Annotated in this window: 342 protein-coding genes, 3 tRNA genes, 1 pseudogene and 1 riboswitch; of the genes and pseudogenes, 197 read left to right on the forward strand and 149 right to left on the reverse strand. The window is 45.9% G+C overall.

What is annotated here, in order from left to right:
• The 3 genes from B2337_RS01640 to B2337_RS01650 form a co-directional block, all read right to left on the reverse strand.
• The coding region (locus B2337_RS01640) for an adenosylhomocysteinase (protein ID WP_292742483.1) at positions 1-335 on the reverse strand (335 nt) is incomplete at its 3' end.
• 14 nt (positions 336-349) lie between these two features.
• Positions 350-1,513 carry a methionine adenosyltransferase gene (gene metK, locus B2337_RS01645; protein WP_292414444.1) on the reverse strand — a complete coding sequence of 388 codons (1,164 nt, stop codon included), beginning with the start codon at positions 1,511-1,513 and terminating at the stop codon, positions 350-352.
• A gap of 95 nt (positions 1,514-1,608) precedes the next feature.
• Positions 1,609-1,687: riboswitch (S-adenosyl-L-homocysteine riboswitch) on the reverse strand.
• A 51-nt stretch (positions 1,688-1,738) separates the two neighbouring features.
• On the reverse strand, positions 1,739-2,437 hold the full coding sequence (locus B2337_RS01650; RefSeq protein ID WP_292414443.1) for a M48 family metallopeptidase: 699 nt from the start codon (positions 2,435-2,437) through the stop codon (positions 1,739-1,741).
• 77 nt (positions 2,438-2,514) lie between these two features.
• On the opposite strand from B2337_RS01650, the gene dusA reads away from it, so the two are divergent.
• Positions 2,515-3,504, forward strand: a complete 990-nt coding sequence (gene dusA, locus B2337_RS01655) for a tRNA dihydrouridine(20/20a) synthase DusA (protein ID WP_292414442.1) — start codon at positions 2,515-2,517, stop codon at positions 3,502-3,504.
• A gap of 356 nt (positions 3,505-3,860) precedes the next feature.
• On the opposite strand, the gene B2337_RS01660 is transcribed toward dusA, so the two are convergent.
• Positions 3,861-4,640, reverse strand: coding sequence for an ABC transporter permease (locus B2337_RS01660; protein WP_292361940.1), 780 nt, complete (start codon positions 4,638-4,640; stop codon positions 3,861-3,863).
• Entirely contained in the window at positions 4,637-5,560 is a 924-nt protein-coding gene (locus B2337_RS01665; RefSeq protein WP_292361941.1) for an ABC transporter ATP-binding protein, read from the reverse strand. The genes B2337_RS01660 and B2337_RS01665 overlap by 4 nt, the downstream gene beginning before the upstream one ends.
• 39 nt (positions 5,561-5,599) lie before the next feature.
• On the opposite strand from B2337_RS01665, the gene mutH reads away from it, so the two are divergent.
• Together mutH and B2337_RS01675 are read left to right on the forward strand one after the other, a co-directional pair.
• The gene (gene mutH, locus B2337_RS01670) at positions 5,600-6,301 is read left to right on the forward strand and encodes a DNA mismatch repair endonuclease MutH (RefSeq protein ID WP_292361942.1); all 702 of its coding nucleotides are present in this window, start codon (positions 5,600-5,602) and stop codon (positions 6,299-6,301) included.
• Positions 6,302-6,347: 46 nt separating this feature from the next.
• A complete protein-coding gene (locus B2337_RS01675) occupies positions 6,348-7,667 on the forward strand; it encodes a diguanylate cyclase domain-containing protein (RefSeq protein WP_292361943.1) in 1,320 nt (439 codons plus the stop codon).
• On the opposite strand, the gene prmB is transcribed toward B2337_RS01675, so the two are convergent.
• The 7 genes from prmB to hxlA (B2337_RS01710) form a co-directional block, all read right to left on the reverse strand.
• A complete protein-coding gene (gene prmB, locus B2337_RS01680; protein ID WP_292414441.1) occupies positions 7,658-8,587 on the reverse strand; it encodes a 50S ribosomal protein L3 N(5)-glutamine methyltransferase in 930 nt (309 codons plus the stop codon). The genes B2337_RS01675 and prmB overlap by 10 nt on opposite strands.
• A complete protein-coding gene (gene leuC / locus B2337_RS01685) occupies positions 8,587-9,990 on the reverse strand; it encodes a 3-isopropylmalate dehydratase large subunit (protein WP_292361945.1) in 1,404 nt (467 codons plus the stop codon). The genes prmB and leuC overlap by 1 nt, the downstream gene beginning before the upstream one ends.
• Positions 9,991-10,190: 200 nt before the next feature.
• Entirely contained in the window at positions 10,191-10,730 is a 540-nt protein-coding gene (gene hxlB / locus B2337_RS01690; protein WP_292361946.1) for a 6-phospho-3-hexuloisomerase, read from the reverse strand.
• Between the two features lie 12 nt (positions 10,731-10,742).
• On the reverse strand, positions 10,743-11,378 hold the full coding sequence (hxlA, locus tag B2337_RS01695; protein ID WP_292361947.1) for a 3-hexulose-6-phosphate synthase: 636 nt from the start codon (positions 11,376-11,378) through the stop codon (positions 10,743-10,745).
• A 160-nt stretch (positions 11,379-11,538) separates the two neighbouring features.
• The gene (locus B2337_RS01700; protein WP_292356641.1) at positions 11,539-12,522 is read right to left on the reverse strand and encodes a transaldolase; all 984 of its coding nucleotides are present in this window, start codon (positions 12,520-12,522) and stop codon (positions 11,539-11,541) included.
• Positions 12,523-12,664: 142 nt separating this feature from the next.
• Positions 12,665-12,982 carry a hypothetical protein gene (locus B2337_RS01705; protein ID WP_292361948.1) on the reverse strand — a complete coding sequence of 106 codons (318 nt, stop codon included), beginning with the start codon at positions 12,980-12,982 and terminating at the stop codon, positions 12,665-12,667.
• Between the two features lie 274 nt (positions 12,983-13,256).
• Positions 13,257-13,898: a 3-hexulose-6-phosphate synthase gene (gene hxlA, locus B2337_RS01710; RefSeq protein ID WP_292361949.1), complete on the reverse strand. Its 642-nt coding sequence runs from the start codon at positions 13,896-13,898 to the stop codon at positions 13,257-13,259.
• A gap of 206 nt (positions 13,899-14,104) precedes the next feature.
• On the opposite strand from hxlA (B2337_RS01710), the gene B2337_RS01715 reads away from it, so the two are divergent.
• The 3 genes from B2337_RS01715 to B2337_RS01725 all read left to right on the forward strand — a co-directional run bounded on the left by B2337_RS01715 (position 14,105) and on the right by B2337_RS01725 (position 16,414).
• The gene (locus B2337_RS01715; RefSeq protein WP_292414558.1) at positions 14,105-14,938 is read left to right on the forward strand and encodes an HAD-IIA family hydrolase; all 834 of its coding nucleotides are present in this window, start codon (positions 14,105-14,107) and stop codon (positions 14,936-14,938) included.
• 19 nt (positions 14,939-14,957) lie between these two features.
• Complete coding sequence (gene dhaK, locus B2337_RS01720) at positions 14,958-15,947, forward strand: dihydroxyacetone kinase subunit DhaK (RefSeq protein WP_292414557.1); 990 nt, start codon at positions 14,958-14,960, stop codon at positions 15,945-15,947.
• Positions 15,948-16,030: 83 nt separating this feature from the next.
• Positions 16,031-16,414 carry a GxxExxY protein gene (locus B2337_RS01725; RefSeq protein WP_292414556.1) on the forward strand — a complete coding sequence of 128 codons (384 nt, stop codon included), beginning with the start codon at positions 16,031-16,033 and terminating at the stop codon, positions 16,412-16,414.
• 19 nt (positions 16,415-16,433) lie between these two features.
• On the opposite strand, the gene dhaL is transcribed toward B2337_RS01725, so the two are convergent.
• From dhaL to B2337_RS01740, 3 genes are all read right to left on the reverse strand, one after another.
• The gene (dhaL, locus tag B2337_RS01730; protein ID WP_292414555.1) at positions 16,434-17,066 is read right to left on the reverse strand and encodes a dihydroxyacetone kinase subunit DhaL; all 633 of its coding nucleotides are present in this window, start codon (positions 17,064-17,066) and stop codon (positions 16,434-16,436) included.
• A 158-nt stretch (positions 17,067-17,224) separates the two neighbouring features.
• Positions 17,225-18,400 (reverse strand): porin, encoded by a 1,176-nt coding sequence (locus B2337_RS01735; RefSeq protein ID WP_292361954.1) that lies wholly within the window; start codon positions 18,398-18,400, stop codon positions 17,225-17,227.
• Positions 18,401-19,025: 625 nt separating this feature from the next.
• Positions 19,026-19,101 (reverse strand) — tRNA-Phe (locus tag B2337_RS01740).
• 134 nt (positions 19,102-19,235) lie between these two features.
• On the opposite strand from B2337_RS01740, the gene B2337_RS01745 reads away from it, so the two are divergent.
• Both B2337_RS01745 and B2337_RS01750 read left to right on the forward strand, forming a co-directional pair.
• The gene (locus B2337_RS01745; RefSeq protein ID WP_292414554.1) at positions 19,236-20,309 is read left to right on the forward strand and encodes a hypothetical protein; all 1,074 of its coding nucleotides are present in this window, start codon (positions 19,236-19,238) and stop codon (positions 20,307-20,309) included.
• A gap of 45 nt (positions 20,310-20,354) precedes the next feature.
• The gene (locus B2337_RS01750; RefSeq protein WP_292414553.1) at positions 20,355-23,477 is read left to right on the forward strand and encodes an efflux RND transporter permease subunit; all 3,123 of its coding nucleotides are present in this window, start codon (positions 20,355-20,357) and stop codon (positions 23,475-23,477) included.
• Positions 23,478-23,516: 39 nt separating this feature from the next.
• Here the strand turns inward: B2337_RS01750 and B2337_RS01755 are convergent, their stop codons facing one another.
• The 5 genes from B2337_RS01755 to B2337_RS01775 all read right to left on the reverse strand — a co-directional run bounded on the left by B2337_RS01755 (position 23,517) and on the right by B2337_RS01775 (position 29,838).
• Positions 23,517-24,632, reverse strand: a complete 1,116-nt coding sequence (locus tag B2337_RS01755; RefSeq protein ID WP_292414552.1) for a hypothetical protein — start codon at positions 24,630-24,632, stop codon at positions 23,517-23,519.
• A gap of 27 nt (positions 24,633-24,659) precedes the next feature.
• On the reverse strand, positions 24,660-26,336 hold the full coding sequence (gene mutL, locus B2337_RS01760) for a DNA mismatch repair endonuclease MutL (RefSeq protein ID WP_292414551.1): 1,677 nt from the start codon (positions 26,334-26,336) through the stop codon (positions 24,660-24,662).
• Positions 26,337-26,384: 48 nt separating this feature from the next.
• Positions 26,385-27,794 carry an N-acetylmuramoyl-L-alanine amidase gene (locus B2337_RS01765; protein WP_292361959.1) on the reverse strand — a complete coding sequence of 470 codons (1,410 nt, stop codon included), beginning with the start codon at positions 27,792-27,794 and terminating at the stop codon, positions 26,385-26,387.
• 101 nt (positions 27,795-27,895) lie between these two features.
• Positions 27,896-28,348 carry a tRNA (adenosine(37)-N6)-threonylcarbamoyltransferase complex ATPase subunit type 1 TsaE gene (gene tsaE, locus B2337_RS01770; RefSeq protein WP_292414550.1) on the reverse strand — a complete coding sequence of 151 codons (453 nt, stop codon included), beginning with the start codon at positions 28,346-28,348 and terminating at the stop codon, positions 27,896-27,898.
• Positions 28,348-29,838 carry an NAD(P)H-hydrate dehydratase gene (locus tag B2337_RS01775; protein ID WP_292361961.1) on the reverse strand — a complete coding sequence of 497 codons (1,491 nt, stop codon included), beginning with the start codon at positions 29,836-29,838 and terminating at the stop codon, positions 28,348-28,350. Before B2337_RS01775 ends, tsaE begins: the two co-directional genes overlap by 1 nt.
• A 46-nt stretch (positions 29,839-29,884) precedes the next feature.
• On the opposite strand from B2337_RS01775, the gene queG reads away from it, so the two are divergent.
• The 3 genes from queG (at position 29,885) to B2337_RS01790 (ending at position 34,347) form a co-directional block, all read left to right on the forward strand.
• Positions 29,885-30,958: a tRNA epoxyqueuosine(34) reductase QueG gene (queG, locus tag B2337_RS01780; protein ID WP_292361962.1), complete on the forward strand. Its 1,074-nt coding sequence runs from the start codon at positions 29,885-29,887 to the stop codon at positions 30,956-30,958.
• Between the two features lie 101 nt (positions 30,959-31,059).
• Positions 31,060-32,946 (forward strand): PhoX family protein, encoded by a 1,887-nt coding sequence (locus tag B2337_RS01785; protein WP_292414548.1) that lies wholly within the window; start codon positions 31,060-31,062, stop codon positions 32,944-32,946.
• A 381-nt stretch (positions 32,947-33,327) separates the two neighbouring features.
• A complete protein-coding gene (locus B2337_RS01790) occupies positions 33,328-34,347 on the forward strand; it encodes a sodium:calcium antiporter (protein WP_292414547.1) in 1,020 nt (339 codons plus the stop codon).
• A gap of 349 nt (positions 34,348-34,696) precedes the next feature.
• On the opposite strand, the gene B2337_RS01795 is transcribed toward B2337_RS01790, so the two are convergent.
• The 6 genes from B2337_RS01795 to orn form a co-directional block, all read right to left on the reverse strand.
• The gene (locus B2337_RS01795; protein ID WP_292414546.1) at positions 34,697-36,094 is read right to left on the reverse strand and encodes a cryptochrome/photolyase family protein; all 1,398 of its coding nucleotides are present in this window, start codon (positions 36,092-36,094) and stop codon (positions 34,697-34,699) included.
• 9 nt (positions 36,095-36,103) lie between these two features.
• Positions 36,104-37,636 (reverse strand): cryptochrome/photolyase family protein, encoded by a 1,533-nt coding sequence (locus tag B2337_RS01800; protein ID WP_292414545.1) that lies wholly within the window; start codon positions 37,634-37,636, stop codon positions 36,104-36,106.
• The gene (locus B2337_RS01805) at positions 37,629-38,042 is read right to left on the reverse strand and encodes a DUF3429 domain-containing protein (protein WP_292414544.1); all 414 of its coding nucleotides are present in this window, start codon (positions 38,040-38,042) and stop codon (positions 37,629-37,631) included. Before B2337_RS01805 ends, B2337_RS01800 begins: the two co-directional genes overlap by 8 nt.
• On the reverse strand, positions 38,039-39,487 hold the full coding sequence (locus B2337_RS01810; RefSeq protein WP_292361968.1) for a 3'-5' exonuclease family protein: 1,449 nt from the start codon (positions 39,485-39,487) through the stop codon (positions 38,039-38,041). The genes B2337_RS01805 and B2337_RS01810 overlap by 4 nt, the downstream gene beginning before the upstream one ends.
• Complete coding sequence (locus B2337_RS01815; RefSeq protein ID WP_292414543.1) at positions 39,484-39,636, reverse strand: DUF2256 domain-containing protein; 153 nt, start codon at positions 39,634-39,636, stop codon at positions 39,484-39,486. Before B2337_RS01815 ends, B2337_RS01810 begins: the two co-directional genes overlap by 4 nt.
• An 85-nt stretch (positions 39,637-39,721) precedes the next feature.
• Positions 39,722-40,273: an oligoribonuclease gene (orn, locus tag B2337_RS01820; protein ID WP_292361970.1), complete on the reverse strand. Its 552-nt coding sequence runs from the start codon at positions 40,271-40,273 to the stop codon at positions 39,722-39,724.
• A gap of 109 nt (positions 40,274-40,382) precedes the next feature.
• Between orn and B2337_RS01825 the strand changes: the two genes are divergently transcribed.
• Together B2337_RS01825 and B2337_RS01830 are read left to right on the forward strand one after the other, a co-directional pair.
• Entirely contained in the window at positions 40,383-41,630 is a 1,248-nt protein-coding gene (locus B2337_RS01825) for a M48 family metallopeptidase (RefSeq protein ID WP_292361971.1), read from the forward strand.
• Entirely contained in the window at positions 41,631-41,906 is a 276-nt protein-coding gene (locus B2337_RS01830; RefSeq protein WP_292414542.1) for a c-type cytochrome, read from the forward strand.
• Here the strand turns inward: B2337_RS01830 and B2337_RS01835 are convergent, their stop codons facing one another.
• The 3 genes from B2337_RS01835 to trxB form a co-directional block, all read right to left on the reverse strand.
• Positions 41,907-42,944 (reverse strand): GGDEF domain-containing protein, encoded by a 1,038-nt coding sequence (locus B2337_RS01835; protein ID WP_292414541.1) that lies wholly within the window; start codon positions 42,942-42,944, stop codon positions 41,907-41,909.
• Positions 42,945-43,336: 392 nt separating this feature from the next.
• Positions 43,337-43,783: a universal stress protein gene (locus B2337_RS01840; protein WP_292361974.1), complete on the reverse strand. Its 447-nt coding sequence runs from the start codon at positions 43,781-43,783 to the stop codon at positions 43,337-43,339.
• A gap of 53 nt (positions 43,784-43,836) precedes the next feature.
• Positions 43,837-44,775 carry a thioredoxin-disulfide reductase gene (gene trxB / locus B2337_RS01845; protein ID WP_292361975.1) on the reverse strand — a complete coding sequence of 313 codons (939 nt, stop codon included), beginning with the start codon at positions 44,773-44,775 and terminating at the stop codon, positions 43,837-43,839.
• 134 nt (positions 44,776-44,909) lie between these two features.
• Here trxB and B2337_RS01850 point away from each other — a divergent pair, with 134 nt between their 5' ends.
• The 3 genes from B2337_RS01850 to B2337_RS01860 are packed head-to-tail and all read left to right on the forward strand — an operon-like array spanning position 44,910 to position 49,215.
• Entirely contained in the window at positions 44,910-47,207 is a 2,298-nt protein-coding gene (locus B2337_RS01850) for a DNA translocase FtsK (RefSeq protein ID WP_292361976.1), read from the forward strand.
• 53 nt (positions 47,208-47,260) lie between these two features.
• On the forward strand, positions 47,261-47,893 hold the full coding sequence (lolA, locus tag B2337_RS01855; RefSeq protein WP_292414540.1) for an outer membrane lipoprotein chaperone LolA: 633 nt from the start codon (positions 47,261-47,263) through the stop codon (positions 47,891-47,893).
• The gene (locus B2337_RS01860; protein WP_292414539.1) at positions 47,893-49,215 is read left to right on the forward strand and encodes a replication-associated recombination protein A; all 1,323 of its coding nucleotides are present in this window, start codon (positions 47,893-47,895) and stop codon (positions 49,213-49,215) included. Before lolA ends, B2337_RS01860 begins: the two co-directional genes overlap by 1 nt.
• Before the next feature lie 5 nt (positions 49,216-49,220).
• On the opposite strand, the gene B2337_RS01865 is transcribed toward B2337_RS01860, so the two are convergent.
• From B2337_RS01865 to B2337_RS01875, 3 genes are read right to left on the reverse strand one after another with little or no spacing between them, the layout of a single operon-like run.
• Positions 49,221-49,955, reverse strand: a complete 735-nt coding sequence (locus B2337_RS01865; protein WP_292414538.1) for a class I SAM-dependent methyltransferase — start codon at positions 49,953-49,955, stop codon at positions 49,221-49,223.
• 27 nt (positions 49,956-49,982) lie between these two features.
• Positions 49,983-50,975 (reverse strand): YncE family protein, encoded by a 993-nt coding sequence (locus B2337_RS01870; protein WP_292414537.1) that lies wholly within the window; start codon positions 50,973-50,975, stop codon positions 49,983-49,985.
• The gene (locus tag B2337_RS01875; RefSeq protein WP_292361981.1) at positions 50,975-51,538 is read right to left on the reverse strand and encodes an SRPBCC family protein; all 564 of its coding nucleotides are present in this window, start codon (positions 51,536-51,538) and stop codon (positions 50,975-50,977) included. Before B2337_RS01875 ends, B2337_RS01870 begins: the two co-directional genes overlap by 1 nt.
• 203 nt (positions 51,539-51,741) lie before the next feature.
• On the opposite strand from B2337_RS01875, the gene B2337_RS01880 reads away from it, so the two are divergent.
• Genes B2337_RS01880 through hisC form a run of 10 tightly spaced genes read left to right on the forward strand, consistent with a single transcriptional unit; the run spans position 51,742 to position 59,269 of the window.
• The gene (locus B2337_RS01880) at positions 51,742-52,548 is read left to right on the forward strand and encodes an ABC transporter ATP-binding protein (protein ID WP_292414536.1); all 807 of its coding nucleotides are present in this window, start codon (positions 51,742-51,744) and stop codon (positions 52,546-52,548) included.
• Entirely contained in the window at positions 52,545-53,327 is a 783-nt protein-coding gene (gene mlaE, locus B2337_RS01885; RefSeq protein WP_292361983.1) for a lipid asymmetry maintenance ABC transporter permease subunit MlaE, read from the forward strand. The genes B2337_RS01880 and mlaE overlap by 4 nt, the downstream gene beginning before the upstream one ends.
• Positions 53,328-53,792, forward strand: a complete 465-nt coding sequence (gene mlaD / locus B2337_RS01890) for an outer membrane lipid asymmetry maintenance protein MlaD (RefSeq protein WP_292361984.1) — start codon at positions 53,328-53,330, stop codon at positions 53,790-53,792.
• 1 nt (position 53,793) lies between these two features.
• On the forward strand, positions 53,794-54,423 hold the full coding sequence (locus B2337_RS01895) for an MlaC/ttg2D family ABC transporter substrate-binding protein (RefSeq protein ID WP_292414535.1): 630 nt from the start codon (positions 53,794-53,796) through the stop codon (positions 54,421-54,423).
• A complete protein-coding gene (locus tag B2337_RS01900) occupies positions 54,420-54,716 on the forward strand; it encodes an STAS domain-containing protein (RefSeq protein WP_292361986.1) in 297 nt (98 codons plus the stop codon). The genes B2337_RS01895 and B2337_RS01900 overlap by 4 nt, the downstream gene beginning before the upstream one ends.
• Before the next feature lie 21 nt (positions 54,717-54,737).
• A complete protein-coding gene (locus tag B2337_RS01905) occupies positions 54,738-54,962 on the forward strand; it encodes a BolA family protein (RefSeq protein ID WP_292414534.1) in 225 nt (74 codons plus the stop codon).
• Between the two features lie 30 nt (positions 54,963-54,992).
• On the forward strand, positions 54,993-56,279 hold the full coding sequence (gene murA, locus B2337_RS01910) for a UDP-N-acetylglucosamine 1-carboxyvinyltransferase (RefSeq protein ID WP_292361988.1): 1,287 nt from the start codon (positions 54,993-54,995) through the stop codon (positions 56,277-56,279).
• A gap of 1 nt (position 56,280) precedes the next feature.
• Positions 56,281-56,925, forward strand: a complete 645-nt coding sequence (hisG, locus tag B2337_RS01915) for an ATP phosphoribosyltransferase (RefSeq protein ID WP_349677069.1) — start codon at positions 56,281-56,283, stop codon at positions 56,923-56,925.
• Positions 56,909-58,213, forward strand: coding sequence for a histidinol dehydrogenase (hisD, locus tag B2337_RS01920; RefSeq protein WP_292414532.1), 1,305 nt, complete (start codon positions 56,909-56,911; stop codon positions 58,211-58,213). The genes hisG and hisD overlap by 17 nt, the downstream gene beginning before the upstream one ends.
• Complete coding sequence (gene hisC, locus B2337_RS01925; RefSeq protein ID WP_292414531.1) at positions 58,214-59,269, forward strand: histidinol-phosphate transaminase; 1,056 nt, start codon at positions 58,214-58,216, stop codon at positions 59,267-59,269.
• Here hisC and B2337_RS01930 read toward each other — a convergent pair.
• A complete protein-coding gene (locus tag B2337_RS01930) occupies positions 59,266-59,934 on the reverse strand; it encodes a DUF4124 domain-containing protein (RefSeq protein WP_292361992.1) in 669 nt (222 codons plus the stop codon). The genes hisC and B2337_RS01930 overlap by 4 nt on opposite strands.
• Before the next feature lie 27 nt (positions 59,935-59,961).
• Between B2337_RS01930 and B2337_RS01935 the strand changes: the two genes are divergently transcribed.
• A complete protein-coding gene (locus B2337_RS01935; protein ID WP_292414530.1) occupies positions 59,962-60,723 on the forward strand; it encodes a sulfite exporter TauE/SafE family protein in 762 nt (253 codons plus the stop codon).
• Positions 60,724-60,841: 118 nt separating this feature from the next.
• Here B2337_RS01935 and pyrE read toward each other — a convergent pair whose 3' ends face one another.
• The 6 genes from pyrE to B2337_RS01965 are packed head-to-tail and all read right to left on the reverse strand — an operon-like array spanning position 60,842 to position 65,405.
• The gene (gene pyrE / locus B2337_RS01940; RefSeq protein ID WP_292361994.1) at positions 60,842-61,483 is read right to left on the reverse strand and encodes an orotate phosphoribosyltransferase; all 642 of its coding nucleotides are present in this window, start codon (positions 61,481-61,483) and stop codon (positions 60,842-60,844) included.
• Positions 61,480-62,082 carry a methionine biosynthesis protein MetW gene (gene metW / locus B2337_RS01945; RefSeq protein WP_292361995.1) on the reverse strand — a complete coding sequence of 201 codons (603 nt, stop codon included), beginning with the start codon at positions 62,080-62,082 and terminating at the stop codon, positions 61,480-61,482. Before metW ends, pyrE begins: the two co-directional genes overlap by 4 nt.
• On the reverse strand, positions 62,082-63,230 hold the full coding sequence (metX, locus tag B2337_RS01950) for a homoserine O-succinyltransferase MetX (RefSeq protein WP_292414529.1): 1,149 nt from the start codon (positions 63,228-63,230) through the stop codon (positions 62,082-62,084). Before metX ends, metW begins: the two co-directional genes overlap by 1 nt.
• Before the next feature lie 24 nt (positions 63,231-63,254).
• Positions 63,255-63,830 (reverse strand): YggT family protein, encoded by a 576-nt coding sequence (locus tag B2337_RS01955; RefSeq protein ID WP_292414528.1) that lies wholly within the window; start codon positions 63,828-63,830, stop codon positions 63,255-63,257.
• On the reverse strand, positions 63,823-64,659 hold the full coding sequence (gene proC / locus B2337_RS01960; RefSeq protein WP_292361998.1) for a pyrroline-5-carboxylate reductase: 837 nt from the start codon (positions 64,657-64,659) through the stop codon (positions 63,823-63,825). Before proC ends, B2337_RS01955 begins: the two co-directional genes overlap by 8 nt.
• Before the next feature lie 47 nt (positions 64,660-64,706).
• Positions 64,707-65,405: a YggS family pyridoxal phosphate-dependent enzyme gene (locus B2337_RS01965; protein ID WP_292361999.1), complete on the reverse strand. Its 699-nt coding sequence runs from the start codon at positions 65,403-65,405 to the stop codon at positions 64,707-64,709.
• A 92-nt stretch (positions 65,406-65,497) separates the two neighbouring features.
• Between B2337_RS01965 and B2337_RS01970 the strand changes: the two genes are divergently transcribed.
• The 7 genes from B2337_RS01970 to B2337_RS02000 all read left to right on the forward strand — a co-directional run bounded on the left by B2337_RS01970 (position 65,498) and on the right by B2337_RS02000 (position 72,021).
• On the forward strand, positions 65,498-66,535 hold the full coding sequence (locus tag B2337_RS01970; protein ID WP_292362000.1) for a type IV pilus twitching motility protein PilT: 1,038 nt from the start codon (positions 65,498-65,500) through the stop codon (positions 66,533-66,535).
• A gap of 9 nt (positions 66,536-66,544) precedes the next feature.
• Positions 66,545-67,687 carry a PilT/PilU family type 4a pilus ATPase gene (locus B2337_RS01975; protein ID WP_292362001.1) on the forward strand — a complete coding sequence of 381 codons (1,143 nt, stop codon included), beginning with the start codon at positions 66,545-66,547 and terminating at the stop codon, positions 67,685-67,687.
• Positions 67,688-67,864: 177 nt separating this feature from the next.
• On the forward strand, positions 67,865-68,710 hold the full coding sequence (locus B2337_RS01980; protein ID WP_292362002.1) for an OmpA family protein: 846 nt from the start codon (positions 67,865-67,867) through the stop codon (positions 68,708-68,710).
• Between the two features lie 361 nt (positions 68,711-69,071).
• On the forward strand, positions 69,072-69,263 hold the full coding sequence (locus tag B2337_RS01985; RefSeq protein WP_292362003.1) for a CsbD family protein: 192 nt from the start codon (positions 69,072-69,074) through the stop codon (positions 69,261-69,263).
• Positions 69,264-69,513: 250 nt separating this feature from the next.
• Positions 69,514-70,077, forward strand: a complete 564-nt coding sequence (locus B2337_RS01990; RefSeq protein WP_292362004.1) for a BON domain-containing protein — start codon at positions 69,514-69,516, stop codon at positions 70,075-70,077.
• A gap of 118 nt (positions 70,078-70,195) precedes the next feature.
• Positions 70,196-70,546, forward strand: coding sequence for a hypothetical protein (locus tag B2337_RS01995; RefSeq protein WP_292414527.1), 351 nt, complete (start codon positions 70,196-70,198; stop codon positions 70,544-70,546).
• A gap of 125 nt (positions 70,547-70,671) precedes the next feature.
• Positions 70,672-72,021, forward strand: coding sequence for a sigma-54 interaction domain-containing protein (locus B2337_RS02000; protein ID WP_292414526.1), 1,350 nt, complete (start codon positions 70,672-70,674; stop codon positions 72,019-72,021).
• A 32-nt stretch (positions 72,022-72,053) separates the two neighbouring features.
• Here the strand turns inward: B2337_RS02000 and B2337_RS02005 are convergent.
• The 3 genes from B2337_RS02005 to yihA form a co-directional block, all read right to left on the reverse strand.
• A tRNA-Arg gene (locus B2337_RS02005) sits at positions 72,054-72,130 on the reverse strand.
• A gap of 120 nt (positions 72,131-72,250) precedes the next feature.
• Entirely contained in the window at positions 72,251-74,758 is a 2,508-nt protein-coding gene (locus B2337_RS02010) for a glycogen/starch/alpha-glucan phosphorylase (protein ID WP_292414525.1), read from the reverse strand.
• A 209-nt stretch (positions 74,759-74,967) separates the two neighbouring features.
• A complete protein-coding gene (gene yihA / locus B2337_RS02015) occupies positions 74,968-75,582 on the reverse strand; it encodes a ribosome biogenesis GTP-binding protein YihA/YsxC (RefSeq protein ID WP_292362008.1) in 615 nt (204 codons plus the stop codon).
• An 85-nt stretch (positions 75,583-75,667) separates the two neighbouring features.
• Here yihA and B2337_RS02020 point away from each other — a divergent pair, with 85 nt between their 5' ends.
• The 4 genes from B2337_RS02020 (at position 75,668) to B2337_RS02035 (ending at position 80,214) form a co-directional block, all read left to right on the forward strand.
• Entirely contained in the window at positions 75,668-76,276 is a 609-nt protein-coding gene (locus tag B2337_RS02020) for a c-type cytochrome (RefSeq protein ID WP_292362009.1), read from the forward strand.
• Between the two features lie 75 nt (positions 76,277-76,351).
• Positions 76,352-78,370 (forward strand): cytochrome c biogenesis protein ResB, encoded by a 2,019-nt coding sequence (locus B2337_RS02025; RefSeq protein ID WP_292414524.1) that lies wholly within the window; start codon positions 76,352-76,354, stop codon positions 78,368-78,370.
• Between the two features lie 30 nt (positions 78,371-78,400).
• Complete coding sequence (gene ccsB / locus B2337_RS02030) at positions 78,401-79,549, forward strand: c-type cytochrome biogenesis protein CcsB (RefSeq protein ID WP_292362011.1); 1,149 nt, start codon at positions 78,401-78,403, stop codon at positions 79,547-79,549.
• A gap of 23 nt (positions 79,550-79,572) precedes the next feature.
• Positions 79,573-80,214, forward strand: a complete 642-nt coding sequence (locus tag B2337_RS02035) for a thiol:disulfide interchange protein DsbA/DsbL (RefSeq protein WP_292362012.1) — start codon at positions 79,573-79,575, stop codon at positions 80,212-80,214.
• Between the two features lie 59 nt (positions 80,215-80,273).
• On the opposite strand, the gene mltF is transcribed toward B2337_RS02035, so the two are convergent.
• From mltF to waaA, 3 genes are all read right to left on the reverse strand, one after another.
• Positions 80,274-81,695, reverse strand: coding sequence for a membrane-bound lytic murein transglycosylase MltF (gene mltF, locus B2337_RS02040; protein ID WP_292362013.1), 1,422 nt, complete (start codon positions 81,693-81,695; stop codon positions 80,274-80,276).
• 78 nt (positions 81,696-81,773) lie between these two features.
• Positions 81,774-82,223 carry a tRNA adenosine(34) deaminase TadA gene (gene tadA, locus B2337_RS02045; protein WP_292362014.1) on the reverse strand — a complete coding sequence of 150 codons (450 nt, stop codon included), beginning with the start codon at positions 82,221-82,223 and terminating at the stop codon, positions 81,774-81,776.
• Complete coding sequence (waaA, locus tag B2337_RS02050; protein ID WP_292414523.1) at positions 82,210-83,427, reverse strand: lipid IV(A) 3-deoxy-D-manno-octulosonic acid transferase; 1,218 nt, start codon at positions 83,425-83,427, stop codon at positions 82,210-82,212. Before waaA ends, tadA begins: the two co-directional genes overlap by 14 nt.
• A 142-nt stretch (positions 83,428-83,569) precedes the next feature.
• On the opposite strand from waaA, the gene lpxL reads away from it, so the two are divergent.
• Positions 83,570-84,493, forward strand: coding sequence for an LpxL/LpxP family Kdo(2)-lipid IV(A) lauroyl/palmitoleoyl acyltransferase (gene lpxL / locus B2337_RS02055; protein ID WP_292414522.1), 924 nt, complete (start codon positions 83,570-83,572; stop codon positions 84,491-84,493).
• A gap of 57 nt (positions 84,494-84,550) precedes the next feature.
• Here lpxL and B2337_RS02060 read toward each other — a convergent pair whose 3' ends face one another.
• From B2337_RS02060 to B2337_RS02075, 4 genes are all read right to left on the reverse strand, one after another.
• On the reverse strand, positions 84,551-85,036 hold the full coding sequence (locus B2337_RS02060; RefSeq protein ID WP_292414521.1) for an acyloxyacyl hydrolase: 486 nt from the start codon (positions 85,034-85,036) through the stop codon (positions 84,551-84,553).
• Positions 85,037-85,160: 124 nt separating this feature from the next.
• Complete coding sequence (gene rpsI, locus B2337_RS02065) at positions 85,161-85,550, reverse strand: 30S ribosomal protein S9 (RefSeq protein ID WP_292362018.1); 390 nt, start codon at positions 85,548-85,550, stop codon at positions 85,161-85,163.
• 12 nt (positions 85,551-85,562) lie between these two features.
• Positions 85,563-85,991 carry a 50S ribosomal protein L13 gene (gene rplM, locus B2337_RS02070; RefSeq protein ID WP_014705973.1) on the reverse strand — a complete coding sequence of 143 codons (429 nt, stop codon included), beginning with the start codon at positions 85,989-85,991 and terminating at the stop codon, positions 85,563-85,565.
• 86 nt (positions 85,992-86,077) lie between these two features.
• Positions 86,078-86,875, reverse strand: a complete 798-nt coding sequence (locus B2337_RS02075) for an undecaprenyl-diphosphate phosphatase (protein ID WP_292414520.1) — start codon at positions 86,873-86,875, stop codon at positions 86,078-86,080.
• Positions 86,876-86,999: 124 nt separating this feature from the next.
• Between B2337_RS02075 and B2337_RS02080 the strand changes: the two genes are divergently transcribed.
• Positions 87,000-90,857 (forward strand): DUF3683 domain-containing protein, encoded by a 3,858-nt coding sequence (locus B2337_RS02080; protein WP_292362020.1) that lies wholly within the window; start codon positions 87,000-87,002, stop codon positions 90,855-90,857.
• 60 nt (positions 90,858-90,917) lie between these two features.
• Here the strand turns inward: B2337_RS02080 and B2337_RS02085 are convergent, their stop codons facing one another.
• From B2337_RS02085 to B2337_RS02095, 3 genes are read right to left on the reverse strand one after another with little or no spacing between them, the layout of a single operon-like run.
• Complete coding sequence (locus B2337_RS02085) at positions 90,918-91,265, reverse strand: HopJ type III effector protein (protein ID WP_292414519.1); 348 nt, start codon at positions 91,263-91,265, stop codon at positions 90,918-90,920.
• 15 nt (positions 91,266-91,280) lie between these two features.
• On the reverse strand, positions 91,281-91,946 hold the full coding sequence (locus B2337_RS02090) for a nitroreductase (protein ID WP_292362022.1): 666 nt from the start codon (positions 91,944-91,946) through the stop codon (positions 91,281-91,283).
• Positions 91,936-92,325 carry a YbaN family protein gene (locus B2337_RS02095; RefSeq protein ID WP_292742484.1) on the reverse strand — a complete coding sequence of 130 codons (390 nt, stop codon included), beginning with the start codon at positions 92,323-92,325 and terminating at the stop codon, positions 91,936-91,938. Before B2337_RS02095 ends, B2337_RS02090 begins: the two co-directional genes overlap by 11 nt.
• A 229-nt stretch (positions 92,326-92,554) precedes the next feature.
• Here B2337_RS02095 and B2337_RS02100 point away from each other — a divergent pair, with 229 nt between their 5' ends.
• From B2337_RS02100 to gnd, 9 genes are all read left to right on the forward strand, one after another.
• Positions 92,555-95,710, forward strand: coding sequence for an HD domain-containing phosphohydrolase (locus B2337_RS02100; RefSeq protein WP_292414517.1), 3,156 nt, complete (start codon positions 92,555-92,557; stop codon positions 95,708-95,710).
• Between the two features lie 53 nt (positions 95,711-95,763).
• Positions 95,764-96,672, forward strand: a complete 909-nt coding sequence (gene ylqF, locus B2337_RS02105) for a ribosome biogenesis GTPase YlqF (protein ID WP_292362025.1) — start codon at positions 95,764-95,766, stop codon at positions 96,670-96,672.
• 61 nt (positions 96,673-96,733) lie between these two features.
• Positions 96,734-97,249 carry a Slp family lipoprotein gene (locus tag B2337_RS02110; protein WP_292362026.1) on the forward strand — a complete coding sequence of 172 codons (516 nt, stop codon included), beginning with the start codon at positions 96,734-96,736 and terminating at the stop codon, positions 97,247-97,249.
• 107 nt (positions 97,250-97,356) lie between these two features.
• A complete protein-coding gene (locus tag B2337_RS02115) occupies positions 97,357-97,542 on the forward strand; it encodes a hypothetical protein (RefSeq protein ID WP_069296081.1) in 186 nt (61 codons plus the stop codon).
• Positions 97,543-97,544: 2 nt separating this feature from the next.
• Entirely contained in the window at positions 97,545-97,811 is a 267-nt protein-coding gene (locus tag B2337_RS02120) for a hypothetical protein (RefSeq protein WP_292362028.1), read from the forward strand.
• Positions 97,812-97,841: 30 nt separating this feature from the next.
• Positions 97,842-98,060, forward strand: a complete 219-nt coding sequence (locus B2337_RS02125) for a hypothetical protein (protein WP_292362029.1) — start codon at positions 97,842-97,844, stop codon at positions 98,058-98,060.
• 191 nt (positions 98,061-98,251) lie between these two features.
• The gene (locus tag B2337_RS02130) at positions 98,252-98,959 is read left to right on the forward strand and encodes a peptidase (RefSeq protein ID WP_292414515.1); all 708 of its coding nucleotides are present in this window, start codon (positions 98,252-98,254) and stop codon (positions 98,957-98,959) included.
• Between the two features lie 46 nt (positions 98,960-99,005).
• Complete coding sequence (locus B2337_RS02135; RefSeq protein WP_292414514.1) at positions 99,006-99,962, forward strand: nucleotidyltransferase domain-containing protein; 957 nt, start codon at positions 99,006-99,008, stop codon at positions 99,960-99,962.
• Positions 99,959-101,431: a decarboxylating NADP(+)-dependent phosphogluconate dehydrogenase gene (gene gnd, locus B2337_RS02140; protein WP_292362032.1), complete on the forward strand. Its 1,473-nt coding sequence runs from the start codon at positions 99,959-99,961 to the stop codon at positions 101,429-101,431. Before B2337_RS02135 ends, gnd begins: the two co-directional genes overlap by 4 nt.
• Before the next feature lie 184 nt (positions 101,432-101,615).
• On the opposite strand, the gene B2337_RS02145 is transcribed toward gnd, so the two are convergent.
• From B2337_RS02145 to guaB, 5 genes are all read right to left on the reverse strand, one after another.
• Positions 101,616-102,494, reverse strand: coding sequence for an SdiA-regulated domain-containing protein (locus tag B2337_RS02145; RefSeq protein ID WP_292414512.1), 879 nt, complete (start codon positions 102,492-102,494; stop codon positions 101,616-101,618).
• Positions 102,495-102,656: 162 nt separating this feature from the next.
• Complete coding sequence (locus B2337_RS02150) at positions 102,657-103,085, reverse strand: DUF6524 family protein (protein WP_292362035.1); 429 nt, start codon at positions 103,083-103,085, stop codon at positions 102,657-102,659.
• Positions 103,086-103,115: 30 nt separating this feature from the next.
• Positions 103,116-103,391 (reverse strand): acylphosphatase, encoded by a 276-nt coding sequence (locus tag B2337_RS02155; protein ID WP_292414511.1) that lies wholly within the window; start codon positions 103,389-103,391, stop codon positions 103,116-103,118.
• On the reverse strand, positions 103,382-104,959 hold the full coding sequence (guaA, locus tag B2337_RS02160) for a glutamine-hydrolyzing GMP synthase (protein WP_292362037.1): 1,578 nt from the start codon (positions 104,957-104,959) through the stop codon (positions 103,382-103,384). Before guaA ends, B2337_RS02155 begins: the two co-directional genes overlap by 10 nt.
• 60 nt (positions 104,960-105,019) lie before the next feature.
• On the reverse strand, positions 105,020-106,483 hold the full coding sequence (guaB, locus tag B2337_RS02165) for an IMP dehydrogenase (protein WP_292362038.1): 1,464 nt from the start codon (positions 106,481-106,483) through the stop codon (positions 105,020-105,022).
• Between the two features lie 62 nt (positions 106,484-106,545).
• Here guaB and xseA point away from each other — a divergent pair, with 62 nt between their 5' ends.
• Together xseA and B2337_RS02175 are read left to right on the forward strand one after the other, a co-directional pair.
• Positions 106,546-108,048: an exodeoxyribonuclease VII large subunit gene (xseA, locus tag B2337_RS02170; RefSeq protein ID WP_292414509.1), complete on the forward strand. Its 1,503-nt coding sequence runs from the start codon at positions 106,546-106,548 to the stop codon at positions 108,046-108,048.
• Positions 108,045-108,884 carry a peptidoglycan DD-metalloendopeptidase family protein gene (locus B2337_RS02175; RefSeq protein WP_292414508.1) on the forward strand — a complete coding sequence of 280 codons (840 nt, stop codon included), beginning with the start codon at positions 108,045-108,047 and terminating at the stop codon, positions 108,882-108,884. Before xseA ends, B2337_RS02175 begins: the two co-directional genes overlap by 4 nt.
• Here B2337_RS02175 and B2337_RS02180 read toward each other — a convergent pair.
• The 10 genes from B2337_RS02180 to B2337_RS02225 form a co-directional block, all read right to left on the reverse strand.
• The gene (locus B2337_RS02180) at positions 108,866-111,550 is read right to left on the reverse strand and encodes an ABC transporter substrate-binding protein (RefSeq protein ID WP_292362041.1); all 2,685 of its coding nucleotides are present in this window, start codon (positions 111,548-111,550) and stop codon (positions 108,866-108,868) included. The genes B2337_RS02175 and B2337_RS02180 overlap by 19 nt on opposite strands.
• Before the next feature lie 75 nt (positions 111,551-111,625).
• Positions 111,626-112,351 (reverse strand): LPS export ABC transporter ATP-binding protein, encoded by a 726-nt coding sequence (gene lptB, locus B2337_RS02185; protein WP_292362042.1) that lies wholly within the window; start codon positions 112,349-112,351, stop codon positions 111,626-111,628.
• Between the two features lie 14 nt (positions 112,352-112,365).
• Positions 112,366-113,175 (reverse strand): lipopolysaccharide transport periplasmic protein LptA, encoded by an 810-nt coding sequence (lptA, locus tag B2337_RS02190; protein WP_292362043.1) that lies wholly within the window; start codon positions 113,173-113,175, stop codon positions 112,366-112,368.
• The gene (gene lptC, locus B2337_RS02195; protein WP_292362044.1) at positions 113,156-113,725 is read right to left on the reverse strand and encodes an LPS export ABC transporter periplasmic protein LptC; all 570 of its coding nucleotides are present in this window, start codon (positions 113,723-113,725) and stop codon (positions 113,156-113,158) included. The genes lptA and lptC overlap by 20 nt, the downstream gene beginning before the upstream one ends.
• Positions 113,709-114,230: a 3-deoxy-manno-octulosonate-8-phosphatase KdsC gene (gene kdsC / locus B2337_RS02200; RefSeq protein ID WP_292362045.1), complete on the reverse strand. Its 522-nt coding sequence runs from the start codon at positions 114,228-114,230 to the stop codon at positions 113,709-113,711. The genes lptC and kdsC overlap by 17 nt, the downstream gene beginning before the upstream one ends.
• A gap of 17 nt (positions 114,231-114,247) precedes the next feature.
• A complete protein-coding gene (locus tag B2337_RS02205; protein WP_292362046.1) occupies positions 114,248-115,225 on the reverse strand; it encodes a KpsF/GutQ family sugar-phosphate isomerase in 978 nt (325 codons plus the stop codon).
• Positions 115,222-116,208, reverse strand: coding sequence for a calcium/sodium antiporter (locus tag B2337_RS02210; RefSeq protein ID WP_292362047.1), 987 nt, complete (start codon positions 116,206-116,208; stop codon positions 115,222-115,224). Before B2337_RS02210 ends, B2337_RS02205 begins: the two co-directional genes overlap by 4 nt.
• Positions 116,209-116,293: 85 nt before the next feature.
• Entirely contained in the window at positions 116,294-117,022 is a 729-nt protein-coding gene (locus B2337_RS02215) for an MlaA family lipoprotein (RefSeq protein WP_292414507.1), read from the reverse strand.
• Between the two features lie 131 nt (positions 117,023-117,153).
• On the reverse strand, positions 117,154-118,197 hold the full coding sequence (locus tag B2337_RS02220; RefSeq protein WP_292414505.1) for a glycosyltransferase family 4 protein: 1,044 nt from the start codon (positions 118,195-118,197) through the stop codon (positions 117,154-117,156).
• The gene (locus tag B2337_RS02225; protein ID WP_292362050.1) at positions 118,197-118,991 is read right to left on the reverse strand and encodes a UDP-2,3-diacylglucosamine diphosphatase; all 795 of its coding nucleotides are present in this window, start codon (positions 118,989-118,991) and stop codon (positions 118,197-118,199) included. The genes B2337_RS02220 and B2337_RS02225 overlap by 1 nt, the downstream gene beginning before the upstream one ends.
• A 139-nt stretch (positions 118,992-119,130) precedes the next feature.
• Between B2337_RS02225 and prlC the strand changes: the two genes are divergently transcribed.
• A complete protein-coding gene (gene prlC / locus B2337_RS02230; protein ID WP_292414504.1) occupies positions 119,131-121,170 on the forward strand; it encodes an oligopeptidase A in 2,040 nt (679 codons plus the stop codon).
• A 49-nt stretch (positions 121,171-121,219) separates the two neighbouring features.
• Here prlC and B2337_RS02235 read toward each other — a convergent pair whose 3' ends face one another.
• Both B2337_RS02235 and B2337_RS02240 read right to left on the reverse strand, forming a co-directional pair.
• Positions 121,220-121,636: a hypothetical protein gene (locus tag B2337_RS02235; RefSeq protein ID WP_292362052.1), complete on the reverse strand. Its 417-nt coding sequence runs from the start codon at positions 121,634-121,636 to the stop codon at positions 121,220-121,222.
• Between the two features lie 176 nt (positions 121,637-121,812).
• A complete protein-coding gene (locus B2337_RS02240) occupies positions 121,813-122,079 on the reverse strand; it encodes a DksA/TraR family C4-type zinc finger protein (protein WP_292362053.1) in 267 nt (88 codons plus the stop codon).
• Positions 122,080-122,518: 439 nt separating this feature from the next.
• Here B2337_RS02240 and B2337_RS02245 point away from each other — a divergent pair, with 439 nt between their 5' ends.
• Positions 122,519-124,819, forward strand: coding sequence for an FdhF/YdeP family oxidoreductase (locus B2337_RS02245; RefSeq protein WP_292414503.1), 2,301 nt, complete (start codon positions 122,519-122,521; stop codon positions 124,817-124,819).
• A 475-nt stretch (positions 124,820-125,294) separates the two neighbouring features.
• Here the strand turns inward: B2337_RS02245 and B2337_RS02250 are convergent, their stop codons facing one another.
• Entirely contained in the window at positions 125,295-125,819 is a 525-nt protein-coding gene (locus B2337_RS02250) for a hypothetical protein (RefSeq protein ID WP_292414502.1), read from the reverse strand.
• Between the two features lie 165 nt (positions 125,820-125,984).
• Between B2337_RS02250 and ubiD the strand changes: the two genes are divergently transcribed.
• Positions 125,985-127,469 (forward strand): 4-hydroxy-3-polyprenylbenzoate decarboxylase, encoded by a 1,485-nt coding sequence (gene ubiD / locus B2337_RS02255; RefSeq protein ID WP_292414500.1) that lies wholly within the window; start codon positions 125,985-125,987, stop codon positions 127,467-127,469.
• Here the strand turns inward: ubiD and B2337_RS02260 are convergent.
• The 10 genes from B2337_RS02260 to moaD all read right to left on the reverse strand — a co-directional run bounded on the left by B2337_RS02260 (position 127,458) and on the right by moaD (position 137,745).
• Positions 127,458-127,847 (reverse strand): MAPEG family protein, encoded by a 390-nt coding sequence (locus tag B2337_RS02260; RefSeq protein ID WP_292414499.1) that lies wholly within the window; start codon positions 127,845-127,847, stop codon positions 127,458-127,460. The two genes, ubiD and B2337_RS02260, sit on opposite strands and share 12 nt — an antisense overlap.
• 41 nt (positions 127,848-127,888) lie before the next feature.
• Positions 127,889-129,637, reverse strand: a complete 1,749-nt coding sequence (locus B2337_RS02265) for an OFA family MFS transporter (protein WP_292414498.1) — start codon at positions 129,635-129,637, stop codon at positions 127,889-127,891.
• A 76-nt stretch (positions 129,638-129,713) separates the two neighbouring features.
• On the reverse strand, positions 129,714-129,962 hold the full coding sequence (locus B2337_RS02270; protein ID WP_292414496.1) for a formate dehydrogenase subunit delta: 249 nt from the start codon (positions 129,960-129,962) through the stop codon (positions 129,714-129,716).
• An 11-nt stretch (positions 129,963-129,973) separates the two neighbouring features.
• On the reverse strand, positions 129,974-130,798 hold the full coding sequence (gene fdhD, locus B2337_RS02275; RefSeq protein ID WP_292414495.1) for a formate dehydrogenase accessory sulfurtransferase FdhD: 825 nt from the start codon (positions 130,796-130,798) through the stop codon (positions 129,974-129,976).
• Complete coding sequence (gene fdhF, locus B2337_RS02280; protein ID WP_292414494.1) at positions 130,795-133,677, reverse strand: formate dehydrogenase subunit alpha; 2,883 nt, start codon at positions 133,675-133,677, stop codon at positions 130,795-130,797. The genes fdhD and fdhF (B2337_RS02280) overlap by 4 nt, the downstream gene beginning before the upstream one ends.
• Before the next feature lie 3 nt (positions 133,678-133,680).
• Complete coding sequence (locus tag B2337_RS02285) at positions 133,681-135,228, reverse strand: formate dehydrogenase beta subunit (protein ID WP_292414493.1); 1,548 nt, start codon at positions 135,226-135,228, stop codon at positions 133,681-133,683.
• Complete coding sequence (locus B2337_RS02290; RefSeq protein WP_292414492.1) at positions 135,228-135,719, reverse strand: formate dehydrogenase subunit gamma; 492 nt, start codon at positions 135,717-135,719, stop codon at positions 135,228-135,230. Before B2337_RS02290 ends, B2337_RS02285 begins: the two co-directional genes overlap by 1 nt.
• A gap of 221 nt (positions 135,720-135,940) precedes the next feature.
• Positions 135,941-137,023 carry a substrate-binding domain-containing protein gene (locus tag B2337_RS02295; RefSeq protein ID WP_292414491.1) on the reverse strand — a complete coding sequence of 361 codons (1,083 nt, stop codon included), beginning with the start codon at positions 137,021-137,023 and terminating at the stop codon, positions 135,941-135,943.
• 57 nt (positions 137,024-137,080) lie between these two features.
• Positions 137,081-137,515, reverse strand: coding sequence for a molybdenum cofactor biosynthesis protein MoaE (locus B2337_RS02300; protein ID WP_292362057.1), 435 nt, complete (start codon positions 137,513-137,515; stop codon positions 137,081-137,083).
• Between the two features lie 2 nt (positions 137,516-137,517).
• Positions 137,518-137,745, reverse strand: coding sequence for a molybdopterin converting factor subunit 1 (moaD, locus tag B2337_RS02305; protein ID WP_292362058.1), 228 nt, complete (start codon positions 137,743-137,745; stop codon positions 137,518-137,520).
• 45 nt (positions 137,746-137,790) lie between these two features.
• Here moaD and moaC point away from each other — a divergent pair, with 45 nt between their 5' ends.
• The 3 genes from moaC (at position 137,791) to B2337_RS02320 (ending at position 141,378) form a co-directional block, all read left to right on the forward strand.
• Complete coding sequence (gene moaC / locus B2337_RS02310) at positions 137,791-138,270, forward strand: cyclic pyranopterin monophosphate synthase MoaC (protein WP_292414490.1); 480 nt, start codon at positions 137,791-137,793, stop codon at positions 138,268-138,270.
• Between the two features lie 141 nt (positions 138,271-138,411).
• Positions 138,412-139,740: an OprO/OprP family phosphate-selective porin gene (locus B2337_RS02315; RefSeq protein WP_292414489.1), complete on the forward strand. Its 1,329-nt coding sequence runs from the start codon at positions 138,412-138,414 to the stop codon at positions 139,738-139,740.
• 297 nt (positions 139,741-140,037) lie between these two features.
• The gene (locus B2337_RS02320) at positions 140,038-141,378 is read left to right on the forward strand and encodes an OprO/OprP family phosphate-selective porin (RefSeq protein WP_292414487.1); all 1,341 of its coding nucleotides are present in this window, start codon (positions 140,038-140,040) and stop codon (positions 141,376-141,378) included.
• A 27-nt stretch (positions 141,379-141,405) separates the two neighbouring features.
• Here the strand turns inward: B2337_RS02320 and B2337_RS02325 are convergent, their stop codons facing one another.
• From B2337_RS02325 to B2337_RS02355, 7 genes are all read right to left on the reverse strand, one after another.
• Complete coding sequence (locus tag B2337_RS02325) at positions 141,406-142,206, reverse strand: molybdate ABC transporter substrate-binding protein (RefSeq protein WP_292414486.1); 801 nt, start codon at positions 142,204-142,206, stop codon at positions 141,406-141,408.
• Positions 142,207-142,229: 23 nt separating this feature from the next.
• Positions 142,230-143,576: a di-heme oxidoredictase family protein gene (locus B2337_RS02330; protein ID WP_292414485.1), complete on the reverse strand. Its 1,347-nt coding sequence runs from the start codon at positions 143,574-143,576 to the stop codon at positions 142,230-142,232.
• Entirely contained in the window at positions 143,573-144,862 is a 1,290-nt protein-coding gene (locus tag B2337_RS02335; RefSeq protein ID WP_292414484.1) for an ABC transporter substrate-binding protein, read from the reverse strand. Before B2337_RS02335 ends, B2337_RS02330 begins: the two co-directional genes overlap by 4 nt.
• Complete coding sequence (locus tag B2337_RS02340) at positions 144,862-146,823, reverse strand: TonB-dependent receptor plug domain-containing protein (protein WP_292362065.1); 1,962 nt, start codon at positions 146,821-146,823, stop codon at positions 144,862-144,864. The genes B2337_RS02335 and B2337_RS02340 overlap by 1 nt, the downstream gene beginning before the upstream one ends.
• 84 nt (positions 146,824-146,907) lie before the next feature.
• A complete protein-coding gene (locus B2337_RS02345) occupies positions 146,908-147,714 on the reverse strand; it encodes a substrate-binding domain-containing protein (protein WP_292414482.1) in 807 nt (268 codons plus the stop codon).
• A gap of 93 nt (positions 147,715-147,807) precedes the next feature.
• Positions 147,808-148,155 (reverse strand): winged helix-turn-helix domain-containing protein, encoded by a 348-nt coding sequence (locus B2337_RS02350; protein WP_292414481.1) that lies wholly within the window; start codon positions 148,153-148,155, stop codon positions 147,808-147,810.
• 39 nt (positions 148,156-148,194) lie between these two features.
• A complete protein-coding gene (locus tag B2337_RS02355; protein ID WP_292362069.1) occupies positions 148,195-149,259 on the reverse strand; it encodes a DUF2333 family protein in 1,065 nt (354 codons plus the stop codon).
• Between the two features lie 299 nt (positions 149,260-149,558).
• Here B2337_RS02355 and B2337_RS02360 point away from each other — a divergent pair, with 299 nt between their 5' ends.
• From B2337_RS02360 to B2337_RS02375, 4 genes are read left to right on the forward strand one after another with little or no spacing between them, the layout of a single operon-like run.
• The gene (locus B2337_RS02360) at positions 149,559-150,509 is read left to right on the forward strand and encodes an ABC transporter ATP-binding protein (RefSeq protein WP_292362652.1); all 951 of its coding nucleotides are present in this window, start codon (positions 149,559-149,561) and stop codon (positions 150,507-150,509) included.
• Positions 150,509-151,249, forward strand: coding sequence for an ABC transporter permease subunit (locus B2337_RS02365; protein ID WP_292362070.1), 741 nt, complete (start codon positions 150,509-150,511; stop codon positions 151,247-151,249). The genes B2337_RS02360 and B2337_RS02365 overlap by 1 nt, the downstream gene beginning before the upstream one ends.
• A 15-nt stretch (positions 151,250-151,264) precedes the next feature.
• Positions 151,265-153,178: a GldG family protein gene (locus B2337_RS02370; RefSeq protein WP_292414480.1), complete on the forward strand. Its 1,914-nt coding sequence runs from the start codon at positions 151,265-151,267 to the stop codon at positions 153,176-153,178.
• 54 nt (positions 153,179-153,232) lie between these two features.
• Positions 153,233-154,342: a DUF4340 domain-containing protein gene (locus B2337_RS02375; RefSeq protein ID WP_292362072.1), complete on the forward strand. Its 1,110-nt coding sequence runs from the start codon at positions 153,233-153,235 to the stop codon at positions 154,340-154,342.
• Positions 154,343-154,408: 66 nt separating this feature from the next.
• On the opposite strand, the gene B2337_RS02380 is transcribed toward B2337_RS02375, so the two are convergent.
• Positions 154,409-155,356 carry a chemotaxis protein CheV gene (locus tag B2337_RS02380; RefSeq protein ID WP_292362073.1) on the reverse strand — a complete coding sequence of 316 codons (948 nt, stop codon included), beginning with the start codon at positions 155,354-155,356 and terminating at the stop codon, positions 154,409-154,411.
• A gap of 128 nt (positions 155,357-155,484) precedes the next feature.
• Between B2337_RS02380 and flgA the strand changes: the two genes are divergently transcribed.
• The 3 genes from flgA (at position 155,485) to B2337_RS02395 (ending at position 157,099) form a co-directional block, all read left to right on the forward strand.
• Positions 155,485-156,189, forward strand: coding sequence for a flagellar basal body P-ring formation chaperone FlgA (gene flgA / locus B2337_RS02385; protein WP_292362074.1), 705 nt, complete (start codon positions 155,485-155,487; stop codon positions 156,187-156,189).
• Positions 156,190-156,278: 89 nt separating this feature from the next.
• The gene (gene flgM / locus B2337_RS02390; RefSeq protein ID WP_292414478.1) at positions 156,279-156,593 is read left to right on the forward strand and encodes a flagellar biosynthesis anti-sigma factor FlgM; all 315 of its coding nucleotides are present in this window, start codon (positions 156,279-156,281) and stop codon (positions 156,591-156,593) included.
• A 17-nt stretch (positions 156,594-156,610) separates the two neighbouring features.
• A complete protein-coding gene (locus B2337_RS02395) occupies positions 156,611-157,099 on the forward strand; it encodes a flagella synthesis protein FlgN (RefSeq protein WP_292362076.1) in 489 nt (162 codons plus the stop codon).
• A 2-nt stretch (positions 157,100-157,101) separates the two neighbouring features.
• Here B2337_RS02395 and hemH read toward each other — a convergent pair whose 3' ends face one another.
• Together hemH and B2337_RS02405 are read right to left on the reverse strand one after the other, a co-directional pair.
• Positions 157,102-158,115 (reverse strand): ferrochelatase, encoded by a 1,014-nt coding sequence (hemH, locus tag B2337_RS02400; RefSeq protein WP_292414477.1) that lies wholly within the window; start codon positions 158,113-158,115, stop codon positions 157,102-157,104.
• A gap of 8 nt (positions 158,116-158,123) precedes the next feature.
• Complete coding sequence (locus tag B2337_RS02405) at positions 158,124-159,038, reverse strand: TIGR01777 family oxidoreductase (protein WP_292414476.1); 915 nt, start codon at positions 159,036-159,038, stop codon at positions 158,124-158,126.
• 111 nt (positions 159,039-159,149) lie between these two features.
• Here B2337_RS02405 and B2337_RS02410 point away from each other — a divergent pair, with 111 nt between their 5' ends.
• From B2337_RS02410 to B2337_RS02420, 3 genes are all read left to right on the forward strand, one after another.
• A complete protein-coding gene (locus B2337_RS02410; protein ID WP_292362079.1) occupies positions 159,150-160,094 on the forward strand; it encodes a YbgA family protein in 945 nt (314 codons plus the stop codon).
• Positions 160,095-160,267: 173 nt separating this feature from the next.
• Positions 160,268-161,257, forward strand: coding sequence for a histone deacetylase family protein (locus tag B2337_RS02415; protein WP_292414475.1), 990 nt, complete (start codon positions 160,268-160,270; stop codon positions 161,255-161,257).
• Between the two features lie 106 nt (positions 161,258-161,363).
• Entirely contained in the window at positions 161,364-162,260 is an 897-nt protein-coding gene (locus B2337_RS02420; protein ID WP_292363966.1) for a crotonase/enoyl-CoA hydratase family protein, read from the forward strand.
• On the opposite strand, the gene B2337_RS02425 is transcribed toward B2337_RS02420, so the two are convergent.
• A complete protein-coding gene (locus B2337_RS02425) occupies positions 162,257-164,752 on the reverse strand; it encodes an ATP-binding protein (protein ID WP_292414474.1) in 2,496 nt (831 codons plus the stop codon). The genes B2337_RS02420 and B2337_RS02425 overlap by 4 nt on opposite strands.
• A 75-nt stretch (positions 164,753-164,827) precedes the next feature.
• A complete protein-coding gene (locus B2337_RS02430; protein ID WP_292414472.1) occupies positions 164,828-165,943 on the reverse strand; it encodes an HD domain-containing phosphohydrolase in 1,116 nt (371 codons plus the stop codon).
• A 243-nt stretch (positions 165,944-166,186) separates the two neighbouring features.
• Between B2337_RS02430 and B2337_RS02435 the strand changes: the two genes are divergently transcribed.
• Entirely contained in the window at positions 166,187-166,555 is a 369-nt protein-coding gene (locus tag B2337_RS02435; protein ID WP_292414471.1) for a sirohydrochlorin chelatase, read from the forward strand.
• 117 nt (positions 166,556-166,672) lie between these two features.
• Here B2337_RS02435 and B2337_RS02440 read toward each other — a convergent pair whose 3' ends face one another.
• The 3 genes from B2337_RS02440 to ilvD form a co-directional block, all read right to left on the reverse strand.
• Entirely contained in the window at positions 166,673-166,891 is a 219-nt protein-coding gene (locus B2337_RS02440) for a hypothetical protein (protein ID WP_292362086.1), read from the reverse strand.
• 148 nt (positions 166,892-167,039) lie between these two features.
• On the reverse strand, positions 167,040-167,111 hold the full coding sequence (gene pqqA / locus B2337_RS02445; RefSeq protein WP_081443609.1) for a pyrroloquinoline quinone precursor peptide PqqA: 72 nt from the start codon (positions 167,109-167,111) through the stop codon (positions 167,040-167,042).
• 220 nt (positions 167,112-167,331) lie between these two features.
• Positions 167,332-169,005, reverse strand: a complete 1,674-nt coding sequence (gene ilvD, locus B2337_RS02450; RefSeq protein WP_292414470.1) for a dihydroxy-acid dehydratase — start codon at positions 169,003-169,005, stop codon at positions 167,332-167,334.
• 1,248 nt (positions 169,006-170,253) lie between these two features.
• Here ilvD and B2337_RS02455 point away from each other — a divergent pair.
• Positions 170,254-171,288 carry a hypothetical protein gene (locus B2337_RS02455; RefSeq protein WP_292414468.1) on the forward strand — a complete coding sequence of 345 codons (1,035 nt, stop codon included), beginning with the start codon at positions 170,254-170,256 and terminating at the stop codon, positions 171,286-171,288.
• Between the two features lie 534 nt (positions 171,289-171,822).
• On the opposite strand, the gene B2337_RS02460 is transcribed toward B2337_RS02455, so the two are convergent.
• Entirely contained in the window at positions 171,823-173,049 is a 1,227-nt protein-coding gene (locus tag B2337_RS02460; RefSeq protein WP_292414466.1) for a phage integrase, read from the reverse strand.
• Between the two features lie 100 nt (positions 173,050-173,149).
• On the opposite strand from B2337_RS02460, the gene B2337_RS02465 reads away from it, so the two are divergent.
• Positions 173,150-177,193, forward strand: coding sequence for a hypothetical protein (locus tag B2337_RS02465; protein WP_292414465.1), 4,044 nt, complete (start codon positions 173,150-173,152; stop codon positions 177,191-177,193).
• 138 nt (positions 177,194-177,331) lie between these two features.
• On the opposite strand, the gene B2337_RS02470 is transcribed toward B2337_RS02465, so the two are convergent.
• Positions 177,332-177,604 carry a winged helix-turn-helix transcriptional regulator gene (locus B2337_RS02470; protein WP_292414464.1) on the reverse strand — a complete coding sequence of 91 codons (273 nt, stop codon included), beginning with the start codon at positions 177,602-177,604 and terminating at the stop codon, positions 177,332-177,334.
• Between the two features lie 138 nt (positions 177,605-177,742).
• Here B2337_RS02470 and B2337_RS02475 point away from each other — a divergent pair, with 138 nt between their 5' ends.
• Positions 177,743-178,753: a zinc-dependent alcohol dehydrogenase family protein gene (locus B2337_RS02475; RefSeq protein WP_292414463.1), complete on the forward strand. Its 1,011-nt coding sequence runs from the start codon at positions 177,743-177,745 to the stop codon at positions 178,751-178,753.
• A gap of 113 nt (positions 178,754-178,866) precedes the next feature.
• Positions 178,867-178,943, forward strand: a tRNA-Arg gene (locus B2337_RS02480).
• An 8-nt stretch (positions 178,944-178,951) separates the two neighbouring features.
• On the opposite strand, the gene B2337_RS02485 is transcribed toward B2337_RS02480, so the two are convergent.
• From B2337_RS02485 to B2337_RS02500, 4 genes are read right to left on the reverse strand one after another with little or no spacing between them, the layout of a single operon-like run.
• Positions 178,952-180,175, reverse strand: a complete 1,224-nt coding sequence (locus B2337_RS02485) for an OprO/OprP family phosphate-selective porin (protein ID WP_292414462.1) — start codon at positions 180,173-180,175, stop codon at positions 178,952-178,954.
• Between the two features lie 7 nt (positions 180,176-180,182).
• Positions 180,183-180,806, reverse strand: coding sequence for a DUF502 domain-containing protein (locus tag B2337_RS02490; protein WP_292362089.1), 624 nt, complete (start codon positions 180,804-180,806; stop codon positions 180,183-180,185).
• 38 nt (positions 180,807-180,844) lie between these two features.
• On the reverse strand, positions 180,845-181,309 hold the full coding sequence (gene dsrE2 / locus B2337_RS02495; protein ID WP_292362090.1) for a sulfur carrier protein DsrE2: 465 nt from the start codon (positions 181,307-181,309) through the stop codon (positions 180,845-180,847).
• Between the two features lie 4 nt (positions 181,310-181,313).
• Positions 181,314-181,547 (reverse strand): sulfurtransferase TusA family protein, encoded by a 234-nt coding sequence (locus tag B2337_RS02500; protein WP_292362091.1) that lies wholly within the window; start codon positions 181,545-181,547, stop codon positions 181,314-181,316.
• A 96-nt stretch (positions 181,548-181,643) separates the two neighbouring features.
• Between B2337_RS02500 and B2337_RS02505 the strand changes: the two genes are divergently transcribed.
• The 19 genes from B2337_RS02505 (at position 181,644) to B2337_RS02595 (ending at position 199,267) form a co-directional block, all read left to right on the forward strand.
• Entirely contained in the window at positions 181,644-183,092 is a 1,449-nt protein-coding gene (locus B2337_RS02505; protein ID WP_292362092.1) for a M48 family metalloprotease, read from the forward strand.
• The gene (locus tag B2337_RS02510; protein ID WP_292362093.1) at positions 183,089-183,577 is read left to right on the forward strand and encodes a thiosulfate oxidation carrier protein SoxY; all 489 of its coding nucleotides are present in this window, start codon (positions 183,089-183,091) and stop codon (positions 183,575-183,577) included. Before B2337_RS02505 ends, B2337_RS02510 begins: the two co-directional genes overlap by 4 nt.
• Entirely contained in the window at positions 183,577-183,894 is a 318-nt protein-coding gene (soxZ, locus tag B2337_RS02515; RefSeq protein ID WP_292362094.1) for a thiosulfate oxidation carrier complex protein SoxZ, read from the forward strand. Before B2337_RS02510 ends, soxZ begins: the two co-directional genes overlap by 1 nt.
• Positions 183,891-185,606, forward strand: coding sequence for a histidine kinase (locus B2337_RS02520; protein ID WP_292414461.1), 1,716 nt, complete (start codon positions 183,891-183,893; stop codon positions 185,604-185,606). The genes soxZ and B2337_RS02520 overlap by 4 nt, the downstream gene beginning before the upstream one ends.
• A complete protein-coding gene (locus B2337_RS02525; RefSeq protein WP_292362096.1) occupies positions 185,596-186,240 on the forward strand; it encodes a response regulator in 645 nt (214 codons plus the stop codon). Before B2337_RS02520 ends, B2337_RS02525 begins: the two co-directional genes overlap by 11 nt.
• A gap of 255 nt (positions 186,241-186,495) precedes the next feature.
• Complete coding sequence (locus B2337_RS02530) at positions 186,496-187,851, forward strand: sensor histidine kinase (RefSeq protein ID WP_292414459.1); 1,356 nt, start codon at positions 186,496-186,498, stop codon at positions 187,849-187,851.
• Complete coding sequence (locus B2337_RS02535) at positions 187,848-188,492, forward strand: response regulator (RefSeq protein ID WP_292362098.1); 645 nt, start codon at positions 187,848-187,850, stop codon at positions 188,490-188,492. The genes B2337_RS02530 and B2337_RS02535 overlap by 4 nt, the downstream gene beginning before the upstream one ends.
• Positions 188,493-188,679: 187 nt before the next feature.
• The gene (locus tag B2337_RS02540; protein ID WP_292742485.1) at positions 188,680-190,458 is read left to right on the forward strand and encodes a methanol/ethanol family PQQ-dependent dehydrogenase; all 1,779 of its coding nucleotides are present in this window, start codon (positions 188,680-188,682) and stop codon (positions 190,456-190,458) included.
• Positions 190,459-190,725: 267 nt separating this feature from the next.
• Positions 190,726-190,797 carry a pyrroloquinoline quinone precursor peptide PqqA gene (gene pqqA / locus B2337_RS02545; RefSeq protein ID WP_081443609.1) on the forward strand — a complete coding sequence of 24 codons (72 nt, stop codon included), beginning with the start codon at positions 190,726-190,728 and terminating at the stop codon, positions 190,795-190,797.
• Between the two features lie 139 nt (positions 190,798-190,936).
• Positions 190,937-191,851 carry a pyrroloquinoline quinone biosynthesis protein PqqB gene (gene pqqB / locus B2337_RS02550; RefSeq protein ID WP_292362102.1) on the forward strand — a complete coding sequence of 305 codons (915 nt, stop codon included), beginning with the start codon at positions 190,937-190,939 and terminating at the stop codon, positions 191,849-191,851.
• Positions 191,852-191,871: 20 nt separating this feature from the next.
• Complete coding sequence (pqqC, locus tag B2337_RS02555; RefSeq protein WP_292362103.1) at positions 191,872-192,600, forward strand: pyrroloquinoline-quinone synthase PqqC; 729 nt, start codon at positions 191,872-191,874, stop codon at positions 192,598-192,600.
• On the forward strand, positions 192,597-192,881 hold the full coding sequence (pqqD, locus tag B2337_RS02560) for a pyrroloquinoline quinone biosynthesis peptide chaperone PqqD (protein WP_292362104.1): 285 nt from the start codon (positions 192,597-192,599) through the stop codon (positions 192,879-192,881). The genes pqqC and pqqD overlap by 4 nt, the downstream gene beginning before the upstream one ends.
• Complete coding sequence (gene pqqE / locus B2337_RS02565; protein ID WP_292362105.1) at positions 192,853-194,046, forward strand: pyrroloquinoline quinone biosynthesis protein PqqE; 1,194 nt, start codon at positions 192,853-192,855, stop codon at positions 194,044-194,046. Before pqqD ends, pqqE begins: the two co-directional genes overlap by 29 nt.
• A 411-nt stretch (positions 194,047-194,457) precedes the next feature.
• Positions 194,458-195,396, forward strand: coding sequence for an ABC transporter ATP-binding protein (locus B2337_RS02570; protein ID WP_292413905.1), 939 nt, complete (start codon positions 194,458-194,460; stop codon positions 195,394-195,396).
• The gene (locus B2337_RS02575) at positions 195,393-196,178 is read left to right on the forward strand and encodes an ABC transporter permease (protein ID WP_292362107.1); all 786 of its coding nucleotides are present in this window, start codon (positions 195,393-195,395) and stop codon (positions 196,176-196,178) included. Before B2337_RS02570 ends, B2337_RS02575 begins: the two co-directional genes overlap by 4 nt.
• Before the next feature lie 188 nt (positions 196,179-196,366).
• A complete protein-coding gene (locus B2337_RS02580; RefSeq protein ID WP_292413907.1) occupies positions 196,367-197,026 on the forward strand; it encodes a protein-L-isoaspartate O-methyltransferase family protein in 660 nt (219 codons plus the stop codon).
• Positions 197,027-197,041: 15 nt separating this feature from the next.
• Positions 197,042-197,368, forward strand: a complete 327-nt coding sequence (locus B2337_RS02585; protein ID WP_292362109.1) for a rhodanese-like domain-containing protein — start codon at positions 197,042-197,044, stop codon at positions 197,366-197,368.
• A 9-nt stretch (positions 197,369-197,377) separates the two neighbouring features.
• A complete protein-coding gene (locus B2337_RS02590) occupies positions 197,378-198,700 on the forward strand; it encodes a TolC family outer membrane protein (RefSeq protein WP_292362110.1) in 1,323 nt (440 codons plus the stop codon).
• A gap of 15 nt (positions 198,701-198,715) precedes the next feature.
• Positions 198,716-199,267 (forward strand): hydrolase, encoded by a 552-nt coding sequence (locus B2337_RS02595; RefSeq protein WP_292362111.1) that lies wholly within the window; start codon positions 198,716-198,718, stop codon positions 199,265-199,267.
• On the opposite strand, the gene B2337_RS02600 is transcribed toward B2337_RS02595, so the two are convergent.
• From B2337_RS02600 to hemL, 7 genes are all read right to left on the reverse strand, one after another.
• Positions 199,264-199,464 (reverse strand): DUF1289 domain-containing protein, encoded by a 201-nt coding sequence (locus B2337_RS02600; RefSeq protein ID WP_292362112.1) that lies wholly within the window; start codon positions 199,462-199,464, stop codon positions 199,264-199,266. The two genes, B2337_RS02595 and B2337_RS02600, sit on opposite strands and share 4 nt — an antisense overlap.
• A gap of 209 nt (positions 199,465-199,673) precedes the next feature.
• Positions 199,674-199,907, reverse strand: a complete 234-nt coding sequence (locus B2337_RS02605) for a hypothetical protein (RefSeq protein WP_292413908.1) — start codon at positions 199,905-199,907, stop codon at positions 199,674-199,676.
• A 54-nt stretch (positions 199,908-199,961) separates the two neighbouring features.
• The gene (locus B2337_RS02610; protein WP_292413909.1) at positions 199,962-200,507 is read right to left on the reverse strand and encodes a DDE-type integrase/transposase/recombinase; all 546 of its coding nucleotides are present in this window, start codon (positions 200,505-200,507) and stop codon (positions 199,962-199,964) included.
• 14 nt (positions 200,508-200,521) lie between these two features.
• The gene (locus B2337_RS02615; protein WP_292413910.1) at positions 200,522-200,851 is read right to left on the reverse strand and encodes a helix-turn-helix domain-containing protein; all 330 of its coding nucleotides are present in this window, start codon (positions 200,849-200,851) and stop codon (positions 200,522-200,524) included.
• A 303-nt stretch (positions 200,852-201,154) separates the two neighbouring features.
• Positions 201,155-202,666, reverse strand: coding sequence for a B12-binding domain-containing radical SAM protein (locus B2337_RS02620; RefSeq protein ID WP_292413911.1), 1,512 nt, complete (start codon positions 202,664-202,666; stop codon positions 201,155-201,157).
• Between the two features lie 37 nt (positions 202,667-202,703).
• Complete coding sequence (sbcB, locus tag B2337_RS02625) at positions 202,704-204,146, reverse strand: exodeoxyribonuclease I (protein WP_292413912.1); 1,443 nt, start codon at positions 204,144-204,146, stop codon at positions 202,704-202,706.
• A complete protein-coding gene (gene hemL / locus B2337_RS02630; RefSeq protein WP_292413913.1) occupies positions 204,147-205,433 on the reverse strand; it encodes a glutamate-1-semialdehyde 2,1-aminomutase in 1,287 nt (428 codons plus the stop codon). It abuts the gene before it with no gap.
• 125 nt (positions 205,434-205,558) lie between these two features.
• Here hemL and B2337_RS02635 point away from each other — a divergent pair, with 125 nt between their 5' ends.
• The 12 genes from B2337_RS02635 to B2337_RS02690 all read left to right on the forward strand — a co-directional run bounded on the left by B2337_RS02635 (position 205,559) and on the right by B2337_RS02690 (position 217,088).
• On the forward strand, positions 205,559-206,896 hold the full coding sequence (locus tag B2337_RS02635) for a LapD/MoxY N-terminal periplasmic domain-containing protein (RefSeq protein WP_292362118.1): 1,338 nt from the start codon (positions 205,559-205,561) through the stop codon (positions 206,894-206,896).
• A complete protein-coding gene (locus B2337_RS02640) occupies positions 206,893-207,528 on the forward strand; it encodes a response regulator (RefSeq protein WP_292362119.1) in 636 nt (211 codons plus the stop codon). Before B2337_RS02635 ends, B2337_RS02640 begins: the two co-directional genes overlap by 4 nt.
• 321 nt (positions 207,529-207,849) lie before the next feature.
• On the forward strand, positions 207,850-208,617 hold the full coding sequence (locus B2337_RS02645) for a DUF3450 domain-containing protein (protein ID WP_292362120.1): 768 nt from the start codon (positions 207,850-207,852) through the stop codon (positions 208,615-208,617).
• Positions 208,614-209,975 carry a MotA/TolQ/ExbB proton channel family protein gene (locus B2337_RS02650; protein ID WP_292413914.1) on the forward strand — a complete coding sequence of 454 codons (1,362 nt, stop codon included), beginning with the start codon at positions 208,614-208,616 and terminating at the stop codon, positions 209,973-209,975. Before B2337_RS02645 ends, B2337_RS02650 begins: the two co-directional genes overlap by 4 nt.
• A 40-nt stretch (positions 209,976-210,015) precedes the next feature.
• Positions 210,016-210,480 carry a MotA/TolQ/ExbB proton channel family protein gene (locus B2337_RS02655; RefSeq protein WP_292362122.1) on the forward strand — a complete coding sequence of 155 codons (465 nt, stop codon included), beginning with the start codon at positions 210,016-210,018 and terminating at the stop codon, positions 210,478-210,480.
• Between the two features lie 8 nt (positions 210,481-210,488).
• Complete coding sequence (locus tag B2337_RS02660; RefSeq protein WP_292362123.1) at positions 210,489-210,896, forward strand: ExbD/TolR family protein; 408 nt, start codon at positions 210,489-210,491, stop codon at positions 210,894-210,896.
• Positions 210,868-211,575: an energy transducer TonB gene (locus B2337_RS02665; RefSeq protein WP_292413916.1), complete on the forward strand. Its 708-nt coding sequence runs from the start codon at positions 210,868-210,870 to the stop codon at positions 211,573-211,575. The genes B2337_RS02660 and B2337_RS02665 overlap by 29 nt, the downstream gene beginning before the upstream one ends.
• Positions 211,575-212,798: a tetratricopeptide repeat protein gene (locus B2337_RS02670; protein WP_292413918.1), complete on the forward strand. Its 1,224-nt coding sequence runs from the start codon at positions 211,575-211,577 to the stop codon at positions 212,796-212,798. Before B2337_RS02665 ends, B2337_RS02670 begins: the two co-directional genes overlap by 1 nt.
• Complete coding sequence (locus tag B2337_RS02675) at positions 212,791-213,357, forward strand: class II aldolase/adducin family protein (protein WP_292362126.1); 567 nt, start codon at positions 212,791-212,793, stop codon at positions 213,355-213,357. Before B2337_RS02670 ends, B2337_RS02675 begins: the two co-directional genes overlap by 8 nt.
• Positions 213,358-213,491: 134 nt before the next feature.
• Complete coding sequence (ovoA, locus tag B2337_RS02680; protein WP_292413919.1) at positions 213,492-215,639, forward strand: 5-histidylcysteine sulfoxide synthase; 2,148 nt, start codon at positions 213,492-213,494, stop codon at positions 215,637-215,639.
• Positions 215,626-216,798 carry a MalY/PatB family protein gene (locus B2337_RS02685; RefSeq protein WP_292413920.1) on the forward strand — a complete coding sequence of 391 codons (1,173 nt, stop codon included), beginning with the start codon at positions 215,626-215,628 and terminating at the stop codon, positions 216,796-216,798. The genes ovoA and B2337_RS02685 overlap by 14 nt, the downstream gene beginning before the upstream one ends.
• 86 nt (positions 216,799-216,884) lie before the next feature.
• A complete protein-coding gene (locus B2337_RS02690) occupies positions 216,885-217,088 on the forward strand; it encodes a winged helix-turn-helix domain-containing protein (RefSeq protein ID WP_292362129.1) in 204 nt (67 codons plus the stop codon).
• Here the strand turns inward: B2337_RS02690 and B2337_RS02695 are convergent.
• Together B2337_RS02695 and B2337_RS02700 are read right to left on the reverse strand one after the other, a co-directional pair.
• Positions 217,085-217,657 carry a Tll0287-like domain-containing protein gene (locus B2337_RS02695; RefSeq protein ID WP_292413921.1) on the reverse strand — a complete coding sequence of 191 codons (573 nt, stop codon included), beginning with the start codon at positions 217,655-217,657 and terminating at the stop codon, positions 217,085-217,087. The two genes, B2337_RS02690 and B2337_RS02695, sit on opposite strands and share 4 nt — an antisense overlap.
• A gap of 22 nt (positions 217,658-217,679) precedes the next feature.
• Positions 217,680-217,880 (reverse strand): YgaP family membrane protein, encoded by a 201-nt coding sequence (locus tag B2337_RS02700; protein WP_292362131.1) that lies wholly within the window; start codon positions 217,878-217,880, stop codon positions 217,680-217,682.
• 153 nt (positions 217,881-218,033) lie between these two features.
• On the opposite strand from B2337_RS02700, the gene parE reads away from it, so the two are divergent.
• The 23 genes from parE (at position 218,034) to B2337_RS02810 (ending at position 244,540) form a co-directional block, all read left to right on the forward strand.
• The gene (gene parE / locus B2337_RS02705; RefSeq protein WP_292413922.1) at positions 218,034-219,932 is read left to right on the forward strand and encodes a DNA topoisomerase IV subunit B; all 1,899 of its coding nucleotides are present in this window, start codon (positions 218,034-218,036) and stop codon (positions 219,930-219,932) included.
• Between the two features lie 14 nt (positions 219,933-219,946).
• Positions 219,947-222,187: a DNA topoisomerase IV subunit A gene (gene parC / locus B2337_RS02710; RefSeq protein WP_292362133.1), complete on the forward strand. Its 2,241-nt coding sequence runs from the start codon at positions 219,947-219,949 to the stop codon at positions 222,185-222,187.
• 54 nt (positions 222,188-222,241) lie between these two features.
• The gene (locus tag B2337_RS02715; RefSeq protein ID WP_292362134.1) at positions 222,242-222,712 is read left to right on the forward strand and encodes a DUF3305 domain-containing protein; all 471 of its coding nucleotides are present in this window, start codon (positions 222,242-222,244) and stop codon (positions 222,710-222,712) included.
• A complete protein-coding gene (locus B2337_RS02720; RefSeq protein WP_292362135.1) occupies positions 222,709-223,149 on the forward strand; it encodes a DUF3306 domain-containing protein in 441 nt (146 codons plus the stop codon). The genes B2337_RS02715 and B2337_RS02720 overlap by 4 nt, the downstream gene beginning before the upstream one ends.
• The gene (locus B2337_RS02725; protein WP_292742486.1) at positions 223,112-224,698 is read left to right on the forward strand and encodes a 4Fe-4S binding protein; all 1,587 of its coding nucleotides are present in this window, start codon (positions 223,112-223,114) and stop codon (positions 224,696-224,698) included. Before B2337_RS02720 ends, B2337_RS02725 begins: the two co-directional genes overlap by 38 nt.
• A gap of 5 nt (positions 224,699-224,703) precedes the next feature.
• A complete protein-coding gene (locus B2337_RS02730; RefSeq protein WP_292362136.1) occupies positions 224,704-225,279 on the forward strand; it encodes a TorD/DmsD family molecular chaperone in 576 nt (191 codons plus the stop codon).
• 131 nt (positions 225,280-225,410) lie between these two features.
• Positions 225,411-225,620, forward strand: a complete 210-nt coding sequence (locus B2337_RS02735; RefSeq protein WP_292413924.1) for a Tat pathway signal protein — start codon at positions 225,411-225,413, stop codon at positions 225,618-225,620.
• A gap of 12 nt (positions 225,621-225,632) precedes the next feature.
• On the forward strand, positions 225,633-228,509 hold the full coding sequence (locus tag B2337_RS02740; protein ID WP_292413925.1) for a formate dehydrogenase subunit alpha: 2,877 nt from the start codon (positions 225,633-225,635) through the stop codon (positions 228,507-228,509).
• Positions 228,510-228,525: 16 nt separating this feature from the next.
• On the forward strand, positions 228,526-229,110 hold the full coding sequence (fdh3B, locus tag B2337_RS02745) for a formate dehydrogenase FDH3 subunit beta (protein WP_292362139.1): 585 nt from the start codon (positions 228,526-228,528) through the stop codon (positions 229,108-229,110).
• Between the two features lie 2 nt (positions 229,111-229,112).
• The gene (locus B2337_RS02750; protein ID WP_292362140.1) at positions 229,113-229,292 is read left to right on the forward strand and encodes a hypothetical protein; all 180 of its coding nucleotides are present in this window, start codon (positions 229,113-229,115) and stop codon (positions 229,290-229,292) included.
• Between the two features lie 10 nt (positions 229,293-229,302).
• Positions 229,303-230,310 (forward strand): formate dehydrogenase subunit gamma, encoded by a 1,008-nt coding sequence (locus B2337_RS02755; protein ID WP_292413926.1) that lies wholly within the window; start codon positions 229,303-229,305, stop codon positions 230,308-230,310.
• A 335-nt stretch (positions 230,311-230,645) separates the two neighbouring features.
• Positions 230,646-232,343 (forward strand): NAD(P)H-dependent oxidoreductase subunit E, encoded by a 1,698-nt coding sequence (locus B2337_RS02760; RefSeq protein WP_292362142.1) that lies wholly within the window; start codon positions 230,646-230,648, stop codon positions 232,341-232,343.
• A complete protein-coding gene (gene fdhF / locus B2337_RS02765; RefSeq protein ID WP_292413927.1) occupies positions 232,343-235,144 on the forward strand; it encodes a formate dehydrogenase subunit alpha in 2,802 nt (933 codons plus the stop codon). Before B2337_RS02760 ends, fdhF (B2337_RS02765) begins: the two co-directional genes overlap by 1 nt.
• 241 nt (positions 235,145-235,385) lie before the next feature.
• Positions 235,386-236,138, forward strand: coding sequence for a 5'/3'-nucleotidase SurE (gene surE, locus B2337_RS02770; RefSeq protein WP_292362144.1), 753 nt, complete (start codon positions 235,386-235,388; stop codon positions 236,136-236,138).
• Positions 236,135-236,797 carry a protein-L-isoaspartate(D-aspartate) O-methyltransferase gene (locus B2337_RS02775; protein WP_292414121.1) on the forward strand — a complete coding sequence of 221 codons (663 nt, stop codon included), beginning with the start codon at positions 236,135-236,137 and terminating at the stop codon, positions 236,795-236,797. Before surE ends, B2337_RS02775 begins: the two co-directional genes overlap by 4 nt.
• The gene (locus B2337_RS02780) at positions 236,794-237,369 is read left to right on the forward strand and encodes a YqaA family protein (RefSeq protein ID WP_292362146.1); all 576 of its coding nucleotides are present in this window, start codon (positions 236,794-236,796) and stop codon (positions 237,367-237,369) included. The genes B2337_RS02775 and B2337_RS02780 overlap by 4 nt, the downstream gene beginning before the upstream one ends.
• Before the next feature lie 2 nt (positions 237,370-237,371).
• The gene (locus B2337_RS02785) at positions 237,372-238,202 is read left to right on the forward strand and encodes a peptidoglycan DD-metalloendopeptidase family protein (RefSeq protein ID WP_292362147.1); all 831 of its coding nucleotides are present in this window, start codon (positions 237,372-237,374) and stop codon (positions 238,200-238,202) included.
• 88 nt (positions 238,203-238,290) lie between these two features.
• A protein-coding gene (prfB, locus tag B2337_RS02790; protein ID WP_292413928.1) for a peptide chain release factor 2 occupies positions 238,291-239,368 on the forward strand; the annotation gives its coding sequence in 2 pieces (ribosomal slippage) (positions 238,291-238,344 and positions 238,346-239,368; 1,077 coding nt in all).
• Between the two features lie 11 nt (positions 239,369-239,379).
• The gene (gene lysS / locus B2337_RS02795; protein WP_292413929.1) at positions 239,380-240,873 is read left to right on the forward strand and encodes a lysine--tRNA ligase; all 1,494 of its coding nucleotides are present in this window, start codon (positions 239,380-239,382) and stop codon (positions 240,871-240,873) included.
• A gap of 178 nt (positions 240,874-241,051) precedes the next feature.
• Complete coding sequence (locus B2337_RS02800) at positions 241,052-242,923, forward strand: hypothetical protein (protein WP_292413930.1); 1,872 nt, start codon at positions 241,052-241,054, stop codon at positions 242,921-242,923.
• Between the two features lie 285 nt (positions 242,924-243,208).
• The gene (locus tag B2337_RS02805) at positions 243,209-243,736 is read left to right on the forward strand and encodes a DUF4145 domain-containing protein (RefSeq protein WP_292413931.1); all 528 of its coding nucleotides are present in this window, start codon (positions 243,209-243,211) and stop codon (positions 243,734-243,736) included.
• A 173-nt stretch (positions 243,737-243,909) separates the two neighbouring features.
• Positions 243,910-244,125 carry a TIGR02450 family Trp-rich protein gene (locus B2337_RS14410; protein WP_363105196.1) on the forward strand — a complete coding sequence of 72 codons (216 nt, stop codon included), beginning with the start codon at positions 243,910-243,912 and terminating at the stop codon, positions 244,123-244,125.
• 76 nt (positions 244,126-244,201) lie between these two features.
• On the forward strand, positions 244,202-244,540 hold the full coding sequence (locus tag B2337_RS02810) for a thioredoxin family protein (protein WP_292413932.1): 339 nt from the start codon (positions 244,202-244,204) through the stop codon (positions 244,538-244,540).
• Between the two features lie 20 nt (positions 244,541-244,560).
• Here the strand turns inward: B2337_RS02810 and B2337_RS02815 are convergent, their stop codons facing one another.
• Positions 244,561-245,406: a DNA ligase gene (locus B2337_RS02815; RefSeq protein WP_292413933.1), complete on the reverse strand. Its 846-nt coding sequence runs from the start codon at positions 245,404-245,406 to the stop codon at positions 244,561-244,563.
• A gap of 526 nt (positions 245,407-245,932) precedes the next feature.
• Here B2337_RS02815 and B2337_RS02820 point away from each other — a divergent pair.
• Positions 245,933-247,768: a lytic transglycosylase domain-containing protein gene (locus B2337_RS02820; protein ID WP_292413934.1), complete on the forward strand. Its 1,836-nt coding sequence runs from the start codon at positions 245,933-245,935 to the stop codon at positions 247,766-247,768.
• Between the two features lie 108 nt (positions 247,769-247,876).
• On the opposite strand, the gene B2337_RS02825 is transcribed toward B2337_RS02820, so the two are convergent.
• On the reverse strand, positions 247,877-248,164 hold the full coding sequence (locus tag B2337_RS02825; RefSeq protein WP_292413936.1) for a DUF3144 domain-containing protein: 288 nt from the start codon (positions 248,162-248,164) through the stop codon (positions 247,877-247,879).
• A gap of 168 nt (positions 248,165-248,332) precedes the next feature.
• Between B2337_RS02825 and B2337_RS02830 the strand changes: the two genes are divergently transcribed.
• Positions 248,333-248,674 (forward strand): Fis family transcriptional regulator, encoded by a 342-nt coding sequence (locus B2337_RS02830; RefSeq protein ID WP_292413937.1) that lies wholly within the window; start codon positions 248,333-248,335, stop codon positions 248,672-248,674.
• 129 nt (positions 248,675-248,803) lie between these two features.
• Here the strand turns inward: B2337_RS02830 and B2337_RS02835 are convergent, their stop codons facing one another.
• The 3 genes from B2337_RS02835 to B2337_RS02845 all read right to left on the reverse strand — a co-directional run bounded on the left by B2337_RS02835 (position 248,804) and on the right by B2337_RS02845 (position 250,526).
• On the reverse strand, positions 248,804-249,262 hold the full coding sequence (locus B2337_RS02835) for an HIT family protein (protein WP_292413938.1): 459 nt from the start codon (positions 249,260-249,262) through the stop codon (positions 248,804-248,806).
• An 8-nt stretch (positions 249,263-249,270) separates the two neighbouring features.
• The gene (locus B2337_RS02840) at positions 249,271-250,263 is read right to left on the reverse strand and encodes a ThiF family adenylyltransferase (RefSeq protein WP_292413939.1); all 993 of its coding nucleotides are present in this window, start codon (positions 250,261-250,263) and stop codon (positions 249,271-249,273) included.
• A gap of 71 nt (positions 250,264-250,334) precedes the next feature.
• Positions 250,335-250,526: a hypothetical protein gene (locus tag B2337_RS02845; RefSeq protein WP_292413940.1), complete on the reverse strand. Its 192-nt coding sequence runs from the start codon at positions 250,524-250,526 to the stop codon at positions 250,335-250,337.
• A gap of 466 nt (positions 250,527-250,992) precedes the next feature.
• Here B2337_RS02845 and B2337_RS02850 point away from each other — a divergent pair, with 466 nt between their 5' ends.
• The 7 genes from B2337_RS02850 to B2337_RS02880 all read left to right on the forward strand — a co-directional run bounded on the left by B2337_RS02850 (position 250,993) and on the right by B2337_RS02880 (position 256,399).
• Complete coding sequence (locus B2337_RS02850) at positions 250,993-251,844, forward strand: PA4780 family RIO1-like protein kinase (protein ID WP_292413941.1); 852 nt, start codon at positions 250,993-250,995, stop codon at positions 251,842-251,844.
• Between the two features lie 186 nt (positions 251,845-252,030).
• Positions 252,031-252,501: an arsenic resistance N-acetyltransferase ArsN2 gene (gene arsN2 / locus B2337_RS02855; protein WP_292413942.1), complete on the forward strand. Its 471-nt coding sequence runs from the start codon at positions 252,031-252,033 to the stop codon at positions 252,499-252,501.
• 39 nt (positions 252,502-252,540) lie between these two features.
• Positions 252,541-253,158 carry a class I SAM-dependent methyltransferase gene (locus tag B2337_RS02860; protein WP_292413943.1) on the forward strand — a complete coding sequence of 206 codons (618 nt, stop codon included), beginning with the start codon at positions 252,541-252,543 and terminating at the stop codon, positions 253,156-253,158.
• 305 nt (positions 253,159-253,463) lie between these two features.
• Complete coding sequence (locus B2337_RS02865) at positions 253,464-254,141, forward strand: methyl-accepting chemotaxis protein (protein ID WP_292413944.1); 678 nt, start codon at positions 253,464-253,466, stop codon at positions 254,139-254,141.
• A 137-nt stretch (positions 254,142-254,278) separates the two neighbouring features.
• Positions 254,279-254,863, forward strand: coding sequence for a DJ-1/PfpI family protein (locus B2337_RS02870; RefSeq protein WP_292413945.1), 585 nt, complete (start codon positions 254,279-254,281; stop codon positions 254,861-254,863).
• A 302-nt stretch (positions 254,864-255,165) separates the two neighbouring features.
• Positions 255,166-255,591, forward strand: coding sequence for a hypothetical protein (locus tag B2337_RS02875; protein ID WP_292413946.1), 426 nt, complete (start codon positions 255,166-255,168; stop codon positions 255,589-255,591).
• Positions 255,592-255,616: 25 nt separating this feature from the next.
• The gene (locus B2337_RS02880; RefSeq protein ID WP_292413947.1) at positions 255,617-256,399 is read left to right on the forward strand and encodes an outer membrane protein; all 783 of its coding nucleotides are present in this window, start codon (positions 255,617-255,619) and stop codon (positions 256,397-256,399) included.
• A gap of 147 nt (positions 256,400-256,546) precedes the next feature.
• Here B2337_RS02880 and B2337_RS02885 read toward each other — a convergent pair whose 3' ends face one another.
• Positions 256,547-257,221 (reverse strand): type 1 glutamine amidotransferase domain-containing protein, encoded by a 675-nt coding sequence (locus B2337_RS02885; RefSeq protein ID WP_292413948.1) that lies wholly within the window; start codon positions 257,219-257,221, stop codon positions 256,547-256,549.
• A 136-nt stretch (positions 257,222-257,357) separates the two neighbouring features.
• Between B2337_RS02885 and B2337_RS02890 the strand changes: the two genes are divergently transcribed.
• The 4 genes from B2337_RS02890 to B2337_RS02905 all read left to right on the forward strand — a co-directional run bounded on the left by B2337_RS02890 (position 257,358) and on the right by B2337_RS02905 (position 260,490).
• Positions 257,358-258,242 (forward strand): LysR family transcriptional regulator, encoded by an 885-nt coding sequence (locus B2337_RS02890; RefSeq protein WP_292413949.1) that lies wholly within the window; start codon positions 257,358-257,360, stop codon positions 258,240-258,242.
• An 84-nt stretch (positions 258,243-258,326) separates the two neighbouring features.
• Complete coding sequence (locus B2337_RS02895) at positions 258,327-258,533, forward strand: ParD-like family protein (RefSeq protein ID WP_292362172.1); 207 nt, start codon at positions 258,327-258,329, stop codon at positions 258,531-258,533.
• Positions 258,526-259,311, forward strand: coding sequence for a type I methionyl aminopeptidase (gene map / locus B2337_RS02900; protein ID WP_292413950.1), 786 nt, complete (start codon positions 258,526-258,528; stop codon positions 259,309-259,311). Before B2337_RS02895 ends, map begins: the two co-directional genes overlap by 8 nt.
• A gap of 126 nt (positions 259,312-259,437) precedes the next feature.
• Positions 259,438-260,490, forward strand: a complete 1,053-nt coding sequence (locus tag B2337_RS02905; protein WP_292413952.1) for a bifunctional transcriptional activator/DNA repair enzyme AdaA — start codon at positions 259,438-259,440, stop codon at positions 260,488-260,490.
• Positions 260,491-260,506: 16 nt separating this feature from the next.
• Here the strand turns inward: B2337_RS02905 and B2337_RS14415 are convergent.
• A pseudogene (locus tag B2337_RS14415) lies at positions 260,507-260,740 on the reverse strand (DUF899 family protein); the annotation flags it as partial.
• 193 nt (positions 260,741-260,933) lie between these two features.
• Here B2337_RS14415 and sugE point away from each other — a divergent pair.
• From sugE to B2337_RS02955, 10 genes are all read left to right on the forward strand, one after another.
• A complete protein-coding gene (gene sugE, locus B2337_RS02910; RefSeq protein ID WP_292362175.1) occupies positions 260,934-261,254 on the forward strand; it encodes a quaternary ammonium compound efflux SMR transporter SugE in 321 nt (106 codons plus the stop codon).
• A gap of 72 nt (positions 261,255-261,326) precedes the next feature.
• Entirely contained in the window at positions 261,327-262,016 is a 690-nt protein-coding gene (locus B2337_RS02915) for an NAD(P)H-binding protein (RefSeq protein ID WP_292413953.1), read from the forward strand.
• Positions 262,017-262,073: 57 nt separating this feature from the next.
• Positions 262,074-262,730: a PAQR family membrane homeostasis protein TrhA gene (gene trhA, locus B2337_RS02920; protein ID WP_292413954.1), complete on the forward strand. Its 657-nt coding sequence runs from the start codon at positions 262,074-262,076 to the stop codon at positions 262,728-262,730.
• A 102-nt stretch (positions 262,731-262,832) separates the two neighbouring features.
• The gene (locus B2337_RS02925; RefSeq protein ID WP_292413955.1) at positions 262,833-263,771 is read left to right on the forward strand and encodes a CHAD domain-containing protein; all 939 of its coding nucleotides are present in this window, start codon (positions 262,833-262,835) and stop codon (positions 263,769-263,771) included.
• A 15-nt stretch (positions 263,772-263,786) separates the two neighbouring features.
• Positions 263,787-264,209: a GFA family protein gene (locus B2337_RS02930; protein WP_292362180.1), complete on the forward strand. Its 423-nt coding sequence runs from the start codon at positions 263,787-263,789 to the stop codon at positions 264,207-264,209.
• 317 nt (positions 264,210-264,526) lie between these two features.
• Positions 264,527-264,835 (forward strand): DUF3144 domain-containing protein, encoded by a 309-nt coding sequence (locus B2337_RS02935; protein ID WP_292362181.1) that lies wholly within the window; start codon positions 264,527-264,529, stop codon positions 264,833-264,835.
• A 222-nt stretch (positions 264,836-265,057) separates the two neighbouring features.
• Positions 265,058-265,420: a hypothetical protein gene (locus B2337_RS02940; RefSeq protein WP_292362182.1), complete on the forward strand. Its 363-nt coding sequence runs from the start codon at positions 265,058-265,060 to the stop codon at positions 265,418-265,420.
• A 20-nt stretch (positions 265,421-265,440) separates the two neighbouring features.
• Entirely contained in the window at positions 265,441-266,292 is an 852-nt protein-coding gene (locus B2337_RS02945) for a hypothetical protein (protein ID WP_292362183.1), read from the forward strand.
• Positions 266,293-266,506: 214 nt separating this feature from the next.
• Positions 266,507-267,436, forward strand: coding sequence for an ABC transporter ATP-binding protein (locus B2337_RS02950; RefSeq protein ID WP_292362184.1), 930 nt, complete (start codon positions 266,507-266,509; stop codon positions 267,434-267,436).
• Positions 267,433-268,194 (forward strand): ABC transporter permease, encoded by a 762-nt coding sequence (locus tag B2337_RS02955; protein ID WP_292362185.1) that lies wholly within the window; start codon positions 267,433-267,435, stop codon positions 268,192-268,194. The genes B2337_RS02950 and B2337_RS02955 overlap by 4 nt, the downstream gene beginning before the upstream one ends.
• Before the next feature lie 47 nt (positions 268,195-268,241).
• Here B2337_RS02955 and B2337_RS02960 read toward each other — a convergent pair whose 3' ends face one another.
• Entirely contained in the window at positions 268,242-269,417 is a 1,176-nt protein-coding gene (locus B2337_RS02960) for an HD-GYP domain-containing protein (RefSeq protein WP_414673659.1), read from the reverse strand.
• Positions 269,418-269,893: 476 nt separating this feature from the next.
• Between B2337_RS02960 and B2337_RS02965 the strand changes: the two genes are divergently transcribed.
• Positions 269,894-270,739 (forward strand): HDOD domain-containing protein, encoded by an 846-nt coding sequence (locus B2337_RS02965; RefSeq protein WP_292362187.1) that lies wholly within the window; start codon positions 269,894-269,896, stop codon positions 270,737-270,739.
• Here B2337_RS02965 and B2337_RS02970 read toward each other — a convergent pair.
• The 4 genes from B2337_RS02970 to B2337_RS02985 form a co-directional block, all read right to left on the reverse strand.
• Positions 270,736-271,272, reverse strand: coding sequence for a gamma carbonic anhydrase family protein (locus B2337_RS02970; RefSeq protein WP_292362188.1), 537 nt, complete (start codon positions 271,270-271,272; stop codon positions 270,736-270,738). The genes B2337_RS02965 and B2337_RS02970 overlap by 4 nt on opposite strands.
• Before the next feature lie 3 nt (positions 271,273-271,275).
• Complete coding sequence (locus B2337_RS02975) at positions 271,276-271,701, reverse strand: MAPEG family protein (RefSeq protein WP_292362189.1); 426 nt, start codon at positions 271,699-271,701, stop codon at positions 271,276-271,278.
• 120 nt (positions 271,702-271,821) lie between these two features.
• A complete protein-coding gene (locus tag B2337_RS02980) occupies positions 271,822-272,769 on the reverse strand; it encodes a trypsin (protein WP_292362190.1) in 948 nt (315 codons plus the stop codon).
• Between the two features lie 194 nt (positions 272,770-272,963).
• A complete protein-coding gene (locus B2337_RS02985; RefSeq protein ID WP_292362191.1) occupies positions 272,964-273,401 on the reverse strand; it encodes a DUF3617 domain-containing protein in 438 nt (145 codons plus the stop codon).
• A gap of 131 nt (positions 273,402-273,532) precedes the next feature.
• Between B2337_RS02985 and B2337_RS02990 the strand changes: the two genes are divergently transcribed.
• A complete protein-coding gene (locus B2337_RS02990) occupies positions 273,533-273,859 on the forward strand; it encodes an MGMT family protein (protein WP_292362192.1) in 327 nt (108 codons plus the stop codon).
• A gap of 17 nt (positions 273,860-273,876) precedes the next feature.
• Here the strand turns inward: B2337_RS02990 and B2337_RS02995 are convergent, their stop codons facing one another.
• Together B2337_RS02995 and B2337_RS03000 are read right to left on the reverse strand one after the other, a co-directional pair.
• The gene (locus tag B2337_RS02995; RefSeq protein ID WP_292362193.1) at positions 273,877-274,374 is read right to left on the reverse strand and encodes a tetratricopeptide repeat protein; all 498 of its coding nucleotides are present in this window, start codon (positions 274,372-274,374) and stop codon (positions 273,877-273,879) included.
• A gap of 67 nt (positions 274,375-274,441) precedes the next feature.
• Positions 274,442-274,978: an NlpC/P60 family protein gene (locus B2337_RS03000; RefSeq protein WP_292362194.1), complete on the reverse strand. Its 537-nt coding sequence runs from the start codon at positions 274,976-274,978 to the stop codon at positions 274,442-274,444.
• A gap of 340 nt (positions 274,979-275,318) precedes the next feature.
• On the opposite strand from B2337_RS03000, the gene B2337_RS03005 reads away from it, so the two are divergent.
• The 4 genes from B2337_RS03005 to B2337_RS03020 all read left to right on the forward strand — a co-directional run bounded on the left by B2337_RS03005 (position 275,319) and on the right by B2337_RS03020 (position 278,289).
• Positions 275,319-275,894 (forward strand): methyltransferase family protein, encoded by a 576-nt coding sequence (locus tag B2337_RS03005; protein ID WP_292362195.1) that lies wholly within the window; start codon positions 275,319-275,321, stop codon positions 275,892-275,894.
• Positions 275,895-275,915: 21 nt separating this feature from the next.
• Positions 275,916-276,578: a toluene tolerance protein gene (locus B2337_RS03010; protein ID WP_292362196.1), complete on the forward strand. Its 663-nt coding sequence runs from the start codon at positions 275,916-275,918 to the stop codon at positions 276,576-276,578.
• A gap of 68 nt (positions 276,579-276,646) precedes the next feature.
• Positions 276,647-277,843, forward strand: a complete 1,197-nt coding sequence (locus B2337_RS03015) for an NAD(P)/FAD-dependent oxidoreductase (protein ID WP_292362197.1) — start codon at positions 276,647-276,649, stop codon at positions 277,841-277,843.
• 56 nt (positions 277,844-277,899) lie between these two features.
• Positions 277,900-278,289, forward strand: coding sequence for a VOC family protein (locus tag B2337_RS03020; RefSeq protein ID WP_292362198.1), 390 nt, complete (start codon positions 277,900-277,902; stop codon positions 278,287-278,289).
• 22 nt (positions 278,290-278,311) lie between these two features.
• On the opposite strand, the gene B2337_RS03025 is transcribed toward B2337_RS03020, so the two are convergent.
• The gene (locus B2337_RS03025) at positions 278,312-278,848 is read right to left on the reverse strand and encodes an SRPBCC family protein (RefSeq protein ID WP_292362199.1); all 537 of its coding nucleotides are present in this window, start codon (positions 278,846-278,848) and stop codon (positions 278,312-278,314) included.
• Between the two features lie 20 nt (positions 278,849-278,868).
• Complete coding sequence (locus B2337_RS03030; RefSeq protein WP_292362200.1) at positions 278,869-279,204, reverse strand: ArsR/SmtB family transcription factor; 336 nt, start codon at positions 279,202-279,204, stop codon at positions 278,869-278,871.
• Positions 279,205-279,556: 352 nt separating this feature from the next.
• Between B2337_RS03030 and B2337_RS03035 the strand changes: the two genes are divergently transcribed.
• Together B2337_RS03035 and B2337_RS03040 are read left to right on the forward strand one after the other, a co-directional pair.
• Complete coding sequence (locus B2337_RS03035; RefSeq protein ID WP_292413957.1) at positions 279,557-280,306, forward strand: hypothetical protein; 750 nt, start codon at positions 279,557-279,559, stop codon at positions 280,304-280,306.
• 39 nt (positions 280,307-280,345) lie between these two features.
• Positions 280,346-280,675: a hypothetical protein gene (locus tag B2337_RS03040; RefSeq protein ID WP_292413958.1), complete on the forward strand. Its 330-nt coding sequence runs from the start codon at positions 280,346-280,348 to the stop codon at positions 280,673-280,675.
• 34 nt (positions 280,676-280,709) lie between these two features.
• Here B2337_RS03040 and B2337_RS03045 read toward each other — a convergent pair whose 3' ends face one another.
• Entirely contained in the window at positions 280,710-281,906 is a 1,197-nt protein-coding gene (locus B2337_RS03045) for a YbfB/YjiJ family MFS transporter (protein ID WP_292362203.1), read from the reverse strand.
• Between the two features lie 187 nt (positions 281,907-282,093).
• Here B2337_RS03045 and dsbG point away from each other — a divergent pair, with 187 nt between their 5' ends.
• The 8 genes from dsbG to B2337_RS03085 all read left to right on the forward strand — a co-directional run bounded on the left by dsbG (position 282,094) and on the right by B2337_RS03085 (position 288,245).
• Positions 282,094-282,855: a thiol:disulfide interchange protein DsbG gene (dsbG, locus tag B2337_RS03050; protein ID WP_292362204.1), complete on the forward strand. Its 762-nt coding sequence runs from the start codon at positions 282,094-282,096 to the stop codon at positions 282,853-282,855.
• Positions 282,852-283,655, forward strand: coding sequence for a TlpA family protein disulfide reductase (locus tag B2337_RS03055; protein ID WP_292362205.1), 804 nt, complete (start codon positions 282,852-282,854; stop codon positions 283,653-283,655). The genes dsbG and B2337_RS03055 overlap by 4 nt, the downstream gene beginning before the upstream one ends.
• Positions 283,656-283,704: 49 nt before the next feature.
• Positions 283,705-284,496, forward strand: coding sequence for an SDR family NAD(P)-dependent oxidoreductase (locus B2337_RS03060; protein ID WP_292362206.1), 792 nt, complete (start codon positions 283,705-283,707; stop codon positions 284,494-284,496).
• Positions 284,497-284,565: 69 nt separating this feature from the next.
• The gene (locus tag B2337_RS03065; protein WP_292362207.1) at positions 284,566-285,669 is read left to right on the forward strand and encodes an NADH:flavin oxidoreductase/NADH oxidase; all 1,104 of its coding nucleotides are present in this window, start codon (positions 284,566-284,568) and stop codon (positions 285,667-285,669) included.
• Between the two features lie 25 nt (positions 285,670-285,694).
• Complete coding sequence (locus B2337_RS03070) at positions 285,695-286,093, forward strand: GFA family protein (RefSeq protein WP_292362208.1); 399 nt, start codon at positions 285,695-285,697, stop codon at positions 286,091-286,093.
• A gap of 83 nt (positions 286,094-286,176) precedes the next feature.
• Entirely contained in the window at positions 286,177-287,013 is an 837-nt protein-coding gene (locus B2337_RS03075; protein WP_292413959.1) for a 23S rRNA (adenine(2030)-N(6))-methyltransferase RlmJ, read from the forward strand.
• An 88-nt stretch (positions 287,014-287,101) separates the two neighbouring features.
• A complete protein-coding gene (locus tag B2337_RS03080; RefSeq protein WP_292362210.1) occupies positions 287,102-287,626 on the forward strand; it encodes a hypothetical protein in 525 nt (174 codons plus the stop codon).
• A 223-nt stretch (positions 287,627-287,849) separates the two neighbouring features.
• Positions 287,850-288,245: a DoxX family protein gene (locus tag B2337_RS03085; protein WP_292413961.1), complete on the forward strand. Its 396-nt coding sequence runs from the start codon at positions 287,850-287,852 to the stop codon at positions 288,243-288,245.
• A 132-nt stretch (positions 288,246-288,377) separates the two neighbouring features.
• Here B2337_RS03085 and B2337_RS03090 read toward each other — a convergent pair whose 3' ends face one another.
• Positions 288,378-289,220 carry an HDOD domain-containing protein gene (locus B2337_RS03090; RefSeq protein ID WP_292362212.1) on the reverse strand — a complete coding sequence of 281 codons (843 nt, stop codon included), beginning with the start codon at positions 289,218-289,220 and terminating at the stop codon, positions 288,378-288,380.
• Between the two features lie 94 nt (positions 289,221-289,314).
• Here B2337_RS03090 and alaC point away from each other — a divergent pair, with 94 nt between their 5' ends.
• The 4 genes from alaC to B2337_RS03110 are packed head-to-tail and all read left to right on the forward strand — an operon-like array spanning position 289,315 to position 293,499.
• Positions 289,315-290,493 carry an alanine transaminase gene (alaC, locus tag B2337_RS03095; RefSeq protein WP_292362213.1) on the forward strand — a complete coding sequence of 393 codons (1,179 nt, stop codon included), beginning with the start codon at positions 289,315-289,317 and terminating at the stop codon, positions 290,491-290,493.
• 10 nt (positions 290,494-290,503) lie between these two features.
• On the forward strand, positions 290,504-291,814 hold the full coding sequence (locus tag B2337_RS03100) for a homoserine dehydrogenase (RefSeq protein ID WP_292362214.1): 1,311 nt from the start codon (positions 290,504-290,506) through the stop codon (positions 291,812-291,814).
• Between the two features lie 37 nt (positions 291,815-291,851).
• The gene (thrC, locus tag B2337_RS03105; RefSeq protein ID WP_292413962.1) at positions 291,852-292,997 is read left to right on the forward strand and encodes a threonine synthase; all 1,146 of its coding nucleotides are present in this window, start codon (positions 291,852-291,854) and stop codon (positions 292,995-292,997) included.
• A 1-nt stretch (position 292,998) separates the two neighbouring features.
• Positions 292,999-293,499, forward strand: coding sequence for a hypothetical protein (locus tag B2337_RS03110; RefSeq protein WP_292362217.1), 501 nt, complete (start codon positions 292,999-293,001; stop codon positions 293,497-293,499).
• Between the two features lie 13 nt (positions 293,500-293,512).
• Here the strand turns inward: B2337_RS03110 and B2337_RS03115 are convergent, their stop codons facing one another.
• The 4 genes from B2337_RS03115 to rph all read right to left on the reverse strand — a co-directional run bounded on the left by B2337_RS03115 (position 293,513) and on the right by rph (position 296,406).
• Positions 293,513-293,809, reverse strand: a complete 297-nt coding sequence (locus B2337_RS03115; protein ID WP_292362218.1) for a hypothetical protein — start codon at positions 293,807-293,809, stop codon at positions 293,513-293,515.
• A 34-nt stretch (positions 293,810-293,843) separates the two neighbouring features.
• Positions 293,844-295,004: a radical SAM family heme chaperone HemW gene (gene hemW, locus B2337_RS03120; protein WP_292362655.1), complete on the reverse strand. Its 1,161-nt coding sequence runs from the start codon at positions 295,002-295,004 to the stop codon at positions 293,844-293,846.
• An 80-nt stretch (positions 295,005-295,084) separates the two neighbouring features.
• The gene (rdgB, locus tag B2337_RS03125; RefSeq protein WP_292413963.1) at positions 295,085-295,690 is read right to left on the reverse strand and encodes an RdgB/HAM1 family non-canonical purine NTP pyrophosphatase; all 606 of its coding nucleotides are present in this window, start codon (positions 295,688-295,690) and stop codon (positions 295,085-295,087) included.
• On the reverse strand, positions 295,690-296,406 hold the full coding sequence (gene rph, locus B2337_RS03130; RefSeq protein ID WP_292362220.1) for a ribonuclease PH: 717 nt from the start codon (positions 296,404-296,406) through the stop codon (positions 295,690-295,692). Before rph ends, rdgB begins: the two co-directional genes overlap by 1 nt.
• 127 nt (positions 296,407-296,533) lie before the next feature.
• Here rph and B2337_RS03135 point away from each other — a divergent pair, with 127 nt between their 5' ends.
• Together B2337_RS03135 and B2337_RS03140 are read left to right on the forward strand one after the other, a co-directional pair.
• Positions 296,534-297,385 carry a YicC/YloC family endoribonuclease gene (locus B2337_RS03135; RefSeq protein WP_292414122.1) on the forward strand — a complete coding sequence of 284 codons (852 nt, stop codon included), beginning with the start codon at positions 296,534-296,536 and terminating at the stop codon, positions 297,383-297,385.
• A 207-nt stretch (positions 297,386-297,592) separates the two neighbouring features.
• Positions 297,593-298,843, forward strand: coding sequence for an OmpP1/FadL family transporter (locus tag B2337_RS03140; protein ID WP_292362221.1), 1,251 nt, complete (start codon positions 297,593-297,595; stop codon positions 298,841-298,843).
• 34 nt (positions 298,844-298,877) lie between these two features.
• Here B2337_RS03140 and B2337_RS03145 read toward each other — a convergent pair whose 3' ends face one another.
• The 6 genes from B2337_RS03145 to B2337_RS03170 form a co-directional block, all read right to left on the reverse strand.
• Positions 298,878-300,494: a GGDEF domain-containing protein gene (locus B2337_RS03145; RefSeq protein ID WP_292413964.1), complete on the reverse strand. Its 1,617-nt coding sequence runs from the start codon at positions 300,492-300,494 to the stop codon at positions 298,878-298,880.
• Between the two features lie 241 nt (positions 300,495-300,735).
• Positions 300,736-301,302, reverse strand: a complete 567-nt coding sequence (locus tag B2337_RS03150; RefSeq protein ID WP_292413966.1) for a hypothetical protein — start codon at positions 301,300-301,302, stop codon at positions 300,736-300,738.
• 320 nt (positions 301,303-301,622) lie between these two features.
• Positions 301,623-302,174, reverse strand: coding sequence for a VPLPA-CTERM sorting domain-containing protein (locus tag B2337_RS03155; RefSeq protein ID WP_292362225.1), 552 nt, complete (start codon positions 302,172-302,174; stop codon positions 301,623-301,625).
• A gap of 117 nt (positions 302,175-302,291) precedes the next feature.
• On the reverse strand, positions 302,292-303,362 hold the full coding sequence (locus B2337_RS03160; protein WP_292413967.1) for an ABC transporter ATP-binding protein: 1,071 nt from the start codon (positions 303,360-303,362) through the stop codon (positions 302,292-302,294).
• Positions 303,352-304,962, reverse strand: coding sequence for an ABC transporter permease (locus tag B2337_RS03165; RefSeq protein WP_292363962.1), 1,611 nt, complete (start codon positions 304,960-304,962; stop codon positions 303,352-303,354). Before B2337_RS03165 ends, B2337_RS03160 begins: the two co-directional genes overlap by 11 nt.
• Before the next feature lie 106 nt (positions 304,963-305,068).
• Entirely contained in the window at positions 305,069-306,100 is a 1,032-nt protein-coding gene (locus B2337_RS03170) for a Fe(3+) ABC transporter substrate-binding protein (protein ID WP_292413968.1), read from the reverse strand.
• Between the two features lie 241 nt (positions 306,101-306,341).
• Between B2337_RS03170 and gmk the strand changes: the two genes are divergently transcribed.
• From gmk to B2337_RS03210, 8 genes are read left to right on the forward strand one after another with little or no spacing between them, the layout of a single operon-like run.
• Entirely contained in the window at positions 306,342-306,953 is a 612-nt protein-coding gene (gene gmk / locus B2337_RS03175) for a guanylate kinase (RefSeq protein WP_292362228.1), read from the forward strand.
• Positions 306,954-307,003: 50 nt separating this feature from the next.
• Positions 307,004-307,264 carry a DNA-directed RNA polymerase subunit omega gene (gene rpoZ, locus B2337_RS03180; protein WP_292362229.1) on the forward strand — a complete coding sequence of 87 codons (261 nt, stop codon included), beginning with the start codon at positions 307,004-307,006 and terminating at the stop codon, positions 307,262-307,264.
• Positions 307,265-307,308: 44 nt separating this feature from the next.
• Positions 307,309-309,429, forward strand: a complete 2,121-nt coding sequence (locus B2337_RS03185; protein ID WP_339612385.1) for a RelA/SpoT family protein — start codon at positions 307,309-307,311, stop codon at positions 309,427-309,429.
• A gap of 43 nt (positions 309,430-309,472) precedes the next feature.
• Positions 309,473-309,859, forward strand: coding sequence for a RidA family protein (locus B2337_RS03190; protein ID WP_292413969.1), 387 nt, complete (start codon positions 309,473-309,475; stop codon positions 309,857-309,859).
• A 25-nt stretch (positions 309,860-309,884) separates the two neighbouring features.
• A complete protein-coding gene (gene recG, locus B2337_RS03195) occupies positions 309,885-311,966 on the forward strand; it encodes an ATP-dependent DNA helicase RecG (protein WP_292413970.1) in 2,082 nt (693 codons plus the stop codon).
• A 13-nt stretch (positions 311,967-311,979) separates the two neighbouring features.
• Entirely contained in the window at positions 311,980-312,534 is a 555-nt protein-coding gene (locus B2337_RS03200) for a chorismate--pyruvate lyase family protein (RefSeq protein WP_292413971.1), read from the forward strand.
• The gene (ubiA, locus tag B2337_RS03205; protein ID WP_292413972.1) at positions 312,531-313,397 is read left to right on the forward strand and encodes a 4-hydroxybenzoate octaprenyltransferase; all 867 of its coding nucleotides are present in this window, start codon (positions 312,531-312,533) and stop codon (positions 313,395-313,397) included. The genes B2337_RS03200 and ubiA overlap by 4 nt, the downstream gene beginning before the upstream one ends.
• A gap of 3 nt (positions 313,398-313,400) precedes the next feature.
• Positions 313,401-314,234, forward strand: a complete 834-nt coding sequence (locus B2337_RS03210) for a thermonuclease family protein (protein ID WP_292413973.1) — start codon at positions 313,401-313,403, stop codon at positions 314,232-314,234.
• A 4-nt stretch (positions 314,235-314,238) separates the two neighbouring features.
• Here B2337_RS03210 and B2337_RS03215 read toward each other — a convergent pair whose 3' ends face one another.
• From B2337_RS03215 to B2337_RS03235, 5 genes are all read right to left on the reverse strand, one after another.
• Positions 314,239-314,628 (reverse strand): CBS domain-containing protein, encoded by a 390-nt coding sequence (locus B2337_RS03215; RefSeq protein ID WP_292362236.1) that lies wholly within the window; start codon positions 314,626-314,628, stop codon positions 314,239-314,241.
• An 18-nt stretch (positions 314,629-314,646) separates the two neighbouring features.
• Positions 314,647-314,997: a P-II family nitrogen regulator gene (locus B2337_RS03220; RefSeq protein WP_292413974.1), complete on the reverse strand. Its 351-nt coding sequence runs from the start codon at positions 314,995-314,997 to the stop codon at positions 314,647-314,649.
• Positions 314,994-316,484: a DUF1538 domain-containing protein gene (locus B2337_RS03225; RefSeq protein ID WP_292413975.1), complete on the reverse strand. Its 1,491-nt coding sequence runs from the start codon at positions 316,482-316,484 to the stop codon at positions 314,994-314,996. The genes B2337_RS03220 and B2337_RS03225 overlap by 4 nt, the downstream gene beginning before the upstream one ends.
• Positions 316,485-316,550: 66 nt before the next feature.
• Entirely contained in the window at positions 316,551-317,624 is a 1,074-nt protein-coding gene (locus tag B2337_RS03230) for a GGDEF domain-containing protein (RefSeq protein ID WP_292413976.1), read from the reverse strand.
• 37 nt (positions 317,625-317,661) lie between these two features.
• Complete coding sequence (locus tag B2337_RS03235) at positions 317,662-318,387, reverse strand: ComF family protein (RefSeq protein ID WP_292362240.1); 726 nt, start codon at positions 318,385-318,387, stop codon at positions 317,662-317,664.
• Positions 318,388-318,420: 33 nt separating this feature from the next.
• Here B2337_RS03235 and bioB point away from each other — a divergent pair, with 33 nt between their 5' ends.
• From bioB to bioD, 5 genes are all read left to right on the forward strand, one after another.
• Complete coding sequence (gene bioB, locus B2337_RS03240; RefSeq protein WP_292413977.1) at positions 318,421-319,434, forward strand: biotin synthase BioB; 1,014 nt, start codon at positions 318,421-318,423, stop codon at positions 319,432-319,434.
• Positions 319,435-319,546: 112 nt separating this feature from the next.
• Complete coding sequence (bioF, locus tag B2337_RS03245) at positions 319,547-320,719, forward strand: 8-amino-7-oxononanoate synthase (RefSeq protein ID WP_292413978.1); 1,173 nt, start codon at positions 319,547-319,549, stop codon at positions 320,717-320,719.
• Entirely contained in the window at positions 320,709-321,467 is a 759-nt protein-coding gene (gene bioH, locus B2337_RS03250; protein WP_292413979.1) for a pimeloyl-ACP methyl ester esterase BioH, read from the forward strand. Before bioF ends, bioH begins: the two co-directional genes overlap by 11 nt.
• A complete protein-coding gene (bioC, locus tag B2337_RS03255; RefSeq protein WP_292413980.1) occupies positions 321,460-322,359 on the forward strand; it encodes a malonyl-ACP O-methyltransferase BioC in 900 nt (299 codons plus the stop codon). Before bioH ends, bioC begins: the two co-directional genes overlap by 8 nt.
• A complete protein-coding gene (bioD, locus tag B2337_RS03260; protein WP_292413982.1) occupies positions 322,359-323,015 on the forward strand; it encodes a dethiobiotin synthase in 657 nt (218 codons plus the stop codon). Before bioC ends, bioD begins: the two co-directional genes overlap by 1 nt.
• Before the next feature lie 3 nt (positions 323,016-323,018).
• On the opposite strand, the gene B2337_RS03265 is transcribed toward bioD, so the two are convergent.
• From B2337_RS03265 to B2337_RS03275, 3 genes are all read right to left on the reverse strand, one after another.
• Positions 323,019-323,678 carry a glutathione S-transferase gene (locus B2337_RS03265; RefSeq protein WP_292413983.1) on the reverse strand — a complete coding sequence of 220 codons (660 nt, stop codon included), beginning with the start codon at positions 323,676-323,678 and terminating at the stop codon, positions 323,019-323,021.
• Between the two features lie 80 nt (positions 323,679-323,758).
• Positions 323,759-324,355, reverse strand: coding sequence for a PilZ domain-containing protein (locus B2337_RS03270; protein WP_292413984.1), 597 nt, complete (start codon positions 324,353-324,355; stop codon positions 323,759-323,761).
• A 129-nt stretch (positions 324,356-324,484) separates the two neighbouring features.
• Positions 324,485-325,894 carry a PhoH family protein gene (locus tag B2337_RS03275; RefSeq protein WP_292362250.1) on the reverse strand — a complete coding sequence of 470 codons (1,410 nt, stop codon included), beginning with the start codon at positions 325,892-325,894 and terminating at the stop codon, positions 324,485-324,487.
• Between the two features lie 344 nt (positions 325,895-326,238).
• On the opposite strand from B2337_RS03275, the gene B2337_RS03280 reads away from it, so the two are divergent.
• On the forward strand, positions 326,239-327,132 hold the full coding sequence (locus B2337_RS03280) for a mechanosensitive ion channel domain-containing protein (RefSeq protein ID WP_292362251.1): 894 nt from the start codon (positions 326,239-326,241) through the stop codon (positions 327,130-327,132).
• Between the two features lie 142 nt (positions 327,133-327,274).
• Positions 327,275-328,315, forward strand: a complete 1,041-nt coding sequence (locus tag B2337_RS03285; protein ID WP_292413985.1) for a DUF2235 domain-containing protein — start codon at positions 327,275-327,277, stop codon at positions 328,313-328,315.
• Between the two features lie 17 nt (positions 328,316-328,332).
• On the opposite strand, the gene B2337_RS03290 is transcribed toward B2337_RS03285, so the two are convergent.
• The gene (locus tag B2337_RS03290; RefSeq protein ID WP_292362253.1) at positions 328,333-328,587 is read right to left on the reverse strand and encodes a hypothetical protein; all 255 of its coding nucleotides are present in this window, start codon (positions 328,585-328,587) and stop codon (positions 328,333-328,335) included.
• A gap of 211 nt (positions 328,588-328,798) precedes the next feature.
• Here B2337_RS03290 and B2337_RS03295 point away from each other — a divergent pair, with 211 nt between their 5' ends.
• Together B2337_RS03295 and B2337_RS03300 are read left to right on the forward strand one after the other, a co-directional pair.
• Positions 328,799-329,761: an arsenic resistance protein gene (locus tag B2337_RS03295; RefSeq protein WP_292413986.1), complete on the forward strand. Its 963-nt coding sequence runs from the start codon at positions 328,799-328,801 to the stop codon at positions 329,759-329,761.
• Between the two features lie 3 nt (positions 329,762-329,764).
• Entirely contained in the window at positions 329,765-330,367 is a 603-nt protein-coding gene (locus B2337_RS03300; RefSeq protein ID WP_292363961.1) for an exopolysaccharide biosynthesis protein, read from the forward strand.
• A gap of 67 nt (positions 330,368-330,434) precedes the next feature.
• Here B2337_RS03300 and B2337_RS03305 read toward each other — a convergent pair whose 3' ends face one another.
• The gene (locus B2337_RS03305; protein WP_292413987.1) at positions 330,435-331,499 is read right to left on the reverse strand and encodes a virginiamycin B lyase family protein; all 1,065 of its coding nucleotides are present in this window, start codon (positions 331,497-331,499) and stop codon (positions 330,435-330,437) included.
• 176 nt (positions 331,500-331,675) lie between these two features.
• On the opposite strand from B2337_RS03305, the gene B2337_RS03310 reads away from it, so the two are divergent.
• From B2337_RS03310 to B2337_RS03330, 5 genes are all read left to right on the forward strand, one after another.
• Positions 331,676-332,398, forward strand: coding sequence for a ZIP family metal transporter (locus B2337_RS03310; RefSeq protein ID WP_292413988.1), 723 nt, complete (start codon positions 331,676-331,678; stop codon positions 332,396-332,398).
• Between the two features lie 321 nt (positions 332,399-332,719).
• Positions 332,720-333,577: a hypothetical protein gene (locus B2337_RS03315; protein WP_292413989.1), complete on the forward strand. Its 858-nt coding sequence runs from the start codon at positions 332,720-332,722 to the stop codon at positions 333,575-333,577.
• 279 nt (positions 333,578-333,856) lie between these two features.
• Positions 333,857-335,122 (forward strand): ergothioneine biosynthesis protein EgtB, encoded by a 1,266-nt coding sequence (gene egtB / locus B2337_RS03320; RefSeq protein WP_292362259.1) that lies wholly within the window; start codon positions 333,857-333,859, stop codon positions 335,120-335,122.
• Positions 335,122-336,126, forward strand: a complete 1,005-nt coding sequence (gene egtD / locus B2337_RS03325) for an L-histidine N(alpha)-methyltransferase (RefSeq protein ID WP_292362260.1) — start codon at positions 335,122-335,124, stop codon at positions 336,124-336,126. Before egtB ends, egtD begins: the two co-directional genes overlap by 1 nt.
• Before the next feature lie 111 nt (positions 336,127-336,237).
• The gene (locus B2337_RS03330) at positions 336,238-337,065 is read left to right on the forward strand and encodes an ADP-polyphosphate phosphotransferase (protein ID WP_292362659.1); all 828 of its coding nucleotides are present in this window, start codon (positions 336,238-336,240) and stop codon (positions 337,063-337,065) included.
• 16 nt (positions 337,066-337,081) lie between these two features.
• On the opposite strand, the gene B2337_RS03335 is transcribed toward B2337_RS03330, so the two are convergent.
• Positions 337,082-337,552 (reverse strand): Lrp/AsnC family transcriptional regulator, encoded by a 471-nt coding sequence (locus B2337_RS03335; protein WP_292362261.1) that lies wholly within the window; start codon positions 337,550-337,552, stop codon positions 337,082-337,084.
• A 331-nt stretch (positions 337,553-337,883) separates the two neighbouring features.
• On the opposite strand from B2337_RS03335, the gene leuA reads away from it, so the two are divergent.
• The 4 genes from leuA to B2337_RS03355 all read left to right on the forward strand — a co-directional run bounded on the left by leuA (position 337,884) and on the right by B2337_RS03355 (position 343,211).
• On the forward strand, positions 337,884-339,560 hold the full coding sequence (gene leuA, locus B2337_RS03340; RefSeq protein WP_292413990.1) for a 2-isopropylmalate synthase: 1,677 nt from the start codon (positions 337,884-337,886) through the stop codon (positions 339,558-339,560).
• Positions 339,561-339,799: 239 nt separating this feature from the next.
• Complete coding sequence (locus B2337_RS03345; RefSeq protein ID WP_292362263.1) at positions 339,800-340,171, forward strand: hypothetical protein; 372 nt, start codon at positions 339,800-339,802, stop codon at positions 340,169-340,171.
• A 258-nt stretch (positions 340,172-340,429) separates the two neighbouring features.
• Positions 340,430-340,813 (forward strand): LEA type 2 family protein, encoded by a 384-nt coding sequence (locus B2337_RS03350; protein ID WP_292742487.1) that lies wholly within the window; start codon positions 340,430-340,432, stop codon positions 340,811-340,813.
• 289 nt (positions 340,814-341,102) lie between these two features.
• Positions 341,103-343,211 (forward strand): methyl-accepting chemotaxis protein, encoded by a 2,109-nt coding sequence (locus B2337_RS03355; protein WP_292412361.1) that lies wholly within the window; start codon positions 341,103-341,105, stop codon positions 343,209-343,211.
• Positions 343,212-343,418 lie beyond the last annotated feature (207 nt).

Raw genomic sequence — 343,418 nt, forward strand, 5'->3', positions numbered from 1 at the left:
TCGGTTTCACCTTTCCAGGCAAAAACCGGAATACCCTGATCGGCAATCGCCGCTGCAGCGTGATCCTGAGTTGAAAAGATATTGCATGATGACCAGCGTACTTCAGCACCTAATTCGACCAGGGTTTCGATCAAAACGGCTGTTTGGATGGTCATATGCAGACAACCGGCAATACGGGCGCCTTTTAAAGGGGCTTGACCGGCATATTCTTCGCGTAACGCCATCAGACCGGGCATTTCGCTTTCGGCAATTTTAATTTCCTGATGGCCCCATTTTGCCAGACTGATATCGGCAACTTTGTAATCCGGTGTCAAGTTTTCTACTGCTGATTGCATGATAAATTCCTGTGTTAGTTGATTTTTGCTGCTTCACGTAAGACGGGAGCAAGATCGGTTCGTTCCCAGCTGAAGTCAGCTTCTTCACGTCCAAAATGACCGTATGCGGCAGTTTGCTGATAAATAGGCCGGACTAAACCCAACATTTTGATAAGGCCAACCGGGCGCAGATCAAAATGCTCGCGAACTAATTCGACAAGTTTATCTTCAGCAATTTTGCCGGTACCGAATGTATCGACACTGATAGATGTTGGCTGTGCGACACCAATCGCGTAAGACACCTGTATCTCACACCGGTCAGCAAGGCCTGCTGCAACAATGTTTTTTGCAACATAGCGTCCTGCATAGGCCGCGCTGCGATCCACTTTGGAAGGATCTTTACCGGAAAACGCACCACCGCCATGACGCGCCATACCACCGTAGGTATCGACAATAATTTTACGCCCGGTCAGGCCGCAATCGCCGACCGGCCCACCGATAATAAATTGTCCGGTCGGATTAATATGATATTGCGTGTTTTTGGTCAGCCATTCAGCGGGAAGCGTTTTTTTGATAATCAGTTCCATTACTGCTTCTTTGAGATCGGCCTGGCTGATTTCAGGGTTATGCTGAGTCGATAACACCACCGCATCGATACCGACAGGAACACCATCCTCATAAATAAAGGTCACCTGACTTTTAGCATCAGGCCGTAACCATGTGAGTTCACCACTCTTACGCACTTCTGCCTGACGTTTGACCAAACGATGAGCGTAAGTAATAGGGGCGGGCATTAACACTTCCGTTTCGTTACTGGCATAACCGAACATCAAGCCCTGATCACCTGCACCCTGATCTTCTTCTGTCTCACGATCAACGCCCATGGCGATATCACCGGATTGTTTCCCGATAACAGACATCACGCCACATGTTTGACCATCAAAACCGACGTCAGAACTGTTATAACCGATATCCGTTATGGTTTTACGGACGATATCTTCCAAATCCACCCAGGCGCTGGTTGAAATTTCTCCGGCAACAATGGCAACACCGGTTTTAATGAGAGTTTCACAGGCAACACGGGCGTGGGGATCTTTTGTCAGGATGGCATCTAAAACAGCGTCGGAAATTTGGTCTGCTACTTTATCTGGATGACCTTCTGAAACCGATTCAGAGGTAAAAAGATAAGCATTACTCATAGACAACTTCCTCATTATTAAAATTCAAATAAGGTAATGATAGTCGGACTATGGGTAAAGTTCGGATGAAACGCCCATTACTATCAGTGACCTGTTAATAATGAACGCCGTTTTGAAAATGTGACATTGAATAAGCCTAGCAGAGCTTCCTCTGTCGCAGCGTTCCTCATTCAATGGGGCATATATTAATTCATATTCGAAAAATTACAAGTTAAGGACTAATGCTCATATAACTAGCTGATGCCCATGATTTTTCAGCCAACCACGATGTTGACGGTAATTCGGGTCGAATTGTTCCACCAACTGCCAAAAAGCTTTCGAATGATTGTGCTGTTGCAGATGACACAGCTCGTGAATGATGACGTAATCACTGATGGGCTTTGTGGCCTGAACCAGTTGCCAGTTAAGCTGAATATCTCCTCGGATATTACAGCTGCCCCAGCGGGATTTATAGCTTTTGATCTGAACCTGATTGGGCTGCAGGCCGGTATGCTTAGCAAGTTGTTTTACGCGGGCAGTCAGTAATGCTTCTGCCTGGTGTCTGTACCACCTCGCTAAGGCCTGCCTTATTTGTATTGATGAAGCACTGTCTGGAGCCATAATGAGAAATTTCTGTTGATCAAACTGAACATGTAATCGTTGGCGCTGGGACTCATGAATGATATGTAAAGGATAGTGTTCGCCCATAAATGGCTGCAATTCACCGTCGATGAATTGCCTTTCTGGCGGACGTTGCTGGTAATGCCGCAATTTATCCTGAATCCAATGTTGTTTGCGCATTACAAACTGCTTGGCCAGCCATAAGGGCATGAGTTTGGGTAAATGCACCGTCACGTTACCATCCTGGATTTTGATAGCCAGAGACTTTCTGCGCGGGCTTCGAACAACTTCAACGGATAGATCGTTAATCTTAATGATACTCATCGCATGACTTAAAAAGCATATTAACTGGGCATTTTAGCGGCTGATTTGCGAAAATGTCGGATTAAACAGGTTTTATTATGACTCTGACAGCCAATATTAAATTCGCTCACCGGTTATCGCTGGCCCCCATGCTGGATTGGACTGATCGCGACTTCCGTTATCTATGCCGGCTCATTTCCAGACACACTATGTTATATACCGAAATGGTGACAACAGGTGCGTTATTGCATGGAGATTATCAACGTTTTCTGGCACATGATGAACTGGAATATCCCATGGCGTTACAGTTAGGCGGTAGTGAGCCTGCTGAACTGGCAAAATGTGCCATATTAGGTGCCGAAGCGGGTTATCAGGAGATAAATCTAAATGTGGGCTGTCCAAGCGATCGGGTGCAAAATGGCCGGTTTGGTGCCTGTCTGATGGCTGAACCCAGACTGGTTGCTGAATGCGTGACAGCAATGAAACAGGCCGTCGATATCCCCATTACGGTAAAAACCCGCTTAGGTATTGATGAGAGTGATAGCTATGAATTCCTAAAAGAATTTGTTGAGTCAGTTTGTCAGGCTGAGGTGGACGCATTGATTCTGCATGCCCGCAAAGCCTGGCTAAAAGGGTTAAGTCCTAAAGAAAATCGGGATATTCCGCCACTTGAATATGAAAAGGTGTATCAAATCAAGCAGGAATTTGCAGATTTGCATCTGGATATCAATGGGGGAATCCATACGCTGGATGAAGCTGAAAAACATCTGCAACAGGTGGATGGTGTCATGATGGGGCGTGCGCTTTATCATCAGCCCTATCTTCTGGCCGAGGCGGACAAACGGATTTTTAATGATGATCGATCAATCCCGAGTCAGCATGAAATAGTTGAATTGATGCTGCCGTATATTGAAATGCGCATGAAAGAGGGGAGACCCTTAAAATCGATAACCCGTCATATGCTGGGTTTGTTTCAGGGCTTACCAGGGGCGCGTCGCTGGCGGCGGCACTTAAGTGAGAATGCCCATTTACCTGGCGCCGGGATTGAAGTTGTTCGCGATGCGCTTAAATTGATTGACCGAGTTTAAAAAAATTAACCACAGAGACACAGAGATCACAGAGTTTTTATAGATGGTGGGGATATTAAAGAATGTTAGCTTGGTTGATATTCCAATGGTTGCTTCTTTTTTCAAGCTTTCACAAAAGCATCCGCAGATTACGCAGATGCACGCAGATTAAAAGATGTTTTTTTAAGTTAGAAATGTATTGCAGATACGATGTTATAAGTATGCGTTACATATTCAGAGATATACCTTTAGGATAATCTTTGCCTAAAACCAAATTACTAAATCGCTGGTGAATCATCTGCGAAAATCTGCGTAATCTGCGGATATATCAATAATAAAAACTCTGTGCTCTCTGTGTCTCTGTGGTTAATAAAAAATCAATTCCTCAAGCCAGTACCTTTATGCAGCAGATACAACGCATAAGTGGTCAGGGCAGCGATAAACAGCAGGATGATGGCAAAAGCAGCGACTACGGGAATATCCGAGACGCCCAATAAGCCATAACGGAACGCGTTGACCATATACAACACCGGATTCAACATGGAAACGTTCTGCCAGAATTCCGGTAGCAGCGAAATCGAATAAAACACCCCACCCAGATAGGTGAGGGGGGTCAGGATAAAGGTTGGAATAATCGAGATTTCATCAAAGCTGCGAGCATAAAGTGCATTAATGAAGCCGCCCAATGCAAACATGATCGCGCTGAGAAACACCATGCTGATGGTGATGCCAATATGTTGTATGGTGAGTTTAGTAAAAAATAATGACACTAAAGTGACTATCAGTCCAACACACAATCCACGCGCGGCACCACCGACGACATAGCCTGCGAGAATGATGTAATTGGGAACCGGTGACACCATCAGTTCTTCAATATGGTTCTGAAATTTTGCACTGAAAAAAGACGAAGCCACATTGGAATAAGCATTGTTAATGATCGCCATCATGATGATCCCGGGGGCGATGTATTCCATATAGCTGAAGCCATCCATTTCACCAATTCGGGTGCCAATCAGGTTACCGAAAATAATAAAATACAAGGTCATGGTGATCGCTGGCGGTAACAGCGTTTGCGCCCAAATCCGCAAAAAACGTCTGATTTCCCGTGTTACTAATGTTGAAAATGCGATCCAATGGTGCTGACGACGATGATTCATTCGACAGACTCCGGACGCTCAACCAGGGTTAAGAATAATTCTTCAAGACGATTTACCTTATTTTTCATGCTTCCCACTTTTATGCCCCGTTCTGTCAATACACTGAACAAACCATTCAGTCCTTCATGTCGATGCAGCTCTACTTCAATGGTCGTCGGGTCCACCTGATGATATTCAATTCCTTGCAGTAAATTGTTATCTGTCAGTGGTTCAAGTAAATCGAGCACAAACGTCTCTTTATCCAGACGGTTTAATAACGATTTCATATCGGTATTTTCAACGATGCGGCCTTTATCGATAATGGCGATATTACGACACAGGTTTTCGGCCTCCTCAAGATAATGCGTGGTCAGGATGATAGTGGTACCACGTTGATTGATTTCGCGTAAAAATACCCACATAGAGCGACGCAGTTCAATATCTACACCAGCTGTTGGCTCATCCAGTATGAGGAGTCGGGGATTATGAACCAGGGCTCTGGCAATCATCAGCCGGCGCTTCATGCCGCCAGATAATGAGCGTGAGGCGGTATGTCGTTTTTCCCATAAGCCCAGTTGTTTAAGCAAGGCATCGGCTCGGGGTTCGGCCTGTTTGGCAGGCACACCATAGTAACCGGCCTGTGTGACCAGAATATGTTTGACCTGCTCAAAACCATTAAAATTAAATTCCTGCGGCACCAGCCCGATATAACTTTTAGCGAGTTCGGTTTGAGTGTCCAGATCGGCATCAAAGATTTTTACCGCCCCGCTGGTTTTTGTCACCAACGAGGTTAATATACTGATGGTCGTAGACTTGCCAGCGCCATTTGGTCCGAGCAGTGCAAAAAAATCACCTTCTTCTACAGTCAGGTTGATATCTTTGAGCGCTTCCAGACCATTGCGATAGGTTTTATTCAGATGTTTAATAGTCAGCGCTTTCACCGGAATCGCCCCAAGCAGATTTAAACGTACTAGATTATCATGTCACCCATGCCCGAGGATATTGACCAATTAATGCTTCCCGTTACAGCGCCACTGTCAGAAGAAGAATTGCTGCGGCGTTGTGAGCTCATTACGGGCAAAACAGTTGCCCAGCTGGCGCAACAGTATAATCTGCCTGTACCTGCTGATTTGCGACGACATAAAGGCTGGCTGGGCAATCTGTTGGAACGTATTCTGGGGGCAGATGCCGGCAATCAGGCTGAACCGGACTTCGTGGCTTTAGGTATTGAATTAAAAACTATCCCGTTAAATAGCAAGGGTGAACCAAAAGAATCCACTTATGTCTGCACGGTGAATCCACGGGCAGTGGCAGAAACCCATTGGCAGACATGCTGGTTGCGTCGTAAACTGAGTAAGGTTTTATGGTTACCGCTCGAGGCAGAGAATTCTATTCCACTTGAGGAGCGATATATCGGGCAGGCAATTTTGTGGCAACCTTCAGAGCATCAGGAAACTGTGCTGCACCAGGATTGGGAAGAGTTGATGGAAATCATGATTGCTGAAGGTGGTGTTACCGCGAGACTAGGACGTTATCTGCAGATTCGTCCCAAGGCTGCACATAGTCGGGTGACTACCCGTCAAGTCGGCCATGACGGTGAGGTTGAATTGCATCATCCATGTGGTTTTTACCTTCGTACAAGTTTTACGCAACAAATTCTGTCAGGGAAAGCTTGCTGTTAATGTTCAGCAACAGGCAGAATGCACATTAGATAAAAGGATTGGCTAAGTGCAAAAACTCAATGCATTAGTAGTAGACGCTTCTACTGAATTTAGAAATAAAGCCCGCGCGCTATTGTCGGCAGCCGGATTTGAAGTCGATATTGCTGAAACGGGGTATCAGGGGCTGGAGCATGCTCAGCAAACACGATATCGATTAGTCTGCTGCAGTGATGATCTGTCTGATATTGCCGGCAGTGAATTCTGTGGTCAATTACGGGCTATTAATGGTTATGATTATGCTGCTGTGCTGGTCATGACGGAAAGTGACAACGCCCGGACGCTGAAACAGGCCCTTCTGGCTGGCGCTACTGATATTTTCAGCAAACATGATGAAGCCGAACTGGGTATTTATGTGCAACGTCTGGCACAACGGGAAACCCGCCAATTATCCGGCCGGGTATTGTTCATTGAAGATTCCCGGGTATTGCAAACCATTATTATCGATTTACTGACCGATATGGGGCTGGATGTTGATGCCTATACCTTTGCAGAGGAAGCATGGGATGCTTTCAGTGGCGGAGACTATGAGCTGGTGATCACAGATATCATGCTGGAAGGCAGTATGAGTGGCATTACACTGGTCAGAAAGATCCGCCGATTGCGGGAGGATTATGGCAATGTGCCGATCATAGCGACTTCAGGCTTTGATAATGTGTCACGCAAAATCGAGTTATTCCACCTTGGCGTCAATGATTTTGTCTCCAAACCGATTGTTCGCGAAGAATTGCGTCAACGGGTGTTTAATCACATTACCAGTTACCAGAATTTTCGTGAACTGAGAGCGCAGCAGAATTCATTATGCAGTCTGGCAATGCTGGATGAATTGACACAGTTATTTAATCGTCATGCGTTACGGGAGTTTGCGGGTAAATATTTAAGCGAAGCTTATCGTTTCAAGCGTGATTTGGCGATGGCCGTCATCGACCTGGATCATTTCCGGGCGATTAATGAGCAGCATGGTTTTGTGCGGGGTGATAATTTATTGGCAGAACTGGGCAATTGGTTAAAACGCCATGTGCGTGATGTCGATATGATTGCCCGCTGGTCCGGTGAAGAGTTTGTCCTGCTCTTGCCAGGATGTGACGAGCAGGCCGCTTCAGCCCTGATGCAGCGTATGCAGAAACGTTTAACCAGATTCAAACCCGCCAGCATCAGCATTACTATCAGCGTGGGTGTGGCGATCCTCCGCCATGATAAACAAGACACCTTAAATAGCCTGTTTGAAATGGCTGATCGCGCAATGTATCAGGCAAAAATGGCAGGGCGGAACTGTGTGCGGATTTATCAGGCAGAGTCAGAGAAAACCGTTAGCGAAACTCAGGAATGAACGGATGCAAACTCAACACACTGTTTGTGAGTCAGCATAAAGATTCCATGGCCGCCTTGTTCTAATTCCAGCCACAAAAAATGGGTTTCCGGCCATCTCTCATCTACTGCCAGATCGCTATTGCCCACTTCAACAAACAACAAGCCGTGTGGTGTTAGAAACTTAGCTGCTCCAATAATGATCTGTTCAACCAGAGCAAGCCCGTTATCTTCAGCCTGCAACGCATCAACCGGTTCATGATGATATTCAGCTGGCAGGCTGGCCATTTCAAAATCACCAACATAAGGTGGATTACTGACAATCAAATCATATTGCCGCGAACGCTCCAATTCAGACCACAAATCCGATTGGATAATTGTTAGCTCATCTCCGAGCAAATGTTTATTTTTATTTATCTGGGCGACGGCCAAAGCTTCTTCGCTGATATCCACAGCATCTACTTCTGCGCCTTCAAATGCCATCGCCAAAGCGATCGCAATACAGGCACTGCCGGTACACATATCCAGAATGCGTTCTACACCCTCGACATCCAGTAACCAGGGCGAAAATTGGCTTTCAATTAACTCAGCAAAGGGTGAACGGGGAATCAGAACGCGTTCATCAACATAAAATGGCAACCCTGCAAACCATGCTTCATGCGTCAGATAGGGGACTGGTACACGTTCCTCAACTCTGCGTTTGACCAGATTGAGCAAAATCTGTTTTTCATCACTACAGAGTCTGGCATCCAGAAATATTTCGGGTAACTCGGTTACTGGAAGTTTAAGACTGTGCAGAACAAGTTGAGTCGCTTCATTAAACGCATCGTTATTGCCATGACCAAAAAATAACCTGGCTTCTTCAAAACGCGAAGTCGTCCAACGCAGGAAATCGCGCAAAGTGCTGAGTTCGGCCTCAGCAGCTTGATAGTTGGTTGTCATTAATGGGCGGTGATATCAACGAAGTGACCAGCTATAGCCGCTGCTGCAGCCATTGCCGGACTCACTAGGTGGGTACGACCGCCCTGACCTTGTCGGCCTTCAAAGTTACGATTAGAAGTTGAGGCACAATGCTCGCCGGCTTCCAGACGATCAGCATTCATTGCCAGACACATGGAACAACCTGGGTCGCGCCATTCAAATCCGGCCTCAACAAAAACTTTGTCCAGACCTTCCTGCTCAGCCTGTTGTTTGACTAAACCTGAACCGGGAACTACCATCGCCTGTTTGACAGTCTCGGCAACTTTCCCACCCTTAATCGCAGCTGCAGCTTCCCGAAGATCTTCAATACGTGAATTGGTACAAGAACCAATGAAAACGCGGTCCAGACGGATGTCCTGAATCGGCTGATTGGCATTTAATCCCATGTACTTCAATGCTTTTAACATGCCATTACGTTTTACTGCATCATTTTCCGCATCAGGATCGGGAATTCTGGCATCAACAGGCACGACCATTTCGGGGGACGTGCCCCATGTGACTTGTGGTTTGATTTTGCTGGCATCGAGAGTCACGACTTTATCAAAATGTGCATCTGCATCACTGTGTAATTCATGCCAGGCTTTTACCGCTTTATCCCAGTTTTCACCTGTTGGGGCAAACGGACGATCACGTAAATAATCAATGGTCGTGTCATCCACAGCAATCATACCGGCACGCGCACCAGCCTCGATCGTCATATTACAAACAGTCATCCGGCCTTCCATGGATAAGTCCTGAATAGCTTCTCCAGCAAACTCAATGGCATAACCTGTACCGCCAGCAGTACCGATTTTACCTATAATGGCCAGCACAATATCTTTTGCGGTAATACCGGGATTGACATGACCTTCGACGTTGACCAGCATATTTTTGGATTTGCGTTGGATCAGACATTGGGTTGCCATAACATGCTCAACTTCTGAGGTGCCGATACCGAAGGCTAATGCACCAAAAGCGCCATGCGTTGACGTATGCGAGTCACCACATACGACAGTCATTCCCGGAAGTGTCGCACCCTGTTCAGGCCCGACAACATGCACAATTCCCTGACGTAAATCATTCAAGCCAAATTCAGTAATACCAAATTGTGCGCAATTTTGATCAAGGGTTTCAACCTGCAATCGTGATATTGGGTCTGAAATACCCCGTTCCCGATGACTTGTTGGCACATTATGATCTGGTGTCGCCAGAATCGAATTCAAACGATATGGAATTCTTCCCGCCAGGCGTAACCCCTCAAAAGCCTGCGGGGAGGTCACTTCGTGGACCAGGTGGCGGTCAATATAAATTAACGCGGTACCATCCTGTTCACTGCGAACAACATGTTGATCCCATAATTTGTCATAAAGTGTTTTGGCGGACATAAATCTCAAAACCGGTTTAATTCAGATAGCAGAACATTATACCGTTTTGCGCTGAGTTGCTCTATCAGCTCATATTGATCTTCCTTGCTCTACTCAGTCTCGATCTTGAAAAAAGGTCATCCGGGCGGTGGAATGACAGGCATAAAAAAACGGGCAACCCGAAGATTGCCCGTTCTTAAATTACAGAATAGAAAAAGTGATTATTCCATATTAGCGTGTCTGTATTTCATTTCCTCTTCAGGAATACCTTTCTCATGAATAAGATGAGAAACAATAGCTTCCAGGAAAATCAACGTAGACAGTTCAAACATGGTACCCATCGGCATGCCTTTTGTTGGAGCAAAGCTTGAATCAGTACCAATTTGAATGGTTTTATCGGCCAAATCGCCAATCGTCGAGCTGGATTTTGAACAGATCAAAACCACTTTAGCTTTCTCAGATTTAGCTTTGTTGGCAAATGAAACCAGCTGTGTTGTCTCACCAGAACCCGAAATAACGATTAACAAATCGCCTTCACGGATACTTGGTGTGCTGATTTCGCCCTGCACATACACGGTATAACCACTATGCATCAATCTCATACCCAGGAAGTTACCAACCAGTCTTGAACGACCTGCGCCAGTGATAAAGATGCGTTTGGCATCATCACACATAGCAACAAATTCAGCTTCAAGGGAACTGTCAGTCGCTTTCAGGATATCAGTGATTTTGTTTACAACTAGATCACGATGCATTGTCATATTTCTAATCCTTTATGCTGCGTCAACCAAAGCACGTAATTCTTTAGCAGATTCTGCTGGAGAAGGTGCACCGTAGATAGCCGCACCAACAACAACGATATCCGCGCCAGCACGAACGGTGCTTTGGATAGTGTCTTTGTTGATACCACCAGCAACAGAAACTTTAACATTCAGACCCAGACCAGCGATGGTTTTCAGATCTTCGAATGGAGTTTGACCAGCAGCTTGTGCGTCCAGACCAGTGTGAACACCGATGATGTGCGCGCCGTTAGCAGCAGCTTCTTTAGCTACAGCAGTTTTATCTTCAACACCGATTAAATCGATTTGAGCTTCAGCATTGTTAGCGTTTGCAGCTTTAATAACGCCTTTCATGGTAGCCATATCAGAAGCACCCAATACAGTAGTGATATCACCACCAGCTTCAAAGAAAGGAGTTGCTTCGTATTCACCAGCATCCATAGTTTTCAGGTCAACCAGGATTTTTTTGTCCGGGTGGGCAGCTTTCAGAGCTTTAACCAGTTTCAGACCGTTGTACTTGATGCAAGGTGTACCGATTTCCAGAATATCGACGTAAGGAGCGACTTGTTCAGCCAGCGCCATAGTTGCGTCAAAATCCAATGAATCCAGAGCCATTTGAATTTCAGCCATGTTATTTTACTCCTAAAATTTTAATAAAAATTATTGCCACGCTTCATAGTGCGAGCGGGACTATAGTTCAGAATTTGGCGGCAAGTCAATTGAGCCAAAATCTGTTGAATCAGGTCGCGACAATTAAGCCGCAACCTGACAGCAGATTGCTAATAAATAATTAGCTTTCCAGATTTGCCAGACGTGTAGCCAGCAGTTCTTCCAGTGATTCCAGTGCTTTGGCAAAGCCATCAATACCTTCAGACAGTTTTTCTGCCGCCATGCGGTTTTCAGCGTGCATGGCATCGAAAGTGGCTTTATCCAAATTCAGTTTTGCAACATCAGATTTTGCAGCAACTTCTGGAGAAAGTTTACGTTCCAGAGTGCCTTCTGTGTTTTGTAACTCATCCAGCAATGCTGGAGAGATTGTCAGCAGGTCAACGCCCGCCAATTCAGTAATTTCACCTACGTTACGGAAACTTGCGCCCATGACTTCGGTGTTATAGCCAAATTTTTTGTAGTAGCTGTAGATTTCAGTAACAGACAAGACACCTGGATCTTCGTTTGAAGGATAAGAATCACGGCCGGTATCTTTTTTATACCAGTCAAGGATACGTCCAACAAATGGAGAAATCAGTGTAATGCCATTTTCCGCACATGCAACTGCTTGGTGCAGACCAAACAACAACGTCAGGTTACAATGAATACCTTCTTTTTCCAGTACTGCTGCTGCCTGAATACCTTCCCAGGTTGAGGCAATTTTGATCAGAATACGATCACGTGAAACACCAGCGGCTTCATATTGCGCAATCAGATCACGGCCTTTGGCAATAGTCGCTTCAGTGTCGTAAGACAGACGTGCATCAACTTCTGTAGAAACACGACCCGGAATGATTTCCAGAATTTTCAGACCAAATGAAACGGCTAAACGGTCAAAAGCCAGAGAGACAACTTCAGATGCCGGTGCATCCGCACCCAAAGATTGACGGGCTGCTTTCAATGTATCGTCAACGATACCTTGATATTGTGGCATTTGCGCCGCAGCAGTAATCAATGATGGATTAGTTGTTGCATCACGTGGAGTGTATTTTTCAATTGCTTGAATATCACCCGTATCAGCAACAACGACGGTCATTTGCTTTAATTGATCAAGTAAATTCGCCATTTTCTTACCTTCTTGAGTTAGTTTGTAGAGCTATTGAGCTTAATAATTTTTAGTATCACAAAATCTGTTTACGGTTAAAAACCGCGAGCAACCCACCATTGGATACCCAATGGTGGGGTAGTAAATTCGTAATAAAGGCTATTTAAGCTTTGCTGCGAATATAACGCTCAACACCTGTTAAAGGTGCTGCATTGGCTTTGCTGCGAATATATTTTTCAACACCAGTCATGGGTTTATTTGTTGCTAATTGGTTGCGAATATATTTTTCGACACCAGTTAACGATGAACCACCGTTTGATTGAGCACGGATGTAACGCTCTACACCAGTTAAACCATCATTCGCTTTAGTTGGTGCTGACGCAGCTGCTTTCGATTCAGGTTTGCAACAACTATCGTTGTCAGACGAGAACAATCCTTTGAAAAAGCTGCAGATTGAAGCAAAAAAACCTTTATCACTCATGAGTATACCCCTGTTACGTTCTTAACCCCATCTGCCCAACATGATGAGGTTGGTGCAACGGGTAAATTACTATTTTAGATTCTGTGTGGCAAGCCAGCTGGATTGCAGATCAATGATTATAATCATGCTCTGCTGTTTTAGACCAATTTATCTGCATGGTCAATAAGTTATGCTGGCAGAACTGGCACAGTGGAATCCGGATGAGTCAGTTAAGCTTAAAAAAAACGAGTGGCACTGGGCCACTCGTTTTTATTCATGCTACTGTTTGTTCTGCTTACGCAGCATCAACCAATGCGCGCAGTTCTTTAGCAGATTCTGCTGGAGATGGTGCACCGTAGATTGCAGCACCAACGACAACAATTGTTGCGCCAGCTTGAATTGTTTTCTGGATGGTGTCTTTGTTCAGACCACCAGCAACAGAAATGCGTACACCCAGATTCAATGAAGCGATTGCTTGCAGATCAGCAAATGGTGTTTGACCAGCTGCCTGTGCATCCAAACCAGTGTGAACACCGATGATTTGCGCACCGTTTTTAGCGGCTTCAGTTGCAACAGCTTTTTTGTCTTTAACGCTGATCAAGTCAATTTGAGCTTCTGCATTGTTAGCATTGGCTGCTTTGATAACGCCGCCCATAGTTGCTTTGTCAGATACGCCCAGAACAGTACAAATATCAGCACCCGCTTCATAGAAAGGTGTTGATTCATATTCACCAGCATCCATAGTTTTCAGGTCAACCAGGATCAGGTTGTTAGGGAATTTGGTTTTCAGGGCAGTGACGATTTCCAAGCCATTATACTTAATGCAAGGTGTACCGACTTCCAGGATATCGACATAAGGGGCAACTTGTTCTGCCAATGCGAGAGTTTGATCGAAGTCCAGAGAATCCAGAGCCATTTGGATAAGTGCTTTTGCCATGCTGACATGCTCCTAATAATTGATTTAGTTTGTAGTTATACGTTGAAAATACGCTCGCAGACTATAAAGCACAACGTTCATTTATGTCAATTTTTCCGGCTTTTACACGATTTTCGCGATCATTCATTACTGGACAGTCTATTTTGTTCTATGCGACGCTTTTTGCCGGTTCAGTTAACTTAACATTATTTAATAAGCAGGTAATCATGCAGACAATCAACAACCTGAGTGGATTCATCATCGATATGGATGGTGTGTTATGGCATGGCAATATGCCGCTGCCGGGGTTAACGGAATTTTTTTCTATTCTGCGCTACGTTGAGATTCCTTTCGTGCTTGCGACAAATAATGCAAGTCTTACGCAACAGCAATATCTCAATAAACTGGCTGATATGGGGGTAGCAGTATCAGAAAAAGAGATTCTGACTTCCAGTATGGCCACGGCGCGTTATCTCAAAGAAACCTTGCCGGCTTCAAAAAAGAGGGTATTTGTTATCGGCGAGTCGGGGTTAATTGAGCCGCTTCAGCAGCAAGGGTTCGAAGTTACATCAACTTACTACCCAGCTGATCCGCAATCCAACACTGAGAATATCTGGGCGGATATAGTGGTGTCAGGTTTAGACAGGAAACTGACATGGGATAAGCTGGCCACAGCAACGTTAAATATACGTGCCGGAGCTGAGTTTTATGCCACCAATGCAGATACTACCTTACCCACCGAACTTGGCGAGGTTATGGGAAATGGTGGTGTACTGGCCGCTTTAACAGCGGTAACGGGTGTCGAACCTATAGTGATTGGTAAGCCCGAACCCATTCTGTATCAGCAGGCTTTTGAAATTCTCGGTACAAATAAACATAACACGGTTGCGATTGGCGATAGATTAAATACCGATATATTAGGTGCCGTTAACGCCGGTATGCGCAGCATTATGGTGTTAACCGGAGTGTCATCGGAAGCCGATCTGGCGGATATTGATTATCGCCCCGACTGGATATTTAAGGATATTCAGGAAATCACGACAATATTAAAACAGCTCTGATAATCAGGAGATTGAGATAATGAAAAAAATAATGAACCATGTTGATAAAGTGCTTGAGGAAAGCCTTAACGGCTTTGCCAAAGCGCATCAGGATATTGTTTATCTGCAGCAACAACCCGCATTTGTCCGTCGTTTAACTTTGTCAGAAAAACCAAAAGTTGCACTGATTTCCGGTGGTGGTTCAGGACACGAACCGCTTCACACCGGGCTCGTAGGGAATGGCATGTTGGATGCGGCCTGTCCTGGACAAATCTTTACCTCACCAACCCCTGATCAGATGCTGGCTGCTGCCGAATCAGTAGAAAATGGTGCTGGTGTGTTATTCATTGTCAAAAACTATGCTGGCGATGTAATGAACTTTGAAATTGCCGCTGAAATGCTGGAATGTCAGCATGAGACGGTACTGGTAAAAGACGACGTGTCTTTACCCGAAGCACATAGTACCGGTCGCCGCGGGGTTGCGGGCACCTTGATTGTTGAAAAAATTGTCGGTGCCGCGGCAGAACAGGGTTACGATCTGTCCCGGTGTAAAGCGCTGGGTGATCGTGTTGCTGATAATACAGCCTCAATGGGTTTTGCCTTAAGCAGTTGTACCGTACCCGCTGCGGGGCGTCCTACATTTGAAATCAGTGAAGACGAAATTGAAATGGGCGTGGGTATTCATGGTGAAAGAGGGCGTGAACCGATGACCATGGCTTCGGCAGAAGAACTCGTGAAGCATGTCACAGCTGCAATAGATAAAGAATTACAGCCTCAAGAAGGGCAGCAGGTTTTACTGCATGTAAATGGTTTTGGTGCCACACCTTTGATGGAGCTTTATCTGGTGTTCGATCTGGCGGCAAAATTCTGGGAAGAAAAGGGTGTTGAAATTAAACGCTCGTTAGTGGGGAACTACACAACATCTCTCGATATGGCTGGTTGCTCAGTGACATTGACCTTACTGGATGAAGAAATGACTGCCTTATGGGATGCCCCTGTTCATACCGCAGCACTTCGTTGGGGCTGTTAATTTTTAATTAATCGACATGGATGTCGCTGTGGTTTGAATTTTTATTTAGTCAACCGCAGATTACGCAGATTATGCAAAAGGATATGCAAACATACGAAATTATTGGTGCAGCAATGAGAGTTCACTCTGCATTAGGTCCGGGGTTCTTAGAGTCTGTTTATCAGGAAGCACTGGAGATTGAATTTAAAGACAGATGCATAGACTATGTAAGAGAAATGTCGCTACCAATTTACTATCGAGGGCAACAACTTAAAACTTTTTATAAAGCTGATTTTGTTTGTTTCAAGTCATTGATTATTGAGCTTAAAGCACTTCAAAAACTGTCAGGGTTAGAGGAAGCCCAAGTGATTAATTACCTAAAAGCCTCGCAATTGCAAAAAGCACTATTACTCAATTTTGGGGCAACTAGTTTGCAACACAAAAGATTAGTTCTTAATCTGCGTAATCTGCGGATAAATGTCTACTAAACCTCTGTGCCCTTTGTGGTTACTTTTCAATTATGCAATCAGCAATAGCACACAACATCAGCTGGCTGGTGCGGGCACCGGCATCGATATGACCACGGGCGCGTTCACCCAGAAATGATGCGCGGCCTTTGGTGGCGAGCATATCCTTAGTCGACTCCATCCCATCTATCGCAGCTTTTTTCATATCTTCCAGAGCAACCGATAATTCCACTCCGTTGCTAATGCTTTGTTGCAGGCTTGATGATGCTGGAATTAATGTATCCAGCATGGTTTTTTCACCCATACCCGCTTTTCCTCGGGCTTTAATGGATTCCACTCCGGCAGTAAAAATATCGCTGACGGTTTGCGAATCAATTTGTTTATCCTTGGCTGTTTTGCCCATCGTCACAAACATGGATCCAAACAATGATCCTGATGCGCCGCCCATGGTCGACATCAGTGTCATACCAATTTTGCTTAACGCTGCTGAAAAATCCAGTTGTTTCAACGCATCACTGTTATTCAGCAATGCATCAACTCCACGTTGCAGATTAATCAGATGATCACCATCTCCAATAGCCTGATCTAAATGAGCAATTTCATCGGCATGATTGTTTATAGTGTCTTTGATAGCCTGAATAAACGGTAAAACAGTAATACTGCTGTCAGACATACATACCTCTTAACGTAGTTATTAACATAATCAACTTAGCTTAACGCAGCTTACCGTTTCAGAAAATGTCGAAAATAAAAATAAAAAAAAGCCCCAACCCGAAGGTTGAGGCTTTTTATCAGTTTTAAACTAAACCCGGAGGCTTAGAAAATAACTGCTTACCAGCTGATGAAACCACCGATAGCTAATACGTCAGTATCTAACTCGCCACCGCTGTGGAATTCATCTTCCATTTGCGAGTATTCAGCAACCAGTTTCAGGTTTGAAGTCACATCGTGGTAAACACCTACAGTCCACATGCTACGTTTATCAATATCATAAGTAGCAATCGTGCCTGCTTTTTCAGCAGAAGTCAGGTCTAATGTTGACTCACCATAAGATGCTTTAACTGCTGTTACGCCAGCGAAAGTGTAGCCAGCTTGAACGTAATAACCATCACCATCACGCTCTTTGCCATTAGCATCAGTTGCAGAACCAAACGCAAGGCCACCTAAGTCGCCCACACCTTTGTTGTCATAATAAGCTGCAACAAAGTCAAAGCCGCCTAAACCAAGGTTTGCACCTAATGTCCATGCATTTGATTTGATATCGCCACCAGCACCATCAATTTTTTGAGTCATGCCGCTCAACCAAGCTTTAAACATGCCGCCATCAAAGTTAGTTGCATAGCTCAAGTCAGCTTCATAACGTGGATCTTTTTCTGCGCTTCCGCCAGCTAAAGTGCCAACTTCGTCAGCATCCATAACCGCTAAAGCAACCTTGAAACCAGCCATGTCAACTGAAGTCCAACGCATTTGTGAACGCCAGTCGGCATAGTCATAACCGTAACCGATACGACCTAAAGTTGTTTGGCCATTATCCGAGTTACCAGCTACAACAGCACCAACGCCGTATAAAGTTTGGTCTAACAGAATGTTGTGTGAGCCATAAAGACCTAAGCCTTTACCCAGCATTACTTGACCGAAAGCACCATCAACAGTTGCAAACGCTTCACGTTGCTCCATTGCTGAACCGTTCTGGCCTTCGTTAAAGTAGCTACCACCGTTAGTTGATGGAGAGATAGAAACACGTGCACCAACTGTCAAGCCATTGATTTCAGGAGCTTTAACGTTGAAGCCAAAGAATGTTGGCAATAAACCGTTACGAACACGGCTGTTATCGTTGCTGCCACCACCGGCAACGTCTGCATCTGATTGTACGAAGAATTGGTTGATGTTACCGTCAACACTGAATTCGTATCCGTTTTCGCCGCCAACGACGATTGTCGCGTTAGCTGCGCCGGCTGCTGCAAATGCTGCTGCGCCGACTAATGTAGCTAGTGTAGTTTTTTTCATGTCTGTTCACCTTCTAGTTGTTAACAGATTACTTTAAGTTTCTCTCGTAACCGGAATGTTTCGCGGTTAAGACTGTATTTTCCACATCTGAAAAACCTTTGCAACACTTTTACAACAAAAAAATGTGAATTTGGTCAATTTGCCACGAATGTGTGTTTTTTTTACAACAAAGGCTGTTTTTGTCTATGTATATTAAAGCTAACAATTAAATTAACCACAGAGACACAGAGTGCACAGAGATTAATATTTGCAGTTAAAGTTGCTGAAACCACTAGTAACAATGAGGAGGAAAGGTAATCCGCAGATTACGCAGATGAACGCAGATTAAACTTTGAAGACTTTATTGATGGGCTTTTCGGCCTATCAACAGATCCTATAATAACAATTTAACAAGAGCTTATTGGTTTCGGTGTCTCCGTGGTTAATTTTTATACCCAAACACAAGCAGCCTTCAAAGCTACCTCAATAAAAGCAGCTTTATAATATCTGTGAAAATCTGCGTAATCTGCGGATAAACTTCTATTAAATCTCTGTGCCCTCTGTGTCTCTGTGGTTAGTTATCAAAGCAGGAATAGCAGCCAATAAAAAAGCCCGGTTTGCAATGCAAACCGGGCTTTGAATTCGATGGTGGCTCGACCTGGAATCGAACCAGGGACACAGGGATTTTCAATCCCTTGCTCTACCAACTGAGCTATCGAGCCAACAAGGTGCGGTATTAAACCTGCCCGAGTGCCTGCTGTCAAGTCATGTTAAGCATCCCAGGAAGTTGTCCTTGTGGCATTTATGCAGCCATGCTGTAATGACGGGCAGTTTTGCATCGGGGCAGCAAATAAAAATGAATTCAAGCCAACGTATTTTATTGTGGGTCATCAGTGTTTTAGCGATAGCTTCGGCTGTTTATTTTTTTTCGCCATTATTTGATTCGCCAGTCCCTTCAGATAACAGAACGGTTGAAAATCCGGATAGGGATGATAATGATGATGAGAAGCAGCATCATCAATTTGCGCTATCGGTTGAGGTAACTGAAGCCGCCCAGGAATTGGCCTCTATCAAAAGTCAGACGTTGATGGAAAGCTTCCATACTCCAGAGATGCGTGCCTCTGCCGTGGTTATTCCGACACAGGATTTACAATTAGCCCGTTCACGTTGTGTTGAGGCGGAAATGCAACATCGTCTTGCTCAGGTGAATGAACAGGGGATGAGCAAAGAGCTTTCACGCCTGAAAACATTACAGCAGGCAACGGGAAGTGTGGCATCAAAAGAGGTTAATTTCGCCCAGAGCAATTTATTGGTGGCTCAGGCCGAATCCGGGTTAAAACAGCAACTGGTCAACAACTGCCATGCCGAAATACGTCAGCAGTGGCCAGCCCCCATTGCTGACTGGATTATTAAGGGCGGTGAAGATTTCAATCTGCTGATGGCAAGGGAGCAGACCGTTATAAAAGTCATATTGCCGGTGAATCAAAGCTTGAATCAGCGCGCGACTACCATTCGTTGGCAACAAACCAATCAGGAAAATAACGTGGGGCAGGCGCAACGATTGGCCGCTGCCTTTATGGCCGATCCGGTATTAAGTGGTGAAACCTGGTATTTCCTGAATAAATCCTCATCGTTGCGGGAAGGGGCCCGATTACAGGTATGGGTGCCCAATTCCGATAACGCATTATCAGGTGTGATGATCCCATATCAATCCGTCATCTGGTACGCGGGACAACCGTGGACATACCTGCGAATCAATGATGAACGATTCCAGCGGATATCATTGGCGGAAGGCATTCATTCTGTCGAGGGTATTCATCTTCAAAGAGGGATTCATCCGGGTGATGCTATCGTCACCTCAGGGGCTCAGACATTGTTGTCGGAAGAGTTTAAATGGCAAATCCATGATGAAGACGATGATGATGACTAATCGAATTCACTACAAACCATTATTTGATAAATAACAGGAACACGGATGCTCTCTCATTTGGTTGCCTTTTCGGTTCGTGCACGGGGTGTCGTATTGGCTATAGCCGTGTTGATGCTTGGTTATGGCTGTTATCAAATTTATAAAGCCAGTCTGGATGTGTTTCCTGAATTTGCACCGAAGCAGGTTATTATTCAGACCGAAGCATCGGGGTTTACTGCCGAGCAGGTGGAAACGCTGGTTACCCAACCGATTGAAAATGCATTGGGCGGCTTACCGGATGTCATGTTTGTGCGTTCGGCCTCCACTCCCGGTTTATCTGTTGTCATTATTACTTTTGAAGACAAAACCGATATTTATCTTAACCGTCAGTTGGTTTCAGAACGGTTGATGCCGGCACAGGGCCAGTTACCGCAAGGTGTCGGTCCCGCTTTGATGGTGCCGCTTGAGTCGTCTTCCGGCACGATTATGACCATTGGTTTAACGTCGGATCAACAGAGCATCATGCGTTTGCGGGAAATGGTCGACTGGACCTTAACACCCAGATTGCTTGCTGTAGATGGTGTGGCGGATATCAACGTATTCGGCGGTGCTGAAAAGCAAATGCAAATTCAGCTGGATCCGCAGAAGCTTGCCATGTATCAGTTGTCGCCATTAGATATCGTTGCCGCAGCACGCGAAGCTACGGCATTGCAGGGTAGTGGGTTTATTGAAAATGCCAACCAGCGAATGATGCTTCAGGTGATCGGCCAGCCGGTGAGTGCTGAAACGATGGCGAATGTGGTCATTCGTCAGCAGGGCCAATCGGTATTACATCTTGGTGACGTTGCCACAATTGAATATGGTCCGGCTCCAGCAATCGGTGGTGCAGCCATTGGCGGCAAGGCTGGCATTGTGTTGATGGTCATTGGTCAATATAAGGCTAATACGCTGGCTGTGACACAAGGCGTTGAAACCGCTCTGAACGAGTTTCGGGATGGGTTTGAGGTCGATGGTATTGAGTTACATGCGGATCTGTTCCGCCCGGCCAACTATATACAAACATCACTGGCGAATATTCGACATCATTTGCTGGTGGGCGGCGGTTTGGTGTTATTGGTGCTGTTTTTATTTCTGTTTAATTTACGCACCGCGATAATTTCCATGACAGCGATTCCGTTGTCATTATTTGCGGCATTAATCGTGCTGCTCGAATTCGGCGTCAATATCAATATCATGGTGTTGGGCGGTCTGGCGATTGCCTTGGGCGAAGTTGTGGATGATGCCATTATTGATACCGAGAATATCTTCCGGCGACTGCGGGAAAATGCGGTGTTGAGAGAACCACGGCCCGTTATTCAAATCGTCTATGAAGCGTCCATGGAGGTGCGTAGTTCGGTGGTTTATGCCAGTTTGATTGTGATGCTGGTATTTGTGCCGTTATTAACACTGGGCGGCGTAGCGGGACGAATGTTCGAGCCTTTGGGACAGGCGTATATTCTGGCGATTCTGGCATCCTTATTCGTTGCGTTGACTGTTACGCCAGCACTTTGCCATGTCTTGCTAAGCCGGATTGGCGTCACACGCACTACCGAGCCACCGTTAATTCACTGGTTACAAGTCGGCTATGGGCAGATATTACGGGTCACTTGCCAGTTTCCCAAGCTGATGGTGTTATCCGTACTGATCTTTTGCTTGGCTGGTGCCAGTTTGCTGCCTTATTTCGGCGGACGATTTTTACCTGAGCTGCGTGAAGGACATTACATTATTCATACAGCCAGTGTGCCCGGAACCTCGTTGCAGGAATCATTACGCATAGGTGGTTTAATAGAACAGCGTGTGGCGGCTATACCCGGCGTGCGAGCGACTTCACAATGGGCCGGGCGTGCAGAACGGGGAGCCGATACCTTTGGCACCCATTACAGTGAATATGAAGTGGATCTGGAGCCACTGTCAGGTTCAGAACAACAGGCGATTTTGGATGAAATCCGCGAAATCCTTGAAGAATTCCCGGGGATCAGCTCTGAGGTGAATACCTTTCTGACAGAGCGTATCGATGAGACTATCTCGGGCTATACCTCGCCGGTTGTCGTCAATATTTATGGTAATGATCTTGATGCTCTGGATTACAAAGCACGTGAAGTGGCTGATGTGATGGCAGACATTGAGGGCGCAACGGATATTCAGTTACGTGCACCACCAGGCGAACCTCAGTTGCAAGTGCGGATAAAACTCGAAGAATTACCCCAATGGGGCTTGCAACCGGCGACGGTGATGCAAAACATTAAAGCTGCCTTTGATGGTATTAAAGTGGGTCAGATTGCCGAAGGGAACCGTCTATTTGATATTAACGTGGTTCTGCCACCGCAATTACGTGAACAGCCACATCACTTATTAAGTTTGCCGTTGCGTACTCTGGATAATCGTATGCTGACGTTAGGCGATGTCGCCGAAGTACAGCAGGTTTCAGGTCGTCACGCGATTCTGCACCATGGTGCTCAACGACTGCAAACCATCACCTGCAATGTCAGCGGTCGTGATTTACGTTCTTTCTTTAATGAATTACAGCAACGTGTGCATCAGCAGGTACAGTTTGATGCGGATACCTATCCTGAGTTTACCGGCACCGCTGTGGCTGAAGCCGAATCGCGTAAGGATCTGTTAGTGCACTCGGTTCTGGTCGGGCTGGTTGTGTTGATTTTGCTGTTTATGGCTCTGCGCAGTGTGCGGAATACCTGGCTGGTGTTATTAAATCTGCCTTTTTCATTATTAGGAGGTGTGATGGCGGCCTGGTTAACCGGTGGGGTGTTATCTATTGGTTCGCTGGTCGGATTTGTCACACTGTTTGGTATCACACTGCGTAATGCGATTATGCTGGTGTCACACTACCAGCACCTGATTGAACATGAGGGTAAAGTCTGGAACATGGAAACAGCTATTCAAGGTGCACTTGAGCGTCTGCCATCAATATTGATTACAGCGTTGGTAACTGCATTGGCGATGCTGCCGATTGCTATCAACGCGGATAGTCCGGGACGCGAAATAATGGGGCCAATGGCTGCCATTATTATTGGAGGTTTGATTTCGTCAACTTTGCTGACTTTGTTAGTGTTGCCCAGTGTGATGTTGCGTTATGGCGAATTTAAAAAACGTCGGGTCAGTCAAATGGAAACCACCATGCAAACGCAATAATGCCGAGTACAAATGCGATCAAAATGATTTCAACAATCATCAGCGACCAATAGCAAAGGTTTCTGTGGTGTTACTTTTCTGTTCAGCAAAGAATTGATAGATATCTTTCAACTCTTCGCCGGAAAAACGGATCAGAATCAATTCCTGTCCCGGATGAATGATGTTTGGATCATATCCCATGGTATGGGTATTAAAGTTATAGACATAACTGGTCGAGACTTTCTGATGCAGGATTTTACCAAGAAAAGAACTTAAACCAGTGGGCAAAGGTTCATCGGCGTCCGCCGGAATAAGCACACTGACATTTTGTTCAGCACCGTTTCGTTGCAGACGGATACCCTGACGAAAATTACGAATCAAACCTGTTTGAATAATGCCCCACAAACCTTGGATATCTTCTTCTGTTACCCGATGCAGATAAAACAGACTGTCCTGCATTTCGGCCGTATCACTATCAATTAAATCGGCGATATCCAGCTTCTGTACACCACGACTGATCGTCACAGACATTTCCTGATCCGCTGGTATATCAGCATCTGCCAGTTCGCTGGCTTTAATCTGCCTGACCTGTTTCTGTTGACGGATCTGTGTAACAGGTGCTGTGTGATCGATATCTTCACGTTTTAATAACTCCACCAGCGGAGCAGTGATGGTCTCGCCCTGCTCAGTCACAATGGTAACGGGAGCGATATGATCCTCTTCTTCAGCTTCCAGCTCCTGTAACGTGGTATTTTCGCGGATTTGTTCAGTATAGCGGAGAGTCAGGGGGGTATCAGCGCTAAGCGATTTATCATCCATCAGACTTTTCAGTGTCGTGACACGTTGTTCCAGCTCCGGCAGAGCAATAATACTGTCTGGTCGGACAAACATATCTTCGTATTCATTGACAATAATCGAATCCGAGTTGGAATCAGCCAAACGATCTACAAACTCTTCTGCTTCCTGCTCACGAATGGTTTCACTGTCGGGCAACTCTTCTGCGGAGCGGATTATTTCCAGCGGTAAATCCGGTTCGATGACTTCTATCGGAGGATCAACAGTGAGCTCACTGCGATTTGGCGGGGCGTCACTCCATAACAAGTAGCCAAACAGTAATAACACGATAACAGCGAGTATCGCCGCGACTATTGTAGAACCTGTACGGGCTCGATCCATTTGAAAACCGCCTCAGTGCATGTTTATTCAGTCCGAGAATAAGCTACCCAGTGTTAGCAAATCAAGTTTCCGGCACCATGACTGATGAATACATTCCGATGGGGATACATTCTGCAGCCATTGCTCAGTCTGTTGCGGTTGAATCGTGTCAGTCGTTTGCAGCAGGTTCAACAGATGTTGACCCAGCATTGTGGCATCCATATTTTTTTGGCTGACCGCATCTATGACGCTAATCACCATGGTTTTCAGATCTAACTGTGCCAGCGCGACAGGAATTTTTTTAATGATGAGTGAATCATCCTGTGGCTGCAGTTCGAAACCAAAGTTGTCCAGCAAGCTCTGTTGTTCAGCAACAGCTACTTGCTGAGCGGCAGTACAAGGGATATTCAGTGGAACTAATATCGGGCGGCTTTGTAATGGCAGTTTTTGCAGATGCCCGGCAAATTGTTGCTGGCGCAAAGTTGACAGAGCCCTGGGTAAATCAATCAGGTAATGCTGTTGCTGAAACAGTGCCCAGGCAAAGCGTTGATGCAATACCTGTATTAACTGAAAACCATCTGTTGAATTGGATCGATTCACCGGAAATGCTATCTGCAGTGACGATTCATGCCGGGCATTGGAAAACTGGTGCTCCTGATAGTTGGCAGTGGATTCTGCAATACGTGGTGCAGAAGAAGCTGATGACGGAACGGAGTGCACAGGTCTGATTTGTCCATGTAATTCATCGCTAATGGCCCGATGAATAAGGCCGTGAATCAGTCGGGTCTCGCGAAACCGAACTTCGTGTTTGGTAGGATGCACATTAACATCCACTCGGTCCAGTGGAATTGTCATGTATAAAACATAAGCCGGATGCCGGCCGGCCGGAATGAGATCCGCATAAGCCTGACGAATCACCTGACTTATCAGTCGATCCCGGATGACCCGGCCATTAATAAAAAAGTATTGCTGATCGGCTTGTGGCCGATGTGCTTCGGTATGACCCAACCAACCTTTGATATTGATGACATCAAATTGCTGGTCAATAACAAGTGCTTGTTTGACGAAGGTTTGTCCACAGATTTTGCCAATCCTGGCTAATTGCTGTGCATCGGTCTGAGCAATCGGCAGATTTAATTTTTGCTGACCATTTAAATTACACTGAAACCGCACATCAAATTGGCTTAATGCCAGACGTTGCAGTGTCGTGAGAATCTGTTGCTGTTCGGTGCGGGCACTGCGAAGAAAGCGTCGGCGTGCAGGCAGGTTGAAGAAAAGATCACGCACCGCCACGGTCGTACCTTTCGGATGTGGAACCGGCTCAGGCATATCTGTTTCAAAATGGATTTGCCAGCCACATTCACTATCATGTTGTCTGGAAATCAAACTCAGATTGGAAACCGAGCTGATACTGGGTAAGGCTTCTCCACGAAATCCCAGACTGGAAATCTGGCTCAGCTGATCACTGGAAGAAATTTTGCTGGTGGCATGGCGACTGAGTGCCAGACAGAGATCATCAGGATGAATACCTGAGCCATTGTCCCGAACCTGAATCAGCTGACTGCCGGATCCTTCAATGGTGACATCAATTTCCGTTGTGGCTGCATCAAGGCTGTTTTCGACCAGCTCCTTAATGACTGATGCCGGGCGTTCGATAACTTCGCCAGCCGCAATCTGATTGGCGAGTTGCAAGGGGAGAGCATGGATACGTTTCGGTGTCAGCATTGACACAGTTTAACAGTTGCGAAGAGGAATTCCGCAGTCAAAAAACGCTTAAGGGATTTTCAGTATATCACCAACATGTAAGGTACTGGTTTGCAGATTGTTGGTTGATTTAAGTTCCATCATATTCACACGATAACGCTGTGCAATGGCACTGAGTGTATCTCCACGGCTGACAATATGCTGCTGAGGTTTGACCTGCTGTGTGATGGGGTTACGCTGGAAATAGCTGCGAATCCCGGCCAACATGGCTTGAGCAAGTTTGTTCTGGTGATTGACATCGTTGAGCTTGCGTTCTTCTTCGGGGTTAGAAATAAATGCTGTTTCTACCAGAACCGATGGAATATCCGGTGACTTAAGTACCACGAAAGCCGCTGATTCAACTTGTTTTTTATGCACAGGTCCAACCCGCTTCAAGCCACCCAGAACACTGTTGCCGACTTCCAGACTGGCTTCCAGACTGGCAGTTTGAGACAAGTCGAGTAATACCGACGCCAACAAATCATCTTTGTCTTCCAGACTGATTCCACCAGCCAGATCTGCAGCATTTTCCCGATCAGCCAAAATCTGGGCTGCTTCACTGCTGGCACCGCGGGAAGACAGAACATAGACGGAAGAGCCTTTGGCACTGGTACGCTGAAACGCATCGGCATGGATAGAGATAAACATATCAGCACCGTTTTGTTTGGCACGTTGAATACGCTGTCTCAGGGTAATAAATTCATCTCGATCCCGCGTCATATAAGCTCGCATGCCCGGCTCGTCGTTAACCAGTTTAGCCAGTCGTCGTGAGATGGCCAGTACGACATCTTTTTCCCGCGTACCGTTGCGGCCAATTGCTCCCGGATCACGACCGCCATGGCCAGGATCAATTGCGATAACAATATCACGACGTGGTAATACTGGTCTGCTTCTCACGGTTGTTGCAGTTGCCTGCGGCAGCTCACTGGATGTTGTTTTAGCCTGCGAGGGAGCGTCATTATTTTTTGCCTGATTAGACGAAGGCTGATCAGTCGATGTTTCAGCATTGGGGTCTGGAGATTGGGTCGTTTTATTTTTGGCAACAGCAGCAGTGGCTGGCCCATGTTTTAAATCAACCAGCAGACGATGGGAGTATTCACCTTCAGGAATCAAGGCTCGGATTTCATAATCTGTGGCTTGTTTAAGATCAAATACCAAACGATAGGTATTTTGATCGTGCTGGGCATGGCGAATTTTATCGACCACGGCACTGTTGAAAGTGGGGGCAATTAAGGCTTTATTGACTTTGGCCGCTTTAATATCCACAACTAAACGATGCGGGTTGGTCAGGGTAAAACTCTTGTACTCCAGTGCTTTATCCAGATCCAGCACAACGCGGGTCAGGTTTTCATTTTGGGAGACACGGATATTTTCTACCGATGCGCTATGCGCCGTGGCAGTTAATATCAGCATTATCCATCCCAATAATAAACGAGACATAGTCAGTTCCTGCAATTTACTCAGCCTTAGTTTGTGATTGAAGGAATAAAAAATCAAGACTTTTTTCTATATTTTTAAAAGAGATACAGAGTAAAGCTGAATTAATTGTGAAGTTTTTCGCAGATATCTGACGCGACTTCTGAATAAGCAGTAAGAATCACTTGTCGGCCGGAAGACTGATAATTCAATGAGATCAGCAGATCCGGTTCAGGTAATACACCTTTACCTTGCTCCGGCCATTCGATTAATGTCAGGGTATTTGCAGAAAAATAATCCTCAATACCGAGATAGAGTAATTCTTCCGGATCCGCCAGGCGATACAGATCAAAATGATAAACATCCCGCTGATGGATAATGTAATGTTCCACCAGAGTGTAGGTCGGACTTTTGACTTTTCCAGTATGTCCCAGAGCGGTAAGTAGCCCCCGGACAAAAGTGGTTTTGCCAGCTCCAAGATCACCTTTCAGATGAATGCAAAATGCTGATTCGGGCAATAATACTGCCAGTTTAGCAGCCAAATCCAGGGTGGATTGTTCGTCAGCGAGCCAGAGCATTAATAGATAAGGTTCGCTAATCGACGGAGATGTGGCATCAAATCCATTGCCAGTGTCCCGCGTTCACCATCCAATTCAGCAGCTCTGTCCGCTGCCATACCATGTAATGTCACGCCAACACAGGCTGCATCCATTATCGGGAAATGTTGTGCCAGCAAACCGCCTATGACACCAGCCAGTACATCACCCATACCTCCACTGCCCATTCCTGGATTACCCCAGGTGGAGAGGCGGGTAGGCGCTTCTCCGTTTGAGATTAATGAGCCGGATCCTTTCAGCACGACCACACCACCATAACGTCTTTGCAGCTCATAAACGGCTGCAAAACGATCGGCTTGAATATCTTCTGAGCTGCAACCCAACAAGCGTGCAGCTTCACCCGGATGTGGTGTGAGCACCCAATTGTCATGATGTTGCGGATTTTTGCTCAGCAGGTTTAATGCGTCAGCATCCACTACCATGGGTAAGTTGGTCTCAATCGCTTTGTGGAATAACGCAATACCCCATTCACTCTGGCCTAAACCGGGACCAACCGTTAAGGCATTGGCCGGACGTAACAACGCTTCCAGATCACCGGCATCCTCCACGCCGTAGCACATCAATTCCGGTCGGGCCAGATTGAGGATTGGGCCATGCGTGCTGCGGGTGGCAATACTAATCAGTCCTGCGCCAACACGCGCCCCTGCTTCTGCGGCAACACGTGCTGCTCCCGGCATTCCGTGGTCACCACCAATAATAAATAAATGACCGTATAGACCTTTATGTCCTGTGCGCTCACGCGGTGCTAATCCAGCTGCGTCATTTTCAAGACTGACGCGACGTGCAATTGGAGTAAAGACGTTATAAATGGCGGAAGGGACTTTTAGCGAATCAAAACAGACCTCACCGCAAAAGTTCGGCCCTTCACCGGTAAACAGGCCTTTATTCAGGCCAAGAAAGCTCAAGGTGATGGTAGCGTGAACTGCTGTTCCCAGAGCTCGCCCGGTATTGGCGTGAATGCCGGAAGGAATGTCCAGCGCCAGAACGGGAATACGTTTGGTATGCTGGTTGATAGCATCAATGGCGAGAGCGTAGTCACCACTTACTTCACGGTTAAGACCTGTCCCTAAAAGCGCATCCACAATAACGTCGGTCGTGGGTAATTTATCTTCAAAGCGATGAATTTCATTACCCGTTGCAATATAGGCTTCACGGGCCGCGAGCGCTTCCTGGCTCATTTCCTTCTCGTCGCCAACTTGAAATGCCACGACACGGTAATCTTTTGCTAACGCCTGACGAGCTAACTCAAAACCATCGCCTCCATTATTACCGGTACCGCAGACCACCAGAATGCGTTCGGCTTGAGGCCAGTAATTTTTAATTGCATCCAGCGCCGCTTCTCCAGCACGTGACATTAATTTTGCTGGGGAAATGTTATGTTGCTCCGTAACGATACGTTCCAGTTCACGGGTTTGCTCAGCAGTGTAGAGTTCATGTGGCAAGGTCGACATAAAATAATATCCCGATGAAAAAATTCAGTTCTTTATAATAGCCCGCATGGCCGATCCAAATACAGTGCAGTTCTCCCGTGCGCTCCTTGCAGATATGCAAATCTGGGCGCGTTCGCTTGGCTTTCAACAGCTAGGGGTCAGTGATATTGACTTGTCTGTCGCAGAAGATCAATTACAACACTGGCTGGCACGCGGATTTCATGGCGAAATGGACTTCATGCAACGTCATGGCAGCTTGCGGAGCCATCCTGAAGAATTAGTGCCTGGCACGGTTCGTGTGATTACGGCGAGAATGGATTACTGGCCGGAAACCGCGGCCGATGCCTGGCAGGTGATGGGGAACAGTGAACTTGGTTTTGTTTCCCGTTATGCCCTGGGCCGGGATTATCACAAATTGATACGTAAGCGTTTACTCCGCCTTTCACAAAGAATTGAAGAGGCTGTTGGGGAAATGGGCTATCGTGTATTCACCGACAGTGCCCCAGTGATGGAAAAGGCATTGGCACAGAAATCCGGTCTGGGCTGGATAGGCAAGCATACTAATGTATTAAACCGTCAAAATGGTTCGTATTTTTTCCTGGGGGAAATTTACACTGATCTGCCTCTGCCGTTAACCGAACCGGTATCCGAGCATTGTGGCAGTTGTACTGCGTGCATTGATATCTGTCCGACTCAGGCCATTGTCGCGCCTTATGAACTGGATGCACGCCGTTGTATTTCCTATCTGACCATTGAGCTGCGTGGCAGCATTCCAATTGAATTCCGCTCAATGATGGGCAATCGTATTTATGGCTGTGATGACTGTCAGCTGGTTTGCCCGTGGAACAAGTTTGCTCAGATGACCACGGAATCAGCCTATCTGCCGCGACAAGGTCTGGATGCGCCACAGTTAGTCGATTTGTTTGGCTGGACAGAACAGGAATTTCTGCAGCGACTGGAAGGCAGTCCAATACGACGTATTGGCTATGAATGCTGGTTGCGTAATATTGCAGTTGCCCTGGGGAATGCTCAGACTAGTGACAGTGTGTTGGCAGCATTAAATAACCGGGCAGGGCATCCTTCCGAGTTAGTTCGCGAACATGTGCTTTGGGCCTTGGCGCAACACCAACGATTGTCATAACTTTGTCACGCCGTCGCATTAAGTTGTCTTTTTAGTGATGGAGTTATCCGCTACGGAATAGGTCAGAACCACTCGTGTGATAAATACATTCAGGAAAAAGCATGTTGGAAAACAGCTTCGATAATCTTATACAGAAACAACTCAGCCGCCGTTCTGTGCTGCAATTTGGTTTGGGAGCGATGCTCGCATCGGCTATGCCATTGTCTTCTGCGGCAACCATATTGCAGCTTCATCCTCAATTAATGGGCTTTAAAGCGATTCCTGTGGCGGATTTACTGGATGAAGTGGTGGTGCCGGAAGGCTATCGGGCAGAAGTATTTTACCGCTGGGGCGATCCGGTTTCTGACGGTCCTGTTTTCAATATGGATGCCAGCAATTCGGCAGCAGAACAGGCTCTTCAGGCCGGCATGCATCATGATGCGATTCATTTTTATTCCTTGCCTGCCGATTCAGCCAACTCGGATCACGGTTTGCTGGTGATGAACCATGAATACCTGGATCTGGATATCATTCACACTGATGGCAGCCATACACATGCTCCAGAAACCTATACGGCTGACAAAGTCGCCAAAGAACAAAACGCGCATGGTGTGTCGCTGATTGAGGTCAAGCGTGATAATGGTCAATGGCAAATTGTCCGGCCGTCAAAATATGCACGGCGTCTGACGGCGAACAGCGAAATGCAGATAAGCGGCCCGGCGGCGGGGCATGATTTGTTGAAAACCCATGCCGATCCTGACGGCAAAAATGTGTTGGGTACATTAAATAACTGCGCCAATGGCAAAACCCCGTGGGGGACTTATCTCACCTGCGAAGAGAATTTTCATTACTACTTTGTTTTTGATCCAAAACATCCAAGGGACGCTGAGACTGAACGACGTTGGAAGCGTTACAAATTAGGGTTCAGTTATTACGGCTGGCAGCAGTTTGATTCGCGTTTTGATCTGGATAAAGAACCCAATGAAGCCAATCGTTTTGGCTGGGTGGTTGAATTTGATCCCTACGATCCACAGAGTATTCCGGTTAAACGCACTGCGTTGGGTCGTTTTGCTCATGAAAATGTCGCCATCAAAGTTGCTGCCGATAATCGTATTGCCTGTTATTCCGGTGATGATGCCCGTTTTGAATATATCTATAAGTTTGTCACCCGTGACAGCTGGGATGGCACCCCGGGCGCACACCATGGCAAATTGCTGGATGAAGGCGTGTTATTCGTTGCCCGATTTGATGACGAAGGTATTGGGGTCTGGTTACCTTTAATATATGGGCAGAATGGTCTGATCCCGGAAAATGGATTTAGTGATCAGGGTGATGTGTTAATTCATGCCCGGGCCGCGGCTGACCAGTTAGGGGCCACCAAAATGGATCGTCCGGAATGGATCACCGTGCATCCTGAGACAGGCGAGATATTTGTCTCACTGACCAATAACAGTGAACGCAGTGAAACCAATCCGGCTAACCCCCGACAGCCAAATTTATATGGGCATCTGCTTCGGTTTAATGAGGTCGATGCCACTTCCACCGAATTTACTTGGGAGGTGTTTGTACTGGCAGGCGGGGAAGAGCATGGTGCGACTATCAACGGAGATATTTTTGCTAACCCCGATGGTTTGATGATTGATCAGCGAGGCCTGCTGTGGGTACAAACCGATATCAGCTCAAGCAAAATGAATGAAGGCGAATTTGCTCAGTTTGGTAACAATCAAATGTTGGCAGTAAATCCGGCTACTGGCGAAACCAGACGTTTTCTTACCGGGCCGGTGGGATGTGAAGTTACCGGCGTCACCATAACGCCCGACATGAAAACCATGTGGGTCAATATTCAACATCCCGGTGAGATGCCAGCGGTTTTAGAAAAGCGTGGCATTGTGAAATCCCCCCAAAACCCCAGCGCCGCCAGCAACTGGCCGGATCATCTGCCTAATGGCCGACCTCGTTCCGCTACCGTGTTAATCACTAAAGAGGATGGTGGGGTGATAGGGACGTGATTCTGAGTGATTTACCACAGAGGCACGTAGGGCAGAAAGGTTTAAAAGCTATTTATCCGCAGATTACGCAGTTGGACACAGATTAATTGAGAGCAACTTTGATCTAAACTCGCTTCATAAATCATCACGATTGGTGAATTCAAAAAACTTCCGTGGGGTGGCGCGAGGCAGGAAGCCCAACAATCACATCATCTATGTCGGGTTACGCTGCCGCTAACCCGACCTACATTTTTTATTAATCTTTGTGTGCTCTGTGTCTCTTTGGTTAATCCAAAAAAATCTGCGCCCATCTGCATAATCTGTAGATCAAATTATGGTAGTTTTGGCTGAGACTAGGTTTTGATTAATATTTCAGGCAATTCCCAGCCATTTGAGGCCTAAATGTTTTCATCCCTGACGCTCAACCTGATCGTCTTTGGCATTGCTGCTATGGCCATTGTCCTCGCGGGCAGTCGGCTGGCAAAGTTGGCAGATGAACTGGCCGATCGTACTGGCATGGGCGAGGCCCTGTTCGGAGTATTGTTGCTGGCGGGGGTGACTTCGCTCCCGGACTTTGCCGCGACCTTAAGTGCCTCGATGGATGCACGGCCAGATCTGGCCATGAGTAATGTTATGGGTAGCATGGCGGTGAATCTGGTATTTCTTGGCATTGCAGACATCGTTTATCGCAAAGCCAATCTGGAGCATGCGGCCGCTTCCCCTGTAAACCTGATGCTGGCAGGTTTGTTGATCGTTTTACTGACCCTGCCGTTACTGGCGATCGTCTCGCCTTCGGTTTCATTCTGGGGCGTGCATCCGGTTACGCCGGTGATCGTTGTCGCCTATCTGTTTGGATTACACTTGGTTCACCGCACGCAGGTAAGACCCATGTGGTTCCCACGTTCAACCCGGCAGACAGTTCCGGATAAACCCGAAAAACAGCATCATGGTAGCTTGACGGCAACATGGCTTGGTTTTATTGCCCTGGCTTTGGTGACCTGCATCGCCGGTTGGATGGTAATGGAATCAGCCAAAGGCATTGCCGATCACACCGGACTTTCTGACACCCTGGTGGGTGGTTTGTTTACCGCCCTGGCGACTTCCACTCCCGAATTGGTGACCACTATCGCCGCGATACGCTACGGTGCGCTGACCCTGGCAGTAAGCAATATCTTCGGCACCAACTGTTTTAATATTCTTGTGGTCGCCGCGGCCGATGCAGGTTATCCGCATAATTCTATCTATCACGACATGTCGCCAGTGCAGATGACATGGGGGTTGGTCAGTATTTTGATGACGGCCATTCTTTTGCTGGGCATGGTGCGACGCGAGACTTATGGCATTGGCCGAATTGGTTTCGAAAGTGCCTTAATCCTCTCTGTTTACGTGATCGCCTTGGGCATCATTGTATTAAATGGCTGAGACCTTTCAGGTTATTAACCAAAGAGACACAAAGGTTTAGTAGATATCTATCCGCAGATTACGCAGATGGACGCAGATTATTCGAAACGCAATGTTGATCTTATTTTGCCTTAATAATCATAAGATTTGGTGGATTAAAAAACTTCCGTAGGTTGGCGCTGAGGCACGAAGCCCAACAATCATGTTTTCTATGTCGGATTACACTGCGCTAACCCAGCCTACGATGTTAATTAATCTCTGTGTTCTCCGTGTCTCTGTGGTTAAGCCAAAAAAATCTGCGTCTATCTGCGTAATCTGCGGATTAAACCTTTGGAGTTCCGTTACCAAAAGCTTCGGATTCAATTGAAAATTAATCTTTCGGCAAATCCTTAAATGCCGCGATGGCATCTTTTCTGGCCTGTTTATAATCCACAACCGGTTGCGGGTAGCCGCATTGTTCGCGTAGTTCTGCTGGTGGATTATGCAGTTGCTTGATCGGTACGTCTTTTAATTCGGGGACAAAGCGTTTGATAAATAATCCCTGTGGGTCATAACGTTCGGATTGCAGGGTAGGGTTGAATACCCGAAAGTAGGGCGCGGCGTCGACGCCGGTTGATGCACTCCATTGCCAGCCACCGTTATTGGCGGCGAATTCACCATCAATTAAAGTCTGCAGAAAATACTGTTCTCCACGTCGCCAGTCGAGTAACAGCAGTTTGCTGAGAAAGCTGGCGGTGATCATTCTGAGTCGATTATGCATCCAGCCGGTTTGGTTGAGTTGACGCATAGCAGCGTCAACAATCGGAAAGCCGGTTTTGCCTTCGCACCAGGCTTTGAAACCGGCTTCATCATTACGCCAGATAACTTTTTCGGTTTCCGGTTTGAATGCCTTACCCATACTGAGGCGTGGAAAATACAGCAATAATTGTTTGTAAAAATCCCGCCAGGCAAGTTCACGTAACCAGTCGTCATGACGCCAGTCACGATTAGCTTCGCCACAATAAAACTGAATGGTGTCCAGTAATCTTCTCGGACCTAACTGACCATTGGCCAGATACGGTGACAAAGTACTGGTGGCCGGTTTGCTGGGAAAATCGCGTTGGCTTTTGTAATCATCCAGTTTGATTTCACAAAATGCCGAAAGCCGTTCCAACGCTTTTTGTTCGTTGCCGGGCCATAAATCATCACGAAATTCTCCGGCCCAGTCACATGCCAATAGATCCGGTTTTAGGGCTTTACCCTGTGATTTTGGTTCGGCATACGGGGCTTGCTGAATATCTTCGAGGATTTGCAGCCAGCGACGGTAATAGGGCGTGAATACTTTAAAAGGATCATCCTGCTGGGTTTTTACCGGTAAGGCGACCAGTAAATCTTCGGCGAGCAGATGCACGATTATATTGGCTTTGGTTAATGCAGTATTAACAGCCTGATCACGACGTTGTTCATCAAGCGGCGTTTCGGCTTGAAACCATATATCACTGATATTTTGTTGCTGGCAGAATTTTAATAATTCATCGGGCACATCGGTAAAAGAATCGACTTCAAGTAAATAAAAAGGTATGCCAAGCTGGGCAAGTCGATCAGCGATATCCTGTATCGCTGCGGCACGAAGACCCAGTTTGGCGGGAGATTCATTGTGTTGCTGCCATTGTTTGGGGGTGGCGCAAAACACTACCTGGATTGGTCCTTTTTCAGCCGCGAGTGCTAATGCCGGATGATCATCGAGGCGTAAATCATTGCGTAACCAGACCAGTTGCGTTGCTTGCATGATGTTTCCTTACGGTAAATTTCTGAACAGGTATTCAGCCCGCTGGCTGATGGCCTGTTGTTCATCTTGAGTTTTGTTGTGCCAGTTTTTGACCTGCATACCTAAACGGGGATTTTTACTCAGCAAATCCTGATGCCGGTCGACAAAATGCCAGTACAACGTGGTAAATGGGCAGGCGTTATCGCCACTGGCTTTTTTGGGATTAAATGGGCAGGACTGGCAATAATTGGACATGCGATCAATATAAGCGCCGCTGGCAATATACGGTTTGGAGCCGACGATACCGCCATCAGTGTATTGGCTCATACCCAAGGTATTCGGGATCTCCACCCAGGCAACAGCATCAACATACATCCCCAGATACCATTCATGAATGGCCTTGGGTTTAACACCCCATAACAACGCAAACAATCCCGTCACCATTAGTCGTTGAATATGATGCCCATAGCCATGATCCAGGACCTGTCTGACACTGTGATACAGGCAGGTCATGTCGGTTTCAGCAGTCCAATATAATGCTGGCAGATTGCGCCGGGCATTCAGCGCGTTCATTGTTAGCCAGTCATCACGATAGCTCCAGTACAGACCCCGTACATATTCACGCCAGCCGAGGATTTGCCGGATAAAACCTTCCACCGCATTTAATGGTGCTTTATTGTCGCTGTAGGCTTTTTCAGACGCTGTAATCACTTCTGCGGGGGAGAGTAATTTCAGATTGAGACAGGTTGATAAGCGTGAATGATACAGCCAGGGTTCATCGGTCCACATCGCATCCTGAAAGTCACCGAAATGCGGCAGCCGATTTTGAATAAAATCCTCTAAGGCGGCTAAAGCCTGCTGGTGTGTCACCGGCCAGTTGAAGGTTTCAATATTGCCGTAGAGATCGGGCAGAAATTTTTCAACATCGGTTATGGCTTGTTTAGTGATGTCGTCTGCTTCAAACAGTAACGGTTCAGGCAATTTGGATGGACCTTTTTTGCCAAAACTTTTGCGATTGTCTTTATCAAAATTCCATTGACCACCTATGGGCTGGTCATCATCCATCAGGATTTGCCGGCTTTTACGCAGTTGCCGATACCAAAATTCCATTCGCGGTTGTTTGCGATTGGCTAACCAGGCTTTGAATTCACCTTTCTCACTGATGAAATGCTGATCGGCCAGCCATTCAATCTCAATATCAAATTCATTGGCGCATTGCTGTATTTCATTCATAACCCTGACATCACCAGGTAATACGCAGCGAATTTTTTCAAATGAATCCTGTTTTAACGTGGATGATAAAGCGTCACGGAAACTGGATTTTTTATCATTTAACGTCCAATAAATCAGCGGATAGTTATTCGTTTTGAGTTGCTCAGCAAAATGGCGCATCGCCGATAAAAATAAAACCGTGCGCTGTTTACTCGATAAATATTCTGTGGACTCAGCCGACACTTCCGCCATCCACAACCTATCATGCTGTTGATCAAAGTCATCGAACAGCAGACTGCTGGCATCAAGTTGATCACCAAGAATAATATTAAGATAGTGCAACTTAGCCATTTAACGTTGAAAGCGCCGCCAGCCATAATGCAATCGCGGCCCCATAAGATAAATGTCCACGCAGACGCATCAACTCGGCAGAGTAGATCTCGCGTAGTTGCTGCCGTTCGTATAAGTTCAGACCGATAAATGATAATGCGGCCAGCCATAGCCAATAATGTGTTGGAGATAACAACCAGCACCAGGCCCATAACATGGTGGACACACTGACTATCACGACATGACGTGGCAGATCGTAAATGCTGCTGACATACCAGAGCAGTCCGCCGAGGAAGGTGAAAATCAGTGCGGCATAACTCAGCAGCCAGTCAAAAGCATACAAAAATCCCAGCCAGCTCATAATGGCCAGCCCAAAGAAAGGCAGCAATCCGGCGTAGCCTAAAATCCGATGCCTGGTGGTGATCATGAAGCCTCCTCTGCAGGTAAATGTAAGGTTTCAATCAATAATTGTTTGGGACGAAGTTTTAACAAAAAGCGTAGCTGGATTTTGTAGGCATCCAGATCAAAATATTGTGGTTCAGCATATTGCTGCTGTAATCGTTCAAAGGCATCGTGTTGGTTTTTTACGATGCCGAGATAAAGCCATTGATCGACCAGATGAAAATGTGCCGCTTCATAATCGCCATCAGACGGCAGTTCGGTAATCACTATTGGGCCTTTCCATGGCCAGGCCTGATTTTTAATACCCGATAACGCAGTTTGCAAACGCAGGTTGTAGCGTATTGACGGTTCTTCACCACAGCAGGCACCCAGACATTTTTTTAACTGATAACCGAAACAGCCGTTTTTGGTTTTTTCCAGCCCGCATAGTTTCTGACACAGCTGATGTTCATTAATTAGATCGAGCAGTTTTTTTTCCGCCTGTTTTTGGCTACGGAATAATCCATAACGCTGACTGATATTTGGCGATTGATGTAAGTCGGCCATCTCGACACTGGTGCGATGATAGCCATTTTCATCTGTTGCCAAGGCGATTTGGTACAGCCGTTTGGCTTTGGTCTGTCGCCGGTTATAGCGTGGCGTTTGGCTTTTGATTAACTGATTTTCCAGTAACTGCGCGCCAAAGTCGGAAGGCGTTTCAATAAAGTCGATGTGTTGCAGTTGTTGTTGCATCTCGCTGTTGCGCTGTTTGCCATTTATGACAAAGTGACTCAAAACACGTTGTTTGATATTGACGGATTTACCTATATAAAGAAGTACGCCTTGTTCATCAAAGAACTGATATACACCAGGCCGTTCGGGCAGTTTATTAATTTCATTAATATCGAGATGACTGGGCAGTCGGGTTTGTTGGGACAGCTGCTGACAGGCTTGCTGAATGGTTGATTCATCAAAGTCATGTTGGGTTTGCTGGAACAATTCGAGAATGACCTGTGCATCATCCATCGCCCGATGCCGTTGATTAATAGTCAAACCGAGGCGGGAGACAATGGCATCAATGCCATGACGACGCTGTTCCGGGTAAAGCAGTCGACTGATTTTAACCGAACATAATGTTTTGGCTGAAAAGGTAATACCTATGCGGCGAAACGATTCGCGGATAAAACCATAATCAAAGCGCACATGATGGGCAACAAATACTTTGTCCGCTAAACGTTGGTGCAATTCTTCAGCAATGTCGGCAAAGGACGGTTGGTTTGCCACCATTGAATCGGTAATGCCGGTTAATTTGCTAATCCATGGTGGAATACTGATACCGGGATTGATTAAGGTTTGCCAGCGATCGGTTTCCACACCATCGGTGATTTCGATCAGGGCAACCTCAGTGAGCCGATCACGTAATGCATTGCCACCGGTTGTTTCGCAGTCAAGCAATACCAATTTTTCCGGAAAACCCAGTAGCGGTTTCATGGATGAATCGCTGATTTACGGTTACGGCGACAGCGTTCGGAACAGTACAAAACCTGCTCCCAACAGTCACGCCATTTTTTTCGCCAGCTGAACGGACGGTTGCAGACCATACAAAATTTGGATGGTAAGTTTGGTTTGAGATGCACCATTACAATCACAATTTAATTGAGTGTAATGATCATCCTGCGGTTGTCGTGAAATTACCGTGAATTGAATTTGTTATAAATCGTGACGTTATTCAGGCACTTTAATCATGTGCTCGCGGTAATGCTGCAGTTCGCGGATGGAGTCCTTGATATCGTCCATTGCCAGATGTGATGATTTTTTCTTGAAGGCTTTTTCAACTTTGGGAGCCCAGCGACGCGCTATTTCCTTGAAACTGCTGACATCCAGATTACGATAATGGAAATAGGCTTCCAGATCGGGCATCAACCTCGCCATAAATCGACGATCCTGACAGATACTGTTACCGCACATGGGTGATGTACCGGCGGGTACATATTTTTTTAGAAATTCCAAAGTTTCCTGTTCGGCCTGCTCAACAGTGACAACACTATTACGCACCCGTTCAGTGAGGCCGGAGCCACCATGTTGTCTGGTATTCCACTCATCCATCCCTGCGAGAATCGAATCTGGCTGATGAATTGCGAGAATGGGACCTTCTGCCAGGATGTTGAGCTCGCCGTCAGTGACAATGGTGGCGATTTCGATAATATAGTCGTTATTGGTGTCGAGACCGGTCATCTCCAGGTCAATCCAGATCAGGTTATGTTTGCTTTTGGCCATGGGCTCCATCTTTTTATTACTACAGATTTAGGTGAACTATGTTGCCATTAATTGTATCAAAGGCTAATGTACGCAACACATTATAGGATTCTAACTGGTTTAAAAAATTATGAATGAATTTAGCTGGATATTTTTAATTGCTCTCGCCCTGATGACGGGGATTGAGATCTGGTTGTCATTGCGTCAACGTCGCCATGTGCTGGCGAATCGCGATGAAGTGCCTGCCGCATTTCGTGAGCAGATTGGTCTTGCCGCACACCAGAAAGCCGCTGACTATACCGCTGCCAAAGGGGCTCAAATGCGCCGCGAAAGTTTATTTGGAGCTGTAGTGTTAATCCTCTGGACCCTGGGCGGTGGTTTGGCATTATTGTCCGGGGCATGGGAAAGTTTAGGCTGGTCAGCGATGACCACTGGTGTCGTGTTGATTTTGAGCTTTTTGCTGATTGGCTCAATACTTGAACTGCCTTTATCCTGGTATCGCACCTTTGTGATGGAAGAAAAATTCGGATTTAACCGCAACACGCCAGCCTTGTTTATGGGGGACTTTGCCAAACAGTTACTGTTGATGCTGGTATTAGGTGCGCCAATTGCCTGGGTGACTTTATGGCTGATGAACAGCACCGGTGATTTCTGGTGGTTATATTTATGGGCAGCCTGGATGGTTTTTGCCGTGGTAATGATGTGGGCTTATCCTGCGTTTATCGCACCATTGTTTAACAAGTTCACGCCGTTAGATGATGCCAACCTGAAACAAAAGGTTGAGAGTTTATTGCAACGTTGTGGTTTTAAGAGCCAGGGCATTTATGTGATGGACGGTTCGCGCCGCAGTGGACATGGCAATGCCTATTTCACTGGCTTGGGTAATAACAAACGCATCGTGTTTTTTGATACGCTGTTGAATACCCTGAACGAAGATCAGATTGAAGCGGTATTGGCCCATGAGTTGGGACATTTTCGTCGCAAGCATGTTATAAAAAATATGCTGATGATGGCTGTGATGAGCCTGGTTGGTCTGGCGTTGTTAGGTTGGGCTTCAACTCAAACTTGGTTCTACTCCGGTCTGGGCGTGGAAACACAAAATAATGCGATTGCATTGATTCTGTTTATGCTGGTGATTCCGGTATTCAGTTTCTTCCTGCATCCTTTAATGACATCTATGTCTCGCAAATATGAATTTGAAGCGGATGCCTATGCTGCTTCGGTTTCCAGTGCGGATGATTTGATTACCGCACTGGTGGCTTTGTATAAAGAAAATGCCAGTACGCTGACACCGGATCCATTGGTTTCAGCTATTTATGACTCGCATCCACCGGCATCACTGCGTATTGCCGCGTTGCAGACTCGAGTCGCCGGATAGATGCGTTATTTAGTGACCTTGATTTTTCTGTGTGTCAGCGCAACGGCGCTGGCACAGGGAAAACAATTGCACGATGCCAATTGTATGCAATGTCACGCGTCTTTGGCAGATGGCCAACCCAATTCAATCTATAGTCGATCGAATAGAGGGGTTAAAACACTGGATGGGTTGGAAAAACGGGTGGCAAATTGTGCGATTGCCGCCGATGTGAACTGGACCGCTGCTCAACAAAAGCAAGTTGTAGAGTATCTCAACAGTCAGTTTTACAAATTCTGATTAACGCAACGTAAGACAATTTCTGCCAGCGGCTTTTGATTCATATAAAGCGACATCGGCACGCTCGATAATATTCAATGAGGTATCACCAGGCTGATACTGACTCAACCCTACAGAAACAGTGACCATACCAATTGTTTCATCACTGTCTTTTTTCTTCAGATTACTGCTCGCCAGCTGTTGGCGAATCCTATCGGCAATTTGCACGGCTTTATGTGAAGGGGTGTCGATAAAAATTAATGCCATCTCTTCTCCGCCAAAACGCGCTGCGATATGCGGTTTGTCTTCACAATGTTTTTTCAATATGCTGGCAAAAAACTGTAAGACTTTATCGCCGAGCAAGTGGCCGAATCTATCATTGACCTGTTTGAAATGATCGATATCAAATAAGGCGAGGCTGAATGTCGTTTCACTGTGCAGGCACAACTCACTTAATTCTTTATTCAGACAGGCACGATTCACCAGACCTGTTAAGCCATCAGTCTTCGCCTGCTCTTTAACGGCCTGTAATTCTTTCCTCAATTTAATAATTTCCTGACTGGTTTGCGCCAGTTCTTGTTTTAATTCGCTGCTTGACTGTCCCATTTTTCGTGTGTTGACAAGAATTTCAGCCAGTACTCCTTTAATCTCGGACAGATCTTGTGATTGTTCCAGTTTATTTTGTTGAAGTGCTAAATCTTCAGAAAAATCATCTGCAGCCAGTTCAACCCGATTAATTTGATTCATCGTGTTGTCGACGACCAGCCGGAGTCCATTATTGGTTGCCTCAAGCCTTTCTGGCATACCCATTAAAACGTACTTTTCATAAAGCTGTTGAGTCAGTTCCGGGGTGATTTTCTCCTGTTGTTGCAATCGACTGTCAATGGCTTTCTTTAATGCCTGATTGGTCCCTGCCACATATTCGTACCAGACGGCGTAATTAACCGGGTTAACAGGTGTTTGGTGCTGATTGATAAAGGGTAGTGCACGGCGCAGGTTTTCAGAGGCCTGATGAAAAGGTTCAGTGTAAACGGGAGGGAATGAGGATGGCGTTGACACAAAATATCCTTACTTAGTGAAGGTTGTCCAAGTTAATCCAGCTTAAATTAAAACCGTATCAATCATTTAACTATTTGAGATGAATTAGCCACAGGGCTGGTAGGGAATAATAAACAAACTATTGTAAAAAACAAAGCAAACTATTATGCAGTGACAAATAACAGAACAAAGTTGGAATGAGGCATGACAAACTTCTCCTCGTAATAAATTCAATTAAAAACCAGTTCTGATTAATGAAGATAGAATGATCACAATATGACCATTACGGCAGAAAACAAGCCGCAGATGATGTCGGGAACTGGTTAATGGATCTGCATGATAACCTGTTAAGGTAGATAATCAACCAAAGCTGACACATCCCGAAACAGTCAGACATATGAGTCAGATGCGGGTTAGTTTTCGTCCAGCAATCTGACGGCCAATACATCGCAACGGGCATGATGCAGAATAGCGTTGGCTGTTGAACCTAGCAGCATTTTAATTCCTTTGCGACCATGAGATCCCACGACGATCAGATCGACATTATTTTCTTCGGCAATACGCACAATGTCTCGTCCCGGACTGCCATATTCAATCCATTGATTGTTGGGGGCGATCTCAAATTTTTGTCCCAAAGCGGATAATTGTTTTTTACCGGCATCGAGTAATGCTTCGCGCATATCCGCATCAACGCTGATCATTGGCTCATAGGCAAAATCGGTGAGTGGGAAATCTTCAACAATATGACATAAGCTCAAACGGGTATTGTTAGCGGCTGCCAGTGCCTTGGCGCGATGAATCACCATGTCGGTATGGTTGGAAAAATCAGCTGCAATCAAAATATGTTGATAAAGGGCCATTGGTATTTCTCCTAAAAGATGCATAAGGCAGGACAGGGCCTGCCTTATCAGTTTTATTTTTCACTTTCCAGAAAACGTTCAGCATCCAGTGCTGCCATACAGCCAGCGCCAGCAGAAGTAATTGCCTGACGATAAATAGGGTCCGAAACGTCACCTGCAGCAAATACACCAGGAATACTGGTTTGAGTGCCTTTTTTGAGAATTATGTAGTCATGCTGCATTTCCAGCTGACCTTTAAACATAGAGGTATTCGGCTGATGACCAATGGCAATAAAGACACCTTGAACGGCAATTTCCTGTGTTTTTTCAGACTCGGTACTTTTAACTCGAATGCCAGTCACACCGGCATCGTCACCTAAAACTTCATCAAGTGTGTGATTCCAGAGAATTTCCACATTACCTGTTTCGGCCTTTTTCAGTAACTGATTACTGAGGATCTTTTCACTGCGGAAGCTGTCACGACGATGGATTACAGTGACTTTTGAAGCGATGTTCGATAAATACAATGCTTCTTCTACGGCGGTATTACCACCACCGATAACGGCGACGGGCTGATTTTTATAGAAAAAACCATCACAGGTAGCACAGGCAGAGACACCGCGGCCTTTAAAGGCTTCTTCAGAATCCATGCCCAGATATTTTGCTGAAGCACCAGTGGCAATAATCAATGCATCGGCCGTATATTCACCGGCGTCGCCGATTAATTTGAATGGGCGCTGGCTTAAATCAGCTGTATGGATATGATCAAAAATAATGTCGGTGCCAAAACGTTCTGCATGTTTCTGCATACGTTGCATCAACTCCGGCCCTTGCACACCATCAGCATCACCAGGCCAGTTATCGACATCAGTCGTTGTCGTTAATTGACCACCTTGTTCAATACCAGTGATTAATACAGGATCTAAAGCAGCACGAGCAGCATAAACCGCGGCTGTATAACCAGCTGGGCCTGAACCCAGAATCAGTAGTCGGCAGTGTTTGCTGTCCGCCATAAGTGTATCTCCCAGTATCGAATAAAAAACGAATAGATTAGAGTACTCATTGCTTTGCCTTTGGACAAGCATCAGCTGCTAAAACCTGTGTTAGAATTTGCGCTTAATCAATTGGCTTCATTGGAATTATCACATTGGCACAAGCGACACGGGCAAACGACAAAAATAAACAGGATGTCACCGCTGGCGCAGTCGGATTCAGACTTCGTGAAGCGGCACTGATTCTGGCGCTCGCATTAGCGGCTTATTTATTACTGTCTTTAGTAACCTACGAACCTACCGACCCCGGCTGGTCAACCACCGGAACAGATGATCTGATTGCCAATCGCGGTGGTATTGTCGGCGCATGGCTTGCGGATGCTTTGTTATACGGATTTGGCTTTCCTGCCTATCTGGCTCCGTTAATGTTGGGATTCAGTGGATGGCTTTTATTCAGTTGGGGTAAACGTGCTGATGGTGACGATGCCTTGCATTTCTGGGTGTTGAAATCCGTTGGTCTGGTCATGGCATTGGCTGCGGCCAGTGGTTTGTCTTCCCTGAGCTTGATGGATTACGCTGAGTTATTGCCTTTGGGGTCTGGCGGAGTATTGGGGGAAGTAGTAGGCCATGGTTTTGAATCGGTATTTGGTGCTTCCGGTACCAGTTTATTACTATTAGCCTTGTTGCTGACGGGGGTAACATTATTCACTGGCCTGTCCTGGCTGATGGTGATTGATCGTCTCGGTGCAATCGCGATGGTGGTACTGATTCATATTGCTCGCTGGAGCCGTGAATTAAAAGAAAATCTGCAGGTGCGTCGCACCCGCCAGCAACGTGAAGAAAGCTTTATTGCGCAGAAAGAAAAAATGCAGCACAAAGCCAAGGTGAGAGTAGAACCTCAGCTACAGGTTAAAGAATTAAGCAAACGCGAAGAAAAAGAGCGGCAACAGCCGTTATTTGAAACTGCTGATGCTCCGGGTATGCCCACCTTGTCTTTACTGGATTTGCCCAAAGCTGTGGCTGCCGGTTACAGCGAAGAAGTATTGCAAGCCTTGTCACGTCTGGTGGAGCTGAAGTTAAAAGATTTCGGCGTAGAAGTTCAGGTCGTTGAAGTTCAGCCGGGACCGGTGGTGACCCGGTTTGAATTACAACCGGCAGCCGGTATTAAAGTCAGTCGTATCAGTGGTCTGGCAAAAGATCTGGCCAGAGCATTATCTATCAGCAGTGTGCGTATCGTTGAGGTTATTCCGGGTAAACCGGTGGTCGGACTGGAAATTCCCAATGAAATTCGCGAAGTGGTTCGCTTACGCGAAATTCTGGCCTGTAGTGATTATGAAAACAGCAAATCACCATTAGTGATGGCTTTGGGCAAAGATATTGCGGGTAGACCTGTCGTTGCGAATCTTGAAAAAATGCCGCATTTATTAGTGGCAGGTACGACTGGCTCCGGTAAGTCTGTTGCAGTTAATGCGATGATTTTGAGCCTGTTATACAAAGCCACACCTAAAGAGGTTCGCCTGATCATGGTCGATCCGAAGATGCTGGAATTATCGATTTACGAGGATATTCCGCATTTGTTGACACCTGTTGTGACCGATATGAAAGAAGCCGCCAATGCATTGCGTTGGTGTGTTGCGGAAATGGAACGCCGTTATCCTCTAATGGCCGCCCTGGGTGTTCGGAATATCGCTGGCTATAACAAAAAAGTTCAGGATGCCATTGATAGTGGTGAACCGATTCCGGATCCCATGGCAGAAGTATTGCCCGGTGAACCCATCCCAACGCTTGAGACGTTACCGTTTATCGTGGTTATTATTGACGAATTAGCCGATATGATGATGGTGGTTGGCAAGCAGGTTGAAGAACTGATTGCCCGTCTGGCGCAAAAAGCACGTGCTGCCGGAATCCATTTGATTCTGGCCACGCAAAGACCTTCGGTAGATGTTATTACCGGATTGATTAAAGCCAATATTCCGACCCGAATGGCGTTTCAGGTGTCATCACGTATCGATTCGCGGACCATTCTGGATCAGATGGGCGCCGAGCAATTATTGGGACAGGGCGATATGCTGTATTTACCGCCTGGCAGTGGCTTGCCGGAGCGGGTGCACGGTGCCTTTGTAGACGATCATGAAGTACATGCGGTGGTCGATTTCCTGAAAACGCAGGGTGGTCCGAATTATCTGGAAGAGATTACGCAGGACAATACCGATGATGGCGACAGTGCAGGCGTTGGTGACGCCAGCGATGGTGAAACCGACCCCCTTTACGATCAAGCTGTGCAAATTGTTACCGAAAGCCGCCGTGCCTCTGTTTCCGGTGTGCAGCGTCGATTGAAAATCGGTTATAACCGCGCTGCACGAATTGTTGAAGCGATGGAAGCTGCCGGAGTGGTTTCTGCGATGCAAACTAACGGTAGTCGAGAAGTATTGGCGCCACCGCCACGCAATTAGTTGCTGCATTAAGTGTCCAAGGGATTGTCGTGAAACAATTTGGAGTAAAAATAATGATAAAACGCTGTGCAACACAGTGGTTGCTGCTTGGAGGGTTAATTCTGCCGACATTGACGTTTGCAGAATCAGCTATCGATAAGCTTAATGCGTTTGTTCTGGAGGTGACCCGGTTGGAAGCCAACTTCCAGCAGACGGTAATTGATACCGATGGTCAGGTAGTGGAAGAAGCCACCGGCCAGTTTTTATTATCCAGGCCGGGAAAATTTCGTTGGGATTATGACACGCCTTTTCCACAACAAATTGTTGCTGATGGTGAGCGGATCTGGTTTTACGATGTCGACTTAGAACAGATTACGGTCAAGCTGCAGGATGAAGCTTTAGCGGAAACCCCTGCCGGATTACTGTCAGGAAATACCCTGCCGGAAGCGGAATATAATATTCGTGAACTGGAATCGGAAGATGAACTGCAATGGGTTCGACTGGTGCCAAAAGAGGCTGATAATACCTATCAAACGGTTGCTTTGGCTTTTGATGCCAATGGCATTCGCGAAATGCTGATGGTTGATAGTTTTGATCAGCGAACTCGCCTGGTGTTCAGCGATATTAAAATTAATGCGGATTTACCGGCTTCGCGTTTTGAATTTACGGCGCCGCCTGGCGTTGATGTGGTAGGTGATATTCCTTAATGAGTCTGTTTGACAATCTGCATCCACAGGTCGGCCGTCCATTGGCTGACCGGATGCGGCCGCAAACGCTTGATGAATATATCGGCCAGCAACATTTACTGGCTGAAGGCAAACCGTTAAGGCAGGCGATTGCCACGGGACAGCCGCACTCAATGATTTTCTGGGGGCCACCGGGTACCGGAAAAACCACGCTGGCAAGATTAATTGCCGGTTATTGCGATGCTGAGTTTATCAGCATCTCCGCGGTATTAGCTGGTGTGAAAGAGGTGAGGGAAGCGGTTACCCGAGCCAAGCAGTTGCAACAGGAACGTGGTCGTCGGACCATGTTGTTTGTGGATGAAGTACACCGTTTTAACAAGTCCCAGCAGGATGCTTTTTTACCCTACGTTGAGGACGGCACATTTACCTTTATTGGTGCCACCACCGAAAATCCCTCATTTGAATTAAATAACGCCTTGTTATCACGAGCCCGCGTCTATGTGCTCAAGTCATTGGAAATAAACGATTTAAAGCTGATCATTGAGCGGGCAATGCAGGATGGAATTCGCGGGCTTGCCGGTCGGAATATCAAGCTGGATGACAGACTTCGTGAACAATTGGCACAGGCCGCGGACGGTGATGGACGGCGGGTATTGAATCTGCTGGAAATCGCCGTTGATCTGGCGGATAGCAAACAGCAAACCGAAGTAGATGAAACTGACCTGGCCGAAGTATTATCGGGCACATTACGACGCTTTGATAAGGGCGGTGAAGCTTTTTACGACCAGATTTCTGCCTTACATAAATCGGTTCGTGGTTCTTCACCGGACGGAGCCTTGTATTGGCTGTGCCGGATGCTTGATGGGGGCTGTGATCCGGTTTATCTGATGCGGCGCATTGTTCGAATGGCAGTTGAAGATATTGGTAATGCGGATCCGCGAGGATTACGTATCGCTCTGGATGCATGGGAGAGCTTTGATAAATTGGGCCGTCCCGAAGGCGAGCTCGCAATTGCTCAAGCGGTGGTGTATCTGGCCAGTGCGCCTAAAAGTAATGCAGTGTATACCGCCTTTAAAGCGGCGATGCAGGATGCCAAAAACTTTGGCTCTGCAGAGGTACCACTGCATTTACGTAACGCGCCGACCAAACTGATGAAAGAACTGGATTACGGTAAGGAATACCGTTACGCCCATGATGAACCGGATGCTTATGCGGCGGGGGAAAACTATTTCCCGGAAAGCATGCCGCAACGGCAATATTATCAGCCGGTCAATCGCGGTCTGGAAATCAAGATTGCCGAAAAGCTGGCGCACCTCAGAGAGCTGGATAAACAGCGCCGTTAGCAAATTTAACGGGTGTAAATATCGTAACGGGTATTTTTGCTTTCAATACTGACATGCGGTTGTTGGTTGGCAAAAAACTCGGCCCCCTTTGGCCGCTTGACGGCAACTCGTTTCAACGCGACGTCACGCGACACAGTGAGTAATTCTGAACTATTGCTGTCAGGCCCCACCAGCTGATGTAAAAGCTGCATTTCCTTTTTGACCAACGCGGATTTATCTCGTGAGGGATACATCGGGTCAAGGTAAACCACATCGGGTCTGTCAGTATCGGAAAGGCCCGCTAAATAATCAATGGCATTACCTTGATGTAATTGCATGCGTGAAATGATTTCAGTGACGGCTTTATCGTCCATAGCCCGCTGTAGCGCATCAGCCAGTAAGGCAGCCATGACAGGGTTTTGTTCAATCAATGTGACCCGGCAGCCTAAACTGGCAAGTACAAAAGCATCTCTGCCAAAGCCTGCTGTTGCATCAATAATATAAGGTGTAGCGCCTTTTTTAAGGCCAACTGCTTTGGCTAAGGGTTGCCCCCGCCCGCCACCAAACTGCCGGCGGTGCTGGTATTTACCTGCGGTGAAATCTATGAAAATCGGGCCGCCAATTTCCGGTACGCGAAGTTCAAGTCGTGAAGGCGAAAGCACCAGCTGAGCGCTCTGGATATCGAGCGGAGCGACTGGCAAGCCTAAACCATCAGCAAGCAGAACCGCTTTATCATCAAGCTCTGCGTTGGTTACTGCCAAAGAATGTATCTGCACGGTCACAGAATATTATTGACTGATAATAAAGTCACCAAAGGCGCGGCTGCCATCTCCGGTTTTAATATCTTCGATGCGTTTACCGGTTTCGGTATCAATGATGGAAACACTGCCGCTACCCCAGTTCGAAACATACAGATGTTTGCCATTGGCGGTAATATCAATGCCTTCAGGACTATCATCCACCTCAATCGTGTTAATGGTTTCTGCAGCTGCAATATCAATTACAGAAACACTGTTTTCATCCTGATTGGTGACATAAAGAAATTTGCCATCAGGGCTGCTCACAGCGCAGTAAGGCCATTCTCCGACTTCAATAGTCGCGATTACCGCAAGACTGTCGGTGTCGATCATGCTGACACTGTTATCCTGCACATTGACACTGAATAGTCTTTGTCCATCAGCGGTAAGGGCAAGTCCGAAAGGCGATTTACCGACTTCAATGGTTGATTCCATTGTTTCGGTAAGCGTATTAATAATACTCACCGTGCTGTCATCGCGATTGGCAACATACAGACGGTTGCCGGATTCATCAAAGATCAGCCCGGCAGGTGATTTACCCACATCAATACGGTTTCGAATAAGCTGTTTATCCACGTCAACAATGCTGATTTTATGCTCATACCAATCAGCAACATAGGCCAGGCTACCATCATGATTGGTGGCGATACCGACTGGCCCCTGACCAACTGGAATCTGGCTGATTTCAGTTAATTGGTGGGCGTCTAATACAGATATATTCTGACTGTCTGGATTAGTAATCAGGACACGCTGACCATCCCGGCTTAATGCCACACCGGCAGGAGCCATACCCGCCGTAAGAGTACCGACAACCGCCTTTTTATCGATATCAATCACACTGATGTCATTACTCAGCTGATTTGTAATAAAGGCATAATCAGCTGGTTCAGCACAAGCCGACAAACTAAAACTGAGAGACACAAAAAAAGCGACCCGGTTAAGGGTCGCTTTCACTAATGCATTTTTGTTCATCAAAACGAGCATTATTTTTCCATGATGTTTTTCAGGTTTTCCAATCCACTTTTATAAACAGCCGTAACTGCTTCTACTGCTTCAGCATCAGATTGACCCTCTGGTACAGGAGGGTTGTCCATGAAAGAACGGTAAAACTTGGCACGCCATCTTACTTCTGTACCGCCATTGACTTCTTTTACAAACATCCATGATTTATAGGTTGAAACCGGCAGTGTGTAATAAGGAGTGTCTTTACTGTTGAACGTAATTGTTTTGACGACACTCATATCCGTGATTTTGTATATTAAAGACATTTTTTCGTCATCAATTTTATCCAGCTCTTCAGTAATTGTGGGATTACCTTCGCTTTTCAAGGTTAAAACACGAACGTTGTCATCTTTCATTTCAACGCTTTCAACCGCCGGGTGCCATTTATCGATGGCACTGAAATCTTTTAGCATGGCCCATACTTTTTCAGGGGCTGCATTAATAACAATTTTTTCATCAACTTCTTGGCGAGTTGGGCCATGAGCTGTTGCTACCAGAGGTAAAGCAATAACAGTGGCTGCAATGAGTTGCAAAAATTTCTTCATTCTTAAGAGTCTCCGTTTGAGTCGGTTGTTTACCAAGATATCCACATGAACTAAGAGTCAAGACTGACATAACTAGTTCCTGAAACCTAAAATGGCGACAACACTTTAGCCGATACCGATGGGTTTTTCCACACAGCGATTTGACTTAACATCAGCGATTCAAGAAAATTAGCGGTCTTTCATATTAATATCGGCAATAAATAATGGCACCACTGATCAAAATCAGGGATTTGCATTTTAACCGTGGAGACAAAGTTATCTTCAATGGGGTAGATATTGATATCTACCGGGGTAAGGTAACGGCCATTATGGGGCCGAGTGGTACTGGTAAAACTACACTGCTGAAGCTGATAGGCGGTCAGTTGAAACCGGATCGTGGCAGCGTTGAAATTGATGGGCAGAATGTTCATAAACTTTCTCACTCAAAGCTTTACGAATTGCGCAAGCGAATGGGAATGTTATTTCAAAGCGGTGCCCTGTTGACAGATATTAATGTATTTGAAAATGTCGCTTTTCCGTTGCGGGAACACACAAAACTGCCTGAATCAATGATTCATGATTTGGTGTTAATGAAACTACAGGCTGTTGGTCTGCGAAATGCCCGGAATATGATGCCGGCGGAATTGTCTGGCGGGATGGCAAGAAGGGTTGCTTTGGCTCGGGCTGTTACTTTGGATCCGATGATGATTATGTACGATGAGCCGTTTACCGGACAGGATCCGATTTCGATGGGTACGCTGGTCAATCTGATTCGACGTCTAAATGATGCGATGGGCCTGACCAGTATCATTGTTTCCCACGACGTGGCGGAAACCACGCAGATTGCAGATGAAATTTATTTGTTGTCCGGCGGGAAGGTCGTTGAGAAAGGTACGCCGGAAACACTTAAAACCTCTGGTTCAGATTGGGTTAAACAGTTTTTGCAAGGTTTGCCTGATGGGCCGGTTCCATTCCATTATCCCGGAAATGATTTTGGTAAAGATCTGTTGAATTCAGAGGAAAAACGATGATTGAGGTGCTACGCAGCCTCGGTCGCTGGGGATTAGATACCTTTCAGCGACTTGGCAGGGGCCATATTTTTCTGATGCAAATGCTGGCAGGTATGCCAAGCCTTGCATTCCGCTTTTCCCTGGTAGTTCAGCAATTATTTTATGTCGGTGTATTATCAGTCTTGATAATTCTCATATCAGGCCTGTTTGTCGGCATGGTATTAGGCCTTCAGGGGTATAATACGCTGGTTGATTTTGGTGCGGAGGAATCACTCGGGGTACTGGTTTCATTATCGCTGGTCAGGGAGCTTGGTCCTGTTGTCAGTGCATTGCTATTTGCGGGACGTGCCGGTTCTGCTTTAACGGCTGAAATCGGCTTGATGAAAAGTACCGAACAGCTGTCTGGAATGGAGATGATGGCGGTGGATCCGATGCGTCGTATCATCGCCCCACGGTTTCTGGCTGGTTTGATTTCCATGCCGTTATTAGCGGCTATTTTTAGTGCGGTAGGGATATTCGGCGCTTTTCTGGTTGGTCATGGCTTGTTGGGCGTGGACGACGGGGCTTTCTGGTCTCAGATGCAAGCAAAAACTGACTGGTACGAAGATATTCTGAACGGTGTGATTAAAAGTATTGTCTTTGGTTTTGTTGTGACATGGATTGCTTTGTTTGAAGGTTATGATGCAACACCGACTTCTGAAGGTGTAGGGCGTGCCACAACGCGGACAGTTGTCCATTCCGCTTTTGCAATTCTCGGCCTGGACTTCGTTCTGACTGCGTTGATGTTTGGAGATATATAAATGAATTCTAAAAGAAGTGCCGAGATCCTGGTCGGTTTGTTTGTTGCTGCTGGGATTGCAGCGTTATTTGTTCTGGCGATGAAAGTAAGTAACCTGGGTGATTTTACCGACGATAAAGGGTATGAAGTCGTTGCCAATTTCCAGAATATCGGCGGTCTTAAACCTCGTTCACCAGTGACTATGGCCGGAGTCAGAGTCGGGCGCGTCTCGTCGATTTCGCTGGACCCGGATACTTATGACGCTAAAGTCACCATCAATATTTATCCGCAGTATGACAATATTCCAATGGACACATCCGCCAGTATTTTTACTGCCGGTTTATTGGGGGAGCAATATATAAGTCTGTCTCCAGGTGCTGACGACTTTTTTCTGCAAGATGGCGATATTATTGATTTGACTCAACCAGCAGTTGTATTGGAGCAGGTCATTGGTCAGTTCCTGTACAGTACCGCAGAAGGTGAATAATATGATTTACAATATCAAACAATTTTCTATCCAGCTGCTGGCAGTTGCATTTATGGGCATGATGGCGCTAAGTGCCTCAGCTCAGGCCATGCCGGAACCGCAGGCATTAGTGAAAGAAGCTTCAGACAACATGTTAAAAGCGTTGAAAGAACATGAGGCCGAACTGGAGCAGGATCCACAGAAAATTTTCTCATTGGTTCAGGATATTCTGATCCCGCATTTTGACTTTGAGCGTATGGCAAGACTGGCGTTAGGACGTAGCTGGCGTGATGCGTCAGCGGAACAGCAAGCCAAGTTTGTTGAAGAGTTCCGTCTGTTGCTGGTCAGAACCTATGCTACGGCGATGCTGGAATATACCAACGAAGAAATCCGGTTTTTACCATTCCGTGATGATATCGAAAAAGGTCGGGTAAATGTACCGATGGAAGTCGTACAGCCGAATGGCCCGTCCATTCCAATGGCTTTATCACTTTATAAAAATAAAAATGATGAATGGAAAGTTTACGACGTTAAAATTGAAGGCATCAGTCTGGTGACCAACTATCGTTCATCTTTCAATCGGGATATTCGTACCAGTGGCATGGATGCGTTAATTGAAAATCTTTCTAAACGTAACGACAGAGCCAGATGATGAATCTGATTTTTGATGACGTTGCGAAACGTATTCTGGTTTCAGGTGAACTGACGTTTGGCACGGCAGCCAGCGGAATTGATATGACCGAAGCGTTATTTGCTGAAACAGCCAATCTGGATGTTGATCTCAGCAAAGTCACTCACAGCGATAGTGCCGGTTTGGCGTTGCTGATTGAGTGGATGCGCCAGGCCAGGAAATTAAACAAACCAATTCGTTATTTCAATATGCCGGCACAAATGCTGGCGATGGCTGAAGCCAGCGGTTTGGAAGAACTCCTTCCTCTACAATAAATTTACTAAAAGTGGTGAAACATGAAAGCAGCAGATATCAAAGTAATGATAGAAGCAGGCTTACCTGATGCTGATGTTGAAGTGTTTGGTGAAGATGGCCAGCATTTTGATGCCCGGGTTTTTAGTCCGTCATTCTCCGGAAAAAGCCTGATTGAACAACACCGTATGGTCAAAGCAACATTAGGTGACAGCTTCAGTAGTGGTGCTGTTCATGCCTTGTCACTTAAAACCGGTGTCTCCCGCTAATCCATTCCCTTATTCTTCCAGAGCAAACTCATGGACAAACTAATCATTAAAGGTGGTGTCGCGCTGGATGGCGAGATACGTATTTCCGGTGCAAAGAACGCAGCTTTGCCTATATTGATGGGCGCGTTGTTAGCCGATTCGCCTGTACGTATCGGCAACGTACCACATTTGCATGATATTACCACCACACTAGAGCTTTTAGGCCGCATGGGGGTAACGCTTACAGTTGATGAACGCTCTGGGGTATTAATCGACCCGTCGACTTTAACGATTACCGAAGCCGCTTATGATCTGGTCAAGACCATGCGGGCATCTATTCTGGTTTTAGGGCCGTTATTAGCCAAATTCGGTAAAGCCGATGTGTCATTACCCGGTGGTTGTGCGATTGGTTCTCGCCCAGTAGATTTACATTTGCGTGGTCTGGAACAGATGGGCGCTGAAATCAAAGTGGAAAACGGTTATATCCGCGCAACCAGTGGCAAAGGCTTGAAAGGCGCGCATATCTTTATGGATCAGGTCACCGTAACCGGGACTGAAAACCTGATGATGGCCGCCACTCTGGCATCCGGAACCACAATCATCGAAAACGCTGCCCGTGAGCCAGAAGTCGTGGATTTGGCAAAATACCTGAATCAAATGGGCGCTAAAATTACCGGTGCTGGCTCAACAACGCTACAGATTGAAGGTGTTGAAAAGCTCAATGGTACGCATTACGCGATTCTGCCGGATCGTATTGAAACGGGTACCTATCTGGTGGCTGCGGCAATCACACGTGGTCGTGTCAAACTGAAAGACACCGATGCTAATCAGTTAGAAGCTGTGTTACTCAAGTTGGAAGAGGCCGGGGCTAAAATTGAAGTAGGAGAAGATTGGATTACATTGGATATGGAAGGCAGAAGGCCTAAAGCGGTTAATATCCGTACAGCACCATATCCTGCATTTCCAACTGATATGCAGGCCCAATTTACTGCGCTTAACAGTATTGCCGAAGGTCAGGCGACCATCGTTGAAACCGTATTTGAAAATCGTTTTATGCATGTGCAGGAAATGCAGCGTATGGGGGCTAATTTGCAGATCGAAGGTAATACCGTGGTTTGCAAAGGTCAGGAAAAACTGACGGCAGCGCCAGTGATGGCTACAGATCTACGTGCATCTGCCTGTCTGGTGTTGGCTGCTTTGGTTGCCGAAGGCGAAACCCAGGTAGAACGTATATATCATATTGATCGTGGTTACGAGTGTATTGAAGAAAAACTACAGCAATTAGGTGCTCGTATACGCCGTATTCCCACTCAGGCACGGGTGGCTTCGAATGGCTGAAATGTTAACGCTGGCTTTATCAAAAGGCCGAATCTTTGAAGAAACATTACCGCTTCTGAAGGCGGCAGGCATCGAACCATTAGACGATCCGGAAAAAAGCCGTAAGCTGATTCTGGAAACCAATCTGCCGGATGTCCGACTCATCATCGTACGAGCTTCAGATGTACCGACATATGTTGAATATGGTGGCGCTGATATGGGTGTGGCCGGGAAAGATGTGTTGATGGAACATCCGGATGCCGAGCTGTATGAACCGGTGGATCTGAATATTGCCTGCTGCAAATTAATGACGGCTGGTAAACAAGATGAACAGAAGCCTCAAGGCCGGTTAAAAGTGGCAACAAAGTTTGTGGAAAGTACCAAGCGGTTTTATGCAGAACAGGGGCAACAGGTCGAGATCATCAAGCTCTATGGTTCAATGGAGCTGGCTCCTCTGGTCGGTATGGCGGATCGTATTGTAGATGTGGTTGATACTGGCAACACGCTGAGAGCAAATGGATTGACACCCATGGAGCATATTGCGGATATAAGTTCACGGTTGGTGGTCAATAAGGCATCCATGAAAACCAAACATGCACGGATTCAGCAATTTATTGAGCAGATCCGTAATGCAGTAAAAGAGCAGGCAAATGATGGAAATAAGTGAATTAAACTTCCAGCAAGCTGATTTCTGGCCCAAGCTTTCCGAGCTGTTGGCTTGGGAGGGTGTGTCTGATGCAGCGATTACGGATACCGTTAGAAGTATTCTGGCAGATGTAAAACAGCGCGGTGATCAAGCGGTGGTTGAATACAGTCAAAAATTTGATCGTGTTAAAGCTACTGTCATGACTGATCTGGAAATTCCGTTGTCTCGGGCTGCTGCTGCGTTGGAATCAATTCCTAAGGCACAACGCCAGGCTTTGGAAAAAGCAGCGGAACGTGTACGTCAGTATCACGAACATCAAAAACAGGACTCCTGGCACTACGTGGAAGATGATGGCACCGTGTTGGGCCAGCAGGTCACTCCTTTGGATCGTGCCGGTTTATATGTGCCAGGTGGTAAAGCGGCTTATCCTTCATCCGTCTTGATGAATGCCATTCCGGCCAAAGTGGCGGGTGTGCAGGAATTGATCATGGTGGTGCCGACACCTGATGATGAAGTAAACGATCTGGTATTAGCCGCTGCGGCCATTGCTGGTGTTGATCGTATTTTTGCCATTGGGGGTGCGCAGGCTGTTGCAGCATTGGCGTATGGTACTGAAACCATTCCACAGGTCGATAAAATTGTCGGTCCGGGTAATATTTTTGTGGCGACTGCCAAGGGTATGGTTTTTGGCACCGTGGGTATCGATATGATTGCCGGACCATCAGAAATTCTGGTGATTTGTGATGGAAAAACCGATCCGGACTGGATTGCCATGGATTTGTTTTCACAGGCCGAACATGATGAAGATGCCCAATCAATTCTGATTTCACCTGATGCAGACTTTTTACAAAAAGTTAAAGCCTCTATTGCTCGTTTGTTACCGACAATGGAACGCCAGAAAATTATTGAAACGTCATTAATAAATCGTGGTGCAATTATTCTGGTTGATGATATGCAGCAGGCGGTTGAAGTCTGCAATTATATTGCGCCAGAGCATTTGGAATTGTCAGTTGATGAACCGATGGAAATGGCTAAACAAATTCGCCATGCCGGTGCTATTTTTATGGGCCGATATACCCCTGAAGCTTTGGGTGATTATTGTGCAGGACCAAACCATGTATTGCCGACGTCACGCACAGCACGTTTCAGCTCACCGTTGGGAGTCTATGACTTCCAGAAACGTTCGAGCCTGATTCAGGTGTCACCGCAGGGTGCTCAAAGTTTGGGACAAATTGCATCGGTGTTGGCGCGCGGTGAAAGTCTTACTGCACATGCCCGAAGTGCTGAGTATCGTTTACAGGAAAAATAAATGAGCCGTTTCTGGAGTGATTTTGTTCATTCATTAGAACCCTATGTGCCGGGTGAGCAACCTCGCGGCCAGAATCTGGTCAAGCTCAATACCAACGAAAATCCTTTTGGTCCGTCGCCTAAGGTGTTGGAAGCGATTCGCATGGCAACTACCGACCGTTTACGCTTGTATCCGGTACCTGATGGCGGCCCCTTTAAACAGGCGATTGCTGACTATCATAATGTGCCAGCTGAATGTGTCTTTGTCGGCAATGGCTCAGATGAAGTACTGGCGCATGTGTTCAATGCCTTGTTCAAACATGGCAAGCCGGTGTTGTTTCCGGATGTTACTTATAGTTTTTATCCTGTGTATTGTCAGCTGTACGACATAGATTCGGTTTTAGTGCCTCTCAATGCAAAATTCCAAATTGATATCACTGATTACGAGCGTGATAACGGTGGGATTATTTTGCCGAATCCCAATGCGCCTACCGGCTGTTTATTATCTCTGGATGATATCCGGCGGTTAGTAGAAATGAACAGTGACTCAGTCGTGGTTATTGATGAAGCGTATATCGATTTTGGTGGGGAAACAGCGATACCGTTAACCCAGAGGTTCCCCAATCTGCTGGTGACTCAGACCTTATCCAAGTCTCGCTCTCTGGCTGGAATGCGCATCGGCTTTGCAGTCGGACATCCGCAATTGATTGAAGCATTGGTAAGAGTAAAAGACAGCTTTAATTCCTATCCATTGGATAGTCTCGCGATTGCCGCTGGTGTTGCAGCATACAAAGATGAAGTCTACTTTAAACAATGTCAGCAACAAGTCATCGCTGAACGCGAATGGGTAACTAAATCTTTAGCAGAGTTAGGCTTTGAGGTTTTGCCTTCGGCTGCAAATTTTGTGTTTGCCCGTCATCCTCAGAATGATGCAGCAACACTTGCAGCCGGATTACGGGAAAAAGGGGTGATCGTACGCCACTTTAAAAAGCCGAGAATCGATCAGTTTCTGCGTATCAGTATTGGAAATCGTACTGAAAATCAGTTGTTGATGAGCCAGCTGGATCTTCTGGTTTAATCGGTCGTATCGGTTCCCAGTAGCTCTCGCAAACGTTGAAGATCCAGATCATATTGCATGTTGAGTGTCTCAATTTCAGTTTGTAACTGCTCCATGCTTGACTGATTGTTATCCAATTCTTGCTGGGCTGCCTTCAAACGACTTTTCAGGTTGGCACTGAGGCCAACACCACTTAATTCATTATCTGCTGCCTGTTGTTGTACCTGTTGCAGCCGCTGCTGTAATCCTTTGCGTTTGCTTTTTAATATTTCAATACGTTTTTCGCGATATTGCAGATCTTTATTGCGTTCATTCAGCAGATCTTCTTCAGATTGATAGACCGAGAGTAAATTATGATCGTAAATGGCTTGTTTACGGCGTTTTTCCGCTTCCATTTTTGCCTGTAGTTCTGCTTGTTCGCGGGCTTCCAAGTCAAGTTTCTTTTGAATTTCGCGCTCGGCGATTTCTGCTTCAGTGGGTGCAGGCGGGACACGCTCAATCACTCGCATCGATTTCTCATCCAGAATGTCGTAACCTTGCTGAGCCACTTCCGGTGGTAATGTTTTACTGAGTGTTGGTATACCGTTTTCATCGTTAAACCGGTAAAGTTGTGCCGCTGAAACGGTTGTTACAGAAAATAGTGTTGTGCTTAGCATCACCGCCACTAAAAAGCGTATTGAAATCATTATCTTTTCCCAGAGAGCATTGTTGATTTGAGCCTTGTTGAACATTTTATTCTGTTTGTCATTTCTTTGCTGGCAAATACGTTTTCGGCATTAAGCGGCGGTGGTGCAGGATTAATCCAGTTTCCGGTACTGATCTTCCTGGGCTTGAGTTTTTCCGTTGCCTTAGCTACCCATAAAGTGGCCAGCGTGGCGTTGGGTTTGGGGGCAGCTTTGCGTTATGTTTCTACCAGCCGTCTGGAACGTCAGTTTGTGATCTTGTTATTGATCGCTGGCTTACCTGGTGTGGTGATTGGCGGTAGTGTGATTTTGTTAGTGCCAGACAGAATTGCCGAAATTGCCTTGGGAATATTAACCGGTTCACTGGGTATATATTCTCTATTCAAACCTGCGTTAGGGCAAACCTATTTGCCGGTTCATCGCGAGCGACGTGGTTACCTTATTGGCGCTTTGGTGTTGTTTTTTTTAGGTATTCTTAATGGTTCGCTGACGTCCGGAACGGGATTGTTTGTCACCTTGTGGCTGATATTGTGGTTTGGTATGGATTACCAGCGTGCAGTGGCCTATACGCTTATTCTGGTTGGGTTGTTCTGGAATGGAGCCGGTGCCATTACGCTGGGTATTTTGGGCGAAATACGCTGGGACTGGCTACCGGCATTGTTGTTAGGCTCGTTATTGGGCGGCTACCTCGGATCGCACTTAGCTCTGCTTTGGGGTAACCGCTGGATAAAACGCAGTTTTGAAGTTGTTACGTTGTTAATTGCGGTCAGATTGATTTGGGGGCCTTTTTAGCACTGGGGGGTGTTGATCATCACTTTAAGGAGATGATGATAGGGCTGGTGCTATTTTTCCACCTTATTGGACGAAAAAAATGCCTCCAGTAGTGGTGGCGATGAAAGAGCATCAAGCCCTAGACCCCATATTGTTCCCGATAAGCTTTTACGGAAGGTAAGTGTTGTTGTAACTCGGGAGTGTCCTGCAGATAACTGAGTAAGTCGTTCAGACAAATAATACTCACGACAGGTATACCATGGGTTTGTTCGACCTGTTGAATAGCGGATAACTGACCTTGCCCACGTTCCTGGCGATCCAGAGCAATGATTACCCCCGCAGGTTCGGCACCTGCTGCACGGATGATTTCAACCGACTCACCTACAGACGTTCCGGCGGAGATGACATCATCAATAATCAATACCTTGCCTTGCAGTTCAGCCCCCACCAACTGACCACCTTCACCATGATCTTTCTTTTCTTTGCGGTTAAATACGTAGGGTACATCGCGGTCATGTTGATCGGCTAATGCGACGACTGTTGTGGAAGCTAACGGAATGCCTTTGTAGGCTGGACCAAACAACACATCATAGTCGAGACTGGATTCACTAATCGCCTGAGCGTAAAAGCGTCCCAGCCGGGCCAGTGTTGCACCACTGTTGAATAAACCACTGTTAAAAAAATAGGGGCTAATCCGCCCTGATTTCAAGGTGAATTCGCCAAAACGTAATACACCGGTTTGCAGCGCAAATTCGATAAAAGCGTGTTGATAATCTTTCATGGGGTTCCGTTATGAATCAAATAAACAGCAATCTGGCCAAACAGGTTGGGTAGTAAACGAATGCCAAGGGTATCTTTATGTTCGTGATTAACCACACTGCGGTTGACTACACTGAAGCCATACTGGCCACAAAGCTTTTCAAAATCTTTCAGAGTACATAAATGGATATTAGGCGTATCGAACCATGCATTCGGCAGGTTTTTGGATACCGGCATCTTACCGCGCATGCCTAATTGAAAACGGCATTGCCAATGGCCAAAATTCGGGAAGCCGATAATACCCTGTTTGCCAACCCGCATAATTTCTCTAAGTAAAAAATCCGGTCTTTTTACCGCCTGCAGGGTTTGTGACAGAATAACAAAATCAAAACTTTGATCAGCGAACTGGCTGAGACCTGCATCCAGGTCAGCCTGGATCACATTGACACCGCTTTGAATACATTCAGAAAATTTGCTGTTGTCTATCTCCAGGCCATAGCCTGTGATATGGCGCTGTTGCAGATGTTTTAATAATGCGCCATTACCACAGCCCAAATCCAGAACATGGGCATTATCTGGTATCCAATCACTGATTATTTGTAAATCAACGCGTAAAGCCATTAGCCATTCACCTCTTTAGCAACCTGCTGCATATAACTGGCAAAGATTTCTATATAACGTGGTATCGGCATCAAAAAAGCATCATGGCCCTGAGTGGCTTCGATTTCCGCATAGCAGACAGACTTACCTGCACTGAGCAAGGCATCGACGATTTCCAGTGAACGTAATGGTGAAAAGCGCCAGTCACTGGTAAATGAAATGATCAACGACTTGGCCTGAATTGCTTTGACTGCCTCATTCAGATCGTCATTAAATTCCTTGGCCGGATCAAAGTAGTCCAGCGCTTTGGTCATTAACAGATAGGTGTTGGCGTCAAACCGCTCGACGAAACTGGAGCTTTGATAACGTAAATAACTTTCTATCTGAAATTCAACATCGTAACCGTATTGAATTTTGCCGCTGCGCAGTTCACGACCGAATTTCTCGCCCATTGCTTCATCAGAAAGATAGGTGATATGCCCCAGCATTCTCGCCAGTCCCAGCCCTTGTCTGGGAACAGTATTAAATTCCTGATAGCGACCTTCGTGAAATTCAGGATCCGATTTAATTGCGGTGCGGGCGACTTCATTAAAGGCAATATTCTGGGCTGAGAGTTTTGGTGCGGCGGCGATCACCAGAGCGTGACCAACCCGTTCAGGCAGGGTAATCGCCCAGTGCAATGCTTGCATGCCACCCAGACTGCCACCAACAACGGCCGCCCACTTATCAATGCCTAATGAATCTGCCAGAATCGCCTGACTCTTTACCCAGTCAGCTACGGTCACTATTGGAAAATCAGGACCGTACAATTTGCCGGTTTGTGGATTAACCGTATTGGGGCCGGATGAGCCTTTACAACCACCCAGGTTATTCGGGCAAACTACAAAAAAATGATTGGTATCAATGGCTTTACCCGGACCAATTGCCGTATCCCACCAGCCAGGCTTGCGTTCTTCCAGAGAATGGAAACCGGCAGCATGATGATCTCCGGACAATGCATGACAAATCAGAACAGCATTGCTTTTATCTTCATTCAATGTGCCATAGGTCTCATAAATCAAATCAAATTGCGGCAGCACTCGACCACAATCCAGAGCTAGTGGCGTATCAATATGCAAGTGAGAAGGGGTTACCAATCCAACTGAGTCAGCTGGCAGGGAGTCCGACATAATGTACTGTGTCCTATAACAAAATTAATACTGGGGATAGGCTGTGCCGAGTAATAAAGGCATCACCAGCATCGACAGAACCTGCAGGCCTAATATGACGACTAACGGCGATAAATCAATGCCACCCAGTAACGGCATTCTGCGCCTTACCGGATCCAGTAAAGGGGCATTAATCGCCTGGATCAGGCTGGCAACCGGATTGTAGCCTTGAGGGGCCAGCCAGCTGAGCAGAACTTCGATAATAATCGTGACAGTAAATAAGCTGATAAACAGTGAAAACAACTCTGCTACCGTGAACAGTATTAATCCGGTTAATGTCGGCCATGCACCTGCCAGACTGAGCAATAAAGTCAATTTAATCAGCGTAACCAGGATCAATAAAAGTAAAACAGCGGAATCAAATTTACGTGAGCTGGGCATAAAGCTGCGTAGTGGTGCACACAGCGGTTCAGTAATACGAATGATGGTCTGTATTAATGGATGCGTAAACGATGTTCTGATTAGCGGTAAAAGTAAGCGTATTGCAACGATGTACATATACAACTGAAACAGTGTTTCAATCAGAAACATCAATGGATTTGAGAAATAACTGTTAGGCATGGTGATCTTGTCCTAATTCATCTGCCAGTTCACGAGCGCGTAATGCCGCTGCCACTAACGCATTTTCAAATAGGCCATGCAAACCACCATCCTCCAGTTCATGAATAGCTCTTTCAGTAGTGCCGCCGGGCGAGGTGACCTGTTTTCGCAACGTGCTGGCAGATTCGCCACTTTCCAGTGCCATTTTAGCGGCCCCAAATGCGGTTTCCAAACATAATAGTCTGGCTGTTTCCTGCGGTAACCCAAGCTCCACAGCTGCTTTTTCCATGGCTTCCATAACAAGAAAAAAGTAGGCAGGACCACTACCCGATAAAGCGGTGACAGCATCCATATGTTTTTCGTCTTGCAGCCAGATAGCTAGACCGCAGGCACGTAGAATTGATTCAGCCAGTTCATGTTGTTGATGAGTGACATTTTCATTGGCGAATAAAGCCGTAGCACCGGCTTCTACAAGCGCGGGAGTATTTGGCATGGCACGTACGATGGAGGCATGAGGTTTATCAAGCCAGCGGCTGATGTCTTTGATGCGAATTCCTGCTGCAATGGAAATCATCAGTTGCTGCTGTTGCCAGTCAGGATTGAGTTCCTTTACTACATCCTGAAGTTGCTGCGGTTTCACCGCAATAATAATAACGTCCGCGCCTTCAATGGCTTGACGATTGTCCGTAAATGTCTGAACGGGATAGCGACTGTTAAGTGATTCGAGTGTGTCCGGCTGTTTATCGGCAACATGGATATTGTCGGCAGAAATGCCATTGGCAATTAAACCACCAATCAGGCTGCGCGCCATATTTCCACCGCCGATAAAGGCGAGCTTACAAGGTATCATCTAATCAATCTCCATTGAGCCAAATGTTTAAGTGGGTAGTGTACTGGTTATTGTTTATCGGGTGTATGTCTCTCGCCAAACAAAGCGGTGCCAATCCGAACCATCGTGCTGCCCTGAGTGATTGCAGCCTGCATATCAGCAGACATTCCCATTGACAGTGTGTCGGCTTCGGGATGTGCGATTTTCAATTCAGAAAATAGCTGTTGCGCCCGACCAAAGGTATCCAGCTGTTTTTCCTCCGTCTCAGCAATAGCAGGAATGACCATTAAACCTCGCAAACACAGATTATCCAGTTGACTGACCGCTGCTGCGAGCTCCAGTAATTTTTCCGGCTGAACGCCGGATTTGCTGGGTTCGTTATCAATATTCACCTGCAGACATATATTCAGGGGTGTTTTATGTTGTGGCCGCTGAGCCGATAAACGCTGAGCAATTTTTAACCGGTCTACGCTCTGTACCCAATCAAAATGGACAGCAATTTCACGAGTTTTATTGGATTGGACCGGGCCGATAAAATGCCATTCCAATGTTAAATCATCTAACGCAGCGATCTTTTCCAATGCTTCCTGCAGGTAATTCTCACCAAAACGTGTTTGTCCGGCTTCGGCTAATTCTCTGAGCCGGGAGGCTGGCCAGGTTTTGCTTACTGCCAGCAATTTTACTGAGCCTGGATGTCTGTGCGCCTGTTGTTCTGCCAATTTGATGAAGTTCATCACAGATTGCAGACGTGTTTTTGAGTTTGTCATGTTGCAAGCCTGTCTGGAGCACGCTACCTTTAGCAGTATTCGCTATGTTGTCGTTGACGGGTAGCCGTAACTTTATGAATTAAGGAATGTGCATGGATATTACTGAATTGCTGACCTTTAGTGCAAAAAACAATGCGTCGGATTTGCACATTTCTTCCGGTGAGCCACCAATGATACGTGTTGATGGCGATATCAAACGTATAAACTTGCCGGCCATGGAGCATAAAGAGGTCCATGCCATGGTGTATGACATCATGAATGATCGGCAGCGCAAGGATTTTGAAGAGTTTCTGGAAGCTGACTTTTCGTTTGAGATTCCCAATCTGGCACGTTTCCGGGTCAATGTGTTTAATCAGAATCGTGGTGCAGCTGCTGTTTTCCGGACAATCCCTTCAACGGTCCTGACGTTAGAAGAATTGGGGGCCCCTGAAATTTTCAAACAGATTTCCGATAATCACCGGGGTATTGTACTGGTGACCGGACCAACTGGTTCAGGTAAGTCGACAACATTGGCTGCGATGATCAATTATCGGAATGATAAAGATAATGAACATATACTGACCATTGAAGATCCGATTGAGTTTGTTCACCGCAGTAAGAAGTGTCTGATTAATCAGCGTGAAGTTCATCGAGATACGCATGGGTTCAGTGAAGCCTTACGCAGTGCCTTGCGGGAAGATCCCGATATTATTCTGGTGGGGGAGTTACGTGATCTGGAAACCATTCGTCTGGCACTGACTGCTGCAGAAACCGGTCATCTGGTGTTTGGTACATTGCATACTTCCTCAGCGGCAAAAACTATTGACCGTATTATCGACGTATTCCCCGCCGCAGAAAAAGACATGGTACGTTCGATGCTGTCAGAATCATTACGTGCCGTTATTTCTCAGACCTTGCTGAAGAAAGTGGGTGGTGGTCGGATTGCTGCACATGAGATTATGATCGGTACCCCGGCGATTCGTAACCTGATTCGCGAAGACAAGGTGCCGCAGATGTATTCGTCAATTCAAACCGGTGGTGCCTTGGGCATGCAGACATTGGATCAGTGTTTACAGGATTTGGTCCGTCGTCAGCAAATCACCAAGCATGAAGCACTGCCTCGTGCTGTGAACAAGGACCTGTTCCGTTAGGAGATCAAAGTGGAAATTGTCACAATATTAAAAGCAGCTGTAAAACACGAAGCCTCTGATATTTTTATCACTTCGGGCAGACCTGCCACTTTAAAAGTAAATGGTCGAATGGCAACACTTTCACAGGAGCCTTTATCCGAAGAAGAGGCGCGTGAATTGGTATTGAGTACCATGAACGATGAACAGAAAAGGACTTTCGAGCGGGATAAGGAATGTAATTATGCCATCGATACCAAAGGTGCTGGTCGCTTCCGGGTCAGTGCACTTTATCAGCGTAGCCGTATTGCCATGGTTTTGCGACTGGTCAAAGGTGAGATCCCTACCATCGAAGAGTTGCATGTTCCTGAAATCATCAAAGAACTGGCAATGACCAAGCGCGGACTGGTGATGTTTGTTGGCGCTACAGGCAGTGGTAAATCAACCACGCTGGCGGCGATGATTGGCTATCGCAATCAGAACAGCACCGGGCATATTTTAACCATTGAGGATCCTATCGAGTTTGATCATAAACATGCAGGATGTGTTGTGACACAGCGTGAAGTTGGAGTGGATACGGATTCATACGAAATCGCCTTGAAAAACTCTTTGCGGCAAGCCCCGGATGTCATTATGATCGGTGAAATCCGGAGTCGGGATACCATGGACTACGGCATTTCATTTGCTGAAACCGGTCACTTATGTTTATCCACCCTCCACGCCAATAATGCCAATCAGGCGATGGAGCGGGTGATTAACTTTTTCCCGGAAGACCGTCACCAACAATTGTTTTTGGATTTATCTTTAAACCTGAAAGCCATTGTTGCCCAACGACTCATCCCCAAAAAAGATGGCGCCGGGCGGGCGGTGGCTGTTGAAGTGCTTCTAAATACGCCACTAATCGGTGATCTGATCGAGAAGGGGAAGGTATCTGAAATCAAGGATGTTATGAAACGTTCCCGTGAACTGGGGATGCAAACTTTTGATCAGTCCTTGTATGATTTGTACAGAGCTGGCGAGATTTCATACGAAGATGCGTTGCGAAATGCTGATTCAAGCAATGAAGTAAGGTTGATGATAAAGTTAGGTTCAGAGACCGGTGAACTCCCGGCCGAAGCCGGTGCCCAAGCTTTATCCCTTGAAATGGAAAATGAAACAATGGGCACACGTTTTTAGGTTTTTAGGGAGTTACAAAAAAAGGCAAATATGTCTTTTTTTTAATATGTTACACTTCAAACGTAAATCGTATTATTATGATGTTTGAGTCTGACACATGGAGTAACGGCCGTGTCAGTCAGGATATCAGCAAACGATTACCTACTAATAAGCAATAAATCTAAAGGAACTTAAACTATGAATATTACAGTTAAATTAACGGCAGCATTGCTGACGATTGGTTTGCTGGCTGGTTGTGCAGGCCCAAATCAACGTGCTTACGACAATTACACCTTATGTTCGGCGCTTGGTGGTGCTGTTGGTGGCGCAGCCGTTGGTGCTGCAGCGAGTGGCGGTTCTGGTGCAGTGGGTGGCGCTGCGGTTGGTGCAATGCTGGCATTATTACTTTGCCCTACCGATGAAGCGCAAGCAGAAGAAGTAACAGAAAAAACCATGTGTGAACATGAGCCAGTCCCTGGTGCTTTACTTGATGCCAATGGCTGCGCAATGGATTCAGACAACGATGGTGTCGTTGATGGTATCGATATGTGTGCCAACACTCCAGCGGGTGTAACTGTTGATAACGTTGGTTGCCCGATTGATTCTGATAGAGATGGCGTAGCGGATTACAAAGATCTGTGCCCTAACACTCCTGAAGGTGTAATCGTTGATGAAGATGGCTGCCCAATTGCTGGTCAAACCATTTTATCTCTGACGGGTGTGAACTTTGAATTTGATAAAGCGACTCTGACACCAGAAGCGCAAACCATTCTGGATGACGCGGTCACTGCTTTACTCAACACTGATGAAGTGGTTGAAGTGCGTGTAGAGGGTCATACTGACAGTATCGGTTCAGAAGAGTACAACTTGAAACTGTCTCAACGTCGTTCGGAATCTGTAGTTGAATATCTGGTATCTAAAGGTGTTAACGGTAACAACCTGATTCCAGTTGGTATGGGTGAGACTTCACCTATAGCAAATAACTCGACTGATGCTGGTCGCGCCCTTAACCGTCGTGTTGACTTCATTGTTAACACACAATAACAACCCGTTTTAGTTGTTACGAAAAAGGCCCTTAAACGGGCCTTTTTTGTGTCTGTTGTTTTTGATTGAGTCCTGGTTTGTATCTGAAATATTTACATTTCACTATGTTATTTCTTCTGATTTTTAAGGTTTTATTTCCAATGTGATTCTGTATAAACCATAAGGATCAACTGCTTATCGGAATGGCATGAATTCTGTAACACGCTGTGCAGGTTATAACTCCTTGTTGAAAACGGTTTCATCCAGGAGTTTTTCCGAGTCTTGAGATACAGAATGTTTGTTTTCTGTGTTCAGAGAGACGGACGTCTGGATATGAATTTAATGCCAGACTTTCCATTAATTAAGCGAAGAGGAGATTGTCATGAATAAAGATATTACCGAAGGTAAGTGGATACAATTCAAAGGTAAATTCAGAGAAAGCTGGGGTAAATTAACGGACGATGAAATTGAACAAACTAAAGGGAATGCTCAGCAACTTGCAGGCTTATTACAGGAGCGGTATGGACTGGCAAAAGATCAGGCAGAAAAAGAGGTCGAAGCCCTTAATAAATAGTCATTAGTCAATTAAGCCTGAATATTATTTTTTTCGGGTATCGATCAAAAGGCGTCGTTAAGACGCCTTTTTATTTTAAAACGGTGGTTAAACATGAATATTTTCCCGATAGGGTTTGTAAATTATTCATGACGCCCTCTTTTTTGTTGCTGAGTATCTGTCTAACTTATTGATATTTATATGTATAAAAGGCTGGCATGGTTATAGCAACATTTCATAAGTGACAATTAAATCGATAAGGAGATAAATAATGAAATTTAAAATGAATGGTTTAGCAATTTTGACTGCAGCGACATTAATCAGTACCCCGGCATTTGCTAATGATTGGCAAGGTGAAGCGAATGATGCCTGGTTGGATGGAAAATTGGAAACATCATTATTGCTCAACACGGAATTAAATAATTTTAAAATTGATACCGACATTGACAATGGTGTTGCCGTATTAACCGGGGAGGTTAATAACGAAACCCAAAAAGATCTGGCAGGTGAAATCGCTCGGAATGTAGAAGGAATTACCGACGTTAAAAATAATTTAACGATTGATCCGGATTACCGCCATGACGAAGCCAAAGATAACGATAACAAATCATTTAGCCGTGCTTGGCATGATATGACGGTTACTGCCGGTCTTAAAATGGAGCTTGCAGCTCATGATAAGCTCGAAGCTACATCCATTAATGTTTCAACTGATAATGGGGTTGTCACATTGAAAGGCAATGTGAAGAATGAGACCGAAAGGGATTTGGCTATCGAAATGGCAAAAGGCTACGACAAAGTTGTCGAGGTCAAAGATGAACTGGTTGTAACAAACTGAATGTCAGATGTTAAATAACAGAGATCAACAACTTATACATGAGTTGAGAAGTATCTGTGTAGATGGAGACAGCTTCTACAATATGATCGCAAGGAAAGCGATCAGTAGTGAGGTAAGAATGCTGTTTCGTGAAATGGCCCTTGTAAGGGCAGACATTGTTAATGATATAAATAAACGTTTTTCAGGGCTGAAAAATATTCAGCCCTGTAATACCGAGTTAGCGTTAACAATGCGGGCGATTTATAAAATTACATATGGAATGTGTAACCCTGCAATTGATAAGGAATGTCTTGCTGACCTTGAAACAATAGAAAGGCGTTCATTAGAGATTTTGAAAATCTATGTAAGAAGAATGAACGACCGTCGGATGTCCTCGTACTTAGCTGGTCATTTGGCTAATATACAGTTGAGCCAGGATCGTTTGCAAAGACTAAAAAATGATCGGCGACAACATCGGCGGGTAAGTTAGCCCGAATTTCACTCATTGAATTTAAAGAGGCTGGAACAATTGTTTCAGCCTCTTTATCTATGTTAAGAAACCTGTAAATTGACCATGTTAGACTCAAAATCAACATTTAATTGATAACGAGTCTTATGCCAAAATTATTATTAATCTCACCGGATGACGAGCTCTCGGCGAAACTGAGCAATCAGCTCTCTGCGTGTAACTTTAGCCTGATTCAGGTTGCAGATTTGACTGAGCAAAGTTATGAAGCTGACCTGGTAATCTTTGCCCCCCAGCAAGTAACTGGGAGTGAATATAAATTATTCAAGGCACATCCATTATTAAGCACCGCTGACTGGATTTTATTAAGTGACGGCCTTCCCAATAAATGGCTGGATCTTATGATGAGTCAGGGGGTAGCCTATCATTTTCGACAGATGAGCGACTTTACTCCGCTCATAGAAATCGCTAAAGAATTTGCTGAAGAATTTAAACAACTTAAACGAAACCGTCATACTGCCACACTCACTTCCACTCTCGATCAATATGGTTCATTACTGGGGTCATCAGCAGTAATGCATAAGCTGTATCGCTTGATACGTCGTGTCAGTCAAACGGATGCCAATGTTTTTTTGATAGGTGAAAGCGGTTGTGGAAAAGAGGTCGCAGCAAGAACTATTCACGAACAGAGTGAACGGGCCAACGAACCAATGGTTTCAGTTAATTGTGCTGCCCTGGCTGCTGATTTGGTTGAAAGTGAATTATTTGGCCATGAAAAAGGCGCGTTCACTGGCGCGGTAAACCAGCATATCGGTTTTTTTGAGCAGGGTGGTAATGGAACATTATTGCTGGATGAAATCACCGAAATGCCCCTTGCATTGCAAAGCAAATTGCTCAGAGTGCTGGAAAGCGGAGAATTCAGACGAGTGGGCAGTGACGTTGTTCGGCAATCCAAAGTAAGAATCATCGCCGCAACGAACAGGGAGCCCGACGAAGCGATTGAAGCAGGTTTTCTGCGGGAAGATTTATATTTTCGTTTAGCGCATTTTCCGATCAAAATTCCGCCATTGCGTCACCGTGATAATGATGTGATTGAGCTGGCAAAACATTTTCTTGCCTATCGTAATGAAGCGACCCAATCAGGAAAAGTTTTTGCCGATGAGGTTTTGGAGATATTTGCTCAATACAGCTGGCCGGGGAATGTCAGAGAACTTAAACATTGTGTTGAGCGGGCTCATATTCTTGCGGAAGAACTTATTACCGTCGCTGATTTACCAAACTTTTCGAGTATCCAGTCTATAAAAGACAATGGTATTGGGCCAGGGACATCGATTAAAGATGCAGAAAAAAGTTTGATACTTTCAACGCTTGATGCTTGTAAGCAGAACAAAACTCAAGCAGCAAAACAACTTGGGATCACGGTTAAAACTTTATATAACAAACTGGATCAATATGGCCAGATGGAGCCGCCCCTCCAAACAGGTTCGGAGATTACTTAACCTGCCCTCGTAACAAGTCGATGTCGGAAAAGTGGTGCGCCTGACAGGAATTGAACCTGTGACCCTCGGTTTCGGAAACCGATACTCTATCCAACTGAGCTACAGGCGCTTTGACTTATTGCTGACAGCGCGAATTATACGGACTTTAATAGCCTTAAACCACCGAAAAAGCAGAAAGCCCCGGCCAGTAAGTATTTGCTTTACGGGCAGAGGCTTTTTATAGCTGGAATCAGCTATCAGGATGTGGAGCGATTTTTTCCAGTTTCCAGATATCCTGATTATATTCTTCCATAGTACGATCAGTGGAAAACTTCCCGCTTCGGGCTGCATTGGTAATGCTCATTGCCGTCCACCGTTCTTTATCCTGATAGGCCTGACCCGCTTGGTGCTGGGCATCGATATAACTACGAAAATCCGCTATTGTCATCCACGGGTCATTTGGACTGGTAAAGGCACGAATGATGTTGTCAAAACAGCCAGGCTCAAACTGATTAAAGTGTCCACCGGTTAATAAATCCACTACACGTTTCAAATCAGCGTCATTGTCGATAATAGCCTGCGGATTATAGTGACCACGTTTTTCGGCAACTTCAACTTCAGAAAGACCGAATAAGAAAAAGTTGTCATCGCCCACTTCTTCGCGAATTTCGATATTAGCGCCATCCAGAGTGCCAATGGTAATCGCACCATTCATCATAAACTTCATATTGCCGGTACCTGATGCTTCTTTACCGGCAGTTGAAATTTGTTCAGATAAATCAGCTGCCGGACAGATGACTTCCATAACTGAGACTTGATAGTTCGGAAAAAACACCACTTTCAGCAAGTCACCAATATCAGGATCATTGTTTACGACATCGGCAACATTGTTAATAAGTTTGATGATCTGTTTAGCCATCACATAGCCCGGAGCTGCTTTTCCACCAAATAAAACACAGCGTTTGGGCAAACCTTCCGTTTGTCCTCGTTTGATCTGATCATACAAATGAATCACATGTAATACATTAAGCAGCTGGCGCTTGTATTCATGGATGCGTTTCACCTGAATATCAAACATGGCTTCTGGGTTAAAAGTGACACCGCAGTCTTTCTCGACCAAAGCGGCCAGGCGTTTTTTATTTTCATATTTGGCTTTATGCCAGGCGTTCTGAAAATCCTGGTCATGGGCAAGTGGGGCAAGATTTTCCAGTTCGCTCAGACGGGTAATCCATTTGTCACCTATGGTATCTGTTATCAATTGGCTTAGCACAGGGTTACACCAGGCCATCCAGCGCCGCTGAGTCACACCATTGGTTTTGTTGTTGAATTTTTCCGGCCACAATTGATAAAAGTCTTCAAACAGACCTTTTTTCAGTAACTCCGAGTGGAGGGCAGCAACACCGTTTACTGAAAAACTACCGATAATGGCTAAATGGGCCATACGAACCTGTTGCTGGGAACCTTCCTCAATAATTGACATCCGCGCCAACCGCTCTTTATCGCCAGGCCAATGATTGGCAACTTCACGTAAGAAACGGGCGTTAATCTCGTAAATTATTTCCAGAATCCGTGGCAATAATCGTCCGAAAAGATTTGCAGGCCAGCGCTCCAAAGCTTCAGGCAGTAATGTATGGTTGGTATAGGCCATAGTGTTTGTGGTGATTTTCCAGGCTTTATCCCAGCCTAATTGATGCTCATCCATTAGCAGCCGCATTAATTCAGCAACGGCAACGGTGGGATGCGTATCGTTAAGTTGAAACACATTTTTATCCGCAAAGTTTTCAAAATCTTCACCGTGGGTAGTGACCCAGTAATCCAGAATATCCTGCAGGCTGGCTGAAGCCAGAAAATATTGTTGACGAAGTCGTAATTCCTTACCGTTTTCACTGGCATCATTTGGATACAGTACCATGCTGATATTTTCTGCTTCATTTTTAGCAGCTACAGCTTCTGTGTAGGAGCCGGCATTAAAATCTTCCAGATTAAATTCATCTGTGGCCGCGGCTTTCCATAAACGCAAGCGGTTCACCGTACCATTCTGATAACCGGGAACTGGTAAGTCATAGGGAACGGCCAGAACATCATTGGTATCAACCCACTGAATTTCCATTTGTCCATTGGCATTGCGGCGTAATTCAGTATGTCCACCAAACTTGATCCGCTGAGTGTACTCCGGCCGTTCAAGCTCCCATGGGTTACCATCCCTTAACCAATGATCCGGCATTTCCTGTTGATGACCATTTTGTATTTTTTGCTGAAACATGCCGTATTCATAACGCAGACCATAACCTGTCACAGGTAGCTGCAGAGTAGCGCAGCTATCAATAAAACAGGCGGCCAGTCGCCCAAGACCGCCATTACCCAACCCGGCATCATGCTCAAACTCAGCGAGTTCTTCATATTCGAGCCCCAGGTTGATCAGGGCTTTTTTCAGTGGTTCTTCAATACCCAGATTTAATGCAGCATTGCCAGTTGCTCTGCCCATCAAAAATTCCATAGATAGGTAATAAGCTTGTTTACAGCGAGTATCCGCATAGGTGTGCTTGGTGTTTTTCATTCTTTCAAAAAGCCGATCACGCAGGGTGTGGGCCATGGCAGAATACAGGTAATGCCCCGAAGCACAGCCTTTGTCCTGACCGAGATATATTCCGAAATAGCGTTTAAAATCTTCGGTTAAAGCGAGCGTGTTCATCCCCAGTTTTGACGTCTGATAAAGCTCAGGCAAAGGGGTTGTTATCGCGGTATATCTTGGCGTCATAGCGGCAATCCTTGAATGGGAATCGTTATGGAAAAAAACAGATGTGGGTACGGGCTTTGGCTACGATGCCATGAAGCGCCAGCTTCAACATTGAACTTAATTATTCTATGGTAGCATTGCACCCATTGAAGTAAACGTTAGCAGAGAGTGGCGACATCTGCCATCACCTGCAGCATAAATTTTGTAATAAATTGATTCAGCAGAAAATTCTAATCTTGTGCTGGGGTTGAAAGCTCAAACCATTCATCAAGAACCTGTATCGCTTCATCACGACCCTGATGATTCAAAGATGAAAATAATTGTACTGAGGCATTTAATCCGGCTTCCTTCAATTCCTTTCGAACTTGCTGTAAAGCGTTGCCACCGGCTCCACGGCCCAACTTGTCAGACTTGGTTAACAGGATATGAATCGGCAGTTCAGCCTGTTTGGCCCACCCTAGCATTTGTAAATCAAAGTTTTTTAGCGGGTGACGTATATCCATCATCAGCATTAATCCGCGTAATGATTGCCGCGTTTCAAGATATTTACTTAGTGTTGCCTGCCATTTCAGCTTCATTTTTTCCGGGACTTTGGCATAACCGTAACCGGGAAGATCAACCAGCGCTCTTTCATCATCAAGATGAAAAAAATTGATCATTTGCGTTCTTCCTGGTGTCTTACTGATGCGTGCCAGTGCTTTTATTCCCGTGATAGTGTTGATTGCACTGGATTTTCCGGCATTAGAGCGGCCTGCAAAAGCCACTTCAAAACCTGAATCGGATGGTAGTTGGGACAATTGTGTCGCGCTGACAGTATAATGCGCGCTGCGGTATAGCTCTGACATTTCAGTCTTTCCAGGTGCAAAAAAGTGCCAATAAGAGTAGCATACCGGAAGTTTTGTATCCGAAAGTTAGTAGCCAGGAACGACAATGAAAAAATTTATTTTTGCAGTGGTGTTGGGTTTTGGAGTAACAGCTTCACCGCTAGTCTTAGCTGCAGGTGACATTTCCGCCGGCAAAGCAAAATCAGCGGTTTGTGCAGCCTGTCATGGTGTTGATGGGAACAGTCCTTCTGATATGTATCCCAAACTGGCCGGACAGCATGCCAGTTACATCTATAAACAGTTAGTCGAATTCAAAAGCGGCAAGCGTGAAAATGCGATTATGGCACCAATGGTTGCCGGGTTATCTGAAGAAGATATGGCAGATTTAGCGGCTTATTATGCCAGCAAAGAGTCTACTCCTGGCGCCGTAAGTGAAGATTTGCTGGACCTCGGTAAGCAGATTTATCGCGGTGGCAACAGTGAATCGGGAGTGCCAGCCTGCATGGCCTGTCATGGCCCAAATGGCAGTGGTATGCCTGCAGCGAAATGGCCGAAACTATCTGCTCAATATCGTGCCTATACAGAAGCGCAATTACACGCTTTTGCAAATGGTGAGCGGCATAACGATCCTAATGGCATGATGCGTGATATTGCCTCTAAGATGACAGAGGAAGAGATCAAAGCGGTTTCCGCTTATGTATCCGGTCTGCACTAAATGCTGATAATGCTCCGGTGAAAATGATTCAACATTTCACCGGAGTCATAAATCGGCTCATGTTTGAGCTATATCATGTCTGAGTCCACTAAAAAAGGTCCATCAAGCCTGAGTTTTACACGCCGGTTATTTCTGTTTATCGGTTCGATGGAGCTTGCTATCACCTTATTACTGACGTTAGCAGTCGCCTCTGTTATCGGTACAGTACTGCAGCAAAATCAACCCTATGCTGATTACGTCATAAAATTCGGACCATTCTGGTTTGATGTGTTTGAGCAACTTGGGCTTTATGATGTATACAGCGCTATGTGGTTTATAACAATCCTTGCGTTATTGGTTATTTCTACATCAGTCTGCGTTATCCGCCATTTCCCTGCCATGACCAAAGAAATGTGGCAATTGCGCACCAATGTGCAGAAAAAATCATTAAAAGCCATGCACCACAGTGCTCAGTGGCAATCAAACGACAATCTGCAAACCGTTGCCAATAGCCTGCAAAAGGAATTCAAAAATCTCGGCTTTCGCAGCCGGCAAACCGTCAAGCAAGACGATGCGATCTTAATTTCGGCGATGCGGGGTGGGATGAATCGCCTTGGTTATTTATTCACCCATATTGCCATTGTGGTGATTTGTGTTGGCGGCCTGTTTGACAGCAACATGCCGCTCAAACTTGCAGAATGGCGTGGCGATATCAAAATTGAGACACGTGATCTTTCGATTCGTGATATTCCTGCGGAGAGTCGGCTGGGAGAGGGAAATCAGGGATTCAGAGGATCTGTCAGTATTCCGGAAGGTAAGGCCTCAGAAGTGGTTTTTTTGCCGGTCCGTGACGGGTATTTACTGCAAGCTTTGCCGTTTCGTATTGAAGTTAAAGATTTCCGAATTGAACATTATCCCAACGGTCAGCCGAAATCATTTGAATCTGATTTAGTTATTCACGATGATGAGCTGGATGCGCCGATGGAGGCAACAATCGCGGTAAATCATCCGTTGATCTATCGTGGACATGCTATTTATCAGGCCAGTTTCAGTGATGGCGGTTCTTTATTGAGTCTGGATGCCTGGCCATTAGACAGTCGAGCCGGAACCGAACCTGTGTCTATCCAGACCAAAGTATTTGAAAATCGACAAATGCTCTGGGGTGAAGAAAGCATGCAGTTGGAAATGATTGATTTCCGTCCCTTTAATATCAATCCTGATCCTACTAAAGAAGATACGCGCAACGTACGTGATTTTGGCCCAAACTTCACATTCAAATTGCGTACTGAGACCGGCGAAGCCAGAGAATATGAAAACTACATGTTTCCGGTGGAGCGTGATGGCCGTGAATATTTTTTAAGTGGTGTACGCAATACCCCGGCTGAATCTTTTGCTTATCTCTATTTACCTGTTGATGAAGATGGCAGCCTGACACGTTTTCTTGAATATTCGGCCTTGCTGCGTGATGAGGCGCTGGTTTCCGGTATTGCAAACTCAATGATGAAAGAAGCACTTGCCATGCTACCGGAGCGTGATGAAGCACTGGAAGGCAGTTTGCAACAGACTCTGGAAACACTGATCAAAATGTTTGTCCGTGGCGGCTTTGATGAAGTAAGAGACTTTATTGATAACAATCTTCCCGATGCAGAGCGTGACAATTTAGCACCAGCCTATTTAGGCATGTTACGGGAAATGCTGGCACGTATTTATTTCAGCATGGACGGCATTGATCCACAAACGGTGACTAACGACCAGTTACTCTTTTTACAGGATACGGTTGATTCGATCGGCACACTGTCACGTTATGGCTCACCGGTATTTTTACAATTGACTGATTTTGAACATATACAATCTACCGGACTGCAAATTGCGAAGGCACCGGGTAAAAATGTGGTGTATTTCGGTTGTGCCCTATTGGTTATCGGTGTGTTTTTACTATTTTATCTTCCGCAACGACGCCTGTGGGCATGGATTGAGCAAGGGCCTGAGAAGACTGACATCATTCTGGCAGGATCAAGTAATCGCAATGCACGTGAATTTGATACATTTTTCAATGAGCAACAAACCGCATTACCAGCTAAAACGGGGAACTCCCGGCAATTGCCGGGTTCTTAGTGAAAGCGTTATAGAGAGTATGAGAAACCAATGACAACAAATACTGAAATAATGACCAAACCAGCCGCACATACATGGTGGTGGTATAGCCTTTTGTTGCTGGCAACCATTGGTATTTTGACGATTTATCATGAAGTACTGGATGTTTACGAAGTCTCTATTCTGATTTTTACTGCAGTCAGTATGGCATTGGTGGGAAATCAGTGGCCCGGGTTTCGCGGACACTCCATTGCTGTAGCAGTCTTAAGCTTAATGGCTTTGCAGTTGTACGGATCTGAGCTTGGCGCTGCTGAAACCAATGGTCTGCTTAAATATATGTTGGCCAGTCAGTCGGCGATTATGTGGATGAGTGTGTTTTTTATTGCTGCAACCTTTACCTATTTTGGTGGCTTGATTTTCCGTTCTGCTTATACTGAAAAAGTGGGGAGCGCTTTCACCTGGATTGCAACTACATTTGGTATGACAGGACTGATGGTGCGCTGGCGTGAAACCCATATGATGGGTGCTGATATCGGTTATATCCCGGTTAGCAATCTCTATGAAGTATTCATTCTGTTTGCCGTCGTTACAGCACTGCTTTACCTGTTTTATGAACGTCGCTATCAGGTGCGCAGCTTAGGTGGCTTTGTTTTATTGGTGATTTCCGCTGCCGTTATCTTCCAGCTCTGGTATGCATTTGAACGTAATGCGCATGAAATTCAGCCATTGGTTCCTGCACTGCAGAGCTATTGGATGAAAATTCATGTGCCGGCAAACTTTATCGGTTACGGTGCGTTTGCTATGGCAGCCATGATCGGTATCGCCTATTTACTGGTCAGTTGGCGTGCTGCAAAGAATCCTGACAGCGGTGTGGTAAAAGCCATGCCGCCACTGATGATGATGGACGATTTAATGTACAAAAGCATCGCCCTTGGCTTTGCCTTTTTTACAGTGGCAACCATTCTTGGTGCCTTGTGGGCTGCTGAAGCCTGGGGTGGCTACTGGTCCTGGGATCCAAAAGAGACCTGGGCATTGATTGTCTGGCTGAATTATGCTGCCTGGTTGCATATGCGTATGACAAAAGGCTGGAATGGTGTACCGATGGCCTGGTGGGCAATTGTTGGACTGTTCGTGACCTTATTTGCCTTTCTGGGTGTCAATATGTTTTTGTCCGGACTTCACTCATACGGCAGTTTGTAAATATAAAATTTAAGGATATTGAAATGACGAGATCTATTCGTGCTTTGTTACTGACTACGGCGGCATTGTTAATGCCATTTACTGTGTCAGCGGATTCAGCAAGCTACAAAGAGGGCGATCACTACAAGCCAACCACTGAGCGTATGGCGAAAAATACTTCAAATGAACAGATTGAAGTTATCGAGTTGTTCTCGTACTCCTGCCCACATTGCTTTACTTTGGATTCACAAATTATGCAGTGGAAAGAAACCCTGCCTGAAAATGTGAAATTTACTCAGGTACCGGCTATTTTCCGTGATAGCTGGTTACAGCTGGCAAGAGTGTTTTATGCTGCACAAGTTACCGGTGATTCCGAAAAACTGCATAAAGCATTATTTAATGCCATTCATATTGATAAGCGTCGTCTCGATACCGAAGATCGTTTGCTCGACTTTGTCGAAGAGCAGGGCATTGATCGTGAGAAGTTCGTTGAAACGATGAATTCGTTTACAGTCAAAACCAACGTAAAAAAAGCATTAATTATCAGCCAGACATCTGGCGTTCAGGGCGTTCCAGTTCTTATCGTCGATGGACGTTATTTTACTGACGCACCCCTGGCAGGTGGGATGACTGAAATGCTTAATGTGGCTGAGCATTTGATTGAAAAAGTTGAAGCTGAAAAATAATGCTAACTTAACCATTGTCCGAGGCCGGTTAACGAAGTTAACCGGCCTTTTTTTTACTTTTATAAGGCTGCTGGTAGCGTCTGATTCAGTTCAGCTGGCGGTGTGGTCGAATTACGATTTACTTCATCATGGTGCAACATAATATCGTAGTAACGACGAATATTGCCTACGTAACGAACCGGTTCACCACCACGGGCATAACCATAACGGGTCTGGCTGAACCATTGCTGTTTTGCCAGTAATGGCAAATTTTCCCGTACGTCTGACCAGCGATCCGGATTACCGCCATTTTTTTCAGTGAGAACTCTGGCATCTTCCAGATGACCAAGCCCGATATTGTAGGCGGCCAGTGCAAGCCAGGTCCGATCCGGTTCAGCAATACGTTCAGGCAAACGGTTTTTCATAATGGTCAGATAGGCGGTACCAGCAAAGATACTTTGTTCAGGATCCTCCCGGTCACTGACCCCCATTTCTTTTGCAGTAGCCTGTGTCAGCATCATCAAGCCACGTACACCGGTGCTGGAAACAGCTTGTGGATTCCAGTGTGATTCCTGATAGGCAATTGCAGCCAGTAACCGCCAATCATAATCATAAGCCAATGCCGCTGCTCTAAACATAGATTCATATTGTGGCAAATGTGTCTGAATCCGGCGGTGAATGGCACGCGAATCCACATAATCAAAACGTCGAATATGACCGAAATAGGTTTCAATTAATTGATCCAGATAGCCGGAAGTTTCGATTTGATCAAAAAAAGCATTTACAGCGAGTTGTAAACTCATATCATCACTGCGTCGCATACCCCAGGCTAATGGTTGCGGATCGGATACATCAAATGCGACCCGTAACTCAGGATAAAGACTATGACTGGCGGCCATCTCGTTGGAATCAACTATGGTGTAGTCAATCAACTCAAGCTGGACCAGTTCCAGTAAACCGCTGGTATCGATTGTCTGATTTTCGGTCCAGGACAATAAAGGGATTTCCTGCTGCAACACAGTGAGTTGTTCGGCGTGACTGCTATTGGCAACTATTTCTAACTGACCGCTGCTGATTTCAGTTATATCGCGAGGTTTTTGACTGCCATGACGGTAAATAAGCTGTTGCGTCACTTCATGATAAATAGGGCCGAACCGCAATCTGTTCTGTCTTGCTCGGGTGATGGTTAACCCTGCCGCCGCAATATCTGCCTGACCATTTTCAATCATATCAAGCGTCTTACTGAGGTTATCGGGGACAGTGACTTTGAGCTCAACATCGAGATAATCAGCAAACGCTTTTGCCAGATCGTACTCAAAGCCGGCCAGTTGTCCCCCGTTATTGTAATAACTGGTCAAGCCGTAGCGGCTGACGACACGGAGTTCGCCACGCTCCAGAATCTGTTCAAGTTGATTGCTGGGGGCATTGCAAGCGCTCAATATGCAGAGCATGAAAATGAGAAAAATTGGCTTTTTCAAAACTTCACTCTGACAGTAGGGCATAAAATTATCCTACATAAGTATCGCTTTGCCCAACAAATTCCCCGAAACTTACAATTGAAAACTGGGGAAGTGTGATGTTCATCGCTTAGAGCGGAAGAAATCTCTTAGCATTTGACTGCTTTCCTCAGCCAGCACGCCTTGTTCACACTTAACCCGATGATTCAGCTGGCTGGTATTAAAAATATCAAAGCAGCTACCGGCCGCGCCGGTTTTCGGTTCAGTGGCCGCGTAAACCACCCGTTCAATTCTGGCATGCACAATGGCACCTGCACACATGATGCAAGGCTCCAATGTGATGTACATTGTAGAATTCGGCAGTCGATAATTCTGTTGCTGCAAACAGGCAGCACGTAAGGCAATAATTTCGGCATGAGCTGAAGGATCCTGTTGGCTGATAGGTTGATTCCAACCCGATCCAATAAGTTCATTGTTTAATACAATGACTGCGCCGACAGGAACCTCTCCATATTGTTCGGCTTGTTGCGCCAGTTTCAATGCCTGGCGCATCCAGTATTCATCGTTGACCATGACGGATATAAATATCGATAAGGTTGAGCAAACGTTGGCTGGCTCCCTTGCTCTGTTCAATTAATTGTCTGCCTGCATCCCCCATTTCAGCGCGACGTTGGGGGGCTTTCAATAAATCAATCACCGTATCAGCTAATTGCTCAGGATTTTTAACTTCAATCGCCGCATGGTGTTCGAGAAACTGCTTGGTAACTTCAAGAAAGTTAAAATAATGCGGTCCAGTGATAACGGGTCTGGAAAGCGCTGCAGGTTCCAGTAAATTGTGGCCACCATGAGCAACAAGACTGCCACCAATAAATGCGACATCTGCAGTTCCATAAAAAATAGATAGTTCACCCATGGTATCGACAACCAATGCCTGGATCTGACTGCCACAGGGCTTATTTTCACTTCTACGAAGTGTGTTTAACCCTGCACGTCGGCATAAAGCGGCTACGCGATCAAAACGTTCAGGATGGCGCGGTACAATAACTAACAATAAATCACGAAACTGTCCGCGAATTTTGCGAGCAGCATCTATGATTTGTTCTTCTTCCCCTTCATGGGTACTGGCAGCAATAAACACCGGACGGTTTCCCCACAATGAACGAATCGCTTCTGCTCGTTCCACAGAGCTGGCGGGTAAGGTAATTTCATATTTGAGGTTTCCCACAGCGTGGACTTTTTCTTTGTATGCACCGAGCTGAAGAAATCTTTCGCGATCACTGTGAGTCTGAGTGGCAATTAATGGCAAGCTTTGCAGCATTTGCCGTGTCAGCTTACTGACCTTTTGATAGCCATGGGCACTGCGGGCGGATAGTCTCGCATTGGCAATCACGACGGGAATGGATTGTTCAGCACAGATCAGAATCAGGTTAGGCCATAATTCCGTTTCCATAATAATCCCAAATTGGGGCCGCATAGCCTTTAAGAAACGTTTAATGGCAAAAGGCAGATCGTAAGGCAAGTAAACATGTAGAACGCTGTCGGCAAACAGGCTTTTCACCCGTGCACTGCCGGTTGGGGTCATGGTGGTGATTAAAATCTGATGCTCAGGATATCGTTGCTGTAAACCACTAATTAAGGGTCTGCAGGCCTCTGCTTCGCCCACTGATACAGCATGAACCCAGATCAGGTTTTGTTCAGAAATGCGTTTGGGAATACTGCCAAAACGTTCGTTCCAACGCTTGAAGTAATCCGGTGCATTGAACCCTCGCCAGATCAATCTGATCAGGACGAGTGGTAAAGCCAGATAAAATAATATTGTGTAAAAGACTTTCAAATTGGACTCACAACGGGCAGTTTTTTTAAGCTTAAATTGAGTTGGGATGATAGCATAGACGCTGTTTTGTATTGTTATTGAACAAATGAATATTCTCAGTAAAAAATTCCTGCACCCGCGTTTCTGGCTAAATTGGATTGGTTTGTTCCTGATGCGACTCTCCATTTATTTGCCCAAAACCTGGCAATTGTTTGCTGGCCAGACTTTGGGAAGATTGATGCGATTGTTTATGAAAGATCGTGAGCGTGTTGCTAAGCGGAATATTGAACTATGCTTCCCCGACATGAACTCTCTGGAGCGCAAGGAATTGCTTAGTGAAAATATGCTAACAATGGGGATGATGCCGATTGAAACAGCTATCAGTTGGTGGGCCAGTGACAAAAGTCTCGAAAAACGTGTCGAATACCACGGACTAGAACATATCCAAAATGCATTGGCAAAAGGTAAAGGTGTGCTGTTACTGACAGGACACTTTACCAGTATGGAGCTAGGCGGTCGGCTGATTATGTTGAAACAGCCTTGTTATGTCATGTTCCGGGAGTTAAAAAGTCCTTTATTTAATGCGGTTATGCTGCAGCAGCGTCAACGCCATAGTGAGGGAACAATATTGCAGGCGGACATGCGAGGCATGTTGCGGGCATTAAAAAAGAATAAGGTTGTCTGGTATGCGCCGGATCAGGATTTTGGTCGCAGAACCAGTGTCTTTGCAAAATTTTTCGGCATCAATGCGGCGACAATTCCAGCGACAGCTCGACTTGCCAAAATGAGCGGAGCAGCGATAGTGCCATATGTTCCGAGACGTATGGCGAATGGGAATTACTCAATTGATATTGGTCCTGCATGGGAAAACTATCCAGTAGGCGATGAACTGGCTGATGCGCAAAGAGTAAATGACTGGATTGAATCGGAAATAAAAAAATCGGCGGCGCAATACTTCTGGGTGCACCGGCGTTTTAAAACTCAGCCTGAAGGCAAGGGCTTGCTATATAAAAAGCCCGGAAAGGATTAATCCTGCATATTCACCTTTAAGATTCCAGCGGAGGTGGATATGCAAGATAAACAAGCCCTAGCGATTAAACGGCGAAAAACTGTAACTCAGCATGAATGATTCGGAGCCGGGATTATTTTTGGCGAGGTTAGCATTAGACATATGGTAAAGCGTTAATGCCACACGTGAGCCAGGGGCTACCCGGTAACCGATTTCGATACCCGAACGAAATAAAAAACCGCTTCCCAGATCCTGCCCATCACCATCTTCGTATCCGACCACAGCAAGTTGCGGGGTTAAAATCCATCTCTCTCCAAGGTTAATATCATATCGGCCTCCGGCATGCGCCCAGTATCCGCCATCGGTATTGGCGTTGATGCCGATGGCCGGGATAATGTTAAAGAAGGATTCCTGGGCAGCAAAACGATATTCAACACCTAGTTCCAGCGAACTGTCTTCAAAAACTTCAAAGCTCCCTGCAGATATGGCGATTTCTGGTGATTGTGCCTGGACGTTAAAGCAGGCCAGCATGCCGATGAGTCCGAAAATGCCCTGTTTTTTCATCTGTTATTGTCCTTTTTAAACTTACCAAAATCAGTTTATTAGATAGCATGATTCATGCACTTTGAGAAGTTTAAAGCAAAAAAAAACCACCCGAAGGTGGTTTTTTTGTTCCATAAACGTTGAATTAACGTTTTGAGAACTGTGGTTTCTTACGTGCTTTATGCAGACCGATTTTCTTACGTTCAACAGCCCGGGCATCACGAGTGATGAAGCCTGCGCTACGTAAATCAGTTTTCAGTTCGCTGTTGTATTCAACCAATGCGCGGCTGATGCCATGACGGATTGCACCGGCTTGGCCGTTGTTACCACCACCACGAACAGTGATGTTGAGGTCAACTTTATCAAGCATTTCAACCAGTTCAAGTGGCTGGCGAACAACCATACGAGATGTTTCACGACCGAAGTAATCTTCAAGGCTGCGAGTGTTGATGGTAATGTTGCCGCTGCCTGGCTTCATGAATACACGAGCGGTTGAGCTTTTGCGGCGGCCTGTAGCGTAGTAAGAATCTGCCATGACGATATCCGATTAAATTTCGAGCATTTTAGGTTGTTGAGCTGCGTGCGGGTGTTCAGTACCAGCATAAACTTTCAACTTGCTGAACATAGCACGGCCCAGAGGGTTTTTAGGCAACATGCCTTTCACTGCTGTCTGGATGACACGCTCAGGTGCTTTGTCCAGTTGTTTTTCCAGCGAAATAGATTTAATACCACCGATGTGACCCGTGTGATGATAGTAAATTTTATCTTTCATTTTGTTGCCGGAAACACGCAGTTTTTCAGCGTTCACAACAACAATGTAATCGCCGGTATCAACGTGAGGTGTATAGATAGCTTTGTGTTTGCCGCGCAGACGGCGAGCGATTTCTGTTGCCATACGGCCCAGAGTTTTGCCATCGGCATCAATTACGAACCAGTCGCGACGAACTTCTGCTGGTTTTGCACTTAAGGTTTTCATTCCGCGGGGTGCTCCTGAAAATATACGCATGCGGTCAAATAAAGAGGGAGAATGTTACGGATTCACACTAAGTATGTCAACTGCAATTAACTAAATACAAACAGTAAGATGCCGCCCAGTAACAAACGGTATAGGACAAAAGGCCACATACCGATACGTTCCAGTAACTTCAGAAACAAATAGATACATATATACGCGCTGATGGCAGAGAAAACGGCACCTGCGGTCAACGCAAACCAGTCGGTAGCCTGGTCGGCTTTAATCAGCTTTAACGTTTCGAGTCCGCCGGCCAGAAAAATAACCGGTATAGATAGTAAAAAAGAGAATCTGGCAGCTGCCTGACGGGTTAATCCTAACATTAATGCAGCTGTCATGGTAATGCCGGAACGTGATGTCCCCGGAATTAATGCCAAAGCCTGAACGATTCCGATAATGAAAATGTCTTTCCAGCCCATTTGCTGTTCATTACGGCTGCGTCGACCTTTCCAGTCAGCCCAGCCTAATAGCAGTCCAAATAAAATCGTGGTGCTGGCAATAACCAGTGGACTGCGCAAAAACAGCTCGATAAAGTCACCGAGAAACAATCCGGCAAGACCAACGGGAATGGTGCCAATAATCACGGCCCAGGCTAATTTACTTTCACCAACAGTCTGTCTTTGTTGCAGTGAACCAAACCAATCAGTAATAAGCTGTCTGATAGTAGCGCGAAAGTAAAAGATAACCGCCGCCAGAGTGCCAACATGGACCGCTACATCAAAAGCCAGCCCCTGATCTTCCCAGCCGGCAATAATGGGCAACAGGATTAAATGAGCAGAGCTTGAAATGGGCAGAAATTCAGTCAGCCCCTGTAACAGGGCGAGGGCAATGATTTGTATAATTTCCATATTTTTTTCCGTGAACAGCCTGATCGATAAAAAGGCTCATTATTAATAGGTCTTATATTACCCGGCTTCGTGTTAAAATTAGCGATTGACTGCCACTTCTCAAACTAGGATTCGCTGACCCATTATGTCAACTCGTATAAGAGAAATCCCTTACAACTACACTTCTTTCTCAGATCGTGAAATCGTTATTCGGTATCTTGGTGAACCGATGTGGGAAATTCTGCAACAGTTACGTGAGCAACGCAAAACGGGTCGCAGTGCCAAGATGTTGTTCGAAGTATTGGGTGATATGTGGGTTATTTCGCGCAACCCTTATATTCAGGATGATTTGATCGAAAACCGCAAGCGTTGGGACTCCCTCCGTCATGCGTTGCATCATCGTCTGGATCAGATCCGCGAGCGCGCTACCGAAAATAAGAATCAACTGGCACTGCAATTGGAACAGGCAGCTCGTAAAGCGGTAGAAAAGTTTGAGCGAGAACTGCTGGCGACTGCTGATCGCCGTAAAGTGGTGATGCGTCGTCTTAGCCGTGTGACTAAAAAACATAATATCTGTTTTGATGGTTTGTCGCGTGTGTCGCATGTGACTGATGCTACTGACTGGCGTGTTGAGTACCCGCTGGCCGTGATCAAACCCGATAATGAAGAAGAAATGGCTGCCATTATTGCCGCCAGTATCGAGTTAGGATTAACCGTCATTCCTCGTGGTGGTGGCACCGGCTACACCGGTGGTGCAATTCCATTGACGGCTGACAGCGTAGTCATTAATACCGAAAAGCTGGAAGGTCTGGGGGGCGTTGTTTATCGCAAGCTCCCCGGTCGTGATGATGAAGTCGCTACCGTTCGGGCTGAAGCCGGTGTTGTGACGCGTCGTTTATCGGACCTGGCCGGCAAAAATGGTTTGGTCTTTGCGGTAGATCCAACATCACAGGATGCCTCGACCATTGGCGGTAATGTGGCGATGAATGCCGGTGGTAAAAAAGCGGTTATGTGGGGAACGGCACTGGATAATCTGGTTTCATGGAGGATGGTGACACCCGATGCCACCTGGATGGAAGTTGAGCGTCTTAATCATAATATGGGAAAAATCCACGATATTGAGATGGCCACTTTCCGTATCAGCCGTTATCAGGCCGATGGTAAGACCTTGCTGGAAGCGCCTGAAGACATTGCGATTCCGGCACAGCAATTACGTAAACTGGGCTTGGGTAAAGATGTAACCAACAAGTTTCTGGGCGGTTTACCCGGTATTCAGAAAGAAGGCTGTGATGGTCTGATTACCTCTGCTGTGTTTGTTTTACATCGTATGCCGCAATTTATTCGTACGGTGTGTCTGGAATTTTTTGGTAATGATCTGACCAAAGCCGTGCCGGCAATTGTGGAAACCAAAAATTTCCTCGATAGCAACAAAAAAGTGTTGTTGGCAGGCATGGAACATCTCGATGAGCGTTATGTAAAAGCTGTTGATTACAGTACAAAAGCACCTCGTTCAGAATTACCGAAAATGGTTTTGCTGATCGATATCGTTGGTGATGATGAAAATGCCGTCGCTGAAGCCAGTTCTGAGGTTGTTCGGTTATCCAATGCCCGTGAAGGGGAGGGCTTTGTTGCTGTAAGTCCTGAAGCAAGAGCCCGTTTCTGGGCTGATCGTGCTCGTACGGCCGCGATTGCCAAACATACCAATGCTTTCAAAATCAATGAAGACGTGGTTATTCCGCTTGAGCGCCTGTCGGAGTACAACGATGGTATTGAACGTATCAATATTATTCACTCTACCCAGAATAAATTACGAATGGTGGATACGGTGCTGCAGTTTTTAAGCAGTGAACCGAAAGAGCTCAAACAAACCGTTAAGAAACTGGATGACAGCGCGGAAAATGATGCCATCCTGCAATCAAAGATTGATACCGCCTGCAGCCATTTACGGGTGGTGCAAACCCGCTGGCAGGAAGTTTTGGATAACCTTGACTCTGTCGCACTGAATCATAAGGAACTGTTATCCGATGAGGTTCTGAATTTACTGGCGGATACCGATACATTATTTAATGTACTGCAACGCCGTGACCTGCGTATTTCTTATCGTAAGGAAGTCGAAAAACCCCTGAAAGAGTTGTTCCAGGGGCAATCTCTGGAAGCTCTGCGTAACAAGCTGGATGATATTCATAAAGAACTGCGCTCAAGCCGCCTGTTTGTCGCTACGCACATGCATGCCGGTGACGGTAATGTGCATACCAATATCCCAGTGAACTCAAATGACTATCAAATGATGCATGAAGCAGAATTGATAGTTGATGAAGTCATGAAGCTGGCTGGCGATCTGGGCGGTGTTATCTCGGGTGAGCATGGTATTGGTCTGACCAAGATGCAGTATCTGGATAAAGCGACCATTGATGCGTTTGCCGGTTACAAGCAAAAAGTGGATCCACTGGGACGCTTTAATGCCGGAAAATTGCTGGCGGGGTCCGGGTTGGAAAATGCCTACACGCCTTCGTTGCGATTATTGCAGCAGGAAGCTTTGATCCTTGAAGCCAGTGACTTGGGTGAGATAAACAACGATATCAAGGATTGTTTGCGTTGCGGTAAATGTAAACCGGAATGTACTACTCATGTACCTCGTGCCAATTTATATTATTCACCACGTGACAAAATCCTGGGCACCGGTTTGATTATGGAAGCGTTTCTCTATGAGGAACAAACCCGTCGTGGCATTTCAGTACGTCATTTTGAGGAAATGAATGATGTCGCTGATCACTGCACGGTTTGTCACCGCTGTCTGAATCCGTGTCCGGTCAATATTGACTTTGGTGATGTGTCAATGAAGCTGCGTGCCGTGTTGAAAAAACAGGGTAAACGCCATGTGAATCTGGGCACCTGGTCTTCGATGGCGTATCTGAATGCGACTGATCCACTGACCGTGAAAATCATGCATAAAACCATGATTCAATTGGGGTTCAAAGCCCAGCGTCTGGCACATTCGGCGGCTAAGTATCTGGGACTTCTGGCGAACAAAAAGAAAAAGCCACCATTGCCTACTACCGGTAAAACACCATTGCGTGAACAGGTTGTGCATTTTGTTAAAAAACCAATGCCGGGCAATCTGCCAACGCGAACCACACGCGGTATGTTGGGTCTGGAAGATGACAAAATGGTGCCGATACTGCGTGATCCGACTAAAGTCACGGAAGATTCCGATGCAGTGTTTTATTTCCCGGGGTGTGGTTCAGAGCGTCTGTTCAGTCAGGTAGGGCTGGCGACTCTGGCGATGCTTTATGAAGTGGGGACTGAAACGGTATTGCCGCCAGGCTATTTATGTTGTGGTTATCCGCAGGCCTCTACCGGTGATGATGATAAAGCGACGGCGATTTCCACCAGTAACCGGGTACTTTTCCATCGCGTTGCCAATACGCTGAACTATATGGATATCAAGACCGTTATCGTGTCTTGCGGTACCTGTATGGATCAGCTGCTTAAATATGAGTTTGAAGCCATTTTCCCCGGCTGCCGATTATTGGATATTCATGAGTATCTGATGGAAAAAGGCGTGAAGATGCAAGGTGTCGATGGCGTTCAATATATGTATCACGATCCCTGCCATACACCGATGAAAACTTACAAACCGACTTCCGTGGCGGCCAGCCTGCTGGGGCAGGATGTGACGCTGAATGATCGTTGCTGTGGCGAAGCGGGTTCATTTGCGGTTGCACGTCCGGATATTGCCACACAGGTCCGCTTCCGTAAGGAAGAAGAGATCACAAAGGGGATTCAGGAGCTGACTGGCGAGGATAAAGCCGTAAAAGGCAATGTGAAAATGCTGACCTCATGTCCGGCATGCCAGCAAGGTCTGTCACGTTATAACGAGGATACCGGCATAGAAACCGATTACATCGTGGTGGAAGTCGCCAAACATGTACTGGGTGAGAAATGGCACACACAGTTTATTGATAATGTGAAAGCCGGTGGTATTGAGCGGGTACTACTTTAGTAAAACTCAATGATCCCGAACGCAGGCAGTCTGCGTTCGGGATTTTTATTTAAACAAACTTTAATGCATAGGCATTAATGCTTCACCATTGAAGCTCACACGATCCCAGCCATAACGCAGAAAGTTACGGATATTCTGATGGTCATCACCTTTAGGGTTGAGCAAAACATCGCTGCGGTAATAACGTCCAAAACAGGCTAATGTCTGTGATTCGCCCAATTCATGCAAAATGCCAAAAAACAGAATCTTGCATGATCCATTATTTTCTCCGGCATTGTTATGCAACTCTCCGTTGTGAAATGCAGTAGGAGTGAACTGATAGTTCGCATCAATCACCGCCATCGTATCTTCAAAATCAATCTCAGACGGATTGTTTGTCAAGGTAGCGAGAAATGTCGCTAAATCCATAATAAAACTCCAAAATCAGCTAAAAAAGCGGGTAAATACAGAAACTGGTTCACGATCTGTTCGATAGTCATTGACGGCTGCCGTGGTGTCTTCATATCCCAAAGCCATGCCACACACCAGAATACTGTCAGCAGGATAGTCCAGAATGGTTTTAATTTGTTGGGGATATTCTGCCAGAGCCGCCTGGGGGCAAGTTGCCAGTCCTTTCTCCTGAGCCACTAACATCAGGTTTTGCAGAAACATGCCAAGATCCAGAAATGAGCCGGTCTGCATTTCGGTATCCATAAAAAACAATAACATTACCGGTGCATCAAACGCCCGGTAATTCGCTTCCCATTGTTTTTGCTGAGCGACCTTGTCTTTTCGATCAATCTGTAGACTTTGATACAGCTGCAATCCACAAGCACGGCGGCGTTCGATATATGGGGAGTGCCAGATTTCCGGATAATAGGAATAATCGGGTGCTGATTGAATGCCCTGCTGAAATGCATAGACCAAACTATCGCTGATTTTTTGCTTGGTTTGGCCCGTAAGTACAGCAACTTGCCATGGCTGTGTATTAGCTCCTGAAGGTGCGTAGCGGGCAATATCCAGTATTTCACAGATATCATCTTCACTGACGGGCTTATTTAAAAAAGCCCGAGTACTATGACGTTGCTTAATCAGATCATTAATCTTCATATTTTGGCTCTGCTTCTTTTAATCTCAGTACCACGCCTATCATCAATATTGCCAACCCCAGTAAAAGCAATTGCATGCCAATACGCCCCCACAGCATCGTTATTGAAGCACTAAAAGCGATAACCAACATGATAAGTGCCTGGATTTTAGTACGTCGGCGGACTGTTTTGGTTTGATCCCATTGTTTTAAAGGTGCACCAATCCAGCGATTATTTAATAACATCGCGTGAAAACGTGGTGAGGTCTCAGCAAAACAGGCTAAGGCGAGAATCATGAATGGCGTGGTGGGCATAACGGGAAGTAACGCCCCGATTATCCCCAAAATGATACAAATCCAACCACAACTGAAGATTAAATAATGTTTAATTTTTTTTTGCATAGCCTGAAAAGCATAGCCGAAACCAGGTTTTAGTTCGATGTAAAGGATTGTTATAGAAGGCGAGTTAAATGTTAATGTCATTATCGAATCATGATTATACGTGTTGACTCATCAAAATGAGTTTCAAATTACATAATTTTAAAAATCAGGGTTTGTTCTAAGATTCCTTTGTATGCTTGTGACAGGCTTAGATGATTGATTAGCGTTGAGTTCGCCAAAGAGGGTAGTAATGGAAAAGCGAAACAAAAAATTTCAGTTATCAATTCGTACGGCAGTGGTCGCCGGCTTAATACTTTTCAGCCTGCTGGTGGCTGTTGCCAGCATCACGGTGCAGTATTATTTCAATAAAAATGCCGCGGAGAGTTCCATTACCAAGCGTTACCAGCAAACGCTAAACAGTATTCACGAGTATCTGGACTCAATTGATACACGAGCCAAAAATGAAATTAACGAATTGGCACAATTACCGGCGATAGCTGAAAATCCCCGGATGAGTGGTGATACTCGTCAGGTACTGATGGCGGTCATGCAGCGTAATCAGTTATTTCAATCGGTTTATATTGGTCAACAGAGCGGTGATGTCGAGCAGCTCATCAATCTCCAGTCCTCACCTGATTTGCGCCCGCATTTACGGGCAGAAGAGGCTGATCGGTGGTTATTAATCAAAATATTTAATCAGGGAGAGCAGCAACAACGCCGGCTGGAATACTATGACCGTAACTTTACGCTGCGCCATGTCTGGCAACATAATAGCGATATCGATATTAATCATCACCCATGGTTTTCTGACGCGAAAACCAATGCGGCTATTAAAACTCAATCTTACCTGCTAGCCGAAATTAAAACGCCTGCACAGAGCTATTCGATTAAGTTGCCTGACAGTGGTGCAGTGCTAGCAATTACCGCAGAACTGTCACCGTTATCTACGCTATTGCAAAATCGCGATCTGGGCAAAGCTACGGAAATCTATTTTTATCCGCAAACCGGCGGGGTGATCGCGTCAAACCAGCCCGAAAAGTCAACGGCCTTATTACCTGCGGCTCCCCGGCTTGAGCTCAGTAATGAGCAGTTAGCAATAATTCAGAATGATCCGGTATTAAGCGTCACCAGTGAGATAGACTGGCCGCCGTTAAATTATTCAAACAACGGTGTACCAAGTGGTTATGCAGTTGATGTGCTGGCCTATATTTCACGAATGACGGGCCTGGAGATGCAATTTATTTCCGGTGAGAGCTGGCAGGAACTGGCGACGCAGTTCGTGGATGGTGAACTGGAAATCATGCAACCGGTTTTTTACAGTGAATTTCGTAACTTCATGGGCGAAATGACCATCCCGTTTGTTGAGGTTCCTTATGGCATCATTACGACTTCACAAACACCTATAACCCACATTTCCGAGCTAAATAATAAAACCGTTGCCATCCCCGAGGGCTGGTCATTAATCGGGAGATTGCAGGCTGATTTTCCGGATATCAATATTATCGAAACGGAGACAACAAGAGGTATTTTTGAGGCGGTTATCAGTGGAAAGGCAGATGCTGGAATGGATACGGCAATTACCTTGCAATACATTACCGCACAGGAATATGCCGATGAAATAATGGTGCACCAAGGTGTTGATTTTGCCCCGGCTGAATTACCTGCCGGTTTACATTTTATGGTGAATCGACAACGAACCGGTCTGGCTGAAATTTTTAACAGTGCACTGGAAAATTTATCGGATACCCACCATCAGGCGTTAGTCGATAAGTGGTTTAATTCAATTGATAGAGAAGGTAATCCACAAGCTTTCAGTTTCGATCGTTTCAGAAGTGATGCGTTACAGGTCTCCGATGAGCTGCAATCAATAACGCTTAATGGGCAGGATTATTATGTCTATCACCGCGCTATTGAAATGAATGATGCTGAGAGCCAGTTTCTCACCATCATTTCACCGCAGAATACCGTGATGAGTATGGTGTGGAGTAAAAGTAAAAATGCTGCACTGGTTGCTGCTCTGATGCTGTTGCTGTTACTGCCATTCAGTTGGTGGTTCGCCTCTATCCTGGTATCCAGACTGAAAAAAATTCAGCTGGATATAGATCATGTTCAACAGCGTCATTTTGCTGCCATCAACTCCCAATCCAGTCACCTGCTGGAGTTCAATGCATTGAGCGATAAGCTGCGTGATATGTCGCTGGCAACGCAGTTTTATCAACAGTCTCATCAGCAGTGGACGGATAGCCTGGTGGAATCTGTAGCGCATGCTATAGATGCAAAGTCAGCTTATCCAACCCGCCATTGTGAGTTAGTCCCTGAGCTGACAATGTTACTGGCAGACAAAGCCTCTGAGTCAAATGAATCAGCTTTTAAAGACTTCCAGCTGGACAATGACGTTCAACAACGGGAATTGCGTTTAGCAGCCTGGTTGCATAGCTATGGAAAAATCACAACACCGGAATATCTGGTTGATAAGCGCACCAAACTGGAAATGCCATATAACCGTATCCATGAAATTCGTATGCGCTTTGAAGTACTTTGGCGGGATGCCGAAATTGAATTCTGGCAACAGACGATGCAACGACCCGAAAAAAGAACGGTTTATGAAGACGCTTTAAAGGTGAAGCAGATCCAGCTTGAAGATGACTTTGCCTTTGTCGCCCAATGTAATATTGGTACGGAGTTTATGGATCAGAATACCAATGAACGACTGAAACGTCTGTCAAAGATAAGCTGGCAACGACATTTTGATGATCAACTCGGTTTATCGCCGGTTGAGCTTGCCCGGTATCATGATTCAAATACCCGTCTTCCTGCCACTGAACAGCTGCTTGACGACAAGCCGGAACACATCATCCCGCATAATCAGAAAGCGGCTGAAGATGCAAAATCCGGCGTTAATCTGAATCAGCCGGAATATGGCTTTAATCATGGTGAACTTTACAATCTGACCATTGAATCCGGCACTTTGACCAAAGAAGAGCGTTTCAGAATTAATGAACATATTCTGACCACTATCAAAATGCTTGAGTCACTTCCCTATCCTGATGAGCTTTCAAACATTCCGCGTTATGCGACAACTCATCTGGAAACCATGAATGGCACCGGGTATCCGCGTGGTTTGACGGCAGAAAATTTATCGGTGCCGGAACGCATTATCATGCTGGCCAATGTGTTTGAAGCGTTAACGGCAGCAGAACGTCCTTATAAAAAAGCCAAAACCTTAAGTGTGGCGATTTTCATTTTGCATCAGCTGGTTGAGCAGCAACTGATGGATCGTGATGTGTTTGAATTATTTCTCACCAGCGGGGCCTATAAGCAATACGCTGAACGTTTCATGGCGGCTGAACAAATTGATGAAGTCGACATCAGCAGGTTTATCAGCGATGCCGACCGTTATATTTAGCGCTGAAGCGTTATAATTAATCTACCAATTCCGGTATTTTTAGTGAGTTCTTGATGGCAATTCAGTGGTTCCCTGGGCATATGCATAAAGCCGGGCAGGAAATGAAAAAAATCCTGCCGCAAATGGATCTGATAATTGAAGTACTGGATGCCCGGCTGCCTTATAGCAGTTCCAATCCGATGCTTGCCGCAATACGTGGAGATAAACCCTGCCTGAAAGTGCTTAATAAGGCCGATCTGGCTGATCCTGCACTCACTGCAATCTGGCAGGAATATCTTGAACAGGAACAGGGCATAAAAACACTGGTTTTGTCGGCAAATGCGACGTCGCGAGGCAAGGAATTGATTGCGATGTGCCAAACCATGGTGCCCGGTAAAGCCAGCAGTGTAAAAAAGATCCAGGCACTTATTATGGGCATCCCGAATGTTGGAAAATCGACGTTAATTAATGCGTTGGCCGGACGACAGATAGCCAAAACAGGTAATGAACCGGCGGTAACCAAAGTGCAGCAACGGATTATTGTTGATGATGTGGTGGTGTTGCATGATACGCCGGGCGTGTTATGGCCAAATCTGGAAAATCACGACAGTGGTTATCGTCTGGCGATCACCCATGCGATAAAAGAAACAGCCTTTGAAAATCACGATATAGCTTTATATGCCGTCAAGTATCTGATGCAGCAGTACCCTGAAGCCCTGTTCAGTAGATTTCATGTGGATGACATCACAGACCACGAGCAAACGATGTTGGAAAAAATGGCTCAAAAACGTGGTTGTATTAAAGCGGGTGGCGTGGTGGATATTGAGCGGATTAGTAAAATTCTGCTCACTGAATTACGCAATGGTCAGCTTGGCAGACTGACGCTCGAAACGCCCGAGATGACTGAGCATGAGTGGTTACAGGTAATACAGAGACGCGAAGAAAAAGCGGCCAAAAAAGCGGCTCGTAAAAGTAAACGCTGATAGCTGGCAACATCTGCGGGTTGAATCGGTCTATTCAACAACGTTAATGGAGAAATGAGTTATGCGTATTTTAAGTCTTTCACTGATGCTTATATTGACGGCTTGCGGGGCAACAAAACCCTCTCTTTATGCAAAATCAAATAACGATATTACCTATGAGCAGGTTCTGCAGAATATCGAGATGCATCAAGGACAAACGGTTCGCTGGGGTGGAATGATTGCTCAGGTAGCCAATTACGAGGATTTTTCAGAGTTGACTATTGTGCAATTTCCATTGACCCGGCATGGGGTGCCTATATCAACTGAAAACAGTGCCGGGCGCTTTATTGTTCGCAGTGAACGATTTCTTGACCCATTGATTTATTCACCGGAGAGACTGGTGACGTTTCTTGGAACCGTCAAGACACTGCAGCTGCAGAAAGTCGATCAGAAAATGTTATCCGTGCCTTTGGTTACAATGGAAGATGATCATGTCTGGCCACAAAAAGATCCGGAATCATCCCGGGCCTATAACCCCAAACATGACGCGCCATTTTTGGGTTATGGTTATTATGGAACCGGCACCTATTCCCCTTAAAGACTGCGCTGTTGCTTGCGTCTTAATCTAAATAATAATTATTTGCATTTAGAATAATCAATCCTTATACTGCATCTAACCTTATCAATCTTGCTGAGGTATTTAAGATGCAGACATCAAAAACGTACTTTCCGAAACAAAATGCCATACATGTAGCGTTTAGCCCTGATCGACTGGAAGCGTTAATCAGTCAGGGAAAACTACACGCTGCTGACTTTAACTGTCTGGACAAAAAATCCAAACGAACGGTGTGGAGCATGTTGCTCGCCGCCGCAGCTCACAGATTGAGTTAATCATGAATGTAAACAGAGCCGAACGAGCAGAAACCTGGTGTGAAGCTGTCATTTTAGCCGCCAATGAGCAACTGGAATCAATGTATCGTCAACATGCTTCAGCATGCCTGGCGTTGCAGATTTCACGAAATTATCGATTATTACTGACCCACAACGAACATCCCTTAAAGAAACAGCACTGGCGGGCCTTATCTCAGCGCTGGCTGCTCAGTTATCAACTTCATCGAGGCCAACAACGTGGATTACCCGATATGTTGGAAAGTCTCTGAATTTTCAAATTTACAATAAGGAACTTCATCATGGCTTCAAATTCCTGCCAACCTGAAAATGTTTTTTCTTCCAGTACCTGTGACATCCAGTTTTGTCCTGATTGTCAGATGGTGCATGTCAATATGGGCGCTATCACCATCCGTATGACCGAACAGCATTTTGCCACTTACGCAATTGATATCAGCAAAGCGTTGTTTCATATGCGGCAACGTGAAATTCATCAGGCGGATATGCGGGTAATGATGTAATTAAGCATTTCGCGCTGTAATTCAGACGATCATGATTCAGGCTGTTTAATGTCACTTTAAGTGATATCAGTCACCATTGAAGGGAGCTTGGCTCCCTTTTTTGTCTGAAATGTATGGCAAGATAAAATCCTGCTGCTATTTTCAGCTATGCTTACACTTTACTTGTCAGTAATGGTTGAGGAATGCGGTGAATGCTGAAAGGGATTAAAGTCGCGGGTGTCGTGATAATTTCTTCGCTGATATTGATTTGGCTGGCTTGTGGAATACTGATAAATCATGCCAAGGATTTGAAGCTGGAACAAATCAAGCTTGCTGCCCCATGGTTGCTTGAACATTACAAAGTCACAGATGTACCAGTGAAAAATGGATGGCTGTTGGCCGATCAGCTGTTTATCGAAATTGAATCGCAGCTTTATGTGAATGCCGAACCTAAACTACGTCTTAACCGTCCATTATTAGGTGGGATTTTACTCGAGGACATTATTGCCCTGGCAACGGATGATAATCTTATCCTGTTTGATACCGGGGGCCAGTATATTGGTGCGTTGGGAGCCGCAGAACTTATTCCGGCGGAAATTCAGAATATAGGCCTACATCATGGACTCCCAGTACTGCAAACAAGAACTGGAATGTGGCAAGGGAATTCGATTTTGGATGATTGGCAATTGATCTCCCTCGATGGCGTTTCATGGAGTGAGTCGGTACCGATTCCAGATTCAACACTGGACGAACTGAGACAACAGTTTGAAGCATACGGGATCACACTGGGAACGCTGTTAACAGATCTGCATAGCGGACGTTTTTTCGGTGAACAGGGCCGATGGCTGATTGATGCGTTAATACTGTTGATTGTAGTTCTGGCCCTGCGCGGCATGTTTGGATTATCAGACAAGTCATAATGTAATGACTATGCCATTATAAAAATCACTTACGGGAGGTAGGTTTTTGAGACAGACAGGGTTTCCGTTTCTGCCCAAAGACTTCATTGAAACTGAAGATGGATTGATCTTTGCTGTTGTTAGCTATCACTCTCATGATCAGAAAGTGGGCTGCTTTTTACGCTACGTTCATGATCAAAATGGCTGGCATAAGGTCGATACAGAGCAGGCCAACCGATTACTTGAACGACATCATCCCGAGTTTCTGTTTTATTCAAACCAGTTTGATGCAGCATTTCATGCTGTACCGGTGGACAGAATTTTTCGGCATCATCGGCCCGAACAACGGCTGCAGCAGTTATTGAATCAGCCGGCAGAAGATCTGCTGCAACACAAATTGCATAAATTAATAGCGATTTTCCGGCAATATTCAGTAGATATTGATGCAATAGGTCTTACCGGCTCAATGCTGATTAATCAGCAAAAAAGCACATCAGATATTGATTTAGTTATTTATGGACGTGATGCGTTCCATCAATGCAGGCAAGCAGTCAAAAATGCAATTACCAATAATATTCTGCAGAAACTTGATAAAGCACAAATGCAGGAAAACTATCAACGTCGTGATAGTGAGCTGAATTTTGACAGTTTTAGCTGGCATGAATATCGAAAATACAATAAAGCGATGATCGATGGCAGTAAATTTGATATCGGCATGGTCTGTCTAACAGATGAACTGGATATTGAGCATCGGCATTTTCTTAAACAAGGCATTAAAACCATCCAGTGCCGGGTGACCGATGACAGTCGTGCGTTTGATTTTCCGGCACGATACCGAGTTGATAATGCGCTGACGCCTGAAATCATTTCCTTTACTCACACCTACGTTGGGCAAGTGGTAAAAGGTGAATTTATTGAGGTGTGCGGTGCTCTGGAATGTGATGCCTCCGGAACCTGCCGAATTGTGGTGGGTTCTACCCGTGAGGCTCGAGGCGAATACATAAAGGTGGTAAATCAGAAATGAGTGAATTGATTCAAAATACAAATACAAAAGCAGATATTGGTGTGGTGGGGCTGGCTGTTATGGGTCAGAACCTGGTGCTGAATATGAATGATAAAGGCTTTAAGGTGGCGGTCTATAACCGAACCTCATCCAAAGTCGATGAATTTTTGGAAGGTCCTGCCAAAGACACCAATATTATTGGTTGCCATGATTTGAAAAAATTTGTTGAGAGCCTGCAAATCCCGCGACGCGTGATGTTAATGGTGAAAGCGGGACCGGTGGTAGATGCCTTTATTGAGCAACTGGTCACCTATCTGGATAAAGGTGACATCATTATTGATGGCGGTAACTCGCTGTTTAATGACAGTGACAGACGCACCCATGAACTGCATAAAAAAGGCATCCTGTTTGTTGGTAGTGGTGTTTCCGGTGGTGAAGAGGGTGCCCGTTTCGGACCTTCCTTAATGCCCGGCGGTAATTTTGCAGCGTGGCCTGCGATTAAACCCATTTTCCAGTCCATTGCCGCGCAAGTTGATGGTGAGCCTTGTTGCGACTGGGTCGGCAATGATGGTGCCGGACATTACGTAAAAATGGTGCATAACGGCATTGAATACGGCGATATGCAATTGATTTGCGAAGCCTATCAGATGATGCGTGAAGGACTGGGTATGTCCGGTGACGAGATTCAGCAGGTGTTTGCTGAATGGAATGAAGGTGTTCTGGACTCATATCTTATAGAGATTACCCGCGATATTCTGGCGGTCAAAGAGCCGGATGGCAGTTTGCTGATTGATCATATTCTGGATACGGCAGGCCAAAAAGGTACCGGCAAATGGACCGGAATAAATGCGCTGGAGTTGGGTATACCGTTAACACTGATTGGAGAAGCAGTTTTTTCCCGCTGTTTGTCTGCCCTTAAAGATGAGCGAGTCACTGCCGCCAACATTTTGCCTGCTCATGCGGGCCAATTTTCAGGTGATAAAGCTGACATGATCAATGCGATTCGTGATGCTTTGTATGCCTCAAAAATTATTTCCTATGCTCAAGGTTATATGTTGATGCGCGAAGCGGCCAAAACCTATGGTTGGGAACTTAATTATGGTGGTATCGCTTTGATGTGGCGCGGCGGCTGTATTATTCGCAGTCGATTTCTGGGGAACATTCGTGATGCTTTTGAGCGTAATCCAAAATTGGAAAATCTGTTGCTGGATGATTTCTTTATCGATGCTATTACCGAAGCTTTACCGGGTTGGCGGAAAGCAGTTGTTTGTGCCATTAGTCTCGGTGTGCCAACTCCAACCTTCAGCAGCGCGTTAGCCTTTTATGATGGTTATCGTAGTGAGCGATTGCCTGCCAACCTGCTACAGGCACAACGTGATTATTTTGGCGCGCATACCTATGAACGACTGGATAAACCTCGTGGCGAATATTTCCATACCAACTGGACGGGCAGGGGCGGAAATGTTTCTGCATCCACTTATGAAGCCTGATTGCTACATAATGTAAGGCTTAATATTAAAGGGCGAGTAATCGCCCTTTTTGGTATATGAGGAGGGGGAGCTGATAAATACGCGTTATCAGGTAAGAATATGAAATTTAACAGATGAAGATGAACGTCAGCTGGGTAACTTTTATCATGAAAAGTAAGCGGAAAGAAGCAGCTTTGCACCTGAATCAGCTATTTAGCGGTGTCTTCCTTGTCAATATCAACAGCTGATTCGGTTCGCCAACGATATAAATATTTCCCTCTGTATCTGATGTGACACCTTCAGGTTGCTGCATTAATGGCCAGAGATTAAATGGGCCCAGACCCAGTCTGACACGTGACCGTTCCTGACCCATGAAATCAATGACATGCAGACTATGCGATTCATCACTGAGCACGAGTAATTTCTGCTCGGTACTCTCATTGAGTAGCGTTAATCCCGAAAAATCACCCACATCAAGCCGGAGCTTTTTTATCGCATCAAATTGACTATCATTGCTATCATCAGTCAATGAAAAATGCAGGATCCGTGCGGGCTTTTCACGTACGATAAATAAGCCATGTTGTTGTGAAATCGCGATGCCTTCAATACCTTTGTTCTCCTTTTCAGGAGAGGATATCGCGATCGTTTTTACATCCTGGTAGTTTATCTGTGTTGTTGAATCAAGGATTTCAATAAAGCTGACAGTTTGCTGTCGTTCTTCACTGATAATAAACATATTGTCTTTTACATAATCAATACTTTCAGTATCCGAGAAGCCAATTAAATCAATTGTTTGCAGTAATTGTCCGGTTTTACTCATCACAACGATTTGTTCAGGATTGTTTACGACACCATACAAATGTCCTGACTCAGGATGATAGGTCAATCCTGATAAATTATCGACAATTCCATCAATAGTAAGTACGTTACTGAACTGATAATCCTGTTGCAGATTCCACCGGCTATCCTGAACGGCTTTGGCGGAGCTAACTGTGCTGAACCAAAGGCAACCACTCAGTAGCGTAGTAATAAGCAGAACAGCAATCCATAATCTCGATTTTGTTTGGTTCGAGAATAACGACATGTGTGAATCCTTCAGCCTGAATAATTTATCAATATCACGAATGGATATGACATTAAGACTGTAGGATAGAGATACAGGCTTAATTCAAGCTGAAAATTTTTTAATACACTGCGCCGTAGTTTGAGTCAGATGATTTATTTCTGTCGAATGCGACGGTGGCGTCTAATCATCTACATCATCCATATCTGCCTGACCCGATAGTCGACGACGGATATGTGACCAGGACATGCCGACCGCCAGAACAGCCGCAATCAGGAATAAGGCAATATAGGTAAACGCCGCGTGATGGCGCAGTTCGAGAATACCCAGATCAAACAGCCACCAGACGATAATGGCAAAAAAGGCAAAGGCGAGAATCAGGCCAAAACCGCCCAGGGAACGAAAGGTTGCCCGCAGGTAAACGGTCCAGCCAATCAGGATAATCACGGTAGCCATGGCAAAAGGAGGAGTGATACCCGTGCCATTACCTAAAATGGCGTCATTAGCCCAATGATAATAACTGTAACCGCTCGGGTTGTAGCTGATATAGACCAACAAAACAGCAAACAACAAACGTAATAAAAAGCCTTTGCTATTAAAACGTTGTGCCATGTCGGATTCCTTTTGGGTTATTTGGGCTAACTAACGGATCTTAAAATTATCAAATTCACCTGTAGCAGATTGTTCTGTAACGGAAATATCCGTTACTTCCGCAAAACGAGGACCTTGCCAGGCCCAGACCCGTAATTGCTTGAGTTGTTCAATCTGGCCTTCAGCCACGATCTCAACCTGACCATTGCTGAGGTTTCGTACCCAGCCCCCCAAGCCGAGTTTCTCAGCAACAATCTGTGCCGACATACGATAGCCAACACCTTGCACACGGCCTCCAATCAACAGATGATAACGCGTTATTCCCATTCAATCGTAGCGGGTGGTTTCCCGGATATATCGTAGACGACTCGTGAGATACCGCTGACTTCATTGATGATACGACGTGATACCAGATCCAGGAACTCATAAGGTAAATGTGCCCAGCGCGCGGTCATAAAATCGATGGTTTCAACCGCACGAAGTGCGACTACATAGTCATAACGGCGGCCATCGCCCATTACACCAACTGATTTGACTGGCAAAAACACTGCAAACGCCTGACTGGTTTTGTCGTATAAATCGTGAGCCCGTAATTCTTCGATGAAAATGTTATCGGCTTTACGCAGCAGATCGGCATATTCTTTTTTGACTTCACCGAGGATGCGTACGCCCAGACCCGGGCCAGGGAAAGGGTGGCGATAGACCATATCGCTTGGCAAACCAAGTTCGACGCCCAATTTACGTACTTCATCCTTAAACAATTCGCGTAATGGCTCAATTAATTTGAGTTTCATGTGCTCCGGTAAACCACCAACATTATGATGGGTTTTAATCACATGCGCTTTACCGGTTTTAGAGGCAGCCGATTCAATGACATCAGGGTAAATAGTGCCTTGTGCCAGCCACTGTACGTTGGTGAGTTTGGACGCTTCTTCGTCAAATACTTCAACAAACTCACGGCCGATAATTTTGCGTTTGGCTTCCGGATCATTTTCACCTGCCAGTGCTGACAGGAAACGATCTTCAGCATCCACACGAATCACGCGAATGCCCATATGTTTGGCAAACATCGCCATCACCTGATCGCCTTCGTTTTCACGCAGCAAGCCATTATTCACAAACACACAGATCAGCTGATCGCCAATGGCCCGGTGCAGCAAAGCGGCCACGACGGAGGAATCGACACCACCAGATAAACCCAGCAATACCTCATCTTTGCCAACTTGTTGGCGGATGGTTTCGATACTGTCTTCAATAATATTGGCGGAGGTCCATAAGGTTTCACAACCACAGATTTCGGTAACAAAACGCGAAATCATCCGTTGACCCTGAGTGGTATGGGTCACTTCTGGGTGGAACTGCACACCGTAGAACTGTCGTTCTTCATCCGCCATACCGGCAATAGGCGCACTGTCGGTACTGGCTATAACTTTAAATCCATCGGGCATTTGGCTAACCCGGTCACCATGACTCATCCACACATCCAGCATGCCAAAACCTTCAGGTGTCGCATGATCTTCGATATCTTTCAAAAATGCAGAATGCCCGCGAGCGCGGATTTGTGCGTAACCAAATTCACGATGTGATGACGACTCAACCTGACCACCTAACTGTGTAGCCATGGTTTGCATACCGTAGCAAATGCCCAAAACCGGTACATTCATTTCAAATACACAGAGCGGTGCGGCAGGTGCCGCTTCGCCAATAGTTGAATCCGGGCCACCCGATAGAATGATGCCTTTCGGAGCAAATTCACGAATTTCGGCTTCGCTGATATCCGGGTTACGTAACTCGCAATAGACACCGACCTCGCGAATACGACGGGCAATCAGCTGGGTGTATTGTGAACCAAAATCAAGGATCAGAATGCGATGGTCGTGAATATGGCTGCTCATGAATCTCTCTTACAGTCAGATAAAAGATACCGGTCTCTGTTCAGAAACCGGTATGCAACATTAATTAACGCGATAATTTGGTGCTTCTTTGGTGATGGTCACGTCATGAACATGGCTTTCATTCATGCCAGCAGAAGTTACACGGACAAATTCCGGTTTGGTGCGCATTTCTTCAATAGTGCGGCTGCCGGTATAACCCATGGAAGCACGAACACCGCCCATCAGCTGATGAATAACAGGACTCAGACTACCTTTGAATGGCACGCGGCCTTCAATGCCTTCCGGAACCAGTTTGTCAGCCTCACTGGATTCCTGGAAGTAACGATCGCTGGAACCCTGTTTCTGTGACATTGCTCCCATTGAGCCCATGCCACGATACGATTTATAGGCACGACCCTGGAATAATTCCACTTCACCGGGAGCTTCTTCAGTACCGGCAAACATACCACCAACCATAATGGCATGTGCCCCGGCAACAATCGCTTTGGCAATATCACCGGAGTAGCGTACACCACCATCAGCAATCAACGGCACACCCGTTCCGGCCAGTGCGGCAGCCACATTACTGATGGCAGTGATTTGTGGTACACCGACACCGGCAACAATACGCGTGGTACAGATAGAGCCGGGACCAATACCGACTTTGACCGCATCAGCGCCGGCTTCAACTAAAGCTTTTGCCGCAGCAGCTGTGGCGATATTACCGCCGATGACCTGCACTTGAGGATAATGTTGTTTGACCCAGCGCACCTGATCCAATACGCCCTGTGAATGACCGTGTGCTGTATCGACAACAATGACATCCACACCGGCTGCAACTAATGCATCAACACGCGCTTCGCTCTCTGCGCCAATGCCGACTGCCGCGCCAACACGCAAACGTTCCTGTGCATCTTTGGAGGCCAGTGGATTGTCTGTTTGTTTTTGAATATCTTTAACGGTGATCATGCCCTGCAGATGAAATTTATCATCCACAACCAGTACTTTTTCAATACGGTTAGTGTGCAATAAGTGGAGAACTTCTTCACGACTGGCATCTTCACCGACGGTCACCAGTTTATCTTTGCCAGTCATGATTGATGACACCGGATTTTCAAAATGTTTTTCAAAGCGTAAATCACGGCTGGTTACAATTCCGACCAAATCATTACCATCTACAACTGGAACACCGGAGATATTGTGGGAACGGGTCAACTCAACAACATCGCCGATTGATGTGTTGGGGCTGACGGTAATCGGATCACGAACCACACCACTTTCAAATTTTTTCACTTTACGGACTTCGTCAGACTGCTGTTCGATGGTCATATTTTTGTGCAGAATACCCAGACCACCTTCCTGTGCCATTGCTATTGCCAGACGGCTTTCTGTGACGGTATCCATCGCAGCGGATAACAATGGAATATTGATGGTGATATCTCGTGTCAGTTGAGTTGACAGACTGACATCACGCGGCAGAACATTTGAATAGGCAGGGACTAATAAAACGTCATCAAATGTCAGGGCTTCTTGCGCAATTCTCATGAGGCGGGTTCCCGAATTTACTGTAATATGATCGACAAATTATATCAGGAACTTAGTGGTTTATGGCATCACTTATGACATCGGATTCGCAAGCAAAACTCGCTGCCCGTGCTGTCAAGGATGTATATCCGGTTTCGCGATTGGTCAGAGAAGTCCGGCTGATGCTGGATGGTTCGTTTCCGCTATTGTGGGTCGAAGGAGAAATATCCAATTTAGCGATGCCGGCTTCCGGGCATATTTACTTCACACTGAAAGACTCAGCTGCGCAAGTACGCTGTGCCATGTTCCGTGGCCGCAATCAGCAATTACGCTTTACCCCTGAAAACGGCATGCAGGTATTACTGCGCGTCAAAGTCACGCTGTATGAAGGCCGCGGTGAATTCCAGCTGGTTGTTGAGCATATGGAAGAAGCAGGCAGCGGGGCCTTGCAACGCGCCTATGAAGCGTTAAAAGCCAGATTGGGTCAGGAAGGTCTGTTTGATACCGCTCATAAAAAACCGTTGCCGGCTTTGCCGCAAACCATCGGCATTGTGTCCTCACCGGATGGGGCAGCGGTACACGATATTCTGCATGTTTTGAAGCGTCGTTTTCCGGCAATCAAAGTGATTTTGTATCCCGTTGCTGTACAAGGTGAAGCAGCACCACGGCAGATTGCTGCCGCCATTCAAACCGCTGATCAGCGACAGGAATGCGATTTGCTGATTGTGGGGCGGGGTGGTGGCTCGCTGGAAGATCTGTGGAGTTTTAATGATGAACTGGTTGCCAGAGCGTTATTTGCCTGCCAGATTCCCACTATCAGTGCCGTAGGCCATGAAATTGATTTTACCATTGCCGATTTTGTCGCCGATGTCAGAGCACCGACCCCTTCGGCAGCAGCCGAGTTAGCCGTCCCTGAAGCACGACAGTTGGTTTTGAATCTGGGCAATTTGTTGCAAACCCTGAACAGTCGCATTCGTCAAAAGCTGTTTAATGAACACCGGCATATCCGTTATTTATCACAGCGCCTGCCTAAACCCCAGCAACAGATCAAGCTGCAATTGCAACAGCTGAAACGCTTGCAGACACAACTGGATTACAGCTTTCAACGTCGTTTGCAAAGCAAACAGCAGCAACTGGATTATCTGTCAGTGCGCTTACCGCATCCCCAACTGCGAATCAGCTGGCGGCAAACCCGCTTAAAGGATTTGGCTCAGCGATTTGAAAAAGCATTTTCCGTGCAACAGCAGCAGTTCAGACAACAAAGTCAGAATCTGAACGCTCGTTTGCAGCGACTGTTACCCGTTTCCCGGTTAAAGCAGCAGCAACAGCTTGTTGATGCACTCTCTGCACAATTAAATCGTCTGACCAGACAACAGATCAATGATCATAAACAACAACTTGCGCAGTTAATGCGAACTTTATCTGTCGTCAGCCCTTTAAATACGCTGGAGCGTGGCTACAGCATCACCAGTGATACTGAATCCGGGAATGTTATTTACCGTTCCGATGAAGTGGAAATTGGCCAAACACTGCAAATTCGTTTATCAGAAGGCCAGTTGGACTGCGAAGTGCGTGATAAAAAATGAGGTTCAACGTTTTTTATTTACCCATTCTGCTGTTGCTGAGTTTCTCTGCCTGGGCGTTACCACAACAACTTCCGGTACCTGGCGGCGTGATCATTTTACCGTTGGAAACGGGTGGAAATGTTGCACCTGAAGTCAGCTATGAACAACGGCAGGTGATGGTGATAAAACAGGATTCCCAATGGCAGGCTGTGGTTGGCATTCCTCTGGCAGCCAAACCGGGAAATCATAAAGTTTTGGTGGATGACCAGGGCGTATTGAGCAGCATTGTGTTTGAGGTCAGAAACAAATCCTATCCCACCCAGCATGTGAATGTTCCCGATGATCGTAAAGTAAATCCCTATGCTGAAGATATGGATCGCATCGAAGCAGAAACCGCCAGGATAAACCAAGCGTTACGCAATTGGCGAGTGAGTGATGACATCCCATTCAACTTTGTCTGGCCGGTTGAAGGACGTGTAAGTGGCCTGTTTGGTCGCCGCAGAGTGTTTAATGGCGAAGAACGTAATCCCCACAGCGGAATTGATATTGCCGCGCCAACAGGAACCGGCATTATGGCGCCTGCCGATGGTGTGGTGACCGATAGCGGCGATTACTTTTTTAATGGCAATACCGTCATGATTGATCATGGCCAGGGTCTGGTGACCATGTTTTGTCATCTGGATCGAATTGATGTCAAAGTCGGCCAACAGGTTAAACAAAGAGATATTATTGGTACGGTGGGTGCAACAGGACGGGTGACCGGGCCGCATCTGCATCTTGGAGTCAGTCTGAATGATGCTCGGGTAGAACCTTTGTTGTTCTTTCCCCCGCGGGATGGTTACCCATTGTTAGACTGATCGCTTTGTTTGCTGTACTGGTTTAACAATTCTGTCAGCAAGATAAAGTTAACCGGTTTGGTGAGATAGGCGGTAAATAACCCTTCTGCCTGCTGTAAATCATAGGGCATAGCCGCAGCAGTCACGGCGATAACCGGAATATGACGGAACTTGGGATTGGCCATGATCTGCTCAGTGGCCTGCAGACCACTGATTCCAGGAAGATTAATATCCATCAGGATAACTGCCGGCATATTTTGCTCCAGCCATTCCAATCCGGCTTCAGCGGTTTTACAGACATGCAGGTGATATTGTGGCAGGCGTTCAAAAAACGCTTCCATTAATTTGATATTGGCCGGGTTGTCTTCAATATGCAGAATGACCGAACCGGAATCGGCCTGAAGTGGATTGTCAGAGGGAATCGAGGGTGGCGGTTCATGATGATGAACATTGTGCAGAGACCGGTCAGTGACAGGTAACTCTACCCAAAAGCGACTGCCTTGATTTTCGCTGCTTTCGAAACCGATGTGACCATCCATGGCCTTTATCAGTCTCTGGGTCACAATTAATCCGACGCCGGTACCTTCAATCCCCGAGTTTTCCTGCCCCAATCGATCAAATGCCGTAAACAGATAGGCTTGTTTATCCGGTGGTATGCCCATACCGGTATCTTTAATGGTAATACGCAACCGGTTGGTCGATTTGATGATTTCGCCTGTAATGAGTACCTCACCATCAGGACGGTTGTATTTTATGGCGTTACTGACCAGGTTGATCAGTACTTGTTTAAGTTTGGTCAAATCAGCCAGCACTAATTGATTGGGGATATCTCCCGTCAGAATTGTTACCTGATAGCGATCCGCCAGATTTTTCAGCATTGGCAGGCAATGTTTTATGGCGCTCGTAACATCAACAGCCTCAATGGAAACCTCTACAGAACCGGTTTCAATTTTTGCCAGTTCCAGTACATCGTTAATCAGCTTGAGCAAGTGTTCACCACTCTGGATGATGAGCTTCAGACTATCTTGCTGAGTATCGGTAAGAGGTGCCTGTTTATCACTTTGTAGCAGCTGGGCGAAACCTAATATCGCATTCAGGGGGGTGCGTAACTCATGGCTCATTGCCGACAGAAATTCCGATTTTGCCTGGTTGGCTTTTTCAGCTTCTTCCTTGGCGGCGATCAAGGCCAGATGCTCCGCTTTTTGCAAAGAAATATCACGGGCTATGCCGGTAAAAAAATAACGACCTTCCCATTTAAAGGCACTTAAGGTCAGTTCAATGGGAATAATTTGACCACTTTTATGTAATGCTTCCAACTCAATCGGCTGGCCAATTATTTTGGATTGCTCGGTGCTTAAGAAACGTGACATGCCATTTTCATGATGATGTCGATGTTGAGCGGGCATCAGCCGGGTAATATTCTGGCCAATAATTTCTTCCGGTTGATAACCGAATAAGCGAACAGAAGCCGCATTAAAATTCTGGATAACACCCGTTTCGTCAATGGTAATAACGCCTTCAAGTGTGTGATTCAATAATGTTTGTAAACGTTCACTTTCGCGTTTGGCTTTCTCTTCCAGCGCTTTGCCTTTTTCTAATTCCGCTTCAAGCGCTGCCGTTTGCAAGGCAATCTTTTCACTCAACACTTTGGCATGATGGCGTTTAATAAAATAACCAATCATGGTGACTGCGGCTAAAGCGATAAGCGAAAATACCAGCCATTTCAGCCATATTGATATGCTGGGTGTAGGGTCATAGATAAATCCATCAAGTTGATGGTCATTATTAACCAAGCCTAACTGCTGATAGTGTTCAGCGATTTTTTGCCAGCGTTCAATCGTCATATGACCTAATGAAACGGTGGGATATAAACTGAGCTCGCTGAGTTTTTCAGCTTCAAATTCAAGATGAGCCCGGGTTTTATTTTGATTGTTATAGTCCTTTAAAATCAGATCAATCATTTCCTGGGGATGTTCCAGGGCATATTGCCAGCCTTGTATAGTGGCCTCTCTGAATGCTGCCACGACCTGCGGATGACGCCTTAAATACTGTTCAGAAGTAAACAGGATATCGCTGTAGAAATTAATATTGAATTCATGCGGTGACAAGGTGTGGTAAGCCACACCCTGATTCTTCATCCAGAAAGGTTCATTGGAAATATAGGCTGTAAGTGCATCCACTTCACCGGCAATAAGATTATCGATATCAGCCGGAGAGGGATCCACTATATCCAGTTGTGAAGGATGAATATTGAACTTGAGTAGCATCGCCGATAAATCATCAGCGTAGGACTGCCGGGTAACCGTTTTACCAACGAAATCGTTCGGATGTTTTATATCTGAATCCGCTCTGACCAGCCAGGTGTAAGGGCTGCTTTGAAATATGGCGGCTATAGCGACAAACGGGCGACCTTTTAATCTTTCGACCACCAGGCCTGCACCGGAAAGTCCAAAGTCAACGATACCGGTTTCAACTTCATTGAAAGGTGCTGTATGGCCGTTAGTCATGGTTACTGCCAGCCCGGCTTCCTGATAAAAGCCTTTTTCGACGGCGGCATAAATGCCAGCAAATTGAAATTGATGCTGCCAGTGAAGTTTGATTGATACGGGTGTCAGCTTTTGATTTGGTTCATCGGCCACTGCTAAATTGGCAAACAACAGCAAGGCAATCGCAATCAATCGACACATAAATAGTACTCAAACAGAGTTCAATTCATCTTACCTTACTGATCCGGGGAATTGCCAGAAACTTGTTGTGGAAATCTACAGGCGAAAGTCCCGTCCCAGATAAACGCTGAGTACACGCTTATCCTGCAGGATTTCATCGGGTGTACCTTTGGAAATGACTTCACCTTCGTTAAAGATGTAGGCTCTTTCACAGACACTCAATGTTTCACGAACATTATGGTCAGTGATTAAAATGCCAATACCTCGCTCAGCAAGTGCTTTGATAATACCCTGAATATCTAATACAGAAATCGGATCAACACCGGCGAAGGGTTCGTCGAGCAAAATGAATTGAGGATCCATGGCCAATGCCCGGGCAATTTCAACGCGGCGTCTTTCACCACCGGATAACGCCATGCCTAACGATTTTCGAATATGGCTGATATGAAATTCATCCAGCAATCTTTCCAGTAATTGCTGTTTAGCGTCGAGGCTCAGTTTTTTGCGGGTTTCAATAATGGCGTAGAGATTATCTTCTACTGACAATTTACGAAATACGGAAGCTTCCTGGGGGAGATAACCAATACCCAATTGAGCACGTTTGTGGATCGGTTCATGGGTGAGTTCTTGTTGATCGAGAAAAATGCTGCCGTGATCGACCGGGATCAACCCGACAATCATGTAAAAGCTGGTCGTTTTTCCGGCTCCATTGGGGCCAAGCAAACCGACAATTTCACCACTGTTTACTTCAAGGGAAATATTTTTAACAACCTGTCTATCGCCAAATTGCTTGGCAAGCGACATTGCAGAAAGCTGACTCATGTAATTTCCGTGATTTATTCAGGATTCATTTGCAGATAACGCGCACTGACCCAGCCAATGATCGCTTTATCACCACTCATCCCTCTGACTTGGATCCATTCGGGTTGACGGGTCAGCACAATCACCTCTGTGTTTTCGATAAAGGCACCAATACGTTCATATTGGGTGCCGGGACCGGTTCTGACATTCAGCGTGGTTTGAGTGGTCGCCGTTGGATAACTCATTTCCGATTGCTGTTCCGGTGCCTCTGTTAAAGGCTGAGGTTGTGGTGCGGTTGGTCTGGCCGGTTGAGTCTTGTTTTTTTCACGCTGACCGGGAGGCTGAATAGTGATATGAACCCGGCCGCTGGATTGTGTCTGGCCATCGACTTCGACTGGTCTGGAGTTGGCAATAACAATGTTTTTATCAATATCATATTCAATATGATTGCCACGGAATTCATCGCCTGATTGCCAGACATAACCTTGGCCTACCAGATAAATTCGTTGGGTACGGGCGTGGTATTCCATCTGTAAGGCTTTGGCTTTAACCGGTTTGTCGCCTTCCTTGTGCACCTGTTCATAGGTGGCGAGATTACCTTCCGCAATGGCTTTTTCCAGTTCACGGTTTTCATCATAAAAGAAAGTAATGATGTCGCCTTCAATACGTAAAGTACCCTGAGTCAGAATAGCATCACCTTTGTATTGGGTGACACCGGTTTGATCATCAAGCTGCGCATGATCTGCTTCAATATTGATGGGTTGCTCCCGATCACTGGGTAAGGCAAGCGCAATAGACGGAATTGCAGCAAGAACCCAGAGCAGATTAATTAACAGGTGGCGCATTATATTGTCCTCTCACCCTAGAGTGCAGATTGATAGTTTCTTCTTGTAAAGCCGCATGGAAACCCACTGAATGGGTATCTCCATGTGGCGATTTCATGGTCACCGGCTGATCGGTATACGCTGTATTATGAACAGTATCCAGATTCAGAATGTCAGTTAATAACTGAATTTCCGGTTGATCTTTATTGGTAATAATAACATTGCCGGTGAGAAGTATGTTTTCGCCTTCACCCTGAGTTTCAGCATGATCTGACTCAATTATCCAGTCGTTATTTTCCGGTGCAATAAACAGGGTCGTCGGGTTGAAAATTTCGGTACGGTCATTTTCCGGGTAGTGGTACAGCGTTTCGCCGGTAATGACTCGTGAAGGTTTGCCATTGATATCCATTACTGTCAGTTTGAAGTCAGTCATGCCAAAATCGATACTGTAATGCACAGAGGCTTCCGTTCGAGGGGCTTCTGGTTTATTGAACAGCATCCAAAGACTGACCACTGCTATCAGCAGTAGGGCAATTTTGAGATAACCCGGTATATTAAAGATGGCGTTCAATTTGATCCTGCAGGGTTCCCTGTCCTTCCATAATAAATTCACATACATCACGTGCCGCACCTTTTCCACCCATGGAAGGAGTGATCCAGTGAGCATGTTTTTTCACAACCGCATCAGCATCTTGCACAGCAATCGCCAAACCCACTCGGTTCATGATGGCCAAATCAACCCAGTCATCTCCAACATAAGCGCATTGTTCCGGCTTCAGCTTAAGCGTTTTAAGTAATTCTTCAAAAGCAGGTAACTTAACTTTTTGTCCCTGATAAACCAGATTGATGCCAAGGCTTTGCATACGATGCTCAACCACCCTCGAAGTGCGCCCGGTGATAATAGCAATATCGACACCAGTGTACTGCAGCAGTTTCATGCCATGGCCATCACGAGAGTTAAATGCTTTATGTTCCTCACCATCATCGCCAATGATGATGCTGCCATCAGTCAGGACACCATCGACATCAAAAATCACCAGCTTAATTTGTTTGGCACGAGCCGTTATATCTTGCATTGTTTTTTTCCTGAAAATTAGACCACACCCGCACGTAATAAATCGTGCATATTGAGTGCGCCCGTTAAGTTATGGTTTTTATCGGTAATCAACAGCCCATTGATTTTGTATTGTTGCATCATTTGTAATGCTTCGGCGGCCAGCATCTCAGCCTGACCGGTTTTACAATGGCGTGTCATATGATCTTTCAGCGGTGCGGTGAGAATATTCACTTCCTGTGCCAATACACGACGTAAATCACCATCAGTGAAAATACCGACCAGTTTGCCAGCATTATCCACCACAGCGGTCATGCCCAGACTTTTGTTAGACATTTCCATCAAGGCTTCACGTAATAAAGCCTGTTCATTGACCTGCGGAATCGCCGAGCCAGTATGCATAATATCGCTGACGCGTAATAATAAACGTCGACCAAGATTGCCACCGGGATGAGAAAGGGCAAAGTCTTCGGCGGTAAAACCGCGGGTTTCCAGTAACGCAATGGCCAGGGCATCCCCCATGACCAAAGCAACGGTTGTACTGGATGTGGGGGCGAGTCCCAGCGGACAGGCTTCCTTGTTCACACTGACATTAATATTGGCATCAGCACATGATGAAAGTGTGGAATCCATCCGGCCACTCATGGTGATTAACGGTACGCCAAGGCGTTTAATCAGTGGCAATATCGTCAGAATTTCGGCAGTTTCCCCGGAATTCGACAACGCCAGTACGACGTCTTTATCGGTGATCATGCCCAAATCACCATGGCTGGCTTCACCGGGATGAACAAAAAATGCCGGACTGCCGGTACTGGCTAAGGTCGCGGCAATTTTACTGCCGATATGACCTGACTTACCCATGCCAATAACTACAATACGCCCCTGACACTGCAACAGATATTCACAGGCGCGGACAAAGTCATCATCAATCCGATCTCGCAGTAATGTCACCGCTTCCAGCTCGGTATCAATCACCGCCAGCGCCAGCATTTTTAATTTTTCCGCATCTATTTTCATATACCGTTATGCACACCTTGGTAGGCCAGCAAACTTATATAGCCTGCATAAACCAGTAATAGCAACAAACCAACCGGACGGCCCAATCTGCCCTTCAAACAAAATCGTGCAAAGAAATACAGCACGATCGTCAGACCAATCATAAAACTAAAATCACGCGTTATCAGCAGCGTATCTATTTTTGATGGTTGAATGAGCCCCGGCATGGCAAGTACAGCCAGTAGATTAAAGATATTTGAGCCAAGAATATTACCAACGGCAATATCATGTTCATTTTTTAATGCGGAAGCGATACACGCCGCCAGTTCCGGCAGGCTGGTACCAATAGCCACGACCGTCAGACCAATGACCAATTCACTGATGCCCAGTAACTGGGCGACGCCGGTGGCTCCCCAGACCAACAGTTTTGAACCTGCCAGCAGGGAAACAAGGCCGATAAAAAATAACAGGATGGATGTTTTCAGCGACAGTTTCGGCTGGGAATATTCTTTGGTGAATTCAATTTTGAGTGGGTCATCCTGCGCACTTTTCACTGCCAGCCAGGCCATACCAGCCAGCGTCAGCAGAAACCCCGAAAACAGAATAACACCATCAATACGATCCAGTTCCATATCCCAGAGCAACAGCAGCAGGGATAGAAACATAATAAACACCAGTACCGGAAATTCTCTTCGTAATGTAACGGAATGAACTGCCAGTGGGGTAATGACTATTGTGAGGCCCAAAACCAGCCCGACATTGGTTATATTCGAGCCAATGGCATTGCCAATACCCAGTGCCGGAGCACCATCAAATGAGGCTAATGCCGATACCATCATTTCCGGAGCCGAGGTACCAAATCCAACAATAGTTAACCCGACAATCAGTGGGGCAACACCGAGATTGGATGCAATACCAGCAGCGCCATCAATAAATTTATCTGCACCCCAGATCAGCAGTACAAAACCACTGATAATCGCGATGGTAAATAATAAAGAAGTCATTTCATAACCGGTGGTGGTGTCGTGAAAATAAAAAAAGAGCCGGAATAAATCCGGCTCTTTTTATTATAGCGATTGGGTTGAAGAATTACTCATCATCAAACAGATCGAAATCATCATCGTTTGGAGGATTACCATCGTAAACCAGGTATTGGCGACGTTGCAGATAAGCGTTGCGAACATAGGCATATTCATCATCTGTTGCTTCGCTTAATACACGTTGCGTTTTTAACAGATTGGCGCGGGTATCCACCACACGGGTTCCGACTAATGCGTTACGTGCGCCCGGACCTTCAACATACATCACCGGGTCAGTAAACATATCACCCACTAAACCGAATGAGTCACGTACCGTACGTGGACCAAAAAACGGTAATACTATGTAAGCGCCGGGTTCAGCACCCCAGACACCTAATGTCTGACCAAAGTCTTCATTACGTTTTTTGTTGCCGGCATGGCCTGCTACATCAAATATACCGGCTACACCCACGGTACTGTTTAACAGGAAACGTCCGGTATCATCCGCAGCCTGACTGAATTTACCCTGCAACAGACTGTTAATGGCAACAGTAATATCATTCAGATTGCTGAAAAAGTTACTGACACCCCAGCTGATGGCATCAGGAACAACAGTATCGTAACCCTTGGCTACAGGCTTCAGAACCGCACGGTCAACCGTGTCATTGAATTTGTACATTGCACGGTTGTAGCTCTCGAAGGGATCACGCTCATCGTTATATTGTGTAGTGGCACAACCGGTAAACAGAACAACCATGCTGATGAGGCTGAATCTGAAAAAATATTTTGAGTCGAACATTGCGGCATTCCCTGAAACAAATTTAACGGGAATAATCTCACGGCAGTTCCCGGCTAATCAAGTATTCTGTTGTACGAATACCAAGAAAGTATGACGATGTTGTCACTTTGCAACATGAGAATGAGAATGTTTCAGCTTTTCTGACTGAGTATTTGCGCTGTTTGGGTTGGAATAGCTGGCTGATTGTCATACATGAAACTCGCAAATACGGCGCTACATTTCTGCCAGCTATTTTCGCGAGCATAAGCAATGCAATCGGTTTTTTGCAGATTCAGCGCACTTAAAGCAGCTGTTTGCAAGTTCCAGTCAAGCTCGCCGGTTTTGCCCTCAATGATAATGTCCTTCGGACCCGTAACCGGAAAAGCAGCCACGGGCAAACCACATGCCATGGCCTCAAGAATCACTAAACCAAAGGTATCAGTCTGGCTGGGAAAAACAAATACATCGCCACCTGCCAGACAGGCCGCCAGTTCCTCTGCAAATTTGGCTCCGGTAAACAGAACCTCGGGGTAACGTTTGCGCAGCATCTCCAAATCCGGGCCATCGCCAATCACCACCTTGCTGCCGGGTAACGTCAGATCCAGAAAAGCTTCAATGTTTTTTTCCACCGCCACACGTCCCATATTGATAAAAACCGGTCCGGGTAAATCAAATTTTTTGGCGTTATCGGGCGTAAAGATCTGTGTATCCACACCACGGCCCCAGACATACACATCCTGAAAACCATGTTGTTGCAATCGTTGCTGTTGTGAAACGGTTGGTACCAAAGTTCTCGCCGCTGGCCGATGAAAGCGGCGTAACCAGGCATAACTCCAGCGGAGTGGAACAGGCAAACGCAGACGTAAATATTCTGGAAACTGGGTATGAAATGAGGTGGTAAATTGAATTTTATGTTTTAAACACCAGCGCCGGGCAGCCATACCTAATGGGCCTTCAGTCGCTATATGCACTGCATTGGCTTGCAGATTTTCCAACATATTAGAAAGTTTTCGATATGGCAGTAACGCTAAACGAATTGAGGGATACGTCGGGCAGGGAATAGTTTTAAAATTCAGCGGGGTGATCATGATCACCTCATAACCCATTTCCTGAAGATGATCACGGGTCTTGCCCAGAGTACGCACTACGCCGTTGACCTGGGGCTCCCAGGCATCCGTCACGATAACCAGTTTCATCAGGCGGCTTTGGCAATCAATACTTGCTGATTAAATAACTCCGCCCAGGGAATGATTTCCATCTGGCCGTCAGGGTGTTCCACCAATGCCGTACAACTTTCTACCCAGTCACCACAATTGTAGTAATCGATATTCTGGATTCGGGTAATTTCAGCCCGGTGAATATGCCCGCAGACCACACCATCAACGCCTTGTTTTGACGCTTCATGTGCCACAGCTTCTTCAAAGTTGCTGATGTATTGCACCGCATTTTTGACTTTGTGTTTAAGAAACGCCGCCAGTGACCAGTAGGTAAAGCCCATCTTGCGACGGAAGTAATTGACCCAGCGATTGGCACGCAACAAAAATTCATACAATCGACTGCCAATTTTCGCCAGCATTGGCGAAATTTTTACCACGCTATCAAATTGATCGCCGTGAATGATTAATAGCTTCCGTTTATCGGCCGTGGTGTGAATAATTTCATTATGGATTTGCACATTACCGAACACCGCACCATCATAATCCCGCAGAATCTCATCATGGTTGCCGGGGACGAATATCACCTTGGTATTGTGTTTGGCTTTACCAAGCAGGGTACGAACCACGTTATTATGTTCCTGAGGCCAGTACATGCGTTTTTTCATTTCCCAGACGTCGATAATATCGCCGACCAGATAAAGATAGTCGCATTCCACATTATGTAAAAAGTTAAGGAGGAGCTCGGCACTGCAGCCTCGGAAGCCAAGATGGATATCCGATATAAACACGGTGCGAACTTTCAGCTTTTGCTTGTGACTTAGTTGTGTTTGCATAAGGCACTCATTCACTTAAAATTCTGAGCAAACCTTATCTATTAGATATTGCAGTGTGATGACTGTTTTGTTGCGTTACCATGACACAATCTCCACGCACCATACTGCGGGCGATACCGAACTTAATCAGGACATAAATATGACCAACCCACTATTGGAAAATCACCATTTACCACTATTTTCCGCCATTAAAGCCGAGCATGTTGAGCCCGCAATTGATCATGCGTTGAGCACTGCACGCAATAAAATCGACACGATTTTAAGCACACTGACAGAGCCCACCTGGGAAACCCTGGTACAACCAATGGAAGATATGGATGCCCTGATTGACAGTGTCTGGTCACCAGTCAGTCATATGAATTCGGTGGTCAACTCAGAAGAACTGCGTCAGGCTTACAACGCCTGTCTGCCAAAACTCAGCGAGTTTTCTACCGAGCTGGGCCAGAATGAAACGCTGTATCAAGCCTATAAAGCCATTGCCGAAGGCGCTGAATATCAGAAATTGGATACGGCACAGAAAAAAGTTATTGATAACGCCGTGCGTGATTTTCGTTTGTCCGGTGTTGAGCTGGATCAGCAACAACGTGATGAGTTTAAAAAACTGTCACAGAAAATGACTGAACGCACCGCCAAATTTGAAGAAAACCTGCTCGATGCGACCCATGCCTGGCGCAAACATATCACTGATGAATCTTTATTGTCAGGTCTGCCGCCGTCTACCATAGAAATGTCCGAGCAAATGGCCAAACGTGAAGGACTCGAAGGCTGGTTGTTTACGCTGGATTTTCCCTCTTATATGCCGGTGATGTCGTATGCCGATAACCGTGAATTACGTGAAGAAATGTATACCGCGTTTGCCACCAAAGCATCCGATCAAGGTCCACATGCCGGTAAATGGGATAACACGGATGTGATGCTGGATATTCTCAATCTGCGGCATCAACTGGCTAATCTGCTGGGTTTTGCCAATCACGCAGAGCGTTCTTTGGCCACCAAAATGGCCCAGTCATCGCAACAGGTTCTGGATTTCCTGCAAGATCTGGCCAAGCGTTCCAAACCGATTGCCGAAAATGAATATGCCGAATTACGGGCTTTTGCCAAAGTGACTGCCGATCAAGGCCAGCTGGAAGCCTGGGATGTCACGTATTTTGCTGAGAAACTGCGTCAGCAGCGTTATTCGATTTCACAGGAAGAACTCAAACCGTACTTCCCGGAAGACAAAGTGGTCAGTGGTCTGTTTGCCGTGGTGAATCGTCTATATGGTCTGGATATTCGCGAACGTAATGATGTGGATGTCTGGCATAAAGACGTGCGCTTTTTTGAAATTGTTGCTGAAGACGGCAGCGTTCGTGCTCAGTTCTATCTTGATTTATATGCTCGTCAGCATAAACGCGGTGGCGCCTGGATGGATGAATGCAAAGCACGCCGTCGTACAGCCAATGGCATTGAGATTCCTGTCGCCTTTTTGACTTGTAATTTTTCTGAGCCCGTCGGGGATAAACCAGCTTTGTTCACCCATGATGAAGTGACAACACTGTTCCATGAATTCGGTCATGGCCTGCATCATATGCTGACCAAAATTGAATATGCCGGTGTCTCCGGTATCAATGGTGTGGCTTGGGATGCTGTTGAATTGCCAAGCCAGTTTATGGAAAACTGGTGTTGGGAACGTGAGGCGCTGGATTTGATTTCCGGCCATTACCAGACCGGTGAAAAACTACCTGATGAATTGTTCGACAAAATGATCGCTGCACGTAACTTCCAGTCCGCGATGATGATGTTACGTCAGCTGGAATTTTCGTTATTTGATTTCCGTTTGCATCTGGAATTTGATCCGAATCAGCCGAATCAGGTCGAGAAAATTCTTGAACAGGTTCGTAATGAAGTGACCGTGGTCAAGCCACCCAAATTCAATCGTTTTGCTCACAGCTTTGCCCACATCTTTGCTGGTGGGTATGCCGCAGGGTATTACAGCTACAAATGGGCAGAAGTGTTGTCAGCAGATGCCTTCTCCAAGTTTGAAGAGAAGGGCATTTTTGATCGGCAAACCGGCCTGGAATTCCTGGAAGCCATTCTGGAGCAGGGCGGCAGCCGCGAACCGATGGAACTGTTTATTGAATTCCGTGGACGTGAACCGCAGATAGATGCGCTTTTGCGTCATACCGGCATTGCCGCATAAACAAAAAAGGGCCGAAAGGCCCTTTTTTATGAACTCAGGAATCTGACTTTTACGAATTCATACAAATTTGTACGGATTCCTGAGCAGTGACAATCATTCTTGTTGCCTGATCTTTGGTTAGCTTGTCCGCTTCAATATCCTGCAGAATGGTTTGGTTCAGGTTTTGAGTTGTTTGAGCTAAATCTGCTCCCCCTGCTACCGGCAAAATGGCTTTGTCACGATAAACTTCCGGGAAATCTTTTAAGGCATTCAACTGGCAACTCGCCATTCTCATGACATAGGCATTGGCTTCTGACTCAACAGCGGTTGCCGTCATTTCCGGTCTGGCAGCATTCAACTGCTGCACAACCATAGGTTTTAATTGTGTGGTGTAGTTTGTTGTATAGTTTTTTTCATCCTGCTCATCAATTGCCAGAGCTAATTGCGCAGCAAAGATAAAAGGTAATGCCAGTAATAATTTTTTCATTTTATATTTCTCTAAAAGTGGGCCAGATAAAGCACCAGTCCTTCAATGTCAGACTTTAAACTGGCTAATATCAAATTCTTGTGAACTGCAAAATAAATCCACAGCACAGCTTTACACAATGCAGTACTGAAAAGCAAAAGAGCACCGAAGTGCTCTGTTATAACGTTGAAATGCGCCTAACGTAATTGACTGTCTTTACTGCCACGTCGGTTAAACAGACTGGCAGTCTTGTTTTCCTTATCAATCATTTCCTGACATTTCACGCAGAGGCGAACACCTGGCACCGCCTCACGGCGTGCCTGAGGGATTTCCTTATCACACTCTTCACAATGCGTCAGGCTTTCGCCTTTAGGTAAACGGGAACGTGCCTGTTGAATACCGTCTTCAACACTGGCATCAATCTGATCCTGCACCGCGCCATCACGAGACCATCCTCCAGCCATAACAACCTCCAACTGACTGACTTCACAGCTTTATTTAAGCATATTAAACCTATATTGGGGTGAACAAGATAAAACGCAAGCTGAATAAATATTGTTGTTTTGAAGCTGGATCTTGAACTCTCAAACAATATTAAATTTATTGCCTGATTTAATATGAAATAAAAAACATATTTTAAGTTAAGGTTGGACGGGATTTAACTCTTAGAAGAGACGATCTTTATTGATTGCAAGTGTTTATTATCGTTATAATTTATTAAATCATTGTATCAATCCAAATTATGTTTAATGTTGCATATATTAGTATTCATGTTCGGCAATAGTCAGCGTTCAGATTTCTAAAAGCACATTAGCGCGAATCATATTTACAGATCTTTCAATACTGTTTTTTTACAGCATTGATTAGAGGCTTCTATATATTTTCATTTCCCGGAGAATAATTTTGAGTCATTACAAACCGTATAACGGTCCGGCAGCAGGTTGGGGGGCTTTAGTCAGCGTGACCAAGAATTGGCTAGGCAGTAAAAATGCCATGCATAACATTCGTGCCATGCTGAAAACCAACCAGGATCATGGTCTGGATTGTCCCGGATGTGCCTGGGGCGAGACGCCTGAAAAAGGCATGATCAAATTCTGTGAAAATGGCGCCAAGGCGGTGAACTGGGAAGCTACCAGTCGTCGGGTTGATCCGGCCTTTTTTTCCAAACATAGCATCTGCGAACTGTTACAACAAAGTGATCATTGGCTGGAATCTCAAGGCCGCATCACCCATCCCATGCGTTACAACGCAGAAAAAGATCACTATGAACCAACGACGTGGCCTCAAGCTTTTGAATTGGTCGCACAGCATCTTAACAATATGGATTCTCCTCATCAGGCCGAGTTTTATACCTCGGGGCGGGCCAGTAACGAGGCCGCGTTTCTCTATCAATTGTTTGTCCGTGCAGTGGGCACGAATAATTTCCCAGATTGTTCAAACATGTGCCACGAAGCCAGTGGTATCGGTATGTCTGAAGCATTGGGTGTGGGTAAAGGCACGGTTGAGTTTGAAGATTTTGAACATGCCGATGCCATCTTTGTTATCGGCCAAAATCCAGGTACCAATCACCCTCGTATGCTTGAGCCATTACGCGAAGCGGTTAAACGTGGTGCCCAGGTGATTTGTTTTAATCCTTTGAAAGAGCGTGGCCTGGAGCGTTTCCAACATCCACAAAATCCACTGGAAATGCTCAAAAATGATTCTGAACCGACCAATACTGCTTTCTTCAGACCGGCGTTGGGTGGAGATTTTGCTGCTATTCGTGGTATGGCCAAATTTCTTTGGCAGTGGGAGAAAGAAGCACTGGAAAATGATGGTGCCGCCGTATTTGACCGTGACTTTATCGCCGAACACACCAGTGGTGTAGATGATTACTTAGCGGTGTTGGACAATACTAGCTGGCAGCATATAGAAACACAATCCGGTCTGAGTTTGGCTGAGATTGAAATGGCCGCCAATATGTACCGCAAAGCCAATCGCGTGATTATGTGCTGGGCGATGGGGATTACACAACATGTACATTCGGTATCGACCATTCAGGAAATCATCAGCTTGCAATTATTGCGTGGCAATGTGGGCAAACCTGGTGCCGGCCTATCGCCGGTGCGTGGCCACAGTAATGTCCAGGGTGACCGCACCATGGGCATTGATGAACAACCACCGGAATGGTTTCTCGATGCTTTGGAAAAACGCTTTCAGTTCAAGGTACCGCGTGAACACGGTCACACCACGGTACAAGCTATTGCAGCGATGGAGCAGGGCGAAATCAAGGTCTTTTTTGGACTGGGTGGTAACTTTGTTCAGGCCGCACCCGATACACCAAGAACTCATGCCGCCATGCAAAACTGTGAGTTAACAGTGCATATTTCCACCAAGCTCAATCGCAGTCATTTGGTGACCGGTAAGGATGCATTGATTTTGCCGTGCCTGGGGCGAACAGAAATTGATTATCAAAAAAGTGGCAAACAAGGCATTACCGTCGAAGATACCTTCAGTATGGTGCATATTTCCTACGGACAGCTCAAACCATTCTCACCGTTAATGAAATCGGAAGCCGCCATTATTGCCGGTATCGCCGAGGCCACCCTGGGTAAACAGCCGGTCGACTGGAACTGGTTGATTGAAGACTATGATCGTATTCGCGATCTTATCTCCGAGGTGATTCCGGGCTTTGAAAACTTTAACGAACGAATTGCTAAACCGGGTGGTTTTTATCTGGGAAATCCAGCAGCCGAACGTAAGTGGCAAACCAGCACTAACAAGGCACGTTTTATGGCTAATCAATTGCCAGAAACCCTGTTGCATTCGCAGATAACCGACAGTGGAGAACAAGCCGATTTAATTCTGCAGACCATGCGTTCACATGATCAATACAACACCACCATTTACAGCCTCAACGATCGGTATCGGGGCGTGTATGGCATGCGGGATGTGATCTTTGCCAATGAAGCGGATATTCAGCGTATGGGGCTGGAACACGGCCAGAAAGTGGATATTTATTCGTTATGGAATGATGGAAAAGAACGCCGTGTCAGTAATTTTACCATTCTCAGTTATGACATCCCGGCCGGACAGGCGGCAGCATATTATCCTGAAACCAATCCGTTGGTGCCGTTGGATAGTTATGGGGATAAAACGTTTACTCCGACGTCCAAGTTTGTGGCGATTAAGATTGTGCCGAGTAAGGCGTTGAATGCGGCTTAAGGCTTGAATTGATTGATGAACTGGGTGGAAGTTGGCTTATATCCAGGGCAGGTTGGGTAGAGCTTGCGAAACCCAACAATTCCAAATCCTAAATTAAGCACTCAATTTTTGAGATGAGCACCAATATCCCCTTTTGTGTTGACGAGTAGCGGCTTTTTGTCAGGATTAGAGACTTACCTGTTTGAGCGCAGCGAGTTTGGTGAGTCTCCCTGACAAAAAACGCAACGCAGTGGAGCCGCAGGCCAACACAAGGGGTGCCCTGGGGTTGTTAGGGGAATGGGCACTCATTCCCCTGACTCGACATTAAGTCGAAACAAATGGTTTTATAACAAAAGCTGATTGTTGGGGTTTAGAGGGGCAACACCGACCAACCTAAATTTTATGATCGATTTTAAAGCTGAGAGATAGTCATAACTTCATCGTTTTTTGAAGCTGAAAATCTGCATGGCCCCCAGGGAAAGCAGATACTCAAACTCTATACGTTCTGGTACACAACACAGAGGCTGATAAATTTAGAAATAATCAAACACAATAACCCCAAAAGTAAAAATATATTTCGAGTTATAAAAAGCCTCTCACTCTTTTTTCCGACCTTATTGAGCCCTTTTCCAGCTTTTGAAATAAATTCTTGAAGAATATTTTGTCTTTCTTTGGCTTCGGTTAAAGAAATTTCCATCCCAGTGTCTAGATCTATGCTTCTAGAGGGGAAATTCAATATTTTATTAACCACATCTAGCTGTTCTTGTGCTTCTACTTTCCTTAAATTTGTTGATTGAACTGAAAGATCACTTTCAAGTTTTAATATTCCAGTAACAACTGATGCCAAGAGAAACGTGAGAGATATTAGCTCAAAAGTATTTTGCGAGAACGCGAAGGGCTCTGGAGAAAAACTTCCTCCGAGATATGCAAGAAGTGCTGTGGTTAAACCGACAATAAAATAATCATACTTTTGTTGTGCTTGTTTCCAAATCTTCCATGCTTCTAAACTATCTTTAGCCATAATGCTCCAATCCTTTTTCAATTTATTTGGGGATGTCTAGCTTAGTTTAGTTAAGATATCCTCGAATTATCCTAGTACTTCAATTGATTCTTGATTGTTTATCACTTAAATCAAACAAGGTCGAAGCTGCTAAGCTAACCCAACCCATAAATTAAAACCAACGATATGAAATACACCGACCTAAGAGACTTCATCACCAACCTGGAAAAACAGGGCGAGCTAAAACGAATCACCACCGAAATTGATCCCCATCTGGAAATGACGGAGATTTGTGATCGGGTGTTGCGTGCTGGTGGGCCGGCGATTCTGTTTGAGAACCCGAAGGGCAGCAAAATTCCGGTATTGGCGAATTTGTTTGGTACGCCAAAACGCGTTGCCCTGGGTATGGGGGAGGATTCGGTTGAGGCGTTACGCGAAGTCGGCAAGTTACTGGCATTTTTGAAAGAGCCGGAACCGCCTAAGGGTATGAAAGATGCCTGGGATAAGCTGCCGATCTTTCGTCAGGTGTTGAATATGGGCCCGAAGGTGGTGAAAAAAGCACCGTGTCAGGAGCAGGTGATTGAGGGCGATGACATTGATCTGGGTGACTATCCGATTCAACTCTGCTGGCCAGAAGATGCTGCACCGCTAATTACCTGGGGTTTGGTAGTGACCAAAGGGCCGCACAAAACTCGGCAGAATCTAGGGATTTATCGCCAACAGGTGATTGGTAAAAACCGGGTGATTATGCGTTGGTTATCGCATCGGGGTGGGGCACTGGATTTTAAGGAATGGCAGCAAACGCATCCTGGAGAGCCATTTCCTATTGCTGTTGTGTTGGGCTGTGATCCAGCCACTATTTTAGGTGCTGTAACGCCTGTTCCCGATACACTTTCTGAATATGCGTTTGCTGGATTGCTGCGAGGTAGTAAAACCGAGTTGGTGAAATGTATTGGCAGTGATCTGCAGGTGCCCGCCCATGCCGAGATTGTGCTGGAAGGCTTTATTTACCCCGATGATATGGCACCGGAAGGGCCGTATGGCGATCACACTGGTTATTACAATGAAGTCGACAGCTTTCCGGTGTTTACCATTGAGCGAATTACTCAGCGTAAAAATCCGATTTATCACAGCACTTATACTGGTCGTCCACCTGATGAACCGGCGATTTTGGGTGTGGCATTAAACGAAGTATTTGTGCCGATTCTGCAGAAGCAGTTTCCGGAAATTGTCGATTTTTATCTGCCACCTGAAGGTTGTTCATATCGTATGGCAGTGGTCAGCATGAAAAAACAATATGCCGGTCATGCCAAGCGGGTGATGATGGGGGTCTGGTCATTTTTACGACAGTTTATGTATACAAAATTCGTGATCGTCGTTGATGATGATGTGAATGTGCGTGATTGGCAGGATGTAATTTGGGCGATTACCACGCGTATGGATCCGGCGCGCGATACGGTTTTAATTGAAAACACACCGATTGATTATCTGGATTTTGCTTCACCGGTATCGGGTCTTGGCTCAAAAATGGGGATGGATGCCACCAATAAACTGCCCGGTGAAACCAACCGTGAGTGGGGCAGACCGATTGAGAAAGATCCGGCAGTTGTCGCTCGGGTCGATGCGATTTGGTCCGAGTTGGGATTTGATGAAGACGACTCAGCCCGATAATTGAATACCGACAAACGCTAATAGATTCAATACCGCCATTATGATCAGCAGCCAAATGGTCAATTGCATACCAATAATTCGTCGGGGAATGATGGCTTTACTAACACCGTTGGCGTGGATCACTCGACCGATAATAAACAAGCTGCCCAGTACATGGATTAACCAGATTGGGCCTTGGTTAAGTTCAAAAACAATTAACAACAGCAAACCAATTGGCAGATATTCAACGGCATTAGCATGGGCTCGAATGGCGGCCAGCAAATCCTGATTTCCGCCATCGCCCAACGCCACTTTATGTAGACGTCGCAGCGCAATAACGTTGCGCGCTAAAGCGACGATGAGAAATGCTGCAAGTGCGATATAAATGGTGGCGTGCATAAACCCTAATCCCAGGCATTTAGTGAGAGTCTAAGGGTGCCTTATTCAGCCGTCGTTGATCCAGCTTTATTTTCTTTCTGATTTTGCCACCAATGCGAATGACTGTTTTGTACATGATGATTGGCATGTACCGGTCGCATCATGCGATTGCTGATAAGTGCCACAATCAGCAATGACGCCATCACATACATGGTCGTGTTATAGAGGCTCGGTGTTGGATCCATGGTGCCAGCAGGCACAATTTCCATTAGCGAGGCAATCGAAACGGTGCTGGTTTGAATCAAAGTATCGAGCTCTGTAATAGGCGCACCAAAGCGGCTGAGAAATACATTCGGGTCGACGGTATTGGCCAGGTTGTGAATAGCCTTATAAATAGATTGTTCACGCAAATGGGTAAGTAATACCGGCCCCAGAATACCCGCGACGCTCCAGGCTGTTAACAGTCGTCCATGGATACCACCAACATGCAACGTACCGAAGATATCGGCCAGATAGGCGGGAATAGTGGCAAAGCCACCGCCATACATGGTGAAAATCAGCATGGTGACAGCATAAAACAGAATCAACCACATCACGGCTGGATTAATGCTGGCTTGCATTGCTATAAAAGGAATCGACAGATATAACAACGCACCGAGCATAAAGAAAATACTGTAGGTGGTTTGTCGGCCAATATAATCCGACATGGATGACCAGAAGAAGCGTCCTGCCATATTAAACACACTGATCATAAGCACATAGGTGGCGGCAAATCCTGCATCCACTATTGACGGTAAACTCGGGCCAAAAATATCAGTGACCATGGTTTTGGCTACGCCAATCACGCCGATGCCAGCAGTAACGTTAAAGCACAACATAATCCACAATTGGTAGAACTGTGGGGTTTTTAATGCCTGATCAATATGTACATGATTTTGGCTAATCAGTGATTTAGCCACTTTTTTGTTTGGATCTGGATTCCAACCAGCCGGTTTCCAGTCTGCTGGTGGCACCCGAAAACTAAATGCGGAAATCACCATCACCACAAAATAAAGAATTCCCAGCGTTAGAAATACTGAAGCCGCTCCGGTACTGCCTGAACCGACGACATAGACCCCTTCCGGACCGGGCAATGGCATAGTGGCCATATCTTTGGCTGTGGCGACCACCACTTCGACTTTATTTCCAGCCATTTCAACAAAACGCCGACCATTTTCGGTGATTAATGCCAAATCACTGGCTTTACCGAGATAGGTGGGAGCTTCATAGAACAACGCTAGCAGATAGCCTTTTAACGGGGCACCGATGATTGCGCCACCACCAAAACCCATAATGGCAATTCCGGTGGCCATACCGCGTCGATCCGGAAACCAGCGGATTAAGGTACTGACCGGTGTCACATAGGCGAGACCCAGACCACAGCCACCGACAACGCCATAGCCCAGATAGATTAACCACAGTTCATGAAGATAGAGCCCCAGGCTGCTGATTAAAAAACCACCACCCCATAAACATGCAGCAAGAAATCCTGTGGCTCTTGGGCCCACTTGTTCAAGCCATTTACCGCCAATGGCGGCGGCCAGCCCAAGAAAAACAATGGCGGTTGAGAAGATCCAGACCACGGATGAAAAATGCCAGTCATCTGCTGCACTGGCCACCACACCGAGTTGCTTGATCAGTGGCGGATTAAACATACTCCACGCATACACCGAACCGATGCAAAGATGAATAAATACGGATGCCGGGGCTATCCACCAACGATTAAATCCCGGTTTGGCAACGATATGGCGTTTATGAAGGTGGGCCAGCATGTTTTTTTGTCCTTAAATACACATGAAGTTGCCGCCAGTGAGTGGAGACCGACTCATTGGCGACTTTTCTGGGAGACTAGGCGATTTGCTTTCTGCTTTGTTCAGTTTTCAGGATGGCTATTGCATCTCGCGCCAAAGGCGAAAGATCGGTTTCATCGATTGCTGCTGCAATAAGATCCTGACGCATTTTGGGTGCCCAGAAACGCACCAGATGTTGTTCAATTCGTTTAGCAGCTTCGGCAGGCTCATAAGCACTGAGATTGGCAGCAATCTGGTTAACCATCTTAATCAAAGTGGCGGTTTGCGAATGGCTATCGTGGCTCATTGATTTGCTCTCTAGATAACGTGGCTTAATAGCTCAGGTTGATGGGGATCGTGATAAATAACCTGTTTGTTCGCTCTGGCAAATCCAACCAACAACAAACCGGCTTGACGTGCCTGATCGATAGCGAGACTGGTTGGTGCTGAAATGGCAACCAGACAGCCTACGTTAGCCATGCAGGTTTTTTGTACCATTTCATAACTGGCGCGGCTGGTGACCAGAATGAAACCTTGCTGGCGATCTATGCTCATGCCCGACATCGCGCCAATCAATTTATCCAGCGCATTGTGGCGGCCGACATCTTCACGCACCAGCTCAATTTGTCCAGTTAATGAACACCAGGCCGCCGCATGAGTGGCACCAGTCATCGCGTTGATAGGTTGATTTGCTCGGATAGTTTCAAGGGCCTGAGCAATGACGTCCTGGCTTACCTGCGGAGCATGCACAACAGGGATAGGCCTAATGGCTTGTTTAAGCGATTCAATTCCACATAAACCGCAACCCGTCCGACCCGTCATATTACGACGCATGGACTTAAGCTTTTCAAATGCCTCATCGGCGATTTGCAAACGGATAGTAATGCCAGCTTTGGCCTGAGTGATATGAACATGGTTAATCTGTTCACGGGATTCAACGATTTCTTCAGTCAAACTGAAACCAATAGCAAAGTCTTCCAGATTGACCGGCGAGGCCATCATCACCACATGCGAAATATAGTTATAAACCAGCGCAACAGGCACTTCTACAGCCACCTCATCAGAACCCCAATGCGCCTGTTTCAGGTTTGGCTGATAAATTGAAACAGGCGTGGCCAACGAGGTTTTATAGACAAAGCTCATGATGATGACGAACCTGTGGGCATCGATTGATCATGTTTTCGATTCTTCAATAGATTCAATTGCAGCGTTTCAAATGCCTCGAAGTTTTTCTGCCATTCTGATGGCTGGCTGACCCGTTCGATTTGTACCGCGGTAACTTTGTATTCCGGACAATTTGTCGCCCAATCTGAATTATCCGTAGTGATAACGTTGGCACCGCTGCCGGGATGATGGAAGGTGGTATACACCACTCCAGGCAATACTTTTTCAGTCAGGCGGGCCCGTAACACGGTTTGTCCGGCCCGACTGGTAATACCTACCCAATCGTCTTCCTTGATGCCTCTGACTTCTGCATCATGTGGATGAATATCCAGACGATCTTCATCATGCCAAAGCTGGTTTTGGGTACGACGGGTTTGTGCGCCCACATTGTATTGCGACAGAATCCGTCCGGTAGTGAGTAATAACGGAAAGCGGCTGTTGGTTCTTTCCTCGGTGGCAACGTATTCGGTGACACTGAAACGGCCTTTGCCAATCGGGAAATCATCGACGTGCATGGTCGGTGTGCCGATTGGATGCGCGTCGTTGCATGGCCATTGAATACTGCCCAATTCATCAATGCGTTTGAAACTTACGCCTGTGAAGGTAGGTGCCAGCTGTGCAATTTCATCCATGATTTCCGATGGATGATTGTAATGCATCGGATAGCCAAGGGCATTGGCCAAATCCATCGTGACTTGCCAGTCTTCTTTACCTGCCAGTGGTGGCATGACTTTGCGAACACGATTAATTCGGCGTTCGGCGTTAGTGAAGGTACCGTCTTTTTCCAGGAAGGATGAACCTGGCAATAACACATGGGCGAATTTAGCCGTTTCGTTAAGAAACAGATCCTGCACAATCAGGCATTCCAGCGAACGTAAGGCACTTTCAACGTGTTGCGTTCCGGGATCAGATTGGGCGATATCTTCACCCTGCACATAAAGTCCTTTAAATTCGCCAGCAATCGCCGCATCAAACATATTAGGAATACGCAGGCCTGGTTCATTATCCAGTTTGACACCCCAGACGGCTTCAAAATGTGCCCGTGATTCATCATTGGAAACATGCTGATAACCGGGTAGTTCATGTGGGAAGGATCCCATATCACATGAGCCCTGCACATTATTCTGTCCACGCAGTGGATTTACACCAACACCTTCACGACCCAGGTTTCCGGTCGCCATAGCGAGGTTGGCAATCCCCATCACCATGGTTGACCCCTGACTGTGCTCGGTCACCCCAAGTCCGTAATAGATTGCACTGTTGTTGCCTTGGGCAAAGCTGCGAGCTGCCTCGCGTACTTTTTCTGCAGCAACACCGGTTATGGCCTCAACCGCTTCTGGAGAATGACGCTCATCACGAATAAATTCGCGCCATTTGCCGTAGGTTTCCATATCACAGCGCGACTCAATAAACTCGTGGTCTTCAAAACCTTCAGTCACAACAACATGTGCTAAGGAATTAATCAACGCAACATTGGAACCGGGTTTAAGCGGCAGATGCAAAGCTGATTTTAGATGAGGCGTTTTCAGTAAATCGATATGTCTTGGATCGGCCACAATCAACTGTGCACCTTCACGCAGTCGGCGACGCATCATTGAGCCAAATACCGGATGGGCATCGGTAGGATTGGCACCGATCACCAGAATCACATCCGATTTCATTACGGAGTCGAAATTCTGGGTACCAGCTGATTCGCCCAGTGTGACTTTCAGTCCATAACCGGTGGGGGAGTGGCAAACTCGGGCACAGGTATCAGTATTGTTATTGCCAAACGCGGCACGGATCAGTTTTTGAACCAGATAGGTTTCTTCATTGGTACAACGTGATGACGTAATGCCGCCAATACTGTTGCGGCCGTATTTTTGCTGAATACCTTTGAGTTTGTCTGCCGCAAACTGAATGGCTTCTTCCCAACTTGCTTCCTGCCAGGGTTCATTGATGTTATTACGGATCATTGGCGTGGTTAGGCGATCTTTGTGTGTGGCATAACCAAAGGCAAAACGGCCTTTAACACAGGAATGGCCATGATTGGCATCGCCACCTTTGTAAGGCACCATGCGCACCACTTGATCGCCTTTCATTTCAGCTTTAAACGAACAACCGACACCACAATATGCACAGGTAGTGACCACGCTATGTTCCGGTTGGCCCATTTCCACAATACTTTTTTCCATCAGGGTGGAGGTTGGGCAGGCTTGTACACAGGCACCGCAGGATACGCATTCAGAATCCATAAAATCTTCATGCTGACTGGGCGATACCACCGAGGCAAAACCCCGACCGTCAATGGTTAAAGCAAAGGTGCCTTGTACTTCTTCACAGGCTCTTACACATCGTGAGCAGACAATACATTTGCTGGGATCAAAATCGAAATAGGGATTGCTATGATCTTTTTCACTCTCCAGGTGATTCTCACCAGCATAACCATAACGAACTTCACGCAGACCCACTGCGCCGGCCATATCCTGTAGTTCACAGTTTCCGTTTGCCGGACAGGTCAGGCAGTCCAGTGGATGATCGGAAATATACAATTCCATGATATTGCGGCGTAAGTCGGCCAGTTTTTTATTCTGGGTCGTCACTTTCATGCCTGCATCCACTGTGGTGGTGCAGGAAGCGGGATAACCACGTCGGCCTTCAATTTGCACGGCACATAAACGGCAGGAACCGAACGATTCCAGATTATCGGTGGCACAGAGTTTGGGAATATTGATATCGACCAGTGCTGCAGCCCGCATAACGGAAGTGCCTTCGGGCACCGAGATTTCAATGCCGTCAATTTCCAGCGTCACCAGCTTTTCTGATAGACGTGCTGGGGTTCCATAATCTTTGTTGGGGTTAAATCTTTCTACTTTCATGACTTACTCCTGACGCCCATGGCGCAGTTCGTCGGGGAAAAATTTCATCACGCTTTTAACGGGAATTGGCGTCATACTGCCCATGGCGCATAGAGAGCCATCGACCATGGTGTCGCACAAATCTTCCAGTAGTTGCCAGTTGTTATCGGGTCTTTCACCAGCGCGAATGCGATCAATGACTTCCACACCTCTGGTCGAGCCAATACGGCAGGGCGTGCATTTGCCACAGGATTCGACGGTGCAAAATTCCATCGCAAAGCGGGCTTGATCCCCCATATCGACACTATCATCGAACATCACCACACCACCGTGACCCAGCACGGCTTGTTCAGATGAAAAGGCTTCGTAATCTATGACCGTGTGCCACTGACTTTCTGGTAGATAAGCCCCTAATGGACCACCGACCTGCACAGCTTTCAGTGGTCGACCGCTACGGGTGCCACGACCAAATTCATTCATCAATTGATTTAATGGAATGCCAAATGCCAGCTCGACCAGACCGCCATTTTTGACATTGCCGGCAAGTTGAATAGGCATCGTGCCGCGAGAACGTCCCACGCCATAATCAGCATAGGCCTGACCGCCCTTGTCGAGAATGTAAGGAATGGCTGCCAGAGATAAAACATTATTAACGACCGTCGGTTTGCCAAATAAACCAACAATCGCAGGAAGGGGCGGTTTGGCACGGACTAATCCGCGTTTACCTTCCAGGCTGTCGAGTAACGACGTTTCTTCACCGCAGATATAGGCACCTGCACCTAAGCGAACTTCCAGATCAAACTGTTTTTGGCTGCCGCGAATATTGTTACCCAGATAACCCTGCTGATAGGCTGTTTCAATGGCTTTATTCAATATGTGATGGGCAATGGGATATTCTGAACGTAAATAGATATAGCCTTGATTGGCACCGACGGCGAGGCCCGCGATGGTCATGCCTTCGATGAGCATGAACGGATCACATTCCATCACCAGCCGATCGGCAAAGGTGCCGGAGTCACCTTCATCAGCATTACAGACAATGTATTTCTGCTCTCCAGGCGTATCCAGCACGGTTTGCCATTTAATACCGGTGGGGAATGCGGCACCGCCACGACCACGCAAGCCAGATGTTTTTACTTCATCAACAATCTGTTGTCCGGTCATTATCAGGGCATTTTCTAAGCCAGCGTAACCATCATGGTCGAGATAATCCTGCAAAGACAATGGATCGGTAATACCTGACCGGGAAAACGTTAAACGCTGTTGATTTTTCAGGTAGGGGATTTGCTCTACCAGTCCAACACAGAGAGCATGTTGTGTTTGACCTTGATGAAAGTCTTGCTCAAAAAGCGTTTGCACATCATTTGCTGTGACGGGACCAAAACCCAGACGACCGTTTTCGGTTTCGACTTCAATTAAGGGTTCCAGCCAGAATAGACCACGCGAGCCATTTCGAACTAAGGTGATGTCGATGCCACGACTTAAAGCTTCAGCCTGTATCAATGTGGCAATCTGATCTGCACCTAAGGATCGGGCCGTAGTATCACAGGGAACAAATATCTTTATCGACATTAACCTGCCTCCTGCAAACGCTGACGGCAGTTTCCCATCAATTCATCAAAACGTTCCGGGCTGACACGGCCATGGATATCATCATTAATGCGTATTGAAGGACCAGTGGCACAATTTCCAAGGCAATAAACGGGTTCCAGTGTGATATTGCCGCAATCCGTTGTTTGCTGGTAATCAATATTGAGGGTATTTTTGGCGTGTTCTTCCAGTTGGCGACAGCCCACTGATTGACAGGCTTCGGCCCGGCAGATTTCGACGATATGCTTGCCGGTGGGATGGTTTCGAAAATGTGCGTAAAAGCTGATAACCCCATGTACTTCAGCACGGGTGAGTAACATTTCGTCTGCAATAATCGGCACCACATTATCGGGAATATGCCCGATATATTCCTGAACAGCATGTAACACCGGTAATAAAGCCCCAGGCTTTGATTTTAGCCGCTGTATGATTTCACGGACGGTTTCTATCCGCCATTTCCCGGATGTTATCATTTTTTGCCTCTCTCATTCCTATATATGAATTAAATTACATATATAATTTTGTTTTTTTTGTTTTATCAGACAATAACACAGCGAAATAGACTTAAAAATATGTAATTAAATGCATATTATGCTATGCCGCCTGGAGTGGCTTTGAGAGTGGTTTTTTTGATTAAGAAACCGGTGTGACTCGCGTCGAGAAGGAAAAGGTTTTTAAAGAAAAACTGTCTATTTCAGGAAAAGCCAGTTTCAAAGATTTGTTCAAACGTCACTTCCTGACCGCATCGGTCAAGCTCGTAACCCTCAAGATCAACTAAAGCATTTTGAAAAGCGTTGCCATTCACACAATCGAGCAACGTTTGCACAGTTTCATGCTCAAATTGCTGCTGACTGACCGCCAGGCAATAGTGCTCCCATTGAATGGGTACAAAATCGAGCCCGAACTTTTTGGCGACTGCTGCAATGCCAAAACCACAGTCAGCTACACCACTGGCGACCATTGCAGCTACTGCCATATGGGTAAACTCTTCTTGCTGATAGCCGCTAATCGTTGTCGGATCAATGTGTTGCAGAGCCAGTAGCTGATCCAGTAATAAGCGTGTTCCGGAATCTTTCTGACGATTAATAAAGCGATATTGTCCTTTACTTAAATCAGCCAGTGATCGGATGGCGAGTGGGTTGCCTTTAGGCACCATTAATCCCTGTAAACGTCTGACGAGATAAATCAGACGATGATTTTTTGGTGAAATATGTTGTAAATATTGGGATGCTACATGTTTGCCCAGCTCTCCCTCGGGTACATGAAAGCCTGCTATATCACATTGATTTTCTTTTAGCGCTCGCAAGCTTTCCACACTACCGTGAAAGTGTAGTTCAACCGGCATATCTTTCAGCTGATTCAAGGTGTCTCTTAATGCGCTGACGGCTAAACCATGGCTGGCATAAATTTTCAGGTGATAATGTTGTTGCGATTGTTGAATACGCGATAGCTGGTGGGCCAGTTCAGTGGCTTGATTGGCAAGTTGCGGTGCGTGTCGGGCTTGTAATTGTTGTTGTGCCTGCAGCAGTTTTTCACCAGCTTCAGAGAGTTTTGCACCACGGCCACGGTGTTTGATAACCAATGGCGAACCGAACAGTTTTTCCCATTTTTCCATTAAACCCCAGGCATGCCGATAGGAAACCTGGCATTGCAATGCGGCTTGCTGCAGTGAGCCCAACGAATCAAGATTTGTCAGCAGATTAAATAAGACGGGATCCACCGTGATGGTTTTCCCTTCATGTTCAATCTGCCACAGGAAGTTAATTTGAATATTCAACTAGTTAACCGCATTGTTTGGAGAGGAAAAGATACTATTAACTTCAACGCTTCTACCTTATAAACCATCAGTATTGGATTCCACCCAGCGTTCGCCACTCGGGTTCTGTTCTTTTTTCCAAAACGGCGCTTTATATTTCAGCTCTTCAATCAGCCAGTTGCAGGCATCCAGAGCGGCACGGCGATGGGCTGACCAGCAGCCGATTAATACTATGGCTTCACCGGGAAACACTTCACCGACGCGATGCACGATCAAACAATCATTTAACGGCCAGTCGGTTTTAGCCTGTTTTTCCAATTGTTCGAGATAACGCTGAGTCATGGCAGGATAGTGTTCCAATGTCATGGTTCTGACGGTAGCATCATCGTTATAATCTCGCATGGTTCCGATAAAGCTGGCAGCTGCGCCATCTCTGCCCGCAGGCATCTGCTGCGAAAACTCACTTAGCCATTGATAAGGCTGAAAGTCTTCATCGAGAATATGCGTGGCCATGATTAACCTCCGGTGACCGGTGGGAAAAAAGCGACCTCATCACCGTCTTTCACCTGACTTTGCATATTGGCGTAGTCAAGATTAACGGCGACCAGCAGATTATTGGGGGGCGTGGCGGACTGGGTTGCCAGATCCCAGACTTCGGTAACAGTAGAGGCCTGTTCTACCGTAGTCTCACTCTGTCCCAGACTTTCACGCAGACTGGCAAAAAATTTGACTTGAATAGACATCTGGTTGATTGTTTCCTTGTTTAAAACATAAGGATAACACCCAAAATGGCAGAGTTAACGCATTTTAATCAGGCCGGTGAAGCGCATATGGTCGATGTTGGCGATAAAGCCGTGACACAGCGCAAGGCCATCGCTACTGGCCGGATTATCATGTTGCCGGAAACCCTGAAATTGATTGAGCAGGGCAATCATAAAAAAGGGGATGTCCTGGGCATTGCCCGCATTGCCGGCATTATGGCGGCCAAACGCACCTCGGATTTGATTCCACTGTGTCATCCACTGGCGTTAACCAAAGTATCTGTCGAGTTTGTAATGGATGCAGCTAATAATGCCGTGAATTGTCAGGCTGAAGTCGCTACCTCTGGCCAAACCGGAGTGGAAATGGAAGCACTTACTGCGGTACAAGTGGCGCTGTTGACTATCTACGATATGTGTAAAGCCGTGGATCGCGGCATGGTGATGACCGATGTCTGTCTGTTGGAAAAAGCTGGCGGTAAATCCGGTCACTGGCAACGTTTTGTTTAAAAAACGTTGCTCTGTCCATAATGCAATTTTCAAAATTAAGTTTGAATTCAGTATCTGTCCTCTAAACTACGTATAGGAATTTTTCCTATGTTCGAGAGGGTATAACCTCCCGATCAGTTCAACTTAATGCTGAGTTCATTTATGCCTCATTTGATTTTAAAACTGGTTTTCGCCGTGTTTCTCGCTTTGCCTATGGTCAGCCAAGCCTCAGAATTACGCCTATTGATCAATATGTTGCATGAAAATGGCATGGTTAGCGAAGAACAATATGGTCGTTTGTTAGCAGAGCTGGAACAGAACCAACAGAAATCAGCAAAAGAAAAACAGGAAATAGTCGAAAAACTTGAATTAGCCACGCAGCCGCCGGAAGTGGAAGTCACTACTAAAGGTGGCCTGCGTGTCAGAACGACCGATGGTGAGTTTGAGACCCGTTTACGTGGCCGTTTGATGATCGATGCGGCCGATTACAAGGGCGATCCGGAAATGGGTGATGGCACCAATATCCGCCGTGCCAGACTGGCCTGGACCGGACGTATGTATCGGGATTGGGGTTTTCAACTTGATTATGATTTTGCCGACGGCGGCAAACTGCGTGATTCCTTTGTGTCCTATCTGGGCTTTGAAGATACCCGCTTACGTATGGGCCTGATGGAAATCCCGTTTCAGTTGCAATACCGTAGCAGCTCCAGTAACTCGCAATTGATAGAACGTAGTTTACTGGGCGCTTTTGGTGGTGATCGTTATATCGGTGTCATGGCCGATACCAAAAAACAGCACTGGACTGCTGCCGCCGGTCTGTTTGGTGAAACCGCGACCCGGCAGAATCCGATTGTGGATGAAGGCTGGGGTGTCGGAGCCCGCTTTACGGTTGCACCGATTAATAACGAAAAAGATAAATTACTGCATTTTGGAATCGCCAGCATGTACCGCAATGTTGAAGATGTTGGTGTCATCGAGTTCAGTGATGAACCAGAAGCCAGAGTTGCCGGCAATAATATTGTTGATACCGGTGAGATTTTTAATACGGATAGTTTTACCCGTTACGGCGCAGAGTGGGCGATGATAAATGGTCGGTTGTCGGCGCAATCTGAATATGTATTAACCACCGTTGAACGTAGCAGTGCTGACGATTTGAAATTCAGCGGCTGGCATTTCCAAACCGGCTTCTTCCTGACCGATGACTCATTAAATTACCAGCGTGGCGATTTTGGCAGCCCTTCGCCTAATAAGCGTTTAGGCGATGGTGGTATCGGCGCGTGGGAATTAACCTTGCGTTACAGCAGCCTGGATCTGAATGACAAACTGATTGATGGGGGGGAAATTCAGAACATCACGTATGGGGTGAATTGGTATCCGGTACCGATGCTGAGGTTTTCAGCCAACTATATTGATGTACTGAACGTCAGCGGGGGACCCAATGATGGTCAGGAACAACGTATCTTTCTGGTGCGAAGTCAGTGGGCTTTTTAGACAAATATTACAATTGCTTAAGGCGCTTCAATAACGAATGTCACTGCTCACGTTACCTATATTTTTAAGTGAAACGAATTGTGGTGTCAATAACATAAAATCAAAGCGGATTCTCACTAAAATTAGTTAATATATTCATTAAAAACAATGGATTAATTTATTATAGGTATTTATTAAGTAGTCCATCACAATTATTAAAAATAAATCTGTTTTTAATAAAAAAATAATTAAGAAGATCCCGGAATGTGACGATAATATTACAGAATTTTTATCGTATCCATTTTGAGGGACTTTAACATGCTATCTAAAAAACACCTGTTGGCGGCCGCCATAGGTTTATCTCTGAGTTTTTCCACCCAGGCCTCCGAGCTGGAAACACTGATTAATATGCTGCACGAAAACGGCATGGTGACCGATGAACAATACGGTCGGTTAATGGATGAATTGGCAGAAAACAAAAAAACCAATGAACAACAACAAGCCGAGCTTGATGAAAAGCTGGCTGAAGCGACCAAACCTTCTGATGTAGAAATATCCACAAATGGCGGGTTAACACTGAAAACCCGCGATGGCCAGTTTTCAACCAAAGTCGGTGGCCGTGTTCAGGTTGATGCTGCTACTTATGGCGGTTCGCCGGATATGGGGGATGGAACCGATATCCGGCGTGCCCGGTTATATCTCTCAGGTACTTTATATCGTGACTGGGGATATAAACTCGAATATGAATTTGATAATGACAGTATTACGGATGCGTTCATTAGTTATAACGGGTTTGAAAACTATCAAATCATGGTCGGTAATTTTAAAGATCCGTTCAGTCTGGATTATATGATTAGTGCCAATAACACCATGTTTATGGAACGTGCTTTACCCACAGCCTTTAATGCCGGACGGCATATCGGCGTGATGGGCGCTCGTAATAGTCAGTATTGGACATTGGCAGCGGGTGTGTTTGGTGACACGGTTAGTAATACCGGCGGTGATGAAGATGAAGGTTGGGGGTGGAGCACGCGTGGAACTCTTTCACCGATTAACGAACCAGGCAAATTGCTGCATTTTGGGTTGGGTTTAAATTACCGTGATTTGCAGCCAAAAAATGAAAGCCTGCGTTTTAGTCAAGCTGCAGAATCGGGTGTTTCTGGTGTGCGTATTGTTGATACTTCACCAAACGAGATTGCACAGTTAACCGATGTTGATACCATGCTGAAAACAGGTCTGGAACTCGCCACGGTAATGGGGCCTTTTACTGCCCAGGCAGAATATATCCGCGTCTCAGTGGATCGCGACAATATCAGTGATGCCGACTTTGATGGCTGGTATGTGCAGAGCAGTTATTTCCTTACCGGAGAATCCCGACCTTATAAAAACGGCGTATTTGGTGGCATTAAACCTAATCGTCGCCTGGGTGATGGTGGCATCGGTGCCTGGGAAGTGGCCATGCGATACAGCTCACTGGATTTGAATGATGGAGCGATTAATGGCGGCGAAGCCGATTCAATGACGCTGGGTCTGAACTGGTATCCGGTGCCGATGTTACGTTTCTCAGCGAATTACGTGCATGTACTGGATATTGATGGCGGTCTTTATGATGGTGATGAACCCAATGTATTCCAGGTTCGCAGTCAGTGGGCTTTCTAAAATATTGATTTAATCCTCAATAACGTATTACTTCGCAGTAAAGCCATGGTGATGTAATCTGCTCTGTCCTTCGGGACTGAGCAGATACATCGCCAGTTTTTGGGTTGCAGCCGATGCACCATGACGGATAATCAGTCCATATTCCGCGCCGACTGAAAGGTTTTCTGGCAGTTGGATTATCTGCAGCTCAGGCAGCTCTTGTTGGGCCAATACCGCATTGGTGCAATAAGTCAGAAATACATCCACGTTGTTTTGTTGCATTACCCAGGCATATTGATTTTGGTTTTCCGGAGCTTTGGGGCTGTCTGGTCCGCCAGTCAGTTGCTGGGCTTTGTTGCTCAGTAACTTTAAACTACCCGAATAAATCTGTTCGGCTTTATGAAACATTTCCCAGGCATAGTCACCACTGGGATCGTAGTTGGGTGTGGAAGTCCCTAACCGGATATTTTTATCGAGCAGCGTTTCCAAAAAATTGTTGGTGGTCAGTTCAATTTCAGGTTGAGCCAAGGCGCACAGTTGATTCCGGGTCACTAGCGTTACTGTTTCTCCCCAGCCTTGAGCGGCGAGAGTTTGTGGATGTGACATATTGGCCGAGACAAAGATATCAACATTTTCCCCAGTTTCAATGGCTTCTCTTAAGATCCCACTCGGTCCGAACTGACTGGTAATCGCAATACCATGCTGTTGTCTGTACGCCGTCAATACTTCGCCGAGAGCAGTTTTCAGGCTACCTGCGGCATATAGCGTTATGCCCTCAGCCCTTGCCGTATTGAGTGGTGCAATCATCATTATCACCCAGAATATTCGCAACATTGTTTGAGTGGTCATGTGTGTTTTCATCATCTTTTTTTCTACAAAGCGTTGAGAAATTGCAGTAAAGCATCACGATCCGTTTTAGGCATAGTGATCACCGCATCTCGACTCTTTTGAGCTTCACCGCCATGCCAGAGAATAGCTTCCAGCAAGGTTGTGGCCCGACCATCATGTAAATATCCGACCTTGTCACCGACCTTTTCTGCAAGCCCGATTCCCCATAATGGTGACGTTCGCCACTCCGATCCTCTGGCGCCATTATCAGGACGATGATCGGACAGTTCTTCCCCCATATCATGCAAAAGAAAATCGCTATAAGGTGCTATAAGTCGATTGGCAAATGCTGCAGGTTTGGCTGTTGAAGACGTTTTGATCTGTGGACGATGACAGGCTGTACAACCTGCCTCGTCAAATACTGCTCGACCCCGAATTACTTCAGGTTCAGATTGATCCCGTGGCGCCGGCACGGCCAGAAACTGTAAGTAAAAACTCACCGCTTGTAATTGTTCTGCTGTGAGCTCCGGCTCACCCCCCGAAACAGCTTGCTGGCATTCAGTTTGAACGCTACTGCAGTTTTCTTCAGGAAATAATGCTGATGTGAGACCTAAATCCGCCTGAAACGCACTGGCAATTTGTTCATCTAAAGTCGCAATATTGGCTTTATAGCCAAACCGTCCGACATGCCGGGTTTGTCTTGCTTCATCGATTATCCAATTTACTCGTCCGGAAATGCCATCCGCATTTTTATCATCAGGATCCTGCCAGCTGAGAATTTCCTGTTTATCAATCATCTCAATCAGTCCCATTCCCACTAAAGCCGGGCCAATCCGTGCTGATGTCAGTACCTCACCAAACTCACCATAGCCAGGATTGACCAGCTGAATCGATGGTTTCCGTAAAGTGAGCGTTTCACCCTCACTGAGTGTGATGGTGGAATATTCATAATGAACTTCGGCTCTGCCCTCTGCGGGCACACCGGGGACAGCAAATTCCTGTAATTGCCCACCGTAAACCGGGTGTGGTTCGCTATGAAAAGGATTCTCGCCCGGAATACTAAGTCGGACCAGCATCGAACGCATTTTTTCTGTCGGACCATCGGGCGCCCGGCCACGACCATTTCCGGCATGACAGGCTAAGCAGGAAATGCTGTTATACAGTGGTCCCAGGCCATCAATTTCTTCATCATTTGATGGGGCAATCACCCACATCTGATTAAACAGACTGCGACCAGCGGCAAATTGTCCGAGTTGCTGATCACTATTCAAAAATGGCATCGGCATGGATAATGCGCGGCGACTTAGCTCAGTGGTTTCCAGTAAATCCTCGGCATACACACTTTCTGACAAAACTACGCCCATATAGATAAGGGCTATCAGACGGATCATGGTTTGGAGGTTAATTGCGCCAGCATAGTGAGGGCTTTGTCATATTGCCTTTCAAATGACTGGGCAAGCTCGGATTTAAATGCCTCACAGTTTTGCTGTTTTTTGTCATCATCATGACGTTGGGCACAGTCTTGCAATATCACGTTATCCATTGCCGGTTCTTCTACTGGCCACTGCTGCAATACGGTTTTTATTTCAGCTAATGCTGCCCGCTGATCAGCATCCGCGTTTTGTTGCAACTGATGCCATTGCTGCCAGGCCTGTTTTAACTTGTCATGCTGCAGGGTAATCGCCGCATCAAATACCACGGCGTTGAACTCACGTCGTTGCAATCCTGTTTGATAATCATATTGATGGCGGATATTGCCGGCAAATGGGTTCTGCATTTTTGGCGCCTGGCTGTAAACGCTGGGGCGAACCGGTAATTTGCGTAAATCGGGGTGCAGTAATAACGATTGCCCTGGCTCGGAGACAATAAAGTCAACAAAGGTATTCGCTGCTTCGGGCTGAGTGGCGGCAGATAAAATGCCAATGTGAGCCGGATTAAAAGCCGTTTGTTTCGGGTAGATAAACTTGCCATTGGCCCCATTGGCAATACTGGAGGCGGCAAAAAAATCCATGGTAAAAGCGACTTTGGCCTGACCTGCTAAAACCGCTTCGGTGGTGAACATGCCACCACGCCCCATTAAATGGCTATTGGCGGCAATCTGCTGCCATTGATTCCAGCCGCTTTGCCAGCCTTCAGCCTGTAATAGCTGATCGATAAGCATATTGGCAAAACTGACTTCGGATGGAATCGGTAACGCGATATTGTCCTGCCACTCAGCTTCCAGCAGATCCTGCCACTGATCGGGAACGGCCAGTCCGGTCTGTTTCAGTTTTTCTGGTTCAAAGAATACGCCGTATCCGGCGACTTCCGTTGCAATGAAATAATCTTCTGGATCCGATATCGCTGTTTCACCCAGCAATATTGGCAAACCTTCACGGTTTATTTTGAGCTGCGCTAATTTCCCATGCGCTTTCAAGCTCAAAAATGTTCTGACCGAAGGCATCCAAATCACATCTACATTTTCAGATTCCTCTTGCAGCAGCACTGACAGGGCATCATGCGGTCTGCGCCACAGAATATTCAGTTCGATATCGGGGTGAGCCTCTTCAAACGCCTGCTGCATCACCATGACCACGGGTTGTGGGTAGCTGGTCATCACATTCAGTGTGACGGCTTTTGCCGCTCCGGAGAAGATCAGCAAACCGGTCAGCGCGAAAAAAAGCAGATTTTTCAGCATTAGAATTGATAACTCAGATTAGCGTAATAAGTGCGGCCTGCTTCCGGGAAGCCTTCCTGATAGCCGTAATTTTTATCAAACAGGTTTTCAATGCCCATTCTGGCAGTCACACCCTTATCAAAAGCATAACTGGCGCGAAGACCGGCAATGGTGAAGGCATCGGCTCGACGTTCACCATCGGTCGTGGTGTCACGTTCGCTTTCATATTGGCTGGTGGCCGATACACTGAATGGTTGGGTAATATGCCAGGTGGCGTAGACAAACACCTTATGACGGGGCACGTCTGTCAGCTTGAGATCGGAGCTTTTATTTTCCCGATCAAGATAGCTGTAATGACCACCAAACTCCCAATCGCCAAGCCAGAAATCACTGCTGAGTTCCAAGCCTTTGGCAGTCACTTCGCCAACATTTTGAAACTGGAACAGGTCAGGGGTAATGCTGACTTCCTGAATCAGATCCTTGATATCACTATAAAATACAGCCGCCTCAAATCGTGCGGTGGTGCCCACTTTATGTACCCAGCCAGTTTCAATGGTTCGTGATTGCTCCGCATCAAGTCCGGGGTTAGGCAGGGCAGAGCCAAACCGATAGGAATAGCGATCTTTAATAGTAGGGAAGCGGGATTTTTTTGACAGGGTCAGGCGGGCTTCATTACGATCATCAATGTCGATAAAGTATCCAATCTGCGGGTTCCATGAGTTGGCATCATTAGTCTCAAAAGGCTGTCCTGTTGCTACATCATCTGCCTGATCACTGCGGCGTCTGTCATAGCTTGCTCCAGCCACCAGATATTGTCTTTCGGTCAGACGAATAGTGTCTTCAATAGCTAAAGAGGTTGTTTTGTCCTGAAAGGTTCTGACTGGTTCGCCTAGATCGTTTTCTGTATGTTCATCAAACTTATAGTGGGCTGCCAGTTTGACATCATGCCGGCCCAGCGTTTTGCCAAATTCAACACTGGCACCGTAGGTTTCATCATCGTAAAAACTGTCAAAGGCATAAGGGCGATTTTGCGTGGTGTAAGTGTCATCATCGAAACTGGAAAGCAGATTATCAAAGCTGTCGTAATACAGACGCGTCTTGATATAGCTATCATCCCCGATCGCTGTATTACTGATGAAATAAACACTTTCTTTATCCCAATAAGGCCATTGCCAGTAACGGACACGGACATCGGGATTATCACCGGCATAGGGAGGCGTATTTTTTTCACCGTCCTGTTTGACATAGCCGATGGCGTATTCATCAGTTGAGTTGGGTGTTAATCCCAGCTTGATATTGAGCTTGGTATCTTTGCGATCGGCATTATTACGCAAACCAGCGCCCTGGGCTTCAGTGGAATTAAAATCATCTGACAGCGAAAAACTGTCTTGCTGACGATAGCTGGCACCCAGCTGGGCATACCACAGGCCTTGATTACTGCCGAGATTCAGCCAGGTACGTTTGCCATCACTGCCACTTCGATCACCCACGTTATAACCGGCTCCGATTTCCCCTTCGAGTTTTTCGGTGGGTTTGCGACTTACTAAGTTGATGGCACCGCCAAGTGTATTAGGGCCATATAAAACAGAGCTGAAGCTTTTTGAAACATTGATCTCTGCTAAATCAAATGTCGTAAAGCGGCCTAAATCTACATAACCATCGTATGGAATATAAACCGGAATACCATCAACAAATACCGGAACCTGACGCAAATCAAATCCACGGACAAACACCATCTGTTCACTTCTCGGGCCGATATTATTGGCGGTGACACCCGGCAGTCTATCCAGCGCTTCAGTGACTGTCTCACGATTTTCATCACGCATGGTCTGGGCATCAATAGTTGCTGATCCCAGTGCTGGAAGCGGTTGCACAGCATTGACTTCAATGCGACCCAAGTCAAAGCTTGAATCAGCTGAGGCGATAGCGCTGCATGCCAGAGATAGCGAAATAACGCCGAGGTTTAGTTTAAATGGGGTCATTTTTATATCCGTTTATATTTCTCAATGTATTTTTGTATATATATCGATAGCTAACGTTAAGCTTCAGAATTTCAATATTTACTTTTATTTATTGGGTGGTGTGGCGGTAAAAAACAGCTGCTGATTATTTACTGTGAAAGTATCAATAATCTGTTTGCCTTTTTCGCTGGTCATAAAATCCATGTACTGTTGCGCCATAGTTGATTGCACATGGGCATGTTTTTCCGGGTTTACCGCCATAATGTGATACGGATTGGACAGCATTGATCCGCCTTCAAACAACAGCTTCAATTGCATTTTCTCCTGATACGCAATCTGAGTACCACGATCGGTTAATGCATAGCCTGACATTTCGTCAGCGATTTTCAACACAGCGCCCATGCCCTGGCCAGCTTGCACATACCAGCTGCCAGATGGGCTGATATTGGCGGCTTGCCAGAGTTGAAGTTCTTTTTTATGCGTACCGGAATCATCGCCACGGGAAACAAAGCGACTGCCGGATTCGGCAATTTTTTGCATTACTTCAGTGATGTTTTTAGCAGACGCAATGTCAGCGGGATCGTCGGCCGGGCCCACTACAACAAAGTCGTTATACATAACGTAGCGACGATCAATGAAATAACCTTCTTCGACATATTCAAGTTCGGCTTGCGGGGCATGCACCAGGGCAACATCGACATCACCATTTGCTCCCAGCTTCAGGGCTTGACCAGTGCCAACAGCGATCACAGCTACTTTGATATCGGTTGATTTAGTAAAGGCTTTATTTAGCACGCCTAACAGACCGGTATTGTCTGTACTGGTGGTGGTTGATAATTTCAGTAAAGAGTCGGCGTAAAGCGGAGAGGTCAGAAACAAACTGAGTATCAATACAATCGAAAAACGTTTCATGTTAATGCTCGATAATGTCTGGAAAAAATTCAATGTATTTCATCATACATATCGAGGGCTGTAAACGAAATATTTCAGCGTATATACCGGATATTATTTTTTGATTTGATTGGATAAAGTAAGCATTTCGTCTTCAATAGCCTGTTCAGCACAAAGCTGGGCTAGCCGATATTGCGTTAATACCTGTTTACCCAGTTCGGTTACTTCCGCTCCGCCGCCATGGCTGCCACCTTTAGCGGTGGTTACTATAGGCTGAACAAAACTCTCATTCATGGTGTTGACGAGATCCCATGCGCGTTTATATGACATATTCATCGCGCGGCCGGCAGCCGAGATAGAACCATTCTGGATAATGGCTTCCAGTAAATCAGCTTTGCCCGGGCCTAACGCGATCTTGTCATTGAGGTGAAGCCGGATTTTGACCGAAGTTTTAAAACTCATCTGTTGCTGAACCTGTTTGAATACCGCGATATTCTGATTTTACCCCTGTTCAAGCAATCGACGCAGATCAATCATAGCGGCATTGGCCCGAGAGACATAAGAAGCCATGACTAATGAGTGATTGGCAAACAGACCAAAACCGCTGCCGTTGAGAATAATTGGACTCCATACGGTGGCTTGGGTGGCTTCCAGTTCACGAATAATTTGCCGTAAGCTGATAAGTGCATTTTTTTTCTGTAATACATCGGTAAAGTCATGTTCTGCTGCTTTAAGCAGATGAATCATCGCCCAGATAGAGCCACGTGCTTCGTAAAACACATCATCAATTTCAAGCCAGGGTGTTTTTGTTATTTTTTCATTTTGGGTAACCGTCGATTGGTGGGCACTGGGGTCACCGGCTAAGTCAGTATTAATACGCGCCTGTCCCACACTGGCACTGAGACGCTGAGACAGACTGCCTAAACGTTTTTCAGCGATACCAAGCCATGCGGCAAGGTTATCTGCCCGGGCATAAAACTGCGCTTCATCACGTTGCTCGTCAGCGAGCCGGGCCAAATAACTTTCAAGCGCTTTAATACCGTCACGATATTCACTTTCAGTCGGGGGGAATAACCAGGAGTCTGAATTAAAATTAAATTGTGGTTCGGCAATGATTAAGTCTTTATCTTCTGCAGATTGTGACTGGGAGCGGCTGATGTCGTTGCGTAGCGCGCGCGAATAGTCGCGAATCTGGACCAGAACGCCGAACTCCCAATTAGGCATATTGTCCATCCATACCGATGGTGGCATGACGTCATTGGTTAAATACCCACCAGGCTTGTCCAATAAGGTGTTGGCTAATGTAATCAGTGTGGCAGTGGAGGTGTAACCGGTCACCAGATCATGCTGTTTTTCAGCGGCTATTTCGACTGCATTTTGTTTGGGGTCAAAAGCACTCGGAGCTGAACTCCACCAAATCATGATCACGATGAATAAAAACACAATGATGGCGATTGCCACGAATAAGGCTTTGGATATTTGTCGGCGGCTGTCAGGATCGCGGAAAGAATCAATAAAATTCCACCACCGCTGACGAGTGCGCTGAATAAAAGTATTTGCGGCCATAAAACATCCATAAGAATTAATTGTCAGATTTCACCTTAGCGTATTTTTAACGGCAATAAAATGTAAAGATCCTGTTGGACAGGCATCGCATGTTTCGCCCGGCTGGATGAAAAAATTTTCTACAGCGGGGCTGGCGATGTATGGTCAACGGGCGCTGACGCCTTTCGGGAGCGGTTTCCCATAATTATGCAGGATAATTTCCTGAAAAGTTTACTTTAATAAGCTTGACGTAATAGTGAATGGGGCTGAATAATGCCCGGTTTGAAAATGCTTTTGATGAAGCGGGGGACGCTTTAAAAATGACACTCAGAGTTGAGATTGAAGATCTGGCCAAACATTTTGGCGAGATTCGAGCTGTAGATGGGGTAACCTTCTCAGTCAGTAAAGGCGAAGTACTTGGTTTTCTCGGACCGAATGGGGCCGGTAAATCCACCACAATGAAAATGATAACGGGTTTTCTGGCACCCACTCGCGGTACGGTCAGAGTCTGTGGTTATGATGTTCTGGCAGATCCTATTTCGGTCAAGGCGAACCTGGGCTATTTACCCGAAGGTGCGCCAGCCTATGCGGATATGACGCCAGACAGTTTCCTTAAATTTATTGCGGATATTCGCGGCCTGTCCGGTGCGGATAAAAAACGTGCTGTAGCATCTGCTGCTGAACGTGCCAGGGTCCTTAATGTGATGTATCAACCGATTGAAACCTTATCCAAAGGTTATAAACGTCGGGTCGGTCTGGCACAGGCCATATTGCATAACCCGCCGGTATTGATCATGGATGAACCGACCGATGGTCTGGATCCGAATCAGAAACATGAAGTGCGTACCCTGATTAACGAAATGGCAGAAGACAAAGCGATTATCATCTCCACGCATATTCTTGAAGAAGTGAATGCCCTGTGTACCCGTAATGTGGTGATTGCCAGTGGTAAAGTCGTGTTTGATGGCACGCCTGCCGAACTGGAAGCCAAATCACGTTATAACAATGCGGTGGTATTAACAGTCAATACAATCGATAACACACAATTACTGCAGTATGTATCGGCACTGGATTTTGTAGCTGATACCGAAACGCTGACAACTGGTAACGGTATCCGGGTATTTCCAAAGAACAATGCGCATATCACCATTGCCTTATCGGAAAAAATTCGTGAACAAGGTTGGGAAATTGTATCGCTGTACGCTGAAAGCGGACGTCTTGATGAAGTTTTCCGGAGCATCACTTTGCCTAGTACTGCAGGAGTCAAATGATGAATATGCTGAATATATGGTTCATCATGAAACGTGAGTTCGGTGGTTATTTTGCCACGCCCGTTGCTTACGTTTTTATTATTATCTTTTTGTTATTGGCGGGTTTCTCGACTTTTTATGTGGGTAATTTCTTTGCCCGTGGCGAAGCCGACCTCTATCCATTCTTTTCTTTACATCCCTGGTTATACATTCTGTTAATCCCGGCCATCTCGATGCGCTTATGGGCCGAAGAACGTAAAAGTGGATCGATTGAACTGTTAATGACATTGCCGGTGTCGGTCTTTGAAGCGGTGCTTGGCAAATTCTTTGCCGCCTGGGCATTTACCGGGCTGGCATTAATTCTGAATTTCCCGTTATGGATTACCGTGAATTATCTGGGTAATCCCGATAACGGTGTCATCTTTACTGGTTTTGTTGGCAGCTTTCTGATGGCCGGTGGGTTTCTGGCGATTGGTTCGTGCGTCTCAGCGGTGACTAAAAACCAGGTTATCGCTTTTGTTCTCAGCCTGATTGTCAGTTTGATATTTGTACTTGCGGGTTACGGTATTGTGCTGGATTTCTTCAGCAGCTGGGCGCCACAGCCTTTGGTAGATGCCATCAGTTCATTTAGTTTTCTGACCCACTTTGATGCCATTTCCAAAGGGGTAATTGATTTACGTGACATTTTGTATTTTGCAGCGCTTATCGCTATCTGGTTGTTTGCCAACGCCTTGATAGTGAATGCACGTAAAGCCGATTAGGAGCACGAGTCAGTAATGAATAAACAACTATTATCTTCAACCGGTTTGGTTCTGGCCGTCATACTATTTATTGCGTTTATTATCGTGGTAAATGGTAATTTCAAATCAGCCCGGGTCGATTTAACCGAAGACAAACTGTATACCCTTTCAGAAGGTTCTTTGAACATTTTGTCATCGTTACAGGAACCCATCACACTGCGTTTTTATTATTCTGAGCAAGTTGCTCAGGCGTTGCCTTCGCTAAAAGCCTATGCCCAAAGGGTTCAAGAGTTGCTGATGGAGTATCAGCGTGCATCCGGTGGCATGATACAGGTCAAAATCATTGACCCTAAACCGTTCTCCGACCATGAGCAGCGAGCTAAACAATACGGTTTGCAATCGATTCCAATTGAAGGTGAAACCGATCCGTTATTTTTTGGGGTAGCGGGCACAAATATTCTTGATGGTCTGGAACGGATCCGCTTCTTTCAACCGGAAATGGAAGATGTGTTGGAATACGATTTGACCCGGATGATTTATCAATTGTCAGACGTTGAACGTAAAAATGTCGCGGTGATGAGCTCGTTGCCAATTGATGGAGAAGGTTACGATCCGTTGAAAGGTCAGTTGGATACTGAGGGTGGTGCGAAACCATGGGCGGTGATGGGTAAACTACGTGAAATGTTTAATGTTTCTGTGCTGCCCGAAGATATTCGCCGTATTCCATCATCAGTTGATTTATTGATGGTGGTGCATCCGAAAGAATTACCCCAACAAACGTTATATGCCATTGATCAATATGTGTTGCGTGGTGGCAAATTAATTACCTTCGTTGATCCGTTTGCGGAGGTCGATGTTCCGGAAAGAGACCCTGAAAATCCGATGGCTGCAATGGTTGCAAATCGAAGCTCAAATATGCCAGAGCTGTTAAGTAATTGGGGTGTGGAACGTCATGCTTCAGATGTAGTGGCCGATCGTAAAACGGCTCGACAGGTCGATTTTGGTGCTCGCAGTAATAATCAACCGATTGAATATGTGTTGTGGAATGCGCTCAGCGAAGAGAACATGAATCAAGAGCAACGCATTACTTCTAAATTACGCAAGATCAACGTGGCAACAGCAGGTCACTTTATCACGTTGGATGATGCGACAACTAAAGTCACGCCGTTATTGAGTTCCAGCAATGAAGCGATGCTGGTGGATAAGCGAGTGGTGCAATTTCGTAATGATCCGGTCGCGCTGCTCACTAAATATGAGAGTGGCACTATCAGCTATCCATTAGCGGTGCGTATTACTGGCCAATCTGATTCAGCCTTTCCGGAAGGTGCGAAAAGTGATGGCGGTACCATGGTGAAAATGCCTGACCATATCGACCAGGCAGTAGATGGGATTGATGTTATTGCTATTGCTGATGTCGATCTATTGGATGACCGTTTCTGGGTCATCATGCAGGATTTTTATGGTCGGGATTTAGCCTTTAACACTTCCAATAATATCGACTTTGTGCATAACGCTATTGAAGAATTGACTGGCTCGGAAGGGCTTATCAGTGTCCGCTCCCGTACCGGTTTTACCCGTCCATTCGTTCGGGTTGAAGCCTTGCAGCGTGAAGCCGAAAGACTTTACCGGGCCAAAGAGCGTGAGCTGGAAAATAAATTACAGCAAACCCGTCAGCGTATTGCTCGTATGCAGGTGGATCGTTCTGCCACTGGCGAACAAATAACGACACCGGAGCAGCAGAAAGAAATTGCTGAATTCAGAGCAATTGCCGACCGTACCGAATTAGAATTGCGGGCGGTAAAAGGTAACCTGCGTAAAGATATCGATCAGTTGGAAGCATTGGTCAAGTTTATCAATATTGGTTTGATACCCATCATTGTGGCGATACTGGCACTGATTACCGGATGGTTGAGGGTGCGTAAGCGTTCACGTGGCCGTTTCCAATCGTAAATTCTGCATCCGTCATACGACGGATGTATCAAATTGAATAGACAGGTTTTACAGATGCTGAAAAAACTAAATAGCCTTTCCATACTCACTATCATCACTGCAGTGATGGTCGTTTGGATGTTGATAACCATTTATAAAGCAGAGGATACCAGCGATGATTTTTCATTGCTGTTTCCAGAATTGTTTGAACAGCTCAGCGATGTGAATAAAATCACTTTCCACAGCGAAAGAGATGAATTTACGCTGACTCGACAAGGAAAAGGTTGGTTTATAAAGGATTATCATAATTACCCGGCTGATCAGGCTTTGGTCAGAAGAATGCTGGTGGATATGGCCGATGCCCGTATTCTTGAGCAGAAAACCGATGATCCTGATTTGTATCCGGTATTGGGGGTTGAAGGCGCTGAAAATGACGGCAGTTCTTTTGTCATTAATTTATACAACGATGAGCAGGAAATTGTTGGTTTGATTCTGGGGCAACCCCGCGATTTGAGTTCTGAATCGGCCGGTCCGCAACAATTTTATGTCCGCCGTGACGGAGATGAACGCAGCTATCTGGCTGAAGGTTACTTTCAATTCAGTCCGATGATGTTGAACTGGATTGATGGACAGATCGTCGATATTGCACGTGAGCGGATTGCCAGAGTAGATATTATTCAGCCAAATGGTGACACTGCTACTTTGGTTAACCTGGGCCAGAAAGATAAATTTGGTACACCGGAGAGTCGTGAAAACACTGTCTTCAGATATGAGCAGCTTGGTTACGATATTGCCGGTTCGCTGTACCAGATGCGTCTGGAAGATGTTCAGCCGGCCAGTGATTTTTCCCGAGGTAATGCTGAAGTCGTTCGGGCAGAGTTTTTAAGCTACGATGGTTTAAAAGTGATCGCCGAGACTTCCTTTAATGACGGATTTTACTTCTCTACTTTCCGCGCGGAGTATGCACCTGACGAGGTTCCTGAGGTACCGGAAGCCATTGCCAGTCTGGAACAATTAAAAACTCCTGAACAAGTACAGGCAGAGGTCGCTGAAATTAATGAGAAAGCAGAACCTTGGGTATATCGTCTGGGTGGCTTTGTTGGTAACAATCTTATGCGCGCCAAAGCCGATATGGTGACCGAGCGGGATCAGGTTATTCCTATGCCGGGTGGATTTGGCCCTTAAATAAATTAAGGGACAGATTGATATAAAAAAGCCCCGGAAGGGGCTTTTTTGTGCCTGCTCAGCCTTTTATTCCGCTTCAGCTTTATCCCGCCATTCTTCCAACAATTCCTGCACGGTAATGGCCAGATCATCCGGGGCAAACTTGGCAATAAATTTATCTGCACCGACTTTCTCAACCAAAGCATTGTTAAAAGTGCCGCTCATTGAAGTATGCAGCAGAATACGGATATGTTTCAGACTTGGATCCTGGCGGATAGCCGTCGTCAGGGTATAACCATCCATCTCCGGCATTTCAATATCGGAAATCAACATGGCAATATGTTTACCGACATCAATGCCTTCTGCAGCCCATTCTTTCAATTGATCTAACGCTTGTTTGCCATCATTAACAATCGTACAGCTGACACCAATCTGTTCCAAGGTACGACGAATCTGATTACGGGCAACACTGGAATCATCCGCCACCAGAATATGATGTTTGTGTTCAGCATTTGCCTGGGCGAAACGCGTAACCAAATCAGCTGAAACCGTATCATCGATTCCCAGCACTTCCGACATGACTTTTTCCACATCAATAATCTGGATCAACTCATTATCTATTTTGGTTACTGCAGTCATGTAGTGTGCTGAACCCGATGCACTAGGTGGTGGCAATATGTCTTTCCAGCTGATATTGACGATTCGATCGACTTGACTGACCAAAAAACCCTGAACATTACGGTTATATTCGGTAATGATGACAAAGTTTTCCTGAGGATTCACTACAGGACGTTTACCAATTCCCTGAGATAAGTCAAAGATGCTGATGGTTTTATCCCGGATGCGTGCCGCTCCACGGACGACGGGGTGGGAATGAGGCATTTGAGTAAGAGGCGGGCAGGCAATAGCCTCGCGCACTTTAAACACATTAATGCCATAACGTTGTGAGCCACCCAACTTAAATAATAAAAGTTCCAACCGGTTCTGACCGGCAAGTTGTGTGCGTTGGTCAATACCGTCAATCATGCTTGCCATAAAAATTCTCCTGATTACTACAAGAGTATAACGGCAGTAATGTTGATTTCTGAACCGTAAATATCGGAATGAAAGTTGCAAGCTTTGAATGTGAGTTTATTTACCGTGCTTATTGCCGGGGGAAATCGATGTATAAATTTTTAAGCAACATCAGTTTAGCGTTATGTGTCAATTTATTGACATTTTCCGTGCATGCCGACAATTTACAATCCCTGGCGGATGTAGAGCATACCGCGTTCATCTATACTCTGGCTCAGGCTCAAACACGATTTAATAATCCACAAGTCAGTGTGACACCGTTAGATAGCCGGTTGCGTTTGCAGCATTGTGAGGGGGGGCTTGAGGCTTTCAGTAATCGGGATATAACCGCTGCCGGTAACGTGACCGTTGGTGTGCGCTGCCACCAGCCTGTTGCCTGGACGGTGTATTTACCTTTGCAAATTAAGGTGATGCAACCCATGGTGGTTATTGCCCGGCCTGTTTCTGCCAACCATGTATTGACGGAACAGGATCTGCGTATTGAACAACGGGATATTGGCAATTTACGGCAGGGTTATATGGCAAATATTGCCGCTGTCGTTGGACAGCAAGCCAAATATTCATTGGGTATGGGGACCGTTATTCAAAAAAACCACTTGCGACCACTGAACGTGGTGAAGCGTGGAGAGTCGATTGTACTGGTAGCCAGTGCGGGAACTATGGAGGTCCGTATGCAGGGAACCGCTATGGCAGATGCCGGTATAGGTGATCGTGTTCGTGTCAGAAACTTGTCTTCCGATCGAGTGGTGGAAGGAGTGGTCGATTCTCCGGGTGTGGTACGGGTTACAATGTAAAACAAAAAAACATAGATCGAATCACATTTTATTCAAGTTTATTTATTTCGATCCGCTAACAGTTACAGAACCAATATGGAGACATTTTTATGTCGGATATTAACAATATAAAACCACCCATACAGGGCGGTGGACTCAACTCGACGCGTAACGTCAATGTTGAAGATAAACGTAATGATACGGCCACTGGTCAGGTTAAATCAGCTAGCGACTCAGCTCTGGATAAGATTAGCCTGACGGCGACAGCAACCCAGTTGCAATCCTTGCAACAGGAAATTGCCGCTTTACCTGCTGTTGATGAACAGAAAGTGGCTGCTTTACGTGCCGCTATTGAAGATGGAAGTTATCAGGTTGATAACCAAAAGTTGGCACGAAACATGATTGATTTTGAAGGCAACCTATAAACTGAGGAACCTTCATCATGGCTATGTCACCCGGACAGCAATTACGCAGTGTTTTACAGTCTGAACTGAATGTTGCCACACAATTAGCCGAATTATTGGTAGCAGAGCGTGAAGCTCTCGCCTTATCTGACATTGAGACCATCAACAGCATCAATAACAAAAAACAGCCTTTGATTATGAAGCTGGAACAACATAGCCGTCAGCGTGATGCGCTGTTGATGTCATCTGGTTTTCCCGCAGGCAAACAAGGTCTGGAAGCGTTCATTGATAATCAAAGTGAAGAAGAAGCGGTTGCACTTACTCAATTGATAAAAAACTTAAAAGCTGTTGCCATAAATTGCCGGCAACGAAACCAGGTCAATGGCGGCATTGTCAGCATCAATCGGCAGTATCTGCAACGCGCTATATCGGTTCTTCGCGGACGAGACCCTGAGTCCAGCGCTTATGGTCCGGGTGGCGAATATACCAGTGCCGTTGTTCGCCAACCTCTGATAGGACGTGTCTAAGTTCAAGACGCCTCGCACCATTGTGCTAATAGATTTACCCATACAGGATCATCATTCAGGCATGGGATTAACGTCAATGAGCGGCCACCGGCTTCAATAAATACTTCTTCGGCTCGAATCTCGATCTCTTCCAGGGTTTCCAGGCAGTCTGTAACAAATGCCGGGCAAATGACCAACACATTTTTAGTGCCATTTTGTGCCAATTCAATCAAGCGATCTTCGGTATTGGGACCAAGCCATTTGGCTCTTCCCAATCGTGACTGAAACGCGACAGAATAGTTATCCGGGTTGAGCTGTGCTTTTTTGGCAAATGCAGCGGTGGTAGCCATTACTTGGTGCCGATAACAGGTAGCATGTGCCGCATGTGGCTGCGTACAGCAATCTGGTTGTTTTAAACAATGCTGACCACTGGGATCCCGTTTAAGGATGTGCGATTCCGGAAGACCATGGTAACTGAATAGCAAATGGTCATAGTCTTCCATTAAGTAGGGACGAGTCTGTTCAACCAGCGCGTTGATATAACCCTCTTCACGGTAAAAGGGCGATTTGACCGTTAAAGTAATATCCAGTTGATGTTCGTCAATCACCTGTTTGGCCATCTCAATACAGGTTGTTACTGTGCTGTCGGCAAAATGCGGATACAGCGGAATAAATAACACTTCTTTGATACCTTCAATCCCGGCCAGTTTTAACAGACCCGATTCAATACTGGGATTGCCATAGCGCATGGCTAATTCTACCGGCATATCGACCTGTTGTTGTACAGCTGTATGAAGTTTTTCAGATAAGGCTATCAGCGGTGACCCTGCTTCTGTCCAGACACTTTGATAAGCCTCAGCAGAGGCCTTGGGACGACTTGGTAAGACAAACAAGCTCACGATTAAACGTCGCATCAGCCAGGGTAACTGGATCACATACGGGTCCATCAAAAACTGATTCAGATAACGTCTGACTGAGGGAACATCAGGCTGATCCGGAGAGCCGAGATTAACTAATAGAACTGCACGTTGTGTCATGATAATTATTATTTTGAGTTAGAAGTGAGAACAACATCGCTTAGCGCGCTATGGATGTCAGTATAGAGAAATTCAAAGCGCTCAGCTTGTGCTTTTTCAGGAATGGCTCTTTGTCCACCGAGCAGTAAACCAGCCATCTCACCCATGGAAAGCTTGAGCGCACAAGCCGGAACCCGGAAGAAAGCAGGACGGTTCAGTGTTTCTGCCAGAGCTTCACTGAATTGTTGATTGGTTACCGGACGGGGAGCGGTGCCGTTAAAAACACCTGTAAGCCTTGGGTTTTCAGCCAGAAACAGAAAAAGCCGACAGATATCATCGATATGAATCCAGGGCATATATTGCTGACCATCGCTTATTGGGCCACCCAACCCCATTTTGAAAGGCAAGAGCATTTTGCTCAGAAAACCACCATCAGGTGCGACAACTAAGCCTGTGCGTACGATTGCGACGCGCATTCCCAGAGATTCTGCAGTTAAAGCTGCGTTTTCCCATTGTTCACATAATTCATGACTGAAGTCGGGTTTAAAACTGCTTTTCTCAGTCAGTACTGTATCACCCTGGTTGCCATACCAGCCTACTGCAGAACCACTGATGAAACTGTTGGGCAGACTGGAACGTTTTGACAGTTGCTGAATTAAATCCTGTGTATAAGTGACACGGCTGTCGAGAAGTTTTTGTTTACGTGTCTCGGTCCAGCGTTTATCCACAATCGGTGCACCAGCCAGATTAATCACAACATCAATAGTAGTCTCAGCGGGGAAAGCGTCAACTGATTCAGCACAGTACACCTGGGAACCAAGAATTTTTCGGGCTCGCTGGCAATTACGGCTTAACGCAAAAACGGTTTCGCCATTGTTTAAAAGTCGTTGACACAGCGCTTGGCCGATGAGTCCTGTCGCACCGGTTATTAAATAAGCCGCCATGATAAATTCCTCTTATTAATTATGATTATTGCTTGTATAGAGTCATAACAGCTGGCAAAGTTTACTAACATTAAGGATAAAACCATTTATTAACGGTTTAACGAGTATTTGATGCGGATAAAAGTCGGAATCAGCAGCTGTTTATTAGGAGAATCCGTGCGTTTTGATGGCGGACATAAACATCTGCGCCTCTGCACTGAGAGTTTGTCACGTTTCTTTGAGTTTGTGCCTGAGTGTCCTGAGGTCGGTATTGGGATGGGCATACCCCGAAAGCCAATCCGTCTGATTGGGGATGTAGAATCACCACAGGCTGTTGCTGTCCATGATGACCGTTTGAACTATACCGATAAGTTAACCGCCTTTGGGGAACAAAAAGCGCGGGAGCACAGTGATTTATGCGGCTATATTTTTATGAAGAACTCTCCCAGCTGTGGTCTTTTTCGGGTTAAGGTGTATCAGGAAAATGGTTGTCCAGCCCCTGAACCGGGAAGAGGTCTGTATGCTGATGCTTTAAAAAAAGCGCATCCATTGATGCCGATGGAAGAGTCAGGCAGATTGAATGACCCTTTGTTACGTGAGAATTTTATTACCCGCGTTTTTGCCTATCATGACTGGCAGAAACTGGTTGATAGTGGGTTAACCCACCACAAACTGATTCAATTTCATACCCGTTATAAATACACCTTAATGGCCCATTCACCCAAGGACTATGGCGAGCTGGGCCGGATGCTGGCAGATGCCGGAAAACATGACATAGACACGTTAGCAAAAAGTTATTTTTCTGAGTTAATGACCGTTTTATCGAGAATTGCGTCAAGGAAAACACATACTAATGTTTTAATGCATATTCAGGGGTATTTGAAGCAAAAGCTTTCCAGATCAGAAAAACAGGAACTGGCTGACATTATCAATCGTTATCGCACAGCGGAATTACCGCTGATTGTGCCGATTACATTGTTGAAGCACCACTTTAGTAATCACCCGGACCCCTATATAGCCGAACAGGCATATCTGCAACCCTATCCCGATGCGTTAAGCCTGAGGAATGCGATATAGATTGCAGAATTTTACAGAACCATGAATCACCTCACGAGGGCCAGGTCTCAAGATAAGCATTGAGGCATGACTGGAAAATGATCTTTTGAAGTCAGTCATATTGTGGGTGTATGGTGAAGTGTATGATTTATAAAAATGGCTGAAAGATGGCCAGCCAGTTCTGGAAACCAGATATGCAACGCAGAGATGTATTAAAGTTAGGGGTATTAGGAGCCATCAGTACCAAAACCCCGGCCGCAAGCCCAACGGCGTTAACTGGTCTGGTTATCGATCCCCGGTTCGCCGATTATCATATAATGCCTCAGCATCCTGAGTCCCCGGCAAGATATGACCGGCTGATGGATGAGCTGGAAGTCAGTGAATTGCTGTCAAACGTGACGTTGTTAAAACCCAAAGGCAATATTGATTCAGAATTACTCCTGATTCACTCAGCAACCCACATAGCGTCAATAAAGCGTCACGACTCAAAAGCACATCAGGCCGCTATGCTGGCAACGGGGGGCGTACTGGTTGCTGTTGATGCTGTCTGTAAAGGGTTACTGGATAATGTTTTTTGTGCCTCAAGACCCCCTGGACATCATGCAACCAATACCGGAAAAGAAGAGGGTTTCTGTTATTACAACCATGTCGCAATTGCCGCCCGATATGCTCAGAAACGCTATAAATTAAAGCGAATTTTAATTGTCGACTGGGATTATCATCATGGCAATGGTACTGAATGGGCTTTTTATCATGATCCTTCGGTCCTGTTTTTCTCAACGCATGATGCAGAGGCATATCCCGGTACAGGTTCTCCGGAAAAAACAGGTGGCGGCACCGGAAAAGGTTTTAATATAAATGTGCATTTGCCGTGTGGGGCCGGAGATGCAGAAATTGTTGCTGCGTTTGAAGAAAAACTTGTTCCAGCTGTGGCAAAATTCAAACCGGATTTAATCCTGATCTCAGCAGGCTTTGACAGCCGCGAGGATGACTTGCTGGGATGTTATAAAGTCACCGATCATGGTTTTATTAAACTGACACAAATTATGCTGCGATTAGCCAAACAGCATTGTGATGGCAGGCTTGTTTCGGTACTTGAAGGAGGTTATAACCTGACCGGTAATGCCAAAGCCAGTGTGGCTCATTTGAAAGCTTTGATGCAGATAGTCTCTTCCACTAACTAAAATTTGTGATTAACGGCACACTTCGTGCTAATCCTTAATTGAACCCATTTTAGTGACAGATTTCAGTCACTTGATGATTGGCAGCCCAAGCCCTTTTAAGGAGAAAATGATGAACGCTGTTGTGAAACTCAGAGACGAGAATGACGCTGGTCTTGACCAGAAACAGGGAAAGCAATATCAACATCTGAACACTTATTATGACCCAACCTATAAAATCGGCTGGTTTATGATGGATGCTGCTCCCCGCCCATGTTTTACCCCGACCCTGCTAAATGAATTATCAGATTATCTGGCAAATGTAAAAGCTGAGATGCAACAAACCAATCAGGAAAAATATGATTATCTGGTGGTTGGTTCCAGTGTTGACGGAGTATTTAATCTGGGCGGTGATTTAAATCTGTTTACTTCACTGATTGAAAAAAATGACCGTGATGCCTTGCTGGCTTATGCCATTCATTGTGTGGATATCCTTTACGACAATATGTTCCACTTTAATTGTGATCTGACTACGGTCAGTCTGATTCAGGGAGATGCCCTGGGTGGTGGTTTTGAAGCCGCCCTGTCGAGCAATATTATAATTGCCGAGCGAGGGGTCAAATTAGGTTTACCGGAAGTGTTGTTTAATCTGTTTCCGGGTATGGGAGCTTACACATTATTATCCCGTAAAGTGGGTGCTGCCAATGCGGAGAAAATGATTCTGTCCGGAGCGCTTTATACTGCTGAAGAGCTTTATGAAATGGGTGCAATCGATATTCTGGCCGAAAAAGGTGAAGGCGAACTGGCTCTGTACAAATATATTAAAGCGGCTAAAAAATCGCCAAACAGTTATAAAGCCATGTCCCGTATTAAAGATCTATGTAATACCGTGAGCTATGAAGAGCTGGTCGCGATTGCCAATGTCTGGGCTGATGCAGCATTAAACCTGACCAGCAAGGATATCCGGATGATGACGCGGCTGGTCAATCGGCAAACAGCTAAGTCAACCAGCGAAGCACAGAATTAATGATCAGCTTTTTGTGAGTGCCCTTGATCTTTAAGGGCGGTCTCCAATTCGCTCAGGGTTTGATAAAAAGCGTGTTCCAGCTTTTCGGTAAGGCGTAATACCTGAACAGAGCCGATATCAAAGGGTTTGTAGGATTCTCCCTGACGGCAAAGCTCTGCAACAGTATTTGCCCCTAATTCGGATGATGAGCCTTTCAATGCATGTAAACTTTCGCGGTAGGTCAGATAATCATCGTGCGCCGCTTGACGAATCAACTGCAGATGTTTTGTCGCATCTTCTTTATAACCATCAAATAAAAGCTGTAAAAAGGCTTCTCCTCCACCTAACTTAGCTAACTCAATTAACACCTGTGGATCACACCATTTTTGCGACGATAGCGAGGATTGATGAGCCGGTTTGCGGGTTTTAATCTGCTCCTGATTATTAAGTGCCAGGCGGGCAATGGATTCCAGCAATGAGCGGGAATCAATCGGTTTGGTCAGAAACTCATTGGCCCCGGCTTCCAGGCAGCGCTGTTTTGCCTGAGGCGTGGCATCTGCGGTTAATATGATAATCGGTATATCGTGACCGGTATCCATATAACGCATGGCACGGATAACCTCGGGTCCACTATAGTCCGGCATGTTCATGTCCAGAATCAGCATTTCAATACTGTCAATTTGTTGACTCAGAATATCCAGCGCCTGTTCACCACTACTTGCAAGTAATACCGTGTGTCCTGCATGAGACAGTATGCCCTGTAGAACCTGCTGGTTAACCAGATTATCTTCGGCGATCAGAATATTTAAGGATTTAGCATAAGACTGAGCCGCATAATGCTCTGCCAGTGTGATGACTTTTTCATCCTGGATGGCATGATTGCTTTGGGCTGCGTGAATGGCGTTGAATAAAACCGGTTTTTCCTTAACATCATGCACAATGCAAATGAAATGATGGCGCAATCTGGGATCCCGCTTGCTGGCATCTGATGGGTTCAACAAAATCAGTGCGGTATTGGCTAACAAGGGCTCGCCATGAATCATATTGGCAAACTGGATTGGATCTATTTCATGCATGCAATCCTGATCCAGCATAACGGTTTGATACGGTATTTGATTTTCAGCCGCGCGAATCAAAGCTGAAAAAGCTTTGGCAGTACTGTCGACATGTTGGTAGTTCACCGACCACCCTTCAATAATGGGTTTCAGTAGGTCGTGCAGTGAATCGGTGCTTAAAATCAGCATAGGGCTCTCAGATAAAGTTAATTCATTTGTTTCATTGGCGGTGAAAGGCAATTCAAACCAGAACAGCGTACCTTCTCCCAGTTCACTGGATACGCCAATCTCACCTCCCATCAATTCAACCAGTTCTTTGGCGATAGTTGTGCCTAAACCGGTTCCCCCCTTGTTCAGTGTATCAGGTGAAATCTGCGTAAAATCATCAAAGATATGTTGCAGCGCTTCCTGTGGAATTCCAATCCCGGTATCACTCACTTCAAAGCGGATCCACAGATTCTGATTCGATTTACGTTTTATTTCATGTACTGAAAGTTTAACGGCGCCGTTATCAGTAAATTTAATACTGTTACCAATAAGATTGATAAGAACCTGTCGCAGATGCTGTAAATCGCCGTTTATGGAAAAGGGCAGAGCAGGATCGATATAGCAATTTATATGTAATCCTTTACCGTTCGCCATCGGCTTTTGCATGGCAATGATGCTGTTTAATAACTGGTGTAAATCGAAAGCCTTATCGCTGATTAATATCTTGCCTGCTTCGATTTTGGCGATATCCAACACATTTTCAATCAGACTGAGCAAAGTATGTGCTGAGGTCTTCATGATTTTAACAAAATCATGCTGTTGCTTACTGAGTTGCGTCTCTGCCATTAAATCTGCAATACCGATCACACCATTTAATGGCGTTCGCAGTTCATGCGACATATTCGCCAGAAAGCGGCTTTTAGCTTCATTAGCCTGTTTTGATAAGGCGATCGCGACATGAAGTTTTTTGATCAGAAAAGCGGAATACAATGGAATAATCAGCAATAAAAATAAAAGACTGAACCCAAAGGGTTCATGCTGTGGATGCAACCAGTACTCGCCGTTCAGAATGGCAATAGTAAAGCCGATCATTCCAACGACCAGTGAGATATACAGGTAATTCACCCCGAAGCGAAAGCCGTTGCCAAGAATGACCCAGAGATACAAAACAAACAAAAATACACTTTGTTCACCGGCAATCAGCATAACGATGGAGAGTGCAGTGAGATCCAGCAAAATGCCACAAACCCTTCTAATCGGTGAAGGTTTGGGGTTGAGAAACAATGCTACCGCAATGACTACTGCCAGCGAGTAGTAAGCCAGTGTAATTAAACTGGGTAAACTGACGAGGTTTTCAAGAAAGGTTTTCTCAACGCCCCATGGCACACAAAAATAAAGTAATAATGCAATACCCAGCGTCAGACGGATTTTTATTGCCTGTTCGGGCTCTGTATCCCCTGTTTTCGGCATGTTGGCCGCCAGTCGTGACAGCCAGTTTCCACTCTGAGGAGGTACGGGAGCGTTACTCATGATTAAAGAACAATATTAATCAGCATATTCAGCCTGAATCTGCTGGATCGCATCAATTCGGTCAAAAAAAGCTTGTACGCAACGCGGATCGAGTTGTGTTCCGGCACTTTGTTCTATGTAACGACAGGCATCTTCATTGGACCAGGCTTTTTTATAAGGCCTTTCGGAAACTAAAGCATCGTAAATATCTGCCACTGCCACCACTCTGGCAATAAGTGGAATATCCTCACCTTTTAATTGATTTGGATAGCCTTTTCCATCATATCGTTCGTGATGATGTAATGCGATGACAGCACCAATATGCATATATTTTGATTGACTGTCTGAGAGTATTTCGTGTCCGATCGTCGTATGGGTTTTCATGATTTCCCATTCGTCCGGATCCAGTTTTCCCGGCTTCAGTAAAACGCTGTCCGGAATGCCAATTTTACCTATATCGTGCATGGGGGCAGCATATTCGAGATCTTCGCATTGCTGTTCATCGAATACGCCCAATGCTTCTGCGATAAAACGGGAATATTTGGCCATACGAATAACATGATTTCCGGTTCCTTCATCACGGTATTCTCCCGCTTTGGCCAAACGGATAATGGTTTCCTTTTCTCGTAAAATAATCTGTTCAGTGGCGATTTCAACCTGCCGTGCCAGCCAGTTAGCACGATCTTCGATAATTAAATGCTGTTCATGCATCTGCAACAGATTACGGCAACTGGTTCGGCATTCAATCTGATCAATAGGGCGAGTCAGAAAAGCCGTGGCCCCGGCATCCAGTGCGTCATAGCGCACGGCTTTTTCACTGACGACGGTGATCATCATAATAGGCACACTTTGTAAAGCTGGAATTTGGCGGACACGCCGGATAAATTCTATGCCGTCAATTTCTGGCATACGATAATCCGTTACGATTAAATCAACCTCATGGTGGTCAAGCCATTTCAGCGCCACGGAGGGGCTACCCAGCGCTGTAACATGAATATTGTCACCAATTTGCTGGATAATTTTTTCCAATATCGTTCTGCCGGTGGATTGATCATCAATGATCAATACCTCTTTGGTCTTCTTAAGAATACTCAGTCTCCTTGCTGATTCATAAGGCTTTAAATTGTCAGGACGACCATATTGGTTTGCCAAGACACGTTCCCCATCAAGGTTGCCCTTCCGTCACTTCCCTGCATAGGCAGTTTTATTAACAGATGTCTTATCCTTGAATCCGTGTCTGTTGTTCGGTTTAAATAGAAATCTTTCTTATCTCCGCATTATGCTGGCACAGATCGAAGCTGTCCATCCTATTTAGATAGTCATCATTTACTATTAGCGGTTTGATCTGCATTGTGTTCACATGCAATTCACATCGCTAAGCGGATTATATTTATTATGAAAGCATTATTACTTGTTGCCCATGGCAGTCGCCGTCAGCGTTCCAATGACGAAGTCATTGAGCTGGCCGAAAAACTCAAAACACAATGTGCTCAGCACTATGATATTGTTCAGGCCGCTTTTCTCGAACTGGCAGATACATTAATAGCGGATGGAATCGAAAACTGCGTAAACGATGGTGCAACACACATTACGGTGTTGCCGTACTTTTTAAATTCCGGACGGCATGTAACGGAAGATATTCCGCATGATGTTGATAGTACCCGGGCCAGGTTTCATGATGTCCATATTCAAATTGCTGAGCATATTGGTGCATCAGCAGCGATGATCGATATGTTGAAAACCGCCGCTGTTCCCAAGACCTGATTCGGTTCAACTGTTCTGTAACTACAAAAAAACCGGGCTTCAGCCGGTTTTTTATAGTGGTTGATAATCAATTCAGGTGGTAGCTATAGAGGAATAGTGTACTCACACAGCTCTCAATCAGGGTTTTAGGAATCTGGAGGCAATAATCATAGAGTCTGCTGGCCTGTCACGCTGAACCTGCCACCCCTGAGCCAGAATGTAGTCCAGCGCCTGCTGATGACTTTCAAACTTTTTATCCACGGTTTCTTGTATTCCATCAACATCCTGACGGATAACAAAAAAAGGCTCAGTTGCGGAGCCTGCCTGTTCAATGCGGCATTGCGGAATAGATGACATCGCGGCTCTCCAATATTTGTTAAGACTTAGTTAAATAAAATATTCTACAAATGCAGTATAGGGGTTCTGCAAAACTGAAAGAACACCTATAAACACCAGATACAAAAAAGCCCCTTTGAAGGGGCTTTCTGTTAGCGCATTTTTGCGTTTAGCGATTGCAAATGTACATGGTAACTTCAAAGCCGAAACGCATATCTGAGTATTCTGGTTTAGTCCACATGATGAAACTCCTTAACGAGAGAAAAAACTATTTGCTACAGTTCACATATTAAACATCTGACATCAGTTGCAACAGCGGATATTACCTATTAGGGGGCAGTATTTTCCTTAACCGCTGTTTGACGGATTGGAAAGTATCTATATCTATGATTATTAATAAAAATTATCGATTTATATGATTCCCGTTTAGGTATAAGCATTTGAGGTCTGTGTTTCTGTGCTCATAAATTTTTATCCGTCACTGCGCCTTCAGATGCCGAAGAAACGGTTTTGGCATATTTAGCTAAAAGCCCCCGGGTGTAGCGGGGGGCAATAGGTTTCCATGCCATGCGTCTTTTTTGGATCTCGCTGTCGCTCAGGTGAAGGGTTATTTCAGCCGTTTCTGCATCAATAGTAATCTCATCGCCGTTTTCAATCAGCGCGATCGGGCCGCCATCAAAAGCTTCGGGGGTGATGTGTCCGACCACAAAGCCGTGGCTTCCACCGGAGAAACGACCATCGGTGATTAAGGCAACGTCGTTGCCCAGGCCTTTGCCGATTACGGCGGAAGTCGGGCTGAGCATTTCCCGCATGCCAGGGCCGCCTTTAGGGCCTTCATAACGGATAACGATGACATCACCTTTTACCACAGTGCCATTTATAATGTCCTGCTGGGCCTCTTCTTCAGAGTGGAATACCCGGGCTTTGCCAGTAAAACGTAAACCTTCTTTGCCGGTGATTTTAGCGACCGCGCCTTCAGGGGCTAAATTGCCTTTGAGAATGACCAGATGGCTGTCTTTTTTGATGGGGTTCTCAAATGAACGAATAATATCTTGATCTGCAGAATAGGGGGCCACATCGGCCAGATTTTCAGCCAGAGTTTTGCCGGTCACCGTGAGGCAATCGCCATGCAACAGACCTCGCGCCAAAAGCATTTTCATCAAAGGTTGAATACCACCGATGGCAATCAGTTCCGACATCATATATTTGCCGCTGGGACGCAGATCAGCCAGTACCGGAACTTGACGGCCGATTCGTGCAAAATCCTCTAACGTCAATTCAACATCCACGGCATGCGCCATTGCTAACATATGTAAGACGGCATTAGTCGAACCGCCCAGTGCGACCAATGTGGTGATGGCATTTTCAAAAGCCTTTTTGGTCATGATGTCGGTAGGTTTGATATCCTGCTCCAGCAGAAACATCACTGCAGCGCCGGCCCGGCGGCAATCCGCTGCTTTTGAGGGAGAGATGGCTTCCTGTGCTGAACTGTTCGGCAGGCTCATACCCAATGCTTCAATCGCTGAAGCCATGGTATTGGCGGTGTACATGCCGCCACAGGAGCCGGCACCGGGGATCGCTGTTTTTTCAATCTGTTTTAATTCCGCCGAGGACATATCCCCCCGGGCATGCTTTCCAACCGCCTCAAACACCGACACAATATCCGTATGATTCGCGCCAGGTTGAATGGTCCCGCCATAAACAAATACCGCAGGACGATTCAGACGGGCCAGGCCGATCAGACAGCCCGGCATGTTTTTATCACAGCCACCGATGGCGACCAGTCCATCGAACCCTTCACATCCAGCAACAGCCTCAATCGAATCGGCAATCACTTCACGGGACACCAGTGAATACTTCATGCCAATCGTGCCATTCGCAATACCATCAGAAATGGTGATGGTGTTGAAGATAACCCCTTTACCACCGGCTTCGTCAGCGCCTTCGCAGGCAAAGTCGGCCAGCTGATTAATGTGCATATTACATGGCGTGACCATGCTCCAGGTCGAGGCAATGCCAATTTGCGGTTTCTGAAAATCAGCATCATTGAACCCGACGGCGCGTAACATCGCTCTGGCAGGTGCTTTACCAGTACCATCTACCACTTGGGATGAATATTTTCGTGTCTCTGTCATTGCTTGACCTTTCGAATTTTTAATTAGTAGCCCTGACGTTTAAATCAGATTAGCCAATAACCAATTTTATATTAGATCGTGGTATAGACCTTATCAGTTCCTGTTCTAAACAGACAGTTCGTATCCAGGTGAAAAAAGAAATACACCCAGCTTAAAAAATAAGGTGGGTAAAAGTGATTTGCGAGTGCTGTTATAATTGCCGCCGATGTCCCCGTAGCTCAGATGGATAGAGCGTCCCCCTCCTAAGTCCTCCGGGTGGGTATCGAAGGATGTCGGTACTACAAGGTAATCCCATGAATTTGCTGTGCTTATGACCGTTCTTCCGGTCACTATCCGGCTTAGCCATCACTATTAAAAACTGAAATATATTCCATTACTGGCTTGTCTTATCAAGCCTCTCGATTTCATTTCAAGAATTATAGTGTCTGCGGGCACTTTTCCTCTAATGCACCGCCAGTCATGGTTTAAGAGTTCAATCATTATCCCGGTTCCCCTTGGTCTACATCGCTTATCAGCGTAACTATTGAGCTTGTAGATTGTATTCTGCAAGGCTTGTTCGATAGTTATAGTTGAGCGTGGTGGTAGGTCATATACATAACAATGTCTATCTTCTGCTCTTAGAAGAGCATCACTCTTTGTTTGGGAGATGTAATTAGAGTAAATATCAAAACATACGTTTCTCTTGGTGGTTGAGTGATATTTGCTGATAGAGAAGGTTAAAGCATGATTCAGTTGTTCTTGGGTTACTGCTTCTGTGCGTTCTACAATTATTTCCAAAGTTGGAAGAATCGGCCCCAATGGAAGGTGTATATCTGCCACAGAGAATAATATTATTCTCTCGTAATCAGAAAAATCTATATTTCGAAAGTTAACCTCCTCGAAACAATCAACAAATGCCCATCTTTTCACTGTTAAGTCCCTATGATTTTTCTTCTTTATCAAGAATGGAAGATACCAAATTAACTGCCGGAGTGGTGTTTTTGAGGCTAAGAAGGTGACCAAACATCAACGTCACATATAATTTTGCTCTGTAAACCCTGTTTAACGTTGACCTTAAGTTGATCTTAGCCCCCAAGCGCAAAAAAACTCATAAGCTTGTATCCCATCCGCAGAGGGCTTTTTTGTAACCTTTATGTACCAATGCATAGCGAGGAGTTTTGTTGGCAATGTTACTTCTCCTATTCCAATGCCTAAAAGTGTGTGAATAATTAGTTAGCTTCTTTAAATGAAATATAAAAGGAGCTCAAAATGAAAGATTCACATGAAGAAACCAATTTTAACCTGCAAGACTTAATGGATTTAATTGAGGAAGAATCAAAGGAGAGTAAAAAAAGAAATCGGGAACGAAGAAAGTTGGGTATTCCCAATCCTGACGATCTCTTTTTTATGCCAGAAATAAGTATCGACTTGGATGAAGATGAAGATAGAGAGGAATCCAAAGAGCTTTACTACAATAAAGTGCATGAGGGGCAGGACAATAATCCGGGCATAAAGCTTTCAAAATATTTGAAGGATTTAACGCAAGTAAAGAATTCTGAAAGCAGAAAAAATCTTGAGCGTCGTTTCAATATGACCTCGTCTGAATTAATGGAAGAACTTAATAGTATCTCCCCAAGATCTTATGACGAGGTAAATCGTTTAAATTTCTACATATGTAATATTTTACTATCAATGCGAGACATAGCTCCGCGTCGAAGGAATATGCGGCCTACAGCCTCTATTAGTATTGACGGGTGGGACGAGACAGTTACTAATTTTAACCGAGACGTTCAAATATTCGATCTGGAGTGGATTAGAAGAAAGTATCCAGATCACAGAGCCACCAGACGCTTTGACAATCTATTTTTACATGTGATGAAGTCAAAAGAGTTTGATTATTCCCATGCATTCCGAGTTGCCTCATCAAATTTAACTGCCGAAAAAAAAGCACAATTTATGGCATTAACTTTTGAAATGCAGATAGAAACAGTTGTAATTAAGACAAAGAACGTAAAAAAAATGCTTTCGAGAATAGAACAAAAAATTGATGGCGTAAGGTTGGACCTAATAGATGCTGCAACACAGAATCCACATCGAGGTGCTAAATTAATTAGCAATCTTGAGGATAGATTGAATATATGGAGAAGTGCTTATTTAACACTAAGCAGATCACCAACTGCTATGGCGGATATTTATAAACTTCTATCAGGGGAAAAAATAACTCCGAGTAATTTTATGAAAAAGTTGAAATCTACCAACGAAGCTCTTGCTGAGGTTGATAGTAAATTTCTAATATCCCTCTAGTTTAGTTACCAATTATGGAACCAGTTATTACACCAGTTATTGATTTTAAGTGATTGTAATTTATGTTTTTTGTTATGAATGTGTGTGCTAAGAGTATAAAAGAAATAAAGAATAAATCTTAAGAGTGGAGCGGCACGGCCTTCGGCCTTAAAGCCGCTCTGCGTTTTTTTCTAACTTTACTTCCGAGTATTGTCGGCTCTATAAGGCTGTTTTTCCGGGAGGTGGAATTTAAAGGCGGCATCACCTTCAAGTACTTCGGTAATTTCTAGGACTTTTTATTTTCCGGATGGAATTATATCTTCTGCTTGGTGCTTCATGTCGGGGGAAGATAAGTCAGAGAGGGATTTTTGAGTTACGATTAAACCTTACCCATAATATGCGGAATGAGGCGAATTTCAGCCGTAAAAACCCCATTAGAACGATCTGTATGATCATTATGGGGCCTTAATTTAATTGGGTTTGTAGAGGTGTAGCGGGAAGAAATTAATGCGTCTAGAAAAGACGTTCAGGATCGTTTAATTAAACGAATGTTGTTTATTGATTTAACACAGCAACAGCATCAATTAAACGTCCCGGAGCTAAGTGAGCGTAACGGAGTGTCATTTTAATATCACTATGACCCAGTAACTCTCTTACGCTGTTCAAATCGATACCTGCAGATACCAATCGGCTCGCAAAGTGATGACGTAAATCGTGTAAACGAAAATCGTTAATTTTGGCTTCACGTAATAAAACCTTCCATGCTTTATCGATATTCGTGAAACGTGAACCGTTCTTTCCAATGAATACAAATCCGGTTTCACGTTGGGTTTGTTTTGACCACATTTGTAAAACGTTAAACGCTTCAACGTTAAGCGGGATATAACGTGTTTGTCCGGTTTTTGATGTATTACCAATAACCGTTATTCGCTTATTAACGAAATCCACATCTTGCCAACGGAGATTAAACATTTCGCCACGTCTCATGCCGGTATTCATCAATAGCAATATCATCGGATGAATGTGATCGGCATAACCGCCCAAGATCGCTTTTAAGCTCACGAAACGGCCACCAGCATAAAAGGGGTTAGATTCAGCTAAACGACGATCACGCGATCTCAGGGAAGCTCTGAGACGTGCTTCTTCATCAGTTGAGAGATAACGAACGATCGCACGACTATCCGACTTCTGTTTTTTTACCTTTGCGATCGGATTCTGCTCAATAACTTCCCATTCGACTGCTCTGTTGAACATTGCTTTGAGCGTACCGATATATCGGTTGGAGGTGGTCGCGTTTAAACCTTCTTTGTGACGTTTTGCCCGCCAGCTTTCAATATCCCATGCAGTTACTTTATCCAGACGCTTACTGAACAGATGCTTGAATTGGTTAAAAGGAAGTTTTGCTTTGGGTGCTTTGTGGTGTGTGGTAAACCAAGGCAGATAAGTGTCGTTAATGAAATCGCCCAGCTTTGGCACTGGCTTCACTTCACGGGCTGTTTGCTTTTCACGCTGAGGGTCACGACCAAGCTTAACTTCGGCGTAGAGCTTTTCAGCAATCTTACGAGCGGTTGGAATGGATAGAGCTGGGTAGGTACCCATCGTGTAACGAAGCCGACGACCATCGGGAGCGGTATACATTAGGCTGAAAGTCATCGTGCCAGAGATATACAGCTTCAATTTAAAGCCGGGAATTACAGTATCCGTCACCTCAAAATGCTTATCAGTTTTGGTCTGACTGAGCTTGATAGCGAGGGAAGGGGTAAGCTTCTGTTTATAGTCCATGATCGGCTCTGTGGCTTGATTTAAGACAGTTTAGCAAGCCTAGGTAGGAAGCCAAGGATGGCGTTTAAGTAAGCTTTCGTTTAGGCTCTGGAACGATGAAATGTACGCAAACCAAAATTACACTATGACACGTGACTTCTATCTACCACGTAAAGTTTTAGTTTTAGATAAGACATACACTGAAGATGAGCTTCTGGCAGACTCAAAATTCATTGTTGTTTTGGCTGAGCCTGGTGCTGGTAAAACAGAGCTATTGAATAGTCTTGCTAACAAATTAGGAACCTCTGCTGTAACGGCAAATTTTTTTGGTCATGTAGGGGCTACTACGGAGAGTTGTCCGCTGGTAATTGATGCGTTTGATGAGTTAGCCAAAATAGATAAAACTGGAATACATCAGATATTGGTTAATGCTAGAAAATCAAATCCCACTCACCTTATAATTTCCAGTCGTTCCAGTGAGTGGGATGCAGCTGCAACACACACATTCAAGGAATATTTTGGACTTCTTCCCTCGGTAGTTAGATTGTGTGAGTTAAATGATGCTGAACAAGAAGCTATCTATGAGCATCATTTGCAAAGAAAAGATTTCTCTTCGTTTCAGGCTGAAGTGTCTCGCTTTGATCTCGAAACTCTACTTCCAAACCCACAGTTTTTGAAATTGTTTGCTGATGCATACGTAGAAAGCGAGGGACATTTCAAAGACAAGCGTTCAATTTTTGTTCAAGCAGTCGAACGATTAGCAAAAGAGGTTAACAGCACTGTAGCTCGGGTTGGTTCGCAAATCTCGACTAATCAAAAAATAGAGATCGCATCTGAAGTTTTCGCCAAGCTATTGTTGTCAGGTGCTGAAGGGGTTAGTACTACGGAAGTGGCAGAGGACAGGATTTACCCTCTACTAGCTTCACTTTGTAATTATGGTGCTAGTGCGGAAGCTATTCTGGCAACTCGACTTTTTACGCTCAGTGATGTTGCAGATCATCATCGTCACGTACACAAAATTGTCTCCGAGTACTGTGCTGCAGATTATCTAACAAAAAGAATAGCAAATTCGTCAGATCCTCTTACATTGAGCAAATGTTTACCCATTATTGCTCCAAATTCTATCGTAAGAGATGAGTTACGAGGTTTGCTGGGCTGGATGGCAGCATTGGGTAATAAGCCAATCCAAGAGGCCGCAATTGAACTTGATCCTTATGCTGTACTTGCCAATGGAGACCCCTCACAGCTTATTCATTCTTCTAAGCGATTGCTAATTCAAAAGCTGAAAGAAATCGAGTCTATTGACCCATACTTCAGAAGAGGCGACTTTTGGCGCAGGTTCAGTGTTGCTGGTTTTTTCACAGATGAAGTTTTGGATGAGATCAAACCACTTCTGTCGGCCGGAAATAATGGTCAGTTACGTAATTTGATACTGGAAATGTTGTCTGGGTCACCAGCAATCAGGTTGTTGAAGGAAGATTTGCGCCAAATAGTGCTACTGCCATTGGAAAGTGAATCTAATCGCATCTTAGCAAGTAACTGCCTGCTAGATTTAAAGGATTGGGAGATAAGTGATGACTTGGACGCTTTAATTTCTGAAGCAAGTCAACCTTCATTGACCGTTGTTGCTAACATCATCAAAAGAGTAGGGCCAGACACATTCGAGTTCACATATCTAGTTGAATTTTTTCAGGCTTGTGTGGGCCTTTACCCTGAGGATCCTAATCAACGAGAACGAGTGATCGGTGGGCGATATTTCATAAATCAATTAATTACGAGTCTGACACCGGCACTGGTCGAGAGGCTCCTAGATAATTTAACTAAAGATTTAGCATGTAGGTGTGGTAAGAAATATATCCAGTGTTATTGCAGAAATGGTATCAGCAAGATAATTGGGTTAATGCTAGACCATTACTTCGAAGTGTCGAATCCACCATATGAACCTGGACGTGTCTGGCAATGGGTTGGAAACCTTAACTTTCACAAACAAAAGTCATCTACAGATAGCCATTCGGTTCATGCTCTCCAAGAAAATGATGAACTTCGCCAAGGTATCATCGCTTATGTGTTCCAGAGCATGACAGACCGAGACCAGATATTTAAGACAAAGGTACAAAAGTTTAGTGCTCGCGCCCACAATGGCCTGTGCTTTAAACCTGACGACTATCGATTTATAGCCGATTTGGCATTTGAAAATGATAACCTGGATTTATGGGCAAGTTTTATAGCAACTCATAATTTTTATAGAGATAAAAAACTAGGCTCTGACAACTTACGTCGACACATGCGTGAGCAAGCTTCCATGAAGCAGGCATTCATGCGAGAGTGGGCTAAGTCTAACCTTGCTGCAGAACGATACAAAAAAGACGAACTAAGATTGGATTTTAGGCATAAGCGAAAAGCAAAACGTCGTCTAGTAAAAGAAAACAAGGTTCGCGTTCACAACATCAAATATGTTCAAGACAACCGAGAACTGGTAGAAGGTGGCCGTCATTGGAGTTTGCTGGTTCGCTTTGCTGAGTTGGCGCTTAATAGTCCGGACAAAATTGAGCAGGAATTTGGCGATGAAAGGCTTGTGAGAAATGCACTCAGAAATTGCCTCGACTTTATCGACGAATACGTTCCTGATCTTCAGCGACTCGCTGAGCTTCAATGCGCCTCGCAGGGATTATACTCAGTAACTATCCTCTTTGCCGCTTGCTTAGAGATTTTGAAGGCTGAGGGGGATTTGGAAGAGGTTGACCTACGTCTTTTAAGGGCGCTTCGAACCAATATCCAGATGGGCTATATGGCCATATCTGAAGAAGATAGAGAGAATTTACGAACTGAAGTTGATCGACTGATTTTTCCTGACATCCGGTCCGCTGAGGACTTTCTTAGGCAGTATGTTGAACCACAATTAGCACATGAGGGCTGTCCAAACCCTCAGGTCTGGATGCTTCGAAGTGAAGATATATTCACTGGCTTACGCTCCGCACTTTCTATTGAATGGCTCAAAACATTTGATGAGATAGAACTTGCAGCACTAGATACGCTTTTTGAGATAGCGGCAAAAGAAGTTTGTCGCGATGAGTTAAACAAGGTTATTGCGGAACGATGTAAACATTACATGACTAGCTTTCCCGAACCATCTGGTGATGAAGAAATTGAAAATAAGCGAACATTTTGGTTAGTTCGGGCTTGGTATTTTCTTACTGAGCCACCCCCAACATACTGGGGTTGGCTCAAAGCTGATAAAGACACTTTAATTATATTCGAAAGACTAGCTGGGCGATTTAATCGAAGTGAGCGTCCATATTGGCCAAAGCTGACCTCAACTAAAATTGAAGCTATTCTTGAAGCCTTTATTGATAAATGGCCTAAGGTTGATTTGCCAAACAATTGGGGTACAGGCAGTCCTAAAGAGGAAATTGCATACCGCTTCTTGACCGATATTATATGGTCTATCGATTCTGATGATCCAGATGCTGCGATTCCTGTGCTTGAGAGGCTTCTTGCTGAATCACGTTTCATAGATTTTCACAATGATTTGAAGAGTATTCATGCTGGGCAAATTAGAAAGAGAGCACTACGCGACTTTAAACCACCCGAGCCAAGGGAAATTGTTCAGACTTTAGACCTTGATGAAATAGTGACTGTCGAGGGATTGCGTCAACTGATTCTTCAAGAGTTGCAAGATTTCCAAAAAGTGCTCTGTGGAGGAGAGTTCAACTCGGCCGACCGGTTTTATGAGAAAGGTGAACGGTTGGGTGAAGTTAGAGCGACGGAGATTATTGCTGAACGCCTAAACCTCAGACTGGAGCCCCGAGGCATTATTATCACCCCGGAGCACCAATTAAAGTCTGCAAATCGATGTGATTTTACTGCCTCCAAGATGATCGGTGGTAGAAGACGATTGCTTGTAACAGAGGTCAAAGGGCAATGGCATGATGAATTATATACAGCTGCTTCAGCACAACTACATGAGCGCTACTCTATTCACCCTGATGCCGAGCATCAAGGCATTTTCCTTATAATATGGTTTGGTAGTGATGAGAAAGTAGCGGGTCGTAAAAAACATGGCATCGGCAGTGCTGATGAGCTTAAAAGCAGATTAGAAAAAACACTGACATCTGAATTAAAAGGGCTAATTGACGTGTTTGTTTTGGACGTTTCTAAACAATAGCAGAGGACATACAGCCGAGCCGCCGCCGGTCGACTTCTGTTCAACTCGAAGTCCGCTTCATAGCTATGACCACGGCTGTTATAATTGCTGCCGATGTCCCTGTAGCTCAGATGGATAGAGCGTCCTCTAGAAGATAGACTAAAGATTATTTTCAATCGTCCAATATTTTAGTTCTTCAAGGATAGTCAATGCACTCAATCCTCTGGCTGCAATGGTGTATTGGACGGCGACAGGTTTGCTTGAGATCACTTTTCTGGTGATAAGTTTATTTTCTTCCATTGCCTTCAACCTCTCTGCCAGGACTTTTTTACTGGCCCCAGCAAGTTGTCTCGCAATTTCATTAAAGCGCATTGGGTGATCTTTCAGGTGCCACAAAATTGAGCCGGTCCATTTATTACCGATAATTCTCATTCCCCTCTCAACTGGGCAGGGTTTATAACACGTCTGCTTGTTTTCGCTCATGATGATTTTTAGGTTACAAAAAGTTAACTGGTTGACTATTGTAACCTGAATGTTAGTTTGTATGTTTCGACAAACTGGAGAACATACATGAAAGGTAAATCAATTTTCGTCGAAGCGGGTGGTGGCTTTGATAAAGTCAGCGTAGGGGAAACAGAAGCAAAATCACCAAGAAGCGGCGAAATTCTGGTCAAACTTCATGCTAACTCGCTAAATTATCACGATTATGCCGTCGTCAAGGGACTCTGGCCTGCTTCAGAGAAAAGAATACCGATGGCTGATGGTGCCGGTGAAGTAATAGAGGTGGGACCGGACGTGACCGAATTTAAGGTCGGTGATAACGTCGTCAGTACCTTTTTCCCATCTTGGTTAAATGGTGAACCTGTCGTTGATGGTTTTGCAACGGTGCCGGGTGATGGTGTCGATGGTTATGCCAGAGAGTATGTCACAGCAAAGGCTGAAGCTTTCACCAGGTCACCCTCAGGCTGGTCTCATATAGAGTCAGCAACATTAACGACAGCAGCCCTGACGGCATGGCGCGCTTTGTTTGATTTTAATCCGCTCAAATCCGGTGATACTGTGCTGCTTCAAGGTACCGGGGGCGTATCCATTTTCGCCTTACAGTTTGCCAAAATGGCTGGTGCAAAAGTGATTGCAACTTCATCTAGTGAAGAAAAACTCAAGCGGCTTAAAGCGCTGGGGGCGGATCATGTGATTAATTATAAAAAAGAACCCAAATGGGGCAAGCTGGCGCGAGAGCTCAATGATGGTAAAGGCGTTGACCACGTCATAGATGTTGGCGGGGCTGAAACATTGGAGCAGTCACTCAGCGCCATCCGTGTAGGTGGTCAAATCTCATTAATCGGTATCCTGTCGGGACAGACCTGCGACATAAATATCGTGAAGTCATTTGTAAAGCAGGTTAGGCTTCAGGGTGTGCTTGTCGGCAGCAGAGTCCAACAACAGGAAATGATCAAGGCTATCGAGGTCAATGAGATGAAACCCATTGTTGATCGTATATTTGCTTTGGAAGACATCGTGCAGGCATTTGAATACCAGGAGACGAATCAGCACTTTGGTAAGATATGCCTAGAGTTTTAATTAAATATCAAAGCCCCTATTGAGGGGCTTTTATTATTTGTGTCCGGTCGGCATCCGTTTGGATGGTTATGTATTCGTCTGTCGAAAACAGCCCTGTTATAATTGCCGCCGATGTCCCCGTAGCTCAGATGGATAGAGCGTCCCCCTCCTAAGGGGAAGGCCACAGGTTCGACTCCTGTCGGGGACACCACTGAAAATTCAGTAGATAATCTGTAATCGGGACTGAAAAATAGCCGGCGATACATTGGCAAATTCGCCACCATCAACTTTCAGGACTTTCACATATTCATTACTAATACTAATGTTTTGATTCAGTAACCAGTTTATCCCGATAGTAAAGTTTCGCTGATGGCCACCGGTAATCGGATGATCCGTTAAATCCAAATCACTTAATCTTACGCCTAAACGCCAGGCCCCCCAGCCACCATGTTGAATAGAATGCGCAGGTCTTAAACGTCCGAAAGTGCCTTTTTCATGGTTATAAGGTTGTGATTCACCGCTGACAATCCAGGTCAGATCAATATGCCAGCCACTAAAATGAATAGTATTGCCGGGTTCTATTTTGCTGATTCGTGCCTTTCCTATATGACTATAGATATATTCAGCTTGCAATGCCCAGGGGCCTCGGGCGATGGCAGATTCTATTCCTATATAGGTGTAGCTATCGGCAATAAAGGTTTGGGTATCGATTAATCTGATATCGGTGTTTCTGGTTTCGGGACGTTGACGAAAGCGAATTTCTTGCTGGCCGTCAGTATTTCGATGCGCGATTCCCAGGCCAAAATGCAATATGCTTCCAGCATCGCTTTTAGGGGCAAATGTGATGCGGGCAGATGTACCGAATTTTGTATCATTTCCGCTGCTTTCGGTGCCCGTAGTGAACAGACCGGCAGCAGCCGTCCAATGCGAAGTGTGTTTGTGAAACTCCATACCAAATGAGCGGGGCGGTGTTAACTGGCTGGCCAGAGAGCGTTCCATAAAGGCCAAATCCTGCACACTGGTCAAGCGTTCCATGCCAAAGGGCTCTTTAAAATGTCCAACAGTGAATCTGCTGTTGTTGGAGCCGGTATATCTTACAAATGCATTTCGAATAGCGGAGCGATCATCTCTGGCAAAGTCATAGGTGAAATCGATTGATAAATACTGGCCTATTTGGGCGCCGCTTGAGAGCCGGGCACGACGAATATTCCATGCATTTTGAAAATCAGTTTCTCCATCGTTATCAAAAACACCGCGATCAAACTGCAGGCGCATAGCGTTTTCAAATTGCAGGTTTTGATTTTGACTGCTGTAACAAAATAGTGAATCACAAGGTTGGTTAGCGGGTTCAGCCAAGCTGAGGCCGGGGAAAAGTAATAACCCCAAAATGTAGTAGCCATAGGGACCGTAAGAAAAGAATGACAGTCCTTTGTCAGAAACCATTTAAAAATTATTTCTCAACAATGATCTTAGGTTGATGGGTTTCGGTTTCGCTATCAGAGAGACCGGCTGTCAGAATCCAGCGCATGGTATCTTCATTGGACATTTGCAATGATTTCACTTGATCACGTGACACACAGACAGTATAGCCGCCAATCTGATAACTCAGCGGTAAGTACACCGCCACCAGATTATTTTCTTCACCTTCCATTTCCAACAGATGAGTGACATCTTCTTTCACCAGAAAGCCAATAAATTGCACACCGCCAATGGTGACGGCAACGGCGTGATTCAGGTTTTCCTGCTGCTTTTCACGTGAGAAGAAGCGCGTAAAGTCACGAAGTGCACCGTGGATGGATTTAACCAGGGGGATCCGATCTAATATTGACTCACCGATGTCGAACAGGCGTTTTACCAACCAGGCATTTACAGCGATACCAATAACAAAAATCAAGCCGATGGCAGCCAGTAGTCCCAGACCGGGCCAGTAGAAGTCATAAGGTAAAATGGCAATCATCAGCGGGCGTAACACACGTTCTGCCGATACGGCCAACCAATAGATAAGATAAAGCGTCAGTGTGACCGGCAGTACCGTAGCCAAGCCTTTTAAAAAAGTCTTCCAGACAAATTGCATAATGCGGCTTCCTGTTCAGTGATTAAAGATTGCCTGGTTCAAATATAAAGTGTGATATCGGCTTCACTGGCAAATTCCAGAAAAGTGGCCGCACCACCATGACTGATCCCATCAATAAAATCGGTATTTTTAAAGTCAAACAAATCCACTGTCATTTGACAGGCAATGAGTTCAACATCGGATTCCAGGCAGATATCTCGTAGCTCAGCAACACTGGCCACACCCTTCTTTTTGAGTTTCCGCTGCATCATCCAGGTGGCAAATGCCTCCAGGCCGGGAATAATTTGCACAATGCTTGGTACAGGAACTGGCATCGGCATTGCCGGGTTACCCAACGGTGAGACTTTCAATGACAAGTCTTTTTTAAGTAGTTGCAGGCCATAAAAGGTAAAAAATATTTTTGCTTCAAAACCCAAAGCCGCAGCGGTTGATGCAAGTAGAAATGGTGGATAAGCTCCATCCAATGTCCCTTTACTTGCGATGATGGCGAGTTTTTTGGCCATAATGTCATGCCCCTTTTTCTATAATGAAATACAGTTTTCCGTCGATTTCGTCGCTACTTATCAGCGGATTTCCCGTCATTTTACAAAAGGCAGGAATATCTTTTAGCGCACCACTATCCGTACAGATGAGTCGTAGACGCTGTGCGGAAGTCATTTCATTAAGCATTTTGCGGGCTTTAAGTACTGGCAACGGACAGTTTAAGCCTGAGGTATCAATTTCTGTATCAAAATCTGACATACTGATTTCCTTTAAAAGCTGTGTTTACATAATAGACGCTAGTCGTGTTTTTGTCTTTGCGGAACCGGTCTCAATGAGCCAAGGTCTATAGGCATTATGAAATATCTGATCGCTATATTTGTTTTATTAATGAGTAATCCTGGTATTGCTCAGGCAAATCTGGATATTGCATTGCCAGAAATGGGTGACAGTGCTGGAGCACTGGTTTCGCCAATAGAGGAATATCAGGTTGGTCAGTCATTTTACTGGCGCTTACAACAATCCGTCACGCTGGTAGAAGACCCTGAAGTGAACAGCTATATCCGTTCATTGGGCCATCGACTGGTCGCTAACAGTGATGATCCCGGCCGTTCGTTTACATTTTTTGTGGTTCCTGACACCTCAGTGAACGCGTTTGCTGCGCCGGGGGGATTTATCGGCATCAATACCGGCCTGATGCTGACCAGCGAAGCCGAAAGTGAATTAGCTTCAGTTCTGGCGCATGAGATTGCTCACGTTACCCAGCGGCATATTTTACGTAATTTTGAACGTTCCAAGCGTATGAGTGTGCCAATGACGGCTGCTATGATTGCGGCGGCTTTATTGGGGGTGGCAGATCCGAGTGCCGGTTCTGCAGCCATTATGGCCGTGCAGGCCGGGAATGTGCAGATGCAACTGGATTATAGTCGGGCCCATGAAGCTGAAGCCGATAATCTGGGGATGCAAACATTAGTAAATGCAGGGTTTGACCCCCATGCAATGCCTCGTTTTTTTGAAAGGTTGCAAGTAGCGGGGCGCTTTTATGGTGGAAGCCAGGTGCCTGAATTTCTAAGAACTCACCCCATAACCGGTTCGCGTATTGCCGATGCACGGGGGCGTGCTGCAAATTTGACACCTCGTCCGCAGATAAGGGATCAGGAACAGTTTTATCTGATGCGTGAAAAGTTAAGAGTGATGTCAAACTCTAACATGCGTGAGCTGATTAAAGTTTATGAGGATAAATTAAAGGAAAATACCGATGAAGATATGTCAGCCACACGATATGGTTATGCACTGGCATTATTAAAAAACGGTAACCTGACTCAGGCGCGTGATGAAATTAATGACTTAATTGCTTCTGACGATAACCGATTAAGTTATCATTTAGCATTGGCAGATGTGGAAATAGCCTCGGGAAGAATGGACGCAGCACTGGCAATCTACAGCGACTTTCAACGGGTTTATCCCGATGACTGGGCCTTGTCCATTAAACAGGTTCAGGCTTTGTTAAGGGCCAATCAACCTCGTAGAGCTGTACCCATTCTGCAACGCCAATTGGACGTTGGTGAGTCTTCGGCAACCTTGTATCGTTTACTGGCTCAGGCCTATGGGGATATGGGGCAGAAAAGTCAGTCACATGTCTGGTTAGCGGAGCATTATCATAGCTCGGGACGTTTAATGCAGGCCGCGGATCAACTGCGTATCGCAGCGGATTATGCTCGTGGCGATGAATTTGAATTAGCGAAAATCAGTTCCCGTTTACGGCAGGTTGAAACTGATATTGCGATGATGGAACAAGTCCGATGAACGATAATTTTGACGAACAACGTCGCCAACTGATTAAACGATCTATCTCTGCTTCAACGCTGGCGTTAGTTGCCGCCAGTGGTCTGATGCTGCCACGCGTGTTATTAGCCCATTGGCCACAAGATGCTTTCAATGCCGAAACCCTGGAAGATGCAATTTTAACCTTCCTCGGAGAAGCGGAGGAAGTAAATGAAGAAGCTATTCAGTTTACTATCGGTTCACCACCAACCTACGCTGTGAACGGAGCCACTGTGCCGGTTGAAATCCACACTAGTCTGGAAAATATTCAGCGTGTGGCATTTCTGGTTGAAAAAAATCCTTTTCCCCTGGCGATGGCACTTGAGCCGACTTCTGCCGTGATCTTTCCTTTCAAAACGATGCTTAAAGTTGCCGAAGATTCGGAAATCATTGCCATGATTAGGGCCGATGATAAACTTTATCGGACCAGTCGTTATGTCGAAATTGATATTGGTGGGTGTGCTTAATGACGACAAAAAGCAGAGACCGGATTCGGGCTAAACTTCAGGATGGGAATACTGTGGTGAGAATTTTACTGGCTCACCCCATGCATACCGGGCGAGGCAAAAATGCAGAAGATGAGTTGATACCCGCTGAATTTATTCAGGATATTCGCTGCTGGCGTAACGACGAAGAAGTATTAACGGTCAAATGTGGTACAGCCACCTCGCGAAATCCGTATTTTGCATTTCAACTTGAGGCCGGTGAAGTCGGCGACATTATCCGCTTACGTTGGGTGGATAATATTGGATCCAAAGGCACAGCGGAAACCACCGTCGTATGAGTCTGAAGCTTCGTGCTAATGTTTTTTTTGCCATATTGCTGCTGCTGTCGATGTTAGGCAGTGCAGCTATTCTCATGACGAATGCCAAACGATCTGTTGAAGCAGAAGTTATGTCAACGATGGATGCGACGGCGCACATTATTACGGTGACGCTGGCGGGCGGTCCGTTGACTCGTGATACCGGCGTCAGTGAGCATATGCATGAGTTGGTCAGAGCCTTAAGCGAAATTCGCAGTCTGCATATTTTATTGTTTGACAGGCAGGGCTTGATGTTTGAAGGCACACCCGAAAAAGAATTAACGGTCCAACCTCCCGCCTGGTTTGTTAAGTTATTGTTCCCCGATGTTTCTCCACTTTCGAAGCGCTTTGGTACAGGTCATATGGTGATTTATCCAGCGCCGATGCAGGAAATAAGTGAACGTTGGCAGGATATCCGCGCCATTATGGCTCTGGGAATGATCATTTTTGTCGTCGTGGCTTTCATGATCTATTGGGGTGTGGGTTGGGTCATCAGACCATTGCAACGTTTACTGGATGCCCTGGCGGGCTTTGAGCGGGGCGATTTGCATATGCGTTTGCCGCGTTTTTCGCTGAAAGAAATGGACCAGATCAGTCAAAGTTTTAACCGGGTGGGGGATGCTCTGGAACAAAGTACGACCGAAAACCGGCGTTTGGCGATGTTAGTCAGACAATCTGGTGATGCGATACTTTCATTAGATCATGCGGGCTACATTACTTTCTGTAATGCAGCAGCCGAACGATTATTTTCAGATATACCCAATTTACTCGGCGAATCTCTGGCCTCCATGCCATTCCAGCATGATCGAAATGGCATTGTTTCAGTATTAAATGGTTTTGAGTCAGTGGAAAACCTGGAAACCACGCTCAAGCGTAATGATGACGAGTTACTGTCTTTATTAATCTCTACCGTGCCGCTGACCGAAAATGACGGCTGCGTTGCCGGTATGATTTGTACCCTGCGTGATATCACCGAACATAAACAGGCTGAAAAAGCCCGTGCCCAACTCTATGAAACACGTTTATTAACCAATCATATGAATCAGGTTCAGGAGGCTGAACGGCGCCATCTGGCTCGCGAGTTACATGATGAGTTAGGTCAATGCCTGACGGCCATCAAGACCGATGCGGTATTAATTCGTAATCGATCAGAAGAGACAGACAAAAAGATTTATCAAAGTGCACAGGCAATCATTGATACTGCCAGTCATATCTATGATGTAGTGCACAACATGATTACCCGCCTGCGGCCAAGTCCACTGGATGACCTGGGGTTAATGGCAACTCTGCAGGAAAGCATCAGCAAGTGGCAACAACGGCAGCCTGATATCCAGTTTAATCTGATTACCGAAGGCCAGTTAAACGGCTTGGACGAAGACACCAATATGACTGTTTTCAGAGTCGTACAGGAAGCGTTGACCAATGCCGTCCGTCATGCAGATGCTGAAAATATTCTGGTAAAAGTGATTCGTGATAAAAACGAAACAACAGATCAGTTAACAATTAATATCCGTGATGACGGCAAAGGCATGGTCGTCAACGATTTTCACTCTGATGTGGATTTTGGCTTGCTAGGCATGCGTGAAAGAGCGCAAAGTCTTGGGGGAAGCTTTGATCTGCAAAGTCAGTTAGGCTCAGGTGTCAATCTGACCATCACCATACCATTGGGGGTAAATGTACACCATGAATCTTAATAAAATAACGGTCTTATTGGTTGATGATCATGAATTGGTTCGCGCTGGTTTTCGTCGCTTATTGGAAGATGGCGACAAGTTTGAAGTGGTTGCTGAAGCAGGATCAGGGGAACAGGCAGTTCAGGATTTCGCAAAATACCATCCCAATGTTGTCGTGATGGATATTTCTATGCCGGGTATTGGTGGCGTAGGGGCAATTGAACGCATTATTGCCCGTGAACCGTCGGCTAAAATCCTGGTGCTAAGCGTGCATGAAGACAGCGTTTTTACCACTCGTGCAATGCAGGCCGGAGCTTTGGGATTTATCCCGAAACGCAGCGCCCCGGAAGCTATGTTAAAAGCTGTTGAAATGGTGTCACAGGGCAGAACGTGTATCGCCCCGGAAATTGCTCAGCAACTTGCGATGCAAAAACTAACCGGTTCGGAGAATCCGCTGGATGTGCTGAGCCAGCGTGAGTTTGAAGTATTTCGATTATTGGCGGAAGGGAAAACCGTTAATGAAATTGCCGATATTTTGAATTTAAGCCCCAAAACAGTGGGAACCCACCATACCAACATCAAACAAAAGCTCAATGTTTCAAACTCTGCAGAATTAGCCAGACTGGCTATTCGTAGTGGATTGCTGGAAGCCTGATTCAATTTAAGCTTCGCAGGGAAACGGACAAAAATAACGGTCACTGAACGAAAATATTTTTAGCCTATAACATCCCGGAGCGACCTGGCTTTTATCACGACATTGCTGGTGGCTATGAACGATAAGCAGCGCGTATGGTGCTATTTTTATGCGTGAATGATCACATCTGTGAATTGTTTAAAGCTGCATTGCATCCTTCCATTATTATAATTGTGCTATTTTTGACAATGCGGTTTTGTAAGGATCTTTAAGTTTGTGAATTTAATTCTTCAAGTGAATCTCATCATTTTGGTGGTATTCATCGTCATGTGTGGTTTGGGTGTGAACAGTACGCTAGATGACATTCGTCTGCGAGTTGATCATGAGCTTGATGTATCCACTGAAGTCGCAAATTATGCCATTGAAGCGCAGGTTGCACGACTCGAATTAGAGCTGTCGCAACATAATCTCCCGTTATCTCAATGGCACACTTTATTTCACTTGAAAGATCTTCGTGAATTACTTCATGTAGACATTGAATTAATAGCCAATGATGGCGAGTTACTTGATTCAAACCATCCTGACAGCCGTGATGAACCCACCGGTTTGCCAAGTTGGTTTGAAAACAGTTTAAAAGCCTATTTGGGTCATACAGAAATTATTACCACCCCGATTATTTTCGCCGAGCAGCATTTAGGCGATATTGTGATTAGCCCAAGTTTTAGTGCCGAGTGGAATGATATTCGGACATATATCCAGAAGTCACTGATGCCGCTGATTCTTATCTTTTTTATTGGCAGCTTGCTGATTGCGGTATTTGCGTCGTTGATTTTGTGGCCTATATCAGAAATGCTGGCCAAGACTAACAAAAAATCAATGCAGACAAGATCGCCCTTTGCCTTGTTAAGATTGAATCAATTATTAGCAGTGAATAAGCAACTCAAATTGTTAGAGCAACGTTATGTCGACACAGGACAGAAAGTTGACGTGCTTAACCAGCAGTTGATTACCATTCAGGAGTCGGAACGAAAGCGCTTATCGGCCGAATTACATGATGAGATTGGTCAACATTTGACAGCAATACAGTTTGATTTAAATGCAATAAAATATTCAGCATCGCTGGATGAAGCCAAAACCAGTGCGGCAGCAATTGATTCTGTGCATAGCCGCATGACCACCATTGTCCGCTCCATGTTACAGCGGTTGCGTCCTCCAGAGTTAACTGATTTAGGCTTGCAAGGTGCTGTTAGGGAGTTGTTTAATGACTGGGTCATCCGTCATCCTCATCATCAAGCTAAACTCTCGTTAGAGGGCAACTTTAGTCAGCTTGATGAAACCAGGCAATTGACGATATACCGAATTATTCAGGAATGTATGACCAATGTCAGTCGTCATGCGGGAGCAGAAAATGTTCACCTGGGCGTGCATTTGCGTTGTAATAACGACTTTATAGATATAAGTGTAAGTGATAACGGAAACGGTTATCATCCCAGCTGTTCTAATAAAGGTTATGGTTTAACTGGAATGCGAGAGAGGGTAGAAGCGTTGTCAGGTAGTTTTAATATTTCTACTGCACCCGGTAAAGGATTTACTGTTTCTGCGAGCTTTCCAACCCAAGGTGTTGCTGAATGAAAAATGAAATACGAATTTTACTGGCGGATGATCATGAAGTAGTCAGATCCGGCTTAGCCAGAATGCTCGAACGAAATGATGATATGCATATCGTCGGTGAAGCAACCAGTGGCGAGCAGGCCTATCAGATGTATACAGAACTGGATCCCGATATTCTGGTTATGGATATGAGCATGCCTGGCATAGGGGGCCTTGAAGCCCTTAGACGTATTCTTGTCCGTTATAACAAGGCAAAGGTAATAATGTTTTCCATGCATGAAAACGTTACCCTGGCAGTTCAATCAATGAGTGCCGGTGCCGCTGCCTATTTAGCTAAATCGGGCGATTCTGAAGACATCGTCAAGGCAATTCATCAGGTGATGGATGGCAAAAGTTATCTGAGCTCTGAAATGGCACAACGAATTGCCTTGCAAAGTGTTTCCGGATCGGAAGATCCAATCCAGCGGTTGACGGTAAGAGAGTTTGAAGTTTTCCGGTTGCTGGCAGAAGGCCATGCTCTGGAATATATTGCAGAAACGCTGAATTTAGGTCAGAAAACGGTCGCGAACTATCAAACGATGCTTAAACAAAAGCTCGGCTTTCACTCATCTGTAGAGTTAGTGCGGCTTGCAATCAAATATAACGTGATAAAAAGTCATTAATTTTTCAGTCCTCTATAGGCATGAAACTGAGGAATAATGGGAATAACTTCCCTGCTCGGGAAAAAATCCCGATATCAGAGTGATTGGTTCCTAATGATTCTCAGGCAAAATCGGAATAAAGTCACAACCTCATGAAAGAACAGCAACGCTGGCGTCATGAACGATAAAAACTATAGAGGACAACTTTATGAAGCTGAAAACATTATCAATCGCAATGATGGGTTTAGCAGCACCAGGTCTGGTCGCTGCCGATGAACTCATCGAAATGCAAAAAAATGCAAACAATTGGGTTATGCCAGCTGGTAACTACGCTAATACGCGTTACAGCGAACTGACTCAAATCACGAAAGACAACGTTAAAGATCTGAAAATGGCGTGGTCTTTCTCAACAGGTGTTTTACGTGGCCATGAAGGTAATGCTTTGGTCATGGACGGCACCATGTACGTTCATACAGCGTTCCCAAACATCGTTTTCGCACTGGATTTGAACAACGATGGCGCCATCAAATGGAAATATGAGCCAAAACAAAACTACGATGAAACTGTACCAGTCATGTGCTGTGATACCGTTAACCGTGGTCTGTCTTATGGCGATGGCAAAATCTTCCTGAACCAGGCTGATACCACTCTGGTGGCATTAGATATGGAAACAGGCGAAGTTATCTGGTCTGACAAACGTGATGATCCAAAAGTTGGTGCAACTAGCACCGCGGCGGCTCACGTATTCAAAGACAAAGTCATCGTCGGTATTTCAGGTGGTGAATTTGGTGTCCGTGGTTATGTACAAGCTTATGATTTAGACGGTAACGTTAAATATAAAGCATACAGCACTGGTCCTGACGCAGAAATGTTAGTTGACCCGGAAAAAACCATGTCTATGCTGAAACCGGTTGGCAAGGATTCTTCATTGAAATCCTGGCAGGGTGACCAGTGGAAAATCGGTGGTGGTACCACTTGGGGTTGGTATTCTTATGACCCTGACCTGAACCAGTTCTACTATGGTAACGGTAACCCTTCTACCTGGAACCCGGTACAACGTCCAGGCGACAACAAATGGACAATGTCTTTGTGGGGTCGTGATTTAGACACTGGTATGGCGAAATGGGTTTACCAAATGACGCCTTACGATGAGTGGGATTATGACGGTGTAAACGAAAACATCCTGGTAGACCAAAAAATCAAAGGCCAAATGCGTAAAATGTTAGTGCATTTTGACCGTAACGGTTTTGGTTACACCATGGATCGTGAAACAGGTGAATTGCTGGTTGCTGAAAAATTTGATCCAGTTGTTAACTGGTCAAATGGCGTAAACCTGAAAACCGGTCTGCATGATCGTGTAGCGAAATACTCTACTGCACGTAACGGTGAAGACGTGAACACTACTGGCGTTTGTCCTGCAGCATTGGGTACAAAAGATCAACAGCCAGCAGCGTTCTCACCACGTACCGGTCTGTTCTATGTACCAACCAACCATGTTTGCATGGACTACGAACCATTCGAAGTTGAATACGTAGCGGGTCAACCATACGTTGGTGCTACTCTGAGCATGTACCCACCAGAAGGTGATACACACTTGGGTAACTTCATTGCCTGGGATGCGCGTGAAGGTAAAATCGTCTGGTCAAACCCAGAGCGCTTCTCAGTCTGGTCAGGTGCTTTGGCAACTGCCTCTGATGTTGTGTTCTACGGCACACTGGAAGGTTACCTGAAAGCAGTTGATGCGCAATCTGGCCGTGAACTGTGGAGATTCAAAACTCCATCAGGCATCATCGGTAACGTCAACACCTACAAACACAACAACAAACAGTATATTTCTATCCTGTCTGGTGTAGGTGGTTGGGCTGGTATCGGTATGGCTATCCCAAGTTTGGAAAATGACTCAGACGGTCTTGGTGCAGTTGGTGCTTACAAAGCACTGTCTAGCTGGACTAACCTGGGTGGTGTTCTGAGCGTATTTAGCCTGTAATACAGCTAAAGATAAAGTCTATAGTTAATAAATAGACAGTTAAGTAAAATTAAGAACCCGGCATCATTGATGTCGGGTTTTTTTTTTGCTTAATTTAAATAATTTCATAACAGTAAATCAGGCTATTTTTCCTGATACCCATTCAGGAAAATCCTGAACACCAAGGCGTTAATTGCTGACGCTACTTATCTTACTTCGCCGTAATATTCACATACCGTCTGAATAGTTCAGACGGCGTTATAAATAACCTATAGAGAGGAAATTATTATGTGGACTAAACCAGAATATTCAGACATGCGTTTCGGTTTTGAAGTCACCATGTATATCTGCAACCGTTAATTTTAACGTTCGGATATGTGTCCGGAGCAAATGCTCCGGGCATCTTCAACCGGCCAGCAAATCAGACTGCTTTACGTTACTATGATTAATTCATAATAAATCAGTGTGATTTGCTAAAGAGTCGACAGGAAAGAGAAATATGCACATACATGTCATGGGTTCAGGCGCCGGCGGAGGCTTTCCACAATGGAATTGCAACTGCAATAACTGTAAGGGCGTGCGAGAAGGAACAGTAAAAGCGAGCCCACGTACACAGTCCTCGATTGCGATAAGTTCCGATGGTATTGATTGGATTCTGTTTAATGCATCACCGGATATCAAGAAACAAATGGATGATTTCCCGGCGTTACAACCAGCCAGAGAAGTTCGTGACACCGCTATCAAAGCCATTCTGATCACCGATGCACAAATTGATCATGTTACGGGATTGCTGACTCTGCGCGAACATAATAAACCATGGGATATCTACTGTACTGAAGCCGTACACAGCGACCTGACTACGGGCTTTCCGGTATTTAATATTCTCGGCCATTTCCGTGGCATCAACTGGCATGAAATCAAAACTGATTTACAGTCATTTACCATCCCGGCAGCACCGGGCCTTATATTTACCGCAGTGCCATTAAAAAGCGAAGCACCACCGTATTCACCTCATCGCCACAATACGGTGCCAGGTGACAATGTCGGTATTCGTGTTGAAGATAGCCGTACGGGTAAGAATGTGTTTTATGCGCCGGGTTTGGGCGTGGTCGAAGATCATGTACTCGAATTTATGCGTAATGCCGATGTAGTTCTGGTGGATGGCACGGTATGGACTGATGATGAAATGTCCAAAGAGGGCATCAGTGATAAACGTGCTCAGGAAATGGGCCATATTAATCAGTCGGAAGAGGGCGGCACCATCAGTTTTTTAAATTCGATGGAACGTCCGCGCAAGATTTTGATTCATATTAATAATACCAACCCGATCCTTAATGAAGAATCGGCAGAACGTCAGGTGCTCAACAACGCAGGAATCGAGTTGGCATACGACGGTATGGATATTGAGCTATAACAATCGGGAAAGGGCAAACGATGGCTGACAACACACCTTGGTCAAAAGAAGAATTCGAACAAAAGCTGCGTGATAAAGAGCAGTTTTATCACATCAATCATCCGTTTCATAAATTGATGCATACGGGAAAACTGAATCAGAAACAGGTGCAGGGCTGGGTGGCGAACCGCTTTTATTACCAGACCGCAATCCCTATCAAGGATGCGGCGATTATGGCCAACTGTGAAGATGCCGAAGTACGTAAACACTGGGTGCAACGGATTCTGGATCACGATGGTTTTGAAGGTCAGGAAGGTGGTATCGAAGCCTGGTTACAACTGGGTGAAGCGGTAGGTCTGACACGTCAGGAACTGACATCGTATGAACATGTATTACCCGGTGTGCGCTTTGCGATTGATGCCTATGTCAATTTTGCCCGTCGGGCACCATGGCAGGAAGCCGCAGGCTCTTCATTAACCGAGTTGTTTGCCCCGAAAATTCATCAGGCGCGTCTGGATAACTGGCCTGAACTATATCCATGGATTGATGAGCGTGGCTATCGTTATTTCCGCAAACGCTTAAGCGAAGCGCGGCGTGACGTAGAACATGGACTGCAGATCACACTGGATTATTGTGATACACGCGAGAAACAACAGCGTGCACTGGATCTGTTGCAGTTCAAGCTGGATATCTTGTGGACCATGTTGGATGCAATGTGGATGGCGTATATTGAAGATCGCCCACCTTATTGTATGGATGTTGAAAAATGACAGAGCGCGTATTTAACGCAGACAGTGTGCCGGTACTGGCATTAGGTTACCGCTTTCAATGGGAGCCCATGCAGGATTGTTATGTTTTGTTGTATCCCGAAGGCATGGTCAAACTAAATCCTGCTGCTGGCGAAATTTTGAAGCGTATAAGTGAAAAGAAACAAACCGTTAGCGAATTGATTGCAGAACTAAAAGTCGCATTCGATGGCGCAGATTTAGACGATGACGTCTATCAGTTTTTGGAGGAAGCACATGGCAACGACTGGATCAGAGCAGAATAAAGCGCCCGGCAGCACCGGTGGTGCTCTGGGGATGAATGTACGTGATGCTATCCGGCAGCCTTTATGGCTATTGGCAGAGCTGACCTATGCTTGTCCATTGCAATGTCCGTATTGTTCCAACCCGATGGATTTCGCCAAAATCAAAAGCGAATTGACCACCGAGGAATGGATTGATGTATTTAAACAAGCCCGGGCAATGGGCGCAACACAGCTGGGATTGTCGGGTGGCGAGCCTTTGGTTCGTCCAGATATTATCGAGCTAATCCGAGCTGCACGTGATTTAGGTTTCTATACCAACCTGATTACTTCAGGTATCGGTTTGGATGCCAGTAAGGCAAAAGCCTTTAAAGAAGCCGGTCTGGATCATATTCAAGTCAGTTTCCAAGCGAGCTCAGAGGATCTCAATAACCTGATTGCAGGGACAGATGCCTTTCAACACAAAATTGAAATGGCCAAAGCGGTTAAAGCCGCTGGTTATCCGATGGTGCTGTGTTTTGTGACGCATCGGCAGAATATCGACAAAATCGACGAAATCCTCGATCTGGCGATTAATCTGGATGCCGATTATGTCGAGCTGGCCACGACGCAATATTATGGTTGGGCGATGCATAATCGCGATCAGCTATTGCCGTTGAAAGAGCAGCTGGTCAGAGCTGAACGTATTGCCCATGAGTACCAGGAACAGCAAAAAGGCAATATGAAGATCTACTATGTCGTTCCTGACTATTATGAAGATCGTCCAAAAGCCTGCATGAATGGCTGGGGCAATGTGTTCCTGACCGTTACCCCGGATGGCACGGCCTTACCATGTCATGCTGCCCGCGAATTACCCGGCATGACTTTGCCAAATGTTCGCGATACCAGTGTGAAGGAAATTTGGGAAGATTCAAACGACTTTAATCGCTTCCGTGGTTTTGACTGGATGAAAGAGCCATGCCGCAGCTGCGATGAAAAAGTAAAAGACTTTGGTGGCTGTCGTTGTCAGGCGTATATGCTGACCGGCGATCCCGCCATGGCAGATCCGGTTTGCAGCAAATCACCTGATCGTCATGTGGTCGATGAAGCGATTGAACGGGGTCGCAGGGAGTCTGAAAAACCAACAGAAGTTGCCAAACCATTAGTATTCCGTAATCCGAAAAACTCGAAACAAATCAGTGGGTTCTGAGCAAATATCTATTGGTGTTTCATAGCCGCCACTACTGGAAGAGCTTTTCCTCCAACAAGGTGTTGATAATGTGATGTAGTGGTTCTGCATAAATCATTTACAACGCAGGTGGTCGGAATGTGTCCCAGCCTTTGTGGCCTGCATGGATGTTAGGTCAGGGGGCGTGGGGCAGTACGCGGGAGCTTTACTCGTCTTTCATTTAGAATAACTACAAATGCGTCAGAGCAAGCAATGTTCCGGACATTGCTTTTGCATACGATGTGCAAGGATGCACCGGTGCGATCACTCCATTCATGGAGCTAAACGTTTTTTGAGCTTAAGCCCTAAAGGGTAGAGATATATGGATGAAACTCACAAACTACATTGCTCACGCCTTGTGTGGCGTTTTTTTAAATCACAACAGAGGCGGCTATGAAAGATCAACAGACCCTAACAATTAAGACCAGCGGCCTGACCAAGCGATATGGTCAGGCCGTTGTGGTAAATGGACTGGATCTTCATGTTAAAGCGGGCCAATGCTACGGACTGCTAGGCCCCAATGGCGCCGGCAAAAGCACTACTATTCATATGCTCACCACCATGACTTCGCCTACTGCGGGTGAGGCCTGGATTGTTAATCAATCCATATTGGCAGATCCAGTGGGAATACGCCGTTCGGTCGGTCTGGTGTTTCAGGATTCGGCTTTGGATCGCACGATGACAGTCGACGAAAATCTGCAATTTGCTGCCGCACTCTATGGTATGTCCAAAAAACAAGCCAATGAACGTATCGAAGAATTATTAGCCGTATTTAATCTTGGAAGTCGGCGTAATACCAAACTGCTGGCGCTTTCAGGTGGCCAACGCCGGGCAGTGGATATTGCCCGCGGCGTATTGCATCAACCCCAGGTACTATTTCTTGACGAACCGACCATTGGCCTGGATTTACCCAATCGACGATCTATCTGGCGTTTTGTCGAGCAGTTGCGTCGTGATCATGGTATGACAGTCTTCCTCACAACGCATTATCTTGAAGAAGCTGTGGCCTGTGATCACGTGGATTTTATCCAGCGCGGTGTGTTGCAAAAAGGGGGAAAACCGACAGATTTGATGCGACAACTGGCAGAGTATGTGTTGGAAATTGAATGTGCTGATATTGAGCATGTCGTCTCAGAGCTTACGCCTAAGTTTGGGCAACCGATTATAGAAGATGAACAATTGAGCTTTTTGATTAAAAATGCCGATACTGATCTGCATTCTCTGCAACAGGCATTGGGCAACAGTATTAACGCCATGCGCTGGCGTAAGCCGAATCTCAATGATGTGTATCTTTGGAAAGTCTGTCCACCGGAACAGGAGCAGGCAGCATGAGTTGGTTACCGGTTAAAGCCGTTGTTGGGCGTGAGCTGACAAAGTTATTCCGTCAAAAAGCCCGTTTATTCAGTTCAATGGTGCGCCCGATGATCTGGTTACTGGTCATTGGGTCGGGTGTTGGCAGTATGTTAAGCGGGGCACAGCAGGAAGGCTATCTGCAGTTTTTGGTGCCAGGTGTGTTAGCGATGACCTTGTTATTTGCAGCTTTATTGTCCGCATTAACACTGGTCTATGACAAAGAATTCGGTGTGATGCGCATGATGATGATTGCACCAGTGGCGCATTACTGGATTGTGTTATCCAAACTGATTGCTGCGACCATAACTGCTATGGTGCAGGCTTTATTATTGTTAGTTATTCTATTGCTGATTGGTTTGATTGATATACAGATTGCCTTGCTATTAATTCCACCCGCATTATTAACCGCTGTAGCCTGTGCGTCGATGGGTGGTTTGATTGCAGTATTTTCCAAAACACTGGATAACTTTGCGGTCATTATGAATTTCTTTATTTTCCCGGTATTTTTCTTAAGTGGTGCGCTTTATCCGGTCAGCCAGTTACCTGATATTCTGCGCTATGTGGTGCTGTTTAATCCGTTCAGTTATGGTGTGGATTTATTAAAACATGCTGTTCCCGGTGCCCAGTCAGATTTTTCAATCTGGATGGATATTGGGGTACTTCTGGTATTTTCTTCCCTGGCGGTTGTCATTGCCTGCTGGCGCTTTTCTCGTGAATCGGTACATGAGCCATTGTTTCACAGAGCAACCAAGCGCGGTTGAAGCAAAAATTAAACGGTTTACCAGCTCAAATTCGCAGCCACCTGTTTGTATTGGTAATCTGTTTTAAACATTCCTGAAAACTAGCGCCTGTTCGACCGATATCAGCATTATGGATGCGGTTGCACCACTTCTGGAAAGGTCATATCCTAGCTGATTAAAAAGTAGTATCTGATGTCTAGGAAATCACCATGTCAAATACCATGAGTCCAGCACATTCCAATATGGTCTGGCAGCAGGTTCGGCCCAATGAAGTTTCTAATCCTGATGTTCTGGAAGCATTACAGCAGATTGATCGTGCTCAATTTGTTTCTGATGATTATAAGTCGTTGGCCTATTCAGATACTCGTCTGCCCATCGGCTGTGGTCAGTTTATGTGGACACCTCTGGAAGAGGGAAGGATATTACAGGCCTTGCAATTAAAGCCTGCTAATACAGTTCTGGAGGTTGGCACGGGCAGTGGATTTTTTACTGCATTGATCGCCAAACTGTCATCAAACGTCATTAGTATTGAATATTTTGCCGAACTGTCTGGATTGGCTGGTTCGCGACTGGAAGCCGCTGGTGTGCAAAATGTGGTGTTACATTGCGGTGATGCCAGCCATGGCTGGAAGTTGGCTGATCGAATCGATGTGATCGTGTTGACGGCCAGTTGCCTGGAGGTTCCGGAAGACTACCTTCATGCACTTAATGTCGGTGGCCATTTAGTGGCTATAACAGGCCAGGCTCCTGCTATGCAGGTGCAGCGCATTACCCGTTCAGATGAGTGGCAATGGCAAACCGAAAATTTATTTGAAACAGTGGTGGCGCCGATGGTGCACGCTGAAACAAAACCTGAATTTACCTTTTAATGTAGAGATCTTGTTATGAAACAAATGTCAGCAACACAATTGGATGAATTTCTGCAGAAAAATGCGCAGGAGGCCATTTTGATTGATGTACGCGAAGCGCATGAGCTTGCCAATGGCATGCTGGAAAACGCTCAACATATGCCAATGAACAGCATTCCGGCACATGTGGGTGAACTTGAAATGGCGAAAGAAAGTCCGATAGTGTTGATTTGCCGTTCTGGGCAACGCAGCGCTCAAGTCGGACAATATCTTGAACAGTTAGGTTTTTCTGACGTCATAAATCTGGATGGTGGTATGAATGCCTGGGCGGCGGAGATCGACTCCAGTATGAAGGTTTATTAAGGATTGAGCATGAAAGCGCTGTTTGTAGTTAGTTTGTTTGCGACATTATTTTGTCGACCGGCCCTGGCGGTTCAGGATCTTGTCGATATTTATAATTTGTCGGCACAAAGCGATCCGATATTAATGGCCCAGGCTGCAGCGCAACGTGCCACGGGGGAGTTAGCTGATCAAGCTGATGCAGCCTTTTTACCGCAAGTAGATATGGTGGCGAATAACAGCAAGGTATGGACAGACAGTTCTTCTCAACGGTTTGGTGGTACCAGTGAGTATAACGATCATGGTTATACCTTGAGTCTGGTGCAACCGATTTACCGCCGTAATAATTTTGTACAGTCACGTCAGGCAGATATTGCCATTGAAGGCGCTGCAGCCAATTATCAATTCGCTGAACAGGAACTGATTGTTCGGGTAGCCGAACGTTATTTTGCTGTTTTGGGGGCAGAAGATGATCTGAGTTTTGCTTTGGCAGAACTTGAAGCAATTGAAAAACAACTTGAACAGGCCGATCAACGATTTGAAGTCGGTCTGGCAACCATTACCGATGTCAGTGAGGCAAGAGCTGCTTATGATTTGGCCAATGCGGCTGTCATTGAAGCAGAAAATTTGTTGGCAAACAGCCGTGAAGCATTGCGTGAAACAGCCGGTGAATATCCTGGTGAGTTAGCTGAGCTTAAAGATGACACTCCACTGGTAAAGCCTGAGCCGGAAAGTATTGATGAGTGGAGTGAGCAGGCGATTGTGATGAATCCGGTTTTACTCGCCGCTGGCAGCAATGTCGATCTTGCCCGTGAGAATATTGAGTTTGAACGCAGTGGCCATTATCCGACGCTGGATTTAGTGGCCCAGAAAGGCTATACCTCACAAAGTGACAGTAACCTGAGCGGCAGCAATAAAACCCATCAGAGAATATTAGGTTTACAGGTCAATATCCCGATATATGCCGGTGGCGTAGTGAGTTCCAGAACCCGCGAAGCCAGCTTTCGCCTGGATGAGGCGATGCAAAATGAAGAAGAGCAACGTCGCGCCATTATGCGACAGACACGTGCCGCTTATAACAGTGTGATGTCTGGCATCAGTCGGGTAAATGCCCTGCAACAGGCTGTATATTCAAATCAAAAAGCATTGGAGTCTACTGAAGCCGGATTTCAAGTTGGCACGCGTACTACAGTAGACGTTCTGAATGCCCGTCGTGAGCTATTCAGCGCGTTACGTGATTACTCACGTTCCCGTTATGAATACGTCGTTAATACGTTAAGACTTAAACAAGCCGCCGGGATAGTCAGTTTGAATGATATTGAGCAAATTAATCAGTGGTTGGAACCCAGAGCTTAAGGAGGGGTTATTGCCATGATGGCAAATTCTGAAAACAGTGTTTTAGTGGTAATTGATGTACAACAGAAATTGGCCCAGGCCATGCCCGATGGGGTGCGTGAACGTCTGATCAATCAGATAAAAATCTTACTGACCGCGGCGAAAGTGCTTAATATTCCGGTCATTGCCACAGAGCAGTATCCAAAAGGTCTGGGGCCAACAGAGTCTGCATTACAGGATAATTTGCCGATCGGCACCAACATCATAGAAAAAACCTGTTTTTCCTGCATGCAATCTGAGGATTTCCGCTATCAACTTGCTGCAACACGTCGCAAACAGGTCATCCTGCTGGGAATGGAAACACACATCTGTGTTCTGCAAACCGCTTTAGCCTTAAAATCAGAAAACTATAGTGTGTATGTGGCGGAAGATGGTGTCTGTTCACGCTCAAAAGCCAATCAGTACAATGCAATACAACGGATGCGCCATGCTGGGGTGGTGGTCAGTAACGTGGAGTCAGTATTGTTTGAATGGCTTGGCGATGCCAGCCACGCTGAGTTTAAAACACTGGCGAAGTTAATTCTTTAAGCGCGTCTATGAACATGAGCGCGCATCTGCCGCCTTGTTTTACAGTTCACTACGGTGGACTGTTTATCTGCTTCACTCATATTTTCCCAACGCAGGATTTCATCCATTGTCCGGAAACAGCCACGACAGACATCCTGTGCATCAAGACCGCATTTGCCAATGCAGGGGCTGGGAGTAAATGATTGATCTGAGTTCATAGTGCGGTAGTTTAATTCATTTTATGATGTTTAATGTGAGTTGCGAGGCTTGCTGTATGGCGTTGAGCTTACGAATAAATAACCTAAAGCTGACTTTTTCGACTTAACGTCGAGTTCATTTTCTTTGCATGCCCAAAGAAAACGAACCAAAAGAAAAGGCATGTGTACGATTCACATACATCGGTAACAGTTTAATTCAACTACATGGGTTACACCCGAATAGTCCAATAACTTGTATTTCCACCTCCAACCTTACGTTGGTCAAAACCACCAAGCCTGATGGGGCCGAAGTATAAATCCCATACGCCATCGGCGACTTGCTCCATGCCGATGTATTCGTCGCGTAATAAGTGAGACACATAAACTTGTCCACCGCCCCAATAGACTACACCGGTATGCGTGACTTTCAACACACTATAATAGTCCGGATAGTGCATTTCCATTAACTTCTCAGGATAGGCTCTTCCTGATGCCGAGTAGTGAGAGGCTGGTGTTTGTTATTGCAAAGATTCATGTGGCCGTTGTTGGTTATACAGGTTGCTGAACTCTCTAAATTGGTGCTGCTGTGCGGCCATTGACTCACTGACAGGCTGCATTACCGCCTGTTTTAGCGTTCGATGCATACGCTCATGCTGACCATTTTGTTGCGGCTTGCCAGGTTGGATCCTTTCAGGATGGATCCCAAGCTTTATCCACCAAATACTCAACGCAGACAAACCGCCAGCCGCTTTACTGGCAAATGGCACACCATTATCGCTGCGAATGCGCAGAGGCAGCCCAAACTCTCTGAAGACATTCTCAAAACAGTGCTTTGTCGGCTCAGTAGCCGTCGTTTCCAAACCACAGCAAGCCAGTAAAAAACGACTATGGTGGTCCATAACCGTTAAGGGATAACACCACTGTCCGTTGCCCAGTTTAAACTGACCTTTAAAATCAACACTCCACACTTGATTAGGCGCTGTCACTGATTGAAATGGATCGCGATAAGGGGCTACACGTTGGCGCTTGCGACGTTTATCAATCAGACCTGCTCGGTTGAGCACATTATAAATTGTCGTTAATGACGGAGGCTCCAGCGTGGGGAACCGCAACTTAAGACTCGCCTGTATTTTTTCGGGCCTGGTTTAATTCGTGAAGCTGTACGAATATCAATAATGGCCTGTTTTATCGAAAAAGGTATAGCTTCAGGATGGTGGTGGGGGCGACGTGACAGCTCGGTGACACCATCAAGCCCTTGCTTCTGATAACGTTGTACCCACTTGTAACCGGTCTTTCGACTGATTTGATAGCGTCGGCATAGCTCACTGAAACTACCGCCCGCACCACGTAAATAATCTGCAATAAACAAAATACGTTCTTCCATCGGTTTCTCATCTTGCCAAGGCATGAGCACCTCCATCGTTGATGCTCATGATTAAAACAATGTGTTACCTATGTTCTTAACTCGTACAGCACCCCTTGTGCTGGCCTGCGGCTTCACTGCGTTGCTCGCTTTGTCTGGCGTCCAGCCAAACTCGCTTTGCTCAAACAGTGGCTGTCCGTGATCCAGACAAAACTGTGCTACTCGTCAGCACAACAGGGGGATTAGGAGGATCTTGAAACTGCTTTCATTGTAAAAAGTTTGGTGGTTGGGTTGAGGGTCGAAACCCAATATCTAAATTTGGTTCCCAGCTAGGGCCGATTGTAAAACTCAAGCATGAAACCGCTGGCGTTTATTGGCTGTACCAAGTTTGGCAGGTTTATTTAAGGTAGGCAGCGCTTCATAATCCGGCTGACCTTTGAGTCCAGCACGGGCATAATCCAGTCGCAGATGATCTTTGACCAATTCTGCCGGGTGATGCATATCTTCGGTCAGCACTACATAAATCAGTTCAAACAGACGTTTCAACGCAATTTTAGCGGTTTGACCAGTACGCTGATAAATCTGATCTGACAAGGTCATGAAATGCCAGAACGGTTGCTCATCAAGCAGCAACGGCAAAGTATTGATAAACCGTCCCGAGTTACCGATTAAATCCCAGTAACGGGCAAAGCGATTGACCCGTTGCATGGTGGCAAAGTCGATTTCACGGCTGCTGAGCAGGTTATAGGGTGGCAGTGGATTAAAGCGTAAATCACTGGGTTTATTGTGCCGGTTCAATGGCGCGCCACGCAGACGTTTGAGAATGCCGACCTGAATTTCATGTGGATTAAGGGCGATTAATTGATCAAAGCTGTCTGCAAAATTTTCCAGCGTATCGCCGGGCAAACCGAAAATCAGATCAGTGTGTAAATGCGCGCCGCTATGTTCACGTAGCCAACGAATATTGTCTTTGCTTTTATCGTTGTTTTGCTTACGACTGATACGTTCCTGAATTTCACTGTCAAAGGTCTGAATACCGATTTCAAACTGCAGACTATTAGGTGGAAATTTCTGTAATACCGATTTCAACTTGTCCGGCAGATTATCCGGCACCACTTCAAAATGCAGATATAAATCATCGCTCATGCGTTCCAGGAAAAACTCCAGAATGGCAATGCTGGTGGTGATTTTCAGATTAAAGGTACGGTCGATAAATTTAAAGTTTCGCACTCCGCGCTGCCACAGCTGATCTATTTCAGTGAGAAATGCATCGAGTGGAAATGCCGTCGCGGTTTTATCCAAAGCTGATAAACAAAACTCACATTTAAACGGACAGCCACGGGAAGCTTCAACGTAGATCAACCGGTTACGAATATCTTCATCGTTGTAAAAACGATAAGGCAGAACCAGTTGCTCTAATGGGGTGGCGCGGCCATCAATATATTTGGTCTGTGGGTGCTCACCTTGCAGTAATTTTCCGCACAACTCACGAAAATCCTGTTCCCCGGGACCAGCAATCACATAATCAGCCAGATCACATAGCTTCGGTAAATCAGGTGAATGACTGACTTCCGGGCCACCGAGAATAATACGAATTTCAGGCTTAATCGATTTTAACAGCCCAACTACCGCCTCAATTTCACTAACATTCCAGATATACACACTGAACCCGATAACCTCAGGCTGATAGCTAAGCAATTTTTCAGCAATGCTTAGCGGTTGTTCCTGAATAGTGAATTCGATCAGTTCGGCGGCGGATTGCTGCTCACCGAGATTGGCATATAAATAACGCAAACCAAATGCCGAGTGCATATAGCGGGCATTAAGCGTGGTGAGCAGGATTTTGGCAGTAGTCGACATGCACCCATTGTAAATCAAACGCGGCTGTTCAATCTGTTCAGTTAATTCCTAATGCATTTTGTTGCTCGGTGACATAGCGTTGCAAGTCGTCCAAAGTTTGCTGTTGGGCTTTGGTGAGCGCTTGCTGCCGACACTCCGCTAATGCGGCGTTAAATTTTTCAAAGGTAAGTCCAGGCGATGCCGTTGCGGTTAATTTGGTACGACAAAACTGTTGCCATTGTTCCGCTTCACTTTCATTTAGCGATTCGGGCCAGTTACGCGCCCGGTAACGGAACAGCATTTCCGGTAATCGCGAATCGTTAAAAGGAATCGATAACGTGCCCAGTTGATCTGGGGCTGCTTCGCGAATCAGGGTCATTTTGTTTTTATCGCTGTCATCAAAGAAACCGCCGCCATACAAACTGGCATCAACATCGTCAATCTCATCAAATGATTTCTGACTGAACACGGCCTGCAATTTTTGCTGTAATGATTCACCCGCCTCACGTAATAGTTGCAGATGTTGATGACTTAATTCCCGATCAATCTGCAGCCGCTCGGCAGCCGCATCATCCAGCGTCGCTGCCGGCACAATGACCGGACACTTATTGATATGCACAGTTTTTAATGCCGGACGCGAAACACCCTCAGGTAAATCTTTAGTGGGCGTAAATAACCATTGCCGAATGGTATCGGCATCCTGCTCCAGTAACGCCGAGGGATCATGGCGCAGATCATAAACAATCACCCCATTGTTGTTATTGGGTTCTTTGGCTATTGGCACCACCAATGCCGTATTACAATATTCAGAAGGGTACATGCGTGAGGTATGCAAAACCGGATCCGCCTGATGCAGGTTCAGTAACGGAGCGAGCTGCTGTTTTCGGCGTAACTGATAGATATAGTCATACAGTTTTGGCTGACGATCTTTAATCAGTTTTGCCAACGCGATGGTGGCATAGACATCCACTAACGCATCATGGGCACCCTGATGCTCAATACCGTTTGCTGCAGTAAGTGCTTCGAGTCGAAAACTGGGCTGGCCGTCTTCACGATTGGGCCATTCGATACCTTCAGGCCGCAAAGCACGGGTGAGGCGCACCATATCGATAATGTCCCAGCGCGAATTACCGTTTTGCCATTCACGGGCATAAGCATCGTAAAAATTACGAAACAGGCCAAAGCGGGTAAATTCATCATCAAACCGCAAACTGTTATAGCCCACCCCACAGGTACCCGGCTGAGACAATTCCTGATGAATCGTTTTGATAAATTCGGCCTCAGTCAGACCTTCCTGTTGTGCTTTCTGTGGTGTGATGCCTGTAATAAGACTGGCCATTGGATGCGGTAATACATCGGCTGCCGGTTTGCAGTAAATCATCAACGGATCACCGATGATATTCAAATCTTCATCGGTACGTACCCCGGCGAACTGTAATGGCCGATCAAATCGTGGATCGGTGCCAGTCGTCTCATAATCATGCCAGTACAGCGTATTCATTTATAAGCTCGCCAAAACCAGTTCTGCCGCTGCCAGAGTGGCTTCAATTTCATCATCGCCATGTGCAGCAGAAACAAAGCCTGCCTCAAATGCAGATGGTGCCAGATAAACACCGCGATCCAGCATGCCGTGATAAAACCTTTTAAAACGTTCCTGATCACATTGGGTGACCTGTTCAAAAAACTCAATGTTGTTTTCTTCGGTAAAGAAAAAGCCAAACATGCCACCAACATAATTAATACTCATTGGAATACCGGCTGCATCGGCTTTTTGTTTCAAGCCATTGGCCAGTTTGGCAGTCTGTTGACTGAGGCGATCATGAAAACCGGGTTGTTGTACCAGTTTCAAAGTGGCCAGCCCAGCGGCCATAGCGACCGGGTTACCGGATAAGGTACCTGCCTGATAGACTGGACCCAGAGGCGCAATCGAATGCATCACATCTTTGCGTCCACCAAAAGCCCCTACCGGTAAGCCGCCGCCAACTACTTTACCCAGCGTAGTGAGATCGGGTTTAACTCCATAATGCTGCTGTGCACCGCCCAAAGCGACCCGGAAACCGGTCATTACTTCATCAAAAATTAACAGGCTGCCGTATTGATCACAGACGTCGCGTAAGCCTTCGAGAAACCCCGGAATCGGTGGAATACAGTTCATATTGCCAGCAACCGGTTCGACAATGATGCAGGCGATCTGATCGCCAATTTCCGCAAAACACTGATTGACAGATTCCATATCGTTGTAACGCAGGGTAATGGTGTGTTCTGCAATGGCTTTGGGGACACCAGCGGATGAAGGTTCGCCCAATGTTAATGCCCCACTACCAGCTTTAACTAAAAGGGAGTCAGCATGACCATGGTAACAGCCTTCAAATTTAACGATTTTGTCACGACCTGTATGGCCTCTGGCAAGACGAATCGCACTCATCGTCGCTTCGGTACCTGAGCTGACCATACGGACCATTTCCATAGACGGCACGAGTTCACAGAGTAAGTCGGCCATCTCGGTTTCAATAGCGGTGGGCGCGCCATATCCCAATCCGTTTGCGCACATTTGCTGAACGGCTTCAATGACTTGCGGATGCGCATGACCGGCAATCATCGGACCCCAGGAGCCAATATAATCAATATATTTTTTGCCTTCCACATCGGTGAGCCAGGCACCTTTTGCGCTACTGAAAAATACCGGATCACCGCCGACACCTTTGAATGCACGTACCGGTGAATTCACGCCACCGGGGATATGTTTTTGAGCCTGAAGGAAAAGTTGTTGATTGCTTTGCGCTTGCATTTACAGAGTCCTGATTTGATGATGTGCGATAATTGTAGGTCAATTTGATTTCTCATAGTCACAACAATGTCGGCTATGAAAGTTCAACAGGCCTTAGCCTATCACAGCGAGATAACTGACCCGACATGAGCCTGAAACTGCGTTTACTGATCATTGTAACCTTGATCCTGATATTCAACTTTGTCGCCGCTGGCTATTTTATGATTCAGAATGCCCGCCAGGCAGTGGCAGCCGAAATGGCCTCCAGCACTCAGTTGGCACGTGGGTTATTGATTAATGCTTTGCCGACGTTACGGTTTTCCAATGATTTGAGCGAACGGGTCACCCTGATCGTTGACAGTGTGCGCCATACAAGACACATCCGCGCCTGGTTTGAAGATATGAACGGTCAACCTTTAATCGGCCATGAAGAAGGTGTGCCATTTACCAATCGTCCAGACGCACCGGACTGGTTTATTCGTTTGATGGAACCGGAAGCGGTGGCCTTTCGACGACTTATCACTCGCGGCAGTCAGTCTTATGGTTATCTGGTGGTTGAAGCCGATCCCAGTGATGAAGTGACCGAGGTTTGGCGGGATATGGAAACGCTGCTGTTTTTGGGTTTGTTTTTCCTGACGGTGATTTCCAGCTTGATTTATCTGGCGTTATTACATGGTCTGAGGCCATTGCAACAATTAGCCGATGCATTGGGGCACCTGGAAAAAGGCGATTTTCATGCGCGGGTGGATACCGGCGGTGCCAAAGAATTAAAACCGATCCAGATTCGCTTTAATCATATGGCCGATGTATTGGAAACCACCATGGCTGAAAACCATGCCCTGGCAGGAAACATGCTGACCTTACAGGAATCTGAACGACGCGATTTGGCACGTGAATTACATGATGAGCTGGCACCCTGTCTGTTTGGTATACGCGTTGATCTGGCTGAAATTGAACGCATTGCCATTGAAAATAAATTGCCGGATGTCGAAGAAAAAGTCAGCTCGGTTAAATTGATTACCAGCCATATTCAATCACTGGTGCGTAAAATGCTCAGTCGTTTGCGGCCGATGACACTGGATGATTTGGGTTTGGTGGAAGCGTTGCGTGATATGTTACATAACTGGCGTGACCGGCAACCGGAAATTGATTGGGAATGGGATTTTGTTGGCGATTTCACAGGTCTGGCGGATACGCTTCAAGTGACGGTGTATCGCGTAGTGCAGGAATGTACAACCAATTGTGTTCGCCATGCTGAAGCCAGTCACGTACGGGTTGAAGTAAAGCGCGAAAAACAATATATAAAGGTAACGGTCACCGATGACGGTAAAGGGCTGGATACATCTGCCGTAAAGGGCTTTGGCTTGATCGGTATGCGAGAGAGGGTCTCGGCGTTAGGTGGTAAAATCGCGTTTGATACTGCCGAAGGTCAGGGTTTGCAGGTAAGGGTAATGATCCCTATGAAGAGTGAAAATAAAAAATGAAACCAAGTATCACAATCCTGGTAGTAGATGATCATCCGATTGTCAGAGCCGGCTGTCGGCAGTTAATTCAGCAAATTCCCTCGGCCAAAGTCGTAGAGGCTGAGACCGGTGAAGAAGGTTACCGGATGTTTCAGGAACTGTATCCGGATATGGTGTTACTGGATATCACCTTACCCGGTGTGGGCGGTCTTGAAGTATTACGCCGCATTCGGGCCAACCGTGATACCGCCAAGGTATTAATGTTCAGCATGCATGAGGATCCGGTCTTTGCCTCTCGGGCCATGCAAGCCGGAGCACGAGGTTACATCACCAAGAACAATGCAGCGGATCATCTGGTCGAAGCGGTCAGTAAAGTGCTGGAAGGTAAAATTTATCTCAGTCCTGATATGGCCCAGCAGCTGGCAATGTTGAACATTGATGCCGGTACCAGTGCGCTAAGTGATCTGTCGCGGCGTGAATTGGAAATTTTACGCTTACTGGGCGAAGGTAAGAGCATGAACGAAATTTCGGACGTTTTAGGCATCAGTTACAAAACTGTCGCGAATAATCTGACCCAGATAAAAGGCAAACTGGACATTAATAAAACAGCGGAACTGATGCGTTTTGCAATCAGCCATGGTTTATCGTCCTAACAACTTGTTTTACTTGTATGTTTTTGAAAAGGAACATATTCCCGTTTTAAAAGGAGAAGTCGCTCATGGCGAATGGGCTTGCATTCAGTAAGCTGTATCACAAGTCCATAGGAATGTTCAGCTTCTATTGTCTTATATTTCTCTCTCCTTCTATGAAGGTTTAGCCAGACCCAATCGGTCTGGCTTTTTTTTTGCACTTTTTTCATCTTCGTACGTCTAAATGATAAGAGATCGCATTTAGACTTCCCACTGTGCGTATTCTCTTGATAAGATGTCGCTTTCATTTCCACCGCCGACATCCGGTAACACAAGGAAAATTTTATGCATTTTAATTTCAGCCGACTATGTTGCCTGCTAGGCATCTGGTTGGTGCCTTCATTCACCAATGCTGGCGCATTAGATCAAGCTGTTGACCAACAGGTGCAAACCGATACCGCAGCCCAGCGTACCCAGCAGCAAATTGACAATCTGGATGATGAAACCCGCGAATTATTAGCGGAGTATCGCAGTGTTTTGAATCAGAAGGAAAGTCTGGCGGCCTATAACAGTCAACTTGAACAGCTTGTTTCATCTCAACAGGAAGAACTGTTGTCAGTTGAAGCGCAGTTAGCCAATATCGATACAACGCAACGCGATATTGTGCCATTAATGATCAAAATGGTGGATGTGATAGAACAGTTTGTTGAATTGGATAGCCCATTTTTACCTGAAGAACGTAATAGCCGCGTTGAACAGTTAAAAACAATGATGAACCGGGCTGATGTAACGCTGTCTGAAAAATTCCGTCGTATTCTGGAAGCCTACCAGGTTGAAACTGAATACGGTCGTACTTTGGAAGCCTATCAGGGTGAACTGGTCGCAGGTGATAGCAATCGTACCGTTGATTTCCTGCGCGTAGGCCGCGTAGGTCTTTATTACCTGACACTGGATCAACGCGAGGCGGGTATGTGGGATCAGGAATCAAAAAGCTGGCAACAGCTCCCCAGAGAATCCATTCAGTCCGTTGTACAAGGTCTGAAAGTAGCTCGTAAGCAATTACCACCCGATTTATTAACCCTGCCGGTAAGAACGCCAGAGGCGATCCAATGAGAAGTATTTCAACGATAATTATTTTTTTAATGGCTTTGCCATTCTCTGTTGTGGCAGAGGAAAAGCCTGTCAATCTCGACCAGTTACTTGATCAAGTCAAGCGTGAACGTGTCATCGAACAAGAGCAGAATCGTTTGCGGGAAGCCGAGTTTCTTGAAGCCCGTGACCGCCAGGCCCAATTGCTGGAGCAGGCCAAAGCAGATTTAGCTGCTGAAGAAAGCCGAACAGAGCGGCTCAATGATGCGTTTGAAGAGAATGAATTCAAATTAGCCGAGCAGGAATCTTTGCTGCAGGAACGTTCCGGTTCGCTGGGTGAATTATTTGGCACAGTTCGTCAAATGGCCAATGACAGCCGGGCGGTTATTGAATCATCAATGACCAGTGTGCAGTATCCGGAACGTATCGCATTTCTGACAGAGTTAAGCGAACGAAAACAACAACCGAGCATCGATGAGTTACGTGAACTGTGGTTAGTCTTGCAACACGAAATGACCCATTCAGGCAAAGTGGAACAGTTTCCAGCCCAGGTCATCACGGCAAACGGGGAAGTGGCAGATCGCGATGTGACCCGTGTCGGTGTGTTTACTGCTTTCAGTGATGGCAAGTTTCTGCGTTACATGTCTGAAAACCGTAATCTGGTGGAATTAGCCAGACAGCCGGTACAGCGCTTACGCGATCAAATTGAAGCATTTGAAAATAGTGATCCAGGTGAGTTGAAGACAGTCGTGGTTGATCCGACTCGCGGTGCAATTATGGCGTTACTGGTGCAAACACCTGATTTGCGTGAACGTATTCAACAAGGTGGCTGGATTGGTTATATCATTCTGATTTTGGGTGCAATTGGTTTACTGATTGCGCTGATTCGTTTTGTGACATTGATGCGGCTGGAGCGTGGCGTCAGCAAGCAGCAGAAATCCAAAGAATTGAATCTGAAAAATCCGTTGGGCCGAATCCTGTCTGTATACAGCGACAAGATTGCTCAGGATGTAGAAACGCTTTCTTTAAAACTGGATGAAGCCATTCTCCGGGAAACACCGAGTATTGAACGGGGGCTGGTGACACTGGCGATTCTGGCTGCTGTAGCACCGATGCTGGGTCTGTTAGGAACGGTTTCCGGCATGATCGAAACGTTCCAGTCGATTACGTTGTTTGGGACCGGTGATCCGAAACTGATGTCCGGCGGTATCTCACAAGCTTTGGTGACCACCGAGTTAGGTTTGGCAGTAGCGATTCCTATTTTATTAATTCATAGCGCTTTATCGAGCAAGAGTAATCGTTTGATTCAAATTCTTGATGAAGAGAGTGCAGCGATTGTTGCTCGTAACGCTGAAACACAAACTCTTAACCGTGACGGATAATTTCTTTCAGATACAGCTGCTGATGGAAAGCGGCGGCACAGTGCTCTGGCTGATTTTGCTGGCATCGATTTTAATGTGGACGCTAATCATTGAACGCTATGTGTTTATCTGGTTCCTGCATCCACGTGAAGTTCGCAAGATGATGGATGAGTGGCACCAGCGTGACGATTTGGCCAGTTGGTATGCCCAGCAAATCCGCCAGGGCATGATTGCTGAAAGCCAGGTGATGCTGGAGCGCTTTCTGATTTTGATTCGAACGCTGACCGTTGCATTACCGATGCTGGGATTATTAGGCACAGTAAACGGCATGATCCAGACCTTCGATGTGATGACCGTTTTCGGAACCGGTAATACTCGCGGTATGGCGGGTGGTATCTCAGTGGCATTGATAACGACGATGGGCGGTTTGCTGACTGCTTTATCAGGGCTCTATTTCATTACTCAGTTGGAACAGCGTGTTGCCCGAGAAGTTAATAACGTGGCTGACGCCCTACGCAGAGATTAGGAAAGTTTATGCGAAAACGACATTCCCGCCGTCAAAGTGGCGGTATAGCTGAAATCAACATGACACCTTTGATTGATATGGTGTTTATATTGCTGATCTTTTTTATTGTCACCACCTCGTTTGTTAAGGAAACCGGTGTTGATGTAAACCGTCCATCGGCTAAAACAGCGGTGGAGAAAGAGCGTGCAAATATCCTGATCTCGATTCGTGAAAATGATGAAATCTGGATGGATCAACGACAGATCGATCGCCGTGCTGTACGTGCCAATGTGGAACGGATGTATGCTGAAAACCCGGAAGGTTCGGTGATTATTCTGGCGGATGAAAATGCGAAAACCGGTATATTGATTGAAGTCATGGATCAGGCACGTCTGGCAGGAGTTGCGAATGTCTCAATTGCTGCTGAACGAGACTAGTCGCGGAGACTCATCGACTATGCGTATCTTGATCGGATTATTACTGGCGATAGTGGTCAACTATGGTCTGTTTACTTTAATGAAAGAGATGACCACTTCTGACAGCAGTCTTTATCGCGATGATAATGAAATGCTGGTACTGGACTTTGTGCGTCTGAAACAGGAAGAAACGCCACCTGAGACGATAAAGCGTGAGATCCCGAAAAAACCACCACCGCCGGAAGAGCCGCCACCGCCAACACCCACAACTGCGCCAAAAATGACGCAGCCTGATGTTCAACAACCCAAAATGGACATGCCGAGAATTGATGTGCCGCTGAATATTGCCGGTCAGCCTTATCTGGGGGATTTCAGTGCCGAGCCGGCACCAGCGCCTTCACCCAGTCCGGTGCAAGGCCCACAAATGGATGATGAAGTGGTGCCATTGGTACGTATTCCACCGAATTATCCACGTGTTGCTCAGCGTCGCGGTATTGAAGGTGTGGTGACCGTAGCCTTTACCATAACCCGTGATGGCAGGGTAAAAGATCCCGTAGTGGTGTCTGCCAACCCGGAGAATGTATTTGATAATGCGGCGATGACGGCCATTCTCAAATGGAAGTTCAAACCGAAAGTTGTTGATGGTGAGCCGGTTGAACGTCGGGCAACCCAGGAAATTGAATTTAAGCTGGCCAGATAATGAAGAAAATACTGAATCATAAATTCGCTGTGATGATCATACTGAGTAGTCTTATCTGGCCATTTTCAGTGCTGGCAGATGACTATTTACTGACCGAAAAAACCTACAAAGCGCTGAGTGCTGCTCAGGAAAAAATGGAGCAGCAACAGTATCGGCAGGCTGAAGCGGATCTGAAAAAGCTGATTGGTGAGACAGAGTCAGGCTCATACGAACGGGCGGTAGTATTGCAAACACTGGGTTATTTGTATTCAGAAACGGAACAATACAAGCAGGCCGCAGAACAGTTTGAACAGGCATTAGCACTCAATGCCTTACCTGAAGATGTGACTCATAATCTGCGCTACAATCTTGCTCAGCTGTTAATCGGAGATGGACGTTATCAAAAAGGCATTGATTTGCTGACAGCCTGGTTAAAGGATGAACCTCAGGCAAACAGCAGTGCCTATGTTCTGCTGGCAACGGCGTATTATCAAATCAATCAATTCACCAAAGCTGTTGAAGCGATTCGAGTCGCCATCCAACGAGATAAATCACCCAAAGAAAACTGGTATCGATTGCAGCTGTCGGCGCATATGGAAATGCAGCAATACAGTCAATCAATAGACGTGCTGGAAATTCTCATTGAGCAGTTTCCAGTGAATAAAACCTATTGGGATCAATTGGCTGCTCTCTACGCCCAACAGGAAAAACGACTTACCTCCCTGGCGGTGCAGATGTTGGCTAAGCGACTGAATCTTGGTGACAAAGACACGGTATTGCGCCTGGCGAATATGTATCGATATCTGAATATTCCCTATAAATCTGCTCAGCTTTTACAAAAATCTATGGATGATGGCGTGATTGAACGGAATTTCAAAAACCTTGAATCGCTTGCTGACAGTTGGTTAGCGGCCAGAGAAAATGAGAATGCCACTCAGGTTTTAGCTCGCATGCAATCAATGGACGCTTCAGGTGAGACCGATCTGAAACTCGCCAGAGTTTTCATCAGTATGGAAAACTGGCCTGAAGCGGCCGGGCCTTTACAGCAAAGCCTGGAAAAATTACCGGAAGACAAGCGCGGTCAGGCGTGGATGCTTTCGGGTATGGTTAATTATCATTTGGGAAACATGGAGCAATCCGAGCAACATCTGAACCGTGCGCTGAATTACTCGGAAGTACGTAATCAGGCGTCGCAATGGCTGAGACATCTCCAGAACACAAGGCCGGATAAGGAAGATGCCTGAAGCCGCATTGAACGAACTGAAAGCGCAGCTGGTTCAACATTATCGGTGGCTGCGTCAGTATGGTTGCAATGATTCACATAGTGGTAATGCGTCTTTCCGCTGGCACAACCAGATATGGGTGACACCTACAGGCTGTTGCGCAGACACGCTCGCACCGGAAATGCTGGTGCCATGTGATGTTGATGGACAAATTGGTGATGGCGCTTCGCTTGATGCGCCGCTACACTTGGCAACCTATCAGCATAATCCGGCAACGAAAGCCATTTTTCATAGCCATGGGCCACATGCCATTGCAATGACGATGAATGGTAAAGACTTTATTCCTTTGGATTTTGAAGGGCAGTATTACTTTCCCAGCGTACCGGTTATTACGATTAACTATGCTGAATATGTGGAAAAGTCACCGTTGGCTGTAGCTCAGGGCTTGGCGAGAAATAAAGTTGTCATTGTTCGCGGGCATGGTGTGTATGCCTGTGCGGAAACCATCAATCTGGCCTATAAGTGGAGTTGCTCGGTAGAGTTGTCTGCAAAAACAGCCTGGCTTACTGCTCAGCTATAATCCGCTTTACACGAAACCAATTCGTACAAAATAAGTCAAAAGGGTCTGTTTATCTTCCGTCTCCAGCAGTGGTGGAGACGGAAGATAAACAGACCCTAAACTCTCATAAGTATCCTCAAAGGGATTTTTGACCAATGACTGCCGAAAAAGCCTTATCTTTTTCCCACTCAGAAGCCACGTATTTGCGTACTCCGCACTTAAATACAACAGATCCAGCAGCCGTTCGGACGGAACTTGCAGCCTATTTCAATGCCAACTTCGAACGTTATGAATCGCTGTTTGATACCTTGAAATCTGACGATGGGTATTACCAGAAAAGTATTCCGTTACGTCATCCATTGATTTTTTATTTCGGTCATACAGCAACATTTTTTGTTAATAAACTGTTACTGGCAGGCTTGTTAACGCAACGAATCAATCCACGTTTTGAATCGATGTTTGCTGTAGGTGTGGATGAAATGAGCTGGGATGATCTCAATGATGCACATTATGACTGGCCGACAGTAGCGGAAGTTAAAGCCTATCGCCAACAGGTAAAAAAAACGGTAAATCAACTTATTCAAACAGCACCGCTGCAATTGCCCATAAATTGGGAAAATCCCTGGTGGGCAATCATGATGGGTATTGAGCATGAACAGATTCATCTGGAAACGTCATCGGTATTAATCCGGCAACAGCAATTACAGTGGGTGCAACCCCATGCGGCCTGGCTGGCATGTGACATTTCCGGACCAGCTCCTGAAAACGCACTTTTGCAAGTGGAAGCCGGTACGGTTAGTCTCGGAAAATCATTTGATGATGCTTATTACGGTTGGGATAACGAATATGGTCAGCATCAAGCTGATGTAGAAGCGTTTAAGGCTGCAAGGTATCTGGTCAGTAATCAGGAGTTTTTAGCTTTTGTTGAAGCTGGCGGCTATCTGCAGCGACATTACTGGCAGGAAGAAGGGCTGCAATGGCGTGAATTTACTCAAGCTGAATATCCGACATTCTGGATAAAAACGAATCAAGGTTGGCAGTTGCGATTAATGGCCGAGGTGGTGCCGATGCGTTGGGATTGGCCGGCAGAAGTCAACTACCATGAAGCCAAGGCATTTTGTGCATGGAAGGCTGAACAAACCGGTGAAACCGTGCGCCTGCCTACTGAAGATGAATGGTATCGTCTGGTCGAGGTTTCAGGCCTCGAAGAGCTGAACGAAACGCCGGCAGCAGCAAATATTCATCTGGATCATTTTGCCTCCTCCTGTCCGGTCAATCATTTCGCCCAGGGTGATTTCTATGATGTGAGGGGGAATGTATGGCAATGGACCGAAACACCGATTTATCCATTTGATGGATCCCAGGTTCATCGCTTATATGATGACTTCACCACACCAACCTATGATGGAAAACACAATCTGATGAAAGGCGGCAGCTGGGTTTCCTGTGGTAATGAAACGCGTTTATCATCACGTTATGCTTTCAGACGTCACTTTTTCCAACATGCCGGTTTCCGCTATGTGGTCTCAGAGGCCCCGGTGGTAAATCTCGATTCAAATTACGAAACCGACAAAATGCTCTCAGAATATGCCGAGTTCCACTACGGTGAAAGCTATTTTGATGTGCCGAACTTTCAAAAAGCGATTGCTCGGTTAGCTATCGAAAAAATGTCTGGCAAACCATCACGACGTGCTCTCGATCTGGGTTGTGCTGTGGGACGGGCCAGTTTCGAATTAGCCAGGCATTTTGATCAGGTAACAGGAATTGATTTCTCGGCACGCCTGATTAATCTGGGGGTCCAGCTCAAACGGGATGGTGTCGTTCGCTATGCTGTAGCCGATGAAGGTGATTTATTACTCTACCGTGAACAGCGGCTGGCGAATTTTGGATTGGAAAAGACAGCTCACAAAGTCGATTTTATGCAGGGGGATGCCTGTAATCTCAAAGCGGTATACAGCAATTATGATTTAGTGCTGGCAGCGAATTTATTAGACCGTTTGTATGACCCGATTTTATTTTTAAAACAGATACATGAACGGATTAATGCGGGTGGCTTGCTGGTGCTGGCTTCGCCGTATACATGGCTGGAAGAACACACGGATAAAGCCAATTGGCTGGGTGGTTTCAAAAAAGACGGAGAAAGCTTTTCCACACTGGACGGCATCAAAAGCGTGCTGGAAAAACACTTTCAGCTGATTGATGGTCCATTTTCACAACCCTTTGTTATCCGTGAAACCCGACGTAAATTCCAGCATACTCTGTCAGAGGTGACTATCTGGGAACGTCGACATGTCGAAGATTGATTTTGATCAGAAAATAGATCGCAGCGGCACGTATAGTCTTAAATACGATGCCCGCCAGCGACTGTTTGGCCGGGAGGATGCGATTCCTCTGTGGGTGGCTGATATGGATTTTGTTGCCCCTGAGGCCGTAACCCGGACGTTGACAGTCAGAGCTGAGCATCCTTTGTACGGTTATAGTGAATATCCAGCGGCCCTGTATCAGGCGACTCAGGAATGGTTTCTGCGTCGTCATCACTGGCATATTGCCACTGAACATATTCTGATCTGTCCCGGCGTAGTGCCTTCATTGCATGCCACCATTATGGCGCTCACGGAAAAGCATGAGCAGGTGATTGCTCAGCCCCCGGTCTATTTTCCGTTTTTCTCAGCCGTCACAGAGACACAGCGCGAACTGGTCGTAAATCCGTTAGTACTGGTGGACGATTATTACCAGATGAACTTCGATCAATTGGCTGAACAAGCCGCTTCTGGCGCAAAAATGCTGTTGCTCTGTTCGCCGCATAATCCCGGAGGGCGTGTCTGGAGCGAAGCTGAACTGCAGAAACTCCTCGATATCGCCAGACAACATCAACTCATCATTCTCAGTGATGAAATTCATGCGGATTTGGTATTTACCGGCAACAAGCATATTCCGCTGGCATCCCTGGCAAAGGATGTGCCCATTGTGACTGCGGTATCAGCCAGCAAGACATTCAATATTGCCGGGCTGGGCATGTCGATGTTGATCGTGCCGGATAGCGAGCATAAAAAGGCAATTGAATCGGTTTTTAATTCCTGGCATGTCAGTGCTGCCAATCCGTTCAGTATTGAAGCAACCATCGCTGCCTACCGGCATGGTGATGACTGGTTGGAACAGTTACTGGTTTACCTGCAACAAAGCTATGAGTGGGTAAAACAGTTTTTTGCTGTACATTTACCCAAAATCAGGGTGTTGCCATTACAATCGACCTATCTTATATGGCTGGATTGTCAGGCTTTGCTGCTGAATGACAAACAACTGCGAACTTTTTTTGTTCAGCAGGCTGGTGTGGCGATGAATCCAGGCGTGATGTTTGGTGATGCAGGCAGTGGTTTTATGCGCATGAATATTGCAGCACCGCGATCTGTGATTGAACAGGCTTGTCAGCAAATTATTACAGCCTGGGAAAATATGCAATGAAGCATTCCAGTCAACAAGCCCTAAATCAGGTGATGAATTATCAGATGATTAGGTAATGAAGTTATTTCAATAATGTGAGGTTTAATATGCAGCAGATTATTGGTGATGCCGCAGGGGAAATCTGGAAGTATCTCAAAAAGAATGGCGCCACAAGCACCTCTAAATTAGCAGCAGAATGTGCTCTGGACAGTAAGTCGTTTCAGCGGGCTGTAGGCTGGTTATGCCGTGAAGATAAACTCAGTTTGACGCAAAAAGGCCGTAGCGAAATTATCGACCTTAAAGAACGTTAATCTGCCGGTAAACTTTCCTTCACGGTAAACGCACCGCGGACACTGCCGACACTGAATCCTGTTGCCTGATCTTCGGGGTACAGTTTTTTCAGCTCTGCCTTTATGGGGTCAGGTATTTTTTCTCCGTGGCAGGATATGCAGACCAGGTCAGTGCCAATAGCCTTCATCAGTCGCCATTGCTTAATGCCATCGTTATCAACCTGCTCACTGAATGTGAGCTTTTTAACCGTTTCGCCTTTTTCCAGTCGTTTTTCGAAATTCCCCAACACCCTGGCTTCCCATTCATCAGCCTTATTTTCAGGATTTCTTACTTTCAGTGCGGTGCGACTCACATCAAGATTGTATTTTGCTGAAACCTGCTGAGCTACTTTAGGAGCAATATCCTTGCAGACCCCTATGGTTTTTACAGAACCATCGGTTTGCATTGATAACATCAATGCGGATTTGAGCGTTTCAGCAAATTCTTTTATCGCCTGATTAGCCTGAGTTTTAAATTCCTTTGCGTCATCAGCCTGAACTGAAAAGGCAAAAAACAGAAATGGGATAAAAACTATCTGCCGAATATTCATAACCTTGCTCCACGTCGGGTCATTAAAATGCGTTGCCTTGTGACAGGCCAATTTTTTTGAGCAATTTTGCCATCGGACAAAAACCAGTAAAAGCTGCCTGAAGCATATTTATACCCACAACTGCAGTGAACCACAGCCAGTAAATATGATGCAACTGTGAAAGCAATAAACTTATCAGGATAAAACTTCCAGCCAAAGCAAAAACCATTTTATCTGTATTCATGTTGTTTCTCTCTATAATTAGTTGTTACTAATATTAGATAGCAATTATATGTGATGCAAGCTTAGTTATTTCATCGCCGTGCTCTAGATGCTTGTACATCCGGCTTTTATCCTGCTAACCTTCGGGCAACTTGATTTTTTTGACTAAGAGAAAATGACCAATATCTACGACGCTTCGGCAATTGAGGTTCTAACGGGATTGGACCCGGTCAGAAAACGACCCGGCATGTATACCGATACCACAAGACCGAATCATCTGGCTCAGGAAGTCATTGATAATAGCGTCGATGAAGCCATTGCCGGTCATGCGACAAATATCGAAGTCATCCTGCATCCTGACAACTCGCTTGAAGTCATTGATGATGGACGGGGTATGCCGGTGGATATTCACCCTGAAGAAGGTGTGCCGGGTGTTGAAGTTATTCTGACCCGCCTGCATGCCGGTGGTAAGTTTTCCAATAAAAACTACCGTTTCTCAGGTGGTCTGCATGGTGTCGGTGTCTCTGTTGTTAATGCCTTATCCAAACGACTGGAAGTCAATATTCGCCGTGATGGCATCAGCTATAGCATTGCATTTGAAAATGGTCTGTTGGTTGAGCCTTTAACCGAAACCGGGACGGTTGGCAAAAAAAATACCGGTACCAGTGTCAGGTTCTGGCCGGACACCAGTTTCTTTGATGCACCGAAGTTTCTCGTCTCACGTCTGCGTCATGTTTTACGAGCCAAAGCGGTATTATGTCCCGGTTTAGTGGTTACCTTTGAAGATTTAAGTGGTGCCGAAAAACAGAATGATCGCTGGTGTTATGAAGATGGTTTAAACAGTTATCTCGCCAATGCGATGACTGATGTGCCATGTGTGCCTGCGAAACCATTTGTTGGCCATTTTGCCGATGAAAATCAAGAAGTCGATTGGGCATTGATGTGGCAACTTGAACCGGCCGAAGTGATTGCGGAGAGTTACGTCAATCTGATTCCTACGGCGCAGGGCGGCACTCATGTAAACGGTTTGCGTTCCGGCCTGCTGGATGCTTTACGGGAATTTTGTGAATTTCGCAGCTTGCTGCCCCGCGGTGTCAAACTTTCTGCTGAGGATATCTGGGAACGCTGCAGTTACGTGTTATCCGTTAAATTGCAGGATCCCCAGTTTTCCGGTCAAACCAAAGAACGTTTGTCCTCCAGACAATGTGCCGGGTTTGTTGCAGGTGCAGTAAAAGACTCATTCAGCTTATGGCTTAATCACCATATTGAAGATGGCGAAAAGATTGCTGAACTGGCGATTAGCAATGCACAGTCACGGTTAAAACAAGCCAAAAAAGTGGTGCGTAAACGCGTTCAGTCCGGCCCGGCATTGCCAGGTAAACTGGCGGACTGTACGTCACAGGATCCCTCACGTACCGAACTGTTTCTGGTCGAAGGGGATTCTGCTGGTGGCAGTGCCAAACAAGGTCGGGATCGGGTATTTCAGGCCATTATGCCGCTGCGTGGAAAGATTCTGAATACCTGGGAAGTCGAAGCTTCCCAAGTGCTGGCCTCCCAGGAGGTTCATGATATTGCTGTGGCAGTAGGCGTTGATCCGGGGTCGGATGATCTTACCGGTCTGCGCTACGGCAAAATCTGTATTCTTGCCGATGCTGACTCGGATGGCGCGCATATCGCCACGCTGTTATGTGCCTTATTTGTCCGTCATTTTCGTCCATTGGTTGAAGCCGGACATATCTGCGTGGCGATGCCACCGTTATATCGAGTCGATGTGGGTAAGCAGGTTTTTTATGCACTGGATGATGAAGAACGCCAGATCATTCTGGATCGTATCGAACGAGATAAAATCAAAGGCAAAGTCAGCACCCAGCGCTTTAAAGGTCTGGGGGAAATGAATCCTTTGCAATTACGTGAAACCACCATGGCACCGGATACTCGCCGTCTGATTCGTCTGACCATTGATGCTGATGACGATACCTTTATGACCCTTGATAAACTGCTGGCCAAAAAACGGGCAGGGGATCGTAAGGTCTGGCTGGAACAGCATGGCGATTTGGCTGATGGTTTAATCTGAACTGAGAATTTTAAATGAGTGCATTAGTCGACGATCTGGAACAGCAACCGCTTAGAGAGTTTACCGAAAAAGCGTATCTGGGTTATTCCATGTACGTCATTCTGGATCGGGCCCTGCCACATCTGGCGGATGGTCTGAAGCCGGTGCAACGTCGCATTGTATATGCGATGTCAGAACTGGGTCTCAGTGCGGTTTCCAAACACAAAAAATCCGCTCGTACGGTGGGTGACGTTTTAGGTAAATATCATCCGCATGGTGATTCGGCCTGTTATGAAGCCATGGTATTGATGGCGCAGCCATTCTCCTACCGTTATACCCTGATTGATGGTCAGGGTAACTGGGGTTCGATGGATGATCCCAAATCGTTTGCCGCGATGCGGTATACCGAAGCACGTCTGGCACCGTATGCCCAAACCCTGTTAACTGAGCTGGGGCAAGGCACGGTTGAATGGATGCCTAATTTTGATGGCACCATGGATGAGCCACAACTGCTACCGGCTCGTCTTCCCAATGTATTATTGAATGGTGCCACCGGTATTGCGGTGGGTATGGCAACCGATATTCTGCCGCATAACCTGCGGGAAGTGGTCAATGCCTGTCTGTTGTTACTGAAATCACCGAAAAGCACATTAGATGATTTGCTAACCGAAATTCAGGGACCGGATTTCCCCACAGGCGGCGAAATTGTTTCATCACAAGCAGAAATTCGCCGGATTTACGAAACAGGTCATGGTTCGATACGCCAACGTGCCGCTTATAAAGTCGAAGACAATGAAATTGTGATTCATGCACTGCCATATCAGACTTCCGGTGCCAAAGTGCTGGAACAGATCGCCGCACAGATGAATAACAAAAAGCTGCCGATGGTGGCGGATTTACGGGATGAATCCGATCACGAACAGGCGGTTCGTCTGGTGATTGTGCCGCGTTCCAATCGGGTGGATATTGAAAGTCTGATGTCACATCTGTTTGCGACTACTGATTTGGAACGCAGTTATCGCGTCAATATGAACATGATTGGTCTTGATGGCCGGCCGCAGGTGAAAAATCTGCTGCAGATGCTCAGCGAATGGCTGACCTACCGCATTCAAACGGTACGTCGTCGTTTGCAGTTCCGGCTGGATAAAGTGCTGGATCGCATGCATGTGCTGGAAGGTTTATTGATCGCCTATCTGAATATTGATGAAGTCATTGCCATTATCCGTCACGAAGATGATCCCAAAGCGGAGCTGATGGCCCGATTCAGTCTGAGTGATCGTCAGGCCGAATCGATTCTTGAATTACGTTTACGGCATTTGGCCAAACTGGAGGAAATGAAGCTCAAAGGCGAAATGGATGAGCTCAGCAAGGAACGTAAATCACTGGAATTATTACTGAGCTCGGAAACCCGTTTGAAATCGTTGATCCGCAAAGAGTTGACAGCCGATGCTGAAAAATATGGTGATGATCGGCGCAGTGAAATCAAACAACGTGATGCGGCCAAAGCGCTCAGTGAAACCGAGTTATTACCGACAGAACCGTTAACTATTGTGCTCTCAGCCAGTGGCTGGGTGCGTGCTGCCAAAGGCCATGATGTGGATCCGGGATCGCTAAATTACCGAACCGGGGATCGCTATCTGGCCTCGGTGAAAACCCGCAGTAATCAGCAAGTGGTGTTTCTGGATGAAAGTGGACGCAGTTATTCTCTGGCGGCGCATACCTTGCCATCAGCAAGAGGGCAGGGAGAGCCATTAAGCGGGCGCTTGCAATCTGCCCCCGAAGTAAGGTTTATTGCCGTAATTGCTGCCGAAAATGATCAGATGGTGTTGCTATCCAATACGGCAGGTTATGGTTTTGTGACCCGCTTTGATAATTTACTGGCCAAAAATAAAGCGGGCAAAGCCCTATTTAATCTGCCGGAGAAAGCGGCATTGTTGCCACCACTGGTGTTGGATACCAAGACGCCACAGCAACTGGCTGTAGCTGCTGGTGATGGTCGTTTGCTGGTGTTCCCGATCAGTGAAGTGCCAGAATTAAATAAAGGTAAAGGCGTACGGCTTATCAATATTCCGCAGGCTCGCTTTAGCAGCGGGCAGGAGTGGTTGCAATCGGTCACATTGGTCCCGGAAAATCACAGCCTGACGCTGCATGCCGGACGTCGTCATCTGACATTGAAAACGGCTGATTTGCAACACTATGCAGGAGAGCGCGGAAAACGCGGTCACAAGCTGCCGAGAGGATTACAAAAAGTCAGTTCGGTCGAAGTAGCCGAGTAAAAAGCTCGGTTATTTGTTATCCTGTTTGGCATTAAATCACAATGCCTGATAGAGATGCTGGATTTACCTTCTGATCATTTTTCCGTTACTGCCGTATTGCTGAAAAAAGCCAGTCAGCACCGCTGGGCCAGTCATTCCTGGTCTCTGCTCGGTGTGATGCCAGGCCTCAGCGAAACGCAATTGTCCAATGCGCAGGAATCAGGCGAGCTGCATTATTATTCCGATCTGCATCTGCGTTTATTTCGGCATTATTGTGAAAGTTACTACCATAACCTGATGTCTGAACAGGCCAAGATCTATTTTATCGGGCGCCTGGAAAATGACCAGTTATCACCCGTTTTACTGACCGTGGATTTCGATGAGGCGGCTTCGTATATGGAAGCTGGCGATCAGGTACTGGAAGCACCATTGCCGGATGAATTATGTGTCTGGCTGGAACGGTTTCTACTTTACCACTATGCCCCGGAAGCACCTAAAAAACGCCGACGTGAACGCTGGAAAGATAAAGATGGAGGTGCCAGATGAAAGAAAAATCAGCATCCGAAAATTTCCTGGCGCGCTGGTCTCGCCGCAAACAACAGTCTGAAGTACTGACAAATCACGCCGTTGAGAACTCACCTGATGTAGAGCCATCTGAACCGGCAGTAGCAAAAGATCCCGCTGAGTTACCCATCTGGCAACGAGATGACGTGGATCCTGAAACCAGGCAGCAGGCTTTAAGAGATTTATTTCGTAAACCGGGCTTTAATAAAACTGACGGCCTTGAAGAATACGAAAACGACTATAACTATCATGCTTTTGCCGGATTAGGCTCTGTGGTGACGCATGAGATGAAGCGCATGCTGGAGCGTCAGCTGGAAGCAGATGAAACAGCTGAACCGTCAACAACAGCAGATTCAACAGAAAATCCTTTACAGGATGAAGATGCAAAACCGCGAAATACTCGCGACGAGGAGGATTAACCCATTGCATAACGTGGTTTTGGAAGCAGGTCGAATTGAAATTCATCCTGTGCAATTGATTGAGTTTGAATCCCGTGGAAGATTGTTAATTATCGGCAGTAGCGAGGCGATTTCTGCCGTAGCTCCACATTGTCAGACATTAACGATAACTGCGTTAGTGAGTGATGCTGCGACTGTCAGTGCTGAAGAAGTTTCGGTTTTAGCAGGTGAGTTGACTGGTTTAACCGGCTGGCTGGGTGAGTTTGATGCGATTATTTCTGGTCAAATGTTACGATTCGATTTGGTTCTGGATTTGAGTGACTCGTCAATTCTCAAACAGAAAGTTTCGCCTTTAGGCTATTTTGCACCGGGTGATAATCAACAGGCATTGGCAGAAGCCTTACAGCAGTTACCGGATTTGATTGGTGTTTTCGATAAACCACGCTATTTCCAATACAAACCGACTATCTGTGCCCATTCCCGACGTGGTATTAATGGCTGTAATCAATGTCTTGAAGCCTGCCCGGCCGAGGCTGTGAGCCACGCTGGTGATGAAGTCAGAGTGGATCCCAATTTATGTCAGGGGTGTGGCAGCTGTGTGGCGGTATGCCCTTCCGGGGCAATGAATTACGCATTGCCGACGCTGGATGTCAGTCTCGAACGGTTACGCTCTATGCTGCAGCAATATGACGAACTGGAAAGCCTGCCACCGCATATTTTGATCCATGATGAATCCAATGCACAAACCTTGCTGGAAATGCGCGGTCATGAACTCACCGATGATGTGATTACGTTCTCGATTGAAGAAATTGGTGCATTGAGTATGCCTTTCTGGTTGGCTGCCATAGCTTATGGTGCCAGTGGTGTTACAGTCTGGGATGCACTGACCCACGACGATCATGACTGGCTGGAATTACAGCAGCAAATGCAGTTAAGCAATGAATTATTGAACGGTATGGGGTATCCGGCTGCAATTCACTGGCATCAGGGCAATGATTTCACTGCATTACAAACTCATCTTAAACAACTGTCCAAAACAGATGCTGCTGCTCCGGGTCGTTTTGCCGGTATGGATAATAAACGGCGGGTCAGTACTCTGGCCTTATCCCATCTATACGAACATGCCCCGGCACCACAGGCAGAAATTAAACTTGAAAAGCCCGCGCCATTTGGTGAGATTCTGGTTGATAAACAGGCTTGTACTTTATGTATGTCCTGCGTATCGGTCTGTCCGGTGGGATCCTTGGTTGATGGGGTGGACAAGCCGCAACTCAACTTTATAGAAGATTTATGTGTGCAATGCGGTATTTGTGAAACGGCTTGTCCGGAAAATGCCATCACGCTGTCACCTCGTTATCTTTATCAGCGGGATCAGGCACGCCAAAAACGTGTATTGCATGAAGAGGCGATTTTTCATTGCATCAGTTGCGCAAAACCATTTGCCACACAGAAAATGATCGATACCATTACCGAAAAATTAAAAGATCACCACATGTTCCAGGGCGCTGCTTTGGAGCAATTGAAAATGTGTGAAGACTGTCGTGTAAAAGCAATGTTCAAAAAAGGTTGATAGGCGTGGAAGATATTGAAGAAACTCAATGGCGTGCCCAAACATACGCCTTATTAGCTAATTTGCTGGCGGCCCCGCCACAACAGAATTTACTGGATAACATTGTCAGTCTGCAGGTTACTCATCCTGAAAGTCCTCTGGGGCAGGGCTGGAAGGCTTTGGTAGAAGCTGCTGGAAAATACAATGCCGAACAAATTGCGGATGAATATCAATTATTGTTTATCGGTCTGGCGCAAGGTGAGGTTATTCCTTACGGCTCGTATTATCAGAGCGGCTTTTTAAATGAAAAGCCACTGGCAAAATTACGCATAGATTTAGGCAAACTCGGACTTGAGCGGCAACAGGACAAAGCGGAGCCGGAAGACCATATCGCCGGGGAGTGTGATGTGATGCGTTTGATTCTGACAGCTAACGGCACGCCAATCATAGATGATAAAACCTTTTTTAATACGCACTTACGACCCTGGGCAGTCAAATTCTTTACTGACTTGGCGAAAGCCAAAAGTGCTGCTTTTTACGGCGGGGTGGCATTATTGGGTAAACATTTTACAGAAGCTGAACTTCAACGCCTCGAACAATGACAAATAGTTTGATTTTGTGGGCGAATATCCTTGAACACTCATGTCGTCTGCGCGATAATTAACACTCAAATTTGTTGTCGACGCTGACAACCTCTTGCTTGTCAATGCACTGAATTTCATCCGGAGAAATCATGACTGCAAAGCCATCAAATAGCCGCAGAGAATTTCTGCACAAATTGACTGCCACCATTGGTGGAACGGCGACACTGGCACTGACAGCAAATACGCTGCAAGCCGCCCCACAACAAGCAGTTGAAACTCCCGCTAAACCTGCTCCCGCTGCAAAAGGTTATCAACATACTGAGCATGTTGAGACTTACTACCAGCGTGCTGACTTTTAAAAGACTGACGCTATGAAACTGACTAAACGTGATCCGGCAGCTATTCGCAGTGATAAATCAGGCGTTAACCGTCGTACATTCCTGAAAGGTTCAGGTATTGCTGCGGGTGGCGCAGCCTTTATGAGTCTGTTGCCTACCGCAATGATTCAAAAAGCAGACGCGGCTGAAGGCCGCCAGCCGGCTTATGATGAAGGCGAAATCACCAGGGTACGCAGTGTCTGTAGTCATTGCAGCGTAGGTTGCGGTGTCACTGCAGAAGTGCAAAACGGGGTGTGGATCGGTCAGGAACCAAGTTTTGATCATCCTTTCAATCTGGGGTCGCATTGTGCCAAAGGAGCATCGGTCCGCGAACATGGTCACGGTGACAAACGTCTTAAATATCCGATGAAAAAAGTCGATGGCAAATGGCAACGATTGTCATGGGATCAAGCGATCGAAGAAATCGGCACACAGATGCTGAACATACGAGAAACTTCAGGACCGGATTCGGTTTACTGGCTGGGCTCTGCAAAATTCAGCAATGAGCAGGCGTACCTGTTCCGCAAATTTGCCGCATTCTGGGGCACCAATAACGTCGATCACCAAGCACGGATATGTCATTCCACCACTGTTGCCGGGGTAGCCAATACCTGGGGCTATGGTGCAATGACCAACTCTTATAATGACATTCATAATTCAAAAGCAATTTTCATCATTGGTGCCAATCCGGCCGAAGCTCATCCGGTTTCGTTACAACATATTTTCCGTGGTAAAGAACGTGGTGCACCGATCATTGTAGTCGACCCGCGCTTCAGTCGTACCGCCGCCCATGCGGATCAGTTTATTCGTATCCGCAGTGGTTCTGATATCCCGTTTGTCTGGGGTATGTTGTGGCACATTTTTGAAAATGGCTGGGAAGATAAAAGCTTTATCGATCAGCGTGTTTATGGAATGGAAGAGATCCGTAAGGAAGTGGCGAACTGGCCACCGGCGGAAGTCGAAAGAGTCAGTGGCGCCAAGGAAGCGGATGTTTATCAGGCCGCCAAAACCATGGCCGAACACCGTCCCGGTACGGTTATCTGGTGTATGGGCATTACCCAGCATACCGTGGGTAACAGTAATACCCGCGCATTATGCATCCTGCAGTTAGCGCTGGGTAATATGGGGGTTTCCGGTGGTGGAACCAATATCTTCCGTGGCCATGACAACGTTCAGGGAGCCACCGACTTCGGTGTGGTTTCTAACAGTCTGCCGGGTTATTACGGTCTGGCTGAAGGTGCCTGGGAGCATTGGGCCCGGGTATGGAATGTCGAGCTGGACTGGCTGAAACAGAAATTCGATCAAACCAAATACGAAGAAGTTGAAGGCACTGCGGTGTCACCGATGTATACCAACGGCATTACGGTTTCCCGCTGGATTGATGGTGTCTTGGAAAATAAAGATAACATCGACCAGAATGATGCCATCAAAGCGATGGTGCTTTGGGGGCATGCGCCAAACAGCCAGACTCGTGGCCCGGAAATGAAAGAAGCCATGGAAAAGCTGGATTTACTGGTGGTGGTGGATCCTTATCCAACGGTTTCTGCCGTTATGAATGATCGCCAAGACGGGGTGTATTTATTACCCGCTTCAACCCAGTTTGAAACCTATGGTTCACTGACTTCATCAAATCGTTCAGTGCAATGGCGTTTCCAAATCATCAAGCCATTATTTGAATCATTGCCTGATCACACCATCATGTACAAATTCGCCAAAAAATTCGGCTTTGAACAGGAACTGTGCAATCAGATCGAAGTGAATGGTGAAGAGCCATTGATTGAAGATATCACGCGCGAATACAACAGAGGCATGTGGGCAGTTGGTTACACTGGTCAGTCGCCAGAACGTCTCAAATTGCAATCTGAAAACCTGCATACCTTCAATACCACCACATTGAAAGCCGAGGGCGGCCCATGCGATGGTGAAATTTACGGTTTGCCCTGGCCTTGCTGGGGACCACCGGAAATGAAACATCCGGGCAGTCATATTCTGTATGACAACTCTACACCGGTAGCTGAAGGCGGTGGTCCATTCCGTGCCCGCTTTGGTGTGGAACGTGATGGCGTCAACCTGTTATCTGAAGAAGGCTCCAGTACAGTGGGGGCTGAACTCACGGATGGTTATCCTGAATTTACCGATACCATGCTCAAGGAGCTGGGCTGGTGGGATGATCTGACCGCTGAGGAAAAAGCCGAGGCCGAAGGTAAAAACTGGAAAACCGATTTATCGGGTGGTATCCAACGTGTCGCCATCAAACATGGTTGTGCGCCTTATGGTAATGCCAAAGCGCGGGCAGTAGTCTGGCAGTTCCCGGATCCAGTACCAATTCACCGTGAACCGCTGTATACAACCCGTCGTGATCTGGTGGAAAAATATCCTACCTATGAAGATCGCCGCAGCTTTTATCGTCTGCCGACGCGTTATGGTTCAATTCAGGCGAAAGATTTCAGTAAAGACTTCCCATTAATCATGACCAGTGGCCGACTGGTGGAATACGAGGGTGGTGGTGAAGAAACCCGTTCTAATCCATGGCTGGCTGAGTTACAGCAGGATATGTTTATCGAAATTAATCCGGCTGATGCCAACAATGCAGGCATTAAAGATGGTCAGCAGGTATGGGTGGATGGTCCTGAAGGGGGAACCATCAAAGTAATGGCAATGGTGACCCAGCGTGTTGAGCGTGGCGTAGTGTTTATGCCGTTCCACTTTGGCGGCCACTATCAGGGTAAGGATTTGATTGATAATTACCCTGAAGGCACTGTGCCACATGTTCGAGGTGAATCGTGTAACACCGTATTCACTTATGGTTATGACTCCGTAACGGCGATGCAGGAAACGAAAGTTTCTCTCTGTCGTATCCGTGCTGCCTAATTAAGGGGATTGCTAAATGGCTCGAATGAAGTTTTTGTGTGATGCCGAGCGTTGTATTGAATGCAATGCCTGTGTCACTGCCTGTAAAAATGAACATGAAGTACCCTGGGGTATTAACCGTCGCCGCGTCGTCACTATCGATGATGGGATTCCAGGTGAAAAATCCATCTCAGTTGCCTGCATGCATTGCAGCGATGCGCCATGCCAAGCGGTATGCCCAGTAGATTGCTTCTACACCACAGATGATGGTGTGGTATTGCATGACAAAGATATTTGCATTGGTTGTGGTTATTGCTTTTATGCCTGCCCATTTGGCGCGCCGCAATATCCACAAGAAGGTGCTTTTGGTGCCCGCGGCAAAATGGACAAATGTACTTTCTGTGCTGGTGGCCCGGAAGAAGATAACTCGGCGGCTGAAGTTGAAAAATATGGTCGTAACCGTTTAGCCGAAGGTAAACTGCCATTGTGTGCTGAAATGTGTTCTACAAAAGCATTAATTGCTGGTGATGGTGATATTGTTGCTGATTTGTTCCGCAGTCGTGTGGTACGCCGCGGTGGACGTCCTGATAACTGGGGTTGGGCAACAGCCTACAAGGATTAATCATGAGACTGATTATTTTAATGCTTGGCGCCTTTCTACTTTCTGCCTGTTACGAAGACACTGATGTAACCATGCATAAAGCGGGCGTTTATAAAGGCAAGGAAGATAGTCATGCTTTATCTGCAGAAGAACGTGCTGAGGTCTTAAAGCAACGTTTCAACAGCGTACAAACGGATCGCTAACGGAGTAAGCATGTCTGCAACGGCTACTATGAATAATCGTAAAAAAACATCGCTCTGGGCAATGCTGATCATTGTGTTGGCTATTCTGGTGTTGCCGTTAACCGGATATTTATATGTACACTTCACCGGCACGGATACTGTTGCAGAAAAATCCAATCCGCGTGCTGATACCTGGCGTCAGGTTCGTGAAGGCAACAAAGGTTACAGTGCGGTTAAAGGTCAGGAAACCAATGTACTGATTGAAGGCGCTGGTCAAAACTGGCGTCAGTTGCGTAATGGTCCTATAGCAACGTACGGTGCTTGGTTACTCAGCGGCGTGTTAGTGATTCTCGCAGCATTTTATTTATGGCGGGGTGAGGTCAAACTCAATCATCCTCGAACTGGCAAGACCGTTGAGCGTTGGACATTAAATGAGCGGCGTTTGCATTGGACTACAGCAACATTGTTTATCTTGCTGGCAATCACTGGTCTGAGCTTATTGTACGGGCGTTTCGCTTTGATACCGTTGTTGGGCTATCCGGGGTTTTCTGCATACGCCACTGCCGCCAAATGGATACACAACGTACTAGGCCCTGTGTTTATGGTGGCTTTGTTTATTATCCTCATGAAATGGTTCAAAAATAATCTGTTCACCAAAGTGGATATCCAGTGGTTTAAAGACTTTGGTGGCATGATAGGTGATAAGCATCCCTCTGCTGGTAAATTTAATGGTGGGGAGAAAGTGTGGTTCTGGACTTTGGCAACGGCCGGTGTGGCATTATGCTTTTCGGGCCTGGTGCTGGATTTCCCTAACTTTGGTCAAGAGCGTTTCGTTATTATTGTCGCCCATCTGATTCATATTCTGACAGCAATGCTGTTAATGGCATTTTCACTCGGGCATATCTACATCGGTACCATCGGTACGGAAGGCGCACTTGAAGGTATGACAACCGGACACGTTGATGTTGCCTGGGCTGAACAACACCATGATTTGTGGTTAAAAGAACTGGAACAAGCACCACAAAAACCCAGACAGTAATTTGCGCAAATCAGATACCTGTTATCAGCCGGACAGTGAAAACTGTTCGGCTGTTGTTTTTTTGAGCTATCAAAACGAATTTCTCTCCTGCTCCAATTTGGATCATTTTTTTCCTTTCAACATCGCCTAAAACCAACTCAACGGTGCATTGTGCATTTATTTAGTGCATTTTTGAACTCTTGCCAAAGCGCTTAATCTTATCTTTAAACAAAAGCTTGATTTCGCTTTAATTTTCGGTCGTCATCAGGCTTCACAACAGCAGTTAGCCATGATAGTTTTGACAGGATTTTAAATTATAAAAGCCAAAGCAGGCTAAGAAGTGAGAGAGGCAGTACATGATCGAGCAACCCATCAGTGCTCAAAAAACTGGTAAAAAAACCAAGTTGGCACGCATTACCAGTAAAGGTCGGCAGATTGATCCCAAAGCGTTGGCCGAAGTCCGGCAATTGCTGGGCGATGCATCCAGACAAAAAGATCTTTTGATAGAACATCTGCATAAAATCCAGGACTTTTACAAACATATCTCGGCAGCACATTTAGTTGCGTTAGCCTATGAAATGAAATTGTCACGGGCAGAAGTCTATGAAGTAGCCACCTTCTACCATCATTTTGATGTGATTAAAGAAGGCGATACCATCCCGGCTGATTTAACCGTGCGGGTCTGTGATTCCATGAGCTGCGAAATGGCCGGTGCAGAAGGTCTTATCGATTCGCTTGAAACGGCAATGGGCCAAAAAGTACGAGTACAGCGTGTCCCTTGTATCGGACGTTGTGACAAAGCCCCGGTTGCCGTAGTGGGTATGCATCCTGTTGAGTTTGCCGATGTTCAAAAAGTCGATGAACTGGTTGAACAGAATGTCACGGAACCTGAAACGATTGCACCGATTTTGTTTGAACAGTATGTGGAAAATGGTGGTTATTCCATTTATCAACAGTGCATGGCGGGTCAGCATAAAGTCGAGAATGTGCTCGACATGATGGATGATTCGGGACTACGCGGTCTGGGTGGGGCTGGTTTCCCGGTCGGTCGTAAATGGCGAATCGTGCGTGACCAACCCGCCCCGAGATTAATGGCCGTCAATATCGATGAAGGCGAGCCGGGCACGTTTAAAGATAAATATTATCTGGATCGCGATCCTCACTGTTTTCTGGAAGGTATGCTGATTGCTGCCTGGGCAGTGGATATTAATGAAATCTATATTTATCTGCGTGATGAATATGCTGCCATTCGGGTGATGCTGGAACAGGAAATTGCCAAACTACGCGCTCATCCACCGGTAACCAATTTACCAACTATCCATTTACGACGCGGGGCAGGTGCCTATATCTGTGGTGAAGAGTCTGCAATGATTGAATCCATTGAAGGCAAACGCGGCATGCCAAGGCTGCGTCCCCCATTTGTTGCCCAGGTGGGGTTGTTTGGCCGGCCGACGTTGGAACACAATATGGAATCGTTGTATTGGGTTCGCGATATTCTGGAAAAAGGTCCGCAATGTTTCACTGATCATGGACGCCATGGCCGTAAAGGTCTGCGTTCGTTTTCTGTCAGTGGACGTGTCAATAAACCGGGTGTGCATCTGGCCCCTGCGGGTATCACGATGCGTGAACTGATTGATGAATATTGTGGTGGCATGCTGGAAGGCCATGAGTTTTACGGTTATTTCCCAGGTGGAGCATCAGGCGGTATTTTGCCTGCTTCGCTGGGTGATGTACCACTGGATTTCGATACCTTGCATGAATACGACTGTTTTATCGGTTCGGCAGCAGTGATTGTATTCTCTGATAAAGACCGGGCACGTGACCTGGCAGTCAATGCCATGCGTTTCTTTGAAGACGAGTCCTGCGGCCAATGTACGCCTTGTCGGGTAGGCACTGCCAAAGCGGTTACCTTAATGAAACAGGCTAAATGGGACGAACCATTGCTCGAAGAGTTGTCTCAAGTAATGGTAGATGCGTCAATTTGTGGTCTGGGGCAAGCTGCTCCCAATCCGTTGCGATGCGTCGTCAAGTATTTCCCTGAGGAGTTGAAATAATGGCCACTCAATTACAAGACAGCGTAGAAATGATCGAATTTACGCTCAACGGCCAGCAAATCTGTGCAAGAGCTGATGAAACAATATTAAAAGCTGCCGAACGTGAAGGTATCGAGATACCCCACCTGTGTTATTCAGAACGAGAAGGACAGGATGGTAACTGTCGTGCCTGCATGGTGGAAATTGAAGGCGAGCGTGTTTTAGCCCCTTCATGCTGCCGTTACCCCGGCAATGACATGAAAGTGCAGACCAACAGTGAACGGGCTTTGCATTCACAACGAATGGTGCTTGAGTTGCTCAAGTCAGACGTATCAGAAAAGCCGCATACACTGCATTCCGAACTGGATTACTGGGCCAGTAAACTGGAAGTCAGTACGCCGCGTTTTAAACCCCGCAAACAAGCCGCTCCGGATCTGTCTCATCCAGGTATTGCCGTGAATATGGATGCCTGTATTCAGTGTACCCGTTGTGTGCGTGCCTGCCGCGATGAGCAGAATAACGACGTCATTGGTTTGGCCATGCGTGGCAGTCATACCGAAATTGTCTTTGACCTTGATGACCCGATGGGTGAAAGCACCTGTGTCGCCTGTGGCGAATGTGTACAGGCTTGCCCGACCGGTGCGTTGATGCCTGCCAATGAAGTGGCCATGGTGGAACCGGATCGCCAGGTTGAGTCCGTTTGTCCATACTGTGGTGTGGGTTGTCAGCTGACTTACAACATCAAGGACGACAAGATTTTATATGTTGAAGGTCGTGATGGCCCTGCCAATCACGGACGCTTATGTGTCAAAGGCCGTTATGGTTTTGACTATGTACATCATCCACACCGTTTAACCAAACCACTTATCCGCCGTGAGGGTGCGCCGAAAGCCGGTGACTTTACGATGGAACCCAACGATATTGATAAAATCTTCCGTGAAGCCACCTGGGAAGAAGCGCTGGATATGGCCGCCAAAGGCTTTCTGAATATCCGCGATCAAAAAGGCCCGAATGCATTAGCCGGCTTTGGCAGTGCGAAAGGCAGTAACGAAGAAGCTTATCTGTTCCAGAAACTGATCCGTACCGGTTTCAAAACCAATAATGTCGATCACTGTACTCGTCTCTGCCATGCTTCCTCAGTGGTGGCATTGCTGGAATGTCTTGGTTCCGGCGCGGTATCCAATCCGGTCGCTGACGTAGACAAAGCCGATGTGATTGTGTTGATTGGTGCCAATCCGACCGTGAATCACCCGGTGGGTGCGACCTGGATGAAAAATGCATTGCGTGCTGGTACCAAACTGATTCTGCTGGATCCACGTACTACCGAGTTATCGCGGATGGCGACACATCATCTGGCCTTTAAACCGGGCAGTGACGTGCCGATGCTTAATGCCATCATGCATGTCATTGTTGAAGAAAATCTGGTGGATCAACGCTTTGTAGCCGAGCGTACGCTGGGCTTTGAGGCGATGAAAAAACATCTGCAGAAGTATACGCCGGAACTGATGGAGCCGATTTGTGGCATTCCTGCACAAACATTGCGAGAAGTTGCGCGACTCTACGCCAAAGCGGATGCCGCGATGATTTTATGGGGTATGGGGGTATCGCAGCACGTTCATGGTACTGATAATGCCCGTTGCCTGATTTCACTGTCGTTAATGACCGGACAGATTGGTCGACCGGGAACCGGACTGCATCCATTACGCGGACAGAATAATGTTCAGGGTGCGTCGGATATGGGACTTATCCCGATGCGATTGCCGGACTATTACAAAGTGGAAGACGATTCCGCGCGGCATAATCTTGAACAGTTATGGGGCTCAGAAATTGATTCCAAACCGGGTCTCACGGTGGTGGAAATCATGGATGCGATTCATGCTGGCAAGTTGAATGGTCTGTATATCATGGGTGAAAACCCGGCAATGTCGGATCCCGATGCCAACCATGCAAGGCAGGCATTATCCGAGCTGGATATTCTGGTGGTGCAGGATATCTTCCTGACCGAAACCGCTTATCTGGCCGATGTGATTCTGCCAGCCTCAGGTTTCCCGGAAAAAACCGGTACATTCACTAACACTGATCGACTGGTACAGATGGGACGTACCGCCATTCCGATGCCGGGAGATGCACGTCAGGATTTATGGATCATTCAGCAGATTGCTCAGCGAATGGGGCTGGACTGGCATTATGATGGACCTAAAGAGGTCTTTGAAGAAATTCGTAAAGCCGTGCCTTCCATGGGAGGTATGACCTGGGAGCGGCTGGAACGCGAACATGGTGTCGTCTATCCATGTGAACAGGAAGGTGATCCGGGTGAGCCGATTATTTTCACTGATCGTTTCCCGACAACGGATGGACGCGGTTTGTTTGTGCCGGCAGATATTGTTGAACCGGATGAACGTCCGGACGATGAATATCCATACGTGTTGATTACCGGTCGTATGCTGGAACATTGGCATACCGGTTCAATGACTCGCCGTTCCAATGTATTGGATGCCTTGGAGCCTGAAGCCGTGGCGACTATCCATCCGCTGACCCTGGAAGAAATGAATGTCAGACCGGGTGAAATGGTGACCTTGTCGACACGTCGTGGTGAAGTTTCTGTGGTGGCGCGGGTAGATGAAGCCGTGCCGACCGGTGCGATATTTATGGCGTTCTGTTATTACGAAGCGGCAGTCAATAAATTAGCTAACGCGGCACTGGATCCGGCGGCAAAAATTCCGGAGTTCAAATATTGCGCGGTTAAAGTCACACCAGGTGGAGTTCCACTGGAATTTCATAGTTATGGTGGTGGTCAAGCCGTCAATAAACTTAGACAATGATTGAGTCCGGGCGCTGTTGTTTTTTGAGCACCTTCACTGCTTGAGGTTCATGTAATCAACAAGATGGAGATGAGGCGATGTAATTTGTTTTACATAAATTATTTCCAACCCAAGAGGGCGGAACAATAGCGCCTTGTATCACAAAAGGGCATGTTTTCATGCCCTTTTTTATGTCATAAGCGCGCATTCTTGCTAAGATAGCGGCGAATAATCTCTTGACGCAACAGGTCAAAAAAACATAATGAAAATCCTCATAAGTAACGATGACGGCTACATGGCAAAGGGTATCCGGACACTGGCGCGCTCGCTTGCCGGTCTGGGAGAAATCACCGTAGTCGCCCCTGATCGCAACCGAAGTGGCGCAAGTAACTCGCTTACCCTGGAAAATCCGTTAAGACTGGACCAAATGGAAGACGGTGTATACCGGGTCGAAGGCACGCCTACTGACTGTGTGCATTTGGCGATCACCGGTTTACTGGATGATGAGCCGGATATGGTGGTTTCAGGCATCAATGCCGGGGCTAATCTGGGCGATGATGTATTGTATTCCGGCACCGTAGCGGCCGCGATGGAAGGGCGTTTTCTCGGATTACCTGCCATTGCCATTTCTCTGGCCAGCTCTGAAGGTAAACATTACGAGACCGCTGGCTGGGTGGCGCAACAGTTGGTTGAAAGACTTAAATCTGTAGCATTACCTGCCGATACTATTCTCAATGTGAATGTGCCTGATTTGCCAATTGAAGAAATTATCGGCTTTGAAAGTACCCGTCTTGGGCATCGGCACAAAGCCGAACCGGTGATTAAAGAACTGGATCCGCGTGGCAGGCCAATGTATTGGATTGGCCCCGCGGGCGCTGAAGAAGATGCCGGTCCCGGTACCGATTTTGATGCGATTCGTCGCGGTGCTGTATCCGTCACACCTTTGCAAATCGATCTGACACGCTATGATGCGATTGATGGTGTTTCACGGTGGTTGGAAAGCACTTTGCCATGATCGCCGATCCTCGCGGAATAGGGATGACTTCGCAACGGACACGGGATCGTTTGATCCAGCGTCTGCAGGAGCGTGGTATCAAAAATCTTCAGTTACTGGCGGTGATGCGGCAGTGTCCACGGCATTTATTTGTCGATGAAGCATTAGCCAGCAGAGCCTATGAAGATACGGCGTTACCCATTGGTTTAGGCCAGACGATTTCACAACCTTATATTGTCGCCCGCATGACAGAAATTCTGTTGGAGGGTGGTCCCAGAAACAAGGTATTGGAAGTCGGCACTGGCTCTGGCTATCAGACGGCAGTGCTTTCTGCATTAGTGCCAAGAGTCTTCAGTGTTGAGCGCATTGCGCCATTACTCAAGCAGGCCAGAGAACGCTTTTATCTGTTAAAGCTTAATAACATTCGCCTCAAACACAGTGATGGCAATTGGGGGTGGCCGGAAAATGGCCCCTATGACGGCATTATTGTGACCTGTGGTGCAGAACATATACCGCCTACATTGTTAGAGCAGCTTGCACCCGGTGGACGATTGGTCATCCCTGTTGGAGGCAGCAAAGGACAGGTCCTGAAAGTGATTGATCGGGTCGGTGGAAAATTTGAAGAAACAGACTGGGATGCAGTCAGTTTTGTCCCATTGTTAAGCGGACAAATTGGATGAAATTATTTTCAGGACTGTACGCCAAAGTCATGCAATGGGCCAGGCATAAATATGCCACCTATTGGCTGGCATTGGTCAGTTTTTCTGAATCGTCTTTTTTCCTGATACCGCCAGATGTGATGCTGGCGCCGATGTCATTGGCACGGCCGGACAAAGCCTGGTTTTATGCTGGCTTAACGACAATAGCTTCCGTGTTGGGCGGTTTGCTGGGATATCTGATTGGCCTGTTCGCTCTGCAAATGGTTGAACCCTGGATCATCCAGTTTGGTTACATTGAAGCCTATGAAACGGCCCAGCAATGGTTTGCCGATTACGGTTTCTGGGCCATATTTTTAGCCGGATTTACGCCAATCCCGTACAAGATCTTTACCATCGCTGCCGGTGCCGTTGGCATGTTGTTACTGCCCTTTATTCTGGGGTCTTTAATTGGGCGCGGCATGCGTTTCTTTCTGGTCGCCGGATTAATGAAATGGGGCGGCAAGCCGTTTGAAGAAAAATTACATCTGTGGGTTGACCGTCTCGGCTGGTTGACTGTTGGTCTTTTGGTTCTGGCCTATCTGATAGTTATTTGAATATGAAACTGTTGCTGATTTCGTTGCTCCTCTTATTGACTGCCTGTAGCGGTAACTATGCGTTAGCACCGATTGGCAGAGAAGATGGTCGCAACTATCAGCAGCGTCCGGCCCCGGCTCCCGCCCCAAACAGCTATACCGTTAAAAAAGGCGATACGCTGTATTCGATCAGTTTCCGTTATGGAATGGATTATCGTGATGTGGCGCGCATTAATGGTATTCGTTCACCCTATACGATTTATGTCGGTCAACAGATCAAATTCAAGGGTGCGCCAATCACGACCACAGCGACACGTCCAGCGCCTGCTAAACCGGCCCCCAGTAAGCCTTCGTCACCTTCGGTCACACGACCTTCAACACCTTCTCAACCGTCAAGACCCACTACGGCTACACAAACGCCAAAAGCAACACCCTCAACACCTGCCCCATCATCTTCACCCGCAGTGACCTCAAGCAATGAAAGCCTTGTCTGGCGCTGGCCAACAGAAGGGCGCGTTGTGTCGACTTTTTCGGAATCTGCGGCTGGCCGTAAAGGTGTCAATATTATCGGAAAACCCGGTCAGCCTATTGTCGCGGCGGCAGATGGCAAGGTGGTATATAGTGGTAATGGTTTACCGCGTTACGGTAATCTGCTGATCATTAAACATAATGACACTTATTTAAGTGCCTATGCCCACAATGACACGTTACTGGTGAAAGAAGGGGACTCAGTGAAAAGCGGTCAACGCATCGCCACGCTTGGCCGTTCCGGTACTCAGGTCGAGCAATTACATTTTGAAATCCGCCGTAACGGCAAACCGGTCGATCCCTTACGTTTTCTGCCTAAACAATAAGCGGCATTATCCGTTACAATAACGGGTTTGCTGCGGCAACATTATCAATCAATTTCAATGAGGTACTAGCGTGGAACTCGGCGCGACGATGCAACGAATTAAAACTCTCCGCGATCGCAGTGACGATCTCAGGGGGTATCTTTGACTTCGATACCAAAGCAGAACGCTTAGTCGAAGTTACCCGTGAGCTGGAAGATCCCAATGTCTGGAATGATCCTGACAATGCCCAGAAACTGGGGCAGGAACGCTCAAGCCTCGAGCGCATTGTCAAAACGCTGTCTTCACACAGTGAAGTGCTTGATGACGCCAAAGACTTGCTCGAACTCGCTGTAGAAGAAAACGACGAAGACACCTTCAATGCAGTGAATGCCGATTTGGATGCATTGGAAAAAGGTCTGGAAAAACTCGAATTTCAGCGCATGTTCTCCGGCAAGCTGGATCACAATAGCGCTTATCTGGATATTCAATCCGGTTCGGGCGGTACTGAAGCACAGGATTGGGCCAATATCATCTTGCGTATGTATCTGCGTTGGGGCGAAGCCCAGGGTTACAAAGTCACGCTGATGGAAGTCTCCGAAGGTGAGGTGGCCGGTATCAAGAGTGCTACGGTTCGCTTTGAGGGCGAATACGCCTTTGGCATGTTGCGTACCGAAACCGGTGTACACCGTCTGGTGCGTAAATCACCGTTTGATTCCGGTGCCCGTCGTCATACTTCATTTGCCTCGGTGTTTGTGTATCCAGAAGTCGATGACACCATTGAAATCGACATTAACCCCTCTGATTTACGTATTGATACCTACCGCTCAAGCGGTGCCGGTGGTCAGCACGTTAACACCACCGACTCAGCGGTGCGTATTACTCACGTACCGACCAACACTGTGGTGCAATGTCAGATGGAACGCTCACAGCATAAAAACCGTGACCAGGCGATGAGCCAGTTACGCGCCAAACTCTATGAGCTGGAATTACAAAAGCAAAACGAAGTCAAACAGGCCGCCGAAGAATCCAAATCGGATATCGGCTGGGGCAGTCAAATCCGCTCCTATGTACTCGATCAATCACGCATCAAAGATTTACGTACCGGTGTCGAAACCGGAAACACGCAGGCGGTTCTGGATGGCGATCTGGATCAATTCATTGAAGCCTCACTCAAATCAGGTTTATAAGCGAATCCAACATGACCCAAGAAACAGAATTTGACGAAAACCGACTGATTGCCCAACGTCGTGAAAAACTGGCCACCATTCGTGAGCAAGGCAATGCCTTCCCCAATGACTTCCGTCGCAATGTGATGAACGGCGAGTTGCAAACCGAATATGCCGAATGGGATGGCGATCAACTCAAAGCCACACCACGCCGCGTCGCCATTGCGGGTCGCATGATGACCAAACGGGTTATGGGTAAAGCCAGCTTTGCCACCGTGCGTGATATGTCCGGTGATATCCAGCTTTATGTCGCGCGTGATGAATTACCGGAAGGCGTCTATCCACAATTTAAAACCTGGGATAACGGCGACATTATTGCTGCCGAAGGTACCTTGTTCCGCACCCAAAAGGGCGAATTGTCGGTACATGTTGAAACCATCAAATTACTGACCAAATCACTGCGTCCATTACCGGAAAAATTCCACGGCCTGTCCGATATGGAAACCCGTTATCGCCAGCGTTACGTTGATCTGATCATGAACGAAGCCAGCCGCGAAACCTTCCGTATTCGCACCAAAGTGATTGATGGCGTGCGTCGTTACCTGATGGATAAAGACTACCTCGAAGTCGAAACACCAATGATGCAAGCCATTCCCGGCGGTGCCACAGCCAGACCATTCACCACTTATCACAATGCGTTAGATATGGATCTGTTTCTGCGTATCGCACCGGAACTGTATCTGAAACGACTGATTGTCGGTGGCTTTGAACGGGTATTTGAAATCAACCGTAATTTCCGTAACGAAGGTCTGTCTACCCGCCATAATCCAGAATTCACCATGGTAGAGTTTTATCAGGCCTATGCCGATTTTAATGATCTGATGGATCTCACCGAAGATATGCTGCGTACTGTGACCCAAAATGTACTCGGCAGCAGCCAGGTGCATTATCAAGGACTGGATATTGATTTTGCCAAGCCATTTGATCGTATGACCGTCAAAGATTCTATCCTGCATTTCAACCCGGATCTGAAAGCCGAACAACTCGACAGCATTGAAGCCGCCAGAGAAGTCGCCCAAGTTTTGGGCATTCCACTGAAAGACAGCTACGGTCTGGGTAAAGTGCAAATCGAAATCTTTGAAAAAACCGTCGAGCATCAGCTGATGCAACCGACCTTTATCACCGCTTACCCAACCGAAGTCTCCCCATTGGCAAGACGCAGTGATAACGATCCGTTTGTTACCGACCGCTTTGAATTCTTCGTCGGTGGCCGTGAAATAGCCAACGGCTTCTCGGAATTAAATGACGCCGAAGACCAGGCCGAACGATTCAAAGCCCAAGTCGCCGAAAAAGATGCCGGTGATATCGAAGCCATGCATTACGATGCCGACTATATCCGTGCCCTTGAATACGGTATGCCACCAACAGCCGGTGAGGGGATTGGTATTGATCGGTTGGTGATGTTGTTGACAGACTCACCCTCAATTCGAGACGTATTGCTGTTTCCGCATATGCGGCCGGAATGAAAATAAGTTACATTTTAAAATGAACTGACGGGCGCGAATGCCCGTCAGGCTTGTAACTCAAGCAAAATCCGTCTATTGTCCTTCTTTATGATCTTGAGAAGCTGGTCGTTCTAAGTATCAGAATGATATTAAGTTTTTTGGGCTCTAGTGAGTTTTTACTCGTAGATAAGGAGGTCCAATGAAGCTTCAGCAAGTTCTCTCATCAATCAACCAGATTGAAAAATCCAAGTTTATTACCTGCCTAGATAAGCTCTGCACATCGGCAGAGAAATCAAATAAATCTATCTCTGAAACATTAAAGAAAGTTAATAAACATATCAAAGAAGCATCTGGTGTTGAAATAACTCATCTATTTAATGCTGTTTCACCTGACTATAAGTCTTCGATTCAATCACAGCTGGCAATGGCTGGAGCCTCAACGGGATTATTAATAAATATATTAACCAGAGATGGGAATGCTGTTGCACGGACTTCATGGATCGAACAGTTATATTCAAAAGAACAGGAACGTTTAGACAAATTATCCCAAGAATTAATAAACGAAATCGAAAAGACCGACCAAGAAAATTATGATCATGCTCATCGATTAAGTATTTTTCGAAATTGTATTGAGGTCGCATACAAAAACGATTTACAAATTAATCGACAAGCAAATATTTCAGATGATGAACGAAGTATTCTAAATACTTTGGCACATGAATTAAAAATTTCTCAGGATGAAGCTGCTGCGATAGAACATCTTTCCGATCCCATTAAAGCCGGTAAAGAGACTGTTGAAGCATGCCTTCAGACTCTTCGAGAAATGGGCATAATTTTTATTAATCGACGGACTTCAGAAGTTCTAATTCCTGATGAAATCATTCTTGTATTGAATGAAATACAGAATAAAGAATTAGCAGATAAATACTTATTACGTATTTTCCGGTGTTTATCAGATGCAGAGTTATCTAACATCTTGAAAAGTTACGACAAGCGTATTCGTGGGATAACAAGGGCAGAGAAAATCAATACGATTTTACATGCCGGAATTAATATCAGAGATATTCTCTCAGATGATTTATTCGACAAAGACGAAAATCAAAATCAGCGTAAAGAACGACTTAAAGAATTAATTAATGAGCTTGATATCCCAGCTGAAAGACTAGGGACTACACTGGATGAACGAATTAATATTATTATTGAAAGTTTAAGATCGGCTACAGAAAGAGAATTTGATGCTATCAGTGCCACGAGTTATAAAGAATTATTCGAAGCATTAGAAAGTAATTTTAATAGTTTAAATAATGAGTCTAACGAAACATTTATTGAACGCCTCAGACGAGAGTTTGAACTGGAAGACAATGAAGAGCTTGATACAGAAAGATTACGCGCTCTTTCAATTACTCCTCATGATATTCTTTACCTCCTTTCCAATGAAGAAATAAAAAACCTCAGAGACAGCATGAAGCTGTCCAAGAAAGGTAATCCACGTGTTGTTATTCTGGAAGCTTTCGCCAGTGCAAATGATAAATTAATTGAAAACTTTGGTTTGCTTTCACGCCGTGATTTAGCTGGCTTAAGAGCGGCTGGGGTTGAAATTAATGAGTCCGAACTCGGCAGCAAATTTGAGGAAACCATAAAAGCAATATTGGAAAGTCTTGAGCTTAATGTTAACGAAGAGCTAAGAAAATCTTTAAATACGGCCAAAGATAAAGCCGATATTTTGATTTCACTCAGCGAAGATGACGTAATTGTTGGTGAAGCAAAATCATTTAAAAATGGTGATTATGCAAAGTATTCCACTACTTCACGACAGGTGAAAGCTTATGCTAATCGTTGTGAGAGCCAAGGAAAACGAGTTGCACAAGTATTGATCATTGCTCCAGCTTTTTCAGCTGACTTTATTGAGTCCGCTGCAATGGATACAGATATCAATATCTCACTATTAACAGCGGATGGTCTGAAATTAATTTACGACACCTATAAAACGAAGCGGAAACCTAATTTTTCAGCAAAGTTACTTACGAAAGGTGGTTTGTTGAAAGCTGAATTGATTGCAAAGAACTTATGAATGTCGAGTTTGTTGCCCCTTGATTGTAATTAGTACATTCGGCGTAGTTTTCATGCCTTTAGACGCAGTGTTGTCCGCGGTTAACAAGACCATCCAGCGACACCGAAACGCGACGCGGCTGATGGTTAACATTAGGGATTATAGGAACCAAAACTCATGAAATGCCCTCACTGTCTTACTGAATATCATGACGAGCCGAGCACAATTCCGCTAGGAAATGACGCGGATGGTCAATGGGCGATAATCCGCTATTTGTGTCCCGCCTGTAAGAAGATTGTTGCTCTAATGGCTAATGGTACAGTTAATGGTTCAGGAAAAGGGATGCACATACACAATATCAAAACAAGCTATCTCGCAAGACCAAAATCAGCAAGCCGTCCGCCACCACCAAAAGAAGTGCCCAAGGAGTTTTCTGAAGATTATATTGAGGCAAGCATGGTGCTTGCAGATAGTGCTAAGGCAAGTGCTGCCCTAAGTCGCCGATGTTTACAGCATTTGCTTCGAGAAAAGGCTAGCGTAAAGCATGGAAATCTTGCTAATGAAATTCAGGAAGCAATAGATAGCGGCCAATTACCATCATTTATCTGCGGTGCTATTGATGCTGTGCGTAATATTGGTAACTTTGCTGCTCATCCAATAAAAAGTCAATCAAGTGGCGAGGTTGTACCCGTAGAGCAAGGAGAGGCTGAGTGGAATCTTGATGTATTGGATTCATTATTTGATTTTTACTTTGTTCAGCCAGAACAAATAAAAAAACGCAGAGATGCTTTAAATATAAAGCTATCCGAAGCTGGAAAACCGAACATGAAATAGCAATCAATGGGGTAAGAGTGTTTGATTTTACTCTAAGCCACTATTTCTGAAGCCGATGAAGAGTCGTTATGTGAGATCTTTTAACGCCAGCCGAAAACGCTCAGGCACTATTTAGTACGGGCGTTTATTTACGATCGTGTCATGCTAACCTTGAATTAGATAATATTGTTGCAATGAATCGAATAAACCCAGCTAAGCTACATAACAGTAAGTGGACCGCGGTGAATCCGATAAATCGAGAAAAGCATTTCCTGGTATCAGACATCGAGTTTGACGAAGATGGATCAGTTATCTCATGCAAATTGGAAGCGATTATTTCTAAGAAGCGTTATTCAATCGACTGGACGGAATTAAGAAACCAAGACAAATGGATTCAGGGTTGGAAATAGCTATTGGCAGTGAATCAAAAGTGGCAGACTCCGCACCTTTTAATTATTTTTCTACGTTTGTGGGGGAGTATTAGGGATGAAAGCCAGTGAGAGTGGTTCTAACGCTGATTACTCAGAAGAAGCCTTCACATTTGAACAAGTTGGCGAGTTAGCCGGTGACGTTTTACTTGAATTTGGCGCGCCCTGGTGTGGTCACTGTCAGGCGGCAAGTTCGGCGATAAACGAAGTCGTCACTGAGCATTCTGGACTGCGTCATATTAAAATCTATGACGGAAAGGGCAAACGACTGGGACGTGCGTTCAAGGTAAAGCTTTGGCCGACGTTGATACTGTTGCACGATGGGGATGAAGTGGGTCGACTAGTGAGGCCATTACGTGCTGATGAGGTCCGCCAACTCATGTTGAAGCTCAACTAAAAACGGTAACTTAATTCTGATTACTCCCTGATGCGTATAAAGCTGGCAAAACGGGGCACGCCATTTTTTGTGAAACCATGATATTTATAAGTGATAATACTGCCGATAGGCGGCGGGTTCGCGCGATCGGCGTCAGTGAACCCAGTGCCTATCGAAAACTCAATACCTTGTTGATTCTTTACTCGCAGCGCCCCAAGCATACCAGTGTATTTGCCCTGACCGGGTAACTGCGCAATCACTTCAGCTTCGTCATCAAAGTAAGGTTTTAACTTCAATAAAGCATCACTTCTGTTGGAGCGGTGCGGCGCTGATGCTAAATGCAACATCAGACCTTCCGCACCATTTTCAACCAGCGTTTGCAGGTGTTCACTTAACGCATGGTTGGAGTTAAAACGTTGCTGTTTGACGGCCTGAATATGGTCAGCATTTATCTCTTCGATCAGGCGTGAGTAATTGTTATAACGCTGCTCAAAAGGAAGCTCTGCGTCGGGCATATCAAACACCATATAGTTGACTTCACGCCAAAGGCCATCGTCCGGCGTTTGGGTTCGTACAATACCGCTTAACCTGTCGAAATCCTGCCGTCTTGTCCATAGCTCACCATCAAGCCAAACCTCAGGAAGGGGAGCCGTAAACCATTCAGGCGCTGATATGGGGTTGCCTTGCCTGGTGAGCAGTAGTTCGCCTGTCCAGATGGCACGCACACCATCGTATTTTTCACTGACCAAATAGTTGCTGATGTCACCGACATTATCCTGGTCATACACGTTTGCCAGTTGGACCTGTGGTAGTGTCTCTGCTCCAACGGCGAAAACTTGAACGGTGAAATAGCAAACCGCTAAAAATAAAAGAATAGGTTTTGACATACATGCATCCTTGCTTGTCAGGGGGTGTGGTTATAACGGGTTGAATGATAATCGGTCGGGAGGGCTATTGCTCCTGCATAATGTTGGTCAATAACATTTATATAGATTGGTGTTGCCTGCACCGCCAAATATAGCCTGATCACTGCGCTCAATTCCGCAAATTATGTCGCATACTTCGCCCTTTTATCGCTGATAAAGAGGTCTTACTTTGAATTACCTAATGAACCAATGATAGTGTTATCAGGCATAGTGACAAATAGCTGATGAATATGTGTGCTGGCACACTATGCAAAGGTCAGGGCTGATCATAAAAAGCCAGGTATCAAAATTGAAGCGCCGCGAGATTGCGAAGATTTTGGTTTCAAATCTGATTGAAGACTACTGCTTTGACAAGGCAATCAGCCTTGATCTGCTCGAACGCTGTATTTCATAACACTTCTTTAAAAAGCGCGGCATAATATTACAGGTCAGCACTGGATCAAGCCCTGACCCTGAATCATCTCGCTTTTAACCATTGGAACATCGAATGAAACATATTGGGTGGCTGCTTTTCGTCTTATATAGTTCGAACGCGCTGTCAGCGGGCGAAGTTGAGATCCCTTTGCTGGCTGAAACCGCTCATCTTCAGACGGCGATCAGTCGCGTCCTTGATTTCGATGAAAATGGCCAAAGCACGATTAGCAACGACCTATGCAACCGGGTTGAGTTATCCGATATGGTGGTGGTGACCGATGGTGACCAACTGTCTGTTGGCATGGCATTGACTGCCACTACCGGTGGCTATGTGCTCGGTGCCTGCCGGGGACCTAAACCATGGCAGGGCCGCCTTGCATTGAAACTTACCCCCAAGGTTATGGCATCAGGACAGGCCATAGAGTTTGTACCTGATTCGATTGAATTGTCGCGCCCGGACAGTACCCCCGGCATTTTGACCAAACCAGCTCAGATCATTGCCGATGCGCTGGTGCTGCCGCGCATGAAGAGGGTACAAATTGACCTGACCGGGCCACTGAACGGCCTTGATGGATTGATCGTGCAAATGCTGGGCCAGGGTGGTGAGGGGGCCTTGGTTCAACGAACTCGAATTACCCGCCTGCAAACTGAAGAAACAGGTGTCAGGGCCTGGCTGGCATTTCAGGTTCGCGCTCCTGAACCAGACCTTCGCGAGCCTGAGCCAATTTTGGATGACAGCGAGTTAGCTGAATGGCAAACGCTTGAAGATGAGTTAGATGGCTTTCTGACTACTATTATTTCGGCGCTGGCCTACTCAACGGAGTCCCGTATCTTACGTCTGGAATTACTTGCCGTGCTGTTGGACGCGCGACACGCAATTGCCGAGGCGCTGACGGTCGATGATCCCGACTATGATCCGGTTCGAGAGCTTTTTCTGTCGACATGGGATCGGCTGCGGCCACTGATGAGCGAACTTGAACGTTTGAAGACGCCAGCTTTGGATGCTGATTTCAGGCTTGCCACCTTTATAGCGGGGGGTGACGCGCTGCGGGCACTTGACGCCCTCGGGCCTGAGTATGGTTTTGAAATCACCCGTGACGGTCTGCGCAGACTTGCCCGCCTGCTGCTCGCCGAATCGGCGCCGCCGAGTTTTACCCCGTTACCGCTGGAGGTCGACCCGGAGTTTCGTGATTTGTTTGGATTGGATACCAGCAATGAGGCCGAATTCACAACAGAAGAACTAGCAGGACAAATCAGTGGTGGCTTAAGTTGGCTAGGGTCCTGGCTGTTTCCGGCCGCCCATGCCGACAGTATCCCCCCGGAAGAGGCTTTAAAGGGACTAGTGCCGCAACGGGATAATCTTGATGCCTACCTTGAGCTGGTCGCCAGCTTACTGGAGAAGCAAACTAACGCCTGGCTGGCCGAAAATGATCGCTTGCCGGACACGATGGCAGAGCGACTCGATCCTCTGGTTCGTGCCACCGCATGGAAAGAATCCTGCTGGCGCCACCTCGTTAGTTCACGTGACGGGCCCCAGGTACTGCGTTCAGCCGGTGGCGCAGTGGGCATGATGCAAATCAACGGTCGGGTCTGGCGTAATGTCTACGATCTTGAACGCCTCGTTGATGAGGTTGACTACAATGTGAACGCCGGCATCGAAATTCTGACCCATTATTTGCTTGATTATGCAATCCGCAAAGGCGAGCACGAACAGCCCGGCGGTGATGACAATTTGATCAAGGCAACCTATGCCGCTTATAACGGCGGGCCGGGACACCTGGCACGATACCGTCGCGAAGACACCGCCATCAGCTTGAAGGCTATCGACAATGCGTTCTGGAACCACTATACGACCATCAAGGCTGAACAATGGCCTGATATCTCAAGCTGTTACTCGGTCGGTGGATGATCTCGATAATGTTCAAAAAACGTCTGTCAGACGAGATCAAGTTGGCTTAGCATGAATGAACATAAAGCCCTGTTTAGACTCAACAGGGCTTTATATTTTAGTGATTTATTATTTCTGTCTATAGCTATCGAAACGGGCAATATATTCTTCAAGGTTTTGATTGAGCATTTCTGCGTAACGTTGGGTGAAAAATTCAATGGCGGCTTGTTTTTCGGCCTTCAGAATCTCGGCACTTTCAACAGAACGGGCGACGCTGAAAGCATTAAACCGGGCGGTTGAATAGAGAATTGATGTATTGACCTCGTCTACAGTACTTTCTGCGGCCTGCTGATTGGCAACGGCGATGAATTCATCGGCACGTTGTTGAAATGTTTTTGCTGGTGAATTTTCACTCATTCTTTCTCTCTCATTAGTCTTATTGATTTGAAATGTGATTGATGTCGGTATGATGTTTTAATTGGCTATATTAGCTTCTCGAACGTGACCTATAGTATCAGATAGAAAAATCTGTAAAACAGAGCGAACATCCTTAAGATCTAAAAATCATCAGACCTGATATGAACTATGCGTAAAACAGATAAAAAAATGGATAATCAACTTCGGCTAAAATTGACCGAGGTATGTGAACAGGCATTAAAAGATATCGCTGGTTTTCAGTGGCTAACGCACTTGGTGAACTATGATGATTTTCCAAATAGCTTAATGGTGGTTTGTGTGTTTGATACTAACGAAAATTTGAAGAATTACCTTCAATCCGATGACTCTCAAGCATTGGCGTCACGTATTCAATCTGAATTTAAGGCGATGGATATCAAGCTCAAACGTCTTGGTGATCATATCGCATACGATTCTGAAGAGAACTGTAATCAATATTACAATGGTAATTGGGCACTCAGATTGGTGTAACCAATAGCAATCGACCTTATCCCAATTAATACAAACGTATGGATAACCCATATGCCTAACAAAAGATATTCGAATCAAACGGTCATCAACCAACTTGATTTTTGAAGATCCCTTGAACTTTCAGTTCCATTAATAAGAAGTTCTTATTTGTGATGCTAATTTTTCCAATTGAGCGTCATCGGCACGCCGGTAATCATGTGAAGAAATATATCCTTCATATTCTTCAAAAAATTTATCGACGTTTGACGATATTTTTTTGAACTCTGAAGAACTACCTGTTCCATGCATCGGAAATAGCTTACAGTGAAGATGATCCACACCATAACCTTCAAAAAACACACCTGTCCTCCCCACGTTTGGGAAAAAACCATCCAGAATTTTTGCAACTCGTTTACTCGCCAGAACTAGACCGATAATTTCCTCATCTATTTGATCAAAAATATAACTCGAAAGATGCTTTTTAGGTACAACTACTGTGAATCCTCTTGTATTAGGAAAGACGGATAAGAAAGCCAGATGATTATCATCCTCCCAAATGATGTGTGCAGGAGTTCTCCTATGCACAATATCACAAAAAATACACGACATAAGGCACCCTAATTAAAGTTTCTTGTTTTACGTGGAAAATCAGTTGTGTTCCAATGAGACATGAAAGAAGTTTTTAACTTTTCGTCATTAGGAAATGCTAGGCTGAGAAGACCTAGAGAGGAAATTATTCCAGCAATTTCGGTATTAATAGGTCCGAAACTTGGGCCAATAAACCATGGATTTCTCATCCAGTTTAGTTTTGTGTGTTTGTCAGATTTTACATAACTATTTGTTACGTATTCAACAATTAGGTTTGAATGAAAATATCCGCAAGCTATAAGTTTTATAAGCCCCTTATATGCTAATGATTTAAGTTCCTCCACTCCAATCCCGAGTGGTTCATCAGCTGTTAAAAAAACTAGATCATAGCCTTGAGTAATCTCCTGGATATTATTACTTTCGACTTTTTCCTCCATTACACTTAAATTTATATGTGAATACCTTTCAGATAATTCTCTAGCAAGAACATCTACTTTCTGCCTACCTAAATCTTGTTTTCGCCAGAAAAACTGTCGATTAAGATTACTCAGTTCAATAATATCTTCATCAATAAGCTGAATATTCCTCACCCCGGCACCAGCAATATTTATGGCTGATAAAGAACCTATACCACCACATCCAATAATACAAACTTTAGCGTTCTGAATATTATGGATAGCTTCACACACTTGTGAGCAGTTATTAGATACAGAGCATAAATATGATGCTGTTCTACTTGTTATTGGATTTTCAAGATATTCTATACATCCGAAAATATCATGCTCCTTCCCGAATAAAATGCTGCCAGTTTTAATTAAAGCTTCAACTAGATACTCCACACTTTCCGATTCAATTTTAATAACACCATAAGGGCCAGATATTACAGATAATGTTTGTTGATCATCGTATGCTATCAATGCTGAAGGTGTGATGATCCCTATTGGATTAGCATTTATATACACTATTCTATTTGAGATTTTAATCTTTCCGTCATCATCCATAATTGAAAACAGATCAAACATACATTTCTCCTATATTAAATATAAAATTAAGGCCTTAATACACTGTATTAAGGCCTTAAAATGGTGCTTACTTAATTACAAAAGTTTGGTGTAAGAGGAGGGGGGCAAATACCATATATCACTACATCTTGTGATTTTATTAGTTCAGATTGAATAGCTGGTTTCTTTTGATTTGATGATTGTTCTGTATTGGCTGCATATGCTGTAGTTTGTGCAGCAGCCAGAATTGCAATGATTCCAGTTATTGTTGCTTTCTTCTTCATGTTATTTCTCCTTGTTTATAACATTAAAATTAGCTAAATAAAGTGAAGGCTTTACCCCACCTTCAAGATAATCTTATGTATTTGAGAGTTAATGTCAACAGGTAATGATAATCAATATCATTTATGCAGAAAGAGCCATTTTGATTCCGTTACCATTTGGCTCTAAATCACGAATCAAGAGTACAGCCAACTTGAATTGATTACGTAAGTTGATGAAATAAATATCTAAAATCTTATCGCTACAAGGATGTGACTACATGGCAAGACTTCCCAGATTGGTACTGCCCGCTCAGCCTCTAAACATCATGAATCGAGGCAATACCATCAAAACATACTTGAGAATGAAGAGGATATTAACCGAAATTAAATTGGCTACCACTTGATACGCCAGTTTTTAACAAGCGGCTGTAGTTTATACTGCACGGTATCTTTTTACTGGATACGTTTGAGTGATAAAAACCAAATAATGAAAATACCAAAACAAATTCAACCACTGGTTGATGACGGCTTAGTGGATGAGGTGATTAGTCGCTTAATGAGTGGCAAAGAAGCCGATGTCTATGTCGTGAGATGCGGTGATGAAATACGCTGTGCCAAGGTTTATAAAGACGCGGTCAAGCGTAGCTTTAAAAAAGCTGTTCAATACCAGGAAGGACGAAAAGTACGTAACAGTCGCCGGGGCCGGGCGATGGAAAAAGGTTCTAAATTTGGTCGTCAGCAGCAAGAAGAAACCTGGCAAAATGCCGAAGTCGATGCGCTGTATTTGCTTGCCAGTGCCGGTGTGAGAGTACCTCAACCATACGATTGCATGAATGGCGTGTTATTGATGGAGTTGATAACGGATGAGGAAGGTGATGTCGCGCCTCGTCTCAATGATGTATCCATGTCTGCCGAGCAAGCTATCGAAGATCACATGATGGTCATGCATTCTGTGAAGAAAATGCTCTGTGCAGGTTTAGTTCATGGCGATTTATCAGAGTTTAATGTGCTGGTCGATGCCTATGGCCCGGTGATTATCGATCTCCCTCAGGCGGTGAATGCGGTGGCAAATAATAATGCACAAGCGATGCTAAGTCGTGATGTGCAAAATATGACACGTTATTATGCTCAATTCGCACCAGAATTACGCAAAACACACTTCGACAAAGAAATATGGTCACTGTTTGAGAATGGCGAATTACTGCCAGACACAGAACTCACCGGCCTGTTTGAAGAAGACTCGCAAGCCGCGGATGTGGATGGCGTACTGCTGGAAATCAAAGCGATACTGGCGGAAGAACAGGAAAGACAATTGTGGTTAGGGGATAAAGATGATTAAGGTTTAACCATAATAAATTGAGAAGAAATCAAGTTGGATGACCCTTGATTTAATTTGATTCCGTAAATTGATGTAATAATTTAATTAAAATCTTATCGCTACATGGATGTAACGACATGGCAAGACTTTGCCGATTTGTGCTATCTGAACTAACGCCCTTACATTAATTGTTAGCGGTCAAAAAGTATGAATATAGAACCAATCGAATTGAATGATGAAATTGAGACACTTTTAGTAGGTGAAGAGCTTCCAATTTCAGACCTGCACAGTTCAAATCAGACGCAATTTTTCAGGGGGTGCGAAGGTGTGCACATCATAGGTGTTGTGGGTATAGAAATATATGAAAATGTCGGCTTATTACGTTCTTTGGTAGTGGAAAAAGGTTGTCGCAAAGCGGGCTACGGCCAACAATTGGCGGCTAAGGCAGAGGCATGGGCATATGAAAGAAGTATTAAATCCCTTTACCTTCTCACAACAACGGCAGCCGGTTTCTTTTCACAGCTCGGTTACCAGGTAATTCCTCGAACTCAAGCTCCGGTTTCTATAGCAAATACTGCTCAGTTCGTTGGCTTATGTCCGTCGTCGGCTACCTTTATGTACAAGGAATTGAATGCTAACAATCTAATTCAGCCGACCGTTAACGTATCGGTTGATTAGGACGTTAGCTTTCCGGGGCAATACTGGAATATATGGGCCATGAAAGACTCTAAGAAGTTTTGGGACAAATCTGCAGAAAAGTATATTAAAAGTCCCATTAAAGATGAAGCTACGTATCAGCAGAAACTGGCAATTACCCAAGAATTCCTGAGACCGGATTGTAAGGTGCTAGAGTTCGGTTGCGGCAGTGGTGCCACCGCAATTTTTCATGCGCCTTATGTGGAACATATTGTTGCTACGGATATATCTGACAAGATGATAGAAGCGGCTCAGAGAAAAGCGATCGAAGCAGGAGTAAAGAACATGGTTTTTCAGCAGGGTACATTAGACAGTCTAACTTTCCAAAATGAGAGTTTCGACGCTGTGTTGGGGCTAAATGTGTTGCATCTTTTGGAAGATGTAGATGGTGCGATTGCTAAAGTTTATCGACTTTTAAAAAACGATGGTGTTTTTGTTTCAAGTACGTCGCTAATAGCAGAAATAAATTTATTTTTTCGATGGCTGATCTCTGGCATGCAGTTCCTTGGTTTAGCACCTTATGTCAGTCGATTCACAAAGCGCCAGCTTATTTCCAAATTGTTGGAGTCAGGCTTTACAATTGAACGTGAATGGCAGACTAGCCATGAATCGGTATTCATAGTCGCTAGAAAAAGCTAGTTAAGACGTTGGGTTAAAGCTAACAATCAGCTGTTATCGACCCTTCGTTGTTGGGACGGCCTTTCCGCCACTTCGCTGCACAAGTCTGCCCTAAAAATCAAGGGTCAGCCAACTTGATTTATAATCATGTGATGTGAGTTCCTTTCTTTATCAATTTGTTCTATTGTTAACTTTGCATGTTTCGTGGAGATTGGTCCATGGCTGACTCCTTGATTTCGATATCAGAACAAACGCGTCAAAGGCGATGTTCATAGCTCGCATGCTTTATGCGGACGTTATTAACCTCTATTAACAGAAGAGACCCCATGAGCAGTAGTGATGCCTTTCCCAACGAAACCCCAGCAGATGACCAAAATATCTTTGAAAGTATTTCCAGCCGTATGTCCGGCTTTCTGTATCGTTGTCGCATGGACGATGACTACACAATGCTGAACATGTTCGGCAATGTGCAGGAGCTTACCGGGTATAAACAACAAGACTTGGTTGGCAACAAAGCTAACTCGTATGTGAACCTGATCCACGAAGAGGATGCGCAGTCTGTCGATGATGCCGTCGCGGCAGCTATTGAACAGCATAAAAACTGGGATGTTGACTACCGTTTAAAATGCAAAAAGGGTGAGCCCATTTGGGTGAATGAAAAGGGTGGCCCGGTCTTTGACGATGACAACCAAGTGGCGTTTCTGGAAGGTGTGGTGACTAATATACAGGCCCGGAAAATGCAGGAACTGGAACGTCAATCCAGAATGGAAGAAGTCGAAAGCCATAGCTCGGATATCGTCAAACAAACGCACACCATTTTGGATATGCTGAAAACCCTGCGCCTGCTTAGCCTGAATGCCAGTATTGAGGCCGCTCGGGCCGGAGATGCCGGTCGAGGTTTTGCTGTCGTTGCAGAAGAAGTAAAAATGCTGGCCGAGCGTACGGGTCAGGCCACCGCTGAAATCACCCGATTGACCAAAGAACTTGACGCACTGCTTAAGTAATCTTCGTCCAGGTAGAAAATACACCTATACATAATCGAGTGGGAAGCGGTCTTTCAGAATAGACAACGATCGATAACTTAGCATCTTAATGTTTATCTATAGTTTTGGCCCCATTGATTGTATTGGAGAATGTTGCGTTGAATGTAGGAATTTATATTTACCAAAACGCAGAAGTTCTGGATTTTTCTGGTCCTTTTGAGGTTTTTTCGACGGCAAGCAGGTTATCTCATCCGAAAAACATCTTTAATACCTTTCTGGTATCGGAGGAAAATCATCCGGTGATTGCCAGGGCAGGCTATAGCATCAATGCACAATACAGCTTTGCAGATCATCCCGGAATCGATTTGTTGATCGTTGCTGGCGGGCTTCATGAAGATGAAGTTGCAAAACCCCATGTCATTAATTGGATATCCAGTACGTCTGAAAACGCAAAGATTGTGGCATCTGTATGCACCGGTGCTTTTCTACTCGCTGAAGCCGGGCTGCTTGCTAACTTAAACGTCACTACTCATTGGGCCGATGTTATGTCTCTTCGAACTTCCTATCCTGATCTGACCGTTGTTGAATCTCGGCGTTGGGTAGATGAAGGGAGCATTGTTACTTCGGGTGGTATTTCAGCAGGTATCGACATGAGTCTTCATTTAGTTTCGAGACTTTCCAGCATAGAGCTGGCAGAAAAAACAGCAAGGCAAATGGAGTATGAGTGGTGTAAAAACGCATAACAAAAGCAGTTAAGATGGTGCGAAAAAGTGGCGGTCTGTTGAAACGATGTTTGGTTAAATTGTGTGGTGGGAAGTAATGAAAATCACTCGTTTGAGAAGTTGGCAATGGCAGAAAATAAAGCGGTTACTGACATTTTGCAAAGAAATGCAGAAAAAGGATTACCCTGTGGCACACAGAGCTTTATGGAGAAGCTTGAATAAATGACAAAAAGTTCATTAAATTACCGGCCTCGCAGCAGACCGATAAAAAAATAAAAGGGAAGTCTCCCCTTAACAATAAAAACCACCACATAAGACCATGTATGAAAGTAAAACAAATTGTATTTTTTGCACTAATTATATTTAACCCGGGTTTTGTCTATGCAGATAGTCTGGATTGCTATTTACCATCGATGAAAGATGGTGAAGTGCTGGAGAAAATGTCTATATCACGAAAAGACGAGTCCATCTCTGTTTATCATGTATTGTCTGAACGAACGTATCGAAAAGCTTCCAGTAACGAAAGATTTGTTCTTTATCATCATTATTCAGTGCCGGTTGAAGAGTTTCCCAATGGAAAAATGATTCAAATTGAATCAGCTTATTCTTTAGTGCTTATGCGCAGTAATTTTGAAAACACTGAGTATAGTCCAGATATTTTGATTGTTGATTGGGATGCAGGGAAGATAAAAACTGGCAGTCCATATCCCGATAAGTTCACTACACGTTGGAAGTGCATTGAACCCTAGAGCTTAAACAAAGGAGAGTTGAATTATGCGTCACAAATCACTGATGGCTATTGGAATTATTGGTTTGAGTGCCATCAACGTAATGACAAGCGCTCATGCACAAACGAATCAGATTAACTGGTCTGGATTTTATGCAGGCGGCAGCCTGGGGGCTATTGATGGGCGTGCCTCATTTGATGCTGCTACCGCTGATGATTTCTCAGGATCGTATTTTTCGTCTCCCGATGCTGATCAAATCGCCTCGGAGTCAGATAACAGTCTTTCACAATCCAAATTAACGGCAGGTTTATTCGGTGGCTTTGGCAAACAATATAACCACTGGTACTTAGGCATTGAGACCAACATTAACAGTTTCGATTTTGATGAAACAACTACCTCCGGGGCGGTTTATGAGTCAAATCCAGTGAGCGAATTTAGACATGAGATGACAGTAAAGTCTGATTGGCAAGCGATGTTACGGTCTCGTGTAGGCTGGGCTGAGAGAAATTGGTTGGCCTACTTGACGGCCGGTGTTGCTGTTTCACGCTTTAGCCTGGATGCCTCTTTTTCAGATGACCTGCTTGCGGGTGCCGCTGGTCATGATTCAGAAAGCGAAACTAAATTTGGTTGGGTGGTAGGCCTTGGCGGTGAATATGCATTGAGCGAGAACTGGAGCATTCGCGGTGAATATCTGTACGCCGATTATGGAAAAGTGGATACCAACGCCGCTGTGAATAACGCATCGTTTCCTGTTTTGAGTAATAACCTTAAAAGTTCAGTCGATCTCAAGACTCAGATACTGTCTTTAGGTGTTTCTTATCGTTTCTAAAAAGAGATGATATTCCTATTTTTAAAACCCAAAAGAGAGTTTTTGAACTATAAAGATCCAAACTTAGGGTCAGTATAGAAACGCAAAAACGGCGTTTAACGCTGACCCTAAGTTGTCATTGGATAAATGATGTCCAGGTAAGTGTAATCAAACACCAAGCTGTTTGATAATGGCTTCCCCAACAGCGTGGGCACTGGCAGGGTTTTGACCTGTAATCACACGACCATCCTCAATAACAAATACTTGCCATGGTTGTACTTTGGTGAATTTTGCCGATTTTCTGGTCAACGCTTCTTCAAGCAAAAAGGGAATGGCATCAATGGTGCCATAATCTATTTCTTCTTCACGGGTAAATCCCGTTACAGATTTACTGGCAAGCAGTAATTCACCTGAGGAAAGTTTAATAGGCAAAAAACCTGCTGGCCCATGGCATACCGCGCCAAGAATGCCACCATTTTCATAATGGGTTGCAGCTAGCTTGGCAAAGCTTTCATTGGTGTGTAAATCTGACAGCAGACCAAAACCACCTGGGTAAAAAATCGCATCGTAATCAGCAATGTTCAGTTGCGATACAGGGATTGTGTTGTTAATACGGTTCTGAAAATCTTCATTGCCTAATACATCGTTATTGATTGCATCATCCTCAACATCGGTGCCATAAATAGGTGCTTTGCCGCCTTTAATAGAAGCAATATCATAATCAACCCCATGCTCCATAAAGACATGGATCGCATGGGTTAATTCGGGTGAGTAGGTTCCATTCGCCTGATCTGTATTTCCAAGAGTGGCGTGGTTAGTTACGGGGATTAATATTTTTTTCATGATTATTCCTTTCTGATAGATAGTGATTTGAATGCTTTTTGTTTTAACACGATGTCACTTTAAAATATTTCTCTAAAGTTGATAATCCATTGTTTTTGATAAACACTATTGCTGTATAGCAATAATAGGGTGTGGCATGGAGAGTTTTGAAGGAATCATTGAGTTTGTGGCCGTTGCTGAAAGTCATGGGTTCTCAGCAGCAGCCAGAAAACTGGGTTGCAGCACCAGTCATATCAGTCGGCAAGTAGCCAGATTGGAAGAGCGACTCGGTTGTGTGTTGTTGGCGCGTTCAACGCGTCAGGTCAATTTAACGGAGAATGGCACCGCTTATTACCATCAATGTAAAGAACTGGTTATTGGCCTGCAGCAGGCCAATGAACAAGTCAATCAGCAACAATTGCAACTGAGTGGGACATTGAGAGTGAGTGCGGCAGGCGGGTTTGCAGAACATTTTGTCGCACCGGCATTAATGACATTTGCTCAACAGCATCCTCAATTGACCGTGGAAATAGACTTTAATAGTCGTATGGTGAACTTTGTAGAAGACGAAGTTGATTTTGCCGTGCGTTATGGTGAATTAGCCGACTCCAGTCTGATTGCCCGCAAATTAATCAGCCGGCCGATGATGGCCGCTGCAAGTCCTGAATATTTAAAACAGTATGGCACGCCGACACATCCCAACCAGTTAAAAAGTCACAGCTGCATTATTTCCAATAACGACCACTGGTTGTTTAATATGGACGGTAATCCAAAGAGTGTCCGGGTAAGAGGTCGATGGCGCTGCAACAATGCCAATGTGGTCGCCAAGGCCTGTGAACAAGGCTTGGGTATTGCTTATATGCCGAAAAGTACGTTTGATGAGGGTATTAAACATCACAAGCTTGCTGCCATACTCGAACCTTTCTGGGGCAAAGGAGCAAGCAGCTGGATTGTCTACAAAAACCGTCATTTTCAGCCGCTTCGGGCGCGGTTGGCTATAGATTTTCTCATCTCACATTTTTCCACTTGGAACGATACTTAATTTCAATTCTGCTTAAAACAATCACTTGTCGCATTCTCATCAAAAATATATGATCCGTATATGTTTCGTATATTAGGATGTGTTATGGGGATTGTTAAAATAAGCGATGAACTGCACGAAGAAATCCGAAAATCCAGTTCGGTTATGGTCCGCTCCATCAATGCTCAGGCGGAATATTGGATAAAAATAGGCATGCTGGCGGAGGCGAATCCGAGTATGTCTTTTTCTGAAATTATCCGTGCCCAAATGCAGCATGCCGATGTCGATATAAAGCAGATTGTCGGTGGCTAAGATCAAACTGAAAAATACAGACGAATTGGCTGTGATGCGTGAAGCCGGAAGGTTACTCGCCTCGGTGTTCCGTTATCTGGATAATCACGTGAAAGTGGGTATCACGACGATGGATATCAACCATCTGGCTGAGCGGTTTATTGTTGACCAACTGGGCGCTCGTCCAGCGAGTAAAGGGCAATACGGTTACCAGTACGTGCTTAATAGCTCCATCAATCATGTGGTCTGCCATGGTATTCCCTCAGACACTCAAAAACTGAAATCGGGCGATATCGTGAATGTCGATATCACGTTGGAAAAGGGTGGCTTTATTGCCGACTCCAGCAAAATGTACATGATGGGGGACGTCACGCCGCTTGCTAAGCGTTTGGTCGATAAAACCTATGAAGCCATGTGGGAGGGGATTCGCATTGTGAAACCTGGCGCAACGTTAGGTGATATTGGTCATGCGATTCAGCTTTATGCCGAGAGGCAAGGATATTCTGTTGTTCGTGAATATTGTGGACACGGTATAGGTCGGGAAATGCACGAAGAACCGGCAGTACTTCACTTTGGTCAGCCCGGGAAAGGTCTGGTTTTGCAGGAAGGGATGACCTTCACCATCGAGCCGATGATCAATCAGGGAAAGGCAAAAGTGAAAACCAGAAAAGATGGATGGACGGTCGTTACGGCTGATAAAAAGTTATCTGCTCAATGGGAACATACCATTGCGGTCACATCGAACGGGTATGAAGTGCTGACCCTGCGGGATGAAGAACGTATTCCTGAATCTTTATAAAGATCAAAAGCCCTGCTAAGGGTGCATTTGATGTTTGCTGATCAAAAAAATACTCGTCGATTTTTCGGTTGGTAGCATTAATCATGGGCGGGTATGTTATCCATTGTTGTAACGACGGATGGCCGTATGCGTATTCAAAACCTGGACCAAATCAAAAACTACTATCAAGCGTTGCTGAACCGTGATGAAGCTTATGTCGGAATTTTCTATGTGGGCGTCATCACCACGGGCGTTTTTTGCATCTCGATCTGTCGTGCCCGAAAACCAAAACCTGAGAATGTCGAGTTTTATAGCACGTTTAAAGATGCGCTGAATGCTGGTTATCGGCCATGTAAAATCTGTCGACCTACCGAGAACGCCAATGAGGCGCCCAAACAGGTGACGGCAGCGATTGAGTTAGTCAGAAGCCATCCGAAGCAGAAAATTTCGGATGACCAGTTGCAACAACTCGGTTTCAGTCCAGAACAAATCCGCCGTTGGTTTAAGAAACACTACGGCATGACATTCCAAACGTTCCAGCGAATGTATCGTATTAATACTGCCTTTCAGGAATTAAAGCATGGCAAAACAGCGACGGATACTGCTTTTGATAGTAGCTACGAATCACTCAGTGGATTTGGCTATACCTTCAAGAAAGTGATGGGGCGGTCGCCAGCACAAAGTCTGGAGAATAATGTGATCACAATAAATCGATTTACCACACCCTTGAGCCCTATGTTTGTTGGTGCGACAGAGCAGGGAGTCTGTTTACTGGAGTTTGTCGATCGGCGAATGCTCGAAACCGAGTTTAACGATCTTCAGAGGCACTTAAACAGTCCTATTGTAACCGGCGAAAATGAACACACCAAACAAGCCAGGCAAGAGTTGGAAGAATACTTTGCTGGTATCCGTAAGCAGTTTACTGTTGCACTACACACCCCCGGGACCGCGTTTCAAACTCAGGTCTGGAACGTGTTAAAACAGATTCCTTATGGCGAGACCACGAGCTACCAGTCGCAGGCAGAGCGAGTTGGAAACCCCAAAGCCGTGCGGGCAGTGGCCGCTGCAAATGGTGGGAACCGTGTTTCCATTATCATCCCGTGTCATCGGGTGATTGGGAAAAATGGAACCTTAACAGGCTATGGGGGTGGCTTGGATCGCAAACACTGGTTACTGGAACACGAGCGTCGTCAACGGTGAAAAACAGAGGACAGATTTATTTTTCTCCTGAATGACAGCAGTTTTCTGAGGGTTGGTAGCGTCCGGTTGAGTCAACATGGCCCTTTGCTTCATAGCGGTCGTGATGTCGCACCCAATCAGTGAGATTAAAATTCGGGCCGGTTTCATTACGTCTTTTCGCCGTCAGATCGAGCAGCATATAAGTCCCTAATATTTCCTCTGCACCGCGCCCGTATGCGGAAAAGGTGTGAAATATTTCACCGGGGTAATCGCTGTCAAAACAGAATTATGTTGAGTGTTAAATAATTATCAGCTTCAGATGGTGAGATGGTAGAAGGGGCCGGTAAGTTGTGATAAATTGCTTTACGTTGTGTTCTTTTCCAGGCACATGCCCTGAGGGACGACCCTGAGGTGCTGGTGAACGATTAATGGGGACGACCCCTTCAATTTAAGAGGTTGTCTGCATGAGTTGGTTAATTCTGTTTTTGGCTGGTTTATTGGAAGTGGTTTGGGCAATAGGACTCAAGTTTACTGAAGGATTTACCAAGCCAGTTCCCTCACTCATCACGTTAATTGCAATGATTGGCAGCTTCTATTTGCTGAGTTTTGCTATGCGTTCCTTACCCATGGCTACTGCTTATGCCATCTGGGTGGGTATCGGTATCGTCGGAGCATCAATAGCCGGGATAGTTATCTTCCAGGAGTCCATCTCTTTCTTAAAAATGGTTAGCTTGCTCCTCGTGGTTACTGGCATTGTTGGGCTCAGGATATCGAGTGTTGCCTAACTTTAAAAGCCAAATAGTCAGCTGACTTGATTACGGATTAATACCAAATTGAAACGATAGAGGTTGAGGACAATGTCTGATACAGCGATTGTTTTAGGTGCAACGGGTGCTGTAGGAACGCAGTTGGTGACTCAGTTAAGTCAGCGGGAAGACGTTGCGAATATCATTTTGATATCTCGTCGTGAGTTTGATGTATTGCTCAATTTCCCGGATGCAATCACTTCAAAAATCACCCATCAGATTATTGATTTTGAGCAGCTGGAGCAACAGGCAAAACCTCTGATTCCAGCAGGTTCTGTTGCCTTTATTGCCTTGGGAACCACGCAAAAACAAGCTGGTAGTAAAGCGAATTTTCGCCAGATTGATCATGGTTTGGTGATCGCGTTTGCACGAGCCTGCAAAGCGGCTGAGGTCAGTAAACTGGGTGTTGTAACCGCGTTCGGTGCCAATATTTCTTCGGTCAGTTTTTATAATCGGGTTAAAGGCGAGGTGGAACGCGATATACAGGCACTCAATTTGCCGAGTGTGTTTTTTGCTCGACCTTCACTGCTGCTGGGGCGGCCGGATGATGATCGCTTTGCAGAAAAACTGGCAGATTCGTTACTCACACCCATTTCATCGTTTTTACCTGCTTCTGTGCGGCCTATTTCCACAAAAAGTGTTGCGTCTGCATTGATTGATGTGACTTACGATGCTGAAAATAATGACTCGTCGCTGGTTTTATCGAATGCGACTATGCATCAGCGTGCTGTCAAAGATTAACGGGTTCTTACGTTCACACACTGAATAACGTGTTTGATGTGCCAAGAGGGGGAGTATATGCAAAAGTCGCTTACCAGCCTCAATCGTGAGCAATCTGCCGGGGAAGAAATAGCCAACGCTGTCAGTCACGGAACAGGACTTGTCGCGGCTTTGATCGGCATGCCTTTTTTAATTGTCCATGCCACCCGGCTGGGTGAAACGGCCTTTGTTGTTGGCGTCAGCGTGTTTTGTGCCACGATGATATTGCTTTATCTAGGCTCCACCCTATATCACGCATTACCTGTCGGCAAGGCAAAACGTATTTTTCGCCGTATTGAACATTCTGCAATTTATTTGTTGATTGCTGGCACCTACACACCATTTACGCTCGGTGCACTCAAAGGCCCATGGGGCTGGACGCTTTTTGCTATTGTCTGGGGGCTGGCCTTTACTGGTGTTGCCCTCAAAGTGTTTCAAAAACGACACCATCTGGTTTTTTCCACCGGCCTGTATTTACTGATGGGCTGGGTGATTGTCATTGCCATCCAGCCATTGCTGGAAAATGTGCCTGTTGCCGGATTGTTATGGTTAGTGGCCGGCGGCTTGTCTTATACCGTCGGAGTCGTGTTTTTTGCGATGGATTCACGGCTGAAATATGGTCACTTTATCTGGCATCTATTTGTTCTAGCGGGCACGGCCTGTCATTTCTTCGCTATTTTTGGGTATGCTGACTAGAACCTTTTTTTATCTGGCGACCACTGACCCCTTTAAAACCTCGGCCAAAAATGGAAACGGGTATAGTTGGGTCCTCATACTCGAATTGTTCAAAGACTTTTTATGAGTAAAAAAATTCAAGTCGAAACTACCACGGGCAGTAAGCCTGTCTTGTTGCAGCCGGCGGGTAAGATTCTTGCAGAAATAGTTCGACAGAAAGAAACAGCATTTCGCACAGCCTGGGCGCATTTTCAAACCACGGAAGATGACCCTGAGGCATTACACGATATGCGTGTTGATCTGCGTCGGTTACGGGTTTGGGTAAAACTGACCCGCGGTGAAATCAAAACCAACAAGGCCGTTGGTAAACGGCTTAAGGCCCTGGCCAAGGCGAGCAACCCCGTACGTGACCACGAGGTGACTTTGGCCTGGTTGTCACTGGCCCAAAAACAGATTGGCGATAGGCCTGCTTTGGCGAAGCTGATTGAATATGGGAAACAGGCGTATCAGCAGTCCACGGAACTGCGATTTTCTCCAAAGCAGAGACTTGAACCTCAGATCAAACAAAAAATGGGTATTGGCTTAGGCAAATGGCTTGAACAAACCGTGGAACAGCGTATTGAGCTGATTGACCAACTTCTGAATGCTGGTATGCAAGAAACGCATCTGGCACGTATTGAAATTAAATATCTGCGTTATCTGCTCGAACCCTTTACCGAAACAGTAAGCAACGCGAAAGCGCTGGTTGAGTGGTGCAAAAAGGTTCAGCAGTTACTGGGGGACTTCCACGATATGCAGGTTTTTCGCAGTCATTTGCCAGAATTCGCCCGTTGGGTTATCGATCAAGAGCTGGCAGAAGTTGCCTTATTAACCGGCAAACAGTCCAGAGCGATTACCAAAGTGTTTGCCAATGCTCGCGACCCCGTCATTGCACTATCTGGATGGCAAGATCAGGAACTGCAGCGACAATGGCATAATTGGATCGCTGTGCGGGAGAACTACTTATCTGTATTACAAGCACTTCGAAAAAATACAGATACACCTAAACAAATGCAGATATGAATCAGGAGGGGGCAAATGAATTCCATAACTGAACAAAGCGGAAGCTGTTTATGTGGCAACGTCAGTCTGGTAGCCACCCCCAAAAGTTATCATATGGGGGCTTGTCACTGTGAGACCTGCCGAAAGTGGGGTGGAGGGCCATTGCTGGCGGTAGAATGTGGTGGTGATGTAGCGTTTGAGGGGGCTGAAAATATCTCAATTTATGATTCTTCAGAATGGGCTGAACGCGGCTTTTGTAAAACATGTGGTACCCATTTGTTTTATCGCTTGAAACAGGGTGAAATGTACGCCATTCCAGTTGGGTTGTTTGATAATAACGATGAATGGCAATTGGCTGAGCAGGTGTTTATTGAGAGCAAACCGACATATTATTCATTTGCCGAGAAGACCCGAAATCTTACCGGCGAGGAGTTGTTTTCCCAGTTTAGCGACAGCTGACTCAGCCTGAATTGACGCCGGCTTTTTCAGCTGAAACTCATGGCACCTCAGACGGGTTCACCGCTAGCTGCAAAGTATCCTTACCGAATGACATTCGTATTTCAAGTTTTTTCTATTTGAGTGTGTAAGAAGCCAATTTATCCGGTTCATCAGGTGACGGATTTGTTTTCATATCATCGAGTACTAAAAAATAATAAATGTCATATTCCTGCGATCTATTGTGCTGAGTTCCGTATTCATCTTCCGTGAGCAAGTTTATTCTGCAGGTTCTTTACTGGCTGAAAGCCCAACTGCAAAATAAAAAAAGCGAAACCTTTATGAGTGAGAGAGATAAAGCCTTTTTCGATAGAGCGGATGCATTTATCAAATTGGCTAATATGCAAATGGCGAAAAGTGTAGAGGCCGGTGAAGTCAGTGCATCATTTATGTATGGCTTAGCCAGATACAGTGCGTGGTTCTGTGCTTCTGGATGGACTAATGCCATGGATATGGCTGATGCGCGGGATGAAACCGTCGATTTTTTTGTCAATGAATATCGACGTATGTTGGAATTGAATATGGATGATTATATTCAGAATTTCGACAATTATGTTCAGGCCTCTGAACAACTGCAAAACAAAGGGTAAGCGAGAGCTTACCCTTTTTTTATATCCTTTCAAAGCACATCATCAATACGTTTTTCGTGGTGTGTAATTGATCCCAAAATATCATTTCAACTACTATTTCCGATAGCTCTGAACAGCATCAACGCTTCATGCTATTCAAATTGTTGGATGATTAGAGTAGATTCATATGGGAAGATGAAAACGATTTATTCCTCCTCTGGATATTAACATTAAGGCGTGCTCATGAAACTGCGATTAACCATCTTAACTTCATTGGTTTTACTGAGCGGTTGCGCGGTTGAGGAGCCGGTAATGGTTTATGAGAGTCGAAATGCTCTGCAATGTGAAACGTCAGGGATCTCACCCACTGACAGTGCAGAAAAATTATCAACGGCAAATATTGAGGTAATTGAAACTCACTGTGGTCAGCGAACCGGTGTCGCTTATCCGGCTGCGTGTGGTATGGGGACAGGGACTATACTGATTCACCAGATACCACAGGCGGATCTGGTTGCTGCCCGGCAGATTGGTTTTCAAGCCGTTTCTGAACTGATAAATCTTGATGAAGGCACTGGTTATGAATTTCTTGAATGTGATGAGAACTAGCACTATCAACTGGTAAGGTGATGTTAACGGCCAAACTCCGTTTTTTATTGATAGCTGCCTTGAGTCTTGTCTGTGTAGGGATGCTGACCACTTGTGGGGAAGAGTCAGAACCGGACACATCCGTTGCACCACTTGAGCCGAAAACAGTTGAGCGGGTGGAGCAGCGTCCCGCCATGCCAAATATCTATATTGATCAAACCATTACCCCTGTCTCTGCCGGGAACCGGCGTGAACTATATGCGGATTTGCTGAATATCTGCAAGGATGAGGGCGTTTCGATAAAAGCGTTGAGCGAAAATGAGCGGAATCGCCTGGGAACCATTCGACTGCAGCGCTGGCTGGATGAGACCAGAACTGCCTATCGTCTGGAAGCATGGGATTATCAACTGGCTGAACCACAACAGCAGCCACACTGTCATTTCGAACTTGTCAGCAGTGGTCGGCATGTATTGATTGAAGAAGCAGGAATACGCAGTGTACTGCTTGATAATAATCAGCTGTATGAGTCTGAACGACTGACGAATATACAAACCAGTTTGTTGTTGCGAACACCGGCTCGTCAGGATACCAATGCGACTGATCAGTTGCGGAAGGTGGTTGAGCAGCCGTGTGTTGAAGCCACTATTGATGAAGCTGCACTCTGTACATGGGCGGGTGGAATCGAATGGGGATTTGAACCGCGTTCTGACACCATCGACTCGGTAATGGACGCGCAGGATCATCAGCTATTCAGATCTATTATTCTGCGACAGGAACCTGCCGGAAACGCGTTGGATAAAATCAGGACGGTGACATTCAATATTGGTGACAGTCTTGATGAAGCAGCGATGCAACCTGGCCCTGCAACCGCGTTGCCTGCTCGGCAACCGTAATCTTAAATCTTGCTGCTGTTAACACTGTTTTAACATGGCGCTGCCAAACTGCAGCGATTTTATCGCATTGGAGTAATTGAGTTATTTCACTGCTGTTTTATGTTTAAATGCAGACAAATTTAAACCTTGTTGAAGAACAACACTCGAGGGGCGATGAAAGTTCAAGCCCCTAAAATGACTAAGCTTACATACCGCAGTAAAGGAAACACGACTGATGGAAAATCACATCATTGATGTGCGCAATCTCAGTAAACAATATCCTTCCGGGTTTCAGGCGTTAAAGCAGGTTAATCTGCAAATCAAACGTGGTGAGATCTTTGCTCTGTTAGGCCCAAATGGCGCTGGAAAAACCACGCTGATTAGCATTATCTGTGGACTGGTTAACGTCGGTGAGGGCCAGGTGTTGGTAGGTGGTTATGATGTTGTCAAACAGTATCGTCAGGCACGCAAACAAATTGGTCTGGTGCCCCAGGAATTAGCGATAGATGTGTTTGCATTTGTGTGGGATACCATGGTGTTCAGTCGGGGCGTTTTTGGAAAGCCGCGTGATGATGCATACCTGGAAGAAATATTAAGAGCCTTGTCTTTATGGGATAAGCGGCGTGCCAAAATTCAATTTCTTTCCGGTGGCATGAAACGCCGTGTGTTAATTGCAAAAGCCCTGGCGCATGAACCCGAAGTATTGTTTCTGGATGAACCGACCGCCGGGGTGGATGTGGAATTACGCCGTGATATGTGGCGGCTGGTGGAAAAGCTACGCCAAAGAGGCACCACCATTATTCTCACTACACATTACATTGAAGAAGCCGAAGAGATCGCGGATCGAATTGGCATTATTAATCATGGCGAGATCCTGCTGGTGGATAACAAGCAGGATTTAATGAAAAAGCTGGGCCGCAAGCAGCTTATCTTACAGTTACAACATCCGATTACTCAGTTACCCGGTGAGCTGAATGGTTTTGTGTTGCATATTGGCCAAGATGGCAAAACGCTGACCTATGATTATGTTGATAATCAACCGACCAATCATGTGACGGAGGTATTGGCGGCAATTCATCGTTCCGGGATCGAGCTGAGTGATGTGCAAACCAAACAAAGTACCCTGGAACAAATTTTTGTCAGTCTGCTGGAGGAGTCAAAGTGAACTGGTATGCCATTAAAGCCATTTATTTATCCGAACTCCACCGTAGCTGGCGCACGCCGCTGCAAAGTATTGCTTCGCCGGTGTTGTCTACTTCGCTTTATTTCATCGTATTCGGATCGGCCATCGGTTCGGCGATGACTGAAATTGGCGGTGTGAGTTATGGTGCCTTTATTATTCCGGGCTTGATCATGTTGATGGTGTTGACTGAAACCACTTCCAACGCCTCGTTCGGCATTTATATGCCCAAATGGTCAGGGGCTATATACGAAGTTTTGTCGGCACCGGTTTCGGCATTTGAGATTGTGGTTGGTTATGTGGGCGCTGCTGCTACCAAATCGATTATTCTGGCGATGTTGATTTTGCTCACCGCCAAATTATTTGTGGATTACTCGATTCTGCACCCGTTATGGATGATGCTGTTTCTGGTGTTGACCTGTATTACTTTCAGCATGCTGGGTTTTATTCTTGGTGTAGTGGCGGATGGTTTTGAAAAATTACAGGTTATTCCATTGATGGTTGTCACGCCTTTAGCTTTTCTGGGTGGCACGTTTTATTCGATCAGTATGTTGCCTGAGTTCTGGCAGAAAGTGACTCTGTTCAATCCGGTGGTATATCTGGTTAGTGGTTTTCGCTGGAGTTTTTATGGTACAGCCGATGTCAGTCTGACATTCAGTCTGATGATGATTACTGCTTTCCTCATCATGTTTATGATGTTTATCTGGTGGATTTTTAAAACGGGCTATAAGGTAAAAGTCTGATGGATGATATGTTGCTATCAAACTGAACAGGACGGAGTAATAAACCTTTAAAGCCAGAGATCTTGCAGTTGTTTGAAATTCCATTTGCTTGGATCTTCAGGCCCATCAATGGTCTCTTTACAACTTGGCAGGGAGAGATCGATTACCTGGATCTGAATAGGTGCTTTAGAACGCAGGGAAAAAAACACTTTAACTTTTGGCGTGACAAGCGAACCTTTACCGGGCTCTATCACTACGGCCAGCTTTTGTGAAGAAAGTCGTACCAGAGAACCGACCGGATAAATGCCCACCATTTTTACGAAAGCATTAAAAAGCGGCTTATCAAAGTGCCCCTTCCATTTTGCCATTTCCCGAATAGTGCCAGCCGGATCCCAGGCTTGTTTATAAGCGCGTTCAGATGTGACAGCGTCATAGACATCACAAATGGCCGCCATACGGGAATACAATGATATTTCGTCACCTTGTAACCGGTTGGGGTAGCCCAAACCGTTCATTTTTTCGTGATGATGCAAAGCGATGTCGACGACCTCTGGTTCAGCACCGGAGTTCTGAAGTAATTTGGCGCCGGCAACCGGATGTTTTTTCATGATGTTGTATTCTGCATCAGAAAGTTTTCCGGGTTTGTTCAGCACTTCCAATGGCATCAGGGATTTACCAAGATCGTGCATTAATCCGCCGACACCAGCCAACTTAACCTGCTCTTCATTCAGATTGAGTTGGCGTGCCATCGATATCATCAATGCACACACCGCCAATGAATGCATGTATGTGTAGTCATCATGAGTTTTCAGACGAGCTACACTGAGTATTGCGGCTGAGTTTCGCTGCACCATTAAATCAATTTCATTCACTAACGGTAAAGTTGTTTGGGGATCAATGGCTTTACCCAATCGGGCATCTTGGTACATTGCCATAACCTGTGGTTTAGCATCATTGAAGAGTTTCCGCGCGCGATTAATATCCTCTTCCATTGAAATTCGCGCGACAGATTTTTTATCTTTGGCGGTTTGCTGAGGAAGTGAGTCTGATAACGTTTCGGCAGCGGGTGGTGATGGTTGCAGGGAGGGCGATGTTTTAGAAGCTTCACCTTTATCCTCATCGATCCAGACTTCCTCAATGCCTGCCTCAAGAATTTTTTTAATATCATCGGGATCGGTTAATAAAAAACTACTACGTAAAAACGGGTGTTTCATCCATGAACCGCCCAGCTTTTTTATATACATACCAAGCCGGAGTTCACTAGAAGCAATGCGTTGTGTCAAAGTCGGCTACCTTTAGTATTAATTTTTGCTGATATTGTATATAGGCACGCTGTGAAAAAAATGTATTTCAGCACAAAACTTGTGGTTTTAGCTGTAAATTCAGGAAAATCCTTGTCACCTTATTTAGCTAACGCTGAAATGAGTGAAAAAAACAGGGCGTTTTATGGCTAAAATCAGAATGTTGACTGATGGTCATTTGAGCCCAATATAAGAAGCGGTTTTTTGTTGTAAGCTGAAATCAGCTACTTGCATGATTCAAAATAGACGTAATGAAATGATGGTGCTACTTTGGTCGGTGACGTATTGAGTAAGCTTTATCGATGTCGGCTTTCTAGTTGATGTTTATCGCTAAGTAGTCTGAATGGCGATAAGTTGAATCAAGACAGAATGATAAATCGGCAAAAAACAATATTTATCAATCAGATATGGATAGAGAAATGCAAGAAGATAATCAGCACGTAAGATCAGAACTGGAAGATCTGTTAAATCAGGCAATCGCAGAGGGATTTGTAGAGGTTCCGATACTGCCTGAGGTCGCGAACAAAGCGTTTATGCTGGCCAATGATAAAGAGTCTGATGCCAGTCAAATGGCGCAGCTGATTGAAAGTGATCCATCGCTCGCTGGCCATGTAATGCGTATTGCCAACTCGGCAGCGTATACACCGATGTCAAATTTGACATCACTTCAACAGGCGATTGCCCGTCTGGGTATGGTGACTGTCAGTGAAATTGCTATCAGCGCCGTACTCAATGCGAAATTATTCAATACTCCGGGCTATGAAGGCTATGCGGAATCCATCTGGCAGCAGGCGTTGGCGACATCATTGTGGGCTAAAGAGATTGCCAGTCACTGCAACGTGAACGTCGAAGTCGCTTTTCTGGCAGGATTGATTCATTCCATTGGCCGTCCGGCGGTACTTCAAACGCTGATTGATGTTGCCGCGCAACAGAGTTTGCCTCTGGATGATTCGATTGTTCATCAGCTGGAAGATAAATACTGGCTGACCGTTTCGCAGATGATCGTTATTCGCTGGCGTATGCCGGCTCTGGTCATTGAAACCATTCAGCATCTTGAAACGCCTTCGACTGACAAGGAGGCAAGTCAATTGGCCGCAGTCGTCAACATGGCTAAATATGCTGCTGATGCCATGCTGAATGGTGAGTTGGCAGATAATTTTCCTCAGGCATCCATCGCCATTGTTGAATTTGAATCAGCAGATACCCAGAAACTGTTAACCAGGAAGGATCAGATCAATGAACGACTTAAACAGCTGGCGGCTTAATCATTGTTATTGAGATATTCATTTTTCAGCTTTACGTAGTTCTGACAGGCATATTGGAAATAATTCAGTTCGTCCACCGTTAATGGGCGAATCTGTTTTACAGGAGAGCCGAAATACAGGTAACCGGATTCAAGTTTTTTTCCCGGTGGTACCAGCGAACCCGCACCAATAACCACCTGATCTTCGATAATCGCGCCATCCAGTATAGTAGAGGACATGCCGACAAGCACCTGATTCCCAATCGTGCAGCCATGCAACATCACCAGATGGCCTACTGTGACATCATCACCAATGATCAGGGGATGGCCTTCCGGATTAAATTCACTGGCATGGGTAATATGTAAACAGGAGTTATCCTGAATACTGGTTCTCGCGCCGATACGAATCTGATGCATATCACCACGGATGGATACCAACGGCCATACCGAACTGTCATCGCCGATCTCGACATTACCCATAATCACAGCACTGTCATCTACCCAAACCCGATTCCCCAATCTGGGGCTGTGACCTCGAAAAGATTTCATAACCATCTGTTAACTCAGCAAAGTAATGCCACATAACACCAGCAATGCCACATTAGCGAGCAGGCCAACCATAAAAAACCAGGTTCTCGGGCTGGGGTTTTGCTCAGTAGCAATGGCGTAATAGAGTCCCATATGCACAATACGGGCAATCGCAAATAGCCAGACAAAGATACCGGTCCATAGAGCATTTGCACCGATTAAAATCGCCATAAACGTCGTGCCCAGCAACAATGGCAGATTTTCCAGTGAGTTCATAAACGTGCGATGGGCTCGAAATACAAAAGCGTCATGACTCAGTTCTTCAGCAATTTTGCCGGGAATTGCACCAGCTTGCGAGGCTTTGCTTTTGCTGGCGATAAACCATTGAATAAGCAGGGTCAGCAAAATAATAAACAAGCCGGAGAAGGTCAGATGATACATGTTTGCTAATGTCATTTTTTTGAAGTCTCTTCTTTATATCAGCCGGATGATGGATGGATTTATGAATCCCATCAACGCCAGCTTAACATTGATTGTTTGCATCAGGCGGTCACTATGAATGGTGAAAAAACGCTGTTACTCAGACATCATCTGAATGTCAGCGCCTTCAAGCCGGGCGCGAGTGAATAATGCCTTAGCTTCAACGGTATTCAGTCGAACACCATACGCTGCGTAAGGGAAATCAGTCAGTGGGGCACGGTTTTCATTGAAAAATGGCCACTGTTTATTTTTCCGGTAAAAGGTTTCGACAAAACTGGTTAACGCGATCACACCTTGTTGTCCGTTTTGTTGATTCACTATCCATGGCCCTCCGGAATCACCTCTTGTTGGCATAGGTAAGGTAAATTGATAACGTTCATTTTCCACCCGATTCATGGCTAGCAGGGCGGAGGTTGAGCTGATTACGGCATATTTTGCCAGAAACTGCGCGCGAAATTGCAGGTGCAGTAGGGGGTCAAGCTGTTCGTAGATTTCAGGTACAAAGTGGTAGAAGTCATCTTCTGCAGATAAGACGGTTTTGTTCGCACAGCGAGGGACATTAATGTCGGCATCGTTAATTCCTCGGCCATACCCACATACCAGAACTTGTGGGCTTTCAAGTGAGTTGACGATTGGAATGGCTGCAATCCCTTCAGGCGCGTTTCCGTCAAATATCAGTACGGCCAGATCGGTGGCCAGATTGCGTTCAATTTCATTAAAACGGGTGTAAAGCGCCGCACGTAATACGGGTACCGGCTTGCCTAAAAATATCTTAACAACCGGGATTCGCGTGTTGGGGGTTAATTTAGAGTCACGCAAGCAGTGAGCAACCGTTAATACGGTCAGTGGCTGAGTACCTACTACTACAGAACTGCATTCGTCCTGTTCCGTAACCTGACTGTTGGTGCCGCCATACCATTTAAGTTGCTCAATATGAATCTGGCCCGTTGAAACAACGTCAATCGGTGTTGGTTCACCATGAATAACGCCATAGGCGGGCATCATGATAAAACAACCCAAAACCACTTTGAAAAAATCCAGCATTCAAACAACCCTCCTGAAAACGGAAAGTCAGATTCAAACGGTTATAAAGCAGAAGGCAGTTTTTTCAGTCGAAAGTTCGGCAGGCTGTTGTAATAGTAAGGTAAATGAACCTCACCCCATTATCATATTGGATGTTGATAATGGGGCGAACCAATTGGAGTGAGGAATGTGCAGCTGAATCAACAAGCCCTGGATCAAGGTGAACATTCGCCAATCCGCTCGCCAGAATAATCAGTTTTCATATTTACCGGACCTATTGGGGTGTTCATCTCACTGGTCATTTTGCCCTCAATGCGATTACCTTTAAAGTTGGCATAACCCTTAAAAATGGTTGTCATACCATCCATATTGCAGCTCGCAGCGTAATCAACTCGGTCACGTTTGATATCTGATTGCGTAATATCACATTCCTCAGGCATATTGATGACGTCTTGCCCCTTGTCCAGCTGTGCCTGGGTCAGGCATTCCTGATTGCTGGCCGTTTGAGGCGGGAAATTCATAGGGCCTTCCATGGTGGTGGTGCTGGTGTATTCCCAAAGGCCGGGTTGCAGGTTGGGCGTTTCTGCCAAAGCGGTGGCAGAGATTGAGAACAGACTGGCTATTAATACGGAAAATCGAGTGAGAGATTGCATAATCTGGTTTCCTGAATATTTGGAAAGGATTGCTGAATAAAGCCAACAGATTGAATCTTGCCTGTGACTGATATGGAGTGCAACTGGCAAGCGATAAAACCGGACTGAAATTAACGTTATATGAGCAATAATTGAGCGTAGGCAATAAAGTGGAGCATCTCAAACTCAACCAAATCATCTGGCAAGTGGTCGCTATGATTCCTGAGGGAAAAGTTGCAACTTATGGTCAGATTGCTCGGATTTGCGGTTATCCGGGGCATGCACGTTATGTGGGAACTACACTAAAGCAACTTCCGGATGACTCTGATTTACCCTGGCATCGCGTGATTAATGCCAAAGGTGAAATCGCGTTTCCGGTGGGCAGTGATGGCTACCAACGGCAACGAAAATTACTGGAAAACGAGGGCGTGCAGTTTAAGCAAAATAAAATAAAATTGTTGGATTATCGTTGGGAATAGTGGCAGTCAGATGATTGTCACTGCTGCTTTTGCCATTGTTTAATAGATTGTTCGGCCTGCCGGATTTCGTTTTCAGACATTTTTTTGAGTAATACGGCTTTAATATGCTGAAGATCTTCAGCACCATTTTGTTCCGCTAAAGACCACCACATATACGCCATTTGATAATCCTGCATTACCGCCAGGCCTTGATAGTACATATTCCCCAGGTTGCTTTGCGCCTCGGCGTAACCCTGATTTGCCGCAAGTTGCATCCATTTAATTGATTCGGGATGATTTTGTTCAACCCCTTGGCCCAATTTGTACATGATGGCGAGATTAAATTGGGCTGGAGCATAGTTGTTCTCAGCAGCATGGCGAAACCATTTTGCTGCCTGGTGATAATCCTGTTCGACGCTTTGCCCGTTGAGATAAAGAAACCCCAGTGTATTTTGGGCAATAGCATCGCCCTTGCTGGCGGCACTTTTGCATTTTTCTAAATAGGCTTCTTGGGTCAGTGGTACAGATTTGGTCACAATGCTTTTCCGAAGGAGTTCAACACGAACGCTATGATAGCAGCTCGCGGTTTCAACAGAAGAAATCTCAACGACGTACGCTGACTGCTTTCCAGAAATGGCGAGACCAGTAGCTGTTGTCCATATTGGAAATCATTACACCACGTGTTGTTGAGGCATGCAGGAATTTGTTCTCTTCCAGATAAATTCCGACATGGCGGCCATTGCGAAAGAACACCAGGTCGCCGGGTCGCAATTGTTGCCGGTTAATGCGTTGCCCCATACGCGATTGCTGTTCAGTGGTTCGCGGCAAATCCATACCGAATACATCACGAAATGTCACTTGAACAAAAGCCGAACAGTCGATGCCTGAACGATTGACTCCGCCAATACGATAAGGCGTGCCTTGCCATGCTTCATGCTGTTGATAGAGCAGTAGCATGGCCTGTATTTCATCGTAATAGTGAGCCTCATCTGCTGGTTTGGGGAACTCCGCTCTTTCTGGTGTTTTTGTGAGACCAGACGGAGTTGTTCCACAAGCTGAAAGCATGGCGAACATTGGCAACAAAAATAAGCATAAGCGCCAATGTGGCGTGATGAAAATCAAGTGTTTTGTTCTGGTCATTAGTTTTTATGGTGTTAGTTTCTTAATTATTCAAACAGATTAAAACCCATAAAGTTCTGCCGTTACAGGTTATTTTCATGATTTTCAAAGTAATAACAAAAAAAGGACATCAGTAACTTTTGTCAGCTAAGCTGGCGTTAGCTTAGACAAGAAGCAGATGGCAGTATTTTTGACTTATATGCTTCCCTGGCCAGAGATAATGTATACAGGTAATCCGCTAATAGTTAACATGGTAATAAAATTGCCATGAACTTTCAGTAAGTTATTAACTACCAATGCTCTATCTGCTGTTAATACATAGCCAGCTTGATAATTAATGACTTGATTATAAGGTGATTACATGACGGACCAAATTTCTGAGTTAGTACTCATTATCCTCATTGCAGGGGCGACTCTGGCGTTGTTCTCTAGTAATAGTCGATGGCGTTTTTTAGAGGATAATAAGTGGGATAATGAAATAACGGCGCTGACGATTGTTACCCTGATAAGTATGGTTAGCCTTCCCCTGATTGATGCCACGTTGCCATGGTTGGAATTTGCCGATTTGCGGTATTATGACGAAATTGCGTGGTTTGGTGTTCTGAGTGGCAGTTTGGGGATATGGCTGTTGTACAGAGCGGTTCGTGATTATAGTGCTCCCGCTAATTACCAGAAAAAACTGGTTGCCAAAGGGATTTACCGATACATACGTTATCCCTTTTATTCCGCGCTTTTAGTCCTGGCATTAACGCAATTATTGTTATCGCAGAATTGGTTGGCCGGAGTGGCAGGGTTAATGACTTTTGTATTGGTCTATTGCTTGAGAGTACCTCGGGAAGAAGAAGATGGGCTGGAGAAATACGGGCATCATTATCTTGATTATATGTCTCAGACGGGTGATATATGGCCGCGGCTCCCTTTAAAACATCAGGATTGAACATCGTTATGGAAAACATTTATGCTTAATATTCGCCCCCTTTCTGCTGAGCATTTAGCCACCCTGATGGAAACGGCTACTGTGATCGAAAAGGACAAAAAAGGACCTAAAGTGGCCGTACTAGCTGATGGCCAATTTTTAAAGTTTTTTTATCGTAAACGGTTTTTTAACAGAGAATTGCTGGCGCCGGCAGCGGTTAAATTTGCCCGTAACGCTCATCAATTAGAACAGCTTGATATCCCAACGCTGAAAGTGAAGGCATTGCATCGCATTGTAGGTGAATCACACACTGTTGCTATTTACTCCCCTTTGGCAGGCCGTACTTTACGAGACATTGTTAAATCCAATGAAGCCGATGCAAATCTGATGTACCGCTTGGGTGTGTTTTTAGCCTTGGTGCAGCGCCGGGGAATTTATTTCCGCTCAATCCATCCCGGAAATATTATTGTCAATGAAATGGATTTTGGCCTTATCGATATTCTTGATATGCGTTTTCAATCCTGGTCTTTAAGTCGTTGGGCCAGACGTCGCAACTGGCGGCATTTTTTCCGGTATCCACAAGAATGGGTAAATCATGGTGATTTGATTGAAGCGCTCATCAAAGGCTATCGTCATTCTGCTGATTTGCCTTTGCGTGAACTGAGCTGGATAGATCGTATCGTTGGCAGAGTCATCTCAACCTAGGACTAGGTTATCTTTCAGCCTTTAAGTTGTCAGTCATTTGCGGGTATTTTTGCGTAAAATGCCCGTCCATGACAATCAATAACGAACTTTCCAATCAGTATGACGTAATCATTATCGGCGCCGGTGCCGCCGGGTTGATGTGTGCTATTGCTGCCGGACAACGCGGTCGACGGGTGTTGGTACTTGAGCATGCCAATAAGGTGGGTAAGAAGATACTGATGTCTGGTGGTGGTCGCTGCAACTTTACAAACATGTATTGCAGCCCGGAGAACTTTATCTCCAATAATCCGCACTTTGTGAAATCAGCACTCAGTCGTTACACCCCATGGCATTTTATCGAGATGGTTGAACGTCATCAGATTGCCTATCACGAAAAGAAACTGGGGCAACTGTTTTGTGATGAGTCTTCGAAAGATATCGTGCAGATGTTAGTCACCGAGTGTGAGTGGGCCGGGGTAACCATCAAGACCAATACGCCGGTTAAGGTGCTGGAAACTGCCGGACAAAAGTTGGTTGAAACGTCAGAAGGTAAATTGCAATGTGCATCTCTGGTCATTGCGACGGGTGGCTTATCGATCCCTAAAATGGGGGCGACAGGATTTGGTTTTGAACTGGCCCGCAGGCTCAATATTCCGCTGTTACCCACGCGGGCGGGTTTGGTTCCCGTAGTACTGGATGACCACAAACTTAAACCGCTGGCTGAATTAAGTGGTATTTCCCTGGACTCCATCACCGAAACAGATACCTGTTCGTTTCGTGAGAATATTCTGTTTACCCACCGTGGTTTAAGTGGCCCGGCAATATTGCAGGCATCCAGTTATTGGCAGCCCGGGGAAGTGTTGAAAATAGATATGTTTCCCGGAATCGAGTTAACCGCTTATTTAATGGAAATGCGTCGTGAAAAATCCAAAACGGCTCTGAAAACCATACTGGCCGAAAAACTGACCCGCCGCGTCGCACAGCTTTGGTGTGAGCAATGGATTGAAGACAAACCTGTTGGTCAGCTTTCCGATGCTGATATTGAACAGATTGTTGCGCATTGCCAACCCTGGACAGTTAAACCTTCGGGTACCGAAGGTTATCGAACCGCCGAGGTGACACTGGGAGGTATTGATACCAATGCTCTGTCTTCCAAAACCATGGAAAGCAAGGAGCATCCGGGATTGTATTTCATCGGTGAAGTCGTTGATGTTACTGGACATTTGGGTGGGCACAATTTCCAGTGGGCCTGGGCTTCAGGCCATGCAGCCGGGCAATTTGTTTGAGTAGGCATTAAGCCTCAGTAAATTCAATAATACCAAGCGAGGAGAGATTACTGACAATGGCAACAGAAATTCTTCCACATCTGATGTTTGATGGCGATGCGAAACAAGCCATGTTGTTATACGTAGAGCTGTTCCCCGATTCTGAAATTATCGAATCAACCGAATATACTTCTGGTGAAAATAAAGGCAAATTACAATTTGGCAGGTTTTCGTTAAACGGGCGAACCTTTAATTGCATTGACAGCCCAGTCAAGCATGACTTTGACTTTACCCCGGCGTTTTCAATCTTTGTGAACTGCGAATCAGTTGACGAACTCAGCACCCTATTTAAAACCCTTGCCGAAGGCGGTCAGATTCATATGCCGCTGGATAATTATGGCTTCAGTCAGCAATTTGGCTGGTTACAAGACCGTTTTGGTGTTTCATGGCAGCTGAATTTCCCCTGAAAGTGCACCGTACACGATTCAGCTATTTGAATAATCGTGCATATTCCGCTTCCAGTGTTGTATGGGTAGCCCAAAACGGTGGGGGTGTTTGATTATTAAGCTGTGCCAGAAGAAATTCCAGATGCACATGCCAGCCTCCCGCTACAGAAAGCTTTTGTTCCGATTTAAGCAAGCGGGAGTGGGTGACGGTTAACCGAACTTTATCGCCATGCTCGGTTAATTGAAAACGCACCTCGGAGTTTTCATTGTCTCCCATCGGCCAGGTATAGCTGAGTAAAAACGGCGGGTCACAAGCCGTTATATTGCCTCTAACAATATGTTCACCGCCATAGTCGGCATATTTTTCAGGTGGCAGATCTCCAGCGGTGGTCAATGAATTATTGTTGAATACCAACGTCACCTCACCACCCATTTCCAGCTCCATGGGACCTGCAGCCAGCCATTTTTGCCGTAACTCAGGCTCAGTCAAATAACGCCAGACACGCTCAATCGGGCCAGGCAATGTTCGTTCAATCTGTAATGTGTCAGGGGTAATTAATTCACCATAAATGTTGGACATCACATTGACTCCTTATGAGATTAATTTGACTCTGGTTTACTAAGCAACTGCTCCAGCGTATCCAGTTGCTGATTCCAATAGCGCTGGTAATGCTGTATCCATTCAAGGCCGCCATGCATCGGTGCTGCATTCAGTTCGCAGATATGACTCCTGCCTTGCACTTTGCGATTAATTAAACTTGCCTGTTCCAGAACCCGAATATGTTTCGAAGCCGCTGCCAGTGACATATCAAACGGTTCGGCAAGCTCCCCGATCGACCGGCTTTGCAAAGCCAGAGCCTGCAACATTGAGCGCCGTGTTGGATCAGCCAGAGCATGAAATAAAGTATCTAAATTTGTCGCGTTATATTTAACCATAAGGTTTAATATCCTCTCATTATTAATTATTGTCAACCATTTGGTTTAATAATGTGCTAAACCACTGTTATGGATGGAGTTTTGTGATAGGTTCGGCGAAAATAATGCTTGCGGTAAAGTGTAAACTGTGAAATATTTCACAAAAAATATAAGAGATGCGAATGATGCGTATCACTTTATCTCCAGTCAATGCAGCTTGAGCCCAGATGGTTACTAACGTTGTATTTTGTCTTAATAGCGGGCTTTCAATGCCTGGACTTTATCGCTTTGTCCCCCCATTTCCCAATGCTGTCTGTTTGGAAGAGTCATCTCCAGTGATATTTTTCCCGACCTTTGAAAAGGAGTTCAGCCCATGAATCCAAGAAAACTCAGCCTGATTCTGATGCTGGCGGGTATGGTCATTTTGCTGATATCGCTGGTGTGGTTTTTTGCAGCCTACGCATCCACTCTGGATACAATGAGTCGTTATGGCAATAAAGATGTCATCACGCAAATGATAGCGTGCATCTATTCCTCGCCACCGATTTGCCGTGGAGCGGCGGCATTAAGCGATGGTCTTTCCTACAGCCCTATGATTTTCTGGCTGGGAATCCTCTTGTTACTGGCTGGGGTGGTCGCGTTTTTTTCGCTGAATAAGCAAATAAAGCAGTCGCCAGATTTTGATGATCGGGTTGGAGAGAACCTGAGCAGTGACAAACTATTAGGCTTTATCGCTAAGGAAAAATATACACGTTACAGCTATATACTGTTTCTGGTGGGCGCTGCAGGGGGGGTATTATTGCCGCCACTGGCGGTAGCTGCTTTGTTGGGATTTATATTGGCCATGCTGGGATATTTTGTCTGTTCACAACAGTTAACCAGTTTGGATAAAAACCATCTTGCAGTGCTCAGTGTGGTGTACATCGCTTCAACGCTACTGCTTTTAATGACCATTGGCAGTGCGTTGTTTCTGTTGGTGGCGTTGCTACAACTTGGGTTGTATTACATCGGTTTTAATAGCTATCGGTTTGGTCGGGTTATCAAAGTCAATAATCTGAAAGATGAGGTTGTACTGGCTTTTAAACCTATACGTGATCGGTTTTCTCATGGAGAGAAAAGCTGATTTTGTCTTCCTGAACTTCTGACTTTATGAGGTAATGTTATGAAAACCACACTCACTCTGCTCAACAATATTAAGTCGGCAGGCTGGAGCCAGTTAAGTCCTTTATTGTTAGCGATAACACTCACTGCCTGTGGTTCTGATTTTCAGGAAGGAGCCTATGTCGATGCACAATATGGTACAGGTTATGAGTTTAATGCCGATGGTCAGGGACAGCTGATTGGAGGAGTACCTGGTGCCTATAGTTTTACCTATGAGGTCGACAGCAATGAAGTGGTGACTTCCGGCGATATCAATCTCACTTTCAAACGCATTGATGACAAAACCCTGGAACGACCTGATGGGACTCGGCTGACCTTGAAAGAAGAATAAGCCATTTACCATTAATACGGCTGGAAAGAACTTATCAGAACACAGGTGTATTGATTTGAGGGTGTTTATTTTTCTCAAATCGATGTATTTGCCAGACAAAGAAAATGCCCGTGATCATCACAGCGGCCGCCATCCACATGGAGGACAGGTAATTACCTGTCAGTGTCGACAGATAACCCGCCAGAGCGGGTGCGATAAGTTGGGCTATACCGTAACTTATGGTCAGTTTTGCCATAGCCTTTGCCGGGTTATGAGGAAATTTGTGCCCGACATAAACCAGCATGAGGCTGACAATCCCGGCAAAGGTCGCTCCAAATATCAAAGCGCCTATCAGGTTGAAAAAAAACGATTCACTGACAAGCGGAATCAGAATTGATAGGAGAATCATCACATAGGCTGTCATGATGGCTCGGGTTTCACCAATGCGTTCTGCCACTTTGTCCCAAATAATGCAGGATGGAACTGCCGCAATACCCAACATCACCCAGATTAAACTGCCTTTGCCCGACAGGCTTGGCATGCCTTCCAGTATCGCTACAATGAAAGTGGCGCTGATAACATAACCCACACCAGCACAGGCATAAGCGGCAATCATCAAACGCATCCACTTTGAATTAGGCGCAGCAAAATCAGCTGATGGAGTGTGTTGTAGAGCAGGGGCAGGCATCAGAAACCAGGCGGGCAAAAAAAACAAAATACCAAATAACCCCATAACCAGCCATTGCTCAGCCCAATTGTAATAAGGCGTTATCAACACAATAACAATACCGGGTATCGCTATACCCAGCCCCAGCCCTGAAAAATGAATTCCCAATGCGGATTTGTAGCCGTTTTGTTTCAGCCAGCCCATCACAAAGCCGGCGGCGAGAATAATCCCTGCGGTGCTGGTAAGGCCACCAATAAATCGCAAAATACTCCATAAAACGATATCGGTGGTGACGGCCATTAATATCGTACTTAATACGGCCAGAACAAGATTGATGCGATAAAACAGAAACTTGGTTTTGAGGCTGGTTAAAAACGAAATCAGCACCACACCAGACAGGTAACCGATGTAATTAAATGTTGCCAACCAGCCACCGCTGAGTTTATTCAGTGACGTTTCGGTTAACATGATCGGTAAAAAAGGCGTATAAGCAAACCTGGCAATCCCCACCGTCAGGATTAATGCACAGATACCAGCCAATATCACCTGATAGCGTGGCGAAAGTTGCAACCAGTTTGCGTTCATAAAAAAATATGACCTGAGTGAAAATCCGTCCTACGTTTTACCATAAGTTTTCACACGCTGCGTTGTTGTGAAAAATGTATCCAATAAACTTGAGAGAGTTAAAGTAAAGGATTGCCATCCTGTCTGTTAATCCCCACTTAATTCCATCCAGCTAGTCTTATGATCCAACCGTCTAACGGAGTTATCCATGAAGAAATTTATCATCCCTGTTTTGTTACTTTGTATCGGCTTCGGCAGTTACTGGGCGATAGCTGAACAGCAGGAGCCCGAAGTTATAAGCTATATCAAAGAACAGGGTGTCACCATTATCGACAGTTTTGACGCACCTGCCGGGTTGACCGGTTATGCCGCCAATATTCAAGGTCAGCCGATGAGCATTTATCTTACCGAAGACAAACAGTATGCGTTGATTGGTAATCTGATAAATGCACAGGGCGACGATTTGGGCGAAGAGGCTCTGTATGAACTGGTCAGCGCTCCACAGAATGAAAAAGTCTGGCAAACACTGGAACAGGCGAAATGGATACAGGATGGGCCACAAAACGCCAAACAGATTATTTACACCTTTACTGATCCATATTGTCCGTATTGCCAGCGATTACGCGAAACTGCCGAGCCATATATTGCATCGGGTGAGGTGCAGTTCCGTCATATTATGGTAGGCATACTGCAGGAAAACAGCATTGAAAAATCGGCATCAATTTTAGCCGCTGAATCCCCGGAACAAGCCTTGCAGCAGCATATTCAACATTCTGGAGATTCGGCTAAAAATACGGATGAACAAACATCAGCCGAGGGTAAACGGCGGGTTGAGGAAAATAATCTGTTGATGGAACAGTTGGGGTTAATGGCGACCCCGACCAGTGTTTATAAAGATCAAAACGGTCATGTACGACTGGTGGAAGGCATGCCGATGGGTGACGAAATCAGCAGGATGTTTGGTCAATGATGTCGATTAATCTCGGTCCATTTTCCTTGCCACTGGAGCCGTTGCTGTTATTTGGCAGTGCGCTTATCGGGATTCTGGTGGCATCAATTCTGTCCAGAAAAAATCAAGGTTCGGTGACTGATCCGTTGTTAATGATGTTGCTATTCGGGTTGGTGATTGGGCGTATCGTGTTTGTCATCAAATTTGCTGATCAATACGACTCAGTCTGGCAGATGCTGGATTTCCGTGATCGTGGCGTGGATTGGATTTCCGGGACGATAGCGATGGTGCTGTTTTTGCTTTTGCAAATCAAACGTCTGTCACAGCAACGTATGGCTTTATTCGGTGGCGCAGTCTCAATTTTACTGTTTTTTTCAGCCTCTTCGCTGCTGTTAAATTTAGGTGGTGATCAGGTTGTCATGCCTGAAATTGCTGTAGAACAGCTTAATGGCGAAGCAATATCTCTGAATCAACTCACTGAAAATAATGTGACGGTGGTGAATTTATGGGCCAGCTGGTGCCCGCCATGTCAGCGTGAAATGCCTGCCTTTCAAAAATTACAACAGCAGTATCCTGATATCCGGTTTGTGATGCTCAATCAGCAGGAATCGCTGGAAAAGGTTGAGGCGTTTCTCGCTGAAAATGACCTGAAATTTGAGCATGTTTTACTGGATAAAACAGGAAAAGTCGCAGATGCCTTCAATGCTTATGGTTTACCTGTCACGTTGTTTTTCGATCAGCAGGGAATGCTGATGGAGAGTCATATGGGGGAGGTATCTGCGGCAAGATTAACGGCAACGTTAAAAAAGATAACAGAGTAATCAGCAAGTCATTCTGACCCGGTTAAATGTATATTTTATGGAGCTATTTATGGACCTGCAACTCGAAAATAAAATCGCTTTAGTCAGCGGCAGCACGGCGGGCATTGGTTTTTCCATTGCAAAAGCACTGGCAGATGAAGGGGCCAATGTAATCGTCAATGGACGTTCGGAATCCTCCGTCAAACAGGCTGTTGAATCATTAAAAACAACTGCAAAAGGCACTCTGCATGGATTTTCTGGGGATCTGTCTCTGGCATCTGAAGCGGAAAAATTAACTCAGCAATATCCCCGCGTAGATATTCTGATTAATAACCTGGGTATCTTCGAGCCAGTGCCGTTTGAAGATATTCCGGACGAAGACTGGCTGCGCTTTTTTGATGTGAATGTACTCAGTGGTGTGCGATTGACGCGGGCCTATCTGCCAGCGATGAAACAGCAAAACTGGGGCCGGGTAATTTTCATTTCCAGTGAAAGCGGAGTGCAGATCCCTGAAGAAATGATTCATTATGGCATGACCAAAGCGGCTCAGATAGCCATTGCCCGTGGTCTGGCCGAACAGGTTGCCGGTACCAATATTACGGTGAATTCTGTATTACCCGGGCCAACACGCTCACGAGGTGTCGAAACTTTTGTGACGGATCTCGCCGCCAAAGAAGGTCAAAGTCTCGAAGCCTTTGAAAAAGACTTTTTTGAACATGTCAGACCCACTTCTTTGATTAAGCGTTTCGCCACCACGAATGAAGTCGCTTCAATGGTCTGTTATCTATCCAGCCCATTAGCTTCGGCCACAACGGGTGCCGCTGTTCGTGTTGATGGTGGGGTTATTAAAAGTGCTTTTTAAGTATTCAACATGACCGGAATGAGTTATTCGTGGATTTTTTTGAGTTTTTATTTTTAACAAGAGATTTTTATGACAGCGTTATTTACTGAGTTTTCGCTAAAAGATGTGACATTACGCAACCGCATTGCGGTACCCCCGATGTGTCAATACAGTGCTAATGATGGATTGACCAATGACTGGCATCTGGCGCATTACACCCAATTAGCCCGTGGCGGTGCGGGGCTGGTGATCGTTGAAGCGACGGCAGTTAGTCCCGAAGGAAGAATAACGCCAGGATGTACTGGCATCTGGAATGACGCCCAGGCAGAAGGCATGGCAAAAATTGCTTCGGCCATTAAAAAAGCAGGTGCTTGTCCAGGCATTCAGATAGCACATGCGGGACGTAAAGCCAGCGCCAATCGTCCATGGGAAGGCGATGACCATTTAGCGGATGATGATCCGCAAAGCTGGCAAACCATAGCGCCTTCTGCCGTTGCATTTGGTGCCAATTTGCCCAAAGTCCCCAAAGCCATGACATTGGAGGATATCGAGCGGGTTAAGGCTGATTTTGTTGCCGCTGCCAAACGTGCGAGAGCCGCAGGCTTTGAATGGCTGGAATTGCATTTTGCGCATGGTTATCTGGCACAAAGCTTTTTTTCAGTTCATTCCAATCAACGCGACGATCAATATGGAGGCGATTTGGCCGGTCGTAGCCGATTCTTATTGGAAACATTACAGGCGGTACGTGACGTCTGGCCAGAAAATCTGCCATTAACTGCTCGTTTCGGGGTGATTGAATATGACGGCCGTGATGAAGAAACGTTGAGTGACTCTATCCATCTGACCCGCCAATTTAAACAAACAGGTCTGGATCTACTCAGTGTCAGTATTGGGTTTTCCACCCCTGATGCAAATATTCCCTGGGGACCGGCATTATTGGTACCGATTGCCGAACGAGTGCGGCGTGAAGCTGAAATGCCAGTCGCTTCAGCCTGGGGTATTGATGAACCTGACACGGTGAACCAGGTTATTACGGATCAACAGCTGGATCTTGTTATGGTGGGACGAGCCCATTTAGCCAATCCTCATTGGCCATACCTTGCAGCTAAAACCTTAAAAATTGCTGATCCTGCCTGGGTGTTACCGGCACCTTATGCACATTGGTTATCGCGTTATCATGCTCCAGAGAGTTGAACATTAAACAAGCGCCAGCAATGCAATGATCTCTAAAATAGGAAACACCGAAATTCAGCCCTACCATAAAGGCAGTTGCCATTGTGGTGAGGTTGAATTTGTTGTGCATTTGCCAAATGGTATTGAAGATCCTCGTCGTTGTGATTGTTCCATGTGTCGGAGAAAGGGCGCTATCGCAGCGTATGTTACGATGTCTTCCCTGCAAATTACCAAAGGGGCCGATAAGCTCTCTTCGTATCAATTTAATACCATGACGGCCAAGCATTATTTTTGTTCGATTTGTGGCATTTATACCCATCACCAGACCCGAGCAAATCCCGACTTCTTTGGCTTTAATCTCGCCTGTCTGGAAGGGGTGAATCCTTTTGAGTTGGGTGAGGTTAGAGTTAATGACGGAATTAACCATGTCTCAGATAAACGTTAACGGAAATTATTTTGCCAAATCCGTTTACTCAGCGTAATTTGCTGCTACGCAATTCATCTCTCAACACATAATCAGGATCTCACTTGCTAAGCTACCGCCATTCCTTTCATGCTGGCAACTTTGCTGACGTGCTCAAACATATTGTCTTAATTGAGATTTTGCAGCACCTCGGTAAAAAAGAAAAAGCCTTTGACTACATAGACACCCATGCTGGGGCTGGCCTTTATCATCTGGCTTCAGCTCATGCTGAGAAACTACAGGAATACCAGAATGGTATTGCTAAATTAAAGGTGGCTGACTGGCCGGAACTGGCCACGTATTTTGCTGTGATTGATGCTGTTAACTCTGGTAAATCGCTGGAGTATTATCCTGGTTCTCCGTTTATTGCTCTGCATTGTATGCGGCGTCAGGATCGGGCCTGGTTGTATGAGTTGCATCCCGAAGATGCCGGTCTTTTATTACAAAATACCCAAAAAGTGAAGCGGGCACGGGTGATGCGTGAAGATGGTTTAAAAGGCTTATTGTCTTTATTGCCACCGGTTTCACGACGTGGATTGGTATTGATTGATCCATCTTATGAAATCAAATCTGATTACGATTTGGTATTTCAAACAATCGAAAAAGCTTATGCAAAATTCCCTACTGGCAGCTATGCCATCTGGTATCCAGTGGTTGAACGAAGTCGAATCACTCGCCTGGAAAAACAATTTAGTAAAAGTGGCATCAAAAATATTCAACGTTTTGAGTTAGCGGTCACTGCCGATTCTGACGAGCGCGGCATGACCGCATCGGGCATGATCGTGATTAATCCCCCTTGGCAGTTAATGGAAACGATGAACAAGTTATTGCCAAAGCTGACCAATAAATTGGCGGTTGATAGCGGCGCTTTTTATAAATCAGAAATACTGGTAGCAGAATAATCCCCACAGACATAATCTGCATTAAAGTCTGTGTTAAGCACTCATGTCATGATAGCGCCAGATTCAGTATTACGGATTTGCAATCACCATGAGTCATTCGGTTATCTACAGAAAACCCCATGGCAAAACGTTCAGTTATCGTTATGCCAATGGTAAAACAGTTAAGAACGCCGCCTTAAAACGCTGGATAAAAAGTCTCGCTATTCCACCTGCATGGGAAGAGGTTGAAATTCAGCAGGATCGCGATGCCAAAGTTATAGTGACTGGACGGGATAATCAGGGCCGAAAACAATATATCTATAATCCGAACTGGGTCGAAACGGCCAGCGAACAGAAGTTCAAACGCATTTTGCGATTTGCCGAACAATTGGAAACCATGCGGCGGGTAACCGGGCAACATATCCAACGAAAACCGATTGATCAAATCACCGTGCTCGCCTGCATGACCCGAATGCTGGATGATGCGTTTTTCCGACCAGGCAGTGCCAGCTATACCCGGCAAAACCATACGTATGGTTTGACCACATTGCGGGCAAAACCCTGGGTTATTTTCGTCGCCAATTTAAACGTTACCGTGGGAAATTTCTCAGTCTGGATGAAAAAGCGACGATGAAATTATTAACCGCATTAATCAAATCATAAAAATTCTTACGTTTACTGCAAATTGAACCGTTAGCAGGACAACCGGCACGCTATATATTTGTACTTGATTGCTGCTACTATTCGCCTGAGTTCTTTGTAAGAAGGACTAAACGATTACACCGACTTCAATTAAGAAGATAAACGAGTCTAATCAATTCATTAGCTGTGAAGACTTAACGCAAAGGAGAGAGCGAATGGACGGTTTTTATGCAGCGTGGCAACCACGTGTATTGAGTATTCTGCGAATCGTGACTGCATTTATGTTTATGCAGCATGGTGGACAAAAATTATTTGGATTTCCGGCACCACAACGTTATGAATTTGATTTGTTTACGCTATCCGGTGTTGCCGGTGTATTGGAAATCGTTGGTGGCTTTTTGATCCTCATCGGCCTTTTCACCCGGCCGGTAGCGTTTATTTTGTCGGGACAAATGGCCGTGGCCTATTTTATTGCCCACGCGCCGCAGGCATTCTGGCCATTGCTCAATAATGGTGAGCTAGCGGCATTATTCAGTTTTATCTTTTTGTACCTGTTTGTTGCTGGCGGTGGTGCCTGGAGTGTAGATAACCTTCGCAAACGTCACCCATAAACCAGATATATAAACGAATACGTTTAGGGGGATTTTCAACGTCATCCGACTGAAACGGCAGGGATGAGTATGATAAGTACAAAAAAGCCCGTTGTATCGAACAACGGGCCTTTTGGGATGTAATGAGGCTTTTTAGAAGTTTTGGAATAAAGCTAATGCAGCAGCATATTCTTCACTGTTTTCATCCAGCTCCACCACGCTTATACCGGTATCAATGCCCAGTTTTTGGAAAGACAATACTTTATCCCTTGTGTTTGGATCCAACGCTTTACTGGTATTAAAGTAGCTTTGCAGGTTGGCGACCTGAACTACGTCAGTCAGATCCGGACCGTTCTGGCTGTTGCGATTAAGATTGGCATGTTCTGCTGCAACAGTGACGAGAGTTTCCGGGAAATCCCAGCTTTTCAGAATCGCAGCACCAATTTTTGGATACAGATTCTCAATCAATGTGTCCAGACGGCGAGTATCTTCCAGCAGTTCAGGCATATCGGCGGCTTTCATCAAAATCGGTAATGCACCAATTTCATGGAGCAGGCCTGCAAGTAGCGCTTCATCGTTTGCAATATGGGGGTGTTTGGATGCAATGACCTGACTTGCTGCGGCAACTTCGATGCTGTGTTGCCATAAATCGCGCATTCTGTTTTCCAGTCGCTTATTGGTAGGACGGAACATTTGTTCCATTACCAGGCTGGTCACCAGGTTGCGTATCATTGGAATCCCAAGTCTGGTAACCGCCGTTTGCACCGATTCAACTTCGACTCGACCGCGATATAACGGACTGTTTGCCACTTTTAAAAGCCGGGCAGATAGGGCTGCATCAGTTGTAATTACATCGGCGAGCTGCACTGCAGTTACGTCTGGATTATTGGCAACTTCACGAACCTTGAGGGCTACCTCAGGCAGTGTAGGCAACACCAGTTTTCCCTTTTGGAGATCATTAATGATCGTCGTGTACAATTGGTCTTGTTGACTCATATTAATCCACTGTATTAAATCAATTTGAAGTGTGAATGATTTTCAGTTATTTTGCTTGGTTTGCCAACCGTTTTAGCTAATAGCAGGTGCTCAGTTGAACGACGAATTTCCCAGAATCAAGCGTCTTCCGCCATACGTTTTCAACATTGTAAATGATTTGAAGGCAAAAGCGCGTGCGCGCGGTGAAGATATTATCGACTTTGGTATGGGGAACCCGGATAAACCGGCGCCCGCGCACATTGTAGAAAAATTAGTCGAAGCTGCGCAAAGACCGGACACCCATCGTTACTCCGTTTCCAGAGGTATTCCACGTCTGCGTAAAGCCATCTGCGACTGGTATCAGCGCAAATATGATGTGACCCTTGATCCGGACTCCGAAACCATCGTGACCATCGGCTCCAAAGAAGGTTTGGCGCATCTGGCATTGGCAACCGTTGGACCTGGCGACGCAGTATTGGTCCCCAATCCTGCCTATCCGATTCATCCATATGGATTTGTGATTGCTGGCGCAGATATTCGTCATGTGCCGTTAACACCGGATGTCGATTTTTTTGCGGAACTGGAAAAATCGGTTAAGGATTCCTGGCCGAAACCGAAAATGCTGGTGCTGAATTTTCCGGGCAATCCAACCACGCAATGTGTTGACCTGGACTTTTTCCAACGTGTTGTTGATTTTGCCAAAGAGCATCAGATTTGGGTTGTCCATGATTTGGCGTATGGTGAGATCACCTTTGATGGTTATAAAGCGCCATCCATTTTGCAGATCCCCGGCGCGATTGATGTAGCCGTGGAGTTTTATACCTTATCTAAAACCTACAATATGCCCGGATGGCGTGTAGGCTTTATGTCAGGTAATCCTACATTGGTTGCGGCTCTGGCCCGGATGAAGTCCTATCTGGATTACGGTATGTTTACGCCGATTCAGGTGGCAGCCATTACGGCTCTGGATGGGCCGCAAGAGTGTGTGGCTGAAATTGTTGAAACCTATAAACAACGCCGTGATGTGTTGTGTGAAGGGTTGAATGCGATTGGTTGGCCTGTAGAAAAACCAAAAGCAACCATGTTTGTATGGGCGAAAATTCCGGAACAATTCCGTGAAATGGGGTCTCTGGAATTCAGTAAGAAACTGCTTAAAGAAGCTAAGGTGGCCGTATCTCCGGGTATCGGATTTGGTGAATACGGCGATGAATATGTGCGTTTCGGACTGATTGAAAATCAGCACCGTACCCGGCAGGCAATCCGTGGTATCCGTGACATGATGAAAAAAGGTTAGGGGGCAAAAAGTGCAATCAGTCAAAATTGGTATTCTTGGCTTAGGCACTGTTGGTAGCGGTACTGTCAGTGTTTTAAAGCGAAATTCTAAAGAAATTAGCCGTCGCGCTGGCCGTGGTATCGAAATTACGCGTGCAGCGGATAAAAATCTGGATTCACCCAAAACCTGTGACCTCACTGGTATTGATTTAACCGATGATGCTTTTTCAGTCGTCAATGACCCGGAAATTCAGATTGTCGTTGAATTGATTGGTGGCACTGGTATTGCCCGCGATTTAGTGATGCAAGCGATTGAAAACGGCAAACACGTTGTTACTGCCAACAAAGCGTTAATCGCCATGCATGGTAATGAGCTGTTTGCCAAGGCGCAGGAAAAAGGCGTCACCATTGCTTTTGAAGCGGCGGTAGCTGGCGGTATTCCTATTATTAAAGCCATCCGCGAAGGTCTGGCAGCAAATCGGATTGAATGGTTGGCAGGTATCATTAATGGAACCGGCAACTTCATCCTTACCGAGATGCGTGATAAAGGCCGTAACTTTGCCGATGTACTGGCTGAAGCCCAGGCGCTGGGTTATGCCGAAGCGGATCCGACATTTGATGTCGAAGGCATTGATGCGGCACACAAGCTGACTATCATGGCCTCTATTGCATTTGGTATTCCGTTACAGTTTTATAAAGCCTATACCGAAGGCATCAGCAAAATTTCCCAGGAAGATGTGCAGTACGCTGAAGAATTGGGCTATCACATCAAACATCTGGGGATTGCCAAAAAAACAGCACAAGGGGTTGAGCTGCGGGTTCATCCGACATTAATTCCAAAACGTCGTTTGATTGCTAACGTAAATGGTGTAATGAATGCCGTGGTAGTAAAAGGCGATGCGGTAGGACCAACGTTGTACTATGGAGCCGGTGCCGGTGCTGAGCCGACTGCATCAGCCGTGGTTGCAGATATCGTGGATATTGTTCGAGCCTTGACCACGGATCCGGAAAATCGTGTACCGCATCTGGCTTTCCAGCCTGATTCGTTAAAGGACACACCAATCTTGCCAATGTCTGAAGTAATTACTTCTTACTACCTGCGAATCAACACGGAAGACAAACCCGGCGTGTTGGCAGACATTACCCGCATTTTTAGTGAGCAGGACATCAATATCGAAGCGATATTACAAAAACAACCGGAAGAAGAAGAAGGTACCGTGCCCATCATCATGCTGACCCAACCGGTAGTTGAAAAAAATATGGATGAAGCTATCGCTCAAATCGAAGCATTAGACACTGTTAAGGATGCGATCATGCGTATTCGCATGGAATCGCTGGGCTGATTTAAACGCCCGTTAAAGAATTAAAGAGGAAACATTTATGCCATTTCGTCCACGCTACACTGGCTTGATTGATCGTTACCGTGACCGTTTACCGGTCAACGATGACACTCGTCTTATCAGTCTTGGTGAAGGTAATACGCCTTTATTAAAGCTGAACAACATCCCCAAACTAATTGGTAAAGATGTTGATATTTACGTCAAATATGAAGGTCTGAACCCAACCGGATCTTTCAAAGATCGTGGTATGACCATGGCAGTAACGAAAGCCGTCGAAGAGGGCAGTAAAGCGATTATCTGTGCTTCTACCGGTAATACGTCTGCTGCTGCGGCGGCTTATGCGGCGCGTGCCGGTATTACCGCATTCGTCATTATTCCGGATGGCAAAATCGCCCAGGGTAAACTGGCTCAGGCCATGATGCACAATGCTGTTGTGATTCAAATCAAAGGTAACTTTGATGAAGGTATGCAATTAGTCAAAGATGTAGCAGAACATGCTCCGGTCACCATTGTGAATTCAATTAACCCATATCGTCTGCAAGGACAGAAAACAGCGGCGTTTGAGATTATTGAAGAACTGGGACGTGCTCCCGATTATCATTGTCTGCCAGTGGGTAATGCCGGTAATATCACCGCGCACTGGATTGGCTATTGTGAGTACTCATCAGCCAGCGGCGATCATGTCACCGAAGCCTGTGCCTACTGCCATGGACATTGTAAATATGCCGGTGGGGCTATTGTCGGTAATCGCCCCAAAATGGTCGGTTATCAGGCAAATGGTAGCGCGCCGTTTATGCGTGGTGCCATGGTGGATGATCCAGAAACAGTTGCGACAGCAATTCGCATCGGTCATCCGCAGAGCTGGGATATGGCCTGGAAAGTCAAAGAAGAATCTCAGGGCTGGTTTGATGAATGCTCTGATGAAGAAATCCTGGCGGCACAAAAATTACTGGCCGAAAAAGAAGGTATTTTCTGCGAACCCGCTTCCGCAACATCCGTCGCTGGTGCTTTGCGTGATATTCAAACCGGTAAGATTCCAGAAGGAAGTACCGTTGTCTGTACACTGACAGGCCACGGTCTCAAAGATCCGGATATTGCCATCAAGCAAAGTAGTTCACCTGTGATTACCGTAAATGCTACATTGGACTCAGTACGCGAGGCGATCATCAACAACCTGGCCAGATAATATGACTGAAATAACGGCACCAGAGGAACATGAAAGAACGGCGGCCAGAATGCCGCACGATATCTTTTTAACTAATCTGATTGCGAATCATATCCTGCTGTTTACGGCGATTGCCGCAACCGGCAAGAGTTATTTTGAGTTTATAGTGCTGGTGCCGTTGTTATCGTTTTTGTTTCTCGGTTACACGTTTATACGAGCCAGTCGTATCAAACGTGAGGAGAGTGAGTTTGTCTATATACATTGGCAGATCGCCCGGCGCTGGAGCTTTTTCTTTGCCATTGTATTAACGGTGGTTGTCAGCATTGCCGTGTTGGGTTGGTTGAGTTATACCTATCTTGGTTTGATGAAAGAGGCGGCTTTTGCCTTTGTCGGAGGACTGAGCTTTTTGCCGACATTGGTCAGTGTGCTGATATTGATTGTGATTGAAATGGATTCACTTCATCATGCCAGGGTCGGCACATTACCGGCATGGGCAAAACGCCGTTTTCTGGGCGAGACTTAAATACCTTGCTTCGCTACTCTGGTTTTCGCTGAACCACCGAGTGAATCACCAGCTGGTTTTCAAAGTACACATCAAACTGCGAATATTGCCAGCGTGTAATGGCTGGTGTGCCTTTTGGGGCAAATTGCTGCTCTGCTGTCCCAAATTTTTGTTCGACTTGTTGCATCGTCATCCCACGTGTAGGACGAAGCACACCAGACTCGGAATTCGGGGTGTTATAGGTGGGTTCGGCAATGGATAAAACATCAGCCTGTAATGGCATGGTCATTAATAATGTGATTCCCGCAGCCAGAAGATGGCGTTGCAGCATGGTGGTGACTCCCTTAAATACCTGTGCCAGCATATTATTGCGGCAAAAATAGTTCAATTAAACTGTTTAAATAACGTTGACCTAATTCCGTAGGTCGAATCCACTTAACGGAATACTCAATCAATCCCCGTTCTTCAGCTTCAGCGAGTTGGTTCTTTATCGTCGCCAACGGCATCCCACAATGTTGCATAAATAATGATGGGGCAAAACCATCCGTCAACCGTAATGCATTAAGCATAAACTCAAACCCAATGTCATTAATGCCAACCTGTTCTTGTTTCAGAATACGTTGTGGACTATCGACCAGATCCAGATAGGCTTGGGGCTGTTTTTGTTTAACGATACGTTCAATGGACTGTGTGGCCGCATTGGAGACTTTACCGTGAGCTCCGGCTCCGATACCCAGATAATCACCAAACTGCCAGTAGTTGAGATTGTGACGGCTCTGGCAGCCTTTTTTGGCATAGGCCGACACTTCATATTGCAGATAGCCTGCTTCAGCAAGCCGTTGCTGATTGGCGAGTTGCCAGTCATTGATCGGTTCATCATCCGGTAATGGTGGTGGTGACTGATGAAAAAAAGTATTGGGTTCAATGGTCAGCTGATAATAGGAAATATGAGTTGGTTCAAGGGTAATCGCCATTTCCACATCTTTTCTGGCAAGTTCTGCGGTTTGTTTGGGGAGGCCAAACATTAAATCCAGATTGAAATTATCAAAGCCGGCGTGATGTGCAATTTCTGCTGCACGAATAGCCTGTTTGCCATCATGAATACGGCCTAAGGCTGTCAATGAGTCACCATTAAAACTTTGAATGCCGATTGATAAACGATTAATACCAACGGCACGATAGTCGGTGAACCTGGCAGCTTCAAAGGTACCGGGGTTGGCTTCCAGAGTAATCTCCGCATCGGCACGGATAGGCAATAACGCACGCAAAGCGGAAAATAAGCGGTCGTAGGCTTCAGCACTGAACAGACTGGGCGTACCACCGCCGATAAATATGCTTTGAATTGTACGTCCCCAGACCAGAGGAAGATCCTGTTCGAGATCCCGTATCAATGCGTCGATATAGGCTGTTTCAGGAATCGTTTCACCGGCCTGATGTGAATTAAAATCGCAATAGGGGCATTTACGTACGCACCAGGGCACATGGATATACAGGCTTAGCGGTGGCAAAGCAGTGAAGTTGAACATGGCACTATCAGCCTGAATGGTTTTAGTCTGCAAGGCTGAACAACTGTGGTATTGAATGCGTTGTGAACATGTGATGTCGATTAAGGTTGATGACGGGTATATTTAAATTCTTCCATAAATTGACGCATCGCTTTACCACGATGACTGATCGCATGTTTTTGTTCCGGAGAGAGTTCTGCCGCAGTGCAATCGGTTTCGGAAACCCAGAAAACCGGATCATAACCAAAACCTTCATCACCCATTGGCATTTGCAGAATTTGTCCCTGCCAGCTGCCCTGACAAATCAGCGGTGTCGGATCTTCAGCATGACGCATGAACACCACTACACATTGAAAGCGGGCCGTTCGTTCCGTTTCGGGCACATCTTTCATTGCCTCGAGCAATGCCTGGATATTATCGGTATCGGAGGCATCCGGCCCGGCATAACGTGATGAAAAAATGCCCGGCGCACCATGTAATGCATCAACTTCAATTCCGGAATCATCGGCAATCGCCGGTAAACCAGTCAGCAGCGATGCATTACGGGCTTTAATGAGCGCATTTTCAACGAAACTGAGACCTGTTTCATCGGCTTCAGGAACATTCAAATCAGATTGTGCGATCAGCTCTAAACCCAAAGGACTGAGGATCTGTGATAGCTCTCTCAGCTTACCGATATTGCCGCTGGCCAGAACGATTTTAGACATCAGTTTGCCAATGCCTCGCGTTGTTTAGTCATCAGTTGTTCAATCCCTGTTGTAGCAAGAGCCAGCATGGACTGCAGTTCATCCGTCCTGAAGGCATGACCTTCCGCAGTGCCCTGTAACTCAATATATGCCCCGGCGTCATTCATCACAACATTCATGTCCGTTTCGGCATTGGAGTCTTCCGCATAATCGAGATCCAGAACGGCAGTACCATTGTGAATACCTACTGAAACAGAAGCTACTTGACCATGCAAGGGACTTTTCTTGATTTTGCGCATTTTAATTAAATAGTCAATCGCATCATGTAACGCTACAAAGGCACCGGTAATGGAAGCGGTACGTGTGCCACCATCAGCCTGGATGACATCACAGTCAATGGTGATCGTTCGCTCGCCCAGCGCTTTTAAATCAATCGCTGCACGTAAAGAACGCCCAATCAATCGCTGAATTTCCATGGTACGCCCACCTTGTTTACCGCGGGCCGCTTCACGTTGCATTCGTGAACCTGTAGAACGCGGTAGCATACCGTATTCGGCGGTAATCCAACCTTCACCCATGCCGCGTAAGAATGGCGGTATACGTTCTTCAACCGAGGCTGTGCATAACACTTTGGTGTCACCAAACTCGACCAGCACCGAGCCTTCCGCATGTTTTGTGTAGTTGCGGGTAATACTGATCTCGCGGAGTTGATCGGGTTGTCGGCCACTTGGACGCATCTGCTTTATCCTTTACGTAAAATACAATGATTATACTGATGCCAACCAACTCACGCGTGCTTTTTACGTTGAGTTTTCGTTACCATAGGCGCTTAACCGCTACAGGAAAAATACCGTGATACGAAGCATGACCGCCTTTGCCCGCCAGGAACAAGTAACTGAACTCGGTACGCTTATCTGGGAAGTCCGATCCGTTAATCACCGTTATTTAGAGCTTGCTTTGCGACTGGAAGAATCATTTCGACCGCTGGAAATAGATATCCGTAAAATTTTTGCTGAACGCATGGCGCGCGGCAAGATAGAAGCCACCCTGCGATATCATCCTTCTCAGCAGCAAACGGCGCTGAATATTAATGAAAATCTGGCGCAATCGGTTATTAATGCCTGTGATCAACTGACACAAATGGCAGGTCAGACCATGCCGCTTGATCCGTTACGGTTATTGCAATGGCCTGGTGTCGCCGATACAGAACAAGTTGAATTAACGGCATTGAAACAACAGGCCGTGGATGCTTTGAACATTGCGTTGGCGGACTTTATCAGTGGCAGAGAAAGGGAGGGGCAGGCATTAGCAGAAATGATCCAGCAGCGTTGCGAAGAAATTTTGCAAATCGCTGAAGCGGTAAAACAGCGTATGCCAGAGATCCTCGAGCAACAGCGCCAACGTCTGTTACAAAAAGCTGCAGAGCTTGAAGTCACACTGGAGCCCGAAAGACTTGAGCAAGAGATTGTATTGATCGCCCAGAAAAGTGATGTCGCCGAAGAGCTGGATCGCTTGCAAAGTCATGTGGATGAAGTCAAACGCGTTCTGCAGCGTGATGAACCGGTTGGCCGCCGACTGGATTTCCTGATGCAGGAACTCAACCGTGAGGCGAATACCTTGGGATCCAAATCCATTGATACCGATACCACACGTTATTCCGTCGATTTGAAAGTATTGATCGAACAGATGCGGGAACAGATCCAGAACATCGAATAATTCCTCAAGATAATAAGCACGGAATATTCTGGCAATTTTTCCTTGCCTGATGACAAATCGTTGTTTGATTAATCACATAACCAACTCTAAATAAACCATAGTTTTGGCCGCTACTGAGTTGTATCTTCAGAACGTCGATAAAGCGTTTTGCCTTTAAAATAACGCTGAATGGCCGAATGAAAAGCGCAGCGGATTTATGAGCATCCAATGAAAAAAATATTACTATGTTCTCTAGCGCTTTTTGCTGGTGCCAGCCATGCCACTAACGGTATTAATCTAATTGGTTTTGGCGCTGAGTCCACTTTAATGGCGGGTGCGGATATAGCTGTTGCCCGTGATACCAGTGCGTTGAACACCAATCCGGCCGGCCTGACTCAAATCCATAACAAACATTTTGATACTTACGGTTCCTTACTGCGGATAACGGATTTATCGCATGAGGATCAATTCGGTAATGACCGGCATGCCAGTAATCTCTACACCGGTTTGGGCGGTATGGGCTATGCACAGAAACTGGAAACGATAGCGTGTACTGTCGGGGCAGGGCTATTTGCACAAGGCGGTTCAGGCGGAGTGTTTGAAAACCTGAATACGGCTTTTGGTACGCAAGATGACTATTCGGGCTTGTTTGCCGTGGGCAAGCTGACCGGTGGCATAGGATGTGAAGTCAATAATAAATGGTCAGTCGGCGGTAGTTTCGGTTTGGTTTATGCGCAGGCGGAACAAAAGATCTTTGCTGATACCTCTGCACCGCCAACATTCGCGGGTATCGAGATTGAAGATGCCAGCAGTTTACGCACCAGCTTTAAATTAGGTATTCAATACCGGGCAACTCCCAGACTTACTTTAGCGGCAACTTATACAGGTAAAACAGAGCTGCCGTTAACGGATGGTGAGCTTAAACTTAATATGACCGGCGCCGGACTCGGAGTGGTGAAATACGATGATGTTTCATTGAAAGGACTGGCTTTACCAGAAGAGATTGGTGTTGGCGCAGCCTATCAGATGAATGACAAACTGCTGCTATCGCTAAAACTAAACTGGATAAACTGGTCTGATGCGATGAAAAAGACCGAGTTAAGGGCGACGGATCCTTCCATCGCTGGTTTAGCTGACATTAACAGTACTTCAACCATGAACTGGGATAATCAATTGGTTTTTGCCACTGGTATGGCCTATCAATACAACGATAAACTGACTTTATATGCAGGATATAACTACGGTAAAAACCCGATTCCCAAAGAACATACCAACCCTGTGGTTGCCGGTATTTTCGACCATCACCTGACTTTTGGCGGTAGCTACAAGTACAACTCACAATGGACGCTTTTTGGAGGAATTGAGTACGATTTCCGTAAAAAGGTGGAATACACCAATCCTGAACTACCGTTCGGCAATGATGCCCAGTTACGTAATGAGGCTGTTTGGCTGCATCTGATGGTCAGCAGACAATGGTAGCGTTCTTTTTTATTAAGCATTTCTCAGGCCTGTTCTAAGCCCATTGACGGTTATTAGTACGTTTTTGATGATACATGCGTTTATCTGCCAGTACTCTGAGCTCATTAATATTGATGCTTTCTACCATATTCGCTGAGCCATGACTGACGCCGGCTTTTTCAAATCCGTTCTGTCGCATGTAACTGATGGTTTCTGAAATGACCTCTCTGATATTTTCTGCATAGGAAATACTATTACTGGTGATGGCAAACTCATCACCTCCCATACGGTGCAGTACCCCCAGATTTCCAAGTTTTTCAGACAGGATTCGGGCAAACATCTGCAGCATTTCGTCACCTTTCAGATGCCCGAAGGTGTCGTTATAAAGCTTCAGGTTATCCATGTCCAGTAACGTTAACATCCCGTTTTCTGGCAGTTTTTCCATGGAAATATCCAGGGCATAACGATTAGGGAGACCAGTCAATGCATCATGATGGGCAATTTGCAAACTGTGCTGTACCAATACCAGGTTACGTTCTTTTTCACGATAAACTTCGGCGAACTGGTAGCCCAGAACCAAGCCAATCAGCAGCACTTCCACTGTTACAGCTAACAGACCAATATGCTCAATATAGATAGTGTAGACGCCTTCCAGATCCTTGCTGGAAATGGCTATTGAGCCAATAACAAAGAAGGTGGCAATAGCTACCAGATAAAAATAGGCGATTTTATAACCTTCAAAGGCTCGCACCAGTGCAGCAATCAATCCATAAAGCATCATTAAACCGACACCATAGCGGGCACATTCGATGATCAGGTGTTTATTGAATATGGCGGTAGCAAGTAGCACAGCAAGTATCAGCAAAAACAGTTTGGCCAGGAGATCCAGTTTGGGGTGAGTATCAGCCCTTATCTGTAATAAATGCTTGGCAAACAGGATATAGGCAAAGTTACTTAATAAAATAGGACCACCGACAAAATAAAACCAATGGATATTGAACAGGTCAGGGGTAATTAACAGGGCAGTACCGTTGTAAATCACATTCATCAAGATAAAAAAGGTATACATGATTTCAGTGGTGCGTCTTCGGACTAACGCCAGAATGCTGTAATACACTCCAAGACTGATCAATACGCCCATGCTGACCAGCGTAATGACGCTGCCCCTTTTTATGGCCTCGCGGTAATGTGACAATGTGTCCCAATAAGGCTGAGGCTCAGCAATAAAATAGGGAGAAACCAGTTGTGTCGTGAGCTGATATCGACCAGGGGGAAGTTTGAATTCTCGTCCATGACGCATAAAAAACGTATTTTTTACTTCCGACTCAATTCCCCCGCTCGCTTCGGCAACAATATTCCCTGTCGCATTGGAGATATAGTGATGAAAATGACCTAATACACTGGCATTTTTAAAATCAATGACAATAGTTTGATCTGAATCTGTGATTTCGAAAGAAGAATTGAAGACAAATTGCCCGCCGGTCAGTGATGGCGCATTAATGGACTTAACAGGCTGCTCAGGAAATTGCCATTCAGAGTCGACTTCATACCACTGCCCCGAAAATTGTTGCTGGGCAATACCGGTCGCAGGAATAAGTAATATGAATAGCCATAAGAGCCTGATAAATAAAAGCTGAAAAGGGGCTAAGCCAAATTGTAGACAATTCATCATGTTCAGCTATTCACAATCCAATAAATATAACTTTTCATCTGTTCAGGGTTTGGATTTGTTCATTGGGGATGGTTTCTTTTTTGAAGTTTAGCAAGACCATAGCAACTATTATGAGTGGTATGTTGATATTTTTACATGTTGTTAAGACTCCTTATGTTCTGGGGAAATGATTTTGTGGTTGCCAGAGTGAAAGATAAAAAAAAGCCGTGCTGGGCACGGCTTTGAATGATGATGAAGTGCCTTATTTGACAAGGCGGCGTCTGAAGCTCAGAAAGCCTAATAATGCTGGGGCAAATAACCACAGTGCAGCAGGTATTGGCACAGCTGATACAGGAGAAGTATTGAAGTAGGCCACATGAGAGATACCACCGAGACCATCATTGTTATAAAACAATGAGGTAATGGGCGTATCGAATAAACCTACCAGAGTAAAATTCCCGACTTTCATTAAAAAGCCTTCAAATGCAAGGCCCAGCGATGAAGAGTCAAACATATTACCTGCAGGAGGTGGTTCAATTTTAGTAAAGTCAGTGACAGTGAAACCGACACCTGCTGCATTAAAAGCGGTTTGTAATTGAGATCCATCCACCGCATTAGGAATAGCATCGGCTATGTAATAACCTTGCGATGCACCGGGCATGTAGTCAGTGATATTCACCACTGTTGAAATGGTTCCAGTGTTACCCGGAGAACCTCCTGTTGGATAACTGACAGGATTTATAAGTGATAATGTTGCTGCATTAACCGTCAATGACAATGTTGTCAGGCATGCAACCAACAACGTATTAATATAACTAGAAATTTTCATAAAATGCCCCCCAGCGGTTGTTAATATTATTGTGTACTACATCTCATAATCTAGACCGTTGTGAATCGCCTGGATAGTGTTCTTTGGTACTAATTCCCTATTTTTTGTATGAAAATTTCCCACCCCTATGAGTGTGCTAAAAGAAATCATGAGAATTTTCAGTGGATTCTAAAATGGAACCGCCGAAAGGAAAGAGAAAAAAGGAAGTTTATCGACAACGGCAACGGAAGAAATCAGTCATGATTGAAAAGTTTGGCTGTAGAAATAAAATGCAAAAAAAAGCCGTGATAAACACGGCTCTTTGTGTAAAGGGGGAAAGCTTATTGAATCATGCGACGTCTTAACCCTAAAAAACCCATTAAAGCCGGAGCAAATAACCATAAAGCTGCGGGTAAAGGTACTTCTGAAACAGAGGTGTTGAAATAGGCAATATGTGAAACGTCTTTCCCATCGTGTGTTAAGAAATCCAGGCTGGAAATTGGGGTATTGAAAAGACCAATTAAAGTAGTTGTGCCGTATTTCATTAAGAACCCGGAAAATGACAGCCCTAGTGGAGATGTATTCAAATCGTTCGAAGCGGGATTTTCAATTTTGAAAAAATCCGTTACCACAAAGCTGGATCCTGCTTTAGATATTGCGGTTTGCACATGCGCAGCATTCATTGCATTTGGATTAGGTTTGGCGGCATAAAAGCCTTCTGAAGCGCCAGGCATAAAATCATTGATATTTTCAACCTGAGAAACCGTTCCCTTAAAGCCATTAGCGTTATAGTTTACTGTACCAGTCAAAGATAATGATGCCGCATTAGCAGTGACGCTTAATGAAGCTGTTACAAACAACAACACGGTTTTGATAAGGGTGATTTTTTGCATACAGGTTTGCGCCTCCAGGGGCAGGGGGGGGTGGGAATTACGATGCATAATTTATAGATATTGCAGCAAGTAGATATAGTACCTTGGTACTACCTCACACATATTTTCGTGGTCTATTCAGGGAAAATCTGAAAACACGGCCAAATGGTCCGCTTCCAGACGAATTCCAAGAAATTCACCGATCTCATGCTGATGATGACTTTGCACCAGGCACAAAATCTGTTGGCCACTTTGCAGTTTGAGGGTGTAGAGATAAACTGCGCCACGAAAAGCCCTGGCGACAATTTCGGCTTTTAACGGACTATTATCGTCATGGATGATGTCATCCGGTCGTAGCAGCAAATTTACCTTCTGGCCTGTAGCCGCATCGGACGTCATTTTACCGCTGACAATGCCCAGTTCTGTGCTGACCTTGTTATCAGCAATAATCTCTCCGGGGAGAAGTACGCCTTGTCCGATAAAATCAGCGACAAAACGACTGGCCGGGCGATGATATAAATCATAACCATTTCCCCATTGCAGCAGTTTACCTTGTCCCAGTACGCCGATCTGATCGGCCATGGCAAAGGCTTCATGCTGATCATGCGTCACCATAATCGCAGTCACACCATCACGTCGCAGTAAGTCACGCACATCACGAGCGAGTTGTTCACGTAAATCGGAGTCCATACTGGAAAACGGTTCATCCAGTAACAGAATATCGGGACGAGGAGCCATGGCCCTTGCCAGTGCCACGCGTTGTTGCTGACCACCGGAAAGTTGATGCGGATATTGATCTTTAGAATCGACCAACTCGACTAATTCAAGCAGTTCGTCAACACGTTGCTGTCGTTGTTTTCGCGGCAGTTTTTGCAAACCAAAACCAATATTTTTCGCGACAGTGAGATGTGGAAACAAAGCAAAGTCCTGAAACACCATACCGATTCGGCGTTTTTCCGGAGATAGGAAAAAATCAGCGGAGCTGACCGTTTTACCATGCAATACAATATTGCCCTGCATAACCGGTTCAAAGCCGGCAATGGCTCTTAACACTGAGGTTTTACCGCAGCCCGAAGGACCCAGTAAACAGGCAATCTCACCGTCTTTTAATTGAAAGGAAACGCCTTCCACAACCGGCCTGCCCGCATAGCCGATACTGATATTGTTTACCTGTAATTGGGATGTGTGCATTGTGGTATCAGTTTTCATCAATTGCCACTTTAAGCTTGCGTGATCGGGTAATGGTTTTGCTCAGTAGTATGACCGGAATAATACCTGCAATGACGATAGCCAGTGCTGCGGGAGCGGCTTCTGCCAAACGTTCATCGGAAGCCAGCTCATAGGCTTTTACCGCTAAGGTATTAAAGTTGAATGGTCGCAAAATGAGCGTAGCGGGTAATTCTTTTAAAACATCAACAAATACCAGCAATAATGCCGTCATTAATGAGGCACTTAACATCGGGATATGGATCTGCCTGAGAATCTGTAATGGTCGAAAACCAAATGATCGGCCAGCCTCATCCATGGAATGCGTGATACGCGTCAAACCACTGTCAACGGTTTGTAATGAGACTGCAAGGAACCGTGTCAAGTAGGCAAAGGTAACTGCGACCAGAGTTCCGCTGAGTAATAACCCGGTGGAAAAGTCAAAATGGCTGCGAGCCAGATCATCAAGTGTATTATCAATCCAGGCAAAAGGAATCATCACCCCAACCGCAATAACGGCACCCGGAACGGCATAACCCATACCTGCCACACGAACAGCGCCACTGACTAATTTACCGGGATAGAGCCGCTGGGCGTAGGCCATTATGATGGCTAACACTAATGCCAGTACTGCAGCAAATGCAGCCAGTGAAAGACTGTTCATCAGTAATCTCATAAATGCGGCATCAATCACGGTATCAGCCACATGAATGGTCCAGCTAAGAAGTTGTATGGCGGGTAATAAAAAGCCCAGACTGAGTATCAACATACAAAAACAAAATGCCAGTAAAGCACGGCTTCCGGTTAATTGAAATCGACGTAGATCCTGATGCCGACGGCTGGTGTGATGATATCGGGCTTTGCGGCGTGAATAGCGTTCCACGATTATCAGGGCAAACACAAATACCATGAGTCCGGCAGCCAGCTGAGCTGCCGCAGCGGCACTGCCCATACCGAACCAGGTACGGAAAATACCGGTGGTAAAGGTGCTGACACCAAAAAACTGTACGGTGCCATAATCTGCCAGGGTTTCCATTAAAGCCAATGATAAACCGGCAATGATTGCTGGACGAGCCAGCGGCAGTGCCACGCGCCAGAACGTTTTCCACGGCCCGTTACCCAGTGTTCGACTGACATCCAGAACGCAGATGGATTGATTAAGAAATGCGGCACGGCTCAGCAGATAAACATAAGGATAAAGCACCAGCGTCAACATGGCCACCGCACCATTTAATGAACGGATCTGGGGAAACCAGTAATCACCATATTGCCAGCCAAACCAGTCACGTAAGGCCATCTGTACCGGCCCGGCAAAATCCAGCATGCCGGTATAGGTATAGGCAATAATGTAGGCGGGCATGGCCATAGGCAGTAATAGTGCCCATTCAAAAACACTGCGTCCGGGAAACTGACACATGGTAGTGAGCCAGGCGGTGGTTACCCCAATTAACAGGGTGCCGATGGCCACCCCCAGCATTAATAATAAAGAATTACGGATATAGTCGGGGAGAACTGTAGTGCTCAGGTGTTGCCAGATATCGCCACTGGGGACAAAAACATGGGCCAATACCACTATTACCGGCATTGACAATATGATTGCCATTACCAGAATGAATAGCGGATATGGACGGTATTGGCTTATTGATAACATGGAATTGTAAAATTGGCAGTTCGTCTGACAAAACTGCCAACTTTACGCATGGAAACGCTTATTGCCAACCTGCACGATCCATCAAGCGCAGTGCATCCGCGTTAAATTCACCTAATTTATCCATGACCAGAGGATCGGCTTTGAACTCTCCCCATTGTTCCAGTAGTTCGCCTTTTTCGATATCTGCTCTAACAGGATATTCACCGTTGGCTTCTGCATACCATTTCTGGGCAGCATCGCTGGTCAGAAACTCAATCAGTCTGATGGCATTTTCCTGATGTCTGGCATCTTTAATGACGGCGGCTCCCGAAACATTGATATGTACACCACGATCATCCTGATTGGGCCAGAAAACCCCCATCTTTTCAGCGGCTTCTCTTTCCTTGGGGTCATTACTGGTTAACATACCGGCAAGATAATAGGTATTGGCAATCACGATATCGCACTGACCCGCTGCTGCTGCATTAATTTGATCACGATCACCACCTTGCGGCGAGCGTGCAAAGTTGGCCACCAGTCCTTTTGCCCAGTCTTCTGTTGCGGCTTCGCCATTTGCAACAATCATGGAGGCAACCATTGACTGGTTATAGATATTGCTCGAAGAACGCACGCAGATTCTGTTGTTCCAGCGAGGCTCCACCAACGCTTCATAAGTTGAAAGTTCTGCAGGATAAACGCGATCTTTCACATACATAATCGGACGTGCGCGCAGCGATAAACCAAACCAGTAATCTTCAGGGTGGCGATATGACGATGGAATACGTTGCTTCAGAGTATCTGATTCAACAGGTTGTATCAGTTCCATTTCCATTGCCCGATGCAAACGGCCTGCATCGGTTGTTAATAAAATATCTGCCGGTGTATTACGCCCTTCATTTTGTAAGCGTTGCAATAACTCATCAGCGTTACCGGTAACCAGATTGACTTTGATGCCCGTTTCTTCGGTGAAATCGTCCAGCAACGGTTTGATCAGCGATTCAATTCGGGCAGAGTAAAGATTAACTTCATCGTGGGAATCACTGCTGCAACCTGTGACGAGTAATACGCTTAATCCCAGCCAAACACTTAGAAAAATACCTGCTTTACGCATAGAACACTCCGTAGTTAATATGTATTACAATGATAATGAGATTTATTTTTGTTTGGAATAGCATACAGAATTTTTTCTATGCTGAAGTTGCCATAAGATTATCGATGCGGGTTAGTCAAGCCCCGTTTAGTCTGCTTTTAGCTTTGCAAAAAACTGGCACAAAAAAGCGTAAACCAGTATTGTTTTGACTTAGTGAATACAGGTTTCAAAACTGAAACCGCGCAATCTGCAAGGTATCAAAATGTCTGGAAGTTTATTTATTGTGGCGGCGCCTTCAGGTGCCGGAAAGACCAGTTTAGTGCGGGCTTTGGTTAAACAGGATCCGCATGTCCGGTTATCGGTTTCGCATACCACCCGACCTGCCAGAGCCGGTGAGGTTGATGGAGAAGATTATTTCTTTGTTAGCCAGGATATTTTCAGCAAGATGCGTGATGCAGGGGATTTTCTTGAATCCGCCACCGTATTTGATAATAGTTACGGTACGTCGTCTGCCGCAGTGCATCATCAGTTGCATGCGGGTAATGATGTCATCCTGGAGATTGATTGGCAGGGCGGCCAGCAGGTCAGAAAAAACTTTCCTGACAGTAGCAGCATTTTTATTTTGCCACCCTCCAAACAAGCGCTTGAACAACGTTTAAGAGGTCGTGGCCAGGATGATGAAGCGACAATTTCGCGCAGAATGCGGGATGCTGAGAGCGAAATGTCACATTATGTCGAATTTGATTATCTGATCGTGAATGATGACTTTGATCATGCACTTGCCAGCCTGACTGCGATTATCGTTGCCAGTCGGCACAAACTGGCTGTTCAGCAGTCAAACTACAGTACCTTATTGGCTGACTTGCTGGCTTAAGCGGCGCATCTCTCGTAAAATTACATGTTTTAACCACAGGACAAATTATCATGGCACGTACCACAGTAGAAGATTGCCTCGAAAACGTAGATAACCGCTTCCAGCTGGTTTTGGTCGCCGCAAAACGCGCTCGCCAAATTGCCATGGGTGATGATGCAATGGTGCCAGTCGACAACGACAAGCCAACCGTTCTGGCGTTGCGTGAAATTGCAGCCGGTTTGGTTGACCGCACGATATTAACCAAAACCTCAGCTCGTCAGCATGCTGAAGAAAGCATTGTCAGCGACGAAGAGCTGCAAAGCGAAATTTAAGTATTGTGAGCGCAAAACCTTCTGTTGCCTCTGAGCTCGACTTCATTCAGGAGTCTGAGCCTAAGCTCACGATAGATGATCTGTGTTTTGCGACCTCCAATTATTTAGAAAATAATCAGGTCGAGTCCATCCGGCGAGCTTATCATTTTGCCGAACAATGTCATGAAGGGCAGACCCGACGCAGTGGTGAGCGTTATATCACCCATCCCCTGGCAGTTGCGCATGTTCTGGCAATGATGCATATGGATTATGAATGCATCATGGCCGGTTTGTTACATGATGTTATTGAAGACACGGAAATGTCTAAGCGTGATGTCATTGCCGAGTTTGGTGAGCCGGTTGCTGAACTGGTCGAGGGTGTGACCAAACTGGCGCAGGCCGCATTTGAAACCCGCCAACACGCTCAGGCAGAAAATCTGCGAAAAATGTTGCTGGCGATGTCGCGGGATATCCGGGTTATCATCGTCAAACTGGCTGACCGGCTGCACAATATGCGTACGCTGGGTCATTTGCGACCGGAAAAACGTCGCCGGATTGCCAATGAAACCTTAGAAATTTATGCCCCGATAGCCCAGCGATTGGGAATGAATCTGATGCGCTGTGAACTGGAAGATCTGGGCTTCCATGTGCTGTATCCGATTCGTTATCGTGTATTGGGCGATGCTATCCGTAAAGCACGCGGTAATCGTAAGGAAATCGTCAGTCAGATTACCGCATCTATTCTTAACCGAATGGAACAGGAAGGTCTCAGTGCCGATATTCAGGGCCGCGAGAAAAATCTTTACAGTATTTACAAGAAAATGGTCAGCAAACAGCTGTCGTTTTCAGAAGTCATGGACGTCTATGCTTTCCGTATCATTGTTGATGATGTGGATGCCTGCTATCGCATGCTTGGCGTAGTACATAACCTGTACAAACCGGTGCAGGGCAAGTTCAAAGATTATATTGCGATTCCCAAAGCCAATGGCTATCAATCATTGCATACCGTATTGTTTGGTCCTTATGGGGTGCCGATAGAAGTGCAGATACGGTCCCGTGATATGGATCAATTGGCAGAAGCCGGGGTGGCTGCTCATTGGCTTTATAAATCGGGTGAGGCCGCCGGCAATACCCTGGCGCATCGTAAAGCCCGACAGTGGTTGCAAGGCATTCTGGAAATGCAGAAAGGTTCTGGCGATTCGATGGAATTTCTGGAAAATCTGCGTATCGATTTATTCCCGGATGAGATTTATGTTTCCACTCCAAGAGGTGAGATTTTAACGTTGCCTCGCGGTTCTACAGCCGTCGATTTTGCTTATGCCGTACATTCTGATGTGGGTAACAGCTGTGTTGCGGCTCGTGTGGGTCGTCATCTGGTGCCATTAAGCTCGCAACTGGAAACCGGACAATCTGTCGAGATAATCACTTCTCCGACGTCACACCCGAATCCGGCCTGGCTGAATTTTGTGGTGACCCCTAAAGCGCGCACCAATATTCGCAACTATCTGAAACATCTGCAGGGTGAAGAGGCGATTCAGCTTGGGCAGCGTCTTCTGAACAAACACCTGACAGCGTTTTCCACTGCACTGGAAAATATTCCAATCAAACGTATTAATGCTTTATTGAAAGAATATGAGCTGGATAATTTTGATAAATTATTAAGCGATCTTGGGCTGGGGAATATATCCGCCTTACTGGTTGCACAAAAGCTGCTGCAGGAAGAAACACCGAATAAAGAACCACAGGCGTTGTTGATTGCCGGTACGGAAGGCATGGTGGTGAATTTTGCCCGCTGCTGTCATCCGATCCCGGGTGATCCGATTCACGGTTTTGTCAGTGCAGGTCGTGGCATTATCATTCACCAGCGCAGCTGCAAAAACACTACGCATTTACGTGAGCAGAATGAAAAATGGCTGGATGTCGCCTGGGCCAAAGAAATTAACCGTGATTTTCCGGTGGATTTGATGATGCATTTACGCAATCAACGTGGTGCACTGGCGACCATTGCATCGGTGATTTCAGAGGCTGAGTCCAATATTGATAATGTCATGGTTGACGAACGCGACGGTGGATTTACCCATCTGCGGCTAACCATTGAAGTCACTAATCGTCAGCATTTAGCCCGCATTATCCGTCGTTTACGCCAACTGGAAATGGTCGAACGCATTAACCGTATTAATAACTGATTTGTTTAATCTGTCGTTTTAAGACGACTTAGCCGGAGTTTTTATGTCCCGAGAAATCATTCACACCAGCAACGCGCCAGAAGCGATTGGAACTTATTCACAAGCAGTCAAAGTTGGCGATGTTGTTTACTTGTCCGGTCAAATTCCCTTAGTGCCGGAAACCATGACGGTTATTGAAGGTGATTTCGCTACACAAGTGCGTCGGGTGTTTGATAATTTATCTGCTGTTGCAGCCGCGGCGGGCGGAAGTTTACAAGACGTCATCAAACTGAATATTTATCTGACCGATCTGGCGCATTTCGGCACCGTCAACGAAATCATGGCTGACTACTTTCAACAACCATATCCAGCACGTGCAGCGATTGGTGTCGCGTCTCTCCCAAAAGACGTACCTGTTGAAATGGATGCTATTCTGCATCTTGGCGCATAACGTCGATATTTAGTGACCGTAACAAGTGACTGAGCTGGCCATTGCCGATCCGGTCACATCGCTGAAAGGCGTGGGTGAAAAACTCGCCGAGAAGCTTGAAAAACTGGGGATCCGCCAGATTCAGGATTTGCTGTTTCATCTGCCATTACGCTATCAGGATCGAACGCGGTTAATGCCTATCGGCAGTTTACGGCCACAACAGGAAAAACTGGTTGAAGGGGTTATCCAGCTCAGTCAGGTTAAATTTGGACGGCGTAGATCATTGCTTTGTCACGTCAGCGATGGCACTGGTGCTTTGGTATTACGCTTTTTTCATTTCTCCAAAAGCCAGCAACAGCAATTAGCAAAAGGTCAGCGAATTCGCTGTTTTGGTGAAATACGCAGTGGCCCGTCAGCTTTGGAAATGGTGCATCCCGAATATCAGTTAATTCAGGGTGATGCACCGTTTGCTGTCGAAGAAGCCTTAACCCCAGTTTATCCAACGACTGAAGGTTTACACCAGCTATCCTGGCGTAAATTATTAACTCAGGCCCTGAATCTGCTGGATCAGCAAACCATGCCGGCTTACTTGCCTGAAGCTTTACTGGATCCGCGCGTTGCACATTTTGATCTGACGCAAGCCTTGAAATTTGTGCATTTACCTCCGCCGGATTGTGATGTCAGTCAGTTAATCTCCCGTGAGCATCCTGCCCAGAAACGATTGGCATTTGAAGAATTGCTGGCCCAACAACTCAGCATGCGGCAGATTCGCTATCGTACTCAGCAACATCAGGCACCCATGTTTAATGCTGATCTGTTCAGTAAAAAGTTTTTACAAGAGCTGCCGTTTCCATTAACCGGCGCTCAACAACGTGTTATCAGAGAGATCCGTGAAGATCTTCAACAGACTATGCCGATGCAGCGACTGGTGCAGGGCGATGTCGGATCCGGCAAAACCGTGGTGGCCGCTTTATCCGCATTAATGGCTGTTTCCAGTGGTTATCAGGCGGTGATGATGGCGCCCACAGAATTATTAGCCGAACAGCATTATCAGACATTTCGTAACTGGCTTGAGCCGTTAGGTATTCAGGTCGGGTGGTGTGCCGGTAAACAAACAGCAGCGCAGCGTCGACAGGTTATCGCCGCACTGGCTGAAGGTGAAATCAACATTGCTGTGGGCACCCATGCGTTATTTCAGGATGAGGTGACGTTTAATAAACTGGGTCTGGTGATTATTGATGAACAGCATCGGTTTGGGGTGCATCAGCGCATGGCCTTACGGGATAAAGGCAAAGCGGTGGATATTCTGCCACACCAACTGGTGATGACCGCTACGCCGATTCCCCGCACCTTAGCGATGACAGCGTATGCCGATTTAAATGTATCCGTTATTGATGAGTTACCTCCCGGCAGGCAACCGGTGACTACGGTGGTAGTCGCCGACAATCGGCGTCAGGAAGTGATTGAACGAATCCATGTCGCCTGTCAGCAAAAACGTCAGGTTTATTGGGTGTGCACCTTGATTGAAGAGTCTGAGCATTTACAATGTCAGGCAGCAGAAGATACCGCTGAGCAATTGCAGCAGGCATTACCTGATCTGCGTATTGCGCTGGTACATGGACGGATGAAATCGGCAGATAAAGAGCGAGTGATGCAGTCCTTCAAACAGGGTGAAATTGATCTGCTGGTGGCGACTACGGTGATTGAAGTCGGCGTGGATGTGCCCAATGCCAGTTTGATGGTGATTGAAAATGCCGAACGGCTTGGTCTGGCTCAATTACATCAGTTACGTGGCCGGGTAGGACGCGGCACGGTACAGAGTCATTGTGTATTGATGTACCATCCGCCGCTGTCGGAAAATGGTCTGGCCCGACTGGCCTGTTTACGTGAAAGTAATGATGGTTTTGTGATTGCCCAGCGCGATCTGGAAATTCGCGGGCCGGGCGAAGTATTGGGTACAAGACAAACGGGATTGCCCCAGTTTCGTGTGGCCGATTTACTGGCCGATCAGGATTTGTTGCCCGCCGTGACCAAAGCGGCTGAAACATTAATAAAACACCATCCAGACAAAGTCGCACCGTTAATCAACCGCTGGTTCGGCACCAAACTGAGCTTCGGACAAGTATGAGTTCCAATTTTTTATGATGAAAAGCCAAGCACACTGGCATCCTGCTGCGACTGCCAAGCTGCCAAACGAATTGGCTGGCTGGCTAACCGATAAAGGTTCGTTGACCCTGCGCTTGCAACAGACCAGTCAGCAGCAATTCAGTGTGGATCTGCAGCAGTCCGGTTGGCAAAAACCATTGACTGAGGAGGCTTTGAAACTTGAGCAACCCTTACATGAACATGTCTATTGTCGTGAGGTGATTTTGCGCGACGGGGATGAAGCCCGTGTATTTGCCCGCACCATTGTGCCGCGTGTCAGCTATCAGGCATTGCAGGCGCATTTGCATATTCATCATCTGGGTAACCGTTCATTGGGTGAGATTCTGTTTACGGATCCGGCCATTAAACGTGGCTCTCTGGAAGTTGCCAGTTTGCGGGCAGGACACAGCCTGTTTGAATTGGCAAAACAAAGCGGTATTGAGATGGACGATAGTGCAATTATGTGGGCAAGGCGTTCGTGCTTTTATTTTGCCGATAACAGCTTATTGGTCTGTGAAATGTTCTTACCCCATCAGGATTGGTCTAAATGATAAGCATATGGAGTCGTCTGCAGCCTTACTGGCAACTGACACGAATGAATCGGCCAATAGGTATTTTATTACTGCTGTGGCCAACCCTAGCCGCATTGTGGATTGCCGCTGGTGGACTGCCTGATATCAAAATTCTGCTGATTTTTATTGCGGGTGTAGTTTTAATGCGAGCAGCTGGTTGTGCGATTAATGATTATGCCGATCGGCATATCGATGGTCAGGTATGGCGTACCGAAAACCGACCATTGGCGACCGGGGCATTGACTGCAAAACAGGCAGTGTTGGCCTTTGTGACCCTGTCTTTATTGGCGTTTCTGCTGGTGCTATTCCTTAATCCGTTCACAATTATGTTGTCGCTGGTGGCCGTGATGCTGGCGGCGATCTATCCCTTTATGAAACGCTTTACCTACCTGCCGCAACTGGTATTGGGCATGGCGTTTGGTTGGGCAATACCAATGGCGTTTGCCGCCCAGACCAATAGCTTGCCAGTCATTGCCTGGTGGTTATTTGTCGCCAATATTGTGTGGACCACCATGTACGATACATTTTATGCGATGGCCGATCGTGAAGATGATCTGCAAGCCGGAGTGAAGTCTACCGCGATTTTATTCGGTAAAAATGACTTGTTCATTCAAGCCTTATTACAACTTGGCTATGTGTTGATCATGGTGATGATAGGTCTGCAATTGCAGCTGGGCATGGTGTTTTATCTGGGCTTATTGATTGCTGCACTATTTTTTATCTATCAATTGCGCTTAAGCAGCCATCGTGAGCGAAATGCCTGCTTACAAGCCTTTCTGAATAATAACTGGGTAGGCGCGGTGGTGTTTTTCAGTATTGTTCTGCATTACAGTCTGGTTTAATTGATGGCGAGATATTGCTATTCGGTTTTTCTGCTGGTTTGCTTATCTTTTTCGGTCGGTGCCACCGAGATTTATCAATGGAAAGATGAAAGCGGTCGGCAAATTTTCTCAGATCAACCGGTTGATCCGGCTGCTGAGGTTCTCGATCTTCAACCCAATTCCAATCGTTATTTATTTAATGTAAAACGGGTTTATGACGGGGATACACTGGTACTGGAAAATAATGAACGGGTCAGGTTACTGAGTATCAATACGCCGGAAATCAGCTCACGGCACCGGGAAGCCGAACCCGGCGGTATCGCAGCCAGAGACTGGTTAAGAGATCAGTTAAAACAGGGGCAGGTCTATCTGCAATATGATGCTGAAAGACGTGATCGTTATGATCGCCTGTTGGCTTATGCCTGGACACCAGAAGGTGACTTTATTAACGAAAAACTGTTGCAACAGGGGCTGGCAGCACTGACTTTGCAGCCACCTAATTTACACTATGCAGACCAATTGATAGCTGCCCAGCAACACGCCCTAGATCAGAAAACAGGCATATGGGCAGATAAACATTATCAGCCTCGTAAAGTGTCAACGATTAATGAAACGGCTTATCGAGGCTGGCAGCGCTGGCGGTTAATGGTCAAATCAAAATCACAAACCCGTGATTATTGGGTGTTGAAGATCAACAACAAGGTAAGCCTGCGTATTGCCAAAAAACAGCAGACCCTGTTTCCGCCATTAGAAGACTATTTGAACAAGCCTCTGGAAGTCCATGGCTGGATGTCGAAACGGGGTGATCAATACAGTATGTATATAAAGCATCCCAGTGCAATCAAGCTATTGGATTAACGTTTTATTCGATTTCGCTTAGCAGTTGTTCCATGATGTCATTCATTGCCACCAGGCCGATCAGATCGTTATTGTTCACCACCAACAAACGTTTCACCCGGTGCGTGGTCATCAAAGTGGCGACATGTGTTATCGATAAATCTTCCCCAACCGTAATGACGGGTTTGGCACATATATCGTAAACATTGAGCAGATCAATATCACCTTCCTCAGCAATAACGGTTTTCAGAATATCGCTATAGGTGATCAAACCAAACGCATCATGATGATTCTGTTTGTCGACTACCAGAGATTTTATCTTGTGGCGCTTCATCAGGCTTAACGCTTCACGCATTTTGGCAAACGGTGAAATTGTCACCACGTTGGAAATCATAACGTCTTTAACTAATCGCATCGGGGTAATCCTTGATATCTAGAGAGACTCACGTAAATGCTGCTGGAATTTTTCTACCTGAGAAGTATCAATACCAACCAGATGTTCCAGTGGCAGGGTAAAAACCAGACCATTCGAATCCTGATTATCGGGCATAAGAATTTTTTGAATAGCTTTGACTACCTGGAGTGACAGGCCTTTTTCCAGCACCATCAATAAAACACTTTGACTACCGTCGTAACTGAGGCCAAAGAATGTTTTTTTGGCGTTGTTGCTGATACCGCGAGCAGTCATCAATGTGATACCGCCCGCCCCTAAATCCCTTGCTGCATCAATGGCAGCCTGTTCACTTTCTTCCGGAACAATCGCGACAAGAACAGAAAATTTCATGCGTTCACCTTTTTCAATGTCGTCATGAGATGCATCGCAATAGCATAGAGCATGACCGTTATGATTGGAAAGATAGAAGCAAAGGCTATCAAGCCAAAGCCATCCATCAGAATATTGCGGCCTTCGATATGTGTTGCCAGACCGATACCCAGTGCCGTCACCAAGGGCACGGTTACTTCGGAGGTTGTCACACCACCAAGATCATATGCCAGCGGCACAATATATTTGGGTGCAATCAGGGTGAGCACGATGACGATTAAGTATCCGCCAATAATGTAATGATGGATCGAGTCGCCCGCGATAATACGATGTACGCCGATAGTGATGCCAACCGCCACCCCTATAGCCACTAATATTCGAATGACATTGCCATTTATTCTGCCGGAAGCCGCTTCCTCAGCCTGTTGACCGATAGCAATCAAGGCGGGTTCCGCCATGGTTGTGGCAAAACCTATGGCAAAAGCAAACAGATAGACATAGACAATGTGCTGATTTTTTATCAGCTGTTCAGCCATGCTGCTGCCGATGGGAAACAAACCCATTTTCAAACCGACCACAAATGCATATAAACCAAATAACACCATAGCAAAGCCTAAAACCACTTTACGTGGGTTAGTTAACGGGCGTTTTAACACCAGATACTGGAAAAACAGGATAGTGATGATGATAGGCAAGACATCGCCCACCATGCCCAGTAAATCCATCAGCATGGTCATCGGACCGGAGATAGCCTCTTGCTGAGCCGTGTCTATACTGAGCTCTGCTGCCGGAGCAGTTTCAGCCCCACTGAACACGACAATCCCATACAGCTGCACCGTTATCATCGGTACCATCACTGCCATTGCTACAATGCCAAAACCGTCAATAAGTGGATTACGCCCACGAATGGATGAGGCTAAACCAATACCTAAAGCCGCTATTAATGGCACTGTCACAATATTGGTGGTCACACCGCCAGAATCATAAGCCAGACCCACAATTTCAGCCGGAGTAAAAAAGGTTATGGTTACAACAAGCAGATAGCCAATGATCATGAACCAGTGCAGCGGATAACCAAATAAAATCCGAAATACCCCAAGCGCAACCACAAAGCCCACCGATATGGCCACAAGAAAACGTAGAATCAGCGCGTCAATTCGACCTTCACTGATTTCCTCGGCCTGTTCGGCTACGGCAATTAATGCCGGTTCGGCAATGACAGCAGAAAAGCCCAGAGCAAAACCAAATGACAATAAAATCCACAAGGAACCACGTTTGGTAAATTGATTGGAAAGGCTTTTGCCGACCGGGAAAATACTGAGCTCAAGACCCCGCAGGAACAATGCGACGCCAATAGCCACGATAAACAACCCGATACTGATGCTCAGGGTGTCATCAGGAATACTCTGTAAGATAAAGGTTTGAAAAATAACCACTACAATCACGATGGGCAGCAGGTTTTTCATTGCATGCATAAATGCATCTGAAAATGCTTTCAGTTGATTCACTGCATCCTCTTACGTTGTAGTATGGAATTGATTGTAAAGACTGTTATTCAGCGCCACAAGCTGATCTCACGCCTCAGCACTGACCTTTACCTGATTGCGTCCGGACAGTTTGGCGCCATACACAGCCTGATCTGCAGATTGCAATAAGCGTTTTACGGTCATATTACTGCCAGGTTCCAGAGTTGATACACCCACTGACAAGGTGACGCGTAATGTTTTCCCTGAATTAGCAGTAAAATGCGTTTCAGCAACTGTTTTCCGCATCCGTTCGGCAATATCTGCTGCGACCACACCACTGGCATCCGCCAGTAATACAACAAATTCCTCACCACCGTAGCGAGCCAGCACATCACCCTGGCGCAGGCTGTCATTAAGCAGCTGGGCGACATGCTTAAGCACTTGATCGCCAGTTTGATGTCCATGACTATCGTTTATGCGTTTGAAATAATCCAGATCAACAAATAAACAGGACAAAGCAGTTTTGTTACGAATAGCCCGACTGAACTCTTCCACGATGCGCTGATCAAAAAAACGACGATTATTCACGCCGGTCAGTGGATCACGCAGACCGACCAGTTTTACTTCTTCATGCAAACGCGCATTTTCGATACAGGCTGATACCACGGCAGCCAGATGTTGCAGAAACTGTGTGCCGATATTGGATTGAAATCGATTGGGATTGCGGCTGCCTAAATTCAGACTGCCAATTAACTGATTCTGACGTATCAGGGGGAGCAGGGCAACTGATCCCAATTCACTATGTGAGGGAAACAGTTGCTGATGTTGATGAGGTGAAAAGCTGGTCAGACGTGGAATGCGCCGTAAACTGAAGAACTGTTCCAGACGTTGAACGGATTCGGTAAATAACAAATGGTTTTGCCATTGCTGTATTTCTGGCACTGACTCCAGCAAACGTTGGAATTCATATTCCGGATCATGCAACATCAGCGTGACGGTCGTCAGTTGAAAGCGATGTTTATGTTCTTCGAGGATCAATTTCAGTAACGGCTCCAGGCCGCTGCTATTCAGCAAGCTTAATTCATATTGCTGAAAGTTGAGCTGTTTCCGCTCATTGCTTTTGGCAATACGGAGCAGATCATCCAATCGATCTTGAAGCGTCGTCACGTCTTTTTGAGGCATGCAACAGCCTTGAGCACTGAAATGAGTGAGGTGAGACCTAATAATGGCGTATTGCGCGGGCAATTGTCCATACTTCTACTGTCTCTATACCATTTTGCTGTAAACATCGGCTGGCTTCGGCGACCGTATGTCCCGTGGTATATACATCATCGACCAGTGCAACATGTTTGTAAGGCAATGCTTTAGCAACGGCAAAGGCCTGTTTTAGATTACGTTTGCGTTGTTTACCGCTCAGGCCGGATTGTGGACTAGTATTACGCTGGCGGATCAAACCGTGTTTATCGGTTGCTACACCAAGTCTTCTCGACAGCGCAGCGGCCAGTTGAGCTGACTGGTTATAACCACGTTCGCGTAACCGACTGGGATGCAATGGGACAGGGATAAGTATTTCGGGCAATGGCTGGTGTCGTTGATGGATTTTATCTGCCAGCAGTCGGGCAAACAGCTGTGTAAATGCCAATTGCTGATGAAACTTAAAAGCAGCGATACAATGATTAACTGGCGCTTCATAACGAAACAATGCAACAGTTGATTGCTGTGGTGGCGGTTGTTGCAAGCATTGGCCGCAAATTCCTGTTTCATTCAGCGGTATAGCACATTGCTGACAACACGTATCCAACCACGGCAACTCATCTGCACAGGCGCTGCAAAGCACATCATCTGGACTAAAGTCACCACAGAGGAAGCAGGGAATCGGCAACAGTTTGCTGTATAATTCTGCCAAACGATGCGTCACTACAGCACGAAAGTTTCTGGCCATCATGTTATTAATCCATTAAATCTGATGAAGAAGCCCATGACTGAAAATATAGCAGAAAAGACCGCGCCGCTCCGCCATGACTGGCAGCAGGCGGAAATTGAAGCCTTGTTTGATTTGCCATTTGCGGATCTGATGTACCAAGCGCAAACCATTCACCGGCAGAATTTTGATGCCAATGCTGTACAAATCAGTACCTTGCTGAGTATCAAAACCGGTGGTTGTGCCGAAGATTGCGGTTACTGCCCGCAAAGTGCGCATCATCCATCGGCAGTGAAAGCCGAACCGTTAATGCCTCTGGATAAAGTGCTCGAATCTGCTGCGCAGGCCAAATCCACCGGTGCCAGCCGTTTTTGTATGGGCGCTGCCTGGCGTAACCTGAAAGATCGCGATGTGGATCGTGTCGTCGCGATGATTGAAGGCGTTAAGGATATGGGGCTGGAAACCTGCGTCACGCTGGGTATGCTGGAAAATCACCAGGCCAAGCGTCTGAAAGATGCTGGTCTGGATTATTACAATCACAATCTGGATACCTCTCCGGAATTCTATGGTGAAATCATCTCAACGCGTACCTATCAGGATCGACTGGATACCTTAACTCATGTTCGTGAAGCGGGTATTCATGTCTGCAGTGGCGGCATTGTCGGTATGGGCGAAAGCCGTAAAGATCGGGCCGGTTTATTAATCAGCCTGGCCAATCTGCCGAGTCATCCTGAGAGCGTGCCAATCAATTTGTTGGTGCAAGTCGAAGGCACGCCACTGGATGGAATTAATAATCTGGACCCGTTTGAATTTGTCCGCACCATCGCAGTCGCGCGCATTATGATGCCGCAGTCGTTTGTCAGACTCTCTGCCGGTCGTGAAAACATGACCGATGAATTACAAGCAATGAGTTTCCTGGCCGGTGCCAACTCGATTTTCTATGGTGAAAAACTGCTGACTACAGACAATCCGGATACTGATCATGATCAACGTTTATTCAAACGTCTGGGGATCACACCATTACAAGTCGGCCAGCAGCAACAGGAAGATAAACACTGTTCAGCTGCATAAACCTTTTCATAACTAATTGGATGCTCTGTGTGGTCTTGCCGCACAGAGCATTTCACTTAAAGGCAATCGCCTTTTTAATTGCTTCACGTAGCTGATTTATCGAGGCGCTTTCGTGTCACAACTTCCCTGGCAATCACAACTTCAACAAGCGTTAAAAGAACGACAAGCTGCTGGTTTGTATCGTCGCTCGCGTTTGCGTGATGGTGAACAGGGTGTTGAGGTCGTATTGGATGGCCGTAAATTATTGTCGTTCAGCAGTAATGATTATCTAGGCCTGGCAGCACATCCGGCATTAAAAACCGCATTTGTCGAGGCATTGGATCGTGAAGGTGTTGGCAGTGGGGCTGCGCATTTACTCACCGGCCACAGTCGTTATCATCATCAGCTGGAACAGGCTCTGGCAGAATTTACCGGACAACAACGAGTTCTGCTGTTTTCGACCGGTTATATGGCCAATATCGGTGTGATTGATGGTTTGCTCGGTAAAACCGATGTTGTCGTCCAGGACAAGTTGAACCATGCATCGTTACTTGATGGGGGCCGTCTTTGCGACGCCCAGCAATTACGATATCCCCATGTGGATATGGGCTTATTGCATCAACGACTGCATACTGCTGCCAACGCCCGAAATAAATTGATCGTCAGTGATGGTGTATTCAGTATGGACGGGGATATTGCCCCATTACCGGAAATCATGGATTTAGCCGAACAGCATAAAGCGGGCGTAATAATTGATGATGCGCATGGACTTGGGGTGCTGGGTCAAAACGGTGGCGGTGTGATTGAGCAGTTTGGCTTAACACAGCACAAGCCGATATTGGTCGGCACCTTTGGCAAAGCCTTTGGCACAGCAGGGGCTTTTGTTGCCGCTGATGAAGTGGTGATTGAGACTCTGGTGCAACAGGCTCGCAGTTTTATCTACACCACCGCGCAGCCACCGGCTATCGCTGCAGCGACATTGGCGAGTCTGAAACTGATTAAACAGGAAAGCTGGCGGCGCGATAAATTACAGCAGTTGATTCAACAGTTCCGTGACGGTGCAGCCCAATTAGGCTTGCCATTAATGCCCTCACAAACGGCAATTCAACCCCTGTTGATTGGTGACGATAAAACAGCACTTAAATTGGGACAGGATCTGGAACAGCAGGGCATCTTGGTAGGCATTATCCGACCACCGACCGTGCCGAAAAACACCGCCCGATTGCGTATCACGCTGTCTGCGGCCCATGATGTCTGGCATATTGAGCAATTACTGCTCGGTTTGGAGCGCAGCTATGTACATTAAACAGATGGGGCAGGGCCCAGATGTGGTAATGCTGCATGGCTGGAGTATGCATAGTGATGTCTGGCAGCCGCTTGCTGAAATACTGGCCCAGCAGTTCACCTTGCATCTGATTGATTTACCGGGCCATGGACAGTCCGAATGGCAGGCTGATGCGTTGCAAATTGACAAAGTATTAACCCAACTTGCTGATAACGTCCCCCAAACGGCATATTGGTTGGGCTGGTCATTAGGTGGACAGCTGAGCCTGGCTTTTGCATCACGCTATCCACAACGTGTCACCAAATTAGTTTTGATGGCTGCCAATCCAAAATTTGTCACCGCTGACAATTGGAGTGAGGCAATGGATGCGGCAGTGTTTGCGGTATTTGCCGGACAGCTGAACCATGATCAACGCGAAACGTTAAAACGCTTTGTGCTGCTTCAGGCGCGTGGTGCAAAAGGCAGCCGGGAAACCATTCAGCTACTGGCAGAAAAAACGGCTGATAATGTCGCACATCCTGAGGCTTTACAGGCTGGATTAGCGTTATTGGAAACGTTGGACTTACGTTCTGAGCTCGCGCAGTTACAGATACCGGTGAAATGTCTATTAGGGGATCGCGACCAGTTGGTGCCGATAACGTTGGTTGAATCCTTGTCTGAATTAAATAAAACCATTTCAATTGATCGCATTGCCGGAGCAGGACACGCACCGTTTATCTCTCAACCTCAGTTATGTGCCGATAAAATCAATGAGTTTTTCAATGACTGAGCAAGCCTTACGCCCGGAAAAAAATCGCGTAGCGCGAGCCTTTGGCAATGCGGCGAACAGTTATGATGATGTGGCGATTTTACAGCGTGATACGGCAGATGAAATGCTGGAACGTCTGGAACTGGTTAAAATCAAACCCCAGCATATTCTGGACTTGGGGACCGGCACCGGACGCAACCTGGCTTTACTGCAACATCGTTATCCTGACGCCCAACAAATAGCCGTGGATATTGCTCCCGCTATGCTCAAGCAGGCTAGACAACGTTATCGGCATGATCAAGGAGTGCGCCGCTGGCTACCTGGGCAAAAATCACCCCGCTTCATAACAGGCGATGCTGAGCAATTACCGTTAGCCGATAACAGCGTGGATTTGGTATATGCCAACCTGGCTTTGCAGTGGTGTGACTTAACCGCTGCGTTTACCGAGATACAAAGGGTATTGCGTCCAGGTGGTTTGTTAATGTTCAGTACGCTTGGGCCCGACACCTTGCAGGAACTTCGCCAAAGCTGGGCTGCGGTGGATGATTATCCACATATCAATGTGTTTCTGGATATGCATGATGTGGCCGAAGCAATGTTTGCCGCCGGACTCAGTGCTCAGGTTTTGGACAGTGATCGACATAGTCTGTTGTATCCGAGTCTGATCAATATGATGCGTGATTTACAGCAATTAGGTGCACGTAATGTTAATCAGGGGCGCCGCCGTGGCCTGACCGGTAAAAACACGCTGAAAAAAGTGACTGCTGCCAGTGAACAATTTCGGGTCAATGGTCAACTTCCAGCCACTTATGAAGTGATTTATGGACATGCCTGGGCGGGGGAGAATTCTCTGCCGATGACCGAAGATGGCTGTGTGGCAGTCAGTCTCGACCAATTGAGAAGCAAGCTCTGATGACTCAGCATATATTTGTTACCGGCACCGATACCGAAGTCGGCAAAACACGTATCAGTGTCGGACTGATCAAAGTCTTACAACAGCAAGGCCTCAGAGTTGCGGCAATGAAACCGGTGGCCAGCGGCTGTGAGTGGCGGGATGGGCAATTGCAAAATGAGGATGCACTGGCCTTAAGCCAGCAGGCAGATATCAAATTACCTTATTTGCAGGTCAATCCTTATGCCTTTGAACCTGCGATTGCCCCACATCTGGCAGCGAAACAGGTAGGGGAAACCATTTCACTGACTGTTCTTGAAAGCCAATTTGCCGAGATGCAGTTACAGGCAGATGCCGTCGTAGTCGAAGGAGCGGGGGGCTGGCTGGTGCCATTAAATGATCAGCAAACAATTGCCGATTTGGCGAAAGCATTGAAGTTACCTGTAGTGTTGGTGGTGGCGATAAAACTGGGCTGTATTAACCATGCTCTGCTGACGGTTCAGGCGATTGCCGATTCGGGTCTGAAGCTGGTGGGGTGGGTAGCCAATGACTTTCTTGATGACTCGCAGTCAACCGCGATTATCCAAAGTCTGAAGCAACGTATCGCGGCGCCCTGTCTGGGGATTGTGCCCAAGCTGGCTGAAGATGAAGATGCCAGCGTATATCTGAATTTATAACGCTTATTGTTGCTGCATTACCGGGAAAACAGTGATTTCATCTCCTGTCTGCCATTGCGGATATTTATGCATCACTTGTTTGAACAAATCGGATTGTAAAAATCCATTCAGCCAATTTTGCAGTTTCGGATAATCCGCTTCGACAAACCAGTCCCAATCCACCAAAGCAAACTGTCGGATAAATGGCAGGAGGGCATAATCCACCAAGGTCAGCGAATCGGAGACTAAGCCCAGATGTTTTGTCAGACGCTGTTCCAGTTTATCCAGAAATTGCTCGCCTTGTTCGCGGTAAAACTGCTGATTATGTTCGGGATAGCGGTCAGCGTATTTACAGCGGTCCAGCGCCTGTTTAAAGCTGACATCATTTTCTTCAATCAGGACAAACGTCTCCTTACGTTGCTGTTCATCCAGTGATTGCCAGATAGCATGATTTTCAGCCGCCCAAAGCATAATATCCAAACTCTCTTGCAAAACTTTGCCATTCGTCTGCACCAATACTGGAACGGTGGCTTTTGGCGAGACTTCCAGCAGTTCAGCAGGTTTATCTTTCAATACTACTTCGCGTAATTCCACTTCATTACCCGCTATGGTAATAGCCAGTCGGGCCCGCATGGCATATGGGCAACGTCGGAAACTGTATAGAGTGGAGAGTTGGGTAGACATGAATCGCTCTCTGTTGATTTATCAGCCAATACGGCAGGAGGCTTATAAAGCAGAAGGTGTTACATGATGTTGTTATTCAGTTAAGCCGGTTTGCTGTTACGCAGCTCTTCTGCCTGTCGGTTTAATGTGTGTTTTACCAGAATATTTCTATCAGTTTCACTCATGTGAGTAAACGCCATTCGCAGATAAAAGCTTTTACCCTCTACACTTTCAATTAATTGATCACAGGCAATGACTTTGGCAATGGCACGGATATGCAAACCGCCCGGCAATAACTGCATTCTGACTTCCATCGCGGAACGGGGCTGGAAGGGACTTTCTGTCACAAAAGCTAATCCGCCAGCGCTAAGATTGACCTCAGCGGCTGATTCAGGATTAAGCGGAGTATGTAATAACTGAACATTCTGCGCCAGCAGATTCACTTTATCATCAAGCATTCGCAGGGCTCTGGCGATATCCCTGTCGGTATGACCGATTTGGTCGGTCAGATGATTAAAACTTTTTTGGATCGATGACATTTGCTGAGTCAACTGTCCGGCTTCAGGCGTGGCATCAATAATGGCCTGACCAATTTGCTCAGCTTCAGCAGTGCTGAGTGGAACGACGGACATAACCAAACGATCATTAATGCGGAAAAATTCCCGGCGTTCGGCACCGGTTGGAGGGATATCGTTCATCTTATGTCTTCCTGTTGCCTGCGACCCAATAAATGAATCAATGCTGATTTTATTTAATAAAGTATAAACATCGGGTGACCCTGGGGGATTTCTCCCAGTGCCGCCCGATGTCATTAATCACACAACAGATTACAAGTTTTCTGAAGCAAAGTCAGCCAGTCGTGAACGTTCACCACGCAGCAGGGTGATATGTCCGCTATGCGGCCAGTTCTTGAAATGATCCACCACGTAAGTCAGACCCGAAGTGGTTTCACTTAAGTATGGGGTATCAATCTGTGAAATGTTGCCCAGACAGACAATCTTGGTGCCGGGACCTGCCCGGGTAATCAGGGTTTTCATCTGTTTGGAGGTCAGATTCTGTGCTTCATCGATAATAATAAAACGGTTAAGGAAGGTACGACCCCGCATAAAGTTCAGTGAGCGAATCTTGATCCAGCGTTGCAGCAAATCATTGGTTGCCTGCCGGCCCCAGTCGCCACCATCGGTTTTGTTGAGTACCTCAAGGTTATCCATCAACGCGCCCATCCACGGCGTCATTTTTTCTTCTTCTGTCCCGGGCAGAAAACCGATATCTTCCCCCACTGGTACGGTGACACGGGTCATGATGATTTCACCATAGCGTTTGTGTTCGATACATTGGGTTAAGGCGGCGGCCAGCGTCAGCAAGGTCTTACCGGTACCGGCCTGTCCCAGCAGAGTGACAAAATCAATTTCCGGATCCATTAACAGATTCAACGCAAAATTCTGCTCACGGTTGCGTGCGGTAATGCCCCAGACTGAATGGTTCTCACGACGATAATCATGAATCAGCTCAATGTCAGCGGTGGTTTCATTGTTGTTACGCACTACCGCTTCAATGGCCCGTTCTTCGCCGGGTGAATAAATCAGCTGGTTGGGATACCAGTCTTTGACGACTTCTCCTTCGACCTGATAAAAGGTACGGCCATCTTCAGTCCACGATTCGAGGCGGTTTAAATCTTCCCAGAAATCGGCTTTCAGCTCACTGGAACCGCGATACAGCAGATCCACATCATCAAGTACTTTATCGTTGTAATAATCTTCGGCGCAGATACCTAACACAGTGGCTTTAATACGCAGATTAATATCTTTGGAAACCAGAATAACGTTGGTATCGATTTGAGCTTGTTGCAGGTTGATAGCAACAGCAAGAATGGCATTGTCGGCTATTTGTCCGGGTAATTCTTTAGGTAATTCTCCGGCCATCTGGCGGGTTTGGAAAAATAAACGACCACTGGCCTGGGGCACATCACTGTTGATAACGCTCGGCAGAGGAATACCCGAATTTATGGCATCGTTATCTGCGGCCTGTTCTAACAAATCATCGAGAAAACGGCTGACCTGACGCACATTTCGCGACACTTCGGATAAACCTTTTTTACCTCTATCAAGTTCTTCCAGTACCACCATGGGCAGAAAAATATCGTGTTCATCAAAGCGGAATAAAGCAGTGGGATCGTGCATCAGCACATTGGTATCAAGCACAAACAGACGTTTTGTCGCGTCGGGTCGTTTAATCATTCGGAGTAGATCCTCTTGTTGAATTGACGTGCCTGCGTTTGATTATGATCGAAGTAAATGCATCTGCAAAGGGGAATCAGGCGTATTTATCGTACCTAATCAACTAGATCATTGAATCGGATATAAATAATTTTGTTGAAAAGCACTTTTTAAGCGTAGGGCTGCCAATACGTCACTATCGCAGGATATTTTTTTAGCTGGTTAAGAAGCGTTTTACGGCTTAAACCCAGGATTGTCAGTAAGTCCTTAGATTCATGCCATTATCCTGACGGCTTATGATCCGGTGTAAGATTTGGGTATTATTGGTAACGTTATATTCAACGTTAAAGTAACAGGCTGCTTAAATGAACGAAAAACTTGGAATTTCCCAGGAAACCTTTGCATTTTTTGCTCCGATTATCAGCTTGTTTGGCAGCACTTTTCTCCTGCTTCTGGTGATGCTGGTATTAAATTCTGTTGCTTCCCGGTTTATTCGTCGAACCATTGATTCCACAGAATTACGTCGCAAATGGCTGGTTCAGACCCGCAACGGCATTATTCTCATTTTCATTCTCGGGCTCATATTAATCTGGGGCGAAGAACTCAGAACGCTGGCGTTATCGGTGGTTGCCATTGCCGTAGCCTTTGTAGTGGCCACCAAGGAACTGATTTTGTGTGTAACGGGGTCATTACTGAAAACCGGTGCTGGTTCGTTTAATATTGGCGATCGTATTCAAATCAAGGATTTCCGTGGCGACGTTATTGATCAAACCTTATTAGCGACCACCATTCTGGAAGTGGGTCCCGGAAAGCTTACTCATCAACGTACGGGACGTATGGCCGTTATTCCCAATGCGTTATTTGTCTCCGAGCCTGTCATAAATGAAAGTTATACCCGGCAATATGTCCTGCATGTTTTTACCGTGCCATTCAAACGCACGGATAAATGGCAAACTGCCCAACAGGCCTTATTGTCGGCGGCTGCAAAACATTGTCAGCCCTATCTGGAAAATGCCCGTATCTATATGCAGAAACTGAGTGATGAACGTGGGTTGGATGCGAGTTCGGTTGATCCTCGTGTCACGATTCAGGTTCCTACCGCTGCAGAAATTCATCTGGTGGTGCGTTTCCCGGTACGGGCTTCTCAGCGCAGTTATATTGAACAGCTGATTCTGTCCGAGGTGTTTACCGAAGACTTTTCGGGCAAAGGCAAAAGTACAGAGGAAGAAGCCGAAGAAGAGGCAGAAGAAAAAGCATAATCCTCAAAGATGACTGGTTAAGGTATTGTTTCTGAAATGATTCAGGTTTACTGTCACAACTGATGTTCTGGGCAGAGAGCCTGATATGAAAGCTGTAAGCTAACGCTTTGCTGCCGGATAAAACGACCGACGGAGCACGCTGATGACAAAGCGGATAGTAGTTTGTGCAGACGGTACCTGGAATAGACCGGAAAAGGATCTGGCCAAAGATTTCCCCACCAACGTACTTCGAATGGCGCGTTCGATTGATCCGAGAGGGTCTGATGGCATCACGCAGCAGGTATTTTACGACTGGGGAATCGGCTCTTATTATGAACAGGTGCTCGGTGGTACCACCGGCAAGGGCCTGAATAAAAACATCATGGACGATTACCGTTATATTGTTCAGAACTACCAGCCGGGCGATGAGATTTTTCTGTTTGGCTTTAGCCGTGGCGCTTACACCGTTCGCAGTTTAAGTGGTTTGATTTATAACTGCGGCATTCTCAAACGACCGGATGCCAGACTGATTGAAGCGGCATTCGAGCATTACAAAAAACCCGGTTACAGTTACGCACCGGATGGCAAAAAGTCGATTGCTTTTCGTGAAGCGCATTCACATAAAAGTCGTCAGATTAAATTTGTTGGCGTATGGGATACCGTTGGTGCATTAGGTATTCCGATATCTTTTCTCGGTTTATTGAACAAAAAAGACGAATTTTACGATACCAAAATCGGCCCTAATGTCGATATTGCCCGACATGCGATGGCGATCGATGAAGTGCGTTCAGATTTTGAACCGACCATCTGGGATCCGCGGGAAAAGCTGGATCTCAAACAGGTGTGGTTTGCCGGTGTACACAGCAATATTGGCGGGAGTTATGCGCCGGATAAAGAAACCGGTGGCTTGTTATCCGATATTCCACTTGAATGGATGATGCAGCAGGCAGCTGAAGCTGGATTAGTGCTCGAAACGCATCTTAAAAGCAGTTTGAATGGCCGTTATGATGCGACTTTGCATAACTCACGTAAACATATATATCGTTCGAAAAGGCCTTTATATCGCCCTATAAACCATAATAAAAGTGAGGTATTAATTCATCAGACTGTGAAACAACGTTGGGATAACGATGAGGCGTATCGCCCTAAAAATCTGCTGCAGTTTCTGGAGCAGAACGACGGCTGGCCGACATTAGTCAATTAATCTGATAACAGGTGTCATTATTCCTGATATTTGGGCTTATCGGTGTTGTCATCTTCATCAGTCGTTTTATGATCATCCACCGGATCATCAGTGACAGCGGTGCCAGCTCCTGATTGATCACCTGTTTGTGACTCTTCAATGGTCACTTTTTCTTTACCCTCTTTACTGTCAATGACGACTTGTTTACCTTCACCTTCAGCGGCAAGCACCACGGTTATAAAACACAGTGATAAGAGGGTAGGAAGAACTGTTTTGCCGAAAATATGTTGCATCGATAAATCCTTTGTTGAAAAAACGTAGTGAATTGGCTCTGTCATCTTCAGCATCAAAGCGCAGATACGGTTTACCATGTTGCCAGTTATAAAGCATCAGGTAGCGAGGTTCGTTAACTTCAGTTAATCAGGAAAAGAAAAAACAGCATAAACCCCGGGCGACTGAAATAATAATTTCGGGCTTTTTATTTTATCTGCAAGGATCCCATCATTGACACATCTGTCTCTGGAAAAAAATCAGCTGTTTATTTATCTGTTGGCCGTGTTACTTGGGTTGATTTTGGGTGTTATGGTGCCAGAGATGGGTGGCCGGTTGGAAATCGTCGTATGGCCGTTATTAGCGGCCTTGATGTATACAACGTTTACCCAGGTTCCATTAACGCATCTGCGGGACGCTTTTTACAAACCTGAAGTACTACTGGCAGCCATTCTGGGGAATTTTGTGTTGATTCCTCTTGCAGTCGCCTGTCTGCTGCTGGTCGCTCCCGATGACCCCGCTGTAAAACTGGGTATTTTATTAGTGTTATTGGTGCCGTGCACGGATTGGTTTATTACCTTTACTCAGCTTGGCGGTGGTGATACCAGACTGGCAATCACTTTTGCCCCGATAAGCCTGCTGTTGCAAATCCTGTTGTTACCATTCTATCTCTGGCTGTTTCTCGGTGATGAGTTTCATCTGAATCTGGCACAGGGTGAGATGGTTTGGGCATTTTTCAGTTTGATTATCGTGCCATTGATGCTGGCATTTCTGACTCAAAAATGGTTAGCGAAGCAGGATAATGGTGAGCGGGTAATCAATTTTCTGGCATGGTTTCCGGTGCTGTTATTAGCCATGGTGATGTTTATTATTGCGATATCGCAAGTCATTATCGTGCTGCAGTCCGTCAGCTTATTATTCCACTTATCAGTAATATTTTTGTTGTTCCTGGCTATTACGGCCGTAATGGCCAGGCTTTTATCCAGGTTATTTAAACTTTCATCACGGCAGGGTAGGGTACTTGCATTCAGCTTTGGCACCCGTAATTCTTTTGTGATGTTACCCATTGCCCTGGCGTTGCCCGCTTCATATGAGCTGGCAGTCGTGGTCATTGTGTTTCAATCATTAGTCGAGTTGATCGCCATGATGGTGTTTTTGTGGTGGGTGCCAAAGCATCTTTTTCCTTTAAGCAGGTAACTAATGATGGGTAAGAATCATCCGGTAACCGATCTCGAAGAATTGTTTGATTGTATTGGTGAAGCGGCTGAGCAAAGGCCCAATCAAAACGTTTCGATTGACCTTATTATGGATATGATAGGCCGTCGTTCTTTTGGACCACTGTTGCTTTTGGCTGGCTTGATTATATTAGCACCGGTTATTGGCGATATCCCCGGGGTTCCAAGTATCATGGGCGTGTTTATCTTTTTAGTCGCCATACAGTTATTGACGGGGCAGGAACACTTCTGGTTACCAAAATGGTTATTACAACGTGCTGTTCCTGGTGACAAGTTATTAAAGGCTGTGAGATGGTTGCGAAGACCTGCTCACTTTATCGATAAACTGATACGACCACGTTTGTTGATCTTTGTTAATGGGACCGCCAAATTTGCGATAGCCAGTGTCTGTATTTTGATTGCAGTCATGCTACCGTTTATGGAAGTCATCCCTTTCAGCGCCAACGCAGCCGGTATCGCCCTGGTTGCTTTTGGCCTGGCGCTGATAGCCAGAGACGGCCTGCTCGCATTGTTGTCATTTATTCTGACAGGCCTGACTGCCTGGGTTATTTTCTCCAATTTACTTTAATTCAAATCTGAGAAAAGCCGGCCACCGTATTTTTCTGGCAGATAATAAATTGGTACTTTTATGACTGTTAATCCGGTACCACTGCACGGCCAATGGTATGTGCATCGGTGCCAAACCAGATGGCATTGCTGGTTTCGTCAAACACCATATGCCGCACAGTCTGACCGCCTGATGGAACTTCATCTATCGCTATAAATTGTTCGGTTTTGCTATCAAAACCGATAAACCGGTTTGGTTGTAACCCTGTTTCCACGTACCAGATTCGATCCTGGTTATCGACGGTCATCGCATACAAGCCTGCGGCTTCGCCTCCCGGAGTCCGCCATTGCTGCATGGATTCATCTTGCGGGTTATAGACGCCCACATAACCAACACCTGCATCCACCCACCAGACACGGCCATCTGATGTCAGACCAATTCGACGGATAATACTTTCTTCATCAGGGGTGTTAATGATATCGAGTTGCATGGACTTTGGATCCACTGTGCCGATGGCATTGCTGCCCATAAAGGCAATCCATGGACGATTCTGCTTATCCACAACCAATCCGTAAGGCCGCATATTGTTTCCGGGGACTTCAATAATTTCCAACTCACCTGAGTCGGTGGCTAATTTACCGATAAAACCGGCCTGGCCAGAACGCTGCACGGTAAACCAGATATTGCCATCTGAAGTCCAATCCATTGTGTGCGGGTCATTAACACCCTTTGGCATATCAAAACGAGTCACATCACCGGTATCTGGATCCAGACGGCCGATATGCCGGTCTTTATTACCGGCATACCAGGGATAACCCTCAGCATCGACAATCACGGTATGCGGGCCTGCTTTAGGAATGTCGAAACGCTGCATTTCACCGGTTTGCGGATCCAGTCTCGCCACATAATCACCCACCTGTCCGACAAACCAGACGCTGCCATCGGGACTGACATACGGATCCCGTGGCCGGGTATTTTTCCATTCAACACGCCACTCGCGGAAATTCAGGGAAACTCTGTCAGCTTCTTTTACGATATTTTTATCGTTCGGTGAGTCAGCCATAGCCACGTCGCCGAGGATGAGCCCTGTTACTGTTGTCAGAAAATAGGCTATAAAGCGATGAAATTGAGTTGCCTGTTTGAGTGTTGTCATGTTCGTTCTCCATGCTTTTTGGGTGATGCGTTTCAATGATTGACATGTGGATGTGATAAAAGTGCTGATTAATGAATGATTTAAATATTCAAATTCAGCTTGGAAAGGTGCAGTCAATTTATCTAACATCGAATGCATTAATAAACAGCATTCTCAGCAAGTAATGAAGGTCACCAATGGATAACTCACCCGTTTTACAGATTGTATTACTCACGATGGCCGCGGGTATCTGCATCCCTGTCGGTGGTTTTGTGGCCAGTTTTGAGCGGATACATTCGCAATGGCTGGAAAAAGAATTAAGACATTTTATTATCGCTTTGGGAGGCGGCATTTTGCTGGGTGCGGTGATGCTGGTGCTGGTTCCCGAAGGCATAGAGAATATGGGAGATTCAGTTTGGGGTATTTTGTTTATTGTCGCTGGCGGGTTGATTTTTTTCTATATAGAACGGTTGCTCGGTTTCCACAAAAATGAATCTCCCCAACTATTGGGCATGATATTGGATTATGTGCCAGAAGCGATCGCGTTAGGCGGGTTGATGGCATTGAACCCGGCTTCAGGACCTTTACTGGCATTGTTGATAGGGTTACAGAATCTCCCCGAAGGTTTTAACGCCTATCGTGAGCTGAAACAGCACAACAGGCATGGCAATGTACTGGGCAAGATGACATTGTTTGTTGTGCTTGGTCCGGTAGCCGGATTGGCGGGATATTTCTTTTTATCTGAACATCCCGCCATTCTCGGGGCGATTATGCTGTTTGCCTCAGGTGGCATTCTGTATCTGGTGTTTCAGGACATTGCCCCACAATCAAAACTCGCCAGACACTGGGCACCACCATTGGGAGCTGTTTTCGGCTTTTGTCTGGCCCTGTTCAGCCATCTGTTGCTGAGTCATTCCTGACCATTAACGGCACAGAAATGATCACCGAAGTCTCGCTGGATGATTATTTTTCGTGAACTTTAACCTATGTAATATCTGCCAGTATATTAGGTTGTTACCTTGAACCTCACTGTATCTTTGAAAGCGCTCTCAGCACAGTAACTAAAGTGCTATTCCAACACTTGGAAACGTCGAAAAGTATTCGTTGTAATTCTGTTTTATTCAATTGCCTGAATGTCATTCAGGCGTTTAAAAAAGTTAATTTCTGGGCAACTAATGCCTAAGTGATTTTCCTCAAAAAAAACAAATCCGGATTTGAAAGCAAATTAAAAGGAACGCGATATGGAAACTCTCTCAGAAAACAGCAACAGCAGCGTGTCATGGGCAGCTATTTTTGCCGGAGCGGTCAGCGCTGCGGCCATAACTCTCATCATGTTAATTTTAGGTTTTGGATTAGGCTTTTCAGTGATTTCGCCCTGGCAGAATGAAGGTGTGAGTATGCAAACCATTGGCTGGTCAACGATTATCTGGCTGACGGTAACACAACTTGTTTCCGCTGGATTGGGTGGCTATATAGCCGGTCGATTAAGAACCCGATGGACTGATATTAATATTGATGAAGTCTATTTTCGTGACACAGCACATGGCCTGATCAGTTGGGCTGTGGCAACGCTTCTGGTCGCGGTCTTAATTCTTTCCAGTGTGGGCGCGGTGATTAGTGGTACTGCCAAAGCTGGCGCTTCAGTGGCACAAGGTGCAACCTCAGCAATGCCTGCAATCAGTAAAGCTGTGTCTGACTCATCCGATTACTTTACGGATGCACTTTTGCGTACCGCTCCTGGCGCGGAAGTCGCACAACATGCAGACGGCGAGGTTCGTGATGAAATATCCAATATTATCGTTCAGGCCTTGCGTGACGGGGAGCTAAATGAAGATGATAAACAATATATTGTGGGGTTAGTCGCTAACTATACTGAACTGGATGAAGGCGAGGCCGGGCAACGTGTCAATGCGGTAGTCGATCGAGCTCAGCAAGCGGCTGCCGACGCTGAACAGGCCGCGCGTGAAGCAGCTGATGCCGCATTGGAAGGGGCTACCTTTGCCTCGCTATGGATTTTTATCGCGTTATTGATTGGCGCGTATATCGCCAGCTTTATGGCGACAATAGGTGGTCGCCAACGTGATTCAGTTATCCATTAATCATTCAGCGTAATGTCAGACAGTCTTTATCAGGGAGAAATAACATGCGATCCATTCTTTTATGGTTTTTAGGTGTCCCCATTCCCATTATCATTATATTGGCGATTCTGTTGTGAATTAACAGGCTGTTGAGTGAAGCCGTTTATGGCTTCGCTCTTCGGTATAAAAGTTAAACTGCTCACCGACTTCAAACCGGTCAGGTGATTGATAAACCCCAGATATGGAGTTGAATCAATGACAACGAATAAGCAAGCAACAAACCGAACGTTCAGGGGTGAGATGACTGAAGATCTTCTTTCCTCCCTACAACAGTTATTTGTAGAAGTACGCCAGCAGACTGAACAAATTTGCGCCAAACTGGAAATTGAAGATCAAGTGGTGCAACCGGCGGCATTTGTCAGCCCTCCAAAATGGCATCTGGCGCATACTTCGTGGTTTTTTGACTGCTTCATTCTGGAACCGCTGAATCTGGCTCAGACCAGTAAATCACCGCAATATCATTTTTTATTTAACTCCTATTATAAGAGTCTGGGATCTCATTGGTTACAGTCCAGCCGAGGTCAGCTGTCGCGTCCGACGGTTAAAGAAATCATGAGTTATCGTCATCGGATTACGGAAGCCATTGTGGCGCTTTTTGAATCGAATTCGCTTTCTAAACAGCAGTTGGAAGTTCTTGCTGTCGGAATACAGCATGAGCAACAGCATCAGGAACTGCTGTTGATGGATATTAAATTTATTCTGGGCAACCAGCCCTGGCCCGAGGCGTATCAGCAAGCTGCCGATGCAGATAAACTTCTGCTTCCTGCAAGGGCACTGGGCTGGTTAGAGTCGACAGAAAATATTTCCTTGTTTGGAGCCCGTCTGACCGGGTTTTCCTATGATAATGAACGTCCTCGTCACAGACGCTGGATAAGTGGTTTTCAGTTAGCTGATCGATTGATTAATAACGGCGAGTATATGGATTTTATGACGGATGGTGGCTACCGTCGACCAGAACTTTGGTTAAGTGATGGCTGGGACTGGGTGCAGCAAAACCAGATCTGCCATCCATTGTACTGGCGTAAACAGAATCATCACTGGGACGAATATCATCTGAGTGGATTAGAGCCATTAAATCCTAATTTACCTGTCAGCCATATCAGTTTTTATGAGGCAGATGCCTATGCGCGCTGGTTGGGCGCAAGGTTACCCACCGAGTTTGAACTGGAGGCGTACTGCTCAAAAGATAAAGCATTGTTTGAGAAAGAAACGGCTTTCTGGGATCCTGATGAAACGGTTTATCCCTCACCGGAAAGAGCCTGTGATGCGTTTGATACCGGTCTGCTCTGGCAATGGACCAACAGTGCTTATGCACCTTATCCTGGATTCAAAACCACTAATACGGCTCTGGGTGAATATAATGGTAAATTTATGGCAAACCAATATGTTTTGAAAGGTGGATCTGTTGCGACTCCAAAACATCATATGCGCGCCAGCTATCGAAATTTTTATCGCCCATCAGATCGCTGGGCATTTACTGGTATTCGATTGGCAAGAGATTTGTAATGACCTATCTGGTATTAGATTCCTTACGGGATCAAACACAGGATGCCTTGAAAGAACAGTTTGCCTTTGATGTGTTGATGGGATTTTCCGCGCCTTCAAAATCTCTGCCCAGCAAATATTTTTATGATGCCCATGGCAGTCGGTTATTTGAGCAAATCACAGAACTGGAAGAGTATTATCCTACCCGTTGTGAGTTTGAGATTCTTAATAAGGTGGGGGGCGAGATTGCTGATTTTATCGCCGATGATCCCTTTGAAATCGTTGAGCTGGGTGCCGGGGATGGACGTAAAACCAAGGTGTTGCTAAACCAGATGTTACAAACCACCCATCAGTTTTCCTATGTTCCGATAGATATTTCGGAAACGGCTATGGCGGATCTGGTCAGCTCATTGAACCTCTCTCATCCTTCATTGGTTACGCATGGCATTGTCGGTGATTATTTTGCCAGTATCCGTCATTTGGAAGGCATTTCCGACAGTCGCAAGTTAGTATTATTACTGGGATCCAATATTGGCAATTTTGATTTTCCCAGCGCTAAACGTTTTTTACACAGTATATGGAAGTGTTTGAATCATGAAGATTTATTGTTGATTGGTTTTGATCTGAAAAAAGATATCGACGTCTTAACCAAAGCCTATAATGATAAACAAGGTGTGACCCGAGCATTTAATCTGAATATATTGACGCGTATTAATAACGAGCTGGAGGGAGAATTTGATTTAACACGTTTTACCCACCATGGAATGTACAATCCACGCCATGGTGCAATGGAAAGTTATCTGGTGTCGATTGAGCCGCAGCAAGTACATATCGGTGCGCTGGAAAAGACCTTTGAATTTGATGCCTATGAAGCCATTCATCTGGAGCTTTCCCATAAATATCTTTTATCCGACATGCAGAAACTGGCTAATGAGACCGGCTTTACCGTACTGAAAAACTGGCAGGATTCGCAAGAATATTTTGCTGATGGACTTTGGCAGGTCAATAAGGACTTCCCTGAATAATTTGTAATTTGTCCTTTGAGATTTTCATGCGTTTAATAAATGACAAAACCTATAAAGGCAAAAATGATGAAGTTTTCTATCAGCGATTTTCAGGCGCTCCCGGACAGCAGGATTAAATTAACGAAAAGCCCCACATCTGTTGAGCCACTCTATTCATCAAAAAAGCAGTATCAAAAATTGCTTAAAAAGAATGTTGATGCCTTAAGTGAATTACAGCACAAGCTGTATGCCGATAATCGATATGCTGTTTTACTGATTTTTCAAGGTATGGATGCTGCTGGAAAGGATGGGGCGATTCGCCATGTCATGTCGGGAATTAACCCGCAGGGGTTTCAGGTGTTCAGTTTCAAACAACCCAGTAACAATGAGCTCGAACATGATTTTTTGTGGCGTACTGTAAGGTGTCTGCCTGAACGAGGTCGAATCGGTATATTCAATCGCTCATATTACGAAGAAGTGCTGATTGTAAAAGTGCATCCTGACTTTCTGATGAATCAACGTTTGCCGGAACAATTGCCGCCCAAACAAGCTTTTTGGCGTGATCGCTATCGTTCTATTGTGGAGCACGAAGCCCATTTGCAACGCAGTGGCACCCGGATCATCAAGTTCTTTTTGCATCAATCCAAAGATGAACAAGCCAGGCGGTTCATGCAGCGTATTGATGATCCGGATAAAAACTGGAAGCTGACCACAGCGGATATTGAGCAACGTGAATACTGGGATGACTATACCAGAGCGTATGAAGACTGTATCAATGCAACAACGACCAAAGATGCGCCGTGGTACATCGTGCCAGCCGATGACAAACAAAATGCCCGGTTAATTATTTCGGAAATCTTTTTAAAAACGTTAACTGATCTGCCATTGGCCTATCCCCAGGCGACTGATGCTCACCGGCTTGAGTTGCAGTCGATTCGAAAGCATTTAGACAACTCCTGAATAACACAACGGGAAATCAGTTTAATGGTAACGCGGTAGAGTTAATCGGTGACTTCATTACAAACGAGGTATGTACACCGGTTACACCCTCAATTCGTGTCAGTTTCTGCAATAGAAACTGTTGATAGGCATCCATATCCCTGACGATGACTTTTAACAAATAATCAGCTGTCTGGCCGGTAATTAAGTGGCATTCCAACACTTCCGGATAGCCGGCAAGTTTTTCCTCCAGACCGCTGAAACGTTCCGGAGTGTGTTTATCCATGCTGATGCCAATAAAGGCCATCAACGTCAGCCCGAGTTTGCGTGCGTTCAATAACGCCACATAACCATCAATTAACCCATTCTCTTCCAACTGCTTAACGCGTCTTAAGGTGGGGGAAGGAGACAGGTTAATGGCCTCCGCCAACTCCTGATTAGAAATTCGTCCCTGTTTTTGCAGGATATCGAGAATCATCTGATCATAGCGATCCAGTTTTTCAGTCATTATTTACTCCAATAAAATGTATTAAAGGCATTTTATGCTTAAAAAATATATTTATCAGCAATAAAATGTTATATGACCATATTTTGATGCAACTTTAGCAATTTAATTCTGCCGCTGTTTATCTATACTGTTCCACATGCCTGAACCGGTAGCGTTATGAGCCACAAGCTTTGTTTAACGCAGTTATCTCAAGTTCATCATAAGTGAGCGGCGGAAACTGAAAAAGGGACTGGAAATCCTTCAGCCATTGTTAAATAAACCTGCCGGAAGCGTTATTAACGTTATACGCCATCAGGCAACTTATTTTTTATACAGACTCAGGAGTCAGAAGATGATTGCTAATCCCGCTCAAAAGTATCGGCGCTTTGAGCCAATTCAATTGCCGGATCGACAATGGCCGAACCAGGTGATTGAAAAGGCGCCTATCTGGATGAGCACCGATCTGCGTGATGGCAATCAGGCGCTGATTGATCCGATGTCGGTCGAGACCAAAATCCGCTATTTCAAAGCCTTGGTGGGAATGGGCTTCAAGGAAATTGAAGTGGGATTTCCGTCAGCTTCTGACACCGACTTTAATCTGGTACGTCGCTTGATCGAAGAAAATCTGATCCCGGACGATGTGACGATAGAGGTGTTAACCCAAGCCCGTCAGGATTTGATTGAACGTACAGTTGAATCATTGAAAGGTGCTCGCCGGGCTATTTTGCATATGTACAATCCAATCGCGCCAGGGTTTCGCAAAATTGTTTACAACACCGATAAAGCCGGTGTGAAAGAGATTGCTGAACGCGGCACGCGATGGGTGAAGGCGTTAACTGATCAACACCCGGAAACCCAATGGGTTTATCAATATTCTCCCGAGGTGTTTTCCAGCACCGAAGTGGAATTTGCCAAGGAAGTGTGTGACGCGGTATCAGCCATCTGGCAGCCAACAGTTGAAAACAAAATGATTATCAATTTGCCAGCCACGGTGGAGATGTCAACACCCAATACCTATGCCGATCAGATTGAGTGGATGCATCGCAACTTGAATCATCGCGACAGCATTATTTTGAGTGTGCATCCGCATAATGATCGCGGTACGGCCGTTGCTGCAGCGGAACTGGCCGTAATGGCCGGTGCCGATCGCGTGGAAGGCTGTTTGTTTGGTAATGGCGAGCGAACCGGTAATGTCGACTTAGTGACCTTGGCATTGAATTTATATTCGCAGGGTATCGATCCCGGCTTGGATTTCAGTCAGATGGATCAGATCCGCCAATTGGCCGAAGAATGCACACAGTTACCTGTCCATCCACGCCACCCTTATGCCGGTGAATTGGTGTTTACTGCGTTTTCCGGTTCGCACCAGGATGCGATTAAAAAAGGTTTTGCAAAACAGGATCCCGATGGTTTTTGGGAGGTGCCGTATTTGCCTGTTGATCCTGCAGATTTAAATCGTAGCTACGATGCTGTGGTCAGAGTCAACAGTCAATCCGGTAAGGGGGGAGTCAGCTTCCTGTTACAGCAACATTCCGGTTTCGAACTGCCACGTCGTTTGCAAATTGAGTTCAGCAAAATCGTGCAAAACATCAGCGACAGCAGCGGTAAGGAAATTAATGCTGCTGGTATTGTGAATTTATTTGATGAAATTTATCTCAGCGTAAATGCACCCTATCAATTTACAAGCAGTAGTTTAATGGATGAATCTCAGGACAGTGTCGCGGCTGAATTACAGTTGGATCACGGCACAACATCTTTTAAGCTTAAAGCAAAAGGTACGGGACCCGTTGATGCCGTTGCAAAAGCATTATCCAGTCATATTCAACAGGCTATAACCGTTGTTGATTATCATGAGCACGGTATCGGTAGCGGTTCAGATGCGATTGCAGTGAGTTATGTTGAAATCAAAGTCGGTAATGCCGGCCCGGTTTTTGGTGTCGGGCAAGATAAAAATATCAGCCGAGCAGCGATAAAAGCCATTATCAATGGTGTAAATCGTTTTATCTCAACGCAGCGTGAAGCGGCTTAGGGGCGGGATTATAAAGCAAAATGGCTGATTACCTTGGGGCAGGAAGTTTTTCACATCATGTCTGGTCAGAATACTGAATTACGCCTAAATAAAATCATAACTATATGATTTAAAATGGGTTTAATGGTTTTTTCGGTGATTTGATGTCGTCGGGGATATTCGTTAGGGTGGACATAACATCAAATGGTGAAAAGCCATTTTGTTTGAGTTGTTTCTAACCATAATTAAAGGAGGCTACCATGTTTAAACAATGTTTTTACACAGTTGCCCTGACGACACTTTTTGCCAGCACCACTGCGTTAGCTGCTAATGATGATACTGGCAAACATCCTGCCCATGAAATGGATGAGTCAGTATCTTCTAAAGCTGCTGAGATAGAGCAACAAGCAGATTATCAATGGAAGAAAGAAAAAGCTGCCAATAACCCGGCAGATAAATCATCGGAGGGTAATCATCCAGCACATGATATGGGTGAGGCTGCAGAACGTGTCAATAAAGAATCGAAAGATGATTATCAGGAAAATCGCCTGGATGCCCGGGAATCCGGAAATGCGATGCATCCTGCTCATGAAATGGATGAAGTCGAGCCAGTACAGAAACGTGGCCAATAAATACACTGGGTCTGTTGATCTCACAATCCCGTTCTTAATAGCGCGGCAGTTGTTTTAAACGGGCAATATTTCTTGATATTGCTTGTCAATGAAAGCCACTGCTGCGCTTTTTTCCATCATTACTAACGATTTCAGTTTAGACTGAATACCTCCCTCCAGATTGGAAATCAAATGCCCCTGTTAAGAATATTATGTCTGATAACAATAATATCCATGATGGGGTGTGCCAGCTGGTCACCAAATTATGAAAAGCCTCAGGTGAACATCACGTCTTTTTCTCTGGCGCCAGAATCCAATGGTCTGTCACCGCGATTTATTATCGGATTACAGATCATCAACCCTAATCGCGGCACTTTGTCTTTGAAGGGGATGAGTTATTCTGTTGAGGTGGAAAATAATCGTGTATTAAGTGGTGCAACGCCGGATTTGCCGACAGTTCCAGGCTATGGCATGGCTGATTTCACTATCGAGGCCAGCCCGAATTTACTGGGCAGTGCGCGATTAATCAACCGGTTATTAACTGGTCAGAACAATGGTTTTGCTTATACATTTAAGGCCAGACTGGATATGGGAGGGCTATTACCATATCAAACCATAGAAGAAACTGGTCGTTTCAACTTTTCAGATACATCAGAAATGTAAGTTTTTGCCAATCAAAGCAGATTATTGATCTTTTCTCCATTGCGTGCCTGAAAGAAATCTGGCAAAGTCTGCGCGAACTTACAGTCTCAACAAGTATATACGGCCAATCTCAAGCCTATAGCGAAGCTGCTAAATTGTGATGCTATCACCGGACAGGGGTAAAGCCGGAACCGATTGTCAGCACTGGCAATTTTCGGCTGTTCAGTGAATACGATTGTTGTAGTCTGAAATCAGATTGCAATTTAAATGGTATGCCGGTAATTCCGGTTCCCTGATAATGGAGATAAAGATGCATCTTTCTATTCAACAGCGCTTTAGTCTTTGGGCTGGCCTCAGTTTATTGACCGTCGTACTGGTTACTGCGCTGGTTGGCGTATGGCAGTTCAGTTCAATCAAAAAGAGTCTTTCTGAGCATAGCCGGGAGGTCACTGAGCAACAGGCCCAGGATTATTTACAGGTTTTGGCTCAAGATACTTCAGCACAGTTGCGTATGCCACTTGAAAGAGCGCTGAATACGGCTCAGGCGAATGCGGCTGTGATGCAGGCAGTCGTAAACGATTCGGAAATTGATGATAAACGCAGTCTTGCGGTCAGAATGCTTGAGCAAACTCTGGCCCTGAATACGGATTTTTTGGGTGCCTATGTCGCATTTGAACCAAATGCAATAGACGGCAGTGACTTCTTGTTCCGTGAAACTTTGGGCAGTGATAGCCGTGGACGGTTCCTGCCCTATGTTGTGCGTTCAGAATCTGACACTTTTGTAGTGGAAAATCTCGAAGGGTTGGAAGATGCTACTGTTGATGACAATGGCGTAAGAGCAGGCGAATATTATCTTTGTTCCAAAGATAGCAGTGGTAGCTGTGTCATTGACCCCTACTTGTATCCAATTGATGGTGAGCAGGTTCTGTTGACCAGTCTGGTTGCACCGGTAATTAATGCTGGTCGCTTTATCGGCATTAGTGGTATCGATATTTCTGCTGCTTTTTTGCAATCAGTGATCACTGATGTCGCTGCTTCTCTTTATCAGGGAGCTGGTCAAACTTTGCTGGTCAGTCCGCGGGGCGTTATTGCCGGACATAGCCAGCAGCCAGAAATGATCGGTCAGAATCTCAGTGTTTTGGATAACAGTCTCAGAGAAGCGCTTCTCGCCGTTGGCAAGTCAGGCCAAAGCCAGATTTTGCAGCAGCAAGATCAGTTTATCGTGCTGAGCCCATTTACTATGCCCGGTAACCAGCAAGGTTGGGTGACTTATCTGGCAGTTCCTGAGGCACAGGTACTGGCTGCCGTTGCGGAGCAGGAACAATTTCTTGAGAGTGCGCAAAGAAACTTTATCGTCAGTACCAGTGTGCTGGGCTTGCTTCTGGCACTGATTGGGGTCGGTATTGTGTGGCTGGTGGCGCGCAGCAGTATCCAACCACTTTCAAAAATGACTACATTGGTTGCATCAATTGCTGAAGGTGAAGGTGATCTGACTCAGCAGCTTGATATCCAACGCCAGGACGAGACCGGTAAGTTATCCGGATTCCTTAATATCTTTATTGGCAAACTGCGCAAGCTGATCCAGCAATTAATTCCGCTGGGCGAAAATGTCAGTGAACTGTCTGCAGAAGGTCGCCAAATCAGTGAACAGACGCGATCTCAGATGGTTCAGCAACAGCAGTTGCTTGAAGAAATGGTTTCTGCCGTTACGGAAATGGCTGCTTCAGCACAGCAGATAGCCGGCAATGCGGATCGCACATCACAATTTGTCAGCAAAGCCAATGACTCTTCACAGTCCGGCGCGGGACTGGTGAAACGAACTTCAGAGTCGATTCATTCGGTCAGTTCCAGTGTGCAGGAATCGGAATCAGCCATGTTGGAGCTGGAAAAAAACAGTGAAGCTATTGTCAGCATTTTGTCAGTCATTCAGGGCATTGCTGAACAGACCAATCTGCTGGCACTTAACGCAGCGATTGAAGCTGCCCGGGCCGGCGAAAAAGGGCGCGGCTTTGCTGTTGTTGCAGATGAAGTGCGGGCCTTGGCTAGCCGGACGCAGGATGCCACTGTGGATATTCATGAAAAGCTCAGTGTACTGCAACAGGGGAGTCGTCAGGCTTCGGCAGCAATGCACCAGAGCGGGCAGCAGGTGACGGAAACGGTTGATCTTGCTCGTGCAGCAGAATCGGCACTGCAGGATATTCAGCAAGCCATCAAGGAAGTGACGGAAATGACATTTCAGATTGCTTCAGCCACTGAAGAGCAAAGTGCTGTATGTGAAGATGTCAGTAAAAATCTCACTAAGATCTCCCAACTGGTCGGGCATACAACCGAGGGAGCTCTTCAGCTGAGCCGGGTTGGCAATGAGCTGGACGACGCTGCCAATACTCTGAAACAACAGTTAGGCTCGTTCAAGGTCTGAGTTTTTAATGCTTTTGATACTAGGGCTTGTTTATCTTTCATAGCCAGCACTGCTGGAGGCTATTTTTCCGTCCAACAAGGCGGAAATGATGCGATGTATTGTTCTACATAAGTCATTTCCAACGCCGTGGGGCGGAAAAATAGTCCCAGCCCTGCGGATTGTGGCTGAAAATGCAACACTTATATCCACGGATGGACGGTATGCCGG

The organism is Methylophaga sp. UBA3192, assembly GCA_002363955.1.
Lineage (GTDB): Bacteria > Pseudomonadota > Gammaproteobacteria > Nitrosococcales > Methylophagaceae > Methylophaga.

Excerpts from the sequence above, each read along its gene's own strand:
- metK (WP_292414444.1), bottom strand. The coding sequence starts at position 1,513 with ATGAGTAATGCTTATCTTTTTACCTCTGAATCGGTTTCAGAAGGTCAT.
- B2337_RS01650 (WP_292414443.1), bottom strand. The coding sequence starts at position 2,437 with ATGAGTATCATTAAGATTAACGATCTATCCGTTGAAGTTGTTCGAAGC.
- dusA (WP_292414442.1), top strand. The coding sequence starts at position 2,515 with ATGACTCTGACAGCCAATATTAAATTCGCTCACCGGTTATCGCTGGCC.
- B2337_RS01660 (WP_292361940.1), bottom strand. The coding sequence starts at position 4,640 with ATGAATCATCGTCGTCAGCACCATTGGATCGCATTTTCAACATTAGTA.
- mutH (WP_292361942.1), top strand. The coding sequence starts at position 5,600 with ATGTCACCCATGCCCGAGGATATTGACCAATTAATGCTTCCCGTTACA.
- prmB (WP_292414441.1), bottom strand. The coding sequence starts at position 8,587 with ATGACAACCAACTATCAAGCTGCTGAGGCCGAACTCAGCACTTTGCGC.
- leuC (WP_292361945.1), bottom strand. The coding sequence starts at position 9,990 with ATGTCCGCCAAAACACTTTATGACAAATTATGGGATCAACATGTTGTT.
- hxlB (WP_292361946.1), bottom strand. The coding sequence starts at position 10,730 with ATGACAATGCATCGTGATCTAGTTGTAAACAAAATCACTGATATCCTG.
- hxlA (WP_292361947.1), bottom strand. The coding sequence starts at position 11,378 with ATGGCTGAAATTCAAATGGCTCTGGATTCATTGGATTTTGACGCAACT.
- B2337_RS01700 (WP_292356641.1), bottom strand. The coding sequence starts at position 12,522 with ATGGCGAATTTACTTGATCAATTAAAGCAAATGACCGTCGTTGTTGCT.
- B2337_RS01705 (WP_292361948.1), bottom strand. The coding sequence starts at position 12,982 with ATGAGTGATAAAGGTTTTTTTGCTTCAATCTGCAGCTTTTTCAAAGGA.
- hxlA (WP_292361949.1), bottom strand. The coding sequence starts at position 13,898 with ATGGCAAAAGCACTTATCCAAATGGCTCTGGATTCTCTGGACTTCGAT.
- B2337_RS01715 (WP_292414558.1), top strand. The coding sequence starts at position 14,105 with ATGCAGACAATCAACAACCTGAGTGGATTCATCATCGATATGGATGGT.
- dhaK (WP_292414557.1), top strand. The coding sequence starts at position 14,958 with ATGAAAAAAATAATGAACCATGTTGATAAAGTGCTTGAGGAAAGCCTT.
- B2337_RS01725 (WP_292414556.1), top strand. The coding sequence starts at position 16,031 with ATGCAAACATACGAAATTATTGGTGCAGCAATGAGAGTTCACTCTGCA.
- dhaL (WP_292414555.1), bottom strand. The coding sequence starts at position 17,066 with ATGTCTGACAGCAGTATTACTGTTTTACCGTTTATTCAGGCTATCAAA.
- B2337_RS01735 (WP_292361954.1), bottom strand. The coding sequence starts at position 18,400 with ATGAAAAAAACTACACTAGCTACATTAGTCGGCGCAGCAGCATTTGCA.
- B2337_RS01745 (WP_292414554.1), top strand. The coding sequence starts at position 19,236 with ATGAATTCAAGCCAACGTATTTTATTGTGGGTCATCAGTGTTTTAGCG.
- B2337_RS01750 (WP_292414553.1), top strand. The coding sequence starts at position 20,355 with ATGCTCTCTCATTTGGTTGCCTTTTCGGTTCGTGCACGGGGTGTCGTA.
- B2337_RS01755 (WP_292414552.1), bottom strand. The coding sequence starts at position 24,632 with ATGGATCGAGCCCGTACAGGTTCTACAATAGTCGCGGCGATACTCGCT.
- mutL (WP_292414551.1), bottom strand. The coding sequence starts at position 26,336 with ATGCTGACACCGAAACGTATCCATGCTCTCCCCTTGCAACTCGCCAAT.
- B2337_RS01765 (WP_292361959.1), bottom strand. The coding sequence starts at position 27,794 with ATGTCTCGTTTATTATTGGGATGGATAATGCTGATATTAACTGCCACG.
- tsaE (WP_292414550.1), bottom strand. The coding sequence starts at position 28,348 with ATGCTCTGGCTCGCTGACGAACAATCCACCCTGGATTTGGCTGCTAAA.
- B2337_RS01775 (WP_292361961.1), bottom strand. The coding sequence starts at position 29,838 with ATGTCGACCTTGCCACATGAACTCTACACTGCTGAGCAAACCCGTGAA.
- queG (WP_292361962.1), top strand. The coding sequence starts at position 29,885 with ATGGCCGATCCAAATACAGTGCAGTTCTCCCGTGCGCTCCTTGCAGAT.
- B2337_RS01785 (WP_292414548.1), top strand. The coding sequence starts at position 31,060 with ATGTTGGAAAACAGCTTCGATAATCTTATACAGAAACAACTCAGCCGC.
- B2337_RS01790 (WP_292414547.1), top strand. The coding sequence starts at position 33,328 with ATGTTTTCATCCCTGACGCTCAACCTGATCGTCTTTGGCATTGCTGCT.
- B2337_RS01795 (WP_292414546.1), bottom strand. The coding sequence starts at position 36,094 with ATGCAAGCAACGCAACTGGTCTGGTTACGCAATGATTTACGCCTCGAT.
- B2337_RS01800 (WP_292414545.1), bottom strand. The coding sequence starts at position 37,636 with ATGGCTAAGTTGCACTATCTTAATATTATTCTTGGTGATCAACTTGAT.
- B2337_RS01805 (WP_292414544.1), bottom strand. The coding sequence starts at position 38,042 with ATGATCACCACCAGGCATCGGATTTTAGGCTACGCCGGATTGCTGCCT.
- B2337_RS01810 (WP_292361968.1), bottom strand. The coding sequence starts at position 39,487 with ATGAAACCGCTACTGGGTTTTCCGGAAAAATTGGTATTGCTTGACTGC.
- B2337_RS01815 (WP_292414543.1), bottom strand. The coding sequence starts at position 39,636 with ATGGTGCATCTCAAACCAAACTTACCATCCAAATTTTGTATGGTCTGC.
- orn (WP_292361970.1), bottom strand. The coding sequence starts at position 40,273 with ATGGCCAAAAGCAAACATAACCTGATCTGGATTGACCTGGAGATGACC.
- B2337_RS01825 (WP_292361971.1), top strand. The coding sequence starts at position 40,383 with ATGAATGAATTTAGCTGGATATTTTTAATTGCTCTCGCCCTGATGACG.
- B2337_RS01830 (WP_292414542.1), top strand. The coding sequence starts at position 41,631 with ATGCGTTATTTAGTGACCTTGATTTTTCTGTGTGTCAGCGCAACGGCG.
- B2337_RS01840 (WP_292361974.1), bottom strand. The coding sequence starts at position 43,783 with ATGGCCCTTTATCAACATATTTTGATTGCAGCTGATTTTTCCAACCAT.
- trxB (WP_292361975.1), bottom strand. The coding sequence starts at position 44,775 with ATGGCGGACAGCAAACACTGCCGACTACTGATTCTGGGTTCAGGCCCA.
- lolA (WP_292414540.1), top strand. The coding sequence starts at position 47,261 with ATGATAAAACGCTGTGCAACACAGTGGTTGCTGCTTGGAGGGTTAATT.
- B2337_RS01860 (WP_292414539.1), top strand. The coding sequence starts at position 47,893 with ATGAGTCTGTTTGACAATCTGCATCCACAGGTCGGCCGTCCATTGGCT.
- B2337_RS01870 (WP_292414537.1), bottom strand. The coding sequence starts at position 50,975 with ATGCTCGTTTTGATGAACAAAAATGCATTAGTGAAAGCGACCCTTAAC.
- B2337_RS01875 (WP_292361981.1), bottom strand. The coding sequence starts at position 51,538 with ATGAAGAAATTTTTGCAACTCATTGCAGCCACTGTTATTGCTTTACCT.
- B2337_RS01880 (WP_292414536.1), top strand. The coding sequence starts at position 51,742 with ATGGCACCACTGATCAAAATCAGGGATTTGCATTTTAACCGTGGAGAC.
- mlaE (WP_292361983.1), top strand. The coding sequence starts at position 52,545 with ATGATTGAGGTGCTACGCAGCCTCGGTCGCTGGGGATTAGATACCTTT.
- mlaD (WP_292361984.1), top strand. The coding sequence starts at position 53,328 with ATGAATTCTAAAAGAAGTGCCGAGATCCTGGTCGGTTTGTTTGTTGCT.
- B2337_RS01895 (WP_292414535.1), top strand. The coding sequence starts at position 53,794 with ATGATTTACAATATCAAACAATTTTCTATCCAGCTGCTGGCAGTTGCA.
- B2337_RS01900 (WP_292361986.1), top strand. The coding sequence starts at position 54,420 with ATGATGAATCTGATTTTTGATGACGTTGCGAAACGTATTCTGGTTTCA.
- B2337_RS01905 (WP_292414534.1), top strand. The coding sequence starts at position 54,738 with ATGAAAGCAGCAGATATCAAAGTAATGATAGAAGCAGGCTTACCTGAT.
- murA (WP_292361988.1), top strand. The coding sequence starts at position 54,993 with ATGGACAAACTAATCATTAAAGGTGGTGTCGCGCTGGATGGCGAGATA.
- hisG (WP_349677069.1), top strand. The coding sequence starts at position 56,281 with ATGTTAACGCTGGCTTTATCAAAAGGCCGAATCTTTGAAGAAACATTA.
- hisD (WP_292414532.1), top strand. The coding sequence starts at position 56,909 with ATGATGGAAATAAGTGAATTAAACTTCCAGCAAGCTGATTTCTGGCCC.
- hisC (WP_292414531.1), top strand. The coding sequence starts at position 58,214 with ATGAGCCGTTTCTGGAGTGATTTTGTTCATTCATTAGAACCCTATGTG.
- B2337_RS01930 (WP_292361992.1), bottom strand. The coding sequence starts at position 59,934 with ATGATTTCAATACGCTTTTTAGTGGCGGTGATGCTAAGCACAACACTA.
- pyrE (WP_292361994.1), bottom strand. The coding sequence starts at position 61,483 with ATGAAAGATTATCAACACGCTTTTATCGAATTTGCGCTGCAAACCGGT.
- metW (WP_292361995.1), bottom strand. The coding sequence starts at position 62,082 with ATGGCTTTACGCGTTGATTTACAAATAATCAGTGATTGGATACCAGAT.
- metX (WP_292414529.1), bottom strand. The coding sequence starts at position 63,230 with ATGTCGGACTCCCTGCCAGCTGACTCAGTTGGATTGGTAACCCCTTCT.
- B2337_RS01955 (WP_292414528.1), bottom strand. The coding sequence starts at position 63,830 with ATGCCTAACAGTTATTTCTCAAATCCATTGATGTTTCTGATTGAAACA.
- proC (WP_292361998.1), bottom strand. The coding sequence starts at position 64,659 with ATGATACCTTGTAAGCTCGCCTTTATCGGCGGTGGAAATATGGCGCGC.
- B2337_RS01965 (WP_292361999.1), bottom strand. The coding sequence starts at position 65,405 with ATGACAAACTCAAAAACACGTCTGCAATCTGTGATGAACTTCATCAAA.
- B2337_RS01970 (WP_292362000.1), top strand. The coding sequence starts at position 65,498 with ATGGATATTACTGAATTGCTGACCTTTAGTGCAAAAAACAATGCGTCG.
- B2337_RS01980 (WP_292362002.1), top strand. The coding sequence starts at position 67,865 with ATGAATATTACAGTTAAATTAACGGCAGCATTGCTGACGATTGGTTTG.
- B2337_RS01985 (WP_292362003.1), top strand. The coding sequence starts at position 69,072 with ATGAATAAAGATATTACCGAAGGTAAGTGGATACAATTCAAAGGTAAA.
- B2337_RS01990 (WP_292362004.1), top strand. The coding sequence starts at position 69,514 with ATGAAATTTAAAATGAATGGTTTAGCAATTTTGACTGCAGCGACATTA.
- B2337_RS01995 (WP_292414527.1), top strand. The coding sequence starts at position 70,196 with ATGCTGTTTCGTGAAATGGCCCTTGTAAGGGCAGACATTGTTAATGAT.
- B2337_RS02000 (WP_292414526.1), top strand. The coding sequence starts at position 70,672 with ATGCCAAAATTATTATTAATCTCACCGGATGACGAGCTCTCGGCGAAA.
- B2337_RS02010 (WP_292414525.1), bottom strand. The coding sequence starts at position 74,758 with ATGACGCCAAGATATACCGCGATAACAACCCCTTTGCCTGAGCTTTAT.
- yihA (WP_292362008.1), bottom strand. The coding sequence starts at position 75,582 with ATGTCAGAGCTATACCGCAGCGCGCATTATACTGTCAGCGCGACACAA.
- B2337_RS02020 (WP_292362009.1), top strand. The coding sequence starts at position 75,668 with ATGAAAAAATTTATTTTTGCAGTGGTGTTGGGTTTTGGAGTAACAGCT.
- B2337_RS02025 (WP_292414524.1), top strand. The coding sequence starts at position 76,352 with ATGTCTGAGTCCACTAAAAAAGGTCCATCAAGCCTGAGTTTTACACGC.
- ccsB (WP_292362011.1), top strand. The coding sequence starts at position 78,401 with ATGACAACAAATACTGAAATAATGACCAAACCAGCCGCACATACATGG.
- B2337_RS02035 (WP_292362012.1), top strand. The coding sequence starts at position 79,573 with ATGACGAGATCTATTCGTGCTTTGTTACTGACTACGGCGGCATTGTTA.
- mltF (WP_292362013.1), bottom strand. The coding sequence starts at position 81,695 with ATGCCCTACTGTCAGAGTGAAGTTTTGAAAAAGCCAATTTTTCTCATT.
- tadA (WP_292362014.1), bottom strand. The coding sequence starts at position 82,223 with ATGGTCAACGATGAATACTGGATGCGCCAGGCATTGAAACTGGCGCAA.
- lpxL (WP_292414522.1), top strand. The coding sequence starts at position 83,570 with ATGAATATTCTCAGTAAAAAATTCCTGCACCCGCGTTTCTGGCTAAAT.
- B2337_RS02060 (WP_292414521.1), bottom strand. The coding sequence starts at position 85,036 with ATGAAAAAACAGGGCATTTTCGGACTCATCGGCATGCTGGCCTGCTTT.
- rpsI (WP_292362018.1), bottom strand. The coding sequence starts at position 85,550 with ATGGCAGATTCTTACTACGCTACAGGCCGCCGCAAAAGCTCAACCGCT.
- rplM (WP_014705973.1), bottom strand. The coding sequence starts at position 85,991 with ATGAAAACCTTAAGTGCAAAACCAGCAGAAGTTCGTCGCGACTGGTTC.
- B2337_RS02075 (WP_292414520.1), bottom strand. The coding sequence starts at position 86,875 with ATGGAAATTATACAAATCATTGCCCTCGCCCTGTTACAGGGGCTGACT.
- B2337_RS02080 (WP_292362020.1), top strand. The coding sequence starts at position 87,000 with ATGTCAACTCGTATAAGAGAAATCCCTTACAACTACACTTCTTTCTCA.
- B2337_RS02085 (WP_292414519.1), bottom strand. The coding sequence starts at position 91,265 with ATGGATTTAGCGACATTTCTCGCTACCTTGACAAACAATCCGTCTGAG.
- B2337_RS02090 (WP_292362022.1), bottom strand. The coding sequence starts at position 91,946 with ATGAAGATTAATGATCTGATTAAGCAACGTCATAGTACTCGGGCTTTT.
- B2337_RS02095 (WP_292742484.1), bottom strand. The coding sequence starts at position 92,325 with ATGCAAAAAAAAATTAAACATTATTTAATCTTCAGTTGTGGTTGGATT.
- B2337_RS02100 (WP_292414517.1), top strand. The coding sequence starts at position 92,555 with ATGGAAAAGCGAAACAAAAAATTTCAGTTATCAATTCGTACGGCAGTG.
- ylqF (WP_292362025.1), top strand. The coding sequence starts at position 95,764 with ATGGCAATTCAGTGGTTCCCTGGGCATATGCATAAAGCCGGGCAGGAA.
- B2337_RS02110 (WP_292362026.1), top strand. The coding sequence starts at position 96,734 with ATGCGTATTTTAAGTCTTTCACTGATGCTTATATTGACGGCTTGCGGG.
- B2337_RS02115 (WP_069296081.1), top strand. The coding sequence starts at position 97,357 with ATGCAGACATCAAAAACGTACTTTCCGAAACAAAATGCCATACATGTA.
- B2337_RS02120 (WP_292362028.1), top strand. The coding sequence starts at position 97,545 with ATGAATGTAAACAGAGCCGAACGAGCAGAAACCTGGTGTGAAGCTGTC.
- B2337_RS02125 (WP_292362029.1), top strand. The coding sequence starts at position 97,842 with ATGGCTTCAAATTCCTGCCAACCTGAAAATGTTTTTTCTTCCAGTACC.
- B2337_RS02130 (WP_292414515.1), top strand. The coding sequence starts at position 98,252 with ATGCTGAAAGGGATTAAAGTCGCGGGTGTCGTGATAATTTCTTCGCTG.
- gnd (WP_292362032.1), top strand. The coding sequence starts at position 99,959 with ATGAGTGAATTGATTCAAAATACAAATACAAAAGCAGATATTGGTGTG.
- B2337_RS02145 (WP_292414512.1), bottom strand. The coding sequence starts at position 102,494 with ATGTCGTTATTCTCGAACCAAACAAAATCGAGATTATGGATTGCTGTT.
- B2337_RS02150 (WP_292362035.1), bottom strand. The coding sequence starts at position 103,085 with ATGGCACAACGTTTTAATAGCAAAGGCTTTTTATTACGTTTGTTGTTT.
- B2337_RS02155 (WP_292414511.1), bottom strand. The coding sequence starts at position 103,391 with ATGGGAATAACGCGTTATCATCTGTTGATTGGAGGCCGTGTGCAAGGT.
- guaA (WP_292362037.1), bottom strand. The coding sequence starts at position 104,959 with ATGAGCAGCCATATTCACGACCATCGCATTCTGATCCTTGATTTTGGT.
- guaB (WP_292362038.1), bottom strand. The coding sequence starts at position 106,483 with ATGAGAATTGCGCAAGAAGCCCTGACATTTGATGACGTTTTATTAGTC.
- xseA (WP_292414509.1), top strand. The coding sequence starts at position 106,546 with ATGGCATCACTTATGACATCGGATTCGCAAGCAAAACTCGCTGCCCGT.
- B2337_RS02175 (WP_292414508.1), top strand. The coding sequence starts at position 108,045 with ATGAGGTTCAACGTTTTTTATTTACCCATTCTGCTGTTGCTGAGTTTC.
- B2337_RS02180 (WP_292362041.1), bottom strand. The coding sequence starts at position 111,550 with ATGTGTCGATTGATTGCGATTGCCTTGCTGTTGTTTGCCAATTTAGCA.
- lptB (WP_292362042.1), bottom strand. The coding sequence starts at position 112,351 with ATGAGTCAGCTTTCTGCAATGTCGCTTGCCAAGCAATTTGGCGATAGA.
- lptA (WP_292362043.1), bottom strand. The coding sequence starts at position 113,175 with ATGCGCCACCTGTTAATTAATCTGCTCTGGGTTCTTGCTGCAATTCCG.
- kdsC (WP_292362045.1), bottom strand. The coding sequence starts at position 114,230 with ATGCAAGATATAACGGCTCGTGCCAAACAAATTAAGCTGGTGATTTTT.
- B2337_RS02205 (WP_292362046.1), bottom strand. The coding sequence starts at position 115,225 with ATGAAAATAGATGCGGAAAAATTAAAAATGCTGGCGCTGGCGGTGATT.
- B2337_RS02210 (WP_292362047.1), bottom strand. The coding sequence starts at position 116,208 with ATGACTTCTTTATTATTTACCATCGCGATTATCAGTGGTTTTGTACTG.
- B2337_RS02215 (WP_292414507.1), bottom strand. The coding sequence starts at position 117,022 with ATGTTCGACTCAAAATATTTTTTCAGATTCAGCCTCATCAGCATGGTT.
- B2337_RS02220 (WP_292414505.1), bottom strand. The coding sequence starts at position 118,197 with ATGAAACTGGTTATCGTGACGGATGCCTGGGAGCCCCAGGTCAACGGC.
- B2337_RS02225 (WP_292362050.1), bottom strand. The coding sequence starts at position 118,991 with ATGCAAACACAACTAAGTCACAAGCAAAAGCTGAAAGTTCGCACCGTG.
- prlC (WP_292414504.1), top strand. The coding sequence starts at position 119,131 with ATGACCAACCCACTATTGGAAAATCACCATTTACCACTATTTTCCGCC.
- B2337_RS02235 (WP_292362052.1), bottom strand. The coding sequence starts at position 121,636 with ATGAAAAAATTATTACTGGCATTACCTTTTATCTTTGCTGCGCAATTA.
- B2337_RS02240 (WP_292362053.1), bottom strand. The coding sequence starts at position 122,079 with ATGGCTGGAGGATGGTCTCGTGATGGCGCGGTGCAGGATCAGATTGAT.
- B2337_RS02250 (WP_292414502.1), bottom strand. The coding sequence starts at position 125,819 with ATGGCTAAAGATAGTTTAGAAGCATGGAAGATTTGGAAACAAGCACAA.
- ubiD (WP_292414500.1), top strand. The coding sequence starts at position 125,985 with ATGAAATACACCGACCTAAGAGACTTCATCACCAACCTGGAAAAACAG.
- B2337_RS02260 (WP_292414499.1), bottom strand. The coding sequence starts at position 127,847 with ATGCACGCCACCATTTATATCGCACTTGCAGCATTTCTCATCGTCGCT.
- B2337_RS02265 (WP_292414498.1), bottom strand. The coding sequence starts at position 129,637 with ATGCTGGCCCACCTTCATAAACGCCATATCGTTGCCAAACCGGGATTT.
- B2337_RS02270 (WP_292414496.1), bottom strand. The coding sequence starts at position 129,962 with ATGAGCCACGATAGCCATTCGCAAACCGCCACTTTGATTAAGATGGTT.
- fdhD (WP_292414495.1), bottom strand. The coding sequence starts at position 130,798 with ATGAGCTTTGTCTATAAAACCTCGTTGGCCACGCCTGTTTCAATTTAT.
- fdhF (WP_292414494.1), bottom strand. The coding sequence starts at position 133,677 with ATGAAAGTAGAAAGATTTAACCCCAACAAAGATTATGGAACCCCAGCA.
- B2337_RS02285 (WP_292414493.1), bottom strand. The coding sequence starts at position 135,228 with ATGTCGATAAAGATATTTGTTCCCTGTGATACTACGGCCCGATCCTTA.
- B2337_RS02290 (WP_292414492.1), bottom strand. The coding sequence starts at position 135,719 with ATGATAACATCCGGGAAATGGCGGATAGAAACCGTCCGTGAAATCATA.
- B2337_RS02300 (WP_292362057.1), bottom strand. The coding sequence starts at position 137,515 with ATGGCCACGCATATTCTCGATGAAGACTTTCAGCCTTATCAATGGCTA.
- moaD (WP_292362058.1), bottom strand. The coding sequence starts at position 137,745 with ATGTCTATTCAAGTCAAATTTTTTGCCAGTCTGCGTGAAAGTCTGGGA.
- moaC (WP_292414490.1), top strand. The coding sequence starts at position 137,791 with ATGGCAGAGTTAACGCATTTTAATCAGGCCGGTGAAGCGCATATGGTC.
- B2337_RS02315 (WP_292414489.1), top strand. The coding sequence starts at position 138,412 with ATGCCTCATTTGATTTTAAAACTGGTTTTCGCCGTGTTTCTCGCTTTG.
- B2337_RS02320 (WP_292414487.1), top strand. The coding sequence starts at position 140,038 with ATGCTATCTAAAAAACACCTGTTGGCGGCCGCCATAGGTTTATCTCTG.
- B2337_RS02325 (WP_292414486.1), bottom strand. The coding sequence starts at position 142,206 with ATGACCACTCAAACAATGTTGCGAATATTCTGGGTGATAATGATGATT.
- B2337_RS02330 (WP_292414485.1), bottom strand. The coding sequence starts at position 143,576 with ATGATCCGTCTGATAGCCCTTATCTATATGGGCGTAGTTTTGTCAGAA.
- B2337_RS02335 (WP_292414484.1), bottom strand. The coding sequence starts at position 144,862 with ATGCTGAAAAATCTGCTTTTTTTCGCGCTGACCGGTTTGCTGATCTTC.
- B2337_RS02340 (WP_292362065.1), bottom strand. The coding sequence starts at position 146,823 with ATGACCCCATTTAAACTAAACCTCGGCGTTATTTCGCTATCTCTGGCA.
- B2337_RS02345 (WP_292414482.1), bottom strand. The coding sequence starts at position 147,714 with ATGAAACGTTTTTCGATTGTATTGATACTCAGTTTGTTTCTGACCTCT.
- B2337_RS02350 (WP_292414481.1), bottom strand. The coding sequence starts at position 148,155 with ATGAGTTTTAAAACTTCGGTCAAAATCCGGCTTCACCTCAATGACAAG.
- B2337_RS02355 (WP_292362069.1), bottom strand. The coding sequence starts at position 149,259 with ATGGCCGCAAATACTTTTATTCAGCGCACTCGTCAGCGGTGGTGGAAT.
- B2337_RS02360 (WP_292362652.1), top strand. The coding sequence starts at position 149,559 with ATGACACTCAGAGTTGAGATTGAAGATCTGGCCAAACATTTTGGCGAG.
- B2337_RS02365 (WP_292362070.1), top strand. The coding sequence starts at position 150,509 with ATGAATATGCTGAATATATGGTTCATCATGAAACGTGAGTTCGGTGGT.
- B2337_RS02370 (WP_292414480.1), top strand. The coding sequence starts at position 151,265 with ATGAATAAACAACTATTATCTTCAACCGGTTTGGTTCTGGCCGTCATA.
- B2337_RS02375 (WP_292362072.1), top strand. The coding sequence starts at position 153,233 with ATGCTGAAAAAACTAAATAGCCTTTCCATACTCACTATCATCACTGCA.
- B2337_RS02380 (WP_292362073.1), bottom strand. The coding sequence starts at position 155,356 with ATGGCAAGCATGATTGACGGTATTGACCAACGCACACAACTTGCCGGT.
- flgA (WP_292362074.1), top strand. The coding sequence starts at position 155,485 with ATGTATAAATTTTTAAGCAACATCAGTTTAGCGTTATGTGTCAATTTA.
- flgM (WP_292414478.1), top strand. The coding sequence starts at position 156,279 with ATGTCGGATATTAACAATATAAAACCACCCATACAGGGCGGTGGACTC.
- B2337_RS02395 (WP_292362076.1), top strand. The coding sequence starts at position 156,611 with ATGGCTATGTCACCCGGACAGCAATTACGCAGTGTTTTACAGTCTGAA.
- hemH (WP_292414477.1), bottom strand. The coding sequence starts at position 158,115 with ATGACACAACGTGCAGTTCTATTAGTTAATCTCGGCTCTCCGGATCAG.
- B2337_RS02405 (WP_292414476.1), bottom strand. The coding sequence starts at position 159,038 with ATGGCGGCTTATTTAATAACCGGTGCGACAGGACTCATCGGCCAAGCG.
- B2337_RS02410 (WP_292362079.1), top strand. The coding sequence starts at position 159,150 with ATGCGGATAAAAGTCGGAATCAGCAGCTGTTTATTAGGAGAATCCGTG.
- B2337_RS02415 (WP_292414475.1), top strand. The coding sequence starts at position 160,268 with ATGCAACGCAGAGATGTATTAAAGTTAGGGGTATTAGGAGCCATCAGT.
- B2337_RS02420 (WP_292363966.1), top strand. The coding sequence starts at position 161,364 with ATGATGAACGCTGTTGTGAAACTCAGAGACGAGAATGACGCTGGTCTT.
- B2337_RS02425 (WP_292414474.1), bottom strand. The coding sequence starts at position 164,752 with ATGCCGAAAACAGGGGATACAGAGCCCGAACAGGCAATAAAAATCCGT.
- B2337_RS02435 (WP_292414471.1), top strand. The coding sequence starts at position 166,187 with ATGAAAGCATTATTACTTGTTGCCCATGGCAGTCGCCGTCAGCGTTCC.
- B2337_RS02440 (WP_292362086.1), bottom strand. The coding sequence starts at position 166,891 with ATGTCATCTATTCCGCAATGCCGCATTGAACAGGCAGGCTCCGCAACT.
- ilvD (WP_292414470.1), bottom strand. The coding sequence starts at position 169,005 with ATGACAGAGACACGAAAATATTCATCCCAAGTGGTAGATGGTACTGGT.
- B2337_RS02455 (WP_292414468.1), top strand. The coding sequence starts at position 170,254 with ATGAAAGATTCACATGAAGAAACCAATTTTAACCTGCAAGACTTAATG.
- B2337_RS02460 (WP_292414466.1), bottom strand. The coding sequence starts at position 173,049 with ATGGACTATAAACAGAAGCTTACCCCTTCCCTCGCTATCAAGCTCAGT.
- B2337_RS02465 (WP_292414465.1), top strand. The coding sequence starts at position 173,150 with ATGTACGCAAACCAAAATTACACTATGACACGTGACTTCTATCTACCA.
- B2337_RS02470 (WP_292414464.1), bottom strand. The coding sequence starts at position 177,604 with ATGAGAATTATCGGTAATAAATGGACCGGCTCAATTTTGTGGCACCTG.
- B2337_RS02475 (WP_292414463.1), top strand. The coding sequence starts at position 177,743 with ATGAAAGGTAAATCAATTTTCGTCGAAGCGGGTGGTGGCTTTGATAAA.
- B2337_RS02485 (WP_292414462.1), bottom strand. The coding sequence starts at position 180,175 with ATGGTTTCTGACAAAGGACTGTCATTCTTTTCTTACGGTCCCTATGGC.
- B2337_RS02490 (WP_292362089.1), bottom strand. The coding sequence starts at position 180,806 with ATGCAATTTGTCTGGAAGACTTTTTTAAAAGGCTTGGCTACGGTACTG.
- dsrE2 (WP_292362090.1), bottom strand. The coding sequence starts at position 181,309 with ATGGCCAAAAAACTCGCCATCATCGCAAGTAAAGGGACATTGGATGGA.
- B2337_RS02500 (WP_292362091.1), bottom strand. The coding sequence starts at position 181,547 with ATGTCAGATTTTGATACAGAAATTGATACCTCAGGCTTAAACTGTCCG.
- B2337_RS02505 (WP_292362092.1), top strand. The coding sequence starts at position 181,644 with ATGAAATATCTGATCGCTATATTTGTTTTATTAATGAGTAATCCTGGT.
- B2337_RS02510 (WP_292362093.1), top strand. The coding sequence starts at position 183,089 with ATGAACGATAATTTTGACGAACAACGTCGCCAACTGATTAAACGATCT.
- soxZ (WP_292362094.1), top strand. The coding sequence starts at position 183,577 with ATGACGACAAAAAGCAGAGACCGGATTCGGGCTAAACTTCAGGATGGG.
- B2337_RS02520 (WP_292414461.1), top strand. The coding sequence starts at position 183,891 with ATGAGTCTGAAGCTTCGTGCTAATGTTTTTTTTGCCATATTGCTGCTG.
- B2337_RS02525 (WP_292362096.1), top strand. The coding sequence starts at position 185,596 with ATGAATCTTAATAAAATAACGGTCTTATTGGTTGATGATCATGAATTG.
- B2337_RS02535 (WP_292362098.1), top strand. The coding sequence starts at position 187,848 with ATGAAAAATGAAATACGAATTTTACTGGCGGATGATCATGAAGTAGTC.
- B2337_RS02540 (WP_292742485.1), top strand. The coding sequence starts at position 188,680 with ATGAAGCTGAAAACATTATCAATCGCAATGATGGGTTTAGCAGCACCA.
- pqqB (WP_292362102.1), top strand. The coding sequence starts at position 190,937 with ATGCACATACATGTCATGGGTTCAGGCGCCGGCGGAGGCTTTCCACAA.
- pqqC (WP_292362103.1), top strand. The coding sequence starts at position 191,872 with ATGGCTGACAACACACCTTGGTCAAAAGAAGAATTCGAACAAAAGCTG.
- pqqD (WP_292362104.1), top strand. The coding sequence starts at position 192,597 with ATGACAGAGCGCGTATTTAACGCAGACAGTGTGCCGGTACTGGCATTA.
- pqqE (WP_292362105.1), top strand. The coding sequence starts at position 192,853 with ATGGCAACGACTGGATCAGAGCAGAATAAAGCGCCCGGCAGCACCGGT.
- B2337_RS02570 (WP_292413905.1), top strand. The coding sequence starts at position 194,458 with ATGAAAGATCAACAGACCCTAACAATTAAGACCAGCGGCCTGACCAAG.
- B2337_RS02575 (WP_292362107.1), top strand. The coding sequence starts at position 195,393 with ATGAGTTGGTTACCGGTTAAAGCCGTTGTTGGGCGTGAGCTGACAAAG.
- B2337_RS02580 (WP_292413907.1), top strand. The coding sequence starts at position 196,367 with ATGTCAAATACCATGAGTCCAGCACATTCCAATATGGTCTGGCAGCAG.
- B2337_RS02585 (WP_292362109.1), top strand. The coding sequence starts at position 197,042 with ATGAAACAAATGTCAGCAACACAATTGGATGAATTTCTGCAGAAAAAT.
- B2337_RS02590 (WP_292362110.1), top strand. The coding sequence starts at position 197,378 with ATGAAAGCGCTGTTTGTAGTTAGTTTGTTTGCGACATTATTTTGTCGA.
- B2337_RS02595 (WP_292362111.1), top strand. The coding sequence starts at position 198,716 with ATGATGGCAAATTCTGAAAACAGTGTTTTAGTGGTAATTGATGTACAA.
- B2337_RS02600 (WP_292362112.1), bottom strand. The coding sequence starts at position 199,464 with ATGAACTCAGATCAATCATTTACTCCCAGCCCCTGCATTGGCAAATGC.
- B2337_RS02605 (WP_292413908.1), bottom strand. The coding sequence starts at position 199,907 with ATGGAAATGCACTATCCGGACTATTATAGTGTGTTGAAAGTCACGCAT.
- B2337_RS02615 (WP_292413910.1), bottom strand. The coding sequence starts at position 200,851 with ATGCCTTGGCAAGATGAGAAACCGATGGAAGAACGTATTTTGTTTATT.
- B2337_RS02620 (WP_292413911.1), bottom strand. The coding sequence starts at position 202,666 with ATGTCGACTACTGCCAAAATCCTGCTCACCACGCTTAATGCCCGCTAT.
- sbcB (WP_292413912.1), bottom strand. The coding sequence starts at position 204,146 with ATGAATACGCTGTACTGGCATGATTATGAGACGACTGGCACCGATCCA.
- hemL (WP_292413913.1), bottom strand. The coding sequence starts at position 205,433 with ATGCAAGCGCAAAGCAATCAACAACTTTTCCTTCAGGCTCAAAAACAT.
- B2337_RS02635 (WP_292362118.1), top strand. The coding sequence starts at position 205,559 with ATGAGCCTGAAACTGCGTTTACTGATCATTGTAACCTTGATCCTGATA.
- B2337_RS02640 (WP_292362119.1), top strand. The coding sequence starts at position 206,893 with ATGAAACCAAGTATCACAATCCTGGTAGTAGATGATCATCCGATTGTC.
- B2337_RS02645 (WP_292362120.1), top strand. The coding sequence starts at position 207,850 with ATGCATTTTAATTTCAGCCGACTATGTTGCCTGCTAGGCATCTGGTTG.
- B2337_RS02650 (WP_292413914.1), top strand. The coding sequence starts at position 208,614 with ATGAGAAGTATTTCAACGATAATTATTTTTTTAATGGCTTTGCCATTC.
- B2337_RS02660 (WP_292362123.1), top strand. The coding sequence starts at position 210,489 with ATGCGAAAACGACATTCCCGCCGTCAAAGTGGCGGTATAGCTGAAATC.
- B2337_RS02665 (WP_292413916.1), top strand. The coding sequence starts at position 210,868 with ATGTCTCAATTGCTGCTGAACGAGACTAGTCGCGGAGACTCATCGACT.
- B2337_RS02670 (WP_292413918.1), top strand. The coding sequence starts at position 211,575 with ATGAAGAAAATACTGAATCATAAATTCGCTGTGATGATCATACTGAGT.
- B2337_RS02675 (WP_292362126.1), top strand. The coding sequence starts at position 212,791 with ATGCCTGAAGCCGCATTGAACGAACTGAAAGCGCAGCTGGTTCAACAT.
- ovoA (WP_292413919.1), top strand. The coding sequence starts at position 213,492 with ATGACTGCCGAAAAAGCCTTATCTTTTTCCCACTCAGAAGCCACGTAT.
- B2337_RS02685 (WP_292413920.1), top strand. The coding sequence starts at position 215,626 with ATGTCGAAGATTGATTTTGATCAGAAAATAGATCGCAGCGGCACGTAT.
- B2337_RS02690 (WP_292362129.1), top strand. The coding sequence starts at position 216,885 with ATGCAGCAGATTATTGGTGATGCCGCAGGGGAAATCTGGAAGTATCTC.
- B2337_RS02695 (WP_292413921.1), bottom strand. The coding sequence starts at position 217,657 with ATGAATATTCGGCAGATAGTTTTTATCCCATTTCTGTTTTTTGCCTTT.
- B2337_RS02700 (WP_292362131.1), bottom strand. The coding sequence starts at position 217,880 with ATGAATACAGATAAAATGGTTTTTGCTTTGGCTGGAAGTTTTATCCTG.
- parE (WP_292413922.1), top strand. The coding sequence starts at position 218,034 with ATGACCAATATCTACGACGCTTCGGCAATTGAGGTTCTAACGGGATTG.
- parC (WP_292362133.1), top strand. The coding sequence starts at position 219,947 with ATGAGTGCATTAGTCGACGATCTGGAACAGCAACCGCTTAGAGAGTTT.
- B2337_RS02715 (WP_292362134.1), top strand. The coding sequence starts at position 222,242 with ATGCTGGATTTACCTTCTGATCATTTTTCCGTTACTGCCGTATTGCTG.
- B2337_RS02720 (WP_292362135.1), top strand. The coding sequence starts at position 222,709 with ATGAAAGAAAAATCAGCATCCGAAAATTTCCTGGCGCGCTGGTCTCGC.
- B2337_RS02725 (WP_292742486.1), top strand. The coding sequence starts at position 223,112 with ATGCAAAACCGCGAAATACTCGCGACGAGGAGGATTAACCCATTGCAT.
- B2337_RS02735 (WP_292413924.1), top strand. The coding sequence starts at position 225,411 with ATGACTGCAAAGCCATCAAATAGCCGCAGAGAATTTCTGCACAAATTG.
- B2337_RS02740 (WP_292413925.1), top strand. The coding sequence starts at position 225,633 with ATGAAACTGACTAAACGTGATCCGGCAGCTATTCGCAGTGATAAATCA.
- fdh3B (WP_292362139.1), top strand. The coding sequence starts at position 228,526 with ATGGCTCGAATGAAGTTTTTGTGTGATGCCGAGCGTTGTATTGAATGC.
- B2337_RS02750 (WP_292362140.1), top strand. The coding sequence starts at position 229,113 with ATGAGACTGATTATTTTAATGCTTGGCGCCTTTCTACTTTCTGCCTGT.
- B2337_RS02755 (WP_292413926.1), top strand. The coding sequence starts at position 229,303 with ATGTCTGCAACGGCTACTATGAATAATCGTAAAAAAACATCGCTCTGG.
- B2337_RS02760 (WP_292362142.1), top strand. The coding sequence starts at position 230,646 with ATGATCGAGCAACCCATCAGTGCTCAAAAAACTGGTAAAAAAACCAAG.
- fdhF (WP_292413927.1), top strand. The coding sequence starts at position 232,343 with ATGGCCACTCAATTACAAGACAGCGTAGAAATGATCGAATTTACGCTC.
- surE (WP_292362144.1), top strand. The coding sequence starts at position 235,386 with ATGAAAATCCTCATAAGTAACGATGACGGCTACATGGCAAAGGGTATC.
- B2337_RS02775 (WP_292414121.1), top strand. The coding sequence starts at position 236,135 with ATGATCGCCGATCCTCGCGGAATAGGGATGACTTCGCAACGGACACGG.
- B2337_RS02780 (WP_292362146.1), top strand. The coding sequence starts at position 236,794 with ATGAAATTATTTTCAGGACTGTACGCCAAAGTCATGCAATGGGCCAGG.
- B2337_RS02785 (WP_292362147.1), top strand. The coding sequence starts at position 237,372 with ATGAAACTGTTGCTGATTTCGTTGCTCCTCTTATTGACTGCCTGTAGC.
- lysS (WP_292413929.1), top strand. The coding sequence starts at position 239,380 with ATGACCCAAGAAACAGAATTTGACGAAAACCGACTGATTGCCCAACGT.
- B2337_RS02800 (WP_292413930.1), top strand. The coding sequence starts at position 241,052 with ATGAAGCTTCAGCAAGTTCTCTCATCAATCAACCAGATTGAAAAATCC.
- B2337_RS02805 (WP_292413931.1), top strand. The coding sequence starts at position 243,209 with ATGGCTAATGGTACAGTTAATGGTTCAGGAAAAGGGATGCACATACAC.
- B2337_RS14410 (WP_363105196.1), top strand. The coding sequence starts at position 243,910 with ATGAATCGAATAAACCCAGCTAAGCTACATAACAGTAAGTGGACCGCG.
- B2337_RS02810 (WP_292413932.1), top strand. The coding sequence starts at position 244,202 with ATGAAAGCCAGTGAGAGTGGTTCTAACGCTGATTACTCAGAAGAAGCC.
- B2337_RS02815 (WP_292413933.1), bottom strand. The coding sequence starts at position 245,406 with ATGTCAAAACCTATTCTTTTATTTTTAGCGGTTTGCTATTTCACCGTT.
- B2337_RS02820 (WP_292413934.1), top strand. The coding sequence starts at position 245,933 with ATGAAACATATTGGGTGGCTGCTTTTCGTCTTATATAGTTCGAACGCG.
- B2337_RS02825 (WP_292413936.1), bottom strand. The coding sequence starts at position 248,164 with ATGAGTGAAAATTCACCAGCAAAAACATTTCAACAACGTGCCGATGAA.
- B2337_RS02830 (WP_292413937.1), top strand. The coding sequence starts at position 248,333 with ATGCGTAAAACAGATAAAAAAATGGATAATCAACTTCGGCTAAAATTG.
- B2337_RS02835 (WP_292413938.1), bottom strand. The coding sequence starts at position 249,262 with ATGTCGTGTATTTTTTGTGATATTGTGCATAGGAGAACTCCTGCACAC.
- B2337_RS02840 (WP_292413939.1), bottom strand. The coding sequence starts at position 250,263 with ATGTTTGATCTGTTTTCAATTATGGATGATGACGGAAAGATTAAAATC.
- B2337_RS02845 (WP_292413940.1), bottom strand. The coding sequence starts at position 250,526 with ATGAAGAAGAAAGCAACAATAACTGGAATCATTGCAATTCTGGCTGCT.
- B2337_RS02850 (WP_292413941.1), top strand. The coding sequence starts at position 250,993 with ATGAAAATACCAAAACAAATTCAACCACTGGTTGATGACGGCTTAGTG.
- arsN2 (WP_292413942.1), top strand. The coding sequence starts at position 252,031 with ATGAATATAGAACCAATCGAATTGAATGATGAAATTGAGACACTTTTA.
- B2337_RS02860 (WP_292413943.1), top strand. The coding sequence starts at position 252,541 with ATGAAAGACTCTAAGAAGTTTTGGGACAAATCTGCAGAAAAGTATATT.
- B2337_RS02865 (WP_292413944.1), top strand. The coding sequence starts at position 253,464 with ATGAGCAGTAGTGATGCCTTTCCCAACGAAACCCCAGCAGATGACCAA.
- B2337_RS02875 (WP_292413946.1), top strand. The coding sequence starts at position 255,166 with ATGAAAGTAAAACAAATTGTATTTTTTGCACTAATTATATTTAACCCG.
- B2337_RS02880 (WP_292413947.1), top strand. The coding sequence starts at position 255,617 with ATGCGTCACAAATCACTGATGGCTATTGGAATTATTGGTTTGAGTGCC.
- B2337_RS02885 (WP_292413948.1), bottom strand. The coding sequence starts at position 257,221 with ATGAAAAAAATATTAATCCCCGTAACTAACCACGCCACTCTTGGAAAT.
- B2337_RS02890 (WP_292413949.1), top strand. The coding sequence starts at position 257,358 with ATGGAGAGTTTTGAAGGAATCATTGAGTTTGTGGCCGTTGCTGAAAGT.
- B2337_RS02895 (WP_292362172.1), top strand. The coding sequence starts at position 258,327 with ATGGGGATTGTTAAAATAAGCGATGAACTGCACGAAGAAATCCGAAAA.
- B2337_RS02905 (WP_292413952.1), top strand. The coding sequence starts at position 259,438 with ATGCGTATTCAAAACCTGGACCAAATCAAAAACTACTATCAAGCGTTG.
- sugE (WP_292362175.1), top strand. The coding sequence starts at position 260,934 with ATGAGTTGGTTAATTCTGTTTTTGGCTGGTTTATTGGAAGTGGTTTGG.
- B2337_RS02915 (WP_292413953.1), top strand. The coding sequence starts at position 261,327 with ATGTCTGATACAGCGATTGTTTTAGGTGCAACGGGTGCTGTAGGAACG.
- trhA (WP_292413954.1), top strand. The coding sequence starts at position 262,074 with ATGCAAAAGTCGCTTACCAGCCTCAATCGTGAGCAATCTGCCGGGGAA.
- B2337_RS02925 (WP_292413955.1), top strand. The coding sequence starts at position 262,833 with ATGAGTAAAAAAATTCAAGTCGAAACTACCACGGGCAGTAAGCCTGTC.
- B2337_RS02930 (WP_292362180.1), top strand. The coding sequence starts at position 263,787 with ATGAATTCCATAACTGAACAAAGCGGAAGCTGTTTATGTGGCAACGTC.
- B2337_RS02935 (WP_292362181.1), top strand. The coding sequence starts at position 264,527 with ATGAGTGAGAGAGATAAAGCCTTTTTCGATAGAGCGGATGCATTTATC.
- B2337_RS02940 (WP_292362182.1), top strand. The coding sequence starts at position 265,058 with ATGAAACTGCGATTAACCATCTTAACTTCATTGGTTTTACTGAGCGGT.
- B2337_RS02945 (WP_292362183.1), top strand. The coding sequence starts at position 265,441 with ATGTTAACGGCCAAACTCCGTTTTTTATTGATAGCTGCCTTGAGTCTT.
- B2337_RS02950 (WP_292362184.1), top strand. The coding sequence starts at position 266,507 with ATGGAAAATCACATCATTGATGTGCGCAATCTCAGTAAACAATATCCT.
- B2337_RS02960 (WP_414673659.1), bottom strand. The coding sequence starts at position 269,417 with ATGTATATAAAAAAGCTGGGCGGTTCATGGATGAAACACCCGTTTTTA.
- B2337_RS02965 (WP_292362187.1), top strand. The coding sequence starts at position 269,894 with ATGCAAGAAGATAATCAGCACGTAAGATCAGAACTGGAAGATCTGTTA.
- B2337_RS02970 (WP_292362188.1), bottom strand. The coding sequence starts at position 271,272 with ATGGTTATGAAATCTTTTCGAGGTCACAGCCCCAGATTGGGGAATCGG.
- B2337_RS02975 (WP_292362189.1), bottom strand. The coding sequence starts at position 271,701 with ATGACATTAGCAAACATGTATCATCTGACCTTCTCCGGCTTGTTTATT.
- B2337_RS02980 (WP_292362190.1), bottom strand. The coding sequence starts at position 272,769 with ATGCTGGATTTTTTCAAAGTGGTTTTGGGTTGTTTTATCATGATGCCC.
- B2337_RS02985 (WP_292362191.1), bottom strand. The coding sequence starts at position 273,401 with ATGCAATCTCTCACTCGATTTTCCGTATTAATAGCCAGTCTGTTCTCA.
- B2337_RS03000 (WP_292362194.1), bottom strand. The coding sequence starts at position 274,978 with ATGACCAGAACAAAACACTTGATTTTCATCACGCCACATTGGCGCTTA.
- B2337_RS03005 (WP_292362195.1), top strand. The coding sequence starts at position 275,319 with ATGACGGACCAAATTTCTGAGTTAGTACTCATTATCCTCATTGCAGGG.
- B2337_RS03010 (WP_292362196.1), top strand. The coding sequence starts at position 275,916 with ATGCTTAATATTCGCCCCCTTTCTGCTGAGCATTTAGCCACCCTGATG.
- B2337_RS03015 (WP_292362197.1), top strand. The coding sequence starts at position 276,647 with ATGACAATCAATAACGAACTTTCCAATCAGTATGACGTAATCATTATC.
- B2337_RS03020 (WP_292362198.1), top strand. The coding sequence starts at position 277,900 with ATGGCAACAGAAATTCTTCCACATCTGATGTTTGATGGCGATGCGAAA.
- B2337_RS03025 (WP_292362199.1), bottom strand. The coding sequence starts at position 278,848 with ATGTCCAACATTTATGGTGAATTAATTACCCCTGACACATTACAGATT.
- B2337_RS03030 (WP_292362200.1), bottom strand. The coding sequence starts at position 279,204 with ATGGTTAAATATAACGCGACAAATTTAGATACTTTATTTCATGCTCTG.
- B2337_RS03035 (WP_292413957.1), top strand. The coding sequence starts at position 279,557 with ATGAATCCAAGAAAACTCAGCCTGATTCTGATGCTGGCGGGTATGGTC.
- B2337_RS03040 (WP_292413958.1), top strand. The coding sequence starts at position 280,346 with ATGAAAACCACACTCACTCTGCTCAACAATATTAAGTCGGCAGGCTGG.
- B2337_RS03045 (WP_292362203.1), bottom strand. The coding sequence starts at position 281,906 with ATGAACGCAAACTGGTTGCAACTTTCGCCACGCTATCAGGTGATATTG.
- dsbG (WP_292362204.1), top strand. The coding sequence starts at position 282,094 with ATGAAGAAATTTATCATCCCTGTTTTGTTACTTTGTATCGGCTTCGGC.
- B2337_RS03055 (WP_292362205.1), top strand. The coding sequence starts at position 282,852 with ATGATGTCGATTAATCTCGGTCCATTTTCCTTGCCACTGGAGCCGTTG.
- B2337_RS03060 (WP_292362206.1), top strand. The coding sequence starts at position 283,705 with ATGGACCTGCAACTCGAAAATAAAATCGCTTTAGTCAGCGGCAGCACG.
- B2337_RS03065 (WP_292362207.1), top strand. The coding sequence starts at position 284,566 with ATGACAGCGTTATTTACTGAGTTTTCGCTAAAAGATGTGACATTACGC.
- B2337_RS03070 (WP_292362208.1), top strand. The coding sequence starts at position 285,695 with ATGATCTCTAAAATAGGAAACACCGAAATTCAGCCCTACCATAAAGGC.
- B2337_RS03080 (WP_292362210.1), top strand. The coding sequence starts at position 287,102 with ATGAGTCATTCGGTTATCTACAGAAAACCCCATGGCAAAACGTTCAGT.
- B2337_RS03085 (WP_292413961.1), top strand. The coding sequence starts at position 287,850 with ATGGACGGTTTTTATGCAGCGTGGCAACCACGTGTATTGAGTATTCTG.
- B2337_RS03090 (WP_292362212.1), bottom strand. The coding sequence starts at position 289,220 with ATGAGTCAACAAGACCAATTGTACACGACGATCATTAATGATCTCCAA.
- thrC (WP_292413962.1), top strand. The coding sequence starts at position 291,852 with ATGCCATTTCGTCCACGCTACACTGGCTTGATTGATCGTTACCGTGAC.
- B2337_RS03110 (WP_292362217.1), top strand. The coding sequence starts at position 292,999 with ATGACTGAAATAACGGCACCAGAGGAACATGAAAGAACGGCGGCCAGA.
- B2337_RS03115 (WP_292362218.1), bottom strand. The coding sequence starts at position 293,809 with ATGCTGCAACGCCATCTTCTGGCTGCGGGAATCACATTATTAATGACC.
- hemW (WP_292362655.1), bottom strand. The coding sequence starts at position 295,004 with ATGTTCAACTTCACTGCTTTGCCACCGCTAAGCCTGTATATCCATGTG.
- rdgB (WP_292413963.1), bottom strand. The coding sequence starts at position 295,690 with ATGTCTAAAATCGTTCTGGCCAGCGGCAATATCGGTAAGCTGAGAGAG.
- rph (WP_292362220.1), bottom strand. The coding sequence starts at position 296,406 with ATGCGTCCAAGTGGCCGACAACCCGATCAACTCCGCGAGATCAGTATT.
- B2337_RS03135 (WP_292414122.1), top strand. The coding sequence starts at position 296,534 with ATGACCGCCTTTGCCCGCCAGGAACAAGTAACTGAACTCGGTACGCTT.
- B2337_RS03140 (WP_292362221.1), top strand. The coding sequence starts at position 297,593 with ATGAAAAAAATATTACTATGTTCTCTAGCGCTTTTTGCTGGTGCCAGC.
- B2337_RS03145 (WP_292413964.1), bottom strand. The coding sequence starts at position 300,494 with ATGATGAATTGTCTACAATTTGGCTTAGCCCCTTTTCAGCTTTTATTT.
- B2337_RS03150 (WP_292413966.1), bottom strand. The coding sequence starts at position 301,302 with ATGAAAATTTCTAGTTATATTAATACGTTGTTGGTTGCATGCCTGACA.
- B2337_RS03155 (WP_292362225.1), bottom strand. The coding sequence starts at position 302,174 with ATGCAAAAAATCACCCTTATCAAAACCGTGTTGTTGTTTGTAACAGCT.
- B2337_RS03160 (WP_292413967.1), bottom strand. The coding sequence starts at position 303,362 with ATGAAAACTGATACCACAATGCACACATCCCAATTACAGGTAAACAAT.
- B2337_RS03165 (WP_292363962.1), bottom strand. The coding sequence starts at position 304,962 with ATGGCAATCATATTGTCAATGCCGGTAATAGTGGTATTGGCCCATGTT.
- B2337_RS03170 (WP_292413968.1), bottom strand. The coding sequence starts at position 306,100 with ATGCGTAAAGCAGGTATTTTTCTAAGTGTTTGGCTGGGATTAAGCGTA.
- gmk (WP_292362228.1), top strand. The coding sequence starts at position 306,342 with ATGTCTGGAAGTTTATTTATTGTGGCGGCGCCTTCAGGTGCCGGAAAG.
- rpoZ (WP_292362229.1), top strand. The coding sequence starts at position 307,004 with ATGGCACGTACCACAGTAGAAGATTGCCTCGAAAACGTAGATAACCGC.
- B2337_RS03190 (WP_292413969.1), top strand. The coding sequence starts at position 309,473 with ATGTCCCGAGAAATCATTCACACCAGCAACGCGCCAGAAGCGATTGGA.
- B2337_RS03200 (WP_292413971.1), top strand. The coding sequence starts at position 311,980 with ATGATGAAAAGCCAAGCACACTGGCATCCTGCTGCGACTGCCAAGCTG.
- ubiA (WP_292413972.1), top strand. The coding sequence starts at position 312,531 with ATGATAAGCATATGGAGTCGTCTGCAGCCTTACTGGCAACTGACACGA.
- B2337_RS03210 (WP_292413973.1), top strand. The coding sequence starts at position 313,401 with ATGGCGAGATATTGCTATTCGGTTTTTCTGCTGGTTTGCTTATCTTTT.
- B2337_RS03215 (WP_292362236.1), bottom strand. The coding sequence starts at position 314,628 with ATGCGATTAGTTAAAGACGTTATGATTTCCAACGTGGTGACAATTTCA.
- B2337_RS03220 (WP_292413974.1), bottom strand. The coding sequence starts at position 314,997 with ATGAAATTTTCTGTTCTTGTCGCGATTGTTCCGGAAGAAAGTGAACAG.
- B2337_RS03230 (WP_292413976.1), bottom strand. The coding sequence starts at position 317,624 with ATGCCTCAAAAAGACGTGACGACGCTTCAAGATCGATTGGATGATCTG.
- B2337_RS03235 (WP_292362240.1), bottom strand. The coding sequence starts at position 318,387 with ATGATGGCCAGAAACTTTCGTGCTGTAGTGACGCATCGTTTGGCAGAA.
- bioB (WP_292413977.1), top strand. The coding sequence starts at position 318,421 with ATGACTGAAAATATAGCAGAAAAGACCGCGCCGCTCCGCCATGACTGG.
- bioH (WP_292413979.1), top strand. The coding sequence starts at position 320,709 with ATGTACATTAAACAGATGGGGCAGGGCCCAGATGTGGTAATGCTGCAT.
- bioC (WP_292413980.1), top strand. The coding sequence starts at position 321,460 with ATGACTGAGCAAGCCTTACGCCCGGAAAAAAATCGCGTAGCGCGAGCC.
- bioD (WP_292413982.1), top strand. The coding sequence starts at position 322,359 with ATGACTCAGCATATATTTGTTACCGGCACCGATACCGAAGTCGGCAAA.
- B2337_RS03265 (WP_292413983.1), bottom strand. The coding sequence starts at position 323,678 with ATGTCTACCCAACTCTCCACTCTATACAGTTTCCGACGTTGCCCATAT.
- B2337_RS03270 (WP_292413984.1), bottom strand. The coding sequence starts at position 324,355 with ATGAACGATATCCCTCCAACCGGTGCCGAACGCCGGGAATTTTTCCGC.
- B2337_RS03275 (WP_292362250.1), bottom strand. The coding sequence starts at position 325,894 with ATGATTAAACGACCCGACGCGACAAAACGTCTGTTTGTGCTTGATACC.
- B2337_RS03280 (WP_292362251.1), top strand. The coding sequence starts at position 326,239 with ATGAACGAAAAACTTGGAATTTCCCAGGAAACCTTTGCATTTTTTGCT.
- B2337_RS03285 (WP_292413985.1), top strand. The coding sequence starts at position 327,275 with ATGACAAAGCGGATAGTAGTTTGTGCAGACGGTACCTGGAATAGACCG.
- B2337_RS03290 (WP_292362253.1), bottom strand. The coding sequence starts at position 328,587 with ATGCAACATATTTTCGGCAAAACAGTTCTTCCTACCCTCTTATCACTG.
- B2337_RS03300 (WP_292363961.1), top strand. The coding sequence starts at position 329,765 with ATGATGGGTAAGAATCATCCGGTAACCGATCTCGAAGAATTGTTTGAT.
- B2337_RS03305 (WP_292413987.1), bottom strand. The coding sequence starts at position 331,499 with ATGACAACACTCAAACAGGCAACTCAATTTCATCGCTTTATAGCCTAT.
- B2337_RS03310 (WP_292413988.1), top strand. The coding sequence starts at position 331,676 with ATGGATAACTCACCCGTTTTACAGATTGTATTACTCACGATGGCCGCG.
- B2337_RS03315 (WP_292413989.1), top strand. The coding sequence starts at position 332,720 with ATGGAAACTCTCTCAGAAAACAGCAACAGCAGCGTGTCATGGGCAGCT.
- egtB (WP_292362259.1), top strand. The coding sequence starts at position 333,857 with ATGACTGAAGATCTTCTTTCCTCCCTACAACAGTTATTTGTAGAAGTA.
- egtD (WP_292362260.1), top strand. The coding sequence starts at position 335,122 with ATGACCTATCTGGTATTAGATTCCTTACGGGATCAAACACAGGATGCC.
- B2337_RS03335 (WP_292362261.1), bottom strand. The coding sequence starts at position 337,552 with ATGACTGAAAAACTGGATCGCTATGATCAGATGATTCTCGATATCCTG.
- leuA (WP_292413990.1), top strand. The coding sequence starts at position 337,884 with ATGATTGCTAATCCCGCTCAAAAGTATCGGCGCTTTGAGCCAATTCAA.
- B2337_RS03345 (WP_292362263.1), top strand. The coding sequence starts at position 339,800 with ATGTTTAAACAATGTTTTTACACAGTTGCCCTGACGACACTTTTTGCC.
- B2337_RS03355 (WP_292412361.1), top strand. The coding sequence starts at position 341,103 with ATGCATCTTTCTATTCAACAGCGCTTTAGTCTTTGGGCTGGCCTCAGT.